Annotated in this window: 298 protein-coding genes, 1 tRNA gene, 1 rRNA gene, 2 pseudogenes and 2 riboswitches (2 of these 304 only partly in view); of the genes and pseudogenes, 152 read left to right on the top strand and 150 right to left on the bottom strand. The window is 66.9% G+C overall.

Annotated elements, in window-relative coordinates; translation table 11 throughout:
* The 3 genes in view from ACZLIF_RS00245 to ttcA are tightly spaced (at most 59 nt apart) and all read right to left on the bottom strand, a layout consistent with a single transcriptional unit that may run on beyond the window.
* On the bottom strand, positions 1–240 hold the start of the coding sequence (locus ACZLIF_RS00245; RefSeq protein ID WP_053516073.1) for a M48 family metallopeptidase. Its footprint begins 540 nt before the window's first position; 240 of the gene's 780 nt are visible here — the first part of the coding sequence; it begins with the start codon at positions 238–240; the stop codon falls past the left edge of the window.
* 59 nt (positions 241–299) lie between these two features.
* On the bottom strand, positions 300–1,205 hold the full coding sequence (locus tag ACZLIF_RS00250; protein WP_053516071.1) for a recombination-associated protein RdgC: 906 nt from the start codon (positions 1,203–1,205) through the stop codon (positions 300–302).
* Between the two features lie 36 nt (positions 1,206–1,241).
* Entirely contained in the window at positions 1,242–2,162 is a 921-nt protein-coding gene (gene ttcA / locus ACZLIF_RS00255; protein WP_193395685.1) for a tRNA 2-thiocytidine(32) synthetase TtcA, read from the bottom strand.
* Between the two features lie 91 nt (positions 2,163–2,253).
* Here ttcA and ACZLIF_RS00260 point away from each other — a divergent pair, with 91 nt between their 5' ends.
* Entirely contained in the window at positions 2,254–2,457 is a 204-nt protein-coding gene (locus ACZLIF_RS00260) for a YdcH family protein (RefSeq protein WP_128987644.1), read from the top strand.
* A 124-nt stretch (positions 2,458–2,581) separates the two neighbouring features.
* On the opposite strand, the pseudogene plsB reads toward ACZLIF_RS00260, so the two are convergent.
* The 5 genes and pseudogenes from plsB to ACZLIF_RS00285 form a co-directional block, all read right to left on the bottom strand.
* Positions 2,582–5,005: pseudogene (gene plsB, locus ACZLIF_RS00265) on the bottom strand (glycerol-3-phosphate 1-O-acyltransferase PlsB); the annotation flags it as partial.
* Positions 4,969–6,054 carry a hypothetical protein gene (locus tag ACZLIF_RS00270; RefSeq protein WP_478462240.1) on the bottom strand — a complete coding sequence of 362 codons (1,086 nt, stop codon included), beginning with the start codon at positions 6,052–6,054 and terminating at the stop codon, positions 4,969–4,971. The pseudogene plsB and the gene ACZLIF_RS00270, both read right to left, overlap by 37 nt.
* 314 nt (positions 6,055–6,368) lie before the next feature.
* On the bottom strand, positions 6,369–7,190 hold the full coding sequence (locus tag ACZLIF_RS00275) for a serine protease (RefSeq protein ID WP_065182122.1): 822 nt from the start codon (positions 7,188–7,190) through the stop codon (positions 6,369–6,371).
* Between the two features lie 219 nt (positions 7,191–7,409).
* Positions 7,410–8,135, bottom strand: a complete 726-nt coding sequence (gene pyrF / locus ACZLIF_RS00280; protein ID WP_128987645.1) for an orotidine-5'-phosphate decarboxylase — start codon at positions 8,133–8,135, stop codon at positions 7,410–7,412.
* Positions 8,132–9,049, bottom strand: coding sequence for a 5'-nucleotidase, lipoprotein e(P4) family (locus ACZLIF_RS00285; RefSeq protein ID WP_128987646.1), 918 nt, complete (start codon positions 9,047–9,049; stop codon positions 8,132–8,134). The genes pyrF and ACZLIF_RS00285 overlap by 4 nt, the downstream gene beginning before the upstream one ends.
* Positions 9,050–9,148: 99 nt before the next feature.
* On the opposite strand from ACZLIF_RS00285, the gene ACZLIF_RS00290 reads away from it, so the two are divergent.
* The gene (locus ACZLIF_RS00290; protein ID WP_128987647.1) at positions 9,149–9,799 is read left to right on the top strand and encodes a YceH family protein; all 651 of its coding nucleotides are present in this window, start codon (positions 9,149–9,151) and stop codon (positions 9,797–9,799) included.
* A gap of 48 nt (positions 9,800–9,847) precedes the next feature.
* On the opposite strand, the gene ACZLIF_RS00295 is transcribed toward ACZLIF_RS00290, so the two are convergent.
* Together ACZLIF_RS00295 and ACZLIF_RS00300 are read right to left on the bottom strand one after the other, a co-directional pair.
* Complete coding sequence (locus tag ACZLIF_RS00295) at positions 9,848–10,375, bottom strand: GNAT family N-acetyltransferase (RefSeq protein ID WP_053516055.1); 528 nt, start codon at positions 10,373–10,375, stop codon at positions 9,848–9,850.
* 86 nt (positions 10,376–10,461) lie between these two features.
* A complete protein-coding gene (locus ACZLIF_RS00300) occupies positions 10,462–12,438 on the bottom strand; it encodes a UvrD-helicase domain-containing protein (RefSeq protein ID WP_128987648.1) in 1,977 nt (658 codons plus the stop codon).
* 102 nt (positions 12,439–12,540) lie between these two features.
* On the opposite strand from ACZLIF_RS00300, the gene ACZLIF_RS00305 reads away from it, so the two are divergent.
* Complete coding sequence (locus ACZLIF_RS00305; RefSeq protein ID WP_128987649.1) at positions 12,541–13,161, top strand: thymidine kinase; 621 nt, start codon at positions 12,541–12,543, stop codon at positions 13,159–13,161.
* A 103-nt stretch (positions 13,162–13,264) separates the two neighbouring features.
* A complete protein-coding gene (locus tag ACZLIF_RS00310; RefSeq protein ID WP_128987650.1) occupies positions 13,265–13,975 on the top strand; it encodes an SEL1-like repeat protein in 711 nt (236 codons plus the stop codon).
* A gap of 37 nt (positions 13,976–14,012) precedes the next feature.
* Here the strand turns inward: ACZLIF_RS00310 and ACZLIF_RS00315 are convergent, their stop codons facing one another.
* The 4 genes from ACZLIF_RS00315 to ACZLIF_RS00330 form a co-directional block, all read right to left on the bottom strand.
* Positions 14,013–15,617, bottom strand: a complete 1,605-nt coding sequence (locus tag ACZLIF_RS00315) for an OpgD/OpgG family glucan biosynthesis protein (protein WP_053516049.1) — start codon at positions 15,615–15,617, stop codon at positions 14,013–14,015.
* 105 nt (positions 15,618–15,722) lie between these two features.
* Entirely contained in the window at positions 15,723–16,535 is an 813-nt protein-coding gene (gene mutM, locus ACZLIF_RS00320) for a bifunctional DNA-formamidopyrimidine glycosylase/DNA-(apurinic or apyrimidinic site) lyase (protein WP_053516047.1), read from the bottom strand.
* Between the two features lie 19 nt (positions 16,536–16,554).
* Positions 16,555–16,884: an EF-hand domain-containing protein gene (locus ACZLIF_RS00325; RefSeq protein WP_128987651.1), complete on the bottom strand. Its 330-nt coding sequence runs from the start codon at positions 16,882–16,884 to the stop codon at positions 16,555–16,557.
* On the bottom strand, positions 16,881–18,083 hold the full coding sequence (locus ACZLIF_RS00330; RefSeq protein WP_128987652.1) for a DesA family fatty acid desaturase: 1,203 nt from the start codon (positions 18,081–18,083) through the stop codon (positions 16,881–16,883). The genes ACZLIF_RS00325 and ACZLIF_RS00330 overlap by 4 nt, the downstream gene beginning before the upstream one ends.
* A gap of 130 nt (positions 18,084–18,213) precedes the next feature.
* Here ACZLIF_RS00330 and ACZLIF_RS00335 point away from each other — a divergent pair, with 130 nt between their 5' ends.
* Positions 18,214–19,056 carry an ABC transporter ATP-binding protein gene (locus ACZLIF_RS00335; protein WP_322523088.1) on the top strand — a complete coding sequence of 281 codons (843 nt, stop codon included), beginning with the start codon at positions 18,214–18,216 and terminating at the stop codon, positions 19,054–19,056.
* A gap of 88 nt (positions 19,057–19,144) precedes the next feature.
* Here the strand turns inward: ACZLIF_RS00335 and ACZLIF_RS00340 are convergent, their stop codons facing one another.
* Positions 19,145–20,350: a DUF4785 domain-containing protein gene (locus tag ACZLIF_RS00340; RefSeq protein ID WP_128987653.1), complete on the bottom strand. Its 1,206-nt coding sequence runs from the start codon at positions 20,348–20,350 to the stop codon at positions 19,145–19,147.
* An 11-nt stretch (positions 20,351–20,361) separates the two neighbouring features.
* Positions 20,362–21,240, bottom strand: a complete 879-nt coding sequence (locus ACZLIF_RS00345; protein WP_065182116.1) for a hypothetical protein — start codon at positions 21,238–21,240, stop codon at positions 20,362–20,364.
* 259 nt (positions 21,241–21,499) lie between these two features.
* On the opposite strand from ACZLIF_RS00345, the gene ACZLIF_RS00350 reads away from it, so the two are divergent.
* Positions 21,500–22,339 (top strand): acid phosphatase, encoded by an 840-nt coding sequence (locus ACZLIF_RS00350; RefSeq protein WP_065182115.1) that lies wholly within the window; start codon positions 21,500–21,502, stop codon positions 22,337–22,339.
* A gap of 106 nt (positions 22,340–22,445) precedes the next feature.
* Here ACZLIF_RS00350 and ACZLIF_RS00355 read toward each other — a convergent pair whose 3' ends face one another.
* Positions 22,446–24,713: a TonB-dependent receptor gene (locus tag ACZLIF_RS00355; protein WP_128987654.1), complete on the bottom strand. Its 2,268-nt coding sequence runs from the start codon at positions 24,711–24,713 to the stop codon at positions 22,446–22,448.
* Between the two features lie 160 nt (positions 24,714–24,873).
* Here ACZLIF_RS00355 and ACZLIF_RS00360 point away from each other — a divergent pair, with 160 nt between their 5' ends.
* Together ACZLIF_RS00360 and ACZLIF_RS00365 are read left to right on the top strand one after the other, a co-directional pair.
* Positions 24,874–25,896, top strand: coding sequence for a TIGR00266 family protein (locus ACZLIF_RS00360; protein WP_053516031.1), 1,023 nt, complete (start codon positions 24,874–24,876; stop codon positions 25,894–25,896).
* A gap of 182 nt (positions 25,897–26,078) precedes the next feature.
* Complete coding sequence (locus tag ACZLIF_RS00365; protein ID WP_065174096.1) at positions 26,079–27,071, top strand: patatin-like phospholipase family protein; 993 nt, start codon at positions 26,079–26,081, stop codon at positions 27,069–27,071.
* A 24-nt stretch (positions 27,072–27,095) separates the two neighbouring features.
* On the opposite strand, the gene ACZLIF_RS00370 is transcribed toward ACZLIF_RS00365, so the two are convergent.
* Positions 27,096–27,581: an Lrp/AsnC family transcriptional regulator gene (locus tag ACZLIF_RS00370; protein ID WP_053516027.1), complete on the bottom strand. Its 486-nt coding sequence runs from the start codon at positions 27,579–27,581 to the stop codon at positions 27,096–27,098.
* Between the two features lie 125 nt (positions 27,582–27,706).
* Between ACZLIF_RS00370 and phhA the strand changes: the two genes are divergently transcribed.
* A complete protein-coding gene (gene phhA, locus ACZLIF_RS00375; RefSeq protein ID WP_128987655.1) occupies positions 27,707–28,600 on the top strand; it encodes a phenylalanine 4-monooxygenase in 894 nt (297 codons plus the stop codon).
* Positions 28,601–28,647: 47 nt separating this feature from the next.
* Here phhA and ACZLIF_RS00380 read toward each other — a convergent pair whose 3' ends face one another.
* The 9 genes from ACZLIF_RS00380 to ACZLIF_RS00420 all read right to left on the bottom strand — a co-directional run bounded on the left by ACZLIF_RS00380 (position 28,648) and on the right by ACZLIF_RS00420 (position 38,119).
* The gene (locus tag ACZLIF_RS00380) at positions 28,648–29,745 is read right to left on the bottom strand and encodes a GDSL-type esterase/lipase family protein (RefSeq protein ID WP_128987656.1); all 1,098 of its coding nucleotides are present in this window, start codon (positions 29,743–29,745) and stop codon (positions 28,648–28,650) included.
* A gap of 93 nt (positions 29,746–29,838) precedes the next feature.
* Positions 29,839–30,594 carry a 2-dehydro-3-deoxy-D-gluconate 5-dehydrogenase KduD gene (kduD, locus tag ACZLIF_RS00385; protein ID WP_053516021.1) on the bottom strand — a complete coding sequence of 252 codons (756 nt, stop codon included), beginning with the start codon at positions 30,592–30,594 and terminating at the stop codon, positions 29,839–29,841.
* 80 nt (positions 30,595–30,674) lie between these two features.
* Positions 30,675–31,523 carry a 5-dehydro-4-deoxy-D-glucuronate isomerase gene (gene kduI / locus ACZLIF_RS00390; RefSeq protein ID WP_128987657.1) on the bottom strand — a complete coding sequence of 283 codons (849 nt, stop codon included), beginning with the start codon at positions 31,521–31,523 and terminating at the stop codon, positions 30,675–30,677.
* Between the two features lie 184 nt (positions 31,524–31,707).
* Positions 31,708–32,766 carry a LacI family DNA-binding transcriptional regulator gene (locus ACZLIF_RS00395; RefSeq protein ID WP_053516017.1) on the bottom strand — a complete coding sequence of 353 codons (1,059 nt, stop codon included), beginning with the start codon at positions 32,764–32,766 and terminating at the stop codon, positions 31,708–31,710.
* 40 nt (positions 32,767–32,806) lie between these two features.
* A complete protein-coding gene (locus ACZLIF_RS00400; protein ID WP_128987658.1) occupies positions 32,807–34,396 on the bottom strand; it encodes a family 43 glycosylhydrolase in 1,590 nt (529 codons plus the stop codon).
* A 16-nt stretch (positions 34,397–34,412) separates the two neighbouring features.
* Entirely contained in the window at positions 34,413–35,696 is a 1,284-nt protein-coding gene (locus ACZLIF_RS00405; protein ID WP_065174099.1) for a TRAP transporter large permease, read from the bottom strand.
* A gap of 3 nt (positions 35,697–35,699) precedes the next feature.
* Entirely contained in the window at positions 35,700–36,239 is a 540-nt protein-coding gene (locus ACZLIF_RS00410; RefSeq protein ID WP_053516012.1) for a TRAP transporter small permease, read from the bottom strand.
* Between the two features lie 10 nt (positions 36,240–36,249).
* Entirely contained in the window at positions 36,250–37,254 is a 1,005-nt protein-coding gene (locus ACZLIF_RS00415) for a TRAP transporter substrate-binding protein (protein ID WP_065182105.1), read from the bottom strand.
* Positions 37,255–37,294: 40 nt separating this feature from the next.
* The gene (locus ACZLIF_RS00420; protein ID WP_053516007.1) at positions 37,295–38,119 is read right to left on the bottom strand and encodes a 2-keto-4-pentenoate hydratase; all 825 of its coding nucleotides are present in this window, start codon (positions 38,117–38,119) and stop codon (positions 37,295–37,297) included.
* Positions 38,120–38,274: 155 nt separating this feature from the next.
* On the opposite strand from ACZLIF_RS00420, the gene ACZLIF_RS00425 reads away from it, so the two are divergent.
* The 3 genes from ACZLIF_RS00425 to ACZLIF_RS00435 are packed head-to-tail and all read left to right on the top strand — an operon-like array spanning position 38,275 to position 41,531.
* Positions 38,275–39,258: an alpha/beta hydrolase gene (locus ACZLIF_RS00425; protein ID WP_206733951.1), complete on the top strand. Its 984-nt coding sequence runs from the start codon at positions 38,275–38,277 to the stop codon at positions 39,256–39,258.
* The gene (locus ACZLIF_RS00430; RefSeq protein ID WP_128987659.1) at positions 39,255–40,892 is read left to right on the top strand and encodes a carboxylesterase/lipase family protein; all 1,638 of its coding nucleotides are present in this window, start codon (positions 39,255–39,257) and stop codon (positions 40,890–40,892) included. Before ACZLIF_RS00425 ends, ACZLIF_RS00430 begins: the two co-directional genes overlap by 4 nt.
* Before the next feature lie 51 nt (positions 40,893–40,943).
* Positions 40,944–41,531, top strand: a complete 588-nt coding sequence (locus tag ACZLIF_RS00435; protein WP_053516003.1) for a cysteine dioxygenase family protein — start codon at positions 40,944–40,946, stop codon at positions 41,529–41,531.
* A gap of 19 nt (positions 41,532–41,550) precedes the next feature.
* On the opposite strand, the gene ACZLIF_RS00440 is transcribed toward ACZLIF_RS00435, so the two are convergent.
* Both ACZLIF_RS00440 and ACZLIF_RS00445 read right to left on the bottom strand, forming a co-directional pair.
* On the bottom strand, positions 41,551–45,351 hold the full coding sequence (locus ACZLIF_RS00440; protein WP_478462248.1) for a LamG-like jellyroll fold domain-containing protein: 3,801 nt from the start codon (positions 45,349–45,351) through the stop codon (positions 41,551–41,553).
* Between the two features lie 137 nt (positions 45,352–45,488).
* Positions 45,489–48,254 (bottom strand): TonB-dependent receptor, encoded by a 2,766-nt coding sequence (locus tag ACZLIF_RS00445; RefSeq protein WP_128987661.1) that lies wholly within the window; start codon positions 48,252–48,254, stop codon positions 45,489–45,491.
* Positions 48,255–48,539: 285 nt separating this feature from the next.
* Here ACZLIF_RS00445 and ACZLIF_RS00450 point away from each other — a divergent pair, with 285 nt between their 5' ends.
* The 3 genes from ACZLIF_RS00450 to adhP all read left to right on the top strand — a co-directional run bounded on the left by ACZLIF_RS00450 (position 48,540) and on the right by adhP (position 51,307).
* Positions 48,540–49,559: a sugar kinase gene (locus tag ACZLIF_RS00450; RefSeq protein ID WP_053515997.1), complete on the top strand. Its 1,020-nt coding sequence runs from the start codon at positions 48,540–48,542 to the stop codon at positions 49,557–49,559.
* Positions 49,546–50,184, top strand: coding sequence for a bifunctional 4-hydroxy-2-oxoglutarate aldolase/2-dehydro-3-deoxy-phosphogluconate aldolase (gene eda, locus ACZLIF_RS00455; RefSeq protein ID WP_065174105.1), 639 nt, complete (start codon positions 49,546–49,548; stop codon positions 50,182–50,184). The genes ACZLIF_RS00450 and eda overlap by 14 nt, the downstream gene beginning before the upstream one ends.
* Before the next feature lie 94 nt (positions 50,185–50,278).
* Positions 50,279–51,307, top strand: coding sequence for an alcohol dehydrogenase AdhP (gene adhP, locus ACZLIF_RS00460; RefSeq protein WP_053515992.1), 1,029 nt, complete (start codon positions 50,279–50,281; stop codon positions 51,305–51,307).
* A gap of 92 nt (positions 51,308–51,399) precedes the next feature.
* Here the strand turns inward: adhP and ACZLIF_RS00465 are convergent, their stop codons facing one another.
* On the bottom strand, positions 51,400–52,275 hold the full coding sequence (locus tag ACZLIF_RS00465) for a methylglyoxal synthase (RefSeq protein ID WP_065174107.1): 876 nt from the start codon (positions 52,273–52,275) through the stop codon (positions 51,400–51,402).
* A gap of 260 nt (positions 52,276–52,535) precedes the next feature.
* On the opposite strand from ACZLIF_RS00465, the gene ACZLIF_RS00470 reads away from it, so the two are divergent.
* Positions 52,536–54,896: an ATP-binding protein gene (locus ACZLIF_RS00470; protein WP_241685916.1), complete on the top strand. Its 2,361-nt coding sequence runs from the start codon at positions 52,536–52,538 to the stop codon at positions 54,894–54,896.
* On the opposite strand, the gene ACZLIF_RS00475 is transcribed toward ACZLIF_RS00470, so the two are convergent.
* The 3 genes from ACZLIF_RS00475 to ACZLIF_RS00485 form a co-directional block, all read right to left on the bottom strand.
* Positions 54,882–56,327, bottom strand: a complete 1,446-nt coding sequence (locus tag ACZLIF_RS00475) for an FAD-dependent oxidoreductase (RefSeq protein WP_065182099.1) — start codon at positions 56,325–56,327, stop codon at positions 54,882–54,884. The two genes, ACZLIF_RS00470 and ACZLIF_RS00475, sit on opposite strands and share 15 nt — an antisense overlap.
* A gap of 95 nt (positions 56,328–56,422) precedes the next feature.
* Positions 56,423–60,877, bottom strand: a complete 4,455-nt coding sequence (gene gltB, locus ACZLIF_RS00480) for a glutamate synthase large subunit (protein ID WP_128987663.1) — start codon at positions 60,875–60,877, stop codon at positions 56,423–56,425.
* A 174-nt stretch (positions 60,878–61,051) separates the two neighbouring features.
* Complete coding sequence (locus ACZLIF_RS00485) at positions 61,052–61,441, bottom strand: I78 family peptidase inhibitor (RefSeq protein ID WP_053515984.1); 390 nt, start codon at positions 61,439–61,441, stop codon at positions 61,052–61,054.
* A 111-nt stretch (positions 61,442–61,552) separates the two neighbouring features.
* Between ACZLIF_RS00485 and ACZLIF_RS00490 the strand changes: the two genes are divergently transcribed.
* Positions 61,553–62,608: a DNA topoisomerase IB gene (locus ACZLIF_RS00490; protein WP_128987664.1), complete on the top strand. Its 1,056-nt coding sequence runs from the start codon at positions 61,553–61,555 to the stop codon at positions 62,606–62,608.
* Here the strand turns inward: ACZLIF_RS00490 and ACZLIF_RS00495 are convergent.
* The gene (locus ACZLIF_RS00495; RefSeq protein WP_128987665.1) at positions 62,586–62,894 is read right to left on the bottom strand and encodes a hypothetical protein; all 309 of its coding nucleotides are present in this window, start codon (positions 62,892–62,894) and stop codon (positions 62,586–62,588) included. The genes ACZLIF_RS00490 and ACZLIF_RS00495 overlap by 23 nt on opposite strands.
* A gap of 151 nt (positions 62,895–63,045) precedes the next feature.
* On the opposite strand from ACZLIF_RS00495, the gene ACZLIF_RS00500 reads away from it, so the two are divergent.
* Entirely contained in the window at positions 63,046–63,279 is a 234-nt protein-coding gene (locus ACZLIF_RS00500; protein WP_053516095.1) for a hypothetical protein, read from the top strand.
* 34 nt (positions 63,280–63,313) lie between these two features.
* Complete coding sequence (locus tag ACZLIF_RS00505; protein WP_065174111.1) at positions 63,314–64,429, top strand: SDR family oxidoreductase; 1,116 nt, start codon at positions 63,314–63,316, stop codon at positions 64,427–64,429.
* Here the strand turns inward: ACZLIF_RS00505 and ACZLIF_RS00510 are convergent.
* Complete coding sequence (locus tag ACZLIF_RS00510) at positions 64,386–65,483, bottom strand: serine hydrolase domain-containing protein (RefSeq protein ID WP_128987683.1); 1,098 nt, start codon at positions 65,481–65,483, stop codon at positions 64,386–64,388. The genes ACZLIF_RS00505 and ACZLIF_RS00510 overlap by 44 nt on opposite strands.
* A 256-nt stretch (positions 65,484–65,739) precedes the next feature.
* Here ACZLIF_RS00510 and ACZLIF_RS00515 point away from each other — a divergent pair, with 256 nt between their 5' ends.
* Positions 65,740–66,366 (top strand): hypothetical protein, encoded by a 627-nt coding sequence (locus ACZLIF_RS00515; protein ID WP_128987666.1) that lies wholly within the window; start codon positions 65,740–65,742, stop codon positions 66,364–66,366.
* 9 nt (positions 66,367–66,375) lie between these two features.
* Here the strand turns inward: ACZLIF_RS00515 and ACZLIF_RS00520 are convergent, their stop codons facing one another.
* Positions 66,376–66,828 (bottom strand): hypothetical protein, encoded by a 453-nt coding sequence (locus tag ACZLIF_RS00520; protein ID WP_128987667.1) that lies wholly within the window; start codon positions 66,826–66,828, stop codon positions 66,376–66,378.
* Positions 66,829–66,830: 2 nt separating this feature from the next.
* Complete coding sequence (locus ACZLIF_RS00525) at positions 66,831–67,262, bottom strand: Rap1a/Tai family immunity protein (RefSeq protein WP_164972331.1); 432 nt, start codon at positions 67,260–67,262, stop codon at positions 66,831–66,833.
* A 691-nt stretch (positions 67,263–67,953) separates the two neighbouring features.
* On the opposite strand from ACZLIF_RS00525, the gene ACZLIF_RS00530 reads away from it, so the two are divergent.
* Positions 67,954–69,045, top strand: coding sequence for a DUF3800 domain-containing protein (locus ACZLIF_RS00530; protein WP_128987668.1), 1,092 nt, complete (start codon positions 67,954–67,956; stop codon positions 69,043–69,045).
* A gap of 55 nt (positions 69,046–69,100) precedes the next feature.
* Here the strand turns inward: ACZLIF_RS00530 and ACZLIF_RS00535 are convergent, their stop codons facing one another.
* Both ACZLIF_RS00535 and ACZLIF_RS00540 read right to left on the bottom strand, forming a co-directional pair.
* Complete coding sequence (locus tag ACZLIF_RS00535; protein ID WP_128987669.1) at positions 69,101–70,702, bottom strand: hypothetical protein; 1,602 nt, start codon at positions 70,700–70,702, stop codon at positions 69,101–69,103.
* Positions 70,703–70,920: 218 nt separating this feature from the next.
* A complete protein-coding gene (locus tag ACZLIF_RS00540) occupies positions 70,921–71,223 on the bottom strand; it encodes a hypothetical protein (RefSeq protein ID WP_128987670.1) in 303 nt (100 codons plus the stop codon).
* 897 nt (positions 71,224–72,120) lie between these two features.
* On the opposite strand from ACZLIF_RS00540, the gene ACZLIF_RS00545 reads away from it, so the two are divergent.
* Positions 72,121–75,375, top strand: coding sequence for a hypothetical protein (locus tag ACZLIF_RS00545; RefSeq protein ID WP_128987671.1), 3,255 nt, complete (start codon positions 72,121–72,123; stop codon positions 75,373–75,375).
* A 980-nt stretch (positions 75,376–76,355) separates the two neighbouring features.
* On the opposite strand, the gene ACZLIF_RS00550 is transcribed toward ACZLIF_RS00545, so the two are convergent.
* Entirely contained in the window at positions 76,356–76,883 is a 528-nt protein-coding gene (locus ACZLIF_RS00550; protein ID WP_241685918.1) for a hypothetical protein, read from the bottom strand.
* A gap of 142 nt (positions 76,884–77,025) precedes the next feature.
* On the opposite strand from ACZLIF_RS00550, the gene ACZLIF_RS00555 reads away from it, so the two are divergent.
* Both ACZLIF_RS00555 and ACZLIF_RS00560 read left to right on the top strand, forming a co-directional pair.
* Complete coding sequence (locus ACZLIF_RS00555; protein ID WP_053515971.1) at positions 77,026–77,412, top strand: BlaI/MecI/CopY family transcriptional regulator; 387 nt, start codon at positions 77,026–77,028, stop codon at positions 77,410–77,412.
* A 3-nt stretch (positions 77,413–77,415) separates the two neighbouring features.
* Positions 77,416–79,389, top strand: coding sequence for a M56 family metallopeptidase (locus tag ACZLIF_RS00560; RefSeq protein ID WP_128987672.1), 1,974 nt, complete (start codon positions 77,416–77,418; stop codon positions 79,387–79,389).
* A gap of 38 nt (positions 79,390–79,427) precedes the next feature.
* Here ACZLIF_RS00560 and ACZLIF_RS00565 read toward each other — a convergent pair whose 3' ends face one another.
* The 4 genes from ACZLIF_RS00565 to ACZLIF_RS00580 form a co-directional block, all read right to left on the bottom strand.
* A complete protein-coding gene (locus tag ACZLIF_RS00565) occupies positions 79,428–79,763 on the bottom strand; it encodes an I78 family peptidase inhibitor (RefSeq protein ID WP_065182092.1) in 336 nt (111 codons plus the stop codon).
* A gap of 17 nt (positions 79,764–79,780) precedes the next feature.
* On the bottom strand, positions 79,781–81,910 hold the full coding sequence (locus ACZLIF_RS00570) for a DUF4132 domain-containing protein (protein WP_128987673.1): 2,130 nt from the start codon (positions 81,908–81,910) through the stop codon (positions 79,781–79,783).
* Between the two features lie 132 nt (positions 81,911–82,042).
* The gene (locus ACZLIF_RS00575; RefSeq protein ID WP_128987674.1) at positions 82,043–83,083 is read right to left on the bottom strand and encodes a ribonuclease H-like domain-containing protein; all 1,041 of its coding nucleotides are present in this window, start codon (positions 83,081–83,083) and stop codon (positions 82,043–82,045) included.
* A complete protein-coding gene (locus tag ACZLIF_RS00580; RefSeq protein ID WP_065182089.1) occupies positions 83,080–85,569 on the bottom strand; it encodes a DEAD/DEAH box helicase in 2,490 nt (829 codons plus the stop codon). Before ACZLIF_RS00580 ends, ACZLIF_RS00575 begins: the two co-directional genes overlap by 4 nt.
* Before the next feature lie 304 nt (positions 85,570–85,873).
* On the opposite strand from ACZLIF_RS00580, the gene ACZLIF_RS00585 reads away from it, so the two are divergent.
* Entirely contained in the window at positions 85,874–86,392 is a 519-nt protein-coding gene (locus ACZLIF_RS00585) for a hypothetical protein (RefSeq protein ID WP_229765778.1), read from the top strand.
* 18 nt (positions 86,393–86,410) lie between these two features.
* On the opposite strand, the gene ACZLIF_RS00590 is transcribed toward ACZLIF_RS00585, so the two are convergent.
* The 9 genes from ACZLIF_RS00590 to ACZLIF_RS00630 are packed head-to-tail and all read right to left on the bottom strand — an operon-like array spanning position 86,411 to position 98,793.
* On the bottom strand, positions 86,411–88,240 hold the full coding sequence (locus tag ACZLIF_RS00590) for a hypothetical protein (RefSeq protein WP_128987675.1): 1,830 nt from the start codon (positions 88,238–88,240) through the stop codon (positions 86,411–86,413).
* Positions 88,237–90,417 carry a hypothetical protein gene (locus ACZLIF_RS00595; protein WP_128987676.1) on the bottom strand — a complete coding sequence of 727 codons (2,181 nt, stop codon included), beginning with the start codon at positions 90,415–90,417 and terminating at the stop codon, positions 88,237–88,239. Before ACZLIF_RS00595 ends, ACZLIF_RS00590 begins: the two co-directional genes overlap by 4 nt.
* Positions 90,414–91,541, bottom strand: a complete 1,128-nt coding sequence (locus ACZLIF_RS00600) for a BatA domain-containing protein (protein ID WP_128987677.1) — start codon at positions 91,539–91,541, stop codon at positions 90,414–90,416. The genes ACZLIF_RS00595 and ACZLIF_RS00600 overlap by 4 nt, the downstream gene beginning before the upstream one ends.
* A complete protein-coding gene (locus ACZLIF_RS00605; RefSeq protein ID WP_065174124.1) occupies positions 91,538–92,431 on the bottom strand; it encodes a DUF58 domain-containing protein in 894 nt (297 codons plus the stop codon). Before ACZLIF_RS00605 ends, ACZLIF_RS00600 begins: the two co-directional genes overlap by 4 nt.
* A gap of 7 nt (positions 92,432–92,438) precedes the next feature.
* On the bottom strand, positions 92,439–93,422 hold the full coding sequence (locus ACZLIF_RS00610) for an AAA family ATPase (RefSeq protein WP_128987678.1): 984 nt from the start codon (positions 93,420–93,422) through the stop codon (positions 92,439–92,441).
* 13 nt (positions 93,423–93,435) lie between these two features.
* Positions 93,436–94,143, bottom strand: coding sequence for a DUF4159 domain-containing protein (locus ACZLIF_RS00615; RefSeq protein ID WP_128987679.1), 708 nt, complete (start codon positions 94,141–94,143; stop codon positions 93,436–93,438).
* A complete protein-coding gene (locus ACZLIF_RS00620; protein WP_053515946.1) occupies positions 94,143–95,477 on the bottom strand; it encodes a TldD/PmbA family protein in 1,335 nt (444 codons plus the stop codon). Before ACZLIF_RS00620 ends, ACZLIF_RS00615 begins: the two co-directional genes overlap by 1 nt.
* Positions 95,478–95,498: 21 nt before the next feature.
* Positions 95,499–97,133 (bottom strand): TldD/PmbA family protein, encoded by a 1,635-nt coding sequence (locus ACZLIF_RS00625; protein WP_128987680.1) that lies wholly within the window; start codon positions 97,131–97,133, stop codon positions 95,499–95,501.
* Positions 97,134–97,161: 28 nt separating this feature from the next.
* Positions 97,162–98,793 (bottom strand): TldD/PmbA family protein, encoded by a 1,632-nt coding sequence (locus tag ACZLIF_RS00630; protein WP_164972332.1) that lies wholly within the window; start codon positions 98,791–98,793, stop codon positions 97,162–97,164.
* A 652-nt stretch (positions 98,794–99,445) separates the two neighbouring features.
* Here ACZLIF_RS00630 and ACZLIF_RS00635 point away from each other — a divergent pair.
* Positions 99,446–100,060 (top strand): DUF938 domain-containing protein, encoded by a 615-nt coding sequence (locus ACZLIF_RS00635; RefSeq protein WP_128990199.1) that lies wholly within the window; start codon positions 99,446–99,448, stop codon positions 100,058–100,060.
* A 39-nt stretch (positions 100,061–100,099) separates the two neighbouring features.
* On the opposite strand, the gene ACZLIF_RS00640 is transcribed toward ACZLIF_RS00635, so the two are convergent.
* Positions 100,100–103,786: an indolepyruvate ferredoxin oxidoreductase family protein gene (locus tag ACZLIF_RS00640; protein WP_128990203.1), complete on the bottom strand. Its 3,687-nt coding sequence runs from the start codon at positions 103,784–103,786 to the stop codon at positions 100,100–100,102.
* A gap of 172 nt (positions 103,787–103,958) precedes the next feature.
* Here ACZLIF_RS00640 and ACZLIF_RS00645 point away from each other — a divergent pair, with 172 nt between their 5' ends.
* Positions 103,959–104,597 (top strand): tetratricopeptide repeat protein, encoded by a 639-nt coding sequence (locus ACZLIF_RS00645; protein WP_065182080.1) that lies wholly within the window; start codon positions 103,959–103,961, stop codon positions 104,595–104,597.
* A gap of 72 nt (positions 104,598–104,669) precedes the next feature.
* Here the strand turns inward: ACZLIF_RS00645 and ACZLIF_RS00650 are convergent, their stop codons facing one another.
* Positions 104,670–106,154, bottom strand: coding sequence for an AAA family ATPase (locus ACZLIF_RS00650; RefSeq protein ID WP_065182079.1), 1,485 nt, complete (start codon positions 106,152–106,154; stop codon positions 104,670–104,672).
* Positions 106,155–106,277: 123 nt separating this feature from the next.
* On the opposite strand from ACZLIF_RS00650, the gene ACZLIF_RS00655 reads away from it, so the two are divergent.
* From ACZLIF_RS00655 to ACZLIF_RS00695, 9 genes are all read left to right on the top strand, one after another.
* Complete coding sequence (locus tag ACZLIF_RS00655) at positions 106,278–106,907, top strand: ParA family protein (protein ID WP_053519980.1); 630 nt, start codon at positions 106,278–106,280, stop codon at positions 106,905–106,907.
* A gap of 51 nt (positions 106,908–106,958) precedes the next feature.
* Positions 106,959–107,435, top strand: coding sequence for a SixA phosphatase family protein (locus ACZLIF_RS00660; RefSeq protein WP_053519979.1), 477 nt, complete (start codon positions 106,959–106,961; stop codon positions 107,433–107,435).
* Between the two features lie 4 nt (positions 107,436–107,439).
* Positions 107,440–108,057, top strand: coding sequence for a YceI family protein (locus ACZLIF_RS00665; RefSeq protein ID WP_065174131.1), 618 nt, complete (start codon positions 107,440–107,442; stop codon positions 108,055–108,057).
* Positions 108,054–110,129, top strand: coding sequence for a phospholipase D family protein (locus ACZLIF_RS00670; protein WP_478462256.1), 2,076 nt, complete (start codon positions 108,054–108,056; stop codon positions 110,127–110,129). Before ACZLIF_RS00665 ends, ACZLIF_RS00670 begins: the two co-directional genes overlap by 4 nt.
* Before the next feature lie 10 nt (positions 110,130–110,139).
* Positions 110,140–110,574: a hotdog fold thioesterase gene (locus tag ACZLIF_RS00675; protein ID WP_053519976.1), complete on the top strand. Its 435-nt coding sequence runs from the start codon at positions 110,140–110,142 to the stop codon at positions 110,572–110,574.
* 120 nt (positions 110,575–110,694) lie between these two features.
* Positions 110,695–111,486 (top strand): lysophospholipid acyltransferase family protein, encoded by a 792-nt coding sequence (locus ACZLIF_RS00680; protein ID WP_128990207.1) that lies wholly within the window; start codon positions 110,695–110,697, stop codon positions 111,484–111,486.
* 7 nt (positions 111,487–111,493) lie between these two features.
* Complete coding sequence (locus ACZLIF_RS00685; RefSeq protein WP_080375346.1) at positions 111,494–112,528, top strand: YheT family hydrolase; 1,035 nt, start codon at positions 111,494–111,496, stop codon at positions 112,526–112,528.
* A gap of 56 nt (positions 112,529–112,584) precedes the next feature.
* On the top strand, positions 112,585–114,654 hold the full coding sequence (locus ACZLIF_RS00690) for a tetratricopeptide repeat protein (RefSeq protein ID WP_128990209.1): 2,070 nt from the start codon (positions 112,585–112,587) through the stop codon (positions 114,652–114,654).
* A 10-nt stretch (positions 114,655–114,664) separates the two neighbouring features.
* Positions 114,665–115,276, top strand: coding sequence for a YbhB/YbcL family Raf kinase inhibitor-like protein (locus ACZLIF_RS00695; protein WP_128990210.1), 612 nt, complete (start codon positions 114,665–114,667; stop codon positions 115,274–115,276).
* An 83-nt stretch (positions 115,277–115,359) separates the two neighbouring features.
* Here the strand turns inward: ACZLIF_RS00695 and ACZLIF_RS00700 are convergent, their stop codons facing one another.
* Together ACZLIF_RS00700 and ACZLIF_RS00705 are read right to left on the bottom strand one after the other, a co-directional pair.
* The gene (locus ACZLIF_RS00700; RefSeq protein ID WP_128990212.1) at positions 115,360–116,187 is read right to left on the bottom strand and encodes an META and DUF4377 domain-containing protein; all 828 of its coding nucleotides are present in this window, start codon (positions 116,185–116,187) and stop codon (positions 115,360–115,362) included.
* Between the two features lie 73 nt (positions 116,188–116,260).
* The gene (locus ACZLIF_RS00705) at positions 116,261–117,055 is read right to left on the bottom strand and encodes an undecaprenyl-diphosphate phosphatase (protein WP_053520271.1); all 795 of its coding nucleotides are present in this window, start codon (positions 117,053–117,055) and stop codon (positions 116,261–116,263) included.
* Between the two features lie 219 nt (positions 117,056–117,274).
* On the opposite strand from ACZLIF_RS00705, the gene glnA reads away from it, so the two are divergent.
* The 9 genes from glnA to ACZLIF_RS00750 all read left to right on the top strand — a co-directional run bounded on the left by glnA (position 117,275) and on the right by ACZLIF_RS00750 (position 127,559).
* Complete coding sequence (gene glnA, locus ACZLIF_RS00710) at positions 117,275–118,684, top strand: type I glutamate--ammonia ligase (RefSeq protein WP_053520266.1); 1,410 nt, start codon at positions 117,275–117,277, stop codon at positions 118,682–118,684.
* 319 nt (positions 118,685–119,003) lie between these two features.
* Entirely contained in the window at positions 119,004–119,342 is a 339-nt protein-coding gene (locus ACZLIF_RS00715; RefSeq protein ID WP_004134334.1) for a P-II family nitrogen regulator, read from the top strand.
* Between the two features lie 22 nt (positions 119,343–119,364).
* Positions 119,365–120,792, top strand: coding sequence for an ammonium transporter (gene amt, locus ACZLIF_RS00720; protein WP_053520267.1), 1,428 nt, complete (start codon positions 119,365–119,367; stop codon positions 120,790–120,792).
* Between the two features lie 137 nt (positions 120,793–120,929).
* The gene (locus ACZLIF_RS00725) at positions 120,930–121,676 is read left to right on the top strand and encodes an N-acetylmuramoyl-L-alanine amidase (RefSeq protein ID WP_128990214.1); all 747 of its coding nucleotides are present in this window, start codon (positions 120,930–120,932) and stop codon (positions 121,674–121,676) included.
* 144 nt (positions 121,677–121,820) lie between these two features.
* Complete coding sequence (mltA, locus tag ACZLIF_RS00730; protein ID WP_128990216.1) at positions 121,821–122,981, top strand: murein transglycosylase A; 1,161 nt, start codon at positions 121,821–121,823, stop codon at positions 122,979–122,981.
* 191 nt (positions 122,982–123,172) lie between these two features.
* Positions 123,173–124,126 (top strand): alpha/beta fold hydrolase, encoded by a 954-nt coding sequence (locus tag ACZLIF_RS00735; protein WP_128989257.1) that lies wholly within the window; start codon positions 123,173–123,175, stop codon positions 124,124–124,126.
* A 144-nt stretch (positions 124,127–124,270) separates the two neighbouring features.
* Positions 124,271–124,552, top strand: a complete 282-nt coding sequence (locus tag ACZLIF_RS00740; RefSeq protein ID WP_053520269.1) for a hypothetical protein — start codon at positions 124,271–124,273, stop codon at positions 124,550–124,552.
* Positions 124,553–124,634: 82 nt separating this feature from the next.
* Complete coding sequence (locus ACZLIF_RS00745; RefSeq protein ID WP_128989259.1) at positions 124,635–126,680, top strand: TonB-dependent receptor; 2,046 nt, start codon at positions 124,635–124,637, stop codon at positions 126,678–126,680.
* A 300-nt stretch (positions 126,681–126,980) separates the two neighbouring features.
* Positions 126,981–127,559, top strand: a complete 579-nt coding sequence (locus tag ACZLIF_RS00750; RefSeq protein WP_005407557.1) for a histidine phosphatase family protein — start codon at positions 126,981–126,983, stop codon at positions 127,557–127,559.
* A 76-nt stretch (positions 127,560–127,635) separates the two neighbouring features.
* Here the strand turns inward: ACZLIF_RS00750 and ACZLIF_RS00755 are convergent, their stop codons facing one another.
* On the bottom strand, positions 127,636–128,517 hold the full coding sequence (locus tag ACZLIF_RS00755; RefSeq protein WP_005407558.1) for a hypothetical protein: 882 nt from the start codon (positions 128,515–128,517) through the stop codon (positions 127,636–127,638).
* Positions 128,518–129,122: 605 nt separating this feature from the next.
* On the opposite strand from ACZLIF_RS00755, the gene ACZLIF_RS00760 reads away from it, so the two are divergent.
* From ACZLIF_RS00760 to ACZLIF_RS00775, 4 genes are all read left to right on the top strand, one after another.
* A complete protein-coding gene (locus tag ACZLIF_RS00760) occupies positions 129,123–131,543 on the top strand; it encodes an integrase catalytic domain-containing protein (protein WP_005407559.1) in 2,421 nt (806 codons plus the stop codon).
* Positions 131,543–132,544 (top strand): AAA family ATPase, encoded by a 1,002-nt coding sequence (locus ACZLIF_RS00765; RefSeq protein WP_005407560.1) that lies wholly within the window; start codon positions 131,543–131,545, stop codon positions 132,542–132,544. Before ACZLIF_RS00760 ends, ACZLIF_RS00765 begins: the two co-directional genes overlap by 1 nt.
* Positions 132,545–132,921: 377 nt before the next feature.
* Positions 132,922–133,803, top strand: a complete 882-nt coding sequence (locus ACZLIF_RS00770) for an ATP-binding protein (protein WP_230080524.1) — start codon at positions 132,922–132,924, stop codon at positions 133,801–133,803.
* Between the two features lie 112 nt (positions 133,804–133,915).
* A complete protein-coding gene (locus ACZLIF_RS00775) occupies positions 133,916–135,145 on the top strand; it encodes a TniQ family protein (RefSeq protein WP_128989263.1) in 1,230 nt (409 codons plus the stop codon).
* A 65-nt stretch (positions 135,146–135,210) separates the two neighbouring features.
* Here ACZLIF_RS00775 and ACZLIF_RS00780 read toward each other — a convergent pair whose 3' ends face one another.
* Both ACZLIF_RS00780 and ACZLIF_RS00785 read right to left on the bottom strand, forming a co-directional pair.
* Positions 135,211–135,327 carry a hypothetical protein gene (locus ACZLIF_RS00780; RefSeq protein ID WP_157173518.1) on the bottom strand — a complete coding sequence of 39 codons (117 nt, stop codon included), beginning with the start codon at positions 135,325–135,327 and terminating at the stop codon, positions 135,211–135,213.
* Positions 135,328–135,820: 493 nt separating this feature from the next.
* Positions 135,821–136,189: an H-NS histone family protein gene (locus ACZLIF_RS00785; protein WP_005407563.1), complete on the bottom strand. Its 369-nt coding sequence runs from the start codon at positions 136,187–136,189 to the stop codon at positions 135,821–135,823.
* A gap of 297 nt (positions 136,190–136,486) precedes the next feature.
* On the opposite strand from ACZLIF_RS00785, the gene ACZLIF_RS00790 reads away from it, so the two are divergent.
* The 3 genes from ACZLIF_RS00790 to ACZLIF_RS00800 all read left to right on the top strand — a co-directional run bounded on the left by ACZLIF_RS00790 (position 136,487) and on the right by ACZLIF_RS00800 (position 141,009).
* Positions 136,487–137,584: a hypothetical protein gene (locus ACZLIF_RS00790; RefSeq protein WP_478462260.1), complete on the top strand. Its 1,098-nt coding sequence runs from the start codon at positions 136,487–136,489 to the stop codon at positions 137,582–137,584.
* Positions 137,585–137,635: 51 nt separating this feature from the next.
* On the top strand, positions 137,636–139,615 hold the full coding sequence (locus tag ACZLIF_RS00795) for a BCCT family transporter (protein WP_005407565.1): 1,980 nt from the start codon (positions 137,636–137,638) through the stop codon (positions 139,613–139,615).
* Positions 139,616–139,710: 95 nt separating this feature from the next.
* Positions 139,711–141,009 carry a DUF2254 domain-containing protein gene (locus ACZLIF_RS00800; RefSeq protein ID WP_232282010.1) on the top strand — a complete coding sequence of 433 codons (1,299 nt, stop codon included), beginning with the start codon at positions 139,711–139,713 and terminating at the stop codon, positions 141,007–141,009.
* 72 nt (positions 141,010–141,081) lie between these two features.
* Here ACZLIF_RS00800 and ACZLIF_RS00805 read toward each other — a convergent pair whose 3' ends face one another.
* From ACZLIF_RS00805 to ACZLIF_RS00825, 5 genes are read right to left on the bottom strand one after another with little or no spacing between them, the layout of a single operon-like run.
* The gene (locus tag ACZLIF_RS00805; RefSeq protein ID WP_100051439.1) at positions 141,082–141,843 is read right to left on the bottom strand and encodes a sulfite exporter TauE/SafE family protein; all 762 of its coding nucleotides are present in this window, start codon (positions 141,841–141,843) and stop codon (positions 141,082–141,084) included.
* 18 nt (positions 141,844–141,861) lie between these two features.
* Entirely contained in the window at positions 141,862–142,299 is a 438-nt protein-coding gene (locus ACZLIF_RS00810) for a protein tyrosine phosphatase family protein (RefSeq protein ID WP_054170679.1), read from the bottom strand.
* Positions 142,296–142,727 carry a YeeE/YedE family protein gene (locus tag ACZLIF_RS00815; protein ID WP_005407569.1) on the bottom strand — a complete coding sequence of 144 codons (432 nt, stop codon included), beginning with the start codon at positions 142,725–142,727 and terminating at the stop codon, positions 142,296–142,298. The genes ACZLIF_RS00810 and ACZLIF_RS00815 overlap by 4 nt, the downstream gene beginning before the upstream one ends.
* Positions 142,724–143,164: a YeeE/YedE family protein gene (locus ACZLIF_RS00820; RefSeq protein ID WP_032965470.1), complete on the bottom strand. Its 441-nt coding sequence runs from the start codon at positions 143,162–143,164 to the stop codon at positions 142,724–142,726. Before ACZLIF_RS00820 ends, ACZLIF_RS00815 begins: the two co-directional genes overlap by 4 nt.
* Positions 143,161–144,102: an MBL fold metallo-hydrolase gene (locus ACZLIF_RS00825; protein WP_005407570.1), complete on the bottom strand. Its 942-nt coding sequence runs from the start codon at positions 144,100–144,102 to the stop codon at positions 143,161–143,163. The genes ACZLIF_RS00820 and ACZLIF_RS00825 overlap by 4 nt, the downstream gene beginning before the upstream one ends.
* Before the next feature lie 171 nt (positions 144,103–144,273).
* Here ACZLIF_RS00825 and ACZLIF_RS00830 point away from each other — a divergent pair, with 171 nt between their 5' ends.
* The 3 genes from ACZLIF_RS00830 to ACZLIF_RS00840 all read left to right on the top strand — a co-directional run bounded on the left by ACZLIF_RS00830 (position 144,274) and on the right by ACZLIF_RS00840 (position 147,193).
* The gene (locus tag ACZLIF_RS00830; RefSeq protein WP_032965477.1) at positions 144,274–144,567 is read left to right on the top strand and encodes an ArsR/SmtB family transcription factor; all 294 of its coding nucleotides are present in this window, start codon (positions 144,274–144,276) and stop codon (positions 144,565–144,567) included.
* 506 nt (positions 144,568–145,073) lie between these two features.
* Positions 145,074–146,552 carry a SulP family inorganic anion transporter gene (locus ACZLIF_RS00835; RefSeq protein WP_005407572.1) on the top strand — a complete coding sequence of 493 codons (1,479 nt, stop codon included), beginning with the start codon at positions 145,074–145,076 and terminating at the stop codon, positions 146,550–146,552.
* A 107-nt stretch (positions 146,553–146,659) separates the two neighbouring features.
* Entirely contained in the window at positions 146,660–147,193 is a 534-nt protein-coding gene (locus ACZLIF_RS00840) for an arsenate reductase ArsC (protein WP_005407573.1), read from the top strand.
* On the opposite strand, the gene ACZLIF_RS00845 is transcribed toward ACZLIF_RS00840, so the two are convergent.
* The 5 genes from ACZLIF_RS00845 to ACZLIF_RS00865 are packed head-to-tail and all read right to left on the bottom strand — an operon-like array spanning position 147,154 to position 151,164.
* Positions 147,154–148,239: an ArsO family NAD(P)H-dependent flavin-containing monooxygenase gene (locus tag ACZLIF_RS00845; protein ID WP_054170680.1), complete on the bottom strand. Its 1,086-nt coding sequence runs from the start codon at positions 148,237–148,239 to the stop codon at positions 147,154–147,156. The two genes, ACZLIF_RS00840 and ACZLIF_RS00845, sit on opposite strands and share 40 nt — an antisense overlap.
* Positions 148,240–148,263: 24 nt before the next feature.
* Positions 148,264–149,250, bottom strand: a complete 987-nt coding sequence (trxB, locus tag ACZLIF_RS00850; RefSeq protein ID WP_005407576.1) for a thioredoxin-disulfide reductase — start codon at positions 149,248–149,250, stop codon at positions 148,264–148,266.
* Between the two features lie 3 nt (positions 149,251–149,253).
* Positions 149,254–150,312 (bottom strand): ACR3 family arsenite efflux transporter, encoded by a 1,059-nt coding sequence (gene arsB / locus ACZLIF_RS00855; RefSeq protein WP_005407577.1) that lies wholly within the window; start codon positions 150,310–150,312, stop codon positions 149,254–149,256.
* Positions 150,313–150,332: 20 nt separating this feature from the next.
* On the bottom strand, positions 150,333–150,824 hold the full coding sequence (locus ACZLIF_RS00860) for an arsenate reductase ArsC (protein ID WP_005407578.1): 492 nt from the start codon (positions 150,822–150,824) through the stop codon (positions 150,333–150,335).
* 25 nt (positions 150,825–150,849) lie between these two features.
* The gene (locus ACZLIF_RS00865; RefSeq protein WP_005407579.1) at positions 150,850–151,164 is read right to left on the bottom strand and encodes an ArsR/SmtB family transcription factor; all 315 of its coding nucleotides are present in this window, start codon (positions 151,162–151,164) and stop codon (positions 150,850–150,852) included.
* A 40-nt stretch (positions 151,165–151,204) separates the two neighbouring features.
* Between ACZLIF_RS00865 and arsH (ACZLIF_RS00870) the strand changes: the two genes are divergently transcribed.
* From arsH (ACZLIF_RS00870) to chrA, 3 genes are read left to right on the top strand one after another with little or no spacing between them, the layout of a single operon-like run.
* Positions 151,205–151,945 (top strand): arsenical resistance protein ArsH, encoded by a 741-nt coding sequence (arsH, locus tag ACZLIF_RS00870; protein ID WP_005407580.1) that lies wholly within the window; start codon positions 151,205–151,207, stop codon positions 151,943–151,945.
* Positions 151,942–152,361, top strand: coding sequence for an arsenate reductase (glutaredoxin) (gene arsC / locus ACZLIF_RS00875; protein ID WP_005407581.1), 420 nt, complete (start codon positions 151,942–151,944; stop codon positions 152,359–152,361). Before arsH (ACZLIF_RS00870) ends, arsC begins: the two co-directional genes overlap by 4 nt.
* Positions 152,362–152,415: 54 nt before the next feature.
* Positions 152,416–153,615, top strand: coding sequence for a chromate efflux transporter (chrA, locus tag ACZLIF_RS00880; protein ID WP_005407582.1), 1,200 nt, complete (start codon positions 152,416–152,418; stop codon positions 153,613–153,615).
* Positions 153,616–153,784: 169 nt separating this feature from the next.
* On the opposite strand, the gene ACZLIF_RS00885 is transcribed toward chrA, so the two are convergent.
* Complete coding sequence (locus ACZLIF_RS00885; protein ID WP_005407583.1) at positions 153,785–155,611, bottom strand: ATP-binding protein; 1,827 nt, start codon at positions 155,609–155,611, stop codon at positions 153,785–153,787.
* A gap of 384 nt (positions 155,612–155,995) precedes the next feature.
* On the opposite strand from ACZLIF_RS00885, the gene ACZLIF_RS00890 reads away from it, so the two are divergent.
* The 4 genes from ACZLIF_RS00890 (at position 155,996) to ACZLIF_RS00905 (ending at position 159,811) form a co-directional block, all read left to right on the top strand.
* Positions 155,996–157,057 carry a two-component system sensor histidine kinase NtrB gene (locus tag ACZLIF_RS00890; RefSeq protein WP_053518064.1) on the top strand — a complete coding sequence of 354 codons (1,062 nt, stop codon included), beginning with the start codon at positions 155,996–155,998 and terminating at the stop codon, positions 157,055–157,057.
* Positions 157,050–158,498, top strand: a complete 1,449-nt coding sequence (ntrC, locus tag ACZLIF_RS00895; RefSeq protein ID WP_065174140.1) for a nitrogen regulation protein NR(I) — start codon at positions 157,050–157,052, stop codon at positions 158,496–158,498. Before ACZLIF_RS00890 ends, ntrC begins: the two co-directional genes overlap by 8 nt.
* A 93-nt stretch (positions 158,499–158,591) precedes the next feature.
* Positions 158,592–159,158, top strand: a complete 567-nt coding sequence (locus ACZLIF_RS00900; RefSeq protein WP_053518061.1) for a superoxide dismutase family protein — start codon at positions 158,592–158,594, stop codon at positions 159,156–159,158.
* Between the two features lie 32 nt (positions 159,159–159,190).
* Positions 159,191–159,811, top strand: coding sequence for a superoxide dismutase family protein (locus ACZLIF_RS00905; RefSeq protein WP_065174141.1), 621 nt, complete (start codon positions 159,191–159,193; stop codon positions 159,809–159,811).
* A 151-nt stretch (positions 159,812–159,962) separates the two neighbouring features.
* On the opposite strand, the gene ACZLIF_RS00910 is transcribed toward ACZLIF_RS00905, so the two are convergent.
* Complete coding sequence (locus ACZLIF_RS00910) at positions 159,963–160,850, bottom strand: hypothetical protein (protein ID WP_128989265.1); 888 nt, start codon at positions 160,848–160,850, stop codon at positions 159,963–159,965.
* A gap of 93 nt (positions 160,851–160,943) precedes the next feature.
* Between ACZLIF_RS00910 and ACZLIF_RS00915 the strand changes: the two genes are divergently transcribed.
* Positions 160,944–162,239, top strand: a complete 1,296-nt coding sequence (locus ACZLIF_RS00915; protein ID WP_111186508.1) for an acetyl-CoA C-acetyltransferase — start codon at positions 160,944–160,946, stop codon at positions 162,237–162,239.
* Positions 162,240–162,357: 118 nt separating this feature from the next.
* Here ACZLIF_RS00915 and ACZLIF_RS00920 read toward each other — a convergent pair whose 3' ends face one another.
* The 3 genes from ACZLIF_RS00920 to ACZLIF_RS00930 all read right to left on the bottom strand — a co-directional run bounded on the left by ACZLIF_RS00920 (position 162,358) and on the right by ACZLIF_RS00930 (position 165,565).
* Entirely contained in the window at positions 162,358–163,668 is a 1,311-nt protein-coding gene (locus ACZLIF_RS00920) for a heme biosynthesis HemY N-terminal domain-containing protein (RefSeq protein ID WP_053518053.1), read from the bottom strand.
* A complete protein-coding gene (locus tag ACZLIF_RS00925) occupies positions 163,665–164,654 on the bottom strand; it encodes a uroporphyrinogen-III C-methyltransferase (protein ID WP_128989267.1) in 990 nt (329 codons plus the stop codon). Before ACZLIF_RS00925 ends, ACZLIF_RS00920 begins: the two co-directional genes overlap by 4 nt.
* A 104-nt stretch (positions 164,655–164,758) precedes the next feature.
* Positions 164,759–165,565, bottom strand: coding sequence for a uroporphyrinogen-III synthase (locus ACZLIF_RS00930; RefSeq protein ID WP_128989268.1), 807 nt, complete (start codon positions 165,563–165,565; stop codon positions 164,759–164,761).
* Between the two features lie 35 nt (positions 165,566–165,600).
* Between ACZLIF_RS00930 and ACZLIF_RS00935 the strand changes: the two genes are divergently transcribed.
* The 5 genes from ACZLIF_RS00935 (at position 165,601) to ACZLIF_RS00955 (ending at position 168,684) form a co-directional block, all read left to right on the top strand.
* Positions 165,601–166,068 carry a YiiD C-terminal domain-containing protein gene (locus ACZLIF_RS00935; protein WP_111186510.1) on the top strand — a complete coding sequence of 156 codons (468 nt, stop codon included), beginning with the start codon at positions 165,601–165,603 and terminating at the stop codon, positions 166,066–166,068.
* Between the two features lie 32 nt (positions 166,069–166,100).
* Positions 166,101–166,526 carry a hypothetical protein gene (locus tag ACZLIF_RS00940; RefSeq protein ID WP_053518045.1) on the top strand — a complete coding sequence of 142 codons (426 nt, stop codon included), beginning with the start codon at positions 166,101–166,103 and terminating at the stop codon, positions 166,524–166,526.
* 56 nt (positions 166,527–166,582) lie between these two features.
* Positions 166,583–167,020 carry a rhodanese-like domain-containing protein gene (locus ACZLIF_RS00945; protein ID WP_053518043.1) on the top strand — a complete coding sequence of 146 codons (438 nt, stop codon included), beginning with the start codon at positions 166,583–166,585 and terminating at the stop codon, positions 167,018–167,020.
* Positions 167,021–167,120: 100 nt separating this feature from the next.
* Positions 167,121–167,639, top strand: a complete 519-nt coding sequence (gene secB / locus ACZLIF_RS00950) for a protein-export chaperone SecB (protein ID WP_004153553.1) — start codon at positions 167,121–167,123, stop codon at positions 167,637–167,639.
* Positions 167,640–167,658: 19 nt separating this feature from the next.
* The gene (locus ACZLIF_RS00955; protein ID WP_053518041.1) at positions 167,659–168,684 is read left to right on the top strand and encodes an NAD(P)H-dependent glycerol-3-phosphate dehydrogenase; all 1,026 of its coding nucleotides are present in this window, start codon (positions 167,659–167,661) and stop codon (positions 168,682–168,684) included.
* 151 nt (positions 168,685–168,835) lie between these two features.
* Here ACZLIF_RS00955 and ACZLIF_RS00960 read toward each other — a convergent pair whose 3' ends face one another.
* The 4 genes from ACZLIF_RS00960 to ACZLIF_RS00975 form a co-directional block, all read right to left on the bottom strand.
* The gene (locus ACZLIF_RS00960) at positions 168,836–169,315 is read right to left on the bottom strand and encodes a YybH family protein (RefSeq protein WP_128989270.1); all 480 of its coding nucleotides are present in this window, start codon (positions 169,313–169,315) and stop codon (positions 168,836–168,838) included.
* Between the two features lie 96 nt (positions 169,316–169,411).
* The gene (locus ACZLIF_RS00965; protein WP_065174145.1) at positions 169,412–169,783 is read right to left on the bottom strand and encodes a hypothetical protein; all 372 of its coding nucleotides are present in this window, start codon (positions 169,781–169,783) and stop codon (positions 169,412–169,414) included.
* Positions 169,784–170,344: 561 nt separating this feature from the next.
* Complete coding sequence (locus tag ACZLIF_RS00970) at positions 170,345–171,130, bottom strand: SDR family NAD(P)-dependent oxidoreductase (protein WP_128989272.1); 786 nt, start codon at positions 171,128–171,130, stop codon at positions 170,345–170,347.
* A gap of 26 nt (positions 171,131–171,156) precedes the next feature.
* Positions 171,157–172,143 carry an MDR family oxidoreductase gene (locus ACZLIF_RS00975; protein ID WP_128989274.1) on the bottom strand — a complete coding sequence of 329 codons (987 nt, stop codon included), beginning with the start codon at positions 172,141–172,143 and terminating at the stop codon, positions 171,157–171,159.
* Between the two features lie 115 nt (positions 172,144–172,258).
* On the opposite strand from ACZLIF_RS00975, the pseudogene ACZLIF_RS00980 reads away from it, so the two are divergent.
* A pseudogene (locus tag ACZLIF_RS00980) lies at positions 172,259–172,585 on the top strand (winged helix-turn-helix transcriptional regulator); the annotation flags it as partial.
* A 363-nt stretch (positions 172,586–172,948) separates the two neighbouring features.
* Positions 172,949–173,473 (top strand): transporter, encoded by a 525-nt coding sequence (locus tag ACZLIF_RS00985; RefSeq protein WP_128989278.1) that lies wholly within the window; start codon positions 172,949–172,951, stop codon positions 173,471–173,473.
* A gap of 82 nt (positions 173,474–173,555) precedes the next feature.
* Here the strand turns inward: ACZLIF_RS00985 and arsB (ACZLIF_RS00990) are convergent, their stop codons facing one another.
* Genes arsB (ACZLIF_RS00990) through ACZLIF_RS01000 form a run of 3 tightly spaced genes read right to left on the bottom strand, consistent with a single transcriptional unit; the run spans position 173,556 to position 175,488 of the window.
* Complete coding sequence (arsB, locus tag ACZLIF_RS00990; protein ID WP_128989280.1) at positions 173,556–174,602, bottom strand: ACR3 family arsenite efflux transporter; 1,047 nt, start codon at positions 174,600–174,602, stop codon at positions 173,556–173,558.
* Between the two features lie 14 nt (positions 174,603–174,616).
* Positions 174,617–175,120 (bottom strand): arsenate reductase ArsC, encoded by a 504-nt coding sequence (locus ACZLIF_RS00995; RefSeq protein ID WP_128989282.1) that lies wholly within the window; start codon positions 175,118–175,120, stop codon positions 174,617–174,619.
* Positions 175,121–175,158: 38 nt separating this feature from the next.
* Positions 175,159–175,488 carry an ArsR/SmtB family transcription factor gene (locus tag ACZLIF_RS01000; RefSeq protein WP_053518034.1) on the bottom strand — a complete coding sequence of 110 codons (330 nt, stop codon included), beginning with the start codon at positions 175,486–175,488 and terminating at the stop codon, positions 175,159–175,161.
* Positions 175,489–175,505: 17 nt separating this feature from the next.
* Here ACZLIF_RS01000 and arsH (ACZLIF_RS01005) point away from each other — a divergent pair, with 17 nt between their 5' ends.
* Positions 175,506–176,246, top strand: a complete 741-nt coding sequence (arsH, locus tag ACZLIF_RS01005) for an arsenical resistance protein ArsH (protein ID WP_065182062.1) — start codon at positions 175,506–175,508, stop codon at positions 176,244–176,246.
* A gap of 34 nt (positions 176,247–176,280) precedes the next feature.
* Here arsH (ACZLIF_RS01005) and ACZLIF_RS01010 read toward each other — a convergent pair whose 3' ends face one another.
* Entirely contained in the window at positions 176,281–176,805 is a 525-nt protein-coding gene (locus ACZLIF_RS01010) for a DUF6622 family protein (RefSeq protein ID WP_128989284.1), read from the bottom strand.
* Between the two features lie 320 nt (positions 176,806–177,125).
* Here ACZLIF_RS01010 and ACZLIF_RS01015 point away from each other — a divergent pair, with 320 nt between their 5' ends.
* The 4 genes from ACZLIF_RS01015 (at position 177,126) to ACZLIF_RS01030 (ending at position 180,855) form a co-directional block, all read left to right on the top strand.
* A complete protein-coding gene (locus tag ACZLIF_RS01015; RefSeq protein ID WP_065174160.1) occupies positions 177,126–177,701 on the top strand; it encodes an OmpO family porin in 576 nt (191 codons plus the stop codon).
* 218 nt (positions 177,702–177,919) lie between these two features.
* A complete protein-coding gene (locus ACZLIF_RS01020; protein WP_074902309.1) occupies positions 177,920–178,894 on the top strand; it encodes a Dyp-type peroxidase in 975 nt (324 codons plus the stop codon).
* 73 nt (positions 178,895–178,967) lie between these two features.
* Entirely contained in the window at positions 178,968–179,402 is a 435-nt protein-coding gene (locus ACZLIF_RS01025) for a hypothetical protein (RefSeq protein WP_128989286.1), read from the top strand.
* A 430-nt stretch (positions 179,403–179,832) separates the two neighbouring features.
* Positions 179,833–180,855, top strand: a complete 1,023-nt coding sequence (locus tag ACZLIF_RS01030; protein WP_128989288.1) for a TraB/GumN family protein — start codon at positions 179,833–179,835, stop codon at positions 180,853–180,855.
* 96 nt (positions 180,856–180,951) lie between these two features.
* On the opposite strand, the gene pnuC is transcribed toward ACZLIF_RS01030, so the two are convergent.
* From pnuC to ACZLIF_RS01055, 5 genes are all read right to left on the bottom strand, one after another.
* Positions 180,952–181,536 carry a nicotinamide riboside transporter PnuC gene (gene pnuC / locus ACZLIF_RS01035; protein ID WP_128989290.1) on the bottom strand — a complete coding sequence of 195 codons (585 nt, stop codon included), beginning with the start codon at positions 181,534–181,536 and terminating at the stop codon, positions 180,952–180,954.
* 8 nt (positions 181,537–181,544) lie between these two features.
* Positions 181,545–183,734, bottom strand: a complete 2,190-nt coding sequence (locus ACZLIF_RS01040) for a TonB-dependent receptor (protein ID WP_128989292.1) — start codon at positions 183,732–183,734, stop codon at positions 181,545–181,547.
* A gap of 70 nt (positions 183,735–183,804) precedes the next feature.
* Positions 183,805–183,899: riboswitch (TPP riboswitch) on the bottom strand.
* 43 nt (positions 183,900–183,942) lie between these two features.
* Complete coding sequence (locus ACZLIF_RS01045) at positions 183,943–185,067, bottom strand: phosphotransferase enzyme family protein (protein ID WP_128989294.1); 1,125 nt, start codon at positions 185,065–185,067, stop codon at positions 183,943–183,945.
* Between the two features lie 123 nt (positions 185,068–185,190).
* The gene (locus ACZLIF_RS01050; protein ID WP_128989296.1) at positions 185,191–185,523 is read right to left on the bottom strand and encodes a glycine zipper 2TM domain-containing protein; all 333 of its coding nucleotides are present in this window, start codon (positions 185,521–185,523) and stop codon (positions 185,191–185,193) included.
* A gap of 232 nt (positions 185,524–185,755) precedes the next feature.
* The gene (locus ACZLIF_RS01055) at positions 185,756–186,394 is read right to left on the bottom strand and encodes a response regulator (RefSeq protein ID WP_053518414.1); all 639 of its coding nucleotides are present in this window, start codon (positions 186,392–186,394) and stop codon (positions 185,756–185,758) included.
* 75 nt (positions 186,395–186,469) lie between these two features.
* Here ACZLIF_RS01055 and ACZLIF_RS01060 point away from each other — a divergent pair, with 75 nt between their 5' ends.
* Complete coding sequence (locus tag ACZLIF_RS01060; RefSeq protein WP_128989298.1) at positions 186,470–190,072, top strand: ATP-binding protein; 3,603 nt, start codon at positions 186,470–186,472, stop codon at positions 190,070–190,072.
* Here the strand turns inward: ACZLIF_RS01060 and ACZLIF_RS01065 are convergent.
* A complete protein-coding gene (locus tag ACZLIF_RS01065) occupies positions 190,066–190,467 on the bottom strand; it encodes a c-type cytochrome (protein ID WP_053518416.1) in 402 nt (133 codons plus the stop codon). The genes ACZLIF_RS01060 and ACZLIF_RS01065 overlap by 7 nt on opposite strands.
* A gap of 65 nt (positions 190,468–190,532) precedes the next feature.
* Positions 190,533–192,209: an electron transfer flavoprotein-ubiquinone oxidoreductase gene (locus ACZLIF_RS01070; RefSeq protein WP_128989300.1), complete on the bottom strand. Its 1,677-nt coding sequence runs from the start codon at positions 192,207–192,209 to the stop codon at positions 190,533–190,535.
* Positions 192,210–192,465: 256 nt separating this feature from the next.
* Here ACZLIF_RS01070 and ACZLIF_RS01075 point away from each other — a divergent pair, with 256 nt between their 5' ends.
* Entirely contained in the window at positions 192,466–193,629 is a 1,164-nt protein-coding gene (locus ACZLIF_RS01075) for an acyl-CoA dehydrogenase family protein (RefSeq protein ID WP_128989302.1), read from the top strand.
* Positions 193,630–193,770: 141 nt separating this feature from the next.
* Here the strand turns inward: ACZLIF_RS01075 and ACZLIF_RS01080 are convergent, their stop codons facing one another.
* The gene (locus ACZLIF_RS01080; protein ID WP_262100933.1) at positions 193,771–194,250 is read right to left on the bottom strand and encodes a tRNA (cytidine(34)-2'-O)-methyltransferase; all 480 of its coding nucleotides are present in this window, start codon (positions 194,248–194,250) and stop codon (positions 193,771–193,773) included.
* A 66-nt stretch (positions 194,251–194,316) separates the two neighbouring features.
* Entirely contained in the window at positions 194,317–194,793 is a 477-nt protein-coding gene (locus ACZLIF_RS01085) for an XAC0231 family protein (RefSeq protein ID WP_074902293.1), read from the bottom strand.
* 415 nt (positions 194,794–195,208) lie between these two features.
* On the opposite strand from ACZLIF_RS01085, the gene ACZLIF_RS01090 reads away from it, so the two are divergent.
* The 4 genes from ACZLIF_RS01090 to ACZLIF_RS01105 all read left to right on the top strand — a co-directional run bounded on the left by ACZLIF_RS01090 (position 195,209) and on the right by ACZLIF_RS01105 (position 200,642).
* Positions 195,209–198,058, top strand: coding sequence for a M16 family metallopeptidase (locus ACZLIF_RS01090; protein ID WP_128990718.1), 2,850 nt, complete (start codon positions 195,209–195,211; stop codon positions 198,056–198,058).
* Between the two features lie 194 nt (positions 198,059–198,252).
* Complete coding sequence (locus ACZLIF_RS01095; RefSeq protein ID WP_053518422.1) at positions 198,253–198,570, top strand: DUF4156 domain-containing protein; 318 nt, start codon at positions 198,253–198,255, stop codon at positions 198,568–198,570.
* 103 nt (positions 198,571–198,673) lie between these two features.
* Positions 198,674–199,690, top strand: coding sequence for a 3-oxoacyl-ACP synthase III (locus ACZLIF_RS01100; protein WP_008264841.1), 1,017 nt, complete (start codon positions 198,674–198,676; stop codon positions 199,688–199,690).
* 61 nt (positions 199,691–199,751) lie between these two features.
* Positions 199,752–200,642 carry an alpha/beta fold hydrolase gene (locus ACZLIF_RS01105; protein ID WP_053518424.1) on the top strand — a complete coding sequence of 297 codons (891 nt, stop codon included), beginning with the start codon at positions 199,752–199,754 and terminating at the stop codon, positions 200,640–200,642.
* 92 nt (positions 200,643–200,734) lie between these two features.
* Here the strand turns inward: ACZLIF_RS01105 and ACZLIF_RS01110 are convergent, their stop codons facing one another.
* Complete coding sequence (locus tag ACZLIF_RS01110; protein WP_053518425.1) at positions 200,735–201,166, bottom strand: YkgJ family cysteine cluster protein; 432 nt, start codon at positions 201,164–201,166, stop codon at positions 200,735–200,737.
* Between the two features lie 104 nt (positions 201,167–201,270).
* Between ACZLIF_RS01110 and oleC the strand changes: the two genes are divergently transcribed.
* The 3 genes from oleC (at position 201,271) to ACZLIF_RS01125 (ending at position 204,192) form a co-directional block, all read left to right on the top strand.
* Positions 201,271–202,929 (top strand): olefin beta-lactone synthetase, encoded by a 1,659-nt coding sequence (oleC, locus tag ACZLIF_RS01115; RefSeq protein ID WP_111186524.1) that lies wholly within the window; start codon positions 201,271–201,273, stop codon positions 202,927–202,929.
* Positions 202,926–203,915 (top strand): 2-alkyl-3-oxoalkanoate reductase, encoded by a 990-nt coding sequence (gene oleD, locus ACZLIF_RS01120; RefSeq protein ID WP_128990716.1) that lies wholly within the window; start codon positions 202,926–202,928, stop codon positions 203,913–203,915. The genes oleC and oleD overlap by 4 nt, the downstream gene beginning before the upstream one ends.
* A gap of 121 nt (positions 203,916–204,036) precedes the next feature.
* Complete coding sequence (locus ACZLIF_RS01125) at positions 204,037–204,192, top strand: DUF1328 domain-containing protein (protein ID WP_004153593.1); 156 nt, start codon at positions 204,037–204,039, stop codon at positions 204,190–204,192.
* Between the two features lie 80 nt (positions 204,193–204,272).
* Here the strand turns inward: ACZLIF_RS01125 and ddlA are convergent, their stop codons facing one another.
* A complete protein-coding gene (gene ddlA, locus ACZLIF_RS01130) occupies positions 204,273–205,358 on the bottom strand; it encodes a D-alanine--D-alanine ligase (protein WP_128990714.1) in 1,086 nt (361 codons plus the stop codon).
* A 137-nt stretch (positions 205,359–205,495) separates the two neighbouring features.
* Here ddlA and ACZLIF_RS01135 point away from each other — a divergent pair, with 137 nt between their 5' ends.
* The 4 genes from ACZLIF_RS01135 to ACZLIF_RS01150 all read left to right on the top strand — a co-directional run bounded on the left by ACZLIF_RS01135 (position 205,496) and on the right by ACZLIF_RS01150 (position 209,192).
* Entirely contained in the window at positions 205,496–206,131 is a 636-nt protein-coding gene (locus tag ACZLIF_RS01135) for a ubiquinone biosynthesis accessory factor UbiJ (protein WP_128990712.1), read from the top strand.
* A complete protein-coding gene (gene ubiB, locus ACZLIF_RS01140) occupies positions 206,128–207,783 on the top strand; it encodes a ubiquinone biosynthesis regulatory protein kinase UbiB (RefSeq protein WP_065182047.1) in 1,656 nt (551 codons plus the stop codon). The genes ACZLIF_RS01135 and ubiB overlap by 4 nt, the downstream gene beginning before the upstream one ends.
* A 5-nt stretch (positions 207,784–207,788) precedes the next feature.
* Positions 207,789–208,367 carry an O-methyltransferase gene (locus ACZLIF_RS01145; RefSeq protein WP_128990720.1) on the top strand — a complete coding sequence of 193 codons (579 nt, stop codon included), beginning with the start codon at positions 207,789–207,791 and terminating at the stop codon, positions 208,365–208,367.
* 87 nt (positions 208,368–208,454) lie between these two features.
* Positions 208,455–209,192, top strand: a complete 738-nt coding sequence (locus ACZLIF_RS01150; protein WP_128990710.1) for a pseudouridine synthase — start codon at positions 208,455–208,457, stop codon at positions 209,190–209,192.
* 84 nt (positions 209,193–209,276) lie between these two features.
* Here the strand turns inward: ACZLIF_RS01150 and ACZLIF_RS01155 are convergent, their stop codons facing one another.
* Positions 209,277–209,804: a DUF2059 domain-containing protein gene (locus tag ACZLIF_RS01155; RefSeq protein ID WP_065174175.1), complete on the bottom strand. Its 528-nt coding sequence runs from the start codon at positions 209,802–209,804 to the stop codon at positions 209,277–209,279.
* Positions 209,805–209,938: 134 nt separating this feature from the next.
* Between ACZLIF_RS01155 and arfB the strand changes: the two genes are divergently transcribed.
* The 3 genes from arfB (at position 209,939) to dcp (ending at position 213,245) form a co-directional block, all read left to right on the top strand.
* A complete protein-coding gene (arfB, locus tag ACZLIF_RS01160; protein WP_005420755.1) occupies positions 209,939–210,370 on the top strand; it encodes an alternative ribosome rescue aminoacyl-tRNA hydrolase ArfB in 432 nt (143 codons plus the stop codon).
* A 4-nt stretch (positions 210,371–210,374) separates the two neighbouring features.
* Positions 210,375–210,977, top strand: a complete 603-nt coding sequence (locus tag ACZLIF_RS01165; protein WP_053518437.1) for a lysophospholipid acyltransferase family protein — start codon at positions 210,375–210,377, stop codon at positions 210,975–210,977.
* 111 nt (positions 210,978–211,088) lie between these two features.
* Positions 211,089–213,245, top strand: coding sequence for a peptidyl-dipeptidase Dcp (gene dcp / locus ACZLIF_RS01170; RefSeq protein WP_065174176.1), 2,157 nt, complete (start codon positions 211,089–211,091; stop codon positions 213,243–213,245).
* 146 nt (positions 213,246–213,391) lie between these two features.
* Here the strand turns inward: dcp and ACZLIF_RS01175 are convergent, their stop codons facing one another.
* Both ACZLIF_RS01175 and ACZLIF_RS01180 read right to left on the bottom strand, forming a co-directional pair.
* Positions 213,392–213,838 carry a hypothetical protein gene (locus tag ACZLIF_RS01175; RefSeq protein WP_053518439.1) on the bottom strand — a complete coding sequence of 149 codons (447 nt, stop codon included), beginning with the start codon at positions 213,836–213,838 and terminating at the stop codon, positions 213,392–213,394.
* A gap of 3 nt (positions 213,839–213,841) precedes the next feature.
* Positions 213,842–214,243: a hypothetical protein gene (locus tag ACZLIF_RS01180; protein WP_197600138.1), complete on the bottom strand. Its 402-nt coding sequence runs from the start codon at positions 214,241–214,243 to the stop codon at positions 213,842–213,844.
* 249 nt (positions 214,244–214,492) lie between these two features.
* Between ACZLIF_RS01180 and lepB the strand changes: the two genes are divergently transcribed.
* Together lepB and ACZLIF_RS01190 are read left to right on the top strand one after the other, a co-directional pair.
* Positions 214,493–215,119, top strand: a complete 627-nt coding sequence (gene lepB / locus ACZLIF_RS01185; protein WP_065174178.1) for a signal peptidase I — start codon at positions 214,493–214,495, stop codon at positions 215,117–215,119.
* 122 nt (positions 215,120–215,241) lie between these two features.
* Positions 215,242–216,498 (top strand): MFS transporter, encoded by a 1,257-nt coding sequence (locus ACZLIF_RS01190; RefSeq protein WP_065182046.1) that lies wholly within the window; start codon positions 215,242–215,244, stop codon positions 216,496–216,498.
* A gap of 86 nt (positions 216,499–216,584) precedes the next feature.
* Here the strand turns inward: ACZLIF_RS01190 and ACZLIF_RS01195 are convergent, their stop codons facing one another.
* Positions 216,585–217,493: a LysR family transcriptional regulator gene (locus ACZLIF_RS01195; RefSeq protein ID WP_053520468.1), complete on the bottom strand. Its 909-nt coding sequence runs from the start codon at positions 217,491–217,493 to the stop codon at positions 216,585–216,587.
* 125 nt (positions 217,494–217,618) lie between these two features.
* Positions 217,619–218,587, bottom strand: coding sequence for a LysR family transcriptional regulator (locus tag ACZLIF_RS01200; protein ID WP_053518611.1), 969 nt, complete (start codon positions 218,585–218,587; stop codon positions 217,619–217,621).
* Between the two features lie 109 nt (positions 218,588–218,696).
* Here ACZLIF_RS01200 and aceB point away from each other — a divergent pair, with 109 nt between their 5' ends.
* From aceB to ACZLIF_RS01220, 4 genes are all read left to right on the top strand, one after another.
* Positions 218,697–220,319 (top strand): malate synthase A, encoded by a 1,623-nt coding sequence (gene aceB, locus ACZLIF_RS01205; RefSeq protein WP_053518609.1) that lies wholly within the window; start codon positions 218,697–218,699, stop codon positions 220,317–220,319.
* Between the two features lie 64 nt (positions 220,320–220,383).
* A complete protein-coding gene (gene aceA, locus ACZLIF_RS01210) occupies positions 220,384–221,676 on the top strand; it encodes an isocitrate lyase (protein ID WP_128988829.1) in 1,293 nt (430 codons plus the stop codon).
* Positions 221,677–222,033: 357 nt separating this feature from the next.
* Entirely contained in the window at positions 222,034–223,074 is a 1,041-nt protein-coding gene (locus ACZLIF_RS01215; RefSeq protein ID WP_053518607.1) for a GGDEF domain-containing protein, read from the top strand.
* 16 nt (positions 223,075–223,090) lie between these two features.
* Complete coding sequence (locus ACZLIF_RS01220; protein WP_065182044.1) at positions 223,091–225,607, top strand: putative peptide modification system cyclase; 2,517 nt, start codon at positions 223,091–223,093, stop codon at positions 225,605–225,607.
* Positions 225,608–225,614: 7 nt separating this feature from the next.
* On the opposite strand, the gene ACZLIF_RS01225 is transcribed toward ACZLIF_RS01220, so the two are convergent.
* A complete protein-coding gene (locus tag ACZLIF_RS01225) occupies positions 225,615–225,899 on the bottom strand; it encodes an NHLP-related RiPP peptide (RefSeq protein WP_053518604.1) in 285 nt (94 codons plus the stop codon).
* 118 nt (positions 225,900–226,017) lie between these two features.
* Here ACZLIF_RS01225 and ACZLIF_RS01230 point away from each other — a divergent pair, with 118 nt between their 5' ends.
* A complete protein-coding gene (locus ACZLIF_RS01230; protein ID WP_128988827.1) occupies positions 226,018–227,187 on the top strand; it encodes a putative peptide maturation dehydrogenase in 1,170 nt (389 codons plus the stop codon).
* 6 nt (positions 227,188–227,193) lie between these two features.
* Here the strand turns inward: ACZLIF_RS01230 and ACZLIF_RS01235 are convergent, their stop codons facing one another.
* From ACZLIF_RS01235 to ACZLIF_RS01245, 3 genes are read right to left on the bottom strand one after another with little or no spacing between them, the layout of a single operon-like run.
* Positions 227,194–229,176 carry an acetyl-CoA carboxylase biotin carboxylase subunit gene (locus ACZLIF_RS01235; RefSeq protein WP_128988825.1) on the bottom strand — a complete coding sequence of 661 codons (1,983 nt, stop codon included), beginning with the start codon at positions 229,174–229,176 and terminating at the stop codon, positions 227,194–227,196.
* A gap of 26 nt (positions 229,177–229,202) precedes the next feature.
* On the bottom strand, positions 229,203–230,813 hold the full coding sequence (locus ACZLIF_RS01240; RefSeq protein WP_065174183.1) for a carboxyl transferase domain-containing protein: 1,611 nt from the start codon (positions 230,811–230,813) through the stop codon (positions 229,203–229,205).
* Between the two features lie 9 nt (positions 230,814–230,822).
* Positions 230,823–231,986 carry an isovaleryl-CoA dehydrogenase gene (locus ACZLIF_RS01245; RefSeq protein WP_053518598.1) on the bottom strand — a complete coding sequence of 388 codons (1,164 nt, stop codon included), beginning with the start codon at positions 231,984–231,986 and terminating at the stop codon, positions 230,823–230,825.
* Positions 231,987–232,141: 155 nt separating this feature from the next.
* Here ACZLIF_RS01245 and ACZLIF_RS01250 point away from each other — a divergent pair, with 155 nt between their 5' ends.
* The 3 genes from ACZLIF_RS01250 to ACZLIF_RS01260 all read left to right on the top strand — a co-directional run bounded on the left by ACZLIF_RS01250 (position 232,142) and on the right by ACZLIF_RS01260 (position 235,123).
* Complete coding sequence (locus ACZLIF_RS01250; protein WP_053518597.1) at positions 232,142–232,759, top strand: TetR/AcrR family transcriptional regulator; 618 nt, start codon at positions 232,142–232,144, stop codon at positions 232,757–232,759.
* Between the two features lie 199 nt (positions 232,760–232,958).
* The gene (locus ACZLIF_RS01255) at positions 232,959–233,477 is read left to right on the top strand and encodes a c-type cytochrome (protein ID WP_053518595.1); all 519 of its coding nucleotides are present in this window, start codon (positions 232,959–232,961) and stop codon (positions 233,475–233,477) included.
* A 200-nt stretch (positions 233,478–233,677) separates the two neighbouring features.
* Positions 233,678–235,123, top strand: coding sequence for an ExeM/NucH family extracellular endonuclease (locus ACZLIF_RS01260; protein WP_111186531.1), 1,446 nt, complete (start codon positions 233,678–233,680; stop codon positions 235,121–235,123).
* A 136-nt stretch (positions 235,124–235,259) separates the two neighbouring features.
* Here the strand turns inward: ACZLIF_RS01260 and ACZLIF_RS01265 are convergent, their stop codons facing one another.
* On the bottom strand, positions 235,260–236,117 hold the full coding sequence (locus tag ACZLIF_RS01265) for an EamA family transporter (RefSeq protein WP_053518593.1): 858 nt from the start codon (positions 236,115–236,117) through the stop codon (positions 235,260–235,262).
* Between the two features lie 43 nt (positions 236,118–236,160).
* Here ACZLIF_RS01265 and ACZLIF_RS01270 point away from each other — a divergent pair, with 43 nt between their 5' ends.
* Both ACZLIF_RS01270 and zapE read left to right on the top strand, forming a co-directional pair.
* Entirely contained in the window at positions 236,161–236,832 is a 672-nt protein-coding gene (locus tag ACZLIF_RS01270; protein WP_111186532.1) for an alpha/beta hydrolase, read from the top strand.
* Positions 236,829–237,929 (top strand): cell division protein ZapE, encoded by a 1,101-nt coding sequence (gene zapE, locus ACZLIF_RS01275; protein WP_053518589.1) that lies wholly within the window; start codon positions 236,829–236,831, stop codon positions 237,927–237,929. Before ACZLIF_RS01270 ends, zapE begins: the two co-directional genes overlap by 4 nt.
* A 67-nt stretch (positions 237,930–237,996) precedes the next feature.
* On the opposite strand, the gene ACZLIF_RS01280 is transcribed toward zapE, so the two are convergent.
* Positions 237,997–238,806: a DUF2884 family protein gene (locus tag ACZLIF_RS01280; protein WP_053518587.1), complete on the bottom strand. Its 810-nt coding sequence runs from the start codon at positions 238,804–238,806 to the stop codon at positions 237,997–237,999.
* A gap of 560 nt (positions 238,807–239,366) precedes the next feature.
* On the opposite strand from ACZLIF_RS01280, the gene ACZLIF_RS01285 reads away from it, so the two are divergent.
* Both ACZLIF_RS01285 and ACZLIF_RS01290 read left to right on the top strand, forming a co-directional pair.
* Positions 239,367–241,769, top strand: coding sequence for a ribonucleoside-diphosphate reductase subunit alpha (locus ACZLIF_RS01285; protein ID WP_053518585.1), 2,403 nt, complete (start codon positions 239,367–239,369; stop codon positions 241,767–241,769).
* 106 nt (positions 241,770–241,875) lie between these two features.
* Positions 241,876–242,895 (top strand): ribonucleotide-diphosphate reductase subunit beta, encoded by a 1,020-nt coding sequence (locus ACZLIF_RS01290; protein WP_005420683.1) that lies wholly within the window; start codon positions 241,876–241,878, stop codon positions 242,893–242,895.
* A gap of 144 nt (positions 242,896–243,039) precedes the next feature.
* On the opposite strand, the gene ACZLIF_RS01295 is transcribed toward ACZLIF_RS01290, so the two are convergent.
* On the bottom strand, positions 243,040–243,675 hold the full coding sequence (locus tag ACZLIF_RS01295; RefSeq protein ID WP_164972341.1) for a LysE family translocator: 636 nt from the start codon (positions 243,673–243,675) through the stop codon (positions 243,040–243,042).
* Between the two features lie 91 nt (positions 243,676–243,766).
* Between ACZLIF_RS01295 and ACZLIF_RS01300 the strand changes: the two genes are divergently transcribed.
* The 3 genes from ACZLIF_RS01300 (at position 243,767) to ACZLIF_RS01310 (ending at position 246,241) form a co-directional block, all read left to right on the top strand.
* Positions 243,767–244,168: an acyl-CoA thioesterase gene (locus ACZLIF_RS01300; RefSeq protein WP_053518579.1), complete on the top strand. Its 402-nt coding sequence runs from the start codon at positions 243,767–243,769 to the stop codon at positions 244,166–244,168.
* 43 nt (positions 244,169–244,211) lie between these two features.
* Entirely contained in the window at positions 244,212–245,018 is an 807-nt protein-coding gene (locus ACZLIF_RS01305) for an NAD-dependent protein deacetylase (protein WP_053518577.1), read from the top strand.
* 122 nt (positions 245,019–245,140) lie between these two features.
* Positions 245,141–246,241 (top strand): NADH:flavin oxidoreductase/NADH oxidase, encoded by a 1,101-nt coding sequence (locus ACZLIF_RS01310; RefSeq protein ID WP_128987915.1) that lies wholly within the window; start codon positions 245,141–245,143, stop codon positions 246,239–246,241.
* 3 nt (positions 246,242–246,244) lie between these two features.
* Here the strand turns inward: ACZLIF_RS01310 and ACZLIF_RS01315 are convergent, their stop codons facing one another.
* The gene (locus ACZLIF_RS01315) at positions 246,245–247,156 is read right to left on the bottom strand and encodes a LysR family transcriptional regulator (RefSeq protein WP_128987914.1); all 912 of its coding nucleotides are present in this window, start codon (positions 247,154–247,156) and stop codon (positions 246,245–246,247) included.
* Positions 247,157–247,269: 113 nt separating this feature from the next.
* Between ACZLIF_RS01315 and purU the strand changes: the two genes are divergently transcribed.
* Positions 247,270–248,121 (top strand): formyltetrahydrofolate deformylase, encoded by an 852-nt coding sequence (gene purU, locus ACZLIF_RS01320; protein WP_053518573.1) that lies wholly within the window; start codon positions 247,270–247,272, stop codon positions 248,119–248,121.
* Positions 248,122–248,143: 22 nt separating this feature from the next.
* Here purU and pncA read toward each other — a convergent pair whose 3' ends face one another.
* The 3 genes from pncA to metE are packed head-to-tail and all read right to left on the bottom strand — an operon-like array spanning position 248,144 to position 251,858.
* Entirely contained in the window at positions 248,144–248,770 is a 627-nt protein-coding gene (gene pncA / locus ACZLIF_RS01325) for a bifunctional nicotinamidase/pyrazinamidase (protein WP_065174191.1), read from the bottom strand.
* A 55-nt stretch (positions 248,771–248,825) separates the two neighbouring features.
* Positions 248,826–249,500 carry an epoxyqueuosine reductase QueH gene (locus ACZLIF_RS01330; protein ID WP_428992936.1) on the bottom strand — a complete coding sequence of 225 codons (675 nt, stop codon included), beginning with the start codon at positions 249,498–249,500 and terminating at the stop codon, positions 248,826–248,828.
* Between the two features lie 60 nt (positions 249,501–249,560).
* A complete protein-coding gene (metE, locus tag ACZLIF_RS01335; protein ID WP_128987913.1) occupies positions 249,561–251,858 on the bottom strand; it encodes a 5-methyltetrahydropteroyltriglutamate--homocysteine S-methyltransferase in 2,298 nt (765 codons plus the stop codon).
* A 219-nt stretch (positions 251,859–252,077) separates the two neighbouring features.
* Positions 252,078–252,307: riboswitch (cobalamin riboswitch) on the bottom strand.
* 141 nt (positions 252,308–252,448) lie between these two features.
* On the opposite strand from metE, the gene ACZLIF_RS01340 reads away from it, so the two are divergent.
* Positions 252,449–254,296, top strand: a complete 1,848-nt coding sequence (locus ACZLIF_RS01340; protein ID WP_164972340.1) for a patatin-like phospholipase family protein — start codon at positions 252,449–252,451, stop codon at positions 254,294–254,296.
* 340 nt (positions 254,297–254,636) lie between these two features.
* On the opposite strand, the gene ACZLIF_RS01345 is transcribed toward ACZLIF_RS01340, so the two are convergent.
* Complete coding sequence (locus tag ACZLIF_RS01345) at positions 254,637–255,998, bottom strand: helix-turn-helix domain-containing protein (protein WP_219631758.1); 1,362 nt, start codon at positions 255,996–255,998, stop codon at positions 254,637–254,639.
* 118 nt (positions 255,999–256,116) lie between these two features.
* On the opposite strand from ACZLIF_RS01345, the gene ACZLIF_RS01350 reads away from it, so the two are divergent.
* Genes ACZLIF_RS01350 through mmsB form a run of 5 tightly spaced genes read left to right on the top strand, consistent with a single transcriptional unit; the run spans position 256,117 to position 261,650 of the window.
* Positions 256,117–257,622 (top strand): CoA-acylating methylmalonate-semialdehyde dehydrogenase, encoded by a 1,506-nt coding sequence (locus ACZLIF_RS01350; RefSeq protein ID WP_053520140.1) that lies wholly within the window; start codon positions 256,117–256,119, stop codon positions 257,620–257,622.
* A 26-nt stretch (positions 257,623–257,648) separates the two neighbouring features.
* On the top strand, positions 257,649–258,803 hold the full coding sequence (locus tag ACZLIF_RS01355) for an acyl-CoA dehydrogenase family protein (RefSeq protein ID WP_440210885.1): 1,155 nt from the start codon (positions 257,649–257,651) through the stop codon (positions 258,801–258,803).
* Positions 258,800–259,597 carry an enoyl-CoA hydratase gene (locus ACZLIF_RS01360; RefSeq protein ID WP_053520138.1) on the top strand — a complete coding sequence of 266 codons (798 nt, stop codon included), beginning with the start codon at positions 258,800–258,802 and terminating at the stop codon, positions 259,595–259,597. The genes ACZLIF_RS01355 and ACZLIF_RS01360 overlap by 4 nt, the downstream gene beginning before the upstream one ends.
* A complete protein-coding gene (locus ACZLIF_RS01365; protein ID WP_128987912.1) occupies positions 259,594–260,763 on the top strand; it encodes an enoyl-CoA hydratase/isomerase family protein in 1,170 nt (389 codons plus the stop codon). The genes ACZLIF_RS01360 and ACZLIF_RS01365 overlap by 4 nt, the downstream gene beginning before the upstream one ends.
* Positions 260,760–261,650, top strand: a complete 891-nt coding sequence (gene mmsB, locus ACZLIF_RS01370) for a 3-hydroxyisobutyrate dehydrogenase (RefSeq protein ID WP_065174196.1) — start codon at positions 260,760–260,762, stop codon at positions 261,648–261,650. Before ACZLIF_RS01365 ends, mmsB begins: the two co-directional genes overlap by 4 nt.
* A gap of 149 nt (positions 261,651–261,799) precedes the next feature.
* Here the strand turns inward: mmsB and ACZLIF_RS01375 are convergent, their stop codons facing one another.
* Complete coding sequence (locus ACZLIF_RS01375) at positions 261,800–262,225, bottom strand: organic hydroperoxide resistance protein (RefSeq protein WP_049464150.1); 426 nt, start codon at positions 262,223–262,225, stop codon at positions 261,800–261,802.
* 110 nt (positions 262,226–262,335) lie between these two features.
* On the bottom strand, positions 262,336–263,316 hold the full coding sequence (locus ACZLIF_RS01380) for a cation diffusion facilitator family transporter (protein WP_053520135.1): 981 nt from the start codon (positions 263,314–263,316) through the stop codon (positions 262,336–262,338).
* 159 nt (positions 263,317–263,475) lie between these two features.
* Between ACZLIF_RS01380 and dusA the strand changes: the two genes are divergently transcribed.
* The 4 genes from dusA to ACZLIF_RS01400 all read left to right on the top strand — a co-directional run bounded on the left by dusA (position 263,476) and on the right by ACZLIF_RS01400 (position 267,295).
* Positions 263,476–264,507 carry a tRNA dihydrouridine(20/20a) synthase DusA gene (dusA, locus tag ACZLIF_RS01385; protein WP_128987911.1) on the top strand — a complete coding sequence of 344 codons (1,032 nt, stop codon included), beginning with the start codon at positions 263,476–263,478 and terminating at the stop codon, positions 264,505–264,507.
* Between the two features lie 212 nt (positions 264,508–264,719).
* Positions 264,720–265,088, top strand: coding sequence for a hypothetical protein (locus ACZLIF_RS01390; RefSeq protein ID WP_128987910.1), 369 nt, complete (start codon positions 264,720–264,722; stop codon positions 265,086–265,088).
* Positions 265,089–265,161: 73 nt separating this feature from the next.
* Positions 265,162–265,845 carry a response regulator transcription factor gene (locus ACZLIF_RS01395; RefSeq protein WP_053520384.1) on the top strand — a complete coding sequence of 228 codons (684 nt, stop codon included), beginning with the start codon at positions 265,162–265,164 and terminating at the stop codon, positions 265,843–265,845.
* 25 nt (positions 265,846–265,870) lie between these two features.
* A complete protein-coding gene (locus ACZLIF_RS01400; protein WP_128987909.1) occupies positions 265,871–267,295 on the top strand; it encodes an ATP-binding protein in 1,425 nt (474 codons plus the stop codon).
* Between the two features lie 77 nt (positions 267,296–267,372).
* Here the strand turns inward: ACZLIF_RS01400 and ACZLIF_RS01405 are convergent, their stop codons facing one another.
* Positions 267,373–268,161, bottom strand: coding sequence for a M90 family metallopeptidase (locus ACZLIF_RS01405; RefSeq protein WP_128987908.1), 789 nt, complete (start codon positions 268,159–268,161; stop codon positions 267,373–267,375).
* A complete protein-coding gene (locus ACZLIF_RS01410; RefSeq protein ID WP_053520154.1) occupies positions 268,128–268,406 on the bottom strand; it encodes a hypothetical protein in 279 nt (92 codons plus the stop codon). The genes ACZLIF_RS01405 and ACZLIF_RS01410 overlap by 34 nt, the downstream gene beginning before the upstream one ends.
* A gap of 142 nt (positions 268,407–268,548) precedes the next feature.
* On the opposite strand from ACZLIF_RS01410, the gene birA reads away from it, so the two are divergent.
* The 5 genes from birA to ACZLIF_RS01435 all read left to right on the top strand — a co-directional run bounded on the left by birA (position 268,549) and on the right by ACZLIF_RS01435 (position 271,473).
* Positions 268,549–269,517 carry a bifunctional biotin--[acetyl-CoA-carboxylase] ligase/biotin operon repressor BirA gene (gene birA / locus ACZLIF_RS01415; protein ID WP_065174203.1) on the top strand — a complete coding sequence of 323 codons (969 nt, stop codon included), beginning with the start codon at positions 268,549–268,551 and terminating at the stop codon, positions 269,515–269,517.
* Positions 269,514–270,245: a type III pantothenate kinase gene (locus ACZLIF_RS01420; protein WP_053520152.1), complete on the top strand. Its 732-nt coding sequence runs from the start codon at positions 269,514–269,516 to the stop codon at positions 270,243–270,245. Before birA ends, ACZLIF_RS01420 begins: the two co-directional genes overlap by 4 nt.
* 9 nt (positions 270,246–270,254) lie before the next feature.
* Positions 270,255–271,088, top strand: coding sequence for an SPOR domain-containing protein (locus ACZLIF_RS01425; protein ID WP_128987907.1), 834 nt, complete (start codon positions 270,255–270,257; stop codon positions 271,086–271,088).
* 40 nt (positions 271,089–271,128) lie between these two features.
* Positions 271,129–271,204: transfer RNA gene (locus ACZLIF_RS01430), tRNA-Thr, on the top strand.
* An 80-nt stretch (positions 271,205–271,284) separates the two neighbouring features.
* Positions 271,285–271,473, top strand: a complete 189-nt coding sequence (locus tag ACZLIF_RS01435; RefSeq protein ID WP_227255247.1) for a helix-turn-helix domain-containing transcriptional regulator — start codon at positions 271,285–271,287, stop codon at positions 271,471–271,473.
* A 61-nt stretch (positions 271,474–271,534) separates the two neighbouring features.
* On the opposite strand, the gene ACZLIF_RS01440 is transcribed toward ACZLIF_RS01435, so the two are convergent.
* Both ACZLIF_RS01440 and ACZLIF_RS01445 read right to left on the bottom strand, forming a co-directional pair.
* Positions 271,535–271,927 (bottom strand): RidA family protein, encoded by a 393-nt coding sequence (locus ACZLIF_RS01440; protein WP_053520150.1) that lies wholly within the window; start codon positions 271,925–271,927, stop codon positions 271,535–271,537.
* Between the two features lie 122 nt (positions 271,928–272,049).
* Positions 272,050–272,454 carry a hypothetical protein gene (locus tag ACZLIF_RS01445; RefSeq protein WP_065174206.1) on the bottom strand — a complete coding sequence of 135 codons (405 nt, stop codon included), beginning with the start codon at positions 272,452–272,454 and terminating at the stop codon, positions 272,050–272,052.
* A 588-nt stretch (positions 272,455–273,042) separates the two neighbouring features.
* Here ACZLIF_RS01445 and ACZLIF_RS01450 point away from each other — a divergent pair.
* The 4 genes from ACZLIF_RS01450 to ACZLIF_RS01465 all read left to right on the top strand — a co-directional run bounded on the left by ACZLIF_RS01450 (position 273,043) and on the right by ACZLIF_RS01465 (position 275,537).
* The gene (locus ACZLIF_RS01450) at positions 273,043–273,801 is read left to right on the top strand and encodes a DUF3011 domain-containing protein (protein ID WP_128987906.1); all 759 of its coding nucleotides are present in this window, start codon (positions 273,043–273,045) and stop codon (positions 273,799–273,801) included.
* An 84-nt stretch (positions 273,802–273,885) separates the two neighbouring features.
* Positions 273,886–274,806 carry an arginase gene (rocF, locus tag ACZLIF_RS01455; protein ID WP_128987905.1) on the top strand — a complete coding sequence of 307 codons (921 nt, stop codon included), beginning with the start codon at positions 273,886–273,888 and terminating at the stop codon, positions 274,804–274,806.
* A 159-nt stretch (positions 274,807–274,965) separates the two neighbouring features.
* Entirely contained in the window at positions 274,966–275,103 is a 138-nt protein-coding gene (locus ACZLIF_RS01460; protein ID WP_053520147.1) for an entericidin A/B family lipoprotein, read from the top strand.
* Positions 275,104–275,315: 212 nt separating this feature from the next.
* Positions 275,316–275,537, top strand: coding sequence for a CsbD family protein (locus ACZLIF_RS01465; protein ID WP_019661831.1), 222 nt, complete (start codon positions 275,316–275,318; stop codon positions 275,535–275,537).
* A gap of 72 nt (positions 275,538–275,609) precedes the next feature.
* On the opposite strand, the gene ACZLIF_RS01470 is transcribed toward ACZLIF_RS01465, so the two are convergent.
* Entirely contained in the window at positions 275,610–276,407 is a 798-nt protein-coding gene (locus ACZLIF_RS01470; protein WP_128987904.1) for a hypothetical protein, read from the bottom strand.
* A 108-nt stretch (positions 276,408–276,515) separates the two neighbouring features.
* Between ACZLIF_RS01470 and ACZLIF_RS01475 the strand changes: the two genes are divergently transcribed.
* The 4 genes from ACZLIF_RS01475 (at position 276,516) to ACZLIF_RS01490 (ending at position 281,069) form a co-directional block, all read left to right on the top strand.
* Positions 276,516–277,811 carry a tryptophan--tRNA ligase gene (locus tag ACZLIF_RS01475; RefSeq protein WP_128987903.1) on the top strand — a complete coding sequence of 432 codons (1,296 nt, stop codon included), beginning with the start codon at positions 276,516–276,518 and terminating at the stop codon, positions 277,809–277,811.
* 198 nt (positions 277,812–278,009) lie between these two features.
* Positions 278,010–278,300 (top strand): hypothetical protein, encoded by a 291-nt coding sequence (locus ACZLIF_RS01480; RefSeq protein ID WP_128987902.1) that lies wholly within the window; start codon positions 278,010–278,012, stop codon positions 278,298–278,300.
* Positions 278,301–278,402: 102 nt separating this feature from the next.
* Complete coding sequence (locus tag ACZLIF_RS01485; protein WP_128987901.1) at positions 278,403–279,335, top strand: MBL fold metallo-hydrolase; 933 nt, start codon at positions 278,403–278,405, stop codon at positions 279,333–279,335.
* Positions 279,336–279,416: 81 nt separating this feature from the next.
* A complete protein-coding gene (locus tag ACZLIF_RS01490) occupies positions 279,417–281,069 on the top strand; it encodes a M28 family metallopeptidase (RefSeq protein WP_128987916.1) in 1,653 nt (550 codons plus the stop codon).
* Positions 281,070–281,072: 3 nt separating this feature from the next.
* Here the strand turns inward: ACZLIF_RS01490 and ACZLIF_RS01495 are convergent, their stop codons facing one another.
* Both ACZLIF_RS01495 and ACZLIF_RS01500 read right to left on the bottom strand, forming a co-directional pair.
* Entirely contained in the window at positions 281,073–281,423 is a 351-nt protein-coding gene (locus ACZLIF_RS01495) for a hypothetical protein (RefSeq protein WP_231108646.1), read from the bottom strand.
* Positions 281,424–281,436: 13 nt separating this feature from the next.
* A complete protein-coding gene (locus ACZLIF_RS01500; protein ID WP_478462273.1) occupies positions 281,437–282,771 on the bottom strand; it encodes an MFS transporter in 1,335 nt (444 codons plus the stop codon).
* A 224-nt stretch (positions 282,772–282,995) separates the two neighbouring features.
* Between ACZLIF_RS01500 and yedA the strand changes: the two genes are divergently transcribed.
* A complete protein-coding gene (gene yedA, locus ACZLIF_RS01505; RefSeq protein ID WP_128987899.1) occupies positions 282,996–283,901 on the top strand; it encodes a drug/metabolite exporter YedA in 906 nt (301 codons plus the stop codon).
* Positions 283,898–284,797, top strand: a complete 900-nt coding sequence (gene rarD / locus ACZLIF_RS01510) for an EamA family transporter RarD (protein WP_128987898.1) — start codon at positions 283,898–283,900, stop codon at positions 284,795–284,797. The genes yedA and rarD overlap by 4 nt, the downstream gene beginning before the upstream one ends.
* Before the next feature lie 72 nt (positions 284,798–284,869).
* Here the strand turns inward: rarD and ACZLIF_RS01515 are convergent, their stop codons facing one another.
* The 4 genes from ACZLIF_RS01515 to ACZLIF_RS01530 form a co-directional block, all read right to left on the bottom strand.
* Positions 284,870–286,192: an ABC transporter permease gene (locus tag ACZLIF_RS01515; protein ID WP_128987897.1), complete on the bottom strand. Its 1,323-nt coding sequence runs from the start codon at positions 286,190–286,192 to the stop codon at positions 284,870–284,872.
* A 13-nt stretch (positions 286,193–286,205) separates the two neighbouring features.
* Entirely contained in the window at positions 286,206–287,363 is a 1,158-nt protein-coding gene (locus ACZLIF_RS01520; protein ID WP_128987896.1) for an ABC transporter permease, read from the bottom strand.
* 14 nt (positions 287,364–287,377) lie between these two features.
* Complete coding sequence (locus ACZLIF_RS01525) at positions 287,378–288,067, bottom strand: ABC transporter ATP-binding protein (RefSeq protein ID WP_053516547.1); 690 nt, start codon at positions 288,065–288,067, stop codon at positions 287,378–287,380.
* 118 nt (positions 288,068–288,185) lie between these two features.
* A complete protein-coding gene (locus tag ACZLIF_RS01530) occupies positions 288,186–289,433 on the bottom strand; it encodes an efflux RND transporter periplasmic adaptor subunit (protein ID WP_128987895.1) in 1,248 nt (415 codons plus the stop codon).
* A 202-nt stretch (positions 289,434–289,635) separates the two neighbouring features.
* Here ACZLIF_RS01530 and ACZLIF_RS01535 point away from each other — a divergent pair, with 202 nt between their 5' ends.
* The 3 genes from ACZLIF_RS01535 to ACZLIF_RS01545 are packed head-to-tail and all read left to right on the top strand — an operon-like array spanning position 289,636 to position 291,637.
* The gene (locus ACZLIF_RS01535) at positions 289,636–289,818 is read left to right on the top strand and encodes a hypothetical protein (protein ID WP_065174212.1); all 183 of its coding nucleotides are present in this window, start codon (positions 289,636–289,638) and stop codon (positions 289,816–289,818) included.
* Positions 289,815–291,038 carry a sensor histidine kinase gene (locus tag ACZLIF_RS01540; RefSeq protein WP_128987894.1) on the top strand — a complete coding sequence of 408 codons (1,224 nt, stop codon included), beginning with the start codon at positions 289,815–289,817 and terminating at the stop codon, positions 291,036–291,038. The genes ACZLIF_RS01535 and ACZLIF_RS01540 overlap by 4 nt, the downstream gene beginning before the upstream one ends.
* Positions 291,035–291,637: a response regulator transcription factor gene (locus ACZLIF_RS01545; RefSeq protein WP_053516542.1), complete on the top strand. Its 603-nt coding sequence runs from the start codon at positions 291,035–291,037 to the stop codon at positions 291,635–291,637. The genes ACZLIF_RS01540 and ACZLIF_RS01545 overlap by 4 nt, the downstream gene beginning before the upstream one ends.
* A 90-nt stretch (positions 291,638–291,727) precedes the next feature.
* Here the strand turns inward: ACZLIF_RS01545 and ACZLIF_RS01550 are convergent, their stop codons facing one another.
* From ACZLIF_RS01550 to ACZLIF_RS01590, 9 genes are all read right to left on the bottom strand, one after another.
* Complete coding sequence (locus ACZLIF_RS01550) at positions 291,728–292,264, bottom strand: cytochrome b (protein ID WP_065182014.1); 537 nt, start codon at positions 292,262–292,264, stop codon at positions 291,728–291,730.
* Positions 292,261–293,364 carry a catalase family peroxidase gene (locus ACZLIF_RS01555; protein ID WP_478462277.1) on the bottom strand — a complete coding sequence of 368 codons (1,104 nt, stop codon included), beginning with the start codon at positions 293,362–293,364 and terminating at the stop codon, positions 292,261–292,263. The genes ACZLIF_RS01550 and ACZLIF_RS01555 overlap by 4 nt, the downstream gene beginning before the upstream one ends.
* 141 nt (positions 293,365–293,505) lie before the next feature.
* Positions 293,506–294,873: a leucyl aminopeptidase family protein gene (locus ACZLIF_RS01560; protein WP_053516540.1), complete on the bottom strand. Its 1,368-nt coding sequence runs from the start codon at positions 294,871–294,873 to the stop codon at positions 293,506–293,508.
* 3 nt (positions 294,874–294,876) lie between these two features.
* On the bottom strand, positions 294,877–295,596 hold the full coding sequence (locus ACZLIF_RS01565; RefSeq protein ID WP_128987892.1) for an HAD family hydrolase: 720 nt from the start codon (positions 295,594–295,596) through the stop codon (positions 294,877–294,879).
* Positions 295,597–295,627: 31 nt separating this feature from the next.
* The gene (locus tag ACZLIF_RS01570; protein ID WP_053516537.1) at positions 295,628–296,737 is read right to left on the bottom strand and encodes an AI-2E family transporter; all 1,110 of its coding nucleotides are present in this window, start codon (positions 296,735–296,737) and stop codon (positions 295,628–295,630) included.
* A 67-nt stretch (positions 296,738–296,804) separates the two neighbouring features.
* The gene (locus tag ACZLIF_RS01575) at positions 296,805–297,242 is read right to left on the bottom strand and encodes a hypothetical protein (protein ID WP_053516536.1); all 438 of its coding nucleotides are present in this window, start codon (positions 297,240–297,242) and stop codon (positions 296,805–296,807) included.
* Entirely contained in the window at positions 297,239–297,709 is a 471-nt protein-coding gene (locus tag ACZLIF_RS01580; protein WP_053516534.1) for a phage holin family protein, read from the bottom strand. The genes ACZLIF_RS01575 and ACZLIF_RS01580 overlap by 4 nt, the downstream gene beginning before the upstream one ends.
* A gap of 9 nt (positions 297,710–297,718) precedes the next feature.
* A complete protein-coding gene (locus ACZLIF_RS01585; protein ID WP_053516533.1) occupies positions 297,719–298,084 on the bottom strand; it encodes a hypothetical protein in 366 nt (121 codons plus the stop codon).
* Positions 298,085–298,187: 103 nt separating this feature from the next.
* On the bottom strand, positions 298,188–299,621 hold the full coding sequence (locus ACZLIF_RS01590; protein WP_053516532.1) for a Do family serine endopeptidase: 1,434 nt from the start codon (positions 299,619–299,621) through the stop codon (positions 298,188–298,190).
* A 491-nt stretch (positions 299,622–300,112) separates the two neighbouring features.
* On the opposite strand from ACZLIF_RS01590, the gene ACZLIF_RS01595 reads away from it, so the two are divergent.
* Both ACZLIF_RS01595 and ACZLIF_RS01600 read left to right on the top strand, forming a co-directional pair.
* Entirely contained in the window at positions 300,113–300,940 is an 828-nt protein-coding gene (locus ACZLIF_RS01595; protein WP_128987891.1) for a histone, read from the top strand.
* 136 nt (positions 300,941–301,076) lie between these two features.
* Positions 301,077–301,763 carry a hypothetical protein gene (locus tag ACZLIF_RS01600; protein ID WP_128987890.1) on the top strand — a complete coding sequence of 229 codons (687 nt, stop codon included), beginning with the start codon at positions 301,077–301,079 and terminating at the stop codon, positions 301,761–301,763.
* Positions 301,764–301,777: 14 nt separating this feature from the next.
* Here the strand turns inward: ACZLIF_RS01600 and ACZLIF_RS01605 are convergent, their stop codons facing one another.
* Entirely contained in the window at positions 301,778–302,137 is a 360-nt protein-coding gene (locus ACZLIF_RS01605) for a DUF1428 domain-containing protein (protein ID WP_053516528.1), read from the bottom strand.
* Between the two features lie 274 nt (positions 302,138–302,411).
* On the opposite strand from ACZLIF_RS01605, the gene ACZLIF_RS01610 reads away from it, so the two are divergent.
* Together ACZLIF_RS01610 and ACZLIF_RS01615 are read left to right on the top strand one after the other, a co-directional pair.
* Positions 302,412–302,984, top strand: a complete 573-nt coding sequence (locus ACZLIF_RS01610) for an OmpO family porin (protein WP_053516527.1) — start codon at positions 302,412–302,414, stop codon at positions 302,982–302,984.
* Positions 302,985–303,170: 186 nt separating this feature from the next.
* A complete protein-coding gene (locus ACZLIF_RS01615; RefSeq protein ID WP_128987889.1) occupies positions 303,171–303,842 on the top strand; it encodes a response regulator transcription factor in 672 nt (223 codons plus the stop codon).
* Positions 303,843–303,851: 9 nt separating this feature from the next.
* Here the strand turns inward: ACZLIF_RS01615 and ACZLIF_RS01620 are convergent, their stop codons facing one another.
* Positions 303,852–304,241: a DUF6165 family protein gene (locus ACZLIF_RS01620; protein ID WP_128987888.1), complete on the bottom strand. Its 390-nt coding sequence runs from the start codon at positions 304,239–304,241 to the stop codon at positions 303,852–303,854.
* A gap of 164 nt (positions 304,242–304,405) precedes the next feature.
* Here ACZLIF_RS01620 and ACZLIF_RS01625 point away from each other — a divergent pair, with 164 nt between their 5' ends.
* Positions 304,406–305,098 carry a TorF family putative porin gene (locus tag ACZLIF_RS01625; protein WP_128987887.1) on the top strand — a complete coding sequence of 231 codons (693 nt, stop codon included), beginning with the start codon at positions 304,406–304,408 and terminating at the stop codon, positions 305,096–305,098.
* Between the two features lie 54 nt (positions 305,099–305,152).
* On the opposite strand, the gene ACZLIF_RS01630 is transcribed toward ACZLIF_RS01625, so the two are convergent.
* The gene (locus ACZLIF_RS01630; protein WP_128987886.1) at positions 305,153–305,620 is read right to left on the bottom strand and encodes a YehS family protein; all 468 of its coding nucleotides are present in this window, start codon (positions 305,618–305,620) and stop codon (positions 305,153–305,155) included.
* Positions 305,621–305,705: 85 nt separating this feature from the next.
* On the opposite strand from ACZLIF_RS01630, the gene ACZLIF_RS01635 reads away from it, so the two are divergent.
* Entirely contained in the window at positions 305,706–306,197 is a 492-nt protein-coding gene (locus ACZLIF_RS01635; RefSeq protein WP_128987885.1) for a hypothetical protein, read from the top strand.
* 88 nt (positions 306,198–306,285) lie between these two features.
* Positions 306,286–307,038, top strand: a complete 753-nt coding sequence (locus ACZLIF_RS01640) for an SDR family NAD(P)-dependent oxidoreductase (RefSeq protein ID WP_065174225.1) — start codon at positions 306,286–306,288, stop codon at positions 307,036–307,038.
* A 99-nt stretch (positions 307,039–307,137) separates the two neighbouring features.
* Here ACZLIF_RS01640 and ACZLIF_RS01645 read toward each other — a convergent pair whose 3' ends face one another.
* The 4 genes from ACZLIF_RS01645 to ACZLIF_RS01660 all read right to left on the bottom strand — a co-directional run bounded on the left by ACZLIF_RS01645 (position 307,138) and on the right by ACZLIF_RS01660 (position 311,242).
* On the bottom strand, positions 307,138–308,016 hold the full coding sequence (locus ACZLIF_RS01645) for an SPOR domain-containing protein (protein ID WP_128987884.1): 879 nt from the start codon (positions 308,014–308,016) through the stop codon (positions 307,138–307,140).
* 21 nt (positions 308,017–308,037) lie between these two features.
* On the bottom strand, positions 308,038–309,726 hold the full coding sequence (argS, locus tag ACZLIF_RS01650; protein ID WP_053516518.1) for an arginine--tRNA ligase: 1,689 nt from the start codon (positions 309,724–309,726) through the stop codon (positions 308,038–308,040).
* A gap of 114 nt (positions 309,727–309,840) precedes the next feature.
* The gene (gene radC / locus ACZLIF_RS01655) at positions 309,841–310,545 is read right to left on the bottom strand and encodes a RadC family protein (RefSeq protein ID WP_065174506.1); all 705 of its coding nucleotides are present in this window, start codon (positions 310,543–310,545) and stop codon (positions 309,841–309,843) included.
* 70 nt (positions 310,546–310,615) lie between these two features.
* Positions 310,616–311,242, bottom strand: a complete 627-nt coding sequence (locus ACZLIF_RS01660) for a response regulator (protein ID WP_053516509.1) — start codon at positions 311,240–311,242, stop codon at positions 310,616–310,618.
* Between the two features lie 227 nt (positions 311,243–311,469).
* Here ACZLIF_RS01660 and coaBC point away from each other — a divergent pair, with 227 nt between their 5' ends.
* Genes coaBC through ACZLIF_RS01675 form a run of 3 tightly spaced genes read left to right on the top strand, consistent with a single transcriptional unit; the run spans position 311,470 to position 315,557 of the window.
* Positions 311,470–312,732: a bifunctional phosphopantothenoylcysteine decarboxylase/phosphopantothenate--cysteine ligase CoaBC gene (coaBC, locus tag ACZLIF_RS01665; RefSeq protein WP_128987883.1), complete on the top strand. Its 1,263-nt coding sequence runs from the start codon at positions 311,470–311,472 to the stop codon at positions 312,730–312,732.
* On the top strand, positions 312,729–313,202 hold the full coding sequence (dut, locus tag ACZLIF_RS01670; protein WP_128987882.1) for a dUTP diphosphatase: 474 nt from the start codon (positions 312,729–312,731) through the stop codon (positions 313,200–313,202). The genes coaBC and dut overlap by 4 nt, the downstream gene beginning before the upstream one ends.
* Positions 313,203–313,214: 12 nt before the next feature.
* Positions 313,215–315,557 (top strand): phosphomannomutase/phosphoglucomutase, encoded by a 2,343-nt coding sequence (locus ACZLIF_RS01675; RefSeq protein ID WP_128987881.1) that lies wholly within the window; start codon positions 313,215–313,217, stop codon positions 315,555–315,557.
* Positions 315,558–315,595: 38 nt separating this feature from the next.
* On the opposite strand, the gene ACZLIF_RS01680 is transcribed toward ACZLIF_RS01675, so the two are convergent.
* The 8 genes from ACZLIF_RS01680 to pyrE form a co-directional block, all read right to left on the bottom strand.
* Complete coding sequence (locus tag ACZLIF_RS01680) at positions 315,596–316,309, bottom strand: response regulator transcription factor (protein WP_053516504.1); 714 nt, start codon at positions 316,307–316,309, stop codon at positions 315,596–315,598.
* Positions 316,290–318,944 carry a sensor histidine kinase gene (locus ACZLIF_RS01685; protein WP_065182159.1) on the bottom strand — a complete coding sequence of 885 codons (2,655 nt, stop codon included), beginning with the start codon at positions 318,942–318,944 and terminating at the stop codon, positions 316,290–316,292. Before ACZLIF_RS01685 ends, ACZLIF_RS01680 begins: the two co-directional genes overlap by 20 nt.
* Positions 318,945–318,980: 36 nt before the next feature.
* Positions 318,981–319,631: a potassium-transporting ATPase subunit KdpC gene (gene kdpC / locus ACZLIF_RS01690; RefSeq protein ID WP_128987880.1), complete on the bottom strand. Its 651-nt coding sequence runs from the start codon at positions 319,629–319,631 to the stop codon at positions 318,981–318,983.
* Complete coding sequence (kdpB, locus tag ACZLIF_RS01695) at positions 319,628–321,685, bottom strand: potassium-transporting ATPase subunit KdpB (RefSeq protein ID WP_053516502.1); 2,058 nt, start codon at positions 321,683–321,685, stop codon at positions 319,628–319,630. The genes kdpC and kdpB overlap by 4 nt, the downstream gene beginning before the upstream one ends.
* 10 nt (positions 321,686–321,695) lie before the next feature.
* Positions 321,696–323,402, bottom strand: coding sequence for a potassium-transporting ATPase subunit KdpA (gene kdpA, locus ACZLIF_RS01700; protein WP_128987879.1), 1,707 nt, complete (start codon positions 323,400–323,402; stop codon positions 321,696–321,698).
* Positions 323,403–323,414: 12 nt separating this feature from the next.
* Positions 323,415–323,507 (bottom strand): potassium-transporting ATPase subunit F, encoded by a 93-nt coding sequence (locus ACZLIF_RS01705; protein WP_053516498.1) that lies wholly within the window; start codon positions 323,505–323,507, stop codon positions 323,415–323,417.
* Between the two features lie 172 nt (positions 323,508–323,679).
* Complete coding sequence (locus tag ACZLIF_RS01710; protein WP_128987878.1) at positions 323,680–324,342, bottom strand: hypothetical protein; 663 nt, start codon at positions 324,340–324,342, stop codon at positions 323,680–323,682.
* A 19-nt stretch (positions 324,343–324,361) separates the two neighbouring features.
* Positions 324,362–325,021, bottom strand: coding sequence for an orotate phosphoribosyltransferase (gene pyrE, locus ACZLIF_RS01715; RefSeq protein WP_065174233.1), 660 nt, complete (start codon positions 325,019–325,021; stop codon positions 324,362–324,364).
* 162 nt (positions 325,022–325,183) lie between these two features.
* Here pyrE and ACZLIF_RS01720 point away from each other — a divergent pair, with 162 nt between their 5' ends.
* The 3 genes from ACZLIF_RS01720 (at position 325,184) to ACZLIF_RS01730 (ending at position 327,594) form a co-directional block, all read left to right on the top strand.
* Positions 325,184–325,984 carry an exodeoxyribonuclease III gene (locus ACZLIF_RS01720; RefSeq protein ID WP_053516492.1) on the top strand — a complete coding sequence of 267 codons (801 nt, stop codon included), beginning with the start codon at positions 325,184–325,186 and terminating at the stop codon, positions 325,982–325,984.
* Entirely contained in the window at positions 325,981–327,285 is a 1,305-nt protein-coding gene (locus ACZLIF_RS01725; RefSeq protein WP_053516490.1) for an AmpG family muropeptide MFS transporter, read from the top strand. Before ACZLIF_RS01720 ends, ACZLIF_RS01725 begins: the two co-directional genes overlap by 4 nt.
* 78 nt (positions 327,286–327,363) lie before the next feature.
* Positions 327,364–327,594 carry a hypothetical protein gene (locus ACZLIF_RS01730; RefSeq protein ID WP_053516488.1) on the top strand — a complete coding sequence of 77 codons (231 nt, stop codon included), beginning with the start codon at positions 327,364–327,366 and terminating at the stop codon, positions 327,592–327,594.
* Positions 327,595–327,759: 165 nt separating this feature from the next.
* On the opposite strand, the gene ACZLIF_RS01735 is transcribed toward ACZLIF_RS01730, so the two are convergent.
* Together ACZLIF_RS01735 and ACZLIF_RS01740 are read right to left on the bottom strand one after the other, a co-directional pair.
* Positions 327,760–328,887: an anhydro-N-acetylmuramic acid kinase gene (locus ACZLIF_RS01735; RefSeq protein WP_478462280.1), complete on the bottom strand. Its 1,128-nt coding sequence runs from the start codon at positions 328,885–328,887 to the stop codon at positions 327,760–327,762.
* Between the two features lie 64 nt (positions 328,888–328,951).
* Positions 328,952–330,424: a M23 family metallopeptidase gene (locus ACZLIF_RS01740; RefSeq protein WP_074902136.1), complete on the bottom strand. Its 1,473-nt coding sequence runs from the start codon at positions 330,422–330,424 to the stop codon at positions 328,952–328,954.
* A gap of 168 nt (positions 330,425–330,592) precedes the next feature.
* Between ACZLIF_RS01740 and tyrS the strand changes: the two genes are divergently transcribed.
* Together tyrS and ACZLIF_RS01750 are read left to right on the top strand one after the other, a co-directional pair.
* Complete coding sequence (gene tyrS, locus ACZLIF_RS01745; RefSeq protein ID WP_279942202.1) at positions 330,593–331,804, top strand: tyrosine--tRNA ligase; 1,212 nt, start codon at positions 330,593–330,595, stop codon at positions 331,802–331,804.
* A 486-nt stretch (positions 331,805–332,290) separates the two neighbouring features.
* Positions 332,291–332,329, top strand: a 16S ribosomal RNA gene (locus tag ACZLIF_RS01750); it runs 1,506 nt beyond the window's last position.

The raw sequence follows: 332,329 nt of genomic DNA on the forward strand, positions 1-332,329 counted from the left end.
CTGCAGTGCCAACCAGTCGCGATGCTGCTCCAGGAAACGTTCGCCCATCACCAGGCTGGCGCGCGGCGGCAGGGTCAGGCGCGCGCCGCGTTCGTCGACGCTGAGCTTGATGCGGCGCGCGCGCGGATCGCGTACGCGCAGCACGTCGATCTCGGCATCCTCCAGGCGCAGGCGAACGGTATCGCGCTGCACGGTGGCGGGCGGTGTGGGCGAGATCAGGCGGCGCAGCAGGCGGCTCATGCAGCCAGCATAGCGCCGCTTCGGGCCGCTGGATGACCGGCGGCCCACGCGGTGCCTGTTCAGTCAGCCTTGCTGAGCTTGAACGCCTCTTCCAGCAGCAGGAACAGGCGGCGGATCTCGGCGCTCTGCAGGGCGAACCGTGCGTCGAACTCGGCGCGACGGCCGTCCTCGTCGGCATGCTCGAGCTGGTCCAGGGCGCCGTCGAGGAACTTCAGCTTGCGCACGATCAGGTCGTCGCCGATGACGAAGGACAGGTTGTCTTCGAAGATCAGCGCCAGCTTGGTCACCTGCTTGCCGGCGTCCAGGTGCTTGTCGATCTCGTCGCAGCGCAGTTCCTGGTGCTGGCACTTGACCACCGCACCGCCCTCCACCGGATCCTTCATCTCGCACTCCTCGCCCAGGCTGAGCCCGGTCGGCAGCGGTTCGCCGGCGATCCAGCCGGTCAGGATCGAACGCGGCGCGACTTCGGCGTTCAGCGGCATTGCCGGGAAGCTGCCGAGCAGGCCACGGATGTCGGACATGAAGTACTCGCCGGTCTTGCGGCTGGACGTATCCACCGCGACGTAGCCGTGCTGCAGGTCGATGAAGGCGTCGTTGCGCGAGGACTTCACGAAGGCGCGCGGCAGCAGTTCATGCAGCAGGTCGTCCTTCATACGCTTGCGCTCACGGCCGCCGGGGCGCCGGCCTTCCTTCTCCTCGATCTCCTCCAGCTTGCGCTCTAGCAGGTCGTTGACCACGGCTGCCGGCAGGATCTTGTCCTCGCCGCCAACCGTCAGCCACAGGTGCTCGGCGATGCGGTGCGAGAGCAGTTCCTTCTCCTCGCGGCCGAACGGTGAAATGAAGCCGCGCGAATTCATCTCCAGCGCGCCGACCGGCTTGAGCACGGCGTGCGGCAGCAGCGTGTCGATTTCAGAAAAATCAGTGGCGGTCGGGAAACGGAAGAACGTCAGGTTGCGAAAGAACATGGATTTCCGGATGGCAAAGAGAAAGGGCGACCGACCTTATGCGGTGGGCGTCTCGGGATCTGCGTCGGCGTCGACCGGGGTACCGGCCAGCCAGGCATGGGCATCGGGCAGCGGTGCGTCATCGCGACGGCCCAGCGCCATGAAGTCGAACAGGGACGTGTCGGCCAGCTGCGAGGGCCGGACCTGGCCCATGGCGCGCGCGATCTGCTCGATGCGGCCGGGGTGGTCCCTGTCCCACTGCTTGAGCATCAGGCCGACCTGGCGGCGCTGCAGGTTTTCCTGGCTGCCGCACAGGTTGCAGGGAATGATCGGGAACCGACGCGCCTGCGCGTACGCGACGATGTCGCTTTCGCGCACATAGGCCAGTGGCCGGATCACCACGTGCCGGCCGTCATCGCTGCGCAGCTTCGGCGGCATGCCCGACAGCTTGGCGTGGTGGAACAGGTTCATGAAGAACGTGGCCACCATGTCGTCGCGGTGGTGGCCGAGCGCGATCTTGGTGAAGCCGTGGGTCTCGGCATGGTGATACAGCGCGCCGCGGCGCAGGCGCGAGCACAGCGAACACATCGTCTTGCCTTCCGGAATCACCCGGCTGACCACCGAATAGGTGTCCTGCTCGATGATGTGGTACGGCACCCCGAGCCCGGCCAGGTACTCCGGCAGCACATGCTCGGGGAAGCCCGGCTGCTTCTGGTCCAGGTTCACCGCCACCAGTTCGAACGGCACCGGTGCCTTCTTCTGCAGCTGCACCAGCATGTCCAGCAGGGTATAGCTGTCCTTGCCGCCGGACAGGCAGACCATGATCCTGTCGCCGGCCTCGATCATGCCGAAGTCGGCGATCGCCTCGCCCACCTGGCGGCGCAGGCGCTTGGCCAGCTTGTGCTGCTCGCGCTCGGCCGCGCGCGGATCGCGGGGCGTGCGCGGCAGGGGGTCGGGAAGGGAGATCACGGCACTCATGCCTGCCATTCTACCGGCTTGGAGCGGCCCCGGCCGGGGAACGGTCCGGCCCTCTCCCGGTGGTCATCATCGCTGTGTATGCTCGGAGGCTGTGGACACCTACAGCCCCGCCGAGATCGCCGAACGCCTCGCCGCCCTGCGCGCCGAGCACCGCCTGCTGGATGGACAGATCACCCGCATGGCGGCCAATGGCGAGGACGAGCTCGAGTCCAAACGCCTGAAGCGGCGCAAGCTGCAGCTGAAGGACTGCATCACCCGGCTGGAAAGCCTGCAGATTCCCGACGAGCCGGCGTGAGCCGGGTTCGGGTGGGTGCCAACCTTGGTTGGCCTCCTGCTCGGGTGGGCGCCAACTTTGGTTGGCACAGCTGGAAGGTGTGTGGACCAAGGTCCACACCCACCGTAGGACCCGGCGCTATCCCTCAATCCTGCGGCGCGGGCTCGTCCGGGCGTGCGGCTTCCGGGCTGACCCGCTCGATGGTGTGGCGCAGTTCGCGACCAAGGATGAACTTGGCGTCCTTGGCCCAGGCATCCAGGCGCTGGTCGAACAGCAGCTTGCTGTTCTCGTCGGGCCATACCAGGCGCAGTTCGCGCAGCTTCTGGATGAAGCTGCGGAACAGGGCCTTGTCGAAGAACTCCGGTGCCGCCGGCGCGTAGAGCAGGCTCAGGCGCTGTGCGGCCTGCTGGCACAGGCTTTCCAGTTCGGCGGCGCCGAGCGTGCCCGGCCCGTTCTTCACCAGCACCGAAATGGCGATGTAGTAGCGCTCGAAGGCCTGCTGCAGGGAGTGGCCGATCGCACGCAGGCGGAACACTTCGTCGGTCTGCCCGGTGTTGCGGGCAAGAATGCCGCCATCGTCCTCGTTGACGTTCTGCAGCAGTCCCTCACGCACGAACACGTCGATGGTCTGGTCGATGCGCTGGGCGAACTCGTCCTCGGTCCACGGCAGGAACAGCTCGGCCTGCAGGAACGGGTAGACGGTGCGGCCCAGCTGGACCAGGCCGGTGCGGCTCATGCGGCGGTTGTTCTGGAAACAGCACGCCACCCACGAGGAGGCGGTGAACAGGTGCAGCACGTTGTTGCGGAAGTAGCTCAGCAGCACGGCGGTGTCGCCGCTCACACTGAGCACGTCGCCCAGCGGGTGCTTGATGCGGGTGAGGACGTTGATCTCCTCGGCGTGGGCGATGATCCGCTCCGGCGAATGCGGAGTCACCGTCACCCGGTCCGAATACGGCATCTCGACCAGCAGGGTCTTGCACAGTTCGATCTGCGCGATCAGGTCCGCCTCGCCCATTGCATGCTTGGGCGTGGACAGCAGGGCCAATGCCAGCAGATTGATCGGGTTGACGTCCGCCGCACCATTGATGCGTTCCTGGATGCGCTCGGCCAGTGTATCGACAGTGGTCGACAGCCATGCCGGCTTCTCGTCTTCCGGCACCGCCTCACCCTTCCACTCCGGCGCCTTCTCGGCCAGCACGTCGTTCAGCGCGATCGGCTCGCCGAAGTTGACCACCACCTGCCCGTAGTTCTGCTTCAGCACCTTGGGGATGCCCCACAGCAGCTGCCAGATCGATTCCTTTTCCTTCGGTCGGCCGGAGAGTTCGTCCAGGTAGCTGCCGCCTTCCATCAGCTTCTCGTAGCCGATGTAGACAGGCTGGAACAGCACCGGCTTGCGCGGCTGGCGCAGGAAGGCACGCAGGGTCATCGAGATCATGCCGCCCTTGGGCTGCAGCAGGCGGCCGGTACGCGAACGGCCGCCCTCGACGAAGTACTCGATGGAATAGCCACCGGCCACCAGCTGCGCGACGTACTCGCTGAGCACCGCCGAGTACAGCGCGTTGCCGCGGATCGAGCGGCGGATGAAGAACGCGCCGCCCTTGCGCAGCAGCGTGCCGACCACCGGCAGGTTGAGGTTGATGCCAGCCACGATGTGCGGCGGCACGATGCCGCGGTCGTACAGCAGGTAGGACAGCAGCAGATAGTCCATGTGGCTGCGGTGGCTGGGCACGTACACCACTTCATGGCCCGGCGCGGCCGCCTTGAACTTGTCCAGATGGTGAACCAGCACACCGGCATAGATCCGGTTCCAGACATGGCTGAGCATGAAGCTGGCCGAGCGCACCACCGGGCTGGAATAGTCCGCAGCGATCTCCCAGGCGTAGGCATGCGCCTTCTTCCAGGCATCGGCCGGCTTGGAATTGTCGCGCTTGGCCTGCGCGGCGATCGCTTCGCGTACCGGCTCGGCGGCCAGCACCTGGTCCACCAGCAGGCGGCGGGTGGAAAGGTCCGGGCCGATCACCGATTCGCGGATACGGCGGAAATGGGTGCGCAGCACGCGTTGCAGCTTGCGCACCGTACGCTCGGGCTCCAGGCCCTCGTTGACGGTGGAGCGCAGCGAAATCGGCGGAGCGAAGCGGACGATGGTGCTGCGGCCGTTGAGCAGGACCGCCAACAGGCGGCGGAAACGGCCGACCAGCGCCCAGTTCTCCGAGAACAGTACGGCAAACCACCCGCTCTGCTTGTCCGGCGCGCGGCCGACGAAGATCGACACGGGCACCAGGTGCACGTCCAGATCCTCATGCACGCGATGCGCCTGCAGGACCTTGGCCAGCGAATCGGAATGGGTCTTGGCGCCACGCTGTTCCGGAATCAGCGAGTTGCTGGAACTGCGCCGCGACAGTGCCAGGTAGGCGCGTTTGCGACCGGTCGGGTCGCCGGCCAGCGGCACCAGCGGTGACGGCAGGCCCGCCTGGCGGCACGCCTTGTCCAGGATCAGCGCGTTGGACAGCCCGTAGTCTTCCAGCACGTACATCACCGGACGGCCATCGTTGTACTGGCCCGGATCCTCCCCCCCCCCCCCCCCCCCCCCCCCCCCCCCCCCCCCCCCCCCCCCCCCCCCCCGCCCCCCCCCCCCCCCCCCCCCCCCCCCCCCCCCCCCCCCCCCCCCCCCCCCCCCCCCCCCCCCCCCCCCCCCCCCCCCCCCCCCCCCCCCCCCCCCCCCCGCCGCCCCCCCCCCCCCCCCCCCCCCCCCCCCCCCCCCCGTCCCCCCCCGGGCGCCCCCCGGGGGGGGGGCGGGGCCCGGGGCCCTTCGCGCCGGCTCAGCGGCAGCTGCAGGGTCAGCTCGCGCCCGGCCAGGTCGTACTGCAGGCGGACCAGCGCGTTGTCGCCCTCCAGTGACAGCACTTCGCCGCGGATGCTGCGCAGGGCTTCGTCCACCCCCAGCCCGTAGCTGGCCAGCACGGCCTTGAGCGTGTGGATGAACGGCGCCAGCTGCTGCAGGCTGCCCTCCATCCCCGCGGCCTGCAGGCCGGCATCATCCTCGAAGCCGACCTGGGTGGCGGCGCCGACGAGCGCGGCGATGCTGCTGCGCGCCCGTGCGCGATCGCTGATCGGTGCGCCCTGCGCCCAGCCGGACAGGGCCTCCACCAGGGCGATGTAGTGGGCCTGCTGGCTGGGCGTGTATCCCTTCTGATGGCGCAGGTACTGCACCCCGAAGTTGCCCATCGACTGCGCGGCCTGGCGCACCGCGCCGGACTGCCCGGCCAGCTGGCGGTCGAAACTGCGCTGCAGTTCGGCGCTGGCGCCGGGCCTGCGCAGGGCGGCCAGCATCGGCAGCAGCTGGTCACCCAGCGGCAGTTCGGTCAGCGGCCATTGGCTGTGTCCGTCCGCCCAGGCCTGCTGCAGCCGCTGGTACTGGCTGGGGGGCACCGACAGCTTCGCATAGCCGAGCAGATCGTCCTCGGCCAGACGCTGCGCCATCGCCTGCACGGCGGCCACCGGTTCGGCTGCCGGTCGGGCCGGATCACTGCCTGGCTCGCGGCACGCGGCCACGGCCAGCAGCACCATGGCCGCCAGCCCCCACCCTCGTGCAGACTTCGTTCGCACTACCGTGCTCATGCCTTCGGACTCCCCGGACCGGTCCGCATCTTGCGGCCTGCAAGGTGACAGCGGCAAGCCGGGACGTCACGGTTTCCAGCCAAGGGGGTCAGATCCCCTCTGCTGTGGCAGAAGGGATCTGACCCCAACGCCGCCACCGGGATAAAAAAAGAGCCCGGATCACGGGGATCACAGGCTCCTCAAGCCGGCTCGAGGCCGGAGGACAGTGTTGTGGCGCAGGTCCGGTCCGAAGACCGGATGGCGCGATCCTACGCCGCCGCACAACTTAAGGCAACACATGATGTAATGTTATTCAACTTATTGATTTTATTGAATCAATCGCGTTGCCACACGGATTCGATGAAATCCACGGCATGTTTTTCGGCGATTCGGGCATAAACCCCCGGGTAGCCGGCCAGGGCACAGCCTTCGCCCCAGCTGACGATGCCGAACTGGGTCCAGCCCTCCCGCAGGCGCAACAGCAGGGGCCCGCCCGAATCGCCCTGGCAGCTGTCGATGCCCTCGCGACCGGCACAGATCACCTTGCCGCGGGCCAGCTCACCGGCGTACGCCTGCTGGCATTGCGTGAAGGGCACGAAGGGCGTCCGCACCGCCTGCAGCTCGGTCGGGTAGATCACGTCGTCATCGATGCCGGTGTCACCCCAGCCGATCACGGTGAAATCACGACCCGGCTTGAGATAGCTGGCGTCCGGACGCAGGCGCAGGGCAACCGGCTGCACGTCGGCCAGCGGCGCGCTGAGGTGGATCAGGGCCACGTCGTGCTCCAGGGTGTTGCCGCTGTTGAAGGCCGGGTGCACGTGGATCGCCCTGATGTTGGACGCTCGAGGCGATGGCGCGGTGGCCAGCGTGGTGCTGCCGGCCAGCACCGCCAGCCGCGCGGGCGAGTTGCCCTGTACGCAGTGCGCGGCGGTCAGGATCCAGGACGGCGAGATCACCGTGCCGCCGCAGACGTGGCGGTCGAAGTCACTGTCCCCCAGCTCCAGGCCCTGCAGGCTGACCATGAACGGATACTCGCCGGGCACGGCCGGGGCGCCGCCGATGATGTGGGGCGACCCGGTCGCCGGCGCTGCTGCGGTGGCAGGAAAGATGGCAGCGGCCAGCAGGCCACCGAACAGCAAAGAGGTGCTGCGATACATATCCTTGTACTCCCTCTATCGATGATTGGAACCGGCGAAGCCGCGGTCCACGCCGGTGCATCGATTGGAAGGGCGACCACCCCCGCGCACTGCGAGCGGGCTCACAGTTCATCGGTGTGGGGACGGTCGCGTCATTACGGGAGCCACAATTGCGAACGCCATCCCGCATGCAGCGCGATGGCGTTCATGATGTCACCGTGATCGCTGTTGGTGCGGGACTCAGCGTGCAGCCAAAGCCGACGCGATTTCCTGCTGGATCGACCGCGCCGCTGCCTGCGGATCGGCCGCCAGGCGGATCGGTCGACCGACCACGATGGCGTCGGCGCCATCGGCAAACGCCTGGGCGACGCCGACGGTACGCTTCTGGTCGTCGCCGACCGGACCACCGGGGCGGATGCCCGGGCAGACGATCGAGAAGCCGGCACCGCTCGCGGCACGGATCGGCGCGGCTTCCTGGCCTGATGCGATCACTCCGTCGATACCGGCGGCCTGCGCGGCCAGCGCGCGCTCGACCACCACGTCCACCGGCTCGCGGTCGATCCCCATCTGCGCCAGGTCCGGACGCCCCATCGAGGTCAGCACGGTGACCGCCAGCAGGCGCATGTCGCCGGTGCTGGCCGCGGCGCAGGCTTCCATCATTGCCGGATGCCAGCCGTGGATGGTGGCGTAACTGACCGGCCACTGCGACAGCCGCCGGATCACCGCCGCCGCGGTAGCGGGGATGTCGAAGAACTTCAGATCGACGAACACGCGCTTGTCGCGGCGCGCCAGCTCATCCAGCACCTGGAAGTAGTCACCGGACGCCAGCAGTTCCATGCCGATCTTGTAGAAGGCCACACTGTCGCCGAGGCGGTCGACCCACGCCAGTGCCTGTACGCGGTCGGGGACATCCAGCGCGAAGATCAGGCGCTCATCGTCGCGCAGCGGCAGCGGTGCGCGGCTCACGGCGCGTAGTCCAGGGCAGCGCGCTTGGCCTCATGGCGTGCCTGGCGCGACTGGCTGTAGTCATTGTTGAACTGCGCCGGCTCGAAGCCGCCGTAGGTCGGGTTCGGCAGCATCCACCAGCGCTCGCCGAACCAGTCGTGGTACTGCTGCAGCAGTGCGTCACGGCCTTCATTGGTGTTGGCGGTCACTTCCACGAAGTCGCCCAGCTGGTCGCCGAACTGCATCAGCACGCGGTACTTCTGCCCGGCCAGGCGCCGGCGGCAGTTCTTCTCGCTGCCGGCCTGCTCGCAGCCTTCGACCACGGTGCCCAGGCCCAGGAACACGCTGTCATCGGCGACCGGCAGGCCCTGCTCGCGCAGGTTGGCCAGGGTCGCTTCCTTCAGGTGCACGGCGCGGTTGGAGATGTACAGAAGGGTCACGCCGCGGGCATTGGCCGCCTTGGCGAAATCGACTACGCCGGGAATCGCCTTGGCCTTCTTCTCCGCGACCCACTGGTCCCAGCTCAGCTCGTCGTATTCCTTGCCATCGCGAACCAGGCGCGCCTGGTAGGGCGAGTTGTCCAGCACGGTTTCGTCCACGTCCAGCACCACCGCGGGCTTCAGGCCCTTGGCCTCGTTGCCGCGCTCTTCCGGCACCAGCGCGTCCCAGTGGGCTTCCTTCAGCGCGCCGTCCAGGCGGTCGGCGGCGGCACGGTAGGTCTGCTCGGTGATCGCGCGGTACTCCTGCGCGCGCTGCATCCACAGCACCGCGTTGAGGTTGTCGTTGGCGGTCGCTTCGCCGGCCGCCCCGGTCTTGGCAGCCGGGGCCACCGGAGCGGCCGCGTCGGTGGCCGGGGTCTCGACGCGCTTGCAGGCGGACAGACCCAGCAGCGCCGTGGCGAGCAGGGTGAGGGACAGGGAAACAGGACGACGCATGGCATTCACCGGCAACAGATATCGGCTCATTTTACCGGCAAAGGCGCCATCGGGACGGCTATGCTTGGCGGTTGACCCGATGCCTTCCCGGAGGCCGCCATGACCGATGCCATCCAGCCCCCCGACCGTCCCCTGCTCGACCCCGTGCAGGCCCGCCTGCTGGGCTGCCTGGTGGAAAAGGAGGCGACCACGCCGGACACCTACCCGCTGACGGTCAACGCCGCCCAGTCGGCCGCCAACCAGAAGACCGCGCGCGAGCCGGTGATGAACGTCGACGCCGGCAGTGTCCAGCACGCGCTGCGCCAGCTGGAGTCGATGGGCCTGGCGCGCCAGCACTTCTCCTCGCGTGCAGACCGCTACGAGCATCGCCTGCAGGCCGCGCTGGACCTGACCCGGCAGCAGACCGTGCTGCTGGCGATGCTGCTGCTGCGCGGGCCGCAGACACTGGGCGAGCTGGTCACGCGCAGCGAGCGCCTGTACCGCTTCGCCGACACCGACGAAGCCCGCCACGCCATCGAGCGCCTGCAGCAGCGTGAGCTGCTCATCGTGCTGCCGCGCGCCAGCGGCCAGCGCGAGGACCGCTATATGCACCTGCTGTGCGGCGAGGTGGACGCGGCGGCACTGGCGGCACGGTACGCAGGCGGTGCCGGTGGCAGCGAGCCGGCCGACCCGGGCCTGGCTGAACGGGTGGCCCAGCTGGAAGCGGCAGTGGCCGAACTGCAGGCGCAGCTGGCGGACCTGCGCGGCTGAGGCGGCCCGCCGGGCCTGGCCCAACGCTGTCGATGCGGTACAGGCGGACTAGCCGACCGGCGCCGCTCCCGGCGTGGCATACAGACGGCTGGGCGTGGCGATGCCCGGCAGCTGGATGACCCCCTGTTCGCACATGCCCAGGCCCAGCAGGATTTTCCCGGACACGACGTTGTCCAGGTCGGTGATGCCATAGAGGTCCTGCAGGCCAAGGGCGCCGCGCGCGTGGGTGAAGACCGCCCGCGCTGCTTCCCCCGCGTAGCCGTGCCCCGTGTACTCCGACAACAGTGCATAGCCGATGTCCGGTCCCGGCAGGCCGTCGCGCCGGACCAGCCCGGCATTGCCCAGCCAGGCGCCATCGGACAGACGCTCGATGGCATACATGCCGAACCCGTTCAACGCATAGCTGTGCAGCACGCGCAGGGCGATGTACTCGCGGGCCTGCGCTTCGCTGTGCACGTTGCGGTCACCAATGAAGCGCACGAAACCAGGATCGTTGAGCAGCGCCAGCATCGGCGCCGCATCACGATCAGGCTCGATGCGGCGGAGCCGCAGGCGTTCGCTTTCGATGGGATGCATGCGCAGACCTGTGGGTGGAGAGGCCCGATTGTAGGGCGATGTGCTGGGGTCAGAGCCCTTCCCTGCGGGAAGGGATCCGACCCCGGTCAGTCGAACAGGGCCTCGATCGCCGCCAGTCCCGCCGTTGCCCGCTCCTTCTTGCGCGCGGCATCGGCCACCGGGTCGGCGCCGTCGCGCTGGATCTCCTCGGCCGGGATCTCGTCGAAGAAGCGGCTGGGCTTGAGCCGCACATGCTCGCCGAACTTGCGGGTGAGCTTGCTGTAGCTCATCCACAGCTGGATCTTGGCGCGGGTGATACCCACGTACAGCAGCCGCCGCTCCTCCTGCAGGTTGCCTTCATCGAGGCTGACCTGGTGCGGCAGCACGCCGTCCTCGCAGCCGACGATGAAGACATACGGGAACTCCAGGCCCTTGGAGGCATGCAGGGTCATCATCCGCACCTGGTTGCCGCCCTCATCCTTGTCGCTGCGCGACAACAGTGCCAGCTGGCCGGCCAGATCGGCGGCGGTGGCACCGCGCGGACCGCCTTCAAACCACTGCGCAAGTTCCTCGATGTTTTTGGCGCGGCGCTGGTAGCTGGCCTCTTCCTTGGCCTGCTGGCGCAGCTCGCTGAGCAGGCCCGATTCCTTGGCGACCTTGCGGATCATGTCACCGGAGCTGACCTGCCGCATCTGTGCGCGCAGGTCGCGCAGGATGTCGGTGAAACGCGCCAGGCTGTTGGCAGCGCGCGGCGGCAGCTGTGACAGCGCGCCGATCGCCTCGGCCGCCTGGGCCATCGGCATGTCTTTTTCCGATGCCAGTTCGGCCAGCCTGGCCAGCGTTCCGGCACCCACGTCACGCTTGGGCGCCTGCACGGCACGCATGAATGCGGTGTCGTCGTCCGGGTTCACCAGCAGCCGCAGCCAGGCCAGCGTGTCCTTCACTTCCTGGCGCTCCAGGAACATGGTGCCGCCGGTCAGGTGATAGGGAATACGCAGCAGCTGCATCGCCTTCTCCAGCGGCCGCGACTGGAAGTTGCCGCGGAACAGGATGCAGAAGTCACTCCACGGCACGTTGCGCGACTGCGCCACGAAGGCGATCTCGGCGGCCACCTTCTCTGCCTCGTGCTCGCTGTTGCGGCATTCCCATACGCGGATGCGCTCACCGTCGGCCTGATCGCTCCACAGCTTCTTCAGGTGCTCGTGCGGGTTGTTGGCGATCAACGCATTGGCCGCGCGCAGCACGCGGTTGGAGCAGCGGTAGTTCTGCTCCAGCTTGATGATCTCCAGGGTGGGATAGTCGCGCCCCATCTGCTGCAGGTTCTCGGGGTTGGCGCCACGCCAGGCGTAGATGGACTGGTCATCGTCACCCACGCAGGTGAAGTTGCCCTTGTCCCCGGCCAGCTGCTTGAGCAGGCGGTACTGCGCGTCGTTGGTGTCCTGGCATTCGTCCACCAGCAGGTAGCCGATGCGTTCGCGCCAGGCCAGGGCGATCTCCGGGTTCTCCTCCAGGATCTGCACCGGCAGGCGGATCAGGTCGTCGAAGTCGACCGCGTTGAACGCGGTCAGGCGCAGCTGGTAGCGCTCGTAGACGCTGGCTGCTTCCTTCTCGCGGTTGCTGCGCGCGGCAGCCATCGCCTGCTCGGGCGAGAGACCGGCATTCTTCGCCCGCGACACAAGGTTCTTCATGTCCTCGATATCGTCGGGCTTGGCGCCATGCATCAGGTCCTTGATCTGCGCGGCGGCGTCGTCGGCATCGAAGATCGAGAAGCCGCGCTTCAGGCCCACCGCCGCATGCTCGATCTGCAGGAACTTCAGGCCCAGGGCGTGGAAGGTGCAGATGGTCACCTCGTCGGCGTCCTGCTCGCGCAGACGCTTGGCCACACGTTCGCGCATCTCCTTGGCCGACTTGTTGGTGAAGGTGATCGCGGCGATGCGGCGGGCCGGGTAGCGGCCGCAGCCGATCAGGTGGGCGATCTTCTCCACGATCACGCGCGTCTTGCCGCTGCCGGCACCGGCGAGCACCAGCAACGGGCCTTCGATGTGCAGGACGGCGGCGGCTTGGGGAGGATTGAGACCGTGCATGGGAGGGGGATTGTAGCGGGGCCGTGTGAGGACCACAGCCGGACAGCCGGTGGGGTTGCTGAACAGCTTCGGCCAAGCGGGGCTGCGGCGTACAATCCGTCGATGGCCAAGCTCTACTTCTACTACTCGGCGATGAACGCCGGCAAGACCACCACCCTGCTGCAGAGCGCGCACAATTACCGCGAGCGCGGCATGCGGGTGGCGATCCTGACCCCGCGCCTGGATGATCGCGCGGGCGCAGGCGTGGTGGCCTCGCGCATCGGGCTGCGCGCCGAAGGCATGGCGTTCGACCGCGACAACGACCTGCAGCGCTGGGCCGAACAGGACCTGGCATCGAACGGGCCGATGGGCTGCCTGCTGGTGGACGAAGCACAGTTCCTGACCCGCGCGCAGGTCTGGCAGCTCAGCGAAGTGGTCGACCAGCTGCGCATCCCGGTGCTGTGCTACGGGTTGCGCACCGATTTCCGCGGTGAACTGTTCGAAGGCAGCCAGTACCTGCTGGCATGGGCCGACGAGATGCAGGAGATCAAGACCATCTGCCACAGCGGCAAGAAGGCGATCATGACCGTCCGCGTGGATGAGCATGGGCATGCCGTGCAGGACGGCCCGCAGGTGGAGATCGGCGGCAACGACCGCTATGTGTCGGTGAGCCGGGCCGAGTTCAAGAAGATCACCCGCGGTGAAGGCCGCATCGAGCCGATGCAGGCGCCCCTGCCGCTGTGATCCGCCGGCTCATGCCGCTGCACGCGTGACCTCCGGCAGTTTACAGCTGCAGGCCAGTGGTCCTAGGCTGCGGCCACGTCTGCTGCCGAACAGGAAGTCCGCCATGCGTTCCACGCTTCTGTTGTTGCCGCTGCTTCTGCTGCCGCTGGGGCTGCCCGCCTTCGCCGCCGATCGTCCTCCTGTGGAGCAGGATCCCACGCTGCTGGGCGCGGGCTTCATGGACAACCACCCGGACATGATGTACCGGCAGTGGGGCGTAAACGCCCTGCACCGCAATGATGTCAAAGGCGCGATGGATAATTTCCGGCTGGCCGCACGCTACGCGGACAAGCCTGCGCAGGGCTACCTGGGCGAACTGTACTGGTATGGAGTGAACCAGCCGCGCGATCCGCTCATGGCATTTGCCTGGATGGATGTGGCGGCCGAGCGCGGCTACCCCCTGTTCGTGGACCTGCGCAACGAGTACTGGGCCGCGCTGCCACTGGAGCAGCATGAGGCCGCGCGTGCGCAGGCCAACGCGCTGCGGGCCGAGTATGGCGACGAGGTTGCCCGCCCGCGCATGGCGGAAGTGCTGAGGAAGGGACGGCGCGAGATGACCGGCAGCCGTGTCGGCTCGATGTCCAACAATGTGGACATCGTATACATGGACGGCGGCATCTCCCGCACGATCAAGGCTGATCGCATGTACGATCCGAAGTACTGGGATCCCAAGCAGTACGAACGCTGGCAGGACGAAACCTGGATGAAGATCCGCCGTGGCACGGTGGAAGTGGGCGTGCCGACGCAGTCGCACGCCACCGACGCCAAGCCGTGAGTTACCGGTGCCGGCACGTGGCCGGCACCCGTCTGCTTCAGTACAGCGTCCGCTCCGGTGCACCGGCCGGCGGCGGCGTGTACTGGTACAGCCAGGTTTCGGTCAGCGGCTTGCCACCGCTGCGCAGGTACAGGCGGATGTCGATCTGTTCGGTGCTGCCCTCCGGCGGCACCAGGTCGAACATCGCGCGGTAACCGTCGATCTCGCGCAGCGGACGCGCCGATACGATCTCGACACGGCCCCGGCTGGTTTCCACCACTGCCTCGACCTCGGCCTTGTCGATCAGCTTTGCCAGTTCGCCGCCTTCGAAGTCCACGGCGAAGCGCCACGAGAAGTACTCGCGCTTCTTGCCGACCACACCGCCCAGCCCCGTGCGGCTGGCCACGCAATGCGCCAGCGGTGGCCGTGCCGGCGGCTCGGCGCCCCAGTACAGGCGGTAGCCGACCAGCAGCTCCTGTCCCGGCTGCGGCTTCTCCTTCGGATTCCAGAAGGCGACGATGTTGTCGAAGGTCTCATCGACCGTGGGGATCTCCACCAGCTGCACCGAGCCCTCGCCCCATTCGCCCTTCGGCTCGATCCACAGGCAGGGGCGCTTCTCATAGAAGACGCCGTCGTCCTGGTAGTGATCGAAGTTGCGGTCGCGCTGCAGAAGGCCGAAGCCACGCGGATTGCGGTCGACGAACATGTTGAAGCGCAGGTTGCGCGGGTTGCACAGCGGCCGCCAGATCCACTCACCGGCCCCGGTCCACATCGACAGGCCATCGGTATCGTGGATCTCCGGGCGCCAGTCCCAGTCCATGCGGCGGTCGTTCTCACCCACCTGGTACATGCTGGTGCAAGGCGCGATGCCCAGGCGCTCGATCGCCTTGCGTGGGTAGAGCGCACTGTCGATGTCCATCAGCAGCACATCGCCGTTGGTGATGGCGAAGCGGTAGGCGCCGGCTACGCTGGGCGAGTCCAGCAACGCATAGACGATGATGGTGTCCGAATCGGCGGCAGGCTGTTCGAGGTAATAGGCGATGAAGTCGGGAAACTCCTCCGGCCTGCCCATGCCGGTATCGATCGCCAGGCCGCGCGCGGACTGCCCGTACTGGCCTTCCTTGCCGACCGCGCGGAAATAGCTGGCGCCAAGGAACGCCGCGAAATCGCGGTCGGTATCCTTGCGGGTGTTCAGGCGGAACCCGGCGAAGCCCAGGTCCGCCGGCAGTTCGCCGTTGCGGATCCCGCTCTTGCCGTAGTTGAACGCTGCACCGTCATACGCCAGTTCCTGCGCCTGGCCGTCGACCACGTCGAACATGCGCACCGGCGAATGGAAGTACAGGCCCAGGTGGAAGAACTTGGCCTGGAACTTGCCCGGCTGGTCGGCCCACAGCGCGTGGTCCTGGCGATAGCTGATGGACTGGTACTGGTCCCAGTCCAGCGCTTCAAGCCGGCCCGGCAGCACCCGCTTGTGGCTCTGGTAGGGGGCCTGTGCCAGTGCGCGTGCCTGCCCCTTCAGGGTGGCGAAGCTGAACGGCTGCGGCTGGCCGAGGCGGCGCAGGCCGACCTGGCCGTTCCTGCTGGCGGCGCAGGCGGGCAGGGACGGCAGGCCGAAGGCTGCCAGGGCCAGGGAGGCGTTGCGGATGAAGTCGCGTCGTTGCATGCAGGCGCGTCAGGCACAGGGAAGGGTCGGCCATCATAGGCAGACAAACGTTAACGGGCAGCGGAGAGCGCAACCTCCCATTCAGCTGCCGCTGGCTGGACCGCCTCAGCGCTGGCAGTGGCTGCACCACACGCTGGCACGCTGGCCGATCATGGCGTGCTTGAGCGGGCGTCCGCAGGTCGGGCAGGGCAGCCCGTCGCGGCCATAGACCAGCAGTTCCTGCTCGAAGTAGCCCGGTGCGCCATCGGGGCTGATGAAATCACGCAGTGTGGTGCCACCGCGGGTGATCGCGTAGCCCAGCGTTTCCTTCACCGCGGTGGCCAGCCGCTGGTAGCGCTCGCGTGAGACCTTGCCGGCCTCGCGCAGCGGGCTGATGCCGGCCTTGAACAGGCTCTCGGCGGCATAAATGTTACCGACGCCCACGACCACCGCCTGGTCCATGAGGAAGGTCTTGACCGGGGCGCTGCGGCCGCGGCTGCGGGCGAACAGGTAATCGCCATGGAAGGCCTCGTCCAGCGGTTCAGGCCCCAGGCCCTGCAGCAGCGGATGGACCTGCCCGGCCGGTTGCCAGAGCAGGCTGCCGAAGCGGCGCGGATCGTTGAAGCGCAGCAGGCGCCCGTTGTCCAGGCTGATATCCACGTGGTCATGTGGCCGCAGTGGGGTATCTCCGGGCAGTACACGCAGGCTGCCGGACATGCCCAGATGCAGTACGGCGCTGCCGATGGCCGTGTCCAGCAGCAGGTACTTCGCGCGCCGGCGGATGCCTTCGATGCGCTGTCCCGGCAGCAGCTGCGCAATCTCCGGCGGAATCGGCCAGCGCAGGTCGGCGCGGCGCAGGATCACGCCGTGGACGCGGCGGTCCTGCAGATGCGGGGCCAGGCCGCGGCGGGTGGTTTCGACTTCGGGCAGTTCAGGCATGCCCCGATTCTACGCCCGCTCAACGCGGGGGCGCGGACAGCTCACGGGCGTCGAGAAACCCGTCACCGTTGGCATCCTGCTTGTGGAAGCGCTGCACGATGACCTGCCGCTGCTGCTCGCGGGTGATCGCTCTGCCCTTGCCACCGGGCAGTTCATCGGTAGTCAGCACGCCATCGCCATTGCGGTCCATGCGGTCGAAGGCATACAGCATCCACTGCACGTACTCGGTCTCGCTGACCCGGCCGTCGCCGTCGCTGTCCATCTTCTGCAGGTAGCTGCGGGTGTCACTGACCTGGGCCGGGGCGGCGGCCGGCAGCAGCGCGGCCAGCAGCAGCGCCCCTGCCCTCATGCGCCCACCAGCGTGTAGCCCTTCAGCCGTTCGGCATAGGCCTGCAGCGCGGCGATTCCGCTCCCCTCGGCCTCGCGGCACCACGCCTGCAGGTGTCGCAGGCGCTCGGCGGCATCGTGCCCGCGCGCCTCCAGCAGCGCAGCCAGCCGCGCGCGGTATTCGACCAGCACACGGATGCGCGGGCGTTGCGCCACCCATTCGCTGAGCTGGGCACGGTTGTCCGGCTTCAGCCAGCGCCCATCGTTGACCAGGCCGCGGCGCAGCCGCCGCGGCAGCAGCCGGCGCAGCTTGGCGCCCGCCTGGGCGGCTTCCTCGCGCAGGGCTGGCATGAAGACGTTGCGCTGGTAATCGGTCATCGCCTGGAAGCGATGCGACAGCAGTGCCTTCAGGGTCTCGGCGTCGGGCACGGCGATGTTCGGGCGCACGTCCATCGCCGGTGCGACGCGCAGCACCCTGGCCAGGCGCAGGGCCTGCAGCACGCGGATCGCGTACCAGCCGATGTCGACCTCCCAGCGCCGCATGGCAAAGCGTGCCGAACTGGGGAAGGCATGGTGGTTGTTGTGCAGTTCCTCGCCACCGATCCAGACGCCCCACGGTGTCAGGTTGGTGGAGGTGTCGGCCGATTCGTAGTTGCGGTAACCCCACCAGTGCCCCAGGCCGTTGACCACGCCAGCCGCCCAGAACGGAATCCACGCCATCTGGATCGCCCACAGTGCTACGCCCGGCAGGCCGAACAGTACGCTGTTGATGGCCAGCAGCAGCACCGGGCCGAGGATCGCATGCGGGGTATACAGGTGGCGCTCGATGGCATCGTCGGGCGTGCCGCGTCCGTACTGCTCGATATCCGCGCGCATGCCGCGTGCTTCCCGATACAGCTCCACTCCCCGCCAGAACACCGTGCCGATGCCGCGCGTGACCGGGCTGTGCGGGTCGTCCTCGGTCTCCACCTTGGCGTGGTGCTTGCGATGGATGGCCACCCACTCGCGGGTGATCATCGATGTGGTCAGCCACAGCCAGAAGCGGAACACGTGGGCCAGTGCCGGATGGAAATCGACGCCGCGATGGGCCTGGCTGCGATGCAGGTAGAGCGTCACCGAGAAGATGGTGATCTGGGTGAAGACCAGCAGCACCGCCAGCATGGCCCACCCTCCCAGGCCGAGCACGCCACCGGTCAACAGGGATATCAGGGCATCGGACATGGAGGCTCTCCGGATCGCACGGGGATGGCAGACATCATGGCCGCTTGCGTTGCAAACTGCACCTCTGACCGCGGTGCGCCAGCACCGCTTCCGTGGCACCGTTCACAGTTGGGGACCTGAGTTGTCGAGCCTGGATCCGCGCGCCCGCGCCGTTGTCGCCGTCCCGTCCGCCGGGGAGCGGCCGCCGTTGATCGAACTGGACCGCGCCAGCGTGATGCGCGGCCAGGTGAAGGTCCTGCATGGGCTGAGCCTGCGCATCGCGCAGGGCCAGCACACCGCCCTGCTCGGCCCGAATGGCTGCGGCAAATCGACCTTCATCAAGCTGATCACCCGCGAGCTCTACCCGCTGGCGCAGGGCGACGGCGCGGTCGCGGTGAAGGTGCTGGGCCAGAACCGCTGGCAGGTGGACCGGCTGCGCTCGCAGCTGGGCATCGTCACCGGTGACCTCAGCAGCACGCTGTCCGAGATGCCGGGGCTGACCGTCGAGCAGGCCGTGCTGTCCGGTTTCTTCGCCAGCTGCGTGGTGCCGGCTTTTCGTGAGGTGACCGCCGAGATGCGTGCCCGCGCCGGCGAGACACTGGCGATGACCGGTGCGCTGGCCCTGCGCGAGCGCGCCTATGCAGAGCTCTCTGCCGGCGAGACGCGCCGGGTGCTGATCGCGCGCGCGTTGGTGAACCGGCCGCAGGCGCTGCTGCTGGACGAACCCTCCACCGGCCTGGATCTGGTCGCCCGCCAGCAGCTGATCGCGACCATGCGGGCACTGGCGCAGCAGGGCATCACCCTGGTGCTGGTGACCCATCACATTGAAGAGGTCATTCCCGAGATCGAGCGGGTGGTGCTGCTGCGCGACGGCCGCGTGCTGGCCGACGGCAGTCGGGCCGCGCTGCTGTGCGACGGGCCTCTGTCGGCGGTGTTCGGCGGGCCGATCCGGGTGGTTGAACAGGATGGCCGGCTGACGGCGTACGCGGGGTGAGCAGTACGCCTGCGCAGTGCCGGCGTCGGCGTGGCGCCGCAGGCGGCGCAGGGTAGCGGGCCGGCATTCCGGCCCGCCACGTCACGCCTCAGAACCGCAACGCGACTGCGCGTGACTCGATCGGTGCCATCCGGCTCTGGTCATGCAACTGCAGCTCGCGCAGTTCGAAGGGGGCACCGAAGCCGGCCGGCAGCGCTGCCTGGTCGAACGGCAGCACCAGCTGGCCGCGACCGGGACCGTCGAACCATGCGGCGGCGTGCGCCTGCGCGACCGGACGCAGTTGGCCATCCGGGCCCGTGGCGTGCAGGGTGCCGCGCGCTTCGTAGCGCCCGGCGGCGGCGACCTGCAACGGCAGCGCCACGCGCCGGCTGGCCTGGTCCGGTGTGGCCCGCCCGACGAAGCGGGCGGTCGGCCGGGCTACGGCGAAGGCGACCTTGCCGTCGCGCAGTACGCCATCGGCCTGGGCGAACACCTGCAGTTCCCACAGGCCCTGCGTGTTGCTGGCCTCGGCGGGAATCCGTACCTGCGCGTGCAGGCTGCCGTCGGTCGTACGCAGCAACCGCTGCGGCCAGCTGCGGCCATCGGGTGCGACCAGCAAGGCTTCGCCGCCCAGTCCTCCGCGGCGCGCCTGCAACTGGGCGGGACTGGCTCCGTCTTCAAGCAGGCGTGCCCGCAGCTGTACGCTGCCGCCGGCCAGGACCTGCGCCTGGCTGGCCTGCACCTCCAGCCGCAACGGGCTGTTGGGTTCAAGCACCTGTACGACGTAGCGGCCCTGCGCCTGCGCGCTCTGCAGGCGGTAATTTCCCGCAGCACTGCCCGTGCCGGTGCGCAGCATGCTGCTGCCTTCGCCCACGGGCATGCCGGCGTCCTGCAGCTGCCGCGCGTCGACGGCGCGGGCGACGCTGCTGCGGCCGGCCGGATCCCGGACCTGCAGTGACTGCGCCGGAACCGCGCGCGCACCGGCTGCCGGGCTCAGCTGGATCACCGCATCGGGGGCGGTCAGCGGAAGCTCCAGGCCACGTTGCAGCTGCGCGCCATCGACCTGCTGCCAGTAGCTGCGGCTGACCGAGGCGTAGGGCGTGGAGGCCTGCAGGGCCTGCGCCGGGTCCAGTGCCCAGGCAAACGCCAGGGGCGCGTGTTCGCTGTCGTCAGGCGGCAGCGGTGCGGCCACCAGCGCGGCTACCACCTGGTCGCCGGGGAGGGCGCGCAGCGGCTGCGCAGCGTGCACCGTGACGGAGGCTGTGGCCAGGGCTGCCACCACGGCGGTGGTCAGCGGAAGGGAAATCATCGTCATCGTCGTCGTCCTCACTGGGCCAGGTCGTTGCGCAGGATGGCGCCCAGGCCGAAGCACTCGCGGCGGCTCTGGTTGTGGCTCAACGGCTCGGCGCCCTGGGTACGCGCCGTGTCGGTGAACCAGGTGCTGCCCGCTGCCTTCTGGCTGCTGCACTCCAGGAATCCGTCCGAGCACGAGGACAGCCAGTTCTGGGTGAACTCCAGGCCGACGTTGGCCGCGTAGCCGCCGCAGTAGCTGTTGCTGTCCCACACGGCCGATTCGACATCGCTGCCGACCACCGCGCGGAACGGCTTGGGCAGTGCCGGCCGACCGGCCGTGCCGTACAGGTTCTGCGCGTTGTAGGTGGCCATGCTGGCGACCTGCTGCATACGCACGGCATCGTTCTTGTAACCGAGCAGCCAGCCCAGCGAGGTTTCGAAGGTGTTGCCGTTGAGCACGGCATCGGCCAGCGGCGTACCCGCCGATGAGGGTGCCAGCGCGTTGACCTTGCGCACCGTGCGGATGATGTTCGGGTAGCGGCTGTCGTAGGTCGGGTTGGAGAGGATCCAGCGCATCACGTTGCCGCCGTTGGAATGGGTGATGACCACCAGCTGGGTGATGCCGCGGCTGTTGATGAAGCCGGTGAGCTGGTCGGCCAGGCAGCCGGCGGCTTCCGGCTTCCACATGTACTGGGTGAAATCGCAGTTGATGACCACATAGTTGCTGCTGTTCGGCAGCCCCTGGCGGACGGTGTCGATGATCGCCGGTTGCCAGTAGTCCTGGGTGGCGTTGGTCTGCGCGCCGGTGCCGTGCACGAAGGCCACGCCGACCACATCGGCGGCGGTGGCCGGCGTGACGGCCATGGTGGCGAGCAGGACCAGGACGGTACTTCCTGTTGCGGTGCTGCGCATCGCTTCTCTCCCTCTGTCAGCGGATCCCCCCGACCCGGCTGGAATGGAATGGCATGCATGCCATCGTTGCGCCGATGCTCGGTGCCCCGGCGCGTGAAAGTCCGTGCGCTGCGCCCGGATTCGGGAGAATGGCGGAGCGCGATGACGCTTTTGCCCCGTTTTGATGACCATGCCGGGTCTGGCCGTATGACCGACGGCCACTGCGACGCCGGCTGCGGGCTGCGATCATGGCGTGGTGTTTCCTCTGCTGAGCCTGACCATGTCTGTGATCTTCCGCCCTGCCCGTCCCCTGCTTGGCCTGGCCATCGTGCTGGCGCTGGCCGGCTGTGCCGCGTCTGCTGCCCGGCCGACCGCCGTCGAAGCCAACGTCACCACCAAGGCCGTGGGCTATCTGGACGCGCGCGCCGTACCGGCCAGCCTGGCCCTGGTTCCGGCGCCACCCGCCGCGGGCTCGGCGGGCTTCGCCCTGGATGAACAGGTCAGCCGCGAAGCGCGTGCACTGCGCGGCAGCCCACGCTTCGCCCAGGCCACACTGGATGCCGAACTGGGCTTTCCGGAAGGTGCCAACCAGTTTTCCTGCGCGGTCGACATCGATGTGGACGCGGTGAAGACGCCCGCGCTGTACCGCCTGCTGGAGCGCAGCCGGATCGACGCCAGCGCTGCCACCAAGGTCGCCAAGAACCACTACCAGCGCCCGCGCCCGTTCATGGTCAATGGCGAGCCGACCTGCACGCCGGATGATGAAGCGGGCCTGCGCAGCAACGGGTCCTATCCGTCCGGCCACACCTCGATCGGCTGGGCATGGGCCCTGATCCTGTCGGAGATCGCGCCGGATCGTGCCGATGCCATCCAGGCCCGTGGCCGCAACTATGGCGAGAGCCGCCTGGTGTGCAACGTGCACTGGCAGAGCGACATCCTCGAAGGCCGTTTCATGGGGGCTGCCGCCGTTGCCCGGCTGCATGACAATGCCGCGTTCCAGCGCGACCTGCTGGCGGCACGCAGCGAGATCGCCGCCGCGCGCAAGGCCGGCCTGCACTCCAGCCGCAACTGCACCGCCGAAGAGGCAGTGCTGAAGGTACGCCCGCAGAGCGCGCTGTAAGCGCTCGCGGCGCACAGGTAGCGCCGGGCCACGCCCGGCGGACACCGAACGCGGAAGGGCCGGCATTGCGCCGGCCCTTCTGCATTGCCTCGCTACAGCGACCGCATCAGAACTTCGCGGTGAACTCCACGCCCCAGGTCCGCGGCTCGTTGAGGAAGCCGGTCAGGTTGTTGAAGTCGATCGCACCGACCACGCGGGTCTGGTTGGTGAGGTTGCGGCCGAACACCGCCACGTCGTACTGGCCGTACTCCCAGTTGTAGCCCAGGCGCAGGCCGCCTTCCAGCGAACTGCGGCTGCGGAACTCCGGCGACTCGTAGATGAAGAAGTTCACCGGGCTGCGGTAGGCCCAGTCGGTGTAGGCGTACAGCTCGCTGCCATCGGTGAGCGGGAAGCCCACGCGCAGGGTCATGTTGTGGATCCACTTCGGCGCCTGCGGCAGCGGATTGCCGTTGACCAGGGCGTAGGTGCCGCCGTTGATCACCGTGGTCGGGTCGGTGATGGTGCAGCCACCGCCGCAGATCGCCACGGCCAGGTTTCCGTCCTTGATCTCGGTGTCGTTGTAGCTGCTGCCCAGGGTCAGCAGGACGTTGTCGGCCAGGTAGGCTTCCAGGTCCAGCTCCACACCCTGGCCGATGGTCTTGTCGGCGTTGAGCAGGGTGGCGGTATTGTTGCTGCCGCCGACCGCGATCAGCTGCTGGCCGTCGACGTCGTAGCGGAACACGCTGAAGCCCAGGCGGGCGCGGCGATCGAACAGGTCGGCCTTGATGCCGGCTTCGTACGAGATCACCTTCTCGGAATCGGCCTGCGACACGCCACCGAAGGCCAGACGGCCCTGGATCGACGGCGCGCGGAAGCCCTTGGCCACGCGCGCATACGCATTGACGTTGTCGGTCAGCTTGTACACACCGCTGACATCCCAGCTGACGTCATCGACGTCGGTGTCGGCCAGGTACGGGCCGCTCACCGGGGTGCCGCCGGGCACGGCCTGCAGCACGCGCGCGGTGAAGTCCTTCTTGTCCTGCGTGTAGCGCACGCCGGCGCGCAGCTTGAAGCGGTCGGTGACATCGAAGTCGCCCGATGCGAACACCGCCCACGCCTTGTTGCGCTGGCTCTGCACGGCATGGCCGGTCTGCGGATTGCCCGGCGTCAGTGAGTCGTAGTTGAAGCTGTCGATGGTGACGTCTTCATCGAAGTAGAAGACACCGGCCTGCCAGTCGAAGCGGCCCCACTCATTGGATTCCACGCGGAATTCCTGGGTCCACTGGCGGTGGTGCGGCAGGCCATCGGCCGATTCGGACGGGAACGGAATGAAGCCCGGGCCATAATTGCCGGCGCCGAGGAACGAAGCACCGTAGCCACCGTCGATATCGCCGCGGTTGAGCGATTCGGCAGTCTCGTAGCCGGTGATGGAGTGCAGGGTCACCGAGCCGAGGTTCCACTGCAGGCGCGCGCTGCCGCCCCAGGTTTCCAGGTCGGAGAAGTTCACGCCGTCGTTGGCCACCTTGTCGCGGTCGAAGTTCTCGACCAGCGCGTTGCTGCCCTTCTGGATGATGTTGGCGCGGAACAGGCGGGCGGTGCCGTTGAGCTTGCGCTTGTGCAGGTTGAACAGGGCCTCGAAATCGTCGCCCTCGTACAGGAACTGCACGCGGCCGGCGGCCTCGTCATAGCCTTCAAAACCGCTGTTGGGCGCGCCGACGCGGGTGTTGTCGACCCAGTCGTCACGGCGCTGGTAGATCGCCGAAACGCGTGCCGACCAGCGGTCGGTCAGCGGGCCGCCGTAGGCGCCCTGCACGTTCCAGCTGTTGTAGCTGCCGTAGCCGACGCGGACGTAGCCATCGGCATCCTGGGACGGACGCGCCGAATCGAACTTGACCACGCCGGCCGGCGTGTTGCGGCCGAACAGGGTGCCCTGCGGTCCACGCAGCACTTCCACGTTGGCCAGGTCGAACAACGGGAAGCCCTTCAGCAGCGGGCTTTCCTGCACCACGTCGTCGTACACCAGCGAGACCGGCTGCGAGGCATTGAGGTCGAAGTCGGTGTTGCCGAGGCCGCGCATGTAGAAGCGCGGGAAGGCACGGCCATAGGACGATTCGATGTTGAGGCTGGGCACGCGCGCGGCCAGGAAGCGGATGTCGTCGCCGGCCGAGCCGAGCACATCGAGCTTCTCACCCTGGATCGCGGTGATCGCGACCGGCACGTCCTTGGCGTTCTCGACGCGGCGCTGGGCCGTCACCTGCAGGGTATCGAGCGCGACCGGATCCTTGGCGGCGGGGGTTTCCTGGGCGGCTGCAACCAGCGGCAGCAGGGCGGAAAGAGCAGCAACGAGGGGGCGCGCGACCGGAATACGGCCGCGGGAAGTGCGGGTCGGGGACATGGCGGTAGGCTGTGTTTGGAGGGGTGGTAAAACGGCGCTACCAGATAATTGTTGCAATACAGCACCTGCGCCGCAAATGGCCGCTGTTCATGGCGCGGTCGCGGGCCACCGGGGAGGGTCGCTAGACTCGGGCTTTCCCACCCCGACCCGGCGCACCGCCATGACCCAGTGGTACTTCCATTCCTCCGCCCAGGCCGACCGCATCGGGCCGCTCGATGACGAAGCCGCGCGCCGCTACGCGCAGGCCAACCCCCGCGCGCTGGCCTGGTGCCAGGGCATGAGCGGCTGGACCGCCATCGCCGAGGTGCCCGAGCTGCAGGCGCCCGCCCCGGGCATGCCCAACACGCCGCCACCCGTGCCGGGCGGGCCTGCGCGGGGCCGGGCCGACGACATCGACTTCCGCATCGTCGGCCATGAGATGCAGTTTGTGGAGATCGAGCTGGATCCCGGCGAGAGCGCCATCGCCGAAGCCGGCGCGCTGATGTTCAAGGACGCCTCGGTGCAGATGGATACGGTGTTCGGCGACGGCACGCACAGCGGCCAGGGCGGCGGCATCATGGACAAGCTGATGTCGGCCGGCAAACGCGTGCTGACCGGCGAGAGCCTGTTCGCCACGCTCTATACGCATACCGGGCAGGGCAAGGCCAAGGTCGCGTTCGCCGCGCCCTACCCCGGCACCGTGCTGGCCATGAAGCTGGACCAGCACGGTGGCCGCCTGGTCTGCCAGAAGGACAGCTTCCTGGCGGGGGCGCGCGGCGTGCAGATCGGCGTGCAGTTCCAGCGCAAGATCATGACCGGCCTGTTCGGCGGCGAAGGCTTCATCATGCAGAAGCTGGAAGGCGATGGCTGGGTGTTCATCCACGCCGGAGGCTGTGTGGTCGAGCGCGAACTGGCCGCCGGCGAGCGCCTGGACGTCGATACCGGCTGCGTGGTCGCCTACCACCCGACGGTGGACATGGACGTGCGCCGGGTCAGTGGCATCAAGAGCATGGTGTTCGGTGGCGAGGGCGTGTTCCTGGCAACCCTGACCGGACCGGGCAAGGTCTGGCTGCAATCGCTGCCGTTCTCGCGCCTGGCCGGCCGGATGTGGATGGCCGCGCCGCAGGGAGGTGGGCAGAACCGCGGCGAAGGCTCGGTGCTGGGCGGCATCGGCCGCATCCTCGACGGCGACAACCGGTTCTGATCGCCCACGGGTAGCGCCGGGCCATGCCCGGCGAGCGCAGCGGCCCCGAACTGCCCGCCAGGCCATGCCCGGCGCTACCCATGGCGGTCCATGAATAGGGCGTCGTCCTGCCCTGCCCGGCCCGCCGTGGCTTCGGTATGCTGGCGCCCTTCCCTGAATCCGGCGCCGCGAGCGCATTGCCGATGAGCCTGTTCCGTCCCCGCGTGCTGCTGTCCGTTGCCCTGCTTGGCCTGCTGGCCGGTTGCGGTGGCGATCCGGTGCGTCCGGCGCCGCCGCCGGCGCCGACCGTGGTGCCGCAGGCCAAGCCGGTGAAGATCGGCATCGCGCTGGGCGGCGGCGCGGCCAAGGGCTTTGCCCACATCGGCGTGATCAAGATGCTCGAGGCTAATGGCTTCGAGCCGGTGGTGGTGTCCGGCACCAGCGCCGGCAGTGTGGTCGGCGCGTTGTACGCCAGCGGCATGGATGCGTTCCAGATGCAGAGCCGGGCCGTCGCGCTGGATGAAGCCAGCATCCGCGACGTGCGCCTGTTCTCCGGCGGGCTGGTGCAGGGCCAGAAGCTGCAGGACTACGTCAACGAGCAGGTCGCCAACCGTCCGGCAGAGCGCCTGAAGAAACCGTTCGCCGCCGTCGCCACCCAGCTCGAAACCGGCGAACGCGCGATCTTCGTGCGCGGCAACGTGGGCCAGGCCGTCCGTGCGTCCAGCAGCATCCCCGGCGTGTTCGAGCCGGTGAAGATCGGCGGACGCAACTACGTCGATGGCGGCGTGGTGAGCCCGGTGCCGGTCGATGCCGCGCGCCAGCTCGGTGCCGACTTCGTGATCGCCGTGGACATCTCCAGCAAGGCCAGTGGCAAGGCACCGACTGACATGCTCGGCATCGTCAACCAGTCGATCGCGATCATGGGCCAGCGCCTGGGCGAGCAGGAACTGGCCCGCGCCGACATCGTGATCCGCCCGCGCGTGCTGGATATCGGTGCGGCTGATTTCAGCCAGCGCGGGACCGCGATCCTGGAGGGAGAAAAGGCGGCGATGGCCGCGATGCCGCAGATCCGCGCGAAGATCCAGCAGCTGCAGAAGGCGCGCGCCGCCGCACTGGCACCGCCGCCGGTAGCCGCGCCGAAGTGCGAGGAGACCTCGCGGCTGGGCAGGCTGATGGGGCGCAAGGACAAGTGCTGAGCCCTCGCCCGCGCTGAGCGGTGCTCAGGGTTCCAGCTGCGACAGTGGCAACGCCTGGAAGCCCTTCACCGTGCGCAGCACGAAGCTGGAATTGGCATCGGCCACGCCACCGGCATTGAGCAGGCGGTCCAGCAGGAAGCGCGAGAAGTGCTCGAGGTCGCGCACGTAGACGTGCAGCAGGTAATCCATGTCGCCGGTGAGCGCATGGCAGGCCACCACTTCATCCCAGCCCTGCACGCTGTCCACGAAATGCGCGATGGCCGCCTGGTCGTGCTTTTCCAGTTGCACCCGCACGAACGCCTGCAGGCCCAGCCGCAGCTGCCGGGGTTCCAGGCGCGCGCCGTAGCCGACGATCACACCCTCGCTCTCCAGCCGCTGCAGGCGGCGCAGGCAGGCGGAGGGGGAGAGGTTCACCCGTGCCGCGAGCTCGGCATTGGTGGCGCGACCATCCCGCTGGATTTCGGCCAGCAGGCGTATATCCGTGCGATCGAACTGGACTTCTCCGGCCATTGTTGCCCCGCAACATGGTGAGTACGCAAGGATATTGCGCCAGCAAGGTCATTCCGCGCAACTTTTGCAACCCTGTTGCGCCCGCCCTGCCCTAGCATCGTGGACATCCCTTCAAGGAGCGTCCCATGGATCCCGCCCAGCCCCGCCGCGTCGAACACCAGCAGACCGACAAGGGCTACGTGCCGGTGTACACCACCGCGCTCGTCGCGCAGCCGTGGGACACCTACAGCGCCGATGACCACGCGACGTGGAGCACGCTGTACCAGCGCCAGCGCGAGCTGCTGGTCGGCCGTGCGTGCCGGGAGTTCCTGGACGCACAGGACGAGATGGGCATGAACGCGCACATGATTCCGCGCTTCGACCAGCTGAACGAAGTGCTCGGCGCGGCCACCGGCTGGACGCTGGTGGGCGTGGAAGGACTGCTGCCGGAGCTGGACTTCTTCGACCACCTGGCCAACCGCCGCTTCCCGGTCACGTGGTGGATCCGTCGCCCCGACCAGATCGACTACATCGCCGAGCCGGACCTGTTCCACGATCTGTTCGGCCATGTGCCGCTGCTGATGAATCCGGTGTTTGCCGATTACATGGAGGCCTACGGCCGTGGCGGTGTCAAAGCCCACGCCATCGGCCCGGAGGCACTGCAGAACCTGACGCGCCTGTACTGGTACACGGTGGAGTTCGGCCTGATCGACACCCCGGATGGCCTGCGCATCTACGGCGCCGGTATCGTCTCGTCAAAGGGCGAATCGCTGTACTCGCTGGAATCGGCCGCGCCCAACCGCATCGGCTTCGACCTGCAGCGCATCATGCGCACGCGCTACCGCATCGATACCTTCCAGAAGACCTACTTCGTCATCGACAGCTTCGAACAGCTGATGCAGGCGACGTCGCCGGATTTCACCCCGATCTATGCCTCGCTGGCCGAACAGCAGCACCTGCCGGCCGGTGACGTGCAGGCCGATGACCGCGTGTTCCAGAAGGGAACCGGCGAAGGCTGGGCCGACGGCGGCGACGTGTGATGCGGCAGGCGCATCCGTAGGGCCGGCTCCGCGCCCGGCTCCACGGGTCAGCGCGGGTATGCCAGCAGCAGCACCAGATCCTCGTCACCCACCTGCTGCAGTGCATGCGAACTGCCTTTGCGCGTCAGCAGGGCATCGCCTGCGCTGACGTCGTACTGCGTTCCGTCCAGCACGTAGCTGCCCCGTCCGCTGACGATGTAGTAGATCTCGTCCTTGTGCTGCGGATGCAGGCCGATGCCTGCACCCTTGTGCAGCACGCGCTTGCGCAGCACGAACGGCAGGTCCTTCTCTCCGGCGAAGAACGGATAGGCCGTGGTCGATCCCGCGCCGCCATGCGGGCCAGGCTGGCGGATGGCGATGTCACGCTCATGGACCACGCGCGAGGGTTGCGCCGGTTGCCCGCCCTGCCCCGCCGCGCTCACGTCACAGTCGATGTCGCGCACGAGTGCATCTTCCAGTCCCGGCTGCAGCACCCTCCACTCGCGCAGCACCAGGCAGGCGACGGCGTTGGCGCCGGCCACGCTGAAGTGGGTGCCGTCGGCCTTGCCCTGCTCGGGCACGAACAGGAAGTAGGGGCGTGCACCCTGCTCGCCCAGCGCGCGTATCCAGCGCGTGCTGCGGTCGTTGAGTTCGATCAGGGCAACGTGCTCGCGCGCGGCCAGCTGCTGCATCGCCTGTGTGTAACGCGCATGCGTGTCCAGCAGCGAACCGAAGTCATACAGCAGCCGCGCCACCGGCGTGACCAGCACCGGCGTGGCGCCCTTGTCGCGCGCCACCTGCACGTAACGCATCAGCAGGCGCGGATAGTCGCTGTCCGGATCGGTATAGCGCGTGGGATCTTCGAACTTGGCGTCGTTATGGCCGAACTGGATCAGCAGCACGTCGCCACGGCGCAGCTCGCTGGCGATCGCATCCAGGCGGCCTTCATCGATGAAGCTGCGCGTGCTGCGGCCTCCCCGGGCGTGGTTGCGCACTTCGAACCGCGCCGGATCGAGGTAGCTCTGCAGGGCCTGGCCCCAGCCCGCCTGCGGCGCGCGCTCGGGACCGTACTCGGCCGCGGTGGAGTCACCGGCGATGAACACCCGCACCGGCGCCGCCTGCGCGGTGGTGCACGACAGCAGCAACAACAGCAACAGCCTTCGCATCGCGGCACTCCTGTAGAGCCGAGCCATGCTCGGCTGTTTTTCGATCAGAGCGCGACAGCCGAGCATGGGCTCGGCTCTACAGACCGGTGTGCCTCAGCGCGCCAACCAGCCACCATCGACCGGCAGCACGGCGCCGTTGATGTAATCCGATGCGCTGGATGCCAGGAACACCGCCGCGCCGGCCAGATCCTCCGGCGTGCCCCAACGGCCGGCCGGAATGCGATCCAGGATCGCCTTGTTGCGGTCGGCGTCGGCACGTAGGGCCGCCGTGTTGTCCGTGGCCATGTAGCCCGGCGCGATCGCGTTGATGTTGACGCCCTTGCCGGCCCATTCGTTGGCCAGCAGGCGGGTGATGCCGGCGATGCCACTCTTGCTGGCGGTGTACGACGGCACCCGGATGCCGCCCTGGAACGACAGCATCGAGGCGATGTTGATGATCTTGCCGCTGCCCTGGGCGATGAAATGACGGCCCGCCGCCTGCGAGATGAAGAACGCCGACTTGATGTTGACGTTCATCACGTCATCCCAGTCCTGTTCGCTGAACTCCACCGCGTCGGCGCGGCGGATCAGGCCGGCATTGTTGACCAGGATATCCAGGCCACCCAGTCCCTCGATGGTTTCGCGCACCACGCGCTCGACCGGCTCGATGCTGATCAGGTTGGCTTCCACCGCCAGGCAGCGTCGGCCGAGCGCGGTGATCTTCTCGATGGTTTCGGTGGGCGGCGCGATGCCGGCCACGGCGACATCGGCGCCGGCGGTGGCCAGCGCAACCGCGATACCTTGGCCCAGACCGGTATTACCACCGGTTACCAGAGCGACTTTGCCTTCCAGGCTGAAGGGATTGGCCATTGCGTGTGCGTTCCTTGGTAGTGGTGTGCGTGATGCAGGCGAACGGCCACCGGCACGCGTGCGCGGCGGCCAGGCAGGACTTACTTGAGCTGGCAGATGTCCAGCACGTGCATGTCGGTGTAATCCAGGTTCTCGCCGCCCATCGCCCAGATGAAGGCGTAGTTGCTGGAACCGGCACCCATGTGGATCGACCACGGCGGCGATACCACGGCTTCGTTGTTCTGGATGACGATGTGGCGCTGCGCGTCCGGTTCGCCCATGAAGTGGTACACGCGGTCGTTGTCGCCCAGGTCGAAGTAGAAATAGACCTCGCTGCGGCGGTCATGCAGGTGCGGCGGCATGGTGTTCCACACGCTGCCGGGCTTGAGCACGGTCAGGCCCAGCAGCAGCTGCGAGGACTGGCAGGTGGCCGGCACGATGTACTGGTAGATGGTGCGCTCGTTGCTGGTCTCCAGCGCGCCGCGGTCCAGCGCTACCGCGTCCTTGATCGACAGCTGCTTGGTTTCAAAGCGCGCATGGGCCGGGGTCGAGGCCAGGTAGAACTGAGCCGGGTTGGCGGCGTCCTGCGAGGCGAACACGACGTCCTTGCTGCCCATCGCCACGTACAGGCCATCCTTCGGGCCCAGCGTGTAGACGGTGCCGTCGACGGTGACCGTACCGGTACCGCTGCCGACGTTGATCACGCCCAGCTCGCGACGCTCCAGGAACGGATGGCCGGCGGCCGACGCCGGTTCGGTCTGCACCGGCAGCGCCAGCGGCGCATCCAGGGGCGCCGCGCCACCGAGTACGAAGCGCTCGTAGTGGGTGTACTTCAGCGTCACCTGGCCGGGGTTGAACAGGCCGTCGAGCAGGTACAGCTCGCGCAGCTGGTCGTTGCTGGCGCCCTTGATGGCGTCGGGATGGGTGGCGTAGTGGGTCTTGCAGTACATGGCATCTCCAGAGCAGGGGGCGGGCCGATCATTCGGCCCCGGCACGGTTCAGGGGGATTCTAGCGACGTTGGTAACCGGTGTCATTTTGCGCCGCACGATAGCGCTCAACGGTCGCGGCAAGGTGAGGCGGCTTCAACGGAGTCGCAGGCAGGCCTGCGGGCTACCGGACTGATCCCCGCCGGATCAGTCCTCCGGCGGCTGGCAGGAGTCGCGCACGATCAGGTGCGGGCGCACGCTGGCGATCTGCAGCGCCGGCTGGCCGTCGGGCTGGATCAGCATCGCCGCAGCGGTGCGGCCGGTATCGCGGGTATGGCGGCGTACCGAGGTCAGCGACGGCCAAAGGCGCGAGGCCAGCGGGCTGTCGTCGTAGCCGATGATGGACAGCTGGCGCGGGATGTTGATGCCTGCACGCAGCGCCACCTTGTAGATGCCCGCCGCCATTTCATCGTTCCCGGTGAAGATCGCGGTCGGCCGGCGCTTGCCCAGCAGCAGCTTCTCGGCGGCGGCCACGCCCGATTCAAAGGTGTAGCCCGCCTCGATGATGCGGTCCTTGGGCAGCTCGATGCCACGCTGCGACAGCGCATCGATGAAGCCGGCGGTACGCTCGTGCGCCGAACGATAGGCGCTGGGCCCGGTCACCAGGGCGATGTCGCGGTGGCCCAGCGAGAGCAGGTAGTCGGCCGCTTCGGCGGCGCCGTCCCGATCGTGGGTGACCACCATCTGCGAACTCTCGTCCAGCGGCAGCGCGGCCACGCGGGTGAAGCGGCAGCCGATCTCATCCAGCATGTCCGCCAGCGCCTGGTCCTCGGAGGCACGCGGCACCAGGATCACCCCATGCAGCTTCTGCTGCTGCACGAAGCGGCGCACGCCGTCGATGTAGCCCGGGCTGCGGCTGTCGCAGGGGTGCACGACCAGCTCGAAGCTGGAACCGCGCAGCGCGTCGAGTGCACCGTACTGCATGTCCACGATGTATTGGGCGGTGGGGTTGTCGTAGACCATGCCGATCAGGAAGGATCGACGGAAGGCCAGGCCGCGCGCCAGCGGATCGGGCGTATAGCCCACCTCGCGCATCAGGGCCTCTACCTTGTCGCGCGTGTCCTTGCGCACCAGCGGTGAGTTGTTGATGATCCTTGAAACCGTTTTCTTGGACACTCCGGACAGTCGCGCGATGTCGTTGATCGTGGCTGCCTTGCCTTTGGCCAATGCCGGCGTGGCGGCATCATTCTTGTTGCGCACTGACATGTAATGGACCAGGTAAGTCGGGGGATTTCCGGCCGCGCACTCAGTCCAGCGCGCGGTAGCGGAAGCTGCGGAAGGTCACCGCACCGTCACCGGCAGCGTACAGCGCCGGCTTCAGGGCGAGAAACTTACCAGCCACATTGTGATGGTAACCCGAGGTTTCCATCTGAACCGGGTACTTCTGCCAGGTCCGGCCGTCGCTGCTGGTATGGAAGGTGACGATATGGCGGTTGTTGGTGACGCGCAGCCAGAGCCGCCCGCCGCGCTCGCTGGGCGCAAGCCGGGCAGGGCGTTCCTCGCCGTAACGGTGCATGATGAACTGCTCGCCGTTGCTGCCCACGCCCACATAAAGACGGTCGCTGTAGAACAGCAGCGCGCCCCCGACTGCGCCCGGCGCTACCTCCAGCTCCACCTCGAACTGGTAGGCCGGATCGCCGGCGATGGTGGTCAGCGGAGACGCATCGCGCGGCGCACTGCCCTTGCCCTGCATCACCAGCCCATCGCCGCTGAAGCGCAGGCGCTGGTATTCGTCACTGCCCGGGTTGAAGAACGCCCACTGTGGCCCGAGCCTGCCGCCGCGGAAATCATCCGAAAGCGCCATGCCGTGCGGTGCCAGGGCGCTTCCGGAAGGCTTGCGCAGCGGTTGGCCGAGGTCACCGCCCCTGGCCACGAACCAGCCATCGTCCGTCCACTCGATCGGGTCCAGCAGGGTCTGCCGGCCCAGGGTCCAGAAGCCGTTCTCATACCCGTGATACATCATCCACCAGCGACCGTCGGTGCCTTCGACCACCGTCGCATGGCCGCGTGACCACCACGGCTCGGACGCCGACTGCGTGCGCGTGATCGGATTGTTCGGTGCGTTCTGCCAGGGCCCATGGATGGAGCGCGAGCGCGCAGTGATCACCATGTGCCCGGTGGGCGGGCCGGCGGTGCCTCCCACGGCGGTGGTCATGTAGTACCAGCCCTCGCGGAAGTGGATCTTCGGTCCTTCCTGCGCATAGGCCTCCACATCCCAGCTCTGCGGATAGCGCCAGCCGTCGTAGACATGCTCCGGTGTGCCGACCACGCTCAGCCCGTCATCGGCCAGCTGCACATAGTCGCCTCCGCTGAGGAACAGGTAGCGCTTGCCGTCCTCGCCCACCGCATGGCCGGGGTCGATGTAGCCGCCCAGGCCGATGTCGATCGGATCGCTCCACGGCCCGCGGATGTCATCGGCCCACACCACGAAGTTGCTGCGGTGTTCGCCGGTCCGGGCCGGGAAGTAGATGAAGTAGCGACCCTGGTGCTTGACGATGTCCGGTGCCCAGATCGCACCCACGTTGCGGGTGATGGCATGACCCAGCGGCTGCCAGTTGACCAGATCCCGCGAATGCCAGATCGGCAGGCCGGGATAGGCGTCGAAGGAGGACAGGGTCAGGTAGTAGTCCTGTCCGTCCTTCAGCACCGACGGATCGGGGCGGTCGCCGGCCAGCACCGGGTTCAGGTAGGTGCCGTCGCCGAGATCGGCCTGGCGCTGGTTCTCCAGCCCACGCGCCCAGGTCGGTGAGGCCGGGCCGGAGGCCAGCGCCGGAAGCGCGGCCAGCAGCAGGCTGGCCAGGGCCACGGCAGGGATGCGGCGAAGCGGACGGTGCATGGCAGCGGTCTCCGGCTCAGCTGCGCAGCGTGGCCGGCAGCCACAGCGACAGGGCAGGGAAGAAGGTGACCACCAGCAGCACGCCCAGCGCAGCGAACCAGAACGGCCAGATGGTACGCATGCTCTGGCCCACGCTGATCTTGCCGATGGCGGTACCGATGAACAGCACCGAGCCCACCGGCGGTGTCACCAGGCCCAGGCCGCCGGTCAGCACCAGCACCAGCCCGAAGTGGATCGGATCGATGCCGTACGCGCGCGCCACCGGCAGGAAGATCGGCGTGCAGATCAGGATCATCGGTGCCAGGTCCATGAAGGTTCCCAGCAGCAACAGCATCACCACGATCATCAGCAGCACCATGAACTGGCTGTGCGCGAAGGACTGCAGGAAATCCACCGCCGCCGCCGGCACCTGCAGGTAGGCCAGCAGCCAGCCGAATACCGCAGCGGTGGCGATCACGAACAGGATCACGCCGGTGCTGCGTGCGGCGTGGACGACCGTGGCGAAGAACTCGCGCCAGCGCAGTTGCCGGTACAGCACCGTGGTCACCAGCAGTGCGTACACCACGGCGATCGCCGCGCTTTCCACCGCAGTGAAGATGCCGGCGCGGATGCCGACGAAGATCAGCGCGACCAGACCGAGGCCGGGCAGGGCGGAGATCATCCGCAGCAGCACCGCGCGCCAGCCCGGGAACACCTCCACGCCATAGCCGCGGCGGCGCGCGACGACGTAGCCGGTGATCATCAATGCCAGCGTCATCAGCAGTGCCGGAACGATGCCGGCCGCGAACAGATCGGCGATCGAGAGGCCGCCACCGGCTGCGGCCGAGAACAGGATCAGGTTGTGCGAGGGCGGAACCAGCAGCGCGACCAGGGCGGCGGTGATGCTGACATTGACGGCGAAATCGCGGTCATAGCCGCGCTTGACCATCTGCGGAATCATCGTGCCCCCCACCGCCGAGACATCCGCGATGGCCGAGCCGGAGACGCCGCCGAAGAACAGCGAGGACAGGATCGAAACCTGGCCCAGGCCGCCACGCAGGCGCCCCACCAGCGAGGACGCCAGCGCGATCAGGCGCTCGGAGATGCCGCCGCGCATCATGATCTCGCCGGCGAAGATGAACAGTGGAATGGCGATCAGCGATGCGGACCCGGTGCCTGCCGAAATCTGCTGGACCAGAACGATGGACGGGATGTCCAGGTAGAGCAGGGTGGCAAGGGCGGCCGCAGCCAGCGCGTAGGCCACCGGCACGCCCAGCAGCAGGAACACCGCGAACACCGAGAACAGAATGGCGATACCCATGGATCAACGATCTCCTTCAGCGTCATCGGCGGCAGCGTCTGCCGGCGTGGACTGCGTGGCCTTCCACGCACGGTTCAGCGCGAACACCACCATCAGCACGCCGCCCAGCGCCAGCGGCAGGTAGTTGATGCTCTGCGGAAGCTCGGCACCGGCGGTCTTGATGTCCAGGCCGTCGAGAAGAAGCTCGGCCGACCACACTGCGATGAACGCGCCCAGCACGGCCACCACCAGTTGCACCAGCACGTCCACAGCGCGGCGCAGCGCCGGCGCCATGTAGGCATGCAGCAAGAAGAAGCCGAAGTGGCGGTTGGTGTGCACGCCACAGGCCGCGCCCAGGCTCATCGCGGTGCTGAGCAGCAGCAGGGTCACCGGTTCGGTCCAGCTCGGGGAATCGTTGATCACATAGCGCGCGAAGACCTGCCAGCCCTGCACCACCACCAGCCCCAGCAGGGCCGCCACGGCGGTGTAGATGGCAATGTCGGCGACGCGGTCCAGCAGGCGCTGCCCGGGGCCGGGTGGGGAAAATGTCGTCGTTTCGGTCATGGCTGTGTCCTCAGGCTGCACCGCGGATACGATCGACCAGCGCGGCGATTTCCGCGTGCTGCAGGTACTGCTGCAGCAGGGGCTGCGCGGCGGCGCGGAACGCCGGCATGTCGACCTCGTTGGCCTTCACGCCGTACGCCAGCACCGCGCGTCGTGCCGCATCCTCGGAGGCATCCCACTGGTCGCGCATCACCTTCACCGACGCACGTGCGGTCTCCAGCAGCAGCTGGCGGTCATCCGGCTGCAGCCGCTCGAAACTGGCGCGTGACATCAGCAGCACGTCCGGTGCATAGGAGTGATCGCTCTGCGACCAGTAGTGCGCAGCCTCGAAGTGACGGCTGGAGTGGAAGCTGCGCATGTTGTTCTCGGCACCGTCGATCATGTGCGTCTCCATGCCGGAGAACGTATCGCCCAGCGACATCGGCGTCGGGTTGGCGCCGAGCAGCCGCATCAGCTGGATGAAGATGTCCGATGATGCGACGCGCAGCTTCAGCCCGTGCAGGTCACCGGGCTGCGTGATCGGATGCCGGGTGTTGTAGAAGCAGCGCGCACCGGAATCGTAGATGGCCAGGCCGACCAGGTCGCGGCGTTCGAAGCCGCGCAGCACGGCATCGGCCACGCCGCCATCAAGCGCTGCCCGCTGATGCGCCACCGATTCGAACACGTAGGGCAGGCACAGCGCCTGGGTCAGCGGAAACGCGTTGTTCAGCGCGCCCGCATAGACACGGGTGATGTCGATGGCGCCGAAGCGGGCCATGTCGATCGCTTCGGACTCGCGGCCGAGCTGGCCCGAGTGGTACTGGCGCAGACGCAGGCGTCCCTGGGTCTCACGCTGCAGGGTCTCGCCGATCCACTTCACCGCCGTCACGGTGGGGTAATCGGCCACGTGCACATCGGTCGCCGTCAGCAGTTGGCCGCCGGCTGCGTCAGGGCCCGGCCCGCGGCCACAGGCGGCGAGCAGGGGAGTGGCAAGTGCAGTGGCGCCACCGGCCAGGAAATGTCGTCGTGTGATCATCTGCGCCCTCCCGCGCGTGTTCACTGGTTCGTGCCGCGGCTTACCCGGCCGGCACGGCCCTGCAGGCAATCTCGCCGAAGCCGGCGAAGCGCACCAGCGCCGTTTGTCCTGCCTGGATGTCGTGGATGCCGGTCGCATTGCCGGTGGCGATCAGGTCGCCACGCCGCAGGGGCCGGCCGCGAAGCGCGGAACGGGACAACGCGAACGCGTACGCCGCGCGCAGGCCACCGGGCAGGCGGCTCGCGCCGCCGACCCCGACCACCTCACCCTCGATCAGGGTCTCGGCGCGCAACGCCGACTCATCGAGGGACGTCCAGTTGCCGATCTCCGGCCCCAGCACAAGGCCGTTGTTGTTGCCGAAGTCGGATACCACCACGCGCGGGCCCAGCTCGTTGATCGTTGCCAGCGGGCTGCTGGCAACTTCGACACCCAGGTACAGGCGGGCCGGCAACGCTTCAGCCTGTTCCGGCGACCAGTGCAGCTGGTCGGCGGGGGCGTCCTCCAGCAGTTCCAGCACGTACTCGGCCTCGATCGCGGCGAAACCGCCGACGAACACCGGAACATCCGTTGTTCCACCGGTAGCATTTTTGAGCTGAGGCTTGAAGATCGGGCCCAGCAGCCGTTCGTCCCCGGACGCATCGCGGCGTTCGGCAGCGATGTAGCCGACCTTCCAGCCGACCACCGGCTGGTTCCAGCGGGCGATGGCCAGGTCCTGGACCTGGTAGGCCGCGACCAGGTCCGCCGGGATGTCGCCCGGAAACGCCTCCAGTGCCTGGCCCGCAAGGCGTGCGGTGGTGAAGGCCTGGGCAATCGCGGCCGCATCGGCCGGCGGCGTGTGCCCATGTGTGCCGTGTTCGTTGCTCAAGAACGTCTCCCTCTGGCGTTGTTGCGCTGCCTATCGACAGCGTCTGCAGGACGTGTATATGGTAAACCGGTGTCATCACGCAAGCGGCAGCGCATCACGCCGTCTTTGCCGACGCCGCCAGCGCCCTGTCCTGTCCTGTTGGAGCCCCGTCAGTCATGCGTCTGCCCATCGTGTTGCTGTGCCTGTCCCTGCTGCTGCCGGCGGCACCCGCTTGCGCGGTCGACACGTCGTTGCGCGAAGGCGAGCGTGTGGCCCAGGCGTTGCCCGGCGAGCAGCTGCCGTTGTGGCCGGCAGGCGCAGTGCCGGGCGAAACCGGCCCCGCACGTCCGACGCGGGTGGTCGAGCGCAGTGCGGACCCTGCACGCCCGGACCGCTACGCCGACCAGATCGACGCGCCCTCTCTGCAGGTGTACACACCCGCCCGGCCGAACGGCCGGGCCCTGCTGGTGATCCCCGGCGGCGGCTACCAGCGGGTGGTGATCGACAAGGAGGGCAGCGCGCTGGTTCCGTTCTGGGTGGACGGCGCCGGCTACACCCTGTTCGTCCTGCGCTACCGCCTGCCGCAGCCGGGGCGCGACCGACAGGCCGCGCTCGCCGACGCGCAGCGCGCGCTGCGGGTGGTGCGCGACCAGGCGCGACGGCGCGGGCTGGACGCGAACGACGTGGCGGTGATGGGCTTCTCGGCGGGCGGCCACGTCGCGGCGCGGCTGGCCACCGGCTTCGACATCGCCGTCCATCCCGCACGGGATGACCTCGACCGGCTGAGCGCCCGCCCGAGCCGTGCCGTGCTGGTCTACCCGGTGATCGACATGGGCGCGCATGCGCACAGCGGCTCGCGTGCCCGCCTGCTGGGCGAGCATCCGGGTACCTCGCTGCAGGCAGACTATTCGATGCAGCAGCGGGTACGCGGCGACATGCCGCCGACGCTGCTGGTCCACGCCGCCGACGACGCCGTGGTGTCGGTGCGCAACAGTGAACTCATGGCGCAGGCACTGGCGGGTGCGGGTGTCGAGCACGAACTGCACGTCTTCGCCCATGGCGGCCACGGCTTTGGCATGGACATCCCCGCGCGGTCGACGCTGGCACTCTGGCCGCTGCTCGCGCAACGCTGGCTGGGCCCTGCGGAGGACGCGCGATGAACGATGCGCCGGCCGACCTGCAGCGTCGGCGGTTCCTGCGCGACAGCGCCCGCTGGGCGCTGGCCACCGCGTCCGCTACGGCTGCCTTCACCGCATTGCCAACGCTGGCCAGCGTGCCGGGTGTCCGCGACGACCGCCTGCCATTGGCCCGGGTCCGTGGCGGACGTGTGCGTGGCCAGCGCGAGCACGGGGTACTGGTGTTCCGTGGGCTTCGCTATGGTGCCGATACCGCTCGCCACCGCTTCCAGCCGCCGCGGCATGAAGCTGCCTGGCGCGGCATCGCCGATGCACTGGAGTACGGTCCGGCCGCACCGCAGGGCGGCAGTGAAGGGCCCGGCAGCGAGGACTGCCTGTTCCTCAATGTGTGGACGCCCGCGCTCGGCGACGGCGGACGCAGGCCGGTGCTGGTGTACGTGCACGGCGGTGGATTCAACAACGGGTCCGGCAGTGATCCGCTGTACGACGGCGCTGCGCTGTGTCGCCGCGGCGATGTGGTGGTGGTCACCCTCAATCATCGCCTCAACACGTTCGGCTATCTCTACCTGGGGGCGTTGGGCGATCCGCGCTACGCCGCCTCGGGCAACGTCGGCCAGCTCGACCTGGTACAGGCGCTGCAGTGGGTGCGGCAGCACGCGGCGGTCTTCGGTGGCGACGCGGCGAACATCACGGTGTTCGGGCAGTCCGGCGGGGGCGCCAAGATCGCCACGCTGATGGCGATGCCTGCGGCCCGAGGGCTGTTCCAGCGCGCGTGGACGATGAGTGGCCAGCAGGTCACCGCTGCCGGACCGCGCGCGGCCGCGCAGCGGGCTGCGATCGCGATGCAGGCCGTTGCTGCACGTGACGTCCAGGCCCTGCTGGACCTGCCGGTCGACGTATTGCTGGAAGCCACCCGTGCGCGCGATCCCTCGCGCGTGGAAAGCACGTCGCTGTACTTCGGCCCGGTGCTGGACGATGTGGTGCTGCCGGTGCATCCGTTCTGGCCACAGGCGCCGCAGCAGTCGGCGGCGATTCCGATGGTGATCGGCAACACCCGCGACGAGACCCGCGCGTTCCTCGGCAACGATCCCGCCAACTTCGCCCTGACCTGGGAAACATTACCGGCACAGCTCGAACGACAGCAGTTCGTCGATCTGCGGCCGGAGACCGTGATCGCCGAGTATCGCCGCCTGTATCCGCACTACACGCCCTCTGAAGTGTTTTTTGCTGCAACCACGGCTGGCCGCAGCTGGCGCGGAGCGGTGGAGGAACTGGAAGCGCGGGCGCGCCAGCCCGCGGGCGCAGCACCGACCTGGGCGTACCAGCTGGATTGGGGGTCGCCGGTGGAGGAGGGGCGCCTGCGTGCTTTCCATACGCTGGACATCCCGCTGGTCTTTGACAACGCAGGGCTGCCGGGCGCGCGCACCGGGGGTGGCGATGATGCGCGTGCGCTGGCGGCGACCATGAGCGAGGCCTTGATCGCCTTCGCCCGCAGCGGCGACCCCAATCACGCCGGATTGTCGCAATGGGCCCCTTATACGCTGCCGCAACGGCGGACAATGCTGTTCGATCGCACCAGTCGCGCGGTTGACGATCCGCGCGCAGGCGAGCGCGCGCTCTACGGAAAAGTGCCTTTCGTGCAGCGCGGAACGCAGTGATGACACCGCAGCACAAACATTCTGTTAACTCCGCTCGGCTAGAGTCGGGTCATGGGAGACACGTTCACGCCACTGCCGTTCGCCGGCCGGGAGCGCCTGCTTGCCGCCATTGATGGTGCGGTAGCACTGGCGGATCCGCACGCGATCACCGAGGGCCTGCAGCGCGTGCTGCGTGATGCCATCACCGATCCTTCGATACAGCTGCCGCCGTGTGTACGGCGACCGGTGCGTGGTCACTACGCACGTCGTGAACTGCACCGCAGCCGGACCCTGGGGTACAGCGTCATCGCCATGTGCTGGGGCCCGGGGCAGGGTACGCCGCTGCACGATCACGATGCGATGTGGTGCGTGGAAGGCGTCTGGCAGGGCGAACTGCTGGTCACGCCGTATGCGCTGCTGGAGCGGAAGGGCACTCGCCACCGCTTTGCCGCGCAGCCGACGCTGTATGGCCAGCGCGGCAGCGCCGGCAGCCTGATTCCCCCGCACGAATACCACACGCTGCGCAATGCCAGCGATGCCGATGTGGCCGTGTCGCTGCACGTCTACCAGGGCGTGATGGAGCGCAGCGCGGTGTTCGAGCCGCTGGGCGATGACTGGTACCAGCGACGGGTGAAGCGGATGGAGACCGACGCGGCATAGGCCGCGCCGGCCGTCGCGTTCAGCGCGGCACGTCCACGACGTTGTTGAGCAGGGTCACTTCCTCGCCACCGTCAGCGAGGGCCACGCGCACGCGCAGGCCACCCCGATGACCGGCGGGGATCATCAGTGTCACGTGGGTGGTCTTCGGTTCCAGGTCATCGGGTGCCGCCATCGCGGGCACATCGGTACGCGCGATCTCACGGCCCGTGATGTCTTCCAGGATCGCCACGCCCGCGCCGGTGGCCACGTGGCCCAGGCTGTGCACGGTCACCCGCACACGCTGGCCGTCCACCTGCACATCACCGCGGCCGACGCCCAGGTCGGCGCGTGTTTCCACCGGGCTGCCGGCGACGACGCGCTCGAACTCGAACAGTTCCGTGCGCCCGGGACGGAACTGCATCGGCACCGCGCTGCTGGTTTCCAGCCGCACCGTGCGCTCCGTCGGCGTGCCATCGATGCGTCCATCTCCATCGGCATCCACGCCGGCACGGATGCGCCACGTGCCGCTGGCAACGTTCCAGCCGGTCATGTCGGCACTGATGGTGCGGTTACCCAGATTGTGGCTGGTGATGGTGAAGCGCTCGCGCGAGGGCGCGTGCACCAGCAGTGCAACCTGTTCGGCGGCACCGTCGCGATCGAAGCGCCAGCTGACCGTATGCCCGGGCCAGCTCTGGTTGCGCTTGAGCGCGATGCCCCCCAGCCGGGCGCGCTGCAGGAACTCGCTGGGTGCTTCCACGCGATCGGACCACCAGTGGCCCTCGGTGTTCATGTAGGCCCGCAGCACCTTTGCCTGCAGTCCTTCGGCATGCAGTGCATCGATGTACTTCAGGTCACCACTGGCCTGCCAGGCCATCAGGCTGGCGAAACCGGTCTTTCCGGCGTCGGCTTCGGCAGTCAGCTGCGGATACCAGTCCTGCTGGCGTCCCAGCACCTCGACGATGTTCTCGCCGAGATTGGCCAGCGCGCCCGGTCCCCCGCGTGCCACGCGATAGTCCAGCGCCTGCAGGTACTTCGCATCGCCGGTCCAGCGCCAGGCGGCCCAGAAGGTATGCAGCGTGTCGCCGCCGCCGGAACCGTCGTTGAGTTCACCGCCGCGGGTGGCGCCGGTGGCCCAGTGGATCTCGTTGGGCAGGGTGAAGCGTCCTTTCGCGTCCGTGCCGGCATGGGCGAGATAGCTGTCGGCCAGGCCGGTCACCAGCCGGCGCCCGGTCGGATCGGCGTTGTACTGGCCCAGCAGGAACGCGGGGTGCAGCACCGGGAACGAATACGGCTTCTGCCATTGCCAGTTCGGTTCGCGGTAGATCCTGTTGCCGCCAAACCAGTTGCTGGAGAACAGCAGGTGTCCCTGCGGATTGGGCAGGATGATCCGCTCGTCGAATGCCTTGACCGTCTCCATCAGCCGTTCCAGCGTCAGCGGATCGCCCCAGTTGAGGTACAGCATCGCGCTGTTGGTGTTGATGCCCTCTTCGTAGGCATGCAGCTCATCGGTTTCGATGGTGCTCAGGCCGTTGCTGAACATGCCATTGCGATGCACCGCATCGGACAGGGCGGTGAGCGAGGCATTGAGGCGGTCCGGCTGCACGCCCATCAGCGCCAGGCCCGGCCACTGCTGGGTGAGATCGGAATCATCGGAGATGCCGCCGCCGAAGTCGCCGTAGGGCACCTGGCGATGGTCGATCCACCAGTCGACGAAGCGACGCACCTGTGCGAGGTCCTGCACCTGATGGAAGGCCCAGGCCGGCACACCGGCGGGCACCACCGGTGCGGAGTAGGGCGGCCGGCCCTGGCTGTTGTAGCTGATGTAGTTCCAGTACTGCCGCCCCAGTGCGTGGTCCGGATCGACCCGCAGCAGGTCGCTCAGGTCGGCGTAGACGCGCGCATACAGGCGCTGTCGTTTGGAGGTGGTGTGCTCCTCCACCAGGAATCCCCAGTTGTCGCGCACCTGGTTGAAGCGGTCGGCCACGTGCTCCTTCAGCGCTTCGGCGCGCGGCTTGAACACCAGCCGGATCTGCGCGCCATCGAGCGCCCGGGCATCGAAGCCGGGCGCGGCCGAGGCGATGCTCAACCACAGGCTGTCAGGGGTGAGGATGCGGTCGCGCAGGTCCAGCCACAGGGTGCGCTTCTGTCCCGGCTGCACCGAGACCGACACGTCGATCATGTCGCGCGCCGGCCAGATCGGGTCCTTGATGCGGATGTTGAGCGGAATCAGGCCTTCATGCGTGGCCGCCAGATCCAGCGCGGGAAGATCGATGGCAACGCCGTCCAGGCCGTCGTGCATGTTCTCCCAGCTGTAGGCCCAGCTGCGGATCAGCGGCTGGTCGGGCGGCGCATCGCCTACCCCGGAAGGAATGAGCACGTGCACGATCGGGCGCGGCTGCGCGGGCAGGGTACCGGCATCGCGGCGGCGTGAGCCGGCCCCCTTGGGCAGCGCCATCACCGTGCTGCGTTCGGCCTCGGGGTAGCGACCGTCGATGTAGCGGCGCAGGGCTTCCAGATTGGTGTAGTCCGGCAGCGCCTGGCTGTCGATCGTGTAGGTCTGCTTGACCGTGCCGTCCGGCTCGCTGCCTTCGCTCACGGCGTAGGCCCAGATTTCCTGGATCGGCGTTTCCTGTTCGACGTTGCTGAAGCGCAGCACGCCGCCGCTGAGGGACGGGATCGGATCGACGCTGCGCACTACGCCGCGCGGGCGGGTGAACAGGGTCCGGGTGGCGTGCGCGGCGTCGCTGCCATGTGCCAGCGTGCCGAAGGCCGCGCCGCGGACCTCGATGCGGTTGACCGTCTCACCGTCCGGCAGCGTCAGGTCCAGGTGCTTTCCACCCTCCACGTAGGTGTTCCAGTCCGGCAGCTGGAAGTAGTCGTTGCGTCCGGGCAGCCGCGAGCGGTTGTAGACGCCGGGCCATGTGGTCTCGGCGATGCCGTCGGTGGCCTTCCACATCCACGCCTTCAGGTCGCGGGTGTCGGCGAATTCGACCTTGCGGATGCGGGTGGTCGGCGCGGTCAGCGCCGGTGGTGCGGCGCCGTCCCAGCCGAAGCGGTGGCGCCAGGCACGTAGTCCTGCCTCGGGAACCTCGGCGGTGGTGGGCGTGACACCACGGGCCAGCGCCGCCACAGCCGGTGCATCGAGCATGCGGTCGTAGATGCGGATGTGCTGGAAATCGCTGCCGCGCAGGAAGTTGTAACGGCTCTGTACCTGGTACGGCGCCATCACCCGACCGGCCAGGCCAAGCTGGTCCAGCGCGGCATCGTAGTCGCCGGTGGTCTGCGCGCGGGCCACTTCGCGTCCATCGATGAACAGGCGTACACCCTGGTCCTCGTCCCAGGCGAAGGCCAGATGCAGCCACTGGTCCGCGCGTGGCGGCGTGTCCATGCGGAACGAGACGCGGGTGCGGGCAAGATTGGCATCGGTGACGAACGCATCGAAACCGTGGCCGTTCCAGTCGATGCGCAGCCACGCCATGTCCCAGCTGCTGTGATCGGCATAGCCGACGCGGAAGATCACGAACGGGGCTTCGCCCACCGCGTACCGCGCACGCCAATCGAAGGCCAGGGTGCCGCGCTGGGCCAGGATGTTGCCCGGCGCATCCCACGCCAGGACGCCATCGTCCTGCCATTGGATGGCCTTGCCGCGTACACCGTCATCGACCACCGCCACCCTGTCGCGGAAGTTCGGTATCGCCTCGCCGTGCGCCACGGCAGCCTGCAGGCCCTGGTTGGCGTCGACGTGGAACAGCAGGGTTGGACCATCGGCAGCTGTCGCAGGGCCAGCAGCCAGGGCCACTGCCAGCAGCAGGCAGCGGGACAGGGTCGAGCGATGCGGCATTAGATGTTTCCTTTCAACGGGCGACAGCCGGCGTAGGGCCGCCGGACCGTAGCAAGGCCACGCCGCCACGGCACCTTGCGGCGCAGCAGCGGTCGTGGCGAACGGCGATGCACCGGTCGGCGCATCGCCGGCGCTGCTCAGAACTTGTAGCGCACGCCGAGCAGGAACTGGCGGCCGGTCTCGGTGTACTGCAACGGCAGGCGGCCGGTCGCGGGCGAATACACCCACTCATCGGACGCTTCGTTGGTCAGGTTCACCCCTTCCAGGCTCAGTTCCAGCTGGTCACTGATCCGGTAACGGACCGACGCATCGATGACCGTGGTACCGGTCATGCCGTGGTAACCGTCCAGATTGAAGCCGGTTTCCTGGCCCGGCACCTGGGTCAGGTAGTCGTCGCGGTTGGTGGCCGAGATGCGCCCGGAGAAGGTGGTGCCTTCGTAGAACAGGGTCGCGTTCCACGAGGTGTTGGACAGGCCCAGCAGATCGTTCTTCATCACCGGCTGACCGGCCGAGTTGATGTACTGGATCTTCGAATCCACCCAGGTGTAGTTCAGCTGCAGACCGAGGTTGGCCCACTTGCCCGGCAGGAAGGTGAAGGGCTGGGTGTAGTTGGCTTCCGCGCCGAACAGCTCGCCACCCGGGGTGTTGACCGGACGGGTGAAGGTGAACTCGTCGGTCGGCGATGCGCCGGTGCCGATCAGCAGTTCGGCGGGCAGGCCGCTGTCGGTGTACGGCCGATTCTCGCGCAGCGTCTGTACGGAGGTTTCGATGTCCTTGTAGAACAGGCCAAGGCCGGCCATGGCGCCTTCGGCGAAGTACCACTCGAAACTCAGATCAACATTGGTCGCGCGGGTCGGATCCAGGTTGGGGTTGCCGCTGGAGATGGTGCGTGCGCCACCGGCCACGGCCACAGTGGCACCCGGCGTCAGGCTGCCCAGGCCGGGTCGGGTCATCACCTTGGCCGCACCCAGGCGGATCAGGAAATCGGGGGTGACTTCGGCAACCAGGTTGAACGAGGGCAGGGTGTCGTCGTAGGTGCGGGTGGCGGTGGTGGACGTGGTGCCACTGGCCAGCGTCGACAGCCCGGTGGAGGACTGCTTGGTGCGCACATAGCGTACGCCGACGTTGCCGGACAGCGGCAGCGAGCCGATCTCGGTGGAGAACTCACCCATCAGGTAGGCACCGCGATCCTTCTCTTCCACGCTGCGCACGTTGTTGGCGCGCGGTGCGACGGCGTAGATGCCGCTGTTGCTGTAGATGTCGAACTGATCGGCGACGGCGTCCAGATCCGGCACCACCCAGTTCGAGGGACTGCCGCTGATGCCCTTCAGGCCGGCCTGCGTGGTCATGTCCACCGGAACGATCCTGCTGCCATCGGCGAAGGTGGGCACGGCCAGCTCGCTGCCACGGCGCAGTTCGGTGGTCTTGAACGTGTAGTCCTTGGCCAGCACGCCACCCTTGAGGCGGAAGCCGGGGCTGATGTTCCAGTTGAAGTCGATCTGGCCGGTATCGAAATCATTGTCCACGTACTGCGGTCGCAGGCGGATCTCCGCCAGTTCCCAGCCGTTGGGATCGGTGGGATCGATGCCGTAGTTGAGGATCGGCGAGCGGTTGTTGCCCCGGTAGTCGTAGCTGTAGCCGTCGACGTCGTACTTGTCCATGATGATGGTGGTCTGCACCGGGTTCTCATGCCGGGACCGCGAGACCCCCAGCTTGCCGGACAGGGTGAAGTCGTCGCTGAAGCGGTGCTGGCCGTTGAGGCTGATCTGCTTGAACTCGGTGCTCCACTCGTCGTGGCGGTTCTCGCTGCGGATGTCGACGTTGTCGAACTCGCCGTAGACCAGCGCGTTGTTCTCGATGACGCCGTTCCTGACGATCATCGACGGCTTGCCGGCCAGGCGTGGCTGGCTGGTGTTGGCACCGCGGCTGAAGGAAATCGCCTCGATGTAATGCTCGTCGCGGGTGGCATCGATTTTCGAGTACAGCGCGTCCAGCGAGATCTCGGTCGCGTCGCTGGGCTTCCACTGCAGCGTACCGGTCACGCCCAGGCGCTTCTGGTCATGTTCCATCTGCACGTAGCGCGGGAAGCGCGGGTGGTAGACGTCGGCACTGCGCGCGGCGGTGAACGGGGACGACGCACTGAAGTTGCCGTTGCTCGGGCCGTTGGCCCAGCGGCCCGTGTTGGAGCCTTCCTCCAGCGCCTGGCGCTCGGAGTAGGCCACCGACAGCAGGGCGCCGAACGTACCGTCGGCGAAGATGTTCGACACCAGCGCGGCCATGCGCGGGTCGGCCTTCTCCGCCATCGCGTTGTAGCCGGCCTGGCCGCTGGCGGCGAAGGTGAAGCCGTCATAGTCGAACGGCCGCGCCGTGCGCAGATCGACGGTGGCGCCCAGCGAACCTTCTTCGACATCGGCCGAAGCGGTCTTGCGCACCACGAGCTGCGAGAACAGGTCGGAGGCGAAGACATTGAAGTCGAAGCCACGGCCGCGGTTGGTACCACCGCTCTGATCACCGGCGCCGACGGTGGTCAGCGCCTCCATGCCGTTGATGCGCACGCGGGTGAAATCCGGGCCGAGGCCGCGCACCGAGATGTTGCGGCCCTCGCCGGCCTCGCGGGTGATGACCACACCCGGGATGCGCTGCAGTGACTCGGCCAGGTTCAGATCCGGGAACTTGCCGATGTCCTCGGCGACGATGGCGTCGACCACGCCGGCCTCGCCACGCTTGATGTCCAGCGCCTTCTCCACGCTGGCGCGGTAGCCGGTGACGGTGACCGTATCCAGGTCCGTGGCGCCGGCGGCGCTGCTCTGCTGCTGGGCGGTCGCATTGGCCGCCAGGGCCAGTCCGACGGCCATGGCGAGCAAGGTAACCGGTGTCTTTTTTTGGTGGTTCCGAGACTGCATGCCTTTCCCCTCTCCCAAAGGTCTGGTGCTGCGGCTGTTTCAGCGTGATGACACCGCTGGTCAGAGCGGACGTTAGCAGCACGTCCCGGATCCGGCATCTTGCACCGCAACAGATCTGAAATGTCTCCAAGAGGCTTGCAGGACAATGCTTCCGTCAGTTCCTACGGGTGCGTGGGGCGCATCGGAAGGCTAGAATGACACCGATGGCCAAACGCCGCGCCGACGCGTGGTACACATTCACGCCGTGCAGTTTCACATGCTGGCGGCAAGCGGGGAGGAGTGGAGATGGGGCGTATCGTCTGTTTCGGGGAACTGCTGCTGCGGCTCGGCGCGCCCGGTCGCGAGCTGCTGCTGCAGTCGCCGCAGCTGCAGGTGCACGTGGGCGGGGCGGAAGCAAACGTGGGTGTCTCGCTGTCCCGATTCGGACATGACGTGGCCATGGTCAGCACGGTGCCCGGCAATGCCCTGGGGGCGCACGCACTGGGTGAACTGCGCCGCCATGGCGTCGATACGCGGGCGGTGCGCGAGGTGGCGGACGGTCGCATGGGCCTGTACTTCCTCACCACCGGCGCGGTGCAACGTGCCAGCGAGGTGGTGTACGACCGGGCCGATTCGGCCTTCGCGCGCAGCACTGCAGCCGATCATGACTGGCCGGCGCTGCTGCAGGGCGCGGACTGGCTGCACCTGTCCGGCGTCAGCCCTGCGCTGGGGCCGCAGGTGGCCGAGGCGACACTGGCGGCGGCATGCGCCGCGCGTGCCAGTGGCGTGCGCGTTTCCTTCGACGGCAATTTCCGGCCCACGCTGTGGCAGCGCTGGGGCGGCGACGCGCAGGCGATCCTGCATGCCCTGTTCGACCAGGCTGACATCGTGTTCGCCGACTACCGCGATATCGAAGTGATCCTGGGCCAGCGCTTTACCCAGGCCGGCGCCGTGGAGCGCGTGGACGCTGCCGCAGCGGCGGCATTCGCCGCGTTCCCGCGGCTGCAATGGCTGGCATGCACGCAACGGCAGGCGCTGAGCGTGGACCATCATGCGCTGGGCGCCCTGCTGCTGGGCCGCGAGGGCGTGCGTGCGCAGGCGCCCGTGCGGCAGCTGACCGGCATCATCGATCGCATCGGCGGCGGCGATGCCTTCGCGGCAGGCATCCTGCATGGCATCCTGTCAGGCTTCGATGCCGACGCCACCGTGCGTTTCGGCCTGGCTGCCGGCGGACTGAAGCATTCCATCCCCGGCGATTTCAATCCTGTCAGCGAAGCTGACGTGCTGGCCCAGATGGGCGAGGAGCGATTCGATGTCCGGCGCTGATCCGCGCGTTCGCGCGGTACTGAAACTGGCACCGGTGATTCCGGTGTTCACCCCCGATGATGTCGACGATGCCGTGCAGGTGGCGCAGGCGCTGTTCCGGGGCGGTCTGCCGGTGATCGAGGTCACCCTGCGCACACCCCGTGCGATGGATGCCATCCGGGCAATGGTCGAGGCCGTACCCGACGCGGTGGTGGGGGCCGGAACGGTGCTGACGCCCGCGCAGATGGAGGCGGCCAGGGCCGCAGGTGCGCGCTTCGCGGTGTCGCCGGGCGCAACGCCGACGCTGTACGCGGCCGCGCGCGATGCCGACCTGCCGTATCTGCCGGGCGTGGCCACGGGGTCCGAGCTGATCCTTGGCCTCGAGCATGGCCTGGATACCTTCAAGTTCTTCCCCGCGGTGCAGGCCGGCGGCGCGGCACTGCTGGCGGCCTGGCACGGCCCCTTCGCCGACGTGCGCTTCTGCCCGACCGGTGGCATCAGTGCCCAGACCGCGGCGCAGTTCCTGCACCTGCCGAACGTGCTGTGCGTGGGCGGTTCATGGCTGACCACGGCGGCCTTGCTGCAGACCCGCGACTGGGGCGCGATCGAACGCCTGGCACGCGAGGCGTCCGTGCTGGCGGGCTGAACCGGCAGGCAATCTTCCAGGATTTGATCGGGATCAAAGCGCCGGCCTCGTGCCGGCGTCACTCTGTCTGCAAGCGCACGACGGAGGAAAACCCATGAACAGAACCATGAAGGCCGCTGTCGTTCGCGAGTTCGGCAGCCCACTGGTCATCGAGGAAGTTCCGGTACCGCGCCCGGGGGCGGGCGAGGTGCTGGTCAGGATCGAAGCCTGCGGTGTCTGCCACACCGACCTGCACGCCGCCGAGGGCGACTGGCCGGTGAAACCGGACCCGCCGTTCATCCCCGGCCACGAGGGCGTGGGGCACATCGTGGCCGTGGGCGGCGGGGTCGGGCATGTCAAGGAAGGCGACAGGGTCGGCATCCCCTGGTTGTACTCGGCGTGTGGCCATTGCGAACACTGCCTGGGCGGCTGGGAAACGCTGTGCGAGACGCAGCGCAACACCGGCTACTCGGTCAACGGCGGCTTCGCCGAGTTCGCACTGGCCGATGCCAACTATGTCGGCCTGCTTCCGAAGGAGGTGGGCTTCGTCGAGATCGCGCCGGTGCTGTGCGCCGGCGTGACGGTCTACAAGGGCCTGAAGGTGACGGACACGAAGCCCGGTGACTGGGTGGCGATCTCCGGCATCGGTGGCCTGGGCCACATGGCGGTGCAGTACGCGCGTGCGATGGGCCTGAACGTGGCTGCCATCGACGTGGAGGACAGCAAGCTGGCACTCGCGCGGCGGCTGGGCGCGCAGGTCACGGTCAACGCGCGCACGACCGATCCGGCAGCATTCCTGAAGAAGGAGATCGGTGGCGCACACGGGGCGCTGGTCACCGCGGTATCGCCCAAGGCCTTCGAGCAGGCGCTGGGCATGGTCCGGCGGGGCGGCACGGTCTCGCTCAACGGACTGCCACCGGGCAACTTCCCACTGGACATCTTCGGCATGGTCCTCAATGGCGTGACGGTGCGCGGTTCGATCGTCGGCACGCGGCTGGATCTGCAGGAGTCGCTGCAGTTCGCCGCCGAGGGCAAGGTGGCGGCCACGGTCAGCACCGACCGCCTGGAAAACATCAACGAGGTGTTCGCCCGCATGCGCGCGGGCACCATCGACGGGCGCGTGGTACTGGACATGGCCGCCTGACACCCGTGCATGGCCGCCGCGGCCCGGCACCCTCTCCCACGGGTGCGGCGGTCATGCCGATCGATGCGCGCCCGGCGTAGCTGCGCAGGTGGTCAGCGCTGTGACCCAGCGCGCCGGGCGGCAGCCGTCGCCCAGCGCGCCGCCACCACCGGAGCCGTGATGCACACCGCCTGGTCGGTCACCGTGGTCACCGCGCGCTCCAGCAGCTGGATGTCTGCCTCGTGCTGGCGTGCCACGTGCGGGTCCTCGAAGAAGATGGCGCGCTGGCAACGGCCTTCCAGCACGCGGTCGGCGATCTGCGCGTCGCCGCCCATCGGTCCGCTCTGGTAGCGCGTCACCCAGGGCGTGTCGCTGGGCCAGCCGCGGCTCCATGCCAGCTCGTTGAGGCGCTGACCGGTGGTCCCGGTCGCCACCCGCTCGCCGAAGCGTGCCAGCACGTCGAAGTGCTCGTCGGCGAAGGCGAGCATCGCCGGCTTCATCGCATCGTGCGCGATCAGTGCCAGGGTCTGGGTACCGAAGGCATGCAGATCGTCGGCACCGGCGTCGGCCTGCAGGCCGGCGTGCACGCGCTCCACCTCGATCCAGTCGCGTGCGGTGGCTACCGTGGAAATGAAAGGTTTGCCGTGGATCACGCACTGCCGCTTGAGCGCGGTCGCTTCGGGAAACACCGAGGACGGATCGACCGGATCGATCAGATAGATGGCACCGTCGAGCGTGCGCTGCGGGCCCATGCCGACCACCTCGGCGACCAGCTTCATCAGCCCGCCCTCGCGGCCGTAGGGATAGCGATGGAGGCCGGCATAGCCGTCGAGGAAGCCGTGGCGCCCGATCGCATCATGGGTGCGGCCGACAGCGTGCAGCGTGATGCCCAGTTCGCGCAGGCCCGGTTCGCAGGCACGCAGCCAGCGGAACAGGGCGGCGCGCGCATCCTGGTGGTGGAGCCGGTTGGCGGCCAGGCCGATACGCATCGAACGCTCCGTGGGCTGGTGGAAGCGGCAGTTTATGTCGTGAACGGCCAATTCTGCGCGCTTTGCAACTTTCCTCATTGTTGCTGTGCCGTGCGTCGCTAGCGTGGCAGGCAGAGCGGTACCGCTGCGCGGCCGTCGTCTCCGCCTGCGATTCGAGGATGCCCATCGTGAATGCCGCCGGCCCTGCGGCCGCATCCATTGCACGCTCCTGCCCGTGGCTGCGATCCCGCATCGTGCTGCCTGCCCTGTTGCTGTGGCCCATGATCACGCGGGCCGACGGGTGCGACATGCCCCTGGCCGTGGCCTGGCCCAGTGACCGCCCGCCACTGTCCTTCAGCGCGCAGGGCCAGCCCGGCGGCCTGGTTGCCGACTACCTGCGGCGGCTGGGCGAGCAGATCGCGCTGCGTCCACATCCGCTTCCCGCCGCGGCCGGCGCGGCCGGGGCGCTGCCGGCCGGTACCCAGGCCGTGCTGGGATGGCCGCGCGAGCAGGTGCCCGACGGCTGGGTCGTGAGCAGGCCCTACCTGCAGCTGTCACAGGTGATTGTGCGCCGTCGCAACGACACGCCACTGCAGGGACTGGGCGGTCTGCGCGGCCGCCGCGTCGCCAGCCTCGACACGGTGCCACTGGCGGCCCACCTGCGTGAGCAGGCGCCGGGCGCATGGCTGCTGCAGATCGACGCGCTCGATCATGCGCTGCAGCTGCTGGCCATCGGCCAGGTCGACGCGGTTGTTGCCACGTTGGGCGAAGTGGAAGCCGCATTGCGCAGGCCCGGCAGCGATGCCCTGGTGATCGCCGCGCCGGCCGGCTTCGATGATGCCTGGGTGCTGGCGGCTGCGCCGGCCTGTGCGGCCACCATCGCCGCCTTCGACACCGTGCTGCAGGAACTGGACGACGCGCAGCGGGCCGCGCTCCGCGCGGCGTGGGCGCCCAGCGGTGCACGCGCGCCGCCCGCACGGTCGCCGTTGCGCTGGCTGGTGCCGGTGCTGCTGGTCGCGCTGGCACTGATCCTGGTGTATGCCTTCGGCTACTGGAGGCTGCATCGCGAAAGCAGCCAGCGCCGCACGCTGGAACAGCGGCTGCAGGAAGTGACCGCCAACCTGCCTGCGGTGGTCTACCGGGCGCGCCGCAGCGGCGAGGGCGACTACAGCCTGCCGCTGGTCGCCGGCGACGTGCAGTCGCTGTTCGGCATGAGTCTGGACAGTGTGCGGCTGGACCATCGCCGGCTCATGGCGGCGGTGCATGTCGACGATCGCAAGCCGGTGCTGGATCATCTGGAAGCCGCAGCGCGGGCCCGTGCGCCGATCGACATCACCTTCCGCACGCTGGGTCCCCATGGCTGGCGCTGGATCCGTTCGCATGGCAGGCCGTTGCCGGGCGAGAGCGACGACATCGAGTGGAGTGGCTACTGGATGGACGTCAGCCAGGCGCAGGCACGCACCCGTGCCCTGGCCGGGGCACGCCATCAGGCCGAAGAGACTGCAGCGGCGAAGACGCACTTCCTGGCCACCATGAGCCACCAGATCCGCACACCGATGAGCACGCTGCTGGGCATGCTCGAATGCCTGGCGGACAGCCCCCTGGACTCGTGCCAGCGGCAGGTCCTGTCCACCGTCGATGTGGCCGCGCAGATGCTGCGGCAGATTCTCGATGATGTGCTCGACAGTCATCGGTTGCAGGCGCTGCCGTTGCAGCTGCGTGCCACCGACATGGGTGCGCTGGCCACGGCCGTGCAGCAGCTGCTGGCACCGATGGCGGCCAGCCGTGCGTTGCACCTGCGGTGCGTGCTTGATCCTGCGCTGCAGCGGTGGCTGCTGGCCGATGGCCTGCGCGTGCGCCAGGTCCTGTTCAACCTGGTGGGCAACGCACTGAAGTTCACCCTGCACGGAGGTGTGGAACTGCGGCTGCGGGTGCTGCGGACGCAGGCGGCAGGACAATGCCTGCGCCTGCAGGTGAGCGACAGTGGTGTAGGCATCAGTCCCGAGCGGCAGCAGGCCGTGTTCGCCGATTACATCCAGGCCGAGCCGTCGACGGGGCGCCGGTTCGGCGGCAGCGGCCTGGGCCTGGCCATCTGCCGGGACCTGGTGGCCTCGATGGGCGGCGAGCTGCAGCTGCAAAGCTCGCCGGGCAAGGGCACGCGCATCTGGTTCGACCTGGAGTTCGCCAGCTGCCTGGCGCCACTGGAGGCGGTGCCGGCCATGGCCGAGGTGGTCGCGCGACTGCCTGCGGCACGGGTGCTGGTGGCCGAGGACCACCCGACCAACCTGCAACTGCTGGTGCAGCGGCTGCGCGAGCTGGGCCTGCAGGTGCACGCCACTGCCGATGGCCTGCAGGCGCTGGCGGCATGGCGGGCGCAGGGCTTCGATGTTGTCGTTACCGATTGCCACATGCCCGGCATGGACGGGTTCGCGCTGGCGCGTGCGATCCGCGAAGACCCCTGTCCTTCGCGCGCACGGGTGCCGATCATCGCGCTGACGGCCAGCGTGCTGGAGAGCACGCGCGAGGCCTGTCGTGCCGCCGGCATCGACCGGTTCCTGGCCAAGCCGGTCGACACCCAGGGGTTGCGCGCGACGCTGGCCGACGTACTGCCGGCAATGGAACCCGGCTCAGTTGGACAGTAGACGGACGATGCTGGCAGCGGCGTCGCGGCCTTCAGCCACAGCGGTTACCACCAGGTCGGCGCCGCGTACCGCATCACCGCCGGCGAACAGGCGTGGATGCGCGGTCTGGAACGGCAGGCGGTCCTTGCCGCCGGCAACGATGCGACCGTTCGCCTGGCCCTGCACACCGTGTTCGGCCAGCCAGGCCGGAACGCTCGGCGCGAAACCGAAGGCGATGATGACCACGTCCGCCTCCAGCAGCGACTCGCTGCCCTCGATCGGCACCGCGTTGCGGCGTCCCTGGGCGTCGGCCTCACCCAACCGGGTTTCAACCACGGTCACGCCGATCGCTTCGTCGTCGGCGCCGGCTTCGATGGACAGCGGCTGCCGGTTGAACAGGAAGCGCACGCCTTCCTCGCGCGCATTGGCCACTTCACGCGCGCTGCCGGGCATGTTGGCCTCATCGCGACGGTAGGCGCAGGTGACCTTGGCCGCGCCGAGCCGCACCGCGCTGCGCACGCAGTCCATGCCGGTGTCGCCGCCGCCGAGCACGACCACGCGCTTGCCGTTGAGGTCGGGCAGGGCGATCTGGTCCTCCCAGCCGGCGATCGGTCGACCCTGCGGGTCATCGCCGCCGACGATGCGGCTGTTCTGCACCAGGAACGGCAGGGCCGGCAGCACCCCCTTCAGGTCCTGGCCCGGCAGGCCGCCGTCGGTGTAGCGGTAGGCCCCGGTGCCGACGAACACCGCGTCGTGGCTGTCCAGCAGCTGCTGCACGCTGATGTCGCGGCCGATCTCCACGCCCAGGCGGAACTGCACGCCCATCCCTTCGAGCACCTCGCGGCGACGATGGATGACGTCCTTGTCCAGCTTGAAGCTGGGGATGCCGAACTGCAGCAGGCCGCCGATCTGCTCGTAGCGGTCGTACACCACGGCGGTGATGCCGGCCCGGGCCAGGCGATCGGCACAGGCCAGACCCGCCGGACCGGCACCGATCACCGCCACGCTGTGGCCGGTGGGCTGCACGGCACCCAGGTCCGGACGCCAGCCACTGGCGAGTGCGGTATCGACGATGTACTTCTCCACCGCACCGATGGTCACCGCACCGAATTCCTCCAGGGTGCAGCTGCCTTCGCACAGGCGATCCTGCGGGCAGACCCGGCCGCACACTTCCGGCAGCGGGTTGGTGCTGTGGCACAGCGTGGCGGCCTCGTGGATGCGGTTCTCCTGCACCAGCTGCAGCCACTGTGGAATGGCGTTGTGTACCGGGCATTTCCAGCTGCAGTAGGGGTTGCCGCAGTCCAGGCAGCGCCCGGCCTGGTACTGCGCATCCTCCTTGCCGAACTTTCCGTACAGCTCGCCCCAGTCGCCGGAGGTGCGCAGTTCAACCGGAATGCGCTGCGGCATGGTGCGGGGCAGATCGAGGAACTGGAAGGCGTGCTTGCGGCTCATGGCGGGCTCTGTGATTTCGATGGCCGGCCAGAGGCCGGCACTACTGCGGTGAGGGAGCAGGCGCGCGCCGGTTGCGGGCGGCGCGCCGGAGGCGCTTACGCCGCGCGTCGAAGGGTCTCGGTCAGCGATTCGATGCTGGCGGCCTTCGGTTTGACCAGCCAGAACTTGCCGATGTAATCGCGGAACTCGTCCAGGATCTGCTGCGCCCAGATGCTGCCGGTCAGTTCGCGATGGCGGCCGATCAGGCGGTGCAGGTGCTGGCGGTAGTTCTCGAAGCCTTCGGCGGACACGCGATGGATATCGATCAGCTCGTGGTTGTAGCGGTCCACGAAGTCGCGGTCCACATCCAGCACGTAGGCCAACCCCCCGGTGAAGCCGGCACCGAAGTTCAGGCCGACCTTGCCCAGCACCAGCACCACGCCGTCGGTCATGTACTCGCAGCAGTGGTCCCCGGCGCCTTCCACGACCGCGAGTGCACCGGAATTGCGGACCGCGAAGCGCTCGCCGGCACGTCCGGCGGCGAACAGCTCGCCACCGGTGGCGCCATACAGGCAGGTGTTGCCGATGATCGCAGTGCTGCGCGCCTCGAACCGCGCGCCGCGCGGCGGACGTACCACCAGGCGGCCGCCGGCCATGCCTTTGCCGACGTAGTCGTTGGCTTCGCCCTCCACTTCCAGATGCAGGCCGCCGACATTGAAGGCGCCGAAGCTCTGTCCGGCGCTGCCACGGAAGCGCAGCTCCAGGGGGGCGTCGGCCATGCCCTGGTTGCCGTGCGCGCGTGCCACCGCGCCGGCCAGGCGGGTGCCGATGCTGCGGTCGGTGTTGTGGATCAGGAAGCGATGTTCGCCCCCCCTGCGCTGTTCGATCGCGTCCGCCAGCAGGCCATCCATCTGCGTGGCCAGGCTGTCCGGCGATTCGTACAGCCGCTGCGCCGCGCAGTGGCTGCCTTCGTAGCGCGCATCTGCCAGCAGGCGCGACAGGTCCACGCGCACGCCGTCGCGCGGTGCGGCCTCGATCTGCCGCAGCAGGTCGGTGCGGCCGACGATCTCCTCCAGCGAACGCGCGCCCAGGTACGACAGCCAGCCACGCACTTCCTCGGCCAGCAGGCGGAAGAAATTCTCCACGCGCTCCGGCTGGCCGGTGAAGTGGTTCTCGCGCAGGCGTTCGTCCTGGGTGGCCACGCCGGTGGCGCAGTTGTTGAGGTGGCAGATGCGCAGGTACTTGCAGCCCAGCACGATCATCGGCGCGGTGCCGAAGCCGAAGCTGTCCGCACCCAGCAGCGCGGCCTTGACCACGTCCAGGCCGGTCTTCAGGCCACCATCGGTCTGCAGCAGGGTGCGCCCGCGCAGGTCGTTGGCCAGCAGCGCCTGGTGCGCTTCGGCCACGCCCAGCTCCCACGGCACACCGGCGTAGCGGATCGAGCTGACCGGCGAGGCACCGGTGCCGCCGTCGTGGCCGGAGATGGTGATCAGGTCCGCGCCGGCCTTGACCACGCCGGCGGCGATGGTGCCGACGCCGGCATGGCTGACCAGCTTCACCGATACCAGCGCGGTCGGGTTGACCTGCTTGAGATCGTAGATGAGCTGCGCCAGGTCCTCGATGGAATAGATGTCGTGGTGCGGTGGCGGCGAGATCAGGCCGATGCCCGGCCGCGCGTAGCGCAGGCGGGCGATCAGCTCGTTGACCTTGTGCCCCGGCAGCTGGCCGCCTTCGCCGGGCTTGGCGCCCTGCGCGACCTTGATCTGCAGCACCTCGGCATTGACCAGATACTCGGCGGTGACACCGAAGCGACCCGACGCCACCTGCTTGATCTTGCTGCGCCGTGGGGTGCCGTAGCGGGCCGGGTCTTCGCCACCTTCGCCGGAATTGCTGCGGCCGCCGAGGCGGTTCATCGCGATGGCCAGCGCCTCATGCGCTTCCGGCGACAGCGCGCCGAGGCTGATCGCGGCGGTGTCGAAGCGCGGGAACAGTTCGCTGGCCGGCGCCACCTCGTCCAGCGGCGTGGGTGTCGGCGCCGGCACCAGTTGCAGCAGGTCACGCAACGCCGATGGCGGCCGGGCATGCACGGCATCGCAGTACTGCTGCCAAGCGCGGGCATCACCACTGCGCGCCGCGCGCTGCAGGGTGGTGACCACGTCCGGGTTGTACATGTGGTACTCGCCGCCGTGCACGTACTTCAGCAGGCCGCCGACATCGACATCCTGCTGTGCATCCCAGGCCTGCGCGCACAGTTCGCGCGCATCGGCATCCAGCCGCGCGAAACCGGCGCCGCCGATGCGCGAGGCGGTGTCGGGGAAGCACAGCGCAACCACTTCCGGCTCCAGGCCGATGATCTCGAACAGCTGCGCGCCGCGGTAGCTGGCCACGGTACAGATGCCCATCTTCGAGATGATTTTCGACAGGCCCTTGTAGACGCCCTTGCGGTAGCGGCGGCCGATCTGCGACTGCTCACCGCCCTTGCTGAGCTTGAGGATGCCGCGCCGGCCGAGGTCGAACAAGGTCTGGTAGGCAAGATACGGGTACACCGCGGTGGCCCCGAAGCCGAGCAGGCAGGCCATATGGTGCGGGTCGCGCGCAGTGCCGGTCTCGACGATCAGGTTGACGTCGCAGCGCAGCCCCAGCCGCGAGAGGTGATGATGCACCGCACTGGTGGCCAGCAGGGCGTGCACCATCGGTCGCCCGGCCACCGGATAGCGGTCGGACAGCAGCAGCATCACCATGCCTTCGCGTGCGGCGCGTTCGGCCTCCGCACAGATGCGCTCGATGCCGTTGCGCAGCCCTTCTTCCTCGCTGTAGGACAGGTCGAGCAGGCGGTTGGCCTGCAGGTACTGGTCCATCTTCAGCAGCTGGCGCAGCTTGCGTTGGCTCAATACCGGCGAGTTGAGGATGACGTGGTTCACCGTCTCCGGGCCGGCATGGAAGATGTTGGTCTCCTTGCCGAGCTGGGTGGACAGGGACATGGCGCAGTCTTCGCGCAGCGGATCGATCGGCGGATTGGTGACCTGCGCGAATGCCTGCCGGAAATAGTCGTACAGCGGCCGGCTGCGCTGGCTCAGTACCGCCATCGGCGTGTCATCGCCCATCGAGCCGGTGGCTTCCTGCTCGGTCTCGGCCAGCGGCCGCAGCACCTGCTCCACCTCCTCGCTGCTGAGCTGGTACAGCTTGTGGTAACTGCGCAGGGTGCCCTCGTCGAAGGGCTCCTCCACCAGCGAAGGATCGATCAGTTCGGTCTGCAGGTAGGTCACGCCCTGCTGCAGCCACTGCTTGTACGGTGCGCGGCCGCGGTTGATGCGGTCCACCGCGTCCGAATCGAGCAGGTCGCCGCGCTTGAGATCGATGGCCACCATTTCACCGGGGCCGAGCTTGCCCTTGCGTACCACGCGTTCGGTCGGCACTTCCCACACGCCCGCTTCGGAGGCGACCAGGAAGTGGCGGTCGGCGGTCAGCATCCAGCGCGCCGGGCGCAGGCCGTTGCGGTCCAGCGTACACACCGCATAGCGGCTGTCGCAGGCGACGATGCCGGCCGGGCCGTCCCAGGGCTCGCTGTTGAGGCCATGGAACTCGTAGAACGCGGCCAGATCCGGATCCTTGAACTCCAGCGACTGCGTCGCCGGTGGCACCAGGATGCGCAGCGCCTGGATCAATTCCATGCCGCCGGCGACCATCAGTTCCAGCATGTTGTCCAGGCTCTGCGAGTCCGAGCCATGCATGGAGATCACCGGATCGAACTCGGCGATGTCGAAGCGCGGTGTCTTCCACACCTTGCTGCGCGCCTGCGCCCAGCGACGGTTGCCCTCGATGGTGTTGATCTCGCCGTTGTGCGCGAGCAGGCGGAACGGATGCGCCAGCGGCCAGCGCGGCAGCGTGTTGGTGGAGAAGCGCTGGTGGAACACGATCGCGCTGGAGGCCAGCTCGCGCCGCTGCAGGTCCGGATAGAAGCGGCTGAGCTTGTCCGGCAGGACCATGCCCTTGTAGCTGATCGCATCCGGGGTGAGCGTGGTGACGTAGAAATCGCCATGGTCGCGCAGCTGCTGCTCGCTGCGACGGCGTGCGAGGTACAGCGCCAGGGCGAAGCCGGTGCCGTCCTGGCCGACACCGGCATCGACGAACACCTGCTCGATGCGCGGCAGCGTATCGCGCGCGAGCTGGCCGCAGACACTGTCGTCGATGGGAACCTCGCGCCAGCCCGCCACGCGGCAGCCCACCGCTTCAAGCTGCACCTGCAGCTGCGTCCGGCAGGCCTGCGCGGCGTCGGCGTCGTGCGGAAGGAATACCAGGCCCGCCGCGAAGCGGGCGGCCACGGTGATGCCGGCTTCGCTGGCCAGCAGTTTCAGGAATGCATCGGGGCGACGCAGCAGCAGCCCGCAGCCATCACCGGTGAGCCCGTCAGCGGCGACGCCGCCGCGATGGGTCATCCGCGAAAGCGCGGCGATGGCGGTATCCACCAGCAGGCGCGACGGCTGGTCGTCGAGCTGCGCGACCATGCCGAATCCACAGGCATCGCGCTCGGAGCGCGGGTCGTAAAGCCCTTGGCGGTTGCGGGGGGCCATCTCTACCTCGATGCGGAATGAAATGAGCGGGGACACTCAAGCCCGCCCAATCCCTGGAGCGCATCGTGAGGCCACCGGATGCCTCGAATAAAGCACAGGTTGCTGCAACGCCGCAATACACGGTTGCAGGTGCAACGGAAAGCGCCGGCGGTGATCCGCCGGCGCGGGCCGGGATCAGCCGCAGCGGACGCCGCTGACCACGTCCTTGGCGTCCACTTCGATGTTCAGGCGGTCGCCCAGGAACTCCATCGTGGTCGCGTCATTGGGGTGCAGCACGCGCACCTGCTGAGCACCGGCATCTTCCTGGGCCTGCTTGCCCAGCGCGTCGGTGTAGGCCTGGCCGACCAGGCTCTGCACCTGGCTGGCGTCGCAGGTGCCCACCGGCGGTGCCTCGGTGGCCTTGCCGGCTTCATCGGCCGGTGCCTTGGCGGCTTCGGCGGCCTGCTGGGCGTGGGCCGTGGCCGAATCCTGTTCATCCAGCGCCGGCGCCTGGCAGGCGGACAAGGCCAGCACGGCCGGCAGCAGCAGGGCGGAGAGCGAACGGGCGCGAATCGGGAACGACATCATGACTCCGGAAGGGACTGTGAAAGCCGGAGCATAGCCGCGAACCCATCCTCACGTGTTTGTCTTGCGTTATTGACGCGGCCGCGTCATGTCGATCGCCACACTGCTGGCATGCCCACGTCCCCCACACCCGAGCGCGCGGCGGCGCGCGCGGCCGGCCTGCGCTACGTTGATGACACCCAACCGGGCTTCACCCGGCTGCGTGCAGGCAAAGGCTTCCGTTACCGTGATGCTGACGGCCACGCAGTGCGCGATGCGGCCACGCTGCAGCGTATCCGCGCATTGGCCATTCCCCCGGCTTACACCGCGGTATGGATCTGTGCGCATGCCAACGGCCACCTGCAGGCGACCGGCCGCGATGCGCGTGGCCGCAAGCAGTACCGGTATCACGCCGACTGGGCGAAGGTGCGCGATGCCGGCAAGTTCGATCGGATCATTGCGTTCGGCGAGGCACTGCCCACGCTGCGGCGGCGGCTGGCACGCGACCTGCGGCAGTCCGGATTTCCGCGGACCAAGGTGCTGGCCGTGGTGGTGGCGCTGCTGGCCGATACGCTGGTACGGATCGGCAATGAGACCTATGCCCGCGAGAACCGCTCGTTCGGGCTGACCACCCTGCGCAACCGCCACCTCGAGCTGCTTCGCGGCGGGCGGGTACGCATGCGGTTCCGGGGCAAGTCCGGCCAATTGCAGGAGGTGACGGTGGGTGACCGCCGTCTGGGCCAGATGGTGCGACGGTTGCAGCAGCTGCCGGGGCAGTCGTTGTTCCAGTACCGCGACGATGATGGCCAGGTGCAGCCGGTCGATTCCGGCGCAGTGAACGAGTACCTGCGCGACGTGATGGGTGAGGACTTCACCGCCAAGGATTTCCGTACCTGGGGCGGCACGGTGGCGGCGGTGCAGGCACTGGCTGCCACCGCGCTGCCCGAGCCCGCCAGCCAGCGCGCACTGGCCGCAGCACAGCGCGAGGTGGTCTGCCAGGTTGCCGCGCGTCTGGGCAACACCCCGGCGGTGTGCCGCAGGGCATACATCGATCCCTGTGTGTTCGCCGGCTGGGAGCGTGGCGAACTCACCGCGCTGGCGGGCCTGCGCGGCCCGCGGCAGTGGGAACAGGCCACGTTGCGTGTACTGCGGCGGGCACGCCGGCTCAGCCGCAGTAGATCGCGGTGATGTTGTTGGTGCGTCCCTTCTCGATGGTCAGGCGATCACCGCCTTCGCTGGCGGGCGGAACACGCGGACCGTCGTGGCGCAGCACCTGCACGTGCAGGCTGTCGCTGTCCACGCGTGCACGTTCAACGGTGGCTGCCGATGCTGCCAGGCCGACGGCGCCGCGCACCATGTCGCTGTGGCACTGGCCGGAGATCACGCCGTCGATCGGTTGAACCTGTGCGATTGGCGTGCTGCTGCATGCGGCGACGGCAAAGGTCAGTGCGGCTACGCTGAATGCGCGGATCATGATCCTGCTCCATGGTGATGAGGACGCCAGCGTGCCGCGCGCGGCGTGGTGGCGGCATGAACGGCATGCACATGCGGGACACGGTGCATTCACCGTCGCCGACAGCGGCGATGGCCACACTGCATGTACTGGCACGCCACGGAGGTATGACATGGCCACCTGTGATGTATGCGGCAACGACTACGACAAGAGTTTCACCCTGCAGCAGGGCGGGCGCAGCGGCACGTTCGACTCGTTCGAATGCGCGATCCACGCTTTCGCGCCACGCTGTGCGCACTGCAACTGCACCGTGATCGGCCACGGCGTCGAAGGCAACGGGCAGATCTTCTGCTGTGCGCACTGCGCCGGCCATGCCGGCGTACAGGGCGTGGCCGATCGCGCCTGAACCCACCCGATTCCCCACATCTGAAGGAGACCGCATGGCTACGAGCAAGAAGGTTCCCGCCCGCCGCAAGGCGTCGCCCAAAGTACGCAAGGGTACGAAGGCGGCTGCCGAGGGCAGCACCGCAGCAGCGGCCGAACGCCCCCGCGTGGTGAAGACGGCAACCCGCAAGGCCGCCGCCGGTGATCCACGTGCCGCCCGGGTTGCGGCCCGGCAGCGACGCCTGCAGGACCAGGAAAAGGCCAAGGATGCGCGTGCGGCGAAGAAGGCGACCAGGAAGAAGGCAACCCAGGCGGGCACGCGACGTCAGCCGGAGACCCTGCCTGCCCAGCACCTGGCCAAGCCGGGACATGAGCACGAACTGGACCTGGCCCCGCGCTTCCTGGCACCGGACTACGTCGGCAGCGGCAAGCTGCAGGGCATGCGCGCGATCGTCACCGGCGGCGATTCCGGGATCGGACGCGCCGTTGCCGTGCTGTTCGCGCGCGAGGGGGCGGACGTGGCGGTGCTGCACCTTGATGAGGCCGAGGATGCCGAGATCACCCGCCAGCATGTGGAGAGCGAGGGCGGACGCTGCGTGGTGATTGCGGGCGACGTGCGCGATCCGCGTTTCTGCAACAAGGCGGTGAAGCAGGTCGCCAAGGCCTTCGGGGGCGTCGACATCCTGGTCAACAACGCCGCCTTCCAGCTGCACTGCGAGCGCCTGGAGGACCTGGAGGACGAGCATCTGCAGGAGACGCTGCAGACCAATATCGGCGGCTACGTGCAGATGGCACGGGCCGTGCTGCCACACCTGGGCGAGGGCGCCAGCATCATCAACACGGGTTCGGAAACCGGCCTCTTCGGCAGCAAGGCGCTGATCGACTATTCGGCGACCAAGGGAGCGATCCACGCTTTCACCAAAGCCTTGGCCAGCCAGCTGCTGCCGCGTGGCATCCGGGTCAACTGCGTGGCCCCCGGCCCGGTGTGGACGCCGCTCAATCCTGCGGACAAGCAGGCCCCCGACGTGGCCGAGTTCGGCAAGGACAGTGACATGGGGCGCCCGGCACAGCCGGAGGAGCTGTCTCCGGCCTATGTGTTCCTGGCGTCACCGGCCTGCGCCAGCTACATCAGCGGGGTGATCCTGCCGGTGATGGGCGGCCCGCGGGGCTGACCGGGGGCGCATACAGATCGGCGATGCGCGGAATGAAGCGCTGCGGGTTGGCGCCGACCAGGTTGGTGAGCACCACCACGGCGATGCCGCGGTCAGGGTAGACGATGAAGGCCGAGCGCGCGCCACCGATGCCGGCGACCTGGCGGTCCGGCGCGCCCTGCAGTACCGGCCAGCCGGCAGACCACGGGCCCGCCCTGCCATCGGCCAGCGGCTCGGCGGTCCACATCCGTGTGCGCCCGTCCTCGTGCAGCAGTCGCCCGTCCAGCAGTGCGACCAGCCAGCGCGCGGTGTCATCGGCGGTGGTAAGGATGCCGCCGCCGGACCACAGGCTGGGCGGCACGTCGTAGAACCAGTGCGACAGCCGGGGCGGCGTATCGGCGGCTTCGGTCGCGCGCGGGGCCAGGCTGTACATCGTGGCGGCGTCGGGGATCAGGTCGTAACTGTCGCCGAAGGTGGTGCGTTCCATGCCAGCGGCGCCGAACTGCCGGCTGGCCAGGAAGCGGTCGTAGGGCATGCCCGACTGCCGCGCGATGATCCGCGCCAGGAGCAGATAGTTGGTCTGGTTGTAGGCGAAACGTTGGCCAGGTGCTGCATCCATCGGCTGTGCGGTCACGGCCTGCCATGCCTGTGCCTCGGTGCCTCCGCCCAGCAGCCCGCGCTCGTCAAGGATGTCCGGCAGGCCGGAGGTGTGGGCCAGCAGCTGACGTACGCGCACGGTCTGCCAGGCGGCCGGAAGTGCATCCAGATAGCGCGACAGCGGTGCATCCAGATCCAGCCGGCCCTGCTGTGCCAGCTGTGCGGCGGCGACGCCGGTAAAGGCCTTGGTGGCGGAGTTCAACGGGAATCGCGTGCTGCGTGTGGCGGGCACGCCGTTTTCCACGTTGGCCAGGCCGAACGCTTCGGACAGCACGATCTGGCCGTCCTTGACCACTGCGATCTGCAGGCCCGGAATGCGCTCGTCCTGCAATGTCTGGCGGATCAGGCGGCGAGCCTGTTCGTTCGCCGGCTCCGGGCTGGCTGACGCCGGCGAGAGGGGCAGAGCAGCAAGCAGCAGGAGCAGAAGGGGGAGCGATGGGCGGAACATGGGTTATTCCCGGCGGGATGTGCGGATGGGATGCAGCAGGCAGCAGGAGGGTTTAGATGCTGCCGTTGCGACTTTCCGGGAGGGAGGACATTCCAACGGGGCCGGCAGTCCACCCTGACTGCGTTGATGCCGATACTGACAGCGAACGGAGGATGCCTGCTGCCGGACTTGCTACAGTCTGTCCGCTGCACGCAACGCAGACCCATGCCCAGGAGGAAGGGCGGCGATGTCCGAACCGTACTCGGCTTTTCTCAGATTGAGCATGTCACGCGCAGATCTTGCGCGGTGGCTTGCGGCAGCACCGCCGGACGTGTCCCGCTGGTCGGACTGGCGCTCCATCGGCGGGCAATGGAGTCTTCCCGGAGGCGGGGATCTTTCCGACCCGGATGCGCCGGGTCTGCAGACGCTCATTTCAGACTGCAACGCGATGTTGGCGCGCCATCGGGACAACCGCGCGGCACTGGAGTTCGTGCTGGGATCGGCAGAGGCGGAGAACATCAGGATTGCGGCCTATGACCGTCAGGGAAGACACTTCGTTGCCGGGTCGTTGACCTATTCGGAGAGTCTCTACGACATCCTGTTCTTTCTGGCCCTGGGGCGCAGCGCAGCCGAGTTCCTGGCCACGGACGATGCCGGCCTGGTCGTTGTCCACGACTATCTGTGGGGCGAGGACGGCGAACGGAGAACGGTCGCCGCGCTTGGCCTCGCTGGAAACGGACACTCCGCATTCCTGGGGCCCGACGCCTCCGCTGCCGCCGCCCGCGAGTTCGACGAACGGGTCGAGGCGATGCTGGATGGACAGGACGATCCGGACTTCTTCCCGCGCGATCAGCTGCAGGATCTGCGGGACTGATCCCGCGCATCAGCTATTGTTGAAGGGCACATAGGGTGTAAACGGCCTGGAAGGATCGAAGTCCTTCTGGCCAGGGTACAGAAGGCAATAGAGCCTGCCTTCATGCACGACTGCCAACGGGTAACAGGCATCCTGCCTGCTCATTCCGCCTGCGCCGCATTCCTGGAGGCCTTCCAGCACCTCCATGGCGGTGCACTTTCCGGCCTTGCAGTCATGTTCCCGGATCGCGCTGAAGCCCTTTGAATAGAAGATCCGCGGTGCCCGATAGCCCTGCAGCGGTTGCAGGTGCTTGGCCAGGGCGGCGTAGGCCCTGTCCACTTCCTCCCGCTCACCCAGGTTGAACGTGGAAGGCGAGTCCGATGTGAACCTGAACTTCGCGGGATCCGTCTCGCACTCCCACGCATGTGAGGCGGGAATGTGTAGCACAAGCAATGCGAACGCACTGATCAAGGATCGGGGCATCATCACTCCTGGGCAGGTCTGCTGTTGCTCGATGGAGCCGCATGGGAACACGGGAAAGAGTGAACCAGCGCTTCTCGAGTCAGCGTCGATGCGTCTTCCTCGAGGCGGGCGCGCGGAAGCGCCTTCAGGTGGCTGTACACGCGATCCACAAGCTCATGGGGCAGGACCGTGGCTCGTCCACACCGTTGCCCGGCGCTGCTGTCGGCGACTGCCGCGATGTAACCCTGGGCCCAGGACAGCGCGCGAGCGCGGCACAGTGCGTCGCTGCACTCACGCCCCTCCTCGTTGCCTGTGATTCGCTCCAGCAGTGCGCGGCCACTGGAAAGTGCATTGCCTGCGTCTGCCGCATGCGCGGGCAGAGCGGCGGACAGGCACGCCGCAAGGAAGGAGGCTGTTGAAGGCCGCCGCAGCCAGCGGCCAACCGGAGTACGCATGCATGCGATTCCTGAAGATGGAGAAGAGAAGGCTCGTCGCCAGGGCCAACTCTATCGGATCGGCCTGCCCGACCGGGATGCACGCGCCCGGCGGAAGGGGGCGCCAGGAAACGCCGTGCACGGAGAGGAGACGGGGATGCTTGTGCACTGCGCTAAAGATTGACGCCGAATTCCATTAAAGTTTGGCGCGCTAAAGGCTGGCATCGCCCCAATCCATCACAAGTTTTTGAAATGTATAGGGTTTGTCAAGTTTCATGGAAATGAGGCGCAGGTTTTAGATCGCATCTAGCCCCTCCTGATTTGGCCTAAGGTCTCTGACCCGCCCAGAAGTAGGTCAAATGCCGCCTGGCCCAAGTTCGCAGAATTGGATACCGGCGGCCTGTGCGCTCAGATGCAGCGAGATCGGGTCTATCGCATGGGTTGGCCAGCAAGCGGCGCAGGAGGGGTTCTCCATAGTTCAACCTCGTCGGCGTCACCGTTTGGGCTCTCGGGCAAAAGATCCGCGTCCTCCCAATGAAGAGCCAGTCGCCGGAAGACTTCCAAAGCGACCTGTCCCAAGAGTAGGGGCACCGCAGATATTGAGCGAGGCGTGCCCAGCGTGAGCGCACCCGATCCATAGCGCTGGGTCGGGTGCGCATTCAAAATACGCTATACATCCGAACATGAATCATCTCAGGGGCAGCATCGAGACATGACCACCGTCTATATTGATGAAAGCGGCCACAGTGGGGACATGATCAACAGCGGTAGCGCTTACGACTTCAAGGGCCAGCCCTACTTTGCCTTGGCCGGCATTGGTCTTGAAGACGGTCATGACTGGGAAAACCGCATCAATGAGATCCGAAGCCGCCACCGAGTTCCTGCAGGCGAACTGAAGTCCAAGTCGCTGACCGCCAAGCCAAGGTTTTCGGCCGAAGTCATCCATGCCTTGCTCGACCAACGCGCCCCACTTTTCATCGAGGTGGTCGATAAGCGCTTCCTTATCTGTACCAGCATCACCTCGTTCCAGCTCTTGCCGCCGTGTCTTGGCTATCCCGAGTCAGTGCAATTTCACTTCATCAGGAACACGGTGGCGGACTTCCTGTTCTTTCACGCCTCCGAGCGCGTCCTCGATACATTTGTCGCGTCGTGCCTGGCGCCGGGGGACGCGACTCTGCGCGCCTCATTCGCAATGCTGCGCGACATGGCCACAGATCGGGGCTTTACCGGATCGGCCGCACAAATCGCGCAGGGCGTTGCCCACATGGTGCAGGAAGTGGAGGGCGAGTACGCCGAGCAGCGCGAGAAAGGAGGCGAGGCCTGGTCGCAGTTTCTTCCGCCTCCCGATCTCAATAAGCATGGAAAGCAAGTCTGGATGCTGCCAAACCTGACGTCATTCACGAGCATCTACGCCCGGATGAATCGCTACTATGGCAAGCGCTTGGCCGGCATCCGCTTGGTGCACGACCAGCAATTGGAAGTGGAGAACATTCTGCGCCAAGGCAAAATGACCGCCGAAAACCTGAGCGTCTCCGTGGATCTGCCTTATACCCCACAATCCGACTACCGGTTCGAGGAAGAGGCTAGCATCGAATTTGCGCAGTCACACGAGGCCATCGGCGTTCAACTGGCCGACATCGTTGCCGGCACCGTGATGCGCTACTTTCGAGACACGGACGCAGGCACACCCGTGTCGAGTGAACTGCGCGAGGCCATCATGCGACTCATCGGCGAGGGCGATGAGCGAAGTGGCTATGGCCTCAATCAAGTCGTCGCAACGGCTAACGTCCGACATGCAGAATGAGTGCTACAGCCGTGGTGTCGTCTGCCATGACGCCTCTTTCTGAACGTAACGGAGATCAAGTCAGTGAGGCGTCCAGCGCTGTCTCGAAGGCAGATGCCTTGCCACTCAGAATATGGTCCAAACCTCGGAACAAATTCCTAAGCTCCTGTCGGTAGACTGCTTCCGTCTTCATATCCGAACCGACGATCACGGCGTTCAGGAATGACGCGGCAACATCTGCCGTTTTCAGATTGCTCTGGAGCCTTACATAGCTGCGAATGACGATTTCCAGCAGATCCGATTTGAATGACGCTGACAGCTTCTCACTCGGAATGATGTCTTGCAGCATTGTCCCCAGTACCTTGGTAGCTTCCTTGGAGATGTAGTGGCGATCGAAATGATCAGCACAACGGGTTTCCTTGGGCACTTCGGAATCATCCACGCGTGCACACTGTTCAGACCAATCCGCAGCGACGCCGACAAGCCGGGCGAGAAGGTAGTGGAAGGGCGTTGGCCACTCCTGATAGACCTCTTCGTCGGGCGCGCCAGACATCTGCTTGAGGATCCTTTTGGCGAAGTGCCCAAAGTAGTGCAGCCACATATGGTCTTGCAGCCCTTGGTGGATGCCTTCATGCACCATGATCTCAAAGAGTGTGATGCCTGAATTGATCGGGCACTGGAGCCGCCCCACCTCCTGGTAGGAGCCAAACGGCTCGTTGAGCTGGTTGACCAGGTGCTTGTCTTCGTCCAATCGACGGCACACAGACTCGCCGACGGCAGCCTCCAGGCCGTTCTTCACCGCCGTGGCTGCATCGGCAAAGAAGAAGCGAAGCAGCCGATTGGTTGGCGGCAGGCTTAGGCGGCTTCCGCCATTGAGGTTCTGATTGTTCCTCAGCTCGACGTAGAGCCGGCTTCCCGTGGATTCCAGCAGCGCGTCGATGTAATGCGCAATGAAGTCCGATTGTATGGCTTCGTCCGCTTCCAGCAACTTGAGGCAGAAATGTGGGTGAGCTTGCGCCAGGTGGACGGTTAACTCAGGCGAGGTGACGAGGTTCAACAGGATCTCCCGGGCCTCCAAGCTGGCCTTGTCACCCTTTGCACATCTGGCCTTCAATCCGTGCAGCAAGCGAAGCCATTGCTTGCGCCAGAACGAAGTGGGCTTGGGCGCTTGCCCGCGCAGGAGTGCGGCCAGTTCGTCCTTTGAATTGACTCGGCCTTCGATCCAGCCAACCAGCCAGGACTGTTGCCGGGTCAGGGAAATGAGTGTCGGCAGTTGCGGTTCGACCAGCAGCACCAGTTCGTCGTAGCGTCTGGTGAGGTGCAGGTTTTCGATCAACTCGCGAAAGACATGGACGCGGCCTCGGGCTAGTTTCGGAAAGCGTGTTCGCCAAAAGAAATAGAGTGCAACCGAAAGCAGCAGCAGATACACCGCGCTGGAACTGTTTAGCCCCCATTTCCAAGGCCCCAAGCTGTAGTAAAGGCCAAGTTGCTCCAAGGCCGGAGCGAACACCAGATAGTGGACCAGAACAAATACCGATCCGCCCACCGCCCAGTCCGCCCAAGTCGTGCAGAAACGAAGCTGGAGCCGACTGGTGGGAGAGATGAGCGCCCAAACGGCGGCGATGACGCCCAATATGGTGAGCAGGCCGGTGGTGTCAATGGAGGAGGAAGCTGTCATCGGTGCTACTGCATCCTTGCGTGGGCCGTTGGAATCGCACGCTGGTGCAATTGGTGTGCAGCTCAGTGCATGGCGTCAGAGGGAAAAAAACCGATGTTCGTTTCCAAACATCGAGGCAATAAATTTTAGCATCGAGCGCCCCCAAGCCTCAGCCTCAGCGGACTTGAATCATTCCTTGCGCCGCTCTCTCGTGCCCCGCTTCGCAGGGCCCATCGATGTCAGTGCGGATACTTGGGAGAGAGCTCGGGATAGTTCTGCCCAATCCAAGTCTTCACCTTGGAGCGGCCCTGAATGTCGGAGGGCAACTTCTCATGAATCATCCACTCGCAAACTTGGCGGACGCGAACCGAGAGATCAGCATTGTTCTTGCCCGTGAGGGAGTTCAGCAAAGTGAGCACTTCGTAGCCCTCCTTGCGGCTGAACCGATCAGCATCCTCTTTCGTCTTCTTGGGATCGTCACCCGTCACAGCGGTCCAGCTGTAGTCGTTGTAGTTCAGATCGCTCTTCTTGATCTCGGGCATTCAAAGCTCCTCTTCCGTGTGGTGATACTCATCTATATAACAGCGTTCATCCCATGTTCAAGGGGGCGCGCCGAAATAACCTCAAAAAGCAACAGCACAAGGCCTGGATCTACCCAAGCGGATGCGCAGTAGCGTAATTCCGCCATGATCCCTATCCCTCTGGGCCAGGAGCTCAGTTGGATCATGGTCGCCACCCCAAGCTATCTGAAGGAAAGCGCTCCTCTGGAGAGCCCCGCAGACCTCGCGAACCACCGATGCCTGGGTATCCGGATGGGGGAACAAGCAGATCTATCACTGGTAGCTTGAATCCGGTGATCGGCCAGAAGTGGTCTCGGTGGACTGGGCAGCAATTCTCAACGAGACAATTTTGGCCGTCGAACTGGCAGAGAGCGGCGGAGGCATTGCGTACTGACTGGAGAATAGGGTCGCCGCGCACTGGCAGAGGGTCGACTTCAACGGGTGCTGCCAGAATGGACGTCTATGGGACCATTGCTTCGTCTTTACTACCCCTGCCGACGCCGGTTGCCAGAGACGGTTGGGGTACTCCTGCGACTCATCCAAGCCGAGAAGAGCTAATACTGAATGCGACCGGCCGGTGTGCCAAAAGCCTGTTATGTCGGAGAGGGGGCGATGAGCGCGCTCCGGCCACCCAGGCAGGGGTTGGCAGCCGGTTAGGACGCTCTGAAAGTACGACCTGAGTGCCTCGGAGGGGCGGCTATGGCAGCGGCAACTAGAATGTGCTCAATGGATGATCGAAAGTAAGCAATAGGATGTCAGGTAGCTAGCGGAGAACACTGCCGCTGTCTCGATACCATTCATAGCTCGAATGCTAATTGGCTTTGTGAACTCGGCGAGCCATGCTTCTTTGCGTGCAAGGCGTAGACCCTAAGGAAATTTATGGACAACGGAATTGCCAAGGTGAGCTACAGGAATTTCATGCGTGCTCGACGTCCGGAGCTATATTCGGACACGCTGCATGCCGATGTTGGCGAAATGGACCGGCGCCAGTTTGAGTACCATCTGCAAACCCTCACCAGCCGTAAGGAAGAAACCGCGTTTGAGAACTTCGCGCGGTTGCTCGCTGAGAAGGAGCTATGCCCCAATCTCATACCGCAGACTGGGCCTACCGGCGGTGGCGATAGCAAGGTCGATACGGAGACGTATCCCGTAGCTCCGTCGATTGCGACGCTCTGGTTCGAGGGGGCACCAACCGCTGCCGAAGAACGCTGGGGCTTCGCAGTGAGCGCCAAGGCCAAATGGAAGCCAAAAGTCCTCTCCGACGTTGCCAAGATTGCGTCGACCGGCCGGCCGTACTCGCTGATCTACTTCATCTCCAATCAGGCCATTAAGGACAAGGATCGTGCCGCAGTAGAAGATGCCCTGACAGCTGAACATGGCGTCCAGGTGCGAATCCTCGACAGAAGCTGGATTGTAGAGAGAGTTGTCCGAAATCGACGGTGGGACATCGTAGCCGAAGCCCTCCAGTTCGAGTTTGCGCACAAGGCTGTCTCTACGCCTGGCCCTCACGATGCTGGAAGGCTGCGCGATCTGGAGGCACTGGATGCCAAGATTCAGGCAGCGGCTGCATCTTCAGTCACTTTCGAGCTGGTTGAAGAGAGTTTGCGCTCTGCTGTGCTTGCACAGGGCCTTGAGAGGCCGCGACATGAAATCGATGGCCGCTTCGACCGTGCACAGCGTCTCGCGGAGAAGGTCGGAGGTAGCCAGCGCCAGCGCATTCTGTACATGAAAGCTTGGAGCGCGTTGTGGTGGTTCGATGACTTGGATGAAGCCACACGAATCTATGCCCTGCTTGAATCCGAAGCTCTGTCCTCCGAGTGGGTATGGCACCTTGATGATCTCGTCAATCTGTGGACGGCGCTTCAGATAACAGAAGAACCTGACGAGGCGCGTACAGCCGCATTGCGTGCCGCACTCCAGCGACATGCGGACGACACATCAAAGACAACAAGTTCGCTCTGGGCGCGTATGCAGCTGCTCCTCATGGATCTCGCTGAGACCAGGCGCGGAAAAGGAAACCTGCAGGCCACCCTGGCCGCAATGCATGAAATCCTTGGCCAGGTACGTCGGCTGGTCGAATTTCCCATTGAGCCGATCATTCGCATCGTGCGGGAGCTATCCCAGTTCATCGGTGATGCGCCCGGGTACGATGATCTCTTGGACGGCGTCATTGAAATCGAGCGCGAGAGAAATGGCGATCGTGCCGCTGGCGAGCTGCAGTTGCAGCGCGGACTGCAGAAGCTTGAGCGAAAGAAGTCGTACGACGCGATTGATGACTTGGCCCGAGCGCAGGTACTCCTGGCACAAGACGACTGCCGTGATCAGTTCATAACTGCGCTGGCTGGAACAGGGCTGGCGTACGAGTCTTCGGGGCTGTTCTATGCAGCCAGAGGTAATTTTGTGGGTGCGCTCGACCGATCCCTATACTCATGGTTCAAGGAAGGATCTGTTGATGGACGTGCGCTACCTCTTCTCAAGAAGCTAGCGTGGACTGAGATCCAGCTTGGTCGCGTGCCCTACGTGCTTGCATGGGTGAAGTGGTTTGGGCCCATCCGAACCGCATTGAGTTTGAATGAGGCAGAGGTCAAGCGGCTTGATGAAGAGCTGCATGCAATCGATCAAATCTTGGGGATACTTGTTCTTCGTACTGCTCATGAAGACTGGGTGGCATTGACGCGACTACCGGACCTCTTGTCCGACCTGGGTTTGGAGATGTCGCGTGCTGCCGGACTTTTCATGCTTGGCTACGAGAGCAAGATACGGGAAGAGTACGGCTCCGGTGATGACGATTTGGACCAGTACTTCAGCCAGTGGCTAGCGTCTCCGGCCGGCCTCGATCTTCCCGAAAAGCCGCTATGGCATTTCCGTACTACCACTTTGGTTTCCTTCATACTGGGTTGTCGAATCGAGATTCTGGTCCGGGGCGGGACTACATCGGCATTGCTTGGAGAGAGCATCATGGGCTTCCTTGAGGCCTTCTACTCCAGTGCGGCTCGCGGGATAACGCTTATTTCTCCACGAGAGCGACTGCTTATCGAGATTCGACAGTCAGAGAGTGCGAAGGCACCGTTCTCGCATCGTCATGTTGAGGACGATTGCGGCGAAACGACGCTCATCATCACCCACCCAGTCTTGGCAGTGGCAGATCTGGTCGGTGATGGCTTTGAAAAGCCGATGTTCGATCTCTTCACGCGCGTTACCTATGAGCTGCAACTCAATGCGGAGGCGCAGCAGTTTGAAGAGATGTTTGCAAAGTTCCGCGCTCAGGATCGCGCGCACTACGCGGCACGATCTATCATTTCACTCACAAACATCCTCGGAGATCCTCCGCCTGGGCGGGCGAACGATTGGTTGAAAGACGAAGGCTTGTCTGACTTCCCACTTGCTCGAAAGGAGGCATGGGTGCCAAGTTCCGTTGCCGCTGTGGCAGGTGCCGATGTATCCCACGACGAGGAGGCGTCCGGCGATAGGTTGCGTCCCGAGCATCTCTTTGGAGCCGATGCTATTCGGCATCGCGATCTGAGAGTCCTGTCTCCGATCGTACTGCCCCTGTGGGACAAGGCGAAGTGGAAAGGGACAGCTGTAGCATTGCCACAGGCACCCGGAGAAATAGTGCCGCCAATGATGGCCTTGGCTTTCGAGGACTTCGAGTCAGGCAAGAAGATCTTCCGTGGGTGGCTCAAGAAGATTGGTGCAGCAAATCAGGATGGCTGGCTCAGCGTGACGATCATTACCGGAATCCGGCGCAGCAATCCGCTGGCCTACCGTGTGGTGGTTGGGATCAGTGAGTCATATATGAAAGCCGCCATGTCCGACAAGCGCTTTTGCGCTTTGGCCTATCGAATGCATGACATGACGCCATCATCCAGTCGAAACCTAGACACCCTGCAGGAGCACTTTAGACGATCGGGATTTGTCATCCTGATGCCAGCTGATTTTAAAGGGGCTTCCTCCGGGTTAGCACTTGCGCGCGAGAACTTTGATCTGGGCATCAGAATTTCGTCCTTGCAGTTTGTTCCAGCGTGGGAAGTGGATCCTTCCTCGCCTTTGGTTACAGCCATGGGTGGAATCACCGACCCTGTACTACCGGCGGGTATGACTGAAGCACCTTTCATGCAACGGCTTCAAAAGTAGGCGAGTTCAGGCGGCTAGTGCGTGTGCAATTTGAAAGCGATGGCGGTGGGTCTAGCGTTGCGGTGCGTGCGACCCGTGCTGACAGAATTGATCCAATCGCTCGTGGCCATCATGCCGCCGTCAGTTGGGAGTTGTCTAGCTTGTTCTGACGGACTCACGTAGCTGACTCCTCAATCGGGATGACGTAGGCGCCAGTATTTACAGCGAGCCTGCCCTCGACACTAATTGGAGGGAGGGCAGGACTCTCACCAACTAAGCTAGGTCCGACATCCATGACTGCAAAAGACCCAATCGGCCAAGCGCTGGCCATCGTAGATATATCCCTTCGCGAATTCTTCCCGGACGACTTTTATAAGCGTTGCATGTATGCATCTCTCGGCATAGCCGCCCTCCTGCGAGACGAGGGCGTCGTCGCGCATGTGGTGGGAGGAGAGTTCATTTGTACGGTTGTGTCCCGTGACGGCGCAACGATGACGCTCCAAGGATTCGGAGGCAGTAAGGATGGGCTCCCTTCGCACTTCTGGGTCTTGGCCGCGGGCCAGCAGCTTGATCTGGGACCGATGTACCTTCCCTACGAAGCTTCCTTCCCAGCTGCACCCTTGCCGATTCTTCGGTGGCCAACGGCTGTGCAGTTGCCCAACTTCATTCTGTATAGGGAGCATGCACGCTACGCTGGCGATGTTGAGTTGTCAGATGCAAGCTTTCGAGAGAAGAACATCGCATTTCTATCCCATTGTCGATCAGTCCGGGATACCGCAAGTTCGCTCTTCCCCGTTCCGACCTGGCAACTCAGGGACTCTCAGTCGCTGCACTACGCTGCGCAGAGGGGTGACATGTGGTCCAGAGCGTCGGTGGAGTACATCCGAAGATCGATGAAGGCAGCCTTCCCAACTCAATGAGTACTCGCTGCCCAACATGGAGCAACGCAGCGGAAGTGTTTTCTTGGGCGCTGCTGACCTAGGAGTCGGCATTGCAATTGCCTAGCGGTCGTTGAGCTTGAATTCGATTTGGGCCGCGCGCGGGACGCTGGCTGGGTCGTCGGTTAGCACAGCAGCCGGGGTAGCGCCGCTGAGAAGCGCATGCGGGGACATGAACCACTCGACCTCGCCCCAACCGCTGGTGCGGCGCAGCGCCTCGGGCTCGCGCTGAAAGGAACCGCTACTGCGCAGAACGGTCAAAATCTCTGCCAAGTGTTCCGCGGTTTTTCCATCAACGCTGAACTGCCATGTCGGAAAGCGGTAGCTTGGGTAGGGATGCTTCACGTACACCCCTAAGAGTTTGCCTTCGCGGCGCAGCTCGCTTGCACCGTGGCCATCACCGCACGGCTGGGCGCCGAGCCTGGCGCTTACCTCGGTGGCAACGAGCCATTGAGAGGCCAGCGCCCGCCGCTGGGCGGCAGCGCACCGTCGGCAGGCAAAGGTGGTGATTTGCGGAAAGATTGGCGCCACAACTGAGGCTTTCCCTCGTGGCTTGCGATTCTGCGCCAAACTTCCCGCAGAAGTCGCCATGTTTGGCGCAGGCGCCAATCTTTACGCGTCTGCATACGCTGCGCTTGCCCCCTACCGTTCGTCGGCCCATGACTTCCGGGGGGGTTGACTACAGGTGTCGTCACGCCGACAGTGACGACACGTGTAGTCAAGGGAGCCTGTCATGCGCGGCAAAACCATCGGGGACCAGGAGCTGGCCCTGCTGCAGTACATCGATGAACATGCGCCGGCCAGTGTCGGCGAGGTCGCCAGCGGCTATGGCGAGGCGCGCGGGCTGGCCCGTTCCACCGTGCTGACGATGATGGAGCGGCTGCGCACCAAGGGTTACCTGCAGCGCCGGCAGCACGAAGGCCTGTACCGCTACCAGGCCACCCGCGGCCCTGACAGCGTGCTGCAGGGTGCGGTGGCCCAGTTCGTCGACAACACTCTGCAGGGCTCGGTGTCGCCGTTCGTGGCCTATCTTTCGCAGCGCCAGCAGGTCAGCGACAACGAGCTGGCCGAGCTGGAAGCGCTGGTCGCCCAACTCCAATCGCGTCGCCACGAGGGCTGAGTCATGGACACCACGATGCTGATCCCGATGCTGGAACGGCTGGGCTGGACCAGCCTGCAGACCGTGCTGCTGGTGGCGCTGGTGTATGCCGTGTGCCGGCTGATGCCGTCGCTGTCGGCCGCCACGCGTTGCCGGTTGTGGTGGCTGGTTTCGTTGCAGGCCGTGCTCGGCCTGGTGTGGAGCCAGCCGGTGCAGCTGCCCTGGTTGCCCGCGTCGCCGTCGGTGGTGATGACCGCTACCGATATCGCCGCCGATGTGGTCTATCCGCTGTCTGCGGAAGGCTCCGCGCAGCTGCTGGCCACGATGCCGGTGGAGGTCGTGGCGACGCCCGCAACAGCGTGGTGGGCGCTTGCACTGGCCGCGCTGTGGGCCTCCGGTGTGCTGCTGATGGCCTGGCGCACCCTGGCGGAGTGGCGGCGTTGCCGCGCGCTGCTGGCCGCCGCGTATCCCTGCGAGGACGCGGCGCTGGTGCAGGCGCTGCACCTGGCCGCCGACGCGCATGGACTTCGCCGCCCGCCGCGCCTGTGGATGAGCGCACAGATCGATGCGCCGCAGCTGGTCGGGCCGCTGCGCCCGGTGCTGCTGCTGCCGGCCGGCGCCACTGCACTGCAGGGCGACGCGCTGGACCTGGCATTGACCCATGAACTGCAGCACCTGCAGCGCCGTGACCTGCAGTGGGGATTGTTGCCGGCACTGGCGCAGCACCTGTTCTTCTTCCACCCGCTGCTGCGGCTGTCGGTGCGTGAGTACGCCCAGGCCCGGGAAGAAGCGGTGGATGAGGCGGTGGTGGGCCAGCATGGGGCCAGTCGCCACGCGTACGGGCGTCTGCTGCTGCAGCTGGGCGTTGCACCGCAGCCGCACCTGGGGGTGGCCAGTGCGGCGCCGGACACGACCAGCCTCAAGCGCCGGCTGCTTTCGCTGCAGCCGCGCAAAGCCTGCCCGCGCGTGCTCGCAGTTGCCCTGACCGCCGTGGTGCTGCTGGTGGGTGTGGCACCCATGCGACTGGTCGCAGCGCCGGTGCCGCCGGCGCCTCCCGCACCGCCGGCGGCGCCGAAGCCCCTGTCGCCGCCGCCGGCTCCGAAGGCACCGCCGGCGCCGGCAGCGTCGGCGCGCCTGCCGGCCGTGCCGGTTCCCCCCGCGCCGCCGGCTGACGCGACCGGGCCGGACGATGTGACCGGACCCGATGATGCCGATGTGGGGGCCTTCGACGATGCGACCGACGTGGACGAGGACCATGACGGCATGACCTCTACCGGCACCTCCATCACCACCTACGGGACGTTGGATCTGGGCGAGTCGCCGCGCCAGGCCTATGTACTGGTGGATGGGGATTCGACCTTCGCCAATGGCGGCATCGATGACGTGGCGCAGGCCCGCAGGCAGCTCGGCAAGGGACCGGCACTATGGTTCCGCCAGGGTGACAAGCGCTACGTGGTGCGTGATCCGATGCTGGTGCAGTCACTGCAACGTGCCTATGCCGGCGCGGCGGAACTGGGCCGTCAGCAGGGCGAACTGGGACGCCAGCAGAGCGTGCTGGGTCGCCAGCAGGGCGAGCTCGGCCGCCAGCAGGGCGAACTGGGCCGGTTGCAGAGCGAACATGCACGCCAGATCGCGCAGGATGCGATGCGCACTGCGCGCAGTGCGATGGCTGCCCATGACATCAATCGTGAAGCGGCGGCCGAAGCGGCCAGGGCCGCGCGTGACTCGGTCGACGATGCAGCGCTCGCGCGGCAGGCCGCCGCTGAAGCGCGGCGCGCCCTGCAGGAGGCTCGTGATGACGAACGCCAGTCGGGGCGGAGCAGCGAGATGGGTCGGCTGGCCGGAGAGCAGGCCGCGCTGGCCAGCCGCCAGGCGGCGCTGGGCAGCCAGCAGGCCGCGCTCGGCGAACGCCAGGCACGCCTGCACGAGCGGGCCTCGCGACAGGCGCAGCAGGTGATCGCCCGTGCGCTGGCCAATGGCAAAGCCCAGCAGCTGTGAAACGGCGGTAGCGCCGGGCCATGCCCGGCGTTAGCGGCTCAACCGCAGTTGGCGCGCACGATCCGATTCTGCGCGTCGACCTCGATGGTGACCCGGTCCTCGCGGAAATCCATGGTCACCGCCATGCCGGGCTTCACCACCCGCGCCGTGCGTGCACCACTGGCTTGAACCACCTGCTTCACCGTGGCCTCGTCGGCGGTCCTGCCTGCCAGCCCCTCCAGCTTTTCCGGGTTGCATCGCTGCGGGCTTCCTGCGACATGCGGAGGCCGGGGTGCAGGATCGCTGCTGCTGCCACTGCCTGCACTGCCGCCCGCATGGCTGCAGGCGGCCAGCGGCAGGGTACAACCGAGCATCAACCAGAGACTGGAACGCATCGCGGATCCTCCACGCATCAGGAGCCGACAGTCTCATCGATCGGGGCTTCAGGGGGCGTCAATGCTCGTTCGGCGAGCTGTTCGATGCGGCCCAGCAGCTGCGCCAGCACGGCGTCGTCGTAAGGCAGCCAGCGGCGTGGCCGCGCCGGCAGGTCCGGCAAGGCCAGCGTCTGCCCGGCAAGGCTGGCGCGGGCGGTGGCCAGGTGCAGCCTGTAGTGGCCGACCTGCACATGGCGGCGCTGGAAGGTCATCAGGTCACGCTGCGGATGAGCGGCCAGCAGGTGCTCCAGGGTGCGCCCGCGCAAGCGGACCATGCGGGCCGGCGGCAGTGGCATGCCCTCGCCACCGCATGCGCAGGTGCTGGCCAGCAGGTCGAGTTCGCGCAGCAGTTCGGACGCCACCACTGCGGGCAGCTCGCGCGCCTGCACCGGTTGCCACGCGTCGCGATGCTGCCGCTGGAACTGGACGCGGCCGCTGCGGATCTCGCCGGCAAGGCCATGCGACAGCGGCGCCGACAGCTGCCAGCCGATCCGCCACGGGCCTTTGGCCAACATCAGCTGGCCGCTGTCATCGCCGTGCCAGCCTTGCCGACGGGCCAGCCCGGCCAAGGTCGCCACCGACAGCGTCAGCCCATTGAATGCAGCGGTATCGGCGGGTTCGCCGCGGGCGTCCAGATAGTGTTCGCGGAACACCTGGCGGAGCGGTTGCCGGCAGCGCTGCTCGATCAGCCGCGCGCGCCAGGCGGCGCGCAGATGGGGTTGGCTGCGGGCGGGATGCCACAGGCGCAGGCGGTTGCGGCCCTGCAACGCGACCACGATGCCATGCGCATCGGCGAACGCCTCTGCGCCGTCCACCGGCATCGCATCGATCCAGTGCCCGCGCGCATCGGCGAGCTGCCAGACCAGGCCCTGCAGCAGGGTGGCCAATGCCGGTTGCCGGCACGCGTCGCGCCAGTCCTGCAGTGCCCACTCGCCGCCCAGCACGAACGTGGCCTCCAAGGCACGGGCCAGGCTGGCCAGTGAGCGCCTGCCGGCGGCAATGACCGGCAGGCGCAGCAGCAGTTGCGGGCGCTGTGCGAGGCGGCGTTCGGCGGCGGCCAGATGCCGGTCCAGCTTCCGCGCGATGCCGGCATGGCGCACCTGTGACCGCGCCAGCGCCAGCGCAGCGATGGCCTCGGGGGTGGGCATCGCAGTGACCGCCTTGGCCAGCGCCACAGCCACCGATTGCGACGGCAGGGTCCGGGCGGCGGTCGGGGCAACGCACACCGGTGGCAGCACCTGCGCCAGCAAGGGCCGCAGCCAGGGCGCATCGCATTCCAGTGCCGCGCGCGTGGCACGCCAGAGCACACCGGCTTCGGCGATGCTGAAGGCACGGTCAGCGATGTAGGGCGCCTGGCCACTGTGGATCGCCTGCAGGCGCTGCGCTGCCTGCTGCAATGCGTGCTCGGCGAACTGCAGGTAGGTGTCGTGTTCGCTCAGCGGCTGCAGATCGGCGGGCGCCGGATCGATGTCGGCCTCGGTGGGATACAGCTCGGCGATGCGGGCATGGCGCAAAAGGTCCTGCAACGGCCAGTGCGCCACCAGGCGCAGTTCATCACGCAGCAGTGGGTGCGCGCTGCAGCCGTCCAGCAGCGAGGCCAGCGTTCCGCTGCCGTCGGCACCGGCACAGCGCGCCAATGCCAGCAGCGACAGTGCATCGCTGCCGGCTTCGACGCTTGCCCCGGCGTGCAGGCCGCAGTGCTGCAGCAATGCCAGCGCGGGCGCCTGCAGCCGCTCGTGGCCGGGCTCGGTGCAGCGCGCAAGCAGGGCCACGCCGTCGACCGGACGAAGCGCGCCCGACCGTGTACCGGTGCTGCGCCGGGACAAGCGCAGCAGTGCAGCGGCGCAGATCGCAACGGTAAGACGGGGCTGCCGCTGCGCGTCGGCGTCGAGAATGCGGTGCGCCCACTGGCGCGCGCTATCCGTGAGCGGCAGCCCGTCGCACCCCAGGGCCATCGGCAGCAGGCTGGCCAGTTGCCCGTCATCCAGCCGGGCCAGCAGCGCCGCCTGGTCCTCGCCATGGAATCCGGCCAGCGTGCTGGACGCCTCCGTGCCGGCCAGCAGGGCAGCAAGGGAGCGCAGCTGGGGGCCCGGGACCTGGGTGCTCATGGAACCTCCGTGTCGTGAGCCGCGCCAGTCTCCGGCGGGGCCGCCTGGGGGTCCAGCGGCAGGGCATCATTCTGCCAACCCCATCGCATTCAGTCATAAAGTGACACCGTCCGCGAACGCGCAGGACCCGGCTCAGGCCATGCCGGGCGGCGCCTGCAGGGCGAGCAGTTCGCGCTCCTGTGCTTCCTCGCGGACCAGCCGCTGCAGCAGCAGGGCCAGGGTCACCACGTCCTGGTGATTGTGATCGGCCACCCGGCGCAGGTTCACCGCGTCGCCGCCGCGCAGGAACCGCAGCCACGCGCCCGGTGCCTCCGATCCCGGCAGATCGTCTTCGCGGATCACGCGCAGCAGCTGGCGCTCGACGGTGGACAGCCTGCAGTTCTCCCAGGTGCCGCGATAGCGGCGGCGGGTCGGATACAGCAGGTCGACATGGTCCAGGGCACTGATCGGGTCGCGCTGGCGCGCCAGCCGGTAGCGCGCCTTCAGCAGGGGCGCATCGTAGCTGCGGCCGTTGTAGCTGCAGAACACCGTGGAGGGCTGCAGCCAGCCGGCGAAGGTGGCCAGCATCGCCTCTTCGGCGGCCATCGTCGATATCAGCAACTGGCGGATGCGCAGGCCTTCGCCGCGCTGCGGGCAGGTGTACCAGTCGGCAGCACCGATCATGAAGGCGCGGGTACCGGTGCCGCCGGCCAGCCCGGTGGTCTCGGTATCGAAGAACAGCAGGTCGTGCGCGGCCACGTGCTCGTTCTCGCGCCGGGCGAACGCCAGCGACAGGGGAACCTTCGGAACCGGCTGCGGCTGCAGGGATTCGATCAGGAACAGGCCTGGCGAGATCTCCTCGCCCGGCAGCCGCCGGTCCTGTGCGGTCGCGTGCAGGGGCGCTGCGCTGCCGCGTGTGCGCAATCCCAGCAGGCGATGCAGGCTGCCGACGTGGGGCTGCCGCAACGGTGGCGTGGTGGGGGCGGGTGTCTTGGCGGCCGGGCCGGTCGGCTTGTGGCGGATCTCCTGTTCAACCCAGGCGAATACCGAGCGTTCGGCCGGTGGCTGCCGTGCATCATTGGCCGCTGCCGGGACGACCGCTGCGGGCGCCGCCGCCGTGACAGCCGGCGGCCCGGCCTTCGGGTCGCCCGCCTGCTTCCGCAGCAGACGCAGCTTGTCCAGGCTCAGGCTCACGGTGCCAGCAGCTCCACGGCGCCACGGGTGGCGGGCACCGCATCGGGCACGTGCTGGCAGGCGTCGGCATCGAACAGGTCCAGCACGCGCAATGCCAGTGCGCGCGGCGAGGTCTCGTCCTCCTCCTGCGCCGCCAGTACCGGGCCGACGCAGGCCGGACAGCCCGCCGTGCAGTCGCAGCGCTGCACGAGTTCGCGCGCGCGCTGCACCAGCTCCGCCTGGCGCTGCCACAGGGGTTCACTCAGGCCGACGCCACCCGGGAAGTTGTCGTACAGGTACACGGTCGGCACGAACACCTGCAGCAGCTCGACCGCGCCCGGATCGCCATCGCTGCCGCGCAGCTGGCCGCGGCCGCTCTGGTCGGCGACCGCGAACCATGCACCGTCGCCATTGCCGACCGACTTCTGCAGATCGCGTGCGTCGGCCATCACCGCTACCGTAGCGACGATGTGCAGCGCGTAGGCGGCACCCAGGAAGCCATCCAGCGCGTCCTGCCGGCTGGCGAACGCACGCAGCAACAGCGCCTGCGGGAGCTGCCACCACACTGCGGTGGTGTGCAGTTCCTGGTCGGGCAGGTTGACCGGGCCGTAGCCGATGTTCTCGTGGGTGTAGTACCGGATCTTCTTGTAGCCGGCCACGCGGCGCACCACGTGCACCTCGCCGTGGTGCGAATCGCCGCGCCCGGCCACGCCGCCGTCGAAACGATCCAGCACCTTGAGCTTGGTGAAGTCGATGCTGTCGGTGTAGTAGTCCACGTGGGTGCGGGTGACGTAGGCCTTGCGCCCCTCCCAGTCCAGCGTCTCCACCTGGTACGGCGTGGACTGCACCATGTGGATGGCGCCCTCGTACAGGGTCAGCGCGGCGGCGGAGTAATCGACCTCGGCGATGATCTGCTGGCGGCCGTCGCTGCGGTCGACCACCACGAAGTTGCCGTCGGCCACCGCGCGCAGGCTCACCGCGTTGGCCGGATAGCTGTCGGCGATCCACTCCCAGCGCTCGCCCTCGCGATGGACCACGTCGGTCTCGGCCAGGGCTTCCAGGAACACCTCCGGATCGATCGGGCCGAAGCCATCGCCGACCCGGAACGGCAGCTCGAATGCCGCGCAGCGGATGTGGTCGAACAGGATCAGTGGCTGGTCCGGGGCGATGCGCGCATGTTCGGGCGAGGCTTCGGCGAAGAAGTCCGGATGGCGTACCACGTACTGGTCCAGTGGCTGCGAACTGGCCACCATCACGCCCAGCGCGGGCTGCTGGCGGCGTCCGGCGCGGCCGAAACGCTGCCAGGTGGCGGCCACGCTGCCCGGATAGCCGTTGAGGATCACCACGTCCAGGCTGCCGATATCCACGCCCAGCTCCAGCGCCGAGGTGCTGACGATGCCATCGATGCTGCCCGCGCGCATGGCGCGTTCGGTCTCGCGACGCTCGGTGGGCAGGTAACCGCCGCGATAGGCGCGTATGCGCGGTGGCTTGCGCGGATCGTGGTCGAAGATGTCCTTCAGGTACTTGGTCAGCACTTCGACCATCAGCCGCGTCTGCGCGAACACCAGGGTCTTGAGGCCGGACTTGATCGCGATGCGGGCGATGCGGTTGCTCTGCGAACGCGCCGATGCACGCAGGCCCAGGTCCGGGTTGATGACCGGCGGGTTCCACAGCAGCACCTGCTTCGGTCCGCTGGGCGCACCGGACTCGGTGATGGCGGTGACCGGTGCTTCGATCAGGGCCTCGGCATGTGCCTGCGGATTGCCGATGGTGGCCGAGCACAGGATGAACTGGGGTTGCACGCCATAGAACGCACAGATGCGCTTGAGCCGGCGCAGTACGTTGGTGACATGGCTGCCGAACACGCCGCGGTAGGTATGCACTTCGTCGATGACGATGTAGCGCAGGTTCTCGAAGAACTGCGCCCACTTGGTGTGATGCGGCAGGATCGCCTGGTGCAGCATGTCGGGATTGGATACCACGATGTCGCCATGCAGGCGGATCGCCTGCCGTGCGTCCCCGGGCGTGTCGCCATCGAAGGTGAACGCCTTCACCCCGAGATCGCCGGCGCGGTTGAGCTCCAGCAGTTCGGCCACCTGGTCCTGCGCCAGCGCCTTGGTGGGGAACAGGTACAGCGCCTTGGCGTTGTCCTGCATGGCCGCGCTGACCACCGGCAGGGTGTAGCACAGCGACTTGCCGCTGGCGGTCGGGGTGACGATGGCCACATGCTCGCCGCGCTGGCTGGCCTCCCAGGCCTCGGCCTGGTGGCTGTACAGCTGTTCGATGCCACGTGCCTTCAATGCGGCGGCAAGGGCCGGCGGTACCGATTCCGGAATGGGCGCATATCGGCCCTCGCGGCCGGGGATGGCAAAGCTGCCGGTGATGCGGTCGTGGTAGCGGCGCTGCAGGCGCGCGCTGAGCAGGGCACCGTCGCGGGCGGGCAGACCGTCGCGGGTCGCGAGTTGCTGCTCCGCGTCGGCGGTGCGCTTGGCGAGTTCGTAGGCCATGGGTGCACGGATTCCAGGGGGGCACATGGCACCACAGATGGGTCTCAGGATGTGAGACCCCGCAGCGGGACGGAGTGAACCGTTCAGTGCGCGGGCGGCAGCCGGACGTCGAATCCAGTGAAACGCCTGCCGCGTGCGCCGGAACAACGGGCTGGCCCGCCTCGAACAAATGACAGGTGCACCTCGCGGGCGCGGACGTGCAGTCCACTTCAGCGCGGGCTGAACAGCGCGCGCCGTTCCAACGAAATCTGAAGCCGCCATCCGTATCCTCAGGCGAAGGACGCAACCAACAGGGGCGGTAGGGGTGGCACGACGAGCAACGCAGGGAGCACTTCTGGCCGGCCTGGTGCTGGCCGGTACCGCGCAGGCGCAGCAGGCGCCATCACCCATATCGGCGGTGCCCGAACCCGGGCAGACCGTCGCCGCACCACCGGAGCCTGTCGCGACCACCGAGGGCACGCCCGCGCAGGGCAACGTCACCACCCTCGGTGAAGTGCGCGCGCTGAAGCCTGAAGACGATCAGCCACTGGATCTGTACCGCTTCAGGAACCCGGTGAAGATCGAGAACAACCGCTTCAGCCGCAACTGGAGTGAACCGCCGACGCCCGAGCAGGTGAGCATGGCCGGCGGCTACGTGATGATGGGCGTGGTCAAGGGCCTGCTGGCGGCGGGCAAGGGCTTGAACAAGATCACCGGGGGGCCGGATCAGATCCAGTCCGCCATCGCCCGGCCACCGCCGGAACTGAGCGCGGAACAGCAGCGGCGCGCGCTGCAGTTCTGTGCGCAGCAGGAGGGTTGCGGTGGTGCACCGCCGCTGAAGTGAGCGAAGGATGGGGGGAAGCTATGCCGTACGGGCAACGCCGGGCGGCCGCCGTTCCAGCCACCACAGCAGCGACGCACACAGCACGAAGGCCAGCCACCACGGCCAGCGTGATCCCGGTACGGGCTGCGTCGCCTGCGCCTTGACCGGTGCGGAGGTGGCCAGGGCCTGTGCCGTCGCATCGATCATTCCCTGCCGGTGCAGCGCCGCTGCATCCGTCCTGTCGAACACATAGCGCCAGTAGGAGCGTTCGCCCTGCTGCAGCCGGTGCCAACCGGCCTCGCGTGGCCACCAGCCGGCACAGCGTGCGCTGCCGGTGCCGCCGTCCACGATCAGCGGCACCGACGCGCCCCGTGCATCGAACACCTGCAACGGCGCCCGCACATCGCACAGGGCCTGTCGTTCCCCGGCCCACGCAATCGGCTGCGGCGACCACGGCGCGGTGCTGCCGCCCTGCGCGCGCGCCAGGGTGCCGACCACGTCGCTCCACAGCTCGCCATGGCGATCGTCGCGGCCGGCCAGCACCCAGCGCCACGTGTCGGTCAGCGGCAGCAGGCCGATGCGACCCTTGCCGGCATCGCGCCAGCCTCCGATGGCAGCGCCGCTGCGGTCGTGCAGCAGTGCGGTGGTGGCAGGCACCTGCAGCGCAAGCTGTTCCAAGGTGGGCAGCGCGGCGGCATGCGAATCGCGATCAGCCTCTTCGCCATCGCGGGTAGGCAGCGTGCCCGACGCCAGCGGACCGCGTCGGGCTGCCAGCATCGCGCTGTCACCATCGCCGGGCAGCGTGACGCTGCGGCTGGCGCCATCGCCCTGCACGGGCAGGCCGAGCTCACGCAGGCGTTGCCGCGCTCCGGCCGATGGCACGCCGGCACTGCGGACCAGCACGCCCAGGCCCTCGTGCATGGCCTGGCGCACCGCTGCGAGCTGGCCACTCCCCAGCGTGGCCAGGCTGCGCTCGTCCAGCAGCAGCAGGTCGGTGCGCGCCAATGATGCCGCGTCCAGACCAACCTGGCCTGCGCTGATGCTGAGGCCGGCGCCGGTGTCGGCCTGCATCTGCACGTCGATGCCGGCATCGGTGGCCCAGCGTCGCAGGTATTTCAGTTCGGGTCCCGGCGTGCCGGCGCGGATCTGCAGGCGGACCCGCGTGGCCGGCAGGGTCTGCTGGGGTACCGGAACGGTATCGACGACATGGCCTTCGCCATCCAGCAGGCGCAGGCGGAACACGCTGCGGCCTTCGGCACGGGCCACGCCACTCAGTCGCACCCGTCCGTCCTCGCCCAGCGGGGCACGATCGATCACCGTGTCAGCCGGGTCCAGCAGCTCAGCCTGCGCACGGGGGACGCCGCGGGCCTGCGCCTGCACGTCGAAGCGAGCGCCAGGGGCGACATCCGCGGGCAGTTGCAGCGCGGTCCAGCCGCGAGGGGCGGGCGGTGCCTGCCAATGGACCTGCGCGGGCAGCGTGGCGTCGCGGTCGCGTGCCTCCAGGCCGGCGCCGACCAGGGTCAGCCGCGTCGAGGGATGCTGGCGCAGCGCCGTCGCCAAGTCCGGCACACGCGTCGCGCCCGGCACCTGGGCGGCTTCGGGCAACAGGATGAGCGGTCCCTCGCTTGCCGGCTGCGCGCTGGCCCTTCCGGCATCGGCACCCAGCACCACCAGGCCCGCAGCGGGCTGCTGCCGTGCGGGCGGCAGCAGGCATGCGTACAGCAGTGCAGCGGCGATGACCTGCAGGCCGAGCACGGCCGACAGCGGGCCATGCGGTCGCACCGGTGCGCGCAGCTGGCGCGCGCTGGCGACGAACACGATCAGCACCAGGACAAGCGCGATCCACAGAGCCGGTGCCGACAGGTTCATGGCTGCGCCTCCAGTGCATCCAGGTATCGCTGCCCCATTGCATCGGCCGCGCTGCGACGTGTGGCCTGCGGCACGGGGCGCTGCAGCGCCCTCCACAGCTGTGCCCGCAGGCGCTGCCGGCAGTTGGCACAGCCCGGCTCGATGCGCAGCTGTTCGATGGCGGCCGCCAGGTCGAGCGCATCGGGCAGGTAGGCCGCATTGCGCTGCTGCCAGCCCGCCAGCGCGTCCAGATCCGGCGTGCCGTCGCCGTCGCCCAATTGCTGCCAGGCCTCGACGATGGCCGGGTCCGGTGCCGTGCGTGCCGTCAGTGGCAGCTGTCGGCTGGCCAGCCCGGCGCGGTCACCGCCCAGGCGCCGGCCCTCATCGATGGGCGGCAGTTCCGGGCCGACGCGGGCCAGGTAGATGCGTTCGGCCTGCTGGACCTGCTTGATGAATCCCAATGCCTTGTAGGCGTAGGGCAGCGCCTGCTCCGGGCGCCCCTGGCGCAGCTCGCCTTCGGAGGCCCACATCTGGTCGAGTGCCGCCTTCAACGTCGCGCGGGTCTGCGGATCGAGCAGGGTCGCCGCCTCGGCGTGGTCGTGCGTGTGGCCATACTCGGTCAGCACGTCCGTGGCGCTGCCGAACACCGGTGGCGTCTCGGCGTTGCCTGCGTTGCCGCCGTGGTCGTGGCCATGCGCGTCGTGGTCGCCGGCCTGCGGCTGCGCCGCGTGGTCGTGATCATGGTCGTGATCGCCGTCGTGGTCGTCTGCGGTGGGGATGTCACTGGTGGGCAGGTCGCTGGTCGGCGGTGGCTTCGGCGCGCCTTCGCTCTCTTCGCCAAGGAACTGGCCGTAGCGCAGGCGCAGGATGCGCTGGTCGACGCCGATGGCGTCGCTGCGCTTGACGAAGTCATCGGCGGCCAGGCTGCGCCGCTGGCGGATCAATGCCTCCGCATCCAGGATGATCTGCCGTTGGCTGCGGAAGTAGGCCGGCAGGGTCTTCTTGATGCGGCCTTCCAGCTCGGCGCCCAGTACCGCCTCGCTGCTGGGCAGGCGCAGGATCACGCTGCTGCTGCGGCCGGTCTGGGGCGTCGGGGCATGGTTGTCGCGCACTTCCAGCTGGGCGATCACATCGTTGCCGGGCTGCGCTCCCAGTGCGCCCAGATCCAGCGTGTGAGCGAACCGTCGCGCCGTTGCTTCGCCACTGCCGGTGAGCTTCACGCTGCGCTGGACGAAGGTGATGTTCTCGCCGCTGCCCTGGGTAAGGGTGATCGACAGGCGGGCCTGCGTGGCCACACCGTGATCGTCGCTGGCCTCGAAGCGCAGTGCCCACTGGCGCTGCCCGGGCGTGCCCAGTACCAGGCTGGCAGCGGGCTCCAGCACGCGTACGGTCGGGGCGCGGTCCGCCACCACGTCCAGGCGGTACAGGCGTGTCGTGGCCAGTGCCGGTTCGCTGACCACGCGGTACAGCACCGGTGCACGGGCCACATCCTGCGCCTGCCACTGGCCGTCGCGTTCGGTCAGCGGCACGCGCCGGCCATCGTGGAACTGCAGCCATGCGCTGCGGGGCGCACGATCGAAGCGCAGCGACCACGCCAGGCGGCTGTCGGCGGCGACCTTGGCATCGAGTGCGTTCTGGTTATGGGGTGGTTGACCCGTATAGGCCGGAGCCTCGATACGCAGGCGGGCGGACTGCAGCTGCAACGGGCCCGCAACTGCCGGGGCAGCGGGGCGCGACGAGGGCACGCCCGGCATGGACGGACCGGACCGTGGCCAGCCCAACGCAAGCAGTGCGACGGCGATCCCCCCGACCCAGCACAGCAGCAACGCGCCGCGCGGCCAGCGCGGACGCAGTTCCGGCATGGCGCGTTCGAGCGCGGCCTGCACGTGTGCGCGCTGGCGCTGCTGCAGCGGATTGAGTGCGGCAGGATCGGCGAACAGCAGGTCGGCGCTGTCTTCGCTGGCCCCGCTGCCGTCAAGCCGGCGCTGCACCCAGCGGCGATCCAAGCGGCGGGCACGGACCGTGGCCAGCACCGTGCAGGCGAGCAGAGTGGCCGTCGCAACGATGCAGGCGATATCGAAACCGCCCAAGCGCAGTGCAAGCGTGGTCGCGGCCAGCGCCCACGGCAGTCCCAGCAGCAGAGTGATGGCGCCGCTACGGCGCCGTGCGCGCTGCCAGGCGCGTTGCAGCATCGTCATGCGGGCAGCCTCCGCTGCGCGCTGCTGGCCATCCAGCGCTCCAGTGCAAACAACAGCACGATGGCCAGCAGCAGCCAGGCGGTGGGCTCACGCACGGCAGGCGTGGCAGCCGGCAGGGCGACCTGGCGCGGTGCGTGATCCTGCGCATCGCCTGAGCGCGGCGGCGGCGCGGGTTGCAGCGCCTGCAGCAGGGTGTGCGGCAGGCGGGCATCGCGCAGCGCGGCATTGCCTGCGGCATTCCATTCGCCGGGCAGGAACAGCAGGCGGCCGTGGCCAACGCGCTGCTGCCACAGCAGCGTCGCGCCTTCGGCGTCGCGCAGCAGCGGGCGTGCATCCGCTGCCGGCCGGGCGGCGGTCAGCACGCTGCCACCGTCCTGCAGCCATGCCTGCCAGTGAGCGGGCAGCGCATCGGCGCGGCTCCAGACACCGACTTCACCCGAAGCGGGCAGCGCATCCGCAGGCAAGGCGGGCGCGGGTGATCGGGTGCCCCATGCGCGCTGCAGCGCAGCCAGCCAGCGCTGTGCTGCGGCCGGGGCATCAGCGTGCATGCGCAGTTGCGGCAGCGGGGTGGGCGCGGCCGTTGCAGCGGTCGCACGGGGATGTGTCTGCCATTGCACCGCCCGCGAGAGCTGCAGGCGCATGCCGTCGAGGCCGGGCAGCGGATCGGGCACGTGCACGGTCAGCGCGGTGCCGGTCGGCAGCTTCGCATCCAGTTCGCGCAGCAGGCTGGGCAGGGCCACATCCGTGGCCGGTGGTGGCTGGTCGATGGTGGGGAATCCGGGCGCAAGCCAGCGCCAGTTGTCGTCGTCGGCAGGAGCGCCGGCATGCAGCGCGGTCGCATCCAGACCGGGTGCGACGACCGTCCATGCGCCGGTAGCCGGCGCCGGTCCGGTCAATGCCGGCCGCGCCAGCAGCACGGCCAGCGCGGCAAGCAGCAGCAACCGCACCAGCAGCAGCGGCCAGTCATCGAAGCGGACGCGCTGGCGCGGGCGGATCCGTGCACGCAGCCAGCGCAGCGCGGCGAAGTCCAACGGCGTATAGGGATGGCGACGCGCGAGATGGATCAGCAGCGGCAGCAGCCACGCCGCCAGTGCGGCCAGCCCGAGCGGAAACAGCAGGCTCACGCGCCGCCCCCGCGGCCGAACAGCGCCTGCAGCGGCTGGTCCACCGGTTGATCGAGCCAGCCGGTGGCACTGGCGATGCCACTGGCCTGCAGCCGCAGGTGCAGTGCCGTGTGTGCAGCAGTGAAACGCTGCAGGTAGTCGGCGCGGATCGCCGCGCCATCGCCGAGCAGTTCCTCGCCGGTTTCAGGGTCACGGAACCGGTGGCCGGCATCGAACGGGAAGTCGCGCTCGTCAGCGGTCAGCACCTGCAGCAGCAGTACCTCGCGGCGTGCACTGGCCAGCTGCTCCAGCAGCACGATGCCGGCGTCATCAAAGCCATCGCCGATGGCCAGCAGCAGGTCGCCCGGGCGAACGCGCTCCCACAGCGGGCGCAGCGTGTCACGGGCGGGCCAGCCGCCTCGTGGCTGCAGGGCATGCAGTTGCAGGTGCACGCGGTCGCGCTGGCGTGCGCCCTGCGCTGCGGGTACCAGCTGCAGGCCGTCGCCGGTGACGGTCAGCAGGCCGAAATGATCGCCCTGCTGCAGTGCCAGCTCGCAGACACAGGCGGCCAGCATGCGCATGTGATCCAGGCGGCTGCGTGCCGGCGCGCCACGGTCGGACTGGCCGGCCGATGCGGTGGCATCGAGCAGCAGCCATACCGTGATCGGGCTTTCGCGCTCCGACTCGCGCACGAAGAAGCGGTCCGAGCGCGCGTACAGTTTCCAGTCGATCTGGCGCAGTTCATCGCCGGGTTCGTAGGCGCGGTACTGGGCGAATTCCAGGCCGGCGCCACGACTGCGGCTCGCGTGCTGGCCGATGCCGCTCGCGCCGCTGGCCAGACGTGGCCGCAACCGCAGTGCGCGCAGGCGCGCTCGCAGTTCGGGAGGCAGGACCAGCGTGCCAGCACTCACGCGTGGATCACCCCGGGAACGGCACGGCGTGCAGCAGGGCGGCGACCACGTCGTCGGCGCGCTTCTGTTCGGCTTCGGCGGCGAACGACAGCAGCAGGCGGTGGCGCATCACCGGTGCAGCCAGGGCCTGCACGTCCTCGCGGGTGGCGGCGAAGCGGCCCTGCAGCAACGCGCGCGCCTTGGCCGCGAGCACCAGCGACTGTCCGGCGCGTGGTCCCGCACCCCACTTCACCCACTGGTTGATCGCCGCGGGCGCTTCCGGCCCGGGTCGGCTGGCACGCACCAGCCGCGTGATCCAGGCCAGCACATCGGGGCTGACGTGCACCTGGCGCACTGCCGCCTGCAGGGCGATGACCGCAGCGGCGTCCATCACCTTCGGCACCGCCTCGCCGGCACCGCCGGTGGTCTGTTCCAGGATCTGGCGCTCCTCGGCCTCGCTGGGGTAATCGACCAGGACGTGCAGCAGGAAGCGGTCCAGCTGGGCCTCCGGCAGCGGATAGGTACCGGCCTGTTCGATCGGATTCTGCGTGGCCAGCACGAAGAACGGCGCGGGCAGCGCATGGGTGGTGCCGGCATAGCTGACGGTGCGTTCCTGCATGGCTTCCAGCAGCGCGGCCTGGGTCTTGGGCGGCGTGCGGTTGAGCTCATCCGCCAGCAGCAGATTGGTGAAGACCGGCCCCTGCTGGAAGCGGAAGTGACGATGGCCGGTGCCGTGGTCTTCCTCCAGCAGCTCGGTACCCAGAATGTCGCTGGGCATCAGGTCCGGCGTGAACTGCACACGCCGGAACTGCAGCTCCAGCGCCTGCCCCAGCGAACGCACCAGCAGGGTCTTGCCCAGGCCGGGCGCGCCTTCCAGCAGGCAGTGGCCGCCGGCCAGCAGTCCGATCAGCAGCTGCTCGACCACCGTGTGCTGGCCGACCACGGCACGGGCCAGGGCGGCGCGCAGATCGTGCAGGCGCGGCAGCAGGGAATCGAGATCAGGGCGGGTCATGGGGGGCTCTCACTCAATTGTTCAATGCGTACATCACGATGTTGACGCCGAAGCGCGTGTTGTCCTCGGCCAGGAAGCGCTTGTTGCGCCAGTCGTAATCCCACTCGCAGCCATAGTCCTTGTTGCTGTACAGCACGCCCAGGCGGCCATCGACCTCGATGCCCTTCAGATAGTCGTGCACCAGATCGTCGCCCCAGCCGTTCAGCTCGAAGCTGGTGGCCGGTGGTCCATCGGGGAAGCGGAAGAAGCTGCGGTACAGCGCGTGGCTGTTGGGCAGCTTCTGCAGCGCCCGGGGCCCGAACAGGCGGCCCATCTGCGCCTCGAAGGAGGTTGCGAACAGGCCATCGATGTCATGGTTGCAGTCATCGACGAAGACGAAGCCCCCGTTGCGCACGTAGCGCACGAAGTTCTGCCGCTCGGCGGCGTTGAATTCCACCAGCGTGTGCCCGGCCAGGTAGCAGAAGGGGGCTTCCAGCATGCGTGGGTCGGCCAGTGCCACCACGTGTTCCTGCGGGTCCACGCGCAGCGAGGTGTAGTCGATCAGCGAAGTGATCAGGTTGGCCGGCATGCGCGCGTCCACGTCCCAGTCGCCCGAGTCGTACTGCAGGCGGGTGAACCAGAAGTCGTAGCGCGAACTGCGCGGGCCTGCCTGTGCCCAGGCCGGAAGCGCGGCCGCCGAAGCGGCAGCAGCCAACCAGCGCAGGCAGGCCCGGCGATCCATCAGACGGCGTCGGACAACGAGGTGAAGGTGAAATCGCGCAGCTTCATCGGCGGGATCATCATCACGAAGCTCGACTCGTCGCCGGCCACGCGCACCGGCTTGCCCAGCTCTTCGATGTTGTTGAGCATGATCACCGGCGATTCGTTGAAGCGGAAGTTCTTCACCGGGTGCTTGATCTGGCCGTTCTCGATGTAGAAGGTGCCGTCACGGGTCAGGCCGGTCAGCAGCACGGTCTGCGGATCGACCATGCGGATGTACCAGGTGCGGGTGACCAGGATGCCCTTCTGGGTGCCACGCACCAGCTCGGCGGTGCTCTTCTCGCCGCCGCTCATCAGCAGGTTGCCCGGCGTGGCCTTGGCGGTCTTGCCCTGCTTCTGCGCCCAGAAGCGCGAGTAGTCCAGGTTGGCCACCTTGCCGTTCTCGATGATGGCCAGGCGCTCGCGCGGCATGCCCTCGTTGTCCCACGGCAGCACCGGCGCTTCCGGGTGCCACGGATCGGCATACATGTTCACGCGCGGGTCGTAGACCTGCTCACCGAGCTTGTTGCCGCCGCCCTTCTTCGACAGGAAGCTGCGGCCTTCGTCGGCCGAGCGCGCACTGAAGAAATTCATCATGAAGCTGATCAGGCCTGCGGCCGCCGCCGGCTCCAGGATGACCGTGTACTTGCCCGGCTCCAGCGCCTTGGCTTCGGCCGACTCGGTGGCCTTGCGCATGGCGATGCGGACATCCTGGTCGGCCTTGAAGTCCGCCGCGTCCTTCAGGTTGCGGCCGACCCAGCCCGATCCGCGGCCGTCCTCGGTACGCACGGTGCAGGTGTAGTCGAAGTTGGTGGTGCGCTGGTAACCGAAGTTGCCGTTGCTGTTGGCAGTGGCGTAGAAGCCCTGGCCATCTTCAAGGAAGCCGGCGGCAATCAGTCCGTTGCCACGGCAGGGCGCGATCGAATCGGCGGCCACCTTGGCGCGGAATGCCGGATCGATGGCGGCGGTGGACTCGCTGAAGGTCGGGCTCGGCCGGTAGGTCTGCTTGCCGATGGCGGGCATGAACTCCGGGTTCTCCGGTGCCAGGCGGGCCAGATCCTCGGCGCGGCGCACCACGCGTTCCAGTGCGGCGTCGTCGAACTCGTTGATCGAGGCGGTGCCCACTCGCTTGCCGAAGGCCACGGTAACGGCAAGCTCGGTGTTGTCCACGATGCCGCTGGTGGAAACGTTGTTCAGGGCGAAACGGATGTTGCCGGCGATCGATCCCGCCAGCACGGCGGTGCATTCATCGGCCTTGGACAGGGCGATGACCTTGTCGAGGATGGCCTTGGCCTGGGCTTCGGTGAAGATACTCATGGTGTAAGGGCTCCTGACCGGTCAGCCGAGGCTGCGTGCGGTGTTGATGACATTGATGCCGTTGAAGCGTGCGGTCGACGAGCCGTGCGAAACCGCCGAGACCTGGCCCGGCTGGCCCTTGCCGTCGAAGAACGAGCCGCCCAGGCGGTAATCGCGTTCGTCGGCCACGGCGGTGCAGGCGTTCCAGAACTCCGGCGTGCGGATCTGGTAGGCCACGTCCTCCAGCATGCGGGTGATCTGGCCGTTCTTGATCTCGTAGAACAGCTGGCCGCCGAACTGGGCGTTGTAGCGCTGCTGGTCGATCGAGAACGAGCCGTCGCCGATGATGTAGATGCCGTTCTCCACGTCCTTGATCAGGTCCGGCACGCTCAGCGGCGTCTTTCCCGGCGCCATCGACACGTTGGCCATGCGCTGGAACTGCACGCTGGACCACGAGTCGGCATAGCAGCAGCCATCGGACTCGGTCTTGCCGAGGATGTGGGCCTGGTCGCGGATGGTCTGGTAGTCGACCAGCTTGCCGTTGCTGATCAGGTCCCAGCGCTTGCACTTCACGCCTTCATCGTCGTACGCGACCGCGCCGAGGCTGCCCGGCTGCGTCTTGTCGGCGAACACGTTCACCAGCTCGCTGCCGTACTGGAAGCGCTGCTCGCGCTTGTCCAGGGTGGCGAAGCTGGTGCCGGCATAGTTGGCCTCGTAGCCGAGCACGCGGTCCAGCTCCAGCGGATGGCCGATCGACTCGTGGATGGTCAGCCAGGTGTGCGACGGGTCCAGTACCAGGTCGTACTTGCCCGGCTTCACCGACGGCGCCTTCAGTTTCTCCTGCGCCTGCTTGGCGGCCGCGATGGCGTCCTCCTTCATGTCGTAGGAGGAGCTGTAGTTGACCACGCCGTTGGGGCTGACGACCTTGCCGGCGGCGGCGCCGTCCAGATACTCGTAGCCCAGGCCCATCGGCGCAGACAGGCCTTCGCGGCTGCGGAACTTGCCACTGGTCTTGTCGATGGCGGTGACGGTCATCGGTGCCCAGATGCGGTGCACGTCCTGGTCGATGTAGGAGCCATCGGTGGACGCGAAGTACTTCTGTTCATTGACCAGGAACAGCATCGAATTGACGAAGCTGGCACCGGCGCCGATCGCTGCGGCATTGACGTCCAGCAGCAGGTCGACCTTCTCCTTGATCGGCACCTCCATCGCATTCTTGCGGATCGGCGTGCGCCAGCTGACCTCGCCCACGCCGGGCGTGCTGGCCAGCTGCACCGGCGCGCTCTGCACGCCAGCGTTGGCCTTGGCGATGGCCGCAGCCTGCTGGGCGGCCCTGGCCACGTCGGCAGTACCCAGTGCGTTGGTGGCGGCGAAGCCCCAGGCACCGTTGACGATCACGCGGATGCCCACACCGGTGGACTCGGTGTTCACCACGTTCTGCACCTTGTCTTCGCGGGTGATCACGAACTGCCGCAGATAGCGGCCGATGCGCACGTCGCAGTAGGTGGCGCCGGCACTGCGGGCGGCCTGCAGGGCAGCATCGGCCAGGCGCTTCTTCAGCGCGGGGTCAAGGCTGGACTGCAGCTGCTCGGCGGCGATCACTTTGCCGAAGAAGGACGGCACGATCAGGCCGCCCGCGGTAAGCCCGGTCAGGGCCAGGAAGTCACGTCTGTGCAAGGCTGCTCTCCATGAACGATGGGGTGGCTCAAGCGCCGAGACTGCGCGCGGTGTTGATGATGTTGATGCCGTTGAAGCGGGTGGTGGACGAACCGTGCGACACCGCCGAGACCTGGCCCGGCTGGCCCTTGCCGTCGAAGAACGAGCCGCCAAGCCGGAAGTCGCGTTCGTCGCAGATGGCCGTACAGGCGTTCCAGAACTCCGGCGTGCGGATCTGGTAGGCCGCGTCCTCGACCATGCCGGCGATCTTTCCGTCCTTGATCTGGTAGTACAGCTGGCCGCCGAACTGCGCGTTGTAGCGCTGCTGGTCGATGGAATAGGAACCACGGCCGTGGATGTAGATGCCGTTCTCCACGTCCTTGATCATGTCCTCCACACTCAGTGGCTGCCTGCCCGGCGCCAGTGAGACATTGGCCATGCGCTGGAACTGCACGCTGGACCAGGAATCGGCGTAGCTGCAGCCATGCGACGCATCGCGGCCGAGGATGTGTGCCTCATCGCGCGTGGCCTGGTAATCGACCAGGATGCCGTCGCGGACCAGGTCCCAGCGCAGCGTCTTGACGCCCTCGTCGTCATAGCCGACGGCACCGAGGCTGCCCGGTTGGGTCTTGTCGGCAAAGAAGTTGACGATGTCGCTGCCCCAGCGGAAGCCAGCATCGCGCTTGTCCAGGGTGGCGAAGCTGGTGCCGGCGTAGTTGGCCTCGTAGCCCAGCACGCGGTCCAGCTCCAACGGATGGCCGACGTTCTCGTGGATGGTCAGGAACAGGTTGGAGGGATCCAGTACCAGATCGTACTTGCCGGGCTTCACCGACGGCGCCTTCAGCTTCTCGCGCGCATGCCGCGCCGCTGCGATCGCATCTTCAACCGGATCGTAGGAGTCGCGGTAGGCGGTGATGCCGCCGGGCAGCTGCACCTTGCCGCGCGCGTCGCCATCGAGGAACTCGTAGCCCATGCCCATCGGCGAGGACAGACCGGCGCGGGTACGGAACTTGCCGGTGGCCTTGTCGATGGCGGTGGCCGTGAAGGGCAGCCAGATGCGATGGATGTCCTGATCGATGAACGAGCCGTCGCTGGAGGCGAAGTACTTCTGTTCGTTGACCAGGAACAGGGTGGAATTGATGTAGTCGGCACCGGCGTTCATCGCCGCCGCATTCAGGCTCAGCAGCAGGTCGACCTTGTCCTGGATCGGCACCGCCATCGCGTTCCTGCGGATCGGGGTCTTCCAGTTCACATCGCCGACGCCGGTGACCGGTGCCAGCTGCACCGGCCGGCTCTGCAGGGGGGCGTTGGCGCGTGCAATGGCGGCGGCCTGCCCGACGGCGGCCAGGACCGCGGCGGGGGTCTGCTCGCGGGTGGCGGCGAAGCCCCATGCACCGTTGACGATGACCCGGATGCCGATGCCGGACGACTCGCTGTTGGTGACGTTCTGCACCCGCGCTTCGCGGGTGATCACGGCCTGGTTGAGGTAGCGGCCGATGCGCACATCGCAGTAGGTCGCCCCGGCCCGCTTGGCAGCGGCCAGCGCGGCCTCGGCCAGCACCTTCCTGCGGGCCATGTCGCCCGGTTCGAGCAGCTGCTCGGCGGCGATCAACCGCGCGTGCGGCAGCAGCAGGCCGGCCATGCCCAGACCGGATAAAGCCAGGAACTCACGTCGTTGCACAGCGCTCTCTCTCACTCGCGTGCGGCCGGCAACGGGCCAAGCCGATCACGTCAACTGCTCGACTTTCGCCAGCGGAGGGCAATCAGCACAAGTGACTGCAGTCATGGGTGGGGCGCGGCAGGGCTTGCCGCCCTGCGCCTGCTGGAATCAACGTCAACGTCAAAAGCGGGCATTCCGTGGGATGGCGGGGTGGGTCCGGTTGCGGGGGACGGCGTGAATACGTCCCTGTAGCCTCGGTCGCGCCATCCATGGCGCTCACGCCCCCGCAACCGGACCCACCCCGCCTTCGACAGTTGGCCGGTGGCCAGCAGATCCACGTCATGCGTGGATGAAAGCTGTTGGATATCGAATCACATTCCGGGGTCAGATCCGTTCTCCTGCGGAAAACGGATCTGACCCCAAGAGTATTTCCGACAGATCGCGGCCAACTGTCGAAGGCGGGGCGCTGTGGGTTTGCGGGGTGTGAGCCGCATGGATGCGGCGACCAAGCCCCCATGGACGGGTTCACGGCGCCCCCGCAAACCCACAGTGCCCCGCCATCCCACGGAATCCCGCTTTTGACGTTGATGTTGCTTCGGTGGGTGCAGGGCGCAGCCCTGCCGGACACCCTCCCTCGTGCACAATGGTCCGACCCCGTCCGGATGCCATCCCGATGTCGAGCAAGCCGTATTCAGAAGCCTGCGAACGCAACCGCGAACCGATCGCTGCCGCGCTCGATCCGTGGATGGGCGACCGCCACCGGGTACTGGAGATCGGCAGCGGCACCGGCCAGCACGCCGTGTTCTTCGCCGAACGCTGGCCCTGGCTGCGCTGGCAGCCCAGCGACCACCCGGACCATCTGCCGGGTATCGAGGCGTGGCGCGCCGAGGCGGCACTGCTGAACCTGCTGCCGCCGGTGGCGCTGCAGGTGGAACTGCCACCGGCAGCAGGGCTGTCGGTGCCCGAGGGCAGTCTGTTCGACGCCGCATGCAGTGCCAATACGCTGCACATCATGAGCTGGGAGCACGTGCAGGCGCTGTTTGCCGCGTTGCCGTCGGTGCTGCGACATGGCGCACTGCTGGCGGTGTATGGCCCCTTCAACTACGGCGGCCGCTACACCAGTGACAGCAATGCGCGGTTCGATGAGTGGCTGAAGGCGCGGGATCCGCGCAGCGGCGTCCGCGATGCGGAGGCCGTGCAGGCGCTGGCCGCGGAAAGCGGCTTCACCCGCCTGCGCGATGTGGGGATGCCGGCCAACAACCGCCTGTTGGTGTGGCGGTTGGGCTAGGCAACCGCCGCGGCTGACGGTGGCCGGCGCTGCTCCGGCTTACGCCACCTGCACGATATGCAGCGCCTTCGGGTTGCGCCACTGCGCCAGCAGCGCAGCTTCCCGCGCCTTGGCGCTCTCCACATGCGCTTCCTTGACGTGGCCGAAGCCGCGGATGTGCTCGGGGATGCTGGCGATCTCCACGGCCAACGCCAGGCGACCGTCATCCAGCCCGTCCAGCAGCAGCTGCACGGTGGCTTCGTAGTCGCCGATCAGCTTGCGCTCCATGCGGCGCTCGGCAGTGCGGCCGAACACATCGAAGGCACCGCCCCGCAGGAACTTCAGCTTCGCCAGCAGGCCGAACGCCTTGAACATCCACGGGCCGTACTCCTTCTTCTGCAGCCGGCCCTGTTCATCCTTCTTCGCGAACAGCGGCGGCGCCAGATGGAAGCGCAGCTGGTAGTCACCCTCGAACTGCTGCTGCAGCCGGCGCTGGAAATCACCGCTGGTGTACAGGCGGGCGACTTCGTATTCGTCCTTGTAGGCCATCAGCTTGAACAGATAGCGGGCCACGGTCTCGGTCAGCGCGGTCGAGCCGCCGATGCGCTCGCGTTCGGCGGCGCGCACGCGTTCGACCACGCCGCGGTAGCGATCGGCGTAGGCGGCGTCCTGGTAGTCGACCAGGAACGCGGCGCGGCGTTCGATCATTTCATCCAGCGAGCGCGACAGGCGCGCGTCGTCCAGCGGCAGGAAGGCAACCTCGCCGCCATGCGAGGGCAGGCCACGCAGTTCGCGTTCGTCGCCGGTGTTGCGTGGCGCAGCGGTGGCACCCCACTCGTTGCCTTCCCATTCGCCCGGTGGCAGCGGATGCAGCGGGCCGGGCGTGGATTCGGTATCGGTATGGCGGTTGCGCACCAGGCCGGCGGCCTCCTGCACGGCCTGCGGATCGATCGCCGCCAGCCGGCCCCACGCGAAGGCCTGCTGGTTCATCGCCACCGCCGCGCCGTTGAGCTCGATGGCACGCATCAGCGATTCGAACGACAGCGGCACCAGGCCCTGCTGCCAGGCGTAGCCGAGGATGAACAGGTTCGCGGCGATCGCATCGCCCAGCAGCGCCGTGGCCAGCTGGGTGGCATCGAGCAGCAGCGGCTCATCGCCTCCCAGCGCCACGCGCACGCCGGCGATGATGTCGGCCGCCGGGAACTGCATGTCGGGACGGGTGGTGAACGTGCCCGGCATCGCTTCGTAGGTGTTGAGCACGACCTGCGAGCGGCCCGCGCGCACCTTCGACAGTGCCCAGTAATCGTTGACCACCACCATGTCGCAGCCCAGTACGAGGTCGGCCTCACCGGCGGCGATGCGCACGGCGTGGATGTCCTCCGGCCGGCGTGCGATGCGGATGTGGGTGGTCACCGCGCCGCCCTTCTGCGCCAGGCCGGTCTGGTCGAGCACCGTGGCGCCCTTGCCCTCCAGGTGGCCGGCCATGCCCAGCAACGCGCCGATGGTGACCACGCCGGTACCGCCCACGCCGGTGATGAGGATGTTCCAGGGCTGCTCCAGGCTGCCGCGCACCGTCGGCGCCGGCAGGTTGTCCAGCAGGGACGATGCATCGCGCCGGCTGCCCTTTCGCGGCTTCCCGCCATGCACCGTGACGAAACTCGGGCAGAAGCCATTCACGCACGAGTAGTCCTTGTTGCAGTTGGACTGGTCGATCTCGCGCTTGCGCCCGAACTCGGTTTCCTTCGGCAGCACCGAGACGCAGAAACTCTTCTTGCCACAATCGCCGCAGCCCTCGCAGACCAGCGAGTTGATCATCACCCGCTTGGCCGGATCTTCCAGCTTGCCGCGCTTGCGGCGCCGCCGCTTCTCGGTGGCGCAGGTCTGTTCGTAGATCAGGATCGAGACCCCCTTCACCTCGCGCAGGCGCTTCTGCACCTCGTCCAGCGCGCTGCGGTCGTGGAACTCGACGTCACTGGGGAAATGCTCGCGCTGGCGGGTCCACTTGGCGATGTCGTCGGACAGCACCACGATGGTGTGGATGCCTTCGGCGCGCATCTGCCGGGCGATATCCGGCACGCTGAGCGGGCCATCCACCGGCTGGCCACCGGTCATCGCCACCGCATCGTTGTAGAGGATCTTGTAGGTGATGTTGACGCCGGCCGCGATCGCCTGGCGGATCGCCAGCGAGCCGCTGTGGAAATAGGTGCCGTCGCCCAGATTCTGGAACACGTGCGGGGTATCGGTGAACGGCGCCTGCCCTGCCCAGGTCACGCCTTCGCCACCCATGTGGGTGAACGTGTCGGTGCTGCGGTCCATCCAGGTCACCATGTAATGGCAACCGATGCCGGCCAACGCACGTGAACCGTCCGGCACCGTGGTGGAGGTGTTGTGCGGGCAGCCCGAGCAGTAGTGCGGTACGCGCGGGAAGCTGGCGCGCGGCAACGCGAGCTCGGCCTCCTTCTGCTGCATCCACTGCAGGCGCTGTTCGATCGACTCGTTGTTGAAGAACCGCTGGATGCGCCGGCCGATCACGCCGGCGATGGTGGCCGGGGTCAGCTCGCCGGTGGACGGCAGGATCCATTCACCGGCTTCGTCGTACTTGCCGACGATGGACGGGCGCGGGCCCCAGCTGGCCGGCCAGTTGAAGAACTGCTCCTTCATCTGCCGCTCGATGAAGGCGCGCTTCTCCTCCACCACGATGATGTCGTCCAGGCCCTGCGCGAAGCGGGCGATGCCTTCCGGCTCCAGCGGCCAGGTCATGCCGACCTTGTAGACGCGGATGCCGATGTCGGCGCAGGCGGCCTCGTCCAGGCCCAGGTACTCCAGTGCCTGCAGCACATCCAGGTAGCTCTTGCCGGTGGTGACGATGCCCAGCCGTGCACGCGGCGCGTCCATCACCACCCGGTCGATGCCGTTGGCGCGGGCGAAGGCCTGCGCGGCCTTCACGGCATAGCGGTGCAGGCGCATCTCCTGGTCCAGCGGCGGGTCCGGCCAACGGATGTTGAGGCCGCCGGCCGGCATCGGGAAGTCGTCCGGCAGCACGATGCGACGCGCCAGCGGATCCACGTCGACCGATGCCGACGATTCCACCGTCTCGGCGATGGTCTTGAAGCCGACCCAGCGCCCGGTATACCGGCTCATCGCCCAGCCGAGCAGGCCCATGTCGAGAATGTCCTGCACGCCCGCCGGATTCAGCACCGGCATCATCGCGCTGACGAATTCATCCTCGCTGCCGTGCGGCAGGGTGGAGCTGCGGCAGGCATGGTCATCGGCCGCCAGCGCCAGCACGCCGCCATGACGGGACGTGCCTGCCGCATTGGCGTGCTTGAAGACGTCGCCGCAGCGGTCCACGCCCGGGCCCTTGCCGTACCACATGCCGAACACGCCCTGTACGTTGGCGCCGGGGAACAGGTTGGTCTGCTGGGTGCCCCAGACCATGGTGGCGCCCAGGTCCTCGTTCAGGCCCGGGGTGAACTTCACCCGCGCGGCCTCCAGGTGCGTGCGGGCGCGCCACAGCTCCAGATCGAAGCCGCCCAGGGGGCTGCCGCGGTAGCCGCTGATGAACCCCGCGCTGTCGATGCCTTCGGCGGCATCCCGCAGCCGCTGCATCAGCGGCAGCCGCACCAGCGCCTGCACCCCGCTCAGGTAGATCCGTCCCTCGTTGCGGGTGTACTTGTGATCGAGCGTGTAATCACGGTCGATCAGGTCGGCGGAAGAGGGCGAGGTGAGTTGCGCGGTACTGGTCATGGCTGGCCCGGTCAGGATCGGCTGGCACCGGCCGCGTGCAGGCACGCGACGGGGAAGGCGCGAATTGTAGCAGTGAGGCCGCGCAGGCCCCGGCACTCGCGCCGGCGGCCATGCTGCGGTTAGGATCGGGAGGAGAGAGAGGGGCTGCGGTCGCAGCCCGGGGGAAGAAGGAATGTCAGTGGCAGTAAAGATCCTGACCGGCATCCTGCTGGTCTCGGGGGCGGCCTCCGCGTGGGCGGCGCCGGTATTGCCGGCGCCACAGGAGTTCTATTTCGACAACGATGCCGCGGCTGCGCCGATGGTGGTCGTGCAGCAGTCGCAGGGCGATGCTCTGGTGGCGCAGCTGCTCAAGCAGCGCGAGCGTGGCCGGCGCGTGGTGGAAGCAACCGTGCAGCTGGCCTCGGTGGCGATCGCGCAGGGCCGTACCGAACTTGGCGAGCAGCTGTACCGCGAAGCATTGAAGGATGCCCCGGTGCAGAGCAGCGTCGGTCGCGGCGTACGCTGGAACTATGGTTGGGACCTGCTGCGGCAGGGGCAGCCGGAGGCCGCGCTGGAGCAGTGGCAGGCCGCCGCCGGCAGTACGCTCAGCAAGCCGAGCTGGTTGCCGCCAAGCTACGCGTTGGCACTGTGGCGCCTGGGGCAGAAGGAGCAGGCAGTCCAGTGGTACGCCGCTGCCGTGCGCACCGAACCGTCGCAGTGGAGCGACAGCAGCCGCTACGCGCAGCTGCTGCCGCAGTGGCGCGAGGACGAGCGCGCGTCGCTGGCCGAAGTACAGCAGGCCTGGGCTGCCGCGCCGCCGGCCTGGCCCTGAGGGCAGGTGTGGTGCCGGGGTGCACCCGGCACCTGCAGAGGGCAACAGCCTGCGCCGCGGGTGGCAGACCGCTCAGTCGTCCGCAGACACCGTGCGACCGGACGCCCACTCGCGCAACGCCGCCACCTGCTCGGCCATCAGCACCGACAAGGGCCGTGTCGCCCGGATCTCGCCCATCAGCGTTTCGGTATCCAGCGGCCGGTTCTCGGCATGGGCCGCATACAGCCCGGCCACGATGGCCTGCTCGATCTCCGCACCGGAGAACCCGTTGGACGCTGCGGCAAGCGCCGGCAGCGCGAAGTCGTCTGCAGTGAGCTGGCGTCGCCCCAGGTGCAGGCGCAGCAGTTCCACCCGCACCTCGGGCGAGGGCAGGTCGACGAAGAAGATCTCGTCGAAGCGTCCCTTGCGCAGCAGCTCCGCGGGCAGCTCATGCACCTGGTTGGCGGTAGCGACGATGAACACCGGCGCCTTGCGTTCGGCCATCCAGGTCAGCAGGTAGCCAAGCACGCGGCGCGATACCCCACCGTCGTCGCCACCACTGGCCAGGCCCTTCTCGATCTCGTCCATCCACAGCACGCAGGGCGCCAGCTGCTCGGCCGAGGCCAGGGCCTGGCGCAGGTTGGACTCGGTCTCGCCGTGGTACTTGTTGTACAGCGCGCCCACGTCCAGGCGAAGCAGCGGTACGCCGAACCCGGCGGCGGTGGCCTTGGCCAGCATCGATTTGCCGCAGCCCTGCACGCCCAGCAACAGCATGCCGCGCGGCGGATCCAGCCCTGCCGGTGCCGAGCCGGCGATGAAGGCGACACGGCGCTGGTTGATCCAGCGCTTGAGCCGGTTGGCGCCGGCCACGTCGCCGAAGCGCGCGCTGTCATGCTCGAAGAACAGGTGGCCGCTGCGGTTGAGCAGCTCGAACTTCAGCCGCGCCAGCTGTGGCAGGTCGTCGTCGCGCAGCGCACCGTCGGCGTAGATGAGCTGCCGGGCGATGCGCCGGGCGTCGACCAAGCTCAGGCCCTGCAGGTTCTTCAGGATCTTCTTCACCGCCTCGCTGTCGACCTCCACGCGGCGGCCACCGTGCTCGCGTGCATAGGCATCGGCCTCTTCGCGCAGCATCTTCAGCAGCGCATTGGCGTCGGGCAGGCGCGGGTTGAAGCGCACCGCCAGGGCTTCCAGCTCGGCCGGCAGTTCGACCTTGGCGCCGATCAGCACCAGCACATGGGGTTCGCTGTGGCGGCGCTGGATCAGGTCGCGCAACGCGCGCTGGTGGCTGGCATAGCCCAGATAGGGATGGAAATCGAGCAGCAGGTACACCCCGCGCTGGTCGGCCTGGCGGATCATCTGCAGCGCCGCGCTGGCATCGGGCGGTCCGACCGGCGCATCCTCGCTGTCCAGATCGATGCGGCGCAGGCCCTCGGTGATCGACCAGCGGTGCAGGGCCCGCCATACATGCATCAGTGTCTGCCGGAACAACTCGACGATGCGGCCCTCGTCCTGGGTCTCCACCACGATCAGGGGGGTATTGGCGCGGATCAGCGCGCTCAGGTCCTGCAGTTCGCTCATGCGGGTTCGATCCTTCGGGGGCGCCACCATAGCAAAGCCGATGCCGACAGGTTCAGCGCGGCTCTACCTCCCGTCACCATCGCCGGTGTACGCTCGGGGCACGTACCCGGAAGCGAGGCTGGCATGAAGACGATCCTGGTGGCCGGTTCCAAGGGCGGGGTGGGCAAGACCACCGTCGCCACCCACCTGGCCGCGTACGCGGCATTGCAGGGCAAGGCCACGGTGATCGCCGATGCCGACCCGCAGGGCTCCAGCACCCGCTGGGCACAGCGCCGCGCCGGCCTGGAAAGCGCGGTGCTGCCGATCGACGTGTACCGGAAGAAGCAATGGGCCCAGAAGCTGCCCGATGGCACCGAGACCGTCATCATCGATGCGCCTGCCGGCGCGTTGGCCGACGATATCCCCCATTTCCTTGATGCCGCTGACGCGGTGGTGGTGCCGGTGCTGCCCTCGGCGCTGGACATCGAAGCCATCGTCGGCTTCCTCAACAGCCTGGCCCAGGTGCCGCGCGTGCACAGCCGCAAGCTGCCGGTGGGGCTGGTTCTCAACCGCACCAAGCCCTGGACCCAGACCTCGCAGCAGGCGCTGCAGATGCTGGCCGAATGGCCGTACCCGGTGGTCGCACAGCTGCGCGACAGCCAGAGCTACGTGGTCATGACCGGCCTGGGCCGCAGCCTGTTCGACTATCGCTCCGCCCAGGTGCGCGAGCACCAGGCCGACTGGGAACCTCTGCTGTCCTGGCTGAAGCTGTGACCGTTCACGCCTGGGCCCTTGCTCCACTCCCCGATTCCATGGATATCCGCGATGCGTGAACTGATCCTGCTGCGCCATGCCCACGCCGAACCGGCCACCCCGGGCCAGGCCGACCTCGACCGGCCCCTGTCGCCGGTCGGGCTTGCCGAAGCCGAAGCCGCCGGCCGCTGGCTGAAGGAGAACAAGCTGCTGCCGGATTGCGTGCTGTGCTCGCCTTCGCGGCGGACCCGCGAAACCCTGGAAGCGGTGATGGCGGCCATCGGCTATGTCGAAAAGCGCCTGGAAGACCGCATCTACGAAGCCACCCCGGGCACCCTGGCGGCACTGGTGGATGAACGCCGCGATCTCGACCGCGTGCTGGTCGTGGGCCACAACCCCGGCCTGGAACGGCTGGTGGCCCTGATGACCGAAGGCAGCAGCAGCGATTACCGCGGCATGCCGCCGGCCGGCATCGCGGTGCTCGGCTTCCCGCGCGAAGCGGCGATCGAGCCGGGCGTGGCCAGCCTGAACGCCTTCTGGTGGCCGTGAGCCGATGAGCCTGCGGTGGCCCGGCCGCTGCCTGTTGCCCCTGCTGCTGGCACTCGCCCCGGCCTGGGCGGGCGTGCCCCAGCCAACCACGTTGCCTCCGGTGCGCGCCGATGGCCCCCGCGTGCTGCTGCTCGACACCCAGCATTCGCGCATCGGCTTCGAAGTACGCACCCGCTTCGGGCAGCGCATCGAGGGGGTGTTCCCGCAGTTCGAGGGGCGCATCGAGGTGCTCTCCGACGGCCGCCACCAAGTGCACCTGAAGATGTTCACCCGTTCGGTGGAGATTCCCGGCAAGGCCCGCTACACCGGCTGGATGCGGGGCGAGGAGTTCTTCGACGCCGGGCGGCACCCCATGGTGGAGTTCGATTCGCTGCCCTACTGGCCCGACACGGTGGCCGAAGGCGGCGACATCGAAGGCCGTCTGACCCTGCGCGGGGTCAGCCATCCTGAATCGCTGCGGGTCGAGAAGGCGCAGTGCGCCCGACCCGGCTATGATTGCGACGTCGTCAGCCGCGGTACCGTGCAACGAGGCCGGTATGGCATGGACAGCTGGCAGCTTGCCTTGAGTGACCGAGTGACCTTCGTATTGCGAGCGCGCCTGAGCGAGGCGCCGAAACCGTGAATCTGCTGCTGCGGGTGCTGGCGCTGGCAACGGTGTTGCTTGGCAGTGGCTGTGCGTCGCTGTCGCACGCCGAGCGCGACCGTGCCGAAGCGATTGCCGTGCAGGCGCGCTCCACCGAGGTCGAGTGCCAGCGTGCCGACCGCTGCGCGCAGGAGTCGCCGCTGCGCGCGCTCGCTGGCCGCGCATTCAGCGAGTCCACCGAAACCCGTCCCCGTCATTACGCCACCCTGCTGGACGAGGGGGAGGGCGCACTGGTCGCGCGCCTGAACCTGTTGCGCAGTGCCACCCGCAGCATCGATCTGCAGACCTATATCTTCGACAAGGACGACAGTGCCCGGCTGGTCATCGATGAACTGCTCGCCGCCTCGAAGCGGGGAGTGAAGGTGCGGCTGCTGATCGACCAGCTCTCGGCCATCTCCGACCTGCAGATTCTCGGCGCCCTGTCCGGCGCCCACGAGAACTTCCAGCTGCGGGTGTACAACCCCACCTTCGGCAAGGCGCGGCTGAACTACTTCGACTATGCCGGCAGCGTGCTGTGCTGTTTCCGCCGCTTCAACCAGCGCATGCACAACAAGCTGCTGGTGATTGATGACGCAATCGGCGTGGTTGGCGGCCGCAACTACCAGGACGACTATTACGACTGGGACCGCGAGTACAACTTCCGCGATCGCGACGTATTGATCGCCGGCCCGGAAGTGCGCGAGATGGCGGCCAACTTCGATGCGTTCTGGCGCGCCCGCCGCAGCGTGCCGGCCGAACGCCTGAACGACGTCGGACGCACGCTGCTGCGCGAGGGCGTGCCGAACCTGCCGCCCGCCACCTTCCGCCGTCCCGAGCGGGTGCAGCGGGTCAGCGCGGAGGCCAACGACATGGACTTCGTCACCCGCTCCTTCGTCGACACCGCGTTGCCGGTGGCGTCGGCGCGCTACGTCGCCGACCTGCCGCGAAAGCATCGGCGCGAAAAGGTCGATGCGCCGCTGGCCAGCCAGCACGTCACCGAGCCACAGCTCGACGCACTGATCGCCAGCGCGCAGCACGAAGTGATCCTGCAGACGCCGTACCTGGTGCTGTCCAAACCCGCGCAGACATTGTTCCGCGATCTGCGCAAGCGTCCGCAGCCGCCGCGCGTGCTGGTGTCCACCAACAGCCTGGCGGCCACCGACAACCCGATCGTCTACGCGCTGTCGTACAAGTACAAGCGGCGCAACATGCGTGAGCTGGGCTTCAACATCTTCGAATACAAGCCGTTCCCGCTCGATGCGCCGGTCGACTACCGCAACCTGCTGCCGGACCCGATCGAGGCGCCGCCGGGCCAGGACAGTGGCGGACGCAATCCGCTGATCGGCGGCAGCGCTGCTGGCAGCAATGCCCGCAGCGGCGGTACGTCCACCGCCACCGACGCCGCCGCCACCACCACGACTGGCGCCGACGAAGCGCCGGCGGTTTTCCGCCCCCGCACCGGCAGCGCCTACGAGAATGCGCGGGCGCGCCGCCGCGCCGCCGGCAGTGAAGTGGAAACGCGTCTGCTGCGCACCGAGACGCGGCCCTCGTTCCTGGGCAGCAAGGCGGTCAACAAGCCGCTGCCTGTGACCCGCAAGGGTGCGCGCATGGGGTTGCACGCGAAGTCGCTGGTGGTCGACCGCCGCATCGGCGTGGTCGGCACCCACAACTTCGATCCGCGCAGCGAGAACTACAACACCGAAGGTGCGGTGATCATCGACGATCCGGTGTTCGCCGAGCAACTGGCGCAGAGCATCCTGCGCGACATCCACCCGCAGAACTCCTGGACGGTCGCGCCACGCGCCAAGCCGCCGGTGCTGTCCGGGCTCAACTACAGCGTCGGCAAGGCCTCCGAGGCCCTGCCGATCCTCGATTTCTGGCCGTGGCGCTACGCCACCGACTACGAGTTCAAGCCGGGTCCGGACTGCCCGCAGCCGCTGCCCCGGCAGAGCCCGGACTTCCACCAGTGCTACGTCGCCGTGGGTGACTTCCCTGAAGTCAACGTCGGACCGAAGTGGCTGCTGGTGCGCATGCTGACCGCGTTCGGCGCCGGCCTCGTCCCCATCCTCTGAAGGTGCCCGCATGACCCAGGTGTTCCGCGAAGCCGTATCCCTCGAGCAGCTCAACGCGCTCAGCCGCAACACGGCCATCGCGTCGCTGGGCATCGTCTTCAGCGCTGCCGGTGAAGACTGGCTGCAGGCCACCATGCCGGTGGACGAGCGCACCCGCCAGCCCTACGGCATCCTGCACGGCGGCGCATCGGTGGTGCTGGCCGAGACCCTGGGCAGCAGCGCGGGCAATCTGTGCGTGGAGGCCGGCAAGCAGATCTGCGTGGGCCTGGAAATCAACGCCAACCACGTGCGCGCGGTGCGTTCGGGCACCGTCACCGGTACCGCACGCGCGCTGCACGTGGGTCGCAGCACGCAGCTGTGGGAGATCCGCATCGAGGACGAGCAGGGCCGGCTGGTGTGCATCTCGCGGCTGACCCTGGCCGTGGTGGCTGCCGGCCACGGCTGAGCCCCTGGCCAGGCCCGCGACAGCGGCGGAACCCAGCGTTCCCCGCCGATTGCCCCGATCAAGCGGATTTATGGCCTGAACCAGCTGGCAGCGATGGCAGCCCTCCGGTATCGTGCGCGGATGACTTCCCCCACTCCGGCCCCCCGCGGCGGCGTGGCGCGTGTGTGCCGTTACCTGTACCGCGTACCGCTGCTGTTGGTCCACATCCTCGTGTTCCTGCCGCTCACCCTGCTGGGCATGCTCGCGCCGTGGGCGAACCTGCGCGTGGGCCAGGACCGTCTCGGTGCCAAAGTAGTGAACGCGTGGCAGGGCGGCCTGATGTGGATCTTCGGTTTCCGCCTGGTGCGCTTCGGCCAGCCGCTGCCCGGCGCGGTGCTGTTCGTCGCCAACCACGTCAGCTGGGTCGACATCAGCATCCTGCACAGCCAGCGCATGATGGGCTTCGTCGCCAAGCGCGAGATCGCCGGCTGGCCGGTGGTCGGCTGGCTGGCCGCGCGCGGCCAGACCATCTTCCACCAGCGTGGCAACACCGAGTCGCTCGGTGGGGTGATGCAGGTGATGGCCGATCGCCTGCGTGAAGGCAGGGCCGTGGGCGTGTTCCCGGAGGGGCGCACCCGCGGGGGCCACGAAGTGGGCCCGTTCCACGCCCGGATCTTCCAGGCGGCAGTCGAGACCGGTGTGCCGGTGCAGCCGGTGGCGCTGGTGTACGGAACGAAGGGCGACGCGCAGACGATCGTGGCCTTCGGCCCGGGCGAGAGTTTCTTCGCCAATTTCCTGCGCCTGCTCGGTGAGCCGGCGCGACGTGCGGAAGTGCACTTCCTGGCACCGATCGGTGCCCAGGACCTGGAAGGCCGTCGGCGCATCGCGGAGACCTCGCGCGCGCGCATCGTGGCGGCCATGAGCGGGGAGTGAGGCCGTGGTGGCCCTGGTCCCGCCACCGCCTGTCGACGCATCCGCGTCGATGCTGACTGCGGCCGATTACCAGCCGCCGCGCTGGCTGCGCAATCCCCACCTGCAGTCGATGCTCAGTTCCAGCCGCATGCGCCTGCAGCGCGGCCTGCTGCTGCTGGCCGCCACCGGCGCAGTCAGCGAGGAAATGATCCTCGATGGTGGCGAGGGCGTGCGCCTGCAGGGCTGGCACAGCCACGTCGAGGGGCGCGAGCCGCGTGGCATCGCACTGCTGCTGCATGGCTGGGAAGGCAGCGCCGAGTCCAGCTACATGCGCATGGCCGCCGCGCGCATGCTCGAGCAGGGCTTCGACGTGGTGCGGCTGAACTTCCGTGACCATGGCAACACCCATCACCTCAACCCCGGCATCTTCCATTCCAACCTGATCGACGAAGTGGTGCATGCCGCGGGCGACGTCGCCCAGCGCTGGCCGCACCTGCCGCTGGTCGCCGCTGGCTACTCGCTGGGAGGCAACTTCGTGCTGCGCCTGGCCCTGCGTGCGCCGGCAGCCGGCGTGCCGCTGCTGCGGGTGGCCTCGGTGTGCCCGGTGCTGGACCCGGCGTTGACCATGGAGAGCATCGAGAACGGCCCGGCGATGTACGACTGGTATTTCCGCCGCAAGTGGACCGTCTCGCTGCGCCGCAAGCGCGACCTGTTCCCCGAGTTGAGTGACTGCGACGATCGCGTGCTGAAGCTGGACATCCGCGCGCTGACCGCATGGCTGGTCGAGCGCCATACCACCTTCGGTTCGCTGCAGGCGTACTTCGACGGCTACTCGATTGCCGGTGATCGCCTGTCCGGGCTGCAGGTGCCGGCCGACATCCTGATGGCACAGGATGATCCGGTGATCCCGTATTCCACATTCCGCGACTGGCAGCTGCCACGCCAGGCGCATCTGGAAACGGCGTGCTGGGGCGGTCACTGCGGTTTCCTGGAAAACTGGCGTGGTGACGGCTTCTCCGAGCGCTGGGTGGCGCAGCGCCTGCGGCGGGTTCTGCAGGCCTGAACCGGGACCGGCGCGCAGGCCGCTACAATGCGGGTTTGCCCTTGAACCGGACCGCCATGCAAGACCAGATCATCCAAGCGTTGCGCCAGAACGAGGCCGGCCAGGCCGTGCAGCTGGCCCAGGCGTGGACCCGTGACGAACCCGGCCTGGCCGCGGCCCACCGCTGGCTGGCGCTTGCGCTGCAGCAGCAGGGCAAGCCCAGCGACGCAATGGACGCCCTGCAGCAGGCGCTGCGGCTGGCCCCCGACGATGCCCAGCTGCATCTGCAGCATGCCGGCCTGCTGTTGGCGCTGCGCGAATACCAGGGCGCCGACGAGGCGCTGCTGCGTACCACCGATCTCAATCCGAACGCCTTTTCCGCCTACCTGATGCAGGCGCACCTGGCGATCGGCCGCAATGACTTCGATGAAGCCCAGCGCCTGTCGACCCTGGCCGCGCGCGTTGAACCGGATCACCCCGATCTGCTGCACATCGACGGCATGATCGCCCTGCGCCGTGACGATCCTGATCGCGCGCTGGTACTGCTGTCGCAGGCCAACCAGGCCCAGCCGAATGATCCGCGCGTGCTGTATGCACTGGGCTTTGCCTATCTGGGCAAGGACATGCTGGCATTCGCCGAGCAGGCCTTCCGCCGCGTGCTGGAGCTCAACCCGTCGCTGTCGTCCCTGCACGGGCTGGTCGTGCAGCTGGCGTTGCGGCAGGGCAATCTCGAGGCCGCCGCCGAGGCCATGCAGGTGGCGCTGCAGCAGCCAGGCATGGACCACGCATCGCTGCGGCGCCTGGCCGGTGAGCTGGCGCTGCGCAGCGGGCAGCCCTTGCAGGCGCTGGAGCACCTGCTGCCGCTGCTGGAATCGCAGCCGGCAGACCGGCAGATGCTGCAGCTGCTGCTGATGTCGTGGCAGCGGCTGGGCCGCGAGGAAGAAGCGCGCGCACGCCTGGATGCGGCGCTGGAAAACAACCCGCAGCTGCATGACCTGTGGCTGGCACGCCTGTCGGTGGAAGAGGTGGGCAGCGATGCGGCGGTTGCCGTGGTCGAGCGCTGGATCGAAGCGATGCCTGGCCATGTGCCCGCCCTGGAGGCGCGTCTGCGGCTGCACGACATGGCGGGTGAGCACGCACAGGCTGAAGGCATCGCAGAACGCATCGTCAGCCTCGAGCCGGGCCGTGTCAGCGCCGAGTCCCGCCTTGTCGAGGGCCTGCTGCAGCGCGACCCCGCTGCTGCCGTCGCCCGCGTGCAGGCGCTGATCGAACAGGCCGCGGAGGGCCATCGCGCTGACCTGCGCACCTGGCTGGGCGAGATCCAGGATCGCGCCGGGCAACCGGATGCCGCCCTGGCAACCTGGCTGGCGCTGCAGGCCGACCAGGCGCCGCAGCGCCTGCCGCTGCCGCCGCAGGCGAAGGCACCGCCGAGCTGGCCGGACAAGGGCAGTGTCGACGAATCCAACACGTCGGCGCCGATTTTCCTGTGGGGCGCACCGGGTTCGGGTGTGGAGCGCGTGGCGACCGGCCTGGCCGCTGCCAGCCCGGTGCTGCGCAGTGATCGCTACACCAGCAACCCGCCGGATGACGCGTTCCAGAACTACCACACGCTGCAGGACCTGGCGTCCGGCGTGCTGACGCCGGAGCGGCTGGTGCAGCGCTGGCGGGAGCAGCTGCCGGCGCGCGGCGTGCAGGGCGACACGATCATCGACTGGCTGCTGTGGTGGGACAACGCGCTGCTGTGGGCGCTGCGCCCGCAGCTGCCGCAGGGCCGCCTGCTGATCGTGCTGCGTGATCCGCGCGACATGCTGCTGGACTGGGTGGCCTATGGCGCTGCCGCGCCGCTGGCGATGACCTCGCTGGCCGAGGCCGGCGAATGGCTGGCGCGTGCGCTGGCCCAGGTCGCGACCCTGAACGAGGAAGATCTGTACCCGCATGTGCTGCTGCGGATCGACCACATCGGCAATGATGCGCAGGCGATGGCCGAGCTGCTGGGACGCCTGTTCGAGCGCCCCATGCCCGTGGCAGCCCAGCTTGGCGTGCCGCGCTTCCCGCCGGGCCACTGGCGCCACTACCGCGACGTGATGAGCGCCGCTTTCGCCCAGCTGACACCGATCGCGGTGCGCCTGGGCTACCCGGAAGAGTGAGGACCGTCCGATGAAACTGAGCAGCCACAGCCTGACCAACGGCGCACCGATCGACCGCGAATTCGCCGCCGGCGACACCGCCGGTTTCGCGCCGGACCGCAATCCCCACCTGGCCTGGAGCGATGTGCCCGAGGGCACCCGCTCGTTCGTGCTGATCTGCGTGGACCCGGATGTGCCGACCGTGCCGGACACCGTCGGCCGCAGCGATATGACGGTGCCACGCGACCAGCCGCGCTGCGACTTCGTGCACTGGGTGATGGCCGACATCCCTCCCAGCGTGCACGAGATCGCCGCGGGCAGCTGCAGCGATGGCTTCGTGGTCAAGGGCAAGGCCGCACCGGCCGGTCCGGCCGGCAGCCGGCAGGGCCTGAACGACTTCACCGGCTGGTTCGCCGGCAATCCGGACATGGCCGGTGATTACCTGGGCTACGACGGCCCGTACCCGCCGTTCAACGACGAGCGGCTGCACCGCTACTTCTTCCGTGTGTTCGCGCTGGACGTGGCCGCGCTGGCGTTGCCGGAGCGCTTCACCGCCGCGGATGTCCATCGCGCCATGCATGGCCATGTGCTGGCCGAGGCGGCGCTGCACGGCACCTACACGTTGAATCCGGCGCTGGCCTGACCGCGCAGCGTGTTTCTGCAGCGCCGGGCAGTACGCCCGGCGGCAATGAAGAAGGGCGGCCCTGCGGCCGCCCTTCTGCATGCTTACTTCTTCTCGACGGCCGACTCGACCACCATGTCCAGCACATACGCCTGCGACGGCGCATCGGCCGGCGGGTTCTTCACCTCGTAGCGCTTCACCCGCACGACGTTGCGCACGCCGTCTTCGTGGGTGTAGCCCTCGATGTTGCCGTAGAAGTTCTCGAACTTGCCCGGCTCGCCCTGCTTGAGGCCCTTGTCGTCATACTTCACCTCGCGGACCTGCAGGCACTGGTAGTCCGGGATCAGCGGGTGCGAGCACTTCTCGGTCCGGGCGGCCACTTCCAGGAACACGGTTTCGCCGGCGCCGCCATAGCGGGTTTCAGCGGTGGGTTCCGGAGCGAAGACCAGCGTGTCGCCCTGTGCGCCGGTCAGGGTCAGCATGCCGGCGGCATCCTGCTCCGCCTTCAGTTCGCCCTGCAGGCGGCTGGATACGGCCTCGTCCAGCGCCATCAGCGACTTGTCCGCGCAGGCCATCATCGTCGAGGCCATCGCGCTGACACTCAGCTTTCCGTCGGCCAGGGTGTAACCGCCACTCATGCGGTTGCAGGTATTGCTGACCGACAGGCGGCCATCGACGAAGTCCAGGGTGACCGGCTTGTCTTCACGGGCGAACAGCGCGTCGATGCGCTTGCCGTCGGCGGCCGTGGCCTTCTGCAGCCGCCAGTGCTGGCTCTGCAGGCGCTGCGCGTCCAGGTGCGCCAGCGTCTGCTGGTCTGCCGCCTTGGTCGCCGCCGGGGCCACGTCGTCGCCGCCGGTTCCGGCCGGGGCCGGGGTCTGGCTGCAGGCGGCCAGCAGGGCCAGCGGGAGGAGCAGGGTGAGCTTGCGGTTCATGGTGATTCTCCTTGGGGAACCGAGGGGGAAACGGGGCGGGGCCGGCAACGGGGTTGCCGTTCCCCGCCGCTGTTCAGGTGCCGGACGGCAACCACAGCAGCAGTGCGGCACCCAGCGCGATGCGGTACAGGGCGAACGCGGTGAAGCGGTGCGATTTGATGTAGCCCAGCAGCCACTTCACTACGATGAAGCCGGTGATGACGGCGGCAACGAACGCCACGCCGACATCGGCCCAGTTCTCGCTGGCCAGTTGTCCCTTCTTGGCCAGCTCGAGGAACGCATAGGCGCTGGCGGCGAACATGGTGGGAATGCCGACCAGGAACACGAACTCGGCGGCGGCTGCGCGACGGCTCAGGCCCAGCAGCATGGCCAGGAAGATGGCCGACGCCGAGCGCGAGGTGCCGGGGAACACGCCGGCCACCACCTGTGCCAGACCGACACCGATCGCCACCGTCCAGGTGACCTGGTCGCGGTCGGGCAAGCGTGCGGTATACAGCTCCACCAGCAGCATCCAGATGCCGCCGATGATCAGCGCCCAGGCGATCGGGCTGACCGTTTCCGGAAGTTCCCAGCCGAGCAGGCGCACCGGCAGCCCGACCACGGCGGTGACCAGGAATGCCGCGCCCAGCTTGAACACGTAGTCGCGGTTCTCGCGCTGTCCCAGGCCGGTGGCCAGACTCCACAGGCGCTGGCGGAACACCAGCACCACGGCCAGGATCGCGCCGGCCTGGATGATGATGTTGAAGAAATCCGAACGTGCGCCCAGCCAATGCTGGGCGATCAGCAGGTGGCCGGTACTGGAGATCGGCAGGAATTCGGTCAAGCCTTCGAGGATGCCCAGCAGCAGGGCGGAGAGCAGGTCGGACATGGACAGTGCGGGCGCGTGCGGCGGAAGAAGGTCGAGAGGATAGACCATCCATGCCGCACCAAAGGGGTGCATCCGCGTGCCTGCGCACCCCTTTGGTGCAGGCTGTGCCGCACTGACTCAGTGCACGCTGTGTGAAATCAAGGACTTGCAGGGCGCAAAAAGTTGGCACGGTCATTGCTGTACCTCAGCAGGCATTCATTCCCATCCGAGGTCGTACCGATGTCCGTGGAAAACGTTGAGAAGCTGATCAAGGACAACCAGATCGAGTTCGTCGATCTGCGCTTTGTCGACATGCGCGGTGTCGAACAGCATGTCACCTTCCCGGTCAGCATCGTCGAAGCGTCGCTGTTCGAAGAAGGCAAGATGTTCGATGGCAGCTCGATCGCCGGCTGGAAGGGCATCAACGAATCGGACATGGTCCTGCTGCCGGATCCGTCCAGCGCCTATGTCGATCCGTTCTACGCCGATCCGACCCTGGTGATCAGCTGCGACATCCTCGATCCGGCCACCATGCAGGCCTACGGCCGCTGCCCGCGCGGCATCGCCAAGCGCGCCGAGGCCTACCTGAAGTCCTCGGGCATCGCCGAATCGGCGTTCTTCGGCCCGGAGCCGGAATTCTTCATCTTCGACTCGGTCCGTTTCGCCAATGAAATGGGCAACACCTTCTTCAAGGTCGACTCGGAAGAAGCCGCCTGGAACAGCGGCGCGAAGTACGATGGCGCCAACAGCGGCTACCGCCCGGGCGTGAAGGGCGGCTACTTCCCGGTGCCGCCGACCGACACCCTGCACGACCTGCGTGCGGAAATGTGCAAGACGCTGGAACAGGTCGGCATCGAAGTGGAAGTGCAGCACCACGAGGTGGCCACCGCCGGCCAGTGCGAGATCGGCACCAAGTTCAGCACCCTGGTGCAGAAGGCCGATGAGCTGCTGCGCATGAAGTACGTCATCAAGAACGTCGCGCACCGCAACGGCAAGACCGTCACCTTCATGCCCAAGCCGATCGTCGGCGACAACGGCAGCGGCATGCACGTGCACCAGTCGCTGTCCAAGGGCGGCGCCAACCTGTTCTCCGGCGACGGTTACGGCGGCCTGAGCCAGCTGGCGCTGTGGTACATCGGCGGCATCTTCAAGCATGCCCGCGCCATCAATGCCTTCGCCAACTCGGGCACCAACAGCTACAAGCGCCTGGTGCCGGGCTTCGAAGCACCGGTGATGCTGGCCTATTCGGCGCGCAACCGTTCGGCGTCGTGCCGCATTCCGTGGGTCTCCAACCCGAAGGCACGCCGCATCGAAATGCGCTTCCCCGATCCGATCCAGTCCGGCTACCTGACCTTCACCGCGCTGATGATGGCCGGCCTGGACGGCATCAAGAACCAGATCGACCCGGGCGCACCGAGCGACAAGGACCTGTACGACCTGCCGCCGGAAGAAGAGAAGCTGATTCCGCAGGTCTGCTCCTCGCTGGACCAGGCGCTGGAAGCGCTGGACAAGGACCGTGAGTTCCTGAAGGCCGGCGGCGTGATGAGCGATGACTTCATCGACGGCTACATCGCCCTGAAGATGCAGGAAGTGACCAAGTTCCGCGCGGCGACCCACCCGCTGGAATACCAGCTGTACTACGCCAGTTGACCGGGCGGCGATGGCGGCGGGCTTCCCCCTCCCACCCGCCGCCATCGCCTCCGATCTTTGCGGCTGGGGAGCCGCAGGGTGGGCTCCGGCCCACCGTGGTAGAGCGGACCGTGGGTCCGTTGATCCAGGGGCAAGAGAGACCGGATACGCGACATGGGCCGCCCTCCCTCCCGCGTCGGTCGTGCAAGGAGAGAGGCACGACCGTCCCGGCCCCGTTCGTGTCCGGTGCAACAGCCACGGCCATCGATGTGATGGCCCGTGGTTGCCTGATGCCATCGCGCGTTGGCGCGCTGGCCCCATCCACCATCGGGACATGCGCATGAAACTGATCTCCGCCATCATCCGACCGTTCAAGCTCGACGAGGTCCGCGAGGCCCTCTCCGATGCTGGCGTGTCGGGCATCACCGTGACCGAAGTGAAAGGCTTCGGCCGCCAGAAGGGCCATACCGAGCTGTACCGCGGCGCAGAGTACGTCGTCGATTTCCTGCCCAAGATCAAGATCGAAACCGTGGTCACCGACGAGCGCGCCGATGCGGTGATCGAGGCGATCCAATCGTCGGCAGGTACCGGCAAGATCGGTGACGGCAAGATCTTCGTCACCGCCGTCGAACAGGTCATCCGCATCCGCACCGGCGAAATCGGTGCAGACGCGCTGTAACCCCCTTCCGGAGACTCCCCCAATGAAGATGCGCCTTCTTACCGGGTGGCAAGCCCGGTTCCATCTCGTGTGCCTGCTGATGCTGCTCAGCGCGCTGGCCGCGGGCGTCTGGCCGGGAAATGCCCACGCCCAGGCCCAGGTGACACCGTTGAGCAGTGAACCGGTAGCGGTCGAGCCGCTGCAGGCACCGGCCGCCGCCGCTCCCGCGGCTGCCGAGGCTGCGGCCCCGGCCTTCGATCACGGCGACGTCGCCTGGATGCTGACCTCCACCCTGCTGGTGCTGTTGATGGTGGTGCCGGGCCTGGCCCTGTTCTACGGCGGCCTGGTGCGTTCGAAGAACGTGCTGTCCGTGCTGAGCCAGATCCTGGTGGTGTTCTCGCTGGTGCTGCTGCTGTGGGTGTCCTACGGCTACAGCGCGGTGTTCAGCGCCGGCAATCCGTTCTTCGGTTCATTCACCGAGTTCGCGTTCCTGAAGGGCTTCACGCCCGACTCGGTGGGCAACACGCCGATCGCGGGCCTGCCGGATTATCTGTTCGTCGCCTTCCAGTCGACTTTCGCCGGCATCACCACCGCGCTGATCGTCGGTGCCTTCGCCGAGCGCATCAAGTTCCGTGCGGTGCTGCTGTTCTCGGCATTGTGGTTCACCTTCAGCTACATCCCGATGGCGCATATCGTCTGGGGCGGTGGCTACCTGGGTGAGCTGGGCGCGATCGACTTCGCTGGCGGTACCGTGGTGCACATCAACGCCGGCGTTGCCGGCCTGGTCGCCGCGTGGTTCGTCGGCAAGCGCCTCGGCTACGGCCAGACCGCGCTGAAGCCGCACAACGTACCGTTCACCTACATCGGCGCGATGCTGCTGTGGGTGGGCTGGTTCGGCTTCAACGCCGGCTCCGCCGCCGCGGCCGATACCGTGGCATCGCTGGCCTTCCTCAACACCGTGCTGGCCACCGCCGCCGCAGTGCTGGGCTGGACGCTGGTGGAAGCCATCGGCAAGGGCAAGCCGTCGGCGCTGGGTGCGGCCTCCGGCGCGGTGGCCGGCCTGGTCGGCATCACGCCCGCGTGCGGCACGGTCGGGCCGCTGGGGGCCATCGTCATTGGTTTCGTCGCCGGCACCGTCTGCGTGTGGGGCGTCACCGGTCTCAAGCGCCTGCTGAAGGTGGATGACACGGCCGACGTGTTCGGCGTGCACGGCGTCGGCGGCATCGTCGGCGCGATCCTCACCGGTGTGTTCAGTGCGCAGTCGCTGGGCGGCACCAAGGCCGATCTGGATATTGGCCACCAGGTGTGGGTGCAGGTGGTCAGCGTCGGCCTGACGGTGGTCTGGTCCGCCGTGGTGACCGCGGTCATCCTGCTGCTGGTGAAGGTGGTGGTCGGCCTGCGCGTGACCGAAGAGGCCGAACGTACCGGCCTGGACGTCACCTCGCACGGCGAATCCGCGTACGAGGCCTGATGCAGGGGCGGGCGGTCCGGAAGGGCCGCCCGCACGCTGTGCAGCCGGGCCATGCCCGGCTGCGTCCGTCAGGGCACCGGCCACGCGCCGCGTGCCCCTCCATGCACGATCCATCCCGATCGCGCACAATCAGGGGCATGCACCCGATCCGCACGTCCCTGCTGCTCTCGGCCTGCCTGCTGCTGGCCGCCTGTGCGTCCGCTCCGCCGGAGCCGCGCAATCCGCTCGCGACCTGGGTGCCCTCGCCGAACCACAACGCGCGGGGTCCGGTCATCATCGTCATCCACCACACCGAACAGGATTCGGTGCAGCAGAGCCTGCGCACGCTGCGCACCGCCAACAGTGGCGGCCGGGTCAGCGCGCATTACCTGATCGGCGCCGACGGCCAGCGCTACCAGCTGGTGAGCGATCAACGTCGTGCCTGGCATGCCGGCACGGGCCGATGGGGCACCATCACCGACCTCAACTCGGCGTCCATCGGCATCGAGCTGGACAACAACGGCCGCACACCCTTCAGCGCGGCGCAGATCGAATCGTTGATCGTGCTGCTGCGCGACCTCACCGCGCGCCTGGACATTCCGCCGCGGCAGGTCATCGGCCACGCCGACCTGGCGCCGACGCGCAAGCAGGATCCCAGCCGTTTCTTCCCGTGGCAGCAGCTGGCAGAGGCCGGCTTCGGCGTGTGGCCGCGTGCCAGCGATGGCCCCGCACCGGAAGGCTTCGATGCCTGGAATGCGCTGGCCCGCTTCGGTTACCCGCTGGAGGATCGGGACGCGGCGGTGGCTGCTTTCCACCGTCGATTCCGTGGCAGCGATGATCTGCCGAAGACGCTGGATGCGGAAGACGCGCGCATCCTGTACTCGCTGCTGCTGCAGACGCCGTGACCGGCAGCGCCGGGTCGGAATGCCGGTAGCGCCGGGCCATGCCCGGCGAGCGCACAGCGCGGGATCCGCTTTCCGCCGGCCATGGGCCCGCACTACACCTGCATGAGGTTGCCGGGCCAGCACCCGCCCCACTACATTGCGACCATGATCACTGTTAAGTCGTTGCCGCGCGCGCTGCTCCTCCTGCTCGGTGCAGCCCTGCTCGCCGCGTGTTCCACCACCGGCACCCGCCCAGGCGCACCTGCCGCTGCCACGCCCGCTGCGGCCACCTACGCCAGGGTTGAATGGAATGCGCTGCCACCGGTCTCGGACAGCGACCTGCAGGCCGGCTTCGTCGCCTGGCGCAGCAGCTGCACCCGCCTGAAGAACGATGCGGTCTGGGCCAGACCCTGCGCCACAGCCGCTGCGGTTTCAGACAAGGACCCGGCCGCCATCCGCCAGTTCCTGCAGCGTGATCTGGACGTGTATGCGCTGCGTGCGGGTGGCCAGCAGGCCGAAGGCCTGATCACCGGCTACTACGAGCCGATCTATCCCGGCAGCCTCAGCCGCACGGACACGGCAACAGTGCCGGTCTATGGCACCCCCGATGATCTGATCGTGGTGCAGCTGGACAGCGTCTACCCCGAACTGAAGGGCAAGCGCCTGCGCGGCCGCCTGGACGGCAAGGTACTCAAGCCCTATGACGACGCAGGCACCATCGCCGGCAAGGGTGCCAAGGCGCCGGTACTGGCCTGGCTGACCGATCCGATGGACCTGCAGCTGCTGCAGATCCAGGGCTCGGGCCGGGTGCGCCTGGCCGATGGCACGCAGGTGCGGCTGGCCTACGCCGAGCAGAACGGCCATCCCTATCGCGCCATCGGCCGCTGGCTGGTGGAGCAGGGCGAGCTGCGCAAGGAAGACGTCACCATGGACGCCATCCGCACGTGGGCGAAGGCCAATCCCGCGCGTGTTCCGGAGCTGCTGCGCAGCAATCCCAGCTACGTGTTCTTCGTGCGCAGCGCCGACAGCCCGGAAGGCCCGCGCGGTTCGTTGAACGTACCGCTGACTGCCGGCTACAGCGTTGCCGTGGATCGCACCGTGGTACCGCTGGGCAGCCTGCTGTGGCTGTCGACCACCCGTCCGGACGGTACGCCGCTGGTACGCCCGGTGGCCGCGCAGGACACCGGTGGCGCCATTGCCGGCGAAGTCCGCGCCGACCTGTACTGGGGCACCGGTGATGCCGCTGGGAAGCTGGCCGGCGACATGAAGCAGCAGGGCAGCCTGTGGATGCTGTGGCCGGAGGGTGTGGCATTGCCGGCCCGCTGACCGCTGACCGCTGACCGCTGACCGCTGACCGCTGACCGGGCCGCGGCGATGCCCGCGCGAGGTAGCGGTCGCGGGCCATGGGGATTTGCGGACGAACGGTTAAATTTTAAGGACTTTACGTAGCAAATAGTCCTGGAAAGGGGCGCAAAGTGGACCTGTCGAAACCCACTCACTTCGCAGGAGATTCCACCATGAACACCGTCACCCGCACCCTGGCCTCCACTGCCCTGGCTCTGTCCCTGCAGGCCGGCCTGTCCGCCCAGGCTGCGCAAGCGGCGCCCTCCACCGCCGTCACCGCCGTCGCCCGTACCGCCAGCACCCTCACCACCGCCGATGGCGTGCAGCTCTACTACAAGGACTGGGGTCCGAAGGATGGCCCGGTGGTCACCTTCAGCCACGGCTGGCCGCTGGACTCGGACAGCTGGGAATCGCAGATGATCTTCCTGGCCGACCATGGCTACCGCGTGATCGCGCATGACCGCCGCGGTCATGGACGCTCCAGCCAGCCGTGGGAAGGCAACGACATGGACCACTATGCCGATGACCTGGCCACGGTGATCAACACGCTGGATCTGCATGACGTGACGCTGGTGGGCTTCTCCACCGGGGGGGGCGAAGTGGCGCGCTACATCGGCCGCCATGGCACCGGCCGGGTGAAGAAGGCCGTGCTGATCAGCTCGGTGCCGCCCCTCATGCTCAAGACCGCCGACAACCCCGGCGGCGTACCGATCGAAGTGTTCGATGGCCTGCGCAAGGCGCAGCTGGAAAACCGCTCGCAGCTGTACCGCGACATTCCCTCCGGCCCGTTCTATGGCTTCAACCGCCCGGGCGCGAAGGTTTCGCAGGCCATGATCGACGCCTGGTGGGCGCAGGGCATGCTGGGCGGGCACAAGAACACCTACGATTCGATCGCCGCATTCTCGGCAACCGATTTCCGCCAGGACCTGAAGAAGTTCGACGTGCCGACGCTGGTGATCCACGGTGATGACGATCAGATCGTGCCCATCGACGTTGCCGGCCGCATGTCGGCCAAGCTGATCAAGGGCGCCCGCCTGATCGTCTACCCGGGTGCGCCGCATGGCCTGACCGAAACCCACAAGGACAAGGTCAACCAGGACCTGCTGGCCTTTCTGCAGCAGAAGTGAGTGCAGGGCCCCGGCGGTGAGCCGGGGCCTTCTGCCGTGATCGACGGGCGAATGGCAGGTCATCGCAGGGCCCCTGCGGTGCCCGCTGGGCGATAATGCCGCCCTCTGAACTCTCCGGCTGCCTCCACAGCCAGGACTCCGGCAATGAAGAACGCAAAGAAGTACTACAAGCACTGGGCCGAATCGGGCCTCGGCAAGGGCAACGTGCTGATGGAAGCACGGGGCGACAGGATCGTCCGCCAGGTGGAGATCTACGGCTCCAAGCTGGTATGGGCCGATGAAAACGGCCAGAGCGATGACCGTTTCATGCTGGCCGACCAGCCCGTCTCGTTCCTGGATTTCGATTCCGACGATGAGATCAGCGCGCGCGAATTTGAAATCGCGTGGAAGAAGGCCAGGGAAGCGACCGGGTATCCGTCTGCCTGACGCCCGGCAGACCGGCGTCCCCGATGGTTGCCAGAACTGAAATGTTATAAAGTTTCATTTTTGGCACTCCATCTCCTTCCCCATGAAGACCCCCACGCTGCTGGCCGCCCTGGCGGCGGCTCCCCTTGCCCCTGACGCATTGGCGCAGTCAGCCGACGCGGCGCTCACCCTGGGCAAGGTCGATGTCCACCAGCACCGGGAAGGCGCCCTCAGCGCGCACCAGGTACTCACCTCCGTCGACGTTCTGGGCGCAGACCAGATTGAAGACCGCACCGTGTCCCACAGCTGGGAACTGCTGGGGCAGATGCCCGGCATCCAGCTGACCGAAACACGCCAGGGTGCCGAGTCGGGCAAGGTCAGCTTCCGCGCCTTCAATGGCGAGGGTTACCTCAATGCCATCAAGACCCTGATCGATGGCATCCCGAGCAACGTCAACAGCGGCAACCAGCGCTTCATCGACATGCTGTTCCCGCTGGAAATCAGCTACATCGAGGTGATGCGCGGGACCAACGATCCGCGTTATGGGCTGCACAACATCGGCGGCAACGTGAACTTCGGCACCCGCCAGGGCGGCAGTTACACCGATGCGCGGCTGGCCTATGGCAGCTACAACACGCGCGATGCGCAGCTGGCGGTGGGCCGCGAACTCAACGGCTTCGCGCAGAACTACTTCATCGGCACCCAGGCCAGCGACGGTTATCGCGAGCACGACACCTCCAGGAAGTACTCGCTGGGTGGCAAGTGGTTCTACGGTTCACTGGACGATGGCCTGCGCGTGGGCCTCACCGCGCGCGCCTATCACCACGAGGCGGACGAGCCCGGCTTCATGACGGCCGAGGAACTGCGCACGCACCGCCGTGGCAGCGACCTGCGCAACGCCCATGACGGCGACGACCGCGACATGCGCCAGTTCGCTGCGCATCTGGACCTGAAGCTGTCCGACGCGCTCGTTCTCGGCACCCGGCTGTACTACAACCGTTACCAGGACGATCGGCGCGTGACCTTCAGCGACCTGCCCACCGGCAACCTGCCGCGCCAGCGGCGGCTGTGGGACGAGCGCCAGGCCGGTCTGCTCACCACGCTTACCTGGCAGCCCGCAGCCACGCTGACGGTGGAGGGCGGGTTGAACTACGAGCAGCAGGACAACGGTTACATCCGCGAGCGGTATGCCTACGCCGAACCCACCGATTTCACCCGCCCGCCGGCCCGCGTGCAGAACGACGACCGCCACAGCTTCGACAACGTGGGCGCTTATCTGCAGGCCATCTATCAGCCAGCCGCCGCCTGGAAGATCGTGCCGGCCTATCGCGTGGACCGCTTCAATGGTCGCACGCGGTTGATGGATGGCACCCGCGGGCGGCTGCAGGACTACGGCACCATCGGCCAGCCCAAGCTGAGCGTCATCCACAGCCTGGGCGACACCACCCACGTCTACGCGAACTGGGGCCGCACGTTCCAGGTGCTGACCGGCGCCACCGCGCCGGCCTATCTCACGCCCGGGCAGACGCCGATGCGCCCTTCCACCAACACCGGCATGGAGCTGGGCCTGAAGTTCCAGCCCTTTGACGGCGCCCAGGCCCGCCTGGCGATATGGCAGCAGGATGCGGAGAACGAGGTGTCCAACATGCCGGCCACCGGCACCACCGTCACCCTGGGCAAGACCCGGCGCCGTGGCGTGGACGCGCAGTTGAGCCTGCAGGTGGGCGACGACTGGACGGTGTGGGCCTCGCATGCGTACCAGGAAGCGAAGATCACCCGTGACAACCGCGCCCCCGGCGTGTCCCTGCAGGGTCGCGAAGTGGCCGCCACCCCGCGCCACATCAGCAACCTGGGCGTGGACTACCAGGCCAGCCAGGCACTGCGGCTGGGCCTGCAGGCGCGCGCGCAGGGCGACTACTACCTGGAAGAGCGCAACGTGGCCGGCAGGTTCGGCGGCTTCGCCGTGCTCGACCTCACTGCCGCGTACCGGATCAATCCGCGCTGGAGCGTGGACCTGCAGCTGAAGAACGTCACCGGACGGGAGTACGCCTACGCGTGGTACGACAGCTTCTTCTGGGACAGTGCCCGGCCGATGTTCTCGCCTGCCCCCGGCCGCACCGTCTTCGTCGGCCTCAGCATGAAGCTGTAGCCCGGCGGGGCGCTGATCCCATCACCAAAGTAGGTGCCCACCGGAACCCCAAAGTCTGTGCAGCCTGTGAGGGTTTGGACCATGCTTTGCCCCCCATTGAGTGGCAAAGATTGTGTGGTGCGAGGCAAACGAGCGTAGCCCGCCGCAGCAGACAATGGTCCAGGACCATTGCGACAATGCGAGGCGGCCTAACAGCACTAGGTACTGCCTTAGAAGGGCCTATGCGTCGGAGTCAGGGTGCATCCGAGACGGGCGGCAGGCACCTGCCCAGAAGACAAACAGAACAGGGGGAGAGGGAAGATGCTAGTGGTAGTTAGGCATGCGCAAAGCATGGCTAATGCGGGATTTGCAACCGCCGATCCCGAATCCATTGCCCTTACTGCCGCAGGGGAGGAGCAGGCTCGCGCATTGGCAATGACCTGGTCGGCTGCGCCTGACCGCATCTTTACCTCACCATTCCTCCGGGCTAGGCAGACATCACAACCACTCGCCGAACGCTTCAAGATGGTCGTTGCGCCCCTGGGGGTTCACGAGTTCACTTATCTGTCGCCTGAGCGGTGCGTGGGCACCTCGGCAGCAGACCGCAAGCAGTGGGTAGAGGACTACTGGTCCCGTTGCGATCCAAACTATGTGGATGGACCTGGTGCCGAGTCATTTGCCCAGCTAGTTGCCCGCGCTGCGCGATCGCTGCGCATTCTTAAATCCTATTCCGCGCATGAGCAGTTGGTCGTGTTTAGCCACGGCCAATTGATGCAGGCAATGCGCTGGATTTGCGGGAGCAAGGCTCCCTCCGTGGTGAACGCTGCAGCGATGGGCGCGTTTAGAAAGCTGGATTTGGATCAGCCTATAGCCCATTGCCAGAGGGTATCTTTCAAATAGAAGGCGATCGCGGATACTGCCAACCTCCCGGCCCCGCCCCCCGGCCGCAGATCTTTGGCCTGGTCGGATCAGAAGACTACCCGTTACGCGCGAACAGCAAAGGCTGTTGATGAGGGGCACACTTTTGGTATCGGTAGGAGATGATTGGGCTCACAGGCTCTGGGATGTGAACGCCACGCCTTTCAGCAGCCCGCCTCATCAAGTACGAGGGCTCGTGGACGTCGTTCCGGATCTGATCCCAGATCACGTCGTCATTCACGTGAATTGGAAAGCTCGTGTCCGGCAGCAGGCGAAGAAGTTGCTTCGTCTGTGTGATCAACTCATGAGCGTATGGACGCACTCTGGGATCTCTGCATGCTCCAGATAGTGCTCGTATCATGTGGCTTGCCGCATACCACTGGCGATCAGCCAACCGCTGCAAGTGGAACAGGCGATACGCGCAGGCGAGCATGAGAAAGCCATAGATGTCACCTCGTTGATACAGGCCATCCAGGTCATATGCCATCACCGGCAAGCGGTTCTCATCAGTGCTGGCCGTGTCGCCTGGGAATGAATAGCGCACCCCGAGCAGCCCGGCGCTGGATGTAAATAGGCGATTCCAGCCAACAACTGTCCTCATATCCCACTCTCGATGGCTGAGGGCTGCAAAGGGCCACTTAAGCACCGCCTCAAGTTGGGGGTGCTGCAGGGCAAGGTGCTTGCGCCGCCTCAGTGATAGTGATCGCAATCCCCGCCGATATGCACTGAACTCATCGCTGCGCATCATCAACGCACCATCTAGGCTCTGGCGCCGAAGAACATAGCGTGCCCTCAACTCTTCCTCCCCGCCTTCCACCAGAGACCATGTATTCCAGAGAATCCTGGAGTGCAGCCTGTCCGATGCATCAGAGGCAGGACGACCTAAATTGGAGCACTGCATCGCTTGGAGTGCTTGGCAAGCTTCGTGCAACTCCCCCATCGGAAACCTCCAAAAAAAGTAGACGTTGGAAGGGTAGTTTTGCTGGATGAAAAGGCTACGGTAGAGCGCTAGGGTTACCTGGAACCTAGCATCACTGGAGCGTACGTGAGCCTACCAAGTAAAGAGCCGGATGCATTGTCTGTGGCTTGGGTGGCGCAAACCTATGGCGGGCTAGTGCCGGCCAAAGACCTGTCGCGACTGCTCGGGTTCAATAGCCCGGCAGCACTTAGGCGGGCAAGCGCCACAGGTCGTTTGCCAGTGACGCTGTTTCGTCCACAAGGTCGTCGCGGGTGGTTCGCTCACGCCGCCGATGTCAGCGCATACCTTCGATCTCAGGTACCTCAATCTCCGAGGGAGGCAGGCAGCCCATGACCTAGCCCAATCTGAACTTCCCTTGCCGGAAGTTGGAAAGAAAAAACCCGTGAGGTAGGACTCACGGGTTTTCAGGTCGGCGACTTTGCAGGTCTTGCCGATACTTTCCCCTTCCCTGACTCCCCTGTCAAGCCTGCGCAGGCCTGTCACGGGCACCTATGTCCGACTCGCCTGGTAAGGCTCGCCCAGGCCTTTGGGACGGTGCCACCGTGGGGTGCGCATGAGGAATCGGCATGTCCACAGACCCAAAATTTGGTGGCTTAACGTTTGAAGACCGTCACCTTCTTTACACCCGCATAAAAGCAAGTGAGCTCAGTATTCGGCAGCTCGAGAACATGATTGCCGGCAGCGGAACCAAGACCGTAGGCAAGGCGGCGCTGAGAAACGTTCGTGTTAGACACAACTCAATCAAGAACGGTAGTGCGCGAACAGTTGAAAGCCACACGTGCGAGTTGGTCTTCGCCTATGAGCTTGAGCTTGATCCCGAGGTGCTGGGCTACTACGTACAAGTACCATGCCGCCGCGTGCAGCGCACCACGGCGTCCGGGCGCAATCACATCAGCACTGCACATGTGGATTTTCTTGTATTTCGCAGGGACCACGTAGAGCTAGTGGAGTGCAAGCCGCTATCGTGGCTGGAGAGTCAACTGGCGCTTCCGGACTCCCTTTGGGTCAAGCAGGACGCGGTATGGACCTACTCCCCCTACGCCCAATGGGCGCAGCAGCATGGCCTGGTGTTCAGAGTCTGGGTACCGCCCACTCCAACCGGTGTGTACCTCCAAAACCTTGAGGCGTGCTACGCGATAGCCGGTGATGCCCTTCAGCAACATGAAACTACCGCAGTATCCAAGGCAGCTGGGCTAATCGCCAAGCGCCCCCTTCTGCTGGACAGTCTCTTCGCTGAGGTGCCTGGTTTCACACCGCGCCTAGCGCTTTGGATGCTGGGAAGATCGGCGGCCTTCGGTCCATGGCAGAGCACTCCCGCGGCTAGGACTGACCGCTTCCATCTGTATGGCACGAAGGAGCAGGCCAAGGAGGCGGACGAGCTACTGCTTGGAGCCATTGTCAAAGCTCAGTCGCAACCAGCTGTGGATGATCCATTGCTGGTGGCAAGCGCTACAGACCTCCAGCGGGCACACCAGCGACTCAGTAGGCTTGCGCTGATTGAGGCCGGAAGTCTGCCCGCAACACGACGGATGGGCGCTCTGCAGCGACATGTTCGAAAGGCTGTTGCCGAAGGAAGATCCGCGCTTTCGGCTTGTCTTACCAAATATGCGTTTAGCGGAAACCGAGCATCGCGCCTGCTTCCGGAACACGAACAAGCCATAGAGACCGTCATCGCGCTGCACTGGAACACCGGGAGGGTACATAGACCGAAGGACTTGCTCTATGTGTTCGAAGAGGAGTGCCTTCGGTTAGGAGTTGAGCCCTGCGGTAGGGGCCGACTGGATGCTAGACGAAGAAGCGAGAGCCCAACACGCCATGCGCTATCCACGGGCGGCTTTCGCGCCTACCACGCGACGCGTACACGCACCGATCCTCGCCATCGCTCGCTGCCTCCGATCGGATATGGCCACACACTGCACGTGGATTCGTCGGATCTGGATGTTCGCTGCGCGCCGAACCTGATTCACTGCTTCCCAGCAAGCAAAGCAAAGTTCTATATCGGCATAGACGGAGCGACGGGCTATCCGATGGCTCATGCATTGGTATTTGGATCAGCAAGAACCGACGCCTTGGCATTGCTCATGCGTGAGTACGTCAAAAGACAGGGCTTCCTACCCAAGTTGATCCATCTGGATCGAGGGCCGGAGAACACCTCCCGCTGGCTACAAGATTTCTGCCATGGCGAGATCAGTCTAAGGTTCTCCCCAACGGCGGGCAGCGCCTGGAATGGCATTGCTGAGAACGCCATCAAGCAGGTCAATGAACAAGTAGCACAGCGATTCCCGGGAAGCACGCGGCCCGACCAGATGGGACGTAAGGTCGACGGCAGGTTCAAGAGCCGAAACAATGCGAGGACGGACTTTGTCCGTGTGCACGAGGAGTTCCTGAAGTTCGTCTATCACGACCTTCCTATGACACCGGGCCCAGATGATGCAACGCCAGCCGAGAAGAGGGTTGAGGCGCTTGCGGCCTACGGCGCCGTCGGAACACCATGCGAATGGGACGATGGGTTCCTAATCAGAACTGCGATCAAGGTGGAGACCAAGAAGCGAATCGACCGCCAGCGTGGCGTACGCACTGCCGATGGTTGGTTCACCAGTGATGAGCTTCTACGGGCCCTGCGAACTGAGAATGCCAGTGAGGTTCGCAGCGATTGCTGTGACCCAAGTGTGATCTACGTGAAGGTTCATGGAAATTGGTTCAAGGCTTTCCACAACAGACTGCAAAGCGATGCGCTGCTGTCGGATCAGGAACAACTTTTCCACTTGCTCTGGGCACCCACGTTGCGGTCGCAATCGGCCAAAAGAAAAAAGGAAGTTGCCCGTTCTCGTCATTCGCGCCGAGTGCAAGCCCAGGCGGCAAGGCCCGCAACAGAGCACCTTGCCCCCGAAGCGATGCCCAGCAGCAATGAGATCCTTGATATTGGACCAGTGCCACCGGCGATCGCACAGGACATCGTCCCGTTCGATGAACGGGAGGACTACTGATGAAGATGGTTCAGCACCCCGCATACGAAGGCCCCCGCAAGCGATTGCGAATTGCGCTTGACCAGCATCGTCCCGGGCATATGGTTTTCATTATTGGACCATCCGGCGTGGGCAAGACAACGATGAGGCGCTCGGTGATGCGGGAGATGTTTGGTAAGCCTGCATGCTGGCGACTTGGGCGGATACCTTTGGTCGAAACATTCGCCACACTTCCTCACGGCGCGTACTTCAGTTCCCGTCAGCTCGCTGTCTCAATTCTTCAGGAGTTGCACGTGCCAACGTTGGCATGGCTACTGGATGGAAGCTATCTCGGGGAGGACGCCAAACTGGAAATTCGACGCGAGCTTGCCACTGCGACATTGGAGTGGGAGTCCTTAGCGCGAACAAGACAGACGGAAGGCGAGTACTGGGGGATGGTGCAGCGAAGCCTGAGAGCGCGTAGTTGCAAGTATGTATCAATCGATCAGGTCACAGCGCTACTAGTCAACCACAGAGACAAGTCCCCCGCTGACCACACCCTCCATCTGATGGCGATAGCTGAAGCCACAGGCGTGATGTTCGTCATGACTGGGGTGCACAAAGCCACGCAGTTGTGGTCGGTCAACTCCGAGTTGCGACGCCGAGTCACAACTGTTTGGGTGCCTCCATATAGTGATAAGCGTCGGGATGACAAGGTGCCGTTCCTTCGTTTGCTCAAGTCATTGGCCACTCGCTACGGGCTTTCACAGGATGATCTGCTAATCCGGATGGCCAACGATATCCTTGCCGCTACCGGCGGCGTATTCGCTGAGGTGGTCGAACTACTGGGGCGGGCAGATATTGCTGCGAAGCAGGAGGGATGCAACAGAATTCTCAAACGACACATCGAGATCTCCTACTACGGAAGTGAGGATCTTAGGAATCTATGGCGGGACATCGACGCATTTGAGATGAGCATGGTTGCCGGCAGTGTCACTGAGCGATCAGAACATGTGAAGGCGCGCTGGGGATCTCCAACCTGAGGGAAGGAAATGGTGACTACCGACTCAAATCAGTCCCGGTGGGGCGCCGATGCAAGGCGGCGGCGCGACGATCTCGCGCGAAAACTGCACGCCAGGAGGCAGTTCGCAGCTGCATTAATCATTGCGATTGCACTCCTCTCACCCCTGGCAGAGGTGGCGGAATCCACCAGTCACGAGGGCCAAGATATAGGTCCTCCGCAGGAAGGTGCAGAAGCGCTCGACAAAGCGGAGGATTTCTGATGAAAGTTCTCCAGCACTCAGCATACAGAGGGCCGCGAGATCGCCTGAGGGCAGCTCTAGACAATCACAGGCCGGGGCATATGGTCTTCGTCATCGGTCCGTCGGGTGTAGGGAAGACCACGATGCGTCGGAGCGTTATGCGTGAGATGTTTGGGAACCCAAACCTGTGGGAAAAGGGAAAAGTTCCTGCCATCGAGACGTTCGCGTGCTTGCCAGTTGGAGCATACTTCAGTTCGCGATACCTCGCCCGCGAGTTATTGAAAGAGCTTAATGCGCCGACTCTGACATGGGCGCTGGAGGGCGGATCACCTCGGTCAAGTCCCCCTTCGGACATTCAAGCCGAAGTTCGCGACAGAGACCTTCAGCTTGGACGGTATCAACTCAGGCTCACCGAAGCGGAGTGTTGGTCGTCTGTAAGGCGGTCCATGGTTGCGCGTGACTGCAAGTATGTCGCTATCGATCAAATATCAGCGCTCCTGGTGAATCACAAAAACAAGTCACCTGCGGACCATGCATTGCACTTGATGACGTTAGCAGAGTCCGCCGGGTCGATGCTCATAATGACCGGGATCCACAGGGCAGTTCAACTCTGGTCGATCGAATCCGAGCTTCGCCGAAGTGTGACGTCTATATGGGTTCCGCCATATAGCGTTAGAAGAAAGGAGGACCGGGCTCCATTCTTGCGCCTCCTTACCTCGCTAAGCGAAAGGCACAATTTCTCTAAACAGGACCTATTGATTCGAATGGCGGCGGATCTACTGGTCGCGACGGGAGGTGTCTACGGAGAGGTGGCTCAGCTTCTGTCGCGAGCTGCGGATGCGGCCAAGCAGGAAGGAAGCGAGCGGATCCTTAAACGTCACATAGAGGCTTCCTACTATTCAGACAACGATCTTGCCAACCTTTGGCGAGATATCGAGGATTTCGAGGATGCAATGGAGGCTGGAAGCGCCACAGCCAGGGCGAAACCGCTCACGTCTAGTTGGACCTCCTCTTATGGGGAGGTGTGCCGTGAAGTCTAGTATTCAGCGATTTACCTGGTCGTCCTTGCCTCCACTTCAACTGAAGGGTGTGGGAACGTCGCGAGTTGAATCCTTGGAGCACTACGTTCTACGGCAAGCGTGGACAGTCGGCGTGACCATGGCCAATATGATGTCGATAGTCGGTCCAGCTATTGATGGTGGGCGTAGAGGACAAGTCATGGGCTCGGGCAAGTATTGCGGTCCCAGCCGCGACTTCAGTCACCGTATCAGCACGCTCAAGATGCTGACCGCCCAGGGCGACCTGCAGTGCGGCACATTCTGGGTTTTGGAGGACGTACTGGCAACCTACGGAGGAGGCCGAGACACAACGCGCCGCCGCTGGTGCCCAGTGTGCTACCGCGATTGGGACGATGATCTCTCATATGAGCCGCTATCGTGGATCGTCGACATTCAAGCTGAGTGTGACCTGCATAAATGCAAGCTCGAAACCACCTGTTCAAGGTGTGGCGCGGACCAGCCGAGCTCAACAGACTACCAGCGGCGTAGAAGATGCCACAAATGCAAGCAATCGCTTTCCGGTGATGGCGCCGCCGCAGCGATTACTGGCGACGAGGCATGGGGTCAGCAGCAGCTCGCATCCATAATCGAACTTTGCGCGACGCCCTCACAACCCCAGATTCCCTTCGAAAACTATGTTCGATTCGTGAAACTGCTCGTTGACGGACATCCGATGAGGCGCGCGTATCCTAACGCTCTCAAGGCGGAGTTCTACCGCGCTACCAAGAACTTGACCAGGGGTCGAACGACCATTCGTGCCATTGTCAATCTCTGCGCTCTCCAGTCCATCTCAGCACGCGACATCTTGCTAAGCCCGGATGCGGCGGCTTCCGAGCCGCTGTTGGATCTTTGGTTTAGCTATGCAACGTTAAAGCTACCTGTTGGGAGGCATGCGGAGCGGCTCGAGCGATGTGCCAAATGCTTTTCAGATGTTCTGAAAGCATCCGAGAAAGACCACTATGTGCCGCAGATGAAAGTTGTACTTAGACGCTTCAGGCTCAATAGGCAGTTGCTAAGAGAGATGCACCTTGACGTCTACGAGGAGTACAAATTGAGATACGAAGAGCAAGGTCCGTACAGTCAAAGAGTTCACTTGAACAGGGCAATGGATCTTGCGCTACAGATGGTTGAAGGAGATGCAGACCAAGCGGGATCCCACCGCAAACTTCAGCAGGCAGCCAAGCAAATCGGCCAGCGATGCAATGTGTCGCTGGATGTGGGATTCTCGGTGATGCTCGGAGCACGAAACGTGCTGAAGGCGCTAAGTGAGAACCGCTTACGAAAACAGCCGTCTGGTGGCCGGCGACCACATAGCGTCGCCTAGCCCTCGCGGCCTCTGTCAATTTTCATTCGTCTCGTGAGCCAGTCCCAACTCGGCGCGAATACGATTCAAGACCAGATCGCGCAACGGTCCACGGAGCGAACCATCAATGGCTGCGGCATAGATGTCATCATCTCGATCTCCGATGGGCAGGCCCTCCAAGCGTAGCGAGGCCTGAGCTTCAATGATTGCTTGGCGAAGCTGAGTTCTATTGGCCATTGCCGCCCCCGGAGGCTTAGCTGATTCTAGCGAAAGTTCACATGACGAGGGTTTGCCATGAGGGCTCTAATCCTTCGGATCCGACGCAATTTTGACCTAACGCCGTTGCTTTCGGCGACGCTAGTAGGCTGTACCGCTCGACACCGGCGTCTCTTGGAACCTGGTGAAGTGACCGAGTTGCCTAGGATCGCAGCGGCCCGAAGCTATCCCGGCCGCATTGGCCCTGATCCAGGTCCGCTTCTGGCCAGAAGCGGATACTGCAAACATTGCTGCCTGAGCGCACTCTCCAAAGGCAAGGGGAGCGCCTGCTGTTCGCCCGCTGTCACATCAACTGCGACTAGCTCCAATCTTTGATCGCCTACCTGGCAGGGCATTCCGCGCACCAGCATCCTGTTCGATCTGATGACTAGTGATTCTCAGGACCGGCTGCGGTACCGGTGTACGCCTGCCCCGTTGTCACTACTTGATCAGAAAGTCATTCAGTGATTTTCCGCTTGCTACCAGCTCGGCTATCCATCGCGGTTGCCGCCCTCGACCGGACCACGTCTGGCCGCGCACTGCAGGATTACGGTACTTGGGAGCGATCTTGGGCACTGTCGATTTGGCAGACTTCCGATCGCCTCGCTTCTTGGCGGCTTCGGAGGGCGCGATCACTGAAGCGCCGTAGAGCTCTTCTATCGTGTAGCCATGATCCTTGACGTACTTATTGATCTTGGCGCGCATCGCTGTGGCCTTAGGGCGTGACAGCACTTTAGACTGCTGCTTCTCCGCCTGAGCAATCAGTGAGCGAAGTTCCTTGGCCGAAAGGCCGCTGATATCAATAGTCATGAATTCTTCCCCCGGTGTCGAGGCCCTAGCCTATTCTCAAATGACATTGCGTGTCACTCCATCTCCACAATGAGTCGCTCAATCACAGGATCGACTACTAAAGTGGATCGTATTAGCTACTCTCTCGCTGCACATGATTTTCACGTGGTATATGGACCTGAGGACTAAAGACGAGCCGTGAGTGATTGCTGTGGCGTCGCCAGGAGTTCTTTGAGATCGCCTGTTTGAGGCATTGGATGAATCGACGTTAGACTCAAGCGCTTTCCGTAGCAAATCAGGGAGGCAACGCGCACAACCGTGAGATCAATTCCCTTCATTGTCGCTGCCGCGTTGGCGGGAACTTCGCTGGCTGCAGATGCTTCTGAGGATAGCCTCCATAGAGATCCTTACTTTGATCCAGGAGGCGCCGTCAGATTCAACTATGGCTGGCTCGACTACGGGCCGACCAGCCGCCTGCAGCTTGAACTGATGCATGCAGATCTTGACGCTGGAACCGGACCGTTTTCCTTCTCTGCCCAGTACCGCTGGTACGATGGTTTCGACGCCGTGCATCACGCGTACGCGGGCTGGCAGTTCTCCGATGCTACCCAGCTGAAGGCAGGTATCCAGCAAGTCCCGTTCGGGCTGCTCCCTACCGTTTCGCAGAGTTTCTGGTTCGGCTCCGGCTACTACCTGGGCATCGAGGATGATTACGATCCGGGCCTTGTAGTGATTCACCGCAGCGGCAGCACAACCTGGCATCTTGGCTGGTTCTCCGGAGACGAATACGGGTCCGGGGCTCGCTACGATCGCTACTCCTTTGATGTCGCGCAGACCGAGGCGTTGCCGTATCGCGAGCGGCAACGACTGCATGCACGCGTGGAGAGCGCGCGCGACTGGGGCGGCGGCGAACTGTTGCTGGGCGCGTCGGCGTTTGCTGGCAAGGTGCAGAACACTCAGACACGGCGTCACTACGGTCATCAGGGCGCGGCCCTCCATGCACAGTGGCAGCGCGATGGTTGGACCGCGCAGTTGCAGTGGGCGCGGTACCGGTATGACGTACCCGGAGATCGCATCGCAATGTCGGCGTTCCAATCCCCCTTCCAGGTTGCAGCGCAGGCGGATGTGCCAAGCGCCAACATCGCCTATTCGTTCGGCCAGAAGGGCTGGCTGGATGACATCACCTGCTATAACAACCTCAGCATGACCCGCCCGGTCGGGCACCGCGCGGGCCTTCTTGATTCGTGGCAGAACGTGACCGGTTGCAGCCTGCAGAAAGGCATCATGCTCACCTATGTCGACTGGATCGCTGGCCGCAACATGTGGTTTGCTGGTGGTGATGGTATCAGCATCGACGAAGGAGGCCCTTCCAGCTGGCATTCGCGGCTGAACCTCAATATCGGCTTCTACTTCTGATCGGCCTCGCGCAAGCCCGAGGCTATTTCACCCAATAACACGGAGGTATCCATGCAGAGCACGGCTCCGCAACATCCCCCCGTTCGCCAGCGGATTCTTCCGCAGGTGTTCATTCCCACGGCAGCCATCGTCATCGCGCTGCTAGCGCTTGCTGCCATCGCGCCCGATACGGCGACGCGGTGGTTCACCGCGGCGAAGTCATGGGCTGCCAATGATGCAGGCTGGTTCACCATCCTTGCAGTGGCCGGCTTCCTGGTCTTCGTCGTCGGCGTCGCCATCAGCAGTTACGGCCGCATCAAGCTCGGCCCTGACCACAGTACGCCGGACTACAGCTACGGCTCCTGGTTCGCCATGTTGTTCGCTGCCGGCATGGGCATCGGTCTGATGTTCTTCGGCGTTGCAGAGCCCATCATGCACTACGCCACGCCGCCGGTCGGTTCGCCCGAGTCGGCCGCCGCTGCCCGCCAGGCCATGCGCATCACCTTCTTCCACTGGGGCATCCACGCATGGGCGATCTACGCAGTGGTAGCGCTGTCGCTGGCGTACTTTGCCTACCGGCACAATCTCCCTCTGCGTGTCCGGTCCGCGTTGTATCCGCTCATCGGCGACCGTATCCACGGCCCTTTGGGACATGCCGTAGACACGTTTGCCGCGCTGGGTACCATCTTCGGGCTGGCCACCTCGCTGGGCCTGGGCGTCATGCAGATCAACGCCGGCCTGAACTACCTGTTCGGCCTGGAGGTCAGTACGCTCGCTCAGGTTGGCTTGATCACCGTCATCACACTAGTGGCCACTGGCTCGGTCGTGGCTGGCCTGGACAGCGGCGTGCGCAGGTTGTCCGAGCTCAACATGATCCTGGCGGCGGCGCTGCTGGCCTTCGTGCTGGTCTGTGGACCTACCGTGCACCTGATGCAGGCACTGGTGCAGAACACCGGCATGTACGTTTCCCAGCTGTTCTCGATGACCTTCAACCTTTATGCCTACGAACCCACGGGTTGGCTGGGTGGCTGGACGCTGTTCTACTGGGGCTGGTGGATTGCGTGGTCGCCCTTCGTGGGCATGTTCATCGCGCGCATCTCACGTGGACGCACCGTCCGTGAGTTCGTGGTGGGGGTGTTGCTTGTGCCGCTTGGCTTCACATTCCTGTGGATGACCATCTACGGCAACACCGCGTTGCAGATGGTGCGGGCAGAGGGCATCCAGCAGTTGGTGCAGGCGGTCTCAACCGACAGCTCGATGGCGCTTTTCGAGTTCTTGGAGCACCTGCCGCTGACCATGCTGACCTCTTCGCTGGCGGTCATCCTGGTTGCGCTGTTCTTCGTAACCTCAGCGGACTCCGGTGCCCTGGTAATCGACATGCTTACCTCGAAGGGTGAGGAGGAATCACCGGTCTGGCAGCGGATCTTCTGGGCGCTGCTGGTCGGCGGCCTGGCGATTGCATTGCTGGTGGCTGGCGGGCTGGAATCGTTGCAGGCTGCCACCATTGCCAGCGCGTTGCCATTTACGATCGTCATGATCCTGATGTGCTGGGGACTGCTGAAGGCCATGCATCTGGATGCCACCAAGCGCTCGATCCTGCGGGAGGCACGTATCCTGCCGGGCACCAGCGAGGATTGGCGGGCGCGCCTGCGCCTGCTGGCGCACAACCCGTTGAAGATCGAGGTGACCGGCTTCATCGAGCAGCGTGTCATCCCAGCATTGGAAGAGGTTGCGGTTGAGCTGCGCAAGCAGGATCTGCCGGTGCAGGTCTCCAAAGGGGGGGATGGTCGTGCGTGGCTGCAGGTTGGCCATGGCGAGGAGATGGACTTCTTCTACTCCGTACGGCCCCAGCCCTATGAGCCGCCGACGTTCGCCCTGCAGGATCCCCGTCGGCCGGTCAGCGAGGGTACCCGTCATTACCGAGCGGAGGTCTATCTGCGGGAGGGCGGGCAGGACTACGACGTCATGGGGTGGACCAAAGTTCAACTCATCCACGATGTGCTCGATCAGTACGAGCGCCACCGTCAGTTCCTGGACAAGGTGCGCTCGTAGAATCCGCACACAGATGCCCCCCAGAGGAGCGGCATCTGCCTTGGGTCGGGCATGACCCTGCCTTGACGTGGCCTCGGCGCCCGACCGTGCTATTGATGGTCGAACTGCACAGGAAGTGGCCAATGCTTACCAGATTGAGGCTTGCAGCCAGCAAAGTTACCAAGCGGATGTGGTTCCGCTCGACACTGTATGGCGCCCTGGGCATCATCACGGCGTTGGCCGGCGCGTTCCTGAAGTTCCTAATTCCCGCCGGCCTTGCTGCACGGATCGGCGCAGATTCCGTCGGTAACATTCTTGGCATTCTTGCCGCGTCGATGCTGACGGTCACCACCTTCTCGCTGTCCACCATGGTCTCCGCATACGGGTCCGCGTCCAGCAGCGCCACCCCGCGCGCGGCCCGCCTGCTGATCGAAGACACACGGGCCCAAGGTGCGCTGGCCACCTTCATTGGTGCCTTCCTGTTCTCGATCGTGGGCCTCATCGCGCTCAGCACCGGCATCTACGGAGACAGCGGCCGGCTTGTCCTGTTCGGGGCAACCATCGCGGTCATCATCGTCATCACAGTGACGTTGCTCAGGGCTATCGAGCAGTTCTCACGCTTTGGCCGCGTTGGCGAAACCATCGATCTGGTGGAGCGGGCGACCAAAGCGGCAATGAAGCGCCGCGCCGAGGAGCCTCGGCTCGGCGGAGCCAGTGCGGTCCCGGTAGGGGAGGGGGCGGTACTGCTGGTTGGCGATCAGGTTGCCTACGTTGAACATGTGGACGTCGGCCGGATCGACGGCATTGCACAGGAACATGATCTGCGCGTTCATCTGCTCTGCCAGCCGGGTACGTTCGCAACTCCGGTCCGTCCCTTGATAGCCATCGAGGGGAATCCACTTCCAGACGTACAGAGTGAAGTGATCTCAGCCATTTCCTTCAGTGACTCGCGCTCCATCGAGAATGACCCACGCTTCGGGCTGGTCGTGCTTGCGGAAATTGCCCAGCGAGCCATGTCACCTGCAGTGAACGACCCTGGCACCTGCATCGACGTCATCGGGACCTGTGTCAGGCTGCTCTGTGCATGGGCCAGCCACACCGGGGACGCTGCGACGTGTGATGTGCTCTATCCGCGTGTGCACGTGCAGTGCCTCGATGTCCGCGACATGTTCGAGGATGCATTCACACCAATCTGCAGGGATGCGGCCGGCTCGCTGGAGGTCAATATCCGGCTGCAGAAGGCCTTCGTAGCGTTGGCAGGGTCCTCGAATGAAGCGACAAGAGTCGCATCACAGGCGCATGCCCGCATTGCGTTGGAGCGCGGCCTATTGGCCATGGATTTCGAAGCTGATCGCAAGGCGCTTCGAGCCGTCGCATCTTATTTGACTCTGGAAGATGTGGACCAACATTCGTAGTATCTTCCTATCAATGCCTTTGAAGCGCTGCGCTGGCTATCAGTGCTCGGCTGTGGTCTGGAACACATCCGGTCAGCTCACCTTCCACAGCATGTATGCGGCAGTAATGAAGATCAGTACTGCAAATACCGTGTTCAGAGCTCCACGATAGCTGGCAAGCTTCGTCGAAGTTGCTGCTCCTGCAGTACCGCCAGCCATGCCGGCAACGACGAACACTGCCGCGAGCTTCCAGTTGATCAGACCTGCATGCGCGTAGTTTAGTGCGGTGGTCATGCCAAATGCGGCGACGGCGACGAGCGAGCTTCCGACTGCGGCGATCATCGGCATGCCCGTCGCGGCCACCAGTGCGGGCACGATAAGGAAACCTCCGCCAATGCCAAAGAAGCCGGAAAGCCCGCCGGCGGTGGCGCCCAGCCCAATCAGTGCGGGCGCGTTGCGTCTGCCGAGCCGAGCGTCCGCGAATCCAGGCGTGTTGCGCCTGCGAAGCATGGCGATGCCGACAATGACCATGACCACAGCAAACAGCGCCAGCAGCCTCTTGCCGTCGACCGCCTTGCCCAAGCTGGAACCCAGGTATGCGCCCGCGACCCCCGCCAAGGCGAGGACCGAGGCACAGGGCCAACGAACATTCCCTCTACGAGCATGTATCACCAGATTCGACACCGCATTGACCGCTACTGCCAGGGCGCTGGTGCCGATTGCCACATGCGGATTTTCCACTCCGACCACGTAGAGCATCAGTGGTACCGCCAGGATGGATCCGCCCCCACCGACCACGCCCAGGACGAAGCCGACCAGGACGCCAGCCAGGCCGCCCAGAACCAACTGCAGCAGAGATAGCGCTTCCATATGTCAGTCGCCGGACGCCGGGCCTTGCTGCAGCCGTGTTGCGATGGAAGAAAGGTCATAGCCTGCATCCGAAGCAACAGACAGGACGTGGGCAAACGCCGCTCCATTGTGAACGACTTCCGACAGCGCCCAAAGCATCGCAGAACGGGTGCCGGTTCTGCAGTACGCGGCAACAGGGCGTGGCAGCGTGTCGATCAACTTGGCATAGGTATGCACCTGATCATCGGTAATGACACCAGGCACTACGGGAAGATAGGCAAACTGCATGCCCGCCTGATGGCAGGCAGCCTGCAGCGCATGGTGACTGGGCTGCTCCGGCTGTTCGTCGTCGGGCCGATTGCAGATCACGCTCGCAAAGCCCTGCTCCTTCAGAGCTTCAATATCCTCTGGCAGGAGCTGACCGGATACCTTGAGGTTGGCAGAGAGTGGCTTGAGGTTCATGGTTGTCCCGTAGTTGCAGTGGGGCGATGAATGAGGCCATGCAGGATCACGCCTGCGATCATTGCCGTGGTGAAGATGATCGCGAAGGGCTGGCCGGTTCCCAGCAACGCGATGGCAGGGCCGGGACACACTCCGGCCAGTCCCCAACCCAGGCCGAATATCGCCGCACCGATCACAAGGCGCCGATCGATGATGCGATGGGTGGGAATGTGCAGCGATGCGGCAAGAAGCGGCGTTCTGCGGGCGCGTATCCACAAGTAGGCTGCGCTGGATGGGATCAGTGCGCCCAGCATGACCAGCGCCACAGAAGGGTCCCAGGCGTCGCTCACATCAAGGAAAGCAAGCACGCGGGCTGGGTTGGCCATATCGGATACGACCAGTCCCAGTCCGAAGAGTGCGCCGCACAGGAACGCGGCGAGACGGGTCATGCCGTGCCTCCCGCCACAATCCGTACCAGGGTCGCCGTAGCCATGCCCATGAGCATGAACACGCAGGTAGCCATCGCCGACCGCGGCGATGCCCGGCCCAGGCCGCAGACACCGTGCCCACTGGTACAGCCAGCGCCAAGGCGAGTTCCGTAACCCACCAGCAGTCCGGCAATCACCAATACCACTGCTCCGTTTGCGGAGAGCGCCGGCAATAGTATGGGCCTGGCCGCCAATGCCAAGCCTGACGCCACGGCAAGTCCTGCCATGAACAGGGCTGCACTCCCGCGTCCGCCGTCACCCGGCATGCCCAGTGTCTTGGCAAGCAGACCCGAGATGCCGGCAACGCGGCCGAGAAGGACCAGATAGGCACCGGCCGCTGTTCCGATCATGGCACCGCCAGCGAGCGGCCAATACCAGGCCAAATGAGAGAGCGTCATAGCAGGTCCACCGGCAGCTTGAGGTAGCGCACGCCGTTGTCCTCGGGTTCGGGCAGATGGCCGGCGCACATGTTGACCTGCACTGACGGCAGGATCAGCCGTGGCATCGGAAGCGTGGCATCACGAGCCTCCCGCAGTTCCACAAACATGGCTTCGCTCACGCCCTCGTGCACATGCATGTTTGTTGTCCTTTCGGCACCGATGGTTGTTTCCCATGCGAAATGGTCCCGGCCGGTGGCTTTGTAGTCATGGCACAGGAATACGCGGGTGGCGTCGGGCAGGGACAGCAGGCGCTGGATCGAGCGATACAACTGGCGAGCCGAACCACCTGGAAAGTCGCATCGGGCGGTGCCGTAGTCCGGCATGAACAGCGTGTCTCCAGGAAACACGGCGTCGCCGATCACGTACGCCAGACAAGCGGGAGTGTGGCCTGGCACGTGCAGCGACATAGCCTGCAGATTACCGATTCGGAAGGAGGCACCGTCGGCGAACAGGCGATCGAACTGGCTGCCATCCCGCTTGAATGCAGTACCGGCATTGAAGACCTTGCCGAAGGTTTCTTGGACTGCGGTGATGTGTTCGCCAATAGCCAGTGCGCCTCCCACCTGCTCCTGCAGCCATGGAGCCGCGGACAGGTGGTCGGCATGCGCGTGGGTTTCCAGCAGCCATTGCACCTGCAGGCGCTCGGCACGCACGTAGTCCACCAACGCCGATGCGGAGGAAGTGGACGTGCGGCCTGCGGCCATGTCGAAGTCCAGGACGCTGTCGATGACGGCGCACGCTGAAGAAGTTGGATCGCGTACGACGTGGCTGGCAGTGAACGTAGCAGGATCAAAGAACGTCTTCACGGAAGGCGAGGGAAGCAGGCCGGCACGCGCATCGCTGACTAGACGCACAGCCTGCTCCAGGGGGGCGTCTATCGCTACAGATGGGATCATGACTGGCTCCAGGAGGCTTCGCGGCCTGAGAATTACATAGTTACGTAATAGGTGCAACTATGGAAACATGCTAGATTGAACGGGTTACCCATGGTGTTCGCATCACCTCAGCCACCCAAGTTGCCATTGCCTGTGACCAGCCCCCCATTCAGCCCGTCTGACCTAGCCAAGATGAAGGAGCGCGTACCCGAAGTGGCCGAGTTGCTGCGCTTCATGGCCACCCCCTCGCGCCTGTTGCTGCTATGCCAGCTCGCGCAAGGTGAAATGACGGTGGGCGGACTTGAGGACGCAACTGGCATTCGACAGCCGGCGCTCTCCCAGCAACTGGGCGAACTCCGCCAACGAAAGCTTGTAGCGACCCGGCGGGAATCGCGGTCGATCATCTACCGCATGGCAGACCCGCGCGTTGCAGCACTGCTGGGCGCGATGCATGGGATCTTCTGTGCGGACGATGCATCAACTTGAAGTGGCCCAAGGCGTCCTAGAAGGGACGGGCTAGACTCACTGACCTAGGGGAATTTAGGCCATTGGCGTAGTCTGCCCCAAAACCAATTGACCGCAGCAGGCTTGAGGTCTGCTGCGGCCTAGGGATGTTTATCAGGGATGGGGTGGATGTCTGCTTATGGCCGATAGCGGGACATAGGACCCGCGGCGAATGTCCACCTGTTCTTTGGCGATTCGGTCAGAGCTCAATTCAGTCTGATCAACTGCCTACCAGCTTGTCGACCTCGCCTGCGAAATGATCTTGGGATCTGGGAAGCTACCCTTGAGAATGCACCGAGGCGACCGCAATGCCGGATTTCCCCTCAGGCGCTATGCTGGCCTACAATAGACCGTCAAATACCTAACGGATCGGCTAGCGATGACTCCACCCTGACGCTTGATTGAAGAAGCGATCCAGACACTTAGGTCTGGAAGGGTGCCTGTTTCTTTCGTTTGGCGCGCACGGCTGTGCGCGGAGATCATTTCCTATGTCTGCAATTTATCCCCTGCGCCAGCAATGGCTCGGTAACATCCGTGGTGACCTGCTGTCGGGCATCGTCGTTGCGCTAGCCCTGATTCCTGAGGCAATCGCGTTTTCCATCATCGCCGGCGTCGACCCAAAGGTAGGTTTGTATGCCTCGTTCTGCATCGCCGTCATCACCGCCATCGCCGGTGGCCGCCCTGGCATGATCTCGGCTGCGACCGGCGCCATGGCGTTGGTGATGGTTACGCTGGTGCGCGAGCACGGCATCCAGTATCTGTTTGCCGCCACCATCCTGGCCGGCGTGCTGCAGATGCTGGCCGGCGCCCTGCGGTTGGGCTCGCTGATGCGCTTTGTGTCGCGCTCGGTGGTGACCGGATTTGTGAATGCACTGGCGATTCTCATTTTCATGGCGCAGCTTCCCGAGCTCATCGGCATGCCGTGGATGGTGTATGCGATCTGTGCTGTGGGTCTGGCAATCATCTACCTGCTGCCGCTGCTGACCAAAGCCGTTCCTTCGGCATTGGTGGCGATCGTGGTTCTTACGGCCGCTTCCATGTATTTCGGCTTCCAGGTACGCACCGTAGGCGACATGGGGGCGCTGCCTGACAGCCTGCCGTCGTTCCTGATTCCGGACGTGCCATTCACCTGGGAGACACTCCAGATCCTGCTGCCGGTTTCGGCGACTTTGGCGGTCGTTGGCTTGTTGGAATCGCTGATGACCGCGCAGATCGTCGAAGACATGACCGATACCCCGAGCCAGAAGAATCGCGAATGTGCGGGCCAAGGCTTGGCTAACACCGTAACGGGCTTCTTTGGGGGCATGGCAGGCTGTGCAATGATCGGCCAGTCGGTGATCAACATCACTTCCGGTGGCCGAGGCCGTCTCTCCTGCCTGGTGGCCGGCGTGGTTCTGCTCCTCCTCGTTGTTTATGGGTCAAACCTGGTGAGTCAGATTCCAATGGCCGCACTGGTCGCGGTGATGATCATGGTCAGCATCGGAACCTTCAGCTGGCGCTCGCTGCGCGAGCTGGCCGTTCATCCCAAGAGCTCTTCAATTGTGATGATTGGGACGGTCATCGTGACCGTGGCTACCCACGACCTTGCCAAGGGCGTGTTGACAGGCGTGGTCCTGTCGGCCGTGTTCTTCACCCGCAAGGTCGGAAAGATGCTGAGCATCGACGACACCCAGGTCGACATCGACTCGCGCGTCTACGTTGTGAGGGGGCAGGTGTTCTTTGCGTCTGCCGGACAGTTCGTGAGCAGCTTCAACTATCTGGATGTCCCCAAGAACGTCAAAATCGATCTGAAGGACGCCCACTTCTGGGACCTGACCGCCGTTGATGCGCTCGACAGGGTAGTGATGAAGCTGCGCGAGCACGGCGCGACCGTTGAAGTGTTCGGTCTCAACGATGCAAGTGAGACCTTGGTTGATCGCCTGGGAAAGCACCGTACGCCAGGCACCGCGCTGTCGTCGGGTCATTGAATGAGCGAAGCGGGCACCGAAAGGTGCCCGCGTCCTTTCCGGCGGTCATCGAACTGACATATGGGAAGGTAATACTTCGATTGTTCTAGATAAATAGTTGCGATGGTATGCGTACCCTGAATGTTCTGTTCCTCTGCACAGGCAACTCGGCGCGCAGCATTCTTGCCGAGGCACTAGCCAACCATTTAGGGCGCGGACGTATCCGCGCTTACAGTGCCGGCAGTTATCCCAAGGGCGTAGTTCATCCAGTGGCCCTGCAGGTGCTCTCGGAGATTGGCTTCGACGTTGCCGGGCTGTCGAGCAAGCCGTGGGAGGCATTCGCAGGTCCGAAAGCACCACAGATGGATCTGATCGTGACCATGTGCGATCGCGCAGCGGGTGAAGCGTGTCCAGTGTGGCCAGGTCACCCGGTTACGGCTCACTGGGGTATCCCCGACCCGGCTGCAGTACAGGGCAGCGCGGAGCAGGTCCACAAGGCGTTCCTGAGCACGCTTCACCAGCTCCAGCATCGTCTCGGCTTGCTCTTGGCGCTCAAGCCTGAAGCGCTGGACCGCATGACCCTGCAATCGCAGGTGCGGGCGCTGGGCAATGGCGCCGAGGCTCACGCGCCAGATGACAGCGGAGAAAAAGCCCCAACGTAGTCGCTGATTTGCCTTACTGCCTCGCGCGCGTATCGGGTCACCCCGATCAGCGTGGCCGACGCTGCGCCATTCCAGTCGCCATAGCCAAGCAGCCAGACCGATGGCGCTGCGACCGAACGGACCTGGGTGTCATCCACGTCGATCCGACCCAGGGCGTTGACCATGCCCATTCCTTCCAGGTGCGACAACGCCGGCCGGAAGCCGGTGCACCAGATCACGGCGTCCAAGTTGCGTTCGCTGCCATCTGCCCACTGCATGCCGGTGGCGGTGAAACGGACGGGTGGCGGCATGGAGACCAGTACACCGCGGCGCCGTGCATCCACCACCGGCGGCACCATGACGATGTCGCCAAAACCACCCTGCGGAACATCCGGTTCGCGGCCTTCCTGCTGGGCCCTCCACTTCTCGGTTGCGCGTGCGAACAGAACGCGCCCGTCCACATCGTCGGCCAGGAAGGCTGGCTTGCCCTGGGTGATCCAAGTGGTGTCGGCCACCTTTGATACCTCGGCCAGAATCTGTGCCCCTGAGTTGCCGCTGCCGATGATCGCCACGCGCATTCCGGCAAAGGATCCAGGATGGCTGTAGTGGGCCGAGTGCAGCTGCACGCCGCCGAATGCGTCCATACCTTCATAGTCGGGCGTGTAGGGATGCCGCCAGGTACCTGTGGCGCTTATCACTGCACGCGTATGCCACTGTCGGCCGTCATCTGCTTCCACCAGCAGCCGGGTTCCCGAACGACTGACGCGTTCCACCTGCACGGGACGGACGACGGGCAGTGCATATTTGTGCTCGTAGCGCGTGAGGTAGTCCAGCACTTCCGCCTGCGAAGGGTACGGTTCCCGGGTGGCGGGCATCGGCCAACCGGGAATCGAGCTCCAGCCCGCCGGCGAGAACAGATGCAAGGATTTCCACGCATGCTGCCACGCCCCACCAGGTGACGTTTCAGCATCAAGAATCACATAGGACAGCCCGCTGCGACGCAGGAAGTAGCCAGCCGAAAGACCCGCCTGCCCACCTCCGATCACCACCACATCGACGCTGTCCATCTGGAATTCCTCACATCTCTGCACTCAGGCGGCGTTCCTGTGCTGCTGTTGATCGGAGATCTTAAGTGCATCCAGATAGCGCTCGGCATCCAGTGCGGCCATGCAGCCGAAGCCGGCGGAGGTGATGGCCTGCCGATAGTGCTGGTCGGCCACGTCGCCTGCGGCGAACACGCCTTCCACCGAGGTCTGGGTGGCGTTGCCGCCCAGCCCGGAGCGGATTTCCAGGTAGCCGTTGTTCATCGCCAGCTGGCCATCGAACAGGGTGGTGTTCGGGTGGTGGCCGATGGCCACGAAGAAGCCGTGGGCATCGATGTCGCGGGTGCCGCCGTCCAGGGTGGACTTCACGCGCACACCGGTCACGCCGGCGTCGTTGCCCAGCACTTCCTCCACCTGGTGGTGCCAGACGGTTTCGATCTTGCCTTCGGCCACCTTCTTGAACAGCTTGTCCTGCATGATCTTTTCCGCCTTCAGGGTGTCGCGGCGGTGGACCAGGTAGACCTTGCGGGCGATGTTGGACAGGTACAGCGCCTCTTCCACGGCCGTGTTGCCGCCACCCACCACTACCACGTCCTGGTCACGGTAGAAAAAGCCGTCACAGGTGGCGCAGGCGGAGACGCCGCGGCCCTTGAAGGCCTCTTCGGTCGGAATGCCCAGGTACTTAGCGGTGGCGCCGGTGGCGATGATCAGCGCATCGCAGGTGTACTCGTGGCTGTCGCCGATCAGCTTGAACGGGCGCTGCGACACGTCAGCGGTGTGGATGTGGTCGAAGATCACCTCGGTCTCGAAGCGCTCGGCGTGGGCCTGCATGCGTGCCATCAGGTCCGGGCCCATCAGGCCATGGGCGTCACCCGGCCAGTTGTCCACCTCGGTGGTGGTCATCAGCTGGCCACCCTGCTGCAGGCCGGTGATCACCACCGGGTTTAGATTGGCGCGGGCTGCATAGACAGCGGCGGTCCAGCCGGCCGGGCCGGAACCAAGGATCAGCAATGGAATGTGTCGGGTGGTGCTCATGGCTCAGCGGCTCCGTGCGTCGGCAGGAAAGTAGCGCTTGCCCAGCCGCAGGGCGACATGGACTAGCAGGATCAGTACCGGCACTTCCACCAGCGGGCCGATGACGGCGGCGAAGGCGACCGGCGAGGCCAGGCCGAAGGCCGCGATGGCTACCGCGATGGCCAGTTCGAAGTTGTTGCCTGCCGCGGTGAACGCGATCGCAGTGGTGCGTGGATAATCCTTGGCGATCAGCTTGCCCATGAAGAAGCTGATGACGAACTGGATGATGAAGTACAACGTCAGCGGGATCGCGATGCGCACCGCGTCCATGGGAATCCGCAGTACGTCACCGCCTTTCAGGCTGAACATCGCCACGATGGTGAACAGTAGTGCGGCGAGCGTTATCGGGCTGATGGCAGGCAGGAACTTCTCTTCATACCACTGCACGCCCTTGCGCGCCTTCAGCCATCGACTGGTGAGGAAACCGGCCAGGAACGGGATGCCCAGGTAGATCAGAACCGCCTCTGCGATGGTCCAGACGCTGACATCGATGACGCTGCCCTGCAGTCCGAACACCGGCGGCAACCAGGAAAGGAAGAACCACGCGTAGACGCTGAACAGCGCGATCTGGAAGATCGAGTTGAATGCCACCAGGCCGGCCACGTACTGGCCGTCGCCGCGGGCCAGCTGGTTCCACACCAGCACCATGGCGATGCAGCGCGCCAGGCCGATCAGGATCAGGCCGGTCATGTACTCGGGGTAGTCGCGCAGGAACAGCACGGCCAGGCCAAACATCAGGAACGGGCCCACGATCCAGTTCTGCAGCAGCGAGAGCATCAGCACGCGCTTGTCGGCAAAGACGGTGGGCAGTTCCTCGTACTTCACCTTGGCCAGCGGCGGGTACATCATCAGGATCAGGCCAATGGCGATCGGGATGTTGGTCGACCCCACGGAAAGGCTGTTCAACGCGCTGGGCACGCCTTCGAACATCGCGCCCAGGCAGACGCCGAGCGCCATGGCGGCGAAGATCCAAAGCGTCAGGTACCGGTCCAGAAACGACAGGCGGGAGGTGTCAGTGGTCATGGGGTTTTCCGGGAAGACGGTCAGTGGATCTGCGCAATCGGATCAAGCTGGGCCTTGAGAGACTCACGGTCATCCCATGCCCCGTCAGGAATCTCCAGGAAGGCCTTCAGCCGGGCCTTGATGATCTGATGTGCCCGGTCGAACGCTTCAGCCTTCTGTGCATCCGAGCCTTCCACACCGGCCGGGTCGAACAGGCCCCAGTGCACGCGCACGAAATCGCCAAACACAACCGGGCACGCCTCAGCGGCCGCGCTGTCGCACACGGTGACAATCAGATCCATGGCAGCAGCATCCGCTTCGGCAAATTCGTCCCAGGACTTGCTGCGCAGGCCCTCCACCGGGAAGCCCTCGCGCTGCAATTGGGCAATGGCGAACGGATTGACCCGACCGGCTGGCTGGCTGCCTGCACTGAAGGACTGATAGCGACCTTCGCCCCACATTTTCAGGGTCGATTCGGCCAACACGCTGCGCGCGGAATTGCCGGTACAAAGGAACAGAACACGACGGGTCATTTGGGCGATCTCTGGGATATGGGGGTCAGCAGCCTGCGGGGCGTTCACAGGCCTGTTCGTCGGCACAGCAGTTTTCGGTGAGGTAGGCCACCAGCTCGTTCATCGCCACGAACTCAGCCCGGTAGCAGATGGTCCGGCCACGTTGCTCGGCGCTGATCAGTCCCGCAGCCAGCAGTTCCTTCAGGTGGAAGGAGAGCGTGGCGCCAGGCAAAGAGAGGGCTTGGGCAATGTCGCCGGCCAGCTTGCCGGCGCTGCCAGCCTGAACCAGTAGACGGAAGATCGACAGGCGGGTGGCATGACCGAGGGCTGCCAGGGCGTGGGTTGCGTTCTTATGTTCCATGATTCTAGAATAATCGAAGCAAAATGACAGGACAACCCCCGTGCAGCAGATCCCCAACGTGGTCCCGGGTGCCATGGACATTCCCACGGCCGCCAAGCTCAACGATCCGGCCGCGCAGCCACACCGGCCACGCATCCTGATTCTGTACGGGTCGCTGCGGCCGCGGTCGTTCAGCCGCAAGCTGGCGCTGGAGGCGCAGCGGCTGCTGGAGCAGCTTGGGGCGGAAACCCGCCTCTTTGATCCACATGAGCTACCGATGCTTGACTCGGTGCCGGCCACTCACCCCAAGGTGCAGGAGCTGCGCCAGGCCTCGCTGTGGTCGGAAGGACACGTGTGGGTCAGCCCGGAACGCCACGGCACCCTTACGGCGGTGTTCAAGAACCAGATCGACTGGCTGCCGCTCGAAGAGGGCAGCGTGCGCCCCACCCAGGGCCGTACGCTGGCAGTGATGCAGGTCTGCGGCGGTTCCCAGTCGTTCAACGTGGTCAACGCGCTGCGCGTGCTCGGCCGGTGGATGCGGATGGTGACAATTCCCAACCAGTCCTCGGTGGCCAAGGCCTGGCAGGAGTTCGATGACGACGGTCGAATGAAGCCTTCGGCGTATTACGATCGCGTGGTGGACGTAATGGAGGAACTGGTCAAGTTCACCCTGCTGGTGCGCGGGCGCAGTGACTACCTGGTGGACCGTTACAGCGAACGCAAAGGGGCCGTCGAGACGGCGGCGCTGGCGGCCGCTGCAGGCGTAGTGGAGACCGTTTTGAACCAGGAGGAAAGTGCTTGAACGCTGTCATCTATCACAACCCCAAGTGCGGAACCTCACGCAACACCTTGGCGCTGATCCGCTTTGCCGGGATCGAACCGGACGTGATCGACTACCTGGCCCACCCACCCAGCCGTGCGCGCCTGGTCGAGCTCATTACGGCGGCGGGGTTGAGCGTGCGCGATGCCATCCGGCAGAAGGGAACGCCGTATGACGAACTCGGGCTAGGCGACGCAGCGCTGAGCGACGACGCGCTGCTTGATGCGATGCTGGCGCACCCGATACTCATCAATCGTCCTTTCGTACAAACCGATAGGGGTGCTCGTCTGTGCCGGCCTTCGGAAGTGGTGCTGGAGATCCTGCCGCCGCTGCCCGGACCATTCCGAAAGGAGGATGGAGAGTTGGTGACCGGGCACCCCGGAAGCTCGACGCTGTGATCCCATTGCCAGGCTGGGCTTGCCACCGCTGAGAACCACAGGAGGTCATGCCCCATGCGGGCGCTGAATCCCACGACAAGCGACAGCGCATGGCGCGTCTTCCTAGTGTTCCTGCGACTGGGGCTGACGTCGTTTGGCGGTCCAATCGCCCACCTGAGCTACTTCCGCCTCGAGTTCGTCGAACGCCGCCGTTGGCTGACGGACTGTAGCTACTCCGATCTGGTGGCCCTGTGCCAGCTACTGCCAGGCCCGGCCAGCAGCCAGGTAGGCATGGCGCTGGGCTTGCGTCGCGCCGGCTGGCCTGGCCTGTTGGCCGCTTGGGCCGGCTTTACGCTGCCGTCGGCCGTGCTGATGTTCCTGTTCGCTTTGGGCGTTGCCAAATACCAGGCCATCATTGAATCCGGCTGGCTGCATGGCCTGAAGATCGTGGCAGTTGCAGTGGTGGCCCAAGCAGTATGGGGAATGGCCCGATCCCTGTGCCCGGATCGTCTACGGGCAGCGATGGCGGTCTTCGCGGCTGTGTTGACCTTGTCCATGCCCTCGGTCGCCGGCCAGATCGTGGTGATCATCGCCAGCGGACTGCTCGGTCGCTGGGTACTGAATATCGAACCGGCTTCCGGCCAATTAGACGGCGGCTATTCCGTCTCGCGAAGAACCGGCACGGTGGCACTGGTGCTACTGGTCCTGCCGCTTGTTCTGCTGCCCTTGTGGGCGGTGGCTAGCGGCTCCCCCTTGGCCGTGCTGTTGGAGGGTGTGTACCGCGCTGGCGCCCTGGTCTTCGGCGGCGGCCATGTCGTGCTGCCGTTGCTGCAGACCGCGGTTGTCCAAAGCGGCTCCGTGAGCACGGCGGATCTGCTCGCCGGATATGGTGCGGCGCAGGCGGTGCCGGGCCCTCTCTTCTCCTTTGCGGCTTACTTGGGGGCTATAGCCGAGGGGTCGCTCGGTGGCTGGGCAGGAGGCCTTGCGCTGTTGGTGGTCATTTTCCTGCCAGCCTTTCTTGTGCTCGTGGGGGTGCTGCCGTTCTGGAAGTCCCTGCGCCACCGCAAGGATCTCCAAGCTTCGATTGCAGGCGTCAATGCCGGGGTGGTCGGCATCCTGCTGGCGGCGTTGTATGACCCGGTGTGGACCAGCGCGATCCATGACCGATGGGATGTCGCGATGGCACTGGTTGCGTTTGGGCTACTGGTCGTTGCGCGTGCTCCGCCGGTTCTGGTCGTGTTGCTGGCTGCCGTGGCGGGTTGGGCGATGACGTGACAACGCCGCCAGGTTGGTCAAGAGCGGCTCGGCAGCGCAACCTGACGTCCGCTTCTGGCCGAAAGGGGGCATTTGCCCAAAGCTTAGCCTTGGGGAGCAGATATCCAATACTGGGTCTATGGACTTTTATCGGGGGTACCGAAGGCCAGTTTCCGACCCAAAGGGGCATTTAAGCCAACATCTCGCCTAGCCGACGCATCCAACCACGAACTTCGCCATCGGGATCACGCTCTTCCAACATGGCTGCTGTCATGCAAGGGAACGCATGCTGAGCCAACTTTCTCTTGGCGTTGGAGTCTTTAAGCGGACTGCCTACGCCGGCGTGGGCGACAAAAGCCTCCCCGAAGACCTTTGGAACAGCTTTGCCCGCCATGGGGTGATCAGTGACTTCAATCTCAAATCCGAACGCGAGCGCAATTGCGTCCTTGTGCAAGTAGCTCTCAATCTCATGCTTGGTTGTGACGACAGCCCATGACCCGTCCCCACGGTCATTGACCTGCTGCGCGCTTAGGGCATATGCCGGGACATCGCCGTCGTAGATGTGCACCTCCTGCTTGCCTAGGCCCCGCAGGTAGTGGTGATTGACCCAGTGCTCCAGCGTTCCACCGCCCAGGACAACAAATGCCAGTCGCTCATCGGATGAAAGATTTGGCAGGTTGGAGTCGACCTCGTGGAGCGCTTTGGAAAGGGCTTTCAAGGCTAGTACATCGGTTGGACCTTCGACGCACACTAGTACCTGGACCCGGCTGTCAGGCGTTACGCCCAATGCTTCAGCCACCTTACCGAACACGTCGACCCCCGACTCAACCTGCGGCTTTTTCGTGTCGGAGTGGCGAGAGATGTAACGAATGCTCTGCTGGGGTAGCGCCGAGGCAAATCCGGGACTGTGAGTGGTCAATACAACCTGACAGCCGGGGTCTTCTGACAATACCTTGAAGGAGTCGATGAGAATCCGTTGGTTGCTGGGGTGCTGAGCCGTCTCTGGCTCCTCGATCGCGTAGATGATGCTGCGCTTGGTGCTGGTTTTGAGCCGTCGCTCCGCTTCGGCTTTGAAGAAGCTCACCAGCACAAGCCGCCTGACGCCGCTGCCTCGCTTGTTCAACGGTATGCCATCGTCGGTGTTCAGGCCGAGCGAAAACAGTCCCTGCCACTTGGCGGCGGTGGGAGGGCTGAACTCTGGTGTAAGTTCGCTGGCAAGGTTGGGATCAATCGTGGTCAAAGCTCTGTGCGTGTTCTTCGCAATCTCTTCGGCCTTCTCGCGAACCTTTGTTTGGATTCGAGCGATGTCATCTTGGACCTCTGCAATGGCCGCAGCGACGGCTGCCTTCATCGGGCTTTGGACCTCGCTGTCCGAGTCCCGACTGCTCCGATCACTTTGGAAGAGAGCGAACATCGGCAAGTGAGGCTCAATCTGGTCCCAGATACGTTTGACGTCCTCCTTGGACTTGCCGACCGCGATCGCGACCTCTTGAAGCTTGAGGTCGCCAGCGGCCGCCCAAAGTGCGCGGCGCATGCCAGGGTTGCCCTTCAATGCAACCGCCAAGCCAAGGTCCTTCACCCTCTTCTGGAGCTCCTTCTCCTTCAATTCCAGCAGGTTGTCGTAATTGGCCGCAGTGGGGTGAAACGCAAGCACCAGCACCTCTGCGGATGGCTTCTTGCTGGTGCAGTCGTAGGTTTTACGAATTTTCAGCCGGCCGTCCAAGGTCAAAAGATACTCATCGGCCAACGTGGTATCTGCCCCCGCGTCTAACGTCAGTGTTGGCGGAAGCTCCGAGAACTCACACGTGATCGAAACGGTCTTGTCTACGCTGTGAACATGAGCATCTCCCTGCTCCATGGCCACCACGTCTGCGTTGAAGAATATTTCCAGCGCTTCCAGAATCGCTGACTTGCCGATGTCGTTCCGGCCGACAAAAGTAGTCAAGTCGTCCAGTTCGACCCGGATCTCATCCCCATAGCAACGAAAGTTGGTAATGCTGATTGCTTCCAAGCGCATATCTTCGCTCCCCCTGAGCGCCTTCCATGCAGCCAAGCCGGCCGCCACTGGATAGTGCCTCGAGGCTGGGGAAGCGGCAACCGAGGCAATCTGAGGGCCTGAGCAAGGGTGCTAGCCTTCGGCACCTAAGATGGTCCGCTACTCTTAACGCTTCATTCTCACGAATGCGTTCGTGGCTGGCCAAACAGGCGTACGCTCTCATCTGGTTCCGCAGTGCCCTGAACTGTCGAATCTGGGAACCCGCCCTGAAACTACAGTTCGGCATAGTTCGTACTCATGCGATTCGCCATAGTTGGTGCCTACAGCACTGACTTTGCCAAAGCGTCCAGCGCTCCGGGCCGCGGAAGGAACGCATCTGCCACGCTTTTGCACTACATTGGTGCAATGTCCGACCCCGCGCCGCCACCTTCCCTCGATGCCCTGGGTACCCCCTTGGCCTGGGCCGCTGCCGACGGTCGCATCACCGGCTGCAATCCGGCCTTCGGCCGCTGGCTGGGCGTCAGCGGCCGTCGCCTGCTGGGCCAGCCCCTGGCGGCGCTGGAGGTGCAGGGAGAGGCGCTGGCCCACTTCCTGGCCCGCGACGAGCGTGACAGCCTGCGCCTGCACCGGCTGGCACTGGCGGTACCGGGAGAGGCACCCCGCTTCGCCGAAGGCTGGATGAGCCGCCGTGATGATGGCGGCTGGCTGCTGGAGGCGCATCCGGTCGATGAGTTCCCCGGGCTTGACCCCACCCAGGCCTTGCCGAGCGCACTCAGCGCGGCGCTGAAGGGCCTGGCCCACGAACTGCGCAACCCGCTGGCCGGCCTGAAAGGCGCGGCGCAGCTGCTGGCGCGCCGTGCCGCACAGCGCGATGCCAGCGAGCGCGAACTGATTGAACTGATCGGTTCGGAGATCGAACGCCTCAACGGGTTGCTTGACCAGCTGCTGTCGCCGGCGCCGGCCGCACCGCATGCCGCCTTGAACATCCATGCAGCACTGGAGCGGGTGCTGCGCCTGGCCGAGAACGAAGCGGGCTGGGCGGTGCGCCTGCAACGCGACTACGACCCCAGCATTCCCGAGCTGGATGGTGACGCCGACCGCCTTACCCAGGCAGTGTGGAACCTGGTGCGCAATGCGATCCAGGCCGGCGCGGGCACCATCACCCTGCGCACGCGCGTGGAGCATGGTGCGCGGGTTGCCGAGCGGCTGCATACGCTGGCGCTGCGGCTGGAGATCGCCGATGACGGTCGCGGCGTACCCGAGGAGCTGGCCGAACACCTGTTCCTGCCCCTGGTCAGTGGTCGCGCCGAAGGCACCGGCCTGGGCCTGGCGCTGGCCCAGCAGGTCGCGCGCGAGCATCGCGGCACGCTGACCTACCGCTCGCGGCCCGGCCATACCGTATTCACCCTGCTGCTGCCGATCGGCAGCGGCACCGTTCCGGCCGAGGAGGCCCCGCGCGATGTCTGACGCGTCCCCTTCACCCCAGCGGATCTGGGTGGTCGACGATGACCGCGCCGTGCGCTTCGTGCTGTGCACCGCGCTGCGCGAGGCGGGCTACCGGGTCGATGATTTCGACAGCGCCGCCGCCGCCCTTCAGGCGCTGGCCGAGGGGTCTCCGCCCGCACTGCTGTTCACCGATGTGCGCATGCCCGGCGATGACGGCCTGGTGCTGCTCGACAAGCTCAAGGCTGCCTTGCCACAGCTGCCGGTGGTGGTGATGTCGGCCTACACCGATGTCGCCAGCACGGCGGGCGCCTTCCGCGGCGGCGCGCACGAATTCCTGTCCAAGCCGTTCGATCTGGATGATGCCGTGGCGCTGGCCCAGCGCGTGCTGCCGGCGGTCGCGCCGGCACTGGCCGCGCCGGTACCAGCCACGGAGGCCTCCGCCGACCCGTCGCCGCAGCTGGTTGGCGATACGCCGCCGATGCGCGCGCTGTTCCGCGCCATCGGCCGGCTCGCGCAGGCGCCGCTGGCGGTGCTCATCACCGGTGAAACCGGCACCGGCAAGGAGCTGGTGGCCAACGCGCTGCACCGCGAATCGCCGCGTGCGCAGGGCCCGTTCGTGGCATTGAACACCGCCGCCATTCCCGCCGAGCTGCTGGAGAGTGAACTGTTCGGCCATGAAGCCGGTGCATTCACCGGCGCACAGCGCCGGCACATCGGCCGCTTCGAGCAGGCCGACGGTGGCACCCTGTTCCTCGATGAAATCGGCGACATGCCCCTGCCGCTGCAGACGCGCCTGCTGCGCGTGCTGGCGCAGGGCGAGTTCTTCCGTGTCGGCGGTCGCGAACTGATCCGTGTCGATGTGCGCGTGATCGCAGCGACCCACCAGGACCTGGAAGGACGGGTGGCGCAGGGGCTGTTCCGCGCCGACCTGCTGCATCGCCTGGACGTGGTGCGCCTGCAGCTGCCGCCGCTGCGTGAGCGCCGCGAGGACATCGCGCAGCTGGCCACCACCTTCCTGGCGGCGGCCGCACGCCGGCTGGATACGCCGACCAAGCGCTTGACCGCCGCTGCACTGCAGGCGCTCCGCGAGCATGACTGGCCGGGCAATGTGCGCGAACTGGAGAACGTGTGCTGGCGGATGGCCGCACTGGCCGCCGCCGACACCATCGGCGTGGCCGACGTGGATACCGCGCTCAACCGGGCACGCACCCGGCGCAGCAGCACCGGCGGCACCGACCCGGGGCAGTGGGAGGCGCTGCTGTCGGAGTGGGCGCGGCGGCAACTGGCGGAGGGCGTGGAAGGGCTGCATGCGCAGGTGCGCGAGCGTGTCGATCACGCGCTGCTGGACGCTGCCCTGCAGATCACCCACGGTCGCCGCGCGGAAGCAGCGGCGCGGCTGGGCCTGGGCCGCAACACGCTGACCCGCAAGCTGGGCGCAGGCCGCCGCCGCGGCCCCCATTGAACGGTCCCTGCACGCGATCCTCGCATCCGCTTGCCGAACCGTTGATCCCTCATGGACGATGCCGTCCGTAGTGTCACCTGCAAGGAGTCTTCGATGCGCCTGTTACCTGCCCTTCTTCCGCTGTCCGCCGCCGCGCTGCTGTCCGCGTGTGGCAGTACGCCGAAGCCGCAGCCCACGCCACCGCCGCCGGTCGTGACCAGTACCGCACAGCAGGCCGAGGCGAATCTGGCCCCGGCGTCGGCCAGCATCGTCAGTGGCCGGCTGGTGCTGAAGGTCGAACCGGCAGGCGTACATATCACCGGCCTGGTCGGTGGCCTGCAGCCGATGCAGCAGGCAGGCTTCCATATCCACGAGCGTGGTGATTGCAGCGCTGTGGATGCCAGCAGTGCGGGCAATCACTTCAATCCCGGCGGCGTCGCGCACGGTCGCGCCGGTGCCGGAACGCATCACCTGGGCGACATCGACAACCTGCGTGCCGATGCCCAGGGCCGCGCCAACGTCGACATCCACCTCAAGGGCGTTACTCTGGGCGGAGGCGCCGCCACCGATATCGCAGGACGCGCATTGGTCGTGCATGCCAATGCCGATGACTATCGCAGCCAGCCTGCCGGCAATGCCGGCGTTCGCATCGCCTGCGGCGTGATCCGCGTGACGCGCTGATCGCCGCCGGCCATCTTCCAAGGAGAGCATCCATGCGTCTGATCCATACTTCGCTGTTCGCGGCCATCGCCGCCCTGGGCCTGGCGGCCTGCGGCAAGCCGGCCGACACCCCGCAGACCGAGACGCCGCCGGCCGCGCCGGCCGAGAGCGCAACCACCGAACCGGCGCCCGCTGCAGAACCGGCGTCCACCGCCGATGCCTCGGCCACGGCCGAGCTGGCACCCACCCAGGGCAACGAGACCAAGGGCAGCGTCACCTTCAAGCGGGTTGACGGCAAAGTGCACGTCACGGGCCAGATCAGTGGCCTGAAGCCCGGCAGCGAACACGGTTTCCACATCCACGAGAAGGGCGACTGCAGTGCGCCGGACGGCACCAGCGCCGGCGGTCATTTCAACCCGGGCAAGCAGGACCATGGCAGCGTGGCCAGTGATCCGCACCACGGTGGCGACATGCCCAACATCAAGGCCGACGACAAGGGCGTGGCCACCATCGATGGCCCGGTGTCGAGCAACGTGAACATCGGCAAGGGCGATGATTTCGACATCATCGGCCGTGGCCTGATCGTCCACGCCGATCCGGATGACTACACCAGCCAGCCGACCGGCAACGCCGGTGCGCGCCTGGCCTGCGCAGTGATCCAGAAGGCCCCGTAAGGCCAGCCCCGCTGGATTGGAAAACGCCGGCGCAGGCCGGCGTTTTTCTTTGCATCGCTTTCTGTAGAGCCGAGCCCACGCTCGGCTGCTCTTCCGGCGGCCTGAGCCGAGCATGGGCTCGGCTCTCCAACACGCGGCCGCCGTTCCCTTGTCAGCGCGCCAGCAACTCGCGCGCGTCCTGTCCCGCCTCGCAATGCACGAACAGCACCGGCACACCGTGTGCTTCCAGCACTGCCGCCATCTGCCGCTGGCGCATCAGGAACTGCTCATAGATGCCCTGCAGGCGATCGCAGTCGCCACTGTCATGGCTGTAGTGGGCGCACCAGCCGGCCGGATCGAACAGTGCCATGCGCGCCTCGCCATGGCTGTAGCGCAGCAACGGCTCCGGTGCGGCCTCAAGCCATTCATCCTCGCCCGGCGCCATGATCGCGGTCTCGATCAACGGCCACAGCGCGGCCAGGCCCTGGTTGTCGTACTGCATCGACATCATCGCGGCCAGGTCGTTCACGGTGAAATAGCGCGCATGCTCGATGCGGGCACCGAAACTGTTCTGCGCCATCAGCGCGGTATCGGCATGGGCCATGCCATTGGCCAGCAGCACCTCTTCCAACGCATCGGCCACCGCACGGGTGGTCGCCACATCACTGCCGGTCAGCAGGAACGGCAGCACACGCAGGCCGCCACCCACCAGCGTCGCATCGGCCTGGAACGGCAGCGGCACATCGCCATTGGCATCGGTACCGAAGGCCAGCAGCCGCGGGCCCTGGTTGCGGCCCGGCGCGCGCATCTGCAGTTCTTCCAGACGGCGATGGATCGGCCAGCCCGGGCGCAGCACTTCGGCCGGGTCGAAATGGGCGGCGGCCAGGACCAGGTCCAGCTCGGCCACGGCCGGCACCAGCTTGGACAGGTCGCGGCCGACGCGCTCGGCCAGTTCACCGGCCTGGTCTGCGCTGAGTACCGCCTGGCGGGGGATCTCGCCGCCGGCCAGTTCCAGGGCCAGCACGCCAAGGGCATTCATCGCGGGGTCGGGTTTGCTCATGGTTCCACGGTTGGCCCATCACAGGGCGGCAGCTACACTTGGCCCCATTATGCCTGCTCTGTCGTGCAGGCCATGTTGCAGACACCCTCATCCATGCCAGGTATCTCCATGCCCAACGCTCGTCCCGTCGCCATTCTCGGTGGCGTCCGCATTCCGTTCTGCCGCCAGAACACCGCGTATTCGGATGTCGGCAACCTCGGCATGTCGGTACGCACGCTGGGTGCGCTGGTCGAACGCTTCGGCCTGCACGGCCAGCAGCTGGGTGAAGTGGCGATGGGTGCGGTAATCAAGCACTCCAGCGACTGGAACCTGGGCCGCGAAGCCACGCTGTCCTCCGGACTGTCGCCGCTCACCCCGGGCATCACCCTGCAGCGCGCCTGCGGCACGTCGCTGGACAGCATCATCACCGTCGCCAACAAGATTGCCCTGGGCCAGATCGAATCGGGCATCGGCGGCGGGTCGGACACCACTTCCGACGTGCCGATCGTGTACGGCAAGAAGCTGCGTGCACGCCTGCTGGCCGCCAACCGCGCCAAGAGCACCGGCGACAAGATCCGCGCGCTGACCTCCGGCTTCAAGTTCTCCGAACTCAAGCCCGAGTTCCCGGGCGTGGCCGAACCGCGCACCGGCAAGAGCATGGGCGATCATTGCGAGGACATGGCCAAGGAATGGAACATCTCGCGTGACTCGCAGGACGAGTGGGCGGTGTCCTCGCACAAGAAGCTGGCCGCCGCCTATGAGCGCGGCTTCTTCAACGACCTGATCGCGCCGTTCCGCGGCGTGGAGCGCGACAACATCCTGCGCCCGGATACCTCGCTGGAAAAGCTGGCCACGCTGAAGCCTGCGTTCGACAAGGTGTCCGGCCGCGGCACCCTGACCGCCGCCAACTCCACGCCGCTCACCGATGGTGCCGCGGCGGTGCTGCTGGCCAGCGAGGAATGGGCCCGCGCCCACGGGCACGAGCCGCAGGCCTACCTGCGCGATGCGCATGTCTCGGCCGTCGATTTCGTGCACGGCGAAGGCCTGCTGATGGCACCGACCGTGGCCGTGCCTGAGATGCTCAAGCGCAATGGCCTGACTCTGCAGGACTTCGACATCTACGAAATCCACGAAGCGTTTGCCGCACAGGTGCTGTGCACCCTGCGCGCGTGGGAGAGCGAGGATTACTGCCGCAACCGGCTGGGCCTGGAGGCACCGCTGGGCCGCATCGATCCGGACAAGATCAATCTGCTGGGCTCGTCGCTGGCTACCGGTCACCCGTTTGCCGCTACCGGTGCGCGTGTGATCGCCACGGCCGCAAAGCAGCTGGCCGAACGCGGCGGCGGCCGCGCGCTGGTGTCGATCTGCACGGCAGGCGGCATGGGCGTGGTGGCGATCGTCGAGCGCTGATCGCTGATCGCTGATCGCTGATCGCTGCAGAAGGCTGTACATGGAAAAGCCGCCCGGATGGGCGGCTTTTTCGTTGCGGACCCGGTGGGGTGCCGATCCTTCGCCGGCACTGCACCGGTCAGGGAAGACGGGGGTTGCCGAACTCGTCGCGCTCTTCGTTGGCGTTGTACACCGGCGGTTGCGGCACCGTCGGCAGATCTTCCACGGTGGCGCGCGGCGGCACTTCATCGGCACCGGCCCCTGCCGTGCGCACCAGCGCCACACTGTCCTCGCCGCGCTGCAGGCGCAGCGCGTTGGCCAGGCACTGTGCAGCCAGGGCATGTTCACCCCGCTGGGCGAACAGCTCACCCAGCGCTTCCCAGGCCGGGGCACCGGCGCCGCTGGCGATCGCTTCGTGCAGGAACGTATCGGCAGCGTCCCATTGCTGCTGGGCCAGAGCGACGCGGCCCTGTGCCAGGCGCAGCGCCGCCGAATCGTCATGCACGTTGCGCCAGCGCTGCAGGTTGGCCTGGCGGGTGGCGAGGCGTTCGGCGGGCAGGCGGCCATACAGGGCCACCAGTTCGTCGTCCCAACGCTGGTCCAGGGCGTGCTCCAGCGCCAGCAGCGCCGGCTCGTCCCAGTTCAGCGCCACCGCGCGGCTGGCATAGGCGCCCACCACGTCGGGGGTCGGCCGCAGCGCTTTCGGCGTGGCTTCCCACTGCGCGGCCAACGCATTGACGTCGGCCGCTTCCAGCAGCGCCTGCGCGGCCAGGCGCGCTTCCAGTTCGCTGTTGGATTCGGCCGGCAGCACCTTGCTCTGACGCAGGGCGCCCAGCTGTCCATACGCTTCGTGCGCACGACCGGCGCGGGCCAGTGCCTCGGTGCGCAGCCACAGGCCACGCGGCGGAAGCGGCTGGATCGCGGCCACGTCCAGCACGTTGATCGCGTCCACCGGCAGGTCGCGCGCCAGCAGTTGCTCGGCGCGCAGCAGCGCCTGCAGGGTGGCATCGGATTCACCCAGCCGCTGCAGCAGCGCCTCACCTGCGCTGGCGTCAGCACGTGCCTGTGCACTGCGCACGGCATTGGCCAGCGCCACCGCGCTCACTTCCGGATCCTTGGCGGCGCCGTCGAGCAGCTTTTCCGCGCGCTGCCACTGCCCGTGCTCGTAAGCCTGCAGGCCATCGATCAGGCGCACCCGGCCCTGCTTGCGGCGGTAGCGGCCCCACGCACGGAACGGTGCGGCGATCAGGCTCCACAGCAGCCACAGCACCAGGACTGCAATCACAGTCAGCAGCGCCACCTTCGGCAGGTTGCTGTGATAGTCGTAGCCGCCATAGCGCAGAATCACTTCGCCGTAGCGGTTGAGATCGTCGGTGCCGAGCCATTGCGCGGCGACCACACCAATGGCCACGGCCAGCAACAGCACGACCAGGGATTGCAGGGGTTTCATTCGGGTAGCCTCCGGTCGGTCTGGGTGCGCAGCTGTTGCAGGGTGCTGCCTAGGACGGTGTTGCTGGTCTGCAAGGGAAGCTCGCGCAAGGCCTGCAGTTCAGCACGCTGCGCGCGCAGGGCCGGTGAATCCGGCCAGCGCCGCTGTGCCCACTGCTCCACGCGCGACAGCGCGGCGTCACGGCCGGCACGGTCGCCGCGCTCGATCGCCGCCCGGGCCAGGGTCAGTTCCAGTTGCAGTGCATCGTCGGCGTTGCGCCGTTCGGCGGCGGTCAGCGGACCGTTCTGGCGGCTCGGGCTGATATCGACGAAGGGCGCCAAAGCGGCCTGCCACCACGGTCGCGTCTGGTCGCCGGCCGGCGTACTGGCCACCTGGGTCGGCAGCCCCTGCAGGGCGCCGGCCAACGCATCCAGTCGCTGCAGCGCCTGAACGCGGGGTCCGGCACCCAACGCATCGAGGGCATCGCGCTCCTGTACCAGCGCCTGGCGCAGGTTCAGGCCCTCGCTGTCGGGCAGCGCGGCCAGCGCGGTCGCGGCCTGTGCATAAAGACGGCGGGCACCTTCGACATCGTCGGCGTAGTTCAAGCGCTGTGCGGCCTGGGCCAGCAGCAGTTCGGCCTCGTCGCGCTGCACGGCCTGCCGGCCCTGGTTGGCGCTGTCGGCGAGCTTGGCGAGGTTTTCCTCCAGCAGCGCGCTGCGCTGCGACAGGCCCAGCATCTCGTCGCGCAGCACACGGTTGGTTGCGGCCGCGTCCTGCAGGCGTTGGCTGGTTGCGCGCTGGTCGCGACGCAGCGCATCCAGCGTGGCCTCCAGGCCCTGCAACTGCACCGCCATCGTCCGCGACTGTGCTTCCTGCTCATGCTGTTGCTGCTGCCAGAAACGCCAACCGGCATAGCCCCCTGCACCGAGCACGGCCACCACCGCCAGCGGCAGCAGCAGCCAGCGCAGGGAGCGGCGGGGTGGGGAAACGGGGGCGGTGTCGTTCATCAGGCTTCCTTGTCGGCGGCGTCGCCGGAAGGGTTCCGGCAGGCAGCGTCAGGCACAGCATCCCTGTTGCCGACGACAGCGGCAAGCGTGACCCACGTCCCTGTTCAGGTCGCTGCCGGCCCGGTGAGCGTGGTGTGTGCAGCGGCGATCAACTGCGGGGTGGTCGGCCCCGCGCTGCGTACCACCCGCAGGCCCAGCGCCTGCGCCTGCACGCCCAGCCGTTCGCTGGCGACCAGCGCGGTGGCATGGGCCTGCAGCCGCTGCTGCCACTGCGGCGACAGCTGCTCCCACACACGTTGCAGGGCTTCACCGCTGCTGACCGCCATCAGCCAGGGCGCAGAACACTCTCCCAGCCGTGACAGGGCGTGAGGCGACAGGCGCAGTGGTTGGCGCCGATAGACATCGGCACGTTCGATGCTGGCACCCGCCGCCTGCAGCCGGGCGGCAATCAGGCCCCGGCCACCGGGCGCGGTGACCAGCCCGATCCGCAGGCCCTGTACCGCCGCCAGTACCGGCAGGGCCAGCAACCCCTCGCTGTCCATCCGCTGCGGCGCGTGGACCTCGCTGATGCCGTGCGCCTGCAACGCGCGTGCGGTGCCCTCGCCGACCGTCAGCCACGGGCTGTGCTGCGCCGGGCGCAGCGGCAGCAGCGCGGCAGCCGCCGTGACGGCTGCGGGGCTGGTGAACACCACCCGATCGCAGTTCAGCGCGCGTTGCAGCTGGCGCACCACGGCAGGGCCCTGCAAGCGTTGCAGCCGCCACGGCGACAGCGCCACCAGCTGCCCGCCGAGCCCAGCAACGGCGCGGCGCAGCGCCGCATGCTGGCCCTGCGGACGCAGCGAGATCAGCGTCCAGCCCGCGCCGCGGCACGCGCTGCCAGTGGGTATCGTATGGTCATCCATTGCCTGCATTATGCGGGCCCGCCGTTGTCGTGGTTGCTGCTCCGATGTCCGTTGATGCCCTGAGCTCCTCGTTGGCCTCCCTGCAGGAGGTGCTGGACTGCATGCCTGCGGTCCGTGCCATGCAGATCCGCCTGGACGGCTATGCCGATGGCGTGCTGCGCATCACCGCGCCGCTGACGGCGAACGTCAACGACAAGGGCAACGCCTTCGGCGGCAGCCTGGCCTCGGTGCTGACCCTGTCCGGCTGGGCGCTGGTCAGCCTGCGCCTGCGCCTGGCCGGCCACGACGCCGAGGTCTACGTGGCCGACAGCAACCTGCGCTACCTGGCACCGGTCTACGAAGACCTGCACGCGCATGCCGAGGCGGCCGAAAGCGGTGCCTGGGACACCTTCCTGGCCACCTTCCGCCAGCGTCGCAAGGCCCGCATCAGCATCATCGCTACCCAGCCGGCCGCCGACGGCCGGGCCGCTGCCGAGTTCAGCGGTCGCTTCGTTGCCTTCGCCAAAGGGTAGGATGGCAGGCTGACGCCCTGCGGAAACCCCTGATGCGCCGCCTCATCCAGATCCTGTTGTGTTCCCTGCTGCTGGTCAGCGCCATGGCCGGTGCCGACGAGCTGAGCCGCAAGCAGCGCAAGATGCTGGAAGAGACCCAGATCGCCTACGGAGCGACGATCCGCTGGGGCAGCATGGACGACGCCATCGGCTACCTGGATCCGGTGCTGCGCAAGGAAAAGCCGCCCACCGAGTTCGAGCTCAACCGTTATGCACAGCTGCGGGTGTCCTCCTACCGCGAGCGCAGCAGCGCCTCGCTTCCTGATGGCCAGGTCGAGCGCCGGGTGGAAATCGGCGTCATCAACCAGAACACCCAGGCCGAGCGCACCGTGGTGGTGACCGAGCGGTGGCGCTGGGATGCCGAGGCCAAGCGCTGGTGGCAGGCCGGCGGCCTGCCGGATCTGTGGCAGGGGCAGTGACGGGCCGCGTCCGGCTTGTGCGACAATCGGCGCCCGCTTATCGACCCGTGACCTGAGTGAATTACGAAGAGTTGCTGGCCTTTGCAGGCCGAAACCCGATGCTGTCCGCGGCCCTGGTCGGCCTGACCGTGGCCCTCATCGTCACCGAAATCCGCCGCCTGTTCCGGGGCTTCAAGGGCATCAAGCCCGCCGAACTGACCCAGCTGATGAATGCGGGCGGCACGGTGGTGGTGGACCTGTCCGCCAGCGGTGACTTCGAAAAGGGCCACATCGCCGGCAGCCGCAATGCGCAGGCCAGCGCGTTCGGCCCGGAGCACAAGCTCGTGGCCAGCGCCAAGCAGGCGCCGGTGGTTCTGGTGTGCCGCAACGGCAACGCATCGGAAACCGCCGCCAAGGCGCTGAAGAAGGCCGGTTTCGAAAAGGTCTTCGTGCTCGAGGGCGGCATTCCCGCCTGGCAGCAGGCCGAACTGCCGCTGGTCAAGGGCCGCAACTGATTGCCGCAGGTGGCGGATCCGGCCTTGTATGGGCCTGATGCCGCCCCCATCGCAGTAATTCGACCCTAGTTTTCATTGCATTCACCTGGAGTTACTGGAAATGTCCGAAGAGATCACCAACGGCGCCGCTGCGCCGGTCGATGCCGCTACCGGCCCCGCTTTCACCGTCGAGAAGATCTACGTCAAGGACGTCTCCTTCGAGTCGCCGAACGCACCGACCATCTTCAATGACCAGGTGCAGCCGGAGCTGCAGCTGAATCTGAACCAGCAGGTGCAGCGCCTGGGTGAGAACGCGTTCGAAGTCGTGCTGGCCGTCACCCTGACCTGCCAGGCCGGTGAGCGCACCGCCTACGTGGCCGAAGTGAAGCAGGCCGGCGTGTTCGGCCTGGTCGGCCTGGACCCGCAGTCGATCGACGTGCTGCTCGGCACCCAGTGCCCGAACATCCTGTTCCCGTACGTGCGCCAGCTGGTCAGCGATCTGATCCAGGCCGGCGGCTTCCCGCCGTTCTTCCTGCAGCCGATCAACTTCGAAGGCCTGTACGCAGAAACCCTGCGCCAGCGCCAGGAGCAGGGCGACGCACCGTCGCTGGCTGACTCCGAGCCGGCCGGCAACGCCTGAATCCGCCGCGACGTCACGGATGAGCACTACCGCTGACAAGATCGCCGTGCTGGGCGCCGGTTCCTGGGGAACCGCGCTGGCCAGCCTGCTCGCCCGGCACGGTCATCCGACCGTGCTGTGGGGGCGTGATGCCGCCGTGGTCGAGGCCATCGACCAGCGCCACGAGAATCCGCGCTACCTGCCGGGCATCCCGCTGCCGGACAGCCTGCATGCCACCACCGACCTGGCGTCGGCGGTGCACGGTGCCGCCTGGATCCTGGTGGTGACCCCGTCGCACGCGTTCAACGAGACCGTGCGCGCGCTGGCGCCGCTGCGTCCGGCCGGTGCCGGCGTGGCCTGGGCGACCAAGGGTTTCGAGCCCGGCTCCGGCCGTTTCCTGCATGAAGTCGCGCGCGAGATCCTCGGCGAGGACGTGCCGCTGGCTGTCGTCACCGGGCCGTCGTTCGCCAAGGAAGTCACCCAGGGCCTGCCCACCGCGATCACCGTGCACGGCGACGTGCCGGCGTTCGCGCAGACCGTGGCCGAAGCGATGCATGGCCCGGCGTTCCGTGCCTACACCGGCGACGACATGGTCGGTGCCGAGCTGGGGGGTGCGATGAAGAACGTGCTGGCCGTGGCCACCGGCGTTGCCGATGGCATGCAACTGGGCCTCAACGCCCGTGCCGGCCTGATCACCCGCGGCCTCAACGAGATGCTGCGGCTGGCCGCGGCGATCGGTGCCAAGCCGGAAACCCTGATGGGTCTGGCGGGCCTGGGCGATCTGGTGCTGACCTGCACCGGCGACCTGTCGCGCAACCGCCGCCTGGGCCTGGCCCTGGGCCGCGGGCAGACGCTGCAGGATGCCGTGCGCGAGATCGGGCAGGTGGTTGAATCGGTGCAGACGGCCGATGAGGTGATGCGTCAGGCACGCCGACACGGCATCGACCTGCCGATCTCCGATGGCGTACGCGCCGTACTGCACGGCGAGCAGACCCCGGCAGAAGGCCTGCGCGCATTGCTGGCGCGCGAACAGAAGCCGGAGTATCCGGACACGCTGTTCAAGTAACCGAAAACCCCGGCCATGCGCCGGGGTTTTGTCATCAGGGAGTACCCCATGCGGGTGCCGGACCGGACACAGGCTCTGGTCGGTGCCAAGCTTGCTTGGCATCACGCGCGCAGCATATCCACGCATGGCGTGGATCCACTGCAACGCCCGATCACCGCGCCCGTGGCGGCGCGTTGCCGTTGTCCATGTCCGAGAAGATCAGCCAGGGTCCATCGCCCGCGCGCGTCAGCGTCAGCGTGAACTTTCCGGTATCGCCGACGTTGCCGCCAAACGTGTAGGCACCAATGATGTAGGCCGTGCTCCTGTCCACCGCGTACGCCAGCGCGCGCAGGCGCAGCGGGCTTCCGCCCTGTCCGGCGTAGGCGGCCGCGATCGCGTCGCGCCCGCGCACCGGCGGCTGGTGGCTTTGCAGGATGAATCCGTCTTCGGCGAACAGCGCCGCCAGTGCCTTGCCATCGCCGGCGCTCCACGCCCGCTCGTAGTCGCGCAGCACCCGATCCAGTGCCGCAGGCAGTGCCACGTCGGGCAGGCGTCCAGTGGGCGGCGGTGCGCTGCTGGCGTGCTGCGCGAGGGCAGGACCGGCCAGCAGCACGGTGGCAAGAAGGAGCACGGCATGGAAGGGTCGGCGCATGCGAAGAGTCCCGGGCAGTGGCAGAAGCCTGGCCTCAAGAATAACCACACGGGCCGGCCCCGGATCACGCGGCCGAGGGTGCGCGAAACGTCCCTGTCAGCCCGGACGCAGCAAGGTGCCGGCCTGCACTGACAGTGACAGGCAGGCCATCACCAGTCCTTCCATCACGCGATCGCCCACGTACTGCTCCTCCGGCCCGTTCTGCCGGACACGCTCGGCGGCCAGCAGCATCTCCAGCGCCACCCGCAGGCCGGCGTGCGCGCAGTCGGCATCGGCCAGCGCCAGCTGACGGCCAGGCAGCGGATGGCGTTCCGGCCAGGGCAGGCCATCGGCGGCTGCGCCGCTGCCGATCCGTTTCAGCGTGGCGATGAAGGTGTTGGGGTCGGACGGGGACTGTTGGGGGGTCGCATCGGCATCGTTGGCCGGCGCGCTGTCGGAATGCGGAGGGGGAAACTCGGGTGTGGTCATTGATGAGGCTCCGTGCAGGACAGACGGTAGCCGCCACGGATAAAGGTGGCGGGCGGAGACGTGGCTCGAAAACCGGGAGGTTGCTAGGCCGGCAGGCACAAGGCCTCCACGCTCCGCCCGCCATGGCCGGCGGACGCGTTGCCAGCCGGCACCACACGAGGTGACACCGGCTGGCAACCGTAATCAAGCAACTCCACGGGTTTTCGATGCCCGGCCACCTTTTGGGGTGGCACCGCATCTGTACCTGTGTCACTGCGCAACGCCAATGAGCCGAGTTGTATTCAACCCACGATGCTCGACGCTTTCAGCATCCTCGCACACGGTTAAGTAGTCGCAGACGTTGATGGCGCAAGGGCCTCACGCGTTCGGGGAATCTGCGACACGAGTCGTGCTTGAGTGCTTAAGGGCGCCACGAAACCTGGACGATTGCGACAGGTGAGACGAGCGCAGATCGCCTGCGCGGCTTTCGTCAGAACGCAAGAGTCGCGCTCGCCATGACGTGCTTCCGACTGCGTCGACATCCATGCGTAGATCCGCTGAGTCAGTCATCGGTGCGTCCTCTCAGCGAAGGTAGCGAGCGGCGACCTCACTGCGTGAGAGGTTGGGCGCCATTGCCAGGCGGGCCTGCTGAAGGGCCAGGTACTGTGCTTCGTCGGGCAACGGAGGGATGGTGACCGTTTCTCGGCGGTCGAAGCCCACCAGCGCAGCATCGACCATCGCATCAGCCTCCATCAGGAAGCCAGGTGGAAACTCGTCCATGCTCCGCCCTGCCTTTTCCCAGAGTTCCGTGCGGGTCGCACCAGGCAGGACTGCCTGGACGTAGATTCCGCGAGGCCCCAGTTGCGCCGCCAGCGCTTGACTGAGATTCAATAGATAGGCCTTGGTCCCGCTGTAGACGCCTTCGAACATCTCTGGCGCCAGTGCAAGCACGGACGACAGATTGATGATCGCGCCTTCGCCTCTGCGCAGGAACGCGCGGGCCGCCGCAGCACACAAGCGGGTCGGTGCGGTGACATTCAACGCGATGATTCTCTCCAGCGCTGCCGGCTCGTTCTCGAGCATTCCGCCTTTGAGTGACATACCGGCATTGTTCACCACAAGGCCGATATCACCTTGATCGATGCGTGCTTCGACCACGGCAAGCCCTTCCGGCAGCGTCAGGTCAACGGAGATGATCTCCACCGGCACGCCGGTCTCAGCCCGAAGCGCATCGGCGAGCGAGCCGAGCCGTTGTGCGTCGCGCGCGACCAGTACCAGGCCGTAGCCGCGACGCGCGAGGCGGTCCGCGTACACCGCTCCGATTCCAGTGGAGGCGCCAGTGACGAGTGCAACAGATTGGGAACTCATCGTCTTATCCTGATTGGAGTGATTCATCAGCGATTGACATCGACCAAGGTACGGCCTTTCGAATTGCCTTGAAGCATCTGCGCGGCGGCAGCCGGAACATCGCCCAGACTGATCTCCCGGGTGGTTGATGCCAGCTTGGCCAGGTCCAGGTCAGCGGCAAGCCGCCGCCATGCTTGCTCGCGCAGTTCAGCCGGTGCGCGGACGGAATCAATACCGGCAAGGGTCACTCCGCGCAGAATGAAGGGCAGAACCGTACCTTGCAGCTCGCGCCCGCCGACGAACCCGCAGGTAGTGGCGATACCGCGATACCGCGTCTGCGCCAGGGCGTTGACCAGAGTACGGCCGCCAACCGCGTCTACCGTAGCCGCCCAACGCTCGGCTTGAACCGGGGGAGCCTCTGCGGACAGCGTCGAGCGATCAATTATGTCAGCAGCGCCCAGCGACTTCAGATAGTTCGCCTCGCTTGCTTTGCCTGTAGACGCCACAACTCGATAGCCCAGATCGGATAGCAGGGCCACGGCGACGGATCCGACACCACCCGATGCACCCGTGACCAGTACGTCCCCATCGCCTGGCTTGACGCCGTGTCGTTCAATTTCCAGCACGCTGAGCATGGCCGTGAGGCCTGCGGTTCCGATTGCCATGGCCGAACGTGCGTCGATGGCAGCCGGAAGCTTTACCAGCCAGTCGGCCGGAACTCGAGCAAGCTGCGAGAAGCCGCCATGGTGGGTCTGGCTGAGATCCCAGCCCGTTGCCACAACCGTGTCTCCCGCGCTGAAGCGCGGGTCTGCCGAAGACTCGACCGTGCCGGCGAAATCAATGCCTGGAATCAGCGGAAACTTCTGGATGATCTGCATGCCGGCCAGGGCGATCGCATCCTTGTAGTTCAGGTTGGACCACGCCACCCGTACGGTGACGGCATCATCTCCCAATGAAGACTCTTCCAACTGCTGAACGTCTGTGGTGACCGGACGGTCTGCGGATCGGTCGGAGACCAGAGCACTGAATGACACGGCGTATCCTTGGGGTGTGTGTGGTGCGAATATAGGCGTGCTCGGCGATGTTCGTAAGAACGTACATTTATCGCCCTTACTATCATCCGTGTGCCTATGAGCCTGGAGAAGACGCATGCGTACCAAACGACTGGATCCCAAAAGCGGGTGTGCCGTAGAGCTGACCCTCTCCGTCATTGGTGGGGTCTGGAAACCACTGTTGCTGTTTCACCTGCTCATGGGAAAGAAGCGTTTCATGGAATTGACCCGGCTGATTCCCACCGCAACCCAGAGAATGTTGACGCTCCAGCTGCGGGAGCTGGAAGCCGACGGCCTCATCAATCGCCATGTATATGCTGAAGTTCCGCCTCGTGTTGAGTATGAAGCGACCGAACTTGCGCGCACTCTTGCGCCAGTAATGCTGAGCCTGCGGGAATGGGGAGAGAATTACAGAGAATATGAGCAGCGGTTGCCGCCAATTGAATGCGGCTGCGATGCTTCGGCAAACGCAGTGAAGCGCAGGAAGAAAGGGGCGCAGAGTGCCGCCATGGAGGGTGAGGGCACCGTACATGCCGCGCAGAAGGTCGCTCATTGAGTACGTCCGCTTCTGGCCGCAAGCGACCCTCGACGGGCGTTGGACTTCGGGTTCGAGGACTACAGGACTGAAGAGAGACTGCGTTGTCTCCTCGGCCTTGGGCGAACAAGCCCCAGACGATGCTCGTGCCTGGGCAGTGTTCCGATCCCCCTTTGGCTTTCATGCGCATCGTTGCGGCGCATGCTCTTCCCTCTTTCGTTGTCGTCAGCGCAGCTGCGCAGGAGACGTCTGATGCCGGGGTTGACCGATGGGAAGCAACAACAGCGTGATGCACAGTGGTCCAAAGTCTCGAGGTTGTTCTGGCCTGCAATGGCAATGAGCGTTGCACTCACCGCCTGCGCGGAGTTGCTTCATCGGACAGGCGTCTATCCTCAATCGGTCTTCACTGCGAGCGATGTCGATGCACGCACGTCGTTGTACGTGGGACTGATGTACGTGTTCCTGGTTCCGACGTTGTTTCTTCGAATGAGAGAACTGCTCTCACACTATCCGGTTCCTTGGAACCCCCGCGGAAAGCGTTGGTTGCTGGGCCTTTTCTCGCTCATTCTCTGCACCGGAATGATCATGCTGCCGGTGATCGTGCTTGCTGTGGGAGATGACGCTGCTGGTCGCGGCCGGAGCGTGTACCGACTGTTCACCGGTAGCCTGTTCGGCACCTGTTTAGTGGGTGGCGTACTCGCATATGGGGCTGCCATGGCAGCCTGGCTACTATCCGCAACCCCCAGGTTGCTGTTTCCGAAGCCTCCGTCCCGGTAACTGCCCTGCCGACAGCCCGCGCCGGTGGAGACGCGCAAGGAGATCGGGGTTCCGCCTCCGCCCAGAAGCAGGCATCGGCCCTCTACGACTGCCCGCGGCTACCCGCACCCTGCCTCTCGTACCAGCCTTCAGTACGGTTCACGATACGAACGACCGACAACATCACCGGCACCTCGATCAGCACACCGACAACGGTGGCCAGCGCGGCGCCCGAATGCACACCGAAGAGCCCGACGGCGGTTGCGACCGCCAGCTCGAAGAAGTTGCTCGCGCCGATCAGCGCCGACGGGCCGGCCACGCAATGGGCGACGCCCAGACGACGGTTGAGCAGATAGGCCAGGCCCGAAGTGAAATAGACCTGGATCAGGATGGGCACGGCGATCAACCCGATGACCAGCGGCTGCTCGACGATCTGCTGACCTTGAAAGCCGAACAGCAGCACCAGTGTCAGTAGAAGGGCCGACAGCGAAACCGGGCCGAGTCGGGCCAGCGCCAGCTGCAGACCCGCCTCGCCGCTGCGCGAAAGCATCCAGCGCCGCAGCAGGCTGGCAACACCGACAGGTGCCAGGATGTACAAACCCACTGACAGCAGCAGGGTGTCCCACGGAACAGTGATCGCGGACATGCCGAGCAGCAACGCAACCACCGGCGCATAGGCCACCACCATGATCGCGTCGTTCAGCGCGACCTGGCTCAACGTGAAGTTCGCATCGCCGCGGCACAGGTTGCTCCACACGAACACCATCGCGGTGCAGGGCGCGGCTGCCAGCAGGATCAGGCCGGCGATATAGCCGTCGATCTGGCCGGCTGGCAGCCATTCCGCGAAGAGGTGACGCAGGAATACCCAGCCCAGCAGTGCCATCGAAAAGGGCTTGACCGCCCAGTTGATGAACAACGTTACGCCGATGCCTTTCCAGTGCTGCTGCAACTGGCGCATTGCGCCGTAGTCGACCTTCAGCAGCATCGGGATGATCATCAGCCAGATCAGTGCCGCGACCGGCAGGTTGACCTTGGCCACTTCGGCGGACGCCAGTGCCGCAAAGGCGCCGGGCAGGACGTGCCCCAGCAGGGTACCGGCCGCGATGCACAGCGCGACCCACAGGGTGAGGTAGCGCTCGAACAGGCGCATGCGCGCGGGCGCCGTCACGGTGTGCTGTCGGTCGGCTGCAACCGGCCGATCTGATCCAGAGCGTTCTGCATTGCCTCGCGGTCGGACCACAACGATCCGGGCAGATCGATCAACGCACGCAGCCGCGATTTCACGATGGCATGCGCGCGTGCAAACGCGGCTGCTTTCTCGGCATCGCTGCCTGCAACTGCGGCCGGATCCGGCTGGCCCCAGTGGCTGCGAATGAAGTCGCCAAACACCACCGGGCAGGCGTCTGCCGCAGCCGAATCGCACACGGTGATCACCAGGTCCATGGGCGCAGCATCCACGAACTCATTCCACGATTTGCTGCGCAGCCCATCGATGGTGATTCCTTCGGCCTGCAGCTGTGCGAGCGCGAATGGGTTGACCTGGCCGGTGGGGTGGCTGCCTGCGCTGAATGCATTGAAACGTTCAGCGCCCCAGGCTCGCAGCGTGGCCTCGGCAAGGACGCTGCGCGCGCTGTTGCCGGTACAGAGGAACAGGACGTTGCGTGTCATGGGGCAGTCGTTGTGATGGCAGGAGGTTGGATCGGGCTTCAGCACTTGCATGCGGGCGCAGTGGGCCCGCACTCCTCGCTCGGCGAACCCGCGCAGCAGTTGTGCGTGAGGTACTCGATCAAGCCGGTCATGGCGGCGAAGTTGGCGCGGTAACAGACATTGCGGCCCTGGCTCTCGTTCTCCACCAGGCCGGCCTGTACCAGCTCCTTCAGGTGGAAGCTGAGTGTGGCCGGTGGCACCTGCAGGGCCGCCGCGATGTCACCGGCCACGCGCCCCGCTGGACCGGCTTCCACCAGCAGGCGGAAGGCCGCCAAGCGGGTCGCGTGGCCCAACGCGGTGAGCGCGACGATTGCATTTGACGTTTCCATATTTCTAGAATAGTCGAATGAATAAGACGATCGCAAGTACCCAGCTGCCGAATCTGAGGGAAGCCTCGCTGCCCCAGCCCGACCCCAGCCTGCTCGCCGCGGGGAATCTGGGACCGCCCCGCATCCTGCTGCTCTACGGTTCGCTGAGGCCGCAGTCGTTCAGCCGCAAGCTGGCCCTGGAAGCCGAGCGGCTCCTGCAGCATCTGGGTTGCGAAACCCGGGTGTTCGATCCGCATGCGCTTCCGATGGTGGACAGCGTGGACAGGAGCCATCCCGAAGTGCAGCGGCTGCGCGCGTGGTCGCAGTGGTCTGAGGGGCAGGTGTGGGTCAGCCCGGAACGGCACGGTACCGTCACCGGCGTGTTCAAGAACCAGATCGACTGGCTGCCGCTGGAGGACGGCAGCGTGCGGCCCACGCAGGGCAGAACGTTGGCCGTGATGCAGGTGAGTGGCGGCTCCCAATCGTTCAACACCGTCAACACCCTGAGGGTGTTGGGGCGCTGGATGCGCATGCTGACCATCCCCAACCAGTCTTCGGTGGCCAAGGCCTGGCAGGAGTTCGATGAGGACGGACGAATGAAGCCCTCGCCATACTACGACCGGGTGGTGGATGTCATGGAGGAACTGGTGAAGTTCACCCTGTTGACGCGGGGCCGGGCGGACTACCTGGTGGATCGCTACAGCGAGCGCAAGGGCGACGCTGCAGCGGCAGTGCTGGCGCAGGCCGCAGGGGCGACGACCGCAGCCGGCACCGGGTGACGGCGCCGTGCGCCGCCTCCCGGGTACGCCAGCCTCAGCCCGCAGCCCCCATCCGGGTGCTCCCCTCAAGGCGCGCCGCCGACAGATACCGGCAGTAGCGGCCGATGAAGATGCCGGTGAAACCACCGGACAGCAGCAGGTAGGCAGCGCTGAAACCTGCGTTGGCGCTCAGCGCGGGCGACACTGCGAGCGCCGTTTCGAAGCCATACTTCACCAGGAACGTGATCAGCAGCAGCGGCAGCAGGCTGTAATCCGCGCTGCGCCACAGCCGTCCCGTCGCACGGTTCATGGCCACACGCGCCCGGCGCAGCAACAGCCAACCCAGGCCCGTTCCTGCGCCGACGCCGACCAGCCACTCGCCCCAGGCCGACCACGATGCGCCGTAGCGGTGGCTGATGGACCACACCCCCCATGCCGCGAACACCGCCGGCACGATCGCCAGCGTAGGCAACGAGGTTTCGCCGGGCTTCATGGCCGCGATGCCCCGGGTGATGAGAAACACCATCAGCACCCAGACCCAGATCGGAGTATGCGAAAGGAGTTGCTGGAACAGGCTCATGACAGGTCCCCTTGGTGAGTGCCGGCGCAGTGGTGCCGGGCGGTGACGCGTACTATTCGCGCCGGAGCCTTCCCGAACCAGTGACAGGTGTCAGCCGCCTGAAGGGACATGACGGGTAGGTGGCGCTGGCATGCAGCAGCATGCTGCTGTCGACCAGCCCCAGAGTTCCCTGAACAGCAACTTCATTCATGTACCGGTCAGTTCAATATTCAGGGCTGATTTCGCCAACAAACGGATAATTCACACCTGTCGACCGCCTCTCCTCTCTCCCCCTCCCGGGAGGCGGTCGACGAAACCAAAATAATTAAAGGTGTGTCCCGATGAACAAGAATTCGCTGCTTGCCCTGGGTCTGCTGGCTGCCCTGCCGTTCGCTGCATCGGCTGCCGATGGCCTGTCGTACAACTACGTTGAAGGCGGCTACGTGAACACCGATGCCAAGGGCGGCGACGCCGATGGCTGGGGCGTGAAGGGCTCGGTGGCCGTCCACCCGAACTTCCACATCTTCGGCGACTACAGCGCGCAGGAAACCGACCGCTTCAAGAATGACGTCGACCAGTGGCGCCTGGGTGTCGGCTACAACTACGGCATCGCACCGAACACCGACCTGGTGGCCCGCGTGGCCTATCAGAAGTACGACGAGAAGCGCGGCCTGGACTTCAATGGCTACTCCACTGAAGTGGGCGTGCGCACCGCGTTCAACCCGTACCTGGAAGGCTACGCGCTGGCCGGCTACGAAGATTTCAGCAAGAAGCACGGCTACAACCCGGACGGCGAGTTCTACGGCCGCGTCGGTGCCACCGCCAAGTTCAACCAGAACTGGGGCCTGAGTGGCGAAGTGAAGCTGGCCAAGGCGGGCGACCGCGAGTGGTTCGTCGGCCCGCGCTTCACCTGGTAAGAAACGCTCTGTCGTTAGTGCGTGTTACTGGCGTGTGACTCTCTCTCTCCCGCACGCCATCGAAGCCCGGCCTCGCGCCGGGCTTCACTTTTCTGCGCCCCAAGCGGCTGGCGCGCGACTGAGAACCGCTCCGTCGCAGCGCAAGCCGTTCCGCTATGATCGCCCGCACATCGCTGCACCATGCGCGATGCGCCCGCCTCAAGCCCGCAGGAACCGCCGTGAATTCCCAGCCCGCACCGATCACCGCCCTCAATCACACGCTCGACAACGAGCCGCAGCAGATCACTGCGCCGCTGACCCACTCGGCCGCCTTCCTGGTGCTGAAGGTGAAGGATGATGCGGACTCGATCGCGAAGGTGCGCGACGTGCTGGCCAGCACCGATGACCTGATCAAGAACACGGCCATCCGCGAGATCGAACGGACCTTCACCTGCAATGTGGCGATCGGCCACCGTGTGTGGCAGCCGCTGGTTGGCAGCACGCCGCCGCGCGAGCTGCATCCGTTCCGCGAGATCAAGGGCGCCACCCACACCGCGGTGTCGACCCCGGGCGATCTGCTGTACCACATCCGGGCACGCACGATGGACCTGATCGTGGCGTTCGAGCGCAACCTGCTGATGGCGTTCGGCGATGCGGTGGAGACGGTCGATGAGGTGGCCGGCTTCCGCTATTTCGACGGCCGCGACCTGCTGGATTTCGTTGACGGCACGGCCAATCCGGAAGGGTTGTCGCTGCCGGAAGCCACGATCGTCGGCGACGAGGATCCCGCGCATGCCGGCGGCAGCTACGTGGTGGTGCAGAAGTACCTGCACAACCTCGACGCATGGCGCGCGCAGAAGACCGAGGTGCAGGAGGCGATCATCGGCCGCACCAAGCACGACAACACCGAGCTGGACGATGCGCCGGCCGACGCGCAGAAGTCGCACAAGACGCTGTGCACCATCGAGGACGCCGACGGCGAGCACGACATCCTGCGCGACAACATGCCCTTCGCCAATCCGGGGCGCGGTGAGTACGGTACATACTTCATCGGCTACACGCGCCGCCTGTGGGTGATCGAGAAGATGCTCGAGCGCATGTTCATCGGCAACCCTGCGCCGCTGCATGACCGCATCCTGGACTTCTCCACCGCGATGACCGGCGTGACCTTCTTCGCGCCTTCGCGCAAGGTGCTGGCCGACCTGGGCGGGTGATGCCTGCCCGCCATCTGCCTGTCATCCGCGCCGTCGACGATGGAGCGCTGGACGACTGCATGAGGGTGCTGCCATGGAATCCGTACTTCGCGCCGACCGTCGCCGCTGGTGGCGACCGCTGGCATCGCTGATCGGCCTTCTGGCGCTGGGCGGCGCCGGGGCCGTCTCGGCCGAGGAGGCTCCACCACACTGGATGGCCTACGCCGCCACGGCAGGCAGTGAGCTGCAGCAGCGCCTGCAGCAGGAGCAGGACCCGAAGGTGCAGCGCGTGCTGGCCTGGCTGCAGGCGCACCCACAGATGCCCACGCCGCTGCCGGTCAGCCTCTGGATCGCAGCCGATGGCCGCATCGCGAAACTGGAATTCGACAGTCTCGGCGATGCACAGGCGGACGCGGATCTGCGCGCGACGCTGCAGTCGGCGCCGCTGTCGTCGGCGCCACCGGCCGACATGCGCCAGCCGTTGCGGTTGGGGCTGGTGCTCGCCGCTGCCAGCGTCATCGAGGACTAGCGCAAGGCGACTCGTGTTTGGTTGGGGCCGCATGTGGTGACGCATTCGAATGACAAGGATGACGTATCCGGATCGGTCATCTGGTCCAGTCCGCCGATGGACAGAGGGGCGCTGGCTCCCGGTCAGCGGCGCAGACGCACTGCTTCCTCTATGGATGGATCTCGCCGTGGCCGCGCCGTACGAGATCCGGTTGGTGAGACCGGGGAGGCCATGGAACACAGCGCTGCAGCAGTTGTGATCTCATCCGCGAGCCACCGGCGACCGCAAGGCAACCGGTAGAGTGGCAGCGCGAGACGCTCGTCGATCCATCTTTCTTTCAAGCCCTTCACGGTCCGTGTGTGACGGGTGTTCTCGGCGAAGCGTGGTGAGCGACATCGGTATCCGGTAGGTTCAAAGCAACGGACTTTCCACGGAGCGAGAGAAACATCCGATGAAGCCGCACCAACACCTAACGATCGTACTTCTGATCTCATCTCTGGCGGGCCTGTCGCATGCTTACGCGTTAGGCCCTGAGGCATCGCGGCCCTCAGCCAAAGAGCTGGCACCTGTGCAGGTTGGGGTGAAGTCACCGCCCCTCTGGCTCTTCAGCAAAGGGGACAAGAAGCTCATCGTCCTGGGCACACAGTTGCCACTCCCCGACTCGGGAATTCTGGTGAAGGAAGCGATACGTGACCATATCCGTCGCTCGGATGTCGTGATGACGGGGCCAGGACTGCGCGCAGGAGACGGAGTGGGTCTCGTTCGGGGATTAACGATGATCTCCAGCATGCAACGTGCGCAGAAGAACACGTCAGGGCGCAGGCTCGCGGATGTACTTCCGCATCAATCCTATGAGAGATGGCTGGCGCTGAAAGCCACGTACATTGGACGAGATGATGGAGTGGAAAGAAAGCGACCCATGTATGCAGCCTACTCGCTGTACACCGCTGCATTAAAGCGCAATGGAATGACTGATATCCCCTCGACAGGCGCTGTTATCGCAAAAGAGACCAGGGACGCGGGGCTGCAGCGTCTGGATGCCCGGTACAGACTGCCGACCGATGGGCTGCGTAAAGCAGTCAAGCAGTTCGATGTTCCATTGGATTCAGATGTGGCCTGTATGGAGAAGACACTGGACTCCCTGGAGGCCAATCTGCTGTTCTCCCCGGCTGCCGCTGAAGCGTGGTCAGTCGGTGACATGCAGCGGTATCGTGACGTTGAACGTCGCTACGTCCCAATCGACTCCTGCTGGGCCAGGCTGACCAACGAAGCAATGGCTCGCAGCTCGGGTGTCGCGGATCCCTACGGCATGGTCGAATCGACGTGGCTTGAAACCCTTCACCGCGCCTTCGAAACGAACAACACGGTGTTCTCAACCCTCCCGGCTCGTGATCTCGTTGACGCAACTGGCCTCGCCCGGAAGCTGCAAGAGGATGGATACAGCCTGACGGCGCTGTTCGACAATCCTAGTTGAGTGTCAAATCAGTGGCGTAATGGACATTCTTGCGTTGAAGGCGCCTGTCTTCCAGCGACCTCTCTCTCATGCTGGGGCGGCAGCTGGGGCATTGCGTCAGCCGGGCGAGATGCTCTCTGCAACGGATGGACGCTCCCGCGCCGCCGCACTCCAGGCGCGCAGGCCGAATACTGCCAGCCCCAGGAAGAACACATACAGCGCGGCCGTGACGTGCAGCGACTTGAACAGGTACGCGCCCACATAGACCACGTCCACCCCGATCCACACCCACCAGCACGCCACATGGCGGCGCGCCTGCCACCACTGGCCGACCAGGCTCAGGGCGGTCAGCATCGCGTCCAGCCATGGCAGCGCGGCATCGGTGAAGGTGTGCATGACCGTGCCCAGCGCCACGCCACCGCACAGGCCGATGATCAGGTCACGCAGCAGTTTTCCGCGTGCCAGGGGCACGATGCGGATGCTGCCCTCGTCGGCGGCGTGCTGGCGCCAGTTGATCCAGCCATAGACCAGGAAGCCGGCGAAGGCGACCTGCAGCAGCGTGTCGGAGTACAGCCTGGCCTCGGCGAACACCAGGCCGTACAGCGCCACCGACAGCAGGCCGACCGGCCATGCTGCCAGCCGCCGGCGCGCCATCAGCCATACGCCCAGCACGCTGCACAGCGCGGCGGTCCACTCGAGCACGGCGCCGCTCACAGCGCGAACGTCACCGACAGGCGTGCCTGTCGCGGTGCGCCGGGGAACAGGTAGTAGTCACCGCCGCTGCTGCCGGTGTCGCGCCAGTAGAAGCGGTTGAACACGTTGTCCACCGACAGGTTCCAGGTCACGGCGCGCTCATGCACGCGGTGGCGGAAGCGCAGGCCGGCATCGAACACCGAATAGTCCGGCGCACGCACGCCGCCGTCGGCACGGGCCACATTGGCGGCGGCATAGCGCCAGCCACCGGTGACATCCAGGCCCTGCACGAACGGCAGTGCGTAGGCCAGATGCACACTGGTACGCACCTTCGGCACGTTCACCAGCTGATGGCCTTCCTGGCCCGGCGTGCCGGTATCGCGTGCACGCGCCTGCAGCACGCTGGCGCTGGCGACGATCTGCAGCGCATCGGTCAGCTGGCCGTTGGCGGTCAGCTCCAGGCCGGTATGGGTCTGCGTGCCGCGCTCGACGAAGGTGTAACCGGCATCGCTGTCATCCGGCATGGCGTACTGGTAGGGCTGCGAGATGCGGAACAGCGCGGCGCCCAGGGTGAGCGAGGCAGCTGGCACGTACTTGACGCCGGCTTCCAGCTGCCGTGACTGCACCGCCGGCAGGAAGGCATCGGCGTTGGAGGTCCAGAACGGTGCCTCCTGGCCCAGCGCAATGCCGCGCACATAACTGGCGTACGCGTTGAGCTGGTCGGTGGCCTTCCATACCAGCGCGGTCTGCGGCAGGAAGCGCGACAGCCGGCTGTGCCGCTGCGGCGTGCCGCGCTTGTCGTAGGCGCGCTCGTCCAGGCGGACGAAGCGGCCACCGGCCAGCCATTGCCAGTCATCGCCGAACTGCATGCGGTCCAGCGCGAACACGGCGGTCTGGCGGCTGTCCAGACGCCGTGCGGACGGGCCGGGCATCAGCGGCGAGGGCTCGTACACCGGCACCTGCGTGTCGTGGATGTTGCTGCTGCCTACGTACTCGTTGACGCTCGGTCGCCTGTCCACCGTGCGGCGGAACGTGTCGGCGCCGACCGTCAGCTGGTGGCCGACGCTGCCGGTGTCGAAGCGGCCACGCAGCTCGGCGCGCGCCTGCTGGTTGCGGCGGGTATCGTCCGGACTGCGGTAGTCGTAGATGTCGTAGTCGCCGTTGGGGGCGAAGTAGTTGCCGGGCACGCTGCCGTCAGCGCATGCGTCGGCGTAGTAGCAGCCATAGGCGAAGGCGACGTTGTCGTCGATCACCGAGCGGCTGTGGCCCACCGACAGCCGCGACTGCCAGCGCTCGTTGAAGTCGTAGGTGTGTACGGCGGTGATGTTGGTGCTGGCGATCTCCACCGGGCGCTGCCACGGCTGATAGCCCAGCAGGTGCTCGCGGTCGACGCCACGAGGCAGCTCCCGTGCGCCCAGCAGCTGGTAACCGGACACCGAGCGCTGCGAACTGGTCTGGTAGTTGGCGTCCACTTCCAGCTTGCCGCGCTCACCGATCAGCCAGTCCGCTGCAAGCGAATAGAAGTTGCGGCGGCCGTCGGCGTGCTCGACGTAGGACTCGCTGCCCTCCCAGGCGGCATTGAGGCGGATGCCGAAACGCGGCGTGATCCAGTGGCCGACATCGACGGCGGCATAGCGCGAGCCTTCCGAATCGGTGCCGAGGGTAGCCGCGCGCACTTCCGCCGGGCGCTTGCCGATGTAGTTGATGATGCCGCCGGGCGCCATCACGCCCGCGGCGAGGCCGGCTTCACCCTTCAGGATCTCCACCGCCTGCACGTTCTCCAGCGCCAGCCGCTGCTCGCCGGCGATGGCCAGGCCGTTGAAGCGGTAGCCGGTGGCGGCATCGAGCGCGAAGCCGCGGATGGCGACGTTCTGGTAGTAGCCCACCGGCGCGTAGGCATCACCGAGCGAGGCGTCATTGCTTGCCAGTTCGGACAACGAGCGCACCTGTCGACGGTCGAGGTAGTCGCGTTCGAGCACGTTCACCGAGGCCGGGGTGTCCTTCCAGGAGCCGGCGCCGAATGCACTGACCCGCGCGCTGTCGGCCGCCGGCCTGCCGGCCTGCACGCGGACCGCTGCCAGCTCGGTGGGCGAACGTTCGCCGCTGTCGGCTGTCACGTCGGGGGAGGCTCCAGCCTCGCTGGCATGCAGCGGCAGCGCGGCACAGAGGGCGAGAGCGAGCAGGGTGGGACGCAGGCAGCGGTTCATTCGATTCGTCTTCGGACAACAGGGGAGACGAAGCGACGGCGCGCAGGTGCACCGGCCCGGAACGGGGGTGTGGCTGCGGCTCAAAGCTCCCTACGCCGGTGCAAACCGGATCAGGTTCCAAGGGACTCTCTCAGCCTGCAGATCCAGGCACCCCCGCTTCAGGCCGCTATTTCACTACAGATGGCAGGGATTTGCGAGCCGATGCCCTTCAGGCGGCGGCATGCAGCGCCTGCAGCAGGGCCTGGCCGGGTGCGCTGGCGAACCACGCGGCATGGCCCAGCATGAAGGGATACCAGGCGACATCGGCGTTCGCCGTCGAGCCGGTGATGCCTTCGAAGTACTCCACTTCGGACAGTGCGAAGTCGAAGTGGACCATCGGCAGCAGGTCCGCCAGCAGGTGCAGGCGGGTGGCCGACAACGGCAGCACTTCGCGGTAGCCGTCGAGCAGCGCCAGCGCGATGTCGATGCGCACCGCCTCATGGCCCCGCTCCAGCTCCAGCCAGGCCACGGCATTGCGCTCGATCGCGGTGGCCAGGTCGAACAGCGCGCTGGTGGGTGAGGCGAGGCCGAAATCCAGCACGGTGCTGACGTCGTCGCCGCGCCACAGCAGGTTGGAGACATGCCAGTCGTTGTGCGCCCACAGCGGCGGCTCGGCGGACAGGCGCGCGGCCAGGCCGGCATGCCAGGGCAGGACGTCGCGGCGCAGCTGCGCCTGCCACGGAATCCGCGCCAGGTAGCGCGCCAGTCCCGGGCGGTCGGGAAGACCCGCTTCCAGCGCGCTGATGGGGGCGGCGGCGCGGATCAGCTCGTCGCGTGCCACCAGGACATGCGTGCTGCGCTGTGGGACCTGGTAGCTGGCGGCGGCCTGATGCAGCCGGGCCAGCATGCGTCCGGCAGAACGCGCCCGTGCGATGTCCGTCAGCAGCGTCCAGGAGGCGGCGTCGCGGTACAGATCGTCACCCACCCCCGGTGAATGCAGTTCATAGGTCCAAGGCCCATGCTCGATGGCGCTGTCGCCTCCGGCGGTGGGCAGAACCTTCACCACCGGCACGCCGGCAGCGTCCAGATGGGCGATGAAGCGGTGTTCTTCCTGCAGGCAGGCGGCACTGCGCACGCTGCGGTGGTGGCGCTTGATGAACACCCGGCCGCGGGAACCCTCGACCAGCGCGGCGGCCGACAACGGCCGGGGGCTGTGCCAATGCAGGGCGCTGTCCGCGTCCAGCACCGGATAACGGCGGGCCAGCCAGGCAACCTCGGCTGCATCGATCGCGGGCCAGTCGGCAGCGACCTCATCGTTGTTGAGGCCCTGCACGCGGTGGGCGGTGGAGGTCATGCGGGGGCCGGGGGCAAAGGAGTCATCCAGGGCTGCGCATTCAACGCCATGGACGGCCCGGACGCAAACGGGCGGGTCATCGACCCGCCCGTTGCCGGTGATGCCGGGCAGTGCCGGCGAGGGTTACCAGCCGCGGTGGCGACCGCGGTCGTGGTAGTAGCGGCGGTCGCTGTCGCGCCAGCGGCGGTCATGACCGCGGTCCCGATAGCCATAGCCCCGGTCGTAGCCGCGATGGTAGCGGCGGTCATAACGGCGGTCGTGGCGGTCCGGGGTGGTCAGGTTGCCGATCGCGCCGCCGGCCACGGCACCGCCGACGGTGGCGGCCGGATCGCCATTGGAAATCAGGTGGCCGGCGACGCCGCCCACCACCGCACCGACGACGGTGCGCTTGTCCTTCCTCGACATGGCGCTGGCGTCGCTGACCACGGCGACACCGGCCAGCAGGGCCAGGGCCATCGCCACGCCACGCCACGGAAGCTGAGAGCGGAAGTACTGAGCATGTTCGGTTCTCCTGTAGGGGCATGCCACGGTGGGCAGGGAGGGCGCGGGCGCCCTGGCTGCCGTAGTGACCACGCTGGCGCCCGGAGATTGCCGGAACATTGCGTGGGCCACTGGGCGGCGTGCGTATTCATCTAGCGTCAGGCGGCATGAAGCCTGCCTGAAAGTTCAATGGCCGGATGGACAGGATTCAGATTTTGCCGTCACGCAGATAGTCGAACAGCTCCGCATCGCCTTTCAGGCCCAGCTTCAGCATCGCATCGCCCTTCTGCCGGCTGATGGTGCTGACGCTCTTGTGCAGCTGCACCGAGATCTCCTTCACCGTCATGCCGGTGCCGAGCAACCGCAGCACCTCCAGTTCGCGCGGCGACAGCGGTTTGCCGTCGCCTTCGCGCATGCGCCAGCTGCCGGCGGCCTCGACCCGCTCGCGCAGGCTGCGGCTGATATACAGCTGGCCGCGGTTCACCGCCTGGATCGCCTGCGGCAGCTCGTCCATCGACGAACTCTTGTCGACCAGGCCGAGCACGCCGCTGTCGAGCACCATGCGCAGGATCGCCAGGTTGCTGGAAACGCTGAGCATCAGCACCTTGAGGTCGGGATGGCGGCGCCGGATCATGCCGATCATGGCGAAGCCATCGGCCTGGGGACTGCCGGGCATCGAATAGTCGGTGACCAGCAGGTCGCATGGCTGGCTGGTCAGCAGCGCCATCAGCGCCTGGGCGCTGTCGGCTTCACCGACGACCTGGCCAACGCCGCTGGACTCGATGACGGCGCGGGTTCCGATACGGACCACGGGGTGGTCGTCTGCGATGATGATGCGCAAGCTCATGCTCTAGTATGACCACCGGGCACGCCGGACCGCGACCATCGCGGCTCCTGGCAGGATTCTAGGAGATCAACGCCGATGCGTAGCTGGGCTGTTCGCGGGCGGGTCCTGCTGCTGGCCATGTTGGGTCCTGCCGTCGCCTGGGCGCAACTCGCGCCCGGCCCATTGCCGTTGAGTCCCCTGCAGCGCGAATACCTGACCGCGCACCCTCGCATCGTCGTCGGGCAGTATGACAGCGGTTGGCCCCCTTTCGAGTCGATCCACGAAGACAAGCAGGTCGGCCTGGGGCCGGACTACTTGTCGCTTTTGGCCCGTCGTCTGGGCGTGAACATCGAGGCGCGTCGCTATACCGACTGGACGACGGTACTCGATGCGGCGTGCCGGGGCGAGGTCGATGTGGTCATGAACATCGGGCTCAGTGCGGACCGCACCCGTTGCATGGTCTATACCTCGGCCTATGCGGAGGCCCCGCTGGCCGTGGTTGGACGGCCCGGAGACCTGCGCGCTTCGGAGATGCCGGACCTGGACGGCCTGCGCGTCGTGATCGAGCAGGATTTCCTGACCGCACCGCAGGTGCGTGCACGATTTCCGCGCGCTCGACAGCTTGTCGTAAGTGACACGTTGACCGCATTGCAGATGGTCAGAGACGACAAGGCCGACGTCTACATCGGCAACGCCTACGTCGCCAACGAACTGATCGGGCGCCATCAGCTGAAGGGGGTGGCCCTGCTGCGGCCCAGCGATCTGCCTCCCGAACGGCTGCACTTCGGTGTCCCCAACGGCAAGCAGCCGCTGGCCGAGGCCCTGGACCTGGCGCTGGCTGCCACCAGCCAGGCGCAGCGGGACGCGCTGGCCCAGCGCTGGCTGCGGCCTCCGGAATGGTCCGCGTCGGCGCAGCTGGCCCTGAGCCAGGCCGAAAAGCGCGTGCTGCAGCAGCCGTTGAAGATCACCTTTGCGCCCAATGCCGCGCCGCTTTCGTTCACCGACGACGACGGCCAGCCCAGCGGCCTGACCAGCGAGTACCTGCGGCGGCTGATCCAGGTCGGCGCCAACCTGAAGGTGGAAACCAGCCACGACTGGTTCGAGGTGCGCGAGAAGGCGCTGCAGGGTGAGGTGCAGGCGGTGATGGGCATTCCCACCGATTCGCGCTACCTGGGGCCGGACTGGGTGTTCAGCCAGCCCTTCATCAGCGTGCCGAGCGTGATCGTCGGCACGCGCGACAGCCCGGCGATCCTGGGGCTGGCCGATCTGCAGGGCAAGCGCGTGCTGCTGTCCGACCCGGAACGCCTGCGCGGCTACGTGCTGCAGCAGGCGCCACGGGCAAAGATCATTCCCGCGCGCAGTGGCGAGCAGGCGTTGCAGCGATTGGCCAATGGCGAGGCCGATGCCTACGTGGGCAACCTGGTCCTGGTCGATCACCTGTTGCGCAACCGCTTCCCGGGCCGTCTGCAGATCCTTGCGCCGGCCGGATTCGGCGACCAGCTGGCGCTGGCTGTCGACCGTCGCCATGCCGCCCTGGCGACCACCTTCGACCGCCTGCTGCTGCAGATGTCACCGCGGGAGCATGAGGCGCTGCGGGGCGACTGGCTGGCCGTGGAATATCGCAGTGGCGTGGACTGGGACGCCGTGCTGCATTGGGGGCTTCCGCTGCTGCTGGTACTGCTGACCGGGGCGGTGGTGCATGGCGTCGGTCACTGGCGGCTGCGCCGGGAGGTGGCCGGTCGCCGCCATCTGGAGCAGCGCCTGGCCGAGGTCACCGACAATCTGCCTGCGGTGGTCTACCAGGCACGTCGCGACGCGGACGGCAGCCTGGCCTTCCCCTTCATCGCCGGCGACCTGCAGGCACTGTTCGGCATTCCGCGGCAGCGTGCCGAGCAGGATGCGCAGGCGCTGCTGGCGCGGATCGAGGACACCGACCGCCAGGCCGTGCTGCAGGCCATCGACCAGGCGGCCCGCCAGTTCGCGCCGCTTGCCTTCGAGTTCCGCCTGCTGCCGGGTGATGACGGCACGCCCGCGCGCTGGGTACGCAGCCAGGCTCACCCTTACGCCACCGAGGCCGGCGCCGTCACCTGGAGCGGCTACTGGGTGGACGTGACCCAGGCACGCGTACAGGCCGATGCGCTGGCGGCGGCCAAGATCGAGGCGGAACAGGCGGCCGAGGCCAAATCACGCTTCCTGGCCACGATGAGTCATGAGATCCGCACGCCGATGAGCGGTGTACTGGGCATGCTGGAAGTGCTGGCGCACTCGCCGCTGGATGCAGAACAGCAGCGCATCCTTGCCGTGATCGAGGATTCTGCGCAGATGCTGCGGCAGATCCTCGATGACATCCTCGACTACTCGCGCATCGAAGCCGGCGCGCTGCGCCTGGAACCGGTGCCATTGTCACTGCGGACGCTGCTGGAAGGCGTGTGCCGGCTGATGTCGGCGCAGGCCAGCGCGCGTGGCCTGGCCCTGCACGTGCAGATCGATCCGCAGCTGGCTGCGGCGCATGAAGTGGATGGCGTGCGCCTGCGGCAGATCGTCTTCAACCTGCTCAGCAATGCCATCAAGTTCACCGCGCAGGGCGATGTGTGGCTGCGGCTGGAGGTGCTCGGGCCGACCACCGCCGATGGCAGTCAGCCGTTGTGCCTGAGCGTCATCGATACCGGCATGGGCATCGCGCCGGAACAGCTGCAGCACCTCTTCGCGCCGTTCACCCAGGCCGGTGCATACATCCAGCGCGACCATGGCGGAACCGGCCTGGGCCTGAGCATCTGCCAGCGGCTGGTGCAGATGATGGACGGCACGTTGACGCTGCAGAGCACGCTCGGCGAGGGCACCCGCGCGGAGGTCCGTCTGTCGCTGGTGGAAGCCGGCATCGAGGACGTCGCCGTGCTGGCGAGCGAGCACGAGCAGGCGGCGCTGCTGCCGACCGCGCTGCGCCAGAGCCGCGTGCTGGTGATCGAGGATCATCCGACCAACCAGGCGATGATGGCCTGGCGGCTGCAGCAGCTGGGCCTTCCGCACGTGCTGGTGAGTGATGGCCAGCAGGCGCTGGACCGGTTGGCGTCGGAACGCTTCGACCTGGTGATCACCGATTGCCGCATGCCGGTTCTCGATGGCTTTGCGTTCACCCGCCTGCTGCGCGAGCGCGAAGGCCGCCAGGGCCAGGCGCGCATGCCGGTACTGGCATTGACGGCCAGCGTGCTGGACGACGACGCGCGACGTTGCCGCGAGGCCGGCATGGATGAGGTGCTGGCCAAGCCGTTGTCGCTGGCTACGCTGCGCGCGGCGTTGATGCGATGGCTGCCGCAGGCGTCCGTGGCACCGGAGGCGACCGCCGAGTCGTCCGCAGCGGTGGAGGGCGACGCATCGCTGGACCTGGCGGGCCTGCAGCGGCGCTTCGGTTCGCATGCGGTCGCCGTGCAGCTGGCCGCCACCCTGCTGCAGGCCAGCGAGGTGGATATCGCGGCCGTGCAGCGTGCGGTGCAGGCCGGCGACCGCGAGGCCGCCGCCCTGCACCTGCATCGCCAGGCCGGGGGGCTCGGGGCGGTGGGTGCGCATGCGCTGGCAACGCAGGCCAATGCCCTGGTCGAACGCCTGGAAGACGCCGGAGAAGTGGACAGCGCGCCGTTGTTCGCCGAAGTCCAGGCGTTCCTGTCACGCCTGCAGCAGCAGCTGCAGGGGCTGTCTCACTGAGCGGACTGCTGCTGCAGGTAAGCGATCACCAGCGCACGTCGTTCGGCGCTGGGAAACGCGTTGTACATGCGCGTGCCGGGCACCTGCTGCGTTGGTGACTGCAGGAAGGCATCCAGGGTCTGCGCGGTCCAGACGATATCGGCTCGGCGCATGCCCTGCGAATAGCCATAGTCGGGCAGGCTGCCAGCGCGGCGTCCGATCACACCGTGCAGGTTGGGGCCGAACCGGTGGATGCCACCGGCCTGCACCGTGTGGCAGCCCGCACACAGTTCGAATGCGCGCTGCATCGCCTGTTGTCGCGCCTGCTCAGGCGTGGCCGGTGGCGTGGCCGTGCGCTGGCATCCGCTGCACGCCAGCAGCAGGACGAGGGCAGGGAGCAGACGGAAGGCACGCATGGGCGGAGAGGATAGCCGTGGCCGCCGCGGGCCGGGCTGCGACACGCGGTCGCAGCCCCCTGCGGTCACATGCCCGAGTAGTTCGGGCCGCCGCCGCCCTGCGGGGTCACCCAGACGATGTTCTGGGTGGGATCCTTGATGTCGCAGGTCTTGCAGTGCACGCAGTTCTGCGCGTTGATCTGCAGGCGTGCGTTGTCGGCTTCGCCAACGAACTCGTACACGCCGGCCGGGCAGTAGCGCGCTTCCGGGCCGGCGTACTCGGCCAGGTTCACCTTCACCGGAATGCTCGGATCTTTAAGGGTCAGGTGGCTGGGCTGGTTCTCGTCGTGGTTGGTGCTGCTCAGGAACACCGAACTGAGACGGTCGAAGGTCAGCACCCCGTCCGGCTTCGGGTAGCTGATGCGGGTGTGCTGGGCCGCCGGCTCCAGGCAGGCGTGGTCCGGCTGCGTACGGTGCAGCGTCCACGGCGGGTTGCGCACGCCCAGCTTGGGCAGCAGCCACTGCTCCACACCGGTCATCAGCGTGGCCACGGTCTGGCCCTTCTTGAACCACTGCTTGAAGTTCTTGGCCTGCTGCAGTTCGGTGAACAGCCAGCTGGCTTCGAAGGCCTGCGGATAGGCGCTCAGTTCATCGTGCTGGCGATCGGCGGCCAGCGCGTCGAACGCGGCGTCGGCGCACAGCATGCCGGTCTTGATCGCGGCATGGCTGCCCTTGATGCGGCTGGCGTTGAGATAACCGGCCTCGCAACCGACCAGCGCGCCACCGGGGAACACCGTCTTCGGCAGCGACAGCAGGCCGCCGGCGGTGATCGCACGCGCGCCGTAGCCGATGCGGGTACCGCCTTCCAGGTGCTTGCGGATCTGCGGATGGGTCTTGAATCGCTGGAATTCCTCGAACGGGCTCAGCCACGGGTTCTTGTAGTCCAGGCCGACCACGTAGCCGATGGCGACCTTGCCGCCGTCGGCGTGGTAGAGGAACGCGCCGCCGTAGGTGTCGCTGTCCAGCGGCCAGCCGGCGGCGTGCACCACCAGGCCCGGCTCATGCCTGGCCGGGTCGATCTGCCACAGTTCCTTGATGCCGATGCCGTAGGCCTGCGGGTCCTTGCCTTCGTCCAGCTTGTAGCGGGCGATCAGCTGGCGGCCGAGGTGGCCGCGCGCGCCTTCGGCGAAGACCGTGTACTTCGCATGCAGCGCCATGCCGCGCTCGAAGGCCGGGCCGATGCTGCCGTCCTTCTCGATGCCCATGTCGCCGGTGGCCACGCCGATCACTTCGCCGTTGTCGCCGTACAGCACCTCGGCGGCGGCGAAGCCGGGGAAGATCGCCACTTCCAGCGCCTCGGCCTGCTGCGCCAGCCAGCGGGTCACTTCGCCCAGGCTGATGATGTAGTTGCCTTCGTTGTGGAAGCACTCCGGCAGCAGCGCATTGGGCGTGCTGCGCGACCCGGTCTCGCTGAGGAACAGGAACTCGTCGCGGGTGACCTTCTGCTTCAGCGGTGCGCCGCGTTCGGCCCAGTCCGGGAACAGTTCGGTCAGGGCGCGCGGGTCCATCACCGCGCCGGACAGAACATGTGCACCGGGCTCGGAGCCCTTCTCCAGCACGCACACCGACAGTTCGCGGCCGGCTTCGATCGCACGCTGGCGCAGTCGGATCGCGGTGGCCAGGCCGGCCGGGCCGGCACCGACGATCACCACGTCGAACTCCATTACTTCACGCGGGGGCAGGGCGTTGGCTTCAGCGCTCATCGATTGCATGACTCGTGGGTAGTGCCGGTAGCAGGGCCACCGGCGGTTGCCTGGAAATCGCGCGTGCAGCCACGGCGAAACGGTTGTTTGAATGTGTCAGGGTACCGGGACGGGCGTGATCGAGCTAGATCGCCGATGTTCACGTCGTGATTGCTGCAGTGCAGCGTACGCCCGCAGCCGGGTGGGTGCCGACCTGGGTCGGCACGCGCTTCCCGGATGACCGACAATGGCCCGGTCCCGACTGCGTGTGAGTGCCATGGCCCTGGATCCGTACGACCTGTTCGATGTCCGTTCCCTGCTCAGCGAGGAAGAGCGCGCAGTACAGGACAGCGTGGCCCGTTTCACCAACGAGCGCGTGCTGCCGATCATCGGCGATGCCTTCGACCAGGCGCGCTTCCCGGCCGAACTGGTACCGGAGATCGCATCGCTGGGCCTGCTGGGCGCGACACTGCCGGCCGAATACGGTGGCGGTGGCCTCGGCGCGGTCAGCTATGGCCTGATCTGCCAGGAGCTGGAGCGCGGCGATTCGGGCCTGCGCAGCTTCGTTTCGGTGCAGAGCTCGCTGTGCATGTATCCCATCTACGCGTACGGCAGCGAGGAACAGCGCCAGCAGTGGTTGCCGGCGATGGCACGCGGCGAACTGATCGGCTGCTTCGGCCTGACCGAGGCGCACGGTGGGTCCGACCCGGCCAGCATGAAGACCCGAGCGGTACGCGACGGCAGCGACTGGCGCATCAGCGGCAGCAAGATGTGGATCACCAGCGGCCCGGTGGCCGACCTGGCCATCGTCTGGGCACAGACCGAGGACGGCATCCAGGGCTTCGTGCTGGAGAAGGGCATGGCCGGTTTCACCACGCAGGAAATCAAGCACAAGATGAGCCTGCGCGCCTCGTTGACCGGCGCGCTGTTCTTCGACGATGTGCGCGTGCCCGACAGCCACCGCCTGCCGAACGTGAAGGGCCTGAAGGGGCCGCTCGGGTGCCTGACCCAGGCGCGTTACGGGATCAGCTGGGGCCCGATCGGCGCGGCCATCGCCTGCCTGGATGAAGCGCTGGGCTACGCCAAGGAGCGCGTGCTGTTCGGCCGCCCGCTGGCCGCCACCCAGAGCGCGCAGATCAAGCTGGCCGAGATGGCGCGACGCATCACCACCGCGCAGTTGCTGGTGCTGCAGCTGGGCCGTCTGAAGGAGGCCGGAAAGCTGCAGCCGCAGCAGGTCAGCCTGGCCAAGTGGAACAACTGCCGCATGGCCATCGACATCGCCCGCGAATGCCGTGACCTGCTCGGCGGCGCCGGCATCACCACCGAACACGTGGCGATCCGGCACGCGCTGAACCTGGAATCGGTGATCACCTATGAAGGCACCGAGACCGTGCATCAGCTGGTGATCGGCCGCGAACTGACCGGCATCAACGCGTTCTGACAGCGGGTTCCGGTGGGTGCCAACCTTGGTCGGCACATTTCTTCGGCGCGCATCCGGGCATCGGTGCGGACCAAGGTCCGCACCCACCATAAGCAGGTCACACGTACGTGTAGAGCCGAGCCCATGCTCGGCTGCTTCCTCTCACGCGCCGCCGGCAAACCCGTGCTGCCGCCAGGCTTCATACATCACCACGGCAACGGTGTTGGAAAGATTGAGGCTGCGGTTGTCCGGCCGCATCGGCAGGCGCAGGCGGCGGCCATCCGGCAGTGCATCGAGCACGTCCTGCGGCAGGCCACGGCTTTCCGGGCCGAACAGGAAGGCATCGCCCTCTTCAAAGGCCACGCTGTCGTAGCGCACGCTGGCGCGGGTACTGAGTGCGAACAACCGCTTCGGTGCAATCCGCGCCAGCGCGGTGTCCAGATCAGGATGCACCTGCAGGCGCGAGTACTCGTGGTAATCCAGGCCGGCGCGCTTGAGCTGCTTGTCTTCCAGTGCGAAGCCCAGTGGCTCGACCAGGTGCAGCTGCGCGCCGGTGTTGGCGCAGAGCCGGATCACATTGCCCGTGTTGGGCGGGATTTCCGGTTGGAACAGGATCACGTGGAACTGGGGTGCGGCATTCATCGGCGCAGTGTACCTGCGACGGCGGCCCGTACGGCGCACGCCCTGCCAGGGCAGGGCGGGCACCGCTTACGGGCGCAGCAGGACCTGGGCGGTTTCGGTGGCCAGGGCCTGCAGGTCGGCCGCGCTCGGACGCACCTGCAGGGTCGGCAGGTTGACGATCACCTGGTTGGCGACGCTGGTGGCGGCGGCGGCCAGGGTGGCGGCGTAGCGCTGGGCTTCCAGTTCGGCGGCCAGGGCGACGCGCTGTTCCAGGCTCGGGCGCACTTCCACCGCGGCCAGGGTGGTGATCGGCAGGGCGGCGGCGACCGGGGCAACGGTGAAGCCGTCGCGTTCGGCCAGCTGCTCGGCGCTCGGCCGCACTTCCACCGTGGCCAGGGTCGGGATGCTGCTGGCGCGCTCCCAGGCCTGCTGGGCCAGCTGGTCGGCGGCAGGACGAACCTGCACGGTGTCCAAGGTCTTGATGGATTCGGAGGCCTGCACCGACGAAACAACCGCGGTGCCGGCGATCAGGGCGATGGCGATGGCAATGGTCTTGGCGTTCATGACGGGGCCTGTTTAGTGTTGTTGAGCGGTGGTGTGGTAGTAAGGTAGAACACCAATTCGGGGGATGCAAGGAAAATTTTCGATTTCTTGCATTTGTTCAGTCTTCAGTCAGCTTTTGTCTGAAGCCCTTCTTGGCGCAGGAAGTACCAAGCAAACCCCGTGCCAACTTTTAATCATTGATTTGAAAGGGTTTTTATTCCGCCTGAAAGTGTCCGCGGGGCGGACACCTGTCCATCCGAGGGGGCGCGGACACTGTCCGGACGCGGGGGCGGGGGAGGCGTGACTGCTGTCGGGGGCGGCCGACAAGGCCCTGAACGGCTGCGAGGGCAAACACCCCCAGTGACTGCTGGCGGATTCCGGGCACCGGATGGGCACGCTAGGATCGGGCTTCACCAACGTGACCAAGGATCCGGAAATGTCTCTCGCCCTGCGCCCGCGTGCTGCACTGCTCGCTGTTGCCCTCAGCACTGCCCTGGGCACGCTCGCGCCCACTCCTGCACTGGCGGCCAAGACGGTCACGCCGGCCAAGGTCGATATTCCGTTCGAGCAGTTCACCCTGCCCAACGGGCTGCGCGTGATCGTGCATACCGACCGCAAGGCGCCGATCGTGGCGGTGAACATCTGGTATCACGTCGGCAGCAAGGACGAGCCTGCGGGCCGCACCGGTTTCGCCCACCTGTTCGAACACCTGATGTTCCAGAGCAGCGAAAACCACGACGGCGAGTATTTCGAACCGTTCAAGCAGGTGGGTGCCACCGGCCAGAACGGCACCACCAATACCGATCGCACCAATTACTTCGAGAACGTGCCGACCACCGCGCTGGACATGGCGTTGTGGATGGAGTCGGACCGCATGGGCCATCTGCTCGGTGCGATCGACCAGGCGGCGCTGGACGAGCAGCGCGGCGTGGTGCAGAACGAGAAGCGCCAGGGCGAGAACCAGCCCTACGGCCAGGCCTGGGAGAAGCTCAACCGCGCGATGTACCCGGCCGGCCACCCGTATCACCACAGCGTGATCGGCTCGATGAACGACCTCAACGCGGCCTCGCTGGATGACGTCAAGACCTGGTTCCGCACCTGGTATGGCCCGAACAACGCGGTGCTGGTGCTGGCGGGCGATATCGACGTGGCCACGGCCAAGGAGAAGGTGGCGCGCTACTTCGGCAGCATCCCGGCTGGTCCGAGCATGGCGCAGCCGAAGGTCGACGTGGCCAAGCGCCCGGCCGACACCCGCGAGACGATGACCGACAAGGTGCCGCAGTCGCGCATCTACCGCGCCTGGAACGTGCCGCAGGTCGGCACCACCGACGTCGACCAGCTGCAGCTGCTGGCCTATGTGCTCGGCGGCGCCAAGTCCTCGCGCCTGAGCCAGCGACTGCAGCACCAGGACAAGCTGGTGGACAACATCAGCGCCGGCGCCTACGCCTCGCAGCTGGGTTCCAACTTCATCGTCATGGCCACGGTGAAGCAGGGCCAGGATCCGGCCAAGGTCGAGAAGATCATCGACGAAGAACTGGACCGGTTGATCAAGGAGGGCCCCACGGCCGACGAGCTGGCGCGTGCCAAGACCGGCTCGCGCGCAGCGTTCATCCGCGGCATCGAGCGCATCGGTGGTTTCGGTGGCAAGGCCGACGCACTGGCCGAATGCGCGGTCTACACCGGCGACCCGGGCTGCTTCCGCACGTCGCTGGCCAACATCGACAAGGCGACCGCGGCCGACCTGAAGCGCCTGGGCGCACAGTGGCTGGACGTCGGCAGCCACACGCTGGTGGTCGAACCGGGCGAGCGCGTGGCGCTGAAGGAAGATCCCTCACAGGCGCCGAAGCCGTTCAACGTGCCGGCGGTGGACCCGAAGTACAGCACTCTGCCGGAGCAGGTGGACCGCAAGGCCGGCGTGCCGCAGACCCGTGAATTCCCGCAGCTGAAGTTCCCCGCCCTGCAGCGCGCCACGCTGAAGAACGGCACCCAGGTGGTGCTGGCCGAGCGCCACGAGATTCCGGTGGTGCAGTTCAGCTACCAGTTCCCGGGTGGATTCACTGCCGACCAGGGCCGCAAGCCGGGCACCGCCAACTTCACCATGAACCTGATGACCGAAGGCGCCGGCAAGCTCGGCTCGCTGGCCTTCGCCGATGCCGCCGATGCGCTGGGTGCCAGCCTGGACGCCGGTGCCGGCCTGGATTCGGTGACCGTGGACCTGTCGGCACTGAAGGAGAACCTGGTGCCATCGCTGGCCCTGTACCGCGATCTGCTGCGCGAGCCGCGCTTCGAACAGGCCGAGATCGACCGGGTCAAGGCCACCTGGATCGCCGGCATCCAGCAGGAGAAGGTCAACCCGAACGCGGTGGCCATGCGCGTGCTGCCGCCGCTGCTGTACGGCAAAGGCCATCCGTACGCCATTCCGTTCACTGGCAGCGGCGATGAAGCGGCCATCAGCAGCCTCACCCGCGAGGATCTGGTCGACTTCCACCGCGACTGGCTGCGCCCGCAGGATGGCACCCTGATCGTGGTTGGCGATACCACGCTGGCCGAGATCGTGCCCCTGCTGGACAAGCAGCTGGGCGACTGGAAGGCCACGGGCGATGCGCCGCAGGTGAAGGCGGCCACCGATGTGGCGCTGCCGAAGGGCCCGCGCGTGTTCCTGATCGATCAGCCGGGTGCGGTGCAGGCAAACCTGTTCGCCGGCCAGGTGGTGCCGCCGTCCAGTGACGCCAGCTCGACCCGCTTCGATATCGCCAACGGTGTGATCGGCGGTGACTTCACCTCGCGCCTGAACATGAACCTGCGCGAGGACAAGCACTGGTCCTATGGCGCGCGCAGCAGTGCGCCGAACTCGGTCGGACAGCGGCCGTGGGCGGCCAGTGCCCCCGTGCAGATCGACAAGACCGGCCCGGCGCTGGCCGAGATGCAGAAGGAAATCGTCGAGTTCAGCACGGGCAGCAAGCCGGCCACCGCTGCCGAGGTCAACCGCATCCGCAACATCCAGACGCTGAGCCTGCCGGGCGCCTATGAGACCGCCAGTGCGGTCGCCGCGACCATCAGCAGCATCGTGCAGTTCAAGCGGCCGGATGATTATGTGCTGCGTCGCAAGGCCGAGATCGAGGCGATGACGCCGGCCCAGGTGCAGCAGGCTGCGGCCGAGATCAAGCCGCAGGCGCTGACCTGGGTAGTGGTGGGCGACCTCAAGCAGACCGAGCCGGCCGTGCGCGCGCTGAACCTGGGCGAGGTGACCGTGCTGGATGCCGAAGGCAAGCCGGTCAAGAAGTAAGGGACAGGCCTGCCCGCCAAAGCGGGCAGGCTTCCCCGGGTAGCGCCGGGCCACGCCCGGCGGCGCTTCGGCGGCCACGGATACCGCGCTGCGCGATCGCCGGGCATGGCCCGGCGCTACCAGGGGGCCTCCCGGCTACCCTCGATTCAGGCGGTTCAGGCAGAATCCCCCTCATACCCTTCCAGGATCTGCCCATGCGCGTTCTGCTGCTTTCCTCCCTGCTGCTCACCGTCACCGCCTGTACCTGGGTGCCGATCGAACCGGCCGGGAAGACCGTCCGCGTGCTGCCGGCCGGCCCGGCGCCGACCGGCTGCATCACCAAGGGCGAGGTGGTGGTCACCGTGAAAAGCAAGGTCGGCTTCTACAACCGCAACCCGCTGCGCGTGCAGGAAGAACTGGAAACGCTGGCCCGCAACGAGGCCCCCAGCGCCGGCGCCAATGCCGTACAGGCCGCCGCACCGCCGGCCGATGGCAGCCAGCGCTTTGCCGCCTTCCAGTGCCCGCCGCGCTGAATCCTTCACCATACGGGCAAGCCTGAATTCGTAAAGATGCGGTGAAGGCCCGGGGGGTTATAGAATAGCGCCCCCTTTTGCCTGAGCCTTGGCGCTAACCTCGATGCTCTTCAAGAATGTCTCGATCGCCGGCCTGGCACACGTCGATGCGCCTCATACGCTGACGACGAAGGAAATCAACGAACGCCTGCAGCCGACGCTGGACCGGCTGGGCATCCGCACCGACGTGCTCGGCGATATCGCGGGCATCCACGCCCGCCGCCTGTGGGACAACGGCGTGCTGGCCTCGGATGCGGCCACCATGGCCGGTCGCAAGGCACTGGAAGATGCCGGCATCGAAGCCACCCAGGTCGGCCTGCTGGTCAATACCTCGGTCAGCCGCGACTACCTGGAGCCGTCCACGGCCTCCATCGTCTCGGGCAATCTGGGTGTCAGCGACGAATGCATGACCTTCGATGTCGCAAATGCCTGCCTGGCTTTCATCAATGGCATGGACATCGCGGCGCGCATGATCGAGCGCGGTGACATCGACTATGCGCTGGTGGTGGATGGCGAAACCGCCAACCTGGTGTACGAGAAGACGCTGGAGCGCATGACCGCGCCGGACGTCACCGCCGACGATTTCCGCAACGAACTGGCGGCGCTGACCACCGGTTCGGGCGCTGCCGCGATGGTGATGGCGCGCTCGGAACTGGTGCCGGATGCCCCGCGCTACAAGGGCGGCGTCACCCGTTCGGCGACCGAATGGAACCAGCTGTGCCTGGGCAACCTGGACCGCATGGTGACCGACACCCGCCTGCTGCTGATCGAAGGCATCAAGCTGGCGCAGAAGACCTTCACTGCGGCCAAGATCGCGCTGGGCTGGGCGGTGGAAGAACTGGACCAGTTCGTCATCCACCAGGTCAGCCAGCCGCACACCGCAGCGTTCATCAAGAACTTCGGCATCGACCCGAAGAAGGTCATGACCATCTTCGGCGAGCACGGCAACATCGGCCCGGCGTCGGTACCGATCGTGCTGAGCAAGCTCAAGCAGCTGGGCAAGCTGAAGAAGGGTGATCGCATCGCGCTTCTGGGCATCGGCTCGGGTCTGAACTGCTCGATGGCCGAAGTGGTCTGGTAAACAGACCCCTGCGTTGAATCCTGGGGCCGGTACTACCGGCCCTTTTTACAGGTGCGACCCGATGTCCAAGCTTCCCGGTTACCCCGCCCATCCCCAACGCTTCGAGGTCCGCCCCGGCCTGTCGATGAACTATCTCGACGAGGGCCCGCGCGACGGTGAGGTGGTGGTGATGGTGCACGGCAATCCGTCGTGGAGCTATTACTGGCGCACGCTGGTGGCCGGCCTGTCGGACAAGTACCGTTGCATCGTGCCCGACCACATCGGCATGGGCCTGTCGGACAAGCCCGATGACCGTGGCTATGCGTACACGCTGCAATCGCGCGTGGATGACCTGGATGCGCTGCTCAGGCACCTGGGCATCACCGGCCCGGTGACCCTGGCCGTGCACGACTGGGGCGGCATGATCGGCTTTGGCTGGGCGCTGTCGCACCACGCGCAGGTCAAGCGGCTGGTGGTGCTCAACACCGCCGCGTTCCCGATGCCGGCAGCGAAGAAGATGCCATGGCAGATCGCGCTCGGACGGCACTGGAAGATCGGCGAGTGGATCATCCGCACCTTCAATGCCTTCTCCGCCGGCGCATCGTGGCTGGGCGTGGAGCGGAAGATGCCCGCCGACGTGCGCCGCGCGTATGTATCGCCGTACAACAGCTACGCCAACCGCATCAGCACCATCCGCTTCATGCAGGACATTCCGCTGGGCCCGGCCGACAAGGCGTGGTCGCTGCTGGAGCGTGCAGGCAAGGCGCTGCCGTCGTTTGCCGATCGCCCGGCCTTCATAGGCTGGGGCCTGCGCGACTTCGTGTTCGACCACCATTTCCTGCAGGGCTTCCAGGCGGCGCTGCCGCAGGCCCAGGTGCATGCCTTCAAGGACGCGGGCCACTACGTGCTGGAAGACAAGCACGAGGTGCTGGTGCCGGAGATCCGCGCCTTCCTGGACGCGAACCCGATCTGATCGGATCCCCTCGGTAGCGCCGGGCCATGCCCGGCGTTGTCGTACAGGGGGTCAGAGCCCTTCCGTGCCGGAAGCGGGCCCGACCCCGACCGTCACGCCGCGATCGGCGCCTGCGGCGGAGACGACGGGCTGCTGCCGTTGTCGTCCGGATGATCGTCGTCGTTGTCCGCCTCGTCGCGCCAGCGCCAGTCGGCCAGCGTCAGCGGGTCCAGGCCGTAGGCGATGCGGGCCTTGTCGCACTGCGGGCTGGCCTTGCCGTACTCCCATGAGGCATCCACTTCGCGGCAAACGCTGGGCCGGTTGGGGTGGATCGTGCAGCGCGAATACACGCCGATCTGCGCATCCAGTGCCACGCAGCGCACCGGTTTGGAGTGGGTGCCGCGCATGCACAGGCGATGCGGGTCGAGCACTTCGGTCAGCTGGTGGGGCACGCCGCCCGGGGTGACCTCGTCCGATTCCATCCAGTGGAAGGCCACGCGGTACTGGGTGCAGCAGGCGCCGCAGGTCATGCAGGGGTGTTGCATGGGCAAGCCGCCTCGGGCGGCAGTCGGAATCGGGAACGAGGCTGCGGATTTTCCACGAAGTGAGCCGCCGCGCAAGAAATTCCGTAAGCGGCGACAATGAACGGATGAACCGACCCTGCAACATTGCTGCGCGGTTGCCTGAACTGGCCCGTGAACGCCCCGACCAGATCGCCATCCGCTGCCCCGGCCGCCGCGGCGCCGGCAACGGCATGGCGGCCTACGATGTGACCCTGGACTATCGGCAGCTGGATGCCCGCAGCGACGCCATGGCCGCCGGCCTGGCCGGCTACGGGATCGGGCGCGGCGTGCGCACGGTGGTGATGGTGCGGCCCTCGCCGGAGTTCTTCCTGCTGATGTTCGCCCTGTTCAAGCTGGGTGCGGTGCCGGTGCTGGTCGATCCCGGCATCGACCGGCGCGCGCTGAAGCAGTGCCTGGACGAAGCCCAGCCGGAGGCCTTCATCGGCATCCCGCTGGCCCACGTGGCACGGCTGGCGCTGCGCTGGGCGCCGTCGGCGACCCGCCTGGTCACGGTGGGACGGCGGCTGGCCTGGGGCGGGACCACCCTGGCCGCGCTGGAGCGCGCGGGCGCGCAGGCCGGGCCGATGCTGGCGGCCACCGACGGCGAGGACATGGCCGCGATCCTGTTCACCAGCGGCTCCACGGGCGTGCCCAAGGGCGTGGTCTACCGCCATCGCCATTTCGTCGGCCAGATCGAGCTGCTGGGCAGCGCCTTCGGCATGGAGGCCGGCGGGGTGGACCTGCCGACCTTCCCGCCCTTCGCCCTGTTCGATCCCGCATTGGGGTTGACCTCGGTGATCCCGGACATGGACCCCACGCGGCCCGCGCAGGCCGATCCGGCACGCCTGCATGATGCGATCCAACGCTTCGGCGTGACCCAGCTGTTCGGCTCGCCTGCGCTGATGCGGGTCCTGGCCCGCCATGGCCGGCCGCTGCCGTCGGTGACCCGGGTGACCTCGGCCGGTGCCCCGGTTCCGCCGGATGTGGTCGCCACCATCCGTGGCCTGCTGCCGGCCGGCGCGCAGTTCTGGACGCCGTACGGTGCCACCGAATGCCTGCCGGTGGCGGTGGTGGAAGGCCATGAACTGGAGCGCACCCGTGCGGCCACCGAGGGCGGTGCGGGTACCTGCGTGGGCAACGTGGTGGCCCCGAACGAAGTGCGCATCATCGCCATCGACGATGCACCGCTGGCCGACTGGTCGCAGGTACGCGTGCTGGCCACCGGCGAGGTGGGCGAGATCACCGTGGCCGGCCCCACCGCCACCGACAGCTATTTCAATCGTCCGCAGGCCACCGCTGCGGCGAAGATTGCCGAAACGCTGGCCGATGGCAGTACCCGCATCGTGCATCGCATGGGCGATGTCGGCTATTTCGACGCGCAGGGCCGTCTGTGGTTCTGCGGACGCAAGACCCAGCGCGTGGAAACCCCGCACGGCCCGCTCTACACCGAACAGGTCGAGCCGGTGTTCAACACGGTGCAGGGCGTGGCACGCACCGCGCTGGTCGGCGTGGGTCCCGCGGGCGCGCAGGTGCCGGTCCTGTGCGTGGAGCTGCAGCGTGGACAGTCCGACAGCCCGGCGCTGCATGAAGCGCTGCGCGCCCTTGCCGGCGCACGCCTGCCCGAGGCCGGGCTGCAGCACTTCCTGGTGCATCCGGCGTTTCCCGTCGATATCCGTCACAACGCCAAGATCGGCCGCGAGAAGCTCGCCGTCTGGGCCAGCGCCGAACTGGAGAAGCGCGCATGAAGATCCTGGTCACCGGTGGTGGTGGTTTCCTTGGCCAGGCGCTGTGCCGCGGGCTGGTCGAGCGCGGCCACCAGGTGCTGGCGTTCAACCGCAGCCACTACCCGGCGCTGCAGGCGCTGGGAGTGGGCCAGATCCGTGGCGACCTGGCGGACCCGCAGGCCGTGCTGCATGCGGTGGCCGGTGTCGATGCGGTATTCCACAACGGTGCCAAGGCCGGTGCCTGGGGCAGTTACGAAAGCTACCACCAGGCCAATGTGGTCGGCACCGACAATGTCATCGCTGCCTGCCGTGCCCATGGCATCGGCAAGCTGGTCTATACGTCCACACCGAGCGTGACCCATCGTGCCACCCACCCGGTGGAAGGACTGGGCGCGGACGAGGTGCCCTACGGCGAGGATTTCCAGGCGCCGTATGCGGCGACCAAGGCGATCGCCGAACAACGGGTGCTGGCCGCCAACGACGCAACGCTGGCCACGGTGGCGCTGCGCCCGCGCCTGATCTGGGGGCCGGGCGACCAGCAGCTGGTGCCGCGCCTGGCCGAGCGCGCACGGCAGGGCCGGCTGCGCCTGGTCGGTGATGGCAGCAACAAGGTCGACACCACCTACATCGACAACGCCGCGCTGGCGCACTTTCTGGCATTCGAGGCGCTGGGCCCGGCGGCGGCCTGCGCCGGCAAGGCCTACTTCATCTCCAATGGCGAGCCGCTGCCGATGCGCGAACTGGTCAACAAGTTGCTGCAGGCCGTGGGCGCCCCCCCTGTGGAGAAGGCAATCAGCTTCAGGACCGCCTACCGGATCGGTGCGATCTGCGAGCGCCTGTGGCCGCTGCTGCGGTTGCGCGGCGAGCCGCCATTGACCCGTTTCCTCGCCGAGCAGCTGTGCACGCCGCACTGGTACAGCATGGAGCCGGCGCGCCGTGACTTCGGTTATGTGCCGCAGGTCAGCATCGAGGAAGGGCTGCGTCGGCTGAAGGCCGCGTCGTCATGACGGCAGCCTCACGGCGCTGAAGACTTCATCGCGCGCAGAACCGGCCATCACCGGTTGCACACCGCCGGACCGCGAGGATGGACCCCACGCCACCCACGGCCGAATATCTGCGAGGAGCGCCATGCTGCATTACGCCGTCATTTTCTTCGTCATCGCCATCATCGCCGCCGTGCTCGGTTTCTCCGGCATCGCCGGCGCGGCCAGCAACATTGCCTGGATCCTGTTCGTGGTGTTCCTGGTCCTGGCGGTGATCTCGATGTTCCGCAAGCGCGGCTAGTGAGCCCCGGAGCAGTGCCGGTCGATGGCCGGCACTGCTCCGGCGGGTGCGGTTTCCTGTAGTACCGGGTATTGCCTGGCCTACAGCAGCCTGTGATCGGCTTCGTGCCGTTCCAGCGCCAGTTCGATCAGGCGCGTGATCAGCGTGGTGTAATCCACGCCACTGGCGCCCCACAGCTTCGGGTACATGCTGATGCGGGTGAAGCCTGGCAGCGTGTTGACCTCGTTGATGACGACGCGCCCATCGTCGGTCAGGAACACATCCACTCTGGCCATGCCGGCGCACTCCAGCGTCTGATACGCCTGCAGGGCGATCTGCCTGATCCGCTGCTGGGTGGCATCATCGATGTCGGCCGGCACCACGACGTCGGCGCCGTTCTCGTTGAGGTACTTGGTGTCGTAGGCATAGAACTCGTCGTGCACCACCACTTCGCCACACACGCTGGCCTGCGGCTGCTCGTTGCCGAGCACCGCACATTCGATCTCGCGGCCGGCCACGGCCGCTTCCACCAGAACCCTGTGGTCGTAGCGCAGCGCCTGTTCCAGCGCGGCCGCGAAGCCGGCGGCGTCCTTGACCTTGCTCACCCCCACCGACGAACCCTGGTTGGCCGGCTTCACGAACAGCGGCAGGCCGAGCTGGGCGATGACGCCGTCGACATCGATGTTGGCAGCCTGGTGGCGGCGGATGCACTGCCAGGGCGCCACCTGCAGGCCGGCATCGCGCAGCAGGCGCTTGGTCACGTCCTTGTCCATGGCCACGGCCGAGCCCAGCACCGGTGAACCGACGAAGGGCAGGTTGGCCATGCGCAGCAGGCCCTGCAGCGCGCCATCCTCACCCAGCGGACCATGCACGATCGGCAGGACAACGTCGATCTGGCCGAGCACGGCAGCCGGATCGGCAGGCTGCAGCTGCGCCTGTCCGGCCCCCGGGCGCACCGACAGCGCGACGCCGGACCGGTGCAGCGCGATGCGCGCCGGATCATCGGCGTTGAGCAGGAAGCTCCCGGCCTGGCTCAGATGCCATCGGCCCTGCTTGTCGATGCCGATCAGCACCGGCTCGAAGCGCTCGTGGTCGAGTGCGTCGAGGATGTTCTTCGCCGACTGCAGCGAGACTTCGTGCTCGGAGGACGTGCCACCGAAAATGATGCCGACCCGGGTCCTGCTCATGGGCAATGCGATGTCCTGGACGTTGCGTGGCCCCACAGCATGAACCTTCCTTCGCCCGGCAGGTGAGGCGGAGATGAACCCGCACCCATCCGCGCTACCCGGCCCAAGCCCGGCACCCACGAAGGTAGAATGGGGCCATGGCTCTTTCCCTGCTCAAGTCTCTCAAGCCGGTCGCCGGCCGTGCCCTGCAGATCGCCCTGAACCGCGCCCTGGCACTGGATCCGGATACCCGCCACGCGTTGGCCGGTCTGGATGGCCGCCATATCGATCTGACCCTGGAGGCTCCCTCGCTGGCCATGCGCATCAGCGTTGACGGTGACCAGCTGCGGGTGGGGCCGGTGGATGCACAGGAAGCCGATCTGGCCGTACGCAGCAGCCTGTCGGGGGTGCTGGCCCAACTGCCGCTGCTGGCCAATGCCCGGCGCGCCGACAGCACCGGCAAGGGACGCGTGCGCGTGGCCGGCGATGCCGAGCTGGCGCGCCGCCTGCAGCAGCTGGCCAAGGGCTTCGATCCGGACTGGCAGCAGCCGTTCGTCAGCGTGTTCGGCGAGGTGCTGGGCGTACAGGTGGCCAACACGCTGCGCGGCGCGCTGCAGCACGCCCGCCAGAGCGTGATCGATCTGGCCCACAGTGCAGCCGAATTCATTACCGAGGAATCGCGCGACGTGGTGCCGCGCGCCGAGCTGGACGCGTTCCACGACGATGTGGATGTGCTGCGCGATGATGTCGAGCGCCTGGGTGCACGCGTGCAGCGCCTGCGGGGTGCGGCATGAAGGCGGTGCTGCGGGCCAGCCGCATCGGCCGGGTGATCCTGCGCTACCGCCTGGACGACCTGCTGCAGGACACGCCGGCCGAACGCTGGCTGCGCCTGGCCAAACCCTTCGTTCCGCGGGCCTCGGCCGACATCGCCGCGCAATCGCGTGGCGCACGCCTGCGCCTGGCGCTGCAGGACCTGGGTCCGATCTTCGTCAAGTTCGGGCAGATCCTGTCGACCCGCCGCGACCTGGTTCCGCCGGACGTGGCCAACGAACTGACCCTGCTGCAGGACCGGGTCAAGCCGTTCGACGGCGACACCGCGCGCCGCATCGTCGAGGACGCGCTGGGCCTGCCGGTCAGCGAAGCCTTTGCCAGCTTCGATACCGAACCGCTGGCGTCGGCCTCGATCGCGCAGGTCCATGCGGCCACGCTGGCCGATGGCCGCCAGGTGGTGGTCAAGGTGCTGCGCCCGGGCATCGAGAAGCAGATCGACGCCGATATCGCCCTGCTCAATTCACTGGCCACGCTGGTCGAGCGCACCCACCCGCGTGCCGACAAGATCCGCCCGCGCGAAGTCGTGGCGGAAGTGGAGAACACCCTGGCCGCCGAGCTGGACCTGCAGCGCGAAGGCGCCAACGCCAGCGTCCTGCGCCGCTTCTGGGAGAACTCCGACGACCTGTACGTGCCGGAAGTGATCTGGAGCCACACGGCCGAGCGCGCGCTGACCCTGGAGCGCGTGTGGGGCATTCCCTCCGATGACATCGTGGCGCTGGACGCCGCCGGGATCGATCGCAAGGCGCTGGCCGCCAAGGGCGTGCGGGTGTTCTACACCCAGGTGTTCCGCGACAACTTCTTCCACGCCGATGCGCATGCCGGCAACATCTGGGTCGACCCCGATCCGGCACGCCGCAGCGATCCGCGCTTCATCGCGCTGGACTTCGGCATCATGGGGCAGCTGTCGCAGGAAGATCAGTACTACCTGGCCGAGAACTTCATGGCCATCTTCAACCGCGACTACCGCCGCATCGCCGAGCTGCACGTGCAGGCACGCTGGATGCCGGACCACGTGCGCATCGACGACCTGGAAGCGGCGGTTCGCTCGGTGTGCGAGCCGTACTTCACCCGCCCGCTGTCGCAGATCTCGCTGGCGGAAGTGCTGATGAAGCTGTTCCGCGTGGCACAGCGCTACCAGCTGACGCTGCAGCCGCAGCTGATCCTGCTGCAGAAGACCCTGCTGAACATCGAAGGCGTCGGTCGCCAGCTCGACCCGCAGATCGATATCTGGGCGGTGGCCAAGCCGGTACTGGCGAAGATCCTGCGCGAGCGCTACAGCCCGCGCAGGGTGATGCGCGAGCTCGGCAAGCGCCTGCCGGAAATCATGACCCACGCACCGGACATGCCCCGCCTGGTGCATGCCTGGCTGACCCAGCAGGTGGAGGGACGTCACGAGCTGGCGATGCGCTCGCGCGATCTGGTATCGCTCGATGCCAGCGTGCAGCGCCTGCAGAAGCATGCGGTCGGTGCCATCACCGGCGTCGGCCTGCTTGCCATTGCCGCCTTGATGTACGTGCTGCAGCCGCCCGGCTGGTACTGGGGCGACCTGCCGATGTGGAGCTGGCTGTCGGGCGCGGTGGGTGTGGCCGCATTGGCCCGGGCGTGGTGGAAGTAGCCGCCGTGCTGCAGGCGCTCAAGGACGAACTGGTGCGCTTTGGCGCCGACAACGATGCGCGCGAAAGCGAGCGGGCCCGGCGCATGCTCAACATCACGCCGGATACCGGTGCGCTGCTGTCGCTGCTGGTACGTTTCGGACAGGCCCGGCGCGTGCTGGAGATCGGCACCTCCAACGGCTATTCCACCCTGTGGCTGGCCGAGGCTGCCGCTGCCATCGACGGCCACGTGACCACGCTGGAGTACGCTGCCGACAAGGTGGCCCTGGCCGGCGCGACCTTCGCCCGCAGCGGCCTGCAGGCGCATATCACCCTGGTCCACGCTGACGCTGGGGCGTGGCTGGCGCAGGCGGCCGATGCCAGCATCGACCTGCTGTTCCTCGATTCGGATCGCGAGCAGTACGCCGGCTGGTGGCCGCAGCTGCGCCGCGTGCTGCGGCCCGGTGGCCTGCTGGTGGTGGACAACGCGATCTCCCACGCCGAACAGATGGAGCCGCTGCGTGCAGCACTGGTGGCCGATCCTGATGTCAGCGTCAGCCTGGTGCCGGTGGGCAACGGTGAACTGCTCGCATTGCGCAACGTTTGACTGCCTCGCGGCACAAACCCGGGGTCAGATCCCTTTTCCGCAGGAAAAGGGATCTGACCCCATACAGGCCGCCCGTATAATCGCGCGGTGAGCACCGAACCCGATACCCTCGCCGCGGTCGAGACCGACACCGCCCCCCTTCGGCTCCTGCACCTGGATGAACGCCTGGCGGTGGTCGACAAGCCGGCCGGGCTGATGGTCCATGACAGCAAGCTGGCCCGTGGCGAAGAAGATTTCCTGGCCGATCGCCTGCGTGAGCAGCTCGGGCGCCCGATCTTTCTGGTGCATCGGCTGGATCGTGCCACCAGTGGCTGCCTGCTGCTGGCCTTCGACCGTGACACCGCCAGTGCGCTGGGCAAGGCCCTGATGGGCGGCGAGGTGGCCAAGGACTACCTGACCATCTGCCGCGGCTGGCCGGCCGAGGCGTCCTGGCGGGTCGACCACGACCTCGACGGCGGCCCCGGGAAACCGGTCAAGAAGCCTGCCATCACCGACTTCCAGTGCCTGGCTACCGGCGAGCTGCCGGTGCCGGTCGGCGAGTTCGCCCGTTCGCGCTATGCGCTGCTGCGTTGCCAGCCGCAGACCGGACGGTTCCGGCAGATCCGCCGGCATCTCAAGCATCTTTCGCACCACATGATCGGCGACACCAGCCACGGCGACGGCCGCCACAACCGCATCTTCCGCATGCAGGGGGTGCACCGCATGCTGCTGCACGCCGAGCGCCTGCGTTTTCCGCATCCCGAGGGCGGCACGGTGGATGTGCGGGCGCCGCTGGACCGGGAATTCCAGAAGGCACTGGACCTGTTCGGCTGGCGGGTGGAGTGAAGGCAGCGCCGGACCCTGTCCGGCGCCTTCCGCCACGCAGCGGCCGCGCGTGGCACTCGCCGGGCATGGCCCGGCGCTACCGCCTCACTTCTTTTCGGGCTCGTTGACGATCGCTTCCAGATCCTTCTGCAGGTCGGCGAACAGCGGCTGCATGCGCGACTGGATGGCCACCATCACGTTCTGCATCAGCGCCGGGGTCTTGTCGAGCAGACTCTGGCCCGCCGGGCTCTCGTAGAACTCGGCCATCGCCAGCACGTCTTCCTTGCTGAAGGTCTTCTTGTAGAGATCCACGTACATCGGCCGCAGCTGCTGCCATGACAGGGCCTGGCGCAGGGTCTGGCTGGTCCGTGCCTGGATGCGCTTGAGCTGCTCCTGCTGCTGGGCATTGAGCTGGCGCTGCGACGCGACCTGCTGGAACTGCTGCTGCTGCATCGCCTCGATCTGCGGCAGCATGGTGTCGATCATGCTCTGCGCGCGGGAGGCCGACAGCAGGCGGTTGATGTCGCCGTCGGTCGGCGCGGCGGCCAGGACCGGGGCGCTGGCCACGGCAAGCGCCAGCAGAAGGGCAGCACGGCGCAGCAGGGCGGGCAGGGTGGATGCGGAGCGGATCATGCGAAGCTTCCTGCGGTACATGGGACGGCCAGCATACCCGCTGGCAAGGCGAAGGCGGCGTGTTCGGTGCCTGATCGGCGGCATACGGCGCGCGATGCCGCACTCCGCCACGTGGCTGCCGTTACAATGCGCGGATGGGCAGTGGACCGGTCACCATCAGCGCGCAGCTTGAGATCCCCGACGGCGAGATCGTCGAGCGTTTCGTGCGTGCCAGTGGTGCCGGTGGCCAGAACGTCAACAAGGTGTCCACCGCGGTGGAACTGCGTTTCGACGTGGCCAATTCGCCCTCGTTGCCCGAACCGTTGCGCGCGCGCCTGCTGGCGCGGCGTGACCGGCGGATGACCGGCGAAGGCGTGCTGGTCATCGACGCGCAACGCTTCCGGACCCAGGATCGCAATCGCGAGGATGCGCGCGAGCGGCTGGCGGCCTTCATCCAGGCCGGGTTGAGCGTGCCCAAACCGCGCAAGGCCACCAAGCCGACCCTCGGGTCGAAACTGCGTCGTCTGGACGCCAAACGCGGGCGCGCGCAGATCAAGCGCGGGCGCTCCTCACGTGACTGGGAGTGATTGCTTGAACAACCCGACTCCGTTGCTGCCGGCGATCCCGCCGAACATGCCGCAGGTCAGATCCAACCCGTTCCTGCGCTGGCTGGCGCGCTGCACCCTGCGCATGGGCGGCTGGAAGGTGGTCGGCACCCTGCCGGACATCCCGAAGCTGGTCTTCATCATCGCCCCGCACTCGTCCAACTGGGACGGGTTCTGGGGCATGGCGGCCAAGATCGCACTGGGCATGAAGGTCAAGGTGCTGGGCAAAGCGTCGCTGTTCTGGTGGCCGCTGGGCCCGCTGCTGCACCGGCTGGGCGTGATCCCGCTGGACCGCAGCTCGCCGCAGGGAACCGTCGGCCAGGCCGTGGACCTGATCCGCAACAACGACAGGATGTGGTTCGCGATCACCCCGGAAGGCACCCGCAAGGCGGTCAAGGAATGGAAGGCCGGATTCCTGAAGATCGCGCGGATGGCCGACGTGCCGATCCTGACCGCCTATTTCCATTATCCGGAGAAGGTCATCGGCGTCGGTCCGCTGTTCCATCCCACCGGCGATGACGTGGCCGACATGGCCGCCATCCGCGAGTTCTACCGGCCCTGGATCGGCAAGACCCGCGGTACGGTCTGAGCCGGCCGCCAGTGAAGGTCCAGACGCCACGTCCGGCACATGCCGGGCGAGCGCGACAGGAGTAGGGTGGACGGTCGGCATCCCATCCCGTCTGCCCAAGGAGCGTTTTACATGTCGCGTACCGTAGTCCTGGCCGCCGCCATCAGCCTGGCGCTGGCGGCCTGTTCCGGCAAGGAGTCCACCCCCGTGTCCGCAGCCCAGAATACCCCGGCCCAGCAGCCGGCCGATGCCTCCACCAACCCGCTGCTGAGCGCCAGCACGCTGCCGTTCCAGGCGCCGCCGTTCGACAAGATCAAGGACAGCGACTACCTGCCGGCGTTCGAGGAAGGCATGCGCCAGCACCTGGCCGACGTGCGCAAGATCGCCGACAACAGCGAGCCGGCCACCTTCGACAACACCATCGTGGCGATGGAGCGCAGCGGCGAGACCCTGACCCGCGTGTCGCGCATCTTCTTCGGCCTGGTGCAGGCCGATACCAACGATGCGCGCCAGAAGATCCAGGAAGAAGTCGCGCCGAAACTGGCCGCGCACCAGGACGAGATCAGCCTCGACCCGAAGCTGTTCGCACGCGTGAAGTCGCTGTACGACCAGCGTGACACGCTGGGCCTGGACCCGGTGCAGAAGCGCCTGGTCGAGCATTACTACGACGGCCTGGTGCGTGCCGGTGCGCAGCTGTCCGACGCCGACAAGGCCAGCCTGCGCAAGCTCAACGTGGAAGAGACCACGCTTTCCACCCAGTTCCATACCCGCCTGGTCGCCGCCACCGCAGCCGCTGCCGTCATCGTGGACGACAAGGCCAAGCTGGCCGGCCTGGATGAGAACGCGATCAACACCGCAGCTGCCGATGCGAAGGCGCGCAAGCTTGACGGCAAGTTCCTGCTGCCGCTGCAGAACACCACCCAGCAGCCGGTGCTTGGTTCGCTGAGCGACCGCGACCAGCGCGCCGCCGTGCTAAAGGCCTCGGAAACCCGCGCCGAGCGCGGTGATGCCAACGATACCCGCCAGACCGTGCAGCGCCTGGCCCAGCTGCGTGCGCAGAAGGCCAAGCTGCTGGGTTTCGACACCTTCGCCGACTACCAGCTGGGCGACCAGATGGCCAAGACCCCGGCCGCCGCGCTGAAGCTGCTGACCGACACCGTGCCGGCTGCCACCGCCAAGGCACGTGCCGAAGCCGGCGAGATCCAGAAGGTGATCGACGCGCAGAAGGGCGGTTTCCAGGTTGCGGCCTCGGACTGGGACTTCTACGCCGAGCAGGTACGCAAGGCCAAGTACGATCTGGATGAGTCGCAGATCAAGCCCTATTTCGAGCTGGACAACGTGCTGCAGAACGGCGTCTTCTACGCCGCCACCCAGCTGTACGGCATCACCTTCAAGCCACGTACCGACATTCCGACCTACCACCCGGACATGAAGGTGTACGAAGTGTTCGACAAGGACGGCACCTCGCTGGCCCTGTTCTACACCGACTACTTCAAGCGTGACAGCAAGTCCGGCGGCGCGTGGATGGACGTGTTCGTCGAGCAGGATGGCCTGACCGGCGCCAAGCCGGTGGTCTACAACGTCTGCAACTTCACCAAGCCGGCCGAAGGCCAGCCGGCGCTGTTGAGCTTCGACGACGTCACCACCCTGTTCCACGAGTTCGGCCACGCCCTGCACGGCATGTTCTCGAACGTGAAGTACCCCTCGATCGCCGGCACGGCCACCTCGCGCGATTTCGTCGAGTTCCCGTCGCAGTTCAACGAGCACTGGGCGCTGGATCCGAAGGTGTTCGCCAACTACGCCAAGAACTACAAGACCGGCGAGCCGATGCCGCAGGAACTGGTCGACAAGATCCTCAAGGCGCGCAGCTTCAACCAGGGCTACGCCACCACCGAGTACCTGTCGGCTGCGCTGCTGGACCTGGCCTGGCACACGCAGAAGGCCGATGCGCCGCTGCAGGATGTCGGAGCCTTCGAAGCCAGCGCGCTGAAGAAGTTCAAGGTCGATCTGCCGCAGGTTCCGCCGCGCTACCGCACCACCTACTTCGACCACATCTGGGGCGGTGGCTACTCGGCTGGCTACTACGCCTACTTCTGGGCGGAAGTGCTCGACCATGACGCCTTCCAGTGGTTCACCGAGAACGGTGGCCTGACCGCGGCCAATGGCCAGCAATTCCGCGACAAGATCCTCTCGCGCGGCAACAGCGTGGAGCTGTCGACCCTGTACCGCGATTTCCGCGGCAAGGACCCGTCGGTGGAACCGCTGCTGAAGTTCCGCGGGCTGAAGTAAGAAAGCGAAAACGGCGGGGGCGACCCCGCCGTTTTTCTTTCTGTAGCGTCGAGCCATGCTGGGCGTTCTTCTGTAGAGCCGAGCCCATGCTCGGCTGATGTTTCCTGGAAAGGCAGCCGAGCATGGGCTCGGCTCTACAAACAGCGTTACGTCCCCACGTGCACCCGGTTCGCCTGTTCGGCAAGGCCCAGGTGATCCAGTGCGATATCCAGCGCCAGCACGTAGCTCTGCGCGCCATAGCCGGCGGCGATGCCCAGGCGCTGGCCGATGCCGGCCGGCAGACAGGGCTCAGCCACCGCGCCGTCGTCATGCACCTCCACGTAGGCGTTGTGCAGATAGGGCAGCAGGCGCTGCAGACGCAGGCTGCCGGCACACGCGCCGGGATCGAGCAATGTCACTTCGCCGCGGCTGTGATCGGCCACGCGCAGGGCATCCAGCAGTTCCTGTTCCGAACCGCAGGCACGGATGGCCACGCTGGTGCCGGCATCGATCGCACGGTGTACCAGCGACTTCAGTACCGGTGCCGGCAGCGGCAGTGCGGTACGGATCAATGTGCCGGCCGCTTCCGGGCCGCGGATGATGAAGATCGACATGGCTCAGCCCTCCTGCGCCAGGCGGCGGCCGACGATGGCCAGCGACAGCGGATAACCGGCCTGCTGGCTGCGCTGGTCGACCACCACCGCGGCCGGCCCATGCTGCAGGCGCAGGCGCGCGTCCAGGCCGGGTTGGCGGGCGCTCTGCAGCTCGATGTACTGCGCCGGCAGCCGCTCCAGGGCGGCCTGCAGCGCGCTGCCCTCGGCCTGCCATTGCGCCTCGTCGGCCACGCCCACGTCCAGCAGTACCCAGTCGGCCGAGCGCGCCTGCGGCTGGCACAGGCACTGGCGCACTTCGGACAGGCTGGCGCAGTCGCTGCACAGCACGCGGTGGCCGGACAACTGCGCCGGCAGCTGCGGACGCGGTGCCGATGAAGAGGCGTGGCGGATCACCAGGAGGGTCATACAACACCTTGCGGAAAGCGCCGTTCGGCGCGGTGGGCAGACGATGCGCGCAGTGCCCGTAAAGGTGCGATGCCGGGCGCCGGGCCCGGGCGTAAAACCTGCGTAACCCTGCATCGGCAGCGCCGGGCCATGCCCGGAGACCACATGGCGCGGCCGTTCCAACACTCGGCCGGGCATGGCCCGGCGCGACCGGGAACCTCTTGCACCCGGATGGGGTCTGAAGACCCTGCCACCCCATCGGAACCTGACATGGATGCTGTTGCCCGACCGCCGTTCCCGCAACGCGCTCTCGCCTGGCTGAAGAAGGAGGCGCTGCCGCTGCTGCTCATGCTGGGCCTGCTCGCCGCCGCCCGCGACACCCTCGCCAATCATTACGTGGTGCCCAGTGGCTCGATGCAGCCGACCCTGCAGCCCGGTGACCGGGTGGTGGTGGACATGCGTGCCTATGGCCTGCGCCTGCCGTTCACCAACACGTCCCTGCTGTCCACCGGCCAGCCGCAGCGCGGCGAGGTGGCGGTATTCGATTCGCCTGCCGACGGCACCCGCTTGATCAAGCGGGTCGCCGCCGTGGCCGGCGACCACGTGCAACTGCACGAGGGCCACCTGAGCATCAACGGCCACCCGCTGCAGATGGCCGACCTGCAGGACGTGGAGGCCTTCGGCAGCCGCCGTGCCCGCCTGGACCTGGACATGGGCGGTGGTCCCGACATTGCGGATCTGGTGGTACCGGCCGGCAAGCTGCTGGTACTGGGGGATCATCGCGGCAACAGTTTCGATGGCCGCTTCTTCGGCTTTGTCGACGCCGACAAAGTCTACGGGCGCGCGGTGGCCGTCTACTACCGCCGTGGCGATGGCTTCCAGTGGCAGCACCTGTGAGCTGAATCGATACGTCAGGGATATCAATCCTGACTTTTCAGGTTATGGATCGACTGGGTGGACGGGCCTAGTCTGGGGCCCGTTCTCTCCACCCCGGCCGCCCCCAACGGCCCATCGATCCCATGACTGGCGAAACCGCCGCGGCCCCCGAACGTCGCTTCCCTCCTGCCGATTCCAGCCCCGAGACGCGCATCCAGCAGGGCACGCCAGCGTTCCGCCGCACGGCGGTCGCGCTGTTCCTGGCCGGCTTCTCCACCTTTGGCCTGCTGTACACGGTGCAGCCGTTGCTGCCCGAGTTCAGCCGCCACTTCGGCGTCTCCGCCGCCGGCAGCGCGATGTCGCTGTCACTGACCACCGGCACGCTGGCCGTGGCGATGCTGCTGGCCGGGCTGCTGTCCGACGCCGTGGGCCGCAGGCCGTTGATGATCGTCGCCCTGCTGGCCTCGGCCATCCTCTCGCTGAGTACCGCCCTGGTCGATGACTGGACCACGCTGCTGGTGCTGCGCACCCTGCTGGGCCTGGCCCTGAGTGGCGTGCCGGCGGTGGCGATGACCTATCTGGTCGAAGAAATGGACAGCCGCGCACTGGGCCTGGCGATGGGCCTGTACATCGGCGGCAACGCGATTGGTGGCATGAGCGGGCGCCTGCTCGCCGGCATCATCGCCGACCATTGGGGGTGGCGCTGGGGCATCGGCGTGGTCTCGATCATCGCCGTGGCCAGCACCGTGCTGCTGTGGCTGCAGCTGCCGCCATCGCGGCATTTCCAGGCCCGTCGCGGCGGACTGCGCCAGCTGCCGTCGCGCTGGCGCACGTTGTTCGCCGATCCCGGCCTGCCGTGGCTGTTCGCCACCTCCTTCGTGTTGATGGGCGTATTCGTCACCCTCTACAACTACCTCGGCTATCACCTGCTGGCGCCGCCGTACCACCTCAGCCAGACCGTGGTCGGGCTGATCTTCAGCGTCTACCTGGTCGGTACGTTCAGCTCGGCATGGATGGGCCAACAGGCCACGCGGTACGGCCGTGGGCGCGTCCTGTCGATCTCCTTCGTGCTTATCGGTGCCGGCATCGCGCTGCTGGCGATGCCGTGGCTGACCACGATGGCGCTGGGCATCGCGCTGGTGACCTTCGGCTTCTTCGGCGGTCATTCGGTCGCCAGCAGCTGGGTCGGCAGCCGGGCGGGCATGATGCGCGCGGAAGCCTCGGCACTGTATCTGTTCGCCTACTACCTGGGGTCGAGCGTGCTGGGCGGTGTGGGCGGGCTTGCCTACGCCGCGTGGGACTGGCTGGGGGTGTGCGCGTTCGCGGCAGTGCTGACCCTGCTTGGCGGTGGCATCGTCTGGGCGTTGCAGCAGCGCGCCCCGCAGCCGGTGACGGCCTGATGCTCGTCGGGCATGGCCCGGCGCTACCGTTTCGACCCTGACCGGGTAGCGCCGGGCCATGCCCGGCGAGCGCGCAGCGCGGCGCTTCACTCTTCGGCGAATGCGCCGCGCAGCAGGCCGGCGAAGTTGCGGATCAGCGGCGTCACTCCCTCACGGCGCCATGCCAGCTGCACCTCCGAGTGCGCGCCGGCATCGGCCAGCGCGACAAAGCGCGCGCCTTCCACCCGGATGTGGTCGCACGAGGACGGCAGGATCGCCGCACCCAGGCCTGCCGCCGCCAGGCTGATCAGCGTGGACGCCTCACCGGCTTCCTGCACGATGCGTGGAGTGAATCCGGCAGCCGCGCACAGCGCGATCATGTGGTCATGGATGCCGGCGCCGGCACTGCGTCGAAAGGCCACAAACGGTTCCTGCGCGAACGCACGCAGCGACAGCGTCCCCTGTTCCGGGAGCCGGCGCAGGGCAGGGTGGTCGGCATGCACGATCAACGCCAGCGGATCGACGAACAGGCTGTGCGCAACCAGTTCCGGCGGCAGCGCGCGCTTGCGGATGATGCCCACGTCCAGTGAACCGTCGAGCAGGGCGTCGATCTGCTGCAGCGTGTTCATCTCGCTCAGCTGCAGCCGCACCTGCGGATACTGCTGGCGGTAGCGCAGGATCGAGCGCGGAATCTGCGGCGACAGCGGTGTGGCCCGGGTCAGCCCGATATGCAGCTCACCCTGTTCGCCGCGCTGTGCGCGCTGCACCTCGTCCACTGCCGTCTCCACCTGCTGCACGATGGCCCGCGCGCGTTCCTGCAGCAGTTCACCGGCAGGCGTCAGCTGCACGCGGCGATGGCTGCGCACGAACAGACGCGCCCCGATCAGGTCCTCCAGCTGGCGGATCTGCTGGCTGAGCGGCGGCTGCGACATGCCCAGCCGCTCGGCCGCCTGGCCGAAGTGCAGGGTCTCGGCAACGGCAAGGAAATAGCGCAGGTGGCGCAGTTCGATGGACATGCGCCCAGTCTATTCATCGCCAGCCGTGAATGGGGTCAGATCCGTTGTCCGCAGGAAAACGGATCTGACCCCCGAGGTAGCTGTCATCCAGGTGCAGGGCGGCAGCCCTGCAAACCAGAACCCCCTCACCGCTCGGAATGCCCGCTCTGGTCGTAATCGCGCGGGCTGAACAGTTCCGGCTGGATCAGCTCGATGAACGCTCGTGCCTGTGCCGACAGCGCCTTGCCGCGGCGCACGATCACGCCATAGCTGCGCTCCGGGAACCAGCGCTTCATCGACCGCGCCGCCAGCCGCTCGTGGTCGGTCTCGTTCAGGCACAGCGCCGGCACGATGGAAATACCCATGCCCATCGCCACGTACTGCTTGATTACTTCCCAGCCGCCCACCTCGAGGGCGACGGTGTACGCGATGCGATGGCGCTGGAACACCTGGTCGACCAGACGGTAGGTGATCTGCCGCTTCGGCGGCAGCACCAGCGGATAGCGGGCGATGTCGGCCAGCTCCAGCTCCGCGCCCCGGGCCAGCGGATGGTCATGCGGCGCGATCAGCACCTGCTCGAAACGATAGGCCGGGGCGTAGCTGAGGTCGGCGGGCACGTCGGTCATCGAGCCGATGGCAAGGTCAGCGGCGTCCTCGCGCAGCAGGTCGGTGCCGTCCGCGCTGATCGCGTTGTGCAGGGTCAGGCGCACGTCCGGGTGATGCATGCGGAAGCGCTCGACGATCTTCGGCAGCAGGTACAGGATGGTCGAACTGTTGGCCGCGATGTTCAGTTCGCCCGCATCCAGCCCGCGCACCTTGTCGCGGAAGCGCGCCTCCAGCCCGTCCAGGCTCTCCACCAGCGGTTGCGCCATTTCGTACAGCAGCTGGCCCTCGCGGCTGGGCACCAGGCGGCGGCCGCTGCGCTCGAACAGCGGTACGCCCAGCTCCCGCTCCAGCGCCTGCAACTGCAGGCTGATGGCCGGCTGGCTGACGAAAAGCGCCTCAGCCGCCCGTGAGACTGAACCCAGACGCACGGTCTGGCAGAACGCTCGCAAGGGTTTCAGGCGGTCGGATTTGTAGGAAAAACGAGGACTTGGCGAGCTGCGCGTGGTCATGGCGTAACGAGTATTAGCACAATTTATGTAAAGCATTGCAAAAACTGTTTTGCCAAATACTGAGCGCCAGCGGCACGGTGGAGATGTTCCCCACTGCTGGAGTCGTCCCATGTCCGCCGTCGCTTCCGCTGTTCCCTCCCCCGCCGCCAAGGCCACGCCCGGCATCGCCCTGGCGACCCGGGTGGCCGGCCAGGACACCCTGCTGCCGGCGCCGCTGCTGGCCCTGCTGGTGTCGCTGCACCGGGCGGTGGAGCCGGGTCGGCAGGCGCGGCTGCAGGCTCGCCGTGAGCGCCAGGCGTTCTTCGACCGCGGCGGCCTGCCGGACTTCCGTGAGGACACCGCCGCGATCCGCAGCGGCGACTGGACCGTCGCACCGCTGCCGGCCGCGCTGCAGGACCGCCGCGTCGAGATCACCGGCCCGACCGATCCGAAGATGGTCATCAACGCGCTGAACTCCGGCGCCAAGGTGTTCATGGCCGACTTCGAGGATTCGACCTCGCCGACCTGGCGCAACCTGCTGGCCGGGCAGCAGTCGCTGGCCGCTGCGGTGCGTGGTGACCTGGAGTACACCGCGGCCAATGGCAAGCACTACACCCTGCGCCCGTACGACGAGCAGGCCGTGCTGATCGTGCGCCCGCGTGGCTGGCATCTGGACGAGAAGCACGTCCGCATCGATGGCCAGTTCCTGGCCGGTGGGCTGTTCGACGCGGCGGTGTTCGCCTTCCACAACGCCCGCACGCTGCAGCGCAAGGATCGTGGCCCGTACTTCTACCTGCCCAAGCTGCAGAGCATGGAAGAGGCGGCCCTGTGGGAGACCGCGCTGTCGCACATCGAAGGCATGCTGGGCCTGCCGCACGGGCAGATCAAGGTGACCGTGCTGATCGAAACGCTGCCGGCGGTGTTCGAGATGGACGAGATCCTGCACGCGCTGCGCGACCGCATCGTCGGCCTGAACTGCGGGCGCTGGGACTACATCTTCTCTTACCTGAAGACCTTCCGCCGCCACGCCGACCGCGTGCTGCCCGAGCGCGGCCAGGTGACCATGACCCAGCCGTTCCTGAAGGCGTATTCGGAACTGCTGATCCAGACGTGCCACCGCCGGGGGGCACATGCGATGGGCGGCATGGCGGCGCAGATTCCGATCAACAACGACGCCGCTGCCAACGAGCAGGCGATGGCGCGTGTGCGTGCCGACAAGCTGCGCGAGGTGAGTGCAGGCCATGACGGCACCTGGGTCGCGCATCCGGCGCTGATTCCGGTGGCGATGGCGATCTTCGACGAGCACATGCCTGCGCCCAACCAGCACCACGTCCTGCGTCAGGACGTGCGCGTGGGCCGCGACGAACTGATCGCGCGTCCGCCGGGCACCATCACCCGCGCCGGCTTCGAGGGCAATGTCGAAGTCTGCGTGCGCTACCTGGCCGCGTGGCTGGACGGCAACGGTTGCGTGCCCATCCATCACCTGATGGAAGACGCGGCCACCGCCGAGATCAGCCGCAGCCAGTTGTGGCAGTGGTTGCACACCCCGGGCCAGCAGCTGGACGACGGCACTGCCATCGACCTGGCACTGCTCGACACCACCCTGGCGCAGTTGCCCGCACGCCTGGGTGATACCACGGCGCTGCCCGGCGGCGCGCGCATCGGCGAAGCCATCGCCCTGCTTGGCGAACTGAGCCGCAACGATGAACTGACCGACTTCCTGACCCTGCCGGCCTACGCGCGCATCGACTGATCCCCGCGCCCGTTTCCACGCCGCTTCCCTTCCCGCTGCACGCACCACTGAACTGGAGAAAGACATGAGCACCCTGCCCACTGCCGAACAGATCCAGCACGACTGGGATACCAACCCGCGCTGGGAAGGCATCCATCGCAACTACAGCGCCGCCGACGTGGTGCGCCTGCGCGGCACTGTCCATATCGAGCATTCGCTGGCCCGGCTGGGCGCGGAGAAGCTGTGGAAATCGCTGCACGAGCGCGAGTTCGTCAACGCGCTGGGCGCACTGACCGGCAACCAGGCCATGCAGCAGGTCAAGGCCGGCCTGAAGGCGATCTACCTGTCCGGCTGGCAGGTGGCGGCCGATGCCAACCTGGCCGGGCAGATGTATCCGGACCAGTCGCTGTATCCGGCCGATTCGGTGCCGGCGGTGGTCAAGCGCATCAACAACACGCTGCTGCGCGCCGACCAGCTGCATCACGCTGAAGGCAAGGACGACATCGATTTCCTGCAGCCGATCGTAGCCGATGCCGAGGCCGGCTTCGGTGGCGTGCTCAATGCGTTCGAACTGATGAAGGCGATGATCGAAGCCGGCGCCGCGGGCGTGCATTTCGAGGACCAGCTGGCATCGGTGAAGAAGTGCGGCCACATGGGCGGCAAGGTGCTGGTGCCGACCCGCGAGGCCATCGAGAAGCTCAACGCGGCGCGGCTGGCGGCCGATGTGCTGGGTGTGCCGACCCTGCTGGTGGCGCGCACCGACGCAGAAGCGGCCGACCTGCTGACCAGTGACATCGACGGCAACGATAAGCCGTTCACCACCGGCGAGCGCACCGTCGAAGGCTTCTACAAGACCCGCAACGGCCTGGAACAGGCCATCAGCCGCGGCCTGGCCTATGCACCGTATGCCGATCTGGTGTGGTGCGAGACCGGCAAGCCGGACCTGGAGTTCGCGCGCAGGTTCGCCGAAGCCATCCATGCGAAGTTCCCCGGCAAGCTGCTGGCCTACAACTGCTCGCCGAGCTTCAACTGGAAGAAGAACCTGGACGACGCCACCATCGCCAAGTTCCAGAAGGAGCTGGGCAGCTATGGCTACAAGTTCCAGTTCATCACCCTGGCCGGTTTCCACGCGCTGAACTACGGCATGTTCAACCTGGCCCACGGTTACGCGCGCCGGCAGATGAGCGCCTTCGTCGAGCTGCAGGAGGCGGAGTTCGAAGCGGCCGAGCGCGGCTTCACCGCGGTCAAGCACCAGCGCGAGGTCGGCACCGGTTACTTCGACGCGGTCACCCAGGCGATCCAGCAGGGACAGTCCTCCACCACCGCGCTGACCGGTTCGACCGAAGAAGAGCAGTTCCACAGCGAACGCGCGGCCTGATCCAACGGTGGCCGTGCGATCGGCTGCCGACACCGCTCAGGGTGGCCAGGGAAGGGCCAGACAACGCCGGCCGGTCGGGGGACCTGCCGGCGTTGTTGTATCCCCTCGGCCCGGTCCCGCATGGCATCCGCGTCAATCGGGCGCACGCCTCGCCACGCAACTTGGCCCAAACCCTGTGAAGACGGGCATCAGCTTGATCCGGCAGGAATTTTTACGGACAGTCGTGCTCCCAAGGTGCAGCCCCCGGTCTCCACGCACCTACCGGCTGTCGATTCGTAAAAATGAGATAGGGCGCACACTTTAAAGCGGTGCTATGCTCCGCGGCTCACCAGGGGACGCTGGCGGCGGGTGCAGGGAATGACCGGCAGGGGTGCGGCCGAGAACACTGATGCAACGACCGGTATCGCCCATGTGGCGATGGCCGAGATCGTGCATGCGCTGCTGTCCGATGCCGAGGTCGCATTGTTCGCCAGATTCGGCCGGCCGCGCCGGCTCGAAGCCGGGCAGTGGCTGTTCCAGCGCGGCCATCGTGGCGAGCGCATGTACGTGATCCTGGAAGGCCGGATCGAACTGGATTTCGGCGAGGATCTGGTGATCAAGGTCCTCGGCCACCAGGAGTTCTTCGGCGAGCTGGGCCTGCTGGTCGGCGATCACCTGCGCAGTGCCGGTGCACGTGCGCTGGTCGATTGCCAGGTGCTGGAACTGGGGCCGGCCGATTTCCAGCGTCTGGTCGATGCCGATCCAGGGCTGGTGGCCTACTTCCTGCGCCGTACGATCATGCGCGTGCTGACCAACGAGCAGGCCCTGATCAGCCAGCTGCGGCGCCGCAACCACGATCTGGAAACGGCGCTCGACAATCTGTACATCACCACCCACCAGCTCACGCACACCCGTGAGCTGGTGCGTACCGACGAACTGACCGGGCTGCACAACCGCCGCGGGCTGACCCTGTACCTGCAGGAGTGCCGGGCCGATGGGCAGGGCGCACCGCAGGGCCTGCTGCTGATCGACTGTGATCGCTTCAAGCAGATCAACGACCGGCACGGCCACCAGGCCGGCGACCGGGTGCTGCAGAGCATGGGCAACATCCTGCGCTCGATGGCCGGCGAACACGACCTGGCCTGCCGCCTGGGCGGCGATGAGTTCTGCCTCATCCTGCGGCGCGGCACCCACGAAATCGTGCAGCATGCCGCCGAGTTCATCCTCAGCGCGGTGCATGGCCTGCTCGAACGCAGCCATGGCACGCCCCATGTGAGCCTGGTGAGCATCGGCGCCAGCCTGCTGGCGCCGGATGCGGACTGGAGCGAGTGGTATGCGCGCGCGGACCGCGCGCTGTACCAGGCCAAGCGCGATGGCGGCAACTGCCTGCGCTGGGTGGACGCGCCGGACGGGCACTAGAGCGGAGACACCGGTGATGAAGGGCGACAAAGGAACGTCGGCGCCACACAACCAGCAGCTGCGCGCGCTGCTGTTCACCGACCTGTGCGATTCGCTGCAGCTGGTTGAGCGGATCGGTGATGTGGCGGCGGCCGAGCTGTTCCAGCAGCATGACCGTCTGGTGCTGGGTCTGCAGCAGCGCTGGAACGGGCAGCTGATCGACCGTTCCGACGGCCTGTTCGTACTGTTCGAGCGCACCATCGATGGCGTCGGTTTTGCCCTGGCCTACCAGACTGCGGTGGAGGCGCTGGGGCGTGAGCGCGGCATCGTGCTGCGCGCGCGTGCGGGCCTGCATGTCGGTGACGTGCTGTTGTGGAACAACAGTGCCGAAGCAATGGCCCATGGCGCCAAGCCGGTGGAGGTGGAGGGCCTGGCCAAGCCGATGGCGGCGCGGCTGATGCAGCTGGCCTGGCCGGGCCAGGTGTTGCTGTCGGCCACCGCCGAGCACATGGCACGGCGCGCTACCTCCACGTTGCCCTGGGCCAGCGAGGCGCTGCGCTGGAAGCACCATGGGCGCTGGCGCTTCAAGGGCATCACCGAGCGCCAGGATGTGTTCGAGATCGGCCTGCGTGGCAGTGCGCCGCTGCGTCGACCGCGCTCGGGCGAGAAGGCATGGCGCGATCTACCCTTGTGGCGGCGTCCCGCGGCTGTGGTCACCGAGGCCGCGCTGGCGGTGACGCTGGGCGTGCTGCTGTGGATGCTGCTGCGCCCGGCGCCGGCCATCGCCTTCGCCGAACGGGACTGGGTGATCCTGGCCGCGGTGCAGAACACCACCGCCTATCCGCAGCTGGACAGCAGCCTGGAGCAGGCGCTGTACATCAGCCTGGGTCAGTCACGCTTCGTCAACATCCTCAGCGAGTTGAAGGTGCGCGACACCCTGCAGCTGATGCAGCGCTCGCCACAGGCACGGCTCGACCGAGGCCTGGCCATCGAGGTGGCCCTGCGCGACGGCGCACGCGCGGTGCTGGTACCGAGCGTGCTCGAGCTCAACGGCAAGGTGCGGGTCAGTGTCGAAGTGGTCGATCCGCACAGCGGCCAGACCGTCTATACGCGCTACGCCGATGGTCGAGGCCTGGAATCGATCCTGACCTCCACCGACCACGTGGTGGCAGCGCTGCGCGCCGACCTGGGCGAAGCGTTGCGTGATGTCGGTCGCGATCAGCGACCGCTGCCCACCGTGGCGACGGCCAATCTCGATGCCCTGCATGCCTACGCCAAGGGCGTCGATGCCACGGCGGCCGCCCGCTACGACGACGCACTGATGTTCTACGAGCAGGCCACCCGGCTCGATCCCGCATTCGCCTTTGCCTATGTGGGGCAGATGACCATCCAGCACGCCAAGGGCAACCTGGAGCAGGCCGCCGTGCTGTACCGAAAGGCGGTCAGCCAGCGTGCCCACCTGACCGCACGCGACCAGCTGTACCTGGACGCGTGGGCAGCGGATTTCGCAGGTGCACCGCCCATGCGCATCGCCGACAAGTGGCGCCTGCTGACCGAGCTGTACCCGGACGACCCGGCCGGTTGGATGAACTACGCCAAGATCCTGTACACCCAGGGCGACTATGACGGCGCCCTGGCCGCAACACAGCCGCTGCTGGCCCGCCAGCATTCTCGGCGTGCACTGGTGCTGGTGTTCGTGGCGCGGGTGCAGCTGGCCCGTGGCGAAGTCGCCGCAGCCGAAGCGGCGCTGCGTGGCGCACGCCTTCATCCGGGCTGGAATGGCGATGGCATGGAGCCGGTGATCGCCGCGCTGGCCGGTGATTTCGAGGCCGCCAATGCCGGCTTTGCGGCGATGCCCGTATCGGGGCCGGGGACGCGCATGCTGCGCGCGGCGGTGCTGGCCATGCAGGAGCGCGCGCACGAGGCAGCCACCGACATGCGGCAGGTGGCTGCCCAGTGCACGACGGTCGGTGGGCTGTGCGACATCTACGCGCTGCAGGCACTGGCCTGGCGCGAACAGGAAGGCGACCACGTGACGGCGCAGGAATACCTGCGTGTGCTGGACCGGGCGCTGGCCGCGGTCGACCGCCGCCATCCTGCGCCAGCGCGCCGCAATGCATTCATCGCCCTGGCGGCGGCCTATCATGCCGCGCGCGCAGGCCACGCCTCGGTGGTGATGCAGCGCAGGGACCCGCTGCAGGCCCTGCCCGAGCGCGACGCGGATCCGCGTCTGCGCGAGCTCTGGAACCTGCTGCGTGCCCGCATGGCCTTCGACCAGGGTGACCTGGACCAGGCGCAGGACCTGCTGGCGCAGCAGCCGTCGGCGAACCTGTTCCAGTGGCGGGTGCTGCAGCTGGATCTGGTGACCGCGCGCGGCGACCAGGCCGCGGTCGCGCGGCAGGCGGCGTGGCTGCAGCGCCACGCCGGCCTGGCATTTGCTGAAGACACCGGTGACTACGCTCTGTTGCCACTGAACGCGATGGACGTGCAGCGGCTGGCGGCAGGCCGCGCCGCCGCAGTGATGCCTGACAAGGGCACGGTGGCCGCGCCCTGAGGCCGGTCTATCGATCCAGGCCGGGCAGGCCATCCTCGAACAGGAACGGCACGGTGAACGAGGCACGCGCGTCCAGCAGCTCCCGCAGGCGCGGAGCGGCCTTGGCGAACTCGGCCTTGCTGCCCAGCGTGGCCAGCGGCGTATGGCAGGCGCGCACGCAGTCTTCATCGGCGCCCAGATCGAGCAGTGCCTGGCCCGGATCAGCGGCGAAAGCCTTGCGGAAGTCATCGTCGCTGGACAGGCGTTCCAGCAGCTGCTGGACGACGTGGGTGGGAAGCGGTGAAGAAGACATGGCGTGCAACCGACGGGCTGGGAAAATGGAAGTATCGGCGGCGATCGTGCGAAGTTGATGGCAGGCACGTGCAGCGCGCTATGATCGGCGCCCCCGCAGGCCTTTCGATTGCACGCCGATGAGATTCCGCCGTTGCCGGACACTGTTCGTCGAGCCGGTCGAACGCCCGGCCTTTGCATTGGCCGACCTGATGGCCGGCGGCACCGGGGTGACCTTCGAGCAGCGGCTGCAGGTGCGTACCGCCCACCTGCCTTCGGCATGCGAGATCGATGCCGACAGCTGCGCCTGGCTGTTGGCCTGCAGCGCCGAGCATTGGCAGCCGATGCCGGAGGATGCGGCCTGCCGCCGCCGCGTACTGGCGCTGCTGCAGCAGGGACTGCTGGTGAGCGACGATCCGACCCATGCCGAGGCCTGTGCGGCCGAGCAGCGCGTGCGCGACAGCCACTGGTGGCCGCTGTCGGCGCTGCACTACCAGCAATCCTGCTGGGATGGCGTGGACAGCAGCGCGGACATGCAGCGTCAGCAGCTGGTGACCGCGCGCGACCTGGTCCGCAGCTTCGGCAATCCGCCGCCGGAGGCGCCGCCACGCCAGCCCGGCGCGCTTGCGCTGCCCCGCTGCGATGATGATCCGATGCAGGAACTGCTGCAGGCGCGTGCCACCTGCCGGAACTTCGACGCGACCCGCGCGCTGCCGCTGTCGTTGCTGGCACGGCTGCTGCAGCAGGTGCTGATGGCGCAGGGACAGGTGGAAACCGATCCGGACGTGCGGTTCCTGAAGAAGAACGTGCCCTCGGCCGGCAGCCTGCATCCGCTGGAAGCCTATCTGATGGTGCGCGACGTGCAGGGCCTGGCGCCGGGGCTCTACCATTACCACGCAGTCGCGCATGAACTGGCCCCGCTGCCGGTGCAGCCCGACGATCCCGCAGGGTTCCGCCTGCGCCTGCTGGCGGGCCAGCACTGGTTCGCCGATGCCCACGTGCTGCTGGTACTGGTGTGCCGCTTCGAGCGCACCTTCTGGAAGTACCGCAACCACGCCAAGGCCTACCGTGCGGTCATGCTCGACGCCGGGCACATTTCGCAGGCGTTCTACAGCGCGGCCACCGCACAGGGCCTGGGCGCGTTCGTCACGGCGGCCATCAACGAGGCCGAGGCCGCGCGCGCGCTTGCCCTGCAGCCGATGGCGGAAGGCGCGCTGGCGGTATGCGGCTTCGGCTGGCGCGCGGCAACGATGCAGACCTCGGAGATGGACCCGGCGGGCCGTGTCTGGCCCGCCAGGATCACGCCGTAGCGTGGCTCAGGCCGCTTCGAAGTCGACCAGCACCGCGCCGTCGCCGACCTGGTCGCCGGCCTTCGCCCGGTAACCCTTCACTGTGCCGTCGGCCGGTGCCTGCAGGGTGTGCTCCATCTTCATCGCCTCGAGTACCACCAGCGGCGTGCCACGCTTGACCTGGGCACCGGCCTCGACCAGCGTGGCCACGATCCTGCCGGGCATCGGCGCCAGCAGGCTGCCTGCATCGGCCACCGCATGCTCCGACTCGCCGACCGGGTCGTGCAGGGTGAAGCGGTGCTGGCCATCGGCGCCGAACAGATACAGCTGGTCACCCTCGCGCAGCAGCTGCAGTGACCAGCGACGGCCGTCCAGCTGCACCGTCAGGTGCTGGCTGTCGAGGCGACCGAGCACCGACTGCGGGGCCGCATCATCACATTGCACACGCCAGCCATCGGCCTGTGCCCACACCTTCAGCACGTGCCGGCGCTCTCCCTGCTGCAGCGGCAGCACGCGGGGCGCGGGCGCACCCAGGCGCCAGCCATCCTGTGCGCGCCAGGGCGAATGGGGATCGCGCGGGTCGCTGCCGGCGTCGGCCGTGCTGGCAACCGCGGCGACCGCGGCCAGCTGCCACAGTGCATCGTCGCTGTCACCGACGGCACTCAGGGCGGCCTGCTCGCGTTCGATCAGTGCGGTATCCAGCCGGGCGTGCGCGAATGAATCGGTGTGGACCAGCCGGCGCAGGAAACCGGCATTGGTGGTCACGCCCACCACCTGGCAGTCAGCCAGCGCCTGGCTCATGCGCCGCAATGCGCTGTCGCGGTCCACATCCCAGACGATCAGCTTGGCGATCATCGGGTCGTAATACGGCGTGATGGCGTCGCCTTCCTCCACGCCGGTATCCACGCGCACGTTGGCCGAAGCAGCCGGCAGGCGCAGGCGGCGCAGGGTACCGGTGGACGGCAGGAAGCCGCGGTCGGCATCTTCGGCGTACAGCCGTGCTTCGATCGCGTGGCCGTGGATGGCCAGCTGGTCCTGGCGCAGCGGCAGTGGCTGGCCACAGGCCACGCGCAGCTGCCATTCCACCAGGTCGGTACCGGTGACGAACTCGGTGACCGGATGCTCGACCTGCAGGCGGGTGTTCATTTCCATGAAGTAGAAATCACCGTCCGGGCCGGCGATGAACTCCACCGTGCCCGCACCGACGTAGCCCACGGCGCGTGCAGCGTCGACCGCCGCCTGGCCCATCGCTGCGCGGCGCTCGGCACTCATGCCCGGTGCCGGGGCTTCTTCCAACACCTTCTGGTGCCGGCGTTGCACCGAGCAGTCACGCTCGAACAGGTAGACCGCATCACCGTGGCTGTCGCCGAACACCTGGATCTCGATATGGCGCGGGCGCTCGACATACTTCTCGACCAGCACGTGGTCGTTGCCGAACGCCGAGGCGGCTTCGCGCTGGCAGCTGGCCAGCGCATCGATGAAGTCCTCGCTGCGTTCGACCTTGCGCATGCCCTTGCCGCCACCGCCGGCGCTGGCCTTGATCAGCACCGGATAGCCGATCGTATCGGCCTGCGCGCGCAGGAAGTCCGGCGCCTGCTGGTCACCGTGATAACCCGGCGTCAGCGGCACGCCGGCTTTGGCCATCAAGGCCTTGGCCGCGCTCTTGTCACCCATCGCGCGGATCGCGCTGGCCGGCGGCCCGATGAAGGTGATGCCGGCGGCGGCACAGGCATCGGCGAAGTCGGCGTTCTCGGACAGGAAGCCGTATCCGGGATGGATCGCCTGCGCGCCGCTCCGGCGTGCGGCGTCGAGCAGGGCCTCGCCGCGCAGATAGCTTTCGCGTGCGGCGGCCGGCCCGATGTGGATGGCCTCGTCGGCCAGGCGCACGTGGCGGGCGTTGCGGTCCGCATCGGAATACACGGCCACGGTGGCGATGCCGAGGCGGCGGCAGGTGGCGATGACGCGGCAGGCGATTTCGCTACGGTTGGCGATCAGGACTTTGGTGAACATGGCGACAGGCTCGGTCATGGCGCGGGTTACATGCGGAACACGCCGAAGCGCGTCTGCTGCGGGGCGGCGTTGAGGCTGGCCGACAGCGCCAGGGCCAACACCCGGCGGGTATCGGCCGGATCGATCACGCCGTCGTCCCACAGGCGCGCGCTGGCGTAGTACGGGTGGCCCTGCTGCTCGAACTGCTCGCGGATCGGCGCCTTGAATGCGTCCTCTTCCGCAGCGGGCCATTGCCCGCCCTTGGCTTCGATGCCATCGCGACGTACCGTGGCCAGCACGCTGGCGGCCTGTTCGCCACCCATCACGCCGATGCGTGCGTTGGGCCACATCCACAGGAAGTTCGGCGAATAGGCGCGCCCACACATGCCGTAGTTGCCGGCGCCGAACGAGCCGCCGATCACCACGGTGAACTTGGGCACCTTCGCGCAGGCGACCGCCATCACCAGCTTGGCACCGTCCTTGGCGATACCGCCCTGTTCGTACTTGCGCCCGACCATGAAGCCGGTGATGTTCTGCAGGAACAGCAGCGGGATGCCGCGCTGGGTGCACAGCTCGATGAAGTGCGCGCCCTTCAGCGCGGACTCGGAGAACAGGATGCCGTTGTTGGCGATGATGCCGATCGGGTAGCCGTTCAGATGGGCGAAGCCGGTGACCAGGGTGGCGCCATAGCGCGGCTTGAACTCATCGAAGCGCGAGCCATCGACCAGGCGTGCGATCACCTCGCGCACGTCGTAGGGCTTGCGCGTATCGGCCGGGATCACGCCGTACAGTTCGTGCGCCGGCAGCAACGGTTCCTCCGGCGGCTGCATCGCCATCGCCGGTTCCGGCTTGCGCCAGTTCAGCTGGGCGATGATCGCGCGGACCCGTGCCAGCGCCTGCAGGTCGTTGTCGGCCATGTGGTCGGCCACGCCGGAAATGCGCGTGTGCACGTCCGCGCCGCCCAGTTCCTCGGCCGTCACCACTTCACCGGTGGCCGCCTTCACCAGCGGCGGGCCGCCGAGGAAGATGGTGCCCTGCTCGCGCACGATCACCGTTTCATCGCTCATCGCCGGCACGTAGGCCCCACCGGCGGTGCAGCTGCCCATGACGCAGGCGATCTGCGGGATGCCCTGCGCGGACAGGTTGGCCTGGTTGTAGAAGATGCGGCCGAAGTGGTCGCGATCGGGGAACACCTCGTCCTGCAGCGGCAGGAAGGCGCCACCGGAGTCGACCAGATAGATGCACGGCAGGTGGTTCTGCTCGGCGATCTCCTGTGCACGCAGGTGCTTCTTCACGGTCATCGGGTAATAGGTGCCGCCCTTGACCGTGGCATCGTTGGCCACGATCACGCACTCCACGCCGCTGACCCGGCCGATGCCGGCGACCACGCCGGCTGCCGGCACAGCGTCGTCGTACATGCCATGAGCAGCCAGCGGCGCGATTTCCAGGAAGGCACTGCCGGCATCGAGCAGGGCGTCGATGCGGTCGCGTACCAGCAGCTTTCCGCGCGCGGTGTGCTTGGCGCGTGCCGCCTCGCTGCCGCCCAGGGCAGTGCGGGCGAGGGTGGCGTGCAGATCGTCGACCACGGCCTGCATCGCCGCGCGGTTGCTTTCAAACGTGTCGCTGCCCGGTTGCAGCTGGCTGTTCAGGACGGTCATGGGGTGGCCTTACAGAGTGCGCTGGAACAATTCACGGCCGATCAGCATGCGGCGGATCTCCGACGTGCCCGCACCGATCTCGTACAGCTTGGCGTCGCGCCACAGGCGGCCGGTCGGGTACTCGTTGATGTAGCCGTTGCCACCGAGGATCTGGATCGCCTGCCCGGTCAGCCAGGTGGCCTTCTCGGCGGCGTACAGGATCGCACCGGCCGCGTCCTGGCGGGTGGTACGGCCCTGGTCGCAGGCGCGTGCCACGGCGTACACGTAGGCGCGGCAGGCGCCCAGGCCCACGTACATGTCGGCGATCTTGGCCTGGATCAGCTGGAAGCTGCCGATCGCTTCGCCGAACTGGTGGCGTTCGTGCACGTACGGCATCACCACGTCCATGGCCGCAGCCATCAGCCCCAGCGGGCCGCCGGACAGCACCACGCGCTCGTAGTCCAGGCCGGACATCAGCACGCGCACGCCACCGCCGACGCTGCCGAGCACGTTCTCTTCGGGAATCTCGCAGTCCTGGAACACCAGCTCGCAGGTCGGCGAGGAACGCATGCCCAGCTTGTCCAGCTTCTGCGCGGTGGAGAAACCCGGCATGCCCTTTTCAACCAGGAAGGCGGTGATGCCCCTGGCGCCGGCGTCCATGTCGGTTTTGGCATAGACCACCAGCACATCGGCGTCCGGGCCGTTGGTGATCCACATCTTGTTGCCGTTGAGGACATAGCGATCGCCACGCTTGTCGGCGCGCAGCTTCATCGATACCACGTCCGAACCGGCGCCGGGTTCGCTCATCGCCAGTGCGCCCACCTTGGCGCCGCTGCACAGGTCGGGCAGGAAGCGCTGCTTCTGCGCCTCGCTGCCGTTCTTGCGCAGCTGGTTCACGCACAGGTTGGAGTGCGCGCCATAGGACAGGCCGATGCCGCCGGAGGCGCGCGAGACCTCTTCCATCGCCACCACGTGGGCCAGGTAGCCCATGCCGGTACCGCCGTATTCTTCCTCGACGGTAAGGCCGAGCAGGCCCTGTTCGCCCAGTTTCGGCCACAGTGCCTGCGGGAACTGGTTGGTCGCATCGGCCTCGGCCGCCAGCGGCGCGATCTCGGCGGCGGCAAAATGGGCCACGCTCTGGCGCAGCAGGTCGATCTCTTCACCGAGATCGAAGTTCAGGGATGGCACGTGCATTACAGCGGCTCCACGGCGGCAAAGTGGGGGATGGACGCACCCAGGGCTTGCCGGCGATGGTTTCCAGGACCGCGCCGGCACGGGCGAGGCCCCAGCGTAACGGGGTTCGGGAAAGAAGTGAACACAAATTCAAAAATTGAAACCAGAATCAAAACATGGCCTACAAACGCTCTGCACTGATGGAAGAACGCCTGGCCGGGGCCCGCGAGCGGATCCTGCTGGCAACCCGTGAACGGGTCGCCACCGGCGGCTGGCGAAACGCCCCGGTGACCGCCGTGGCAACCCAGGCGGGGGTCTCCACCGGCCTGATCTACCGTCATTTCCCCTCCAAGGCCGACCTGTTCGTGGAGGTGCTCAACGCGGCGGTGGCCCATGAAGTGGCGATCATGGAACGCATCGCCAGCGGCCCGGAGGCCGCCAGCGAGCGCCTGCGGCTGGCCATCGCCGCCTTCGTGCGTCGCGCCCTGGCGGGTCCGGGGCTGGCCCACGCCTTCATCGTCGAACCGGTCGATCCGGACGTGGAAGCCGAGCGCATGCGCGGCCGCCGTGCCTTCGGTGATGTGTTCCTGCGCCTGGTGGAGGAAGGCGTGGCTGCCGGCGAACTGCCTGCGCAGGATGCGCATGTGGCGGCCGCGTGCCTGGTCGGCGCCTTCACCGAAGCGATGGTTGGCCCGACTGCGCCCAGCCGTGAAGCGCATCGCGACGAGGATGCGCTGGTCGACGCCATCTGCAGCTTCTGCCTGCGTGCCATCGGCGCACCGGTAAATCGGTAGCGCCGGCCCATGCCCGGTGGCTTGTGTTGCTGGGGTCAGATCCCTTTTGCGGCGCAAAAGGGATCTGACCCCAGCCCCCGGCATGTTGCGCCGCACCAGCATTGACGCCTGTTGTCGCGCGCAGGGCGCGTTCTATACTCGGCCCATCACGCAGTCGCTCAGCCGTGGTCCAACGACTACCAGCCAGGGGTAACGAAGAGTGCGGAATTACGATCTGGAGTTCCTGAAACGCTTCTCCATGGTGATCGCGCTGTTGATGGCCATCACTCTGGGTCTGATCTTCCTTGCCGCCTTCCTGCACACCCGGATTCCGCCCGAGGTGTCGCCCACTGCGGCCAAGCGCACCGAACAGCGCATCGCGCCGACCGGAGCGGTGTACGCCGGCAGTACCGGTGCGGCCGCGCAGGCAGCGGCCAAGGCGGCCGCGCTGGCCAAGGCCGCCTCGCAGGTGGCCTACGGCGGCACCACCGATGGCAAGGTCATCTTCGACAACCTCTGCACCGCCTGCCACACCACCGGCGTGGGCCAGGCGCCGACCCTGGACCGCGCGCACTGGGACCAGCGCATCACGCAGGGCAAGGACACGCTCTACAAGCACGCCATCGAGGGCTACACCGGCCCGGACGGCGGCATCATGCCTCCCAAGGGCGGCAACCCGGCGCTGACCGAGGAACAGATCCACGCCACCGTGGACTGGATGCTGGGCAACCTGAAGTAGGACCTTTCCGCAGCGCCGGGCCTGCCCTCGGCAGCCTCTGCTCCACCTGCGCGGGCGGCTGCCGGGCATGGGCCCGGCGCTGCGATCCCGTCGTCGACGGCCCCCGGCGCTTTGCCCAACCCGGGCCGATCGCCGGGCTGCAGTCGGGCGTTCGTATTTCGGGGTTAGTCTGTGCCCCCCTTCCGTGGAGTCGCCCGTCGATGCGCCGCCGTTCCCTTGTTCTCGCCCTGTCCCTGCTGCTGCCGGCACCTGCCTTTGCCCAGGCCCAGCCGCAGGCCATGCCGGCCCCGGCGACGTCCACCCCACGCAACTCCACCGTTGTACTGGCCACCGCGCCGGCCGACTGGCGCGCGCTGGACGGCCAGCGTGTGCGCATCGCTGCGCCGCTGACCCTGGCCGGCACCGACGCTCTGGAACGCTCCGGCCAGCTGACGGTCGCCTTCGGCGGTCGCCTGTGGCAGCCGACCGAAGTGGCCGCGCCAGGCACCGCCGGCATCGAACAGGTGATGGCTGACAACCTGCGCCGCCGCCTGGTCCTGGACGATGGCAGCGACGTGCGTGATCCGGGCAGCGTGGCCTACCTGCCGGGCAACCCGGTGCTGCGCACCGGCATGCTGCTGCGCAATGTGGAAGGCATCGTCCGCGTGGACGCGCAGGGCCGCCCGCAGCTGCAGGTGGAAGGCACGCTGAGCCTGCCCGCACTGCAGCGGCCGGCGGTGCCGGACGTGCCTGGCAGCCTGCGTATCGCGGCGTTCAACCTGGAAAACTACTTCAATGGCGACGGCCAGGGCGGCGGCTTCCCGACGCTGCGCGGTGCCCGCACGCTGGAGGAGCACAAGGCCCAGGTGGCCAAGCTGGTCGCCACCATCAATGCGCTCGATACCCACATCGCCGCCCTGATGGAGCTGGAGAACGATGGCTACGGACCGCAGTCGGCCATTGCCGAGCTGCTGGCCGCGCTCAATGACCGGCCACACGCCGGACCGGACGACGCATGGGTGGCGGTCGATCCGGGCGAAGGCCCCGGCACCAATCCCATCCGCGTCGGCATCATCTACAAGCGCGGTGCATTCAAGACATTGGGCCCGCCGTTGACCAAGCTTGACGGCCCGTTTGCCGAGCACAGCCGCGCACCGCTGGCACAGGCTTTCCAGGGCAAGGGCGCACCGTTCATGGTGGTCGCCAACCACTTCAAGTCCAAGGGGTGCCGCGACGCCAGCGGTGCCGACGCCGACCGCAACGATGGCCAGGGCTGCTGGAATGCGACGCGCGTCGAATCGGCCCGCCAGCTCAACCAATGGGTGCAGGCCGAAGCCGCGCGCCTGAAGGTGAAGGATGTGGTGATGCTGGGCGATTTCAACGCCTATGCGATGGAGGATCCGATCCGCACGCTGCACACGCTGGGCTGGCAGGACGCCTTCAAGGTGGCCAAGGTCGAACATCCCTACAGCTACGTCTACAACGGCTACAGCGGCCGCCTCGACCACGCCCTGCTGAGTCCGTCCATGGCCCGCCGCCTGGCGGGCGCCGCCGAATGGCACAGCAATGCCGACGAGCAGGACGCCAGCGGCTACCAGGGGCGCAATGTGCCCGGCCCATGGCGCAGCTCCGACCACGACCCGCTGCTGCTGGGCTTCGACAAGTAATGCCCAACGCCGGGGTCGGATCCCATTCCAACGGAATGGGCTCTGACCCCGATGCATCGCCGGGCCATGAACGCGTGGGCCGCACGTGGGGTCAGAGCCCATTCCGTTGGAATGGGATCCGACCCCCGGGCCGTACTCACCCCCAGGCGATCAATCCGATCGCCAGCACTGCCAGCGCCAGGCCGGCCCGGTTCCACTTCGTGGTCGGTTCGCCAAAGGCAAACACGCCCACCAGCGCGCCCAGTACCACCACGCCGATGTTCATGCCGGCGAACACCGTGGCCGGGCTGTCCGGCATCGCCTGGTGCGCGTGCACATAGAACAGGATGTTGCCGCCGTTGAGCAGGCCCAGCAGCGCACCCGCGCCGAGGTTGTGCCAGGCCAGCCGGCTGCGACCGCTGAAGTGCCGCCACAGCTGCAATGCCAGCATCAGTACGAAGGCCACGCTGAAGCTGGCCAGCACCGCCGCCATCGACGGCGTGCCGGACAGCGCCACCTGCTTGAGCAGCACGTCCACCACCGCGAAGCCGCCCCACACGCCCAGCAGCCAGCCCCAGCCACCCGGCGAGGACGCCACCGCCGGGCCGCGCGGACGCAGGCTGATGGCCACCATCGCCAGCAGGCCCAGGCCGAGCCCGGCCAGCTTCCACGGCGTGGCGGTCTGGCCGAAGAACAGGAACGCCGCCGCCAGTGACAGCAGCAGCGACAGCCGCTGCGCCACGTCGCTGCGGACGATGCCGGCCACCGCCACCGCGCGGCCCAGCACCAGGAAGATCGAGGGCAGCACCACCGCCAGCGCCAGCAACGACGGCCACGGGGCATGCGGCGCGCGCAGCGCATCCAGCGGCGGCTGCAGCACCACGGCGGTCAGGGTCGCAGCCACCAGATAGTTCCAGGTGACCATCTGCGCAACATCCAGTTGGCGGCGTCCGGCCACCTTCAACAACACCGAAACCAGCACGCTGCAGATCACGGCCAAAGACAGGTAGAGCATGGGGCGGGCACAGGGCAGGGGCGGGGGACGGTATCATGGTGCCATGCACAAGCCTTCGTTCCCCGTCGCCCCTGGCGAAACCGCCTGCCTCGAACTGGACGGCCCGGCCGGCCCGCTGGAAGTGGTCGTCGACCTGCCCAAGGCCGATGTGCCGGTGCAGCCGATCGTGGCCATCGTCTGCCATCCGCTGTCCACCGAGGGCGGCACCCTGCACAACAAGGTGGTCACCATGACCGCCAGCACCCTGCGCGAGCTGGGCATCGCCACGGTGCGCTTCAACTTCCGCAGCGTCGGTGGTTCGGCGGGCACCTTCGATGGCGGCGTGGGCGAGCAGGATGACCTGAAGACCGTGACCGCCTGGGTGCGCAGCCAGCGCCCCGACGACCGCCTGTGGCTGGCCGGCTTCAGCTTTGGTGCGTTCGTTTCGCTGAAGGCGGCCGCCACGCTGCAGCCGGAGGCGCTGATCTCGATCGCGCCGCCGGCCGGCCGCTGGGATTTCGACGGCGTGCAGCCACCGGCCCGCTGGCTGGTGATCCAGGGCGAGCAGGACGAGATCGTCGACCCGCAGGCGGTCTATCAGTGGCTGGACGCGCTGCAGGCTCCGCATGAGCTGGTGCGGATGCCCGACACCAGCCACTTCTTCCATCGCAAGCTGATCGACCTGCGCGGTGCGTTGACCCACGGCGTCAAGCACTGGCTGGGCGCAGCGGCATGAGTGCAGTCGAGTTGACCCCGTCGCAGCGGTATGCGGCCGGGGTTGCCCGGGGTGACTGGCAGGACGACCCCGCCCAGCACGCGGCGCTGGCCGAGCTGGACCGCATCCACGTGGGCCTGCTGGACAACGCCGACGACGGCTGGCTGGACCGGTTGTCCTCGTTCTGGAAGAAGCCCGAGCCGGTCAAGGGGCTGTATTTCTGGGGGGGTGTCGGCCGCGGCAAGACCTTCCTGGTGGATCTGTTCTACGACGGGCTGCCAATCAAGCAGAAGTACCGCACCCACTTCCATCGTTTCATGCGCAGCGTCCACGAGCGCCTGCGCGAGCACCAGGGCCAGAGCGACCCGTTGGCGAAGATCGCCCAGGAATGGCGCAGCAACCTGCGCGTGCTGGTGCTGGACGAATTCTTCGTCACCGACATCGGCGACGCCATGCTGCTGGCGCGCCTGCTCGAACGCCTGTTCGCCGAGGGCGTGACCCTGGTCACCACCTCCAATACGGCGGTGGAGAACCTGTATCTCAATGGCCTGCAGCGCGAGAGCTTCCTGCCCGCCATCAGCCTGCTGCAGCGCTTCTGCGTCGAGCTGTACGCCGAAGGCACGGAGGATTACCGGATGCGCGCGCTGACCCGCTCGCCGGTGTACCGCGCGCCGCTGGCCGCCGACAGCGACGACTGGCTCGCCACGCGCTGGAACGAACTGAGTGGTGGTCAGCCCGCCAAGGCCGGCAACATCGAGATCGAAGGCCGCAAGATTCCGGTCCGCGGCCGGGGCAAGAGCATCGCCTGGTTCGACTTCGCCGCCCTGTGCGAAGGCCCGCGCGGCCCATCGGACTACATCGAGATCGCGCACGAGTTCAATACGGTGCTGCTGGGCGGCATTCCCGCCTTCGATCGCCTGAACGAGGACGCTGCGCGCCGCTTCGTCAACCTGATCGACGAACTGTACGACCGCCACGTCAACCTGGTCTGCACCGCCAGCACCTCGCCGGTCGAGCTGTACACCGGCCAGCGCCTGCAGGGCGCGTTCGAGCGCACCGCCTCGCGCCTGATCGAGATGCAGAGCGCTGAATACCTGGGTACCCCGCACCGGGCGTGAGGGCCCGGGAGCTGCACGATCTGCCGGAAGGGCAGCCGCGCGCAGGCGCTGCAGCGGCAGCTCGACGTTACCGGCTGGGCGCCAGTGCGTTGCCCTGCGGCCGCTCCTCCGGCCCGGTCGACACCTGCAGGCCGTTGTCGCTGCGCTCCAGCAGCCGCAGCGGCTGGCCCTGGTAACGCACTTCCAGCGCATCGTGGGTATCGGCCAGCGCACGCACCAGCGGGCACAACGCCATGGCGCTGGCCTCCACACGCTGGGCACCGGCTTCCAGGCGCCGGTCCAGCTCGGCATCCAGGCGCTCGGCACGTTCCTCCATGGCGTCGCTGCGGCCGGTGAAGACCTGCCAGAGCACGCTGCGGGCGATCGAGCCGGACAGCGTCTCGGCCATGTCCTGCACCTTCGCCTCGAATCCGGGGCCAAAGGTCGCCTGTTCCCAGTAGCCCTTTCCGAGCGTCCCCTCGATCCAGTCATCCGCCTGCCGCCGCAGGCGCCTGACCTTGCGGCTGTTGGCGGTGCCGGTCAGGCTCTCGTAGACGCCATCGAGCGCGTCGAAGCTCAGCTGGCTGACATCGCGCGCCAATGCCGTGGCGGCGGGCATCAACCGGCGCGCGCCGGCCTCCAGCTGGCGCAGGCGGGCGGCATCGGCGTCGCTGACCGGCACGATCGTGTCATCCAGGCTCAGCACACCATCGTGGAACACCACCTCGTGCGGCGCCTGTGGGCCGTGTCGCAGCCAGATGCCGCCGCTGTCCACCAGCACGTCATAGTCCGTGCGGATGCCACACTGGTCCGCGTGCAGCTTCGGCGCGTCGGCCGCCTGCGCCGGCATGATGCACAGCGCCGACAGCACTGCCAGGGCAGGCAGTCGCAGGTCCATTGGACATTCCTTTTCCAGTCGCCAGAGCCCAGCGTCCGCCTCTCCGGCCTGTCCGTCATCGGCCGGAAGTCACGCCGTCCACCGGCTGCCCACCTTCTATCCACAGGGTTGTCCCTTGGTCATTCCGTTACTGTCATGTGAAGCTGTCATTGTTCTGTTTCCGCACTCCGTTGTACTGCCGGAATGACGCGTTCCGGTCTTGACTGCGCGGCCCGTTCCGGCAGGTCCAAAGCGTCTGATCCGGGCGCCGATGGCACGATCCTTGCGGCGCAAGGGATTGCCGAATTTCACTACATTTGGCGTTGACGGACCCCACCACCCCCACTATCTTGTGGCCATCGGTCGCAGCGACCCCACGTCGCAAGGACAACGGGGAAGGCGCGGAGGCGGGAGCTACGCGGCACCCACGTCCACCGCGATACCCGTCGGCGACCGTCACGGCAGCGGCAGGCGCAGGTCTCACCTCCTGCGACGCCCAGCTGCCATCCTGGACCGTCATGTCCTGGGCCGCGCCACCGATGCACCTGCAACCACCCCATCACGCCAAGAGGACACACGCCGTGACCACCGAAACCAGCGCCACCATCGAAAAGGAAAGCGAGTTCCTGTTGACGTCGCCGCCGACGGCCAACGCGATGAGTGTGACCAAGCGCAATGGCACGACCGAACTGGTGGACCTGAACAAGATCGTGCGTGCGGTGCAGCGTTCCTCCGAAGGCCTGCACGCCGTCGATCCGATGCGCGTGGCCACCCGCACCATTTCCGGCCTGTACAACGGCGCCACCACCCGCGAGCTGGACGAGCTGTCCATCCGCACCGCCGCCCTGCTGATCGGTGAAGAACCCGAGTACGGCCGTCTGGCCGCGCGCCTGCTGGCCAACTACATCGCCAAGGAAGTGTCGGGCCAGGAAATCTATGCCTTCTCGCAGTCGGTCAGCCGTGGCCATGAAGTCGGCCTGATCAACGACCGCCTGCTGAACTTCGTGCAGACCAACGCGCGCAAGCTCAACGATGCGATCGACATCTCGCTGGACCTGAACTTCGATTACTTCGGCCTGCGTACCCTGTACGACCGCTACCTGCTGCGCCATCCGCACACCCGCAAGGTGATCGAGACCCCGCAGCAGTTCTTCCTGCGCATCGCCAGCGCGCTGAGCGAGGACGTGTCCGAGACCCTGGCGCTGTACAAGCGCATGGGCAACCTGGACTACCTGCCGTCCAGCCCGACCCTGTTCAACTCCGGCACCACCCACGAGCAGCTGTCCTCGTGCTTCCTGCTCGATTCGCCGCAGGACTCGCTGGAGTCGATCTACTCCAAGTACGGCGACATCGCCCAGCTGTCGAAGTTCTCCGGCGGCATCGGCGTCAGCTACACCCGCGTGCGTTCGCGTGGTTCGCTCATCAAGTCCACCAACGGCCATTCCAACGGCATCGTGCCGTGGCTGAAGACCATGGACTCGTCCGTGGCGGCGGTGAACCAGGGTGGCAAGCGCAAGGGCGCGGCCTGCGTGTATCTGGAAACCTGGCACGCCGACATCGAGGATTTCCTCGAGCTGCGTGACAACACCGGTGACGAAGCCCGCCGTACCCACAACCTGAACCTGGCCAACTGGGTGCCGGACCTGTTCATGAAGCGCGTCGAGGCCGACCAGGAATGGTCGCTGTTCGATCCGCGCGTCGTGCCGGAGTTCACCGATCTGTTCGGCGAAGCCTTCGAGCAGGCCTATCTGCAGGCCGAAGCCCAGGGCAAGGCCAACCGCACCATCTCTGCCCGCAAGCTGTACGCCCGCATGATGCGTACGCTGGCCGAGACCGGCAACGGCTGGATGACCTTCAAGGACAAGTGCAACCGCGCCAGCAACCAGACCCTGCGTCCGGGCAACGTGATCCACCTGTCCAACCTGTGCACGGAAATCCTGGAGGTCACCTCCAACGATGAAACCGCGGTGTGCAACCTGGGTTCGATCAACCTGGGCAACCACTTCGACGAGCACAACGAGTTCGACTTCGAGAAGCTGGCCGAGACCGTGCGCCTGGCCGTGCGCCAGCTCGACCGTGTCATCGACCTGAACTTCTACCCGATCGAAACCGCCCGCCGCGCCAACCTGCGCTGGCGCCCGGTCGGCCTGGGCTGCATGGGCCTGCAGGACGTGTTCTTCCGCAAGCGCCTGCCGTTCGACAGCGCCGAAGCCCGTGCCCTGTCGAAGAAGATCGCCGAGACGATCTATTTCCACGCGCTGGAAACCTCGACCGAGCTGGCCCAGGAACGCGGCAAGCACCCGTCGTTCAACGACACCCGTGCCGCCAGTGGCGAACTGCAGTTCGACGCCTGGAACGTGGTGCCGGAAGACACCGCGCGCTGGGATGCCCTGCGTGCCCGCATCAAGGAGCACGGCCTGCGCAACTCGCTGATGATCGCGATCGCCCCGACCGCGACCATCGCCTCCATCGCCGGCTGCTACGAGTGCGTCGAGCCGCAGGTGTCCAACCTGTTCAAGCGCGAAACCCTGTCCGGTGACTTCCTGCAGGTCAACCGCTACCTGGTGAACGAGCTGAAGAAGCTGGGCCTGTGGACCGCCGACATGCGCGATGCCATCAAGCTGGCCGAAGGTTCCATCGCCGGCCTGACGCAGATTCCGGAAACCCTGCGTGAGGTCTACCGCACCGCGTGGGAACTGCCGATGCGTTCGCTGATCGACATGGCCGCCGAGCGTGGCGCCTTCATCGACCAGTCGGCCTCGCTCAACCTGTTCATGGAAAGCCCGAACATCGGCGCGATGTCGTCCATGTACATGTACGCGTGGAAGCAGGGCATCAAGACCACCTACTACCTGCGCTCGCGCCCGGCCACCAAGATCGCCAAGACCACGGTCAGCAACGCGGCCCCGGCCAAGGTGTTCAGCCCGGACGAAGCCATCGCCTGCTCGCTGGAGAACCCGGAAGCCTGCGAGGCCTGCCAGTAATCGCGCGCTGTGCCGTAGATGGAGCCGGGCTCGGCCCGGCTGCGCAATGACAAGGTAGCGCCGGGCCATGCCCGGCGTTTTGACCCGAGAAGACAAGGAAACACCCATGGCCGACAAGCCCAAGCAGATGCTGCTCGATCCCGGTTTTGAACTGACGTTGCGCCCGATGCGCTACCCGCAGTTCTATGACATGTACCGGAATGCGATCAAGAACACCTGGACGGTGGAAGAGATCAATTTCCAGATCGACATCACCGACCTGCACAGCAAGATGTCGCCGGGTGAGCGCCACCTGATCCATCGCCTTGTCGCGTTCTTCGCCACCGGCGATTCGATCGTGTCCAACAACCTGGTGCTGAACCTGTACCAGCACCTCAATGCGCCGGAAGCGCGCATGTACCTGTCGCGCCAGCTGTATGAAGAAGCGCTGCACGTGCAGTTCTACCTGACCCTGCTCGACAACTACCTGCCGGACCCGGAAGAGCGCGCCAAGGCGTTCTCGGCGGTGGAGAACATCGACTCGATCAAGAAGAAGGCCGATTTCTGCTTCAAGTGGATCGACTCGATCCAGGACCTGACCCGCATCGAGACCCGCGAACAGCGCCGCCAGTTCCTGCTCAACCAGATCTGCTTCGCCGCCTGCATCGAAGGCCTGTTCTTCTTTGCTGCGTTCGCCTACGTGTACTACTTCCGTTCGCGCGGCCTGCTGCCGGGCCTGGCCTCGGGCACCAACTGGGTGTTCCGCGACGAAAGCGCCCACATGGAGTTCGCGTTCGAGTCGGTGCGCGTGGTCCGCGAGGAAGAGCCGGACCTGTTCGATGACGAGATGAAGCAGCAGGTGTACGACATGCTGGCCGAAGCGATCGAATGCGAAGTGCAGTTCGCCGAGGACGTGCTGTCCGGCGGCGTGGCCGGCATCTCCACGCGCGACATGCGCCAGTACCTGCAGCACTGCGCCGACCAGCACTTCGCCAAGCTGGGCATGGAAAAGAAGTACAACGTGCGCAACCCGCTGCCGTTCATGGAACTGCAGGACGTGCAGGAGCTGACCAACTTCTTCGAACGCCGCGTTTCGGCCTACCAGGTCGGCGTGCAGGGCGAAGTTGCCTTCGACATGAACTTCTGACCCGTCCGGTCAGGCCTGTCGCAGCGAAAACCCCGGCCAACGCCGGGGTTTTTTGTGGGTAGCGCCGGGCCATGCCCGGCGGGTACCGTCCGCGGCTGCGCGCAGCGTCGACCGCGCTGCGCGCTCGCCGGGCATGGCCCGGCGCTACCGCCGCCCTTCCACCGCCATGCGCACCGCCAGCCCGGCCAGGACCGTGCCCATCAACCAGCGCTGTGCCGCCTGCCAAGTGGGGCGCGCGGCGAGAAATGCAGCGATGCTGCCGGCCAGCACCACGATCACCGCGTTCACGCTCAGGCTCACCACGATCTGGGTAGCACCCAGGACCAGCGACTGCATCAGCACGCTGCCGTGCCCGTCCGGATGCAGGAACTGCGGCAGCAGGGACAGGTACATCACCGCGATCTTCGGGTTCAGCAGATTGGTCAGAAAGCCCATCGCAAACAATCTGCGTGGGCTGTCCTGCGGCAGGTCGCGCACCGCGAACGGCGAGCGGCCACCGGGTTTGAGCGCCTGCCAGGCCAGGTACAGCAGGTACAACGCCCCCCCGAGGCGCAGCGCGTCGTAGGCGAACGGCACCGTCATCAGCAGGGCGGTGATGCCCAGCGCCGCGCACAGCATGTAGAACACGAACCCCAGCACCACCCCGCCCAGCGAGACCAGGCCGGCGCGGCGGCCCTGGCAGATCGAGCGCGAGACCAGGTAGATCATGTTCGGCCCGGGCGTGAGCACCATGCCCAGCGAGATGAGGGCGAACGCCAGCAGATCGGAGGTCGCGGGCATGGGCAGTCCTGGCAGTGGGCGTGGCGCAGTGTAGCGCTGCCTGTACGGGGCCTGGCTTAACATTGCCGCACCCCACACCGAAGCCCTGCCCATGACCCCGATCCCTGAAACCGTGCCACCGATCGAAGTGCGCATGGCCGAAATCGTCTTTCCCAACCATACCAACCACATGGGCACGCTGTTTGGTGGCCAGGCGCTGGCATGGATGGACAAGGCCGCCTTCCTCGCCGCCGCCCGCTACTCGCGCCGCACCGTGGTCACCGCGCGCAGCGACCAGGTCGACTTCAAGCTGCCGATCCGCATCGGCCAGATGGTGGAAACGATCGGCCGCATCGTCGAGGTCGGCCGCAGCTCGATGAAGGTCGAGGTGGAACTGATTGCCGAAGACCTGCACAGCGGCGAGCGCCGGCTCTGCACGCGCGGCCACTTCGTGATGATCGCGCTGGACGAGGCGGGCCAGCCGATCGCCGTACCGCCGCTGCCGGCGCCCTGAGCCGGCGCTTGTGGGGGCGCCGTGCTGCCCCCATCTGGTCGGCATGACCCCGCCGCTGACCGACTTCATCGACCGCGCCCAGCGCCTGTTCGTGCTGACCGGCGCTGGCTGCAGCACGGCCTCGGGAATCCCCGATTACCGGGATACCGATGGCCAATGGAAACGCACGCCGCCGGTCACCTACCAGGCATTCATGGGCGAGGCCGCCACCCGCCAGCGCTACTGGGCACGCAGCCTGCTGGGCTGGCCGCGCTTCGGCCTGGCCCAGCCCAACGGCACCCACCAGGCGCTGGCCGCGCTGGAGAAGCAAGGCAAGGTGCAGTTGCTGCTGACCCAGAACGTGGATGGCCTGCACCAGCGCGCCGGCAGCCAGAACGTGATCGACCTGCATGGGCGGCTGGACCTGGTGCGCTGCATGGGCTGCGAGCGCCGCAGCGGTCGCCAGGCGTTCCAGCAGCGCCTGCTGGACGCCAATCCCGGCTGGGACACGCTCGAGGCCGGCATCGCCCCCGACGGCGACGCTGATCTGGAGACCGATTTTTCCTCCTTCGTGGTGCCCGACTGTCCGTCCTGTGGCGGCCTGCTGAAGCCGGACGTGGTGTTCTTCGGCGAGAACGTGCCGCGTGAACGCGTGGCGGCAGTGCATGAGCACCTGCAGCAGGCCGATGCCGTGCTGGTGGTGGGGTCCTCGCTGATGGTCTATTCCGGCTTCCGTTTCGTGCAGGCCGCAGCAAAGGCCGGATTGCCGGTGGCTGCCGTGAACCGTGGCCGCACCCGTGCCGACGACCTGCTGCAGTTCAAGGACGAGCGCGATTGCGCTGAAGCGCTGGCCGGGTTCGTCATCGGGTAGCGCCAGGCCATGCCCGGCGAGCATGCAGCGCCACCGCGAAACAGCGATCCATCCACATGGTTGATTCGCCGCCCTTGCAGCGGTGCAATACGCACCCCCCTCTGCCCGTCCCTGCACCCCTCGTGAGCCAGCTGTTCTCGCCGATCACCTTCGGCCGCCTGACCCTGTCCAACCGCATCGTCATCGCGCCGATGTGCCAGTATTCCGCCGAAGACGGGCGCGCCAGCGATTGGCATGCCATGCATCTGGGCAACCTGGCGCAATCCGGTGCCGGCCTGCTGATCCTGGAAGCGACGGCGGTTGAGCCGCGTGGACGCATCAGCTGGGCCGACCTCGGCCTGTGGGATGACGGTACCGAAGCTGCGCTGGCACACGTGCTGGCCAGCGTGCGGCGCTGGTCGCCGATGCCGCTGGGCATCCAGCTGGGCCATGCCGGCCGCAAGGCCTCGGTACAGCGTCCCTGGGACGGCGGTGGCCAGCTGCCGGCCGATGATGCACGTGGCTGGACCACGGTGGCGCCGTCAGCGCTGCCGTTCCATGCTGCCGATCCCGCGCCGCAGGAACTGGATGAGGCGGGCATCGCGGGAATCGTTGCTGCCTTCGCCGCCAGCGCGGTGCGCGCCGAACGCCTGGGCTTCGAACTGATCGAAGTGCATGCCGCGCACGGCTATCTGCTGCACCAGTTCCTGTCACCGCTGAGCAACCGGCGCATCGATGGCTACGGGGGTTCGCTGCCCAATCGCCTGCGCCTGCTGGTAGAGGTATTCGATGCCGTGCGCGCGGCAGTGTCCGACAAGGTGGCCGTCGGCGTGCGCATCTCCGCCAGCGACTGGGTCGACGGTGGCTGGGATCTGCTGCAGAGCGAAGCGCTGTCCCAGGTGCTGGACGCGCGTGGCTGCGATTTCCTGCACGTCTCCAGCGGCGGCCTGGATGAGCGCCAGAAGATCAGCGTCGGGCCGGGCTACCAGGTGCCGTTCGCGGCCGCGATCAAGGCCAAGGTGCGCATGCCGGTCATCGCGGTGGGGATGATCACCGAACCGGAGCAGGCCGAATCGATCCTGCGTCATCGCCACGCCGATGCCATCGCCCTGGCCCGCGGCATCCTCTACGACCCGCGCTGGCCCTGGCACGCGGCAGCCGCGCTGGGCGACAGTGTGGTGCCGGCCGCGCAGTACCTGCGCTGCGAGCCGCGTGAGGCACGCGGCGTGTTCACCCCGCGCTGAAGGTCATGCCCGCCAGGCCGGCGGCAGGCCGGCCTGCAGGTGATCGAACAGCGCACGGATCCTGGCGGTGAAGTCGCGGCGGTCGCTGACGCAGAAATAGACCTCCATCGGTTCCGGGCGCCATGCGCTGTCCGCGCCGAACACCGCCTGCAACCGGCCATCGCGCAGAAAGGGATCGGCCACGAAGGCCGCCAGCCGGGTGATGCCGGCACCGGCCGCGGCCAGTTCGGCCAGCGCGTCGATGTCATCGCACACCATGCCGGGCGGCAGCGGCGCATCCGCGCGCTGGTCGCCCTTGCGCAGGCCCCAGCGCAGAGGCCGCCCATCGGTGGGGAAACGATGCAGCACACCCCGATGGCCGCGCAGATCGGACGGCTCCTGTGGCCAGCCATGCGCCTGCAGGTAGGCAGGCGAGGCGCAGAAGACGAAGGGAATGCGTGCCAGCGGCCGCGCCACGACGCCGTCCTCCAGCTGCGCACCGATGCGGATGCTGGCATCGACCGCCTCCGGACCATGCTGCACGGCCCGGTCGGACAGCCGCAGTTCCAGCTGCAGCTGCGGATAGCGTTGCTGCAGTGAAGGCAGCAGGGGCGCCAGCACGTGGCGGCCGAACGCGCGGCTGCTGGCGATGCGCAATGGCCCGGCCGGCTCGATGTCACCGCTGGTGACCAGGGCCTGCGCCCGCGCCAGATCGGTTTCGATGTGGCGCACCTGCGCCAGGTACAGCGCACCGGCCTCGCTCAGCGCCAGCTGGCGCGTGCTGCGGTTCAGCAGGCGCACGCCCAGGTGTGCCTCCAGGCGATGGATGTTCTGGCCGACGGCGGTGGCGCTGATGCCAAGGCTGCGGGCCGCAGCGGCAATGCTGCCGGTGTCTGCGGTGCGGGTGAAGCTGCGGATCAGCTGCAACAGGTTCATGACCCGCCAGCGTGCCACGAAAGCCCGCCACGATCACTTGGAACTGTCCGAAGTGGTTCGTTGCATCGGTGACAATGGATCACGCGGGCGGGGTGCTGCCCTACACTTGCAGGATGCGACCCGATTCCATCCTCACCCTGTCCTGCCCCGACCGTACCGGCATCGTCTACCGCGTGTCGGGCCTGTTGTTCGATCATGGCTGCAACATTCTCGACGCCCAGCAGTTCGGCGACGAGGAAAGCGGCCGCTTCTTCCTGCGCGTGCATTTCGACCGCGACGCCAGCCTGCCCCTGGACACGGTACATGCGTCCATGGCGGCACTGGCCCGCGAGTTCGGCATGGACTGGCAGCTGCAGGACGGTCGGCGTCGTGCGCGCCTGCTGGTGCTGGTCAGCAAGCAGGGCCACTGCCTGAATGACCTGCTGTTCCGCGCGCACAGCGGGCAGCTGAAAGTGGATATCGCGGCAGTGGTGTCCAACCATGCCGATTTCGCACCGCTGGCTGCGTCCTACGGCGTGCCGTTCCACCATCTGCCGGTGAACGCGGATACGCGTGCGGTGCAGGAGCAGCAGATCATCGATCTGGTCGAACACGAGCGTATCGACCTGGTGGTGCTGGCGCGCTACATGCAGATTCTTTCACCCACCCTGTGCCGCGCGCTGGCCGGCCGGGCGATCAACATCCATCACAGCTTCCTGCCCAGCTTCAAGGGCGCGCAGCCCTATCACCAGGCGCACGCGCGCGGGGTCAAGATCATCGGCGCCACCGCGCACTATGTCACCGAGGATCTGGACGAAGGTCCGATCATCGAACAGGACGTGGCCCGGGTCGATCATGCGATGACGCCGCGCGACCTGGTACGCCTGGGCAGCGATACCGAATCGCAGGTGCTGGCGCGTGCCGTGCGCCGCCATGTGGAGCACCGCATCCTGCTCAACGGGCACCGCACGGTGGTGTTCCGCTGATACCTGCCCGGCCGGACGTGCGTCAGAGGATCCCAATCCCCGCAGTGCCCAGTGCTTCGCGCACCATCCCGTCGTTGGCCTCGGTCACCGGCCGGGTCAGGTCCCAGAGGAATTTCACCCTGAAGCCGGACGTGGCTGCGTCCTGCGCGCTCCACAGCACGCAGTAGTCGCGGGCCAGGCCACAGACGTGCACCTCGTCGATGCCGCGCTCATGCAGCCAGCCGGCCAGGCCGGTGGCGGGGCGCCCGCCATCGGGGCCGTGGTTCTCGCGGAAGGCGCTGTAGGAATCCACCTGCTGGCGGGTGCCCTTGCGCAGGATCAGGTCGGCCATGTTCCAGTCCACCTGCGGATGCAGGGCGGCACCGGCGCTGCCCTGCACGCAGTGGTCCGGCCACAGGGTCTGCGGTTGCGCATGCAGCAGGATCGTTTCGAACGGACGATGGCCGGGGTGCTGGCTGGCGAACGAAGCATGGTCCGCGGGATGCCAGTCCTGGGTGGCCACTACGGTGCGGTAGCGGCGCTGCGCCAGCAGCTGCGCGATCGGCGCGACCAACGCATCGCCGCGGTCACAGGCCAGCGCGCCACCGGGCATGAAGTCCGGCTGCAGATCGATCACCAGCAGGGCGACAGTGGCGGGCAGGGTGGGCATGGACGTTCCAGCGCGGCGGAAGAGGCGACCAGCGTGGCCGCCCCCTCGCCACACGTCAATCGCCCTGCGGCGTTTCGTTGTCCTGGCCGTAATACAGCAGCCCGATCCGGATCCGCTCGCGGCCGGTCTCCCGGCGGTGCCGGTTGGCATCGCGCAGCGAGTACACGCAGCCACAGTACTCCTGCTGGTAGAACCGCTCGCGCTTGCTGATCTCGATCATGCGGCTGGCACCACCGCCCTTGCGCCAGTTGTAATCCCAGTACTGCAGGCCCTCGTAGCGCGCCGCGGCGCGGATGCCGCAGTCATTGATCTGCGCCATGTTCTTCCAGCGCGAGATGCCCAGCGACGAGCTGATGGTGTCGTAGCCGTGCTCATGCGCGTACAGCGCCGTGCGCTCGAAGCGCATGTCAAAGCACATCGTGCAGCGGATGCCGCGCTCGGGTTCGTTCTCCATGCCGCGCGCGCGGCTGAACCAGTTGTCGGTGTCGTAGTCGCAGTCGATGAAGGGGATGCCATGCTGCTCGGCGAAGCGGATGTTCTCCTGCTTGCGAAGCTCGTATTCCTTCACCGGATGGATGTTGGGGTTGTAGAAGAAGATCGCGTAGTCGATCCCGGAGGCGGTGATCGCCTCCATCACTTCGCCGGAGCAGGGCGCACAGCACGAATGCAGCAGCAGGCGCTTGCCGTCGGCGGGCAGGGACAGGGTGGGGCGTTGGAGCTCGGTCATCATCAGGTACCGCACGGACCGCCGGCAACGGCGGCGGCCCGTGCATCAGGGTGGAGAGACAGGTCAGGCGACGCGGGCGTCAGCGTGCTCGGCACGCAGTTCCACTGCGGCGGCAACCAGTGCCTGCAGTGCAGCGCGGGTTTCCGGCCATCCGCGGGTCTTCAGCCCGCAGTCCGGGTTGACCCACAGCTGCTCCGGCTTCAGCACGGCCAGCGCCTTGCGCAGCAGGTCCACCATCTCCGCCTTGTCCGGCACGCGCGGGGAGTGGATGTCATACACGCCCGGGCCGATCTCGTTGGGATAGTTGAACTTCACGAAGGCATCCAGCAGTTCCATGCGCGAGCGCGAGGTCTCGATCGAGATCACGTCCGCGTCCATTGCCGCCACCGAGTGGATGATGTCGTTGAACTCCGAATAGCACATGTGGGTGTGGATCTGGGTGGCATCGCGCACGCCGCTGGTACTGATGCGGAACGATTCCACCGCCCAGTCCAGGTAGGCGCGCCAGTGAGCACGGCGCAACGGCAACCCCTCGCGGATGGCCGGCTCGTCCACCTGGATCACGCCGATGCCGGCTGCTTCCAGGTCCTGCACTTCGTCCCGCAGGGCCAGCGCGATCTGCCGGCAGGTCACATCGCGTTCCTGGTCGTCGCGCACGAACGACCACTGCAGTACCGTCACCGGACCGGTCAGCATGCCCTTCATCGGCTTGTCGGTGAGCGATTGCGCGTAACTGGACCAGCGCACCGTCATCGGCTGCGGGCGGCTGACGTCGCCGAAGATCACCGGCGGTTTGACGCAGCGCGAGCCATAGCTCTGCACCCAGCCGTTGCCGGTGAAGGCGAAGCCTTCCAGCTGCTCGCCGAAGTACTCGACCATGTCGTTGCGCTCGAACTCGCCGTGGACCAGCACGTCCAGGCCCAGCGCTTCCTGCACGCGTACCGCATGCGCGGTCTGCTGTTCCAGGAAGGCCTCGTACTCGGCCAGGCCCAGCTTGCCGGACTTGTGCCGGGCCCGTGCCTCGCGCACCTCCAGCGTCTGCGGGAAGGAACCGATCGTGGTGGTGGGCAGCAGCGGCAGCTGCAGCGCCGCATGCTGCGCTGCGCGGCGCTGCGGGTAGGCGGTGTGCCGCTGCGCATCGGCAACGGTCAGCGCGGCCAGGCGTGCGGCCACGGCCGGGTTGTGTACGCGTGGCGAGCGACGACGCCCCTCCAGCGCAGCGCGGTTGGCAGCCAGGCCTGCTTCCGCATCCGCCCTGCCATCGAGCGCGTCGGCCAGCAGGCGCAGTTCCTGAAGCTTCTGCCGGGAGAACGCCAGCCAGCCCTTCAGTTCGTCATCAAGCTTCTTTTCCAGCGCAAGATCCACGGGCGTGTGCAGCAGGGAACAGGACGGTGCCAGCCAGAGCCGGTCGGCGCCGCGGTCCACCTGGGCAAACCGGGCCAGGATCAGTGCGTTGTCCAGATGGGTGCGCCAGATGTTGCGGCCGTTGACCAGGCCGGCCGACAGCACGCGCTCGGCCGGCAGCGCCTTCAACACGGCGTCCAGCTGCTCCGGCGCGCGCACCAGGTCCACGTGCAGTCCGTCCACCGGCAGGCCGGTGGCCAACGCCAGGTTGTCCTCGAGCGCACCGAAATAGGTCGCGACCAGCAGTTTCGGACGCCGTGCCGTGGCCAACCGGGCATAGGCGCGCTCATAGGCTGCCTGCGCATCGGCGTCGAGATCCTGCACCAGCAGCGGCTCATCCAGCTGCACCCAATCCGCACCGGCGTCGGCCAGCTGGCCGAGCAGCTGCACATAGGCCGGCAGCAGGGCATCCAGCAGGTCCAGTGCGGCGCTGCCGTCGGTGGTCTTGGACAGCAGCAGGAAGCTCACCGGCCCCAGCAGCACCGGACGGGTGTGGATGCCCAGCGCCCTGGCCTCGTTGAACTCGGCCAGCGGCTTGTCACCGCGCAGGGCGAAGGCCTGGCCCGCGTGCAGTTCCGGCACCAGATAGTGATAGTTGGTGTCGAACCACTTGGTCATCTCCAGCGCGCGCAGGTCGATGCCATCGCGCTGCAGGCCACGGGCCGTGGCGAAGTAGGCGGCCAGTGGATCGTGCGCGGCCAGTTCGCGGTAGCGTTCGGGAATGGCATCGAACAGCCATGCGGTGTCGAGCACCTGGTCGTACAGGCTGAAGTCGTTGCTCGGCGGTACATCGACGCCGGCCTCGATCTGCAGCTGCCAGTGCCGGGCACGCAGCGCCGCGGCGGTGGCCTGCAGGGTGGCGGCGTCGTCCTCGCCGGCCCAGTGGCGTTCGAGCGCCCGCTTCAGTTCGCGCTTGGCGCCGATGCGGGGAAAGCCCAGGTTGGTAACAGTGGTCATTGCAGCGTGTCCTCATTGCATATCGGCATTGAGGAACGAAGGAACCGCAGGACGACGCGTGCCGTTGCCGGCCCACGGGCGTCTTGCCAGCGACCTTCGCCCCCGCGGGCGAACCGGATGCCGTGAAAAGGACGCACGTGGCCGCGCACCCTGCAGGCGCAGGACGACGACGGCCCCGGCAACCTCCCCGCGGAGATTCCAGGTCGAGTCAGGGGACGGTCGTGTCCCCCGGCCGGGGCCGGTATTCGGGCTGTTGGACGCGGGCCGCAGCCCACCTACTACCTGCCGCTTCCCAGGCGCGAGCCCAGTGCTATTGGCAGGATTCGTTTCCATTCACCGCTGCGGGGCAGCTCCGGAATGGGCGCGCGAAGCGCCTTCACCGGATTCCCGTTTAAATTCATCCCTTCATTCGCATGAAGAGATGAATACCTTCGGCGTGCACAAGGTAGGCCGGTTGGCAGCAATGGTCAAGGCCCGGGATCACACCACCGGGATGTGGCGCCTTTCTCAGGCAGTGAGAGGCCGGCTTGCGATACTGGCAACCGACGGACGGGAGGTGACGTGTGGCGGCGAAGTACTGCGATCTGGTCATGAAAGGTGGCATCACCAGCGGCATCGTGTACCCCAATGCGGTACTGGCGCTGGCGCGCGAGTATCGCTTCAAGAGCATCGGTGGCACCTCGGCAGGCGCCATCGCCGCCGCGGTGGCGGCGGCGGCGGCCTATGGTGATCGCCGCCAGCAGGCGGGCGAGCCGCTGCCCGGCGATGCCGGGTACGGTGGATTGTCGGCGGTGTCGGCGCAGCTGTCGCGGCGCGGGTTCATCTACGGTCTGTTCCAGCCGGCGCGCGGCGCGCGTGCAGCCTATCGGCTGCTGGTGGTGCTGACCGGCAATGCAGGCTGGCCCCGCAAGCTGCTGTGCCTGGCCATCGCCGTGTTCCAGATCGCGCCGCTGGAAGTGCTGGTGTCGCTGGCATTGCTGCTCGCGCTGGGCGCGTGGGGCGGCGGCTGGAGTGGAGTGGCGGCAACCTTGCTGCCGTCCCTGCTGTGCGCCTACGGCGCTGGCGTGGCCGGGGCCGCGCTGCGGGTCGCGCGGGTGGCACGACGCAATCTGCTGGGCCTGTGCAGCGGCCTCGGCAGCGACGCGCGCCGGCCGGCGCTGACGGAATGGTTGCACGGCTGCCTGCAGCAGCTGTCAGGCAAGCCGGCCGATGTGCCGCTCACCTTTGCCGACCTGCACGATGCGCCGCGCTATGCCGACGAGCCGGACAGCCCGCATGCCATCACCCTGCAGATGATCACCACCTGCGTATCGCACAACGAACCCCGCACGCTGCCGCTGGGCGGCGCGCAGTTCTGGTTCCTGCGCGAAGAGTTCGACCAGCTGTTCCCGGCCAGCGTGGTGCAGTGGCTGGTCAACCATGCGGGTCCGCCGCTGGGCGTGGATGGACGACTCTATTACCGCCTGCCGCAGGGGCCGCAGCTGCCGGTACTGGTGGCAACGCGGATGAGCCTGAGTTTCCCGTTGCTGATCAGCGCAGTGCCGCTGCATGAGCCCTCGCGCCGCGAGCGCCGCTGCGAGCCTGGAGCGACCGCCTCCGATCCGGAACACAACGTGGCCGACAGCATGGAGGGGCTGACCAGTGCCGGCCAGGCCTGCGGCCCGGTGATCACCGCCTTCCGGATCTGCTGGTTCTCCGATGGGGGCATCAGCAGCAACTTCCCGATCCATCTGTTCGACGCGGCGCTTCCGCGCTGGCCGACCTTCGCCATCAACCTGGTCTATCCGCAGCATGCGGAGGAGGTCAGCTCCGGCGGCAATGCACGGCAGGCGCTGGAGCGATCGGTGTTCCTGCCCAGCGAAAACCGTCATGGCTGGCAACGCACCTACCAGTCCATCGCCGCACCGGTGGCCGCCGGCGAGCTCGGCCGTTTCCTGTTCGCGGTGGTGGCAACCATGCAGAACTGGCGCGACCTGCTGCAGGCGCGTGCTCCGGGCTATCGCGACCGCATCGTGCACGTGACCCTGCAGGGAGACGAGGGCGGCATGAACCTGGACATGCCGCAGGAGGTGCTGACCCGCATCGCCGACAAGGGCAGCCTGGCCGGTGCACGCTTCTGCGCGTTCTCCTTCGAGAATCACTACTGGATCCGCTGGCGCAACCTGGCCTCGGCCTACCAGCGTTACACGCTGGAAGTGGCGCGTACCGACGATCCCGCGCAGCAGGTGCTGGCCTATCGGGCGGCGTACACGATGGTGGCTGCCGGCGTGCCGTCGCCGCCGTCGTACAAGCTGGGCTCGGAGGACAAGCGGCTGGCGTCACAGCAGTTGTGGGGGCTGATGGTGGAGCAGGGCCGCAGCTGGGAGGATCTCGGCCCGGACCTCACCGACGGCGCACCACGGCCGCTGCCGCAGATGAAGGTGACGCCGATCTACTGACCGCTGCCGCAGCCGATTGAACTGTTCCGGCGGGTGCCGACCTTGGTCGGCACGATCTGATCCCTGCGGTGGCTCATCGCCAGGATTCAACCGTGTCGACCAAGGTCGACACCCACCAGGGCAATGCGTCGTTCTGACAGCTTGCGGAGATCTGTCGAAGGCGGGGTGGGTCCGGTTGCGGGGGCGTGAGCGCCATGGATGGCGCGACCGAGGCTACATGGACGTACTTGCGCCGTCCCCCGCAACCGGACCCGCCCCGCCATCCCACGGAATGCCAGCTTTTGCCGTTGCCGTTGCTTCGGCCTGTGCAGGTGCAGGGCGCAGCCCTGCCGAGCCAACCCTATCGCCCCGGCAGCTGCGCGAACGCGCGCTGCATGCAGTCCTCGCGCGGGCACACCCGGCAACCCGGGCCGATCGACACCGAATTGCCGGGGCTCTGCACATCCAGCCCCAGCGAATACACCAGCCGCTCGGCATGCTGCAGGTCGCAGCCCAGCGCCACTGCGAAGGTCTTGCGTGGTTGGCCGTGACCAACCGGGCCGCTGCTGACCTGCCGGGCCAGCCAGAAGTGGCGCCGCCCATCGGGCATGCGCGCGGTCTGGGTCAGGATGCGGCCGGGCTGGTTGAACGCCTCGTAGACGATCCACAGCGGGCATGAGCCACCCACCTGCGAGAAGTGGAAGTCGGTGGCCGAGTGACGCTTGGAGACGTTGCCGGCGCGGTCCACACGGATGAAGAAGAACGGCAGGCCGGGCGCGCTGCGGCGGGCCAGCGTGCTCAGCCGGTGGCAGACTGCTTCGAAGCCGACACCGAACTGGTGCGCCAGCAGCTCGATGTCGTAGCTGCTGGCTTCGGCCGCACGCAGGAAGCGCAGGTAGGGCATTACCAGGGCCCCGGCGAAATAGTTCGACAGGCCGATGCGCGCCTGCGCGATGCGCGCCTCGTCGCTGAATCCGGCGCGGGCAATCACCGCATCGATCTGCGGCAGGTAGCCATGCAGTGCCAGTTCGGCGGCCATCTGGAAGGCCTGCTGGCCCGGCTCCAGGTAGTCCGGCAGCCACAGCCGGCGGGCACCGGCATCGTAGTGGCGCTTCTCGCGCCCGGCCTGCAAGGCAGTCACTTCCACCAGCACGCCGTGGCGATCGGCCAGCAACTGGCGCAGGCGCGGGGCGACGTGCCCCGGCGACAGTCCCCATTCGGCAAACAACCGCTCGGCCAGCTCATCCAGCTCTGGGATGTGGTTGTGCATGCGGTTGAAGAACTCGCGCACCTGGTCGCCCGCCGGCAGGGTGCTGCCGGCACCGGGTTCGCCCAGCTGGAACTCCAGTGCGGCGGCATGTTCCCGCAACGCCAGGTGGCGGCGATGCAGGTCCAGCAGCGCCCGGCTCACCTGCGGCAGGTTGCCGGCCAGTGCCCGCAGCTCGGTGGCACTGACGTCGGCCAGCCCCAGGTCCCGCAGGGTTTCGGCCAATGATTCCTGCAATGCCGCGGGTTCATCCTCGTCGAACAGGGCGGAAACGTCGCCCAACACCTCCCCCAGCTTCTTCTGCACGGCGGGCGTCAACGGGCGCTTGTTGCGCTCGATCTGGTTCAGGTAGCTGGCAGACAGGCCCAGGGCGCGGGCCAGGTCGATCTGGCTGTAGCCGCGCTGCTCGCGCAGGCGCAGCAGGCGCAGGCCCAGCTGGCGCTGTGAGGACGGCAGATTCACAGAATTAACAGGAATCGTGAGGGGTGTTGGCCAGATTAAGCGGATTCAGGCCGGAAATCGAGGCGGCGGCTGTGAATAATGCCAAGCATCTTTCGCACCCCTGGATGTCGTCATGACTGTTGCAGCGCCCCGTATCCGCATGCTGATCGATGGCCAGTTCGTCGAATCGGCGACCTCCCACTGGCAGGACGTGATCAACCCGGCCACCCAGGACGTGCTGGCCCAGGTCCCGTTCGCCACCACCGCTGAAGTGGACGCTGCCGTGGCCGCCGCCAAGGAAGCGTTCAAGACCTGGCGCAAGACCCCGATCGGCACCCGCGCGCGCATCTTCCTGAAGTACCAGCAGCTGATCCGCGAGAACATGAGCGAGCTGGCGCACATCCTCACCGCCGAACAGGGCAAGACCCTGCCGGATGCCGAAGGCGATGTGTTCCGCGGCCTGGAAGTGGTCGAGCACGCCGCCGCCATCGGCAACCTGCAGCTGGGCGAGCTGGCCAACAACGTGGCCAATGGCGTGGATACCTACACGATCATGCAGCCGCTGGGCGTGTGCGCCGGCATCACCCCGTTCAACTTCCCGGCGATGATTCCGCTGTGGATGTTCCCGATGGCCATCGCCACCGGCAACACCTTCATTCTCAAGCCGTCCGAGCAGGACCCGATGGTCACCATGCGCCTGGTTGAACTGGCGCTGGAAGCCGGCATTCCGAAGGGCGTGCTGAATGTGGTCCACGGTGGCGAGGAAGTGGTCAACGCGATCTGCGACCACCCGGACATCAAGGCGGTCTCCTTCGTGGGTTCCACCCGCGTGGGTACCCACGTGTACAACCGTGCGTCGCTGGCCGGCAAGCGCGTGCAGTGCATGATGGGCGCCAAGAACCACGCCGTGGTGCTGCCGGATGCCAACAAGGAGCAGACCCTCAATGCGATGGTCGGTGCCGCCTTCGGTGCCGCCGGCCAGCGCTGCATGGCGGCCTCTACGCTGGTGCTGGTGGGTGAAGCGCGCGGCTGGGTGCAGGATCTGGTGGCCAAGGCCAAGACCCTGAAGGTCAGCGGTGGCACCGTGTCCGGTACCGATGTCGGCCCGGTGATTTCCTGCAGCGCGCGCGAGCGCGTGGAAGGCCTGATCGCCTCGGGCGTGGAGCAGGGCGCGCAGCTGGTGCTCGACGGCCGCAATCCGCAGGTCGATGGCTTCGAGAAGGGCAACTTCGTCGGCCCGACCATCTTTGCCGGTGTCACCACCGACATGCGCATCTACCAGGAAGAAATCTTCGGGCCGGTGCTGGTGATCCTGGAAGCGGAAACGCTGGAAGACGCCATCGCGATGGTCAACAGCAACCCGAACGGCAACGGCACCGCACTGTTCACCCAGTCCGGCGCCGCCGCGCGCAGGTTCCAGGAAGACATCGACGTCGGCCAGGTCGGCATCAACGTGCCGATCCCGGTGCCGGTGCCGCTGTTCTCCTTCACCGGTTCGCGCGCCTCCAAGCTGGGTGACCTGGGCCCGTACGGCAAGCAGGTGGTGCTGTTCTACACCCAGACCAAGACCGTCACCGCGCGCTGGTTCGATGACGAGACGCTGAGCCACGGCGTCAACACCACGATCAGCCTGAAGTAACGGCAGGAGCAGCCATGAGCCACTCGATGACGACGGAACTGGAAGAAGCGCAGCAGGCCTACCGCGAGGCCGCCCGCGACTTCGCACTGGCCGAACTGGCGCCGCACGCCGCGCGATGGGATGCGGAGGGCATCTTTCCGCGCGAGGCGATCGCCAAGGCCGGTGAACTGGGCTTCTGCGGTCTGTACATGGACCCGGAAGTGGGCGGCAGCGGCCTGAGCCGGCTGGACGCCGCCGTCGTCATCGAGGAGCTCGCCAGCGTCGATCCCTCGACCGCGGCCTACATCAGTATCCACAACATGGCCTCGTGGATGGTGTCCAAGTGGGGTCAGCCGGCACTGCGCGACGCGTGGGGCAACGATCTGGCGGCGGGTATCAAGCTGGCCTCGTACTGCCTGACCGAACCGGGCGCCGGTTCCGATGCCGCCTCGCTGAAAACCACCGCCGTGCGCGATGGCGACCACTTCGTGCTGAACGGCGCCAAGGCCTTCATCTCCGGCGCCGGCGCCACCGAACTGCTGGTGGTGATGGCGCGCACCGGCGGTGCCGGTGCCGGCGGCGTCAGCGCCATCGCGGTGCCGTCGGACCTGCCGGGCATCAGCTTCGGCCGCAAGGAAGAGAAGATGGGCTGGAACAGCCAGCCCACCCGTGGCATCACCTTCGAGAACGTCCGCGTGCCGGTCAGCCACCTTCTGGGAGAGGAAGGCGGTGGCTTCAAGCTGGCGATGAAGGGACTCGATGGCGGCCGCATCAACATCGCCGCCTGTTCGCTGGGTGCCGCGCAGGGCGCGCTGGATGCCGCACGCCGCTACATGGGCGAGCGTCGCCAGTTCGGCAAGGCGCTGGCCGAGTTCCAGGCACTGCAGTTCAAGCTGGCCGACATGGTCACCCAGCTGGTGGCCGCCCGGCAGATGGTGCATACCGCCGCGCGCAAGCTCGATGCCGGCGCCAGCGACGCCAACGTGTGGTGCGCAATGGCCAAGCGCTTCGCCACCGATGCCGGTTTCACTGTCTGCAACGAAGCGCTGCAGATCCACGGCGGCTACGGCTACATCCGCGAATACCCGATCGAACGCCTGCTGCGTGACTGCCGCGTGCACCAGATCCTGGAAGGGACCAACGAGATCATGCGGGTGATCGTTGCCCGTCACCTGCTCAACACCGAAGAGGAACTGCGATGAAGGATTGGCGTACCCAGGAGCACGTGGGCCTGAAGGTCGAGGCCGATGGCCACACCGCCGTGGTCACCCTGCACAACCCGCCGGCCCATACCTGGACCGTGCACAGCCTGTCCGCGCTGCGCGACCTGGTGGCTGCGCTCAATGCGGACCGCGACATCTACGCGCTGGTGATCACCGGTGATGGCGAGAAGTTCTTCTCCGCCGGCGCGGATCTGAACCAGTTCGCCTCCGGCGACAAGGCCGCCGCGCGCGAGGCCGCACGCCGCTTCGGCGAAGCCTTCGAGGCGCTGTCCGGCTTCCGCGGCGTGTCGATCGCCGCAATCAACGGCTATGCGATGGGCGGCGGGCTGGAATGCGCGCTGGCCTGCGATCTGCGCATCATCGAAGACCACGCCCAGGTCGCGCTGCCGGAGGCCACCGTCGGCCTGCTGCCGTGCGCCGGTGGTACCCAGAACCTGCCACGGCTGGTGGGCGAGGGCTGGGCCAAGCGCATGATCCTGCTGGGCGAGCGCATCAATGCCGAGACCGCGCTGCGCATCGGCCTGGCCGAGGAGAAGGTCGGCAAGGGCGAGTCCAAGGCGCTGGCGCTGGAATGGGCGAAGAAGGCCGGCAAGCAGAGCCCGACCAGCATCGCGGCCTGCAAGACGCTGGTGCAGTCCACCCGCACCGGCACCCACGCCTCGGCGCTGGTGGCCGAACGCGAGGCCTTCGTCGATCTGTTCGATACCGCCGACCAGGTCGAGGGCGTGAACGCCTTCCTGGAAAAGCGCGCCGCGCAGTGGAAGAACGCATGACCACGGTCGCCGACGAAGCGCCGGTCCTGTTCGAAGAGCGCGTGGCCGGCAATGGCGCGCGCATCGGCATCGCCACGCTGAACGCGCCGCGCACGCTCAATGGCTTCTCGCTGCCGATGGCGCACCTGCTGTTGAAGCAGCTCAATGCCTGGGCCGACGACGACGGCATCGCGATGGTGGTGCTGCAGGGCGCCGGTGAAAAGGCGTTCTGCGCCGGCGGTGACCTGCACAGCCTGTACCAGAGCATGCGTGCATTCCGCGAGGCCGGCCGCAGCGATATCCGCGACAACGACTACGCGGCCGAGTTCTTCGACGTCGAGTACCGCGTGGATTACCTCATCCACACCTATGCCAAGCCGATCCTGTGCTGGGGCCATGGCATCGTCATGGGAGGGGGCATCGGCCTGATGTCCGGTGCCAGCCACCGCGTGGTCAGCGAGCGCTCCAAGCTCGCGTTCCCGGAGATCACCGTCGGTCTGTTCCCGGACGTGGGTGGCAGCTGGCTGCTGCCGCGCGTGCCGGGCAAGGGTGGCCTGTTCCTGGCCTTGACCGGTGCACTGCTCAACCCGGGCGATGCGATCTATGCCGGCCTGGCCGACGTGCACGTGGCCGAAGCGCGCCGCAGCGATGTGTTCGATGCACTGCTGCAGGTGGCCTGGTCGCGCGACGCCGCGAGCAACCACGAGCGCCTGGGCCACCTGCTGCAATCGTATGCCAGCGATGCCGCGACCGGTCCGCTGCTGGCCAACGCGGCGAAGGTCGACGCACTGTGTGACGGCGATGACCTCGATGCCATCGTCGAAGGCATCGCCCTCCTGCAGACCGAGGATGCCTGGCTGCAGGCCGCCCAGAAGACCCTCGCGGCCGGCGCGCCCGGTTCGGCGCGGCTGGCGTTCGAGCTGCAGCGCCGCAGTGCGGGCCAGGATCTGGCTGCGGTCTACCGCCTGGAATACATCGTCGCCCTGCACTGCGCTGCCCACGGCGATTTCGCCGAAGGCATCCGTGCGCTGCTGATCGACAAGGACCGCACGCCGTCGTGGAACCCGGCCACGCTGGCCGAAGCCAGCGCCCTGTGGGCCGATACGTTCTTCGCTTCGCCCTGGGCCGATGCCGCGCATCCGCTGGCCGACCTGGGTACCCCTGCCGCTGAAAGGAGCCTGGCATGAGCCGCATTGCATTCATTGGGTTGGGCAACATGGGTGGCCCGATGGCCGCCAATCTGGTCAAGAACGGCCACACCGTGCGCGTGTTCGATCTGGTGCCGGCCGCCGTGCAGGCCGCCGTCGACGCCGGTGCCGGTGCCGCGTCGTCAGCACGTGACACCCTGGCCGACGCCGAGGTGGTGATCTCGATGCTGCCGGCCAGTCGCCACGTCGAAGGCCTGTACCTCGGCGATGACGGCATTCTCGCCGCGATTCCGGCCGGCGCGCTGGTCATCGACTGCAGCACGATCGCTCCGGCCAGCGCCCGCAAGGTGTCCGAAGCGGCGGCCGCACGCGGCCTGCAGATGATCGATGCGCCGGTTTCCGGCGGCACGGCCGGTGCCCAGGCCGGCACCCTCACCTTCATCGTCGGTGGTGAGGAGGATGCACTGGAGCGTGCGCGCCCGGTGCTGCAGGCGATGGGCAGGAACATCTTCCACGTTGGCGCCAGTGGTGCCGGCCAGGTGGCCAAGCTGTGCAACAACATGGCGCTGGGCGTGATCATGGCCGTCACCGGCGAGGCCATCGCACTGGGCGTGGCGCACGGTCTGGACCCGAAGGTGCTGTCGCAGATGATGGCGGTGAGCACCGGCCGCAGCTGGGCCACCGAAGTGTGCAATCCGTGGCCGGGCGTGCTGGAGAATGCGCCGGCCTCGCGTGGCTACAGCGGCGGCTTCGGCAGCGACCTGATGCTCAAGGACATGGGCCTGGCAGTGGAAGCGGCGATGAGTGTCGGCGCCTCGATCCCGCTGGGGGAAGTGGCCCGCAACCTGTATTCGATGAATCACCAGGCCGGGCGCGGCAAGCTGGATTTCTCCAGCGTCGTACAGCTCATCACCAGCGAGAAGTAAGCGAATGCGTCCCCGGCCGCGTGCCGGGGCCCACCCGGGGTGGGATGGGCGGATGCCTGGTTTCGACCGGCATCCGCCCATTTTTTTTGCGCTTGGAGCCCCGGGGTCAGAGCCCTTTGCCGTTGCAAAGGGATCCGACCCCGCCTCCATCAGGCGACGATCAGCGTCACGTCGATGTTGCCGCGGGTAGCATTCGAGTACGGGCACACGATGTGCGCCTTCTGCACAAGCGCTTCAACCTGCTCGCGCGGCACGCCCGGCACGTTGATGGTCAGCTCGGCCTCGATGCCGAAGCCGGTCGGGATCTGGCCGATGCCCACCTTGCCGGTCACGGTGGTGTCAGCCGGCAGCGCGACCTTGGCCTGGCCGGCCACGAACTTCAGCGCGCCCAGGAAGCAGGCCGAGTAGCCGGCGGCGAACAGCTGCTCCGGGTTGGTGCCCGGGCCGCCCGCGCCGCCCAGCTCGCGCGGGGTCGACAGCTGGATGTCGAGCACGTTGTCGGAGGAGACGGAACGGCCTTCGCGGCCGCCGGTGGAGGTCGCCTGGGCGGTGTACAGAACCTTTTCGATGGACATCGGGATGCTCCTGGTCAGTGGGTGGTAGTGCGTTGAAGCCTACTTTGCCCGCTTTCCAAGGACGATGGGTGACAGACCGTCTGAGAAATTTGACCGATCGTCCTGCCTGTCTAGATCGTCCATTCCCGATCGGTGGTGAACATGATCGTCAGCCACCGGTCCGGCGAGGCTTCGCCCAGTGCATCGCCGATCTCGTCACGCAGTTGGTCCCACTCCCGCAGGGGCCGCGGCGGATCGTCGGCCGGGACCACGAAGAACAGCTCGATCTGCTCGCCACGTCCCACCTGCGCCACATAGCTGCGGTGTTCGACGAAGCCATGCCTGGCGACGATCGTGCGCGCCACTGCGTCCACGTGGGCCTGCAGCTCCGGCGGAGTCACCAGCAGGATGCCGGCCAATGCCCGCCGCACCGTGCCCAGCGGCGCGATCATCACCAGTACGCAGACGAAGGCGAGGATGGCCGGGTCGATGTACGGCCCGATCCAGTCCCACGCGGTGCCACGCACCAGCGCGCCGCCCAGGAAGGCGACCAGATAACAGGCCGACATGCTGGCCGCGATCATCCAGTTCTTCGCGTCCAGCGCGATGAACTCCGACCCGATGCGGCGGTTGGCGCGCAGCACGAACACGCCCAGCGCTGCCTCGGCCAGCAGGGACAGCGCGGCGAAGATCATCGCCGGCCCCAGCGCGATGTGGCGGCCGCCGGACATCAGCGCGTCCACGGCATTGACCAGTGCATACAGCGCCGCACCGATCATCAGCGTGCCGCTCACGCCCAGCACGATCGGTTCCAGGTGCCAGAAGCCCATTGTGAAGCGCTGGTTGAGGCGCGACTGCAGCGCATCGGTATTGGTCGACAGCGCGATCAGGCGCGCGACCAGCAGCGACAGCCAGGTCATCACCACATCGATCAGCCCGTAGATGCCATCGAAGATGATGAGCGAGGAATTGGCCAGCAGGCCGAACACCACCGCAGTCAGCGCCAGCAGCAACGCACCGGCAATCGACAGGCGCAGCACCCCCTGTTCGGTGGTGGGGTCGAAGAAGTGGGGGCGATCGGTAGCCATGACCCGATTGTAGAGCGGAGCCATGCGCTGTCCGGTGCGCGGATTCGCCGCGGCGAGGGTCTGGTACGTACCGTCGGGTCCTGACCCGCGGGTGGATAGGGCGGGCGCTGCGGGCGAATCCGCCGATCGGCTGATCTCCGGTGCCATTCAGCCACCCGGTGTAAACTATTGATCTCACTGGCAATGCCAGTCTCCACGATCAACGCCCCGATGACGTCCGCCACCGCCCGTTACGCCGAATCCCTGCGCCTGTCCGTCGCCCCGATGATGGACTGGACGGACCGCCATTGCCGCGTGTTCCATCGCGTGCTGGCTCCCGGGGCGCGGCTGTACACGGAGATGGTGCACGCCAACGCGGTCATCCATGGTGACCGCGAGCGCCTGCTCGGCTTCGACCGCAGCGAACAGCCGCTGGCCCTGCAGCTGGGTGGCAGCGATCCGGCCCTGCTGGCGCAGGCCGCGCGCATCGCCGCGGACTGGGGCTACGACGAGGTCAACCTCAACTGCGGCTGCCCGTCCGATCGCGTGCAGGCCGGCCGCTTCGGTGCCTGCCTGATGCGCGAGCCGGTGCTGGTGGCCGAATGCGTGGCCGCGATGGTCGATGCGGTCGACATCCCGGTGACCGTGAAGTGCCGTCTGGGCGTGGATGAGGACAACGAGTACGAGGCGTTCGCCAGCTTCGTCGATCGCCAGGTCGCTGCCGGTGCAGCAATGGTGGTGGTGCACGCGCGCAATGCCTGGCTGAAGGGCCTGTCGCCCAAGGAGAACCGTGAGGTTCCGCCGCTGAAGTACGACTGGGCCTACCGCCTGAAGCAGGAGCGGCCCGCGCTGCCGGTGGTGCTCAATGGCGGCCTGGCCAGCCTCGAAGCCGTGCAGGCCCAGGCCGGTCATGTCGATGGCGTGATGCTGGGCCGGGCCGCGTACCACGATCCCTATCTGCTGCATCAGCTGGAAGCGCTGCACACCGGTACGCCGCTGCGGTCGCGCGCGGACCTGCTGCGCGCGCTGCGCCCGTATGTCGAGGCCCGTCTGGGCGAGGGCATGGCCCTGAAGCACATCACCCGTCACCTGCTCGGCCTGTTCCATGGGCAGCCCGGTGGGCGCGCGTTCCGCCAGGTATTGAGCGAGGGTGCGCACCGTCCAGGCGCCGACTGGACATTGGTCGAACAGGCCCTTGCCGTCACCGAGCGCGACGCTGACCGTGCCGCTGCGTGACGTTCGTCACATTCCTGACTTGACAACGCCGGCCGATTCGTCCCGAATGTTCACTTAGATGAACAAACCTGCGGTTCGCCCGGAAAAGTTCAGATCGGATTCACTGCCCCAAACCAAGAATTTGCAAAGGAATTGTAAAGACCGGGTCCCGCACCCGGTTCCCGGATTTACGACTTTTGAACGAATCGCCGTGCTCGGCTAGGATCGCATCGATGTCTTCCGCTCCCCTCCATTGCCGCATTGCCCTGGCCACCTGCGTGGTGCTGGCGGCTGCGCCGCTGTCGTCGGCAATGGCACAGCAGCCCCCGCGTGCGGAACACGGCCGGGCGGAGATGATGGAGCGGAGCGAGCGGGGTGGCCGTGGCGACGAGCGCTCGCTGTCCGATGCCGTGCGCCGCGTGCAGCGCACCACCGGTGGCCACATCCTGGGCGCCGAACGGGTGCCGTTCGATGGTCGTGACATCAACCGGGTCAAGTACATGGACGACCGGGGCCGGGTCCGCTACATGGACGACCCCGCCCCGTCGCAGCCGCGCACGCCGCGGTCGGATATGTCTTCACTACGCGGCGATAACCCCTGAACAGGGATAGTTGTCGCTATCAACCCGTACCCCACTGGCCTCCGGGCCACACCCAGGACACTAGGGAGAGTTCATGCGTATCCTTCTGGTCGAAGACGAAGCCCCGCTGCGTGAGACCCTGGCAGCCCGGCTCAAGCGCGAAGGCTTTGCCGTCGATGCTGCGCAGGACGGCGAGGAAGGCCTCTACATGGGGCGCGAAGTCCCGTTCGACGTCGGCATCATCGACCTCGGCCTGCCCAAGATGTCGGGCATGGAGCTGATCAAGGCTCTGCGTGACGAGGGCAAGAAGTTCCCGGTGCTGATCCTGACCGCGCGGTCGAGCTGGCAGGACAAGGTCGAGGGCCTGAAGCAGGGCGCCGACGATTACCTGGTCAAGCCGTTCCACGTCGAAGAGCTGCTGGCCCGCGTCAACGCGCTCCTGCGCCGCGCCGCCGGCTGGAGCAAGCCGACGCTGGAATGCGGCCCGGTCGCCTTGGATCTTGCCGCGCAGACGGTCAGCGTTTCCGGCAGCAATGTCGACCTGACCAGCTACGAGTACAAGGTGCTGGAGTACCTGATGATGCATGCCGGTGAACTGGTCTCCAAGGCCGACCTCACCGAGCACATCTACCAGCAGGACTTCGACCGCGACTCGAACGTGCTGGAAGTGTTCATCGGCCGCCTGCGCAAGAAGCTGGACCCGGACGGTGAACTGAAGCCGATCGAGACCGTGCGCGGCCGCGGCTACCGTTTCGCGATCCCGCGCAACGAGGGCTGAGCCGGCTCACCCTGGCGATTGCACGATGTCCGGCCGTCTGTGGTTCTTCCGACGCTGGCGGCCGCGCTCCCTGCAGGCGCGCCAGCTGTTCGCCGCGTCCGTGGGCTTGGTCGCATTCCTGGCCCTGGCCGGTTACGCGCTCGACGCCGCCTTCGCCGATACGGCGAAGGCCAACCTGCGTGAGCGCCTGAAGAACTACGCCACCGCCTATGCGGCCGGCATCGACTTCACCCGCGATCGTTCGCTGTACATCCGCGAGCAGCCACCGGACCCGCGCTTCGACGTGCCCGGCAGCGGTCTCTACCTGCAGGTGGTGATGCCGGACGGCAAGGGCAATTCGATGTCGGCCGAAGGCCCGATGCTGCCCACCGTCGGCGGCGGCCTGCTTGCGCCACGCCAGGAGGTATTCGAAGGCCCGCTGCCGATGATCCAGATCGACGGCAGCCAGGGTTCGGTGTACCGCTACGGCCTGGGCCTGGTGTGGGACGCCGATGCCGATCCCGCCACCGAGTTCCCGTACACCATCTACGTGATGGAAGACTCGCGCGCGCTCGGTGCGCAGCTGCGGGTGTTCCGCAGCCGTGTCTGGTTCTACCTGGGTGGCATCGGCCTGATCCTGCTGCTGCTGCAGACCGTCATCCTGCAGTGGAGCCTGCGTCCGCTGCGTCGCGTGATCACCGAGCTGACCAAGGTGCAGCGCGGCGAGACCGAGCGCATGAGCGAGCGCCACCCACGCGAGCTGGAACCGCTGACCGACAGCATCAATGCCTTCATCGAAAGTGAGCGCGAGAACCTCGAACGCCAGCGCAATACCCTGGCGGATCTTGCGCACAGCCTGAAAACGCCGATCGCGGTGCTGCGCACGCAGATGGACAGCGGTGCCGGTGATGGCGCGCTGCGCGAAGAGCTGGACGTGCAGCTGCAACGCATGAACAACCTGGTGTCCTATCAGCTGGCGCGCGCTGCGTCGTCGGGCCACAAGCTGTTCTCCGCACCGTTGCCGATCGAGTCCAACGCCGAAGAGATCGTGCGGGGCCTGGAAAAGGTCTATGCGGCCAAGGGCGTGCTGTGCGAGTTCGACATCGATCCGGCCGCGCGCTTCCATGGCGAGCCGGGTGACCTGCAGGAACTGCTGGGCAATCTGCTGGAAAACGCCTTCAAGTGGGCCAAGCGCCGTGTCCTGCTGACCGCGCAGCCCCTGCCGGCACCGAATGCACGCCGCGCCGGCCTGCTGCTGGCCGTGGACGACGACGGCCCGGGCATCGCGCCGGAGGATATCGGCAAGGTGCTGCAGCGTGGCGTACGTGGCGACGAACGCGTGCAGGGCCACGGCATCGGCCTGTCGATCGTGCAGGACCTGATCAAGGATTACCGCGGCGAACTGGCGGTCGGCCGTTCCAGCGAACTGGAAGGCGCCCGCTTCGAAGTGCGTCTGCCGCCGGGCCCGTAGGGCGGGCCTGCTTCGATCCACCGGTCAACGCGAATGCAGGCAGCGCCGGGCCACGCCCGGCGAACCGATGACATGACTCAGCCGCCCAGCGCCGGTGGTTCACCATAGAAGCGCCGCAGATGCGCGGCGACATCGGGCAGCGCTTCGGCAAGCACGTCCGGAGCGGAGAAGTGGTACTCGCTGGCGACCGCGAAGAACTCCTCCGGTGCTTTGGCGGCATACGGGTCGATCAGCGTCTCCTGGCCGGCATCCACCTGCGCGCAGAACGCATCGTAGGACTGCTGGAAGACAGCAGCCCACTCACGTTGCCAAGCACGCGGCAGCGGCGGTGTGCCGTCCATCGCGCCGTCAAGCGCATCGAGCTTGTGCACCATCTCGTGCACGGCCACGCAGTAGCCCTCGTGCGGTGCGGCCAGATCGGCCTGCACGTCGGCCCAGGACAGGATCAACGGCCCGCTGTCCCACGATTCGCCGATCAGCTCGTCGTCCCATTCGTGCAGCACGCCCGCCGCATCCATGTGGCTGCGATGCACGCGGAATGCGTCGGGGTACACGATCAGCTGCGACCAGCCCTGCAGCCCCACCTCGCCGAACTCGAGCAGTGGCAGGCAGCACAGGGCCGCCAGCAGCACGCCGTCGGCGGCCTGCAGCTGCAGGTTGCCGATCGGGGTGATGGTCTTCTCATGCAGGAAGCGCGCCGCCAGCGTGCGCAGCCGGGCGCGTCGTTCGTCGGAAAGCCCCTGCAGCCATGCCGCACGGCGGCAGGCCTCATCCCAGTATGCGTCTTCGATCGGCCGCGGTGCGGGCCGCAGCCACTGCAGCAACGACTTGATCAGCGGAACATTCCCGGCAGGTAGCTGTGCCACTTCGGCGCGCGCAGCCGCTGCAGCATGTCCTCATCGCTGCCGCCACCGCCGGTGCTGGTCGCGCTGCTGGCCGCCGGGCGTGCCGGAGCAGGCTTGGCCGTGGTGGTCGATGCCGTCGGTGCGCGCTGCGAGGCGGCATCGCCGTTGGAGGACACACAGGCGCCGCGGCTGTCATCCAGTGCTGCTGTGGCCGACGCCGCGAAGGGCATCGTCAGCAGGATCAGGCAATGGGCATAACGGCGCATTGACGACATCCACGTTAAGGGAAGGTGAGTTCCCGATTCTAGCCCGAACCCGGCACCGGATTGGAAGCCCGCTGCCGGCCCCGTGGCGGGCGTCGCTGGCGGCTTTCCCGCATAATTTCGTCCTGACTTCGTGGAAGCTGCCGTGGACGATCGCCAATTGCTGGCCAAACTCGCTGCCGGTCGCCTGTCCGGCGACGCCCTGGCCCGTGAGCTGGGTCAGACCCGGGCGGCAATTTGGAAGCGCATTCAAGGGCTTAGGGCCGCAGGTGTCGATATCGAGGGCCGTGCCGGCGAAGGCTATGGCCTGACCCGCCCGGTCGAGCTGCTGGACCCGGCGGCCATCCGTGCCGCCCTGCCGGCCGATGCCCTGTCCCTGCTGCATGACTTGCAGGTGGCCTGGACGGTGGATTCCACCAATGCCGAATTGCTGCGGTGCAGCGCGCCCCAGCGCGGGGTCAGCGTCCTGCTGGCCGAACGCCAGACCGGAGGGCGGGGGCGGCGCGGCCGCACCTGGGCCTCGCCGCTGGCGGCCCATGTCTATCTGTCGGTACTGCGCCTGTTCTCCGGGGGCCTTGGCCGGCTGGCGGGGCTGAGCCTGGTTGCCGGCATCGCCGTGGCCGAAGCGCTGCACGATCTGGGTTTCACCCAGGCGCAGCTGAAGTGGCCGAATGATCTGATCGTCGATGGCCGTCGCAAGCTGGTCGGCCTGCTCGCCGAGGGCGGCGGCGAATACGCCGGTCCGGCTCGCGCGGTGATCGGCATCGGCATCAACACGCACATGCCGCCCTCGTTCGCCGAGCAGATCACCCAGCCCTGGGTGGATCTGGACACACTGGCCGGCGCGCCGGTCGACCGCAACATCGTCGTCGCCGCCGTGCTCGCACGGCTGCTGCCGGCGCTGGAGGAATTCGATCGCGAAGGGCTGGCCCCGTTCCTGCCGCGCTACGCCGCCTTCGACATGCTGGCCGGCCGCGAGGTGCGCGTCGAGCTGGAGGGGCAGTGGCAGCACGGCACCGCACTGGGCCTGGCCGATGACGGCGCGCTGCGCGTGAGCATCGACGGCTGCGAGCGCCGCCTGCATGCCGGCGAAGTCACGGTGAGGGCGGCATGAGCGACTGGTTGTTCGACCTGGGCAATTCGCGCTTCAAGTTCGCGCCGTTGCAGGGGGATCGCGCGGGCGACGTACAGGCCTGGGCGCATGGCGCCGAAGGCATGGCCGGGCAGCCGCCGCACAGCCTGCCCAGCGGCGCGACGGCGTTCGTCGCCAGCGTGGCCGCACCTTCGCTGACCAGCGCCATGCTGGACCAGCTGCAGCGGCGCTTCGACCACGTGCATGTGGTGCGCACCAGCGCCGAATGCGCAGGCGTGCGCATCGCCTACGCGCGCCCGGAGAAGTTCGGCGTGGATCGCTTCCTTGCCCTGCTGGCCGCCGCCAAGGCGCAGCGCCCGGTGCTGGTGGTGGGCGTGGGCACGGCGCTCACCATCGACCTGCTCGATGCCCGTGGCCAGCATCACGGCGGCCGCATCGCCGCATCACCCACCACCATGCGCGAAGCACTGCATGCGCGCGCCGTGCAGCTGCCCGCCAGTGGCGGCGATTACAGCGAGTTTGCCAATGACACCGCCGACGCACTCGCCTCCGGTTGCGATGGTGCTGCGGTGGCGCTGGTCGAGCGCAGTGCGCAGCAGGCGCAGGCACTGCTGGGTGTGATGCCGTCGCTGCTGGTGCACGGTGGCGGCGCGCCCGCGCTGATGCCATTGCTGGACGGCGCCGACTACCACCCCTCGCTGGTGCTGGACGGCCTCGCCCGCTGGGCGGTGCACCAGCCTGCAGGCTAGTATCCGCGCATGCTCACCCGTGCCCTGATCGTCGTCCTGGCCATCCTCAATCTTGGCGTTGCCTGCTGGTGGCTGCTGCGCGATGCGTCGCAGAAGCCTGCGCCGCCACCGCGGCCGGCCGGCGTGGCCGAACTGCGCTGGGTGCCCGGCGGCACCGATGCGGCGGTGGCCGCGCAGGCATCGTCGGAGGCACCGGCGCCAGCACTGGTGGAGCGCGACCCCGCAGCGGCGACCGCCGTGGCGTCCACTCCTGCCCCTGCCGCGCCGGCCAAGCCGCAAGCCGAGCCGGCCAAGGCGCCGGGTGTGGAAGCAACCTCCAGCCCGACGCCAGCGCCGGCGCCGGTCGCACCGCCGGTCGCGCAGGCGCCTGCCGTCAGCGAGCCGCCGCGCTGCATCGCGTTGGGTCCGTTCGCCGATCGTGCCGCCGCCAGCGCGGCGCAGGGCCGGGCCGGCGCACTGCTCAGCCAGGCGCGCCTGCGCGAGCAGCCGGCCGCCAGCGGCAGTGCCCGCTACCGCGTGCTGCTGCCGGCCGCCGCCAGCCGCGAAGAGGCGCAGGCCACGGTCAAGCGCATCGTCGCTGCGGGCCTGGGCGACTACTACATCATCAGCCAGGGTGAGGACGCCAACGCCGTGGCGCTGGGCCAGTACCGCAACCGCGAAGGCGCCGAGCGGCGTATCGCTGCGGTGCAGGCCGCCGGCTTCCAGCCGCGCCTGGTAGCCAGCGGTGATGCCGGCCAGTGGTGGCTGGACGGGCAGCTGGCCGGCACCGCACAGCCTGCGCAGGTACAGCAGCGCAGCGGCGCCGCCCGGCAACAGTCGCTGGAATGCGCGCGACTGCGCTAGAATCCCCCCACTGCGGCGCTGCCGCCGGTGCGTCACCCATGCCGCTTTAGCTCAGTTGGTAGAGCAACTGTCTTGTAAACAGTAGGTCATCCGTTCGATTCGGATAAGCGGCACCATCCCGCAGTCGCTCGCTTCCGCAGCGTTCTTTCTCCTGTGGCAAATTGCAGCGCGTTTGCCAGGCGCCGGAGTCATACGCATGGCTGTCAAAAAGAAGAGTGAACTCGAAGCATTTGACGTGGCCACGCATCTCCGTACGCCTGAAGAAATGGCCGCCTATCTCGATGCCTGCATCGTCGAAAGCAATGGCGATTCGGCCTTCACTGCCAAGACACTGGGCGATATCGCACGTGCCCTGTCGGGCGCTGTCCGGCGAGCGGAGTCCTGATTTCGCGACCGCTGCCTGAGCGGCACGCGCTCGCGCACACGATCTCCCGAAGGCGGCATGCTCAGCCCGGAATGCGGGCGATCACCTTGATCTCGAAGTCGAATCCGGCAAGCCAGTTGACGCCCACCGCCGTCCAGTTGGGATAGGGCTTCTCGGGAAACACCTCGCTCTTTACGGTCATGACGGTCCCGAACTGGTTCTGCGGGTCCGTATGGAAGGTGGTCACGTCGACGATGTCGTCAAGCCCGCAACCACCGGCCTTCAGGGTTGCCTCCAGGTTCGCGAAGGCCAGGCGGACCTGCGCCTCGAAGTCGGGCTCGGGTGTCCCGTCGCTGCGGCTGCCCACCTGGCCGGACACGAACAGCAGGTCACCCGACTGGATCGCAGCCGAATAGGTCTGCGAGGTGTACAGGTCCTGCCGGCCGGCCGGGAAAACGGCATTGCGCTTGCTCATGGGATTCTCCAGAAGGGGATCGATGAGCCCCAAGGTAGTCCTCGGCATTGGCTGGATAAACGCCTATAAAGCGCCATCACTATTTGCCGAATCAAAACAATCGGCGGGCGTGGCGGCGCGGCTCATGCCGCGTGCAACTGCAGCTCCACATACTCCGCCAGCCCCCGGCAGGCCAGCAGCAGGCCTTCGCGCGCGCCGTCGCCGATGTCGTCCTTCTCGGCGCCATCCACACGCACGCGCTCGGCGGCGTGGAATACCTCCAGCAGCGTGATCAGGCCGGCGGCGGCGCGGTCGGTACGCGCACGGGTCACGCCCTGGCCTGGGCTGGGCACGGGGCCCTTCCACGGTTGACCATCGGCGGCGTCGCCGCTGCGGATGCGCTGCAGGCAGCCGACCAGCGTGATCGGCTCGGGCAGATCAACGGCAGCGGAAAGCGCAGCTTCCAGAGGCTCGGCCAGTTCGCGGGGCAGGTGCTCGGCGGCATCGCCCAGGGTGGCAAGCAGATAGGGGTAACGGGGTGCGGTCATGGGACATCCTCATGCGGGACAGAGGCGCCACCCGCAGAGGGTGGCGGACGATGCGTGGTTCCAATACCGGAGTCGATGAACCGGCGGGCACAAGGCCCCCACGCACCGCCCGCCGTAGATCGGCAGACGGATTGCCAGCCGGCGCCACCCCGAGACAGGTGGCGCCGACTGACAAGCGTAAACAACATCGACTTCCGGGATTGGAGCCCGGGCCACCCGTTGTCGGTGGCGATTCATCATGCGCACGCGCAAACACCGCCCGCCAGTCATTCTTTCCAATGACTTCGTGCGATTCGAAAGAAAAAATGAATTATCGCTTTTGACCTGTTTCGCGCGATGTAAAGGCAAAAGCGACATCCTGCGCGATGCCTTCGCACTGGCGGATTCCAGTGATTCCCACGCACGGCAATGGACGCGACATACGCGAAGTAAAGCTGGCTTAACCGGTGCGGCAGACCGAGCCAGCACGATGCTAACGACAAATGCCGGCAAGCGCAGCCCGGATCCTGATGCTCCTCACGGATCGGCACTGCGGCCGACGTCATACTGCCGCTATCCGCCCAGCCTGGGTTTCCCTGGAATCCGCTCATGCGTCGTCATGGCCTGTCGCTCACCGTCGCACTGTTCACCACCGCATTCGCGGCTCCCGTCATGGCGGGTGTTCCCTTCTTCAACGCCCGCTGCCCGGGCGGGATCGATGTGCACGCAGACGAAGGCGGCCCGGTCTACGTACAGGGGCGCGAGGCCACGCTGCAGCGCTTCAACGACCGCTACTTCGAGGCGCGCGATGCACAGAGCGGCGTGACCCTGTCGGTCAGTACGAATGACGAGGGCACCCCCCAGGTCAGCTACACCGGCCACGGCGGCGCCAACGGGGTGTGCCAGGTCAGCAGCGGGGGTGTGCCTTCGCCATCCCGGCCAAAGGCGCCCAGTCGTGCCGATTCCGACACAGCGTTGCCGCGCGAGGTGACCTGCGAGTCCACCGATCAACGCCAGGTGTCGTGCGACATGGATACCCGTGGCACTGTGGAGATCGCGCGCCAGCTCAGCCACACGCGCTGCGAGCAGGGCCAGAACTGGGGTCTTTCGCGTCACTCGGTCTGGGTCAACGGCGGTTGCCGTGCGGTGTTCCGGAACGTCTCGATGTCGGCATCGGGCGCGCCTGCGGGCGATACCGCGCTGGGCGCCTGCAACATGAGCAAGGCCGCGCAGGGCACGCTGGTGACCCAGGTGCCGGTGGGGAGCGACTACCAGGAACTGATCATCGATTATCCCGATGGCCGCTTCCTGTGCATGATGCGCAACAACGGCCAGGTGCAGACCCTGACACCGATTCGCCACCGCTGACCGCGTCTGCCTGCTGCACCGCCGCGAGTCGTGTCACACAGCTCTGGCTAGACTGTGCTTCTTTTTCCGTTGCAGGAGGCACCCATGGCCCATCCCATTTCCGTCTCGTTGATCGGCGTCCCCACCGATGTCGGGGCCGGCCATCGGGGCGCGCGGCTGGGGCCGGAAGCGCTGCGCGTGGCGGGCCTGCCGGAGGCGCTGGCGGCGCGCGGTGTGGATGTGCGTGATCTGGGCAATCTGGACGGCCCGCGCAACCCGTGGACCGCGCCGGTCGAAGGCTACCGCCATCTGGACGAGGTGGTGGCCTGGAACCATGCTCTGATGGAGGCCAGCTATGCCGAGCTGCAGGCCGGGCGCATGCCGATCATGCTCGGGGGCGACCATTGCCTGGGCATCGGCTCCATCACCGCAGTGGCCCGCTGGTGCCGCGAGCAGGGCAAGACCCTGCGCGTGCTGTGGCTGGATGCACACTCGGACTTCAACACCAGTGATGTCACGCCGTCGGGCAACATCCACGGCATGCCGGTGGCCTGCCTGTGCGGGTTGGGGCCGGAGGCACTGACCCGTCTGGGCGGCAGCGCGCCGGCAATCACGCCCGCCCAGGTGCACCAGATCGGCATCCGCTCGGTGGACCCGGAAGAGAAGCGCCTGATCAAGACCCACAAGGTCGATGTCTACGACATGCGCTACATCGACGAGAACGGCATGAAGCGCACCGTGGAGGCCGCGCTGGCCGGAATCGATGGCAGCACTCATCTGCATGTCAGCTTCGATGTCGACTTCCTCGACCCGAGCATCGCACCGGGCGTCGGCACCACCGTGCCGGGCGGGGTGAACTACCGCGAAGCGCAGCTGGTGATGGAGATGATCGCCGACAGCGGGCGCATGGGGTCGCTGGATATCGTCGAGCTCAATCCGCTGCTGGACAAGCAGAACGCCACCGCCGAACTGGCCGTGGACCTGGTCGAGAGCCTGTTCGGCAAATCCACGCTGATGCGCGATTGAGGGCATCCCTGAACGGAACGCCGATCCGTTCACACCCGCTGCACGCCGCAGCCGCCAGATTGCACCTCACGCGGCGGCGGTGGCTTCGGCCCCTGCCTGCCGAGCGACAGAACCCCATCCGCGTTGTAGCGGTGAAGCGGCGAACCCAAGGAGAAGCCCATGAAGCGCGTAGTTGCCCTGATGCTGTTGTCGATGTTCTCGGTGGCCATGCTGGCCGGCTGCAACACCGTTGCCGGTGCCGGCAAGGACGTGCAGAAGGCCGGTGAAAAGGTCGAGGATGCCGCCAAGGGCAACTAAGCCCGACGCGGTGTGGAACAGAAAAAGGCCGGGATCTTCCCGGCCTTTTTCGTGCGTGTGTGCTGCCGTGTTGTTGCCATCGCGTGTGGCGATGGAGTGAACCATTCAAGCACGTGAGCATGTGTTTCATGAGCGGTTGACCGCCTTTCAACAGCGGATGCGGGAAGCTGCAGTCACGGTAAGAACGCCGTTGCAACCAAGGATTTCCAGCAATGAACAAAGACATCATTTCCGGCAAGTGGTCGCAGCTGAAGGGCAAGGCCCAGGCCAAGTGGGGCGATCTGACCAACGACGATTTCGATGTGGCCGAGGGCAATGCCGAATATCTGGCCGGCCGCCTGCAGGAACGGTATGGCTGGGCCAAGGACCGCGCCGAGAAGGAAGTCCGTGACTTCGAAGACAGCGTGCGCAAGGACTACCCGGACTACAAGTAAGCAGCCGGCGGTAAGCGGTTCCCCCACGTCGACGCCCGCACCCTCTGGTGCGGGCGTCGTGCTGTCAGGGACTCAACGTGTCGGCGGATCCGGCACGTAGCGGTTCGGAAACGCCTGCGGCTCGCGCGGCAGGCGCGAAGGCGGGTCGAGCACGATGCCGCGTGCGCGCAGCGCGCGTGCGCTGTCGTAACGCAGCTGCACGACCTGTGCCGGCGTGCGGCTGGCCCGTTCGAATGCGGTATCACGCACCGAGGAGCGTTCGCGCGCGCCGTGACCGGTGCCCAGCGACGGTGCCTGCGACCGCGTTGAGTAGCCGTCCATGCGGCTGGCGCTGGCGTCCGCCGCGGCTTCCGCAGTGGCCGGTGCCGGGGCACCACGGCGCAGCAGCGGCTCCGGGCGGAGTGGCCAGCGACGGGCTTCCTCGAACACCGCCGCGCCGATCACCCCGATGTTGTCCGCACGGCCGGTACGGCTGGCATAGCTGCCACTGGGGCTGCTGAAGACGAACTGCGCCACTTCATCCTGGCTCTTGCGCCAGCCGGTGATGTCGGCGCGCTGGCCGGGGTTGAGCACATAGCCGGTCTGCGACGGGTCGGCATCTTCGCCGGAGATGGCATTGATGCCATCCACCGAGAGCACCACCAGTACCCGCCGCGGGCTGTCGTTGTACAGGCGTACCGCATAGCGATGGCCACGCTCGCCCGCCACCCAGCGCTGTCCATCGGCCGCATGGCTGCGCAGTTCGGTGCCGCGGTCGCGGTCGATCAGGGTCATCCGCACAGGGCCATCCTGCGGCATCGGCGGTGGCGGCGGAACCGGGCGGAAGCCGGCCAGGGGCAGGATCAGCAGCAGGGGCAGCAGGCGTTTCATGTGGGAACTCCGGTGGGCTCGGGTGAATGAACGACCCGCAGGCCCTGACGGGGTTGGCCGTGGGCACGGTAAACTGGTTCCGTTCATCGAAGGTTTCCCCACGCAGTCATGACGACCCGAGTCCTTACCGGCATCACCCCCTCCGGCACCCCCCATCTGGGCAACTACGTTGGCGCCATCCGTCCGGCCATCGCGGCCAGCCGCACCCCGGGGATCGAGAGCTTCTTCTTCCTGGCCGACCTGCACAGCCTGATCAAGGCGCAGGATCCGCAGCGCACCCAGCGCGCGACCCTGGAGATCGCAGCCAGCTGGCTGGCCTGCGGCCTGGATCCGGAACACGTCTGGTTCTACCGCCAGAGCGACATCCGCGAAACCACCGAACTGATGTGGTTCCTGACCGCGATCGCCAGCAAGGGCATCCTCAATCGTGCCCATGCCTACAAGGCAGCGGTGGACAAGAACCGCGAGGAAGGCCTGGACGAGGATGCCGGCGTCAGCGCCGGGCTGTTCATGTACCCGGTGCTGATGGCTGCCGACATCCTGATCTTCAAGGCCAACCAGGTGCCGGTCGGTCGTGACCAGATCCAGCACATCGAGATGGCCCGCGACTTCGCCCAGCGCTTCAATCACGTCTACGGCAGGGAATACTTCCCGCTGCCGGAGGTGGTGATCGATGAGCAGGTGGCCACGCTGGCCGGCCTCGACGGCCGCAAGATGAGCAAGAGCTACCACAACACCATTCCGCTGTTCGCGCCGCGCGAGGAGCTGAAGAAGCTGGTGTTCTCGATCCTGACCGACTCGCGCGCACCGGGTGAGCCCAAGGACACCGAGGGCTCGGCGCTGTTCCAGATGTACCAGGCCTTCGCCACCCAGGAGCAGACCGCTGCTTTCGCCCGGGCATTCGCTGAGGGCATCAGCTGGGGCGATGCCAAGCAGCAGTTGTTCGAGCGCATCGACGGTGAGCTGTCGCCGCTGCGCGAGCGTTACAACGCGCTGATGGCCGAGCCGGAAAAGATCGAGGCGCTGCTGAAGCGCCGTGGCCAGCAGCTGCGCGAGACGTTCGCGATGCCGCTGCTGGATGAGCTGCGGCACGCCGTGGGGTTGCGCGACCTGTCCACCGCCGGCGACATCGCCAGCGAGGATGCCGGCGCTGCCCGCGTGGCGCCGCCGCAGTTCAAGCAGTACCGCGAGAAGGATGGTCGCTTCTACTTCAAGCTGACCGCCGGCGACGGCACGCTGCTGATGCAGAGCATTGGTTTTGATTCGCCGCGCGATGCCGGCCAGCTGATCGCCGTGATCAAGCAGGCCGAGCAGGGTGACGCGCTGCAGAGCGAGCTGTTCAAGCTGGAGGCGGAGGTTGACGCGGTCCTGGCGGCACTGGCCGCGCTGCGCGAAGATGCCTGAGCGGACGATGCTGTAACGCCGGGCCCATGCCCGGCGGCGCTACCTGATGCACCCCGCCGGGCATGGCCCGGCGCTACCGGTGGATCTGGAGCCGGGCATGGCTTGGCGCTACCGGTGGATCTGGAGCCGGGCATGGCCCGGCGCTACCGATGGATGTGGAGCCGGGCATCGGGCCCGGCGCTATGGAAGGAGTCTGCGATGGCGTGGTTGTCGCTGCTGCTTTTCCTGCCCTGGTTCGTCGTGCTGGGCAGCCTGTACTGGCTGTTCCCGCGCCAGCCGCGCACGTCGCGGCGGCGCCTGTTCGATGGCCTGGTGCTGCTGCTGGCCCTTGTTCTGAGCATCGTGGCGATGCTGTGGGGCCACCACCTGGGCCTGGTGCAGACCGACGCGGGGCCGATCTGGCCGCAGGTGCTGGCGGTGCTCTATGCCTACGGCGCTTTCCTGGCGGTGCTGGTGCTGGCACTGCTGCTGCGACCGCGATGGTTGTAGTCCCGGGGCAGAGCGCCTGCCTCCGACCAAAGCCGCATCGAACCGGTCCTGCCTGCGCGCCTACCATGGACGCCTGATTCCGATTCCGCCAGGTGCGTGCCGATGACCGCCGACCCCAGCATCCACACCATCGATACCGGCTTCCAGCGTCCCGACTTCGATGCGGCCTACCTGATCGTCGAGAACGGGCGGGGGGCCTTCGTGGACTGTGGCACCGGCCTGTCCGTGCCGGCGATGCTGCGGGCGCTGTCCGATGCCGGCCTGCAGCCCGACGCGGTGGACTGGCTTCTGCTGACCCATGTGCATCTGGACCATGCCGGCGGTGCGGGCCTGTTGATGCAGCAGCTGCCCAATGCCCGGGCCGTGCTGCATCCGCGCGGTGCGCCGCACATGATCGATCCGACCCGGCTGATCGCCGGCGCCACCGCGGTCTACGGCGCGGAGGAGATCGCACGCAGCTATGGCCGCATCGAGGCGATTCCCGAGCACCGCGTCGTGGTGGCCGAGGATGGCCATCGCCTCGATCTTGCCGGACGCGAACTGCTCCTGCTGCATACGCCCGGCCACGCACTGCATCACTACTGCGTATGGGATGCGCGCAGCCGCAGCTGGTTCACCGGCGATACCTTCGGTATCTCCTACCGCGAACTGGACAGCGCGCAGGGCGCCTTCATCTTTCCGACCTCTTCGCCCGTGCAGTTCGATCCCGAAGCGATGAAGGCGTCGATCCAGCGCATGCTCGGCTACGATCCGCAGTCGATGTACCTTACCCACTATGGCCGCGTGGAGCAGGTGCAGCGGCTGGCCGGCGACCTGTTCGAGCAGATCGATGCGATGGCGGCGATCGGCCGCCAGTGCGACGAGCGGCCCGACCGCCATCGCTGCCTGTTGGCGGCGCTGCAGGCCCTGTACCTGGAGCGCGCGCAGCAGCATGGCTGTGTGCTGGATGACGCAGCGGTGGTGGCCGTGCTGGCCATGGACATCGAGCTCAACGCGCAGGGACTGGCCTGCTGGCTGGATCGCGAGCGCCGCTGACGGAGCGGGACTGCGGCCGGCACTGCTGTCACGTTACACTCTGGTGACTTCCCATCCTGCCGTGGTATTGCCGTGAACCCGATGCGCGTGTTGCTGCTGTCGTCCTGCCTGTTCGTGGGTGGCCTGGCCCAGGCGGCCAATGACCTTCCCGGCGGCGGTATCGACCCGCAGGCGCTGTCGCGCCACGTGCGTGTACTGGCGTCGGACGAATTCGAGGGCCGCGCTCCGGCCAGCGAAGGCGAAGAGCGCACCGTGCAGTACCTGATCGAACAGTTCCGCAGCTATGGCCTGCAACCCGGCGGCGTGGACGGCAGCTGGGTGCAGCCGGTGCCGCTGGTGCGTGCGCAGCTGGAGGGTGCGGCCACGGCCAGCCTGGCGTTGAAGCAGGGCCGCCGCGCCCTGGTCAATGGCGTGGATGTGACCCTGCAGAGCCTGCAGCCGCGCGCCCGGGTGCAGATCAAGGATGCACCGCTGGTGTTCGTGGGCTATGGCATCGACGCACCGGAACGCCATTGGAACGACTACAAGGACATTGACCTGCACGGCAAGATTGCCGTGGTGCTGATCAATGATGCCGATTTCGAGGCCGACGCTCCCGGCGCGTTCGATGGCAAGGCAGTGACCTACTACGGCCGCTGGACCTACAAGTTCGAGGAGGCTGCGCGCCGCGGCGCCGAAGGTGTGCTGATCGTGCACGAGACCGCACCTGCGGCCTATGGCTGGGCGACGGTGAAGAGCTCGGGTACCTCGCCGTTGTTCGATATCGAGCGCAGCCAGGCCGAGGCGATGGCCCAGCACACACCGCTGCGCGGCTGGATGCAGCGCGAGCTGGCCGAGGCGATCTTCGCCGACGCCGGCCTCGATTTCGAGGCGGAGAAGCGCAAGGCGATGCGTGCCGACTTCCGTCCGGTGGCCCTGGACAACGCGCGGCTGAGCGTCGATTTCGCCCTCAAGCGCGAACAGGTTGTGACCCGCAACGTCGTGGCCAAGCTGCCGGGCGGCGAGCACGGCGATGAAGCGGTGATCTTCTCGGCGCACTGGGACGCTTTCGGCATCGGCCAGCCCGATGCGAAGGGCGACCGCGTGCGCCGTGGCGCCATCGACAACGCCACCGGCGTGGCCACCGTGCTGGAACTGGGCCGGGTGTTCGCGGCCGGCCCGCAGCCGCAGCGCACGCTGTACTTCGTGGCGCTGACGGCTGAAGAAAAGGGATTGCTGGGGGCCAGCTACTACGCCGCGCATCCGCTGGCGCCGCTGGACAAGACCGCTGCCGTACTGAACATCGAGATGTTCAGCCCGGACGGGCCGACCCGTGACATCGCTTCGTGGGGCAAGGGCCGGGTATCGCTGGAAGGCGACCTGGAGCGGGTGGCCAAGGCACGCGGCCGCAGCTACAGCCCGGACCCCAACCTGGAGGCCGGTTTCTTCTACCGCGCCGACCATTTCGCCTTCGCCCGGCTGGGTGTACCGGCGATCACCATCGGCCCGGGCCTGGACAAGCTGGACGGAGGCGTGGAAGCAGGGCGCGCGCTGCGCGAGAAGTACTTCGCCGACTGCTATCACCAGGCCTGCGACGCGTGGACGCCGGGCTGGGATCCCAGCGGTCATGCCGCCGATACGCTGCTGGTCTACGACCTGGGCGCGGAGCTGGCCAACAGCCGGCGCTGGCCGACCTGGGAGAAGGACTCCGAGTTCCGCGCTGCCCGCGACAAGAGCGAGGCGGCACGCCGCTGACGGCTAGCGCCTGCGCAGCAGCGTCCAGGCACCCCATGCACTGGCGGCCAATGCCGCCAGGTAGCAGGTGATCATGGTGCCGAGGCTGACCGTGCGCAGGCCGCTGAAGCGGCCGAGCAGGTTCATCCGCAGCGAGCTGTGACCGCTGCCCAGGTCCACTGCCAGCTGCACTGCCAGCGCGCTGGCGAAGACCAGAAGGGCGATGCCGAAGCCGGTGCGTGGCCAGCGCGCCTGCGCGCCCGGGCGTCGCAGCAGCCAGCCCAGCGTGGTTGCCACCGCCAGCAGCAGGGCGGCCCACATCAGGGGCGTAGCGGGAGTTGCGGCAGCCACCGGCATTGCACCGGTGGCTGCCATCAGCACGGCATCCTTACTTGCGGGTGCCGTCGAGCCAGTTCGGGCCCTTGTTGGTGAGGAAGAACACATAGACCACCAACGATACCGCGATGGTGGCAGTGACATAGATGGCGAACCAGTCCACGTGGCCGGTCTTCAGCGCGCCCTGGTACAGCAGCGGGGCCGTACCGCCGAACAGCGAGTTGGCCAGCGCGTAGCCCAGGCCCACGCCCAGTGCCCGAACGTGGGTCGGGAACAGCTCGGCCTTCACCACGGCGTTGATCGAGGTGTAGCCGGTGAGGATGACGAGGCCCAGCGCCAGGGTGAGGAAGGCGAAGGTCGCATCGTGCTGGTGCGGCAGCTGCGTGATCAGGTACCAGCTGTACAGCACGCCGCCCACGCCGAAGAACACCAGCAGGCTCTTGCGCCCGATGATGTCCGACAGCCAGCCGCCGACCGGCTGCAGCACCATCAGGAAGGCCAGCACGCCCAGGTTGATCAGGGTGCCGGTCATCGGGTCGTCGCCTGCGAAGGCGCTCTGGATCATCTTCGGGCCGTTCACCGAGTAGGTGTAGAAGGCAATGGTGCCGCCGGCGGTGATCAGGAAGCACAGCAGCAGCGGGCGCCACTGGTGCACGAACAGTTCGTACATCGAACCGGATTTCTTGGCCTTGCCTTCGCGCGCGGCCTCGATCGAGGATTCTTCCAGCGACTCATCCATGCCACGGCGCAGCCAGAACACCACGACCGCGGCGATGCCACCGATGCCGAAGGCGATGCGCCAGCCGAACTCGGAGATCTCCGGCTTGCCCCAGACGTTCAGCATCAGGAACAGGGTCAGCTGGGCCAGCACATGGCCGCCGACCAGGGTGACGTAGTGGAAGGAGGACAGGAAGCCACGACGACCCGGAATGGCGGCCTCGGACATGTAGGTGGCGCTCGCGCCGTACTCGCCACCGGTGGCGAAGCCCTGCAGCAGGCGCGCGAACAGCAGGATGATCGCCGCCCAGATGCCGATGCTGGCGGCAGTGGGGGTGATGGCGATGATGAAGGAGCAGAACGCCATCAGCGTGACCGATACGGTCAGGGCCAGGCGACGGCCATGGCGGTCGGCGAAGCGGCCGAAGAACCAGGCACCGATCGGGCGCATCAGGAAGGTCGCGGCGAAGATCGCCCAGACGTACATCGTGGAGTTCTTGTCTTCCGGCGAGAAGAACTGCGACTCGAAGTACACGGCGAACACCGAGTACACGTAGACGTCATACCACTCCACCAGGTTGCCGGCGGAGCCTTTGAGGGTATTGGAGATCGAGCGGCGCAATGCGGCGCCGTCGTTCGCGGGAACAGCAGGGTGGGGCGTGGTGCTCATCTGGGCGGGGATCCTCGATGCGATAGCGTCCGTGCGCGGAAAATACAGCGTCCGACCATGTGGTGGCGCAGCCGGGCAGCCTTCTTGGTACTGCATGACCCGTCAACGCGGGGTGGCAGGCCAGGACAGGGTGCATGGATGGACGACAGCGTGCCACCTTGCGGGGTGCCGGACCATACTCAAAACGTCCTAGAATCCGCCTTCCCCCGGTCCCTTGGTGCGTCATGTCGGCTCCCCCTGTTCCGTCTGCGGCTGCCCCCCGGGGCGGCCTTGTCGTGTTGGCGCTGCTGCTGGTCTACGTGGTCTGGGGCTCGACCTATCTCGGTATCGCCAAGGCCCTTCACGGCGGTGCGCTGCCGCTGACGATGGTCTCCGGCAGCCGCTTCATCATCGCCGGGGGCCTGATGTACCTGGCGCTGCGCCTGTTCTGGAAAATGCCGAAGCCGACGTTGCGGCAGTGGCGCAGCCTAGTGCTCATGGGGGTGACCATGCTGGTGCTGGGCAACGGCATGGTGGTGCTGGCCGAACGCGATGTGTCGTCCGGCCTGGCGGCCACGGCGGTGGCATCGGTGCCCCTGTGGATGGCGCTGTTCTCGGCGCTGCGCGGCCAGCACGCCAGCCGCGGCGAATGGCTGGGCATCGCCATCGGCTTCCTCGGCGTTGTCTGGCTGAATGCGGGCAGCAGCCTGACGGCGACGCCCACCGGGCTGGTGCTGCTGCTGATCGCACCGATCGGCTGGGCCTTCGGCTCGGTGTGGGCGCGCGGCCTGGACCTGCCTGGCCCGTTCATGACGGCCGCCGGGCAGATGATCTGCGGCGGCGTGCTGCTGGTGCTGATCGGGCTGGCGGTGGGTGAGCGGCCCACCACACTGCCCGATACCGGTGGCCTGCTGGCCATGGCCTATCTGTGCGTGTTCGGCTCGATCGTCGCGTTCACGGCCTACGTCTGGCTGCTGCAGAACGTACGCCCGGCGCTGGTCGGCAGCTACGCCTACGTCAACCCGGTGATCGCGGTGCTGCTGGGCGCCGCCCTCAACAGCGAACGCTTCGGCTGGCGCGACGTGCTGGCGATGGTGGTGATTCTGCTGGGCGTGGTGGTACTGACAATGGCAAGGACGCGCAAGCGATGAGCATCGACGAGAAAGAACAACGCCGGGGCCTGCTGGTCACCGCATCCACCTTCGTGCTGTGGGGACTGGTGCCGGTGTACTGGCACCTGCTCAATGAAGTGCCGTCGTTCCAGATCATCGCCCATCGCATCATCTGGAGCACGGTGCTGGTGGTCGCCTGGCTGCTGCTCAGTGCGAAGCTGGGCTGGTGGCGGAAGATCGCCGCGCAGCCGCGCGCGCTGCCGATCCTGGCGGTGTCGAGCCTGACCATCGCGTTCAATTGGGGCCTGTACATCTGGGCCGTCAATGCCGGCCACGTGATCGAGACCAGCCTGGGCTACTTCATCAACCCGCTGGTGAACGTGCTGCTGGGGGTGCTGGTGCTGAAGGAACGCCTGCGCCGGCTGCAGTGGGTGGCGGTGGGCATGGCGGCGGTGGGCGTGGCCTGGCTGACTCTCGACGCTGGCACGCCGCCGTGGATCGCGCTGGGCCTGGCCTGTTCGTTCGGCCTGTACGGCCTGCTGCGCAAGCTGGTCTCGGTCGATCCCGTAGCCGGGCTGGGCGTGGAAAGCCTGTATCTGTTCCTGCCTGCGCTGGCGTTCGCGGTCTGGGCCGAGAATGGCCACGGTGGCGGATTCTTCAGCGGCTGGGGCCTGCGCAACGATCTGCTGCTGATCTTCGGCGGCGTGGTCACCGCCGTGCCGCTGATCGGTTTCGCCTACGGTGTGAAGCGCATCGCGCTGTCGCTGGTGGGCATCCTGCAGTACATCGCACCGAGCCTGCAGCTTCTGCTCGGCGTGTTCTTCTTCCACGAATCGTTCGACATGGCCAAGGCCGTCGGTTTTGCAGCGATCTGGGCCGGACTGCTGCTGTTCATCGGTGACAACCTGCGCACGATGCGGGCGGCAAAGCGCTGAGCCGGAAAGCAACGCGGGACGGAGCACCGGCCCCGTCCCGCGTCCGCGCCGCCTCGGCTGGCGGCGTACACATCAGGTTTCGCGCAGTGCCGTGGTGATCGGCAGGCGGGCGGCGCGCAGCGCCGGGAACAGGCCACCGACCAGGCCGATGCCCAGCGCCCACTTCAGCCCCGTCCACAGCAGTTCCGGCGACACGTGGAACTTGAACACCACCGCGCTGAAGTTGCTGCCGATGGTGGACACGCTGTAGCCATTGAACAGCAGCCATGCCACCGTGCAGCCCAGCAGGCCCCCGAGCAGGGCCAGCAGCATCGTTTCCAGCATCACCGCAGTCACCACCGGCAGGCCGCGGAAGCCAATCGCGCGCATGGTGGCGATTTCGCGCGCACGCGTGGCCACGGCGGCATACATGGTGTTGAGCGCGCCGAACACCGCGCCCACCGCCATGATGGTACCGATCACCTTGCCGAGGATGTCGATCAGCTTGGTCAGGCCGCCGCCCTGCTTGCTGTAGTACGCGCGGGTGGTTTCCACGTCCAGCTTGAGGCGCGGATCGGCGGCGACGGCGGCCTTGAACTGATCGAAGCCCGGCTTGCCCTCGGTACGCACGCTGATCGACTGCCAGGCACTGCGCTGGTACGTGGTGGCCAGGGTATCGGCGTCGGTCCACAGTTCGGAGTCATGCGCATCACCGGTGGCGAACACACCGACCACCGTCCAGGTCTGGTTGCCCAGGGTGAGCGTCCTGCCGACCTCCATGTCGCGGAACTGGCCCTTGGCGCCCTGGCCGACCACGATCTCGCGCAGGCCGGTGGCGAACTTGCGGCCTTCGATGATCTTGACCTTGTCATGCACCGCCCACGCCTGCGGCCCGACGCCCCGGAACTGCGCGTTGACGTCGGTACCGTCCGATTTGGAGACCAGGTTGACCACCTGCGAGAGTTCAGGCGACAGCAGTGGCCGTCCCTGTGCATCGCGGCTGATGCCGGGCAGGGTGGACAGGGTCGGTACCTGCTCGCGGGTGATGACCGAATTGGTTTCCGCCTGCGAACCACCGCGCAGCACGATGGCGGTGGTGTCATCGCCGGTGTTGCTGAGCGTGGCCTGGAAGCCTTCGCCCATCGCCAGCATCGCCACCAGTACGCCGACCACGCCGGCGATGCCGACCACGATCACCGAGGATGCCCCCCAGCGCTGCGGCAGGCTGGCGATGCCGATGCGGGTGGCGGCCAGGGCCAGCCGCCCGCTGCGGGTCAGCGCCAGCCACAGCCCGACCAGCACCGCCACGGCAAGCACGCCCACCCATGGCAGGCCGATCCATACCGCCAGGCCGATTGCCAGCGCCAGCACGGTCACCGTGTTGCCGAACCACTTCTTGAGCTTGTTCTTGAACATGTCGGTGTCCTCCTCAGCGGCCGGCCAGTGCGTCGACGATCTTCAGGCGCTTGGCGCGCAGCGCCGGCAGCAGGCCGACGACCGCGCCGATCACCACGATCAGGCCCAAGCCCATCAGCCAGGTCGGGGTGGGGATGTGCGGCGGCAGCATGCCCATGCTCTTCGGTCCGATGGCGGGCAGGATCAGTGCCGCCAGGCCCATGCCGATCAGGCCACCGAGACCGATCAGCAGCACCGATTCGATCATCACCAGTATCAGCACCGTGCTGTCCTTGAAGCCCAGTGTCTTCAGCGTGGCCAGTTCCGGCACGCGCTCGCGTACGGCCTGCGCCATGGTGTTGCCGGTCAGCAGCAGCAGGGTGAAGAACACCGCACCCATGATCGAGGTGACGATCATGCCGATGTCGGCGAACTGCTTGACGAAGGCCTGCTGGAACGCCGATTCGGTCTGGGTCTTGGTTTCGTGGTCGGAGTTGGCGGAAATCGCATCGATGGCCTGTGCCACCCGCGAAGAATGGTCGGGGTTGTCGAGCGTCACCGTGTACCAGCTGACCTGGTTCTTGATGTAGTCGTTGGACTCATCGAAGTATTTCCAGTTCATCATCAGCTGGCGCTCTTCGTTGGAGGCCTGCGCTGGATCCTTGGAACGGAAGATGCCCTTCAGTTCCAGCGGCCAGTCGTTGCTGCCGCCGCGCGGGAAGATCGTCGCCTGCAGCGGAATGGTGTCGCCGACTTTCCAGCCGAACTGCTTGGCCAGGGTCTCGCCGACGATCGCGCCGGTGCGGGTGTTCTTCCAGTCTTCCAGCTGCGCCGGGTCGATCTGCAGCTCGCGGTAGACGTCGAAGTAGTTGGGCGATACCGAGAAGTTCGGGAAGAAGTTCTTCGGATCCTGGTAGATGCCGCCGAACCACATGCCATAGGCCACGTCGCGCACACCCGCCACCTGGCGGATCTGCGTTTCCAGGCGGATCGGCAGCGACTGGGTGATCGACAGGCGCGAGGCCACCACCAGGCGGTTGGCCCCTTCCACGCTGCCACCGGAGGTGAATGCCACGCGCACCGAGTCGAGCATGCCGAACAGCAGGAACGCGGCCACCACCGACAGCAGGGTCAGCAGGGTCCGGGTGCGGCTGCGGAACAGCTGCGCCCAGACCAGAGAGAAGTATTTCATCGCTGTGGCCTCCGTCAGTGGGCCAGCGGCGCGTCGGCCAGCTCGCCCTTGTCCAGGTGCACCGTGTGCGTGGCGTACTCGGCGGCCTTCGGGTCATGGGTGACCATGATGATGGTCTTGCCGTGTTCGCGGTTGAGCTGCTGCAGCAGGCCCAGGATCTCCTCGGCGGACTGGCGGTCGAGATCGCCGGTGGGTTCGTCGCAGATCAGGAAGGTCGGATCGGAGACGATCGCACGGGCGATCGCCACGCGCTGCTGCTGGCCGCCGGACAGCTCGTTGGGTCGATGGTTGCGGCGGTCGGCCAGGCCAACCAGGGTCAGCGCGATCTCGGCGTTGCGGCGGCGCTGCGCGGCATTGAGATGGGTCAGCAGCAGCGGCAGTTCCACGTTCTTCTGCGCGGTCAGCATCGGCATCAGGTTGTAGAACTGGAACACGAAGCCAACGTGGTGGCTGCGCCAGGTCGACAGCTGGCCACCGCTCATCTGATCGATGCGCTCGCCTTCGATGCTGATCTCGCCGCCGCTGGGATTGTCCAGGCCACCGATCAGATTGAGCAGGGTGGTCTTGCCTGAACCGGACGGCCCCATCAACGCGACGAAGTCGCCGCGGGCGATGTCCAGGTCGATGCCGTGCAGCACCTGCACCTTCTCGGGGCCGCGCTGGTAGGTCTTGGTGATGTTGCGCAGTGAAACCAGGGTCGACATGGGTGGTTCTCCACGTAGGCGGGAAACGGTGACGCACCCCGGCTGTCGGCCGGGCATGCGTGGAACGGTGTTGTCGTCGAACGGTGCCGCTGGCGGCGCCCCGGAAGGCGCCGTGCCGCTACTGCGTTTGCTTCTGCTGGACCCGGGTGCCATCGCGCAGGGTGTCCGGCGGGTTGACCACCACCAGCTCGCCGGCATTCACACCCTTGAGCAGCTGGCGATCCTTGCCCATGGCCTGGCCAGCCTGGACCGTGCGCTGCTGCACGCGGTTCTCGTCGCCGAGCACGAAGGCCACCGATGCACCCTCGCGCTCGACCACCGCGCCTGCCGGCACACGCACGCCCTGCGGCTTGGCTTCAGCCTGCGGCGCTGCCTGTTCCAGGAAGCTGACCCGCACGCCCATCTCCGGCACGATACGCGGGTCCCTCAGCTTCAGGGCCACGCGCACCTTCACCGTCGCCTTGCCCCGGTCGGCGGTGGGGATGATGGCGATCACCTCGGCCGGAATCTTCCATTCCGGATAGGCATTGAGGATGGCTTCCACCGGCATCTTCGGTTGCACGCGGCCGATGAAGGCTTCGCCGACCTCGACCTCGATCTCCAGCGAATCCATGTCGACGATGGTGCCGATGCCTGTGCGGGTGAAGCCACCACCGGCCGACAGCGGCGAGACGATCTCGCCCGGTTGTGCCGCCTTGGCCGTGACCACGCCGGAGAACGGCGCACGCACGATGTTGTTGTCCACCCCAAGGTCGGCGATCGCCAGCTGGTCGTTGGCCACCTTCACGTTGCGCTGTGCGGTTTCCAGCTGCGCGCGCAGGCTGTCGCGCTGGGCCACGGCCTGATCGTACTGCGAGCGCGAGACCAGCTGCCGCCCGACCAGCGCCTGCAGCCGGCTGGCCTCTGCCGCCGCCTGCCTCTGCTGTGCCTCCAGTCCGGCCACCTGGCTGCGTGCGGCCTGCAGCTGCGAGGCATACAGACTGCGCTGCGCGTCCGCATCGATCGGGTCGAGGGTGGCCATGATCTGCCCCGCCTCCACGCGCATGCCTTCCTCGATCATCACCTCGCGCACCTTGCCGGTGATCTTGGCCGACACCGTAGCCATGCGCCGGGCGACCACATAACCACTGGCATCGAGGACCGAACTGCTGGCGCTGCCCTGCTGGATGGCGACCGCCGGTGCGGTTTCCACCTGCACGGCCGGTGTGCGGCCGAACAGCGCGAAGGCGCCTGCGGCCAGCAGCAGCACCACCGCGATCACGGCGATCCACAGCCAGCGGCGCCCGCTGCCACCACCACCAGAGGCAGGTGGCGGTGACTTGCGTTCGATACGGAGTTCCTTCAACAGCTCGGCAGAAGCGTTCATTCGTTCCATCACAGGCGTTCGGGCGGGTGTGACCGGAAGGGCGGACAGCGGCGGTTCCGGCAGTGGAGCGTGCGGCACAGCATGACGGCAGGCACGGGGATGACGGCAGTGACAGCTGTCATCCGATGACCTTGACGGTGGCAACTGCGAAACGTGACCAAGGGGATGCAGGATGGCAACGTCCCCGCTACCGGTACCGCCCATGGCTCCGATCGCCCCGTCGCTGGCTGGCCTGCAGCAGGTGCAGGTGCGTCGTAACGGCGCCGGCAAGAGTACCGCGATCAGCGGGCTGTTGCGCCTGCGCAGGCCCGGTGGGCGGCTCACGCTGCCGGCAGGGCCGTGCTGGCGCGCCCGCGCCTGCGCAGGATCGGCTGAACTGGCATGATCGGCAGCGATCGTTCCCGCCTGGACCCCCCTGTGTCATCGAGCTGGCTGGCCTCCCTGCTGCGCCCTGCGCCGGACTCGGCGGTTGCCGACACGCTGCGGCGCGGCAAGTCGCCCTGGAGCGAGGCGATCCATCTGCTGTGGTCGGTGTGGATCGTCCTGACGCCACTGCTCGGCCACGGCTTCAACCTGCGCTGGCTGCTGCTGACGCTGGCCAGTTACCCGGTGTTCCTGCTGCTTTACACGAGGGTGATGGTGGCTCCACGCCATCATGCGCCCCGTTATGCGCTGGGTCTGATCGCGATGGCGCTTGTGCTGCTGCCCTGGTATCCGTCCGGGCTGACCTACTTCGTGTTCGGCTGCGTGCTGCTGAGGGTGAGCGGGCGGGGCAGCTGGTGGACGTATCTGTTGCAGCTCACCGGCCTGAACATCCTGTTCTGCAGTCTCGCCGTGTGGTTCCAGTATCCGTGGCAGAGCCTGGTCTGGATTCCAGCGGTGTCGTACATCGTCGGCCTGGTGGTGAACGTGGAGGCGATCAACCAGCAGAAGGACGCGGCATTGCAGCTGTCGCAGGAGGAAGTGCGGCGACTGGCCACCACCGCCGAGCGTGAGCGCATCGGCCGCGATCTGCACGATCTGCTCGGCCATACTCTGTCGCTGATTACCTTGAAGCTGGAACTGGCACGCAAACTGCACGATCGCGGCGACGCGCGCGCGCGGCAGGAGATTGGCGAGGCCGAGGCCATCGCCCGCGAAGCGCTGGCGCAGGTGCGCAGTGCGGTCACCGGCATCCGGGCCAGCGACCTGGCCGGGGAGCTGGCCTCGGCGCGGCTGCTGCTGGAGTGCCAGCAGGTGCATCTGCAGTACGCGCCGCCGCCGCCGATGCCGGTGGAGGTGGAGCGTGGACTGGCGCTGATCCTGCGGGAGGCCGCGACGAATATTGCCCGCCATGCACAGGCGACACAGGCGCGGGTGGACTTCATGAAGGAAGGAAAAGTACTGGTGATGCAGATCCGCGATGATGGCCGGGGTGGCATGCAGGCCGAAGGCAATGGACTGAGCGGCATGCGTGAGCGCGCCGCGGCGCTGGGCGGGTATGTCACCGTGCAGTCTCCGCGCGGCGAGGGCACGGTGCTGAGCGTGCGCGTGCCGCTGTCGGCGGCCACTGTCCCGTTGCCGCCCGCTGCACCCGCGCCGGTGGCGCAGGACGGCGCGGCATGATCCGCATCCTGCTGGCCGAAGACCAGGCCATGGTGCGCGGCGCACTGTCCGCATTGCTCAGCCTGGAGGCGGACATCGAGGTGCTGGGCAGCGCCGCCGATGGCGAGGCCGCCTGGCGCATGCTGCAGCAGCTGAAGCCGGACATCCTGGTGACCGATATCGAGATGCCCGGTCTGTCAGGGCTGGAACTGGCCCAGCGCATCGCACGCCACGAACTGCCCATCAAGGTGGTGATCGTGACCACCTTCGCGCGCGCCGGCTTCCTGCGCCGCGCGCTGGACGCAGGCGTGCTCGGCTATCTGCTCAAGGACGCGCCAGCGGAGAACCTGGCCGATGCACTGCGCAAGGTGAAGCAGGGCGTGCGTGCGATCGACCCACAGCTGGCACTCGATGCCTGGTCACAGGCGGACCCGCTCACCGACCGCGAGCGGCGCGTGCTGCGCCTGGCGGGCGAAGGCCGGACCGCCAGCGAGATCGCCGAGCAGTTGGGACTGTCGCACGGCACGGTGCGCAACTACCTGTCCGAGTGCATCGGCAAGCTGGGCGTGGCCAACCGCATCGAGGCGTACCGGCTGGCGCGGCAGAAGGGCTGGCTGTAGCGGAGTGGCTCAACCCTTTTGGGCCGAGCCATGCCCGGCGGCTCCCGAGGGGTTCCCTGGCCCACGAGCGATCGACAGGCCTCAGTTGCGTCAGTCCTTCCCGCGCGCCATCGCCTGGAACACGCCATCGCGGCGGACCCACAGGTGGAAGAGGGCGGCACCGACATGCATCAGCACCGTGGCGAACAGCACGTAGGCCAGCAGGCTGTGCGCGCTGCGCAGCGCTGCATACAGTGCCGGTGTGTGCGGCACGATCGGTGGCAGGTGCAGTCCGCCCCCCAGCACGATGGGGTAACCCCCCGCGGACAGCATTGCCCAGCCCACCAGCGGCATTGCCAGCATCAGCGCGTACAGCATCCAGTGCGATGCCTTTGCCGCCATCACCTGCCACACCGGAAGATCGGCCGGCAGCGGCGGCGGCCGGTGGCGCAGGCGGTTGTACAGGCGCAGCAGCACCAGCACGCCGATCGCGATGCCCAGCGGGCGGTGCAGGTCGAGCAGCATCGGCCGCAGGTGCAGCGAGGCGACCATGGTCACGCCGATGAACAGCATGGCGATGATCATCACCGCCATCGACCAGTGCAGTACCCGCGCCAACAGGTTGAAGTGGCCATTGCCGGTACTCATCGTGCAGCCTCCTTCGGTTGCGCTGCCGCTCCGGCCGCGCGCTCGCGCTCGCGCCGGTTGAACGACTGCGAATAGACCGCCGACCGCGCGGCCAGGATCGGATCATCACTGCCGCGGATGCCGCTGGGCAGGATCAGCGGGTCGAAGTTCAGCTCGCCGCAGGCGCCCTGTTCCTGCGACTGCATGCGTTCCAGGCTCAGCACGCCTGCCACCACCGTTTCCCGCGCGTCCGGCCAGGGCACCGACGGATCATCGATGGCGTCCCCCGGTTCGGCGATGCTGACCACCAGGTCCCATTGCACCGGGCCGGCCGCCAGCCGGCGCTGCAGGTCCTGGCTGAGGAAATCGACATCGGCGCGCTTGCGGGCGTCGGCATCAAGCTCGGCGACCGGCGTGCGGGGCTGCCATTGCCAGCGCACGGCGCGTCGCTGGCCCTGCGCATTGGTGAACCAGAAGCTGTTGACGCTGTTGAAGCGGGTGTTGGCCCAGCTGTCGGTCCACGGCGCGGTCCGTGCCCATTGCTGGAACGCCTGCGCGCTGGGGTACTTGGCCAGCACCGCCGCCATCTTCTGCGGGTCGGGCTTGCCGGTGGCCGGATCCGGTATCTGCGCCTGCGTCTGTTCGAAAAAGGCCTCCGCCGTCGGCACCGCGAAGAACGGGAAACTGTTCATCGCCATCCGCCATTCCTGACCATCGTCGCTGACCAGCTGCAGGGCGATGCTGCGCACCCGGGCGCTGCCATCGGCCCCATGGGGATCGCCACCACCGATCGACAGGCGGCCCAGCACCGGTACCCGGGCCTGCGAGAACACGCGCGCGCTGGACAGCGTCGGCGCCTGTGCACTGGGTGCGAACCAGCCACTCACGCACACGCCCTTGCTGTGCGCACGGCGGAACCCGGGATGGGCCGGGCCGGTGGCCTCGATGGTGTCGGTGAAGCGTTGCGCGGTGAGGCGGTGGCCGACCCAGCCGGCCAGCCAGGCAAAGCCCAGCGTGATCCCGCCAAGAATCAGGGCGATCAGCGCGATCCAGGGCAGCGGCGAATGACTGCGCGGTGTGCGCGGCCCCTGGCCGGCGCGGGTGTAGCGGAAGAGCGACATGGTCGGAGTCCTGCCTTCACGGAATGTGTGGGTGGTCGACCGACACATCCTCGCAGAACCCGACCGTGGCCGGAATTCAATTTTTCGTCACAACCCGGTGGAGCGGACCCCTGCCCGGCTCCACCCGCGCATCGGCTGTGCTCAGGCGTAGCGTGCCTTCAGCATCGCCCAGGCCGAGCGCAGGGCCAGTGCTTCGCCGCCGGCCGGGCGGCCCGGCCGCTCGCCATCGTTCCAGGCGTACACATCCAGGTGCGCCCAGCGCTGGCCATCCTCAAGGAAGCGCTCCAGGTACAGCGCGGCGGTAACCGAGCCCGCCATGCGCGAACCGGCATTGGCCAGGTCGGCGATGCCGCTGCTCAGGTAACGCAGGTAGGGACGCCACAGCGGCATGCGCCAGACCGGGTCGCGCGTTTCATCTCCGGCCTGCAGCCACTGCTGGGCGACGGTGTCATCGTTGCTGAAAAGTGCCGGCAGGTCCGGGCCCAGCGCGATGCGCGCAGCGCCGGTCAGGGTCGCGAAGTCCAGAACCAGGTCCGGCTTCTGCTCAGCGGCGAAGGTCAACGCGTCGCACAGGATCACACGGCCTTCGGCGTCGGTGTTGTCGATCTCCACGCTCAGGCCCTTGCGGGTGGCGATGACTTCGCCCGGACGGAACGCATCCGGGCCGATCGCGTTCTCCACCGCCGGCACCAGCAGGGTCAGGCGCACCGGCAGCTGCTGGGCCATCACCAGTCCTGCCAGGGCCAGCGCGTGCGCGGCGCCGCCCATGTCCTTCTTCATGTTGCGCATGCCATCGGCCGGCTTGATGTCCAGCCCACCGGTATCGAAGCACACGCCCTTGCCGACCAGCACCAGCGCAGGATCCGTCGCCTTGCCCCAGCGCAGCACGACCAGGCGCGGCGCGCGATGCGATGCGCGGCCGACGGCATGGATGGCCGGGAAATTCTGCGCCAGCAGCGCATCACCGGTGATCGCTTCGACCTCGGCGCCGTGCGCCGCTGCCAGCGTGCGTGCGGCCTCTTCCAGCTGCTGCGGACCCATGTCTTCGGTGGGCGTGTTGACCCAGTCGCGCACGCGCAGGCTGGCGGCGATCAGATCCGCCACTTCCCCGGTCGGTGCGGCAACCAGCTGCGCCGGGTGCCGGTTGCGCTTGCGGTAGCGGTCGAAGCGATAGCTGCCCAGGCCCCAGCCCAGCTGCAGCAGTGCCTGCTCGCTGGCCGGCAGCTCACTGGCGAGCTGCCACACGCTGCCTTCGGGCAGGGCGTGCGGCGCGTGCGCATAGCTGTAGGCATCGCCGCGATCGCCCACGCCCATCACCGCACCGGCCAGACCCTCGCTGCCGGGCAGCAGGGCGATGCTGTGCGAGCCGGCGGTGAAGCCCTGCGAGGCCAGCCAGGCCTGCGTGGCGGCCGGCTGTCCGGCGTTCCAGCGGGCGAACTGCTCGCGATCCAGCACGTACAGCGGCAGTGCGGCAGAAGTGTCGGCGGTGAAGCCCGTGATCTCGCTCATGCGTCAATTGCTCCGGGGTGCGGTGGCGCCGAGGTTGGCGTCCAACCAGTCGGCCAGGCCGGTGAGGGTGTCGAACTGCAGGTCGGGCTGCAGCTGCGGATGGGTCCAGGTGGCGGCGTCGCGGTTGATCCAGCAGCCGCGCAGGCCGGCGGCGATGGCGCCGGCCACGTCCATCTCGATGTGGTCACCGACATGCAGCACCTGCGCCGGGGCCACGCCCAGCCGGGCACACGCGGCATGGAAAATGCTCGCCTCCGGCTTCGCCGCGCCATGTTCGCGCGCACCCAGCTGGAAGGCGAAATGATGGGCCAGCCCGATCCGCTGCAGGTCCGCATTGCCATTGCTCAGCGCGGCCACCGGTACCCGCGCGGCGATACGCGCCAGGGCATCGAGGGCATCGGGATAGCACTCCACCTGGTTGCGCGCGGCATAGAACGCTTCGTAGGCCGGCTCCAGCAGGTCCAGGCTGGCGCCGCTGTTCTGCAGCGCCTCACGCAGCGTCAGCCGGCGCAGCGCGCTCAGGTCATGATGCAGATGCGGGTTGTCGCGGAACGAGCGCTCGCGCAGTTCGCGCATCGCCGCCAGCGGATACATCGCGGCGGTGGCCGGGCTGTGTTCATGCATCCAGTCGTGCAGCACCTGGTCGATGCGGGCGCCGATCGGTGCGAACGGCCACAGCGTGTCGTCGAGGTCGAGGGTGATGGCAAGGACGGGGAAATTCACCCGGTCATTCTACGCCTGCCCGCGCGCGCTTTCATTCCAGCAGGCGCGCCCAGCCCTGCATGCCGTCCAGCCGGGCCAGCACCAGCTTGATGCAGACCAGCAGCGGCACCGCCAGCAGCAGCCCGATCATGCCCCAGGCCCAGCCGAACACCATCAGTGCCAGGATCAGGACCAGCGGCGAGAGCTTCATGCGCCGGCCCAGCACGATCGGGGTCACCAGTTGGCCCTCCAGGGTATGCAGGCCCAGATACGCTGCGGCGGGCAGCAGTGCCTGCAGCGGGTCGCGGAATTCGACGAAGCCCATCAGTAGCATCAGCGCTACTCCGATCAACGGGCCCACATAGGGCGCGAAGTTCAGCAGTGCCGCCACTGTCCCCCACAGCAGCGCTTCCTGCAGGCCGATCCCCAGCAGCATCAGCACGCCCGCGAAAACCAGGCCGACCAGCGTGTTGATCACGCTGATGGTCAGCACATAGCGCGACACCTCGCGCTCGATCGAGCGCAGGATGTCGCTGGTGAAGCGCTGTTGCTGGCGGTTCGGGAACAATGCGATCGCCGCGCGCTGCAGGCTTTGCCCATAGATCATGAAGAACAGCGTCAGCAGGACCACGGCCAGTACCGAGGCGGCCAGCCGGGGGGCGCGGGTCAGCATGCGATAGGGATCGTCCAGCTGGGTCCGGATCACCTGCACCTTGCGATTGCTGTCGCCGCCGGCAACGCGGGCGAAGTTCTCGGCCGCCAGATTGGCCTGCTGCACCGGCTTGGTCAGATCCTGTACCTGCCGGGCGACCTTGCGCAGCTGTTGTGGCGCTTCCTGCGCCCATTCCATCGCCGGGCCGATCAGCTGCACGGCCAGCGAGCTGGTCACGCCCAGGCCGGCACCGAGAACCAGCAGCGCTCCCAGCGCCCGCGGAATCCACAGCTTCTGCAGCAGGCGCAGGATCGGGTTGCCGACCAGCGCGAAGAACATCGCCAGCAGTACCGGCAGGATGATGTCCTGTGCGGCCCACAGCGTGTAGGCCACCGCCAGCGTTGCCAGCACCACCAGCGACATCGGCCCGCGCGGGCGGGTGGGCGGCGGAAGGGCGGCAGCAGACGGTGCGGGTTCGGCCGGTGACGGGGACAGGAGGGACTCGCTCATCGACGTACCGACCGGGAAGGGGAGCCTATTATCCGTCCGCCGCGGTCAACGCGGCGGATGCTGTTCGTCAACGTTCGGACAGTTCGGTGGCCGCTTCGGCAGGCCGCGGTTCGCGCGCCTCAGGCTCGGCAGGTGGCGCGGAAGCGGGTGCCGCGGCAGCGGGAGCGACCGGGTCGGCGGCGGCTTCGGCAGTGTCGGCCGCATCGTCTGCGGTGTCGGCGGCGTAGGCTGCCACGGCGGCAGCCAGTGCTGCCTGGCCGCTGGCCACCAGGCTGGAGACCGAGCCGATCATCTGCAGCCAGCGCGCACCGTTCACTTTGCCCGGCACTTCCAGCTTGCCGGCCACGAAGCCACCGGCCAGGCCGACCACCACGATGCGCAGTGGGGACCAGCCCCGGCGCCAGACCTCGCTGAGCACGGTCCAGTTGTCCTGGGTTTCACCCATGCGCACGGCCACCACCTGTTCGCAACGCTTCACCCGCCGCTGCAATGCGCCGAACTTCATGGCTTGCCCTCCGGAATCTGTACGCCGGCATCGGGATCGTCTTCGCTGGGCTCGTCGAACAGGCCAAGGCGCGACAGCTGGCGCCGGGTAGCGTGCATGCCGGTGTGGTGGAAGAAGTAGGACACCCGCCAGATCGCATAGCCGGTTACCGCGAGGCTGATCAGCGAGGTGATCAGAAGCGCCTGCAGCCAACTCAGGCCCCAGCTCTGCAGCAGGGCGATGAGCGTGGCGGCCATCAGCAGCCAGGCCGAGGCCCCGAACACGATCGCCACGCCCGCCCAGGCCAGGGCCCGGCCGAATGCACTGCGGGCGAGCGCGAAATCCGACGAGGCCAGGCGACGCAGCGAGCGCAGCGTGTGCTTGGCCGAATCGGCGGCGGCGCGACCGGCCGCGCCGACCTGGCGGATGCTCTCGTCCAGCGGCGGGGTGGCCGCCGGATCGGGGCGTTGCGTGTTGTCTTCGCTCACGCCGTGGACTTACTTGTCGCTGCTGCCGCGAGCCAGCTTGGCGATGATCCAGCCAGTGGCGAAGGCAACACCGAACGATGCCAAGGGACGCTCACGGATCAGTTCAGCGGCGCTGTCGATCAGATCCTTGCCCTTGTCCATCAGTGCATCGACCTGTTCCTTGGCGGCAGCGCCGCCGAATTCAGCCGCAGCTAGGCCGGACAGCGCCGTGTCGGACAGCTCGGCCTTGACGTTGGCCTTGCCGATGCGCAGTTCGTCGGTCGCAGCGCCGGTCGCGCCCTTGATCGCACCGCCGGCAGCACTGGCGGCCTGCTTGAGGTGGGAACCGGCTTCACCCAGGTGTTCCTTCAGGTTCTCGGTATTGGTGGGGCTCATCGAATCACTCCTGTTGCGATGGGGGAACGGACGATCGGCTTCAGCCGACAGGGACGTACAGCAATAGCACTGGCCGGGTATAGGGGGTGTTACGGCGGAGCGATCAGCGCATCACCAATTGGCCCTGCTGCTGGCCGTTGTTGCGCAGGATGCGCAGCACCAGGGTCGGTGGCCGCTGCTGGAAATTGGCGCGCCAGCTGGCCAGGTCGGCGAATTCACCCACCGTGGCATCGGTGATGATGTCGCCCTGCTGGAGCCCGTTGCTGGCCGCGCGGCTGCCGCGCTTGACCTCGCTGACCAGCACCCCGCGTACGCCGGACTGGCGCAGCGATTCGGGCAGGTCGACGAAGGTCGCGCCGCCCAGGCGCGGGTCCAGGCTGTCGCCGCTGGCGGCGCGCGCCTGCTCCTTCAGCGTCGCCCGGATCTGCAGCGGCTTGCCTTCGCGGCGCACGTCCAGCGCCAGTACGCTGCCTACCGCTGCCAGGCCCTCCACGTTGTGCAGGGCTTCGGCGCTGTCCACGCGCTGACCGTTGGCGGCAACCACGACGTCGCCCGGCTTCAGCCCGGCCGCCGCACCGGCCGAACCGGCCAGTACCCGGGTGATCAGCGCGCCGCGGGTTTCGCCCAGGCCCAGGCCCTGGGCGATCTGCGCGCTCAGGTTCTGGCTTTCCACGCCCAGGGTGCCGCGCACCACCACGCCATGCTTGACCAGCTGGTCGACCACGCTGCGCGCCAGGTTGGTGGGAATGGCCAGGCCCAGGCCGATGTTGCCGGCCATGCTGCCCTGCGGGTTGAAGCTGGCGGTGTTGATGCCGACCAGCTGGCCCTGCAGATCGACCAGCGCACCTCCGGAGTTGCCCGGGTTGATCGAGGCGTCGGTCTGGATGAAGTTCTGGTAGCCCAGCCCACGGATGCCACTGCGGCCGACCGCCGAGACGATGCCCGAGGTCACCGTCTGGCTGAAGCCGAACGGATTGCCGATCGCCACCACGAAGTCGCCGACCCGCAGCTGGTCGCTGTTGCCGAGCTTGATCTCGGTGAGGTTCTGCGCCGGGATGCGGATCAGGGCGATGTCGGTGTCGCGGTCCGAACCGAGGAATTCCGCCTTGACCGTGCGCCCGTCAGCGAGCGTCACCTGCACGTCATCGGCGTTCTCGATGACGTGGTGGTTGGTCAGCACCAGGCCTTCCTTCGCGTCGATGATGACGCCCGAACCCAGCGATTCGTTGATCCGTTCCTGCGGGATGTCCGGGAACAGGCGGCGGAAGAACGGGTCGTTGAAGAAGGGGTTGCGTACCCGTACCACCTGCTTGGTGTTGACGCTGACCACGGCGGGCATGGTCTTTTCCAGCATCGGTGCCAGCGAAGGCACCGGCTGGCCGGCGACCGAAGCCGGCAATGCGGCGGTGGCCGGAAGGGCAGCCGGCAAGGGCGCGGCGTCGGCGCGGTTGTCTAGGTGGGCGTTGATGCCGGTGGCGACGAATCCACCGAAGGCGGCGGCGATTGCGAGCGTGAGAAGGGTAGGAAGCGGTCGCATGGGAGTCGGTTCGCAGGCGTGGGATGGGGGCCGTTGGCCCATACGGTAAAACAAGCTGAATGAATCTGCCGCGGCGTGGATAAATGCGCGATGAAAGAGACCCTCGTCGATGCGGCGCCCGACGACGGCTGACCCGCCTGCGGTGCGGTCGGCCATCGGCGCTACACCGATAGGGTGTGTCCGCCGGCGTGGTCAGGACACCCTCTGATACTTGCGCAGTTCCGCCGATCCAAGGTGTGCGATGGCACGTCGCGCGTGCAGGTTCCGGCAAGGGGCGTGCAGGCAGCCCGTCGCCGCGACGTGCACCTCAATCCGATGGCGCAGCGCTGAAAAAAAGGGGTTTGTTGCGGATCGACGGTAGCAGCCCCAGCCTCCCCCTACACTACTATCGTCGCAGCAGACGCGATTGCAGGCGTACCACCCGTTCCACGATCGTCATTGTCGGTATAGCATCGCCCCGTTTTGACAATCCACGCCCCCAGGAGGGCAACATGAGCAACGGTAATGGTGTGTCGGTCGTGACCGACGCCGTCGAGAACGCGAAAGAAACCGCCACCAACGTCGGCGAGACCATCGCCCACGCCGCTGAAGACGCAGTGAAGTCGGTCAAGAAGACCGTCAAGCGCGCCCGCAAGGCCGCCACCACCCGCGTCGCCAAGGCCAAAAAGGCCGTGGCCAAGGTCGAGAAGACCGTTGCCAAGAAGGCCGAGAAGGCCGCCAAGTCGGTCGGCAAGACGGTCGCCAAGGCCAAGCAGAAGCTGGAAGCCGCCAAGAAGAATGCCAAGGCCGAAGCCGCTGCCCTGAAGAAGGAAGTGGCCAAGAAGAAGGCCGCTGCCGGCAAGACTGTCGCCAAGAAGGCTGCTGCTGCCAAGAAGACCACGAAGGCCGCCACCAAGGCTGCCGGCAAGAAGGTCGCCACGGTGAAGAAGGCTGCGACCAAGAAGGCAGCCGCCACCAAGAAGACGGTTGCCAAGAAGGCCGCCGCCGCGAAGAAGGTTGTCGGCAAGAAGGTGGCCACCGCCAAGAAGGCCGTGGCCAAGAAGACGGTCGCCGCCAAGAAGGTGGCTGGCAAGAAGACCGTGGCCGCGAAGAAGGTTGTCGGCAAGAAGGTTGCCGCTACCCGCAAGGTCGCCACCAAGAAGACGGCTGCCGCCAAGAAGGTGGTCGGCAAGAAGGCCGCTGCCACCCGCAAGACGGTTGCCAAGAAGGCAGCGACCACCAAGAAGGCTGTCGCCCGCAAGGCTGCACCGCTGAAGAAGGCCGCTGCCAAGAAGGCCCCGGCGAAGAAGGCCGTGCGCAAGGCCGCCAAGCGCAAGTAATCGCGCGAGCGGCGAAGGCCCCTCCGCCCTGCCGGGCGGTGGGGCCTTCTGCGTTCATGGGGGGGACAACGGCCCGGCATGAAGCCTGCGGGGTCGTCCTGGGGCAAGATGAAGTCCCTCCGCTGGAGTTCCCATCATGCGTGGCATCGATTTCAGTTCCTGGCAGGGTGTGCTTTCCACGTTGGCCGGCCTGGTGCTGATCACGCTGCTGGGCGTGGGTATCCGCCTGCTGGTGATGCAGACCCTGCAGCAGCGCCGCGAGCGCGAGAACCGGCAGATCAACGAACGGCTGCGCACGCTGATGGCCGCCTACAAGACCCTGGGCGGTTCGTTCACCGGTGAGCTGGGGGTCGACCCCAGCCATCTGCGCGACCTGCGCCAGCGCGCCCATGAGCAGGGCATCGTCGAACCCGGTTCGGATCGCGCGCGGCGCATCCGCGACGCCGTCGAAGCGGCCTTGTCGGACATCCTGCTGCTGGGTACCGATGAGCAGGTGCGGCTGGCCGCGCGCGCCGCCGATGAGTTGGCGCAGGGACGACCGGTGCACACGCATGAGCTGGTGGTGTCGCTGCGCGATTTTGTCCGCGAAGCGCTGGATCTGGCGCCGATCCCGGCCGATCTGCAGATTCCACGGCAGGGCCCGACCCGGCCCGCAAGCGGCAGCGGGGGCGGCAAAGGCCGCCCTGAAGGCGAAGGCAAGGGCAGTCGTGCGGGCGGCGGCGGAGGAATGGGCATGGGCGCCGGCATGGGCGGGCTCGGCCTGGGGGCCGGCGCCGCACTGGGCGCCGGCACTGCCGGAGAAGACGACGCAGGTACGCGCTGAGCGCCGCGAAGGCGTCAGCGGGTCAGTTCGTAGATGGGTGTGAAACCGCCATAGATCATCCGCGCACCGTCGAACGGCATCGGGTTCTTCGCGGGGTCCAGGCGCGGGTCTTCCATCATCTTCTGCATGCCCGCATCACGGGTGGCCTTGTCAGGCCACTCGATCCAGGAAAACACCACCGTCTCTTCCGGTGTTGCTTTCACTGCGCCGAAGAAGTCCGTTGTCTTGCCATGCGGCACGTCATCGCCCCAGCACTCGACCACGCGCAGCGCCCCGTACTCGATGAAGACCACGTCGCCGCTTCGCGCATGGGCGAGGAACTTTTCCTTGTTGGCGGTGGGAACCGCCAGAACGAAACCATCGATGTAGCTCATTGCCTGCCTCCGTGATGGACCGCACTGCATGTGCGGCCTTCTTCTGTTCGACGAACCAGGGCGCGGCAGATCGACACGGCCGCGATCGAAGCATGCAGGACGTACCCGCGCGCCGCGCGTATGCCAGAGACCGCCTGAATCAACCCAGAAAATTCAGCAATGCGAAGCCTGCTGTTTTCAGGGTGCGTTGTGGCGAATAACGGAGAATTTACATTCCCGATGCGACGGCGCTCCCGCGCTGCTGCTCACCATAAGAAAGTAAAGGTGTACCCCCATGAAGAATTCGCTGATCGCCCTGGCGCTGGCTGCTGCCCTGCCGTTCTCCGCCTCGGCTGCCGAGAACCTGTCCTACAACTATGCTGAAGCCAACTACGCCAAGACCGACATCGACGCGTTCAAGGCCGACGGCTGGGGCGTGAAGGGTTCCTACGGGTTCCTGCCGAACTTCCACGCCTTCGGTGACTACAGCCGCCAGGAAATCGACCACACCAACCTCAAGCTGGACCAGTGGAAGGTCGGTGTAGGCTACAACCAGGAAATCGCACCGTCGACCGACTTCGTGGCGCGCGTGGCGTACCAGAAGCGTGACCTGGAGCATGGCCTGGATTTCAACGGCTACAGCGCTGAAGCCGGCATCCGCACCGCGTTCGGTGCCCACGCCGAAGTCTACGGCATGGTTGGTTACGAAGACTTCTCGAAGAAGCGCGGCATCAATCCGGAAGGCGAGTGGTACGGCCGCCTGGGTGGCCAGGTGAAGCTGAACCAGAACTGGGGCCTGAACGGCGAGCTCAAGATGAACCGCGACGGTGACAAGGAATACACCGTCGGCCCGCGCTTCAGCTGGTAATCGCTGCAGGCGCTCTGCGCCCTGTGAGCATCAACAGGCCCGGCATCTGCCGGGCCTGTTGCGTTCCACGGAACCGAAATGAAATCTGACTGCGGCTGCGCGGTCGATGCTGCATTGCAACGAATTGGATTCCGCCGTTGCAGGGCGCGACCTACGGTGGGCATCCCCTTCCGCCGGATCTGCCTGATGCCGCCCGCCCCCGCCACCCCGCATACCGGAAAGCTGCGCCGCCTGGCGCTGCTGGATCCGCATCCGGTGCTGCGGCTGGGCCTGGAAGTGTTGTTATGTGAGGACAGCGGCCTGCAGGTCCGTGCCAGCTTCGCCAATGAAGCCGACCTGCTGTCGCTGCTGCATCAGCAGCCCGGTTGTGTCGATCTGCTGGTGATCGATGCCCTTCCGCTGGGTGACCAAGGGGTTGGCCTGCAACTGCTGCGCACGCTGTCGCAGCGGTGGCCATCGCTGCCGGTGCTGGTGCTTTCAGCCCATTGCAACGCCAGCACGGTGGTGACGGCCATGCAGGCCGGCGCGCGCGGCTTCCTGTCCAAGGCGACCCCACCGCGCGTGCTGCTGCGGGCTGTGCAGGTAGTGGCCCGCGGTGGGCGGTTCGTGCCGCCGGAACTGCGCCCGCAGTTGAGCCGCTCGCGGGCGCGCCGCATGCCCTCATTGATGCCGCTCAGCCGCCGCGAGCGCGAGGTGCTGCGCCTGGTGCTGGAAGGCTGCAGCACCGGCGAAGTCGCGCAGCGCTTCGGCCGTTCCGCAAGCACGGTCAGCTCGCAGAAAAAAGCCGCCTACCAGAAGCTCGGCATCCGCAGCGACGGCGAGCTGTTCCGCATCCGCCACCTGCTCGAATGCGGCTGAAACCCAGGCTTATTCCCCCTGGTACTGCTTCTCTTCGACCAGTGCCGAACCCGCAACGCGGTTGATCTCGTTCTTGACCTGCACGCGCTCGCCATTGGTACCGTACACGCCGCGCGCCAGCTGGACGAAGGCGTCGTCGAACACCTGTGCCGCTTCCTTGTCGCGCAGCTGGTCCTGGATGTCCCACATGCGCTCGTTGATGGTCTTCAGCTGCTGCTTCAGCGCGGCAAGTGCCGGCTGTGCCTGCAGCTGCTGCTGCAGCAACGGCAGCAGGCCGTCCAGCTCCGTCCGCACATTGGCCAGCTTGGTGGTATCGCCGATGCGTTCGGCCTTGATCTCGAGAATGGTGATCTTGTCGATCAGCTCGCCGATCGATACCGGCGTCAGGATGGCGTCCATGGGTGGTTTCCTGGAAACAGGCGGCCATCATACCGCGCCACTGCCAAGTGGTTTTACGCTGATTTTGCGCCCCCGCCACGGTAGCGCCATCGAACCGTTACGGCCCTGCCATCGACACTGCCGTCCCGGCGGTTGAGCCGCCATTGGATGAGGAATGATGTGCAGTGAACAGCAAGGGGATGATCGCGGCGGTGGCCGCGGCGTTGGCGGGGCTGCTGGGCGTCGGCACCGCACAGGCACAGGTGAGCGGCAACGCCACGTTGACCAGCGATTACGTCTGGCGCGGCAGTTCGCAGAGTGACGGCGACCCGGCGGTGCAGGCCGGAGCGAAGTTCGCGCTCGCGTCCGGGTGGTATGCCAGCGCGTGGGGCTCGAACGTATCGTTCAAGCCGGACAACGGCGCACGCAGCGAGTTCGATCTGGTAGCGGGCTGGTCCGGCACACCGGCCGCGGACTGGACGCTGGACGCCAACCTGACCCGCTACGTGTATCCGGGGACAGCCCGCGCGCTGGACTGGACAGAGTTCGCTGCCACGGTGGGCTGGAAGCAGCGGACCTGGCTGCAGGTCGCGCATTCCAGCGATGCCCTGGGCGGTGGCCATCGCGGTACCTACGCACAGTTGGGCGTGCGCCTGCCGCTGCACGAGCGCATCCGGCTTGAAGCGGCCGTGGGCCACTACTGGCTGACGACCGCGCAGGGGCCGGATTACCTGCACGGGCAGCTCAGCGCCATCGCCACGTTGGCTCCGGCGTGGGAAGTGCGGGCCACCGTGCATGACACCGATACCGCGGCCAGACGCCTGTTCCCGGGCAACGCGGGCGGGCGCTGGGAACTGGCGCTGCAGGGCAGCTTCTAGCGGGCCGGCGCCGCCACGACGGTATCGGCCACCCATGGGCCGGTACCGCGCGGCTCAACCGCGCAGGCGCTGGCTCAGGCCCTTGAGGAAGTTGCGCAGCATCTGATCCAGGCAACGTCGGTAGTTGGCATGCCCGGGTTGGCGGAACAGCGCCCCGATCTCGGACTTGGACACCTTGAAGCCGGCGCTGGCGAAGATGTCCATCAGATCGACGTCGCGCAGCTGGAACGCCACGCGCAGCTTCTTCAGCACCAGGTTGTTGTCGATGCGGGTTTCCACGGCGCGCCGCGGCTGGCTCTCGTCGCGGCCGCGCAGGTGCACGATCAGGCCATCCAGGAAGTGCGCCAGCGCACTGTCGTCCATCGGCACGAAGCCGGCTTCATCCTCGCGCCGCAGCCAGGCCCTGGCCTGCTCGAGATCCACCGCGAAGGCCGGGTCGGCCAGCTGGCACAGGGCCACCACGTGATGGTCGCCCAGGTCCAGGGAGTAGCGCACGCTGCGCAGTACATCATTGTTGATCATGGCCCATTGTAGCGGTCCGGCCGTTGTCACCGGATTGTCACCGGATTGAAGCATCGTGAGCGCTGTTCCGTAGAGACCTCGTCCGATGCGCCGGTACCTCGTTCTCCTCCTGCTGGCGGCCAGCAGTGTTGCCGCCCATGCCCAGGACCGTTTTGTTCCGGTCGAACAGCGGCTCACTGCGGCCCAGCTGGCCGAAGTGGGGCTGAGCCCGGCCCAGCTGCAGGCGTTGAACCGCGTGCTGCGCCAGGCAGAGGCCGCGTCGCCTGCCATTTCCGCGGTCACGGCCGCCCCCGGCGGCGCGCCGCTGCCTGCGAATGTTCCGGCGCCGGCAGCCATGCACCTGGGGCTGGAAGAAGGCCCGGTCAGCGCACGCGTGGTGGGGGAGGTGGCCGGTTGGGCCCCCGGCACGGTGTTCAGCCTCGACAACGGACAGCAATGGCAGGTGATGAAGGGACAGATGAAGCTGCGCAGGGCCCTCCAGGCGCCGCAGATCGAAGTGATCCCGGGCATCGCCGGCCGCTGGTTCCTGCAGGTCGACGAGGATCTGCCGAAGGCCCGCGTGTTCCGCCTGCGCTGAGTGTGCCCGGCGCGAAGACCGATCAGGCAAGGCAGGGTCCGGCCGACGGTGCCAGAATAGGGGTCTCGTTCCTCCACGGAGTTGCCTGATGTCCCGCACCGTCCTGATTACCGGCGCCACGTCCGGGTTTGGCGCCGCCGCCGTCCATCGCTTCGCCCAGGCAGGCTGGAAGGTGATCGCCACCGGCCGTCGCAGCGATCGCCTGCAACCGCTGGTCGAGCGCTATGGCAAGGACGTGGTGCACGCAGCGGCGTTTGATGTCCGCGATCCGATCGCAATGGAAGCGGCGCTGCTGGCGCTGCCCCCCGCATTCGGTGAGATCGACCTGCTGGTCAACAACGCCGGTCTCGCGCAGGGCACCGCTCCGGCGCAGAGCGCCAGCCTGCAGGACTGGACGACGATGATCGATACCAACATCACCGCCCTGGTGACGTTGACCCACCGCCTGCTGCCGCAGCTGGTCGAACGCAGGGGTGCGATCATCAACATCTCGTCGGTTGCCGGTGTCTACCCGTACCCGGGCGGCAACGCGTATGGCGGTACCAAGGCGTTCGTCAGCCAGTTCTCGCTGGGCCTGCGTTCGGACCTGCACGGTACGGGCGTGCGTGTGACCACCATCGAGCCGGGCATGGCCGAGACCGAGTTCACGGTGGTGCGTACCCACGGTGACCAGGCCGCGTCGGACAAGCTGTATTCCGGCGCCAACCCGATGACCGCCGAGGACATCGCCGAGCAGATCTTCTGGGTTGCCAGCCTGCCGCCGCATCTGAACATCAACCGCCTGGAACTGATGCCGGTCAGCCAGTCGTTCGCCGGCTTCCAGGTCGCGCGCGAGGGCTGACCTGCGTGCCTTCAGGGCCGCCCGGCGTGGGTCGGCCCTGCGGGGCCCAAAAAAAGAAAGCCGGGCAATGCCCGGCTTCTTCCGTTCAGACCCGAACGATCACTGTGCCTTGATCGCCATCGCCTGCAGGCCGGTGCCATCCAGCTTCTGCTTGGCTTCGGACAGCTCACCGGCGCTGCCGTAGGGCCCCATGCGCACGCGGTACACGGTCTTCCCATTGATCTGCGCCGACTCCACCCGTGCCGCCAGGCCCATCATCGCCAGCTTGGCCTTGGTGGCCTCGGCGTCGCCGGAGGCGCCGAACGCACCTGCCTGCAGGATGTAGCGCGCGTTGTCGCCGGCCACGGCCGGTGCCGCAGCGGCGGTCGGCGCCGCGTCCACGCGGGCGGCCTGCGCGGTCGATGCCGTGCTGGTCGCCGCCGGGCTGGTCGTGGCCGGTGCAGCCGTTGCCGGGCGTTCGCTCAGCGGGGCAGGCAGCGGACGGCTGGTCGCGGTCACCGGTGCCGTGCTGGCGACACTGGCCGTTGCGGTCGGTGCCGGCGTTGCGGGGACCGGTTTGCCTTCCAGCGCCGCCTGCGCGCGCTGCGCTTCGGCCTTGGCCCGGCGCTGTTCCTCGGCGCGGGTGCTGGCGGCCAGTTCGGCATCGGACATCTCCACTTCCTTGCCTGGCAGCAGGGTGTAGAAGTCGTACTGGGTCGCCGCCGGCTTCTCGGCTTCGGCCGGTTTCGGCGTGGCCGGTTGTGCGGCCGGCTGCGTGCCGACATCGCTGTCGGCATCGGCGACCGGCGCCGGCTGCGCGTTCGGGTTCGGCTGCGGACCGGCGCGCAGGAAGCCATCGCCCTCGCCCTTGAACAGATTCGGCGCCGCCAGGAACACCACGGCGGCGATGGCCACACCGGCGACCAGCCACACCCATCCCGGGGTGCCCTGGCTGCTGCTGTTGCGTCGTGCCTGGTTTTTGCCGCGTCGTGCTGCCATGTGTACTGCGTCTCCTGATGCTTACATTTTTTCCGGGGCGCTCACGCCCAGGAGGTCGAGGCCATTGGCCAGCACCTGACGCGCCGCGCAGGCCAGCGTCAGCTTGGCGTTGCGATCGTCGGCGTCGTCCACCAGCACCGGTGTCCCGTGATACCACGTGTGGAAGGCATGCGCCAATTCACGCAGGTACTGCGCCACCAGATGCGGCTCCAGCGCCACGCCGGCGGCTTCGACCACTTCCGGATAGCGCGAGATCTCGTTCATCAGCAGCAGCGAGGCGTCATCGGCCAGGCGCACGAGCTGACCCAGGCCACTGCCCTGGTCGTAGGCCAGGCCCTTCTCCTGCGCCTGGCGGAGCAGGCTGCACACGCGGGCATGCGCGTACTGCACGTAGAACACCGGGTTGTCGTTGCTCTGCTGGCGGGCCAGATCGATGTCGAAGGTCAGCTGCGAATCGGGCTTGCGCGCGATCAGGAACCAGCGGGTCGCATCGCGTCCAGCTTCTTCGATCAGGTCGCGCAGGGTGAAGTAGCTGCCGGCACGCTTGGACAGCTTCACTTCCTCGCCGCCGCGCATGACGGTGACCATCTGATGCAGCACATACTCGGGCCAGCCCTGCGGGATGCCCACTTCCAGCGCCTGCAAGCCTGCACGCACGCGCGCCAGCGACCCGTGGTGGTCGGCGCCCAGCTCGGTGATCGCGCGCTCGTAGCCGCGCTGCCATTTGGACAGGTGGTAGGCCACGTCCGGGACGAAGTAGGTGAAGGTGCCGTCGGACTTGCGCATCACGCGGTCCTTGTCGTCACCGAAGTCGGTGCTGCGCAGCCACAGTGCGCCGCCTTCCTCGTAGGTGTGGCCGGACGCCTGCAGCTTGGCCACGGTTTCCGCGACCTTGCCATCGGCGTACAGCGAGCTTTCCAGGAAGTAGATGTCGAAATCGACGCCGAACGCGGCCAGGTCCAGGTTCTGCTCATTGCGCAGGTAGGCCACCGCGAAGCGGCGGATCGCCTGCATGTCGTGCGGATCCTTGGCGCCGACCACGAGGGTGCCTTCCAGGTCGACGCTGGCGCCGGCCATGTAGGCTCGCGCGACATCGGCGATGTACTCGCCGCGGTAGCCGCCTTCCGGCCAGCCCTCCTGGTCGGGGGCGATGCCCTGGACGCGGGCCTGCACCGACAGCGCCAGGTTCTCGATCTGCACGCCGGCGTCGTTGTAATAGAACTCACGCTTGGCGTTCCAGCCGTTGGCGTCGAGCACGCGGGCCACGCAGTCGCCGATCGCCGCAGCGCGGCCATGGCCGACGTGCAGCGGACCGGTCGGGTTGGCCGACACATACTCCACGCCCACCGTGCGGCCGTTGCCGGACAGGTTGCGCCCGTAGTCGTGGCCTTCCTTGATGACCGAGGCGGCTTCGCGCTGGTACGCGGCCGGAGCCAGGTGGAAGTTGATGAAGCCCGGTCCGGCGATCTCGACCTTGCTGACGTCCTCGCTGCGCGGCAGCGCCTCGACCAGTGCCTGCGCCAGTGCGCGCGGGTTGCTGCGCGCGGCCTTGGCCAGCAGCATCGCGGCGTTGGTGGCGAAGTCGCCATGGTCACGGGTCTTCGGGCGCTCGACCACGAAGTCCGGCGGCAGGGAGTCGGCGGGCAGGGTGCCATTGGCGCGCAAGGCTTCGATGCCTTGGCTGATCAGGGCGCGGAGGAGATTTTTCACGAGGCCTGCTGTGAGAATGAGCGGCGGAATCGCCCATTTTAGCGCAGATGCCGGCGGCCACGCTGACCGTTGCCTGCCTGTGCGGTCCCCCGGGGTCGGCCGGGGGGCCGGGGCTCAGCCGAACAGGCGGGCCTGGCGCTGGCCCAGCAGGCCACGTTCAGCAAACGAAACAGGGCGGCCTTCGCCCACTACGAAATGGTCGAGCAGGCGGATGTCGACCAGGGCCAGGGCCTGCTGCAGCTCCTCGGTGATGCGCGCGTCGGCCGGCGATGGCTCCGGGTCGCCGGACGGGTGGTTGTGGCTGATGATCACGGCGGCGGCATTGAGCTGCAGGGCGCGCCGCACGACCTCCCGCGGATAGACCGCCGCTGCGGTGAGGGTTCCGGCAAACAGTTCCTCGCACGCGATCAGCCGGTGGCGGTTGTCCAGGAACAGCACCAGGAACAGTTCGCGGGCCTGCCCGCGCAGACGGTGCTGCAGGTAGCGCCCCACCGCCCCGGGATTGTCGCCAACTGCTTCGCCGTGCTGCAGTTCGGCGGCCAGGTACCGGTGGGCCAGTTCCAGGCCGGCGGCCAGGGTGCAGCTGCGGGCCGGCCCCAGCCCGGGCAGCCGTGCCAGCTCGCCGGCAGGCCGGTCCAGCAGCACCCGTAGCGGACCGTGCGCGTGCAGCAGGTCGCGTGCAGTCTGCACGGCATCGCGGCCGCCGACCCCGGAGCCGAGGAACAGCGCCAGCAACTCCGCGTCGGACAGCATGGTGGGACCCCGCGCCAGCAGCTTCTCGCGGGGACGTTCCTGTTCAGGCCAGTCATGGATGGGCATGCCTGCATCATCGCCAGCGGCGCCCGGCGCTCCCATCGGCACTTGCCGCCGATGACCGTCAGCCGATGCCTCAATCGCGCACGGTCTTCAGGTAGTCGAACAGTTCCTGGTTGCTCTGCAATCCCAGCTTGCGCTTGGCCTCGGCCTTCTGCCGGCTGATCGTCTTCGGGCTGCGGCCGCAGCGGGCCGCGATGGCGTTGATGTTCAGGCCCTCGGCGAGCAGCTGCAGGACTTCCTGCTCGCGCGCGGAGAGCGAGACCGGTGTGCGCTGGAACAGCAGGTCGCGCGACTGCAGGTGATGACGCAGCTGCTGTGAGACGAAGACCTGGCCGGACATGGCTGCCGCGAGCGCCATCGGCAGCTCGGCGAAGCCGGCGCATTTGTCGACCAGGCCATCGATGCCTTCGCGCAGCAGCCTGTCCAGCAGTCCCGGGTGGCGCGCTCCGGTCAGCACCACCACCGGCAGGCCCGGATGACGCTCGCGCAGTGCGCCCAGCAGCGCAGGGCCGTCGGGGCCGACGCCGGGCATGGACAGGTCGGTGAGGACGGCATGGCAGGTTTCACGCTGCAGCAGGTCGAGCAGCTGGGCACCGTCGGCCGCGCTGCCGGCCACCTGCATCTGGTGAGCCTCCAGCACGATACGGATGCCATGCAGTACAACCGGATGGTCGTCGGCGATGATGATGCGCGGTTGCACGCGGGATCCTCGGGGAAGCGGAGCGGCGCACCGGAGGTGGCCAGTACCGATTCTGCAAAGCCGACCAGGGCACGGGTATAGGAAAGTTCCGAATCATCGGCGGGTGAACCCGGGAACTGCGGTAGTGGAAGTTCCATCTGCTGATAGCTGCCGGCTATGTGCGCTGTGCATCGGGACATTACCGACCATCGGGTAAGCTAGCGCCCTCGTTTGCACAGGAATTCCAGGTGGCTGACTCCCCCAACGCATCCCCCGCGCCGGCCGGCGCGCTGGAAGGCCAGAAACTGCTGTTGTGTGTCGGCGGCGGGATTGCGGCTTACAAGGCCCTGGAACTGGTGCGGCGGCTGCGCGATGCCGGGGCGCTGGTGCAGGTGGCGATGACTGCCGGCGCCCAGCAGTTCGTGACCCCGCTCAGTTTCCAGGCCCTGTCCGGGCAGCCGACCCGCACTACGTTGTGGGACAGCGCCGCAGAACAGGCCATGGGCCACATCGAGCTGGCGCGCTGGGCCGACCGCATCGTGATCGCACCGGGCACCGCCGACCTGCTGGCGCGGCTGGCCCATGGTCACGCCGACGACCTGGTCAGCACGTTGTGCCTGGCCAGTACCGCGCCGCTGACCGTGTGTCCGGCGATGAACCATCGCATGTGGCTGCATCCGGCCACGCAGGCCAACATCGCACTGCTGCGCCAGCGGGGCGCGCAGGTGATCGGACCGGTCGACGGGCCGTTGGCCGAGGGTGAGTCCGGCCCGGGGCGGCTGGCCGAGCCGGGTGACATCGTTGCCGCGCTGGCGGCCAACGGCAATGCCGTGGCGCCTGCCGCGCCCTCGGCAACCCGCGCGCTGCAGGGACTGCGTGTGCTGATCAGCGCCGGACCCACCTACGAGGACATCGACCCGGTGCGCTACGTCGGCAACCGCAGCAGCGGCAAGATGGGCTTCGCACTGGCCGCGGCCGCGGCGACGATGGGGGCGCAGGTGGTGCTGGTCAGTGGTCCCGTGCAGCTGCCGACGCCGGTCGGCGTGCAGCGCGTCGATGTGCGCTCGGCCGCACAGATGCGCGACGCCGTGCTCTCATCGCTGCCGGCCGACATCTATATCGGTGCCGCCGCCGTGTCCGACTACACCCCACGGCAGGTGGCGCCGCAGAAGCTGAAGAAGACCGCCGACAGCCAGTCACTGGTGATCGAGCTGGTGCGTACCCCGGACATCCTGGCCGAGGTGGCCGCGCAGACGCAGTCGCTGAAGCTGGTGGTCGGTTTCGCCGCCGAAACCCACGACGTGGAGAAGTACGCGCGTGGCAAGCTGGTCGACAAACGCCTGGATCTGGTGATCGCCAACCAGGTCGGCATCAGTGGCGGTGGCTTCGAAAGTGACAACAACGCCGCCACGGCCTTCTGGCAGGACGGCGAACAGGTATTCCCGGCGACCTCCAAGCGCGAGCTGGCCGAACAACTGCTGGCGCTGATCGCGCGGAGGCTTCAGGCATGACCCAGGTGATTTCATCGCAACCGCTGCAGGTAAAACTGCTCGATCCGCGCTTCGGCGACAACTGGCCGCTGCCGGCGTATGCCACCGAGGCCAGTGCCGGCATGGACCTGCGCGCAGCGCTGGACACCGCGCTGACCCTGCAGCCGGGCGATACCGCGCTGGTCCCCAGTGGCCTGGCCATCCACATTGCCGATCCGCATCTGTGCGCGGTCATCCTGCCGCGTTCGGGCCTGGGCCATCGCCACGGCATCGTCCTCGGCAACGGCACCGGCCTCATCGACGCCGACTACCAGGGTCCGCTGCTGATCAGCGTCTGGAACCGGGGCCGCGAGGCCTTCACGATCGAGCCGGGTGACCGCATCGCGCAGCTGGTGGTGGTTCCGATTGCCCGCGTCAGCCTGCAGGTGGTGGATACTTTCACCGACAGCGTGCGGGGAACGGGTGGATTCGGCCATACCGGGGTGCGTTGACGGGGGACATCGATGAGCGGCATCGGGGAAAGGCAGCAGGGACGGTCGTTGGGGCGCAGCGCACCGCTGCTGGCAGTGCTGCTCGTGTTGCTGGCCGGCTGGTTCGGCTGGAGCGCCGTGCAGCAGTGGCGCCAGGAGGCAGGTGGCAAGGCGCTGGAAGAGGCGCGTGACCAGGCCGTGCAGGGCCTGCAACAGGCCGCCAGCGGCCAGTTGCAGCAGCTGCAGCAGCAGTTGAAGAACGAGCGTCTGCAGCAGGCGCTGCAGGCCGGCGATGCGTCCGCCGCTGCGCTGGCCCTGCGCGAGAGCTGGTCCGGCGTGGAGCGGGTGGAGGTGCTGGGCGCCGACCTGGCCGCTGCCTACGCCGATCCGGCCACCTTTGGCTATGCGCGCCTGGCCCTGCTGGAGCAGGCATTGGGCGAGGACCGGCCGAGCCTGCGGGTGGTCCGCGATGGGGGAGGCAACCGCCTCGGCCTGGCTGCGCCGGTGCAACTGGGCAGCCTGGGGCCGGCGGTCGTCTACGTCCGTCAGCCGCTGCTGCGCCTGACCGCGCCGCTGGATCAGATCCGCGCGCCTGCCAGTGGTTTCCTCGGCCTGCGCCAGGGCACGCACGATCTGGTCACCCAAGGCGATTCCGGTCTGGCGCAGATCGCCGAGGCGCAGGCAAGGCCGATTGCCGGCACTCCGCTGCGGCTGGCAGCGGCCGTGCCCAACGTCGAACCCGGCCCGCTCGGTCTGGGCGCGCTGGCCAGCGGCATCGTCGCGCTGCTGCTGGCCTTCATCGCCGTGCTGCTGCTGGTCGGTCGCGACCGCCTGCCGAAGCGCCTGCCGCTGCCGCGGCGCACGTCCGCCGTCGAGGTGGATGAGGGCCCGACCCTGCGCGAGAGCCTGCAGATGGCGCCGCCACAGGCCGCCGAAGCTGCCGCCGACGTCACAGTGGCACCTCCGCCGCCGGTCCCGGCGGAAGCGCTGGCAGCGGGCATCTTCCGGGCCTACGACATCCGCGGTGTGGTGGGCAGCGAACTGACGGCAAAGACCGCCGCGCTGATCGGCCAGGCCATCGGTACCGCTGCGCTGGAACAGGGCCTTCGCGAGGTGGTGATCGGCCGTGACGGGCGCCTGTCCGGCCCCGAGCTGGCAGCCGGCCTGGCCGAAGGCCTGCGCCGTGCCGGCTGCGCGGTCATCGACATCGGCCTGGCGCCCACGCCGGTCGTCTATTACGCCGCATTCCACCTGCGTACCGGCACCTGCGTGGCGGTGACCGGCAGCCACAATCCCCCCGAGTACAACGGCTTCAAGGTCGTCATCGGCGGCGAAACGCTGTCCTGCGATGCCATCACCGGCCTGTACCAGCGCATCGTCGAGGGTCGCCTGATGCAGGCGGCCGAACCGGGTGACTACCAGCAGCGCGATGTCGGTGCCGATTACATCCAGCGGATCGCCGACGACGTGCAGCTCGACCGCCCGCTGAAGGTGGTGGCCGACGCCGGCAACGGGGTTGCCGGTGCGCTGGCCCCGCAGCTGCTGGAAGCGATCGGTGCCGAGGTGATTCCGCTCTACTGCGATGTTGATGGCACCTTCCCCAATCATCATCCCGATCCCAGCGAGCCGGACAACCTGCAGGACCTCGTACAGACGGTCAAACGCTTTGGCGCTGATCTCGGCGTGGCCTTCGACGGTGACGGCGACCGCCTGGGCGTGGTCACCGGCGAGGGCAGGATCATCTACGCCGACCGCCTGCTGATGCTGTTCGCCGCCGATGTGCTGATGCGCAATCCCGGGGCGATGGTGATCTACGACGTGAAGTGCACGGGCAAGCTGTCCGACCACGTGCTGCGCAACGGCGGCAGCCCGCTGATGTGGAAGACCGGGCACTCGCTGATGAAGGCGAAGATGCGCGAGACCGATGCTGAGCTGGCGGGCGAGATGAGCGGTCACTTCTTCTTCAAGGAACGCTGGTTCGGCTTCGATGACGGGCTGTACGCCGCCGCGCGCCTGCTGGAGATCCTCGCCCAGCGCGAGGAAACCCCGGATGAGGTGCTGTCCGGACTGCCGGAGATGGTGGCCACACCGGAGCTGAAGGTGCCGGTGTCCGAGGGCACGCCGCACGCCCTGGTGGCGATGCTGGTGGCGGCAGCGCAGTCGCCGGACAACCCGTATGTGGGTGGCCGCCTGTCGACCATCGACGGCCTGCGCGTGGATTTCCCCGACGGCTGGGGACTGGTGCGCGCCTCCAACACCACCCCGGTACTGGTGCTGCGCTTCGAGGGCGACGACGAGGCGGCGCTGGAGCGCATCCAGGCACTGTTCCGAAGCCAGCTGCAGCCGATCGTCGGCGACACCCCGCTGGGGTTCTGATCGATCCGGGTGGGTGCCGACCGTTGGTCGGCACACCCTCACCCCTTGAACCGCAATCCGACACCAGGTTCGGTGAACAGGTAGCGTGAATCCAGCGCCGAATCGCCCAGCTTGTGCCGCAGCTTGCCCACCAGGATGCGCAGGTAGTGCGTGTCGTGCTGGTGGGTGGGTCCCCAGATCTCCTGCAGGATCTGCGGCTGGGTGACCACCCGGCCGGCATTGCGCAGCAGCAGCGACAGCAGCGCGTACTCCTTGCGGGTCAGCGCCACCGGTTCGCCCGCGATCGCCACCTCCCGGCGCACCAGGTCCACATGCAGATGGCCGTCGTCGAATACCGGAGGCGTGCCATCGGTCGGCACGCTGCGTGTCCGCAACAGCGCGCGCACCCGCGCCATCAGTTCCTGCGTGCCGAAGGGCTTGGTCACATAGTCGTTGGCACCGTTGTCCAGCGCCCGCACCTTTTCCGCTTCTCCGGCACGTACGGTCAGCATGATGACCGGCACCTGGCTCCATTGCCGCAGCTGCTCCAGCACCTGGTGGCCCTCCATGTCCGGCAGGCCGATATCCAGGATCACCAGGTCCATGTCCTCGCTGGCAGCCAGCTGCAGGCCTTCCTGGCCGGTCGCGGCCTGCCTGACCTGATAGCCCTGCGCCCGCAGGCTGATATCCAGGAAACGGCGGATCTGGGTCTCGTCATCGATCACCAGCACGCGCGGGGCCGGTACGCTCGCATCAATCGGGGTCGGGCTCATCGTGGGAGGCTGGCTTGAGCAGGGGCAGGGTGATGCGGATCAGGGTACCGCGACCGTCACGTCCCGGCAGCGCCTGCACGCTGCCGCCATGCGCGCCGATCATTCCCTGGCAGATGGTCAGGCCCAGACCGGTACCATGGCGGCCACGGTCGCCACGCTCGACGCTGTAGAACATGTCGAAGATGCGTGCCCGCTCTTCGTCGGGGATGCCGGGACCGGCATCGATCACGTCGATGCGCAGTTGGCCGTCCAGTTCGCGCGCCTGCACCTGTACCGCGGCATCGGCGGGGGAGAACTTGGCCGCATTCTCCATGACATTGAATACCGCCTGCTCGACCAGCGCCGGATGCACCCAGATCGGCGCCAGGGTCGGCGGGATATCCAGTTCCAGCCTCACGTTGGGCTGGTAGCGCTGCAGCCGTCGCGCGGCCGACCCGATCAACTCGTCCACCCCGATCCAGTCGCGGTTGATCTTCAGGCCTTCGTGGCCCAGCCGGGTCATGTCCAGCAGGTTCTGGATGTAGCGGTCCAGCCGTTCGCCTTCGACCAGGATGGTGTCCAGCAGCGCGCGGCGGTCAGCCACGTCCATCGCCGTGCCATAGCTGGCCAGGCTGTCGGCCGATCCGATCATCGCCGCCAGCGGCGAGCGCAGATCGTGCGATACCGAAGACAACAGAGCAGAGCGCAGGCGCTCGGTCTCGTTGCTGACGTGCGCCCGCTCCAGCTCGGCCACCAGCCGCGTGCGCAATGCCGCCTGGGCAATGTCGTCCACCATCGCTTCGGCCAGCTGGCGCTGCTCGGGCAGCAGGCGTGCACCTGGCAGATACAGGCCGGCCACGCCGATTGCACGGTCCTCGCCATCAAGCAGGGGCAGGAACCACCATTGCGCGCCGGCCAGCGTATCGGTGAAACGCCCGCTGGGCTGGCCGTGGCGCAGTGCCCAGTCGGCGGCAGCCAGGTCGGTGTCGCCGGGCAGGGTGCGGCCGCCGGCGGTGGTGTCCACGCCGATCCGCAGCCATGCCGGCACGTCCATCGCCTGCTCCAGCGCATGGCGGCCGGCCAGTGCCACCTCGCCATCGCCGGCAGCGCTGGCCAGCTGTCGCCCCAGCTGCTGCCGCGCGCGCGCATGCCGGTTGGCGGCCCGCAGGGCGATCACCTGCATGCGCAGCCGTGATGCCAGGCGCCCGGCCACCAGTGCCGCTGCCAGGAACAGGAACACGGTGATCACGCCTTGGCGTGCGCCGATGGCGAAGGTGAAGCGTGGTGCGATGAACAGGAAGTTGTAGGCAAGGAAGCACAGGATCGCGGCCATGACCGCCACGCTGGCGCGGGTGCGGGCTGCGACCAGCACGACCGCCACGATGAACACCATCGACAGGTCGGCCATGCCCACCCAGCGTTCAACCAGCCACGCGACCAGGCAGGCCAGCGCGGTGGCGAGCAGGGCCTGCAGTGGTTCGTGGTTGATGCCGCGCGCCGGCGGCAACAGGCCTTCGCGGCGCGAACGCGCACGTGCCTGCGGCGTGCTGATGATGGTGATCTCGTAGTGCGCACCGCGCTGGATCAGCTGCTGGGTCAGGGTGCGGTTGAACATCCGTGCCAGCGGCCGCTCGCGGGTGCGGCCCAGCACCAGGGTCGAGACACCGTTGTGCGCGGCGTGGTCGAGCAGGGCATCGGCGATGCTGGAGCCATGCAGCAGTTCGGCATCGCCGCCCAGGCGACGTGCCAGCGCGAACGCCGCGTCGATCTCGCGTCGGGTCGCTTCGTCCTGGCGTCGTCCCTGCACCGTCACCACCGTCCACGGCGCATCGCGCCGTTCGGCAATGCGGCGCGCGACCCGCACCAGATACTCGCTCTGCCCGCCACCATCGATCGCCACCAGTACGCCGCGGCGCAGCGGCAGGTTGCCCTCGCCGCGTGCGGCACGGGTCTCGCGCAGGCTGCTGTCGACGCGATCAGCGGCTTCCTGCATGGCCAGCTCGCGCAGTGCGGTCAGGTTGGCCGGCGAGAAGAACGCCTGCAGTGCCTGTGCCGCCTGCTCCGGCACGTACACCTTGCCCTGCTGCAGGCGGGCGATCAGTTCGCGTGGCGGCAGGTCCACCAGCACGATGTCGTGCAGGCGGTCGAGCACACCGTCCGGCACGGTTTCGCTGACCCGCACCCCGGTGATGCGCATCACCACGTCATTGAGGCTTTCCAGGTGCTGGATGTTGACCGTGGTCCAGACATCGATGCCCGCATCCAGCAGCTCCATGACATCCTGCCAGCGTCGCTCGTGGCGGCTGCCCGGTGCATTGCGATGTGCCAGTTCGTCGACCAGCACCAGCGCCGGGCGCCGCGCCAGCACGGCATCCAGGTCCATTTCCTGCAGGGCGTGGCCGTGGTAGGCCACGTCCTTCAGCGGCAGCCGTGGCAGTCCTTCCAGCAACGCCTGGGTATCGGCACGGCCATGCGTCTCCACCAGGCCCACCACCAGGTCGACCCCCCGGCGCAGCTGTTCCTGCGCGCGGTTGAGCATCGTGTAGGTCTTGCCCACGCCCGGCGCCGCGCCGAGGAATACCGTCAGCTTGCCACCGGCTTCGCGTTGCAGGCCTTCCACCAGGGCGTCGGCCTGGCGGGTTCGCAGGTCAGTCATGGCGGCCATTGTGCGCGCAGCGGGTGCACGATCGCATCACGGCCTGGCGGCTGCGTGGTCCAGCGCGAAGTTCAGCGTCACCACGTTCACCCGCGGCTGGCCGAACAGACCCCATTGGCGTCCCTCGGTGTGGGCCTGCAGCAGCGCCTGCACACGTTCCACCGGCAGGCCCCGGGCACGCGCCACGCGGGCCACCTGCAGCTGCGCCGCCGCCGGCGTCAGCTGCGGATCGAGCCCGCCGCCGGATTGGGTGACGAGGTCTGCCGGCACCTGGTCCGGTGCGACGCCTTCGCGCGCTGCGACCGCAGCCGTGCTTGCGGCGACGCGCTCGGTCAACGCAGGGTTGCTGCGTGCCAGGTTGGAGCCGGCCGCCGCCATCGGGTCATAGTTGGCGGCCGATGGCCGCGCCTGGAAGTAGCCATCGCCAGTGAACGGCTGCGCCAGCCACGCCGACGCACGCACCTGGCCGCTGCCATCGCGCAGCAGGCTGCCTTCGGCCTGCATCGGGTAAGCCAGGCCGGCAAAACCAGTGGCGATGCCGGCGTAGACCGCGCCGGCCAGCAGCAGGGTCGCCACACCCAGGCCGATCGCCGGGCGCCAGCTGGCGTCGTCCTGCAGGCGGGCCATGCGGGATGCGGCCTTTGCTGCGCGCGGAAGGGAAGAAGAAGGGGAAGCAGAGCGGTTCATGAGCCGGATACCAGGACAAGAAGGAGGTCGATCGCCTTGATCGCCGCGAACGGCAGCAGCACGCCACCCAGGCCGTACACCAGCATGTTCCGGCGCAGAAGCGCGGTGGCCGTGGCCGGGCGGAAGCGCACGCCCCGCAGAGCCAGCGGAATCAGAGCGGGAATCACCAGGGCGTTGAAGATCAGCGCGGCCAGCACCGCGTTGCGCGGACTGGACAGCTGCATCACGTTCAGCGCCGCCATCGCGGGTACCGCCGCGGCGAACAGCGCCGGCAGGATCGCGAAGTACTTGGAGACATCGTTGGCCAGCGAGAAGGTGGTCAGCGCGCCGCGGGTGATCAGCTGCTGCTTGCCTACCTCCACCACCGCCAGCAGCTTGGCCGGATCCGAATCCAGGTCGACCATGTTGCCGGCTTCCTTGGCGGCCTGCGTGCCGGAGTTCATGGCCAGCCCGATGTCGGCCTGGGCCAGCGCCGGCGCATCGTTGGTGCCATCGCCGACCATCGCCACCAGACGGCCCCCGGCCTGTTCCTGGCGGATGCGTGCCAGCTTGTCCTCGGGCCGGGCTTCGGCGATGTAGTCGTCGACGCCGGCTTCGGCAGCGATGGCGGCCGCGGTCAGCGGGTTGTCACCGGTGATCATCACCGTCCGGATGCCCATCGCCCGCAGCTGTGCGAACTTCTCGCGCATGCCGTGCTTGACCACGTCCGACAGTTCGATCACGCCCAGCACATGGCGACCTTCCGCCACCACCAGCGGCGTGGCGCCGTTGCGGGCGACCTGTTCGACGCGCCCGCCCAGCTCGGCCGGCACCACGCCTCCCTGCGCCTGCACATGGTTACGGATCGCATCCAGCGCACCCTTGCGGATCTGCCGGCCATGGGCAAGGTCAACGCCGGACATGCGGGTCTGCGCACTGAAGGCCAGGTAGACGGCCTGCTCCGGCTCGGCGGTGGTGCACCCCTGCTCGCGTGCCAGGCGCACGATCGACTTGCCTTCCGGGGTCGGGTCGGCCAGCGAGGACAACAGGGCCGCGTCGCGCAGCTGGCTGGCGTCGATTCCCGCCAACGCATGGAAGTGGCTGGCCTGGCGGTCGCCGTAGGTGATGGTGCCGGTCTTGTCCAGCAGCAGCACATCGACGTCGCCGGCCACTTCCACCGCCTTGCCCGACTTGGCCAGCACGTTGGCCGCCAGGGCGCGGTTCATGCCGGCGATGCCGATGGCCGGCAGCAGTCCGCCGATGGTGGTCGGGATCAGGCAGACCAGCAGTGCGATCAGCAGCAGTGGATCGACCTGGACGCCGACATGGGCGCCGATGGCCGGCAATGTCGCCACCACCACCAGGAAGGTCAGCGTCATCGCCGCCAGCAGCAGGGTCAGGGCGACCTCGTTCGGTGTCTTCTGCCGGTTGGCGCCTTCCACCAGCGCGATCATCCGGTCCAGGAAGCTGTGGCCCGGCTCGGCGGTCACACGCACGACGATCTGGTCGGACAGCACCTTGGTACCGCCGATCACGCCGGAGCGATCGGTACCCGCTTCGCGCAGCACCGGTGCCGATTCGCCGGTTACCGCCGCTTCGTTGATGGTGGCCAGGCCCTGCACGATCTCGCCATCGGCTGGCACCAGCTCGCCGGCACTGACGATGACGTGGTCGCCCGGGCGCAGTTCGGCGGCCGGCACCTGCGTTTCTGCGGCCCCTGGCTGCGGGGCGGCCAGTCGGCGCGCCACCAGGTCCTGGCGGGCACGGCGCAACGATGCGGCCTGGCCCCGGCCGCGTGCTTCGGCGACGGCCTCGGCGAAGTTGCCGAACAATACGGTGACCAGCAGGATCGCGGTCACCGCCAGGCCGAAGCCCAGTGGAGCGTTGCCGGTCAGGGTGATGATCGCGGCGACGATCGTGCCGGCCATCACCACCGCCATCACCGGGCTGCGCACCAGATGCATCGGTGAAAGCTTGCGTACGGCGTCGACCAGTGCGCGGCGCAGGCCGGCCGCATCGAGCAGGGCAGGGCGTGACGCAAGCGGGTTACGGGTTGAGGTTGCGTGGCTACTCATGGGGGTGTCCTCAATGCAGTCCCAGGCTCAGGTGGTCGGCGATCGGGCCAAGCACCAGCGCCGGCATGAACTGCAGCACGGTCAGGATGACGATCACCGACACCAGGGTCAGGGCGAACGTCGGGGTTTCGATCTGCAGGCTGCCCGCTGATTCCGGTGCCTGCCGCTTGGCGGCGAGCTGGGCAGCAACCACCAGCGGAATCACCAGCAGCGGAAAGCGACCCAGCAGCAGCACCAGCGAGCAGCTCAGGTTCCACCACGGCGTGGCATCACCCAGTCCCTCGAAGCCCGAACCGTTGTTGGCGTAGGCCGATACGTATTCGTAGAACACCTGGCTGATGCCGTGGAAGCCGGGATTGGAGGTGCCGGCCAGGCCGGGCACGGCCAGAGTGACCGCGGTGAACACCAGCAGGGTGATGGGTTGCAGCAGCACCAGCAGGGCCAGCAGGCGCACCTGCGGGGTCTCCAGCTTGCGACCGAACAGTTCCGGCGTGCGGCCCGTCATCAACCCCGCCAGGAACACGCCCAGCAACAGGTAGACGATGAACTGCTGCAGGCCGCAGCCGATGCCACCCCAGATCGCACTGACCAGCATGTTGACCAGGGCAATGCCACCGCTCAGCGGGGCCAGCGAATCGTGCATGCCGTTCACCGAGCCATTGGACACCTGCGTCGTCACCGCCGCCCACAACGCGGTGCCGTCGGCGCCGAAACGTACTTCCTTGCCCTCCATCAGCAGGGGCGTGGCCGCACTGGCACTGTGGCCTTCGCTCCACACCATGGCGCCGGTGGACAGCAGCGACATTCCCAGCATGCAGACGAACACCAGCGCGCCGAAGCGACGTCGCCCGGTGAATGCCCCGATCATGAAGATCACCGCCATCGGTACCAGCAGGATGCCGATCACTTCGAGAAGGTTCGAAACCGGCGTCGGATTCTCCAGCGGGAAGCTGCTGTTCGGGCCATACCAGCCGCCGCCGTTGGCGCCCAGCTGCTTGGCGGCGACCATTGCCGCGACCGGACCCAGCGGCAGCTTCTGCGTCGTCATGCCGGCGGAGGCATCGATCGGCGTGGCCTGCGGCCCCGCCGCCAGCGTCGACGGCACGCCCTGGCTGGTCAGCAGCAGTGTCCACAGCAGGCACAGCGGCAACAGGACGCGCACGCACAGGCGCACCACGTCGGCGTAGTAGTTGCCCACTGCGACCTGGCGGTCATCGCCGGCGCTGCCTGTGGCCGACTGCGGCGCCGGCGCGAACAGCGCGCGCAGTGTGGCCACCGCCAGCGCCAGGCCCATCATCGGGGTCACCACCTGCAGACCGGTGATCCCGGTCATCTGCGAGAGGTAGGACAGCTGCGCCTGGCCTGAATAGTGCTGCTGGTTGGTGTTGGTCAGGAACGAGATCATCGTGTGCAGCGCGGTGTCCCAGCGCATGTTCGGGATCTGGTCCGGATTCAGCGGCAACCACGCCTGGGTCATGAACACCGCCAGGGTCAGCACCGCCACCACCCCATTGCTGAGCAGGAATGCCAGCACGTAGCCACGCCAGGACATCGAGCGTGCGGGATCGACGCCGAAGACCTTGTACAGCGGCGTTTCGATCCAACGGAACAGCACGTCGACCTTCATCGGCGTGCCGCGCATCACGCGCGCCAGGTACAGTCCCAGCGGCCATGCCAGCGCGACGCTGGCAGCAAGAATGACAAGAATTTCAATCATGGCCGGCTCCGCTCAGAACGACTCGGGCCGCAGCACGACATACAGAAGATAGGCGGCGGCGATCAGCACCAGCACGCCACACACCAACGACAGCCAGGGGGACATGGGAATTGCGTCCTGGTGGAACCCCTCCACCTCAGGCCGTCATGGTCGGCCTGCGCCCCGTAAACGCACTACCCGGCGGACCGGGCCGGCGCGTAAAGACTGCATAAATTCCGCGCGTCAGGCCGTAACCTGGCCACGGAGCGCCGGGCCATGCCCGGCGGCAGGAGCGTTTTCAGCCAGCCGGGGCAGCCGGCGCCAGGCCCTTCAGCTCGCGATAGCGCTGCAGGGTGCTTTCAATCTCCGCCTTCAACGCCTGCTGCTGCTGCAGGAAGCCGGACTGCAGGCGCTGCTGCGACTGCAGCTGTACGTGCCGCTGGCGGATCGCTTCGGCCTGCGGGTCGCCCACCTTGGCGCCCGCCAGCTCGCGGTCGCCGGCCGCCGACAGCAGCGCGACCAGCGATTCACGCAGGCTGGCCACGTTGTACTGGGCGGTCTTGAGGTTGTTGTCGAGCACTTCCTGGCGCTCGGCGAACACCCGCCGCAGGTCGTCTTCGCTGCCGTAGGTGGTCAGCATCGCCTGCTCGGTGCGCTGGCGGGTCTGCTCGGCCATCCGGTCCAGCTGCTGCTGTGCCGCCGCGGTACTGGCGGCGGCACGTTCTTCGTCGGTCAGCGCGCGCTGCACCTGCGCATTGCGCAGCCCACTGCGGGCATTGAACTCGTCGCGCGCGTGGTTGACCGCATCGGCAGGAAGCGCATCGCTGCAGATCCGCTCCTGGCCCTCGTTCCAGCAGTACAGCTTCTTCTCGACCTTGTCGCCGCCCCGCGACTGCCCCGCCACGATGAACGGCAGGGCCAGCAGCAGGGCGGCGAAGAGAACAGCAGGAATTCGGGACATGCGACCTTCCCCCTGGCGGTCAGCGTGTGGAGCGGACGCCGTACTGGGCCCGATAGGCTTCCAGCGGCTGCCGGTAGCCGACAAGTTCCGGGTTTCCCGAGGCGAAATCAAGCAGGTCGCCCAGCGAGGCCACTGCGATCACCGGGATGCCGGCTTCCTCGGCCACTGCCTGCGCCGCCGAGCGGCGATCGGCTTCCGAAGCGATCTCCTGGCGATCCAGAGCGACCACGATGCCGGCCGGAGTGCCGCCTGCCGCGCGGATGATGGCCAGCGCTTCGCGGATCGCAGTACCCGCAGTGATCACGTCATCGACGATCAGCACGCGCTTGCCATTCATGTCGGCGCCGATCAGCTGGCCGCCTTCGCCATGGTCTTTGGCTTCCTTGCGGTTGAACGACAGCGGCAGGTCGCGGCCACGCTGGGCCAGCTCGCAGGCCATTGCCGTGGCCAGCGGAATGCCCTTGTAGGCCGGGCCGAACACCACGTCGTACTTGACCCCGCTGGCGTCGATGGCATCGGCATAACAGGCGCCGAGCTGGGACAGCAGCGAGCCGGAGTCGAAGCGACCGGCGTTGAAGAAATAGGGGCTCAGCCGGCCGGACTTGAGGGTGAACTGGCCGAAGCGCAGGGCGTCGGCGGTCAGGGCCAGCTGCAGGAAACGGTGACGGTGGTCGCTCATCAAAACTCGATTCATCTTCATTTGGAGCACAAATCCTAATGCAGCCGGGCCTTCCGCGCTCGTCGGCGCTCTTCCGGGGGGCCGTCCGGCCGCGTCCGCCGGACTGCGCAGCCCAGCAGCCAACCGGTATGCTTGCCCGGTTTCCCGCCGTAGGTCCCCTGCATGCGCATCATCAGTTTCAACGCCAATGGCATCCGTTCCGCCGCGACCAAAGGCTTCCTCGACTGGTTCCGCGCCCAGGACGCCGACGTCCTGTGCCTCCAGGAGACCAAGGCCCAGGAAGACCAGCTGACCGACCCGATGTTCCGGCCCGACGGACACCATTGCTTCTACCGCGATGCCATCACCAAGAAGGGTTACAGCGGCGTGGCGATCTACAGCAGGCGGGAACCGGACCAGGTCATCACCTCGCTGGGCTGGGCGCCGTTCGACGATGAGGGGCGCTATATCGAGGCGCGCTTCGGCAACCTCAGCGTGGTGTCCTTCTACATTCCGTCCGGCAGCTCCGGCGACCTGCGCCAGGGGTTCAAGTTCGAAGTGATGGAGTGGCTGCGGCCGATCCTGGAGGAGTGGGCGCGCAGCGGTCGCGACTACGTGCTGTGTGGCGACTGGAACATCGTGCGGTCGGCGCTGGACATCAGGAACTGGAAGTCCAACCAGAAGAATTCCGGCTGTCTGCCCGAAGAGCGCGACTGGCTCAACGCGCTGTGCGCCGATCATGGCCAGGCCACCGACGTGGCGGCCGGTCGTGGCTGGGCCGATGCGTATCGCCTGCTCAATCCCACCGGGGAGGACTACACCTGGTGGAGCAACCGCGGGGCGGCCCGCGCCAACAACGTGGGATGGCGCATCGACTACCAGTTCATCACGCCGGGCCTGCGCGACAAACTGCGTGGCTGCTCGATCTACCGCGAAGAGCGCTTCTCCGACCACGCCCCGTTCACCGTGGACTACGACCTGTGAGCGAGGCGGCCAGGCCGGTCAGCTACAAAGGCTGGGCAGGAATCAAGCGCGCCTTCGGTACACCGTCGGCGCTGACCATGGCCATGCTGGGTTTCGGCAGTGGCCTGCCGTTCCTGCTGATCGCGTCGCAGACCTTGTCCACGCGCCTGCGCGATGTGGGGCTGGACCTGGGCAGCATCGGCCTGATCAGCCTGGCCAGTTTCTTCTACCTGCTCAAGTTCCTGTGGGCACCGCTGCTGGATCGGTATGCCTTCCCGTTGCTGGGCCGGCTCGGCCGTCGTCGCTCCTGGCTGCTGGTATCGCAGGTCATGGTGCTGGTCGGACTGATCGCGCTGGCCTTCGTGCGCCCCGAACAGGGCGTCTGGCCCCTGGTGATGTGGGTGCTGGTGGCGTCCTTTGCCGGCGCCACCCAGGATTCGGCCGTGGATGCCTACCGTATCGAGATCGCGCCGCAGACCGCTCAGGCCGCGCTGGCGGCCACCTACACGTTGGGTTACCGGATCGGCCTGATCCTGGCCGGTGCCGGCGCGCTGTATCTGGCCCAGTTTGAAGGCTGGGTCATCGCGTATCTGGCGATGGCCGCCCTGATGCTGCTGCCGATCATCACCACGCTGCTGTGCGCCGAACCGGAGCGTCCCGCCACCGCCGTGCAGCGCCGCATCGATGTCGCCGAAGCCTTCGTCCAGCCGATCACAAGTTTCTTCAGCCGCAACGGCGTGGCATTGGCGCTGGTGCTGCTGGCCTTTGTCGGCCTGTTCAAGTTCCCTGACCAGGTGATCGGGGTGATGGCGGGGCCGTTCTACCTCGATTCCGGCTTCGACAAGGCCGACATCGCCACGGTCTCCAAACTGTTCGGGGTGTGGATGGGCATCGGCGGTGCCTTCCTGGGAGGCATCGCGGTGGCCGCGTTTGGCTTCCGGCGCATGCTGCTGGTGGCGGCACTGGGCGTGGCGCTGTCCAATCTGGCCTTCCTGCTGATGGCGCACAACCCGGGCAAGCTGTGGGCGTTCTATGCCGCCCTCAGTGCCGACAACCTGTTCCAGGGCTTTGCAGGCACCGTGCTGGTCGCCTTCATGTCGTCGTTGACGGACCGCAACTTCACCGCTACCCAGTATGCGCTGCTGGTCTCGCTGGCCAACCTGCCCGGCAAGTTCGTCGGCGGTGTGTCGGGCTACATCGTCGAGGCCACCTCCTACAGCACGTTCTTCATCCTCAGCTCGGTCACCGTGGTGCCGACCCTGCTGCTGCTGGTCTGGCTGTGGCCGCGCATCGTCGACCGCGGGCCACCGCCGGCCGCCTGATTGCCTGCCCGCCCGGTCTGCGGGATCATCGCCCCCGACGCGCCGAGGGGGCGGTGCCCTGCGAACGGGGAAGTGAGCATGGCTGATGTGGTGCTGCGGGACCTGGACCCGCTGCTGCTGGAACGCATCCGGCGGGTCGCGGTTGCCCGTGGCTGGAGCCACGAACAGACCTGTGCGGCGTTGCTGGAACAAGGGTTGTTCAGCAGCGAGCTGGAGGTCCGCTCCGGTTTTGGCGATACCGAGGTCGATGCGCTCGCTGCGGCCATCATCGCGCTGCAGGCGCTGCCGGCCGGGCAGGGCTTCGATTGATCTGATACCTCACCGCCGGGCATGGCCCGGCGCTACCAGTTGGTCGCCGAAGGGCGCGCGCCGGGCCACGCCCGGCGGAGCGTACCGACGGGGTAGCGCCGGGCCATGCCCGGCGGAGCGGGCCGACGGGGTAGCGCCGGGCCATGCCCGGCGGAGCGGGCCGCCTCAGGCCAGATGGATCGCGCCGAGAATCCGCGATCCCTTCGCGCCGGTGACGCTGGGCAGGTTCCCCGTCAGCCCGTCCATCGTCCGCTGCGCCAGCCAGGCGAAGCCCATGGCTTCCACGTACTCCGGGTCCAACCCATGCACGGCGCTGGATTCCACCTGCAGCGCCGGCAGCCGTTCGGCCAGCCGTTTCATCAACTGCCGGTTGTGCACGCCGCCGCCACAGACCAGCAGGCGGCGTGTCTGCGGCTGCTGCGCCAGCAGCGCATCGGCCACGGTCGCCACGGTCAGCTCAAGCAGGGTCGCCTGCACATCGGCAGCGGCGTACTGGCCTTCACCCATGTGCGCCTCCGCCCACGCCAGATGGAACTGTTCGCGACCGGTACTCTTCGGCGGGGGCAGGTCGAACCAGGGGTCCGCACGCCAGCCCGCCAGCAGGGGGCCATCCACCACACCGCTGGCGGCATAGGCGCCTTCGGCATCGAAAGTGCGCCCGGTGTGGCGCTGGCACCAGGCATCCATCAGCGCATTGGCTGGACCGGTGTCGAAGCCGCGTACGGCACCCTCCCGCGGGATCAGGGTCAGATTGGCGATGCCGCCCAGGTTGAGCACGGCCCGGTCCTCGTCGGCCGTGCCCAGCATGCCGAGGTGGAAGGCCGGCATCAGCGGTGCGCCATGACCGCCGGCAGCCACGTCGCGGCGGCGGAAATCGCACACCGTGGTGATCCCGGTCAGCTCGGCGATGCGGTTGCCGTCGCCCAGCTGCACGGTGAAGGCCGGATCGGCCAGCGGCCGGTGGCGCACGGTCTGCCCATGCGAGCCGATCGCCCGCACGCGGGTGCGGTCCACGCCGGATTCCTCCAGCAACTGGTTGGCGGCCTCGGCGAAGGCGATCGCGATCCGCGCGTCGAGTTCGCCAAGCTCCTCCAGCGACGCCAGCGGCCCCCCTTCGCCCAGCGCCACCAGCCGCGCGCGCAGCAGGGGTTCCCAGCGCGCGGTCAGGCCATGCACGAAGCGGCAACCGCCCTCGTCGGGAAACTGCACCAGTGCGGCATCGATACCGTCGGCGCTGGTGCCTGACATCAGGCCCAGGTACAGGGGAGTGTTGGCGTCGGCAGGTGTGCTCATGGCGCGCAAAAAAAAAGGACGCGGCAAGCTTGGGCTGCCGCGTCCTTGTTCGTCAACGGAGGTCTCAGCCGCGCTTGCGCCCGCGGGTCTGCGTGTCCTTGGCGCTGGCCACCTCCGTGGCCGCCTCGTCCCGACCGGTCGGCGCCGGGCTGGCGTCGGCGTAGATCAGCTTCTCCATGCCCTGGATGCGCGCCATCGCCGGCGCGGTCTGGGCGCGGAAGGCGACCAGCTCGGCGCCCTTGAGCGGCTCCGGCGGCGGCATGGTCACCGTCAGCGGGTTGCGGTGCACGCCGTTGACGCGGAATTCGTAGTGCAGGTGCGGGCCGGTGGCCAGGCCGGTCGAGCCGACATAGCCGATCACCGTGCCCTGCGCCACGCGCTGGCCGGTGCGGATGTTCGCAAAGCGCGACATGTGCCCGTACAGGGTGGTGTGGCCACGACCGTGGTCGAGGATCACCACATTGCCGTAGCCGCGCTGCACGCCGGCGAACTGCACGCGCGCATCGCCGGCCGCCATGATCGGCGTGCCGGTGCGGGCGGCGTAGTCCACGCCCTTGTGCATGCGCATCTTGCCCAGCACCGGGTGCTTGCGCGCGCCGAAGGTCGAGCTCAGGCGCGCGAACGGGATCGGCATGCGGATGAAGCTCTTCTTCAGCGAGCGCCCATTGATGTCGTAGTACTCGGACTTGCCGTTGCGTTCGAAGCGGAAGCCCGAATAGGTCTTGCCGCCGGTGGTGAAGGTCGCTGCCAGGATCTTGCTGGTATCGACCTTTTCGCCCTCGCGCCAGGTTTCATCCATCACCACGCTGAAGCGGTCGCCCGGCTGCAGGTCCTTGGAGAAGTCGATGTCGTACTTGAAGATGTCGTCGGTCATGGTGGCGATCGCCGACGGTGACAGCCCGGCCCGGCGCGCTGCGGCATACAGCGAACTGGTGATCTCACCACTGGTGACCACCGTGCGCGTGGAGGTCTCGCGCTTGGTCACGGTTTCCTTGATGTTGTCGCCGGCCAGGCTCAGCTCGACCCGGTTCTCGCCGTCGCGGTCGAAGCGGATGCTGCGCAGGTCGCCGGACAGCGGCATGTCGAAGGCGATCTCGGCGCCCGGGCGCAGCTTCGTCAGCGATTCGCGGGCACCGGGGTGGTCCAGGACGCGGTGCAGGGTGGTCGCCGGAATGCCGGCCTGGTCGAACAGCTCGCTGAGGGTCTGGCCACGCTGTACGCGCAGGACCTGCCAGCTGTCACCGGGCACTTGCTGCTGGCGGGCCAGCGACAGCGGCGGCAAGGGCAGGGCCAGGCTGGTGTGGCTGTCGGCGTAGGGGGCGTCGATGGTGTGCGAGAAACCGGGGACGATCGTGGCGACCAGCGCACCGATGGTCGCGAACAGGCTGGCATGCATCCAGTGACGCCGGGTCCAGCGCTCATTGAAGGCGGCGGGAAGATGTTGCCTGAGCTTCCGATGCAGGGCGTTGTCGTGCAGGACGTGAAGGCGTTCCTGGAAGCGCTGCTTGCGTGCGCGCCCTTGTTCGGAGTTGTGCATCGGCGGTTTTTCCTGGCTGGCCCGGGAGCGCGGGCCTGAACGCCGGTTACCATAGACACCTGAGAAAAGCGCGTCAAACCCTTGTGCCCATTGGCTTTTGTGAAGCCAATCGGGTTAACTTGGCTTTAACACCCCCACACAAGAATCGGCGTTGCCGGGAGTAGTCACGTGTCCTCGATTGAAGAAGCCCTTTCCCTGATCGGCCGTGGTGCCGACGAGATCCTCAAGCTCGAGGATCTGCGTGCGCGCCTGCAGGAAGGCCGTCCGCTGCGGATCAAGGCTGGCTTCGACCCCACCGCGCCGGACCTGCATCTGGGTCATACGGTGCTGCTGAACAAGATGCGCCAGTTCCAGGACCTCGGTCATCAGGTCATCTTCCTGATCGGCGACTTCACCGGCATGATCGGCGACCCTTCGGGCAAGAGCCTGACCCGCAAGCCGCTCAGCCGCGAGGATGTGCTGGCCAATGCCCGCACCTACGAGGAACAGGTGTTCAAGGTGCTGGACCGCAGCCGTACCGAAGTCCGCTTCAATTCGGAGTGGTTCGGCAGCATGGGGGCGGCCGACATGATCCGCCTGGCCGGCCAGCACACCGTGGCACGCATGCTGGAGCGCGACGACTTCGCCAAGCGCTACGCCGCACAGCAGTCCATCGCCATCCACGAGTTCCTGTACCCGCTGGTGCAGGGCTACGACTCGGTCGCCCTGCAGGCGGACGTCGAACTGGGTGGTACCGACCAGAAGTTCAACCTGCTGATGGGGCGTGGCCTGCAGGAACACCACGGGCAGAAGCCCCAGGTGGTGCTGACCATGCCGCTGCTGGAAGGCCTGGACGGTGTCAACAAGATGTCCAAGTCGCTGGGCAACTACATCGGCATCAGCGAGCCGGCCATCGACATCGTCACCAAGACCATGAAGGTGGACGATGCCCTGATGTGGCGCTGGATCGAACTGCTGTCCTTCGATATCAGCCAGGCCGAGGCCGCGCAGCTGCGGGAGCAGGTGGCCAGCGGCGGTCTCAACCCGCGCGTGGTGAAGCTGCGCCTGGCGCGGGAGCTGGCAACCCGCTTCCACGACGCAGCCGCCGCCGAACAGGCCATTGCCGGCTGGGAAGCGGCGGTGACCGGACAGGGCGACATCACCCAGTTGCCGCTGCAGGACGTGGCGATTCCGGCCGAAGGCCTGCGCATCGCGGCGCTGCTGACCGCTGCCGGGCTGACTCCGAGCAACTCCGAAGCCAACCGCAAGCTCAAGGAGCGCGCCGTCAAGGTGGATGGCGAGGTCGTGGAAGATGGTCAGCAGGTGCTGCGGCCGGGCTTCGAAGGTCTGCTGCAGGTGGGTAAGCGCACATTCGCCCGTGTGCGCCTGATCGCAGCCTGAGATCTGTCGGACGAGCGCCGGGCACACGCCCGGGCGCTCGTGGCGCCGTTCATCGGGCGCCTGTCGGATGAACGGTGCCAACATCCGATGAAAAAAGTCGCCACACCCCCTTCACAAATGGAGCGAACAGGGACATACTTTCCCTCCCCCGTCGCAGGGGCCGCCACCAAGGGGCTTGAGCGACACCAGGGCGCCCATCACCCCGAACGAGATGATCGAACGAAGGTGTTGACGGACTGAAAAAGTCTGGCATAATGGGCGGCTCGCTACGAAGGAAACTTCGCAGCACACGGGAACGGCGCTGAGGCCACTTCCCCGGATCTTTGAAAGTATGCGCAGGTATCTTGTGAAGGCGCCTGCAGGAAGGATGACTGTCCATCTTGCAGACGTTTGATCAAGCAACTATTAATTGTTTTAAAGCAAGCGATACGTTGCCAGAATCATTCATCTGCAGCTTTAAATTTTTGCCTTCGGGCAATGTAGTTTTAAGTGAAGAGTTTGATCCTGGCTCAGAGTGAACGCTGG

The sequence above is a fragment of the Stenotrophomonas sp. 2201_Sma genome (genome assembly GCF_056486685.1).

Coding starts and splice junctions, on each gene's coding strand:
- ACZLIF_RS00985 (WP_128989278.1), top strand. CDS start 172,949: ATGCCGGGGTTGACCGATGGGAAGCAACAACAGCGTGATGCACAGTGG.
- ACZLIF_RS01375 (WP_049464150.1), bottom strand. CDS start 262,225: ATGTCCATCGAAAAGGTTCTGTACACCGCCCAGGCGACCTCCACCGGC.
- ubiB (WP_065182047.1), top strand. CDS start 206,128: ATGAAGGCGGTGCTGCGGGCCAGCCGCATCGGCCGGGTGATCCTGCGC.
- ACZLIF_RS01485 (WP_128987901.1), top strand. CDS start 278,403: ATGACCGCCGACCCCAGCATCCACACCATCGATACCGGCTTCCAGCGT.
- dcp (WP_065174176.1), top strand. CDS start 211,089: ATGTCGCGTACCGTAGTCCTGGCCGCCGCCATCAGCCTGGCGCTGGCG.
- ACZLIF_RS00285 (WP_128987646.1), bottom strand. CDS start 9,049: ATGCGTCGTCCTGTTTCCCTGTCCCTCACCCTGCTCGCCACGGCGCTG.
- zapE (WP_053518589.1), top strand. CDS start 236,829: ATGAGTGCAGTCGAGTTGACCCCGTCGCAGCGGTATGCGGCCGGGGTT.
- ACZLIF_RS01605 (WP_053516528.1), bottom strand. CDS start 302,137: ATGAGCTACATCGATGGTTTCGTTCTGGCGGTTCCCACCGCCAACAAG.
- ACZLIF_RS01305 (WP_053518577.1), top strand. CDS start 244,212: ATGACCCCGCCGCTGACCGACTTCATCGACCGCGCCCAGCGCCTGTTC.
- ACZLIF_RS00555 (WP_053515971.1), top strand. CDS start 77,026: ATGCGCGGCAAAACCATCGGGGACCAGGAGCTGGCCCTGCTGCAGTAC.
- ACZLIF_RS00395 (WP_053516017.1), bottom strand. CDS start 32,766: ATGTCAGTGCGCAACAAGAATGATGCCGCCACGCCGGCATTGGCCAAA.
- ACZLIF_RS00860 (WP_005407578.1), bottom strand. CDS start 150,824: ATGACCCGTCGTGTTCTGTTCCTTTGTACCGGCAATTCCGCGCGCAGC.
- ACZLIF_RS00965 (WP_065174145.1), bottom strand. CDS start 169,783: ATGACCACACCCGAGTTTCCCCCTCCGCATTCCGACAGCGCGCCGGCC.
- ACZLIF_RS00550 (WP_241685918.1), bottom strand. CDS start 76,883: ATGGCGACTTCTGCGGGAAGTTTGGCGCAGAATCGCAAGCCACGAGGG.
- purU (WP_053518573.1), top strand. CDS start 247,270: ATGCGACCCGATTCCATCCTCACCCTGTCCTGCCCCGACCGTACCGGC.
- ACZLIF_RS01730 (WP_053516488.1), top strand. CDS start 327,364: ATGGCTGATGTGGTGCTGCGGGACCTGGACCCGCTGCTGCTGGAACGC.
- ACZLIF_RS00330 (WP_128987652.1), bottom strand. CDS start 18,083: ATGTCCGATGCCCTGATATCCCTGTTGACCGGTGGCGTGCTCGGCCTG.
- ACZLIF_RS00270 (WP_478462240.1), bottom strand. CDS start 6,054: ATGAGCACGGTAGTGCGAACGAAGTCTGCACGAGGGTGGGGGCTGGCG.
- ACZLIF_RS01220 (WP_065182044.1), top strand. CDS start 223,091: ATGAAGGGCGACAAAGGAACGTCGGCGCCACACAACCAGCAGCTGCGC.
- rarD (WP_128987898.1), top strand. CDS start 283,898: ATGAGCATCGACGAGAAAGAACAACGCCGGGGCCTGCTGGTCACCGCA.
- ACZLIF_RS00655 (WP_053519980.1), top strand. CDS start 106,278: ATGAAGACGATCCTGGTGGCCGGTTCCAAGGGCGGGGTGGGCAAGACC.
- ACZLIF_RS01070 (WP_128989300.1), bottom strand. CDS start 192,209: ATGAGCGCTGAAGCCAACGCCCTGCCCCCGCGTGAAGTAATGGAGTTC.
- lepB (WP_065174178.1), top strand. CDS start 214,493: ATGGATGCTGTTGCCCGACCGCCGTTCCCGCAACGCGCTCTCGCCTGG.
- ACZLIF_RS01230 (WP_128988827.1), top strand. CDS start 226,018: ATGAGATTCCGCCGTTGCCGGACACTGTTCGTCGAGCCGGTCGAACGC.
- ACZLIF_RS01095 (WP_053518422.1), top strand. CDS start 198,253: ATGCGCGTTCTGCTGCTTTCCTCCCTGCTGCTCACCGTCACCGCCTGT.
- ACZLIF_RS01560 (WP_053516540.1), bottom strand. CDS start 294,873: ATGAGCGAGATCACGGGCTTCACCGCCGACACTTCTGCCGCACTGCCG.
- arfB (WP_005420755.1), top strand. CDS start 209,939: ATGGGCAGTGGACCGGTCACCATCAGCGCGCAGCTTGAGATCCCCGAC.
- ACZLIF_RS00435 (WP_053516003.1), top strand. CDS start 40,944: ATGGGAGACACGTTCACGCCACTGCCGTTCGCCGGCCGGGAGCGCCTG.
- ACZLIF_RS01435 (WP_227255247.1), top strand. CDS start 271,285: ATGGCTGTCAAAAAGAAGAGTGAACTCGAAGCATTTGACGTGGCCACG.
- ACZLIF_RS01290 (WP_005420683.1), top strand. CDS start 241,876: ATGGCCGACAAGCCCAAGCAGATGCTGCTCGATCCCGGTTTTGAACTG.
- ACZLIF_RS00345 (WP_065182116.1), bottom strand. CDS start 21,240: ATGCGCAGCACCGCAACAGGAAGTACCGTCCTGGTCCTGCTCGCCACC.
- ACZLIF_RS01175 (WP_053518439.1), bottom strand. CDS start 213,838: ATGTCGATCTTCATCATCCGCGGCCCGGAAGCGGCCGGCACATTGATC.
- ACZLIF_RS00450 (WP_053515997.1), top strand. CDS start 48,540: ATGGGGCGTATCGTCTGTTTCGGGGAACTGCTGCTGCGGCTCGGCGCG.
- ACZLIF_RS00430 (WP_128987659.1), top strand. CDS start 39,255: ATGAACGATGCGCCGGCCGACCTGCAGCGTCGGCGGTTCCTGCGCGAC.
- ACZLIF_RS00470 (WP_241685916.1), top strand. CDS start 52,536: ATGATCACGCGGGCCGACGGGTGCGACATGCCCCTGGCCGTGGCCTGG.
- ACZLIF_RS00485 (WP_053515984.1), bottom strand. CDS start 61,441: ATGTCGTTCCCGATTCGCGCCCGTTCGCTCTCCGCCCTGCTGCTGCCG.
- metE (WP_128987913.1), bottom strand. CDS start 251,858: ATGACCACTGTTACCAACCTGGGCTTTCCCCGCATCGGCGCCAAGCGC.
- ACZLIF_RS00475 (WP_065182099.1), bottom strand. CDS start 56,327: ATGAGCCGCAAGCACGCCTTCCAGTTCCTCGATCTGCCCCGCACCATG.
- ACZLIF_RS01055 (WP_053518414.1), bottom strand. CDS start 186,394: ATGAGCTTGCGCATCATCATCGCAGACGACCACCCCGTGGTCCGTATC.
- ACZLIF_RS00365 (WP_065174096.1), top strand. CDS start 26,079: ATGAGCCTGTTCCGTCCCCGCGTGCTGCTGTCCGTTGCCCTGCTTGGC.
- ACZLIF_RS00370 (WP_053516027.1), bottom strand. CDS start 27,581: ATGGCCGGAGAAGTCCAGTTCGATCGCACGGATATACGCCTGCTGGCC.
- ACZLIF_RS00825 (WP_005407570.1), bottom strand. CDS start 144,102: ATGATCCCATCTGTAGCGATAGACGCCCCCCTGGAGCAGGCTGTGCGT.
- kdpB (WP_053516502.1), bottom strand. CDS start 321,685: ATGAGTAGCCACGCAACCTCAACCCGTAACCCGCTTGCGTCACGCCCT.
- phhA (WP_128987655.1), top strand. CDS start 27,707: ATGGATCCCGCCCAGCCCCGCCGCGTCGAACACCAGCAGACCGACAAG.
- ACZLIF_RS01590 (WP_053516532.1), bottom strand. CDS start 299,621: ATGCGACCGCTTCCTACCCTTCTCACGCTCGCAATCGCCGCCGCCTTC.
- ACZLIF_RS00760 (WP_005407559.1), top strand. CDS start 129,123: ATGTCCACAGACCCAAAATTTGGTGGCTTAACGTTTGAAGACCGTCAC.
- ACZLIF_RS00665 (WP_065174131.1), top strand. CDS start 107,440: ATGAGCCTGCGGTGGCCCGGCCGCTGCCTGTTGCCCCTGCTGCTGGCA.
- ACZLIF_RS01050 (WP_128989296.1), bottom strand. CDS start 185,523: ATGGCCCTGGCCCTGCTGGCCGGTGTCGCCGTGGTCAGCGACGCCAGC.
- ACZLIF_RS01490 (WP_128987916.1), top strand. CDS start 279,417: ATGCGCGTGTTGCTGCTGTCGTCCTGCCTGTTCGTGGGTGGCCTGGCC.
- ACZLIF_RS01615 (WP_128987889.1), top strand. CDS start 303,171: ATGCCGCCCGCCCCCGCCACCCCGCATACCGGAAAGCTGCGCCGCCTG.
- ACZLIF_RS01525 (WP_053516547.1), bottom strand. CDS start 288,067: ATGTCGACCCTGGTTTCACTGCGCAACATCACCAAGACCTACCAGCGC.
- ACZLIF_RS01280 (WP_053518587.1), bottom strand. CDS start 238,806: ATGGACCTGCGACTGCCTGCCCTGGCAGTGCTGTCGGCGCTGTGCATC.
- ACZLIF_RS00740 (WP_053520269.1), top strand. CDS start 124,271: ATGAAGAACGCAAAGAAGTACTACAAGCACTGGGCCGAATCGGGCCTC.
- rocF (WP_128987905.1), top strand. CDS start 273,886: ATGGCCCATCCCATTTCCGTCTCGTTGATCGGCGTCCCCACCGATGTC.
- ACZLIF_RS01060 (WP_128989298.1), top strand. CDS start 186,470: ATGCGTAGCTGGGCTGTTCGCGGGCGGGTCCTGCTGCTGGCCATGTTG.
- ACZLIF_RS00405 (WP_065174099.1), bottom strand. CDS start 35,696: ATGGGTATCGCCATTCTGTTCTCGGTGTTCGCGGTGTTCCTGCTGCTG.
- ACZLIF_RS00565 (WP_065182092.1), bottom strand. CDS start 79,763: ATGCGTTCCAGTCTCTGGTTGATGCTCGGTTGTACCCTGCCGCTGGCC.
- ACZLIF_RS00735 (WP_128989257.1), top strand. CDS start 123,173: ATGAACACCGTCACCCGCACCCTGGCCTCCACTGCCCTGGCTCTGTCC.
- ACZLIF_RS01195 (WP_053520468.1), bottom strand. CDS start 217,493: ATGTCCATCGAACTGCGCCACCTGCGCTATTTCCTTGCCGTTGCCGAG.
- ACZLIF_RS01225 (WP_053518604.1), bottom strand. CDS start 225,899: ATGTCTTCTTCACCGCTTCCCACCCACGTCGTCCAGCAGCTGCTGGAA.
- ACZLIF_RS01180 (WP_197600138.1), bottom strand. CDS start 214,243: ATGACCCTCCTGGTGATCCGCCACGCCTCTTCATCGGCACCGCGTCCG.
- ACZLIF_RS01390 (WP_128987910.1), top strand. CDS start 264,720: ATGTCTTCCGCTCCCCTCCATTGCCGCATTGCCCTGGCCACCTGCGTG.
- ACZLIF_RS00425 (WP_206733951.1), top strand. CDS start 38,275: ATGCGTCTGCCCATCGTGTTGCTGTGCCTGTCCCTGCTGCTGCCGGCG.
- ACZLIF_RS00840 (WP_005407573.1), top strand. CDS start 146,660: ATGCGTACCCTGAATGTTCTGTTCCTCTGCACAGGCAACTCGGCGCGC.
- ACZLIF_RS00355 (WP_128987654.1), bottom strand. CDS start 24,713: ATGTCCCCGACCCGCACTTCCCGCGGCCGTATTCCGGTCGCGCGCCCC.
- ACZLIF_RS01090 (WP_128990718.1), top strand. CDS start 195,209: ATGTCTCTCGCCCTGCGCCCGCGTGCTGCACTGCTCGCTGTTGCCCTC.
- ACZLIF_RS01480 (WP_128987902.1), top strand. CDS start 278,010: ATGGCGTGGTTGTCGCTGCTGCTTTTCCTGCCCTGGTTCGTCGTGCTG.
- ACZLIF_RS01470 (WP_128987904.1), bottom strand. CDS start 276,407: ATGAAACGCCTGCTGCCCCTGCTGCTGATCCTGCCCCTGGCCGGCTTC.
- ACZLIF_RS01300 (WP_053518579.1), top strand. CDS start 243,767: ATGACCCCGATCCCTGAAACCGTGCCACCGATCGAAGTGCGCATGGCC.
- ACZLIF_RS00960 (WP_128989270.1), bottom strand. CDS start 169,315: ATGCGCCGACCCTTCCATGCCGTGCTCCTTCTTGCCACCGTGCTGCTG.
- ACZLIF_RS01365 (WP_128987912.1), top strand. CDS start 259,594: ATGACCACGGTCGCCGACGAAGCGCCGGTCCTGTTCGAAGAGCGCGTG.
- ACZLIF_RS01675 (WP_128987881.1), top strand. CDS start 313,215: ATGAGCGGCATCGGGGAAAGGCAGCAGGGACGGTCGTTGGGGCGCAGC.
- ACZLIF_RS01685 (WP_065182159.1), bottom strand. CDS start 318,944: ATGACTGACCTGCGAACCCGCCAGGCCGACGCCCTGGTGGAAGGCCTG.
- ACZLIF_RS00845 (WP_054170680.1), bottom strand. CDS start 148,239: ATGGACAGCGTCGATGTGGTGGTGATCGGAGGTGGGCAGGCGGGTCTT.
- ACZLIF_RS00795 (WP_005407565.1), top strand. CDS start 137,636: ATGCAGAGCACGGCTCCGCAACATCCCCCCGTTCGCCAGCGGATTCTT.
- ACZLIF_RS00500 (WP_053516095.1), top strand. CDS start 63,046: ATGGCCACCTGTGATGTATGCGGCAACGACTACGACAAGAGTTTCACC.
- ACZLIF_RS01555 (WP_478462277.1), bottom strand. CDS start 293,364: ATGTCGCTCTTCCGCTACACCCGCGCCGGCCAGGGGCCGCGCACACCG.
- aceB (WP_053518609.1), top strand. CDS start 218,697: ATGTCCGCCGTCGCTTCCGCTGTTCCCTCCCCCGCCGCCAAGGCCACG.
- kduD (WP_053516021.1), bottom strand. CDS start 30,594: ATGGCCAATCCCTTCAGCCTGGAAGGCAAAGTCGCTCTGGTAACCGGT.
- ACZLIF_RS00930 (WP_128989268.1), bottom strand. CDS start 165,565: ATGCAGGCAATGGATGACCATACGATACCCACTGGCAGCGCGTGCCGC.
- ACZLIF_RS00835 (WP_005407572.1), top strand. CDS start 145,074: ATGTCTGCAATTTATCCCCTGCGCCAGCAATGGCTCGGTAACATCCGT.
- yedA (WP_128987899.1), top strand. CDS start 282,996: ATGTCGGCTCCCCCTGTTCCGTCTGCGGCTGCCCCCCGGGGCGGCCTT.
- ACZLIF_RS00615 (WP_128987679.1), bottom strand. CDS start 94,143: ATGGATCGCCGGGCCTGCCTGCGCTGGTTGGCTGCTGCCGCTTCGGCG.
- ACZLIF_RS01010 (WP_128989284.1), bottom strand. CDS start 176,805: ATGAGCCTGTTCCAGCAACTCCTTTCGCATACTCCGATCTGGGTCTGG.
- ACZLIF_RS00815 (WP_005407569.1), bottom strand. CDS start 142,727: ATGACCCGTCTCGCCGCGTTCCTGTGCGGCGCACTCTTCGGACTGGGA.
- ACZLIF_RS00695 (WP_128990210.1), top strand. CDS start 114,665: ATGAAACTGAGCAGCCACAGCCTGACCAACGGCGCACCGATCGACCGC.
- ACZLIF_RS01570 (WP_053516537.1), bottom strand. CDS start 296,737: ATGAGCGAGTCCCTCCTGTCCCCGTCACCGGCCGAACCCGCACCGTCT.
- ACZLIF_RS01540 (WP_128987894.1), top strand. CDS start 289,815: ATGATCGGCAGCGATCGTTCCCGCCTGGACCCCCCTGTGTCATCGAGC.
- ACZLIF_RS01740 (WP_074902136.1), bottom strand. CDS start 330,424: ATGCACAACTCCGAACAAGGGCGCGCACGCAAGCAGCGCTTCCAGGAA.
- ACZLIF_RS00445 (WP_128987661.1), bottom strand. CDS start 48,254: ATGCAGTCTCGGAACCACCAAAAAAAGACACCGGTTACCTTGCTCGCC.
- ACZLIF_RS00925 (WP_128989267.1), bottom strand. CDS start 164,654: ATGAACGACACCGCCCCCGTTTCCCCACCCCGCCGCTCCCTGCGCTGG.
- ACZLIF_RS01380 (WP_053520135.1), bottom strand. CDS start 263,316: ATGGCTCCGCTCTACAATCGGGTCATGGCTACCGATCGCCCCCACTTC.
- ACZLIF_RS01155 (WP_065174175.1), bottom strand. CDS start 209,804: ATGATCCGCTCCGCATCCACCCTGCCCGCCCTGCTGCGCCGTGCTGCC.
- ACZLIF_RS01495 (WP_231108646.1), bottom strand. CDS start 281,423: ATGGCAGCCACCGGTGCAATGCCGGTGGCTGCCGCAACTCCCGCTACG.
- ACZLIF_RS00380 (WP_128987656.1), bottom strand. CDS start 29,745: ATGCGAAGGCTGTTGCTGTTGTTGCTGCTGTCGTGCACCACCGCGCAG.
- ACZLIF_RS01465 (WP_019661831.1), top strand. CDS start 275,316: ATGAACAAAGACATCATTTCCGGCAAGTGGTCGCAGCTGAAGGGCAAG.
- ACZLIF_RS00440 (WP_478462248.1), bottom strand. CDS start 45,351: ATGCCGCATCGCTCGACCCTGTCCCGCTGCCTGCTGCTGGCAGTGGCC.
- ACZLIF_RS00465 (WP_065174107.1), bottom strand. CDS start 52,275: ATGCGTATCGGCCTGGCCGCCAACCGGCTCCACCACCAGGATGCGCGC.
- secB (WP_004153553.1), top strand. CDS start 167,121: ATGTCCGAAGAGATCACCAACGGCGCCGCTGCGCCGGTCGATGCCGCT.
- ttcA (WP_193395685.1), bottom strand. CDS start 2,162: ATGAGTGCCGTGATCTCCCTTCCCGACCCCCTGCCGCGCACGCCCCGC.
- pncA (WP_065174191.1), bottom strand. CDS start 248,770: ATGCCCACCCTGCCCGCCACTGTCGCCCTGCTGGTGATCGATCTGCAG.
- ACZLIF_RS01040 (WP_128989292.1), bottom strand. CDS start 183,734: ATGAACCGCTGCCTGCGTCCCACCCTGCTCGCTCTCGCCCTCTGTGCC.
- ACZLIF_RS00890 (WP_053518064.1), top strand. CDS start 155,996: ATGTCCGACCCCGCGCCGCCACCTTCCCTCGATGCCCTGGGTACCCCC.
- ACZLIF_RS00935 (WP_111186510.1), top strand. CDS start 165,601: ATGTCCGTTGATGCCCTGAGCTCCTCGTTGGCCTCCCTGCAGGAGGTG.
- ACZLIF_RS01000 (WP_053518034.1), bottom strand. CDS start 175,488: ATGGAAACGTCAAATGCAATCGTCGCGCTCACCGCGTTGGGCCACGCG.
- ACZLIF_RS00915 (WP_111186508.1), top strand. CDS start 160,944: ATGCCAGGTATCTCCATGCCCAACGCTCGTCCCGTCGCCATTCTCGGT.
- ACZLIF_RS00540 (WP_128987670.1), bottom strand. CDS start 71,223: ATGCCCGAGATCAAGAAGAGCGATCTGAACTACAACGACTACAGCTGG.
- dut (WP_128987882.1), top strand. CDS start 312,729: ATGACCCAGGTGATTTCATCGCAACCGCTGCAGGTAAAACTGCTCGAT.
- oleD (WP_128990716.1), top strand. CDS start 202,926: ATGAAGATCCTGGTCACCGGTGGTGGTGGTTTCCTTGGCCAGGCGCTG.
- radC (WP_065174506.1), bottom strand. CDS start 310,545: ATGCCCATCCATGACTGGCCTGAACAGGAACGTCCCCGCGAGAAGCTG.
- ACZLIF_RS01015 (WP_065174160.1), top strand. CDS start 177,126: ATGAACAAGAATTCGCTGCTTGCCCTGGGTCTGCTGGCTGCCCTGCCG.
- ACZLIF_RS01025 (WP_128989286.1), top strand. CDS start 178,968: ATGGAATCCGTACTTCGCGCCGACCGTCGCCGCTGGTGGCGACCGCTG.
- ACZLIF_RS01075 (WP_128989302.1), top strand. CDS start 192,466: ATGGCCCTGGATCCGTACGACCTGTTCGATGTCCGTTCCCTGCTCAGC.
- ACZLIF_RS01200 (WP_053518611.1), bottom strand. CDS start 218,587: ATGACCACGCGCAGCTCGCCAAGTCCTCGTTTTTCCTACAAATCCGAC.
- ACZLIF_RS01735 (WP_478462280.1), bottom strand. CDS start 328,887: ATGAGCACACCTGCCGACGCCAACACTCCCCTGTACCTGGGCCTGATG.
- ACZLIF_RS01595 (WP_128987891.1), top strand. CDS start 300,113: ATGAGCAACGGTAATGGTGTGTCGGTCGTGACCGACGCCGTCGAGAAC.
- trxB (WP_005407576.1), bottom strand. CDS start 149,250: ATGAGCACCACCCGACACATTCCATTGCTGATCCTTGGTTCCGGCCCG.
- ACZLIF_RS00810 (WP_054170679.1), bottom strand. CDS start 142,299: ATGAACCTCAAGCCACTCTCTGCCAACCTCAAGGTATCCGGTCAGCTC.
- ACZLIF_RS00800 (WP_232282010.1), top strand. CDS start 139,711: ATGGTCGAACTGCACAGGAAGTGGCCAATGCTTACCAGATTGAGGCTT.
- mltA (WP_128990216.1), top strand. CDS start 121,821: ATGATCACTGTTAAGTCGTTGCCGCGCGCGCTGCTCCTCCTGCTCGGT.
- glnA (WP_053520266.1), top strand. CDS start 117,275: ATGTCCGTGGAAAACGTTGAGAAGCTGATCAAGGACAACCAGATCGAG.
- ACZLIF_RS01645 (WP_128987884.1), bottom strand. CDS start 308,016: ATGGCAGCACGACGCGGCAAAAACCAGGCACGACGCAACAGCAGCAGC.
- ACZLIF_RS00765 (WP_005407560.1), top strand. CDS start 131,543: ATGAAGATGGTTCAGCACCCCGCATACGAAGGCCCCCGCAAGCGATTG.
- ACZLIF_RS01030 (WP_128989288.1), top strand. CDS start 179,833: ATGAAGCCGCACCAACACCTAACGATCGTACTTCTGATCTCATCTCTG.
- ACZLIF_RS00580 (WP_065182089.1), bottom strand. CDS start 85,569: ATGGCCTACGAACTCGCCAAGCGCACCGCCGACGCGGAGCAGCAACTC.
- ACZLIF_RS01125 (WP_004153593.1), top strand. CDS start 204,037: ATGCTGCATTACGCCGTCATTTTCTTCGTCATCGCCATCATCGCCGCC.
- ACZLIF_RS01450 (WP_128987906.1), top strand. CDS start 273,043: ATGCGTCGTCATGGCCTGTCGCTCACCGTCGCACTGTTCACCACCGCA.
- ACZLIF_RS00620 (WP_053515946.1), bottom strand. CDS start 95,477: ATGAGTATCTTCACCGAAGCCCAGGCCAAGGCCATCCTCGACAAGGTC.
- ACZLIF_RS01475 (WP_128987903.1), top strand. CDS start 276,516: ATGACGACCCGAGTCCTTACCGGCATCACCCCCTCCGGCACCCCCCAT.
- ACZLIF_RS01545 (WP_053516542.1), top strand. CDS start 291,035: ATGATCCGCATCCTGCTGGCCGAAGACCAGGCCATGGTGCGCGGCGCA.
- ACZLIF_RS00940 (WP_053518045.1), top strand. CDS start 166,101: ATGCGCCGCCTCATCCAGATCCTGTTGTGTTCCCTGCTGCTGGTCAGC.
- ACZLIF_RS01445 (WP_065174206.1), bottom strand. CDS start 272,454: ATGACCGCACCCCGTTACCCCTATCTGCTTGCCACCCTGGGCGATGCC.
- ACZLIF_RS01575 (WP_053516536.1), bottom strand. CDS start 297,242: ATGAAGTTCGGCGCATTGCAGCGGCGGGTGAAGCGTTGCGAACAGGTG.
- ACZLIF_RS00290 (WP_128987647.1), top strand. CDS start 9,149: ATGACCGATGCCATCCAGCCCCCCGACCGTCCCCTGCTCGACCCCGTG.
- ACZLIF_RS00275 (WP_065182122.1), bottom strand. CDS start 7,190: ATGTATCGCAGCACCTCTTTGCTGTTCGGTGGCCTGCTGGCCGCTGCC.
- ACZLIF_RS00530 (WP_128987668.1), top strand. CDS start 67,954: ATGACCACCGTCTATATTGATGAAAGCGGCCACAGTGGGGACATGATC.
- ACZLIF_RS01520 (WP_128987896.1), bottom strand. CDS start 287,363: ATGAAATACTTCTCTCTGGTCTGGGCGCAGCTGTTCCGCAGCCGCACC.
- ACZLIF_RS01425 (WP_128987907.1), top strand. CDS start 270,255: ATGCTCACCCGTGCCCTGATCGTCGTCCTGGCCATCCTCAATCTTGGC.
- ACZLIF_RS00570 (WP_128987673.1), bottom strand. CDS start 81,910: ATGAGCACCCAGGTCCCGGGCCCCCAGCTGCGCTCCCTTGCTGCCCTG.
- ACZLIF_RS01105 (WP_053518424.1), top strand. CDS start 199,752: ATGTCCAAGCTTCCCGGTTACCCCGCCCATCCCCAACGCTTCGAGGTC.
- ACZLIF_RS00415 (WP_065182105.1), bottom strand. CDS start 37,254: ATGATCACACGACGACATTTCCTGGCCGGTGGCGCCACTGCACTTGCC.
- ACZLIF_RS01260 (WP_111186531.1), top strand. CDS start 233,678: ATGCGCCGCCGTTCCCTTGTTCTCGCCCTGTCCCTGCTGCTGCCGGCA.
- ACZLIF_RS00360 (WP_053516031.1), top strand. CDS start 24,874: ATGACCCAGTGGTACTTCCATTCCTCCGCCCAGGCCGACCGCATCGGG.
- oleC (WP_111186524.1), top strand. CDS start 201,271: ATGAACCGACCCTGCAACATTGCTGCGCGGTTGCCTGAACTGGCCCGT.
- ACZLIF_RS01610 (WP_053516527.1), top strand. CDS start 302,412: ATGAAGAATTCGCTGATCGCCCTGGCGCTGGCTGCTGCCCTGCCGTTC.
- kdpA (WP_128987879.1), bottom strand. CDS start 323,402: ATGATTGAAATTCTTGTCATTCTTGCTGCCAGCGTCGCGCTGGCATGG.
- ACZLIF_RS00635 (WP_128990199.1), top strand. CDS start 99,446: ATGTCGAGCAAGCCGTATTCAGAAGCCTGCGAACGCAACCGCGAACCG.
- ACZLIF_RS01710 (WP_128987878.1), bottom strand. CDS start 324,342: ATGTCCCGAATTCCTGCTGTTCTCTTCGCCGCCCTGCTGCTGGCCCTG.
- pyrE (WP_065174233.1), bottom strand. CDS start 325,021: ATGAGCGACCACCGTCACCGTTTCCTGCAGCTGGCCCTGACCGCCGAC.
- ACZLIF_RS01585 (WP_053516533.1), bottom strand. CDS start 298,084: ATGAGCCCCACCAATACCGAGAACCTGAAGGAACACCTGGGTGAAGCC.
- ACZLIF_RS00900 (WP_053518061.1), top strand. CDS start 158,592: ATGCGCCTGTTACCTGCCCTTCTTCCGCTGTCCGCCGCCGCGCTGCTG.
- ACZLIF_RS00970 (WP_128989272.1), bottom strand. CDS start 171,130: ATGAGTTCCCAATCTGTTGCACTCGTCACTGGCGCCTCCACTGGAATC.
- ACZLIF_RS01045 (WP_128989294.1), bottom strand. CDS start 185,067: ATGACCTCCACCGCCCACCGCGTGCAGGGCCTCAACAACGATGAGGTC.
- ACZLIF_RS00755 (WP_005407558.1), bottom strand. CDS start 128,517: ATGGGGGAGTTGCACGAAGCTTGCCAAGCACTCCAAGCGATGCAGTGC.
- ACZLIF_RS01080 (WP_262100933.1), bottom strand. CDS start 194,250: ATGAATGCCGCACCCCAGTTCCACGTGATCCTGTTCCAACCGGAAATC.
- ACZLIF_RS00250 (WP_053516071.1), bottom strand. CDS start 1,205: ATGTTCTTTCGCAACCTGACGTTCTTCCGTTTCCCGACCGCCACTGAT.
- aceA (WP_128988829.1), top strand. CDS start 220,384: ATGAGCACCCTGCCCACTGCCGAACAGATCCAGCACGACTGGGATACC.
- ACZLIF_RS00525 (WP_164972331.1), bottom strand. CDS start 67,262: ATGCGTACTCCGGTTGGCCGCTGGCTGCGGCGGCCTTCAACAGCCTCC.
- ACZLIF_RS00545 (WP_128987671.1), top strand. CDS start 72,121: ATGGACAACGGAATTGCCAAGGTGAGCTACAGGAATTTCATGCGTGCT.
- ACZLIF_RS01215 (WP_053518607.1), top strand. CDS start 222,034: ATGACCGGCAGGGGTGCGGCCGAGAACACTGATGCAACGACCGGTATC.
- ACZLIF_RS01295 (WP_164972341.1), bottom strand. CDS start 243,675: ATGCCCGCGACCTCCGATCTGCTGGCGTTCGCCCTCATCTCGCTGGGC.
- ACZLIF_RS00675 (WP_053519976.1), top strand. CDS start 110,140: ATGACCCAGGTGTTCCGCGAAGCCGTATCCCTCGAGCAGCTCAACGCG.
- ACZLIF_RS01535 (WP_065174212.1), top strand. CDS start 289,636: ATGGCTCCGATCGCCCCGTCGCTGGCTGGCCTGCAGCAGGTGCAGGTG.
- ACZLIF_RS01440 (WP_053520150.1), bottom strand. CDS start 271,927: ATGAGCAAGCGCAATGCCGTTTTCCCGGCCGGCCGGCAGGACCTGTAC.
- ACZLIF_RS00995 (WP_128989282.1), bottom strand. CDS start 175,120: ATGACACGCAACGTCCTGTTCCTCTGTACCGGCAACAGCGCGCGCAGC.
- ACZLIF_RS00295 (WP_053516055.1), bottom strand. CDS start 10,375: ATGCATCCCATCGAAAGCGAACGCCTGCGGCTCCGCCGCATCGAGCCT.
- ACZLIF_RS00595 (WP_128987676.1), bottom strand. CDS start 90,417: ATGACGATGCTGCAACGCGCCTGGCAGCGCGCACGGCGCCGTAGCGGC.
- ACZLIF_RS01360 (WP_053520138.1), top strand. CDS start 258,800: ATGAAGGATTGGCGTACCCAGGAGCACGTGGGCCTGAAGGTCGAGGCC.
- ACZLIF_RS00725 (WP_128990214.1), top strand. CDS start 120,930: ATGCACCCGATCCGCACGTCCCTGCTGCTCTCGGCCTGCCTGCTGCTG.
- ACZLIF_RS01400 (WP_128987909.1), top strand. CDS start 265,871: ATGTCCGGCCGTCTGTGGTTCTTCCGACGCTGGCGGCCGCGCTCCCTG.
- ACZLIF_RS01630 (WP_128987886.1), bottom strand. CDS start 305,620: ATGATCAACAATGATGTACTGCGCAGCGTGCGCTACTCCCTGGACCTG.
- ACZLIF_RS01680 (WP_053516504.1), bottom strand. CDS start 316,309: ATGAGCCCGACCCCGATTGATGCGAGCGTACCGGCCCCGCGCGTGCTG.
- ACZLIF_RS00785 (WP_005407563.1), bottom strand. CDS start 136,189: ATGACTATTGATATCAGCGGCCTTTCGGCCAAGGAACTTCGCTCACTG.
- ACZLIF_RS01330 (WP_428992936.1), bottom strand. CDS start 249,500: ATGATGACCGAGCTCCAACGCCCCACCCTGTCCCTGCCCGCCGACGGC.
- ACZLIF_RS00640 (WP_128990203.1), bottom strand. CDS start 103,786: ATGACCAGTACCGCGCAACTCACCTCGCCCTCTTCCGCCGACCTGATC.
- gltB (WP_128987663.1), bottom strand. CDS start 60,877: ATGGCCCCCCGCAACCGCCAAGGGCTTTACGACCCGCGCTCCGAGCGC.
- ACZLIF_RS01500 (WP_478462273.1), bottom strand. CDS start 282,771: ATGAGCACCACGCCCCACCCTGCTGTTCCCGCGAACGACGGCGCCGCA.
- ACZLIF_RS01515 (WP_128987897.1), bottom strand. CDS start 286,192: ATGTTCAAGAACAAGCTCAAGAAGTGGTTCGGCAACACGGTGACCGTG.
- ACZLIF_RS01135 (WP_128990712.1), top strand. CDS start 205,496: ATGGCTCTTTCCCTGCTCAAGTCTCTCAAGCCGGTCGCCGGCCGTGCC.
- ACZLIF_RS01085 (WP_074902293.1), bottom strand. CDS start 194,793: ATGAACGCCAAGACCATTGCCATCGCCATCGCCCTGATCGCCGGCACC.
- ACZLIF_RS00410 (WP_053516012.1), bottom strand. CDS start 36,239: ATGACCGAAACGACGACATTTTCCCCACCCGGCCCCGGGCAGCGCCTG.
- ACZLIF_RS00560 (WP_128987672.1), top strand. CDS start 77,416: ATGGACACCACGATGCTGATCCCGATGCTGGAACGGCTGGGCTGGACC.
- ACZLIF_RS00750 (WP_005407557.1), top strand. CDS start 126,981: ATGCTAGTGGTAGTTAGGCATGCGCAAAGCATGGCTAATGCGGGATTT.
- ACZLIF_RS01640 (WP_065174225.1), top strand. CDS start 306,286: ATGTCCCGCACCGTCCTGATTACCGGCGCCACGTCCGGGTTTGGCGCC.
- ACZLIF_RS01530 (WP_128987895.1), bottom strand. CDS start 289,433: ATGAACGCTTCTGCCGAGCTGTTGAAGGAACTCCGTATCGAACGCAAG.
- ACZLIF_RS00610 (WP_128987678.1), bottom strand. CDS start 93,422: ATGACCCGCCCTGATCTCGATTCCCTGCTGCCGCGCCTGCACGATCTG.
- ACZLIF_RS00310 (WP_128987650.1), top strand. CDS start 13,265: ATGCGTTCCACGCTTCTGTTGTTGCCGCTGCTTCTGCTGCCGCTGGGG.
- ACZLIF_RS00350 (WP_065182115.1), top strand. CDS start 21,500: ATGTCTGTGATCTTCCGCCCTGCCCGTCCCCTGCTTGGCCTGGCCATC.
- ACZLIF_RS00700 (WP_128990212.1), bottom strand. CDS start 116,187: ATGAACCGCAAGCTCACCCTGCTCCTCCCGCTGGCCCTGCTGGCCGCC.
- mmsB (WP_065174196.1), top strand. CDS start 260,760: ATGAGCCGCATTGCATTCATTGGGTTGGGCAACATGGGTGGCCCGATG.
- arsH (WP_065182062.1), top strand. CDS start 175,506: ATGAATAAGACGATCGCAAGTACCCAGCTGCCGAATCTGAGGGAAGCC.
- ACZLIF_RS01395 (WP_053520384.1), top strand. CDS start 265,162: ATGCGTATCCTTCTGGTCGAAGACGAAGCCCCGCTGCGTGAGACCCTG.
- ddlA (WP_128990714.1), bottom strand. CDS start 205,358: ATGAGCAGGACCCGGGTCGGCATCATTTTCGGTGGCACGTCCTCCGAG.
- ACZLIF_RS01720 (WP_053516492.1), top strand. CDS start 325,184: ATGCGCATCATCAGTTTCAACGCCAATGGCATCCGTTCCGCCGCGACC.
- ACZLIF_RS00705 (WP_053520271.1), bottom strand. CDS start 117,055: ATGTCCGACCTGCTCTCCGCCCTGCTGCTGGGCATCCTCGAAGGCTTG.
- ntrC (WP_065174140.1), top strand. CDS start 157,050: ATGTCTGACGCGTCCCCTTCACCCCAGCGGATCTGGGTGGTCGACGAT.
- ACZLIF_RS01620 (WP_128987888.1), bottom strand. CDS start 304,241: ATGGACGCCATCCTGACGCCGGTATCGATCGGCGAGCTGATCGACAAG.
- ACZLIF_RS01190 (WP_065182046.1), top strand. CDS start 215,242: ATGACTGGCGAAACCGCCGCGGCCCCCGAACGTCGCTTCCCTCCTGCC.
- ACZLIF_RS00505 (WP_065174111.1), top strand. CDS start 63,314: ATGGCTACGAGCAAGAAGGTTCCCGCCCGCCGCAAGGCGTCGCCCAAA.
- ACZLIF_RS00920 (WP_053518053.1), bottom strand. CDS start 163,668: ATGAAACCCCTGCAATCCCTGGTCGTGCTGTTGCTGGCCGTGGCCATT.
- ACZLIF_RS00885 (WP_005407583.1), bottom strand. CDS start 155,611: ATGCGCTTGGAAGCAATCAGCATTACCAACTTTCGTTGCTATGGGGAT.
- ACZLIF_RS00515 (WP_128987666.1), top strand. CDS start 65,740: ATGTCCGAACCGTACTCGGCTTTTCTCAGATTGAGCATGTCACGCGCA.
- ACZLIF_RS01245 (WP_053518598.1), bottom strand. CDS start 231,986: ATGCACGTGCCATCCCTGAACTTCGATCTCGGTGAAGAGATCGACCTG.
- ACZLIF_RS00905 (WP_065174141.1), top strand. CDS start 159,191: ATGCGTCTGATCCATACTTCGCTGTTCGCGGCCATCGCCGCCCTGGGC.
- ACZLIF_RS00340 (WP_128987653.1), bottom strand. CDS start 20,350: ATGACGATGATTTCCCTTCCGCTGACCACCGCCGTGGTGGCAGCCCTG.
- dusA (WP_128987911.1), top strand. CDS start 263,476: ATGCCAGTCTCCACGATCAACGCCCCGATGACGTCCGCCACCGCCCGT.
- ACZLIF_RS00865 (WP_005407579.1), bottom strand. CDS start 151,164: ATGGAACATAAGAACGCAACCCACGCCCTGGCAGCCCTCGGTCATGCC.
- chrA (WP_005407582.1), top strand. CDS start 152,416: ATGCGGGCGCTGAATCCCACGACAAGCGACAGCGCATGGCGCGTCTTC.
- ACZLIF_RS00715 (WP_004134334.1), top strand. CDS start 119,004: ATGAAACTGATCTCCGCCATCATCCGACCGTTCAAGCTCGACGAGGTC.
- ACZLIF_RS00300 (WP_128987648.1), bottom strand. CDS start 12,438: ATGCACGGTCTCAATCCTCCCCAAGCCGCCGCCGTCCTGCACATCGAA.
- ACZLIF_RS01340 (WP_164972340.1), top strand. CDS start 252,449: ATGAAAGGTGGCATCACCAGCGGCATCGTGTACCCCAATGCGGTACTG.
- ACZLIF_RS01270 (WP_111186532.1), top strand. CDS start 236,161: ATGCACAAGCCTTCGTTCCCCGTCGCCCCTGGCGAAACCGCCTGCCTC.
- ACZLIF_RS00490 (WP_128987664.1), top strand. CDS start 61,553: ATGCCCACGTCCCCCACACCCGAGCGCGCGGCGGCGCGCGCGGCCGGC.
- ACZLIF_RS00770 (WP_230080524.1), top strand. CDS start 132,922: ATGCGTGAGATGTTTGGGAACCCAAACCTGTGGGAAAAGGGAAAAGTT.
- ACZLIF_RS01065 (WP_053518416.1), bottom strand. CDS start 190,467: ATGCGTGCCTTCCGTCTGCTCCCTGCCCTCGTCCTGCTGCTGGCGTGC.
- ACZLIF_RS00495 (WP_128987665.1), bottom strand. CDS start 62,894: ATGATCCGCGCATTCAGCGTAGCCGCACTGACCTTTGCCGTCGCCGCA.
- ACZLIF_RS00535 (WP_128987669.1), bottom strand. CDS start 70,702: ATGACAGCTTCCTCCTCCATTGACACCACCGGCCTGCTCACCATATTG.
- ACZLIF_RS01350 (WP_053520140.1), top strand. CDS start 256,117: ATGACTGTTGCAGCGCCCCGTATCCGCATGCTGATCGATGGCCAGTTC.
- ACZLIF_RS00680 (WP_128990207.1), top strand. CDS start 110,695: ATGACTTCCCCCACTCCGGCCCCCCGCGGCGGCGTGGCGCGTGTGTGC.
- ACZLIF_RS00305 (WP_128987649.1), top strand. CDS start 12,541: ATGGCCAAGCTCTACTTCTACTACTCGGCGATGAACGCCGGCAAGACC.
- ACZLIF_RS01420 (WP_053520152.1), top strand. CDS start 269,514: ATGAGCGACTGGTTGTTCGACCTGGGCAATTCGCGCTTCAAGTTCGCG.
- ACZLIF_RS01265 (WP_053518593.1), bottom strand. CDS start 236,117: ATGCTCTACCTGTCTTTGGCCGTGATCTGCAGCGTGCTGGTTTCGGTG.
- ACZLIF_RS01635 (WP_128987885.1), top strand. CDS start 305,706: ATGCGCCGGTACCTCGTTCTCCTCCTGCTGGCGGCCAGCAGTGTTGCC.
- ACZLIF_RS01355 (WP_440210885.1), top strand. CDS start 257,649: ATGACGACGGAACTGGAAGAAGCGCAGCAGGCCTACCGCGAGGCCGCC.
- arsB (WP_005407577.1), bottom strand. CDS start 150,312: ATGACCACTGACACCTCCCGCCTGTCGTTTCTGGACCGGTACCTGACG.
- ACZLIF_RS01100 (WP_008264841.1), top strand. CDS start 198,674: ATGCTCTTCAAGAATGTCTCGATCGCCGGCCTGGCACACGTCGATGCG.
- ACZLIF_RS00325 (WP_128987651.1), bottom strand. CDS start 16,884: ATGAGGGCAGGGGCGCTGCTGCTGGCCGCGCTGCTGCCGGCCGCCGCC.
- ACZLIF_RS01705 (WP_053516498.1), bottom strand. CDS start 323,507: ATGTCCCCCTGGCTGTCGTTGGTGTGTGGCGTGCTGGTGCTGATCGCC.
- ACZLIF_RS00830 (WP_032965477.1), top strand. CDS start 144,274: ATGAAGGAGCGCGTACCCGAAGTGGCCGAGTTGCTGCGCTTCATGGCC.
- ACZLIF_RS01250 (WP_053518597.1), top strand. CDS start 232,142: ATGGCCTACAAACGCTCTGCACTGATGGAAGAACGCCTGGCCGGGGCC.
- ACZLIF_RS01410 (WP_053520154.1), bottom strand. CDS start 268,406: ATGCGCCGTTATGCCCATTGCCTGATCCTGCTGACGATGCCCTTCGCG.
- ACZLIF_RS00820 (WP_032965470.1), bottom strand. CDS start 143,164: ATGACGCTCTCTCATTTGGCCTGGTATTGGCCGCTCGCTGGCGGTGCC.
- ACZLIF_RS00910 (WP_128989265.1), bottom strand. CDS start 160,850: ATGAGCAAACCCGACCCCGCGATGAATGCCCTTGGCGTGCTGGCCCTG.
- ACZLIF_RS00690 (WP_128990209.1), top strand. CDS start 112,585: ATGCAAGACCAGATCATCCAAGCGTTGCGCCAGAACGAGGCCGGCCAG.
- ACZLIF_RS00590 (WP_128987675.1), bottom strand. CDS start 88,240: ATGAACCTGTCGGCACCGGCTCTGTGGATCGCGCTTGTCCTGGTGCTG.
- ACZLIF_RS00745 (WP_128989259.1), top strand. CDS start 124,635: ATGAAGACCCCCACGCTGCTGGCCGCCCTGGCGGCGGCTCCCCTTGCC.
- adhP (WP_053515992.1), top strand. CDS start 50,279: ATGAACAGAACCATGAAGGCCGCTGTCGTTCGCGAGTTCGGCAGCCCA.
- eda (WP_065174105.1), top strand. CDS start 49,546: ATGTCCGGCGCTGATCCGCGCGTTCGCGCGGTACTGAAACTGGCACCG.
- mutM (WP_053516047.1), bottom strand. CDS start 16,535: ATGCCTGAACTGCCCGAAGTCGAAACCACCCGCCGCGGCCTGGCCCCG.
- ACZLIF_RS01600 (WP_128987890.1), top strand. CDS start 301,077: ATGCGTGGCATCGATTTCAGTTCCTGGCAGGGTGTGCTTTCCACGTTG.
- ACZLIF_RS00520 (WP_128987667.1), bottom strand. CDS start 66,828: ATGCCCCGATCCTTGATCAGTGCGTTCGCATTGCTTGTGCTACACATT.
- amt (WP_053520267.1), top strand. CDS start 119,365: ATGAAGATGCGCCTTCTTACCGGGTGGCAAGCCCGGTTCCATCTCGTG.
- ACZLIF_RS00645 (WP_065182080.1), top strand. CDS start 103,959: ATGTCAGTGGCAGTAAAGATCCTGACCGGCATCCTGCTGGTCTCGGGG.
- ACZLIF_RS01550 (WP_065182014.1), bottom strand. CDS start 292,264: ATGAGTACCGGCAATGGCCACTTCAACCTGTTGGCGCGGGTACTGCAC.
- ACZLIF_RS01315 (WP_128987914.1), bottom strand. CDS start 247,156: ATGAACCTGTTGCAGCTGATCCGCAGCTTCACCCGCACCGCAGACACC.
- kduI (WP_128987657.1), bottom strand. CDS start 31,523: ATGTACTGCAAGACCCACTACGCCACCCATCCCGACGCCATCAAGGGC.
- ACZLIF_RS01460 (WP_053520147.1), top strand. CDS start 274,966: ATGAAGCGCGTAGTTGCCCTGATGCTGTTGTCGATGTTCTCGGTGGCC.
- ACZLIF_RS00955 (WP_053518041.1), top strand. CDS start 167,659: ATGAGCACTACCGCTGACAAGATCGCCGTGCTGGGCGCCGGTTCCTGG.
- ACZLIF_RS01240 (WP_065174183.1), bottom strand. CDS start 230,813: ATGACCGTCCTGAACAGCCAGCTGCAACCGGGCAGCGACACGTTTGAA.
- ACZLIF_RS00400 (WP_128987658.1), bottom strand. CDS start 34,396: ATGCACCGTCCGCTTCGCCGCATCCCTGCCGTGGCCCTGGCCAGCCTG.
- ACZLIF_RS00660 (WP_053519979.1), top strand. CDS start 106,959: ATGCGTGAACTGATCCTGCTGCGCCATGCCCACGCCGAACCGGCCACC.
- ACZLIF_RS01235 (WP_128988825.1), bottom strand. CDS start 229,176: ATGTTCACCAAAGTCCTGATCGCCAACCGTAGCGAAATCGCCTGCCGC.
- kdpC (WP_128987880.1), bottom strand. CDS start 319,631: ATGAACCGCTCTGCTTCCCCTTCTTCTTCCCTTCCGCGCGCAGCAAAG.
- ACZLIF_RS00315 (WP_053516049.1), bottom strand. CDS start 15,617: ATGCAACGACGCGACTTCATCCGCAACGCCTCCCTGGCCCTGGCAGCC.
- ACZLIF_RS00650 (WP_065182079.1), bottom strand. CDS start 106,154: ATGAGCGAACTGCAGGACCTGAGCGCGCTGATCCGCGCCAATACCCCC.
- arsB (WP_128989280.1), bottom strand. CDS start 174,602: ATGCGCCTGTTCGAGCGCTACCTCACCCTGTGGGTCGCGCTGTGCATC.
- ACZLIF_RS01110 (WP_053518425.1), bottom strand. CDS start 201,166: ATGCAACACCCCTGCATGACCTGCGGCGCCTGCTGCACCCAGTACCGC.